Origin of the sequence: Rubinisphaera italica (assembly GCF_007859715.1) — a bacterium.
In the GTDB taxonomy this organism is placed as follows: domain Bacteria; phylum Planctomycetota; class Planctomycetia; order Planctomycetales; family Planctomycetaceae; genus Rubinisphaera; species Rubinisphaera italica.
In genome coordinates this window covers 5,187,487-5,621,675 of record NZ_SJPG01000001.1, presented here as the reverse complement: position 1 = coordinate 5,621,675, position 434,189 = coordinate 5,187,487, and the positions used below count along the sequence as shown (strand labels likewise).

The following is a 434,189-nucleotide window of genomic DNA, read 5'->3' as shown; positions in this document are numbered from 1 at the left end:
TTTTTTTTGGACTCTTCGAGATAGTGGGATGAGTCAGACATTCGGGTGCCGAGTGTCATCATTGCTCAACTATCGTCAGGAGGACGAAACGATGTCTCGCAACGGATCCAGGAATATTGCTTCAAAAACCGAAATCGAACGGGCGGTTCAAGCCTTTCGGAAATCTGATCCAACTGTCTCAAAGTTCGGTATGACAGTCGATCAATTTGCTCGTGAATTAAACGTTGCAAGGAAAACTCTCTACGAGTGGATTCAGAAAGGACGCTTTGATGGAACCTTCCGAAAACGCGGAAAACATATCTACTTCTGGCCTGAGAAAACCTTGGACCGATTCTACAACGGTCCTGACTGGAGATAATCATGATAAAAAATTATTTGATCGCAGATCGGGTGAAAATTATTCCCCGAGGTAAAAAGAAAATTTATACCGCTGAATTTTCCCATGAGGGAAAACATTGCCGGAAAAGTCTCAAAACAAGCAATCAGAAAGAAGCGATACGAAGAGCTACACAACTGGCTGCTAATCTTACCAGTGGTGAATTTCGAAAGGAGGTTGCACGAACCAGTCTTTGCGATGCTCAGGAACTCTACCTGAGCCAACTGGCATTTGAGGAAAGAGCAGAATCCACACAGGAGCGGTATCGTGGCGAACTCAACACCTTCATTCAGTTTTGTGCAGCCAGAGGGATTCGTAATTTAGCACAGATCAAACCGTTGCATTTTGATGAGTATCGAAAACATCGTGCTTCAACTCATGCTCCTGCTACGGTCTATCACGAATCAATGGTCATCAAGCAATTTTTGAATTGGTGCGTCAGTCGACATTTACTCAAAGAATCTCCGCTTAATCGAATTAAGATTCCGAGCGTGAAATCGAGTTGTCGGAGATTAGTCCCCACATTGGAGCAGGTCTACCAGATATTAGAAAGCTTATCTGCTTTACAACGTATTATGCTGGCGATCCTGGCCTTCACGGGGATTCGCAGCGGAGAATTAAAACGTCTCCGCAAAGAAGATGTGGATCTGAAAAATAACTGGATACATATTATTTCCAGAGAAGGAGCCGAGACGAAAACCAGGCAGTCTCGCAAGATTCCCATTCATCCGGTTCTGCGAAGTTATTTGCTGCATTACAAATCGCCTTCAGGACCTTGGTACCTGGCGGCCAGAGCAAGCCCGCGATATCCCGATGGAGATCACCATATTAATCCCAAAAGCCTCAAGGAACGTGTTCAAGCAACGGCACGTCAATGCGGAATCCCAGTCGGACAAAAGTCTGATGGTTTAGTATTGCACAGTTTTCGACACTTTTTTGAAACTCACTGTGTCAATTCTGGAATCCCACAGAAGGCGATTGACAGCTGGATGGGACATAGGTCAGATCGCTCCATGGGAGCGGTTTACTACCAGCTCTCAGACAATCAATCACAAAAATTCATGCTGGAGATTAGTTTTGATTCTCCTCATGGAGCTCAGTAATTCCATGAAAAAGACAAAATCAGAAGTGATACTCACAAGTCATTCAGAAGCCGGATAACAGACGCTACTGCATTTAATGATCAACAAACACTTCGATGGTATTGGAGTCCAACTCGAAGATTAAATTGTGAGTATCAGGTCATCAGAGATTATTCTGATGACCTGATACCATTTTCAACATTCAAAACGAAACGACTCTAATGAGTCATCATTCAACCATTTGGAGATAACGACAATGAACAGTTTTTTCACGATTCTGAGCACGATTATGCTGGTGGGAATCCTCGGAAACCCTGTACAATCCCTTTCCGCAGCAGAAAATCACAACAGGGACAAAAACGGGACAAGCGGGGTACACGAAATTGCACAAAGCTCTCAAACGCTACAATACAAGGGGTGTGAGAGCCTAGTTTTTATTACCGCCCTGAAAGAATCTTTCGGGGCTAACCTGAGTTGCTCTCTGCTTCCTTGTTGATTTGACTCACTCGCTTGCGCTTCGTGCTTGTAAATTAAGGGGATACATCAAATATCACTTAATTTCCCAAGGCGGGAATGGGGTCGCAGTAAGCTAACGCCAACAATGCGTAAGCGGTGACGAGTGCGGGATCTCCTTCGTACCAGCGGTCGGCTTCGTTGGTCCAGCTGCCGTCGGGTTTTTGACCTGAGGACAACTTGTTGAACAGGTCTTTCCGCCAGTCGTGCATTTCGCCATCTGTGGTTTCGAGTTTTTCGACGCCGAGTAATCCGAGTGTTTTGGCAAAGACCTGATAGTAATAGAACAACCCCTGCTCGCCCATGCCCGGATTTTCATCAACGGTATAATGATCTTTCACCCACTTCGTTGCAGCGACAACACGCGGATCATCTTTGGACATGCCGGCATAGATGAAACTTTTAAGGCCGGCGTAAGTCATGCTGGCATAGGATCGTAAGCCGCCGGCGTCGGTTGTGCCTGCCTGTGAAGAGCCGCCCGCAGCCGGAGTGTAGTAGAAGCCACCATCGTCAATACGGCTGGCAAAAGGCGTGTTGTTGTATTTGGAATCGAGATTCTGTGTTCGTGAAACGAAGGTGATCGCTTTCTGGAAGGCGGGGTCATCGACTGAGAGTCCCGATTTCTGGAGAGCTTCGAGCATGAATTGAGTGTTGGACAGGTCGGGGCGGGAGTGAGAACCATAACCGGCTCCGCCGTAAGCGGGGTCGTCTTCATTGAGACCTTCATCTTCATCCCACTGCAGGCCTTTGAGGAACTTCTGAGCTTTGGCAATTAATTCGTCGTACTTGCCATCACGATTACCTTCAACCAGGCACATGAGAATGATCGATGTTTCATAGTTGCGATGTTTGGTGTCGGGATGGTAGATGCCGCCGTTATCCTGCTTGAATTGTGTCAGATAGTTAAGGGCTTTGCTGACTGTGGGGTTCTCCGGGGACAAACCATTTTCCAGCAGTGATGTCGTGACCAGTGCGGAGATGCCGAGGATTTTCGGGTTGCTCCAGCTGCCATCTGCGTTCTGCGATTTGATCAGGAAATCGATTCCCGCCTGTCGGGTCGACTTGAGTTGATCGGCATCCGGTCCAACGCGGTACTTGTCGGCGGCAGAGAGTGAGTTGATGTTGAAGGAACTGACCAGTGCCAGTGACATCAGACAAAGAAACATGCTTTTCATTTTATTATTCTTTCCAGTCGGAATGATTTGGGAGCAATCCGATTATTTTACGGTACTGTGAGAAGGAATTCGAGAGGTCAATGCAGCGGGGTAGAGAGATTTACTTTAGTTTGCAGATTACTGTAGCGGGTTTTTATGGTCTGAGCCCTATATTTCCAGTCAATCACCCGCTACACATTCATGGAAACGGCTCTAGTGGTTTTGTGGGTTTGTGATGAACTCATCTGGGGGCTTCGCTGTGCTTCAACCCCAGCCACCCGTCAATTTTCAATTGGAACGTGGTCTAGATAGATTTAGTCTGATTTTGCGTTCTTCATCAAACTGAAGACTATTTGTGGACTTCGTCCACTCAGTTAGCGGAGCTATCTGAGCTACCCTTTTTCATGGAAGCCACCCTTCAGATTTAGAACTCTCCGAGTACTTCCCCTCCAGATCGGGTGCCTACCCCGCGCCAGATTGAGAGGTCGATATTCTCGCTGACACTTCTCACAGATCCATCCAGCAGCACAGCGTTGACTGTTCCCTGATGATAACTTCGTGCGGTGATGACGGCATAAGTTGGTGAACCAGCCGAGCCGTTTTTGCCTTCCTGCCAGGAATTGAAATCGACTTCTTCATACAGAGTTCCACCATTGGAATAGGTAACATTTGAATTCGGAGTGAGCGTTGTGGTGACACCCGTATGATGGACGCGGCCATCGGGCCATTCGGTGTGACCGGTGTTGGTTTTGAAATCAGCGCCGGAAGTAACAATTGTTTCTGCCTGAGGAACGGTATCCGGCCGGACTGTTGTGGAGGGACCACCGTTGCGAGTGTACGGCGTCCAGCCTTTCACTTCGGAAGCGAGCAGGGTATTGGAACTGCCATCGACGGCATCGCGAAATGAGAGTTTGCTGTTGGGATAGAAGAGTCCATCTCCACTCTGGTTATTAGTCGGATTGAATACAAACCAGGTGCCGTAGTTGAAACCGTAGGAGGTGGGATATAGGGTCACTTTTCCACTGCCGGGGTCGCGAGCCTGATCACTTTTAGGATCACTAGGGCAGGCGTAGATCGGAATTTTAAGCCCATCAATCGGTGTCTGAAAATCCCATGCGGTCGAGAGGTCGACTTGATCGTACAAGCTACCTTGCTCCAGATAGGGCAGAATGCGACCGTGAACTCCCCAGGATCCGTTATTGCCGGTTGCGGTAATGGATAGATCGACGGAAGCACCGGGTGGAAGGACAGTGTTCACATCGACATAATTATGCAGTGCCAGACCGAGCTGTTTCATATGATTCTTACACTGAGTCCGTCGAGCCGCTTCTCGAGCCTGCTGGACAGCAGGAAGCAAGAGTGCTACCAGTATGGCAATGATTGCGATGACGACGAGCAGCTCGATTAAGGTAAAGCCTTTTTGGGTCCGTAGAATCATAAATACCTTCGTTTTCTGATCTTAGAGTACATATTTTAAGCACTCATTCCAATAATTTAAGTCTAAGAATGACGTTTAGCAAAATCTGTACCTTTTATGTAATCGTTAGAATTCAATCAGAAGTCGGTGGTTTTCTCTGATCGAGTTCGATGGCGTGGCGAATTGATCGCCGGGAGTGGCGAAAAAATCACCTCAGCGGTGATGCTGATCAGAAATCACGAGGAAACAGGATCAATTTATGCGTTGGCCAATTCGAAACCAGATTCTACTCCCCTTTTTGATCATCCAGATCGGAACGGTGTTCGTTGTTGCGATTTCTTCTGCCTGGTTTGCAGTCCGACAGGTCGATCAGGAGATTACTGCCCGGATGGAAAACGTGCTCAGCACGTTAGAAACGGCGACTTATCCACTCACTCCTGCCATCCTCGGGCAGTTGAAACAGTTTTCCGAGGCTGACTTTGTGGTTTTCAATCAGAATGGGGATGTCACGGGTACGACTCTCGTGAAAGCCGATTCTTCAAGTCCTCTCTTAAATTCTCAAAACCTCAGCTCCTTCAATCGGAATTCTCTGGAAAAACGAACCCTCTTTGAGTTTGAAGGTCGCCGGTATTTTGCAGGTCTTGTCTCTAAGCGGAGTAGTTCACGGACGGAATCTGTTCTGGTTCTGTATCCTGAGAGTGAATGGGCGGTGGAACGCTGGCAGGCAATTTTTCCTCCTGTCCTCGTCGGTGGGCTGCTGTTAATTCTGACTATCTTCGCGTCCCTCTGGATTTCTCAGCGAATTGCCCGCAGGATCCAATCCGCCCAACATCAAGTCTCACGACTGGCTGGAGGGAATTACTCAGCCACTCCCAAACCGGTTATTAATGATGAGCTTCAGGATCTTGCCGAGGATTTGAATCAATTGTCTGTTGTGCTCGATCAATCGATGAAATCCATTCGCAGTAGTGAACGATCATCGATGCTGGCTCAACTGAGCGGGGGGCTGGCGCATCAATTGCGAAATTCTCTGACGGGTGCCCGGGTATCGATCCAACTTCATCAGCGACGCTGTGCCACGGGAAACGATGAAGCAATTGCGGTTGCGATCCGACAATTGACTCTCACCGAAGAGCAGATCAAAGCGTTGCTCCGGCTGACGAAAGGGGAGTCTGATAAGCCGGAAGCTGACCTGCTCGATCAGATTCTCGATGATGTGATTTCGCTCGTGCAGCCGATGTGCGAGCATCATAAAACCCGGTTCACGAGTGAGCGTTTGAAAATCGATCAAATCATTTCGGATGCCAATGCTTTGCGTGGAGCATTGCTGAATCTAATTCTGAATGCGATTGAAGCAGCCGGTCCCGGCGGGGAAGTGAGCGTCTCCACGGCAGTGGACTCGAATTCTGCACTGATCGAAATCTCAGACAACGGAGCAGGAATTCCCGAAGATCTCATTGAGGAGATCTTTCATCCCTTCATCACGACCAAGAATGAAGGGGTGGGATTGGGATTGGCGCTGGCTCGTCAGGCCGCTCAGGACTGCGGCGGCTCGCTGATCTTACTGCAGAATGGAAAAACCCGGTTTCAATTGAAAATTCCGTTATGATTTCAATGTCATTCGATTTCTGAAAATGATCTCAGGCGGCTGGCGGAACCAAGGGTGGTCCGTGAGCCGAGTCACCTTCTGTTTCACCAGACGATGAAATGACTGGCTTTTTCTGAGGGGATTTCAGTTGCGATTTCACTCCGCTTTCGATGGGCAACATTGGAGGAGCATCGCCTTTAGACTGGATGGGAGCGAGAAATTCCATTTCCTGTTCAGGTTCATCCACAAGCATTTTTGCGGGCATTGAGGCAACTGTTGCTTCTTCAGGAAATTTCCCTGTGACGGGGAGAGGAACATCAATATTTAGTTTTCTGGGCTCATTCATCATGCTCGCATCTTCATAATAGGCAGCCGTTTGCGGCATCCCCTGATATCCGACACGCGCCTGATAACCTGGCACGGCACAGCTTACTGGTACGCAGGTTGCCGGTGCACAGCAATCGGGTGGAGCCACGCAGGAAGGGACTTCGACGCAGCCGCCATTCCCCAGGCAATGATCTTCCACACAGTAGTCTTCGACACAACGATTTCGGCGATGCGATGGTCGGCACAAATCTGGTCGGAATGTTTCCCGTGTCATGATATTTGGCCGTTTCGGATAATACCGGCCCGGTGGCGATGCACATGTGTTGCAGCAGGAATTACACGAATTGTAATAGCCCGGCATCATCGGATGAAAAATCGAAGGGACAGCCATCTCCACACAATAGGGGTTTTGCGGAACCATTCCACACGGAGTGCAGGAATCGTAACATGGCGTGCAGGGATCATAGCAAGACATACTGCAACAACCTGTCAGGCTACTGACCAGGATTATGGACGCGAACAACGAAGTGTTTTGCAGAATTCGTGGGGGATCGGTCGATCTCATGATAGTCTCGTGAGTTCTGATGAAGTGCTGATCTGGCAAAGGGGATTTGCCTGATTTTAATGAACACTTCTGAGGTGGGGGGATTGGGGGAAGGGGATGCAAGGAATGCATCATCATCTTTATCGAACCTCAAACCACGTCGGCTTGAGAAAATTTAACGATTTTTTCGAATTTTCTGATTTCGTAATTTCTGCCAGTCATCTCGACAATGCGAATTCCTTCTTTGTTCTTTACTGGAAACGACCAGGCTTTGCAGTCGATAGAGAGTGTAGAGCCGCTGATTGCGTCCTTCGTATTGCCCATTAAATACCAGTCTTCCACGGCATAGAGAGTTCATCATGGATGATGACGGTCCACCAGGAGTCCCCGAATGGGTTGTGACCTACGGGGACATGATGTCGCTTCTACTGACATTCTTCATCATGCTGGTCTCCCTGAGTGAGGTGGCAGCCGATAAGAAATATCGCGCCATTATGGAGTCTGCCCGTCAATATATGGGATATTCTTCTGGGCCGCTGGCCCCGCCGGGGAAAAACTTTCCAATGAACTCGCTCGTCGAATCGCTCGAAGAGCAAAAGCTTGGTTCTCAAGCCGATACCGAAAAGGGTTCCGGAGGAGTCAAAAACAAAGGCCCCCAAGGTCGGGATATCCATGTCAAACGCCTTGAAGAAGGCGAGGGGCAACTGGCTGGTGTGCCGATCCAGTTTGAATCTGGCAGTTCAGAAATTTCAGCTGCGATGGCATTTGAAATTCGAAAAATCGCTCGTGAAGTCGCTGGCAAGCCTCAAAAACTGGAAATTCGGGCGTTCAATTCACCCATCGTTAACGGGATCCCTCAAACCTCTGAGCAGATGCTCGAACTCGGCTATCAGAGAGGCGAAGCGGTTCGTCAAATACTGTTAGACAATAAGATCCGACGGGACCACATGCGACTTGCCGTCTATTTTGCAGTCCCACAAGATCAGCAGGAACGCAAAATCTCCCGTAACCAGGATCGCGTCGAGATCACCATCTTCAACGAATTTGCCTCCGAATACATTGGCCGTGAAGATGATTACCGCTAAATATTTCTCCTTTCAGGATCGTGGGTTCACTCAGAGCAACATATCACTGTGCGTAATTATTAGACACAAGTACGTCAGGCAGTACCCGATCTTCATCGTAGAACTCAATTCTGGTAATAGACCATTTTCAAATGGTTTCTGCAGTCGCCTGGACTCAAAATGACCGTAAAACACTGAGTTTGCTCCTGCCGAACGCTGCTGGTGATTATAGAGAACACTTTGAGATTCTCTGGGCTACCCGAAAATTGAATTTACTCTTGCGACTTCAACTCGTCTATCTCCTTCAACAACGCATTCAAATCCAGCTTCACATACGGCCGTTCCGCGGCTGGGTGTTTGTGGTCGGCGTTGGCGACGTAGAGGAGGCCTTGTTTGGGGATGAAGAGGGTGTTGTGGAGGTTGGATTGCATGGCGACGGGTCTGCTCATGAGCCAGAGGGCGGTTTCGGTGTCGATCTGGCCGTGCTTTTCCTGAATGCGGCTGCGTAAAGTTTGCAGGCGTTGACCGGCAGAGAGGGCGAGGACATCGGGGATGCCTTCGCCGAGCAGTTCGTGGTACTCGCCCGGTTCGACAAATTGAATTTTCTCGGGAGTCGCCGCGACCCCGACCGCTGCATTCGTTTTGCCATCAGCGAACACATAATAATATTCGCAGGTTCGCGGACTGCTGGCCCATAAGGTTTTGACTTCTTCAAGCGTCTGACAGTTTTCGAGAGCGATCCGCATCAAAGTCGCCATCGGCACGCCATCCCACTGACCTTCGCCGCGTCCGCCCATTTCACCGAGCGAGATACCAGCCTGATTCATGCCCGTTACACAACCGGTGAATCCGCCGTAGCCGACGTTGGCGAAGGGGATTTTTCCTTCCGGAGCGACAATGAAAGTGACCGACGAATATTGCAGGCCGATGGTCGTCATGTAATCGAGTACGCGACCGTGATAGAGCGTGCCATCTTTGGTCGCACTATCGAAGACAGCGAAGCCGGAGCAGTGGAAGAGTTCTGGAAAAACATTGAGCACATTCACCAGATTCGGATCCCAGCCCATTTCCTCGGCCATTGCGGTCAACTCGCGTTTGTGGTCTTCGGGGATGTGCGGCGAGAGTCGGGCATAAGCGTCTTCAAGATCGTGTTGAAACCAGCGACCGGTGCGGATGGTCTGAACCGTGCCGAAGGTGTAGAGGACGGAATCCATACAGCGGGTCGCTTGTCGGGAAAGCAGTTGGGCATGAGCCTGCCCGATTTCTTCCGGTGTGCCCCACAGGAGGGCGACTCTCTGGCCATCAACCCACTGCAGTTGACCATGTTCCACACTACGGTCTTTTGGTGTGGGATCGGTCAATCGCCTGGAGGGGGAGAGAATCGCAATCGCCCGCTTCACACCTCGACACAATTGTCGTTCGAGAACATTCCTATCGAGTGTTTCCACCGCGAAATTACCTGAAGCCGGAGGGATGGCCAGACTTTTCGGTGCGGCTGTGATGCTAAGATCACAAGTCCAGTCGTCGGACTTGCATGAGGCTTGCCAGGGTTCTGCGGCGGTCTTTCCTTCCTGGATTTGAACGCGGGTTTTATTGTCAATGGTCCAGAGTTGCTGTTGTTCATCGAGCTGGAATTCGACAAATTGATTCAGGAGGAAGCCCAATGAAGAAGGAGGCGTTTGCAGCATCGGTAAATAGGTGGCGATGGAAGAATCTGCATCGATCAGTCGTGTGAGAATTCCTTGAGCGGCAAGATGATCTTTCGTTTCGAGTGCCCCAGTGGATTCAAAACGTTTCTGATGATGAGGCAGTTCGAAAATTGTTTTGCCGGATCGGCGGAAAATTTGAAAAGAGTAGTCGGAATGATGAGCCGTGAGGTCGAACGCTTCGTTATCGTAGCGGATCAGTTCCAATTTAATTTTTTGTGGTTTGCCGTCAATCTTAACCAGGATATCGGCTGTCAGCTGAAAAGAATCTCTCTGACCGGAGAGGCATTCCTGCAAGGGAGTAGCTTGCAGGCAGAATTGAACGGCCGGGCTGTCAGCGGCGTAGAGAGCGATCCCAGACAATGCAAAAAGGGTCAGGAACAGAATACTGAAGACTCTCGCAAATCGGGATTTGTGCATGGTTAATTACTTTTTTCGTGAAATACAATGGATTAAAATTCAGCGATTTTAGCGGGCAATATCAATCATTACCGAATGAACGGGTTTCAAGTTTCAGAATCTTTTCGAATTTCGAGAGGCGGTTACTACCGATAAAGCAGTAAAAGATAATAGGTCTCCTGTGCATCGAGATACTGTTGCCAGGAAGGCCAAATGTCGCCAAGTTCATAAACGGGTGTATAAAAAGTATAATGCAAATCGTAAAAAAATATTCTTCAATTCCGATGCGGTTCATCAGGCAATTGAGAGGAACAGCGGACCCAAAATAGAATGTCACAAAAAGCAGCAGGAGTGTGAATCCAAGAACATAATGACGAACGGAGTGCAAAAAACTCTCGACAAGCCTGAAGATGCAAATTGCATGATTTTCATTTGAAGAAAAGATTTTGAACATATCAGGAGGAATCCAATCCTGAAGAGATATTTCTGGTAAACCGTATGATACCAGAACATACTATCAAGCATCGAGCCTATCCTATAAAATTTGAGCAATCACGATCCACAATTTTATATGAACACTCCCGACATATTTACGAAACATCATCGCGGAAAGGCCTGTCATGCAATCGCATGAAATTGACTATGAAATCTTTGGCGACGACATGCAGATCGTCGAAATCGAACTCGATCCCAATGAGACCGTCATCGCTGAAGCAGGCATGATGAATTACATGGAAGAAGGGATTGAATTCGAAGCCAAGATGGGCGACGGTTCGCAGGCTTCACAAGGTTTTTTCGGCAAGATGATGAGTGCCGGGGCCAGAGCGCTGACAGGTGAGTCGATTTTTATCACACACTTTACGAATCATGGACAGGGGAAACGCCGGGTTGCCTTCGCGGCTCCCTACCCTGGGAAAATTGTCGCACTCGATCTGCAGAAAATTGGTGGTTCGGTCGTCTGTCAGAAAGATGCGTTCCTGTGTGCGGCTAAGGGGACGAAACTTTCCATCGCGTTTCAGAAAAAATTGGGAGCCGGTTTTTTTGGAGGAGAAGGATTCATCCTTGAAAAACTGACTGGCGATGGCAAAGCATTCGTTCATGCTGGGGGAACAGTCATCAAAAAGAAACTGCAGGGAGAAACGCTCCGGGTCGATACGGGCTGCCTGGTCGCATTCACGGAGGGGATTGAATATGACATTGCCCGAGCCGGGAATTTGAAGTCGATGTTTTTTGGTGGTGAAGGCCTCTTTTTGGCGACTCTCCGCGGACACGGTACGGTACTATTGCAAAGCCTGCCGTTTTCTCGGCTGGCAGATCGTGTCATTCAACATGCCCCTTCCATGGGCGGCAGTGATCGTGGAGAAGGATCGGTGCTCGGTGGCATGGGAAATATGTTTGGGGATTGAAGAGCAAGCTGATAATTCTCGATTGGGATCGAATCTTCTCTCTGGAAATTGCGTGAGAGGTCGCCAGGGCAATCGCATGAGAATGGCACTGGAAATGCATCTTACCAGTTTCAGTGTTTGAGGCCACGAGGGTCTCGTTATGCGCAGGGACTTTTGCAACTTCGACCGAGGTATTTGCAATGTTTTCCAATCCGTTGTCATTTTTACTTTTCTTTGAAGACCTGGCTGATCCACGAGAGGACTACAAAGTTACCCATTCGCTCAGCGATATGATTTTCCTGGCTCTCTGCGGGGCGGTTGCCAATTGCGATCATTGGACGGAGATTGAAATCTATGCACGCAATCATCTCAAATTCCTCAAGAAATATGTTTCGCTCAAAAACGGAGTTCCCTCACATGATACGTTCAGTCGAGTCTTTTCACGACTCGATCCGGTCGCATTCTCGGAATGCTTGATCAAGTGGGTGGATTCCCTGCAAAGTGATCTCGCCAGCCAGGGCGTGCATCTGGATGGTAAAGTTCTCAGGCGGAGTTTCGACAAAGCTGCTGGCAAGGGAGCTTTAAATGTTGTGACGGCCTGGGCGGGTGATTTGCATTTGTGCCTGGGACAGTTACCGGTCGAGGAAGGCACGAACGAGAAGACTGCGATGCCGAAGTTGATTGAACTACTGGAGCTATCGGGAGCCGTTGTGACTGTCGATGCGGCTCATACAAACAAGTCGGTAGCCCGGCAGTTGCGTGGCAAAAACGCGGACTACGTGATGACCGTCAAGGGGAATCAACCGAAGTTGTATGAGATCATCAATCAGAAGTTTGAGGAGCTTTCTGAGAACGACTTTCAGCATCCCAAAGTTCGGCGTCATACGACACGGGAATCAAACGGAGGTCGGGACGAATATCGACGCTATACTGTCTTTCCTGCCCCTGCCGAAGTGAAACAACTCGGGTGGGTCGATGTGAAATCAATTGGGATGGTGTACCGCGAACGAACGGTCAACGGGAAGACGTCGCAGGAGTTGATCTACTTCATCTCCAGCCTGCCGCCCAAAGTGCGAACCCTGGCTAAGCACGTTCGGGACCACTGGAAGATTGAGAACCAGATGCATTGGTCATTGGACGTCACTTTTGCAGAAGATACAAGCCGAATCCGTAAAGGCGAGGGTGCTGCGAACGCAGCGATCTTCCGCCGATTAGCACTGACAATTTTGAAGAGATACACCGACGAAAAAATGAGCATCCGCTCGAAACGACTCACCGCGAGCTGGAATTCAGAGAATTTATTGCGATATTTAACAGGAAATCAGGCATAATCTCATGCGATTGCCCTGGAGAGGTCGCTAAGGTAAATGTTGCGAAAACTATACGTAATAGACTATGGGTCTGTTACAATTAAATAATAGAGTGGCACTGACTTTGCCAGTGCCAGGTAACTTCAGCGTTAGTCTCAACTTGCACTGGCTAAGCCAGTAGCACACAACCCGAAGTTTTAAACGGAACAATCCACTACTGGCAGATGAAAGTAAATCGAGACTGGTTTTGTCTCACTCGGAGTTCCTGTGTCGATTGAAATACGAACATACGATGGATCGGCGGAAGAGCTGAGCGAGTTTATCGTCGGGAACTGGCTCAAGTCCTATTCCGAAAAAATGGCCGTTCCAGACTGGAGTCCGGCTTATTTCAACTGGCAGATGACAGGCCCGGAAATTCCTGATCGCGAGTATCTGATTTCCGCCTGGAAAGAGGGCAAACTTGTCGGAACTTTGCTGGCAATGCCTTTCCCAATGTGGTATCTGGGCAAAGAAGTTATTGGTGCACAGGGTAGTTGGCTGACGGTTGACCCCGAAGTTCGTCGGGCAGGAGCTGCCAAAATGATGGCACTCGAAGTCGCGAAGCGCCAACGCGAACGGAATTGTCTGGCACGCGTTGGCTATGCTTTTGGAACGGGGAAAACTTCGCTTGGACCGCGATTCTGGAAGACCGCCAAAGAGAATACGAGCTTCGTAAAGCCGGTTCGATTGTGGGTTCGATTGCTCGATTCGCAAACCTTTATCGACTGGACGAACAATACGTTCGAACGGACGATGATGAAGGTTCTCCCGAATGCCGTGTGTAATGTCGATCCTGTTTCTTCTGATGTAGCAATTCGCGATTACGTTCCTGAAGATCTGCAGAGTTGTCAGGAATTGATTAACCGTCAAGCAAAAACGGCAGACCTTGCCATCTTGTGGCCTGCCGATCGGTTACAGCGACAACTTCAGCACAGCGATTTCGTAAATACGATGCTCGTGACTCGCGATGAAAAAATCGTGGGCTTCTTGAACTATCACAAAATCGGCATTCATCTGCGGGGGCTCATCCCGGCTGCCATTGTCGATATTCTGGCGTGTCAGGAGATGACAAAAAAAGAAACGAACAGTTTGCTCAATGCGTTTTGTCAGCGGATGAAAGACGAAGGCGTCAAAATGATGCTGCTGCGGGAATTTGTGAATCAACCCAAACGTCTCCTGCTCAAATCCCGCTTCATTCCTCAACCTGTCGACTCGACACTGCTGCTTTCACGTTCAGACCCTCAGGCGGATATCACACCGTCGAAAGTGAAGTCGATTCAGGTTTTGTGGCGGTGAATAACTACAATATGAAACCCATTTTCACATGGAAATCGGTTTACCAGAGATGATACACTGACTAACTACAAGGTAGCATGGCATGTCAATCTTACTCATTACACTCTACTTGTAATTGTAATTTACAATATCTCAGATACGAATAAAGAACCACGGATGGACACGGATCAACACAGATAAAAATATCCGTGGAAATCTGTGTCCATCCGTGGTTCTTTTATTAATAATTCCGAATTTTAGTCAGATCATTCGTTGAAGTATGGTGAGTTCGTAGAGATGTCAACCATCTGGGGGCTCCGCTTCGCTCCGACCCCAGCCACCCAGTCGCTTTTGTAACGGATGGATGGCACGACCCTGAGCATCGCGAAGGGCGTGGTCGGGTGCGATCACCACGCCCATCACTTCGTTCTGGGTCGTGCCACCCAATCTGGATTCTTCCAAATCCCCGATGATTTGGTTCCTTTTCCAGACTGTCGAAATAGATTCGGTTTTCATTTGAAACGCGGTCAAATTCATAAAAAAACGACGCACATAAAATCTGTGCGTCGTTTTGAATTCAGGTGCAATGTTTGGCAGCGATTACTGCCTGACAATGACTACCAGGGCAGGTTGGTGTCGCGATTGTAACCAGCGAAGCCAGGGTGATACCAGGGGCGTCGGTAACTGTAGTAGGGGAAACGGAAGTGTCCGTATTCTCCACTGCGGTAATATCCTGGGCCGAAGTGATAGCTCATCGGATCTCCACCTGCTCCACCACCCCCGCCTGCTCCTGCACCGTTGTTGGATCCGTAGTTAGATCCATAATTCGAGCCATAGGCAGAACCAGCATAGTTATTGTTGTATTGGCTGTAGCCGTTGTAGCCATTATTACCGGCGTAACCGTTCATGCCGTTATAGCTGCCATTCATATTACCGCCACCGTAATAGCCCTGCATGGCATTGCCGTACATACCGGAATTGTTGCCGTAACCGGAGGGTCCATTCTCTGCCAGTGGTCCACGTGGTGGAGCATTGGGTACAGAATTGAAGAAGGGCGAACCGGCTCGCTGATCGTATCCGCCCGGTTGCCAGTAGCCTCTGTAATGTTGTAACTGATCGGCTCCTACATACAGAGGGCGCTCGAACATGTGTGGTTGTGGGAAGTAGTAAGGCTCTGCATCCTCATCTTCATCAATGTCAGATCCTGGTAAATCATCGAATTCTCCTTCCTGCAGATTTGTCGGAGAATCCGCATCTGGATCCACTTGAGGTGGCAATTGCAGCTCATTGTCATTATTGGCATCGGAATTAAAACCTTGAGCCTCTGCCAAACCTGCGGTCGCAATGACGACAAGTGTCAGCAGGGTAAGCATGCGGAAGATCATGAAATTGCTTTCTGAGTTTTGAGTGAATTCGGGTGAGACAAGAGCCACTGGCTCTCCCTGAATCAGCAGTGCAGAGTATCAACGATAAGCAATCTGCCAGAAATTCAATTTTCGGCTAACAGCAAAATTGCACAGCAAATCCATCGGTGCAGAGTGTCCACACGGGTCTCCTTATGTAAATCTACACTCTAATTTGAGTCAGGTCGTGATTTTTGCAGAAAATACAGGTCGTAAAGGAAATCGATTCCAGAAGATATCAGCTATGTTGAGAAATCCGTTCAGAATCGTCTTGAGGATGCGTTGCAAAATTCCGATTTGGTAAATGGGGATGTTGTCTTTTTGCAACAGAGCGATTGCGCCTGGTGTGATCAGCCATTGGGAATGGAGAGAACACCCCTGACGATCCGTCATGTGGACGCGGATCGCCTCGTTTGCTTTTTGCAGGGACGATCTCATGTTGCTTCGAACATTACCGAAAGCTGTTTTGGCACTGGCCGTCATGGTCACCGGACTTCAGGCCCAAGACCTCGAAATTTACGATTCAGAAGGGTTCTCCGGCGGGTATGCCGAAGGCTCTTACGGACCACTCGGCTCCGAACAATTGTATCCATTCGATTTACAAAACCCCTGGGCACATGGCTACATCCAGTACATGCCCTTCTATGGGGCGTATAAGCATTTCCGACCTTACAACTACAAACATGTCGGTGCTCAGACACAAACTGCTGCCGGTTGGGGAATGTCGCCCGTTATGCCTTATTCGCAGCAATTCTGGCATCGTTACCATGCACGCGGCACAATGAGCAACGGCGCCTCCAATGCCCAGGAAGCCCTCATGCAATATCCGCAACCGAAAGCGTTTGAACGACGAGTGGAAAAGAACAAGGCTCCTCAGGATCCGAATCCGCTGAATGTCTACCCGAACTATCCACCGCATCAGTATCAGCCTGAAGTCGCACCTGTGCCACAGGGGGGGCCTTCAACGCAATATCAAAACAGGTATCAGCCACAGTACAATCAACAACCACATAGCGGTCCTGGGATGATGGCTCCGTACTCAGGTGTTTCTTACCAGAACGGTCCTGTTAACGAGTACCCACAACAACAACAACAACAACAACCGATTCTGATGGCTCCGTAATCATTTCAGGAACTGAGTCCACACAAGTAGAAAGCCGGATAAAAAAGTCCGGCTTTTTTTGTGCGCGCAGTCGGATTCAAGTCGTATGTCGCCCAGAAAATGATTCTGATTTGAGAAGAAAATTTATGGCCAGACAGGAACAGGACCGGGAAGATCTCTTCGCAGAGGCGACCGCCTATTCAATTCGCGGCGAATTGATTTCCTCCGAGCGAAATGAATCTGTGTTTGTCGGATTGAAAGACAGCGGCTTGTTTTCGTTTTACTTCGGAGCCGACCCCGTCTATCACTTCACAGAAGCAGGACAGATTCGCAGGGCTTTTGTCGATGGCGAACTCTATCGAACTCAAGGACAGACCCTCGCGCGACTGCAACGAAAGCGAACAGAGGATTCCAGCCACCTGCTAAGAAAAGATCTGACAGAAGTTGAGCTGCAGACATTTCTATCAAACATGCTTCATTTCTTATCGAAGCTGAAAGCGGATATTCAACGCTCAATCGTCATCGTAACGCGAGCAACAGTCCCTGAAGTTGAATTTCAGAAATCTGTTCTGGAATTGTGTGACAAGGTGTTGAGTCAAGCGGAGCAACTGGCTCCGAGAATTCGAGGGAAACGTTAACTCGCCGACTTATGTCGCTTTCACACCCGCCAACCGATGCACCGCGTCCCACTCTTCTTGAGTGACCGGTTGAACCGACAGTCGGGAACCGCGGGCGAGGACCATCATGTTGGCGGTGATGGGATCCTCTTTGAGCATCGTTCGCGTGACGGGCTGGGGGAATTTCTTCACCAGTTTAATATCGACCATGTACCAGGTCGGTTCGTCGGGATTGCTTTTGGGATCGTAATGCTTTTCGATCGGATCGAAGGCGGTGTGGTCGGCATAACCCGCTTTGACAACACGAGCCGTCCCTGCAATCGCGAGGGGATCGGTATTGCTGTGGTAAAAGAAAACCAGATCCCCCTTCTGAACATCATCCCGCAGCATATTTCGAGCCTGATAGTTACGGATGCCATCCCAGAACGTCGTTTTATTTGGCTCGGCTGCCAGATGATCGATTGAATAACAACTCTCTTCTGATTTGAACAACCAGTAGCGTTTCTCTGATGATTTGGCTGATTGCGTTTTCACAGACTTGGAAGAGGTGGTTTTTTTTACAGGCATGGTCGTTGCTGTTCCTGACACCGAAATTTCAGAAGATGTTGATAATAAAGTCGTTATAGCAGGCTATCGCAGGGAATAAAATTGCGTCAGGACCCGTTTTTCTGAAATAAACACTCGCCGAAAGACCTGCGGATTGGTAGGATAAATCCGTGAAGATATGAAGTCCCACCGATTTGAAAATGAGCCATGGCAGACGCTGGCTCTCATTTTCCCACCATTGTCAGTCCATCTAGTAAACTCTCCGTGAGTCGCCGGATGGACATTCGACTGATATTGTTGCATGATATCAGTTCGCATCTCGGTTGAATTCAATAGCTCTGTGTAAGTGATGAGGAGAAATGATGAGAAGTTTAATTGCGTTTACTATGTTAATCACAGGTTGTCTGGTCAGTCAGACCTGTCTAGCTCAAGGTTGGGGAACCGTGACCGGGAAAGTGGTTGTTGATGGCACCGCTCCCACTTTGAAACCTAAGGTCGTCAAGGGCGATCAGAACGTCAAAGATCCCAGTGTCTGTTCCGTCAATGGGATTCCCGATAAATCGATCACGGTGAACGAAAAAGGCGAACTGGCCAACTGTTTTGTTTACCTCTACATGCGACGCGGTACTCCGGATATTCATCCTGATTTGAAAGTCCCCAAAGACGCCAGTGTTTTGTTTGATCAAAAGGGCTGTGAGTTTTTCCCACATTCATTGGTCGTCCGAACCGATCAAGCTGTGAAGTGCATATCTAATGATGCCTGTGGACACAATGTGCACACCTTCCCACTCAAGAACGAGCCCTATAATTTGCTGATCGGTGCGAACGATAAAACGGGTGCCATGCTGGAAAATCCCCAAGCGGAACCTCTGCCGATGCAGGTAACGTGCGACATTCATCCCTGGATGCGATCTTACTGGCTGGTGGTCGATCACCCTTACGCTGTTGTGACCGATGCCGAAGGCAATTTCAAGATTGAAAACGTACCGGAAGGCGAACACACATTTCGCATTTGGCAGGAACGAGTTGGCTATGTTGAACGTGGTCTGGATGTCGAAATCAAAGACGGTCAGGTGACAAACGTTGGCACGATCAAAGTGGAAGCTAAGGATCTTGAAGAATAGTCGTCCCTTACAGCGTCATGACTGAAGTTAACTTAAAGGCCACACGCTCAACTGGAGTGGGTGGCCTTTTTTACGATTCCCCTCACGTCACAATCACCTTGTTGGTTCAAGACTCTCCACATTGAAACCCGATCACGCTTTTTCTAAGCTCTCAGAGGCAAAGCGACTCCTTCTCTCACTCTCCCGGCGTTCAGGCGGCTATCTTGTATTCCGCTTGGTTCCCGCAAGGTTCATGGCATGTCTGTACAATATCCGCTATTCGTCAAACGGGACATAGACGGTTTTTTTGGATTATTTATCGATAACGTCGTCCAGCTCCTGCTCATTCTCGGACTATGTAGCGGGTTATGTGGCATGACGGGCGAAAATGCGTCACTGCTCTTTCGCTATATCTTCCCGGGAGCGGCTGTCAGCATTCTATTAGGTAATCTGTTTTATGCCTGGCAGGCTCATCGACTGGCCGCAAAAGAAAACCGTAGTGATGTCACCGCCTTACCCTACGGCATCAATACCCCTTCGCTGCTGGTGTTCGTCTTTTTCGTAATGATGCCCGTCTACCTCGAAACTAAAAGTGCAGTCGACGCCTGGAAAATGGGGCTGATCGCCTGCCTCGGCAGTGGAGTTATTGAACTGCTGGGAGCCTTGTTCGCCGGCGCCATCCGCAAACATACACCGCGAGCAGCCTTGTTATCGACTTTGGCCGGGATCGCCATTGGCTTCATCGCCATGACGTTCACATTGCAAATCTTCCATAAGCCACTCATCGCAATGGCTCCGCTTGGCTTGATTCTGATCGCCTTGTTTGCCCCCACTCGATTTCCCCTGGGATTACCTGGCGGATTGGTCGCCGTTCTCGTTGGAACTGTCACCGCCTGGGCTTTGACACTCTTCACGAGTTGGGTCCCAAGTGCTCCGACATGGATCACCGGAAATACGATGTCAACGGCTGCGATTTCCGAGCAGTTCGACCGCATCGGACTGTACCTGCCCGTTTTTGTTGGTGGTCAGATCTTTGAAGTCCTCAAAGACTGGTCCAACTGGTTCGGATTTCTCTCGGTGATTATTCCGATGGGTCTGTTCAATATCATCGGCAGCATGCAGAACATCGAATCGGCAGAAGCAGGTGGTGACTCGTTTGCGACGGGACCATCGATGGCCGTCAATGGAATCGGAACCATCATCGCGGCTCTGTTCGGCAGTTGTTTTCCGACGACGATTTACATTGGACACCCCGGCTGGAAAGAACTGGGCTCACGAGCGGGTTATTCGTCGCTGAATGGAGTCGTCGTCACACTCCTCTGTTTCAGCGGACTGATTGGACTTGCCTCGGCAATCGTTCCGATCGAAGCGGGTGTCGCGATCGTGCTCTGGATTGGAATCATCATCACGGCTCAGTCGTTCCAGGCAACTCCCGATAATCACGCTCCCGCAGTTGCTATTGGACTGTTCCCCGCGATTGCCGCTTGGGGAGCAACTGTCATGGCTGGAGCTTTTCTGGCTGCCAAAGGCACAACCATGCAGGAGTTACTGACTGCAAATTCAGGTACAGAAGTTAACGGTTTCCTGATTGAAGGCCTGCTCTCACTAGAACGAGGTTACATTTTTACCTGTATGATACTCTCAGCCCTGGCCGCGAATTTGATTGATCGCAAATTTCTCTCAGCAGCAGTCTGGTCCTTTATCGCAGCTATTTTAACTTTTGTGGGACTGATGCATGCCTTCCAACTGCAGGGCAATATCGTCGACTACTGGTTGATTGGTCAGGAGACGGAAAAAACCGCTCTCAATTTCTCCGCGACAGGCATCGCGATCGGTTATCTGGCAATCAGTGGCATCTGTCTCGGATTCCATCTCTGGGCAAAGCCATCCAAAATTGATGACGTTTCTGCGGAGATTGAGTAAATTGTTACAAGCACGAAGCGCAAGCGAGTGAGTCGGAAGGGTGGCTGGGGTCGTAGCGCAGCGGAGCCCCCAGAAGGTCGAATTTTCTGGGACTCACTTTGTTCGACCTCAGCCACCCTCGTCAATGATCTGTCTGTCAGAATTGATTTAATTAGCTCATTAACAATCGATCCTGACTCGCTTACGCTTCGTGCCTGTATTAAGTTTCCTTATGATGATTGATAGTTCGATGAAGAATACAGAACCATGGTATGGCGTACGCCTCATTTATCATCATAAGAATGACCTGTGTAATGCATACGAAGAACAAATTGTGATTGTTAAAGCAGAATCATTTGCAGAAGCGATCGAGCAGGCCGAAATTCTCGCTGAAGATTATCAATCAGAGACGACGGTCTACACTGGGCATGCCATGTGTTTCCATGTTTTCGATGAAAACGAATCGCGTTTGGGCCATGGGACGGAAGTTTTCTCACTAATTCGAAAATCCGATCTCGAACCTTCTGAATATATCAACAGGTTTTACGATACCGGAACTGAATGTGCTGGAGAGTTCGAGTAAACTCTGTTTTTCAACTTGTTCCCAAGGTCCTCCCTGGCAACGAGGTCATTGACTCACTCGCTTGCGCTTCGTGCTTGTAGTAAACTCTCATCGGCCATCCACTACAAAACTCTACCCGAGTAGACACTAGAAAACACCATGGAACAAGTCACCCTTACTGCGACCTGCGGGTTTGGTCTCGAAGCCGTTGTCGCGCGCGAGCTATTCAAGCTCGGCTATCCCGATGTCAAAAAGTCAGATGGTCGAATTACCTTCACTGCTCCCATCGATGCCATTCCGAAGTGCAATCTGCATTTACGATCCGCCAATCGTGTCCTTCTAAAGCTGGCTGAGTTTCCGGCTGAGGATTTCGATGCGTTTTTCGATCAGATCCACGACCTCGAATGGGAAGGCTGGATTCCTCGGGATGCTTACATCCCAGTCACGGGTTCTTCTCAGAAATCAAAATTGCATGGTGTCCCTGCGTTACAGGGAATGGCCAAGAAAGCGATTGCGACTCGTCTGCAGGATGTTTATAAAAGCGAGCTCCCGGAATCGGGCGCGAGTTTCCCCGTTCACTTCGATATGCGGCACGATCAATGCACTATCTTTCTGAACACAAGTGGAGATGGTTTGCATCGCCGAGGATATCGCGAAAAAGCAGGGCTGGCACCATTACGCGAAACACTTGCAGCCTCATTGATTCAACTGAGCGTCTGGAATCGAGAACGCACCTTGCTCGATCCCCTTTGTGGCAGCGGAACGATTCCCATTGAAGCGGCTCTGATCGCGCGAAACATTCCACCGGGACGGAACAGATCTTTCGCAGCCGAATTGTGGCCGCGAATTCCCGGCCAATTGTGGGATGACGTTCGTGAAGCGGCAGAAGCCGCTATTGATACGTCGGAAATGCTTCCGATAATTGCGACCGATCAGGATTACCATGTCTTGAAAGTTGCTCGCGAGAATGCCCGGCTGGCTGGAGTTGAAGAGGATATTCATTTTCAGCAGCAGGATTTGAGTGAGACAACGACCAAACGAAAGTATGGCTGCCTGATCACAAATCCTCCCTACGGACAACGACTGAACGAAGAAGAGGAAGCCCGGCAAGTCTGGCAGACGCTTTCTGATGTAACCGAGCACTGGTCGACATGGTCGCTGTTTATCTTTGTCGCATCGCGTGAATTCGAAAGTCTTTTCGGTAAACGTGCCACTCGACGTCGTAAACTTTTTAACAGCTCAATTGAATGCACCTACTATCAATACCTGGGTGATAAACCACCGAGCATGAGAAAACGAACAATATCAGATGATCCGAGTCAGAAAGAATGAATCCTAAAGCTGGGTGGCTGACCTACGACGCTGACCTACGACTTGGGGTGCCAACCAGAGTTTCTCGCTTACTGCACAGGTAAAGGCGACACCTCAAAGCTTTGCAGGCGGTCGGTCACTTTGGCCCGGTTTGGTCCCAGTGAGCCAACAACGACGGTCAGAGCCGTCTGAAGTGTTTGTTCCTGAGTATCTTCCCATTGTTGTTTGAGTTCTGCGACATCCTGATCGGAAATCAACACACCGTACCGTTGCATATGCCTGGCCAGTCCGAGAGCCGCTTCTGTTCGGATTTGTGGACTTCTCGTACGTCCCAGAACGACATTGACTAGAATATCCTGAGCTTCCCGAGTCGGAATGGCAGAGAGAGCGGTCATTGAATCGCTGGCAAGCACATCATCATTGACGGCACTTCCGAGAGCAGAGGTGGCTGGTTTCAGATTGAAGATGTGAGTCAGGTTTCGCGTGGCAATTTGAGCCAGCAACGAAGCGGCTGCACGAGCCCGTCGATCCCGCAAGCCGTTCGTCATTGGTGGTGTATTTTGTGAAACCAGGAACGAATCGAGTTGACGATCCAGCTCGGCTCGTTCGTCGGTATAGACGACATAATGGGTATTAGGAGTTCGCTGAATTGTGAGTGCCAACTCATTTTCCATGAACGTGGGGCCATAAATCACGATTGGCAGATAAGCAGTTCGGACATCTGCCCGAAAATTGGCCAGTGTCTGAGAAAGTTCCCAGTCGATGCAATTGATGTGTGTCATGACGAGGGCAATATCTCCCTGTAAAGCGGCTGCCAAGAAACCTTCCTTGCCGGTTCGTTCAATTTGCTGAGACATTCGAGTCGCGATTGCAATCGATCGACCACGTTCGAGATTTGGATCAATCAGTAAAACTTTTCCTGTGCCATCATCATTCAAAGCCTGAGCCAGAATTTCGACGACTCGCGAGGCTGAGCGGAATGTTGTCTCTGGATTCAATTCGACTGCCGCAGCAGCTGCAGCAAATTGAATGCGGGGATCGGGAGTATTCAGTCCTTTGAGGACTGGCGAAAGATTATCAAGAGTTGTGTAGAGCATGCGGTGGTCACCCACGAGAGATAAGGCCCTCAAGACCGATTCTCCCGCTTGAAAACGACCGGAATTTATACAGACATCTGCAGTCATTTCCAGAATGGGAGCACTCGAAGTTAAGGCCAGATTGAAAGCGGAGCCATTGCCAGTTGTCAGCTGCCCTTCAGGTCCCACTCGGTAGGCTTCCTCTGAGAGGAGACTCGCCAGATACAACGCCTGAGCTTCCGGGTTATCCGGAGCAAACGAAAGGGCCTGACGAGAAAAGGTGACTGCACTTCGCAAGCTGGCCGATTGAGGCGTGACTAAAACGGGAACGACCGTCGATGCCGAAGCATCCCAGACCCACAACTCCGTCCGGCCATCTTCGCCTGTTGGCCAGTTTTGTTGTCCAGAGAGATGTTCCTGAGCCAGTTTCATCAATTCCTGAGCCACGCCAATCGAGCTCACTTCGCTGGCTTTTTTATCGGTGCCGTAGAGAATTCGAGAGATTGCAATGCGAGCGGCTTGGTTGATGACCTTCGCCTCCTGCTCACTGTAAGCATAATACCAAAGCCGACGCACATCCTCAGGTTTTCCGATGACGCCGATACTATCGAGCAGTGATGTTTTCAGGAGAGTGTTATCGGTATCCAGCCCCCCCATCAATGCAGGCATAATCTCCTCTCCCATTCGAGAGAAAAGATAGACAATTTGATCTTTTGTCTGGTTTGAATTCGGACTCCCCAAATGCTGAACCAGTCGAGGCATTGCTGCCAGGCCAAGTTTTTCCAATTCGATGATCGCCTGTTCGCGAATTCGTGGGGAGCCATCCAGATCTTCAAGTACTTTATCGATGCGTTCTGGCTTCATCGCATTTCTACGCGAGGCGGCTGCAACTTGATCCAGCAACTGCTGAGCTTGAGGTAACAGTTCCGGAGTACGGGCCAGTCGAACGAGTTCCACGGTTCCAAATTGATCCCGCAAATTGAGCAGGGCATCGTCAGAAAGTTTGCCATCTACCAGTTTTTGCAAATACGATTTTGCAAGATCGTTTCGGCCCAGGTTCGACATGAGAATCGCAGTTTCAAACCGATCCTGGTCGGTTGTCGGTTCGACTGCGAGCGGAGTCTCCACCGGTTTCGCTTCATCTTCACCTGGCACAATCGCTTGCGCCTGCAACATACCAGTATTGGAGGTGGCAAAGAACAAAGGAATGATTATGAATAATGTCAACCCGAGTCGGAACATGCCGACGGCCTCCCAATTCTCGAAAAACAGAGTCACTCAGAATGAAGATTTCAATTTGATGAAACCAACTCACGAGTGGACAGATTGTTGTTGTGAACAGCAATTGAAAATCTTAAGTGATTTGAAACACTAAGTGATTGTTCTGAATCTTGATCTTACAGAAATCAATACAGAAGAACCCTTATCGTTGATATCGATTCGCGCTTTCACAAGACTTGAACGTGCCCGATCAGTTCCCGATCGCTTCAATCAGAAATTCTCCGAAAAAACGCAGGACCGTTAGGATCGGATTAACCCGAACTTTTTCTGCATTCTGGATGAGAATCACAGGTCTTTATTAAAGTTTATAAACGCCCCGCGACCCCATTCCTACAAATGTTTTCGGGAAATTCATTAAAATCTCGGCGAAATATCGATTCTGCTTCTTCACGCGGAAGCCGAATGTCGATATAGTTTCGGTGTAGCGACGAAAAGTCGATGCATCGCTTCAGTTCTCTCTGTCAGAAACGCTATTTCTGAGGCTTGACTGAACAAAACACCCTATAACGCGGGGTGGAGCAGCCTGGTAGCTCGCGAGGCTCATAACCTCGAGGTCGTCGGTTCAAATCCGGCCCCCGCCACTTAAACAAAGCCATCAATGAGATTCGTCTCACTGATGGCTTTGTTTTTTGAGATCCTCCAAAACACTTATGCGATGCCATAAATTCCACTCGCAGGATGCATTCTTCAACTGACCGTCATGACTTTTATTCGTGTCCACTTCGGAATTTTGCCGAGAACCCGTTCTCAGGACAATGAAAACGGAACGGAGAACTGGACTTCTGCAATTCGCTCGATATGCTGATGCTTTAAGAAGATTGCTCGATATCGCTCGTACAAAGTCGTACATTCAATTGAATTCGCCATGATTCGAGACCAGAGAACAGCTCCACAAATTGAGACTTCCCGAATCACTTCGGTCGATGTCGCGGTCCTTCAAGACCTGTTTGATCATGTCCCCGATGTGACTTTCTTCGTGAAGGATGCCGCTTGCCGTTATATCGCTGTGAACGAGTCTCTCACAGGGCGATTAGGACTCAAACATCGCTCCCAGCTGATTGGAAAAAGGCTTGATGAGGTCTGCGAGGGAGATCTCGGACGCATCCCTACCGAGCAGGATTCCGAAGTTCTAAAAACGGGACTGCCACTCATCAATCATCTGGAACTGCATCGTTCGCGCACTCAAGAACCGGGCTGGTGTCTGACCACTAAAATTCCACTCCGAAATGAGAATGCAAACGTCGTTGGCCTGGTCGGTATTTCTTCAGATGTCCGCATTCCGACGGAACCTCAGGAAATCCCGGTGAGCTTTGCGAACGCTCTTACAGAATTTGAAAGCAGCCTGGCTGCAGAAGTCACACCAGCCTGGCTGGCAAAGAAATCCAAACTCTCTTCTCAACGAGTTGCCCGACTGACAAAAAAACTTTTCGGCCTCACACCAAGTCAGCTCATCACCAAAACACGAATTGCAGCCGCTTCACGCATTCTGAAAGAAACAGACAAATCTATCAAAGAAGTCGCAACCGCCTGCGGCTTTACCGACCACAGTGCTTTCAGCAGAACCTTCCGAGCAGCCACTGGTGTTTCACCAAGTGTGTTTCGGCAAAGTTAACTCGGTTGATGACACTGCAAGTCTGGATCGGTTTCAAAACCACCCCCATTGAATTTGAGACATTTTTGCATTCACATATTATTTACTGTTGATCAATTGGCTGGTTGCAGGTAGCATAAATAATACTTATCTCTCGATGCATTTCTTTGCATTCTGGTTGTAAATTTGAGGCAACTTAATACTTGAGAAGCTAAATCAAAAATACATTTCTGTGTTCTGTTTCTAAAGGCAATTTCAATCTAAGTCTGTTGATCCTTTTCTAATCTCTTGACTGGAGTAAACTCATGAATGGTTTTCGTCGCGGTTTTACATTAATCGAGCTTTTGGTGGTAATTGCGATTATCGCAATATTAGTGGCACTGTTGCTTCCCGCTGTCCAGCAGGCACGCGAAGCAGCGCGGAGATCATCCTGTAAAAATAATCTCAAACAACTCGGATTGGCACTTCACAACTATCACGACACCTTTGGCATTTTTCCAAATGATATCTATTCTTCCTATTCACCAGATCGTTCATCGATGACGAACGCCTCGGCTAGAAATTACAGCTGGATGGTGATGATCCTCCCTCAAGTCGAACAAGGGGCTCTTTACGATCAGATTGACTTCAATAGTCAGCTTTATGGTCAGACCTTGCCTAACGGACAAGAAGTGGGAGCCCAGTCAATCCCCACTTATCACTGTCCCTCGAATCTCAAATTCGAACCGAGTGATCAATACAACACGTCTAGTACGAGCTATGCAGGCACCCAGGGATTTGACTGGTGGCGTCGTCGAGGTCAAGTCCACGAAGGACTTTTCGGACTTGAGTCCAAAGTTAAGATGACTCAAATTAAAGACGGGACTTCGAATACCATCGCAATTGGTGAGGTGATCGCTACCGGATACAAAGGAGGAGGACGACGGGGAGGTGCTGGAACCCCAAGGGATGCTGGTGGAGAGTCAGTGTTCCGCATGTGGGCACATGCTCATGTCCATAATGTCATCGGTGTGAATGGAGGTTACAATATTAAGAATCCGGATGACTCGACTCCTGGATCAAGCCCGGGTGGTGATGCCACTTTTTGGAAAACAGGGCCTTACACTTGGGGGCCACAATATATCGCAGCCCACGGCATCAATTCGGATTGGCCTGGACCAGCCAGTTATCATGCAGGTGGTGCCCAGTTCCTGATGTGTGACGGCAGTGTCCGTTTTATTAGTGAGAATGTGGATTATCATGGAGATCACAACACCAGTGCAGGAGCCCCATCTATCTGGATGTCCATTAATACAATCAATGGAGGAAGCAGGGATAATGCTGGTGGTGAATTCTAATTAAGTTTCAGAAAAATGGCTGATACAAAACGCGATTCTGTCAGCCATTTTTCCAATAATTCGAATTCAAAGCTCAACTTTCTAGTCGTTCAGTACATCATAGATTTTCACTTTTTAATGCGATGAGGACATTTTCGATGCATCGATTTGGTTTCGTTCTGGGGCTTCTGATCTTTTCTGTGGGGTGCGGAGGAGGATCAAGTTTTAAAGGAGAAAAATATCCAACAGCACCAGTTTCAGGGATACTAAAGATTGATGGTAAGCCATTTGGACCTGCAGTCATTGAATTCGTGCCTGTCGAGAAAAATGATAAATTGCGAATCGCCTCAGGGCAGGTCGCAGATGATGGATCCTTCAAAGTAGGAACCTATGATAAGACTGATGGAGTAATCCCCGGATCCTATAAAGTGGAAATCACAGTGGATATCACCTCAAGTGCAAAATTACCTGCTGTTGAAGAGGAAAAGATCAAGATTGAAGCCGCGGGTAACGAGTCTCTGGAAATCAATATGACTTCCAGCAAGGGTAACGCTCCTGCGGACTCCCTCCTCAGCCCAGATTTGTCAAACTGACCCATTGTCTGTTTACACTCCGCTTAATGAAAAAAAGACGCCACTCGATATGAGTGGCGTCTTTTTTAGTGAAGGCGCAGGGACTCGAACCCTGGACCTACGGATTAAAAGTCCGTTGCTCTACCAGCTGAGCTACGCCTTCATTAGCGTTTTTACTGGTGTGAATGTCAGGCAGGTCACAGAATTGACCTCTGACAGCCGATACAATAACAAAACACGACCAAAGAACAAGTTAAGAAATTATCGAGAAACCACTGGAAACGATATTTTTCAGACACTACATATCGGAACTGGTTCTCGAAATTGTAAAAATCAGTAATCCAGATGACCTTATGGTCGTTCTAAGCTATAATTCGGACATTGAAAATTGTTTCATTGGGGAAATTGCGGAAAATGGACACTCGTGGTGGAATTGCATCCGGATTCAGGGCCATTGTGCTGACAACGACGATCTGTTCAGGATGCACAAGCGAAAAATCTGAACCTGCTGAAATTCCCAGGCCAGGACCGGCAGTGACCAGTTCCACAGTTCCGGAATCTGTTCCTGCAGAGCAGCCGGAACCAATTCCCCAAGGGCAACTTTTGAACATGCCCACCGAAAACTCGACCACATTGCCGAAAGAAGACGGGCCCACATTCCCGTCTCCCCCCCAACCATGACATCTGTTATGCAGACAAATTCCACAGGTAACCGAAAGTCGGGTCAGTCATGTGAGCTCAAAAAGCACACATCCCCGAACATGAAATCCTGGTGGTGGTACGTTTCGCCACAACTTTGGTTGCGAAAAATTGTCAGTCTGGAAGACACCCCTCATTCGATTGCTCTCGGGACATCCATCGGCGTTTTTGTTGCGATGACGCCAACTGTCGGCATCCAGATGATTGTCGTGCTGTTAATCGCAGCTCTCTGTAAGCCATTTTTTCGCTTCAATCAAGTCGCAGGTTTGATTGCCGTGTATCTCTCTAATCCGGTGACTACACTTCCCATCTACTGGTTCAATTACTGGATTGGGACCTTCTTCATCGCTGGAAATGTCACCCGTGCAGACCTGGCTGAAGCACTACAGTATGATAGTTTCGCGGACTGGTGCCGAAGTGTCTTTAAACTGATCTTTGAGTTCGGCTGGCCACTTGTGATTGGCTCCGTCCTGGTAGGAATCGTTTGTGCCATTCCCAGCTACCCCATTACAAAATGGTTAGCCGGGGCAATGCAACGAAAAACACGCCTTTTACAGCTCCGTCACCAGAGAAAAGTAGCTTTAAAAGCTGCCAAAAAGCTCCAAAGAGACCAATAAGCCTCTTTCGAGTATTATTATTACTGACACGAGCAGAAGTACTGGTATCAAAGGCGTGTGAGCAGGTCACTGGGCTAATCTCAGCAAAGCCCTGGAAATAGTCTTTTCCAGAATCTCCCAATTAATTCCACTCAGCTTTTTCTGCGGGGATTGGCAGAATGCGATGTTGGCGATAGTACTCTTGGAGCAGATCGTCCCAAAGCTGATACGGACGATTTGAAAAGACCAGTTCGGTGTTTGCTTTGAGGGTAAACCAGTCGCCGCGTTCCACCTCGCCCTCAAGTTGCCCACTACCCCAGCCTGCATATCCCGAGTAGACTCGAAAGGAAGAGGTACACTCTGGAGGCTCTCCCATAATAATTTCTTCAAATGCTTCCGCACTGCTGCCGACAAAAACATTCGGAAGGACCGTAATATCGCTTTTGCCCCACTCGGCATTATCGTGCAGCATACTCAGGGCCTGAGGTTCGACGGGACCGCCAACATAAATGACGTTCTCAGAAGGCGGAACATTGAAGTGTCCAACCAGCGCATGAGCCAGATTCACTGAAGAAGGGCGATTGACAATCACACCCATCGCGCCTTCCTCATTGTGTTCCAGCATGAGAACGGCTGTCCGAAAAAAATTCGAATCATGCAGATTTTTGGTCGCTAACAGAAAGTAGCCTCTCAATGAATCTCTTATCATCCTTGTCCTTTTCTGTATTTTGACAATTTTCGTTGATCGTCTCGTGACTGGACCGATGACTGATGCGCTGCGTCTGAATTTCTCCTGAAGTATTCCATTATTTTACTCACAGAATCTGTTCCTGAAACCCGACTTCTGGAAAAGACTTCAGTTACACTATACGATAATGTCAGAGGAGGGTGTAGACTAGATATTTGTCGATGTCTTATTTTCCTTCGATTCCCGCAAGTACTTTTTTGTTTACGAGTGGAGTCGACACAAGAGACCCCGATTTCTTTTTCAATGATGCGAAACACTTTCATGTTCAAGACCACAAAATACGACCGCAAATTGCTTGTTTTGCGAACGGTATTCCATGCACGAATATCCTATGCATTATTGCTCATTCTGTGCCTGTGCAGTTCGACGGGAATGATCGGATGCAGTTCGAAAAGCTCCCCAACGCCTGCTGAGAACTCGACGGAGTCGGCTCCAAAGCAGACAACAGCGGAAAACCAGTCCACTCCATCAAAAACTGATCAGGCAAGCGATTCGAATAACGATCCTGATCGCAAATACGTCGACGGCATCCCATATGATGTCTTTTACGATCGTCCACTAACGGTTGCAGCAGAAAATACATCACCGCCACCTGCGACAAATAATATGGCTGCGACATCCACACCACAGAAGAATTCCAATGGAATGAATGCGTCGACGCCACCACCCACAACCGAGACGCCCCCACCAGCAACCGCAGCCAGCAGTGGATGGGACGAAGTGATAACGAAAGATCGATTAATCGAAGAAATTACACGCATCCGCAATACGTTGACTGCCAATTTGAATTCGGTGGGAAGTTTCAACCGAGAGTTGCTCCCCATCCAGATCGATTCAGCGACATTGGCGGCTCTGTCTGGAATTGCAACACAACATCCCGGTGATTTCACCTGGAAAGACAAAGCTCACTTTGTACGAGATATGTCCTCAGAAATTGCGATGGCCGCGGAAACTCGAGGTCGACCAGCATTTGAAGTGGCCGAAACTCAGTTTCTCAACATCATTGAGATACTCAACGGAGGCGCGCCTGCAGAATTACCGGAAAGTGATCCAGAAACGGTTTTCAGCGATGTCGCGGATCGCAATTTGCTAATGAAAAAAATCAAAGAATACAATGACTGGTTCCGCACGACGATCAGTGGGGATAGCGAATTAAAGAGCAAAAAGGAAGATGTTATTGCCAAGGCGGCTTTACTGCGTGCACTAGGACAGGTTGTGCACTTGGACGATTATGTTTTTGCCGATGAAGACGAGTATCAAGAATATTGCCAGGAATTAATCGACGGATCGGCCAAAATGCTCGAAGGAGCTGAAACAGATGACTACACACTTTACGACACTGGCTTTCAACTCCTCAATAAAAGCTGTAACGACTGTCATCCCGTCTATCTGAACAATTAGCGATCATGACTGGAGGATCAGACGGGAAAGATTTCCAGACTGACGACTTCTTGCAGAGATTGGAATTAGCGGTGTTGTGAATCAATCGCTACCAGGTCTCACCAGCCAAGAGACATATTGGTTTCAATGGCTCGCTGAGCGGCCTGCTGATCAACACCCGTTTCCTGCATGTACAATCGGATGGCGTCTTCTTTGTCCCCTTGTGCTTTTGACAGGCAATCTCGTGCGGTATTACAGAGCACTTCGTTTTGAGGAAATCCCAGTAAGCCCTTGGAAATGACCCACAAATCGCGTGGACGCCGATTGATCCGGACAATGTCATCATCCGGATAATGCTCATGAGCCGTGGAACGAGCCTGCTCTTCATTTTCCGCCCAGCCAATCATGATATGGGCATTGGTCTCGATTTCGTAAAGCGGCATGCAAGCATCCTCTTTGCACATTGAAGTGGATCGGGCAAATCGTCAGGGGAAATTGCGGTTTCAAAGACGAGATTATTCTCTCATTCTAAGATTTTCCGCCCCCGGAACGCAATTCCCATCAGAAAAGCTGAACTTCTCTCTTGAAAGAGTTGTCGATGGGGTATAAATTCCTTTTGTGGTTGAAGTCTTAAATGTTTAGCGGGTGGTCGTCTGGAAATACTGGACTTAAACCATCGAAAAGCCGCTAAATGAAACTTCAAACAGCAATATCACTGCCCGATGGTGTAACGGTAGCACAAAAGATTCTGATTCTTTCAGTTGGGGTTCGAATCCCTGTCGGGTAATCGATCAAACTGTCCTGATTTTTCAGGGCAGTTTTTTTATGCGCGGTGTTATCCCGCATTGTGGAAAAGTTTGCAATAAATGGTGAGAGGCTGAGAATACCTGGCTGGGAATTCCGGCCAGCGCGTTTGTGTCAATCGCTATGCTTCCGGGGATTTCAGCAAGGTTTCCCGAATATGCGGACGATAACTATTCTTGCCGACAATGGCCTCTGACAAGTCACTGGTTCTCCTTTCAGAGGAAAGGGAAACAGTTGGACAGATGCAAAAAATCTCGACCTCACCGATCGACAATCAGGAGCAAGCTTTTATGCCAATTCTTCCCAAGACCTGGACGGACTTGATAGAATTCATTCACAATTCTCTTTGCAATAAAGAAAATCTGATTCCAGAACAATTTCCTCTGGACACCTCGCCACTACTCCGGCGCGATCAATTCTGCGGGATGGAATTTACGTTATTCGGACCACGGCAGATTCGTCTGAATGCGATTTGGGCAGCGGACGTTAACATGATCTACTTTTATGATGCCCGTGGCGTACGATATGAAGCCGTGAAACTGACCGATTCTGTGACAGGCGTACCTGCCTGATTTTAGAATCAATGGGAATTGATATCCTACAAGCACGAAGCGCAAGTGAGTAAGTTTTTACAAATATGTACTTACTAACTTACGCTTCGTGCTTGTTGAGGAAAGAGGCACTAGAGCAGTTCTAAATGCAGTGCGCCTTCGCATGTTCGATTATTTGCATAAATCGCTGTGTTTGCTCAGGCGGAACGCGGAAAATTGATTTTGGAAATGCTCTGAAAATTACTTCCACGTGTCGATTGCGTGCTTCATAAAATCAAGTTTTTGCTTGAAGACTTTCTTGCCTTTCGCCGAGGCGCGAAACTTTTTACCAGCTTTTGTCGTTTTAATGGCACACAGTCCTTCTTTGCCCAGACGTTCAAAGTATGTGTAAAACGAACTCGTACTCGTATCCCAACCGTAGTCGTCGCGAAGAAGTTGACGCAATTCGGTACCGGTTTTTTCACCGTCGATGACTAACCCCAACAGAACAAATTGGACATCGCTCAAACCGCGTGGAATGTTGTGACTCATGAAGCATACCTGAATTCAATAAGAAAGACATCTGCGCAAAACGGTGCGCGTCCGGCATAACTAATTGATCACGGTCTTCAATTCAAGTGTTTTACGAGAAAAAAATGATAACTCTACGCAAGTGGACCATTTTTCAACAAATTCACTCCGGAAATCTGTTCGATATGTGTCAAAACAAAACAATCCCTCGCAGTTTTTTACGAGGGATTGTTTGAATCGATTTCCTACAGAAGAATGATCGCGATTGCGAAGGCTTAAGTTTCTGCCGGTTGCCTTTCATTGGAAAGTCTTTGAGACAGTGCCTTATTCAACGCCTGCAGATAAGCGGCAGAGGCTGCTTCGATAACATCGGTGCTGATGCCGTGCCCGTGATGCGTCTCTGAACCATCCGCGATAGTCACATTGACCTGGCCCAACGCATCCTTGCCACTCGAAACGCTACTGACATCAAAATCTTTCAGCTTGACTGTCACGCCGACAACGCGTTCCAACGCAACGAACACGGCATCAATCGGTCCATCGCCAGTGGCTGCATCGCGGCGGACGTCTCCATTCTCATGACGAAGTTCAATCGTTGCCGTCGGAATCGTACCGGTTCCCGCAGAAGTGTGCATCGAAACCATGGACCAGATTTCTGGAACTTTATGGGAGCGTTGTTCCATCAAGGCGACAATGTCGGCATCGTAAACTTCTTTTTTCTTGTCGGCCAGTGTGATGAAATCATCGAACACTTTCTGGAACGTTTCTTCATCGGGAGTGTAGCCGAGTGAAGTCAGTCGATCCTGAAAAGCGTGACGTCCACTGTGTTTTCCCAGAACCAGATTCGTCCCTAAAAAACCGACATCTTCCGGACGCATGATTTCGTAAGTTGTCCGTTCCTGCAACATCCCATGCTGATGAATCCCGGCTTCATGCGCGAAGGCGTTCTGCCCCACAATCGCTTTGTTGCGCTGCACTTTCATGCCCGTAACTGAAGAGACCAGACGACTGGTAGGAACCAGACGCTGCGTTTTAATATTCGTGGTGATGTTGTAATAGTCCGACCGTGTTTTAAGGGCCATTACAATTTCTTCAAGAGCCGCATTACCGGCTCGTTCTCCCAGGCCATTCATTGTGCACTCGACTTGTCGAGCTCCTGCTTCGACGGCAGCCAGGGAATTCGCGACTGCCAGGCCAAGGTCATTATGACAGTGCGTACTGATAATTGCCTGATCGATATTCGGGACCTGCGTCTTCAAGGTGCGAATCATATTGTAGTAATGACTCGGCGTGGCATATCCGACGGTATCGGGAATGTTAACCGTTGTTGCCCCCGCAGTAATTGCGGTCTCGACAACCTTGCACAGAAAATCGAGTTCGGTACGCGAGGCATCTTCAGGGGAGAATTCAATGTTGTCGCAGTAACCGCGTGCGCGTCCGACCATTTCAGCCGTACGTCGCACAATTTCTTCTTCCGCCATTTTGAGTTTGTACTGCATGTGAATGGCAGATGTGGCCAGAAAAACATGAATGCGAGAATTTTGAGCATGCTTCAACGCTTCCCAGGCGCGATCGATATCTTCTGCACGACAGCGGGCCAATCCGCAAATTGTGGTGCGATCTCCGAGTTGTTCGGCAATGGTTTTGACGGCTTTGAAATCATCGGGCGAGGCAATGGGGAACCCCGCTTCGATAATGTCGACACCCAACTCAACCAGTGCATTGGCCACTTCGAGCTTCTCGGCCATATTCATACTGCAGCCAGGCGATTGCTCGCCGTCACGAAGAGTTGTGTCGAAAATGCGAATGACGTTGTCACTCATGAGATTTTTCCTTATCGCGAAATCAATTACGTGTTCGATTAAATAGTAGGGTGCGTCTCGACGCACACTACAAATACTACGCCGTCCCCTCGCTGACGCTTCAGGTTAAAATGGTACGTGTACACAAAAAAAGCCCTGAGACAGGGGTTGTCTCAGGGCTTTTCAAGAAATGCATCTACGTAGCCTAAGACGTCCCACTGGTGAATGGGCTTAGTAGTCCGTTTAGGCTCAGGAGGTTATTGGCAGTTGTTATTTTCATGGCTTAAAATTACTCATTCTTGAGGGATTGGTCAAGCTAATTGCCGGATTTCCCAGTCAACACCTTTTCTGGACGGAATGAAAACCATTCAGGTTCGCGTGAAATTGCCCCTCACAACAAAGTTGTTTGATGTTACAATACATTAGAAAGATCATCGATGAAAATTAGCTGAGATCATTAGCAATAAGGAAAGATTCATGTCCACTCTTGATGACCCCACAACCAATTCGGATTTGGCTGAGAACTCCCTTAACAAACCTGCCCCGGAAAAAACGTTTGTAGAAACCGCGTTATTACTCAGCGGGAAGTCTCAGGATGAGGCGACCAAGACGGGCACAATTGATCGGGCCGATGATGAACTTGAACTCTTCTTTGCTCCTGAGTATCAAACTCAGCAAAGCCCAATCCATCGAGCGGTCTGGGATCAAACATTTCCCAAGGAAAACTTCCAATCACAAGAGGTAATCGCCGACCCGAAACTGGCCGTGCAATTGCAAAACTGTCTCAAAGTTGTTCAACGACATCAGAACAACGGCACTCATTACGACGAGAAGGGTAAAATTACCCCTGAACTCTTTAATGATTTAGGGGAAGCTGGTTACTGGGGATTGCTCGTTGATAAGAAGTATGGCGGAAGTGAACTCCCCTTCCAGTTGTTTTCCCGATTTCTGACAGAGATGGCCACAATCAATCCAACTGTTGCGGGTTTGGGATCGGTACATGGCTGCATTGGAGCCGTCGATCCGTTAATGACATTCGGCACGCCTGATCTCAAAGAAAATTTTCTGCCGTTACTCGCCTCTGGTGAAAAGCTTTCCGCTTTCGCACTCACGGAACCTGGTGCAGGTTCCGATTTGACGGCCCTGAAAACTGAGGCGGTCCTCGAAGGAGATCATTATTACGTCACTGGCGAAAAACTGTTTATCACGAATGCGATCCCGGGTCGTGTAATCGGATTAGTCTGCCGCATCGAAGGCAAGCCAGCAGTCCTGATTGCTGAACTCCCTTCCGAGGAAAACGATCAGTTCCAAATGGTCGACTATGGCCTATACGCACTGAAGCATTCCTATAATAACGGTTTGAAGTTCAATCGGTTCCAGGTTCCCAAAGAGAATCTCTTGCAGATCGAGGGAGGGGATGGGTTAACCATTGCCTATCATGGATTGAACCGCGGTCGTGTCGCTTTGTGTGCCACTGCAGCGGGGACAATTCGTTTGATGCTGGCAAATACACTTCCGTGGATTCGCTATCGTGAAACTTACGGCTTACCAATTGAAGCTCGCGAATTGGTTCGTCGTCGCGTCGGAATGATGTCGGCTTACATTGTCGCTTGCGATGCCCTTGTCGAATGGTGCGGAGGTTTGCTCGATCAGGGTTATCGCGGTGAGATGGAGTGCATTATTGCCAAGATCTTCGGGAGTGAGGTACAGAAGGAAACGGCGATTGAACTGTTTATGAAAACGCACGGTGGCCGTTCGTTTCTGCATGGTCACCTGTTTGGCGATAACGTCCACGAGTTTCTCGCCCCTTGTATCTACGAAGGGGAAGGGGAGATGCTGGGGATGGCGTTTATGAAATCGCTGATCAAGCAGCATGGTAAAGAGTATTACGAGCCAATTGGCAAGGCGTTGCAAGAAGCAGGAATCAAGCAGCCGAATCCTCTCAACCCGGCTCATCTGGTCGCGTTGAGACAGGCTGCAATCCCGTACGTCAAATGGAGAGTTGGAGAAGCTCTCAACTGGGCCACAACTCCCGACTTCAACGGCATGCCGGAAGTCCTGGGTGCTCACGCAAATAAAGCCGCCCATCAGTTGCAACACTCGCGGATTGATGTCGATAACCTGATGCGGAAATTCCAATTGGCATTGGCGGATCGTCAATGCGCGATGGCCGATCTCTCGCAGAGAATTCAGGATCAGGTCGTCATACTGGTGACATGCTTATATGCTGCCCGTACGGGAGATGAAATCCACATCGCAGCTGCTGATGTTCTCGCACAACATTTGCAAAACCGTATTAGTGGTCATAGACCGGATGGCACATTCTTTAAGACCGCCACCACCCTGGGGAAACATGTCATCGAGAATAGCGATGCTTTGATCGACAAAATCCAAGCCGAAGAAATTATGATGCAATATAAGTAAGAGAGATCAATCGCTGGTCACATATTCGCGAGTGAGAGTCGAAGTGCGATCGATGTAGCCTCCGGTGAGGACTTTGGTGGGGACCCAGCTGTTGGCTTCCAGTGAGAGTCGAACATTGACCGTCACTTTTTCGGTTGAGTTGTAGATCGTAGTGGGTGTCACGGTAATAATCGCACTTTTCAAACTCAGTTTATCGAGTTCATCCTGAGCAGCCTGCTTGGCTTCTGCAGCCGTTGCTCCCGGAATCGACCCACGCCTGGCGCCTTCAAAAGCAGCTTGCTCTGCGGCATGGGTAATCATGCTAAAACGGCAGATGTCGAACGAAGCGAAGAAGAGCACAAAAACAACAGGCACACAAATCGCAAATTCGACCAGCGCAGCACCTGATCGTTCGCTGATATTCTGATCGGAAATTCTGTGATTCTTTTTCAATGGTCTACTCAAGTCTCTATTAATAATGAGGACTTATCTGAACCGAATGCTTAACGCAATTAGTCGATCAAAACGATCGGTAAATCTTCGGCAAGTTCCTCAAAGGCCGTTTTTAGATCCTGGACATTGAGTGCGCTATAATTTTTGCCACCTGTTGTCGAGGCAATCGTACTCATGACGGATTGATTACTGACTGATAAAAAAGAAACCGTGTGAATCGTGATATTTTTGGCCGCTGCCGTTTGGGCAGATGACACAGGATTACGTCCCGTATTCCACACACCATCGGACATCAGGATGATCGTTTTTTGAGCAAGCGAATTGGCACTCGGTGAAGTCAGAATGCTAATCGCCTTATCAATACCAGCGGCCATATTTGTACCACCAACCATAATGTCGTTGTAACGATCGGCGATAGCGGCATTTACCTTGTCAATATTCTGACCAAGGTTAAGGTCGACTTCGACAGCTTTGAATCTACGACCATTATAGGGTCGCCAGTTATAACCAAGCCTGGTATCAGATCCCCAGGTTACGAGAGCAATATCCGGCTCAATTGTACGCAATTTGATTTTGCTTACGAAGGCCTGAATGGCCACATCAAGCTTAGCCCAACGACTTCCTGTGCTGTGGGGTGGCGTAATATAACCCTTTGGGTATTTGGGGATACCACTCGGATACGAATAGTCGACTCCCGTCAGATCGAAACACATGGAGCCAGAACGGTCGATACACAACACAATTTCATGCACCAGGTTCGCAGCGATCGATGTGTGCTGTGGCTTGTAATTCTGATCATCAAAAAATCGAGCAAAAAACAGAGGGACGGAAGCATTGGCATTATCGTCCAGTCGGACCGTTACCCGCATCGCATTGTAAGGGGTTTGGTTCGTTTTGAATTTCCATTTTTTACTGTTACCGTTTTGGACCACTTTGCCCAATTCAATATCACCATCATTGAACTTCATGGTCTGATTGGCCACGGTATTCAATTCGAGAAATCGCTTGGCAGCGGTTTCGGCTTTCGTCGAATTTTCGGTGCGCAGTAAAGCTTCCACACCTCCCTTAGCAGAGACGTCGGCTGCGATTCGGACATCGGTTTTCACCATCTGCATGTAGGCCACATCGACCGTGAAGATCACGGCAATCATGAAGAGTGACATCATGACCGCCAGAAACACGATCATTGCCCCACGGCGAGGAGATGCTTTTTGACCAGACCGTGTCTGTTGCAAAAATGAATTCGATGGACTCTTCATGTCATATCCTGTAACAAACTTGCAACAGCGGAAGTAAGCATTGAATATTCTCAACGGGATGGGGAACTCTGTGTGTGTAATGCACGATCAAAAATGATTTGTCGACTTTTGTCGGAGCAAGTTTCGAAATCGTTATTTTAATGCGATCATGTATGGGCAAGTCATCTCTATAATTGGCTAAATATTCTGCCGGGCAACGACTACTTTTTTCTCCATGGTCAGCCCCCCAAAAAAGGAAATTGGCAGTTTGTAATTGGATTCTGTTTTAATGGTTGCCGTTAAAGTGACTTCCGTTCCTGAAGGCGTCGCAGTCGAGAGAGTTGGGTAAATACTTACCGTGGCATCGTTCATACTTTTTGCAGAAGCCATTTCATCAAACCGAGACACGACGTCACTATTGACTTTGCTCGCTTTCGAGGCGATTTTGGCAGCCTCGTAGGTGCAAATCGCCAGATCCTGTTTTAAGTGAATGAACTCAGCCGCTTCGATAGCTCCAAACACCAGGATGACCAATACCGGCAGACAAACCGACATTTCCACCATCGCCGTACCAGATCGATTACGGCCAAAATCGACTTTTGAATTTTCAGCACACCATCTCATGACTGGAATTTTCACGCCAAGCTCAAGCTGAGATTCGACTCTGGGATGACAATACAAATCACAAGGGTCGTCGAATATTACAGTTCCCGTTTTAAGCATAGGTCAGCCTGAAAGCACAGGCGCAGACGACAGGAGCGTTTCTAAGAGAATTTCCCAATATTCTAAATAATCCAGAACCGATTATGAGGATCGCAGGGATTTGAGAGTCTCTCTAAGAATTCTGGCAGCCTCTTGAACCTCCTGTGGATCATCTTCCTCAATCAATTCCAATGCCCAGCGTGCTTTGTCGCAAGCTCGGCATTGCATAGAATTGTCGATTGCATCCTGAACATTATCGAGACAATCAGCCAGTTTTATCAATCGGGCTTGCCAGCCAGCTCGGGCAATCTGTTGATGATACTCTTCCTCACGCTTCTGCTCGGGAAGACGAGGATCCTTCGACATCGCGACAACAAGATCCGCAACCTCATTCCCAAAGTTTCGAGTGATACTCTCATAATCCCGAGTCGTATCCTCGATCAAATCGTGCAGTATCGCGGCTGTGAGAATTCGTTCATCATTCACACGAAATTGATGACACAAAATCGTCATCACACGAACCGGGTGGGCGATATAGGGAGTTTTTCCATCTTTCCGCAACTGCCCGGCATGGGCCCTGGCCGCAAAGCTGATCGCCTGATCCAACACGTGACTACTCCTCCTTTAGATGGTAAAGACTCTATTTTAACACCTGCGGGCATTTCATAAAACTCCGTTTTTGTGTGAGTGGTCTGTCGCTTCAAAAACACGTGAACATATTCATGCTTACAGAAATGAATTCACCGCCGATGTGCGCCGTTAAACAGATTCATCTTCACTTGAATGCTTGAGGCGGATAATATTCGGGACCGATCTCCTGAAAATTCTGCTGCGGATGGTCCGTACAGGAATATCGTAGCTCGTCAAAGTCTGTCTATTCTGGATATTGTATGACTACTAACCTGCCAAAGCTGAGTCGGCAGGAGGAGCCCAGGCCGGATTTCACGAAAAAGACTGCTACTCGGCTCGATTCAAAATCAAAGACAACGGTTTCATTTCGAACGGAACCTGCAAGCAGATCATTGCCCGAAGAGTCATCCCCATCACTTGGTTCGATGCGTTATTTTGTCGAAGCAATTGTTGTATTGGCGCTGGCGGTCTCTGTGTTTCGGACATTCATCGTCGAAGGCTTTATGATTTCTACCGGTTCGATGGCTCCTCGGATTCGCGGCTATCATTATCGAGTCACCTGCCCAGACTGTCAGTTCAATTTTGCTCATACCGCAACCGAAATTACTCCTGGGAACGATCCTCAAAGTAATCCTGAAGGACATCACCTCACCTGTCCCAACTGTCATTACGACCGTATTCTTCTGAGTGGACAGACAATCAACGAGGGGGATCAAATCCTCGTTGATAAGCAAGCCTACGAATGGCGATCGCCCGAACGCTGGGATGCCATCGTTTTTCGAAACCCTCAACGTCCCACCCAAGCCTACGCTAAACGGATCATCGGACTTCCCGGCGAGACATTGCAAATCCGCGATGGGGATATTTACATCGACGGCGAATTGCAACGAAAAGGCTTGATGGCTCAACGCCAGATGCGAATTCTAGTATCCGACTCCCGCTTCCAACCTCAATTGCAGGATGACAACTGGAGATCCCCCTGGATCATCGCACCCGATGCCTCAGATGCGAATTGGAAATTCCAGAAAGCCGGATTTGATTTTAATCCTGACGTCACTCCGCAAACCTCCGAAAACACTTCTCAACAGTGGTTGAGCTATCGCAACTGGGTTCGCAGTGGAGGCTTTCATCGCTATCGGGTTCCTTTGAAAGTCTGGCCGATTGATCTGCCACTTCCTTCTGAAAATACCGTCTTACGATACGATTCCAATGAAAAAGAATTATCGTGCCGGGGAGCATTGCCAGCGGATATTGTTGAAAAGCTCACCGTAATGACGGTTGATCTGGAATTTCATCAGGCATTAAAGACGCTATTCGAACAGTCTCATTTGCGACCGATTTCCGACTGGGAAGCCTATAACGAACAGACTGGACTTGTACCGGAGACCGTTTCCGATTTGATGGTTCGCATGGAAGTCTCAGCGGCTTCCCCTCAATCACAAATACGCTTGCGACTGAACGATGGGTGGTATGATTTTCAATGCCGTTTCGATTTTTCAAAACGTATCGCTGAGCTCTCTTTACACGGGCAAAAGAAGATCCTGCGCGTCGGCGATTTACCAGACCTGCCATTCGAGGAAATGATCGAAATCGAGATGTCGGTTATGGATCGCCAGGTGCTCGTTGCCCTGAACGGCGAAGTGCTCTTTGAGCCCTATGCCTATCGAGCTGAAAAAGAAGTCCGCGACACGGTTGTCGAACCGATCCACATCCATTGTCAGGATGGCCCAGTTTCCATTTCTCGGTTGCAGGTCTTCCGCGATATCGCCTACCGCAAAAGCTCTGATGATCTCGACATTAGCGAATCCTCACCCCAATATCCCATTCGTCCGGAAGAATACTTCGTTCTGGGAGACAACTCAATTGTTTCCATCGACAGCCGATACTGGCCAAAAGGATCTGTGAAACCGTCCCTGATTATTGGCAGGCCCATCGTATTACATTTGCCTTCGCGTAAGCAGACGATTGAAATCGGGTCTTTGAAATCTCAAATCCGGGTCCCCGATTTCGAACGCGTCCGCATGTTGCGATAACACCAGGCTCAACAAGAGTTGACTGCCGTTTCTGAAACTGTCACGAAGCAGATTCATCCGAGACGAAACAGCAACAAAGTGAGAATCCGAATTGATTATTGAGTCTTGTCAGGCGTTTTGTGTCGTTGGAGCTTCGTAGTGATAGAGCGATTGCGTTTTGACAATCGCACATTCTTCCGGGTAGAGATGGAAGGTGTGAATGCCGATCGCTTCAGGAAGTGGGTCGACATTAATGTAGCTCAACGGAGGCGAAAGATCGAATTCCGTTTCTGGTAATGCATGCGCCAATGTCGCACCAGAAGCCTGCTTCCAGGATTCCTGCTGGACCCGTCGAAAAGCATCGGGATCGAGGTATTCACAGTCGAAACAAATCTGCACGACGATGCCACTATCCAATTTATATCGCAAGCTTCGCGGCTGATCTGTGGAGTACAGACACAGACGTTTAATGCGTGGCAAATCTACACTGCGCCAGTCCAGAACTTCAGTGAACGTGTTCTCGCGAGTGTGGTACTCGATCACATGACCGCTGGTCGTTAAATTGACGGCCGACTGATAATGCTCGCACTGATGTTCATAACGTTCCAGGACATCGAATAACTCAGGATGTAATGGGCGGGCAAACAGGCTAACCGCCATCTCAGCTGTCTGAGGACGTGACGTCGAAAATTTCATAAGAGTCTCTATGATCGCCGAGCAAGCCCGGGGGAATTGTTTGAAGTCATCAACCCATTTCAGAAACGGGAAGACCAGAGTTTATTGTTTTCTCTCGATTGAGGAAAGGCGTCTCACAGAGAATTTTGCGACTCAAAATACTCGAAAAAATAAGCCCTGTTCGATCTTGACAACGCGAAGACAAGATGAACAGGAACAGCAGACGATCTGCTCCATATCAAGTTCCCGCGTTATACCTGGGTCAATACAATGCTTTAGGGAATTCACCACACATACGAAGTTATACTGCATTTAGAAATGCTCAAGAGCATATTCAAAAATTACCTGCAGCGTCCAGCAGGAGCAAACACAACGTTTTCAGGATATTTGGTGTCCATGCGACTGCAGATACCAATTGAGAATGGTCTCATTCATCCCTTTTCCACGGGATTGATCAGTTGGCCAATATTCGAGATTTCAATCGTGACAATATCGCCCGATTCCAGTGTGAATTCGTCGGGTGGGATGATTCCGGTTCCCGTCAGCAGGACGGCTCCGTTGGGAAAGTCCATCTCTTTGCCTAGCCAACTGGCGAGTTCATCGAGCGTGCGATTCAATTGATCAAGTTTGGTTTCGCCTGAAAAAACCTGAGCCTTATTTCTCTCGATGCCCAGTTTGATTTCTACAGAAGAGAGATCAAGATCTGTAGATCCCAGAGTCACACAGGGGCCGAGGGAACAACATTGATTGTAAACTTTGGCCTGAGGCAAATAGAGTGGGTTTTCCCCTTCAATGTCACGAGCAGACATATCATTTCCGATGGTGTAACCACACACATGCATTTCCGGGGTCAGGAAAATTGCAAACTCCGGCTCGGGAACCGACCAGGAACTGTCGTTCCGCACACGAACCGGATCCTGATGCCCTACGACCCGCTGAGCAGTCGCTTTGAAAAATAACTCCGGGCGATCCGCAGAATAGACCAGATCATAATGCGAGGCCGCATGGTCCGACTCTTCCATGCGCGCCTGCTGACTTCGTTTATAAGTCACACCAGCCGCCCAGACTTCCTGCTGATCGACCGGTGCCAGAAAATGAACTTCCTCAATCGCTACAGGAGCAACGTTCGTATCAATCAGAAAGTTCGCAAGACCAGCTGGATCCGGACTGTGCAGAATGTCGGTGAGCCGCTGGACATTCTGAACCTGTGAAAAATCGAGAACCCGCACGGCAGACTCTTCGACAACGACAACATGAATTTCCTGATTCGGCAGCAGCACACGGGCTAACTTCATCGAACGCTCTCCGTGGAGAAAAACTTAAAAGGGACAGAATTTGAGTGGCCCCTATTGTAGAAAGTCTTGCGACAAGGTTGAAGCAGGAGGGGAGAGAAGGCGGAAGGATGAAGGTGAAAGGTAAAATTTGTTTAGACATTTAAAGGCAATGACGAGTGATAAGTACTGGGTGGCTGGGTCGCAATGAATCGGAGCCCCAAATCGTGGAATCTCATCAGTAATCTGACCCGAAGCGTCAGCGAGGGGACGGCTTTCGAGTAACATTTCGTTGAGTTCAGATATTCGATTTGTTTTACTAGTGCCCTGTCAGGGCTTAGAATTGGACCTCCAATAACGGTAACGCACTCCGTTGTCGTGCTTTACAACATCACCAATCCCAATTTTAAGTGGAGATGACGCACTAGGTTCTGGAAAATCTTTAGATCCTGGAATCAGTTAATTCCACATCTGTATTTATTGCGACCCCGAGTCATGCTTGCCTTGCTGCGCGATTCAAGCATGGCACCTGATTTTTATCGAAACCTCAGTCCAGATATTCTGCTAGTTCCTGTTTCAGCTTGTTGTATTTCGGATTGCCTGCAAGGTTCGTGAATTCATTGGGATCTGTGCGGTGATCATAGAATTCCTCCGAGCCGTCGGCGTAGCGGATGTATCGAAAATCTCGGGACCGGACCGCATGGTCATTTGCTGAAAGCGAGGTCACAACCGGCTGCCTCTTGTGTTCAGTTTCTCCCTTTAAAAACGGCATCAGACTGTGACCTTCGAGTCCTGCAATTGGTACACTTCCGACAAGTTCGACAAGTTCGACAAGTGTGGGATACAAGTCGATTAACCCCACCGGTTCCTGAATTCTCTGTCCCGCTTCAATTCCGGGACCTGCAATAATGAGCGGAATGCGGGTCGTTTCTTCCCACAACGTCCGTTTGGCCCAATGCTGTTTTTCTCCCAGATGAAAACCGTGATCACTCCACAGAATGACAATCGTATTCTTTTGATTCGGTCCCGCTTCCAATCCCTGCAGCACTTCGCCGACACAATGATCGACAAAACTGATCGAAGCCAGATAAGCTTGCGTCAAACTTCTCTGGAGTTTTTTCTCGACCAGATCCGCATGTTCTGGAGCGCGATGCGAAGTCAAACCGACTTCCGGATGAGGCACATCGTCGAGGTCATCGGCAGGGATTTCTGGGAGAACAATCGACTCTTCCGGATACATCGCAAACCAGCGTTCCGGCACGTGTAACGGAACATGCGGACGACGGAAACCGGCCACCATTAAAAATGGGTCCTCATACTTTTTCTCCAAAAGTTTTCGAGTGTTTTGAGCGAGTTTGAAATCCCCCATTTCTGCTTCAGAATCGGGGAAAGCTCCCCAGTCCCAGACCCGAACCGGCCAGTGCTGTATTTCTTCGGGGCGAGGATTCGGCCCTGAAGGAATCACATTCTGAAAACTCTGAGCTGTCCAGCCTGTTCCCGTTCCTTCGTGAAAGATCTTGCCCCCGCCGTAAGTTTTGTAGCCTGATTTCCCCAACCACATCGGCCAGGGATCATGCCCCTTCAAGGAATCTGCCTGATCGTATCGAGGAGTAAATTCAAAGCATCCCGTCGTTTTCGGCATTTTTCCCGAAAGCAGACTCGTCCGGGACGGCGCACAGAAAGTGGCCTGCACATGGGCGTTCTCAAACAGAATCCCCTGACTGGCCAGTCGATCCAGATGCGGCGTCTTGACTTGAGGATGCTCGTGCAGACAGCCAATCCAGTCATTCAGGTCATCGATGGCAATGACAAGGATGTTTGGCTGACTCGGGATTGATACTTCAGCGATCACTCGGCATTGAAAACAGACCACTGTGAATACAAATATCACAGTCGTTAAAATAGTGAGTTTGAAGGAGTTGGCCATAAATTCTCACCTGTGAAACCCCGTATCTTAATCATTTGATAAGAAATTATAGGAACCACGAAGAGACTAAGTGCTTAATATCTGGAACTCATCAAATTCAAATTGGTAGATTTCCTTTTGACATCATGAATCAAAAAATCTCTTTGTGCCTTCGTGCCCTTGTGGTGAAAATGATAATCAATTTCTACTGAGAACTGTATTCTGAATCGATTTCTTCAAGCCTTGGCGTCTTGGCGGTTCATTCAAATTTCATCCCTGCGGCGTTTTTCGCATGAATGAAAATGGGGGAAGTAATTTACACCATAAAAACTCGGATTGACACAAATCGGCCATTGCGGATAGAAGCCTCATCAACAAACTGGCGACTTGGGACATCAATGAGTGGTGTCTGTCGCATTACACCGATAACGGCACTGGAAGTCGTGCCCCAATTTCGAGATGGTGAAACGCCCATGCGATATTTCATGTTCTTGCTCCTTTGTTCGATGCTGATCGTTACCGGATGTTCAAACAGCACTCCAACAAGCGAAACGAGTCAGACGGATTCAAAAACGACTGAAGATTCCGAGCCCAATGGGGCGGCTGAATCGTCTATGGTGATTGATGCGGCCGAGGCGATGGGAAAAATCAAATCTTACTATAAAGAAGGCAATTACAAAGCCGCCTTTCCACTGCTCGATCAGCTACACAATGCGAAAGTTTGCCCGCCGGAAGGCTATGCCATTCGTGCACAAATTCTCGATCATAGTGGATTAACAACGCAGGCCATCAGCTCGTTAACTCTTGCACTGACCAAACAACGCGACAATTCTGAGTGGCACAATATGCTGGGGCTTTTGTTTGTGAAAACTCAAAATATTCCGATGGCTCAGCAAGCTTTTACCAAGGCTGTTGAACTCGACCCTAATTACTCGAAAGCCTATAACAATCGTGGCTTGATGCTTGTCGCGATCAAAGAATACGACAAAGCAATTGCTGATTTTGATGCATCAATTCTGAAATCTCCCAAGTATGTCGATGCCTACAATAATCGAGGCTATGCCTATCTGGAACTCGGAAATTTTGAAAAGGCAGTCGAGAATTTCAGTCAGAGTATCAAAATCGATCCTGAGTATGTCAAAGGCTACAACAATCGTGGTTTTGCGTTGACAAAAATGGGTGCTCCAGAGCAGGCCATTGCCGACTTTACTGTTGCGATTGAAAAGTCGCCGTATGAAGTGAAACATTATCTGCATCGACGCGATGCCTATCAGGCGATTGGCAAACTGGAAGAAGCCAATCAGGATCAGGCTGCTGCCCAATGGGTTCAGCAGGTGCTCGTCCTGGTTCGTCAGATTCAACGCAATCCCAAAGACCCCGCTCTGTTTGTGCAACGAGCCGAGTTGTTTGCCAAGCGAGAAAAGTTTGAGGAAGCGAATAAAGATCTCGAACAGGCGTTGAAACTCGACGATACGATGTCTGCTATCTATGTCGCACAAGCCAGCATCAGCTTCAAGCAGAAGAATTATCAGGCAGCGGTTGAGAAATGCACGAAGGCCCTCGAATTCGGAGAGAACTTCGATGCGAATTCTCTGCGAGGCGATGCCTACATGGCTCTCGGAAAACTGGATCAGGCAATTACCGATTATCAGTCCGCAGAACGCTTTGATAATGCCGTTGCGATGGCCTACTGGAAACGAGCAGAGACCAAAGAAAACGGCGGCGATAAAGCCGGAGCCGAGAAAGACAAAGCGACGGCACTTCAACTCGATCCCGAAGTTGAGAAGCGGGTGATTAAATAAGGTACAGTTAAGAGTTGAATTCAATCCAATAATCGTCGAACAGGGATTTGCCTGCTCGGCGATTTTTGTTTGGATACCTCTGTAATCACAGACAGAAATACCCGTGCCACTGTTACATGCATGGCACTGGGCCTCTTTCCTTCTCCCTGGGGAGTGGTTTTCTTCCCTTCTCCCTGGGGAGAAGGTGGCCGCAGGCCGGAAGAGGGGATGTCTTCGAAGTCTATAGTAAAGTCACGTCCATTCCCCTCACCCTAGCCCTCTCTCCGAGGGAGAGGGGACTATTGCTACCTCAGATTTTGTTCGCATTTCTGGTTCACGGCGACCTCGAATCATGCTTGCCCTGCTGCGCGATGCGAGCATGGAACCGGGTACTTGACTCGATGGGGTTCTACTTTTTATGAGACTTTCGATCATCGATTGCTTTTGCCAGTAAAGGAAAAGACTCGAAATCTCCTCGAAGAACATCATCTGCAAGAATTTTTAATACTTCAGCATATTGATCAATTTGACGTTTCTGAATGTCACGGGTGTCAATATTCTGGGCAGTTACTTTTTTGAATTGAGGATCTCGTATTAAAAGCAGATCATCTAAACAGTACGAGGGATATTTCATCAGACTTAAATCAGTACTGGCCAGCCTCACATCAATGTCGAATCCGTGATGAATCCCTTCAATTCCAATCCACGTCACATCAGTACTGTAACAGACCATGAATTTATTGATAAACTTTCTTTTCGGTGCTGGTACTTCAATGAATCCATATTCCACTATTAAAAAATGGAACGAATGTCGAACATAAACTTTGAATTCTTCTAGATTCATATATCGAAACTTACAATATTTTTGCCAGCTAGATGACTAACATCTAGCTTGTAATAATCTATTTCGCCGTGCTGATCACCCGATGAAAATGCAGTTCGACTTCGCGGTCGACCACACGTCGCACGGCTTCCACAAGGCAGGTTGGTTCGTTGTCGGTTTCTCCCTGACGGATGACATCAGCGAGTGGAGTGCCTGGTAAAACCGTGAAGGCTGTCTGGTTGATGATCTGATTTCCTGCATCCAGCTCGGGGACGATGAAGTGAGCGGTCGCCCCGTAGGTGAGCATGTGATGGCTGTAGGCATCGTGATAAGGACGGAAGCCGGGGAATGATGGGAGCAGGCCGTGATGCAGGTTGATGATCCGGCCTCCTGCGAATTCCCAGCAGAGACGCGGCGGCAGAATTCGCATGTATCGAGCCAGGATAATATAGTCGACTTCGAATTCATCGAGCACATTCACGAACTTGTCGTTGTCCGGTTCACCTTTGTTGTCTCCAATGGAACGCCAGGGAACGTCAAACTGCTCGGCAACATTCCGGCAGGAATCGCGATTCCCAATCATGACCGCTGCTTCGGCTTTGAGTCGTCCATCGCGAATGTTTCGCAGGAGGGCCAAAGGAATTTCATTCCGGTAAGTCGTGCAGATCGCCAGCCGAGGAAGTCGATTGTGTTCGTCACGCGCCCAGACTCGAATCGTAAGCGATTTCAGTTTGCCGATTACATCGAGATGCTTCCGCAGGACAGCAATCGATTCCTGCTCAGTCGGCCAGTCCATGCGTAACATCATTGCAAACAAGTGTTCGCTGTCGCGATCGTACATCTGAATTTCAAAGATGTTCGCTCCAACCCCCGTCACATAATGCACAATGGGATCGGCTAATCCGCGATTATCGGGACCGACAGCCGTGATCGTGACTTGCATGAGTAGGAATGCCTTGTGCTGGTTGAAGGTTGAGTGTTGAATGTTGAGAGAGAATTAGTTTCCTGAAGACTGAACCCTCAACCTTCAACCCTGAACATTCAACCCAGAATATAGGAGAATTCTATGTCACTGGAAACGATTTGGGCGCCGTGGCGGCTGGATTACATTGCAAAAGATGAAAAAGAGGAGTCTCAGGTCGAGCAACCTGAAAAACGCGTCCAACCGAAATCGGACTGTTTTCTGTGCGATTATCGTCAGCAGCCCCAGAACGATAAGAAAAATCATGTGCTGCTGCGGGGTGAGAAGACGTTTATCGTGTTTAACCGTTTTCCCTATAATAATGGTCATCTGCTGATAGCGCCGCAGGAACATCTGGGCGATTTGACGGAAATCCCAGTCGATGTGCAGGCCGAATGCCAGGCAATGCTGGTTAAAATGGTGGAGGTATTGCGGAAAGTCGTCCATCCGGATGGCTTCAATATCGGGTTGAATCTCGGCCTGGTTGCCGGAGCCGGACTGCCGGGCCATCTTCACTGGCACATCGTGCCCCGCTGGAATGGAGACGCCAATTTCATGCCTGTGCTGGCCAATACCAAAGTGATTCCTCAGTCGCTGGAAGCCCTTTATGAACTCCTGGAGAAGGAATTGACAGGAAAACACGCGTGAATGCAAATGTCGAAAAAGTCCGTAAATCTATGAAAATGAGACACTTACGGAGTTTTCTTTGCATCAATCAACGGAATTGACTAAGTTGATATCTCGCAAAAGGGTCATAATTGCACATTAACGTTGGGTTGGCTGATGTTACAATATGAACTCAAGCGTTCATTCTGGAGTCATGAAAAGAGTATGCTTATTAACGTTCAGGTTGCTCGAGTGTTGAATCACATGGTCACCACCGCTCAACGGTTTTCCGTTGCGACGCTGCTGATTGCTGCTGCACTCTATTGTACTTCTTCTGTTCAGGCTCAATCCGAATGGATCGAGTTCCGCGGACCAAATGGAACTGGTCATGCCGATCGGGCTCATCCTCCAATTACCTGGAGCGAAACCGAGAACGTCGCCTGGAAAACAGAAATCCCTGGACGAGGCTGGTCATCTCCGGTCATTGCCGATGGACGAGTCTGGCTAACGACTGCGACCGAAGACGGCAAAGAGATGTCCGTTCTGTGTATCGAAGCCAAGACTGGCAAGATACTGCAGAATAAAGTGATCTTCACGAATGAAGAACTCCGTGAAATTCATGTGACAAACAGTTACGCGTCGCCGACACCCTATATCGATGGGGATCGGGTTTATGTGCACTTCGGCAGCTATGGAACCGCTTGTCTGAACGCAGAGACCTGCGAGAAAATCTGGGAACGTCGTGATCTGCCCTGTCATCACTGGAGGGGGCCCGGTTCGTCACCCATCGTTTACCAAGATTTGGTTTTCATTCACTACGATGGTTTCGATTTTCAGTACATTGTGGCTATGAATAAAAAGACGGGCGAAACGGTCTGGAAGAAAGATCGGATCGACTTATTCGATACCGACAACGGTGACCACAAAAAAGCTTACGGCACACCATCCATTTTTACGGTGGATGGCCGGGATTTGTTGATCAGCCCATATGCAAAAGCGACAATTGCCTATGATCCGTTAACTGGTGAAGAAGTCTGGTGGGTGCAATATGAGCAACATTCGACAGCAAACCGGCCTTTGTTTGATGGGAAGACCATTTACATTGGAACCGGTTTCGGCAAGGGGAGCATCATGGCGGTCAACCCGAGTGGGGCGAAGGGGAATGTGACAGAGTCGCATATCCTCTGGGAATTGAATCGGACGATGCCATCGAAGCCGTCTCAGTTGTTGATTGACGGGAAGATTTACGCGATCGCCGACAAGATCGGCGTCGCCTCGTGCGTTGATGCCGCGACGGGTGAACTGGCGTGGCAGGAACGGGTCGGCGGAACATTTTCCGCATCACCCATTTACGCAGGCGGTCATATTTATTTCTGTGATGAAGATGGAAAGACGACTGTTGTCACACCAGGTGACACTTTAAATATCGTGGCGGAAAATCGGCTCGATCAGGGATGTATGGCGACTCCCGCACCGGTAGATTCCGCATTGTATCTACGTACAAAATCGCATTTGTATCGTCTTGAGTCCGCTCTGAAAGCAGACCAGTAATCGTAACGACGAACAGATGGCGATGTATTCCACAAAGAGCAGGAGCGTGTTGGTGTACACTCAAATTCTCACTTTCGGAGCGGCTCTCGGCAGTCTGGCATTCATTGCCGGTTGCGGAAATGACGAGTCACCGATGCTGTCAAAAACTTCGGATGCTTCGGACACGGTCGTCCGCAGCACTTCGAAAACCGAGACCGACCCAGCTCCCAAGCCGGGGACGGCAACCTGGCCACATTGGCGTGGACCTCATGAAGATGGCATCTCCCGGGAACAAATCGATGGCGGTGCCCTGAACGGGATGCCTCCGATCACCTGGCGACACAACATCGGCATCGGCTACAGCACCGTCAGCATTGCCGATAACCGGCTGTATACAATGGGTCACCCCGAAGGGACCGATCATGAAACGGTCTGGTGTCTGGATGCAGAATCCGGCAAGGTTCATTGGTCGCTCACTTACCCTTGTCCCCTGTTGGATCACTTGCACAAAGGTGGGCCAGGAGCAACTCCAACGATTGATGGCAATGCCGTTTATGTGAACAGTCGCGAAGGCGAAGTTCGCCGTATTGATGCGAGCACCGGCAACGTCACCTGGGAGATCGATCTGAGTGAACTTCTCGAAATCCCTCTCCCGGAATGGGGGTTTACTTGTTCTGCTATCGTTCGCGGCGACGAGCTGATTCTCGAAGCTGGTCGCTTGATTGGTCTGAATAAAGAAACCGGCGAACTCAAATGGCAGACAGAGGCACACGTGCCCGGTTACGGCACGCCCGAAGTCTTCGAGTTTGAGGGGAGACCTTATCTGGCTGCGTTGAATAACGAAGGGGTCTCGCTGGTCGATCTGGAGAAGAAAGCGGAGATCGCATTCTACGAATGGGAATCTCCCTACGACACGAACTCGACGACGCCCCTCTGGCATCAAGGGCAACTATTTGTTTCGACTGGCTACAATATCGGTTGCGGCATGCTCGATTTCGATGGTCAGGAATTGACGCTCGACTGGCAAAATAAGAACATGCGGAACCATATGAATTCCTGTGTTCTCAAAGATGGCTGGCTGTATGGCTTCGATGGGAATTCTCACAACCGCCGAACGGTGACGCTCAAATGCGTGAACTGGAACACGGGCGAACTCAGCTGGACGGAACGCGATCTGGGTTGCGGTGCTTTGGTCGCGACTCAAGAGCATCTGATCATTTTGAGCGATGAAGGCGAACTGGTTCTGGCCGATTTGGATCCACAAAGCTTCAAGGAACGGGGACGCTTGAAAGTTCTCGACGAACAATGCTGGACTATGCCCGTGTTATGTAATGGCTACGTTTACTGCCGCGGAGCGGAGGGCTCACTGGCGTGTGTCGATTTGGATACCGTACGAGCAGCTGAGTAGTCCCCAAGACTTTGCGTTTTGAAATTCTTCAACAAACGACGGCCTCTCTGGCTCGATATTTCTCTTCTCGATTCGTATAGTTCCGCAGCGATGCTTCCAGGGATTTTCAGGTGATATGGAGAAATCCTGCCTGAAGAGGAAGCGTTGGGATCATTGGGGATGAAGATGAGAATCGCTCAGCTGGAGGATTTGTCTTATCTGGAGCATCTGGAAGCGCTCTGTTTTCCAGAAAGCCGCCGAAGCCCACGTCGTTCTTTGAGAATGAGTATTCAAAGTGCCTCGCAAATTGTGATGATCTGCGAAACGAAAGCGGAAGAGGGACCTCCTCAAAAAGTTGGAGCAGTCATTCTCCTCAACTATAAGAACTCTCTGCGGATTTACTCGCTGGCGATTGATCCTCAATTTCAGTCTCAGGGGTTTGGCAGTCTGATTCTCGAAGATGTGCTCGCACATGCCCGCCAACATGGCTATCGCCGGGTTTCACTGGAAGCGGATTCCGGGAATAAAAAGCTGATTCGTTTTTATGAACGATTCGGTTTTGAAGTGACCGACACACTGCCCGATTATTACGCCAAAGGAGAACCGGCTGTCCGAATGCGGAAGGAGTTGTTCGCGGACGACTTGCCTCAAGTCGATGAACGCCCCAACGTGATCGTCTTAGAAAATGCGAAACACTGGCCTTTCGAGATCCCCGGCACTCAGGTCGTTTTAGCGACAACTTATCTCTCTTCGCCTCGATATCAAAACTCCAGCCTGTTTCGAGTGTTCAACCTTTGTTGTTCGTTCAAGCCGCATAAGTTTGGATACTATGTCTCGCTGCTCGCCTCGGCTCGCGATCAACGCGTCATTCCCAATGTGACGGCTCTGCGAGATCTTTCCAGTGTCTCGCTCGTTCAGAGTGTTGCTGATGATGTGGAAGAAGCGATTCAGGAGCATCTCAAGAATGTATCCGGGCGAGAGTTCAGTCTGGAAGTCTATTTTGAAAACACTCCTGCTCCGGGTCTGTCTGCTTTGGCCAAACTGCTGGCTCATCAGTTTGAACTGCTGTTGTTTCGAGTCAAGTTTGTGAAAGAAGAAGACCGCTGGGAGATCCAGCAGGTTCAACTGCTCTCACTCCCAAATGTTATCAAAGAGCATGCCGAGGAGATCGAAACGCATGCGGCCAAGTACTTCCAGCGTAAACGTTTTCATCGAGCCCGTTTCAAGCACTTCCATTACGACCTCGGCATCCTGATTAATCCCCAGGAAAAAACACCTCCCTCGTGCCAGGAAGCCTTGCATCGGATGCGAACCGCAGCCGAAAAGGTCGGTTTTTATACGGAGTTTATTACGAAGCAGGATTACAACCGGATCTGCGAATTCGATGCTCTCTTTATTCGAGAAACCACTTCCGTCGACCATTACACTTACCGCTTTTCGAGGAGAGCGTATGCCGAAGGTTTAATTGTCATCGACGATCCCTGGTCGATTCTCCGTTGCTCGAACAAAATGTATCTTTACGAGCGGCTCTCCCGAGCCCGCGTTCGACAACCGCGATCCTGGCTGATTTGCAAGGAGACACCTGAAGCACTGAATCTGGATCACTTCGAATTTCCCATCGTTTTGAAACTACCCGACAGTTGCTTTTCGGCAGGGGTCTTCAAAGTGAAAGACAAGTCGGAGATGGGGGAGAAGCTTGATTTATTGTTCAAGACATCTGAAGTTGTGATCGCTCAGGAGTTTTTGCAAACTCCGTTCGACTGGCGCATCGGTGTGCTCGATGGAAGTCCTTTATATGCCTGCAAATATCACATGGCTCGCGGGCACTGGCAGATCTATAACTGGAGTCTGACAGATAAAAAAGATGTCGAAGGCGATTCTGAGACGTTGGCCCTGAACCAGGTCCCCGCTCACGTTCTACAGACCGCCGTCAAAGGGGCAGCTTTGATAGGCGATGGACTTTACGGGGTTGATTTGAAAGAGCATCAGGGAAAAGCTTACATCATTGAAATTAACGACAATCCCAATATCGACGCCGGAGTCGAAGATGCCATTCTGCAGGATGATCTTTACCTGCAACTGATGAATTCGTTTTACAATCGGATCGAGCGGGAACGGAAGTCTCCACACTTTGTCTCGTTCCGGGAAGATTGATTCTTTGATGGAATTCAGGCAAGGGTGTGAAGTCGCTTTCGATTCCAGGGATTGGTATTGTAAACTGATTCACATCAGCTTGAAAATGAATATCGCCAGAGGAAATCAATATGGTCAAACTCCTGTTACTTCGATGCACCTTATTAATCGCAATTTGCTTACTTCTCAATTCCATTGCGACATCATCGAGCGCTGCTGAGCCTGTTCGTCTCAATTCCAATACCGACTGGCCCTGCTGGCGCGGGGCTGAGCAGAATGGGATTGCTGCAGAAGGTCAGCAGCCACCACTCGAGTGGAGTGAGACTGAGAATGTGTTATGGAAAACACCAATCTCCGGACGTGGGCACGGCTCACCGATTGTTGTGGGCAATCAGGTGGTTCTGGCAACTGCTGATGAAGCCGCTGAGACCCGATCCCTCATCAGCTTCAATCGCGACACAGGACAACAGGAATGGGCAACAGTTTTGCATTCTGGCAAAGCAACACTTGCCCGCAACAAAAAGGGAACCCAGGCCTCTTCAACGCCCGCTTGTGACGGCGAGCGGCTGTTTATCAATTTTCTGCACGATGGGCAGATGGTGACTTCGGCTGTCGATTTGAACGGAGAAATCCTCTGGCAACAGCCGATTTGCGAATACATCGTCCATCAAGGTTATGGCTCTTCGCCGACTCTCTTCAATGATTTAGTGATTGTCTCGGCTGACAACAAAGCAGGAGGAGCAATTGCTGGGTTAGATCGTAAAACGGGCAAAATTATCTGGAAGCAGGATCGGCCGGAAATGCCGAATTATCCTTCCCCGATCATTCTGGACGTCGCGGGAAAAACTCAACTCATCATGACTGGCTGTGAACTGGTCACAGGCATGAATCCGCAGACAGGTGAAAAACTGTGGGAAATTGAAGGAGCGACCACAGAGTGTGTCACTTCGACACCCACGAATGGCGAGTTAATCTATTCAAGCGGTGGCTATCCCAAAAATCATGTGGCCGCGTATAAAGCCGATGGATCTGGAGAAGTTGCCTGGGAAATTGGGACTCGAATTTATGTTCCTTCGATGCTTGTGAAAGAAAATCGTCTGTACGCGATTGCCGATGCCGGGATTGCGTATTGTCTGGATGCCTCGACGGGAGAAGAAATTTGGAAAGGTCGTCTCAGTGGGACGTTTACGTCGTCACCGGTGATCGTCAATGATGTCCTGATGGCAACCAATGAAGCCGGGGAAACATTTGTAATTAATATCAATACAGACGAATTCGAACTGCTTGGACGAAATCAGCTGGGAGAAGAGTCTTTTGCCACGCCAGTTGTCTGTGACAGCAAAATCTTTATGCGGGTTGCCAGCAAAGTTGGAGAGGAGCGACAGGAATACCTGTACTGTCTGGGTAAAAAACAATAGACTGACATTTGTGTGACCATTTACCGATTCTAGATTTGATTAATTTCAACTGGATTACGGGCACATACTTCCCTTGCCAATTGTCCTTCCGAAATTTTTCAAAGCCTTTATTCAATGTCTCTCGTCAGTCTTACGGATCTCAGCTTCACTTTTGATCAACCTCCGCTACTCAATGAGATCAGTTTTGAAATTGGAGCTGGCGAACGAATTGGCCTTCTCGGGCGAAACGGAGCCGGGAAATCGACTTTGATGAAGCTGGTTGCCGGCGAATTGGAGCCGGATGATGGAATCCTGCGTGTTGAAGACGGCGTACGCGTCACTCGACTGCTGCAGGAAGTACCCGAAGGAATGGCTGGGACGATTTTCGAAATCGTTTCTCGGGCCTTTGTGCAAACCGACGAAGTCGAAGTGCATTCCTGGGAATCGGATCATCAGGTTGAAAAAATCCTGATGAAGATGAACTTGGATCCCGAGGCTGATTTTTCCACGCTCTCGTCGGGAATGAAACGGCGAGTCCTGCTGGCTCAGGCACTTGTGAATCAGCCGGATGTCCTGCTACTCGATGAACCGACGAACCATCTGGATATCGAATCGATCCGCTGGCTCGAAAATTTCCTCAAGGGTTTTCAAGGCACGTTATTGTTCGTGACGCACGATCGAATGTTTCTGCAGGCGTTGGCGACACGAATTATTGAAGTCGAACGCGGTCGGCTGTTCGACTGGACCTGCGATTATCAAACCTTTCTGACTCGAAAAGCTGCTTTTCTGGAAGCCGAAGAGCGTCAGCAGGAACTGTTCGACAAGAAGTTAGCAGAAGAAGAAAAATGGATTCGCCAAGGGATCAAAGCTCGTCGAACTCGCAATGAAGGCCGTGTGAGGGCGCTGAAAAAATTGCGGGAAGAACGCTCGCAACGACGCAAAAAACTGGGCAATGTCCGCATGCAAGCCTCGGAAGCCGAACGATCCGGGTTTCTTGTGATAGAAACCAAAGATGTTTCATTTGCTTATAATTCCCGACCCATCGTGCAGGATTTCTCCACGATGATCATGCGAGGCGACAAGCTGGGAATCGTCGGACCGAACGGAGCCGGCAAAACCACGCTCCTCAAACTACTGCTCGGCCAACTCGAACCCGATTCCGGTTCCATCCGTCACGGCACCAAACTCGAAGTCCTCTATTTCGATCAATTGCGTGAACAGATCGATGAAGAGAAAACGGTTATCGAAAATGTTGGAGATGGACAGGATCGACTAACGATCAATGGCGTCGAACGTCATATCTACGGCTATTTACAGGATTTCCTGTTCACTCCGGAACGGGCTCGCAGACCTGCGCGATATCTTTCCGGAGGAGAACGGAACCGAATGCTGCTGGCTCGAATGTTCACCAAACCTTCCAATGTGCTGATTCTCGACGAACCGACAAACGATCTGGATGCGGAAACGCTCGAACTGCTCGAAGAATTATTGATGGATTATGCGGGCAGTATGCTGATGGTCAGCCACGATCGTGCGTTTCTCAACAATGTGACAACGGGAATTCTGGCATTTGAGCCTGATGGGTACATCAAAGAATACGACGGTGGCTACGACGATTATGCGAGGAATGAAGCAGACCGGCAAGCCAAGCGAAATCCGTCAAAGTCCAAAGAGAAGGGAAAATCCAACCCTCATAACATCGCCACGAGCACAAAAAAGAAGCTCACTTTCAAGGAACAAAAGGAGTTGGAGAGCCTGCCAGCCAAGCTGGAAAAGCTGGAATCGGAACAGGCTGAAATCCATAAAACGATGGCACAGGCGGAGTTCTATCAAAAACCAGCCTCGGAAATCACAAATGTGACGGATCGCCTCCGAAAAATTGAAGAGGAACTCACGACCAGTTTTGCGATCTGGGAAGATTTGGAATCCCGAGCTTGAGTTAATATCTCGGGTTGGCTGCTTTGCCTTTTTAATGTCTTTTGTGAGTCGAACTTGAATCCTGAGGCTTGATTTGCAATACTTTGTGGCTTGCTCTCAAGTGACTGGTTTCTGCGTAATGTTTGCAGATGCTCTTCCCACGTCATTTCATCGGCCCAATCGGAGGTGAAATTTCCACTTGAGTCATTGTTCCGATTGATATTTGTTCAAGGAAGCTGAAACTCGATGGCAACGCTGACAAAGTCGGATATCCGCAAACTCCGTAAGAAAAAACTCCGCCAGAAGCGGAAATTGAATTGTCGATTCTGCCCGGGTGGCGTCATCCCACGTCCTGTCTATGTGGACTACAAAGACGTCAAAACACTCAAACAATTGATCGACAAAGAAGGCAAAATTCTTCCCCGTCGACGCACAGGTACCTCAGCGATTTACCAGCGAGCTGTCCGCAGTGCCGTGCTGCGAGCCCGTTTCATGGGACTATTGCCATACGTTGTTGACGAATAAAAACTAATTCCAGACCTCTGGTGCATGGCTTAGCTGAAACCAGCTATTGTTCACCGGAACAGTCTGTCGATTGATGTTTTCTGCCAGTCTACTGAAATGTGGACTGACGGAACTTCTTGACCTGTCAGGGAATTCAGGAGCACCCATTTTTATGATCGCCATTGAACAAATTGATGTTCGCCAGCCGATTCTGGAGTCGACCGACTTCGGTAACGATCAGATCAAAACGATTCTACGCGCACTGGCTGAAGGTCAGGCGGCCGAAGTTCGTCAATACTGGCAGGAAGTCTCTTCGCGAGCCACGTCTCAGCGAGATCTGCTTGCTGCCGGGATTATTGCATACTTACTTGCACATCAGAACAAAGCGATTGAAATTCTGAGCAAAGTGCAGGGGAGTGGCCTGGCCAGCTTTTATCAGGCTCAGGCACAGTTTTCACTGGAAAATTACGACGAAGCCCGAAGCCTGTACGAACAAGCGAAGAAATCGGGATACGATCCGATTCTCTGCGACCTTCTGATCGCCGGTTCCGTCCGTCTTTCTGGAGACATCGACGAAGCCGAAAAAATGCTGCGTGGCCTGGCTCGAGATGCCGCCACCCGAGCCGAGTATTCCTACCAGATGGGCTGCATCATGGCCGATCGGGGAGATACTTACGGAGCATTGGAATACTTTGAACGAGCTGTCGACATGGACAACTCGCACTCACGAGCTTTGTTCAGTCTGGCTCAATTGAATAATCAGCTGGGCAATGATGATGATGCGATTCGGCTGTACGAGCAAATGCTCGCCAAGCCACCGTTTTATCTTGGTTCGTTGATTAACCTCGGCCTCCTATACGAAGATCGCGAAATGTATGCCCCGGCTGCATTTTGTTTTCAGCGCGCCTTGGAAGCGAATCCTAATGACGAACGAGCCGCTCTCTACCTGAAGGATATTGAATCTTCAGCTGAGATGTTCTTCGATGAAGATGCCGTCCGTCGCGATAAGCAGGTCGAACAGATTCTGCAGATTCCAATCACCGATTTCGAACTCTCTGCCCGTTCTCGCAACTGTCTGGAACGCGCTGGGATCGATCGACTCGAAGATCTGACCAAAATGACCGAGGAGCAGTTGCTCGCGGGTAAGAACTTTGGAGAAACGTCTCTTAAGGAGATCCGAGAAATCCTGGAGATGCATGGCCTGAAACTTGGCCAGAATGTGCATCGCAAGCAGCCTGAGCCGCTTTATCGTCCGGAAGAACTTTCTCCGGAAGAACGTGCAATGCACGAAGCGGGAGTCGGCGAACTGGATCTTTCCGTACGTGCTCGCAAATGTCTGTCTCGACTTGGGATTGCGACGATTGGCGAACTCGTTTCCCGTTCGGCTGATGAACTGCTTTCTGTGCGAAACTTCGGGGTAACATCGCTCAACGAAATACGAGAAAAACTCGGCGATAAGAATATCCGCCTGCGTGGCGATTGATTTTCTGCTCGAAATTTTGACAATAGAGTCTCCGATCAACGTTCGTGGATCGGAGATTTTTTTACGCATTCACCTATGAATTGAGACATCCCGCGAAAGGACACATCATGGCACGCCCTGTGACATTGTTCACCGGACAATGGGCCGATCTACCCATCGAAGTATTGTGCAAAAAAGCCGTTGAATTCGGCTTTGATGGCTTGGAACTGGCCTGCTGGGGGGATCATTTTGAAGTCGACAAAGCTCTCTCCGATGATTCCTACTGTGCAAAAAAACGGGACCTACTCGAGCGACACGATTTGAAACTGTATGCGATTTCTGCCCATCTGGTCGGTCAGGCAGTTTGTGATCGTATTGATGCCCGACACAAAGCGATTCTGCCGGACTACATTTACGGCGATGGCGATTCTGATGCTGTAAATCAGCGTGCGATCGAGGAAATGAAGAACACCGCCCGAGCCGCACAGAAGATTGGTGTCGAAGTCGTCAACGGCTTCACTGGTTCCCGCATCTGGCCTGTCGTTTACGATTTCCCGCCGATCCCGCAGGAAATGTATGACGAAGGCTATAAGAACTTCGCCGACAGCTGGAATCCGATTCTGGATGTCTTCCAGGAATGCGGCATCAAGTTCGCCTTGGAAGTGCACCCCGGCGAAATCGCTTTCGACATTTACTCAGCCGAGAAAGCCTTACAGGTTCTCGACAATCGTGAAGAGTTCGGATTTAATTTCGACCCCAGCCACTTAATCTGGCAGGGAATTGATCCCGTCGAATTCATTCGATATTTCCCCGAACGGATTTATCACGCTCACATGAAAGATGCTTCCGTCACTTTAAATGGACGCACCGGCATTCTTTCCAGCCACCTCCGCTTCGGCGATCCTCGTCGCGGCTGGGATTTCCGCAGTGTCGGACGTGGCGGTGTGCGGTTTGAAGAAATCATCCGAGCATTGAATTCGATCAACTATCAGGGTCCTCTCTCTATTGAGTGGGAAGACTCCGGAATGGATCGCGATCACGGTGCCCGAGAAGCGTGTCAGTTCGTCAAGAACGTCGACTTTGCACCGTCAAGCGTTGCCTTTGATGCCGCTTTTGAAAAACCGTAACTCTAAGAGATTTCACTCGTTCCCGAGGATCCTCTGGGAACGAGTTGAATTTTCTTAACCTGAAGCGTCAGCGAGGGGACGGCGTGAAAATAATATTTCGGGCAAACTCTTAAATGATTTTCGTTTTGGCTTATTATAAAAGTCTTTAACGATCGGATTTTCCCCAACGGTTATTCGTATGCCGTCCCCTCGCTGACGCTTCGGGATAAGATGGATTCTGCATAATTCGTTACAATCGACTTGTTGGGTTACGCTTGGCTAACGAAATCCGCTTCAGCACTTTCAGTGAGATTCTCTATGTCCGTTATTCAAGTCGAAGCAATCGATCATCTCACGCTCGTGGTGAGCGATCTGGAAGTAAGCCGCAAGTTTTATGTGGACCTGCTGGGTATGGAAGTTGTGCCGCGGCCGAACTTCAGTTTTCAGGGGTCATGGTTCCGAGCGGGCAATACATTGATCCACTTAATTCTCGAACACGATCAATCAGGGAAAGCAGGCACGCTTTCACCTGGGCAAACTCGTTCGACTCGTACACACCATTTTGCATTTCGGGTTCCCGATGCGAACTCTGCCTGGGAAGCTCTCGAACAAAGTGGCATTGATTACGAAGTGGTATCGCCACCGAAATTCCGTCCCGATGGAGCCGTGCAGATTTTCCTGGCCGATCCCGATGGTCACGTCGTCGAATTGGCCTCTGATCCGCAATAACGTTAAGATTCTCACTCGTGTATTACTCCAATGACTTTTCGAGATGTGTGCACAAGCTTAGCCAGTGCCACCCTCTTGAATTGAAATACAGCAGCTGGAATTAAACAAAGCGAACCACTCATGCAACAGTTCCTTTACATCCTGGCCTGCCTGACGATTCCCATATTGTGGGGCGTGATCGTCAATTGGACTTTTGATCGATTCGACAAAGGGGAACGACGGGAAGCCCCACTGAATGATTTTCAAATCTAAGGCATTAATGAATGGCACGTTCCAGACCGAAGAGAGGGGCGTGATGAATACCGTACCCCACGCCCTTCGCGTTGCTCAGGGACGTGCCACCCAATGTCGAAGATCTTATTATTTTTAGTACGACAGCATCATAACATCTTAAAAGGACAGCGTTGTGGCAGAAAAAGCTTGGGGTGGACGGTTTTCACAGGCGACGGATCAGCGTGTGGAGCGGTTCACCGAGTCAATCAGTTTCGATGCCAGGCTGGCCCCTTTTGATATTCAGGGCTCAAAAGCTCATGCAACAATGCTTTCGGAAGTCGGCCTGATCACTGCAGACGAACGGGAGACGATCTGCACTACGCTTGATGAGATCGGTCAGGAAATCGCGGCTGGTCAGTTTGAATATCGCATTGAACTCGAAGATATTCACATGCATATCGAGCGGGAGTTGACGAACCGCACGGGAGACACTGGTCGCAAGCTGCACACGGGACGCAGTCGCAACGATCAGGTTTCGACGGATGTCAAACTCTTTCTTCGGCACTCGATTGACCAATTGATCGACCTGCTTGAAGATTTACAGGAAGCCTTTGTGGATCGCTGTGAACGGGATGCCGAAGTAGTGTTGCCTGCTTTTACGCATCTGCAACGTGCACAGCCCGTGATGGCCAATCATTACTGGCTGGCCTGGTGTGAAAAGTTTGAGCGTGACCGCCAGCGGCTTGTCGATTGCCGACGTCGCACGAACAGTTGTCCTCTTGGAGCAGCTGCCTTGGCCGGAACATCCTTGCCGATCAATCGTCAACGGACTGCGGAACTGCTTGGATTTGAAGCGGTTTCTGCCAATAGTCTCGACATTTCAAGTGACCGGGATTTTCTGATGGAGTTCGTCTCCGACCTGGCGATCATAGCCGTGCATTTAAGCAGTTGGGCAGAAGAGTGGATTTTGTGGTTCACAACCGAATTCAACTTCATCTCTATTCCCGATGCGTTCACAACCGGCTCGTCGATCATGCCGCAAAAACGGAATCCGGATGTGCTGGAACTTATTCGTGGGAAATCGGCTCGTGTGATTGCGGCAAATCAACACCTGTTGACTCTGACAAAAAGCCTGCCTCTGGCCTATAACCGCGATTTGCAGGAAGACAAAATTCCAGTCTTCGATGCTAATGATACCGTCACCGCCTGTCTGGAACTGGCCGCCGCAATTGTGGAATCGGCTGAATTGAATGTCGATCGCATCAATTCCCGTCTGGAAGAAGGTTTTCTGGATGCAACGACTTTGATGGAATACCTCATCAAAAAAGGAGTCCCAATGCGAACTGGCCACGAAACTGTCGGTTCACTGGTCTCCTTGTGCGAAAAGGAAAACGTACGGCTGGCCGAGTTGTCCCTGGAAAAGTTTCAGGCCGCCTGCTCCAGTATTGAAGAGGATGTTTACGAGATTCTTGGCGTTCGCAATGCCATCAAAGCCTTTGTGAGTGAAGGATCCGGTGGCCCCGGAAGAGTGGCTGAGCAGGTCGCCATTTGGAAAAAGCGGATTGATGAGCGTTCGTAATTTGAAGCTGCTGATCGCCTATGATGGTCAACCGTTTTATGGCTGGCAGGTTCAACCCGATCGCCCGACCGTTCAGCAGCATATCGAAGAAGCGATTCTGGCGATCACTCAGGAACATTCTCGGCTGGCAGGAGCAGGGCGAACGGATACGGGAGTGCATGCACTGGGTCAGGTGGCCAGTTTTCGGACGCCATCGAAAATCCCCTGTGAACGGATGCGACCAGCGATTCAGTCCAAGCTGCCGGAAGAAATTGCGATCCGGGATGTGACTGAAGTTCCTTACGACTTTCATGCAGGACATCACGCCAAGTGGAAGCATTATCGCTATCTGATTTTTAACAGTCGGATCGCACGTCCACACTTGCGACATTATGTGACACGCATTGCCGAAGATCTAAATGCAGACATTATGAACGAAGCCGCGCAGTATTTGGTCGGCAAACATGATTTTCGGTCTTTTGAATCAAATTATCCGAACAAAGCGACCAGTGTTCGCACCGTCAAATATTGTCGCGTTTCAAGATCTCATCACTGGGAAATGTGGAATTCTAAGGCGGAATTCCAATCCACCGATTCCCAGAACGCTCCCTTTGTTTACCTGGATATTGTTGCCGATGGTTTTCTTTACAATATGGTCCGCACGATTACAGGAACCCTTTTGAAAATTGGGATGGGCTCCTGGGTACCAGATGAAGCCCGCCGAGTACTGGAGGCGATGGATCGAAAACAAGCCGGGCCGACTGCGCCGGCTAACGGGTTATACTTGATGCATGTTGAGTATGAGCGGGAGTTCAACGCTGAATTGATACAATGTTGAATCGAACTTAATTTTCATAAAATACAAGCACGAAGCGCAAGCGAGTGTGTGAGTCGACACGTATCATTAACTCACTCGCTTGCGCTTCGTGCTTGTATTAATTCTACATCTCCTGACTTTATAGCAGGGAATAATACCGATGAGCCGGTCTTACTGATTCGGCTGCAGGATGACTTTCATCAGGCCAGATTTGCCACTGTAGAGTTTTTCGAACAGTTCCGGACCGTCCGCCAGAGGGGCTTTAAGAGAAATCAATGGTTCGACCTGAATGGCTCCACTATTCATGAGGTCGATACATTCCGGGTATTCGCCGCGGGACGCGCAGGAGCCGTAGAGAGTCAACTCGCGGGACACGACTTTCTGTAGTGGGATTTCGACATTGGGACTCAAATTTCCGACGAGCGTGACATGCCCACCTTTGCGAACCGAATCAATCGCGGTTTGAATGGTCGCTGAGGCACCGACGACTTCGAGGGCGACACTGGCACCCCGACCGTTGGTCAGTTTCTGAACTTCGGCAGGAACATCGACGGCATCGCCCTTAAGGCTGTGTGTCGCTCCCAGTTCTTTGGCCAGTTTGAGTTTTTCCTCATCAAGATCGACGGCAATAATCGTGCTGCAGCCCGCAACTTTGAGAGCTTGAACGACGAGTAAGCCAATCATGCCGGAACCGACGACAACAGCGGAATCTCCCAGTGACAAAGGCGTTCGGTTTGTCGCATGGACCGCGATCGAGACCGCTTCAATCATTGCGGCATGTTCGAAGGGAAATGATTCCGGGAGTCGATAGCAGATATTTTCCGGAACGAGAACGAACTGAGCAAACGCCCCATGCTGGCGATATTCGCCGCAGGAGACGCCGAGGACTTTGCGATTATCGCAAAGGTTGATTTCTCCCCGGCGGCAGTAAAAACAGTCGCCACAAGAGACTGTCGAGTCGAAAGTCAGTCGGTCTCCCACTGCATATTGCGTGACTTGAGATCCAATTTCCTCGACAATTCCAGAAGCTTCATGTCCCATCACCAATGGTGGAATACGGCGACCGGTTGAGCCGTCGTAGCCATGAATGTCACTGCCACAGATTCCACAGGCCTGAACGGCGATCAGGATATCCTTGGGGCCGACTTCAGGTCTGGGCATCTCGATGACATCCAACTTTTTATACTCGGATAACATCATCGCTTTCATGGCATTTCTCTCTGGTTGATAACTGTTGCATTAGTGAGTTCTTGAAAGCGATCTTAACGATAATCCGCCTTTCAGATCTATTATGCAGAGCAAGCTGCCGCAATGCAAAAGACCTCTCGAAATCCTTCGAGAGGTCTTTTGCATGAGTTTCTGTCTGTTAGATTTTGTTCTACGAAAAGAATCAGAATTCGAGTTCTTCGGAGGGCTGATCAGACTCCTGTTGTTCTAAATCAGCTTCCGAGTTCTTCTGTCGTTCGATTGGAGTTTTCATGCGTTTGAAGGTCACATAGTTTTGCAAAAGACTGTAACCAGAAATGATAGTCACTGCTCCCATTGCACCTGCATACATCAGGAATTGATCACCATGCCAGAGTGGCGCGGCAAGCAGGAAAATAGTTCCTAACGCTGCAATTCCTGTCAGTGTGGAATTCAAATAGACTTTAAGTTTCAGATGCTTCCATTTGTGGGTAATGAGTGCCGAACGAGCGGTCTGATTGGCGACATCTCGTAAGGAAGCAATCTCCCGCATGACTGCATCGCGATCGATTTTTGCGATCGGACCTTTCGACTTTTGAGGCGTTATACTTTTATCAGGATAGATGTTGATACTGGCTTCTTCGGTTGAGGAATCTATAACTTCACTGTCGATCGATTTCGGTGCCGAAGCAGTCTTCACGACAGGTTTCTCGATGGGTTTAGGATTCTCATACTGCTGCTTGCCACTCGTGCGAGCGAATAAGCGTTCCATGTAAGCGGCGACGGAATCGGCATCCTCAATATCATCAATTGCGTCTACTGTTTCCTGGGACTTCGTATTAGTCGAAATGCCTTCCGGCTCTTCCGTTGAAAGGGACTCCTCAACTTCGTCCTCATCTTCCAGATGAATTTCTTCGGCCGCCTCTTCTTCTGGCAGATCGTCTTCCTCAATGGATTCCGAGAACTTCGTTTGTGCATCTGAACTCACGGCGGCATCGTCAATCAAGCCAAACATTTCGGCGATTCGCTTACGAACATCACTGGAATTATCCTCAGAATCCCCATGTGGCATGGACGGAGTGGCCAGGGCGTTTTTAACACTCTCTGCAAAATCAATTTCTTGAACCGTAGACTCAGAATCATCCTCTTTGTCTGATTCGCCGATGAAGTTATCGATTTTGAGTTTATCGGCTTCGCTTTCAAGTTGTGGCTCCTCATTGGAAGCGTTGGCAACTTCATTCAGCTCACTTTGAATCTCTTCCACTTGCTCGGGAAGGATTTCTTCAGAAGTGACATCAGCAGACGGAGTAAAACTCTCAGGCTCAGGTACCTCTTCATTTTCATTACGATGCAACTCATCAATCACTGAATCCTGTGATTTCGAATTCAACGAATCAATTTGTTGCTCAGCGACTTCCTGGCGCAGTTGGTCCAAGTCGAAACGGGACTGCCTGAAGGCATCTCTCTCGTGTTCAAGATTTTGACGCACTTCGAGAAGTCGATCTCGTTCCTGCGATAGCTTGTCCCATTCCTGGTCAAGTTCGGCACGCATCTGGTCGTATTGCTCTTGCTTATTTCGCAAATGTTCGAGCTCTTCTGAAGTTGACTCCAGTAAGTCCTGCTGATCGCTGGATGTTCGCTCAAGCTCAGCAATATCTGATCGGAGCGCCTGCATTTCTGCCTCAAGTTCCTCATTGAGTTCTGAAGAACCCTCGGAACTTTTCAGTCGGGCTTGCAGATCCTGAACTTCCTCCTGCAATCCCAAGTGTTCAGCATGCAACGATGTGTACTGCTCGCGTAAGTTCTCACACTCGGCAAGCAATTCATCTGTTTCGGCCTGATAGTTTTCTCGGCTTTGCTCGAACTCGGAGATCATCGCTTTCAACGCTTCGGCTTCTTCGCGGACCGCTTCAGACGTTTCCTGTTTCTGTTCAAGTTGAGACGTCATCTCCTGCAATTGTTCTTCAAGCGCATTCGCTTTCTGACGAGCCAGATCGGATTCTGCCTGCAAGGTCTCACGTTGATGCTCCAGTTTTTGGATAGTCTGAGTCAATTCTTCATTGCGTTCAGATGAGGAATCGATTTCTGCCAGTTGCCGCTGGAGTTCTTCTGAGGTCTCAGTCCATTTTGCCTGGGACTCTTCATCAGAGGCTTGCAATTCGATATTGAGGCTCAGCAGTTCTTCCTGCTGCTTCAGACTCTCTGTCAATTCTTCAGTCATCTGCTGAGACAACGCTTCCGTTGACGCCAGATGATCGAGGCTGTCTTGTAACTGTTCCTGAGTTTTCTGATGTGACTGACTTTCCTCTGCGAGCTGCTGCTGGACCTGTTGCAATTCTTCCTTTACTTTTTGTCCTTCAAGTGCTGTTAGCTCAGCAATATCCTGCTGAGATTGTAACTCTTCAACCAGTGCATTCACTTCCTGCATCTGTTCAAGTTGTCGTGCAATCTGCTGCTCATATTTTTGGATGTCTTGATTCGCAGAAGATTCCAATTCCTGCAATCGACTGTTTTCCAATTGCAGCGATTCGATCTCTTCGGACTGATTCTCGATCAGCTCGGCCTGTGATTGATTTTTCGCTGATTCCAATTCGATTTGCTGAGTCTGGTTTCTGAGTTGTTCATCGGCTTCTTGAATACGTCTTTCATACTCGGCAAGTCGGGATTGTTCCGCTTCCCGTTTCGCGAGCTGAATGGCGTGAGCCTCCTGTTCTAATCGTCGAACTTTTCCTAACTGTTCGGCTTGATCCTGTAACTGATCAATTGTCGAATTCAGTTCGGTTATACGTTCTTTATCTTCTCGCTGTTCCAACCTCTTGTTGTTTTCAATTGCCTGTTCCCACTGATCCAGTTCGTGGGCACGGGTGTTCAATTCCAAATGTCGAGCTTCGAGCTCCTGTCGTGCTTTTTCCAGAGCAGCTTCGTCGGCAACTCTTCGCTGACTCATTTTTTTCGTCAGTCGCAGAATCTGTTCTTTGCGAATTTCAATCGTTTGCTCACGCTCGCTCAGATTATCCATGCGCGATTGAGTAATCGACGGTTGAGCGGCAACCTCCGTAGCTGCTGCAGAATGTTCTGAATGTTTTTGCATGGAAATAAATTCTGTTTTCGGGAGTTCCGGAAGCCGATTCGGTTGATAACTCAATGCTTCCCGCTGAGACTCAAATTTCCGCTGAGCGCTATGGAGTGACTGGTGCAATTCTTCCACTGCTCGCAAGGACGACTTTTCATCTGTCGAGTTCAGGACCGGGTTGACTAACCGTTCGGCTGAACGATCAATCCGACCGGCCTGAATTGCCTCAGGCAATTTTCGAGCAAGTCGAATTGATTGATTTTCTTCATCCTCAGAAAGCTTTTCTGTTGAAGGCTGGCCGACTCTGGTGCGAAACAAAAAGCTGATTGGTCCGATCGTCAGTCGGTCACCAACATTGATACGAGCTTTTTTAACGAGCCCATCATTCAGCCAGGTACGAACATCGTCAGACTGCAGAGAAATAAATCCATGATCGCAAACAATTCGGCAGTGTTCGGATGCAATGCCGACAGCCTCCAGGCAAATTTCACAACTCTTCGATGTTCCAATGCGGTATTCACCGACTGTCAATTCAATCGGATCGACAGCGTTATTGCGAACGGGTTCTAATAGGTATGTCAAAGAATTGACAACACTCTGTTTGTCTTGAGTTTTCATGTCGTCCTGCATTGGCATCTTGGTTCACTCCATTCCCTCAGAACTGGGAGGTCTCGAAGCGAGAATCCTCCTCAGTGTTGTACGCATCACAAACTCTAAGGTTCTGCCGAGCATCTCAATCGCTCTCAAATCGCCAGGCCCAAACCGCTTGCCTGCTCAGATAATCTAATTTCAGCGAAATCATGCGATACGTAATCTGCTACTACATGGATAGTTCGCAAAATCGCTGAGGTCAAAACGCAACATCGCAGATTGAGCTGAAATGGATGCGAAAAACAGTCATTTCCGCAACAAAGCTTAAAACTGGAAAAACCGATGTTGACCTCCTTTTCGGTTCACCGCTATAACCCCACTCACATGCAGCTGGGGGGCCGCTTGTGATACCACCCATTTACAGTAACAGGACTCGTTTTCTGTATTGGGCGATCTCAGGGCACCCCATTGATCGATTTTCCATTCTGGACGCATTGGGCGCTATCCGACCGGAAATCGACTGAAGTAATCGGCTTTTCCAATGAAGGAGACGACAGCCATGGGTGAAGGGAATCACTCCAAAATGAACACAAAGAAGAATGCCCCCTGGGCAACAATTATTGGTGGCACTGTTCTGGCGATTGCCGCGGGTGTCATTGGGTTTCAGGTCTTTCGAGCTGAACCAGCAGCTGCTCCGACCGATCAGGCCGGCAAAGTCAGCTTGAGTAATGCCTCGACCTCTCCGGCTCTGGCTCGTGTCAATGGTCAATTGATCCAATACGATGCCGTCGCTCGTGAATGCTTCGATCGTCTCGGCAAAAGTGTCCTTGAGAATTTGATCAATCGCACCATCATTCATCAGGAAATCGAACGGCGTGGCTTAGTGGTCACCGAAGCCGAAATCGATGATGAAGTTCGGAAAATCGCGAAGCGATTCAACCTGCCCGTCGATACCTGGTATCAGATGCTGCAAACCGAACGGGACTTGACTCCCGTTCAATATCGCCGGGATGTCATCTGGCCGATGATTGCTCTTCGTAAACTGGCAGGCGATGATGTTCAGGTTACGGATAGCGACTTGCATCGCGCTTTTCAGCGAGATTACGGCCCACGTGTTCGCTGCCGTATGATTATGATGGAAAACGTACGACGTGCCAATGAAGTCTGGGAAAAAGCGACCCGCACGCCGGAAGACTTCGACAAGCTCGCACGTGAATTCTCAGTCGAATCCAATTCCCGTGCATTGGGCGGAGCCATTCCACCAATTTCTCGATATTCAAGTGCAGACAATCAATCATTGGAAGACGCAGCCTTCCGACTGCAACCAGGAGAAATCTCCGGGTTGATTCAGGTCGGCAACCGCTACGTCATTCTCAAGTGTGAAGGTCGAACCGAGCAGGTCGTGACGGACATCAAAGATGTCGAAAACGACTTGCGAGTCCAGCTTCAGGAAGAGAAGACTCAGGAACGAGTTGCGGTGGTTTTTGATGATCTGAAGAAACAAACCCGAGTGGACAATTATCTGACAAACACGAGTACTGGTGGATCGAATACCGTTCAATCAACCAGTTACACAAATCAGATTCAACAAACCGGTTCCACACTTCCTGGGGCCAATACCCAGGCGGTTCAACCTGCTTCTGGTACCACACTCACGAAGTAAGAACACTTCATCAGAATGCGATTTTCCCGTCGCATTCTGCAGCTTCCATGTGAAACTCTCGTCTCCTTTCGGAAAGGATCTGTCCCTTGTAGGGGCAGATCCTTTTTTATTGGGTCTTGTTAGAGTTTGATGAACTCTCCAGAAGATCACCGCGGTTCAGAAGGAACCCAGTGTTTTGAGGGGCCATACGTGTATTGACAGCAATGCGATAGAAGTGATTGAACTGTTGGCTGGCGATGTTTCCCGGAAGTGTCTCTTTGCGTTTCTGAGCAAACTGTTTTGGGAACATGGGAATCACTTCGCCGGTTTGAGGATCACGACTCGGGACGACACAACGTTGGCAGGGGTTGATCCCGAGAAACTTAACTTCGCCGATCTGAAATGGACGGGGTTGTTCGGGAGGTCCGAAGAGCAGATCTTCCTGAAAAGGCATCTCCGTTTCGAGTTCCAGATTTGACCGTAGTCGCTGGCGGAGACTTTCGACGGTCAACCCGGGAAACCAGCTCGCGATTTCCTTCAATGTCTGCGAGCCTATGATCGTGGGGCCGTTCGCATTGGTGTCATCGGGAAAACCGGTTGCTGTATTTTCCAAAAGCTTCAGAGGTTGCTCAAAAATGTCACAGAACCAATTCTCAATTTCACGAAGCTGACTCAGCTGAGCATTCAGTCGCTGTCCGGTACGGCGATCAGTCAATTCAATCCCGCTGAAGTCTTCAGGAAAAGTACAGTCAATCTGATGAAACCTTGCTTCTTTCTTCGCATTGAATACGCGTCCCTGCTCATCGAACAGAGCCCAGCGACGATCGTTTTCCAAAGCTCCAGTATCGAGCAATCTGGCCGTTTCCAATGAAACACCCGGAAGTGACTTGATGGGATAGATGGTAATCCCCATCAGCCTGATTTCGTTTTGTTTTTCGTTCACAAATCGTCTCGATTCAATCAGAGTTCCTCAGCCAATTGGCAGAACATTTCCACACGATTGCGAATCGGTTGAATGGCTTCGCTCCAGAATGCTTCGGATTCGAGGTCGTAGCCAAAGGCTTCTTTTGCCGCAGTCAAAGCAGAAGGGCCGCCAGTGGAAATCAGGAACTGGTCGTAACGGGCGGGGAAGCCAGCAGGGTCGAGCCGAGCTTCTTCATAAAGGCGTTGAGACAACAGATAACCAACCGTGTACGGGAAGTTGTAAAATGGTTCGTAGCTGATGTAGAAGTGTAGCTTGGAAATCCAGAACGTCGGATTCCATTCGACCAGGGAATCCAGGTAAGCCGTTTTCTGAGATTTCACCATCAGGTCGTGAAGTTCGCCGGCGCTCAATTCCCCTTCGGCTCGTTTGCGATGCATTTCATTTTCAAAAATGTATCGAGCATGAATGTTCATCAGAAAGGCGACCGAATCATACAGCTGATATTCCAACGCTTTCACTTTTGCTGCTGTTGTTGTCAGGGCATCAAATCGCTGGGAGGCGACAACCGTTTCGGCAAATGTCGAAGCCGTCTCGGCTAAGGTCATCGGATAGACCTGCATGACGACCGGATGCTTCCGAAGCACCCAAGCATGATACGCATGGCCAAGTTCATGGGCGAGTGTCGAAAGGCTTTCTTCGGTATCCCGAAAGGTCATGAAGATGCGGGTTTCTTCGGAAGTCGGGAAGTCGATACAGAACCCACCCTGCCGTTTGCCAGATCGATCTTCTGCTTCAATCCAGCCATTATTGAACGCCAGTTCGGTGAAGTCCCGCAGTGGTGGATGAAATTTACTGAACGCATCCAGAATAATATCACAGGACTCCTGATAACCAACTTTTGTACTCCCCAGATTGAGTGGAGCTTCGAGATCGTACCAGTTGAGCTCGGGCAGGCCGAGGAGTTTTTGTTTGGTCCGCAGATATTTCTGCACGAGCGGCTTGGCCTCTGTGATGGCCGACCACATGGCATCGATCGTTTTTTGTGTCACCCGATTCTGCTGCATCGGAATGGTGAGATGACTTTCCCGTTCCGCATATTTATTCACCGTCAATCGGGACCCCACAATATGATTCAATGTCGCGGCTGCGGTTTCGTCGACATCTCGCCAGGCTTTCTGCGAACTGAAAAATTTGTTCTCGCGGTCTGTCCGATCAGGAGAATCGAAGGCAACCTGACCGGGCGATTTCATTTTGACTTCCCCATGTTCCATCACAGGGATTCGGACCGCAGCAGATATGGAATCGTACAATCGACTCCAGGCATTTAATCCATCCACAGAAAGTTCGCTGGCAAAATCGGCAAGATGATCGGGCAGGCGTGTGGAAGCTTCATTGCGTCGACGAATAATAAACCCTTTGACATCGGCCAGTTGCTTGTTGTCAACCAATGTGGACCAGGTCCCTTCCTCAATGTTTTTGATGATCCGATCGAGCAGATGATCGGCTTTTTCTACATGTGGAAACAGAGCCGCAACGGCCGCTTCGGCCTGGCGATATTCTTCGCGAGCCGTATCAGATGACGCATAACATTCGACCAGGGAATTGACTTGCCAGTATTCTCGTCGACACAGACTATACTCATTAACCAACTCGGCTAACGATTTTGCCGTCACGACTGTACTGAAATTCTCGGCATTTTTGGCAAAGGCTTGATATTCAACACGGATTTTCGTCAACCATCTGGTAAACCTCTCCGTACCTGGTTCGGGACCTAATGAGGAGAGTGACCACTTTATTGGATATGACATGGATTGGACTTTCAGATGTGACGATGAAAATTATCTTAAACTATGACCGCAAAGCACCCGCGGGGGTTTGACTGGCAATGTCTTCAATCATGTCGAGAGTGGCCTGCTCGATGGCCTGTTCCCACTGTGACTGAGGGAACTGTGTCTTGTAAGGTTCACGCAGGTAGGCGAAATTGATCCCGCGCGAACTATTGATTAAGGCCCCGAACCCTGAAGCAGTAAAAGCAGCAGCGACATCGCCTGCTCCTCCTCCCTGTGCTCCGTAGCCTGGAATCAGGAGTGGAACATGGGGCATTTTCTGACGAAGTTCCGTTAATTCCTGAGGGTAAGTCGCTCCCACAACGGCTCCAACGCATCCATATTCAGAAGAATTCGCAGCGGCATCCTCGGCTGCCTGTTCCTCAATCGTGGCTGCAACTTTTTCGTAGAGTCGTTGCTGATCCTGCTGATGATCTTGAAAGCTGCCCGCTTCGGGGTTGCTGGTTCTGACAAGCACATAAATTCCAGCCCCCCGTTCTTTCGATTTCTGAATAAATGGCATGAGGGTATCGCGACCGAGATACGGATTGACTGTTAAGGCATCAGCGGCGAAAGGGGCAGCGTTCGGGTCTTCTCCAGCCAGATACGCCTCGGCATACGCCTCGGCTGTTGAACCGATATCGCCTCGTTTGGCATCGCAAATCACAATTAACCCTGCCCGACGAGCATGTTGATTCACTCGCTGCAGTGCGAGTACACCAGCAGGGCCAATCTGCTCGAAAAAGGCCGATTGAGGTTTAACAGCCGGGACGAGCGGAGCGACGACATCGATGATCCGTTTGCAGAATTCTTCGAATGCAGCCGCCTGAATATCCAGAGGATCGGACGAATTAGCCTCGGCTCGTTTAACAATTTCGGCTGGCAGCTGATCAAAACGTGGATCCAAACCGACAAGAGCCGGGGTTCCTATTGAAGAAATAGCCTGATGTAAACGATCCGCAAAGCCAGCCATAATTACTCCCGAGTGTGAATATCGTGAAAATTTCGAGGATTGAAGCCTTATGATAATCACCAATGAAATCTTTAGGAAACGCAGGCGATTACGTTTTCTGAAAGATTCGATTCAAGAGTGGTCCAAGAGAAATCGTTGGGCAGCCTGTTACGGGCCGATTGATGAACTGAATTTCAGGTCGACATAACCGGCACAATACTATTGGATGATTCAAATCTCCTCAAATGCCTTAATTCCCATTGAAAGTCGGAGCTTGGTTCAGGACCACCCGCTAATATCGACGATAGCCAGTGAAGGGACTTCAATTCCGTCCATCCGCTGAAAATCTCAGTTTATAATACGAATTCAAGTTCTTGAAAATTGTTCTCAGGTCCAGGCTCCTACTTGAATGAGCCTGTTGAGTTCGTATGATTGTTGTAAAGACAAATCAATTTTTATGTGATGCCATTTGCGGTCTCAGCGTTCGTCTGCGGCCTTAAAATAACTGGCAAAGTTCATACATCAACGGCAAAGTGATCGACCGCAACTTCTAAGTTCGGAGAAGAATTTCGAAATGGCCAGCAAATACATCAATATTGAAGATGCAGCAAAACGGCTCTCAATTTCTGTCGAAGACTTGAATCGAAAGCGGGAGCGTGGAGAAATCCGTGCGTTCTCTGATCGGGGAACCTGGAAATTTCGCGGGGAAGATGTTGAAGAACTGGCCCGAAATATCGAGCCCGATTCCGGCTTCGATATCCCCAGTTCGGACATCATGAAAGATGATGACATTGCTCCTGGCGGCGGAAGTCAAATTGTCCTCGAAGAGGAAATGGGCGACATGCCGACGGTCATCAGCAAAAATCCTCCGAATGAACCTCCCAGTTCCGATAGCGATGTCCGTCTGGTGGTTGACCCGTCTCTGGAGTCAGATGACTGGTCTTCTTCAGATTCCTCTTTTACCGGGACTGATAGTAAGAACAAAGACAAGAAATCCTCTGACTCCAGTGATGAAGTCGATGACAGTGACGTCCGCTTTGTTGATGCCAGCATGAGCGACATCACACCAACACCGATCCGTATCACCAAAGAAAGTGATGAGATTAATGTTGACGAATCGGATGATCGCTGGTCGGGGATCAGCGATAGCGATGTCCGACTGGCGGCTGCAGATCTTGAAGAATCGGATTCCGATGTCGTTCTCGATGACAGCGGCCTGTCTGGTTCGGATGTCTCCCTGGAAGACGATGATCTGAAATTGGCAGGGGAAGATGATGATGTCGTCACAGATCCGGATATGAAATCGCTGGGTGAATCGGATTCCGATGTTACGCTGGTCGGCGTGGGCGAAGAAGAAGACGATGACGATTATCGCCTCTCTTCAATTGATGGCGACCTGAATATGGAACCTGGCAGCGACATCACTCTGATGCCACCAGGTGATAGTAACGTGCGACTCGATGAAGCCAATGATGACGAAGACTCAATCTTGAGCGATGTCATGTCTGACCCCGCCAGCGGACTATCATTCTCCTCCGGAGACAGCGGAATTTCTCTGGACTTGGCTCTTGATAGTGGGATTTCTCTCGAATCAGAATATGATGACGACGATGATTCTCTGACTCTCGGAGCAGACAGTGGAATTTCTCTCGTGCCCGATATGGGCTCTGGATTGACACTCGCTGATGATGACGATGATTCCCGTGGTGAATCGACAATCCCAATGATGGGGACAATTGGCGATGACGATGACGATACCTCATTCGACATGCCATTGCTCGATGACAGCGAACCGGAACTTTCGGTTGACGATGATGATGCCACCAATGTGGTCATGTTTGATGACGATGACACTGGCGACACAATGGAGTTTGACTCTTCCGAACTCTCTAATGACGATGAGTTTGTCGACTTCGACGATGACGACAGCTTCGATGAATTGAGTGATGGCGAGTTGGATGTTTCCGACGACCTGCTTGATGACGATGTCCTGGATGCTTCCGACGACGCCTTTGACGACGATTTCGAATCTGGCGAAAGTATTCCTGCACTGGCCGTCCCCGGCGCGATGCGGGGAGGAGCTGGGGTCGCTGCTCCTGCTGAATGGGATATGTTCTCCTTCGCCCTCGTCTTACTCTCGACAATCATGATGGGTATTTGCACGCTGCTCATGTTCGACCTGGTCCGCTCAATGTGGGGCTTTGCTGAACCAAACGGAGTCAACGGCATGATCCTCGAAACTCTGCAGGGGTTGATCAAATAACCTGAAGGTTTCATAAAATCATATAAAGCCGCAGAATAACCTCTGCGGCTTTTTTATTGGGAGGTTGGAGAATATTAGAACCGCAGATGAACACAGATATTTTGCATCCGCGTTTATCTGTGTTCATCTGCGGTTCATTATGGTTAAATAGAGGATTGGATATTCCACCTCTGTTCCACCAGCCTGCTTCTCGGACATTGTAAAGCTTCTATTCTGATGCAACTCAAAGAGACCCTCAAGAAAACGACCCCAAAAGACCTGCAGATATTTGCGGTACTGCAATTCATTTTTGTGAGTTTAATCTGCTTTGGTCTGTTTCGTGCTGATTTCTCCGCCTTAGTGATGATTGGACTGATCCTGGCGTCATTGATTCTCGGTCTCACCGGAGTCTTGAAACCCAAATCCATTTCGCTCATTTATCGTGGCTGGATGCTCGCTGTTTTTCCGGTCGGGTTTCTGATTTCACATCTGCTGATGGGCATTGTTTATTTTGGAGTAATCACGCCGATCGGACTTTATCGTCGTTTCCGATACCCTGATCCACTGCAGCGTAAGCTTGATCGGGAGACAACTTCGTACTGGCAACCGATTTCAAAACCAGAATCGACTGAAAGTTACTTTCGTCAGTTTTGAGGTTCATATGAGCGAGAATCAGCAGGAAACCATTAAACAGGAACCGAGCGATTTCGAGCGGGCAGCGGCTTCAAAACCGTTAAGCCTGACTGCCGAATTTCTGCTGTTCCTCAAAGAACACAAAGCCTGGTGGATGGTGCCGATCCTGCTGTCGTTGCTCTTGATTGGAGTAGCCGTCTGGATGAGCAGTTCGACACTCGCCCCGTTTATTTATCCGATATTTTAAGAGTGGCAACTCGTACAAGCACGAAACGCAAGCGACATTTAACGGTAGATAGAGTAGCAGGGTTCGTCGAGGCGCACTCTGCTTCCAGTACATATTAAAAAATCACCTGCAGCATTCGGCAGGAGCAGACAAGGCGTTTTCAGTTCATTTTGGGTCCAAACGACTGCAGATACCATTTGAAAATGGTCTAAATTATCGCTTCTCAACAAAACTTCCCTCAGTGCATTTTCAGTTCGCCGTCGAGGTTTCTGCAATGGCGAAGTTCGTAGCATTCGGCGTCAGTTCTGGAATCGTTTCCTTCGCTCTGGTTCTTCGCTGTTCCCGCGCTGCTAATACAACGCAGATGATGCCGAATCCATCCAGAAGTACACCCCAGCGGGACCATTGACTGAATGGTTCCTGTAGAATGAACCAGGCGGCGATGGCGGTGACTCCGGGGACGATAGAGAGGCTCATTGTGGTGATGGCAGGTCCGAGGTTGGTGACGGCGTGGGAATATAACGTGAGGGCGAACACAACGACAATAATGCCGTGAAACAGTCCTTGTGCCAGGAGGATTTTCCAGTCGGTTGTGAAGAGTTGTTGTGGAGTGCCGACGGCAAAATAAATCGGTAGATACATGAGGAAGCCGATGACCGAAACAATCGCGGTCGCATGAAACGCATCGATCTTCTCCTGCTTGATTTTCACGGTATACACCGCCCATAAAGCCGGTCCGCAAATCAGCAACAAATCCCCCAGCCAGATCAAATCGCCCGCTCCCTGCAGGCCATCGAGAAAAAACGCGAAGGCTGCACCGAGAATCAGGACAAGACCTGCGATCAGAAATCCGGTCAGTTTTGTCTGCTTCATCCAGACGGCCAAAGCGGTCGTAAAGAGCGGCAGCATCCCTGCGGTCAAAGCGGCCCCGTGCGAAGAGGGGGCAAACTCCAGGCCGGCATAAGCAAAGGTGGCGTAGCCCGGCCCGGCACAAAACGCGATCAATAGAATCGTCGACCACGACAATCCACGCCAGCCTTTGCGAATCAAAACCGGCGTCATGCACACAGCCGCAAAGAAAAATCGCAGAAAGCCGAGATCCCAGGCGTCCAATTCGGAATTGGCGAATCCCCAGCGAGCAACAATCGCCCAGGAAGACCAGACCAGTAGCGCTCCCAGCAATGCGAGAATTCCAGTCAACTTGCCAAGAGAAGACGACGAGTCTGCAGGTTCATTCATTCGTGGGATCGATCATATAACGATTTAGAAGATATTCCGGAATTGACACACCGTCTCTGCTCCGGTTCAAGGTGTACGAAAGTCTTCATTTTGAGTTGTCCTTCACAGCCGTTCGAAAGATGCATACTGGAACATACTATCGAGCCATTTTCTTGTGTTCCAATGAGAGAAGATTCAATCCAATAGAAGTGCACCAGAGTAAGCCCGTGCAAAAAAGTGAATAATGGATGCAAAAGAAGCTACTTGGTGTTAATGGTCTCCGTCCTTAGTTTTTGTTATAGCATATCTGTAGGAATACGCTCATTGAACTGTAATTGAACCGAACGAAGGGTGATTCATCGTGGTAAAGAATGCTGATTGGAATATTCCGCAGGAGAGCCGTTTTGTGCACCTGCTTCCAATAATGATACTGTTTGGCCTTGTCGGTTATCTGGTTTGCCCTCAACCAATCCAGGCTGAGGATATCGCCGATCCGTTTCGTCAACTGGATGAGCGTTGGCCAACTGCGAATCAATACCGGCTCACCACTGGCTCCCCGGGACCTGAGTACTGGCAGCAGCAGGCCGATTATCAGATTGAAGTGGCACTCGATGAAAGCCGCAAACGGATTATTGGCTCTGCGAAGATTCACTATCAGAACAATTCTCCACACGAGTTGACCTATCTGTGGTTGCAGCTCGATGCGAATCGGTTTACACCCGGTTCTGACAAACGCCTGACGACCCTGACAACTGTCGGTGATGATCTGACGGTCGAGTCTCTCCAAAGATTGCTGGCCACCACTTTCGATGGTGGTGTGAAGTTGAAAAAAGTAGCCGAGCAGTCCGGGAAGCCGCTGGAGCACACAGTCGTTAAAGGAATGCTCAGGGTTGATTTGCCAAAGCCGCTCGCCTCAGGTGCGTCTTTCGATTTTGCGATCGACTGGGAATATGCGATCAACAATTCCAAGCTGGTTGCTGGCCGGACTGGATACGAAATGTTCGATGATGGTAATGCGATTTTCTGCATCGCCCAATGGTTTCCGAGGATGTGTGCCTATACCGATTATGGCGGCTGGCGTCACAAGCAGTTTCTCGGTCGCGGCGAGTTCACGCTGGAATTCGGTAATTACGATGTCAAAATTTCTGTCCCGTCTGATCACGTTCTGATGGCGACCGGTAAACTCGTCAATATGAAAGAGATCCTTTCCGAGACGCAAAATGAGCGGCTGAAAGCAGCCATCAATTCCGATACTCCTGTGTTTATTGTTACCGCTGAAGAAGCCGATAAAGCTTCGGGAGTCACGACGTACGATGAATACAAAACCTGGCACTTCCAGGCTGAAAACGTTCGCGACTTCGCCTTTGCCACGTCTCGTAAGTTTATCTGGGACGCCTGCGGTCAGTCTGTTGGAGATCGCCGTGTTCTCTGCATGTCGCTGTACCCGAAAGAAGGGATGCCGCTGTGGGATCGTTACTCGACACACGCCGTTGCGCACACGCTGGAAGTCTACTCGCGTGTGACCGGGATTGATTATCCTTATCCGCATGCGACTGCAGTGATGGGCGTGGTCGGTGGCGGGATGGAATATCCGATGATCTGCTTTAATGGACCGCGTCCCGAAGAAGATGGCAGCTATTCAAAGTCGACCAAAGAACGGCTCATTGGAGTCGTGATTCATGAAGTCGGTCACAACTGGTTTCCGATGATCATCAATAATGACGAGCGACACTGGATGTGGCTCGATGAAGGCTTCAACTCATTCGTACAAACCATTGCGCAGCGGGAATGGGATCGCGATCCCGACTATACCCGAGGCGAACCCCGTCGATACACCAGCTATTTTGCCAACGACAAACAACGCTCAATCATGACCCATCCCGATGCCGTCTTTGATATTGGATCAAATGCATACAGCAAGCCCTCAACGGGGTTGACGCTACTTCGGGAGACAATTCTAGGGCGGGAACTGTTCGACTTCGCATTCAAAGAATATTGTCGTCGCTGGGCCTACAAACGTCCCGAACCCTCCGACTTTTTCCGCAGTATCGAAGATGCCTCCGGGATTGATTTGGACTGGTTCTGGAAAGGGTGGTACTACACGACTGACAACTGCGATTTTGAACTTGTCTCGATTACAAAAAAGAACCTGCATGACGGCAATCCCAAGGCTGATAAAGATCGCTCAGAGAAAAAGAAAGCGACCGAATACCCGAATCTGATTAAAGAACGCGAAGTCGATGTCCCGCGTCGTATCGACAAATACGAAACGCTGCTCGACTTCTACGACGATTACGACCCCGATGCCGTGACTGAGAAAAAAGCGAAGACCTATGCCGAATTCCTCGAACGATTGACCGAAGAAGAGAAGCAGGTGGTCTCAGAGGTGGAACGGTTGAATCTGTATCAGGTCAAAATTATAAATCATGGCCAGCTCGTCATGCCGCTCATTTTGAAGCTGATCTTCAGCGACGGCGAGAGTGAAATTCGGCGTTTTCCCGCTGAAATCTGGAGAAAATCACCAGACGAAGTGACTCCTCTCCTGTTGACCGAAAAGCCAATTCAAGCCATTCTCGTCGATCCGTACCACGAAACCGGCGATATCGACTTAACCAACAATCGCTTCCCTCGTGAAATTGATAATGCGGATGTGAAAATTACAAAACCTAAGAAGAAGATCGAGAATCCGCTTAAGGAAAGTCTGAAGAAAAAGGACTCCACAGAAGAGACAGAGGATGAGAAAGAATAAGAAGGATGTCGCCTCGACAGTTACCTACAACCTGTCGAGTCCATTTCTGACACTCATAGCTCCGCAACACATGCCAATCCTTGCAGTGTTAACTGAGGTCGTGCGATCGTTTTGAAGTTTAAATGAGCTTGTAGAAGATCCGCTGCTCCTCCTGTGAGGTAGATGGTTGGTCGTAACACTACTGTTTGTGCCAGTTCCTGCTGAATACGAGTGACGACTTCATTGACGGCTCCAACCTGACCCCAGATGAGGCCGCTGCGAAGGGCGGCATGTGTGTTTTTCCCAACAACCGCTGGAACCTCTCCCAGAATCTCCTGGAGAGGAATGAGCGGGAGTTTGTTTGTATAATCGTGCAGGGCATGGGCAGAAAGTTCGTAACCAGGCAAGATCGCTCCCCCCAGAAAGGCCCCGGCCGAGGAAACGACATCAACTGTCGTCGCAGTGCCAGTATCAATGATAATCGCCGGAACGCCTGGCTGTTCAAAGCAGGTCGCAATCGCATTGAGAACGCGATCAACGCCGACTTTGTCCGGGTAATCGACAAGCAACTCAATCGGCAATTCCGTTGAAGTACGAATCACTCGTGGCTCGGGAAGTTCCTTCGGCCAGAACTCCACGATTTCTTCAATATGTCCCAGATGAGAACCCGATAGAAAACATTCGAGTTCTGATGCAGCGTGCGAGCTGGCAAATGCCTGAAGATCGGCACGTGCAAACGGAACATCGTACTTCCAAAGGAATGTGCTGAGTGTTTCGGGAAGTTGCTGCCGTTGACTCGCTTTCAGAAGTGCGAATTTTGCGCGGGTGTTACCGACATCAGCAGCGAGAAGTATTCGTGACACAGGTTGCTCCGCAAAATCAGGAATATGGGGAGATCAGTTCGAATTTATTAAGCAGATAGACAAGTCGAGGATCGACAGATCGATCCTCAGGACCATACCCCGCCAGGATTTCGTGAGTTGTCAACCAGTGAATGTCTTTTCGTTCTTCCAATTTTTTAAATGACTGCTTGCCATAAGGATCGGCAACATAAAATTCAATGACATAGAGTGTCGGCTTTTCATCCCCCGGCAAAATCAGTTCCTGTTCGATGTGCAATCGAGCCATGCTCGATATGAGGTATTCTTTCCCCCGCTGCAAATCGAGTTTCCAGGCCAGTTCACGATCCAGGCATTCGCGATAAGTATCGTTTTCGAGCCGTAGAGCGGTCACCATTTCGAATTGTTTCCGTTTTGAATTCCACAACGTCATCCAGCGTTTTTCACCCTCTTCCGGATGCCGCATCATGGCTACGGAACCAATAAATTGAGGAGGTATTGCAGTATCCATGAGTCATCGATTCAAATGAAATTTTGGGTGGCACGTCCCAGAACGAAGTGATGGGCGTGGTGCTCTCACAATGCCACATTCTATGAGTTGTTCCATCTCGATCCAGTCCTTTTATTCTACCACTTGAGCCGCAAAACCCGATTGTTGTAACTGTCGCAAATATATAGCCAGCCTTTATGGACTGCGACACCATGCGGCCGTCGGAGTTTGACTTCCCGACCCAGAATTGTGGAGACAGTTTCCGACTTCGGATTGTATAGCCGAATCAAATGATTCTCTGCATCGGCAATAATCACGCGATCCTGACCATCAATACAAATATGCTTGGGACCATTCAGTCCGGATTCTAATGCGAGACCATCTATCGCGCTGGCTTTCCCAGTCCCGGCTACGGTACGAATCTGCCCCTGCGGATTAACGACTCGCAAAGCATGTCCGCCTCGTTCAAGGATATACAGATTCCCTTGAGAATCGAGGTCGGAAGCCCGAGGATCAACCAGCGGAGCCTTGGTAGCCGTAGAACCATCCTGAGGCACACCCTTCTTTCCATTGCCTGCGATCGTTTTAATGATTCCACTTTTCAAATCGAGCGAACGGATACGGCGATTATTCAGGTCAGAAATCAGCAATTGATGAGCTTTGTCGTTGAGCGCAATCGAAATCGGATCGTTCAATAACGCCTGTTCGGAAGGTCCACCATCCCCCGAGAAGCCCCCTTTGCCTTTGCCGGCAATGGTGGTGATAATGCCCGTTTTCAAATCGACTTTGCGAATGCGATTTCCGCGGGTATCCGAAATGTAAAGCTGATCCGCTTCCGAGCAGACAGCATTGTGCATCCCATTAAAAACGGCTTCTCGAACAGGACCCCCATCTCCTGCAAACCCATTCTCCGGTTTACCGGCAAACAACTCCGGCTTAGCTCCCGGCGACATCTTGAAAATTCGACCACCCTCGTACTCAATAATGTACAAGTTCTCGTCCGAGTCGAACGTCACACCAAACGGATTGTTCAACCCATCGGATTGATCAGCCACAACTTCAAAGTCTGGCTCCGCCAGTGTGGTCGAAGATAAGCAAAGTGTAATCAGACAAAGTATTAATAGGTTTCGTACTTTCATTGGATCGTGCTTCCCATTGCAGTGATGTAGTGATATCTGCAACATCGTACATCACAACCCCGCAGAATGGGAGAAAGTGAACGAATCCCATGTAATCTTAAGGAAATACAATGTACATAGCAGGTACATGTGGGGTTAACCAGACTCCATTATTGGAAAGAAAAAAAGACATTCCGTCTGATGACATCTTTTGGGTATCGATCACCAGTATAACCGGCTTACCGCGTCGCATTCCTACGCGTTGAGCCGTCTGAGTATCTGCTGAGAGATGAACATATTGACGTTCTGCCCTCAGCAGACCTTGTTCCTGAATGTTCGTCAGAAACTTTGCGACCGTCCCATGATATAGCTTTTCGGGAGGAACCTGAGGCGTTAATCCCAGATCAACTTTGACAGAGTGACCCTGATTGGCACGAATCGATTCCCCATCTGCACTGATGGCAAAACGCTGTTTATCGTTTTCGTGTACGACTCGCAGTAATAAGTCATGATCGAGCGTTTGACCGGAAGATCGACTTGCTTCTATCAATTCAGAAATCTTGACCCAGCCAGCATCATCCAGAACAATCCCGACAGTCTCTGGTTTATGGCGGAGAACGAGACTTAAAAATTTGCTCGTGCGAACAATGGAATCCATTCGCGATTAACTTATTTTAGATTGTTGTTTGATTACCACTTTAAGCGATAATCTCATGAATTGGTTCGACTGGTTCTACGCCGACCAGTTTTTGGTCGAGTCCACTGAAGAAGTAGGACAGTCGATTTGGATCCAGTCCCATCTGATGCAGAATCGTGGCGTGCAGGTTTCTCACATGCAGCGGATTCTCGACAGCTTGGGCTCCCAGTTCATCGGTTGTTCCAAATGAGGTTCCTCCTTTGATACCCCCGCCTGCCATCCACATCGTAAAGCCGTAGGCATTGTGGTCGCGTCCGGAACCCTTCGCATATTCTGCCGTTGGCTGGCGACCGAATTCCCCGCCCCAGACAACGAGCGTCGTATCGAGCAGACCACGCTGCTTGAGGTCTTCTAAAAGTGCGGCTATTGGTTGATCGGTTTCGCCAGCATGCAGGTTATGATTCTTTTCCAGGTCGCCGTGTGCATCCCAGTTGGCATCGTTGTGGTTTCCACCGGAGTAGACCTGAATGAAGCGGACGCCGCGTTCAACGAGTCGTCGAGCGAGCAGACATTTGCTGCCGAAGTCTTTCGTCTGATCTTTATCCATGCCGTACATTGACTGGGTCGCTTCGGACTCCTGAGCAAAGTTGACCGCTTCGGGAGCGTGAATCTGCATGTTATAGGCGAGTTCATAGGAGTTGATTCGAGCAGACAGTTCCGAGTAATCGGCTCGAGCAGCAAGATGCCGCTGATTGGTCTGATCGAGAGCATCCAGTAGTTCCCGCTGAACGGCCTGATTCATTCCCTGAGGCCGATTCAAATCGAGAATTGGCGGCCCCTGAGAGTTCAGGACTGTGCCTTGATAGGTCGCCGGCATGTATCCACTGGTCCAGTTTTTTGCACCGCTGATCGGCCCTCCTTTGGGATCGAGCATCACAACATAACCGGGCAGGTTCTTGTTTTCCGACCCCAGTCCATAGTTCAACCAGGACCCCATCGTCGGACTTCCGCTGAGAATCTTTCCGGAATTCATCATCAGCATCGCAGAGCCGTGAATGGGAGAGTCGGCTGTCATCGAATGCAGAAACGAGATGTCATCGACATGCTTCGCGACATTCGGAAAGAGATCACTGACCCACTTGCCGCATTCCCCATATTGATTGAACTTCCAGCGAGGCTCGACAATTCGCCCGCCACTTTTATGACCACCACGACCAAATGTTTTAACATCGACCGTTTTTCCGTCCATCCCGTTCATCTTCGGTTTATAGTCGAACGTATCGATATGACTCGGTCCGCCATACATGAACAGGAAGATGACATTCAGCGCCTTTGGCTGATGATGTGGTCCCTGATTCGGCACATTCTCAGCAGAAGCCGCCTGTGCGGCATTGTTGAAAAAGCCATCGTCACCGAGCATCGAAGCCAGTGCGACCGAACCAAAACCAGCCCCGGCTTCCCAGACAAATTCTCGACGGGTTCGTCCACAAAAATTGCGTGCGTTCGACATGTTTATCACCTGTTATCTTCGCCAGTAGTGCTCTTTCGAGCTTTAAATGTCGCCCTCAAATCGTTATTCCGCAGGCAGTTTGCCTGCTCCAGATCTCTGAACCTACATAACATTTAGCGATAGTTAAAATAGTAATGTCCGCTGTGCGAACCGAATATAAAATCTCTTTTTTAATTCAACCTACCGTCTACAGTTAATCTATGAACACAAATTCATTCAGATTCAGAGCATACAGGCAGAAATATTTCAGCGATTCCTCGGCTGAGAGCCCATGTTCTTTCTGCAGCGTATCAATCAATTGCAAGCCCTCGCTCACATCGGTTTCGGTCGGTTTACGAGTCGTCACCAGTTTCAGACCGAGGCGAACCTTGCTTTCTACTTCGTCCCCGGCTTCCTTATTCAATCTTTCGGCAAACTGTTTGGCTTGATCATTCAGAAACTCACCATTGATCATCGCCAGAGCCTGCGAAGGTTGAATGGTTGTAAAGCGAGCTTCGCAGGTCACGTCCGCATCGGGAAAATCAAAACTGGCTAATTCGGGGGGAATCAGCGAGCGTTTGATGAAGATATAAACGCTGCGACGATTCCGTTCCACAACACTCGATTTTCCCCAGCCTTCACCAGGCCGGGATTGTGTCGAGAGAACTTCTTGTGACAAGTCAGGATAAATACTCGGCCCATACAGTTTCTCATTCAAAACTCCACTGACCGCTAACACAGAATCCCGCACTTCTTCCGCGCTGAGTCGCCGTAAATCGAATCGCCAGAAGAGATCATTATTTGGATCTTTATCCAGTGAGTCATCTACACTCTGAGAAGATCTCTGATACGCGTTGGACATCAGGATGAGCCGGTGCATCGACTTCATGCTCCAGCCCTGATCCATAAACTCCTGGGCGAGCCAGTTGAGTAAATCCGGATGCGTTGGCGGAGCCCCCAGTAAACCGAAGTTGTTCGGTGTGCGGACAATACCCCGTCCAAAATGATGCTGCCAGATCCGATTGACCATCACACGGGCGGTTAGTCGATTCTTTTCGGAGGCGACCCACTCTGCAAATGCCTTGCGTTTGCCACTTCGATCCGGTTGAGGTCCTGCCTCAGAAAATTGGGGATCCGCATCGCCAAACAGCTCCGGAAAGCCGGGTTCAACAACATCACCCGGCACATGCGGATTTCCACGCAACATCACCGTTGTCGGAGCGCGATTCAATTCGACTTTCGCAACCGACATCACAGTTTCCCGCTCTGGAAGTTGACGCATCTGTTCTTCGAGTTGACGTTCTTCCTCTTTCATTCCTTCGTACTGGACCCAAGGCTCGGGATCGAGATATTTTTTTAGCTTTCGTTCCAGCAGCTTTTTGCGTCGTCCGGTTTCTGTCGCCCGCTGATCCTCGGCCGACATTTTCACAACGCCTGTCTGCTCCAGTTCATACATGCGTTGTCGCAAGTCGCGTAGCTGATTTTCAATCGACTGATATTTAGCATTCAACTCAGGATCAGAGACATCACTTTGGCTAAATGTTTTTTCATCGCCGCGCCGTCCATAAGGTGTCAACTCATCAAGAAAGGCCAACATTCGATAATAATCCGTCTGAGGCATCGGATCGATTTTGTGATCGTGACACCGGGCACAATTTACCGTCAGTCCGAGCATTCCCTGACTGATCGTTGTGATGATGCTGTCCAGTTCGTCATAGCGAGCGAGCAGGGGATCGGCTGGTTCATCATCCCAGATGCCGAGCCGATAAAATCCGCTGGCGATTAAAGTCTCTCGCGTCACTTCGTCCAGTTCATCACCAGCCAGTTGCTCGATCAAAAACTGATCGTAAGGCTTGTCCTCATTGAACGAGCGAATGACATAATCGCGATACTTCCACGCATTCGGCTTCGTGCCATCCCGCTCAAAACTGTTGGTCTCTGCATAACGCACCACATCGAGCCAGTGACGTGCCCAGCGTTCTCCATAATGCGGGGAAGCCAGAAGTTCATTGACGAGTTTTTCATATGCGTCAGGATCAGAATTATTGACAAACGCAGCCACTTCTTCTGGTGATGGTGGCAGGCCGATTAAGTCGTAATACAGCCGACGGATTAATGTGTCGCGATCAGCCTGAGGAGCCGCTTCGATGCCGGCTTTGATCAATCTTGAATCAATAAACCTATCGATCGGATTTGAAACATCCGCAATGGCAGGGGGGGCGATCTCGGGAATCGGCTGAAAGGCCCAGTGCTGATTATATTCGCCACCTTGAGCAATCCAGGTTTTAATCGTTTGAATTTCTTGAGCCGTCAAAGGTTCATGTTCAGCTGGTGGCATCCGCAAATCGGGATCGGTCTCTTCGATCCGAAAGACCAATTCGCTCTCATCCACATTCCCCGGCACAATCGCCACAATCCCCGATTCTGTCTCTTCAGTTGCGGACTCATAATTGTGCAGTGCCAAGCCTGCTTCTTGAATCGTCGTCCCATGACAGGCATAACAGCGACGAGCCAGAATCGGACGGACATCCGCAGAAAAATCGACTTTCTCTGTCTCAGCAGCAGGTAGAGAGGTATCAAGTAATGAAATCCACAGACAACAGATCATCATCGCAAAGGGGGTTAATCGGGAGGTTCGATGTAAGAACATCTAATCACGACTCCTGGATGAATTGAGAAAATATTTCGGTGGTAAAGCGGAGGAAGAATTCTGGAGCAATGGTGACAATGCGATTGAATCACCACGGGCTTATTGAAACATTATCCCAAACAAACCGCTTAAATCAATGAGAATTGATTCATTTCCATTGAGATCTGTTGTCACTGCCCAGAAGTTGCGACACGATTAGTAGAAATTACGAATAGAACCACGGATGGAGACGGATGCTCACGGATGTCATTTGACCTTCTTGGGCTCATCCAGGGAGTAAGATATATGACCTGTTCTAGGATAGCATCAGAAAGAAAATATCCATCTCCATTCGGAGGCAACTGCTAATCATCAGTGCCTATCCGTGTCCATCCGTGGTTCAAACTCATTCCCTTGTTGATATACAATTTTTGAACCGCAGATAAACGCAGATGTCATTTGAGTCCTGAAATTTCCACACAATGGTTTTGTGAATTCGGTGCTCATAAGATTCAAATCGGAAAGAAAACATTGTTCTCATTATCGATGGCAACTGTTTTTTATCTGCGTCCATCCGCGTGAATCTGCGGTTCAAACCCATTCCCAAGTCGAGCGATCAATACTCGTTTTCACTTTCCTCGGAAGTTTCTTCCAGAGCCTGGAAAGTCGATTTGAATTGCTGACGGATGGTTTTCTCGCGAACTTCCGTCTCGAGTTTTTCAATCGCTTCAGCCAGTGGAATCATGCCGAGATCTTTGGATTCGATACGATCTCGCACCGAGACTGCTCCTTGTTCGGCTTCCTTGGGACCGACGACCAGCATATAAGGAATCAACTCCAGTTGGGCATCGCGGATTTTTGCATTCACTTTGGCAGAACGCATATCAGCGGACGCGCGGAAGCCTTTCGCTTTCAATTGACGAAGCACATCCTGAGCGTAGTCTGCTACCTTATCAGTCACGGGTAACACGCGGATCTGTTCGGGTGCCAGCCAGAGCGGAAACGCTCCTGCGAAGTGTTCAATCAACATGCCGACGAAGCGTTCGAGTGAGCCAAATGGCGCGCGGTGAATCATCACAGGACGATGCTGTTTGTTGTCTGCACCCGTGTATTCGAGCTCAAATCGTTCCGGCAAAGTGTAGTCGAGCTGAACGGTTCCGAGTTGCCATTCGCGTCCGATCGCATCCCGAACCATAAAGTCTGCTTTCGGACCATAAAAAGCTGCTTCTCCTTCACAGATTTCAAATCGCAGTCCAGAATCTTCGAGAACTTTCTGCAGACTCGCTTCGGCCTGGTTCCATGTTTCTACCGAACCGACATATTTGTCGCTATTGGGATCGCGTCCCGAAAGCTGAATCCGATAGTCATCCAAGCCGACGCTCTTCAGCACGTATTGCACGAGTTGCAGTGTTTGACGGAATTCTTCCTCGACCTGCTCGGGAGTGCAGAACAGGTGGGCATCGTCCTGAGTCAAACCACGGACTCGCAGCATCCCGTTCAATTCGCCCGTTTGTTCGTGGCGATAAACCGTTCCAAATTCCGCTAGCCGAACCGGCAAATCACGATAACTTCGCGGCTCCGATTTATACATCATCGCATGATGCGGGCAGTTCATCGGCTTGAGAAGATATCGCTCCTGCTGTTTTTCCCACTTGCGTAACGCAGAGATCTTCTCCTCAGCGGTCGTCGCTTTCTCATAGTCTCCCCGCTCGTATCCCATGATCTCAGCGGCCTGTAAAAGAGCCGCTTCTTTCTCGGAGGCCAACTCCCCTTCTTCAAGCATACGGATGCAATAATCGATAATCCGACCAGCATCGTGTCCGAAGATCGGAGCAAATTGGGAGTCACGATAGTATGGAAAATGTCCGCTGGTTTCATAAAGTTCGACGCGCCCAATGTGCGGTGAATAAACGGGATCGTAACCGCGATCGAGAAGTTCCTTCTTGATGAAATCTTCCAGAATCACGCGAACAGTCGCCCCCTTCGGTAACCAGAGGCACAGGCCTTGTCCCACACTTGGGTCAATCTGGAATAGGCCCAGTTTTTTACCAAGCACGCGATGATCGCGGCGTTTGGCTTCTTCAATCTGCTCCAGATAACTGGCCAGATCCTGCTTGCTGAACCAGGCTGTTCCGTAGAGTCGCTGGAGTGGTTTGCTGTCTTTATCACCCTTCCAGTATGAGCCTGCAATCGAAAGCAACTTGAACGCTTTGATTTTTCCTGCTCGGGGAATATGCGGACCGCGACATAAATCGACGAATTCTCCCTGGCGATAAAAACTGAGCGTTTCGTGATCAGCCAGCCCAGTCTGCAAATGCTCGACCTTGAGTTCCTGATTCATCTCTTCGCACAGTTCAACCGCTTCTCCTCGCGGCAGGTTGAAGCGCTCAAACGGCTCGCCTTCTTTGATAATCTGACTCATCTCGGCTTCGATGCGTGGGAAATCATCCTCACTGATTTTCTGATCGACATCGAAGTCGTAATAGAATCCATGACCAGTTGTCGGGCCGAAGGCGAGTCCGGTTCCGGGGAAGAGCCGCATGACCGCTCGAGCCATGATATGAGCACAGGAATGACGGAGAACGCCGAGAGATTCTGCATCGCGAACGGTCAGTAATCGAAAATCTATTGCATTCGTATCCTCGACAAACTCCGTCAGCGGACGAGCGGCATCGACAATCGAACCATTCACTTCGGCTGCAATCACATCGTTCGCGAGCCGCTCGGAAATGCCCCGTGCAATATCGAGCGAGGTCACATGATCCTCATGCTCTTGAGAAGTTCCATCCGGCAAATTGATCTTGATCATCGGTCGTTATCGTTATTCTTTAAAGTAATCAATAGTAAGGTACGCTATGCCTACCATGAGAAATATGTGGAATCTAAAACAAGATCGCTCATCATACTTTGGTACGCACAGCGTACCCTACTCGGTAGGTTAGCAGAAGTTCGATATACCTGCATCACTCGACAAGCCTCTCCTTCCATCCTTGGCGTCCTGGCGGTTTCATTGATTTGACACAGGCATAAAAAAAGCCGAGACGAGGCTCGGCTTGGGGTCGCAGTTTCTATTGGAAACTATTCGTCACCGTCCTCTTCCGATTCGACCTCACTGGTCGTATCGTTGATGTTCGACGTGATCGACTTATTGACAGTTTCCACATTGTCATTGAGCAGATCATCCATCGGCACATCGTCAAATTTTACTTTCGACAAAATGTATTCGACGGCTTTGCGTTCGCGAATCTGAGCTTCCAGATTTTCGATCATTCCGCTTTTCACCAAGCGGGCACGAAGTTTTCGTGGACTTTCGCCTTGCTGCATCGCCATGTAGGAAACTTCGATATTTATATCTTCGCTGGTGCACTCGATGTCGTTGTCGGTTGCAATTCGATCGAGAACAAAGTGCTCTTTCAAAGCCTGCTGAGTTGTTGAGTGACTCTGCTGTCGCAACTGGCTTTCACGAGCACGAATTTGCTCGCGACTGAAACCACTTTGCTGCATTTCCAGGACTTCACGTCGCAAAGCATTATCGACGTGCTTGCGAACCAAGCCTTCCGGCAAATCCCAGGAAGCAGATTCCGTAATCTTCTCCAGAACCTGCTCGCGAGTTTTCTGACGTTGTTCGTAAGTCACCTGACGTTCGAGTGACTGCTTGAGCAATGCATCAAAGCCTTCAGCACTCTCTGCCCCAACGCGTTCAAGCATCTCGTCATCAATTTCAGGAACTTCGAGTCGTTTGACATCTAAAACAGTCAATTTTGCATGAACGGTCTCGTCACGCATTTCGACATCGTTCGCTTCGCGAGAGATCGTCAGATCGAATTCTTTGACATCGTCGGCTTTCGCACCGGCCATTTTTTCGTCGAAGCCTTCGACTTCAGCATCCCAGAAGCGAAGCGTTGGTCGCAACTTCAGTGTGATTTCCTCGAACTCACGAATAACTTCACCATTGTGAGTAAATTCGCAATCGCACACAACATAATCGCCGGACTCAGCAGCACCATCATAAGGTGCAACCTGAGTAAATGAGGACAGGTACCGTGCTCGCGCCTGAGCCACATCGTCTTCGCTGATTTCTCGCACAGGACGACGAATTGTCATGTTTTCGTAGTCGGGAACCTCGAAGACCGGACGAACTTCGACTTCGAATTCATAATCGAAATCGCCAGAATCAGGAACTTCAAGATTTTCGACATCCAGTTCCGGCTCGTTAATCGGATCCAGATCGTGATCTTCGGAGACCTGCTCCAAGCTCTGCAGAAGCAGTTTTTGCTTCAGCTGATCTGAGATTTCCTTTTTGAATCGCTTGGCAAGCAGATCCTTTGGCACCTTGCCCGCCCGGAAACCGGGAACAGCGGTGTCGCGACTCAGGTCTTCGACCGTTTCATCACGAAGCTGCTGAATGTCTGCTTCGGTAATTGTGACAGAAATGTGCTTTTTGCAGGGACCGATGTCCTTTATGTCTACTTTCAGGTCCAGAGAGCCTGATTTTTCTGCGACTGCAACATCTTCCGAACCATTGGCGTCTTGTACTTCTTCCGTCACTCCTGACGACTCCCCATCTTTGCCTAAGCCGCTGACCAGATGTCAGCTTTTTTGATTGAACCAATAAAAAAGAGCGGGTGAAGGGATTCGAACCCTCGACAGCCACGTTGGCAACGTGGCGCTCTACCACTGAGCTACACCCGCAGTTCCTCAGATTGACTGAGGTCGAGAATTATAACCGGGTCAGGAGCCTTTGCAAAGCAATCGGCACACTTCCCCGAAAAAATCCGGTTTTTGTAGTGACACTTTATCAACGTTTTTTGTTCACGCAATTCATGTTGACATATCTCAACATGATGCAACCTGGCATCCATGCACGTAAACACATAAATAGTAAATAGATACAGCAATCCACTCAATTCACATTCGGAACGTGTTGAATTCCCACAACATCTCACCGGGCGATCAACATTGACTCAAGAACAACTAAACCAAAATCAAATGAATGATATAACCACTTAAATAGCAAGCAGATAGAAACACTCTCCAGACTCAACCGCCTCGTTGCGGCCTACCCATCTCACCCATTGGCACAGCGGCTGCTTTACATCTTGTCAACGACCTGACACACACTTCAAAACAAACTTTCTTACTGGAGACCACCACCATGACTCAACTCATCAACGCTCTTTACAACGACGAAGCTGGTTTCATTGTTTCTGCTGAACTCGTTCTCGTTGCCACGATTGCCGTGCTCGGAATGGTTGTCGGACTTTCCGAAGTCGCTTTCAACGTAAATCAGGAACTCGAAGACGTCGGATCAGCTTTTGGCTCAATCAATCAGAACTTCCACTACAACGGAACAGCCGGTCACAAAGGCGGAATCGCTGGCAGCAAATACAACGACGAATGGGATCAGTGCGATGATTCCTGCGACGTGAGCTGCGATGTCGCCCCAACCGGCGAAAGCTACTAAGGAGCATTCTGCTCCACCGGGGGCAGTCGCACGAAGGACTAGAGACTGAGATCGCTGAGTCTGCTCCTGCAGAACGAGAAATGAATTTGTGAATCAAATTAGATTTGGGGTTAGTGGGGAGAGGTTAGAGTAAAAGCCGAGGGCGGAAAGCGGAAAGCCGTAAAGGTAACGGTTTCCCAGTGGCTCCAAACCCCTCGGCTTTCCACTCTCCGCTTTTGAACCCTCTGGGGGCTCCGCTTCGCTGCGACCCCAGCCACCCAGATAAATACTCTAACCTCTAAGCACTAATCTCTAACCTGTATCAACATTCAACCATTTATCTCTGGCCTCTGGCCTCTCGCCACTGGCCTCTCTCAAGGAGACCTGAACGATGAACATTGCACACGCGTTATACCACGATGAAGCCGGCTTCATCGTTTCTGCAGAACTGGTCCTGATCTCGACGATTTGCGTCGTCGGCCTGGTGGTCGGCTTGTCGGAAGTGGCCTGGGGCGTGAACGAAGAACTCGAGGATGTTGGCTCGGCCTTCGGCAGCGTTAACCAAAGCTTCGCCTACCGCGGAGCAGCCGGCTGCAAAGGAGCAGTGGCGGGAAGTTACTTCGGAGATGAATACGACTACTGCGACAGCCAATGGAATTTGGCCTGCGACTCTCAGCCGACTGCGGAAAGTTATTAATAAGGTTAGGGATGAGAGATTAGAGGTGAGAGTGGAAAGCTACCTTTGGAAGTACTCTAACCTCTCACCACTAATCTCTAACCTGATTCCATCTTCTGCGGCTGCTTGAAGTGTGTGGTCTCCAATAGCCGCGGAAAAAGCAAACAGGCCCGACGATCAATGATCGCCGGGCCTGTTGTGCGTTATAACGTTTCAAACCTTAAAATTAATAAGGTTTGTAAACACCTGGAACCGGGACAGCGTAGACGCCGTCTTTGTTTGGCAGTGTCGGAGGATCGGCATTCATGGCAAATTCTTTCGGCATGATGCTTTGGTTCGATGCCAGCAAGTCTGTCATAACAACCGATTTGCCAGAGTAAGTTGCGGCTCGCCCCAGCAGAGAAGTCGCCGTGCTCATGGCACCGTATTCGGCTTCGTTGTAGCTGATGTTGTTGCGAATCGCATTGAACAGATCGTCGTGCTCGGTCTGATAAGGATCGTTCTTATCACCGCGATAGCGGTACTTGTTGCCATCGCTCAACTCGTAAGAGCTGCCGGAAACATTGGCATGACCTTTGGTGCCGTGAGCCCATTCGGAAACAGAGTTCCAGCAGTTAGGAATGTGACGGCACTGGCTGAACATCTTCGTGCCATCTTCGTAAGTGAACTCGACGGCATGGTGATCGTAGATTTCACCATACTTTTTGTCGGTACGAACTTCACGTCCCCCCATGCCTTCGGCTCGAACCGGGTAAGCCCCCTTGATCCAGTTACCGACATCGAGGTTGTGAATGTGTTGTTCGGTGATGTGATCACCACACAACCAGTTGTAGTAGTACCAGTTACGGAGTTGGTATTCCATTTCTGTAGAAACCTGCTCGCGAGTTTTGCGAGGATCCCAGACACCACCGCCGTTCCAGTAGACTCGTTGTGCGATCACATCGCCGATTTCACCATCCTGAATTCGTTTGATGATATCGCGATAAGTCAACTGATGGTGACGTTGCAGACCAACGCCGACCTTCAGATTATCTTCTTTCGCCTTGCGGGCAACACTCAGAACTTTATTCACACCAGCAACATCGGTTGCGACTGGTTTTTCCATGAATACATTCTTGCCGGCATTGATGGCAGCTTCAAAATGAATCGGACGGAAACCGGGAGGCGTTGCCAGAATGACAAGATCGACACCCGATTCGAGGACCTGTTTGTAAGCGTCGAAACCAGTGAAGCGACGTTCCTCTGCGACATTGACAATAGCAGTGTCGTTGCCTTTAACGTCAGCAGTGATTCGGCCCAGGCTTTTTTCAAGTTGATCGCCGAACATGTCGCCCATGGCGTGCAGTTCGACTTTTCCGGCTGTTTTCAGAGCCTGGCTGGCGGCACCGCTGCCGCGTCCACCACAGCCAATCAGGCCGATTTTGATTGTGTCATCGCCAGCAGCAAACACTCGGCTCGGGGCCAGTGCACCGGAGAGCACAGCTGTCCCGGCAGCCATCGCTGCAGAGGATTTCATGAAGTCGCGTCGGGACGGAGTTTGTTCGGATGTCATAAATGGTGTCTCCCGTCATCAGGGCAAATAGAGGTAGAAAATTGGTGAGCGGCATTTTCGCACTGTGTCTGCACAAAACGGACAATCAGCACTCTTTTATGCATCCTATCAAATTCGGGCGGCAAAGGAAACGAGAGAATTAGGCTCAGACAGGCAGATTAGCCAGAAAATTGCTCCCCCCAGAGTGCCAGATTCAACAGAGGCCAAAGTAGCATTCCTGCCTGTTGTGGATTTTCGACAAGTTCCTGAAGCTGTTTCGGTTCGAATTGCTGCTTGAGAAAATCGCTATGTGTCAAAGTGGAATGAACCCACGTTCCCCATTCCTTTTGCATCCATTCGTGCACTGGCGTCGGAAAACTCGCTTTGCGGCGATTCGCCAGTTCTTCAGGCAGACGACGTCTGGCCAACAAGCGGAGCACCGATTTGGATTCCAGAATTTCATCCCGCTCCAACTGAATCGATAGCTGTTCGTACTCAAATTTCTCGTCATGGATTTTAAATCGATGCTCGAGCGGCGTCGACCAGATTGCTTCGACAAGTTGATGGTCGGTATAGGGAACCCGAGCTTCCAGCGCTGCAGCCATGGTTGCCTGATCAAGTCGGGAAAGCAGCGATTGCAGATTTTCCTGATGCAGAAATCGGATCATTGCCTGCAAGCCCGCATGAGGTTTGCCCTTTTTGACTTTCAATTGTTTCTGATAATACTTATGGATTTCCTGCAGGTCCGATGTAGAGTCAGGAATTAATACTTCAATGGCTTGAGGCGGAAAGATAGTCGCCAAAGCAAAATACATCTCCGCCAAAGTTGCTTTTTGAGAGGTGCCGTAAAGGGATTCGATTTGCTGCAGAAAATATTCCAGAGCTTCTGGGGCTTCATCCTCAGCCTGGATCAGCCGTTGCAGTTCATCGTAATCCCGACCAATTCCGTGAACCGGCGTGTAACCACACAATAACTCATCAGCTCCTTCGCCTCCGAGGACCACTCCCACTTTCTGCTGAAGCGACTGCGCGAGACGATAAATAATCACATCCGAAGGCGTCGCCAGCGGCTGACCGGTTTGAGCCAGCAATTCCCGCCAGCCAATTTGATACGATTGCTCGTCGACTGTAACGAGGTCAAACTTGCAACTCAGATATTCAGCCGCCTGTCGGGCAAACTGCGATTCCTCCTCGGCTTCCTCTGTCTGGCCGACTCCACATTCCGCAGTGAAGTCCTCTCCCAGTGTTTCTTTGACGTATGTCCCCAGAAGTGAAGAATCGACGCCACCTGAAAGCATCATGCCGACGGGGACATCGCTGACGATGCGTTTCTGAACGGCTAGTGAAAACTGTTGTTGCAGTCGCGACTCGGTCTCCGTTTCGGTGAGATCTTCATTAATCTTCGGATAATCCCAGTAGCGTTTGACACTGATTCCCAATTCATCAAACGTAAGCACACAACCGGGCGGCACCTGTTTAATTCCTTCAATCATTGCGTCTTCACCGAAGTGAGTCCGCAGAGTCATCAGATAATGAATGAGGGCACGACGATTGGGACGCGATTGAAAATCAGGATGTTTCTGAATTGCAGTGATGCTGCTCGCGAATACGAGCACATTATTGATGATGGCGTAATAGAGAGGTTTGATCCCGAAGCGATCCCGGGCGAGTATCAGCCGATGTTCCTGAACGTCGTAAAATCCGAATGCGAACATTCCCTGAAGATGAGGAATACCCTCCGCTCCTTGAGCGATGAGCGTTCGCATCAGCAGTTCGGTATCGCAGCGAGTGCTCAACGGCTGATCGAAGCTCTGTGCGGTTAATGCATTCAATTCGTCGGTATTGTACAACTCGCCATTGTAAGTCAGCGTGTAACGCTGATCGCCAGATGTCCACGGCTGTTGACCATGCAGCGGATCACGAATGGAGAGGCGCCTGTGAGCGAGAATTGCAGAGTCGCCGATTCGAAGCAGTCCGGCTTCATCGGGACCACGGAAGTGCATGGTCTCACGCATGGTGATGACGACGGCATCATCTATATTAAGCGATCGCCGATCGGCTGCGACGAGCCCGAGGATTCCACACAATGGATTTCATCCCTGAGAATTTTTTTAGCACACAATTAATAACGGGGCTTTGAAGAATCAATCGTTTCCGACCATTCATCGATCCCGCCAGCCATGCTTTTGACGTTTGTGAACCCCTGCTGAATCAGCCAGTTGGTCACACGCAGGCTGCGTCCGCCGTGATGGCAATGGATGATGATCGGTTTATTCTTGTGCTCTTCGATTTCACTCACCCGTTCGGTGATTTCACTCATCGGCAGCAGAACCGCACCTTCGATTTTAACATGATCGAATTCATCCTGCTCGCGGCAATCGAGAAACAGAAATTTCTGTTCCTCATCATCGAGCATCGTTTTCACATCCTGGCAGCTGATTTCCAGAGGGCTCATTTTTGATTTCTTCTGCTTGGCGGGTTTGGCTTGAGCATATGCAGTACAGTCACTAGCCAGCAACATAGTCGCCATTACGAGGAACAACAATGGTATGGTCTGAAATGTTGAAGATACTTTAAGCGATAATTTCATGAACAACCCTTCCGTGAACATCGGTCAAACGGAAATCTCGTCCAGCATAGCGATAGGTGAGTCGCTCATGATCGATGCCCATCAAATGTAAAATCGTGGCGTGTAAATCGTGCATATGCACACGGTCGCGGGCGGCGTAGTAGCCATAGTCGTCGGATTCTCCGAAAGCGATGCCACCCTTTACTCCGCCACCAGCCATCCACATGCAGAAGCCCTGAGGATTGTGATCGCGACCGTTCTTCCCTTGCACAATCGGTGTGCGACCGAACTCACCACCCCAGACGACCAGGGTTTCGTCGAGCAGGCCACGGAGTTTGAGATCCTGAATCAACCCTGCAATCGGTTTGTCGACATTGAGAGCATTCTTTTCATGGCCGGATTTCAGGTTACCATGCTGATCCCAGACATTGCCCGTCGAGATCTGAATGTAGCGGACACCCGATTCCGCCAGACGGCGAGCCATCAGGCATTGCTTGCCGAAGTTCGACGTCACTTTTTCATCGATGCCATACCGTTTGTAAGTGTCTGGCGTTTCGTGATCGATATCGAGAACTTCTGGGGCAATGGTTTGCATGCGATACGCCAGTTCGAACGCTTCAATCGCCCCTTCAATATCTGGACCTTGCCCGACCGATTTGAGGTGGTTCTGATTCAGCTGCTGGATCAAATTAAGATGTTGTCGCTGTTCCTGAGAGTCCATCAGTTTGTTGTGGGTATTGTTGATACGACCTGAACCCAGAGACCCGGCTCTTCCTAATGTCGTGGCCTGATGTTTTGCGGGAAGAAAAGCCGAGCCGTAATTTCGTGGTCCACCATGTGCGGTGGGAGGAGAAATCGCCATGAAGGCAGGCAGGTTTTCGTTCTCATTTCCCAGCCCATAAGAGACCCATGAGCCTACGCTGGGGCGGATCAGACTGTCTGAGCCAGTGTGCAGCATGGAAACGGCCTGGCCATGGGATTGTCCTTTGGAGTGCATCGATTTGATGATGCACAGGTCATCAATTTGCTTGGCAACTTCCGGGAATAACTCAGAGGCCCATAAACCGCTTTCGCCGTGCCGGGAAAACTTCCAGGGCGATTTCATTAACTTGGAGACGGCATCAATATTCTTGGCCGCTTCAAAGGGCAGAGATTTCCCATCATCTTTCTGCAATTGTGGTTTGTAGTCGAACGTATCGACCTGACTGGGGCCACCATGCATGAAGAGGAAGATGACCCGCTTGGCTTTAGGGGCATGGTGCATTTTTTCCAGAGCCGGGGCCGCCTTCCCCTCTCGGGCAAGCAGGTCCAGCATCGCCATTCCGCCGAATCCGCAAGTCGCCGATTGCAGTAACTGACGACGGGAAGGAAGTTCACATCCGCAGTTGGAAAGGGATTCTGTATTCATGATTTTATCCGTATGCAGATCTATTATTTCATGTCAGGTTAGGGGTGGCGGGGGCGCTCCGCTTTTGCGGAAGCCCCCGGACGTTAATCTTTCGGGGGCTTCTCTTCGAGAGCGCCCCCGCCACCCATGTTTATTAGAACTTCAATCGAGATATCGAAATTCCGTCGAGGCCAGCATCGCTTGAACATAATCGGTCCAGGCGGCTTTGATCTCTGCGGTGTCAGTCGTGTCTTCAAGTCGAGTTTGCAGATAATTCTTCGCGAGTTGATCGTCTGCCTTGTCGGGCAGTCGACCGAAAATTTTCAGATACAAATCGTTCAGAATCGTAAACGAACCTGTTCCATGCTCTTCGAACATTTGCGAGACAAGGGCACTGGCTGTCTGACGGGGGAGATCGTTGTTCATTAAAAACAGAGCCTGAGCCGGCACGTTCGTGGGAGGACGTTTCCCAACAACCATTTCTGGATTCGCAAAATCGAACAGGTAGGCCAGTTCCGAGAGTTGGCTTCTAAGAACGGGCTGATAAATGGTTCGCTTGAGTGCTGTCACTCCCTGTTCGGTTTTGCTTTGAGCGTTGCTGTTATTGTTCACAACCAGCGTTCCAAACTGAGAAACTGTCGATTCGGCCTGTGTTTGATCGAGGGAATCCCGATAGACGAGAAACGTATCTAGAATCTCTTCGGCTGTGAGTGGTCGTCGATGCGACCGCCACAACAGGCGGTTTTCTGGGTCGAGCTTGTAAGAATCCAGGTTGTTTTCCGTGGATCGTTGATAGGCTTCCGTCATTACGATGGCCCGGACCATTTCTTTGGTCGACCAGTTGGATTCTGTGAATCGTAATGCCAGAGCATCGAGAAGTTCAGGATGACTTGGCGGGATGCCGAGGGCTCCGAAGTTATCGACAGAGCGGACAATTCCTTCGCCGAACAGATACAGCCACAGTCGATTGACATACACCCGACTCGCCAGCGGAGCGGCATCGGAAGTAATCCAGTTGGCGAACTCCAGCCGACCGCTGCCGGTCGGATTCTTCAAGCTGGCCTGTTCACCGCTGATAATCTGCAGGGTACCGCGGGAAACGACTTCTCCTTTATTGAGATGGTCGCCACGGATCATAATTTCACAATCGTCGCAGTCTTCACGATCTTTCACCGCAAACGCGAGAGGCAACGGTTTGGGAGCGTTTTTCTTCAACTCAGCCAGTTTGTCCTGCGAAGATTTGAGAGCACTCTTTGCCGCGTTGACGGCTTTCTCTAACTTGGCAAGCCGATCTGCATCAAGCGATTCCTCAGAACTTTCCCGATGCAACAGGAACTGAACCGCATCGACAATCACGTAGCCGGTGGTTCCTTCGTTGCTGATTATCACCTCAACGACATCCCCTGCGACATACTCAAATTCTCCCAGCTCAATGAACTGGCCTCGAATTGGAGCCGGTTTTGTCTGGTCGATAAAGAACGTCTGCTCCTGCTCACCATGTTTAATCGTGACAGGAACTTTTTCATCCCGTCCCGAGTTTCCTTTGTAACCGAAACGAACGTGATACTTTCCGGCTTTGCCGATCGTCATGGAAAACAGAGCCGTCTTGACGGGCGATTTTTCTTTGTTGTCGTGAATATAATCGGAACCGATGAAATCCTTGCTGTAAGTGGAGGAAGTCCAGTTGCCTGTCAGTTTCGCCTTGAGATTATCAATCGTATAGGCATCCTGGCCTTCCTGAAATTCTTTCAGGGTTTGTTCAGTCTTCTTGAGAGTTTTTTCCTCGGCTTTAAGGGCAGTCGTCAGAGTTTTTGTCTGTTCGTTATATAAGGCGAGTTGTTCACGATGCTCTTTCGTAGTCGGTAATTCTCGACGCACCCAGTCGGAAACATACTTCTGGCTTTCCCCATCAAGCACCTGAGTGCTGCGGAAGATGCCGGCTAGGGCGTAGTAGTCGGCTGTTGGGATGGGATCGAATTTGTGATCGTGACAACGGGCACAGCCCAGCGAGAGCCCGAGGAAGGCTTTACCGATGGAATCGATCTGTTCATCGACGATATCGAACTCAAGTTTCTCTTTATCCCGTTCACTCAGCATTTTCGGGCCGACCATCAGAAAGCCGGTCGCGACTAGATGATTGTATTGCTCCTGCGGATCCTTCGCGGGCATCAGGTCGCCTGCAATCTGCTCGCGAAGAAACCGATCGAATGGTTTGTCGTTATTGAATGCCTCAATCACATAATTGCGATACCGCCACGCATTATGATAAGTGGCATTGAAGTCGTTACCGTTGGAGTCGGCGTAACGAACAACATCGAGCCAGTGACGGCCCCAGTGTTCTCCGAACTGTTTGGAAGCCAGCAACTCTTCGACGGTATTCTCCCAGCGGTCAGCAGAGGGGTCATTCACGAAGTCCATAATCTGCTGGGGTGATGGAGGCAAGCCTGTTAAATCATAATACAACCTGCGAATTCTCTGTTCAGGACTGGCGATGGAATTAGGCGTGGCTCCAACTTTATCGAGTGCCTGCTGCAGAGATTGATCAATCAACTTGGTTGTCGAGAGTCCTGCAGGAGTACTTTCCGGCAGAGGCTGATAAGCCCAGAATTGACGAGCCGCCTCCCAGTCGATGCCAGCCTGTGCTTTTTTTTGTGTCGGAGCCCGAGGATCGATCGCGCCGGTATCAACCCACTGTTCGAAATCGCGAATCACATGCTCTGGCAATTTGCCAGACGGGGGCATTTCGTAGCTTTCGTATTTGAGCGATTCAATCAGCGTACTTTCCGCCGATTTGCCCGGCACAAGCGAGGGGCCGGAATCTCCACCGGCCAGCAAGCCTTCCCGACTGTCCAGCAGCAAGCCCCCTTTAACGGCACTCGCTTCGACCGAATGGCATTCGTAACAATGCTTGACGAGTACAGGCCGGATTTTTTTCTCAAAGAACTCGACTTCACTTTGCTCAGCCTGTAACAGGCTAGAACTGAGAAGTTGAGAGCTGAGAATAAATCCGAAAATTAAGCGTAAGGACTGAGTCATAAACAGGACGTTCCGTACAGGTATGCGTAGCAGGTGGGACTTCCGACAGACACTCATTGTCGTCGAAGCAGGTTGTTCAGTACGTTTTCAATGACAAGACAACATATGAAATATAACCGATCCAAGACAGACTCAAAAGCCTTTTCTGGAAGGATTCGATATCTAATCCAAATTCCTTACTCAACAGCATTTCCAGTCGAACAGGCCAGAGCACTACCCAGATCAGAGTAATCGGCATATTATGAAACACAGAAACGGATGATCGATTTCGCCCTACCAACAAAAAGCGGGATATTAACAGAAGTCTGAGGATTCATTTTTGAAATTTAACAACCGAGAAGAATTTCTGACGAACGCTGGAATTTTCGAGTTTTCCCTACTCGTGGTCGCACTTATTCTGGGCTGGGTTTGTTCGGTTCAGCCGACAGAATATGTCATATTCTCATGGAAGCCATTGATTTACGGCTTGTTGGCTGCTCTGCCTCTGTTTGTCATTTTTATGGCCATTGAACAGTTGCCGATCAGTTCCGTTCAGAAGGTTCAACAGACGGTTCTCGATGCTATGGGCCGTTTTCTGGCAGGCTGCAACCATCTCGAACTGGCCTTGCTGGCGTTGCTGGCAGGAATTGGGGAAGAAATTCTGTTTCGCGGGTTTTTAATGACGTGGATCGAGTCTTTTGCGGGGTACTACTGGGGACTGGCGATCAGCAGCCTGGCCTTCGGACTGATGCATGCCGTCACCTGGGTGTACACAATTTTTGCGACGGCAGCCGGGTTTTATTTTGGATTCGTATTCGACATTACCGGGGAACGGAACCTGCTGGCTCCCATCGCCACACATGCCTTTTACGATTACCTCGCGTTCCTCGTGATTGTATACGAAGCCCGAAAAACACAACCTGATGAACCCGATCCCAAAGAATCGGAACAGGAATCGTTCGAGTGGTAAGAAAAGAAGACGACATGTGGCGGGGGCGCTCTCGAAGAGAAGCCCCCGAATCGTAGATATGAACTTCCCCGGGGGCATCCGCTAAAGCGGAGCGCCCCCGCCACCCTCATCGTGAATAATTCTATTCAGGTCTTTCAGGCTTATAATTTCACAGGAGATGAAAACTCAAATGCGGATCGTCTTAACTTTGTTAATCGTGACTCTACTGACATTTTCCTCCGATTGGGCTCAGGCGGAGCCAGAGACTTCTTCTATTGAAACCGCTACCGCAGTCAAACTTCCTGATATCAAGGGCAAAACTGTCGAAGTTCCAGTTGGAGCTTCCGAAAAAATCACTGTGCTCTGTTTTCTGGGCACGGAATGTCCACTGGCTCGGTTGTATGGTCCTCGGCTGGAAACACTCTCTCATAATTTTGCCAAGGATGTCCGCTTTTACGCCATCAACAGCAATATTCACGATTCTCTTGAAGAATTCGCTGCCTATGCAGAGGCTTACAAACTGACATTTCCGTGTGTTAAAGATTACGAAAACAAACTCGCTGATCGAATGGGAGCCGAGCGGACTCCGGAAGTGATCGTACTCGATCAAGCAGGCAAGGTTCGGTATCAGGGACGAATCGACGATCAATATCTACCTGGCATCGTCAAGCCGGAACCGACTCGTTCGGATCTGAAGATTGCCCTCGAAGAACTTGCTGCCGGAAAAGAGGTTTCCACACCCGAGACCAAAGCGGTCGGCTGTTTGATCGGTAAAGTCTTCCCTGAGGAAATCACGACCGACATCACTTACACTAAAGAAATCGCACCGATCCTGCAAACTCATTGTGTGGAATGTCATCGGCAGGGAGAAATTGGCCCGTTTGCACTCACACAGTACGACGAAGTTGTCGGCTGGGGTGAGATGCTGCTCGAAGTGATTGATGAAGGCCGTATGCCTCCCTGGCATGCGAATCCAAAAGTTGGGGCCTTCACCAATGCCCGCCGGATGAGTGCAGAAGAAATCAACGCTCTGAAAACCTGGGTTCACGGCGGAATGCCTTACGGGAACGCCGAGGATTTACCAAAACCGACATCTTATGTGCAGGGCTGGCAATTCAAGCGGGAGCCGGATCTCGTTTTCGATATGCATCGGAAACCATTCGCCGTGCCTGAAGAAGGGATTGTCGAATATCAGTATTTTGTGGTCGATCCCAAATTCACAGAGGATACCTGGGTCACCGGCACTCAAATCGTGCCGGGCAATCGTGCGGTTGTGCATCACTGCATTGTGTTCGTCCGTCCGCCCGATGGAAAAGATTTTCGAGGACTTGGCTGGATCGCAGGATATGTTCCCGGGCAACGCTCGGTGAACATGCCCGAAGGTTATGCCCGCAAAGTTCCAGCGGGTTCGCAGTTTGTCTTTCAGATGCACTACACACCCAACGGTATCGCTCAGGAAGATATGACGAAAATGGGCCTGCTAGTCACCGATGAGAAAGATGTCACGCACGAAGTTTCGACACTTGTTGCCATCAATCACGATTTTGAAATTCCCCCGCATGCAGCCGACTACGCGGTGAATGGGGACATCACAAATATTCCAGATCGTGGCGAACTGCTGGCGATTACGCCGCACATGCATTATCGAGGCAAGTCGTTTCAGGTGACTGCCAAAGTCAACGACAGTAAAGAACTCTTGCTCGATGTTCCTGCCTACGATTTCAACTGGCAGCACGTTTATGAACTGGCCACGCCGCATCCGCTTGCCAGCATCGAAAAACTCTCATTCGTTTCAACCTTTGACAATTCAGAAGCGAACCCTTTCAATCCCAATCCGGAAGATTATGTGACCTGGGGAGATCAAAGTTCCGAAGAAATGGCGATTGCCTTTTTTGAAGTCGCCTATCCTCTGAAAGAATCTGGTGAAACCCAAAAAGCGAAACCAAAGCAGGAGCAGGCAAAAGACCCCGAGCGACAAAAGCGTGTGGATGCTTTCGTCGTCGATTTCTTCAAACGCTTCGATCAAAACGAAGACGGAGAGATCAAACGGGAAGAACTTCCGCTCTCGATGCGACGCTTCGCCTTCAAAAAATTAGATCGCGATGACGATGGTCGGCTCGACAATGAGGAAGTGAAAAAGCTCGCCGATTCGTCGGGATCGATTTGAAATCCCAAGAAATAAGAACGCCTGACGAAACTGAAATTGTTTTTTTAACCACAGAGGCACAGAGGACACGGAGAAGTCTTGAAATCCAAGGTTTATGAAGAGTTCGATTGTTTGAGCATGACAGACATTTTCCTAAAATTTCTCTGTGTCCTCTGTGCCTCTGTGCCTCTGTGGTTTTAATCTTTCTCAAAATCTGTTGAGTCATTTTCGAAGTTTGGTTTCAAACTGAAGTATTGCAAAACTCCACATACAAGTTACCTCCACTTCGTCAGGCACAGCCTGACCTACATTTTTTCAGAAATCGTCCTGCTCCATGAATCGGCTTTTTGATCGTATTTTCGGAAGCACGGTCGATGCTCCGCTGCTTGTCACGCTGTTGATCCTGCTGCTCAGCGGAGCCGCTCTGCTTGGATATTACGATCCTGATCGGGTCACCTCCCTGCTCAAGCCACGAGCGGAGATGGAAGCGGTTCCCGAGCCTGCCCCTCCACAACCCAAAGCCGAAAAACCCAAGACTGACGTTGTTGACGAGGCTCCGAAACCCAAACCGAAACCTCAACCACAAATCCCGGATGTCGATACCGTCAGCCTGACCGATTCCGATGTCATTCTGGTTGTGAAATCGAAGCAGTTTTTCACACCCGAAGGAGCAGCTGCGATTCGGGATGTTGTTTCAGCACTCGATGCCTTGCCCTATGTTCGCGACATCTTGTGGATGGACCGGGCACCCGTGCTGAATCTGTTTGGTTTTCGAGAATCCCTCTTTCCGAAAGCCCGGGCTTCACAACGGCAATTTGATGAAGCTCGCGAAGCAGCCGTCAATCATCCCCTGATTGGTGGCCAACTCCTCTCGCGTGATGGCGAAACGATCTTACTGCTCATCAAGTTCGACTGGCTGTTCGTCACGGATGATGCCGACTGCACGGAAAATCTCAAACTGACCGCAGCTCAGGCAGCTTCAAAATATCAAGACATCGATTTTGAATATATGGTGACGGGGAAGGTTCCCAGTTATCTCACGTTTATGGAATCGCAGGAGAAGAATCGTTTCAAATATCAGATGATCGGCTATGGTACCATTCTGGCGATGGCGATGATTCTGTTTCGCGGTTTCCGAGCCGTGCTGATTGTTTCGCTCGCTCCGGCAATCGGTGTCTTCTGGACTCTCGGCATTCTGCACTACTTCGATTTTCAAGACAATCCGTTTAACGACATCATCCTGCCAGTGCTACTGAGTCTGGTCGGCTTGACCGATGGTGTTCACCTGATGGTCGAAATTCGCAAGCTCCGAAGTCAGGGATGTGATGTCCGCGATGCGGCTCGAACGGGTATCTGTCGCGTGGGGCTCGCCTGCGCGCTTACTTCGATTACGACCGCGATTGGTTTTGGTTCACTTTCGCTCGCTCATCATGAAATCGTCCGTGAGTTCGGCATCTGCTGTGTGATCGGCGTGCTGCTTACATTCTTGTCGGTCGTTCTGACAATTCCTCTGCTCTGCTCAACTCGATTAGGGCGGAACATTCATAAGGGACACGAGAAAGGTTTGATCGACCGAAATCTCAATCGCATCAGTGGTTTGATCACGTTTATCCTGCATCGCTCCAAAGGTTTTGCCTGGGCGGCGATTGCCTGCACAATTCTGTTCTCTGCGATTTCACTGACATTGCGGCCCGATGAACGTCGTGCCAATGCGTTGCCGCAACATTCCGAAGCAGTGCTGGCGATCAAGCATATGGACGAGGCGTTTGGTGGACTGGAAATGTCATCTGTACGAATTAATTGGGACGACCAAATTGAGTCCGATTCGGCGGAAGTGCTGACGGTCATCATGCAGGTAGATGATCTGCTCGCTGCCGAGTCTTTGATTGGCAGTCCGATCTCGATCCGCAATTTCATCGATGTCCTGCCCGGTTCCGGCGAACCTCAGGACCGCATGCCGCTCCTGCAATTATTGCCCGCGAGTCTGAAACGGGCCTTCTATGAACCTGAAAGACAACGTGCGGAAGTGAATTTTCGGGTACAGGATTTGGGAATCGCCAGATATGGACCTGTCTTTGAACGGATTGAAGCCGGACTCGAAACAATTCAAGCCGAGCATCCTCATTTCAATTTTGACCTGACCGGTTCAGCTGTCTGGCGATGGGAAAATCTGTATCAGATTGTGATCGACCTGGCCGCCAGTCTCGGCAGCGCGACATTCATAATCTTTCTGGTGCTGGCGGTTGCTTATCGTTCATTGAGAATTGGTTTGATTTCGATTGTTCCAAATCTGTTTCCACTGGCGGTCACTGGCACGTTTCTTGTGATTTATGGCCAGTCTCTCGAAATCGCCAGCGTGTGTGCGTTTACGGTTTGCCTGGGGATAGCGGTCGACGACACAATTCATTTTCTGACACGTTATCGAGAAGAAAGCCGTAGAAAGCCTCAAAATGCTGCGATTGCCCACGCGTTCACAGAAACCGGAACCGCTCTGATCATGACCACGATCGTTCTACTCGTCGGCTTCACGACAGTCCTGTTGAGCGACATGCGCGATCAACGCATCTTCGCCGCGATGGGAGCGTTAACGATTGGCTCTGCTCTCTTTGCCGACCTGATTTTCCTGCCAGCGTTGCTTTCATATTTCATGAAGGATTCACAAGTTGAGGAATCAGATCAAAAAGAATCGCAACTGACTCCATTGTGATAGTGTGGACAATGACCTGCAACGTGATTACTTGTTATCAATTAACTGAAGTTTTGCAAAACCTCACTTATAAGCACGAAGCGCAAGCGAGTGAGTCTATTTCAAGATCAAATTGAAAACCGGACAAATAAGAACTCCTAACAAAACTGAAATTAATTTTACACCACAGAGACACAGAGGACACGGAGAAGGCTTCAAATCCAAGGCTTATGAAGAGTTCGATTGTTTGAGCATGACAGAACTTTCCGAAAATGTCTCTGTGTTCTCTGTGCCTCTGTGGTTGTAATCTTTCTCAAAATCGGTCGAGTCATTTTCGAAGTTTGGATTCAAACTGAAGTTTTGCAAAACTCCAGAATTAAATAAAATTAATGAACCGCAGATGAACGCACATATTTGACATCTGCGTTCATCTGCGGTTCCAAATAAATCACATCGAGTTGAGAAGTGCACTAACGACTGGTTACTGAAATACATACAGCACGTTTCCAACTCCGTTGATTTTTCACGAAGCTTAAAGTCCTTATGCAAAACGTCACCACAATTTCTGAAGTTCGCCAAATTCTCCATGAAGTACGACGATCAGGAAAGTCGATTGGGTGCGTCCCGACTATGGGAGCTCTGCACGAAGGGCATTTGAGTTTGATCGAAGTGGCTGTCGAGCAATCTGATTTCGTGGTGGTGACGATTTTTGTGAATCCAACACAATTTGCTCCTCATGAAGATTTGAGCAAATACCCCCGCCCGTTGGAACGGGATCTGAAATTGTGCACAGAAGCCGGGGCTTCGCTGGTTTTTCATCCCTCTGCTGAAGAGATGTACGCAAAAGATTCACAGATTTCAGTGACCGTTGGCTCATTGGCAGACTGCTGGGAAGGGGCAAGCCGTCCAGATCATTTTGATGGCGTGGCGACTGTTGTGACGAAGCTGTTTAATGTTGTTCAGCCCGATCTGGCTTTTTTCGGAGCCAAGGATTATCAGCAGCAGAGCATTATTCGAGCGATGTGTAGAGATCTCGATATTCCTGTGAAAATTGTCACCTGTCCGACGATCCGCGAAGAATCCGGGCTCGCGTTATCGAGCAGAAATGTCTACCTTTCCGATCAGGAACGGGAAATTGCGGTTCATATCTCCCAGGCACTTCTGAGAGCAAGAGAGCGATATGCCGATGCGGAATGGTCTCTGGAGCAATTGCGTAAAACATTGAGACAGGAACTAAATGAAACCGGCGGACTGGAACTCGATTACGCGACCATTGTCGACCCAACCACTCTGGAGGAAGTTCTTGAGAAGCAAAACACGATGGTTGCATTAATCGCGGCTCGTGTGGGAACAACACGACTGATTGACAATATGGAATTGTCACTCAAATCATAAATAAAAATAATAAAACCGCCAAGACGCCAAGATGGACAAGAAGGTTTTCTATAAATAATTTTGAAACCACAAAGAAACGAAGAGATCTGTAACAAAATCAGCTCAAATCCATCAGGTTGTTTTGTGATTGATTTTCATCATTCACTAATCTCTTCGTGCCTTCGTGCCTTCGTGGTAATAAAACAGGAAATTTCTTATTTCTCCTTGGCGTCTTGGCGGTTCAATAATTATATCATTAACGGATACAGAATCCGTTTGCATAGAGAGATTATCTAATGCGGCAGATATTGTTTTATGTGACACTCAATCATCCGTTTTCCATTCTGCCGAATGGAACCCAAGCGCATCCTCTGCTGCAGATTGGTGCAGGCATTCTCCTGCTGTTTGTCTTTTGCTGCTATGCGTTATGGTTCTGGAAATTCGGAATCAAACAACCTGAGGGTGAGCAGGCAAAGCCCGTTACGCTCAAGTCCACATTAATGATGCTCGCCATTCAATTGGTCGTCGTTGGCACTTTGGCGATTCTATTTGTACCGTTCCGCATCTTTCCCGTGTTTGGTTACGGCATGATGCTGCTGATCGCATTTGTCGCAGGGGCCGCCTGGGCAGGAACGCGAGCCGTCAAGGTTGGTTATTCGCGCGAACTGATCTGGGATGTTGCGATGTGCATTCTCGTTTCTGGAGTCGCGGGCTCGCGTATCTTTTATCTCGTTCAAAAACGAGATCAGGTCTTTGAGAATGTGAGTGGAATTCCAGACTTTCTCTTTCGATGTGTCAACCTGACTGATGGTGGCCTCGTATTTTACGGCGGCATGATTCTGGCCACTCTCTCCTATTTTGCATTCTGCTCATTGAGAAAAATCCGTCCGATTAATCTGGCGGATGTGGTTATTCCATCCATCTTCTTAGGACTTGGCTTTGGCCGCATTGGCTGCCTGCTCAATGGGTGTTGTTATGGGGATCGCTGCGACTTGCCCTGGGCGATCACTTTTCCGCCCGGCTCTGTGCCACACATGGCATTGGTCAATCTCGGATTTCTCAGTCCTGAATCCCTCGGCAGTTTTCCGTTGCATCCGTCGCAAATCTATAGCTCGATTGGCGGATTTCTACTCGCGTTTGTAACAGCCGTTGTCTTTCGATATCGCCGCCGGATTGGTGAAGTGCTCGCAGTCGGAGCCATCTTTTATCCGATCAATCGCTTCCTCATCGAATTCGTTCGAGGTGATGAATTTACAGTGCTCGATACCGGACTGACTCCCTCTCAAAACGTGAGTATTTTGATCGTGATTGTCGCTTTGGCTTATTTAGTCTGGCTGGAATTCTATGGGGAGGAAATCGAGCCGGACAGCTCTCCTCAGGTGATCCCCAAACGATCGAAAGCCGGTTAGGCAATTCTGAGACAATACAAGCACGAAGCGCAAGCGAGTGTGTAATTGATGTCGACACACTCGCTTGCGCTTCGTGCTTGTATTATCAGAATCCGTCATCTCAATAATACGGATTGCTTCCCTTAGCACAGAAACATATAGTGAGTTTCTGATCTTAATTGTTAGTGAATATCAATCTGTGGGAGCAAATTCGATGGTTGGACCGATGACACGCCGGGCATTACTGGGAACTTCAGCTGCGACATTGGCACTGGCTCCCTGGAAGATGAATTCTGCCTGGGCAGCCGACCAGAACAAAGACACTGAACTTCGCGAAGCCGCCCGAGCGATTCCTCTGGTCAGTGACTGCGATGTGATTGTTTGCGGTGGAGGTCCAGCCGGGATAGCAGCCGCGATTTCAGCCGCTCGAAGTGGAGCCAAAGTTCGCCTCTTCGAATGCCATGGCTGCCTGGGAGGCGTCTGGACAAGCGGAATGCTCAGCTTTGTAATCGATGCGGCTAAGCCCGGTTTGAATGCGGAGATCACCGCAAAACTGGATGCTCTCGGCGCGAAAATGACCGACTACCGTAAATCCGACGATTCGCATTACGTGTACGATGTCGAAGGGATGAAGTATCTGCTCGAAACATTGTTCGATGAATTGAAGATCGATTACGTGTATCACTCACGGGTCGTCGCTGTCGAGAAAGACAGCAGTAATCGTGTCCGGGCGATTGTGACCGAATCCAAATCAGGCCGTGAAGCCTGGGCGGCTCCAGTGTTTATCGATACTACAGGCGATGGCGATGTCGGTGCTTTGGCTGGTTGCCAGTGGCAATTTGGTGAAGATAAAACCTGCCCCTGCCAGCCGATGTCACTTATGGGAATTATCGCTGCCGATACAGCCGCGCTGGCCGAATATGATACCGCTCAAACCAGTGCCAATAAGGATCGACTCCGCGAAGAAATGCTACGGGCGGGTGTCGAACCAAGTTATGCCAAGCCGACTCTCTGGAACTTCGGGCATGGCGTGGCAGCGGTTATGATCAATCACGAATATGGCGTCGAGCCATTCGATGCGGCTCAGGTCACCCGGGCTACTGTGAATGCACGGCGAGAACTGTACCACATCACCCAAGCCCTCAAAAAGACGGGCGGAATGTGGGAAAATATTCGGCTCGTTGCGACAGCCGAGCAGATTGGCGTGCGGGATGGCCGACGGATTCAAGGGCGATATGAAGTCTCAGTGAATGATGTCATTGCAGGTATCCGACATGACGATGCAATTTGCCGATCGCATTTCTCTGTCGATGTGCATGCGGCGACTCAGGAACAGAATCGCAAAGCCGCTTATGGCTCTAAGGGAGTCAAAGCCAAGCCATTCGACATTCCATTACGAGCGTTGATAGCCGCTGAGGTCGATGGCTTATTGATGGCCGGCCGCTGTATCAGTGGCGACTTCTTCGCTCATGCCAGTTATCGCGTGACTGGCAATGCGGTCGCCATGGGAGAAGCCGCAGGCGTGGCTGCTGCACTCTCTGCCCAGAAACAGATGCTGCCTCATCAACTCCCGTGGATTGCCGTGGCGACTCAGTTGGAAACGGTGAGAAATCAGGCGGATAACAATGCATTGCTGGCAGCAAGTCGATAATAAAGAAACAAGGGTGGCGGGGGCGCTCTCGAAGAGAAGCCCCCGATGTAATACGTCCGGGGGCTTCTCTTCGAGAGCGCCCCCGCCACCCTGTCAGTTCCTAAAACTCACCAACCACATTTCCATCGGCCATCTCAGCCAGATTTTCAAAAGTCTTCGGATCGACATTTGCGGAGACGGCTCGAACTGCTCCGTCAGCCATCAGGACAAAAACGACATCATTCTGAAATGGACCACCAATTCCATCTGGGCCATTGATATAAGGCTGTTTGGTCAGACTGCGGATTGTGCTTTTGCCGCCTTGAGCCCATGGGCCGATGTCGTCATTGACCTGGGTGACCATCATTGTATTGCTGGTGCCATCGGTAATATCGCGGAAACGGGTTTCACGATCATAGCCAAAGATTCCGCAGCCTGGTTGTCCAATTTTTAGTGTGGCGGCATTCTTACCTGTGCCGGCAATTCCTGCATAGTGGATCGGGGCAAACTCTTCGAAGTTCTGGTTCTGCGCAGGATCCATATAAGTACTGATCATGAATGTGGCTGTCACTTCATTCTCACCTGCATTCCAGGCCTGATCCTTCTGTAACTGCTCGTACACAAAACCTTCTTCAATAAATGGAAGAATCGAAGCGGCCCAGCTGAGACGTTCATCCGGCTTGAGCTCGGCATTTTCCATCGTTCCACTTGGGAAATGGCCATAGGTATCGGCATAGTTGTGCATCGCCAGGCCGATTTGCCTCATGTTGTTTTTGGATTGAGCTCCTCGAGCAGCAGCGCGAGCCTGTTGTACAGCAGGCAATAACAAGGCCACACCAACCCCAGCCACACCAACGGAGCTCATTCCGCTGTTTCCACCCATCATTGGAATCCCAACCGTCGAACTGCGGGAGTAAAATTTGATGCCGTTTTCATCAGCGACTGAAACAGCCAGATTCGGGAACATGGGAGCAGTGATGGCTTCTGCAGGAGGGAAATCCTCGACATAGAAAGGCATTTCTTCATCGATTTCGAGAACATTATCCATGACTGACTGTTGCAGAATTGGTAGAAACACCATTCCCCAGTTGAGCATCATCTGATAGGTGTCCCGGGTGTTGACAGCTGTCAGCGAAGTAAATTCTTTGGGCAATTCTGCCAAAGCTGCCTGATATTCGGCATCTGGTTCCCAGGCAGGAAGCTTGCCATCCACTCGTAATTGAAATGACTTAATCGATTGCGGCATCAATCCGACAACCAGCCAGTCATCCACAACTCTTAGGGCTCCATATTGAAAGGTTTGATCTCCGTCTCCGGTAATATCAAAGACAATCAAATCTTTTCCATCCTGCTCGATTCGATAAGGATAAACAGGAAGTTCGAGATACTCTCCATTCTCTTCGGCCTTTTCGAGTCGAGCCATTTGAGCATCGATAAAGGATTCGATTCCCTCAGGATTTTTGAGTTTGACACAAAACGTAATCCCTGTGCCGAAGACACCTCCATTGGCATCGTCATAGATACAGGCAACGTTTCCAAGATGATCGAGCAGGTCGGCTTTGGGATCGAAGCCCAGCATCTGTGGAAGAGATTCAATAATTTGATTGACCTGCTCTTCACCATCCGGTCCCATCAGGCCAGAATTGTTTTTCGCCAGACTAACCAGCTGATCGTGCAGGGCAGCAGGATCGCATTGAAAGACATTGAACCAGTTTGGCTTCGATGGTAACGGCGGCAAATCTTTCAGGGTGAGCATTGGCCCATCCTGCTGGCCTAGACCGACAATCGAGGTTTCTGTCCATTGAGATTCCCCACGATATCCCCCCCGGTTGATGACTGAATCGAGCTTATCCAATCCGGCAATTTCCAAGACTTCGGCAATCGTCAACTGTTGTGGAATCGGCAGCGTGATACCGCCATACTTGTTTTGCAGGGCCTGCCAATCGAGCCAGGATAATCCTGTCTGTTCGAAATCTGTTTCTGCTTTCAGAACAGCTTGCAGTCGTTCATTCTGGCTGATGTTGGGGGCGTCTCCAGAAATGCAGGCCATGGTCGAGTTCACCACATCGGGGCCGACCACCACAACCATGCTCTCGCCTTCTTTCCACATTCCAACTTCGATGCCGGGAGAGTCGGGGATGATGAAGCTGGCAATCTGACGACGGCCCACTGTCTGCATTTCGACATCGATATCTTTCTCGGCCAGCATTTCCTGTAGCAAATTCACAGCATCCGACGTCCAGGCACCACCCTCATTGAAGATAAATCGTACCGAGGGGATCAATTGATCCTGCTCTTCTGCCAGAGAAGCAGAGAGGATAAAGCCATGATTAATCAAATCATCTAGAGCCGCCTTGATGCCTTCTGCTTTGCCAGTGTTATCTCGAGCAATCGCGAAATCGACGACCTTCTGAAATAAGTCAGCCAGGCCGGAGTCGACAAAAGCTGCATACTCTGCGGTTTCTTTGTATGCCTCGGCATTCTCGGTAGTGCCCTCGAATTCTGCATACAGAAACGTACCTTGAGGCATCATCTGCTCGGCAGTTGCATCCTGCCAGACAAGCCCACTGGCCACATTCCAGCTCACCGCAAAGACGATGGCGATCAGCCCGATAGTAACAGTACGAAAGACCCAGCGATTTTGCTTCGTTTTCATTCGGAAGACTCCCGATTTATTAGCTGATTGACGAGCGGTAATTTTTATTTCGATTAACTCTGGCGAACGCAGATTGCCCGAAACTGGACGAATGTAGCTTAACATCCACGCATTCGCTTGGCGAGTTTCCAATCACAAAATGAATAAAATTTCCGAATCCGCTAATCATTTGAGCGATGCTCAGAGCGTGCCACCCACTTCGAAACTGTAGGTCAGGCACAGCCTGACCTGCGGCTTTCCGCTTTCTGCCCTCGGCTTTCCATCCCCCTGTCCCCTCCCGTGCCGACTTTCCGTTTTAAGAGTGAGAGGCAGCACAACGCGGCCTCAACAAAACAAAAACAACATCACTCTAAGGAACAAAACCATGTCACGCTTCACTCTCACACTGATCGCTCTGGCTGCTCTGACAACCTTCACCACTGCTGCTCAAGCGGGTGGTTGCTCAAAGGGAGGCTACAAAAAAGGTTACGGCGGCAACTACGGTGGAAATTATGGTGGTCACTACGGCGGCGGAAATTACGGCTATAAAAAGACTTACCACAACGATCACTATGTGAAACCCGTATACGCCAAGCCAATCGTTCACGAAGTTGTGATTGAAAAGCCAGTCATTCATGAAGTGATTGTTGAAAAACCTGTCTGCCCGGCTCCACTCCCTTCCCTCGGCTTCTTCGGTGTGATGTGTCCTGAAGGGATGCTGATCAAAGAAATTCAGCCGAACAGCGAAGCTTGCCGTTTGGGTCTGGCACCTGGCGATGTCATCAAAATGTTCGACGATATCCGCATCATCTGCGAAGACGACTGGACTCACGCACTCAAGTGCTCAGGCAAAGTCGCCTGCCTCAAAGTGATTCCCTGCGGACAACACACCATCCTGGAGTTCCACGCACAGTTGGCACCTGGCCTGGCTTACTAGGAGCATTCTGCTCCACCGGGGGCGGAATAGTAGGGTGTGTCCTGACGCACCGGAATCAGGGTAGAATTCAATTCGAAAGCGATAAGTGAATCGCGGAGGTTTCATTTTGGATTTGAGAGTCAATAGCGAAGTCATCTCGGCAGCATGGTGCGTCAGGACGCACCCTACAACTGCTCCACCGGGGGCAGTCGCTTGAACGATTTGGGTAAAAAAACGATTCCAGTTGCTCCTGCAGAGCGTCAAACGAAAACGAAAACGGGCGAGTCTGAAAAAGACTCGCCCGTTTTATTGTCATCTTAACCCGACGCGTAAGCGAGGGGCAGGCAAGACTTGCTGATTGATGCCAAATGCTTCTCACAATACGTTTTTCAAAATGCGATTGAAGACACTCTTGAACCATGAATACCTGAATTGCAATTAGAACTCCGTCCCCTCGCTGACGCTTCGGGTTAAGATTGGAGCGACGGCGTTCCGCTTTCCGACTTCGGCTTTCGCTCAACAGGCCACGCGAAGTTGAGCCTCTTCGGCGTTCAGGGAGACAATCGCGATTCCCAGTTTATCAGCCAGCTCGAGAACCTCAGGTTCATCGATAATAATCGTTTGTCCGGCTTCGACTGCGAGCACGCGGCCACCGGCTTCCTGCATGGAGCGGAGGGTTTGAACACCGATGGTGGGGACATCGAAGCGATAATCCTGTTGGGGTTTGGAGACTTTCACGACGGTGAATCCACCTCGTTTACAAAGCTCTCCTGCTCGCAGGATCGCTTTGTCAGTCCCTTCAATCGCCTCGACAGCGATGACGGCTGTGTCGTTCACGATGACGGTTTGGCCAATATCAAGCCGACCCATTTCTTTGGCCATTTCCCAGCCAAAGCAAATGTCTTTCCACTGAGACGTGGTCGGTTTACGGCGAGTCAGAAATCCATGTTGCACGAGTAACTCCGGACAAAAATCGAGAGCAGAGGCAAAATGAATACGATCCCGTTCAAACTCGCGAATCACCGCCAGCAGAATCGTATCATCCTTTTTATTATCGCTGGCATAACGCAGCCACATATGCATCGTTCGCAAATCCGGCATCAGTCGCCAAAGTCGATTCGACTGAAAGAGCACTGTCTTTTCAATTTTACCGGCCATCACCACATGATCGACCTGGTTCCGTTTGAACCAGCGAATCGCCTGACCAATGCGTGCCAGGGGAACCGTCGAATAATTATGGCAATAATCAACCAGTTCATCGGGCACCATGCCGGCAACACCGAGTCCATGCAGTTCATAACCCTGCTTTTGAGCGGCCTGCGCAAAGACGATTGGAAATCGCCCAGCACCAGACAGCAACCCGACTTTTGTGCCGGGTGGCGGGGTCTGCTGACCTGCTTCAAAATGTCTTAAGGGAATGATATCGGCCATGATTTTGACTGGCTGGAATTTGTGTTGTGTGTTGTATACAGAATGACGAATGATGCGACTTAAGCAGCCGGGCGTAGTTTGATCGACTCTGGTGAATCTGTCTGCTGATCGAGTTTTTTCTGGACGGCGTCCATTTCTTTCTGCAGTTTTCGCAACGTCTGACGCATCTCTGGAAGTTTCGTCTGGGCCATCATAATTTTGGCCTGTTGTTCTTTAGGCAGAGCAGGGGCTCCCAACATGGTTTGACCAAGTTCGACATCTCGAAAAACGCCCGCCTGAGCCATGATGCTGGCGCCTTCTCCGATCGTCACATGATCGGCGATTCCTACCTGACCACCAAAGCGGCAGTAGTTCCCAGTCGTCACGGAACCGGCCATACCAACTTGAGACACGATGACATTGTGCTGACCAATTCGGCAGTTATGGGCGATCATCACATGGTTATCGATTTTAGAACCACGCCCAACAACCGTCGGCTCAAACATCCCTCGGTCTACTGTTGTGCAGGATCCAATTTCGACATCCTGTTCCAGAATGACCGATCCGTAATGCTCAATTTTATGAAATGCACCTTCTCGGAATTGATAACCGAATCCATCGGCTCCAATAACCGCTCCTGCATGAATGATGACGCGATCCTGCAGTTCGCAATTTCCGTAGAGCACAGAATTGGGATAAAGCTTGACATCTTCTCCCAAGGTAGAATTCTCACCGATAACGACGTTGGCATGGATTTGACAACGGGCTCCAATTCGGCAGCCGGCAGCAATGGATACGTGAGGACCAATATAGGCATCATGACTGATGCTTGCAGTGGGATCGATAATCGCACTTGGATGAATTTGGGGAGCCGGTTGAGTTGTCGTGTTTCGGAAATGCGGAATCAGCGAAATAAACTGAGTGAACGGATCGGCAGTCACAATGAGAGCTTCACCGGAAAATTGCAGTTTACCGGGGTCGCATTCTTCAGGGATCAGCACAATGCTGGCTGATGTATTAGTGAGCTTATGAAGCTCCCGGGCATCGCCCAGAAACGACAAAGTGCCTGATTTTGAGCTGGAAATTGCAGAAACATCGTCTGCGGTCGCATCCGGATTTCCATGCAGGATTCCGGAGACGAATTCTGCGATTTTCGCGGCTGTTAAACTCATCAGGCTCATCCTTGAGCATTACGCGGATATTCAGAACCGCTTGTGAGAGACTCTCCAGACCTTGTCCAAGGCCCTATTGGATTTGTATAGCAGGAAATCAGTAAAAATTGCAAGACAAAATCCCAAATGGCCCAAATGATGCTTGGACAGTCAGGATTTTGTAAGAATGACAATCGCTCCCAAGGGGACGATGGGAACAAGCCAACACTACGGAGAAGTAATTTTATCTTGAGGTAGGATATTCATTTTTGCATATTTCATAACAAGCTCTTCAGGAACTCCCTTTTCAAAAAGGAACTTCAAACGTTTGTGGCAGTCCAAATATCCCCGAGTAAGTCCCTGAGCGTAGTCTCCGTCTAATGTTTGAATCATCATTTTTGAGATAATTGCATCTCGATCTTCTTTAAGGACTTGATAACCTTGATCGATAACGCTTTGACTGCAACGCTCCCATCCATAAATAAAGCCTTTTGAATAACTTGCTATTGGACAGAAAACCATTCTCTGCAGCTCCCCGCCTTTTTCTTTCCTTATTTCCACTTCGTGATAAAGAGTTACCTGGTCAGGGTAATTAATCCGTTTAGGAAATTTCAATAAATTTTGTTCCTGAAGATCGTCAGCCATCGATTGCGAAACCAGAACGAACAGAGCAGTAAAAATCATCAGGATATTAAGATTCGTCGAATAAATTAGTGTGGATTTGTGATTAATCATTTATCCTCCTGAAAATTCTGTGCCTGGGGAAAAAGTCAAACAGATGGTCGTCTAATCCTCACCCAAATCCGCATGCTTGAGCTTCTCCCTGAGGGTCTGTCGATGAATTCCCAGAATCTGAGCGGCTTCGGTGCGGTTGCCTTTCGAGAGTGCAAGAGCTTCCCTCAACAAAGTGGGCTCGACTTCTGATAAAAATTTTTCGTAAAGACCTTCCATGCTGGCCGATTTCGCCTCGGATTGAACTTGCTCATTCCACCAGTGTTTAATGGCGGTGTTCAATTGAGAAGTAGAGCCGAACCCATCGCTGGTTCTTGTCATGGGTGGCGGAAAAGATTCCGCCGAGATTTCGCCAGATCGCGTGACAATGACGGCATGCTCGATCACATTGCGAAGTTCGCGGACGTTGCCGTTCCAGGGACGTGAGTTTAATTCCTTGAGTGCCGCAGAAGAAAGTTTGACCTCTCCAGCAGGATCAAGGGTTCTCATGAAATGTTCGGCCAGCAACGGGATGTCTTCTGTTCGTTCCCGCAGAGGAGGGATTTCAATGCGGAAGACATTCAAACGATAAAACAGGTCTTCCCGAAACATTCCTTCAGCGACCATCGTTTCCAGATTGCGGTTCGTCGCGGCTACGAGGCGAAAGTCAGAAGACTGCTGATCGTTTCCGCCGACCAGAGAAATCAACTTTGTTTCCAGGACACGCAGCAGTTTGATTTGCGTCGTCATTTCGATATCGCCAATTTCATCAAAGAATGCCGTCCCCTGATTGGCGGCTTCGAGCAATCCGTGCCGTTCGGTAACCGCCCCGGTGAATGAACCTTTGGCATGACCAAACAGTTCGCTTTCAATGACCGATTCATTCATGGCCGGCACACAAACGGGAATAAATGGACCGGCTGAGCGTTTGCTGTATCGATGAATGGCGGCTGCCACCAGTTCTTTTCCAGTCCCGCTTTCCCCGGTGATCAGCACAGGGACGTCACGCTCAGCGACTACGGCAATTTTACGAAAGACGGCCTGCATTGCTGGAGATTTCCCCAACAACAATTGACCTTCATCACCGGAAGTTGAGTCAACCTCGGTAGAGATCGCTCCCCGCTGCTTTTCTTCAAGAGCTTTGCGGATGACCTGAATCGCATCTTCAAGATTGAATGGCTTGGTCAGGTATTCAAAGGCTCCTCGATTGATCGCCTTGACCGCCGTTTCGAGATTCCCGAAAGCAGTGATCATGATGATCGGTGTGGAGCCGATGCGGGTTTGCAGTTGTTCGAGAGCAGTCAGCCCATCGATGCCGGGAAGACGAATATCCATCACCACCACATCCGGAAATTGCCGACTTGTGATTTCAAGGGCGTCTTCCGCAGTTGCAGTTGTTGTGATGATATGGCCATCTTCACTCAGAGCTTGTTCAAGAGCCCAGCAAATGGAGGGTTCATCATCAACGATCAGAATATTGCTCATCGGAGGGCTCTCGTAACAATGTTACTTGTACTTTGCTCGTTCTCTGGAACGAGATCGTTGTGGTGCACGACAATCGAGCACTTTGAATTAATCACAAGTCCAATCCAAAAACTCTGACAGGCTTACGATTGAAAAAGTCGACATAAATCATTTGAAAAGTATCTCCTGATCAGCCATGATGGAGAGCAGGCTATTCCCTTCAATACTCAACCTCTCTAATTATAGCCAACATTCATCATGTGCATAAAGGGTCGAATCGATGAGAACCGTATCTGCTGGCGTCTTCTGTTTGATACTCTCCTGGTTCGTTCAACCTTGCCTGGCACAACCGGCAGAGGAAGCCGGGGAGTTAGAAGATCAAGTCCTGATTCTCGATACTTTTTCCAATGTTACCGACGATGATGGCGAAGAATTGTATCGCTACTATCGGGGCGATGTCCTCTATTATGATCGCAAGGAAAAAGATCGCTACCACACGACCGACCCCGCTGGCTGGATTCCTGCAGAGGAAGTGATTGAACTCGATAAAGCCCTCTCGATACTCGCCTCTAGAAGTCGTCGCCGTCGCAATGATCCCGAAATTCTGGCGGATCGTGTCCTTGTCCATTTGGCTCGTGCTGAATACGACGAAGCAGAAAAGGTGGCTGCACAGGTCCTGGACCGACAACCGAATCAAATCAAGATGCTGGTCACCCGGGGTCTTCTCAATTTGGAGTTGCTGCAAATCGAAGAAGCTTTGGGAGATTTGCAACGGGCTTATGAACTCGATCCGGAAAACATACAGACGGTCCTGCTATTGATTCGCTGCTATGAAGACGACAGTGACTTTGAACAGATTTTAGAAATTCTTGAAGATGCGCCATTCGTGGTCGAAGACGATGCCGACCTGCTTATTGAGCGATCGTATGCTCAATGGATGATTGGTGAAGATGAAGCTGCGATCAAAAGTGCCGACCTGGCGATCGAATTGGGGACGAAACGCTTTGCTCCCTGGCATTATCGAGGGAATGCCTACATGTCGCTCAGGGAGTATGAGAAAGCGATTGCCAGTTACGATGAGGCGATTGATCGGGATGAAGACTCACTCAACTCTTATTACTTCCGGGCAGACTGTTACGCCGAGTTGGGCCAGCTCGACAAATCCATCAACGATTACTCGACGGTCATCGAAGCCGATGCGGAAGATTTCGATGCACTCAAAGCCCGGGGTCGGCTCTATCGAACTCAGGGAAAATATGAAGAGGCTTATGCCGATTTCGATTCAGTCGTCGAAAATGCCGATGCCGATTCGACAATCGCTGTAGCCCTCTTCCTGCGTGGCCTGGTCGCCGAGGATCTGGGGAAAAAGGAGCAGGCTCTGGATGACTTGGATCGCAGTATCGAACTCGATCAATCGACTTCTGGCCCTTTCCGGGAACGTGCCCGGATGAATTACGGTCAAAAAGGAGCTGAAGCTGCTGAAGTGGATTTGCTCAAAGCGGTCGAGGTCGACCCCGATGACAGCCTTGCCTGGCGGTTTCTTGCGGATTTGTATCGACTGGAACAGGTTCCTGAGAAATCACTCAATGCGTACACCAAAGTAATCGAACTCAATCCGTCCGATTCGGTCGCCTGGAATAATCGGGGATTGATTCAGGAAACCTTAGGCCGACGCGACCTGGCTCTGGCCGACTATGAAAAAGCAGCCGAGTTGCGACCGGGAGATCCGACTTATCACACAAACTCGGCCTTGATGCATCGTGCCAACGGCGACTTCGAGAAGGCTGAAAATCATCTGTTGACTGCGATTGAACAATTTAATTCTCAGGATCAAACGCAATTGGCGGAATTGCACTATCAGCATGGAGAAGTGCTCCGGTTTGCCAGAGAGTTCGATCAGGCAATCGGTCAGTATGAAAAGGCCATCAAATTAGATGCCAATCATGCGAACGCCTACAACTCCCGAGGAATCTGTTACGAAAATCAGGGAGAATTTGACAAGGCTCTTGAAAGCTACGATACGGCGATCGAACTGAATCCCGAGTCACCCATTATTTTAACCAATCGGGGAGACTCCTACCGTAAAACAGGCCAGAACGAATCTGCTTATGAAGATTATACCAAAGCCATTTCCATGAATGATCAGCTCGCACTTCCATACAATCAGCGGGGGCTGTTATTTATTGATGTTGGAGATTATCAGGCCGCGATTTCCGATTTCCAGGAAGCCTTAAAGCGAGACCCCAACTATGGCTCTGCACAGGGAAATCTGGCTGACGCACTGCGCTTTGATGGCGAATATGAAGAGGCAGTCAACGCTTATTCAAAGGCATTAATCTCGGCTCCGTTGAATCCAGGCCTGCTCTATGGTCGGGCGGAGTGTTATCGCAATCTGGGACGCCGCGCCGAAGCGGAAGCCGGCTATCAAACCGTTCTCGCTCAGGATAATACTCACGACCTCTCCTGGGTCGGACTGGGAGAATTGTATGAAGCGGTGGATCAATTCGAACGAGCGGTGCAGCAGTTCACAAAAGCAATCGAAATCACTCCGGACTATGAATTTGCTCTCTACCGCAGAGGGTTCTGTTTATCGATGATGCGGGAAGATCGCAAATGTATTGCCGATTTCGATAAAGTTCTCGAGTTGAATCCCGATCACGTCAATGCCCGTTTATTTCGTGCGAATTCCTACCGTGATCTCGGCGAGTTCGACAACGCACTGGTCGACTACGAACGAACATTAGAAGTCGATCCCGATTACGAATACGTCTATCTGGGAAGAGGTCGCTGTTATGAAATGATGGAACATTACGTAGACGCCGTTGAAGATTTTGGGCATGCGGTCAAAATTGATGAGAGCATGGCCAGTGCCTTTAACGACCGCGCCCGGCTATTGGCGGGAGTCACTGCCCCCGAAGTTCACAATCCGAAGTTGGCAGTTGCGGATGCTCGTCAGGCCTGCAAGCTCACTGAAAATACAAATGTCGGTTATCTGGAAACCCTGGCAATGGCTCTGGCAGCGGCTGAGGATTTTGACGAAGCCATTAAAACGCAACAGCAGGCCATCGATCTGGCCGAATCTCAGGGAGGCTACTCCAAAGAGTTCCTGCAGTCTGCTGAGGATCGACTCAAGCAATTTGAAAACGAAGAACCAATTGTGATTGCCACAACAACCAAAGATGGAAAATCCAGCAAATCGACTCCTTCAAAATCATCTGTAAAAAGCGGGGGACTGTTTGGAGGAGCCGGCAAACTACTGGGCAGACCCTCTGAAGAAAAACCAAGTCCGAAACGAGGCCAGAAACGTCAACCTCCTGCCAGCGACACCCCCGCTCCACCGGCAATATAAAACATATACAATAATCACATGCCGGATTTAGCAAGATACAGCATATAAGCACGAAACACATCAGCTGTTTGCATCAATAATCGTAACCCGATGCGTCAGCGAAGGGCCAATGTGGCATTCATGATGAGTTGCATATGTCCCTGGTGGACTGTTCCGCTCAAAGCTTCGAGTTGTGTGCCACTGGCTTCGCCAGTGCAAGTCGAGATTGAAATGAAGGACACACTCGCTTGCACTTCGTGCTTATCGTTATGAGCGCATGGCAAAAGGCCGATCAAAGACCGGCCTTTTCAAAATCTGGCGATACCTCATGCGAGGATCGTTATTCGTCCTTGGTCTTCTTCTTCTTTTTGCCGATGACAGTCCTGATCACTCGGACTTTAGGCAAGCCCACTGGGCTTTGACCTTCAATCCAGCGATCTTCGGCTTTCAGGAATGCAATACGTTCCCCACGTTTGAGAACATTTCGCGTCCGACGCATTTTGCTGCTGGCTTTGAGGCTGGGATCGAGAGACATTTGTCTACACCTTCATCAATGAGCGATGCAATCATCGCATTCAATTCACAATTCGAAAAATCAGAGCCGAGTATCCTAATCGGACTTTTCTCTCAACGCAAGCCACCTTCGCTGAGGAATTCCGCAATTCTTATCCAAAAACAACCTCTTATCAGCCTTCTGTTCTGTTCTCGACGTCTCTATGAAAATTGAAACTCGAGAAACTCCCGTGAATGACATTCACCATCATCCACGTTATTCTGCAGGGTAAACACAATTCGACTTTCAAATCAGTCAGGTTTTATGAGTCAACCCCGGGCCATGCCTCCTCTTCGAGTCATATCCAGAGAATACAACATCTGCCTTAAACACAGAAATGAGAACGGTTTAAAAAGATGGACTTCTTAACCATTCTCGCCACCATTGTCTTCACGATCTTCGCATTCGGATACGGAGCCTGTTTTGGCAGTTTTCTAAATGTAGTCGTCTGGCGCCTGCCGCGTCACATGCCGATTCTGCTCGCTCGCAGTCATTGTCCTAAGTGCAAACAGGACATCAAAAGCACCGACAACATCCCCATCTTCGGCTGGTTGCGACTGCGGGGAAAATGCCGGAATTGTCATTTGCCCATTTCCCCACGCTATCCGCTCGTTGAAACCGGTGTCGCACTCCTCTTTGCTGTCCTTTTTCTGCTGATCGTCGTCGCTCATGGCTTAACATTGCCAGCCAGCAATCTCACCGATCATCGCGGCAACTGGCTTTCCGAATTTCCGGGATGCCCGCTGCTCTACGTCTATCTCCACCAAATCACCCTCGGCTACTTCCTGCTCTCGCTTGCTCTGATCGACGAAGACCATCAAAAATCTCCCTGGACCTGGACACTCTTCGGCCTCATGCTGCACGGCTTCTGGATGCTGATCGAACCCTCCGTCGGCCAACTCGATTTCCTCGCCGCCACTCAGGAACCGCTCCAGCAATCTCATGGCTCACTCTCTCAAGCCGGCCTCCTCAGCTTTCTCGGCCTGACCTTCGCCAGCCTCTTCTCTCTGATCTTCCGCTGGCTCAAAGTCCCTCACCAATTCACAAATTGCACCCAGTCAATGATCTTACTCGGAGTCTTCCTCGGCCCCGTCGTCCTCTGCTGGTCCACCATGATCATGAGCGTCTCGATGCTTGTCCAATGGAACACAAAACGATTGCTCCCCAACAATAACAAAACTACTTCCGGAGCCGCCCTGCAACTCTTCCTCGCCTGGCTCCTGATCCTCTGCACCTGGAGATGGTGGCCGATGATTGATTGGGGGGCAATGTAGAATGGAAATTCATGACTTTTGTGAAGCAAACTTGTCATAAGATTGTTATTAATGACCAACAATAGAATGACAAGTGTTGATTTAACTGCGTGGCTAAGTCATTCAGGAATTCGACTTATTTTGAAATTACAAAGCATCTCCTCTCAAGTGGGGGCAAGTCACCCAGGCATCTGAATAAAGGGGTCTCTAAAATATTTACGCGATTCAAGATAATCAAACAGCTTCTCACCCTGTAATTCTATAAACCAAGAATGTCGAGGAATACCATATGAACAACGATTGGGATGATTTGGAAGAACAGGCACGAGAACGAATTATCAACAATTCGCCTAAATGCCTAAACCCTTTCCGTATTACACGAGTTGATGATCCGACTGGAAGATCCGATATCGATCTTGTCACGACCTGGGGCATCGCCTGTAAATGTGACAATAATATTGGTCAGGTACTCGGCTATTCCCTCAAAGACTTCAATAAGTCTTATAATGGCCCACTGCAATTCGTACGACCACTGCATTTTGAATGTGGAAAATGCGGCTTGGTTTCCTTAATTATAGATGAGCATGGATTTAATAGTGAAGTTGCACAAATAGAGGGCGGCATTGGTTCTGCGACCTATCGAGGCACTGGTGAGACCTCCCCATTTCATTGTCACATGTGCGAAGCTACTTCTTTTGAAGTGATGACTTCCTTCATCTATTCTGATGGCGCTTTCGATCTTTTTGTTGAAGCACCAGAATTGCCTCCAGAAAATTTTTTTGATCTCTTTGAAGCCCGTGGAAAATGCATTCAGTGTGGTAAAGTAAATGTAATTGCAAGTTTCGAAGGCTAGAGTGTTCCTGTTAAGGCAGGAGAGTGTAGTAGGGTCTCGAAAGATTCTTGCGGGGCGGCGCGGCCGTAAGATCCTTCCTGGACAACTCACTGTTAACCTGAACGTCTCATTGACTTCATCCACCTGCGGAAGGGGAAGATACAGTTTTTATATTTTGAGAGCGAATGGTGGAGCATCTTGTGCCTTCAGCACTCAACCGACAATGTCGGTCGGGCCACCCTGCTTGGTTCTTTTTCTACCTGCCTCAACGCAATCAGGTATTGAAGGACAAAGCAAGTACCGGTGGTTCGCCTTGTTCGATTAGACGCCAATTAACAAAAGCAGCACCTTCGATCAATGCCTCGTACTGTACAGGGTGATTGGCTTTAAGTTCGGAGGCATGCTCAACCTGAATCGTAACCACTTGACCCTTTTCGCAATGAATCGTGCTCATCCCCTCTTCTGGATCAGAAAGCGACGACATGCAATCAATCCATGCATTCATGTTACAGCCATAGAAATCCGGGAAACCGAAAGCATTGGCAAACACCCCATGGAATGAGTCCCAATCTTCCAATCTTCTACCGTCTATGACTACCAAATTCCGTTTCATGATTTTCCAGATATTACGGATAAGTTATGAAGCTGGGCCACCTGCCAGGAAAGATAATTTCCAGACGGATCGCATAGCATACAGGTTTTACGATGAGGCTTCGTCTCCATATGATTGTGAGTAATCGACTTTTCCATGTCCAGAGTTGCGATAACTGCCCGGCTCAGTCATTGTCGATACCAACTGATTTGAAATTTAATTGCATGTCCATAATAGATTGGGCAAGGCACCCGGCTTCTGGAGAAACGTTTGAATGGCAGAAATCGTATTAACAACCCAGAATGCCCGTTATTGGCATAGTGCATTCGGGCTGCGGTATCTGCTGGCGAATTTGCAGGAGTTGCAGGCGCGGGCGACTCTGTTGGAATTCGGGATCAAAGATGCCACCAACGAAGTGCTCGAAGCGATTCTCAGTGAACAGCCTGTGATTGTGGGCATTGGTGTTTACATCTGGAATATCGAGCAGGCCACAAAACTGGTGGCCGATTTGAAACAGGTCGCTCCCGAATTGATCATCGTGCTCGGTGGCCCGGAAGTCAGTTATGAATGGGACGACCTGCCGATCGTTGCCCAGGCCGATTATTTAATCACCGGGGAAGGGGATATTGCGTTCCGGGAATTGTGTCGGGACTTGCTGGCTGGCCGAAAACCGCTGGAAAAAGTGATCCCGGCTGGCATTCCTCCGCTCGCCGAAGTGCAGCTGCCGTATGAACTTTATACGACCGAAGATATTGAACATCGCGTCCTCTATGTCGAAGCCTCCCGCGGTTGTCCGTTTACCTGCGAGTTCTGTTTGTCGTCCCTGGAAATCCCAGTGCGGCAATTCGATATCGATCAGTTTCTGGCACAGATGCAAAATCTGTTTGATCGCGGGGCTCGTCAGTTCAAGTTTGTCGATCGGACGTTCAATCTCAACATGCGGTTCGGACAATCGATCCTGCAGTTCTTTCTCGATCGCTATGAACCCGGCTTGTTTCTGCATTTTGAAATGATCCCGGATCGGCTGCCGGAAAGTTTACGCGAGATGATCATGCAGTTCCCGCCGGGCGTTTTGCAATTTGAAATTGGCGTCCAGACGTTTAATCCTGAAGTGGGCAAGTTGATCAGCCGCAAGCAGAATGTAGACAAGCTGGAAGACAACTTCCGCTTTCTCCGACAACAGACAGGAGTGCACATTCACGCCGATTTAATCGTCGGCCTGCCAGGCGAGACGCTCGATAGTTTTGGAGCAGGTTTCGATCGGCTCGTCGGCCTGAACCCGCAGGAAATTCAGGTCGGGATCTTAAAGCGACTCCGGGGAACACCGATCACCCGGCACGACACCGAATGGGAAATGCGATACAGCCCGCATCCGCCGTATGAAATCCTGAGCAATCGCCTGCTCGATTTTGCCACCATGCAACGCATGCGACGCTTCGCCCGCTACTGGGACCTGATCGCCAACAGCGGCAACTTCACAGAAACCTGCGCTGCTATCTGGGAACAGACCGATTCCCCCTTCACAGAATTCCTGCGGTTGACCGATTGGCTGTATCAACAAATCGAACGTACCCACGCAATTCCACTCCCGCGCCTGGCCGAATTGCTGTTCAACTTTTTAACCCAGGTCCAGCAGTTGGATCCCCAATCGATCGCCGAACGCATCTGGCAAGACTACACCCGCGGCGGCCGCGAAGACCGCCCACAGTTTCTGAGAAAATTTGACTTGCCGTTGCCTCCACAGAAGAAGAAAAAACAATCAAAAACCCCCACACGTCAGGCCCGGCATGTAGCCGTGCAGGAGTGAGTTGTCGCGTAAGTAACCCCCAAAGGCGACCCAAGCCATAACTGACTCGGCTCGCCTCAATTGGAAGAAACGATCTGAAACACGAGTGGAGATAATGAATTTTGCTGGTCAACAGAAATTGAGAGCGCATGGTATAGCATCTTGTGCTTTCAGCACCCAACCGACATAGACGGTCGTGCCACCCACGTTCTTATAGGAATATGATGCTATTGGGAAGGGTCGGAAGTACTCTCCGGGGCTTCGCTCGAAGTCGACTCAGGGAGGGCCGCATTCTTTTTATGCATCTCCAACCCCAGCTCCTTGAGATCCTTGACTTCTTGGTCTCGTCGATCCTTATCGGCTTTGTACTGACGTGCCGCCTGACGTGCCGCGAAGTCATCGCAGCCCAGACCAAGTAATAATAACGAAGTGAGAATTAGAGTTTTATGCATTGTTACCAGGCCTTGATCAAAATGGTTGCAATTGAGTGAAAGTTGTTGCAACAGGATCCCCAGCATAGACCAGAAATTTCCCTATGAACAGCGGGTGGGAAATTGGGATTTTGTCATTTGTGAAAAATGATCAGGGTAATCCGTCAGGGTGGCCCGACCGACCAAGTCGGTTGGGAGCTGAAAGCACAAGATGCTCCACCGTTCGCTCTCCATGACTAGAAAACGGCATCTTCTTCCGCGGGTGGACGAAGTCCAAAGAGACTTGCAGATTGAGCGTGAGTTGTCCAGGAAGGATCTGATGACCTCGCCGCCCTGGAAAGAATCTTTCAACGCCACACGGGGTTGGCTTTATGGGATTGATTGAGACCTAATAAAGCCAGAAACCGCAGGGTGGCTTCATCTTGCCGCTCCGCGACCCAACCGACAAATTCGGTTAGGCAACCCGCGTCAAAACGAATCCTACGAAACTACCGATCTAATTCTCTAAGGTTGAAATTAAGCTTTGAAGCATTTCAAACTTTACATTTGCACCTGCGATCCAAGCTATTAATGCGGAAGCTCGATCTTTTGCAGAGGCATTTAAAGGTGGTATTTCGTTCTCAGGAGGATTCAGTCCAAAAACAAGCATGTTCAGCTGACTTGTTGATAACTTCATAATTCTATCAGCAACAATCATTCGCTGTTGGGGACTCTCCACTGTTTCATTTTTCTCAATATGTTTGGGAACATGCTCCAAATATTCTTGATACAAATTATTGCCCGAATCACTCCCTGGAAATTTCTCATTTACAAGTAAAGATGTAGGTCTGTTCTCACCACCTAGTGCACCCAGTAACATAGCTGTTGCAGACTCTTCAGACAATCCGAATAGATCTGCGTAGACAATTGATCCAAGGAGACCTTTCACTTTCACTTTCTCAATTCTTAATGGGACCAATTTTCGACTTTCACTAAGAGGATCATCTATAAACGCGGCCTGCCATTCTGCTGCAGCGCATTCAGAATTCAAATACTCTCTTGAAAGAACAGCAATCGTACGATCAGTGTTTTTGATTGCAAAATCCATTTTATTCACGAAATTTGATCCTGGCAGAAAGTCCTTATACTGGACGGTCACTTGATAACCTGCCTGCACAAGAACTTCTCCGATCCATTTTGCCCAAATTTCATCTGCTTTTGTATAGCTAATAAACACAGATTCCACGTTAGTCTCCTCTGCAGGATTGCCTGTAATTGATACCACATTCCAATTGGTAATTTCTCGTTGTTTTAGAAAATAATCAGTTGTAGATTTTCTGGGGCGATCAGTAGTAATCACTATAGCTGCCTCTTTCTTGTTGTCAACTATAGTTGACTCCAGGTTCATGAGTGACCTGTGATCATAAACAAACTTGAATTGAGGAATCGATCTTTTTTTGTTCCCATCCCCCCACCAAGCAAGAGTACACACCAACTTAACATCTTCAGCATTTAAACCATCAATTAGATGTCCATCTTTAATAAATAACTCTCTTCCGCCCACTGATATTGCTTTTGAAAATACGTTCATTAATTTTTGTATGTTGGTGACTTCAGTTTCATAAAAACCAAGATCATGCAAATGTCTCGAAACAAATAGCAGAATTCTGTCTCGAAAAAGATCACCTGCTCTTGTTACTTTCATTTTACTAAGCTCTTTTGCTTCTTCTCCATTATCCTCTTTAATCATTATGTAGTAGTTAGCTAAATCTGGCCAATTTTCGATTGCTAGCTCATATGCATATTTTACATCTTTTTTAGTAGGAGTGAATTGCTTATTTACTGGATGGTTTGGAGGAGGAGATAATTTTTGCCTTAGAAATTCATTTACACTATTTCGTAAATGTTGATCCTCCATTGAAATGAGCATGTCGCCAAATCTTTCAAATAGTTCTGGACGGTTTATCCAAGGAACTGATTGGGTAAGAAGGTTTTTGGGAGTAAGCAGTATGTGTTGAAACTGATGTTTTGGTAAATAGAACTTATCATCTATCCAGCGACCCAAATTGTAGTCAAATCTTACTCTGCGAATATGAAATAACTGTGCCTGTTCAGAAGTGAGATATTTCTTTGTGAAATTTTGAGTGAATTTCAATAAGTATTCATGACAGAGATTTGTGACAAAATCGCTTAAAGCGTCTCTTCCGGATCCACTGGAAAATAAAAAAAGGCGTTCTACGTGACTGCTGACTGAGTATTTTTCTTTACCAAAATCTTTTAATGGACCTTTAAGCCCAATAATTGCACCTTTGGAAAACTTCTGTCCTAATCCGTGACCTGCGTTACTTCCAACAGAATAACCCAACCAGTTCTCGCGGATCTCTGAAAAATGTAGCAGTTCTTTTTCATCGACCTGTGAAAAATTGCCTGATATTAACCGATCCCTCACATATGCTAAGTAGTCGTCCCTGCATAACCCTGTAAAGTCTTTTATTTTAGGGTTGCAGAGTCAATTCGGTTTGGTATTTTTGACCAGCTTTCTTTCGTTCCCTCTCAAAAGCTGGTCAAAAATGTTGCCGAAAAGTTCCCGTTCTGAACCGGATTTGTTCACTGTTTCGCTTAAAAAAGTGATTGATCTGGAGCATCCGCTCGTCAAACTGGCCGCTTTAATCGACTGGGATGCGATTCGTCGGGAAATTGAACCCGTTTTCTGTGACGACAATGGTCGACCGGCCACGGATGTGCGGGTTGTGATGGGATTGTTTTATCTGAAGTCCGCTTTCGACCAGAGTGATGAGCAACTCATCGAACGCTGGGTTGAGAACCCTTATTGGCAGTGGTTCTGCGGCTTCACTGTCATGCAGCACAAGCCGCCAATCGATCCCACCACGCTCTCCCGCTGGCGTTCGCGGCTCGGAGCCGAGCGTCTCGAAATTCTTCTGCAGCAAACGATTCACGTCGCCCGTCGCACAGGACAACTTCGCAAACCCCAGCTCGAAAAAATCAATATCGACACGACCGTCCAGCCCAAAGCAATCGCCTTTCCCACCGACGCGCGTTTGTATTTTAAAGCCGCCCGATCGCTGGTTCGATTGGCTCAAAATGCGGGAGTGGTATTGCGGCGATCGTACAAATTCACCAACAAAACTCTACTGGTGATGCAGGGACGTTACTCCCGTGCGAAGCACTACCGGCGCGCCCGCAAATGCGAACGCAAACTCCGTACGCACCTCGGCTGCCTTCTGCGAGATATGTCGCGGAAGTTGACCAGCATCACGAATTCGACGCACCGGGAAGCCCTTGAACAACTGCTGACAATCGCCTGGCAAATCTTCAAACAACAGCGAACCGACAGTCCGAAAGTCTACAGCGTCCACGAGCCGCACGTCGAGTGCATCGCCAAAGGGAAGGCGCATAAGAAGTATGAATTCGGCTGCAAAGTGAGTTTGGCGACCACGAACGCCAACAGCTTCATCGTCGGGGTACTCGCCCTGCATGGGAATCCCTTCGATGGCCACACGCTACAGCAGGCGATTGATCAGGTGGTGAAGATCACCGAGGTTGAGCCCGCACACATCATGGTTGATCGTGGCTATCGTGGCCATGATTATGAGGGATCGGGGAAGGTGCACGTAGCTGGACGGATCCCAAAAACAGCGACGCGGGCGTATCGGAAAATGCTCAAACGTCGCAGCGCGATTGAGCCAACAATTGGCCATCTCAAGAGCGATCACCGGATGGAGCGAAACTATTTGAAGGGTCGCGAAGGAGATCGCATCAATGCTCTGGTGAGTGCAATTGGCTACAACCTGCGCAAGCTCATGGCCGGGTTGGCCTGCGCTCAATTTTTACCCATCCTGGCCATCGACAAGCTGATAAATCAGTTATGTCAACTCATTCTTCCGAGACAAATCCCCAACAATAGGCAGTTTTTGACAAGCTCATTACGACACACATGAACAAATCAGATATCGAAACGTAAAATCTGGGTTATTCAGGGACGACTAAGTATGCCACAATATGGCGGTGAAGCTGCTTGTGTACTGTTTTCTTACTGTTGAAGATTAAGAATGGGTCAATAAATAATGGAAGATCACTAACTAATGAAATGTCAAAGACATTCTCTTTTGAGAGAGTTTTTTCAGGAATTTCAAATACTTCTGAGAAATACATATATCTATTTTCATCAAAAATGTTGTTGAGAGGGTCCCAGTAAATTTGGATCCATCATATTAAATATAAAACACAATGAAAATAAATTTCAGCATTCCATTTGTCATGCCAAATGGAATGCTGTTAAATTCTGAGATTCCCATGTAATTTTATTACAATGGAGGGAATTAATAATAGCAGGTTAACCCGACCAGTTTTGACAAATGTTTAATAATAGAAAAAAACATCTCTCAATACGCACTTCATGTGTATTTAATTGTAAATTGTCACGAGAGGAATGTCACGTGGCCAAATGATGGAGTTTTCGAGCGTTAGTCTCTGAATAAACTATATTTTTAACGGATGCATGGGGCCTGTCGCAGTAAAACTCCAAGTACATTAATCGAAACTTGGGGCTCAATTCGTTCAACCCCTGCCTCCTAGACCAAGCTAACAAAATGATCGGGTTACCAACTGAATTCCTACTCACAATGCATGCTCACACAAGTGTGAGCATGGCACCCGCTTAGGGAATAGACAGCACCAAATAAAAAAGCCACCCCTTTCGGAGTGGCTTTTTTTGTCTTATCAACTTGTCATCCCATCAATCCACAAATCGTTCTGGGTCGGCTCTAAAGATTTCCAGTGTTGACTGGCTGGAGAAGAGGAAGAGTCTTTCCTGGTACCAGACGGCGAAGTCGAGGCGGCCGGGTTGTTCGAGGCCGTGTTCGATGAACTGGACGATGTCGACGCCTCCGTGAGCGGGGACATACTGCAGAGGATTCGCTTCGAATTTCTGCAATGCGTCTTCACTCGAGAAGTAGTAGAGTTGGTCTTCGTACTCGGTGCGGAAGACGGGGTTGGCGTCGACCAGTTCGAGGGTGTCGCGAAGGACAACCGGACAGAATCCTTTGAAGCCGGTTGCATCGCCACGGGAAGCGATCAGTTGATACTTCTCCTGTGGTGAGCGGGGTTCGGCTGCAGCCGTAGAAATTTGAGCAGGACGAGCAGAGTCGGGAATCGTCAGCTGGTTTGGTTCTACGGACACAGTGGTTTCTGCAGGGACTTCAGGCACTGCAGCAATCACAGGACGCTGCGGTTGTCCATCGCGACTTCGCCACCCTTCATCGGAAACAGTCACTCGACCGGGCAAGTCGACTTTCCGTTCCACGAGGGAGGCTGATGGTGCCAAAGGCAGATTCGACTTCATTTCTCCTTTTAAAGGAGGTTGTTCGGGCAATTCTGGAACCTGAGCGATTTCAGTCGATTCGAGAACCTGGGGCTCTTCACGAACCGGGGTTTCTACGGCTACTTCAACGGGCTTTTCCACCGGCAATGGCATCGGCTCAACGCGAGCCGTTTGTTGCGGAGTTGGCTCCATGACTTCCGTTTCAACGACTTGGGGATCGAGAGCTTTCGGAGCTGGAACTTGCAATTGCTGTGGAGCCGACTCGTCAACTTCGTTTAAAGACGGAGTCTGAACCAATATGGGCTTCTCTGTTTCTGGACTGGCTGTCATTGCCGGAATATTGACCGAGCCTGGAAGTGGTGGTAAGAGCAAATCCAGATCGGAAACCGTATTCTTTGAGGCCACGGCTTCAGCTGGGGTTGAAACTTTACCCGGCATTGGTGGTGGCAACGGAGGTAACAAATCGATTTGAGCTGTTGTAGTCGCCTGAGCCGGTGCCGGTGCAGGAGATTTCGCAGTTTTCACTGGAGCAGTTTTCGGAATGCTCACAACGGCTGGAGCCGGCGCGACATCAGAAACCGGTGGCGGTGGGAGCAGTAAGTCGTTAGATACGGTGACCTCTTCGATCGCGGTGGCATTTCTGGAATCAACATACTGCGGCTCTTCAAGTTTGATGCCCAGCTTAGCCGCGTTCTCGCGGGAAAATTCTGGATAACTCGCAGGATCATTCCTGTTCTGACTACTTGATTTCCCCGTCAATTTGGAGATAAATCGCGAGAACATCGAAGGTGGCTTTGTGGGGATCTTCTGCGACGAAATCGGTGCTTCGGTTCGAGCCGTTTCGGTTCGCTTGGTCTCAAATGCGTAAGGGCTTAAATCGGGAGCTTTCTTACCATCTTTTTCGTAAAGATGATTCAACTCCTGCATCACGCTGGAAGGCGGAGTCGCCGGACGCGTTTGTTCGGCTGGAGCCGAGTAAGGCTCGTTTGACGGAATCGGTTGAGAATCAGGATCGTTGAAATCCGGCAGCGGATACGATTTGACCTTCTCGTTCGAATCGTTGTACGGTTTATTTGAAAGCCACGGCTTACTGAATTTTGGCCTGACTCCAGCTTCTGCACAAGAGAGTGCATTGAAGGAATTCGGGACGGGTAATAAAAAGGAAAGAACCAGGCTCGCAGTGGCTCCGCTGGACATGATCTTCTTGATTGCAGACATAACCGGTTCTCCGAAAAGTCACACTTATCGTTTGTTCAATTTATTGCGAATGGAATTCCGATGAACGAGAGACATTAATTTCTCTGCAGTTCTCACATTCCTCTTGAGCCAGTCAAGCACAGCCGTCAGTAGATTTGTGACAATCAGCACGACCGTTACAATTTCGCTCCCTGCTACTATCGTCACTCACCGGAACCGAGATACACATCGAAGCGGAGCCGGATAAGCATTCCAACCGTTTGGATCGGCAAGTGCGGCACAACCGGAATATCAGGCAGCATTCGCCAGGTTTATCCAGTTTGACATCTGAAGGATTAATGAGCAGTCGATTGTAATATCGACAACGGCAATTTTGACGAGAATCGATTCCTGAAAAGTGCAGGGAATCAAGCAGAAAACAAGTGTGAGCTGCAAGAGGAACCGATTTGGGCAGAGAAGCCGGAGGGTCATGAGAATGCTATTCTCTCAGTCGTTTTCTCTCGGCTAAAATATAAAGATGGAAAATGGCTGAGCGGGAATGACTTTATTTCCTGCTAATTTCTTCACACTCTGTCAGAAACGATCATGTCCAATCCACCGCAAAAACAGGATACCGGTCCAGCGACACTCGGGATCCACATGAAATGTTGTAATGTCTATATTTATGCTCGCATTAATGCGGTGAAGGATGCCTATGTTGGCTGGTGTCCGAAGTGTGCGAAACAGGTTCGGATCAATATTTCAAAAGAAGGTGGCTCTTCCAGCCGCTTCTTTGAAGCCAATTAGCATTTTTGTGCTATGTGCAGTCGGATGGACGTTCACAATCGGAAAACGTCTAACCGGAATAGGAATTGAATTAATTTCGAAAGTCCTTTAACGAAGGTGGCGGGGGCGCTCTCGAAGAGAAGACCCCGAATCGTTGAAGATTATGGGGCTTCCACTAAAGCGGAGCGCCCTCGCCACCCCGACTGATTTGTTTTCAATACGTTTTATCAAGCGTTTAATTTACGAGGCTGTTCTCCTGCCGGACGCTGACTTTGCATCGAATTGAGTTTACAGGTAAGTAATGACTGAGGACGTCTCAACTCCATCAGCCGAACATCATGAAGTTCGCTACGATCCGATCCACGGGTGGCCCGTGATTTTCGCCCCGCCGCGAGCAAAGCGACCGAATTCGATCCTTTCGCCAACGGCTCAATCGATTCCAGATTCCAATCCGTTTGCAGAACACAATGAGTATTTGACGACTCGCGAGAGTTACGCCGATCGTCAGCCCGACACAAAACCCAATACACCCGGTTGGCATGTTCGCATCATTCCCAATAAATATCCTGTACTCTCTGCGCCAGCAGGGGAACTCATTGACGAAGAATTGAGGACTCGGAATGAAGCGACAGGCTGCCATGAAGTGATTGTCGAGTCGCCTCACCCCGTTGCAAATGTTTGTGATTTGAGTGACGATCAGTTCCTGCGGATATTTCTCAGCTATCGGGCACGGCTCAAAGTGATTGCAAACGAGCAACGGTATGCTCATGTTACAATTTTTAAAAACCAGGGACGTGCAGCGGGGGCTTCTCAGCCTCATGTCCACTCGCAATTGATGGCGACCTCGTTTGTGCCACCGATGGTTTCAACTGAAGTGGAGTATTCCCGTCGCTATCAATTGCACATGGGATGCTCTTATTTTCAGGAGTTGATCAAGCAGGAGATTCAGCTCGGAACCCGGATCGTGTTGCAGACAGATGCCTTCTCTGTGTTTTGTCCGTATGCAAGCCGATTTGCATTCGAGGTGCATTTGCTGCCACTTCAACCGCAACCCCATTTTCATTTAGCGACAGATCATGAGGTCCGCGAAGCGGCTCATCTGATGAAACAGACTCTCGTTCGTTTGCAGAAATCGATCGGAGCCACTGAATTCAATTACATCCTGCATACGGCTCCATTCGCCGACGATTCCTCCAGCGGTTTTTGCTGGCATTGGGAAATCTACCCTCGCCTTTCGGGAATTGCAGGCTGGGAATTAGGTCAAGGGAGTTATGTGAATCCGATTTATCCCGAATTCGCTGCGGAGACTTTAGTGTCGGTTTGATTTTTCAATCGCGTCAAGTCGCTTGAGGGACTCACTCACTCGCTTGCGCTTCGTGTTTGTTAATTCGCAGGTCAGACAAGCCTGCCTGATCTACAACTCTTGCAAATCGCTCTACAGCAAATCGCTGAGCACGTGTGAGGCTTTGTCGGAGAGTTGTTGAATTTGGCCTTCGAGTTCCTCGGCATGATCAACCTGACCAGCTTCCCGGCAGACATCTGCTGTGAGTTGCATCAGTTCCACTGCAACTGGGGATTCTTCGCCGAGTTCAGAGCAGCGAATTGGCAGCGCTTTAGACAGGCACCGAGCGGCCTCGGAGTAATTATTTTGCCGAGCGTAGATCCGTCCCAACTTTTCCATCGCTTCGGCAACGAATGGATGGTCTGCGTGATGCTGTTCGCCGATTAATACAATCCGTCGATTCAGTAACGCAATCGTACGGGGATCGTGACCGATGTCTTCGGCCAGTTGCAAGGCGCGATCGACATAGAAATCTTCCATCGCCGCCGGGAATTCCAGCGTTTGCTGAATTTGACGAGCAGCGGCTGCGGCAAAATAAGAAGCCAGTCGATCTTTACCCAGACCTTCGTAAGCTTGAGATAACAAATCGTAGCATTCGAGTAATGTTAAGGAAGGAACAGAAACGTATTCCCGAGTAATGTTCAGCGCATTGCGAATGAGCTTGCGCGTCATTTTAAAATGTTTCTGGGCACAAACGACTTTCGCCTGTCGGGTCATCGCATAGGCAACTGGTAATGATCCTTCAGAAAACGTCTGGATGTATAACTCCAACGCCCCATTAGCGGATTGAACGCCCCGTTGCCCACGGTGAGTTTGTTGAAAATGGTCCGCCAGAGTGAAAATGGTATTTGCAACCAGCGGATGGTTGCGGACGAGTCGCTTATGCAGAATCTGCATTGCAGCCTGCAAGTGGACTTCTCGATTATTATCCAGGGGAGATAAATCGATCGTTGTTGGCGTGCGACCGAGCAGATATCGAAACCGTCCATCGTAAATACTGCCTGTCAGCTCGAATTCTGCAAGCATCTCGGGGAGACGCTTCATTTCGCTGTTGATGACATTGTCTTTCCCCAGCAGAATCGCAATTTCAAGTCGATGTAAATGGAGCTCAACTTTTAAACGGCCGGGGATTGTTGTATTCCCATTCAGGTCACGAGCCAGATGATTAATTTGAGCATCTGCAGAGTGATATTGCCCTTGATCCATGAGGAGACGGCACTGAAAAACTTTTCCCCTCAGATACTCAACCGAGCCTTGCGAGTCTTCTGCAAAGGAATTCAGGTAATCATCAATCTGCTCGGCTGCATGGGTGTATTCAAGGCATTCAATCAAAATCTGAGACAGATTATATTGTGATTGCCGAATCAGTTGATCGGTATTTGCAAAGCACATCCGACGCAGTTCCAGAGCTCGACGGTGATGATATCGGGCTTCGAGCATTCGGCATTGCAAACGACGTAATTCCGCCAGATTGTTATGCAATGTCGAGATTGGCGCAGGATTGTTGTTTGGAGTCTTGGTGTCATAATCGTTGATTGCGCATTGCCAGACATGGGCAGCATCTTCAATTCGATTTTCCGCAAGCAGAGCAGAGCCCAGATTATTCAATGCACGAATTCGCAACCCTTGAGAAGACGGAGTGTCCTCAATCAGGTTTCGTGTAAGCAGTCGGCTGATCGACTTGACGGCCGGCCATAAACGTGAACGTCCCAGGTTTTCACTCAATAATATCAGTTGACGACAATATTCTTCACGAATCGGGGCTTTGCTGTGGTTTTGCAGCAGGGAATCGACTTCCGTTTTTAATGTTCCCATTGCCCAGTCGAGACTGACCTCCTGTTTGGTTTGGGTCGCGATCAGTATCAGATTGCTGATCGCTTCGAGCCGGGGCAGAACTTTCTCGACATCGGATTTTGAAGACTGGACGAGAAAACTCTGGCAAGTTTCGCGGGCCTGGTCGAACTTACGTTTTTCAAGTAGCAGTTGGACCTGTCGTGACAATGGCCCCTGCTGAAGTTTGTTCAAATTCGATTGGTTAGCATCCAATGGATTACGATCAGTTAGAAAAGTGAGAATGTCAGATTTTGATTTCGAGCCAATTGAATCAGGTAAGCCCAATCCAATTGAAACTGTGAACCTTGTTCGACAAGCGTGGCCCCACTTGTGAATCCCGTACTCGGGCGAGTCATAACATAACCTCTTATGGAGGTTCGTGTGCTCATATTGTGGACATTTTTGATACAGGACACAAGAAAATAATAGGAACCTGCTCATGCCTGAGCAAATTCGTCAGGACATATTTGTTATTTGCCTAAGATTACTTAACAGGATTATCAGACATCAATTGCCCAGTCGTCCGGTTCTTCTCCAGATTTTTTCTCCGGCTCTTTTGGAAGCTCAGGTTTGTACATATCCGCATCCTCGAACAGCAGTGCATTTTCCTGCTCTGATTCCTCGGAATCTGCAGCTGGCAAATTCTTTTGCAGCCGGGTCATTTTGTCTTTCATCTTTCGCAACTCGGTCTCCCGGCGGCTTTCCATTAACTGCCAGAGTTGATTCAGTTCATTTCTCAAATGATCGAGTTGATATTCTGAAGGGATCCGTTCCTCGACAGATTCGATTTGTTTAATTAAACGAGCCGATTCCATCACATTGATGACATCGAGTTGTCGAGATTCGAGGATTTTTCCTTTCACCTGACTGGCCAGTGCAATGAGCGATTCTGCATTGTCGTGCCGACGTTCTTCAAGTTGCGACGTCATCCATTGCCGCTGCCGGGCAGTCCAGGCATCGATTTTCAGTAGCGAGCGAGCTGCTCGATAGGAACCTATCTTTAACTGCTGCTCGAAAGCATCTTCCCAGGAAATGCGCCCCTGTTTGAGTGTGAGCAGTATCTGGTGTTCGAGCGTGGAGGATGAGACTTTGCATTGCCAGTCGTCTTCCAATGTTATGCCAGGAATTTTTAATAACACCGCATTCAACAGGCAAAGTGGGTCCTGTTCGGCAATCCGTGGCTCTTCCATCGGATGAAATAACTGGCTGATTCGATCCATACTGCGTCGGCAAGCCGTTAATGCTGAACGATGAGCATGCATGCCATAAGTTTTCTCAAGTTTTTTCATTTCCAGAAACACGGATTGCTGTCGACGATCGATTTCATCGCGTAATTCATTCACTTCCTGAGGAACGAGTACACTTTCCATCCCCGGGTAGGAACCAGCCAATACCAGCCAGTGTGATGCAAATTCGATCGCTTCCTGGACATGATTATAGAGCTCACGTCCTTCAATCACGATCGTTTCATGATCGGAAAGGATAGCGTGCGTCTGCCCGTCCACTAAGAGTACACTGTGTGAAAGTCGACGTATTTCCGACTCGACAGTTGAGCTCTGATTGAGCTTGTTATCGAGTATCGACTGCAGCATCCTTGAAATATGTGCCTGCAGGGCTTGTCGCGTTCGCCATTCTTCAATGACTTCCGGTTTACGGGAAGCGGTCGGAGATTGTACACACCAGTAAGCATGCGAAAACAAAGGCGTAGCGACTTGATAAGGGAGTATTTCGTTGAATGCTTTTGGTCTCCAGGCAACCACTCGCGCACGAACGGATCGGGCATCCGCTTCAATCGATGCCGCTCCGGGACGATAGAAATACTGATCGAGCTTCAACCCTGTCGACTGCGCCACAAACGAGGCGACCCGACTGCAGTAATTGTAGAGTTGAGATTGCGACGTTTCGATCGAATAACTTCTTAACAAATCGGAAGCAGCTGGAGCCGCAGTTGTGACGGCTCCGCGAATTAACGCTGCCCGCAATAAGAATGCGTCTGCCGACTCTGGATCCGAGGCAATTGCCTGAGCCTCTGTACGATACTGCTCGGCAATCATTTTGAATTCTCTGGCAACGCGACCCGAGGACAGTCGGACGGAATCACCCATTACCAATAAAGCAATCAACCAGGGGGGTGGCGCAGGGATTGTCAAATCCTTATCCACATTGGCGTACAGGCATTTAGAAACCTGATAAGCCCAGGCATATTCTCCGAGTGAGATCAATTCCCAGATGAGTCGTCCGAGATAGGAGGCTCGATCAAACCGGTTCTGCGCATTGGCTGCTCGGTCTGCGGATTCTGAAATCTGGGAATAATCGATTTCAATTTGTTCCTGGGAAAGAAAAACAGGAATTTCTTCCGTCTCCGCTTCCCCCGAATTCAACGATGCCTGAATTTCCTGTTGAATGTCTGTCGAACGCGATCCCCGAATCGTCTCGGAAGTCGTTTTCAAGGATTCCTCAGAGAAAATATCATCGGAATCATCAAAAACGGAATCTCTTGTGAGTTCATGTTCTTGGGCGGCTTGTGTACGTTCGATTTCTTCCTGTTGTTCGATACGGTCGTGCAGTTCGGTCGAGGTGAGAATCTGCTTTTCATCACGATTTTCTTCGATATCGTCGAAGATGAAATCATCTCCAAGGTCATCATCTGTGAGAGGAATCAACTCGGGAGGAGAAACCGTCTGCGATATCTCTTCGTCCTCTGGACTCTCAGTGGGAATTTGTTCTGTCTGTTCTTTGAAATCAGATAACGGGGCAGATTCTGATTTTTCAAAATCGAACAGGGACGTGTATTTGAGATCTCTGAGAGGCGTTGAAGGTTCCCGGGAGACTGGAGCTGCAGCCTGGATTTTCCTGGCAGACTCGACATATTCAGTCACTTCGGATTGCAGTGGGTGTCGCTTGCCAGCCAGTTCGATGATTTCGGAATTTAAAGGCAGAGATGCCTCGTTCACGAGAATTTCGAGCTGGTCAACTTGGGTTGATATCTGTTCAAAGTCCCCTTCGCGAGACGTTGCTGAATTCAAATGCTGTTTTAACTGAGCAACTTCCGTACGAGCAGACATCAATTGGGTCGGTATGACGAGGAAGTTTTTCAATTGCGACCAGGAAGTCGATTTCATCTCTTCGGGGGGAATCAGCCCCACTTCCTGAAATAAGTCTTCAAGGGAAGATCGGAGTTGTTGTTCAAGGTTCAGAAACTCTGCGAGACTGGTGGAGAGCGAATCTTCGATGTGAAGCTGATCCTGCTGAATGGAAGCAGAAGCCGTCAACAGCTGTTGAGACAACTGTTTTGCAGACGCATCGAGGCGTGCATACAGGATTTCCGGCCCGCTGATCATAACTATGCCTTCCGCCTGCCTGTTGGTGTAAATGGCTGAGCGGTTCGTTATATTCTGCTAAAATTTCAGTTACTATTGAGTTGTGTTGTTCGCAACTCTCGTACATACCTCGCTCACGGCTCTCATCTGTTTATTCCGTATGCATATTGTGGATACTATCGCCTTCCACCAGATCGTGCGCGATTTCCTCCCCGGGCTCCGGTGGCTTTTTCTTGGTGGGTGTCGCGGCTTCGTTAAATTCTGCACGTTCTTCCAAGGCAGAAATCAGACGATCGAAGACCGCAATCTGAACCTGCTCGGAGTTGAACGAATTCACAACCGTGGCCATGCCGGGCAAATAGGACAACAATGTTTTATAACGTGCACTACTCATTATGAAGCTTTCTCCTTAGGAGGATTGATGATTTCGGAATGAGTCGCAGGCGACGGGATGAGGATTTGAGTCGACCTGAGATCACAATCACGATTATCTGGCTCGTCCACGTAATACGGCCAATGTCACATTGCGACCAAACGTTTCCGAAATCAATCGTTGATTTTCCATCCAGCGATCGTCCGAAAGTTCTTCCGGACGATTGACCATTTCATAAACTGCCCGATAAGGGGAATCCGACATCGTCACCAAATCAACGGCTCGTTTGCGATCCTCGGCCTGACCGTTCGTCAGCGTTTCAATGACACTGGTCACCTTCTGAGCCATTTCCTCAAAGGCTCCCCGATCATTTTCATCGAACGATTTGACCAGTTGGAGCCGCTTTAGTTTATCGATCGCCTGCTGACGCATTTCGATTTGTCGACAGGCCTCTGCAAGTGAGGTTAGATCATTGGAGTTCTGCTCGCTGCTGGCCAGCAGAGGATGCTCGCGCAATTTGTCTGAAAGTGATTTCATCAATTGCTGAACGTTTCCAATTTCATCAGCAACATATTGCAGTTCAACCGACTCCCCCTTCTGAAGCGATTCGGCTGCTTTGGCCATTGTTCCCGCAAGATCCTGCATTCGCATTTTAAGCGTTTCCGCAGACTGAGGCGTCAATTCCTGGCTGGTATTCATGTGATGTCAATCCTGGGGCATGGCTAGAAAGTGAGTCGTTAGATTCCACATAACGGGCCACGCAGAGTCTATGAAATGCATGAGTTATTGATTAGCGAAAGTTCACGTGTTATTCCAATCGATTCTACACGAGGTTTCAACGCCTTTATGTCAAATCAATCAAGTTCGGACGATTTTTAGTTCGTCACTTTCCTGACTATCTTCCAAGACCTGAAAGTGCAATTTAGGATATCCAGGTGGTTCGACCGATTGGAAATCTTTTCACAACCACTCTAGCGAATGTGTGCAATGTTCAGTGATTGTGACGGTTATGTCAAATAAAAGTGTTTCGTCGGACACAGGGGCAACAGAAAGATATTTCTCATTCCCAAGGTCCTCTCTGGGAACGCAAGACCCGAAGCTCTGCTTTGTTCTCACGGGTTTTCAATACCACAATTACTTCAAGCAGATCTTCAATCCCGGGTATTCCCAGGGAGGACCTTGGGAACAAGTCAAACATGGAGAGCGGTGAAAGGTGCGTCTAGACGCACCCTACTATTCCAACTATCGCAAAATGTCGTGTATGTTCAACATTCAACATCGGGGAGCAGTCAAACTGACTGCGAAATAGCGATTTGAGAGCGACATTTAAAGCTCGACAGAGCACTACTTTCTCACGAACCGTTCTGTTTCGAACGCTTTGGCACGGAAACATGCACTCGGTAAAACGATTCTCCCAGAACCTGATTAAGTTCCTCACGCATTGAATTCGTCACGGTCACGGTCAGCGTCGGTGAAGACATGGTTGTGCGTGTCATATATTCATGATTTTGTTCGTCAGGAGTTTCCACCACAATGACCACACTTGTGTTGCCGGGTGAACGCTCCAGAATGCGTCGGACCTGCTGCATGTCGGCTGGGGTGTGAAAGCCGTGCTGGAATTTGAGGGCCAGATGCTGCGTGTTCTGCTTTTCGGCTGCCTCAATCGTCATCAGTTTATTGATAATGATATTCGGCTCGCGACCACGCCGATCGACCCGTCCGGCAATGATGCAGATTTCTTCGGCGACGACCATCTCCTGATACCGCGAATAATCATCCGGCCACATAATACAGCGGACCACGCCGTGAGCATCTTCGAGATCGAAGTTCACATATCGGCTATTTCCATTGCGTGACGGTTTCTTTGTCGTCGCTTTTTTGATCGCCGAGATCATTCCGCCGATCAGCACTTCGGTTCCATCATCAATTTCCGCCAGGTCAGACGTATTATGTGAGCAGAGTGGGGCCAGTTGATCGGCGTATTCAGTCAGCGGATGAGAGGTCAGATAAAACCCATAAACTTCTTTCTCGAAGTTCAGCTTCTGACTATGCGTCCAGTCGGGAGCGTCTGGAATGCTGGCTTCCAATGCTTCTTCCTCAGCAGCGGCAGAAGCTCCTCCGCCAAACAGACTCTTTTGGCCACGGGCTTTATCGCGATGTTTCCTTGCAGCCATTTGCATCGCCATTTCGATGCACATCGTATGCTGCTCACGGTTTGGTCCGAAGCTGTCGAGAGCCCCGCCGCGAATCAGAGTTTCGAGCACTCCCTTCGTAAGGGCCTTCGGATCGACACGTTCGCACAAATCGAAAATGTTTTTGAATGGTCCGTTCGCTTCCCGTTCTTTGACGATTTCACCAACTGCTCCCTCACCAACCCCTTTGATGGCTCCCATCCCGAAGGCGACAGTATCGCCAACGACTTTGAATTCGACATCCGACATATTCAAATCGGGCGGCATGATTTCGATTTTCATGCGACGACAATCGTCGGTATGCTCAGCCATTCGCTCGGAACTTTCCATTCCGCAGGAAAGCAAAGCAGCCATAAACTCTTTCGGATAGTGTGCTTTCAGGTAAGCCGTCTGATAGGCAATTGCTCCATAAGCAGTACTGTGCGATTTGTTAAAACCATACCCGGCGAACTTCTCAATCAGTTCCCACAGTTCCTGGGCCATTTCCTTGGTCATGTCCCGTTCCTGGGCACCCTCGATGAATTTTTCATGATTGACCGAAATGATTTCGAGCTTCTTCTTACTGATCGCCTTAATACAGCGATACGCAGCAGAAAGTTCGATGCCTCCGACGCGGTTCAAAATCCGCATCACCTGTTCCTGGTAAACCATCACGCCGTAAGTTTCGGCGAGCACTTCATCGACCAGCGGATGCACTTTTGGCACAGGCTGACGACCATGCTTCACTTCAACATACGTCATCACCATGCCCCCTTCGAGAGGACCAGGACGGTACAGGGCAGAGGTCGCGATGATATCGGCAAACTTATCCGGCTTCATCTTCGTGAGCAGATCCCGCATACCGCCCGACTCAAGCTGGAAGATTCCCTTTGTCTCACCTCGCTGTAATAAGGCAAACGTTTCCTTGTCATCAAGCGGAAAGTCGATTGGCCGCATGTCGAAGTCGGGATAATTCATCTGCACATTATGGACAGCCTTATCCAGAATCGACAGGTTTCGAAGACCGAGGAAGTCCATTTTGAGCAGGCCGGCAGTTTCGACATCGGTCCACTGAGTGATGATATCCGTCTTACCGGTGATGCGTTGCAGGGGAATATATTCATCGAGCGGCTTATCGCCAATCACAACACCAGCGGCATGGGTTCCGACGTTACGAGATAGTCCTTCGAGAGCGATCGCGAAGTCAATCATCTCGCGGATCATGCGATCCTGTTCATACTGTTCCCTCAGCTCCGCCGTTGAAGCGAGGGCATCTTTGAGCTTGATTCCCAGTTGTTCGGGAATCATTTTGGCGATTTCATTCACCCGATGCAGCGGCACATCCAAGGCCCGACCGACATCTCGCAGAGCCGCTTTTGCTTTCAGCGTTCCGAATGTGCCAATCTGAGCAACGCTGTCTTCACCGTATTTTTCTTTGACGAAATCGATCACCCACTGCCGACGGTCGCGGCAGAAGTCGATATCGATATCGGGCGCCTCCGAACGACTCGGATCGAGAAATCGCTCGAACAGCAGGTCGTATTCAATCGGGCAGACATCACTCAACCCGAGTAGATAGGCGACAATCGCCCCACAGGCAGAACCACGAGCGGTGCAGGGAATACCTTTTTCACGCGCGAAGCGGGCAAAGTCCCAGACGATCAGGAAGTAACTGCTGTAGCCCATCTTCTCGATGACGCCAAGTTCCGTTTCCAGTCGATCGAGAAAGACCTGATCCGGATTGTCGCCGTATCGCCACTGAATTCCCTTCATGCAGAGTTCACGCAGGTACGTGACATCCGTCTTCCCCGGCGGCGGCTCGAAGACCGGGAAGTGGCGGGCGGTTAGATCGAGCTGGATATCACAGCGGTCAGCGATTTCCTGACTGCGGGAGACGGCATCCGGGCAATGCGGAAACGCCTTGTACATTTCTTCGGGAGTTCGCAGATGAAATTCGCAACTGTCGAGTTTCATGCGGCGTTCATTCTGCATGGTCGTGCGGGTATTCACACAGAGCAGAATTTCGTGAGCAGGGGCATCGCCCTGATTGAGATAGTGGGCATCGTTCGTAGCGACGAGCGGAAAGCCAAACTGATTCGCCAGATCGATCGTGCGATCCATGCAATCCTTTTGAATCTGAACGCCGGAATCCTGAATTTCCAGATAAACGCGGTCGCCGAAGACTTTCTCATACCAGCGAATTAACGATTCCGCCTGCTCATTATTATCGGTCAATAGGTAGTGAGACAACTCGCTAGAAGCACAGCCCGACAGACAGATGATTCCTTCGTTATATTTTTCGAGCAGTTCCTTATCAATACGTGGCTTGTAGTAAAATCCTTCGAGGTAGGCAGCCGAGGCGAGTTTGATCAGGTTGTGGAAACCGACTTTATTCTGAGCGAGCAAAGTCAGATGAAAGCTCGCCTCTTTCATGCGGCTGGCACTGCGGTCGGTGCGTTTTCCGGGAGCGATGTAGGCTTCATAGCCGATGATCGGATTGACGTCTGCTCCGCGACATTTCTGATAAAACTCAAGGGCTCCAAACAGGTTGCCGTGATCGGTGATCGCCAGGGAATTCATCCCATTGGCTTTCACCTTTTCGAGCATCGCTGGAATACGGTTCGCACCATCGAGCAGACTGTAATGACTGTGGCAGTGCAGGTGAGCAAATGGGCGGGTTTCAGCAGAAAGATCGATCATTGTCATCCTCGACAAGCCATGTGGTCCATCATCAGTTCGAGTAGATACCGTTGAACTGAGAGAGTTTTGTGTAGAATCACATTCTACCGGATTTCAGACTGGGTTTCCATCAGTGAAAATGAAGAGGCCATATTCACAACGGTAACCTTTCGTTCACACCCTGCAGTTGGTCGTTTGATATGCATAATCGTTGCGAACGGAAAACCTGCTCCCTCTTTTCCAGGTTATTACAACTCAAATTTGACTTTCGTTGCGTGACGTGGGTAGGATGAACCGAGATTATCATTTATGCGTCTGGACTGATCGGTCCACCTCTATGTCTTCGGAATGATTTTTCGCAGAGTCTCGACAGAAAAGTACAACAATGATTTCAAATCTCGGTCGTATCATGGCTGTCCTGACCGCGATGTTTTCCGTGGCGTTCATGGCATTTGCCGTCTCCCGCTGGATGACTATTCCAGACTGGGCGAGCGAAGCTCGGGATCTGGAAGGATTTGTGCTGACCCGAACCGAAGGAGAAACCCCAAGTTGGTCGGCTTCAACCCGACGTACCCAGGAATCAGTCGCCACATCGACTAATATGGCTGAAGTACTCGAAAAAATGTATCAGCGAGCCAAAGCAGATGTGGATCAACAAATTCAGGAATATGAAATGGAGATTCCGGAATTGGAACAGGAATTGGCTGATTCCAGGGAAGCTAGTGAAGCGGATAGTCTGGCCGTGAAAGTGCGATCAGACGCATTAATTGCTCGTCTGACCGAAATGGATGATGAAGTCAATCGGCTGACCGCAGAAATGGAACGCGAAAAGGCAGAGGCTCAAAAGATTCAGGAAGAACGGGAACGCCGTCGGAGCGATGTCTTCCGAATTCGGGAGCAACTTGGAGAAATCGAAGCCGACTCATTTCGGGCGAAGCAATTGCAGGAGCAATTGACAGATATGATTCGGCGGACAAAAGGGAGTGTCGTGAAATTACAGTCTCGAAACCGTCAACTGCAGGAATCCGTAAATTAGGTATAATTTAACGGCAATGCTTACGAATCCGTTTTCAAGCATGCAGTAAACTAGAGTTCCGTGAGAGTTTATTACGATTGAATACAACAGAACAGCGCAAATTAAGAATTGAGTCAAAGCTGATTTACCAATTGGTGTTCCATTCAAGTAGAGTTTGAAGGAATCGGCTTGAATCCATTTGATCCGAATCCAATAAATCGTCAAGTTTCACGCTGGTTTCCAGCGAACGCGGAGTTATCGCGATGTCATTAATCGGCAAGTTTTTCGTTGTCATGCAGATTTTGCTGTCCGTAACCTTTATGGGTTTCGCGGCGACTGTGTTTACCTACCAGGCCGACTGGAAAGGGAAAGCAGAAGCTGAGCAAAAGGCAAAACAGCAGGTGCAAACGGAAAAAGACAATCTGCAGGCTGAATTTGACAAATATAAGGCTGACACGACAGCGACCGTCGCAGCGGCTGAAGATCGTGCTGAGCGAGCTGAATCGGCTAACTCGGCTCTTCAGTTGAATTTGACCGATGCCAAAATGGAGAAAGAGCGACTGGCCAATGCCCTGCAGTCGCAGACCGCTCTCGTCAAAATTGCTGAAGATGAAGCGGAATCTCGTCGAACAGAAGCAATGGCCCAGCGAGTTGTGAACAAAGAGTTGCACGAAAAATTGACTGGTCGAATCGAGAAAGCACTCGAATCAGAGGACAAACTGTATAACTTGCGTATCGAGAGAGATAATCTCGTCAGCAAGAACAAGAATCTGATCGAACAACAGGCCTTCCTGGAAAAAGTGGTTCGCAATAATAACCTCGAAACGGATCCGCGGATTTATAATGCACAAAATGAGCCCCCTCCAATTGTTGAAGGGCTGGTTGTCAACGCCGCTGTCGATGACCGGGGTGCTGTCGATCTGGTGGAAGTCTCTCTCGGCAGTGATGATGGACTTGTGAAAGGCCATCGTCTTGAAGTCTGGCGATCAGGCCTGCAAGATGGAGATGAAGCAAAATACCTCGGCCAGATCGAACTGGTCTATGTAGACAGTGACCATGCGGTCGGGAAAGTTGTTCAGAAAGCTAAAAACGGAATCATCAAGAGAGGCGACAATGTCACGAGCAAGCTCTAATCGCGGACCGAAACCGGCCCCCCAACTCGATGTCTATGTCGCATTGATGATGATGTCGACAGGCTGCCTGATTGCAGGTATCGTTTTTCTGGTACTGGCTTTAGGACAATACACATAATATCGGCACGGATTTGAGCCCGTCGGGGCTGCCGAATTGATTCATAAGAGATCATCTCTCGTCTCGGTCGTTCGTTATTTCATTTTGAAATGACGAGCGGCTTTTTTTAATGACATCCCTTTCGATCATAATTTTATGTCGCTATGCCGTGGTATTTATTGCCCAATGGAATCCCAGTAGTCCCATTTAATCCAGTCCTCCTATCCAACCAGCATCAACCGCAATCGGCACGGGTTTTCCCTTAGAATTGCCAGAGATGCACTTCTGGATTGGATCAGCGAGGGAAATTTGCCGAAATTTAATAATGGTAAAGTTTGCGATTTTGCAACTGATGAACTGTTTTTTGAGAAATTCGTCAACAGCCCCTATTATTTGATCAGCACAGGAACGGAGTCGCTCCTATGGATGAGCCCAACACGCAAATCCAGATACAGCTTGTTATCACTCACGAAGGTGATCTTCTTGGAGAAGACAATCCTCAAAACCACGAAATTGTCCGTCGTATCCATGCCTGCATGAATGCCTGCGAAGGGATTTCTACGGAAGAACTGGAACAAGGTATCATTCAGGACATGTGCAGAGTGATGGCACAGGTTGTTCCGTTACTCAATAATCAAAACGAAATTGCCAAAAAGGCAAGTTAATCGACTTCAACCCGTGACGTGTTAAACAACGATCATGGTTGTTCGTCTTTGATCAGGATGATGTCTTCAATCACCAGCACATCCATGTCAGTGCTCATGAAACATTGGAATGCCTCCTCAGGAGTGCAAACAATTGGCTCCCCGCGGACATTGAAGCTTGTGTTGATCAGCACGGGGCAACCGGTCAGCTGGTGAAAGGCCGAAAGCAGTTTCGCGAAGCGGGGATTGTGATCCGTATCGACCTTCTGCAATCTGGCAGAATGATCGACATGTGTGACCGCAGGCAACTGGAAGGAACTTTGATTTGTATGATCTGTCTTTGTGGGATCATCGAGTAACCAAGGTTGAACTTCAGCAACAAATTGCATGTAAGAACTGGATTGCCTTGACTTGAGCTTGAAATAGTCACCTGCAAATTCTTCCAAAACAGCTGGTGCAAATGGTCGGAAGGATTCCCGAAATTTGATGGATTGATTGATTCGACTTTGCATTTCTGCTCTTCTTGGATCACCGAGAATACTTCTACATCCGAGTGCACGCGGTCCGTATTCCATTCGCCCCTGCATCCAGCCGACAATTTTCCCGTCAGCGAGCAATGCGGCCGCTTTATTCAATAACTCAGATTCAGAGATCTCTTTGAAATTAGCTCCCAGCGATTGTAATTTCTCTGCAGCGTTCGCTGTTGAGTAAGCAGGTCCGAGCAGGCATCCTTTCATGGCATCTGGGAGAACAGGTTTTCTTGATTCATTCATCAGTTGATACCAGAGGAACAATGCTGTTCCCAAGGCTCCTCCAGCATCCCCGGCTGCGGGTTGAATCCAGATTTTTTCGAATGGTCCTTCTCTTAATATTCGACCGTTCGACACGCAGTTCAAAGCGACTCCGCCCGCCAGGCAAAGATTCTTCATGCCTGTCATCTTATGGAGATGTTGAACCATATTCAGCAGGATCTCTTCGGTCACCAGCTGAATGGAAGCAGCCATGTCCATGTAATGCTGCTTCCATTCAGATTCCGGCTGACGGCGAGTGTGACCGAAGAGACGATCAAAATGACGGGAAGTCATGGTTAATCCCTGACAATATTGAAAGTACTTCATATCGAGGCGAAAAGATCCATCCGGTTTAAGATCAATGAGGTGCTTTCGAATCAAATCGGCATAAACTGGCTCTCCATAAGGAGCCAGTCCCATCAATTTATACTCGTCGGAATCGACATTGAAGCCGCAATAATAGGTAAACGCGGAATACAGCAGGCCCAGAGAATGGGGAAAGTGAAGTTCGTGTGTCAGATCGATTCGATTTCCTCGACCGACTCCGTAAGTAGCCGTCGACCATTCCCCTACTCCATCTACCGTCAAGACTGCAGCTTCGTCAAATGGAGACGGGAAGAATGCGCTAGCGGCATGGGACTGATGATGCCCAGTGAAGATGATCTGTTTTCGATAGCTCCCCTTCAATTCCCTGCGAATGATTCGGGGCAAATGAAGTTTCTGCTTCAACCACTGAGGCATTGATTTTGCAAAAGAGCGAAAACCGGCTGGGGAATAGGAGACGTAAGTTTGCAGGAGCCGATCAAATTTCAAGAGAGGCTTTTCGTAGAAGCCGACATAATCGAGTTGAGTCGTTGTCAGTCCGGCTTCTTCCAGGCAGTAAGCTAATGCTTGTCTCGGGAAATGATGATCGTGCTTGATTCGGCTGAATCGCTCCTCCTGGGCAGCTGCCACGATTTCACCATCAACAACCACTACGGCTGCTGAATCGTGAAAGAAACCTGAAATCCCGAGGATTGCTGTCATTCCGACTTAATATTCATGAGTATCAATAGAGACTGAAGTCAGCTTATCTAATTCCCTGCCCGACTTCGACTGAGACTCATTGAATCGATGACACTCTCTACTTGAATGAAGTTCTCTTTAACGCATGAAAGGAATCGGGCAGTCGGAATGAATCGTTGCGAAATAAGGTGAGCATTCAACACAATACATCAACGAGTAATCTGGACACATCAGAACTGTACATAACAATCTGCGATTGTGAACCTGCAATATTCCTGAGCAGAGATGCAATCTTTTCAGCAGTCAAAATCAATCACGACCATTGTCGTCTCATCATCATATTCACGCGCATTATTCCATCAGTGATAACTTAATGAATTGTTCATTGGTGAACTATTCATTATCTTTCGCAATCGTGAATCTTATCGTCTAATCATTTCCTATTTTTATGAATTCTTCTCAAGTTAAGCAGATCGAGCAAGTTTTGGTATTCTGCTTGCTACTTGCCATTAGATATACCAACCGTTGGCAACTTCCTACCTGAAATCCAATTACCGGATCGTTTCCCCCTTATCTCTGACTGAATTTTCGTAATGAAACGGTTGTCGACGTTTCTGACATCATACTTATATCGAGGAAAAACAATGACATTAAAACGAAATGCGTTCACTTTGATTGAGCTACTTGTTGTTATCGCGATCATCGCGATATTGGTTGCCTTATTGCTACCAGCCGTACAACAGGCCCGTGAAGCCGCCCGGCGATCCAGCTGTAAAAATAATTTAAAACAGATTGGACTGGCGTTGCACAACTATCACGATGTGCACGGATGTTTTCCGATTGCCAGCTATCGACAGCCAGCCGGGCACAGTTCTGCATCCTGGCTCGTACGTATACTGCCGATGCTGGAACAGGGAGCCGCATACGATCAATTGACATTCAACGGTTCCGACTTTGGCGGTGAATTAGGAGTCGATGAAAACTGGGACACACTCAGCAAGTTGCGAGCGCCTACAATCATTTGCCCATCATCGCCGATGCCGGAAACAGTCTCCAAGGATATTTCAACCAAACCTACTAAAACGACCTATCCAGCAGCGCCAAACAACTATGTCGTTCAAACATCAAACTATGTTGGAATTTCAGGGGCATTTAGTGCAATCGACCCTACAACTGGAACGCTCAGTGGTACTCCACCATCTTTCTACTGGACTGGATATGGTGGGATGACCGCGACCGGGATTATCGTCCCTGCTGGACATGCAGACTCCAGAGTCCGTTTCCGAAATGTGACCGATGGAACAAGTAACACAATGGCTGTGGCAGAACAGTCTGGGTATTACATCAATGGTTCAGGAATTGAAGAAGATCGTCGATCTTCAAATACCTGGGGTGGAGCGTGGGGTGGCGATACAAGTGGCTGGACTGGAAGTCCAACCGCCTACTGGTCTAATGCGACGACCATTCGCTACGAAATTAATCAAGCTGATCTCCCATGGTGGGCTGTTGTTGAAGGGGCACCGAATGCACCGCTCACCTCTGCACACGATGGGGGAATGCAAATTGTCATGACAGATGGTTCTGTTCGTTTTGTCAGTGAAAACATTAACTTTACGACCCTGGTTGGGCTTTGCCATCGCAATGACAATCATGTCTTAGGTGAGTTATAAATTTCTCTTGAGCAATGAGGGGCGGTCGAATGATCGTCTCTCATTTTTGAATTGATTATTCTCTATTTGAACTGAACAAAACGATGAAACATACACGACTTCAATTCTTGTGTTTGATGTCTACACTCCTGATGATACTTGGCTGTGGCGAGGGAACAGATCAGTTACCACTGGCCAGTGTTTCTGGAGTGCTCATGAAGAATGGAACTCCGGTTCCCAATGCAGAAATTCGCTTCAAACCGAAAACGGTCAAAGCGAGAATGTCTCAGGCAACAACCGACGAGAATGGTGTCTTTGAACTGCAATATTCTCAAACCGACAAAGGGGCAGTGGTTGGTGAGCATGATGTGATGGTTACCATTTATGGAAAACGAGGCCCATCGGAAGTCGAAGGTCAACCGGGGCCCCCCTTGCAACCCCCTAAGGAATATGTCCTGGGAATAAAGACCATTCCGGAAGAAGGTGCTGAAAACCTCACTCTGGAAGTACCTTCCAGATCATAGGCTAAATACCCTGCAGGAGTGCGTTTGAAAATTCAAAACTCAACGATCTGCAAAGTTCGTTGAGTTTTTTATTGAACCTGAGGCTTTGAACTCAGCCTCTCTCTGGCTACTTGAAATTCAAATCCGGGGCTCGTGGCAAATCCTGGAGATTGCTCAACCCGAAAATATCGAGGAAGCGGTCGGTAGTGCGATATTCGATAGTGCCATCTTCTCGTTTTGCAGCAGAGACCAGTTCGCGACGAATTAATTGCCTCAGTGAAGACATCACGTTGGGCCGATCAATTGTTTCCAGATCTTCTTTGAGGAGAGGTTGTCGAAACGCAATGAATGAGAGGACTTCCAACGCATCGGGAGGCAATTTGACTTCGCGAGGTCCCAGGCCGAATGTGAAGTTTCGCTGGCGTTGGAACTCTGGACGTAATGCCATTTGGTACCCCTCTTTGCCAAGAATGATTTCGTAGGGGCGTTTCTGAATCTGATAGCGTTTGTTGATGGTTTCGATATGAGTACGCACAGTATCGTCATGGCACTGATGACTGATAAAACCCGCCAGTTTTTTGGCAGAGAGCTTTTCTCCGCCGACAAAGAGTAACGCTTCAATAATCTGCTCGGCTGTCAGTTTTGGTTTGCGGAAAGTCTCCGTTGCGGATTCTTCTACGGCAGCATTCTCGACAGGAGCATCGCTTTCACCAGCAAACGCTCCGGCTTCGCATTCAGTATTGAATTCAGGCAACAACTCCGGCGCAGGAGGCATCACTCCAGCTTCCTCGGAAGCTCGTAATGCCATCTGATAAGCTTCTTCGATCGCTGCTTCGCTGAAAACGCCTTCCTGCGATGCTGCTTCTGAAGATTCGGGTTCCGTTTCCATTTCCATACCTGATTCAGCAGTCAATTCGACATTCTGTCAGCAGGAATGGTGTCGGAATTACGATTTTGCGTCAAGAGGGATGGCCAGTGCCGAGTAGCCAGAGGATTTATAAAGGTTAGAGGTTAGAGTACTGTAAACAGGGTGGCTAGGGTCGGAGCGAAACGTAGTCCCCAGTGGCTTGAAATCCGAAAGCGGTGGCATTGACTCAGCGGTTCGCAACACCCCGGCTTTCCGCTTTCCGCTTTCCGACCTCCGCTTTCAAAACTCTGGCCACTAGCCACGCAACACTGGCCATTATCTCGGTTTCGAAGGTAATCCCTGGAGTTGCCGGCGGAGGTGGGAGAGTCTGGAATCGAGTTCGGGGCTGTCGATCGCTTTTTTGACGAGAGCCTGACAGGCATGCATCACGGTGCTGTGGCTGCGGTTGCCGTAGAATTTTCCGATGTCGGCATAATTTGCCTGGATGAGATCGCGAGATAAGAGCATGGCGGTTTGTCGGGGAATCAACAGGCTACGTTCCCGGGTATCTGAACGAATTGCCTTGACAGTCACGCCAAATTCCCGAGCGACCGATTTTGCGATTTCAGACAATGTTGGCGATTGGCCAGTGTGTTGCAGTTCGAGAAAATTGTGAATGACATCTGGAGTCAGCTCTTTCTGCTCGATCTGATAAATCGCTTCGAGCTGCATAATGACTCCATAGAGTTCGCGCGGAGAGACAGGGAGACGGCTTGCCAGTAGCTCTGCCGATTGTGTCGAAAGGAAAAACTCCCGTTCTTCGGCAAAGTGATGCAGTAGGCTGATGCGGCTATGTTGTTCGGGCAATTCAATCGTGGCTGTGATCCCGGCGTGACATCTGCTGATGAGTTTGGGCATCGATTGTTGAAATTCACCGACAGGTATCTGGCTGGTAAAAATCACACGTCCCCCGTGAGCCAGGACATCGTCAATCAGAACGATCAGCTTCTTCTGCAGCCAGGTTTGACGTTCGATAAAGTGGAGTTCTTCGCAAACCAGTAAATCGAGTTCTGCCAATTGTTCGAGCTGAGGAAGGGAAGATCCTGAAGTAGCAGATTCCAGATTCAAGGATGCAAACTCATAAACGGGTAGACTCCGATAGCGAACATCTTCAAAGCGTTCGAGGAACTGAGTCATCGTATGATAGATCGCATGAGACTTCCCGGCACCTGACGGCCCCTGCAACATGACGAGACGCGGCGTGAAGTCGGGATCGGGATTAAGAATGCGATCCAGAGCCGCCAGCGCGAACTGATTTTCCGGCAAACTCAACAGAGTATGCTCGAATTCGGCAGACATAATTTGTACGAACCAATTTTCCAGCCGTGGTGAAAAGGAATCTTCTGCGTGCATTAAACTGCATTTCCTCACTGTTCCGCAAGTTTTCCGAGGAAATCGCCAGTTTTGTTGTCCCCTGAAGTCTCATTTGTTCGCTTGACGAACAGAGAGACAAATTTTGATCGGAAGATTTTTAAACAGGATTCCTTTCCAATCAATACAGTCCAGTTTTGATTTTTATAAAAAAAAGGGTAAGGAATTGTGGATTCATTCGTTGAATGATCGTTTAAAGACTCATGGTTACTGCCTTTCTCTGAAGTCAACTTCCCATGACTTCACACTCAAATAGCGGGCTTACGGAGTCTCATTATGTCACCCTGGAATCAGTCTGCGCGCTGCCAACGTCGTCGAAAAACTTTTGCACGAAACAACACCATTGAATCGTGCGAACAGCGCGTGCTTTTAAGTGGTAGTCCAATGATTGAAATCGCAAATATCGATGGCACGGGAAATAATCTGATCAATCCCGAACTCGGCAGTGTTGGCGAACAGTTACTGCGGTTGACCACACCTGAATATAGTGATGGTATTTCCAGCCTAGCTGGAGATGAGCGAGCCAGTGCACGTGAAGTGAGTAATGCAGTAGTCAGTCAGACCGAATCTATCACGAATGATCGCCACCTGACCGATTACATCTGGATCTGGGGCCAGTTTATCGATCACGATATCGACCTGACAGACGGAGGGGAGCTGGGAGAACAGGCTAATATTGCTGTACCAACTGGAGATCCGTATTTTGACCCTGATGGTTCGGGAACTGAACTGATTGAATTAACTCGTTCCCAGTTTGATGAAACCACCGGAACCGACAGCGGTAACCCCCGTCAGCAAACCAACAGTATCACCGCGTTTCTGGATGGTTCGGTCATCTATGGTTCCGATGAAGAAAGAGCAGCGGCTCTGCGGACTTTCTCGGGCGGGAAACTGAAGACCAGCGATGGCGATTTGCTCCCCTTCAATGAAGAGGGCTTGCCTAATGCAGGCGGAACATCCTCCAGTTTATTCCTGGCCGGTGATGTTCGTGCCAATGAAAATATTGCTCTGACTTCCATGCAAACCCTCTGGGTACGAGAGCACAATCGCATTGCCGACGAACTCGCTCAGCAACACCCCGACTGGAACGATGAAGAAATTTATCAGCAGGCACGCAGTATCGTAAGAGCTGAATTGCAAGCCATTACTTACAACGAATTCCTTCCCGCGTTACTTGGTCAAGGAGCGATTGATGACTATTCGGGTTACGATGCCAGTGTGAATCCTGGAATTGCCAATGTCTTCTCAACAGCGGCCTATCGTCTGGGACATAGCTTGCTATCACCAGAACTGTTGCGACTGAACAGCGATGGCAGTGTCGCCGATGAAGGAAGCATCGCCTTACAGAATGCATTTTTCCGTCCCGATCAATTGGTGGCAACCGGAATTGATTCCCTGCTTCAGGGAGCCGGAGCACAGCTTGCTCAGGAGTTGGATAATTTTGTCATCGATGATGTCCGTAATTTTCTGTTCGGCCCTCCGGGCTCGGGTGGATTCGACCTGGCCTCTTTGAATATTCAGCGGGGCCGCGACCACGGACTGGCGGATTACAATCAGACACGCGTCGATTTTGGTCTGAGTGCCGTGACCAGCTTTGAAGAGATTTCCTCCAATCCCGACGTCGTTGCCGCTTTGATGTCGGTTTACGATTCAGTGGACGAAATCGATGTCTGGGTGGGGATGCTGGCCGAAGATCATGTTTCGGGTTCGAGTGTCGGCGAGTTAATGCAAGTCGTGCTCGTTGATCAGTTCACTCGACTTCGTGATGGGGATCGCTTCTGGTATCAAAATCTACTCGGTGGTCAGGCTCTCAAGCGAGTTGAACAGACCACTCTGGCAGATGTCATTGAACGTAACTCGAATGTTGAAAATTTGCAGTCCAATGTATTCTATGATCCTTCAGTCCTGTATTTCAAAGTTCCCGACAACGGCCAGCAGTATTCGCTGCACGTGCGGGTCGATCGAGGCGATGTGGAAATCATGGATCGTTTTTCCCGAAGAGTGCTCGCCAGTCAATCTGCTGAAACCGTCGAACAGATTATTATCGTTGGCCGGGATGGTCAGCAGGATCGGATCTTTATCGACAATAGCGTGAATCAGAAACAAGTTGCCGATGGAGTTGTTGCCTGGGGTGGCCATGGGGTCGGCGACTCGCTCTCCGTTTCTGGGACAAACCGGAATGATCGTATTGAAATTCAATCCGATCAAGTCGAGGTGAATGGACAGAGTTTGAAGTATGCAGGCTTTGAGAAATTGAATGTCCTGGGCGGTAGAGGGAATGATCGCATTTCAGCTGGTGGCAGGGAATTGAATGTGACATTGAATATTTATGGCGGTCATGGCAATGATCATATTGTCGGCAGTGCTGGAAACGATCAACTCTTTGGTCAGAAAGGAAACGATCGAATTTTCGGGCTCGCCGGGAACGATCGGATCGAGGGGGGAAGCGGAAATGACTTCCTGTCGGGGGGTGAAGGACATGATAGGATTAAAGGAGGTCCCGGAAACGATCGCATTCAACAGGATGATCGCAAACCAGCGAAAAAGAATCATCCCAAGCCAAATATTGATCGAGTTGGTTCAGTCGTGCCATCGAATGACAATGTGATGAATTATGACACGAAGAATAAAGAGAAGAAATGTCAAACGACCAGTTCCCAACAGCCTTCTTCACAAATGCTTGAGCGGTTTGAGAAACTGGGAGCGGCGATGTTGAAGAACCTGTTTCAACATACTTGAACAGAAAAATCTGAACCAGGAATGAATCTCGGTAGGACAGGCATCCTGCTTGTCTTGCAAATGTATCACTTACGACAAAGCGAGTGTTCTCCATAGTGAGAGCACTCGCTTTTTTGATTTGGAACTGGAAGCAACAACACAAAGAATTGTTACAACCGGTATCGCTTTGACTTTGGAGAGGCTGGAGTCGAATCGAATCCACTCGACAGATGATAGCGCGTGTGGTTTTTTGACCACAAATCCAAAAATTTCCGACCTGGCCGGAAAACTCGACCTATGTTTCCGATAGCGGTCTTCTCGTTTTGTTCATCATGCGAGACCTTCAGGAGAAGGAACGGATCGACGGGAGAAGCCGCATGGCATCAACCAATAAATACCCCCTCACGATATTGGCTGAAAGGTTCGAGACATGGATTGGCAATTTTTACTGGAAAACTGGCACGTCAAACTGGTTGCGGTCGTACTGATTGTCGCTGCCTGGATTGATGGCAAAGAATTACGCGTTCCCAACTGGATTACATTTCCGATGGTCCTGAGTGGTTTGATTTACTCCACTTATATGGCCGGCTGGATTGGCCTGGGGGATGGCCTGTGGGGGATGACTGTTGGTCTGCTCACACTGCTGCCATTGTATGCGGTTGGCGGAATGGGAGCTGGAGACGTCAAACTGATGGCTGGCATTGGTGCCTGGCTGGGTGCGACAGTGACCTGGTACGCATTCTGCGTTTCCGTCATCGTGGGTGCGATTATGGCTGTGATTATGGTCCTGTACCGTCGCAGCTGGGAAAAACATTACAACAACTTCCTGATGATTGTGTTCGAGTTTTTCGTTGTCCGTAAGCCCAGCGAACTGTACAAAATCGCCTCCGAGCGAAAACCACAGATGCTGCTGCTGCCTTACGGAATTCCGATCTGCATCGGCTCAATCGCCTACTTCTTCTACGCAGGCATGATTTAATCCATTGGACCATTGCAAATGGTTTGTGCAGTCGCATGGGCATCAAACGGGAGTAAGACACTATGTTTGCTCCTGCCGAACATGGCAAATCATTATGAGAGAGAAGACACATCGTAGGACAGGCATCTTGCCTGTCTTTCAAGCGAGTTGAAATTAACATGTTTGCGTCAAAAATTGGAGCTGACAGGCTGGAAGCCTGTCCTACGGGATGGATTCCGAGGAGAAGCCCCTGCACAAGTTAAAATGCGTGAATTGAGCAGCGAGGGATGTTCGGGTGATTCATGACGGCCCATCGGATATCCGTCACGACCAATCGAGTTAATACATCCGTCATAAAGTGAAGAGTTTTACAATCGACTGCCGATGAAGAGACACAGCGGACTCCGTTTCGCGCCTCTTCTCGGTCTATTTGATCATCACCTGAACAGGTCGATGATCCTTTGTTAAGGCTGATCGAGGGGATAACCATGAAGATGAAAACCGTTGTCGTCCTGGCATTTGCGGTCGCATGCGGCCTGATTGCCATGATGGGTGTCCAGCAAATGATCGCACAAAAATCCAACGAGAATGCCGACGTCCCAGTCAAAGTGCTGGTGGCTTCTATGGATATTTCGCCCGGCGTTTTGCTGAGCGAACACAATTGTGAGTTCAAGGAATACCCAACGAATGTTGTCCCGGCTGATGCCATTCTGACAAAGGAAGATTATCACGATCGTGGATTACTTGTGCCTGTGACAGCAGGTGACATCATTCGCGGATCGAAACTGGGGGGGCGTGGAGAGATTGCCGCATCAGCCAGTATTCCCATGGGAATGAGAACGATTTCAATTCAAGTGAACGACACAAAGACTCATAGTGGTTTAATCCAACCGGGAGATCGAGTCGATCTGCAGATTTCATACAGTGTGAGAAATGCCAGTGGATTATTAATCACGAAAACGGCAACTTTGCTGGAATACATTGAAGTTTTCGCTTCCGATTCGATTCGAAATCTGGAAGCCGGCGAATCCAAAGAGATTAAAGCAAAAAACATTTCGTTCCTGGTGACACCAGAACAATCCAAACTGGTTCAGCTTGCCAATACACGTGGCGAATTGATTCCAATTATGCGAAGCAAGGAAGACAGTGAAATCACCCAGAGCCCGGAAGAAATCCAGACCCTAATATCCGAGTTAAAGTCGGGCATGATGCAGGAACAGGATCTGGTCGTCGAGAAGAAAGAAGACAAGGAAAAGCAGGAACCTCAAAGTGCAGCTCAGGCCTTCAAGAATTTTCTGAGTGGACAAATGGCCGAAGCAAAACCAAAACCTGCTCCAAAACCGGTCGACAAACCAGTCGAAGAACCCAAGCCGAGCAATATGTGGAAGATTCAGATTTATGCAGGCGAAGAATTGATCGAGCAGGAAGTTGCTTTGCCGGTATCAATGACTTCAGGCCCGAATTTTGGTGGCCAGATCGATCAAACATTTGAGCAGGAACCTGCACCCGTTTCGCAGAAAATCATTGAGAAACCCATTCAGAAAGAAATGTCGGTTGAGGAGCCTGATCTGATCACAGAACAGCCATCTGTCCAACATCTGGAACCCAAACAGACAGGAGTACTGCCCAACGGTTTGCAGAATCTGCTGAACTCGTTCATGGGAAGTTCTTCTGAAAATAAAGATCAGGATCATCAGGAAGCTCTTGAATTTCACGATCAATTTGAACCCGCTGAAACCGAAGCCGAAGAGTTTCGATTTCCTACTGAATTTTAAGCCGACCATCATAGAGCACCGTTGCCACTCGATACGAAGTTGAGCGGCAGAATTTCATAAAGTACCGAGTTTTGATTCGCTTGAGATCTCTCAAACAATTCGAAACTTCACATAACGTTTAACGGAGTGCAAGGATGCAACCGTTCGCAGCAACTGCCAGAAATTTGACCTGCCGCCTCTGGAACAGAGGGCGTACTGCCCTGTGCCAGTCGGCTGGAAATCTGCTCCAGAAATCAATCGGTCGTTGCACGGGTCTGAAAAGTGGCCTGGTCGCGATGACCGTCTGTTTGGGAGTCTTTCAGACCGCTCAAGCACAATCCGACTATCCCGAAGATGGTCGTGGAAACACATTTCATATCGTTTCCAATCGCAACGAAATGATTCTGACCGAACGATTTGCTCGAGTCCTGGAACTGGATAGTCGGATCACACGTGTGGATGGATTTGATCCTGCGATCTTATCGGTCCAGGCCCTCACGCCACATCGCATCCGACTTCAAGCCGCCGCTTCAGGAGTTACGACACTGATTCTCGTTGATGAATTCGACAAGACTTACGAAATTGAAGTGTTTGTCGAAGGAGATGTGCGGCATCTGCAATCTTACATCAATCGCTTCTTCCCAGATTCCTCCGTCACCGCTGTCAAAGTGAAAGACAGTATCGTCTTACGAGGAGTCGTTTCAGATCCTTCGCACATCTCGCAAATTACCGAAGTGGCTGAGGAATTTTATCCTAAAGTGATTAACCATATGCAATTTGGAGCCGCCAACCAGGTGCGTTTGCAGGTTCGCATTATGGAAGCTCAACGCTCCCGAATTCGCAAACTTGGCTTCAACTGGTCGTTACTGACCGGCAGTGGATATGTCGCGAGTAGTCCGGGTAATCTGGGAAGCCCATCGAGCGTAACACTAAATCAAGGTGGTGGAAATTCATTGATTCATGGTGGTGCGAGTCTGTCCGATTCCACAATCAGCTTTGGACTTGTTGGTACTGGTGGAATTTTCCGAGGGTTCCTCGAAGCTCTCAAGCAGGAAGGTCTGTTAAGAATACTGGTAGAAACCTCCGTGGTTGCCGACAGCGGTCGACCAGCCTCACTGCTTTCTGGTGGTGAATTCCCGATTCTAGTACCGCAGGCTCTGGGAACAACTACAGTGGAATGGCGTGAATTTGGTGTCAAGCTCGAAGCCGTGCCGATTGTTCTAGGACAGGGGCAGGTCATTCTGGAAATTGCTCCTGAATTCAGTGAACGAGATTTCGCTAATGCGGCGACTTTGAACAGCACTGTCATTCCTGCGATTACAACACGACGGGCCAATACTCAAGTCCGCATGAAGTTTGGCCAAACGTTGATGATTGGCGGATTGATCGCGACAAGATACACCGCCGAAACGGATAAAGTGCCATTCCTGGGTGAACTTCCCGGAATTGGAGCCGCGTTCCGACGTGTCCGTTACGATGAAAACGAAACCGAATTGATCATTCTGGTGACTCCAGAATACGTTGCCCCACTGGATCCATGTCAGGTTCCCGAGGGTGGCCCCGGAGCGTTCTCCGACATTCCGACAGATCGTGAACTCTATCGACATGGCATCATCGAAGTCCCCAACTACGGTGGACCGACTCCTCCAGGCTTTGGACAGGAAGCAATGATGTACGATAATCATGGCGGCTACTGCCCTCCAAACGAGGGATATGAAATGATGGAGCCCCACTCGATGGGTCAGCCAACCTATCAAATGCTACCTCCGAATGGTGATGAGTTGATGCCACCTGCGGAATCGTACAAAGCGCCCCCTTATGTACCAGAATCAATGCCACATCCAACTCATGGTACATCTGCTGAGCCGATGCCATTATTGCCAATGCCGGGAGAACCTTCCCAGCCAATGAACCTGGACTCGAGCATCCCAGCGGTACCAAAATTACCACCAGCCATGCCGACCACTCAAGTGGACGCCGATGATGATATCTGGGCACCAGCTCGAGGCCGGAGTAATGTCCAACTGACCGAAGGCTATGAATCACCAATGATCGAAACGAACGCAACATACGCAGTTCACAAATCCAAGTCCGAAACCCAGGCTCCACCCGCGTTGATCGCTCCTCAAAAGCGAAGTAGCGGGCAAGAGTCACAGGTATCTGCCCCGAATCCTTAGTCTGAACTTGAGTTGAATTTCTATCGTGAATGGCGATCAGACTTTGGTCCTTGAAGAGACAGGTACGCATAAGTCCAACACGCTCAAATATCAATTAGTGAATTTCCCCAGGAAGTGAGTGAATTATGAAGAGGGTTATGCGACTCGCGGTCGTCGACCCGCACGATGTGACACGAGCCCAACTCAAGAATTTGATGTTGGGTGTGGACACAGTGTGGCTTGAAGCGGAATGTTCCCGCTACGAGTTCTTCATGGACGTCGCCATGCAGACGCTTCCCGACATTGCGTTGGTGGCCGTCGATGCCAATCGAGAAGCAGCTCTCGATTTGATCGCTAAAATTCATCAGCAATTACCTAACTGCTCTATTCTAGTCGCAAGTTCGTCACAGGATGGCCCGTTGATTCTGCAAGCCATGCGGAATGGAGCTCAGGAATTTCTGAATATCCCTCTGGAACTCGAAGACTTTATGTCTGCTTTGGACCGCGTCCGCCATGCCAGTGCTTCAGGCGATGGCGAAGGTGAGGTTCGCGATTCCCAGGTGGTGACCGTCGCCGGAGTCAACGGAGGCGTCGGTTCGACTTCAGTTGCTGTTAATCTTGCTTCGGTTCTGGCACAGGATAAACAGAATACGGTCGCGCTCATCGATCTCGATCTCGCTCTCGGAGATGCCGACGTCTGGCTCGACATCATTCCCGATTACACGATTCAGGATGTCGCCGAAAACATCACCCGAATCGACTATTCTCTCCTGAAGCGCTCTTTAACAAAACACGAAAGCGGTTTGTTCCTGCTGCCACGTCCGGTCAACCTGGATGGAGAGTTTCATTTGGGAGCAGAAGACTTTCGGAGAGTGATTGGTTTGCTGAAAGCGACATTTACCCATCTTGTGATTGATGTGAGTAAGTCGTACAGTCCACTCGAGATGGCGGCCATCACATCATCCGATTCCACGCTTCTGATCACTCAACTCGACTTACCCTGCCTGCGTAACGTTGTTCGGCTGATTCATTATTTCGAACAATTCGAAACGCTTTCTGAAAAACTCAAAGTCGTATTAAACCGTTCCGGCCTGAACGATATGCAGATCAGTCTCAAGAAAGCCCTGGAGATAATTGGGCGGGAAATCTACTGGAAAATCCCGAACGACTACGGCACGATGGTCGAATCCCGCAACAACGGAGTACCCTTGATTCTTCAGGCTCCAAAAACAAAATTGACCAAATCCTACATCGATCTGGCCAATGAATTGTCTGAATCAAAAATCGAATCTCAGGATCCGGCCCCGACTAAAAAGAAACTCTTCAGTTTTCTGAGTCGATAATTTTATACGCATTTACAAGCACGAAGCGCAAGCGAGTGTGTAAATAGACGTGTAACTCACACACTCGCTTGCGCTTCGTGCTTGTATTGGTAATTAACTCATCCCCAGCCCGTAAAAAAAGCCGTCCCACGTATGAGACGGCTCTTTTATTATTCAGCGTGATCGATTATCGGCTCAGGAAGGCGACGACCTGGTTCACATCGACTGGCAGACTGACGTCTGCGTAAGTCGGAAGTGACGTGACGACGGCTTTGAGTTCTTTATCGTCAAAAGAAATCCAGTCACAGGTTTCTGAAGAGTGATTGTCGACGATATCGCGATAAGCCTTATGCAGGTTCGGACGATTTCGCAAGGTGATCACATCTCCGGGACGAACCATGATGGATGGCTTGTTAACTTTACGTCCATTCAACTGGAAGTGACCATGAACGATCCCCTGACGCGCTTGGGGGCGAGTTCCCGTAAATCCGGCTCGGCGGACCACATTGTCCAGGCGACACTCGCAGATGACCAACAGGTTTTCCCCGGTGTTCCCTTTGCGGCGACGACCTTCAGCGAAGTACTTGCGTAACTGACGCTCCCGAAAACCGTAATAGTATTTGATCTTCTGCTTTTCTGTCAGAGCCAGTCCATAAATGGTTGGCTTTTTACGGCGAGTGTGCATTCCGGGTGGCACGTTCCGCTTTTCAAAGGCACGCAGTGCACCTGCGTTTTCAAAGACTGCAGTTCCTAATCGGCGATTAATTCGAGCTTTCGCTCCCGTATAATGCCCCATCTGATCTCCTCGGTAATTGTTGAACCTGATTGTCAACTGGACGATACGACTGAATACTCAGTCTTTAAACGTCAGTAGGACGGCACCAGCCATCCGTGATACAAATAACGCTCTCTCAATGATAAATTGAGGGACATTGCAGCCTGAGCAACAGGCGCAAAGGAAGCGTTTCCCCTGCGGGGAAGGGAGGGATCATCCACAAATCGGGCCAAAACGTCAACCTTCAGGTGCATCATCCCTTGAAAATCGTCAAAAATACAGGCACGAAGTGCATGCGAGTGTGTGAATTGAGTTATTCGTGAATTCCCTTTCAAAAATGGTTTTTTCGTCGCACTGCTACGGATAGAATCTTGTTAATCAATGATTGACAACCAGAATCCTTCCATCAGGCATAATTGCCCCCTGACTTCCGACGCAATCCAATACTGTAAGTTTGAACATAACGACCATGTCTACACACGAGCCCTCAAGTCCAAAACCTCCTGTTCCCGAGCGCTCCTATGCAATGCAGCGAACAATTGGCGGCATCCTCTGGCTCAATGTCCTGGCGGCTATTCTTGTCATGCTGGGAACCACTCCCAAGTCACAGGAACAGCAACCAGCAACCAATGTGACGATCGAACAGCCCGACATTGAATTGGTCGAACGCGAGGTTGCCAGCTTTTCACTGACAGAACGCAGCAACGAGACCATCAGTAAGCAGGACCTGCTTGGTCAACCGTGGGTCGTGAATTTCATCTTCACCAAATGCGTTATGTCATGCCCCACCAATACCAAAGCCATGATGGAATTGGCTGAAAAGTGCAAAGAAGCCGATGTTCGCTTTGTCACAATTACAGTGGACCCCGAACGGGATACCCCCGAGCAATTAAAAGGCTATGCCGAAATTTACGATGCAGACCCCGAGCAATGGCTGTTTTTGACAGGGGACAAAGCCGAGATCCACCGCCTGATTCGCGAGAGCTTTCTGCAGATTGTGGAAGAACGCGAGGGAGATGACCGCCTGCTGGGATACGAATTTGCCCATACGGATCGCGTCATGCATATTGACGAGACCGGGAAAATTGTCGGTCAGTATCTGGCAACTGATCCTGTCGAAATGGCGACTTTGGCTCGCGTGTTGAAGGGGGAACGGGAGACGCCTGAGGATCATAAATTCCTCGTCCCGAAATCGCTGCCAAATCCTCTAAACATTGAAGCTCCGGAAGCGAGCACCTCTGAAGTGGCCGCCGCTGAAGAGTCTACGGAAAACAATGACGACGAGCTTGAAGTGGTCGTCGAGGAATCTGAAGTTGAACTTGCCAAAGAGGTTCCGACTTGGTTAACCAGCCTGCCAGCGGTCAATGCCAGCCTGAATGGACTCGCGACCCTTCTGCTGATGCTTGGGTTTGTGTTCATTAAACAGGGAAAAATCAAAGCTCACAAAGCGACCATGCTGACGGCTTTTGGCGTTTCGGTCGTCTTTCTGGCCTGTTATCTCACCTATCATTTCGGCTTACAGTATTACACGGGTGAGCCACAAAAGTCGTTTCCGGATCTCGGCTTTATTCGCCAGGTCTATCTGACCATTCTGATCAGCCATATCATTCTGGCTGTATTCGTGCCGGTCCTGGCAGGGATGACAATCTTTTACGGTTTGACAAACCGTGTCGAAAAACATAAACGAATCGCTCGTGTCACATTTCCAATCTGGTTGTATGTCTCTGTGACTGGTGTCATAATCTACCTGATGCTGTACCAGTTAGCCGGGGTTTGAAATTGAACCGCCAGGACGCCAAGAGATTTTGAGGAGTCAACAATGAAATGGTTTCGCTTCAGTTCGATAGTGGGCCTGTTTCTGCTCATATTGATCAGCGGCAGTGAACTTTCCGTATGCGAAGCCTGTCCCATGTGCAAGATGGCGACCGAAGATGCCGGGAATAGTTCGCAGCCGGCCGCCTATATGGCCAGCATCCTGACCATGCTGAGCATGCCTTCAATTCTGTTTTCTATTGTGGGAGTCTCTTTGTACCGCATGTCGCGACGGGAAACAGAAATGATCGCTCAGGATGATAATCTCAGCGGAAGGCAGTCGGAAACTGTTGACCCCAATTCAACTCAGGACAATTAAATAGACAAGCACGAAGCGCAAGTGAGTGTGTCCCCCGTTGCGATTGAACACACTCGCTTGCGCTTCGTGCTTGTAACCATATCACTTACTCAGTTCTTTCCGCACACTTTATCAATTTGAAAATATCCGATGGCCGATTCCAATTCCAAGCTGCACTTTTCCACCCGCGCAATTCATGCTGGCGTCAATAAAGACACCCTGTTCAACAGCTGCACCACGCCGATCTACACATCGTCCACCTATTACTGGAACGACCTGACTTCCAACAGCGGTTACGAATACACTCGCGTTGCGAACCCGACACGCAAGGCTCTCGAAGAAAATATCTCGTCACTTGAAGGCGGCGTAGGAGCACAAGCCGTTGCGACGGGGATGGCAGCCATTACTGCAGTGATGCACCTGTTTTCCTCGAACGATCATATCATTACCGGCAACGACATCTATGGCGGCACCTATCGTCTGTTCGCCGATATCTTCACCAAGATGGGACTCAGATTCTCATTCGTCGACATGAGTGATCCCGAAAAAGTCAAAGCGGCAATCTGTGAAGAGACAAAATGTATCTGGATTGAAACCCCCAGCAACCCGCTGCTCAATCTCGTCGACATCAAAGTGATGACCGACATCGCCAAAGAACACAATCTCCTCACAATCGCCGATAACACATTCCTCTCTCCCTACCTGCAGCGGCCATTTGAACTGGGAGCCGACGTGATTGTGCATTCGACCACAAAATACCTGAATGGACATTCGGATGTTGTCGGCGGATGTGTTGTTTCGAAGACTCAGGAACTGGCCGATAAGATCGCTTACATCGTCAACGGTCTCGGCTTCGGCTGTTCTCCCTTCGATGCCTTCCTTGTTCTGCGAGGCATCAAAACCCTCGGCCCGCGAATGGAAGCTCATCAGAAAGGGGCGATGGCATTGGCACGCATGCTCGATGAACATCCCAATGTCGAGAAAACCTATTTCCCCGGCCTGGAATCGCATCCGCATCACGAACTGGCCAAACGTCAGCAGGACGGTTTCGGCGGCATGGTCAGCTTCGACATCAAAGGCGGCCGCCCCGCAGCCGAGCGTTTGTTCGCCAAAGTCAAACTCTTCCAGCTGGCTGAATCATTGGGAGGAATCGAATCCCTCATCGAATACCCAGAAACGATGAGCCACGCTTCCATGACCAAAGAAGCCCGTCGAGATGCCGGAATCTCAGAAAGTACAATCCGGATTTCGGTGGGAATTGAACACCCGGATGACCTCATCGCCGATATGAAGCAGGCGCTGGAAGGATAAAAATTGTGTGGCACGCTCTGAGCAAAGCGAAGGGCGTGGAATGTGCGATATTACTTCATTTTGCCCATCAACTGAATTGAAGACAACTTTGGGTGGCCCCGAAAGATTCTTTTGGGGCGGCGCAGCCGTAGCAGACTTCTTGGACAACGCACGATCAACCAGAAAGCCTCTTATGGACTTCGTCCCCCCCAGATAGCGAAGCTATCTGGGCCACCCGCGTTTTATCATTCGGGGGCTTCACTTCGAGAGCGCCCCCGCCACCCTGGTTTGATTGTTTTCTGTTATATCTCTGGCACGAACCAGTGTTCTTACAAATTGTTGAATTTCTCCGGTTTTCATTGGGAACGCGGTATAGAGGATTAGGGATGTGGCCTTTCAATCGAAGCCAATCGAATAAGCCTGTACCGAAAATTCAAATTAATGATGTTCAAGTTGTCTGGCAGGATGTTCTGAATGGTCATTGGGAGTTATCGTATGGCGAGATCTTATACACGCTTTACGACAATCCGATTTTTGATGTATCACTAATAAATGAACTTCCCATTGTAAGCCAATGGATTGCTGATCTTCGCCCACAAATTGAAGAGGAAATAAAAAAGCAGCTTGAAGGCTGGGCGGAGTGGACTGGAGACTATGATCTCGTTGTTGTTGATGTGTCCAACCTGATTGAAAAGCGTGAAGTGGAATTGTCCTATGCACATGAGAATTGGGCAGACCTTGGCATCAATCTCATTGTCGCAGAGGGAAAGATTCTCAGTTCAGAAACAGGTGACTAAAGTTGATTACTCAAGAGATGTAGTTTTATAGAGACCAGCAAGAATTTTGAAATTTATACGAAGTCGGCTTGTCCGAAAGCATCCGCTTTAAATTTCAATCGTCAAACCGAAAACCCATATGGCATTGCCACACAGGTCGCTGCTTTGCATCATCCTGTGCCATCCACAGATTCGTTTTGCCAGCAACAAGCGAATTCTTAAAGAAGCAAGTTGCGTCATGAGGCACACTGATACTCAGTAACTTCCCTGTCGAGATGCCCTTCCTAATACACCTGTAGCGATTACTCAGACTATTCCCCAAAGTTCGTTCGACCCCAATCACCAGACGCCCACGCTTGATAACCTTACCACCCACCCTCATATTTGTCATAATTCCCACTGTTCGTTTCGAGACTCCGGCAATGTGCATCACTTCGGCTACCGACTCGCCCAGATGTAATAACCAGAGCACCTCCAACCATTGCCGTGCCTGTGAAGCATCTACATGGTAGCGGAGCGACCGAACTTTATCCGCTTCCTCCTCAATCAACTCAATGAGGATTGCCATTCTTGACCCCCTGAAGACAGTCCCCTGAGATCCCATTTTGCAGAGAGAATGACCCTCCGTCAAACGCCACCAATCAAGAGTCCATGAACTCACGGCGCAGTATAATATCAGGCTAGAATTAGCTGAGACTAATCATCATATCTGCATATTATTGCAGAAATCAGCACAAAAATTGCAAAATATAGTTACTTATAAATGACGACTCATCCGTCCCGGGAATTATTTTAGAAATATTTCTGAATTCGGAGTTTTTTTCAGAAGATTTTTCATTTTCATTGCGTCTAATAATGGGCAATATCATTTTTCGATTTTGCTTGTCGGATTATGATATTGAACTCCAACCAACTGTCTCGCCATTACCTGACAAAACAGGCCCACCTGAAGTTGAAATTCACCCTCTTTCATAAGAGGCACACAAACCAACCTGTGGAAACTATTTGTCTACACACACTTTAGTATTGAGGAAAATGAATGTACGTCCCTTCGAAAGGTCGCCGCGGGTTTACTCTGATTGAGCTTCTCGTTGTCATCGCCATCATCGCCATTTTGGTTGCTTTGTTGCTGCCAGCCGTCCAGCAGGCTCGGGAAGCCGCCCGCAGAAGTTCCTGCAAAAACAACCTGAAACAGCTCGGCCTGGCCATCCACAATTATCACGACACCTTTAACACCTTCCCTCCTGGGTATGTGCGACAGTTTTCGACCGGAACAACCGAAGCGGCCAGTTTCTGGGGCTGGCAGACATATCTGTTCCCGCAAATGGAAGAATCGGCACTGTTCGATGCGATGAATGTCGGTAATACTCAGTTGCCAAACGCCTTGGCTAATGCGACATCATTGAACCAGATGGGGCAACCCATTGGGCCACTCAAATGCCCTTCCGACAGTGGGCCGGACATTAATACCAGAACTCAACTCAATGACACTGTTCCAGCTGCTCAGAGCGTTGCAACGACAAATTACGTCGCAAACAATTCGAGCTTCGGATTAGACACAATCACATCTCCAAACACCCAACAACCGGTCTTTTTTGAAACCGGTGCGAATGCAAATGGGTGTTTTTGGCAGAATTCTAAATTACAATTCCGGGACATGACCGACGGAACGAGTAACACAATCGTTCTTGGTGAACGCTCCTGGGAGATGAACAATCCTAGTGGAACGAAGCGACAATGCGATGCGGGCGTTGTTTTTGGAGCTAACTCAGGTGAAACCCGGAATCTACGAGCAGTATTTGCCAGTGGAAGAGTCGGAATCAACGATAGTGGTTCAGGAATCACAGGAGGCGGCTTGACTGCTCCCGATTCGGACAACTGTCAGTACGGTTACAGCTCTCTGCACAAAGGGGGAGCTCAATTCATGCTTGCCGATGGTTCCATCCGCTTCATCAGCGAAAATATTAATAACAATCCGAGCACGGCTCATGACAACGTCGTCTTTGAGAATCTGCTTAGCCGCAATGACGGCAACGTCATCGGTGAGTTTTAGGCTCGTTTGACAGGCATCTCTCCGGGGGTATTAATTTTACCTGAAGAGAATGCTCAATTGATCAATATTAAGGCCATGCAACTCTCTATATGAGATTGCGTGGCCTTTTTTTGTTCACCTGTATTCCTAATCCTTTTTTCTAGAACATATTCAATAATTACCTGCAGTGTTCAGCAGGAGCAAACACAGCGTTTTTAGGACATTTGGTGTCCATGCGACTGCAGATACCATTGGAAAATGGGCTAATGGATTGTTCCGCTAAAACCTTCGGTTAGTGCGCCACTGGCTTCGCCAGTGCAAATCGAGACTATCACTAAAGTTACGATACACTGGCAATGCCAGTGCCACCCTAATTACTAATTGGAAGATCCATTAGCATCAATATTTGCCACAGCTTTGTGTATCGTGACACGACTAAAGATTTCTTTTTCTGGTTTTCAGTATTGCTTTGTAGAAGATGCGTAACTTCAAAAAACAAAACCGATGCGTTGAATATTGTCACACTCGCTTGCGCTTCGTGCTTCTATCCTTTCACTACCCACTTTCAAATATGAATGATTCGGATTAAATCGTCACTTCTGTAACGGAATGATTCGGAGATGCAATTCACAAGTTACCATAAAAAAGTCACGCAACTCTTCAAAATGAGCTTGCGTGACTTTTTATTCATTTTCTGAGCACTCATCAACTACGGTCGTGCACTGCTGATTTCTGCGTTAAGCACTTTCGCGATCTGATCGCGGGTTTCACGCAGATGAGCTTTCGAATAAGGGCTAAGCTTGGCGTTTGCCTCTTCTAGACCATCGAGTCGATCGAACAGATCCTGTAAGTGCAATCGAGCCAGGCTCTTTGCGTCAGCCGGAGCTGCGGTAGTCCCTAAAACGATACCAGACAGCTGAGTCAGATATGCCCGTTGCAGATTTCGTCGAATGGTCGAAATCTCAATCGGCTCATTCGGATTGATCTCAGCCGGTACTTCCGACCAGATGGCTGTCGTCAGAGAATCGAAAATAACCGGCAGCGTTAAAACTTCTTGATCTTTAACTGCCTGCAATTCAATTTCCTGAACGCGTTTAAGCGTTTGTTCATGCAGCAGCGATGTCAGAGCCATTCGCTGAATGCTCAAAACCCGGTCATAAATGGGATAGAGATAGTTCGGAGTCGATTCATAGCCATCGGTCAAATGCTCCGGAGCCAGTTTTCGCAGTAGCTCAGGGGAGAAAGTAAACGCGGTATCAGAGAAAATTTCCCGGCTGAGCAAATCGAGAGCCTGCTCATGTTTTTCCAGCGGAATCGGCTGCATCGCAGGTCGTTCTTCAGGATCCCCCTTATGATCGCGAGCAGTGTAAGCTCCGCCAACATACTGAGCGGCTAGTTGGGTTGCCTGTGAAATCTCACCGAGCAATAACGTGAACGTCTCACGGGCCCGTTGATAACCATCGCCTTCTTCGACAACGCGATCGACAAGGCCATCAATCGATTTTTTCATGAACGCAATTCGCTGTTCCGAGTAATCAAGCGGATCTCCCAGGTCGAACAGATTGATGCGGGGATCGGGATTGCCAGCCATGTCTTCATCGGTCGCATAGATGAGATCATGCTCTGGAGCTTTTTTGGCTATCTTATTCAGTTCCTCCTCTTCATTGCCGGAAATTGGCTTATATGCATATTCAATGGCCCAATAATCGTAAGGGCCGATTGTCGTGGTGAAATAATCGCCCTGCTTGGCGGGATCGAGTGCGAAGTTCGCAGGGGCATAATCCATCACCGAGCCAATCATTCCCTTCTTACGGGTGATTTCCGGATTGTTGATTTCCTCCAGCGAAAGCATCGTGCTCGCTTTGAAGTTATGACGCAAACCGAGCGTGTGACCGATTTCGTGCATCACGACTTCTTTAATTGCCTGGCCGATGAACTCCTCAGGTACTTTTCCACCAGGAGCCAGTCCGTTGATCGACATCACACTCGACATCAATCCCAGTTGACGCTGAATTCCCGGTCCCATCATGCAGCAGTTGCATCCGCCCGTCGAATTAACCCAGGTCGGTTGTCTTGGGAATTGCTGATTCAAAGAATGCTCAGGATGCTCGGCGATTAACTCTTTATAGAGCTTGAGCATCTCATCATATTCAGCCTGTCTGCCTTCAATTTCAGGAACTTCGGCAGCAAACAGTTTCATGAAGGCCTGGCGTTCACCGCGAGCGAGCAGTTCAAGGCCCTGTGGAATGCCGACATTCTTCACGTAGTCCTGGCGATGGTAGCGAACCATACTTTCATCGAAGACGATATCGGCATCAATAATCTGTCCCGTTTTGGGATTCGTTCGGCTCGGTCCCATTGCAAAGCTGGAAGCGGTTGTGATCCATCGGAACGTATTATACCGAATATCTTCCGGCTCAAAATCATCGCTGGACTGCTGATCGCGGCATTGAATCGCATCGATAAATCCGACTTTCTCGAAGGCTTTATTCCATTCCAGAATCCCTTCACGAACATAAGGCCGATAAGTTCTTGGGACCGATTTTTCGATCCAGAAAATGATCGGTTGCTTCGGTGCAGACAGTTCCGAACTCGGATTTTCCTTCTCCAGATTCCAACGATTGATGTATCGTACCTTGGCCGACTCATCGACATCTTTGGAAAAGTCGTTCACGGTACTCAGGAAATAGCCGATGCGGTCATCGGCCAGTCGCGGTTTGTATCCATTGCTCGGAAGCTTCGACAAGCTGTAGTGCAGCACAATTTGCGTTCCACGAGGATCGGGGACGGCTGAATCGGATCCGAAAACGGTCGTATATTTCTGGCTGGAGGTAAAAACAGCCGCGACCTGAATTTCGATATTCTCCGGATAAGCCTTCACTTTGAACCACGTGCTTCGAGAGCGATCGGGATTCACACCGATGCCAGCCAAATCGACCATGAACAGATCGGCAGCATCGATCAAGACCGAAGAGCCACCACTCTTTTCACTTTTAATCGGGAGTGCCCGAATGATACTGTCGTTGTAAGAGGTCTTAACCGCATCGGCCTGCGGTGATCCGGCACTGGCTTTGAATTTGATATTCTTTCGCACCAGATGAATGCGATCAGCGCTGCGGCGGAAACAGACCAGCCACTGATCGCCGAAGTTCAGGGTATCGCCCCCCAGATACATCCGTCCGGCTCCACTGGCAATCGAAATCGGCAGAATGAATTCGGTGTCGTAATTCGCTTTCGAAATTTCAATGAACAACTGCTGGTCTTTTTGGTTGTAATACAGAGGAAACAATCCGGGCATTGTTGTTGCCCCTTTGGTCACCTCTTCCCAGGCAGGATACTCTTTTGCCTCGACAGTTGGCACAATTCCAGCCAGCATCGCTGTAAGCACTAATCCCAACCCAGCCAGCGAAGCCAGACCGTGTCGTTCTTTGCGAATCATTTGCATGATAGCTCCTGTAGAATTCCCTTGAATTTGAAAGGGAAACGTAATTCCAGTCACAAGTAAGCGAAGCCGATTCCACGACGACCTCTCGAATCCTTTCTGGCCAACGCATCTGCCTTTAAGCACTTAGGCAGACTAGCCGCTATAAAGATAGGAACGCGACTGGGCAAAATCAATAAGCTGTTTGCATTCTACGGAAACTCTTGCCACCACGAAGCGACCAAGGTGAACAGGAATGACCTGTTTTTTGAATGCCTGGCTATTCATTTCATACTTTCTCATTGAAGCGAGTGTGAATGGGGCGAGAAATGGATTCAACTCATGAATTTAGAATCATTCTGATTTTCCCCAGATCTCATAAAATCTCTGAAATCCCTCGGATTTCTTTGATCGAGTTGGTTAGAATGAACGTCTACTCTATTCAGAGAGACAGTCATTTCGCCGAATTGATCGAGGAGCAGGCTCATGCCGAATTCGCAGCAATGGATTCAACGTCACTGGCGTCGTTTACAGTGGGGACAGTTTCTGGGGATTTGTGCCGATCGGCTGGCGATGGCTTTTATTGTCATTGGCTGTCTGATTTTGTTGACCAAACTTTTCGTCCCTGCTCTCTGGCCTTACGCTCCGGCTCTATTCGCACTTCTATTGATTGTGCCGATCTGGTCGTGGATGACAATCCAGAAACGCAAATTTTCGATGAGTGAAGCGACAGCTCTGTTGGATAGCAAACTCCAGGCTGGCGGATTATTGATGACACTCTCGGAGGCACCCGATGATCAATGGTCGACCCGACTGCCTCAAATTGAAGACCTCTGGCGGAATTCCTTGCCGCGGATCCGTCCGAAACGTTTCTTCTCGCTGATTGCCGTCCCCTGTCTGTTTGCGATCATCACCTGCTTTGTTCCCATTCGTGAATTCTCAACCGTCATGGCGACGCCTCGCAAAGTCGCGCAACAAACGAATGAAGAATTAGAGGAGATGCTCAAGACTCTCGAAGAGGAAGAGGTTCTCGAAGAGGAAGAAAAAGAGGAACTCAAGCAGGAACTCGAAAAATTTATCGAAGAGACGAAGAATCAGCCTTTGACTCACGAACAATGGGAGACAGCCGATTCGCTCCGTCAGCAGATGCAGTTGAGCTGGGAAAAGAATGAACGTGGTCTCGAATCGGCTTCAGCTGCCGTCGAGGAATTGCTCTCCTCGCTCGCCAATCAGGGTGAGCTTTCCGCCGAGCAATTGGAACAACTTGAGTCGGCTCTGGGAAAGAATCTGCAATCGCTCGCTTCCAAAGCCTGCAATGGAGAATGTCCGGGCATGTCCGAGTCGTTGAAGAAGGCACTGGAGAATGCAGCTAAGTCTGGAAAACTGGGCTTGCCTAATGATGCGGAAGCTCGTGAAAAAATGCTGAGTGACCTCAAAGACATGCTGAAAAGCGAGTGCGAAAGTCTTGCAAAAAAACGAAGTGAATGCCAAGGGCTATGTCAGGGAAATGGATCCTGCAACAAACCGGGAGAGGGCAATTGTAATAAACCGGGACGCGGCGGAATTACCCGCGGTCGCGGCGATGCTGAGATGATGTGGGGCAAAGAATCTGATCTTGAGAACACAAAGTTCAAAGAAGTCGTCCTGCCCCCCGGCACGCTCGATCAACCGAACGATGAAGTTCTTGGCCTGACATTCAAAGAACCGGAAGTCGATCCCTCAAACACCGCTCCTCGACAGGCCGTCAGAGAAAACGATCCCTCAGCTGGACGAGCCACCTGGGATCGAAAATTGAATCCCAAACATCGCGATGTTGTTCAGAAGTTTTTCAAAACCGACAAACCGACTAAAGCGATTCCTGAAGACAGTGCCCTTTAATTTAAATGAGACAAGCAGCAGGTAAGCAACAAATAGCAAGGGTGGCCCCGAAAGATTCTTTCGGGGCGGCGCAGCCGTAAGAGATTTGCTGACAATCGTAATATATACTGAGAACTACTAACAATATTTGAAATTGAATTCGTTCTAGAGCATATTCAAAAATTACCTGCAGCGTTCAGTAGGAGCAAATACATCGTTTTTAGGACTTTTGATGTCCATACGACTGCAGATACCATTTGAAAATGGTCTAGTGGATTGTTCCGACTAAAATTCGGGTTGTGTGCCACTGGCTTCGCCAGTGCAAGTCGAGACTAAAACTGAAGTGACGATACACTGGCAAAGCCAGTGCCACCCTAAATATTAGTTGGAACAGAACACGAGTCATTATGAATACCCGGGTGGCGGGGGCACTCTCGAAGAGAAGCCCCCGAATCGTAAGACTTCCGGGGGCTTCCGCTAACGCGGAGCGCCCCCACCACCCCAGATCATTTTGACTAAAAATACAAAATTGACCTCCTGGAGATAAAGCGGATGACGGATACGCAAATGGGCGAACTTCTTTCGCCAGAGGAAGTAACACAGGCTCGCGAGGTAATTGATAAACTTCTCAGCCAGCTCGGCAGAGCGATTCTCGGTCAGGAAGATCTGCTTAAGCTGACGACGACATGTATTCTGGCTCGTGGGCATTTGCTGCTGGAAGGTTTGCCGGGACTGGGGAAAACCGAGTTGGTCAAATCATTGTCCGCACTTATGTCTCTCTCATTCCGCCGTGTGCAGTTCACTCCCGATTTGCTACCCGGCGATATTGTCGGCTCTCCGATTCTGGAAGAGCAGGAAGGGGGCGGCGGTCGCAAGCTCGTCTTTCATAAAGGACCGATTTTCGCCAACCTGCTGCTGGCCGACGAAATCAACCGTGCGACACCGAAAACGCAATCCGCGTTACTGGAAGCGATGCAGGAACGTCGCGTCACTGTGATGGGCGAAACGCATCAGCTGCCGTTGCCGTTCTTTGTACTGGCAACACAAAACCCAATTGAACTTGAAGGAACATATCCTCTCCCGGAAGCTCAGCTCGATCGTTTTGCGTTTAAGATTAATGTCGAAGGGATCGGCACCGAAACCCTCCAGCAGATCATCACTAAACGCAGACATGGCGAACCGCCTGTGCTGGAACCGGTTGTCGATCATGACCAACTTCAATCACTATTCGAGAAAGTGGATCGCGTTCATCTCCCCGAAGCCGTCGCCAATTACATCGCCCGGCTCGTCTCGGCAACGCATCAACGGTTTGAAGACTCACCCGAATTCGTCAAGCAATTTGTACGGTTTGGGGCTTCTCCTCGAGCCGCGATTGCACTGGCGAATACTTCTCGTGCTGCCGCATTAATCGCTGGCAAGCCGAATGTTGGGTTCGATGAAGTCAAGTTTGTCGCTCCGAGTGTGTTATCGCACCGTATTATTCTGGACTATTCTGCAAGAATGGATGGGTGGGATAATCAGTCGCTCATACGGGAACTCGTTGCGACACTTTCGGAAGTCGGACGAGAGATACCGGCTGATGTTCGCGTTTAATTTGTAGCCGCCGCTGATCACTTTTCAGACAATCTCTTCTTCTCAACTCAGTGGATTTCTTCCATGTGGAATCTGATACGTTTAACTCTGCTGCTGGCATTTGTTGTCGCGTTCACCTGTAGTACCAGTTTCGCAATTGGCACGGAATTTACGGTGACGGGATCGGATCTGGTGGTCGATGTGAACACCAAATGGATTGGTGGAAAGGATGGCGGTTACTATCCTGTCCGTGTTCGCGTTCGCAACATCGGCCCGCCTCGCAGATTGACACTCGCCTTTCGTGCCGATCCCAATTATCAACCCCTGCCCGACGTCTCCCGGCAGATTGACATCGAACAAAATCAGACACTCAACACAACATTGTTGATTCCTCTGGTTGACCATGGAAGTTCGGGGACATTCAGCGTTCAGGAGAATTCCCGAAATCTCAAAAACATGAGTCGGTCCATCAATGTGTCCGACATCTCTTACAATAACGATCATGGTCCTTCCATGCTGATCATCAACGACAGTATTGTTGATGGTCAGTTTTATAACCATGCCATCTCACATTTGGTGAATGCGGGCTACGGAGGACATTCCCATCGCCACGGTAGCAGCAGTGGTGATTACACAGAAACCGTCGATCCAGGCCAACTCCCGGAAACCTGGCTGGCTTACACTCCGGTCGATCTCGTCGCGGTTTCGCTTCCCACTTTTGCCAACAAGCTGAGTGCAGAATCTCGTCAGGCGATTTTGCAGTGGGTTCAGACGGGTGGAAAACTCATCATTTTTGAGGTCGAGGATTCCCCCGGGGAATCAGAATTATTGAATCGCACACTGGATTGGAATAATCGCAGTTTTGCAGGCAAGGACTGGTCGGCAACCTCAACAAGTCAATTCAGTCATCTGGTCATCGCAGATCCGAGCGATTCCAGCATAATCGGTCCCGAAGATCTCTCAGACGGTAAAGTCTGGGCTGTCTCTCCCGAGACGTTTTCGACACGCTCGTTAGGACTGGGAACCGTTGCGGCTTTCAAGGGAGACCCGTTTCCTGGAACGGCTTCTCACTGGACCTGGTTGATGAACAGCCTGGGAAAAGAATCGCTTTCATGGCAGGAACGTCACGGCTTCAGTTCTCGAACCGGGACACCCTCGTTTCTCAAGTTTTTGATTCCGAGCGTAGGACGCGTTCCCGTAGTTTCGTTTCTCCTACTGATCACAATTTTTACGGTGATTATCGGCCCGCTCAACTACGGATACTTTCTCCGCAAGAAGCGACTCTCCATGTTACTGGTCACAGTTCCTGTTCTGGCACTGGGAAGCAGTCTGCTCTTGATAGGTTACTCGACGGTCGCTCACGGATTTTCCATTAAATCCCGGATCCGCAGTTTGACCTTATTAGACCAGAAACATGGCAATTCGGTCAGTATTTCCCGCGTTGCTTATTATGCAGGAATGGCTCCTTCGGGAGGTTTGATGTTTGAACCCTCCACTGCAGTTTATCCGATCTGGGCTTCCAATGGAGCATTTGAATCGGGACGCCTCGACTGGAGCGACACACAGCATTTCACCTCGGGATGGTTGAAGTCGAGAACACGAACCCAGTTTTTAACGGTCTCGAATCGAGAACAACGCGGACGAATCGATTTCAAACCGGAATCCTCAGTCTCAGCAGAATTCTCGAATGGACTCGAATGGGGCATTGGCATGGTTCTTCTGCGCGATAGTCAAGGGGAAGTCTGGTTTGGTGAGAATATTCAGCCGGGAGCCGTCACGAAGCTACAACCAATCGATGCAGACAATAAAGGCAAAATCAGAGCTTTGCTTGACGAGCGGGGACTGGGGTTACCCGAGGGAATTTCCGAACGCCAGGCCGCACAAGTGGTCTACTCCGGTTCTCCATACGGCTATTATCAAAATGAAAACGTCGACATCTATGAGAAGAGCCAGCAGGAACAATTGCTGTCCAATTTCCGAATTCCCGATCGCTTCACCAGAACACTGCAACCGAATTCTTACTTTGCAATCCTGAATGATAACCCAGACCTGGATCTGGGATTAAAAAACGCCAAACCACAATTAACACTACATACACTGGTTGGGTTCTTTTAAATTCAGGCCGAATAAAGTTGATGAACCGTTAAGGCTCCAAGGGAATTTAGTGAGTATTTCGATAAAGAATTTTATAAATCACAAAGGCTTTTATTCAATTCAGTTTCTATGCCTGTCGAACACTTTGTTTCTCCTGGCGTTTTGGCGGTAAAAATTTGATTGTTTTAAACCGAACAGTAACCTGTAGTTGAAGTGAATGATCCTGCTTCAGATTTGTTTTCTCTGACGATGAGTAATTGATGACTGATTCTGCTTCCCAATCTGATATCGATAACGAGACCGCCCTTCCTTCTGATGATGATTCATCTTCTACTGGCGAGCCGAATATTGTTGCGGAAACACCACCGGAAGATATTCCGGATCCCACGATGGCTTCTGTCCCAGTCGACGAACGGCCTGAGCCGACACTGGAGATCCGTAATCTGCATCGATTCTTCGGTAAGCTCAAAGCGGTTAATAATGTCAGCTTTCGGACGTATCCCGGTCAGGTGATGGGCTTTATTGGTCCCAACGGTGCTGGCAAAACGACGACGATGCGAATCATTGCCACGCTCGATTTACCCACCGCAGGCGATGCGTTCGTGTGCGGGCATTCTGTCGTCGACGATCCCGAAAAAGTTCGCAAAAAACTAGGGTTCATGCCGGATGGTTTCGGCAAGTACACGAATATGGATGTGGTTGAATATCTCGACTTCTATGCCCGAGCTTATGGTTTCAAAGGAGAAGATCGTAAAGAGGCGGTTGAGCGGGTGCTAATCTTTACCGAACTTCGAAAAATGGCCGATAAGCCGATTAAGACTCTTTCGAAGGGAATGTCGCAACGGCTGGGATTGGGACGCACCCTCATTCACGATCCCGAAGTTCTCATTCTCGATGAACCGGCTGCCGGACTCGATCCCCGTGCTCGCGTAGAACTTCGCGAACTGATTCATCTGCTCGCAGCCGACATGAATAAAACCGTGCTCATCAGTTCGCACATTCTGACCGAACTGGGAGAGATCTGCGACTCAGCTGCGATCATTGAAGCGGGAACAATTCTCGTTCACGGCACGATTGAAGAACTCAAACGTCATCGCCCGAAACGAGCCGCCGATGATCTTTCCGGCATTCCACTGGCAGTCGCAGTAATGTCGCGCTCCAATGATTTACGTAAGTGGCTCCTGGAACAACCATTCGTGACGCATGTTGCCCCGGCTGCGAATCGACTTGTTTTTGAATTCGCAGGCGATGACGCTAAGCGAGCCGATTTACTTAAGCGGATGATCGGTCAGGGTTTTGCGGTGACCGAGTTTGCTGGCAAGTCGGAAACCCTGGAAGATGCCTTCATGTCGATTACCGAGGGCATTGTCCAATGAGTTCCGGCTCACTCCGGCGGTGGTTTCAACGGGGCTTCGGAGATGCAGAAAACCTTGCGGATTTCCCGGATCGCTGGAATCCAATGTTTGTGCGTGAACTCAGACGCATGCTCAAAAGCAGGTCATTCTCGATTACATTTCTGTTGCTGCTGATCAGCTGCTGGGGAGCTGCGGTTTATCTGGTGCTTGTATACCAGGATTCGATCAGTTATTCCGAATCGGGGCCGATGTTTTCGAGATGCTTTTTCACGATCCTCGCATTCCCTCTCTGTTTTGTTGTCCCGATGACGCTGTTTGCAGCCGCAGCCGAGGAACATTCCGACAACACTCTTGAAGTGCTGACGATTACGACACTCGATACCAGCAAGATTCTCAATGGCTATTTCTGGATGGGAATGGCTCATGCCGGGATTTATTATTGTGCAGTCGTCCCGTTCGCTTGTTTCAGTTATCTGCTGGGCGGCGTCGGCTTACTCGATCTCGTGGCCGGATTGGCATTCACTGTTTTCTTCACAGCGATTGTTGCGTGTTGGGGACTGATGCTCGGAGCCTGTGCGTCCGGTCCGATCAAGCGAGCGTTCTGTTTATTTCTAACAATGGTCGGCGAAGTCATCTGCTTTACGATTTTGACGAGCGTCCTTTATCTGTTGATCGGAACCGGCATCTTTTCATCCGATTCAATTTCGCTGTTGGGCGGATTGGTCTGCTTTCTCGTCTTCACCGCTCCCATTCTGGCGATCGTAACCGGAATCGCCCGACAGCATTTTCAATTAGTCGATCCGATCATCAAACCGTATCGGGTGCAACTCGATGACAAAGGCAACGTGACCAAGTTCATCGCCCGATACAACGCCCTTCAGGTTCGGCCTCCCTCGCCGCCTGGAGAATTTCCGATGGCTGCACCTCGAGAGAATGAGACCTGATGACCAAACGGTCCCCCTCTCGGGGAGAGACGGCTTTGATCTACTCTCCCACTGGAGAGAGTGTGAATAAGGGGAAATCGTGTGAATTCCATTTTGAACCTCGTTGGGCCCCCCTCATCCGGCCTTTGGCCACCTTCTCCACAAGGAGAAGGAAAGATTACCGCTCCACAAGGAGAAGGAAAGATGATTGCTCCCAACCTACAGGCTCACTCGCTTGCGTTTCGTGCTTGTATGATCAAACAGTATAGGTTTTACAGGGCGCCACTGCCGGTCAGCACAACACGAATTGTGCGGAAGAGAATTTTCAGATCGTTCCAGAAACAGCAGTTCTGGAGATACATCAAATCGTAAGCGACTTTGCGTTCAAAGCTTTCCAGATTGTTGTCGTATCCATTTTCTATCTGAGCCAATCCTGTCAGACCAGGTTTTAAGCCGAGCCGATAAATATAGTTGGGGATTTCCTGTGATAGATTTTTAATGAACTCCGGTCGCTCCGGTCGTGGTCCGACCATCGACATTTCCCCCTTGAGAACATTCCACAGTTGTGGCAATTCATCGAGCCGGGTTTTTCTCATGATACGCCCAATGGGGGTCACCCGAGGATCATTCTTCTGGGCAAACTGAGCCCCATTCTTTTCCGCATCGGTTCGCATGGTTCGGAATTTATAGAGCGTAAATTCACGACCGTATTTGAATTCCTGACGACGATCTCGATTTTTGCGACGGCAACTATCAATGGGTTCAGGAAGTTCCGACTCGTCCTGCCGTCGATCCGAATGCTTCTTTCGCAAATTCAAGCCAACACGCCTCTGACTGAAAATCGCCGGTCCAGGTGAAGTCAATTTCACAGCGATTGCCGTCAGTAGCATGACGGGGGATAGTAAAACCAAAAGCGTCGATGCAAAGATGATATCGAGAGTTCGTTTCGCGATTCTCGTCTTCAGCGAAATGCAATGAATGTTCTCTCGCGGCAAGTCCAGTTGCAACTGGCTGATCCATTCCGCTTCGATAGAAGCAATACTTTCCAGCGCTTCAGACTGATGAGTGTAAGCCACAAGATCCGCCAATGGATCATCACTTCGATAGACCGGGACAATTGTTTGTCCCTTAGGAGTAGACTTCAAAACGGGTATGCTGCTCATGGCCCTGATTTCACCTGAATTTTGGATAGAAACTATTCGTGTTTGATATTAATCGATGTTCAACTCTATCCCTGAAATAACGTTACAGAGTGCTTCGGTGCACAGACCAGACGTAATTTTAAGGGGGTGCGTCAGTTACGAATTTATTGTGGACTCTATGGAATATAGGGATTAGTCCGGTACCGATGGACATTGTTCAGATCACTGATCAGTTTACATTTGCTGCCAGTGGTGAAAATTCCGGGTTCAAAGGGGCTGCAGTTCCGATCACCTTATGAATGACATACTGACCGCTCCGAAAAACGACAGGATGTTGATAGGGAAATTCATCCAGATGCTCCTGCGGAAAATCGGGAGGTAACTGATGTGGGTATTTCTTCACGGGGGTCTGACACTGTTCGAGCGTCAGTCCGTTTTCGAGGAGACTACTTAAAATATATTTGTGGCCAGAACGATCGAGCCGTTCGACAATTTCGGTTTGATGATCTCGAAAGACTCGTGTCAGCACATCCAGATAGACAAATCGAGTGGAAGGTTTCAATTCCAGTTCACGGTAGGCGTGCACCAAATACACATTGTGAACGGTTAACTCACCATCCCTCAACTTCTGTTGACGCAGAAATTCCAGTGCGGGCTCCAATTCATTCCAGTTCGGTAATGGGAAATGCTGCAATCCGGTTTTAACAGCCGGAGAACTGCCTTCGCGAAAACATTGCGACCAATGCTGCACACGCTGCCAACGGGTTGCGGGACTAAATGCCAACGCCACCAAAACGCAACATGTCGCGATGACAGGTCGGAAGAACACCGTCTGGTTTTGCAATTCCGCTTTAAGTTCCAACTGATGAATTCCCAGACTGACAGCTCTCGTCGATAATAATATCGCAAGCATCAATTCCGGGACGTGGATGTAATCGAACAGATGCTGAAAGAAAAACGTCTGAAATAGCCAGCCCAGATAAACCGCTGAAAGCAACGTCTGCGAGAGACTCTGATTTCGAGCGGAAGTGCGAATTAGACTAAGGACCGCAGCCGGAATGGCAATCAGATGAGCCAGACTGAATGGATAAAATCGCAACTGCTGTCGCCAAAGTCGATCCCAGGTCCAGCGTTCGCGGCCGACTTCAAAATAGGTCGGATTCCATTCAATCGCCATTTCCCAGAAATGTGGCCATGTGCCACTCATGACCAGCCAGCTTGTCCCTATTCCACCGATGAACAATCCGCCGAACAGCACACCTGCAAAATCGACGCCACATTTCCTGCCGTCTGGTTTGCGTAACCACCCGACAACCATTGCTGCTAATGCCGGAATCGCAATAAACGGTTTGATCCAGAAACCAATCGCCCAGACGATCCCTTCGAGCACTCCCCAGAAATGGATTTGTAAATTGGTTGCCTGTTTCGATTCAATGCGTTCAATCTGACGTCTTCTTAGATACAGACCGAGCAGCGCAGGTAGAAACATCCACGTATCACGTTGACAGTGACACCACTCTGACGTCCCAAAGTAAAACCAGATCAGCAGCACACTCAGAAAAAGACGATCGGAGATCGAAGTTCTCAATGAACTCTCTCGGTTTCGAAACCACATCGTCAGCAGAAAGACGATGCTCCCTACAATCACAAGATCAACAGCCTTCAGCGCATATTCAGACCAGCCAAACAGACTGCGGATTGCAATATGAGCCCAGACAATGCCCGGCAAATTCGGCTCAACAATATCGCGATACAGCACACCCCCTTCGAGAACGGTTTGAGCCTGCAGATCGTAGAGCGAGGGATCTGCTGTCAGAGGCATACACAGCATCATTGGCACACCAAGAATCAAGAGTCCCAACAGCAGGAATCCCGAAACCCAGTGTGTCGAATAACATTTTGCGATAGTCTTCACAGCAAATCCTTGAACATTGGATGATGTTGCATTAAGTCAACATTCAAGGTTAGCTCAAAAAATGAGGCGTGCTTCCGAGCAAAAAAAATCTGCCTGGAAGAGATCTGCACCAATGATTGATCAGTTCAGGCACATCAAACCCTGTAAAAACCGCCGTCAAAATCGGTATTTCTGACATCTTGCTTAGAATTGTTCGGAATGTCCTGTGCGTATTGTGTACTCGTGAAAATATTCTCGCCCCCTACCCGTCAATGAGCTATCCGTTTGATGGACGTTGCGTTTTTGCAACAGAAATCGATAGCCGAATCATTGAGGATTGGCGGACTCATGGAAGTTGCTCACCTGCACGAACTCTCCGAACTCGAACAAACCTACTGGTGGCACGTCGCTAAACGCGATTTGGTGACAAACTGGTTGCAGCAGTACTCTTCCCCTCCCGGTTTTATTATCGAAGGCGGAATTGGCTCGGCTGGAAACCTGCTGGCATTTCAGGAACTCGGCTATGAAGTGGCAGGCCTGGATATTATGCCGGAGGCGGTTGAGTATGGACGCCAACGCGGGTTGAGTCAGGTGCAGGTTCACGATCTTGAACAGCCCTGGCCGTTTGCAGAGGAATCTGCAGATGCGATCGTCTTACTGGATGTTATCGAGCATGTTCCCAATCCCGTTCAGGTATTGCAAAATGCAGTGCGAACGTTGAAACCAGACGGGAAAATCTTTCTAACGGTCCCCGCTTATCAATGGTTGTATGGCGATTGGGATGAAGCCCTTGGTCATTATCGTCGATACACAACTCGCAGACTTCAGCAGCAAACGGTGGCAGCCGGTTTAAAAACAATAAAGCTGACTCACTGGAACTCCTTCACCCTGCCTGCTGCTCTGGGCATGCGAAGCTGGCAGAAAATGTGTCCGCTCAAACGCTCCGCCGAGTTTCCTCGTGTCTCAGCCATTACGAATCGAATGCTGATTGGCTGTGCACAAATCGAACGTGCAGTCAACCAGTTTCTAAATGTTCCCTGCGGACTTTCTGTGGCTGGTGTCTTTGAGAAAAGCCATGACTCAAACAGTGGAGTCAACGCTCCGCTTCCACAGTTGCCTCGGGAAGTAGAGGCAGAACAATGAATCTGAATCGCACACCTTCTGCGGCTTTTATCTCTGTCGTGCTTCCCGTTTACAACGAGCTTCAAGCATTGCCGACACTTGTCGAGAGAATCAGTTCAACACTGGATGCCGGACATTGGCGATATGAAATCGTGTTCGTAAACGATGGCTCGACTGATGGCAGCACACAGGAACTATCACGTCTGAGCTTGGTTCACGACTTTGTACGGATTGTTTCATTCTCCCGCAACTTCGGACATCAGGCAGCTGTGCAGGCCGGAATGATGGCTGCACAGGGAGATGCGATCATTCTGATGGACTCCGATTTGCAGGATGATCCTAATGCGTTGACCGATTTTCTGGCGGCCTGGCAGCAGGACTTTGATATTGTTTACGCCGTGCGGACAAAGCGAAAAGAACATGCCTGCAAGCGATTTCTGTTCGATTCGTTCTATCGTATTCTCAATGCCATTTCCTCAGTTCCGATTCCGGTCGATGCCGGCAATTTCAGTTTGCTGGATCGCCGAGTTGTCGAAACCATCAATGCATTGCCAGAACGGGATCGATACTTCCCCGGCTTACGCAGTTGGGCCGGGTTTCGGCAAACGGGTATTGAAGTCGAACGCTGTGCCCGTTATGACGATGTTCCACGAGTTTCCATGCTCGGATTATTTCGACTGGCAAAAACCGCGATGTTCTCGTTTTCGAATGTCCCGCTGACCATGTTTTACGCGATTGGCGGCCTCTCGTTTTGTGTCTGTCTGATACTTGCTACTTATGCTTTGTATCACAAATTGGTTACCGGCGACGCAATCCCAGGCTGGACCTCAACCACAATTGTTGTTTCGCTATTTGGGGCCATCAATTCGCTGGGCATCGCAATACTCGGTGAATATGCCGCACGGATATACGACCAGGTTCGGGCGCGTCCCAATTATATTGTTGATGAAATCGCTCAACAAAACAGGATAGCATCGACTGCCGTCGCGAATCCTGTTCAGAATTCAATACCAGTAACACAACTCTTGGAATGGTTACAAAAGAATCAGGAACACGCACCTGAAGGCGAGCCGAGCCAGTCATGACTCGCCCGGTCTCATGTTCCTATTGCTAATCTCGTTGAACAATCAACACACTGGTATCATCGTGCCGGCCCATTCCCTCGGTAAAGGCATGGCTCGATCGAAACAAGGCTTCGACGGTTTCCTTAAGAGTCGACTGAGCCGATTCCTGTAGGACGCGTTTAATTCCAGGGACTCCAAACTCAACGTGAGAGCCTTCTTCGTCGTGAAAGGCTTCAGCTAAGCCATCGGAATAAAGGGCGAGTCTGCAGTGCTCCGGCACATCAATTTTCTGACTCACATATTCTGACCCATCCCAAATTCCGAGAGGCATGCCGACATCATCACTCGAACCACGTTCTTCAAGAGTGTTGGTCGTGAGGTCATGAATCATCGGCAGCGGATGACCGGCTGCCGCCCACTCAAATTCGTGCTTGACGGGATCTAAAATTCCATACAACAGCGTGATGAACCCTCCATCATCATTCACGACCGCATGGCTGCAAAGACTTTCATTAATGTCTCGAACAAAGACCGCCGGATCGGTATATCGCTTTGAAGGAAACATCTGGATCAAGGTATGCAATGTCATAATCGACATGCAGGCTTTCATTCCATGCCCGGAAGCATCACCGACTAACAGGGCGATATTGCCATCCGGCATAGTCAGCGCATTGTAATAATCGCCCCCGGCCATCGTGACTGGAAGTCCGCCGTACACGCTGATTTCTGACGATTCATATCGGCCTTCAATCTGATATCCCTCGGGCACGTTGAGCAGACGCGGAATGATTGACTCCTGCAGTTTGCGAACCGAATCAATCTCCTGTCTCAGTTTTGCGGAGATCACCCGTTCGCGTTCGGCTCGAACCGATTCCATCGCACTATGCAGAGCTGCATGTAGCAGAAACATGTAGTCTTTATTGTGATCGCGGATCACGTAGCTGCGTAATCCGGTCGTCATAAATTTAGCAATTCGATAGACATCTTCCTGGGAAGAGGCACCCACAATTGCATGATCGGCAGAGACCTCACGCAATTTCATAAAGGCTTCGTATGCTGTGTCGACATCTGGCGTACTTGTCGAAATCAGAAAAACATCCCAACTCGAATCGTTCAGTGCGGCTGCCAGAAAATCATCCCACGTCGTGTGCACCTCAACCTCAGTGTCGTCGACATCCAGATATAATTTTAGAAGCTCCGCCTCATCCGCATCATCCCAGCCCACAAGTACCCGCATGAATTAACCGTTCATTAAGATTTGATCAGAAAAATAAGAAGAGATTGTAATTCTGATCGCGTTCCCGGGATAACGCAAGCATCAAGTGTTGTTTATGAAAGTCAGTTTCAAAAACGGACGAAATTACACTGAAATTAGTCGTTTTCTGGTCGAGGATTATTCGCCCAATGTCCCGATTTATCTTCTCCGCGAACAAGCACCCCTTTCCCGTTCCACCCCAGATGAGCTTTCACATCAGCTGCCGCAAAGCGAAGTGTCAACGCACAGCGACGTCGGTCGGAATCGTTGGCGTCTGAACCGTGCAGAAGCAGATCGGAATGCATCGAGATCTGGCCAGCCTGTAAGTGATTTTCGATCACTTCTCCATATTGCTCGGGATTATCGATCGTCTGATTCAGGACATTGTGCTCATGCGACGAACTTGGTCGATAGGTCAAATGTCCAACATGATGAGACCCACTGATAAACTTCATCGGCCCGTTCTCAGCATCGACATCATCAATCGCCAGCCAGACGGTCAATGCTTTTGTTGGCGTGAGAGGCCAGTAACTCGAATCCTGATGCCAGGCCACCGTTTTCCCATCATGGGGCATCTTACAGAAGAAGTGCGAACCCCAGCCGATGACGTTATCACCGAGAATATCGGAAACACAATCAACAATCCGCTGATCGTGCAGCATATCCCAGACTTTCCCATGCTTCAAATGGGCGGAACTGATCGAATAACTGTCACCACCTTCCGCAATGACTCGTTCGAGCAGTTCATCAAAATACGTGCGGATTTCTCCAATCTCTTCCGGAGAATAAATCGAGATCGGATGGATATAACCTTCTTGATTATAATGCTCGATCTGTTCAGTCGTTAAGACCTTCGGATTCGTCACCGTGCCCGGATAGAATTTCAAATCTCGTTCAATGGCGTCAAGTTCAGCTTGATCGGGAACAATTTTATAAGAAGGGGTAGCCATCAGATTCTGCACCGTTTAGAGGAATTTTCACTCACAGACACATCACGAATCGCTATTGTATCAGCAAAACGCAATTCATTACAGGGATTCAAGCACTCAGCAAACGACCGCGAACTTGAATTTCCCTGTCGTGTCAATAAACTCATACCATCGCCGCCGTAGCTCAGTTGGTAGAGCAATGCTTTCGTAAAGCATGGGTCGTGTGTTCAAGTCACATCGGCGGCTCTCAAAAAGCCCTGTTATTCAGGGCTTTTTTTGTTTTTCGAGTCGCTATTTTTCGATTCATCCGCTGCACTGTCACGTGAAATGTCACGTTGGCTCGCCTCGTAGAGTTTTGCGGTCACAGATTGGGCATTTCGGCCAACATAAAACCGCATCGTTGTCTCGATCGACTCGTGTCTCATTAACTGCTGCAGATCTGCTGGCATCTGTATTCAGAAAGCGTCTTTTTCACTTCCGCTGACCAAATAGGATTTTGCTTGACATCTGGCTTTTATCTTAAAAAAGTGTCGCCAATTTTCGTAATGATCACTTCGATATTTTTCCACCCTTCGGACCTGAACTTCCGAGGCTTTAAAAATAAGGGAGAGTCTTCTTCTGATTGACTGATGTCGATTCATCAGTCAATAATGTGGGTTGTGTTATACAGAATATCAAATCTTATTAGACAGAAGTCATTCCTGTCTATCAATTAGTTGGCCGCATCAGGCCACAGGAGCATCCATGACCAAGAAGATGTTCGTTCGCGAGATGAGTCGGAGCGAATTTCTGATTGCAGAAGCAGACAAGCCTGGATTCAAGTCGCTCAAAACCGGCAAGAGTCACAAGAGGGCATTGGTGGTCTACACTGGCGTTGATCTGACTCCCAACCATCTGATCGAAAGGGGCACAGAGAATGGGCAGTCCTTCAGCGTTGAAGATGCTGAGTACACGCTGAACAATGTCGTGAACTTCAAGATCAGCAAATCAGTCACACATGAGGCAAGCGATGACAAGCCACCATCATTCGAACTCTGCGGCTAACTATTCCCTTGAGCGGACGCGGCTTTGACGTTGTATTGCAAGGCAGTCCATGATTGTCGAAACAATGCTCAACCTGCTCATCGATCCTTCCGGGGGCTTCCGCTGAAGAGGAGCGCCCCCGCCACCCGTGGTAGTCTCATTCGATCTTACTCATGCGGCAAAAAATACAGCAGACCATCCTCGGCTCCTAAAACCAAATCTGGCTTCCCATCTTTATTCCAGTCGACGGTCGTCGGGCTGGTGGTGTGGCCGGCTAAACGGCGATCTCCCAGCGTTCCCTTGTCGACAAAACGAATCTTCCCGTTTTCGGTGCCTGCATTTTCCATCAGGTTGGCATTGATCGAGTTGATCAGCAGGTCCCGTTTGCCGTCGCCGTTCCAGTCGACAAAGCAAAGTTTTCTACGGCCACTCGCTCCTGCGGTGCCCGTGTTTAATTGTAGAGGACTCTCAGGGTCTGCTTTCTGTGGTTGCTGGCGATTGTTAAACGCTCCTCCGCGAAATGCTCGCTGGCCCGGTTTGAGTTGGAGCTTACCATCGACCATTTCCCGCTCGAAGTATGCCAAATAGCCTTCGTGATCGAGCATCACCAGATCATTCAGACCGTCTTCATTCCAGTCGATGACCACGGGAGTCGTTCGCCACTGTGTTGCGAATTCATTATCGGCTGGTGACCACCAGTTCCAGGCTGGCTTGGGAGGTTCTGAAGTCCATTTGACTGTCACAGGTTGAGCAGCAGACAACTGAGGTTTTTCGCGAGTTCCCACATTCCGATACCAGACGACTTTGCCCCAGATCGAATTGGCGAGAATATCTGGCAATCCATCATTGTCCCAGTCAGCGACATCAATCGTAGTATAACCCCACTTCTGCTCAGCTGGCCCCTGAATCGATCCGTTCATACCAGCCTGAATGACAATTGGTTTGCCATCCACTTCGAGTAACTTCGGCGGACTCCACTTCGGTTGAGTGGCTCCATCAAGATTCTCGAACCAGCCAATTTCCCCAGCCGTGTTACCACAGACGAGGTCTTCATCGCCGTCGTTATCCCAGTCGAAGCCGACTGGAGTCACCAAGGCTCCGAATTTCAAATACTTCGCTTCCTGCTGAAAGAAAACCGGTTCCGCGAACTGGGGCATCCCCTCTTTAACTTTCCCTGTGTTCTCAATAAAAGCCACCCGGCCATCTTCCTGGCCAACAATCAAATCGACATCGCCATCACGATCCCAATCGAGACTGGAAACGACAATCATGCACAGATGCATGTTGATGACTTCGCCATCACGAGCCAGCTCTCGTCCACTGTCGTAGACTGGCTTTTCACGTGTTCCTGTATTCTGAAAGTAAGTGAAGCCGTCGATGAAGTCGCCGCAGAGCAAATCGAGATCGCCATCCTGATCGAAGTCGGCAAAGTTCGGACTGGGCATGCCGTACACATCGACGTTCTTGCCCCCCGCCTGCACATACTCTGGTTTTTTGTAATCGGGTTTCTCTGTGGTGCCTTTATTTTCTATCAAATAAACAAATCCATGCAGCGGGCCCCGAGTCCAGTTTCCCTGATCGTCGAAGGCATCGTCCCAGCCGTAGTCATCCCAGTGGCCTTGGCCGATAATTAAATCGAGATCGCCATCTCCTTCGAAATCGACATAACTCCATTGACGAGCTCTCAGTTTCCCGCCATTTCGCAGCACTTCACTGGTAGGATAAATCTTCTGTTTTTCATTGACATTTCCACTCGGAATTTCTGTCAACTCATAACCGGGCACCAGCACGCGAGGCCGATCATCGACGTAAGACAGGGTGATATTTGACATCCCCTTGCCCAGATGAACTCCCGGTTTGAAAACAGGCAGCTTGGGATCATTCCCTGTGTTTTCGAAGAAGTAGACTCCATTCGAAGGGACATCGGGACACGAGACGAGCAAATCGTAATCGCCATCCTGATCGTAATCCATCGGCAGTGGCCATCCCCAAAGTCCAACACCCAGATCGACTTTCAATCCGGGATTGTTGTAGAGAATCGGCTCGAAGTCCGCTGCGTTTGTTGGAAGGGTTTCGTACATCCAAGCGGCTGCACACAATAGAGCGAGCGTCTTAATTGTTCGCATGATATTCCTTTTGAGTTTGGAGATTTGATGGTGCCCAAATTATGGAGTTGAAATCGTTTTGAGTATCTCGGCGACTTTCAATCGCTCCGGTTCCAGAAAATGATTGAACGGTTCAGCCATGTGATCGCTGCAGATCTCAAGAATTCCGAGACCGCTTTTGACTGCTTTGATAAATCGGGAGCCGTATTTTCCAATGTCGTAAATCGCCTGCAGAGCCGTGATTTGCTTTTCGTACTCACGAGCTTTTGTTTCATCCCCCTGCTGCCAGGCGTTGTAGCATTTGACGAACAGGCTGGGGAAAATATTCGCTCCGCCATGCACGCCACCATCGCCACCGAGTTGCATAGACTCGATCAGATTGGCTTCCGGGCCCATCAGAATCGACCAGTCGGGTCGCAGTTTCTTGAGCTCTGTCAGTCGGCCGTAGTATTCGAGATCGCCACTGCTGTCTTTCACTCCAACAATGCGGCTATCCTCTGCCAGTTGCTTGAGCGTTTCAATTTCAAACCAGACTTTCGTCAGGCTGGGCATATTATAGAGCATCAAAGGCAGCGAAAGTTTCTCAACCAGTCGCCGGGTGTAGCCGAGGAGTTCTGTTTGTCCGACAGGGAAATAGTAGGGCGTCGTCAGCACGAGAGCATCGGCTCCGCATGATGCCGCATGATTAGCCAATGAGACTGATTCTGCAAACGCGGTATCGGTAATACCGACGAGTACCGAGACTCGACCGGCGACAACATTTGTCACCAGTTCAATCAGTTCCCGACGCAGACGATAACTCAGACATTGAGCCTCGCCGGTCGTTCCCAGAATGAAGACTCCGGAAACTCCTCCCTCAATGAGATGTTCGAGCAGACGCTCAGTCCCTGATCGATCCAACTCATCGTAAGTGAGCAGTGGTGTAACCATGGGGGGCACAATGCCTTGAAAACGAGGTTGTGTCATTTTTATTTGTTCTTTTCTTCTTGTTCGATGGGAACGTCAGCAGTGGGCTTAATAGGTGGGGCGACAATGATGCCAACCAGGAAAATTGTGAGAGTGCCAACAACTATAATCATATTCGCATGCAATGGATTTCGCAGGACTTCGGGAAGTTGCTTCATATTCGGCGAGAAAGTCATCCAAGCAATGACAAGTAAGCCAATCACCACAGCAGTGATGGCACGATGCCCGCGCGGATAACGGGATATCACACCGAGCAGAAACAAGCCGAGCAGTCCTCCTGCAAAAATTCCCTGCAGAATCCACCAGGCATCCAGAATGCTTTTCACTCCAATCAAAGCAACCGCGACTCCCGTTCCAACAACCCCCGTTGCGACGGTCGCAATTCTCAAAACAAGCATGGAAGTTCGTTCGGAGGGAGCTCGGTCCCAATACCGTTGGTAAATGTCTTTCAGGATGATCGTAGCCGAAGAATTCAGTGAGGTATCGACACTGCTCATCGCCGCCGCAAAAATCGCTGCGATTAACAATCCTGCCAGACCGACGGGCAATTGATTGGCGATAAAATGCGGCAACACTTTATCGCCAATTTCTTCATCGGTCAGTGAAGCGGCTTTCGTTTCCAGTTCCGTTTGTGAGAGTGGTTCAACTTCTGTTTCCGCGGCTACCTGCATGCGAACTTCCTGCAACATCTCGGGATGAGCATCGTAATAGGAAAACAGAACCGCACCGATCATGAAAAACAAAAGCGAAATTGGTACGTACAACAACGCTCCCAGCCACAAGGCCCGTTTAGCGGAACGCTCGTCTTTAGCGGTGTGGTATCGCTGCACGAAACTCTGATCGATGCCAAAGTTATTCAGATTAATAAACGTCCCATAAAGCAGTAATACCCAAACCGTCGGCTCTGTGAAATTCAATGCCCAGCTTCCCAGGCTGAATTTGTTCGCAGTCGCAGCAATCGTAAACGCCTGAGACGGCCCTTCCGGCATGCCGAAAACCAGCATCGCGAATATGAGGATCGCTCCGCCCATCAGCACGATGGATTGAACAACATCGGTCCAGATAACCGCCTCGATTCCACCGAGTAACGTGTAAAAGGTGACAAGTATCCCCGTCGCAATGATGATCGTTGTCACATCCCATCCAGTGAGTGCATACAAGCCAAGTGCAACGCCAAAGAGTATCGCGCCCATCCGTGCAATTTGCGTGAGCAGATAACAGACAACCGCATAAGTTCTGGCCCACAATCCAAATTTCATTTCCAGGTGATGATAAGCCGAGATCTCACCGGAGTTACGATAGAACGGAATAAAGAATCGCGTTGCAAACCATGCCGCGATGGGGAGGGTCAGGCTGAATACGAAGGCGTTGAAATTGGTGCCATACGTTTTCCCGGGCACTCCCAGAAATGTATTGCTGCTCAGAAATGTTCCGAATATGGACAGACCTACCGCCCACCCAGGCAACGCTCCCCCAGCAGCCATGAACTCACTTGTGTTATCGCTTTTGCGTACAAACCAGCAACCCATCGCCACGACTGCTGTGACGTAAATCGCAAATACAAAAATGTCGAGCGAGGCAAGATTCATAGTGAGCTTGGCATTTCTTTATAATCGCCAGCGGCGGTCTGCAGGGTTTGCCGTGAAATGCAAAGTGACTTCGAGCCCTTTGCGAATATGCTGACGCATCGCAACTTGAGCCGCGATGGCATCCCCCTGCAATAACGCTTTGAGGATTCGCTCGTGATCTTCACAGGTAGCGTGCATCAATTCGGCATCGTAGCGATGACGATTAGTCGAAAAGATTCTGGTCAACACATGAGAATTTTCGACAGTTCGGATCATGATTTCGTTACCGCAGGAGTCGAGTATCGTTTTGTGAAAGGCGAGATCATGCTCTTCGAATGATTTGATCGTCTTCATATCCTCGGCATCGACTTCACCAGTCAACACTTGTTGAGTGATCTCCTGCATCGCCAGATAGTGTTGTTGCAGAAATTGCAGATGATTTTCCGACATCCTCTCTGCCGCTTTTTCTGCGACATAAGGTTCGAGCGCTTCCCGCATCTCATAGAGTTCGATCAACTCTTCCCGTTCGATTTTGCGAACGACTGCTCCTAACTGTGGGACAAGATCGACAAAACCTTCATTGACCAGCATGCCAATCGCTTCGCGGACGGGGGTCGCACTGATACCGAGTTCCTTACCAACAGGCCCGTAAAGAATCCGACTTCCCGGCGCAAGCTCACCCGAAATCAGTTTCGATTTCAGGTGATCGTAAGCACGACGGGAGTGAGTGGTCGACATTGATAACAGCCGTAATCGTAGATGTCACAAAAAGTCCATACAGGTCTATAGACTATAAATAATCATTTACTGATGGGAATTCAAGCGAAAGAAGAAATTACACTCACGAGCACAAAGGGCGATTGCGTTTGTCGGGCAGGATTGTGACACACTCGCTTGCACTTCGCGATTGTAACTTCAGCATTGAAGTCAGCTCAGCAGACTATTCCGCTGCAGCAATGCGGTCAAAGACGATTTCCACCATCAGCGGGTGCAGTCCAAGATGGGGACAGACCTTGAATTCCACCTCGGGCCATTTCTCTGCGAAGCCTTGGCGAAACTCTTCCAGGTCGTCGACCACATGCGTACCGGCCGAGAGAAAATACGGGAACATGAGAACGCGTTTTGCTCCGGAAGCAACACACTTCTCGGCTCCCTGAGGAATCGTCGGCTCTGTGAGTTCGAGAAATGAGCTCTCGACGACGGAATCGGGACGAGCCTTGCGGACCATATCCGCCAGTTTGAAAAGATCGTCATTCGCCTGCTGACGTCGACTGCCATGTGCGATTAACAGAATTGTGGTATCGTTTTGCTGAGTATTCATAATCGCATTTTATGCCACAATGAGCGGGGGAACACCCGAATCATGACTGACTAAGCTCGCCTATTGGTGATTTAATCGAGACAAATAAAAAACGCGTCCTCCAGGAGAACGCGTTTTTCAATATTTTGTTCTTCGCAACTGGCTTACCAGGCGAAGTGGGCGAAGGCTTTGTTCGCATCGGCCATGCGGTGTACGTTTTCACGTGTGGTCATCGCGGTACCTTCACGGCGAGAGGCTGACATGAACTCTTCAGCCAGACTCTGCGAAATTGGACGACCTTTGCGACCTCGGGCAGCAGCCAAAACCCAGCGAATCGCTAGTGTCTGCTGACGTTTTGGCTTCACAGGTGTTGGAACCTGATAAGTTGCACCACCGACACGCTTTGATTTCACTTCGATGTACGGCTTGCAGTTTTCAAGAGCTCGCTCGAAGACTTCGATTTCGCTGTCTTCCGGCATACGCTGCTTGATAATTTCCAACGCATCGTAAAATGCACGCTGTGCGGTGCTCTTTTTACCATCGAGCATCAAACAGTTGACAAATTTCGAGGCCAGGATCGAATTGAACCGAGGATCGGGTTTCAGTTGACTAACTGAGGCAGTAAATCGCTTCGCCATGAATCATCTATACTTTACAGGGCCAGAAAAGTGGAACTTTTATAAGACAGTCAGTTGCTTATTTAGGGCGTTTCGCACCGTAGCGACTGCGTGCCTGACGACGATCGCCGACACCCAGGGTATCGAGCACGCCGCGAATAACTTTATAACGCACACCGGGAAGGTCGCGAACTCGACCACCACGGACAAGCACAATGGAGTGCTCTTGAAGGTTATGGCCTTCACCGGGAATATAAGCCGTGACTTCTTTTCCATTCGACAAACGGACACGAGCCACTTTACGCAAAGCCGAGTTCGGCTTTTTCGGTGTCATCGTCTTCACCTGAAGACAAACGCCTCGCTTCTGAGGACATCCTTCAAGAAGTGGAGTCTTACTTTTGGCAATTTGTTTTTTGCGTGGTTTACGCACTAACTGATTGATTGTCGGCATACTTGCTGACCCTAAGTCACTAATATCACAAAAGTTAGGAGATTACATCCAGGCTGGCTTCAGCCGCGTACTCTTCCCGTCAATCCACCTGATTTCAGGCGAAGCGAAAAGGATACCGATTAAATAGGAAATCGTCAAATCACTTTAACGGGGTAGCTGAGAAAATCATCACGAAGTTTTTCATAAATTACAGGTATGGTTAACCTGTATGACTGTACTGACAAATTAATTCCCCCCACTATTTACATAATACCCAATTGAATCGCTGATATCACATTCGTATAATTAAGCATGGATCAGTCACACAATTTGACTGATTTTGCCTTCCCAGTTCATCTGACATCCACCGTCAGCACACAAAAGTTCCCTCCTGCGTCTGTAGAGATCGAGTCGGCTCATGCGATCGTTAAATGTGAAATCAGATTTTTTCGTCACTCTGACCTTCCCCCTGCTTTGCCTGACATTTATTTATTCAGCCAGAGCAGAAGAACAGCTGGAAAAAGGGCGAAAGATTTACTTATCGCAGTGTGTCGACTGCCATGGCGATAAAGGTCAGGGGGTGGAATCGGTTTATCCGTCACCCTTGATTGGCGATCTGGCTGTTCGAGAATTGTCTGCCTACATCTCCGAGGCGATGCCGGAAGGCGAGCCTGAAGTTTGCGTCGCCGAGGATGCCGATGCCGTTGCGGCTTATATCCATCAGGAATTCTATTCCATCGTTGCCCGAGTGCGAAATCAGCCACCCTCTGTCGATTTTTCCCGACTGACCGTTCGTCAATATCGCAACAGTGTCGCCGATCTCGTGAACAGCTTTCGCTGGTCCAACAACTTTGGCGACGAACAAGGACTCAAAGCCCGTTACTACAAATCGAATAAGCAGAATAAAGAGAATCTTGCCATTGAGAGAATTGATTCTCTCATCAATTTTGATTTCGGTGAGGCTGGTCCCGATCCCGAGAATATTACGGAACCGGAATATACCATGATCTGGGAAGGTTCTGTGCTGGCTGCCGAGACGGGCTGGTATGAATTTATTGTTGACTCGGAAAATCAATGCTATCTCCGAGTAAATGGTAGTGATCCGCCTCTGATCAATATCCGTGTCAAATCCGGAGATCAAACGGAATATCGTGAGGAGATGTTTCTGCTGGAAGGTCGCGCTTACGGGATTCGTCTTGAAGTTCGGAAGTCCAAGACCGACAAACTGGTCTCTGCACACCTCAAGTGGAAACCACCACATGGCACCGAGCAATACATTCCGCCGCATTATCTCTCGGCCAGCCCGATGCCGAAATGGTTGATTGTCGAAACCGATTTTCCACCCGACGATAAAAGTGTTGGCTATGAACGTGGCGTGCAGGTTTCTCAGGACTGGTTCGATGCCGTCACCACGGCTGCAGTCGAAGTCACCGACAAATTGATGCCGGAGATTCCGGGGATGATTAAAATCCCCGAAATCAATGAGGAACATAAAGAGAAACTAAAACAATTCTGCCTCGACTTCGCGACACGCGCCTTTCGTCGTCCGCTTTCGGAGGAGTTAAAGCAACTTTACATCGAAAGGCAGTTTGCAGAATCACCCAGCACAGCTATCGCCGTCAAACGGTCGCTACTGTTGATTCTCAAGTCTCCTCGATTTCTGTTTCCTTATCTCGGGAACGAACAGTTTGACGATTACGATCTGGCTGCCTGGCTGTCACTGACCATGTGGGATTCGATTCCCGATCCGAAATTACTCGAAGCGGCAGAGAAACATCAGCTGATTGAGAATGATCGATTCACATGGCAGGTTGACCGGATGGTGAAAGATCCGCGAGCCAAAGCAAAAGTGCGCCAGTTCTTTCGCGGCTGGCTATATTTCGATCACTTCAGCGAATTATCGAAAGCCGATGACGAACATCCCGAGTTCAATGCCAGGCTGATTAGTGAATTGAAAGATTCGCTCGAGTTATTCATTGAGGATATTTTCTGGTCGGATGAATCCGATTATCGCAAACTGCTCCAGGCGGAATCGATTTATGCCAGTCCCGAGATTGCCGAATTTTATGGACTGCCTGCAGTCAACGGTCCGGTCTTTGAAAAGATTCCTTTTGAGCCAGAACATCGGTCAGGGATTCTAACGCATCCTTATTTACTGGCTGGACTGGCTTATGAGGACTCGACATCACCCATTCATCGAGGCGTATTTCTTTCGCGGAGTTTATTGGGGCGTTTTTTGAAGCCGCCACCGATTGCAGTGACTCCCACCCCGCCGGATCTCGATCCGACCATGACAACCCGGGAACGAATTGCCATGCAGACAAAACCAGTTGCTTGCAGTTCCTGCCATGGATTAATCAATCATTTGGGGTTCACATTGGAGAACTTTGATGAAGTTGGCCGATACCGAAAACAGGAACGCAACCGGGATATCGATGCTTCGGGCTATTACATCTCCCGTGAAGGTGAACAAAACCGCTTCCAGGGAGCCGAGGAACTTTCCCGGTTTTTGACGAATAGCGACGAGGCCCATCAGGCGTTTATCGAGCAGTTTTTCCAGTATCTGATCAAGCAGCCGATTCAGGCATTTGGCCCGGAAATGATCAGTGAGCTCGATCAGGATTTTGGGAATAATCAGTACAATATGCAGAAACTGATGCTGAACATCGCGAAAAAATCGGCTCTGCGACAAAGGGCAATTAAGCAGGAACTTGTGCTTGATACGCACAAGTAACTCTTTATTTCCTGAAACTGTGTGATATAATAGTCTTAGCTCCCCCACCACTTACCTTCTGAAGGTCCTTCCATGAAATACTCCATGCAACGTCGCGAATTTCTGAAGAACGCTGGTCTTGGAGCATTGTCGATTCCCTTCCTCGCCAGTTTGCCCAGCTTAGGGTACGCCAACACAACGGTCAGAAAACAACGCATGGTTGTGATTTTCAGCCCGAATGGAGTGGTTCCGCAGAATTTCTGGCCGGACGAAGAAGGGGAACAATTTGCTCTCAAATCGATCATGGAGCCGTTTGCGCCTTATAAGGACAAACTGCTCACTCTGCATGGCATCAGCGACAAAATCAAAGGGGATGGCGACTCTCACATGCGGGGCATGGGCTGCCTGTTGACGGGATCGGAATTGTTCCCCGGCAATATCCAGGGAGGTTCTCACACCCCGGCTGGCTGGTCGAGTGGCTTGTCGATCGATCAGGAAATCAAAAATGTCTTGCAGCAGAATCCTGCTACACAAACCCGCTTCGGCTCCCTCGAATTCGGCGTAATGGTTCCCGAACGAGCCGATACCTGGACGCGCATGGTTTACGCCGGTGCGAACAAACCAATTGCTCCAGTTGACGATCCATACCAGATGCTCAGCAAACTCTACGGCAAGATGAAAGACCGCGAGAGCCTGAAGAGTATTATGGATCCTCTCCAACAAGACCTCGCGAAACTTCGTCTGATGGTCAGTGCAGAAGATCGTCATCTGCTCGATGAACAGGCTTCGTTTGTCCGCGATATGGAACGCGAACTTAAGCAGGAAAACCCAGCTGATGTTGGACATGCCGTTCCGAAGCTGGAACTGGGCGTGAAAGAAGTCAACGACAACATGCCGAAGATCAGTAAGATGCAAATTGATCTGCTGGTCAACAGTTTCCGGGCCGACTTCGCCCGCATTGCGACCTTGCAGTTCACGAACTCGGTCGGACAAGCCAAGATGAACTGGCTCGGCATCGACGAAGGCCATCATGGCCTCTCCCACGAGCCAGACAGCAACACCGATGCCGTCGAGAAGCTGACGAAAATCAACACCTGGTATGCCGAGCAAGTTGCCTACCTCGTCAAGCAATTAGCCGAGACACCCGAACCGGGTGCCAGCGGCAGCATGCTCGATAACACAATGGTCATCTGGACGAACGAACTAGGCAAAGGCAATTCCCATACCCTCAACGACATTCCGTTCGTCATGATCGGTGGAGGCATGGGCTACAAGATGGGCCGTTCTCTCAAACTGAAAAACGTCGCCCATAACCGCCTGCACCTTTCACTCGCCCAAAGCTTCGGCCACGACCTCAAAACCTTCGGCAACCCCGACTACTGCGGCGATGGTCCACTCGCGTTGAGTTAGGCATTTGTTATGCTCTGTGCAGTCGCATGGGCGTCAAATGTTCGTAAAACGCTAAGCTTGCTCCTGCCGAACGCGGTCGTTAAATTATTTTTTGCAACGCAGATATTAACTTGTAGGGCGGCAAGCAGTTGACTGATTGCGGCAGCGCCACCCCGCAAGAATCTTTAGAGGCTACCCGCTTTTCTGCCGGTCACACTATTTAAGATAAGTAACATACGGCGCAAATTTAAGGGACGTCGAACTATCATCAGGGTCGATCAACTCCTCAATCACTTCAGCAGGGGCTTGATCGGACAAAGTCCCTACCTGTCCACTGAAAAAGACAACGAAATACTTTCCTCTGATGGGCTGCCCCAAACTTCCGGTGACATCATTCGAATTGAACGCGATTCCTCCGGGTTTGGTCCATTCAGTAGCTTTATCTGAATCTGTAAAAATCAGACTGAGAACTCTTGAGGTTCCATCAGTGCAACTCGCATATCTAGGCTTCTCTTGCGATAACAGGCTGTTCTCACCGCAAAATGCATGGATTCGAGTTTTCCCCGATCCCGGTGCAGTACCGATGGCTAGATAATCCGGTATCTTGTCCAGCAATTTGATGTTGTGAGGACTATCCCAAGGCTCATCCAAGTGAAACTGCGCGTGCAATTCTTCATAGCCATAATAGGGCAGAACATGAACTCGCCAACTTAATCCTGATACACTTTGCCCCATAGGCAAAACAGTTGGAAATCGAGATTCATTGTTATGATTTTTTTGTAAAGAGAGCCCAGCCTGCTTCAAGCTGGATAAAATATCTGTACTACCTGGGGTCGTTTGTTTTACTTGAGTAGAATTGGTGACTTGACTGCCACCAAAATTCGAACTGGAAAATTGAATTGCCGCTGCGTGAAACGTCTCAATTTCTTCCAAGGTTCCTGCATCACTCACAGCTAACTGAGTTGTCTTGCTGACGAGCGAATTGACAAGCTTCATTACAGCGTTGATCGAATCACTGTACTTTTTCTTCGCTTGTCCATTATCGGAAGCAAGTGTTTCAATTTTATTGGCAATCTCGTTCAGTTTCTGTGATTGATTCGAAAGCGAACGAACGGCCCCATTTGCCGAACTTTGGTCTGTCACAAATCCCAGTATCTGGCAGCCCTCTTGAGCAAGTCGGATTCCATCAAATAACGCTTGATCCTGTGGCGAGGACGGAGCAGACTCTGGTATGATCATGGCCGGTAGGATTTCGTCAAATCGGCGAATGCTCATTTGAAGTTCCAATGGTATGAAATTGAGGAGATTGAAATCCAGTCGCTGTTGATTACTGGAAGCAATGCTCTTCATATAAGACTCAACCTGTTGTTTCATCTCTTTGTCTTGTTGTTCCCGAAAATCAATTCTCTCTTCATTCCAGGTTTTCACTTTGGCGGATTCGACAGGCCCAAGTTTCAAAAAGCGAGTTGAAAATTCATCAAGTTTTTTACTCAATTTTAAATACTTAAAAGAAATTTCCGATTTCTTTCTTTGTAGCTCAGCGGAATCTTGACTTTTTGCTGCTTCAAATTTGTCTTGCCAGAACTCAGTCATCTCTTTTTTAATCAGAGAGATCGCTTCGTTCATCACATCATCATGACTGTCATTCAACTGAGCAGTCATCACATTCAGATTCGGCACCGATGTCCACAACGAATTGACCAGCAGGCCAATTCCTATTAAGACAATCACACCAACCACTGCACCAATGATTGGTGTCAAATTCTGAGCCGGTTTTTTCTTGTTATTTCTGGACGGCGTCGATGACTTCTTGCGAACGACTTTGGCAGGCAATTCCCGTTGCAATTCAGGAGTTCGACGTTTGCGGCGTTTGGGAGATTTAGAAGACCGCCGTGAAGATTCATCCGACATATCACACCTTCAATAAACTCAGTCTTATCGAGAAATCACATTCAGCGGTAAGGCTACTGGAAACTCATGAGATTCAGCAAAAGTAAATTACACCCTGACCGAGAGAGTATTAATCCGGAAATTTCGCATTGTGATACACGTTTTGCACGTCGTCGCACTCATTGAGTAGATCCAGAAACTTTTCAAAAGCTTCGACATCGTCTCCACTAAGTTCGACATCGGATTGTCCGACAAAGGCAATTTCCTGGACGTCGAATTCCATGTCGGGTTGCATTTCCAGAAGCGCCTGCTTGGCTTTGAAAAAGTCTGTCGCCGCTGCAAATACGGTGAGTTGACCATCATTACTTTCAACATCATCGACATCGACATCCGCTTCGAGCAAGGCTTCGAGAATCTGGTCGGCATCGTCTCCCTTGAAGGAGAGGACTGAAAGGTGATCGAACGAATGAGCGACCGTCCCAGTATTTCCCAACTTCGCGCCGCCCTTGTTGAAGCAGTTGCGGACGTCGGTAAATGTGCGCGTCGGATTATCTGTCAGGCAATCGACGATAACTGAACATCCGCCCGGCCCGAAGCCTTCATACTTGGCTTCCGAGTAGTCTTCGCCCCCAGCTCCCCGGGCTTTTTCCATCGCTTTTTCGATAACGTGGGAGGGAACCTGTTCCTTTTTTGCCTTTTCGATCATGTTCTTCAAAGCCGGGTTCGATTCCGGTTCAGGCACACCATTCTTGGCCACCACGTACAACATTTTGCCGTAGCGTGAATAGAGTTTGGACTTCTGCGCAGCAGTCTTAGCAATCGAATGCTTCCGGTTTTCGAAACTTCTTCCCATGGAACGAATCTACTTATTTTCAGGTGTCAAAAAAAATTGAACTTCTCTAAGAATAGACAAATCCATTGCTAAGAGCAATTACGAAAGGAACGGGAGTGAGTACCGGAACGGAGGTCTGTGACTTGGGACCCCGTCATTCCAAACCTTCGATGAGATCGACTTTGGTGACATTTCGGGATATGTTTTCGTAACTCTACATAAGATCAGACTCGACATTGAACCGATTCGAAGACGACGGATCGCGGAGGCGGTCTCGAAAAGAAGCCCCGAATCGTTGGACTTCCGGGGGCTTCCGCTATCGCGGAGCGCCCCCGCCACCCCAGATTTAATTGATTAAGTCAGGCTTATAAGCGGTTATAAGAACAGACTCGGCTCGATCTCGGCAAGAAAACGGAATCAAACATGAAACTCACATTTCACGGAGCTGCTGGAGAAGTCACGGGGAGTCAGCATCTGCTGGAATCTGATGGTCGTAAAATCCTCTTTGATTGCGGGCTGTTTCAGGGACGCCGTGCGGAATCGCGACGCAAGAATGAGGAGTTCGCCTACGATCCTCGCGACATCGATGTCGTCATCCTGTCGCACGCGCATATCGATCACAGCGGAAACCTGCCCCGCTTGTTCCGGATGGGATTTCGTGGTCGCGTCTTCTGTACAGCTGCCACGGCTGACTTTGTTGAGATTATGCTCAAAGATGCCGCCAAAATTCAGCAGGAAGATTCCCGTTACCTGTCTCGACATTTGAAACCGGGGCATCCTTCAGTTGAGCCGTTGTATGACCAGGATGATGTTGACGGTTTGATGGAGTTGTTTGAGCCGCTCGACTTTGAGAAGCGTCACGAAATCGCCAGCGGGTTTCGCATTCGCTTCCTCAACTCAGGACACATTCTCGGCTCTGCGATTACCGAAGTCGATCTCGAGGAGGATGGAATCTGGAAACGAATCGTCTTCACAGGGGATCTGGGCCGACGCGATTTGCCATTGTTACCTGATCCGAGCACGATTGAACGCTGTGATGTGCTGATTTGCGAATCGACTTACGGCAATCGCGTGCATGCCCCATCAGGGGATATCAAAATGGAACTGCTGCGAATTCTGAAGGAAGCGGTCGCGGTCGGAGGCCGTGTGATTGTGCCTGCTTTTGCACTGGGCCGAACTCAACAGCTGGTTTATTTTCTAAATGAACTCTTCAACGAAAATCTGCTGCCTCCAATTCCGGTATTTGTCGACAGTCCACTGGCGACGCGACTCACGAAAGTTTATCGCGATCACCTGGAGATCATGGATACTGAAATCCAGCTTTTGCTGCGAGATGACGACGATCCGTTTGGATTTCCCTGGCTGAGTTATGTGCTGTCTTCGCATGAAAGCAAAGAGTTAAATGATCGTGAAGGAACGATGCTCATTATCTCTGCCTCGGGAATGTGCGAAAGTGGGCGCGTTGTGCATCATTTGGCTCATGCGATTTCCGATCCTCACAACACGGTCGCCTTAATTGGTTTTCAGGCAGAACACACAACGGGCCGCCGCATTGCCGAGCGGCAAAAGTACGTCAAGTTTTTCGATCGAGATTTTCGACTCAAGGCTCATGTCGAAAAGCTGGATGGACTATCGGCTCATGCTGATGTAACGGACTTCCGCTGGTGGTTCGAGCAAGCTGCTCAAGCGGGGGGAATCGGTCAGGCGTTTCTCGTCCACGGCGAACCTGACTCCGCAACAGCGCTTGCCGAAGTGCTGAGAGATTTCACGGATGAAGACCCGATCATTCCAACTCGCGGGCAATCTTTTGAGGTGTGAAAAATACACTCTTAACACAAGTGGAACCCATCCACAACAATTTGAAATTTCAAAAGGTGACCGGGATTCGCAAGCCATCATAAGCCAGGTCAATTCCCTTTGGTAATTTCCCCGAAACGTACTCATGCTCAATATCATGTGCGATGTGAGTAAAGTAAGTCTGCCGGGGACGCAATCGTTCGCTGACCAGAGTTGCCTGAGTCAGGTTGAAGTGGGTGGGATGCTGACGGAATCGTAACGCATCGATGATCAGCACATCCAGATTTTCCAGCAACGGCCACGTCTCTGGTGGAATCTCACTGACATCTGTGCAATAGGCGACATTCCCGAAGCGATATCCGAGGATCGGCAATCGGCCGTGCATCAACCGGAGAGGTTGCACCCGAATACCGAGTAAATCAAAAGGTTCAGTCGTTGCCCGTCGTATTTCAAATCGCGGCACCGCTCCGCGACGTCCATGTGGTGGCAGCGGAGTGAATGCATACGAATACGCCTGCTTGAGTTGCTGCTCGACCATTGGCTCGCAGTACAACGGGATATCTTGATCGAGTAAATGTCCGAACTGACGCAAATCGTCCAGACCGAAAATGTGATCGGCATGACAATGAGTGAACACGGCTGCGTGCACGAGTCGGACTTTTTCGCGGATCAACTGGATTCGCATTTCAGGAGTCGTATCGACCAAAAAATTCCCTTCGGGAGCCTGGACGAGAATACTGCTGCGTGTGCGGTTATTACGAGGATTTTCGGACTGACAGACCGGACAACGGCAACCCACCAGCGGCACACCATGGCTTGTCCCCGATCCGAGAATGATAATCTCGCCCTTGGAGTTTCCTCCAGGCTGTATTAACTCGACATTCATTAATCTTCATTCCATTCGATAAGCCGGATTCTTCACCGCCCGGCTTACGCATGTTTATTTCGCTTATCGTCTGACAACTCTTATTCAAAACAGTAAATTACAACGCAACCAGCAATACTGGAAGCAAGTTTCATTTTAAAAATTCAGGCGAGCCGGGCCAGTTATGGCTCGGGTTTCCTCACGATTATTGTGTGAGAATAGAAAACTTTGTTGATGATGAACCAAACCCACCCGAGTCATGACTGACTCGGCTCGCCTTTTGCAGTAGTTATCGTATTTGCCTTCAGTATCAAATCTCCATCAGATTGCTTGAAATGTTACATTCTCGAAGGAATAGCTTTGGATATCACACCTGAAAAATTTGGAGACTTGCTAGACCTGCATCAGCTCGATCGGCAGCGATATGAGGAAGTCGAACAGAATCATCAAGCCGTTCTGAAGTTGTTACAGGAAACTCGATACGACGGATTACTGCTCACTCTTCCAGAAAACATCGCCTGGTTCACGGCTGGTGGACAGGTTCATTTTCAGCATGGAAGTGGCCGTCCAGAAACAGCTCTCTTCATCAACAAAACGGGGCGGATTGTTTTAACAGTTGACTCGGTCGCTCCCCAATTCTTTGATCGTGAAATCAAAGCACTTGGCTTTCAACTGAAGGAACGTCTCTGGACGGACGGTCTGGAAGATTTGTCGGATGAAATCTGCCGGGGTCGAGCCGTCATTAGCGATTCTGGTTTCGGTCGCACACGTGCACTGGCGAATCGAATCGATCCCTTACGACAACAATTCTCAGAGAGCACTGCCAATAAATACAGTACAACTCAACAGAAGCTGACTCAGCTTGTCAATGAGGTCGCCTCTAAAATACAACCCGGTCAAACCGAAATTGAAGTCGCCAGTTTGATCGCTGCAGAATTGATTGCTCATCAATTTCAACCGCAACGCCTGCAGGTTTATGCCGATGAGCATCATTTCCAATATCCACACTGGGACTGCGATCACACACCGATTCAATCTCGTTGTGCAGTGCACGGGATCGTGTCCCAGGCAGGTCTATATTATGCCACGACCGAAACCGTTGATTTTAATGCACCTGATCAATCAATATTACAAAAGCGCGAACAAGCCCAAGTCATTCTGACACGAGCCTCCGAACTTTCTAAAGTAGGTTTTTCACTGACCAAACTCTGGCAGGAAATCCTAAAGACTTACACAGAACTGGGTATCCCGGATGAATGGCGAACAGCCGAATTCGCAATGCAACTCGGCTATCGCAACCCCGAGCAGATTCTCGTCCAAAATCAGGCAGGAGAATTACTGCCAAACACTTTCTGGTTCTGGCAGATCCGTATCGGTTCGACTCTTACAGGAAAGATCATTCACGCATCAGAGTGATTCCATCGTGCAATTGTAAATTGCGCCTAAGCTTCTTCTTGCTGACTCAACTCGAACTTCCGGGCGGCTCGTGGTAATTTTTCTCCACAGTGCTTGCAGAAAATGGCATCAGTTTCGTGCTGATGAAGATCGCAATTGGTACAGGGCATATCGAGATGTTTATCGGCCCTGCTGGCTGCTACTATTTCGACGGAAAAGACACCGGTCGGCACAATGATGATGCCGTAGCCGAGAATCATCGCTACCGCTGCGAGCGATTGTCCGAGAATCGTTTGTGGGGCAATGTCTCCATAGCCAACTGTCGTCATGGTCACGATTGCCCAGTAAACACTCTTCGGAATACTCGTGAATCCATGAGCCGGCCCTTCAATCAAGTACATGGCTGAGCCCATGAGCAGAATGATTGTCATCACGACAAATAGAAAAACCATGATTTTGCTTTGGGTTGCTCGAAAGGCAATCCAGAGATGGTTGGCTTCCTTCATGCAATGGGCGACTTTAAGCACGCGGAAGACCCGCAACAATCGCAAGGCTCGAATGACAAGTAACGATTTTGATCCGGAGAGGAATAACGCGACAAATGTCGGCAGGATCGAGAGTAAATCGACAATCCCATAAAAGCTGAAGGCATATTTCGACGGTTTCGAAACACAGCCGAGCCTCACCAGATATTCGATGGTGAACAGGATTGTGAGCACCCACTCGATCAATAAGAAGATCTGACCGTAGCGCACTTGCAGGTCTTGCACGCTTTCCAGCATGACGGTCATCACGGAAATCATGATGGCGACCAGAAGTACGATATCGAAGAGGCGACCGGCAAAGGTATCGACACCGAAAATAATCTCATTCAATTTCAACTGGAGTGGAGAAAGATTTTCCCCACCCAGAAATGGATCTTTCGGGAAGTCGAGTTGATACTGCTCTTTACGTTTCATGGTGCCGGTCTGTTCTTCAACATTCTGGAGCAATCATATTCTCAGATGTACTTTTCCATTAGGTCTTTGCAGTCGCATATCGATGCGTCGGCTCCGGTCGCCCTGGTCGAAAACTTTGTAACTGACGATATTCCAGATCCGCATTGATTTGGCTGGCTTGATGGTCGAGTACTTTTTTCACGATCTGTTCGAGCAGTTCCGGGTCGCAGGCGACACGCGCATTGACGACAATATCGGCCACTTTCGCCTTTTGATGGGAAGGGAGTGAAAGCCGAACGTCGGTATCGCTGCTGATCAGATTCGCGACGCCAAAGAATCCTTCCCACAAGCCAATTGTTTTCAGATGGGCAGGCTCGGCTCCGTTGGACAGCAATTCTTGACGGATCCCCTCAACGATGTCGACCAGAAATCTGTCGAGATCGAACTCATTTTCTGCATTCAATCTCACGCTGCAATTGAGCCAGCCTAGTTCCGCTTCGCCTTCTGCGTAGACATCGTAATCGATATCCAGAATTTTTCGACCAAACTCACCCTGCTGATCGAGAAACTCGGAAATTGCTTCAAAGCCAGTTCCTTCAGTTGCCGAGCCGCGAAGAACAGGTGTGCCCGGAAAGTTCTTAGCGAGCAGCTGTTCAAGTTCATCGGCTTCGGCTGTGCTCAATTCATCACATCGATTGATAAGAATCAGATCAGCTTCCTCCAGCTGCTTTTTCAGGATGTACTCGGCTTTCGGCGAAAAGCCGGTTGTAGAGGTCGCGGAAAGAATCTTCTTGCCGTGGCTCGGTTTCAGAATGACGGCATAAGGAGCGATCTCAAATTCCCGCTCGAACAGATGCTTAAGAGGTTGAATGACGGTTGCAACCAGATCCGTACAGCTGCCGACGGGTTCGGCCAGGATGACATCCGGTCGTTTGTCGGCACTCAGATTCTGCATCTGATCCATCAGTTCGTTGAAACTGCAGCAAAAGCAGGCTCCCGCGACTTCTTCGACGTTAAATCCAAGACTGCGGAGCAAACCGGTATCGACCAGATCGTCGGCTTGATCGTTTGTCACAATGCCCACATTCAAGCCTTGTTCGCGATACATGCCCGCCAGCCGAGCCAGGGTTGTCGTTTTACCGGCTCCCAGAAAACCTCCCACCATGATGTACCGGATTGACTTTGCCATTGATTTCGCTTTCAAAGTAAGTTGAACAAACACCCTTAAGAAGATAAGAATATGAAATTATGCAAATCTATGAACTTTTTAACAACCACTATTGACGAATTGAATTCTGTCAATGATAATTAAACCTGATTCATACCCGTGTGTTTTTCGGATATTTTAGCGGGCCTGAGATTTTAGACCCCATCAACACACATCCGCCCGGTCAACTTTGGTTGTCCGGGTTTTTTATGCGCAGTCAGATTTTTGTGATTAGGGCAGAAAGCCTTTTTCTCGTAACTCCGTCAAGTTTTCAGGGGCACTGGAGATAATTCGCTCTGCGGCATAGCGAATCAAGGCAACTCCTGCCAACGCTTCCGGAGCAACCAGGATCGCAATACGATCCTCGTCTTCCCGATCCAGCTTTTGATTCAGGCGATCCACCACTTCCTCAACCTGATCACTAACAATCTCTTCTTTCCCGGCATGATTGGTCAACTTCAAATTGGAAAAGGCGGCTGTTCGAGACATCAGAAATTGAACCAGCGAATCGTTCTCTTCGGACTCGTAAAAATCCTGAAATTCGAGAGAGGCATCTCCCGGTCTCACGATCAATGGTTTTGTGATTTTAATTTCACCTTTACGAATTTTCACCTGGGAATTCTCAGCCTGAGGTTTCAAAACCAGATAATACTCCAGATCGGAAACCCCGAAGGTAAATAACGAATAGGGAACAGAACGCGCAATGCGAACCGAATTCCAGACTCGTTTCATAGACATCTCATCGTCAAAATTTTGAAAATCCATAGTTATGTTAGCCGATGCCCCTTGAGGGCTTTGAACAGTTCAAAAAAAAACGACAATAATATTGGTCGTCATATTTCGTCAGGCACAGTCTGGCCTACGCTCTCTTATGAAATTGTTTTACAATAGACTGCTCTATTGTGCAGAATCCGACCCGCGCTCACAAGGTTGACAAATTGCCCACACGTTGAAATAGTTCTTCTCACAGCAAGAAACGACTCGAATTGCCAAATCACGGCTAAAATTGAATAACTGAAAACGAACAGGATTGATTGTATGAGCGGCCCAATTGTCAGAACAGGTGCAACCCCGGAATTTTCAGACGGCTGGGATCGGATCTTTTCCGATAAGAAGTCAAAACCAAAATCAAAGAAATCTGCAACTTCAAAGCCGAAAGCCGTCAAGAAGGCGACCAAGAAAAAAGCGGCTGCAAAAAAGAAGACTTCTAAGAAATAGTCTCGTTCTTTCGATCTTTGCTGCGGAATATTTTGTGATCATGTCAAATTTGATAGCCTGTTCAAATTGCTGTTAAAACCTCAACAGCTAAGCAGGTCTATGACAATGACTCAAATTCATTCCATTCCCTCTGAAACAGACTCTATTCCTGATGCGAATGCTCATTCCTCTCGGATACCGGGATGGATTGTCAGCATTCTTGTATTATGGATAATGTTGCTCGTCTGGTCGTTTGTGCGGACTCCCATTCCTGCTGTGAATGAGCCGCATTATATGACGAAAGCCAGACACTTCTGGAATCCTCAGTGGTGTGATCGAGACTTCTTTCTGAGTTCTTCCAATCCGCATTTGTTCTTTTATGTGACGATGGGGTGGCTGACGAACATCTGCTCGCTACACGTAGCGACATTAATCAGTCGCTGCTTTGGATTGCTGATATTTGCAATTGGCTGGAACAAAATGGCTCGGTCGCTACTCCCAGGCGTTGCCGCTGCTCACCTGCCATTGGCTGTGTTTCTGCTGATGCAGGCCAGCGTCAACTTTTCCGGCGAGTGGGTCATCGGTGGCATCGAGTCGAAGGTGTTCTCGTATGGCTTTGGCTTCTGGGGAATAGGAGCTCTGCTAAACGGTCAAGCCAATCGAGCCGGAATCTTTTTCGGACTATCGATTGCCTATCACCCTCTGGTCGGATTATGGCTGGTGCTTGGATTGCTCTTTTACGGCCTTTTCTCCAGTCGATTTCAGCTCGCAAAGTTATTGCCACTGGCTCGTCGAGCACTGATCCCCGCGATTTGTTTATTGATCACAAGCCTGCCTGGATTGTGGCCTGCTTTGATGGTCATTCTGGATGATGCCCCTGCTTCAATAAAGTTTGGAGGGGATTATCTTCAAGTTTACCGTCGACTCAAGCATCATCTCGATCCTATGGAATTCGAGTGGTGGAGGTATGCCGCTTATCTGGTCATGACAGCGATCTTGTGGTTCAGTTATCGATTTCTGAGCAAGAATAATCAGACTGAAACCTCAGGAACAAGAGCCCTGCGTTTGCTCGTTGGGGTTGCGCTGGCCGCAATGCTATTTGCCTTTGTTGGTGTTTTGGTCGGATTGCGATTCGTTGAACCACCCGATATGCCTGGGCTGACCTGGCGAGTGAAACTGTTAAAGTTTTATCCGTTTCGCCTGTATGATTTACTTCTCCCAGCGATACTCGCCATTGTTCTGACGAAGGTTTTGATTGTCTTCAATGCAAAATCAGTACAGGATATCGGAAGTATAAAACGACAAGCATATTTGAATTTCTCGCTAACGATCAGCCTGTTTATCGTGGCGGTAACTCTTCCTTTTGGAGATCGCAATTCTTCGAGAATGCCCAGTCAAATGCGACAGGATTGGCTTGAGTTATGCAGCTGGATTCAACAGAACACGCCGGAAGACGCATTGATCGTCACCACTCGACATTCCTGGGCCTTCAAATGGTTTGCCCAACGAGCCGAGTATGTCTGCTATAAAGATTGCCCGCAGGAAGCTGCTGGAATTCTCGAATGGAATCGCAGGCTCAATTACAAATACAATTGGAGCGTGGAAAGTTATACCGACAAAATGATTGATGAACAGGATTTAACAAGATTGGCTCATGAGACACAGGCCGAATATTTTATTGCGAGAGACAGAGGGGCTGTTACTATTGAGCCTGTGTTTGCCAATAGTTCGTTTCGAATATTTCCATTGAAATGACAACTTATTCCGTAAGTTGGGTTGCACATATATTGTCTCACGCAGCAGATGCAAAAAAATAGAATAATATTTCCGGTATGACGGCAGAATCTTCAACACCTCATTCTCGCTGGGGCCACCTGTTTGGTTCGAACTGGTCGGGAGGCGTCGTTATCGGATTACTGGCCGGATTGATTGTCATCCTGACCATCGATCCCGGGGGAAGTTATCCTCGATTAGCCGAGGGCCCGGGGATTACGATTGATGAATCGTTCAATGTCCAGCAAGGGATTCTGCTAGTTGAAGTCTTTCGTCAGTACGGGCTGTTCATGTTCGATCCGACGAATGCTCAGGACATCTACGGCGATCCCGCAAAAATTCCGTATCTGCCCGATCATCCGCCTCTCGGTCGCTGGATTCTCGGAATCACACATCACCTATGGTGGAATATGTTTCCTCCCACAGATCCCGGCTCCATTGATGTCACTGCTGCTGCCAGGGTCGGTTCTGCGTGTCTGTTTGCGCTCACCGTCTTTCTCGTCGGAGCAACTGCGGGAACATGGTTTGGGCCATCTGCAGGATGGATTGCTGCGCTCGCATTGCTACTGATGCCTCGGGTCTTCGCACATGCGCATTTGGCTTCGCTGGAATCGAGTGTGAATCTGTTTGTGACACTCGCCGTCTTATGCACCGCGAATAGCTGGTCGAAATATTTTCATGCGAACCCGAAAGGCATTACCGAGGAGAATCTACGCAAGTGGACCTGGAAAATCGGTTTAATTCCGGGGCTCTATCTCGGGCTAGCGATGCTGACCAAGATTCAGGGCTTTCTCATCATTCCCTGCATCATAGGCTGGGCACTCTGGTATGGACGTAGACGGTCAATTCCATCACTGTTGAGTTGGGGAATCATGGCAAATCTCGTCTTCTTTCTCGGCTGGCCCTGGCTATGGCTCGATCCTCTGGGCAACCTCAGCAAATTTCTCGGCAGCGCCACCGAACGAGTGCATCTGAATGTCTGGTATCTGGGGCAGGTTTTTCAGGATACCGAAGTCCCCTGGCATTATCCCTGGGTCATCTTTCTGGTGACTGTGCCAGTCGGATTTCATCTGCTGGGAGGTGCGGGGCTCATTCAATTTCTCCGCGAACGAGGTGCCGATGCACGATTGGCACTGGTTCTGATCTGCCTGACCTTTCCATTACTGCTTTTTTCAACCTCAACAGCCGTGTATGATGGCAGTCGCTTATTTCTGATGGCTTATCCTCTGTGGGCCGTTTTCATTGGACGTGGCGGCCAACTCGTCTGGCAGTGGATGCGAGATCGATTTTCATTTCAACGAGCAGCCATCATTGCCGCACTACTTTTGATATTACAGACTATCGGGATCATCAGCACACACCCCAATCAATTGAGTTACTACAACCTGCTGGCTGGTGGCACTGCCAATGCCAGATATCTTGGCTTTGAAGCGACCTATTGGCAGGACAGTCTCACACGCTCGTTTTGGGAAGACTGTGCAGAAAAAATCCCTGACGGAGCAACCATTCATGTGATGCCCGTCCTGCATCAGTTCCAATTGGATGATCTCAGAAAACAGACACCAATCATCCGCAAAAAACAATGGACTTTAAAACCGTGGTCAGCAGACGAAACCGAAACCAATCCCGAATACCTCATCGTCTTTTCCCGCTATTCAGATATTCCCGCAGAATTTCGAGATCACTCTCGGGAAGCCATTATTTCAATTGACGTCGGAGGATTGGGATTCTCCAAAGGCTCCCGTATCGCGGCTCTGTATTTAGTTAATAGTCGTTAGTGAATAGTTAATCGCATCTCGAAATCCACTATTCACTAACGACTATTAACCATTAACTAAAAAGAAACCACCATGAACGACTTCACACATTTCGACGAGACCGGAGCCAGTCGCATGGTCGATGTGAGTGCAAAAGCAGTGACGCAGCGTTTGGCGCGGGCGGAGGGTTATGTGCAAATGCAGCCGGCGACATTACAGCGAATCCTTGAGCAGGGATTCGGTAAGGGCGAAGTTTTTGAAGTGGCTAGACTGGCGGGGATCATGGCGACCAAAAGAACGGCTGAACTTATCCCGCTCTGTCACACATTACCACTCGAGTCCACATCAGTAGACATACAGGCAATCGAGCCGGATCGTGTTCGGATTGAAGCCTGCGTTTCAGTGACTTCCAAAACGGGCGTGGAAATGGAGGCGCTCACTGCGGTGACAGTGGCTGCGTTAACCATCTACGATATGTGCAAATCCGTCGATCGGGAAATGACGATCAGTCAGGTCCAACTGATCGAAAAACAGGGAGGTCGCAGTGGGCACTTTTTGAAAGAAAAGACTCCGGGGTGAAGTCTCACAAGCATTCTGCTTGACCATGGGCAGTCGCATGGACGACTGTTGTTCAAGTTTGCCTCGTTTGCTCCTGCAGGACGCTTTTCTATGATTTCAAATCGTCAAGCGAGCTTTCTGCTTAACGTTTGTCGTCTTGAGGACTTCATTCATTGAAGTCTACCATCGTTGATCCTGCAGATCTCTTTCAATTCGCAATACTTATACGTCTGTCGTCGATTCCTCTTCGGTCTCACACTCTTTACGTTTGATCGCTTCGTAAACTTCCTGGCGATGAATGCTCACATTTTTAGGAGCTTCGATGCCAAGTCGGACTTTGTCGCCCTGAATGGAGATCACCATCAGAGAGATATTGTCACCGATGATAATTTTCTCGTCCTGTTTTCTACTGAGTACCAGCATTTCACATCCCCGAAATGCACCGACGATTACGTCGGCCATCCTTTTAAATAACGGTCCATTGTTTCCTGACAGATCCACTCTCCAGAGATGAGACCTGCAGCCAATTCGGGCAGCGGGTTCATTCACCCGTCCGTCCGCTGACTCTTATGCTTAAACATAAACTGCATGACGACCAAATTGTTGAGGAATCTTTTACAGAAATGCTCAGAGGCTCGATTCCTGTCCACCTGTAGCGAATCTACCCGTTAATCCATCAACGCCAGTGCCCACCGGAAAGGTCACTGCAAACCCCCAAATTCAACATTCCCATTCACATAGACTCCACGACATCTCCTCAACACCTTGCCAGCTAAGGAGATACGTTACTAAAAGGCGGGAGCGGCAACTCAAAATGGAATTCGTAGTTCTACTTACGTGTAAATTTCATTCTTGATAGAATTCCATTAACTTCATACGAAATTTCATAAGACAGAGTTTGAAAATTCGCGTTCAGGGTTGAATGATTCGCATCTCACGAATTAAAGATCTTGCTCGCCAGCCCCAGCAAGGATGTGATGATGGGTGTTCCAGTTTCCCAGATGTGGACGGTTTCCCGCTATGTGATCACGCAACGATTGCTTGGTCGCAAGCGGTATCCACTGGTGTTGATGCTCGAACCTTTGTTTCGCTGCAATCTCGCCTGTGCCGGTTGTGGCAAAATTCAGCAGCCGGTCGATGTCCTGCGTAAAGAACTGACGCCCGAACAATGTTTTGCAGCCGTAGACGAATGCGGGGCTCCCATCGTTTCCATCCCCGGCGGCGAACCGCTGCTGCATTCTCGTATCGATGAAATTGTTAAGGGACTGATCGAGCGAAAAAAGTACATCTACCTCTGCACGAACGGATTGCTGCTCGATAAGCATCTGCACAAATTCAAGCCGAGTCCTTTTCTCTCATTTTCTGTGCATATCGATGGGGTTGGCGATGTTCACGATCAGGCGGTCTGCCGAAAAGGAGTTTATGAGACGGCTATTCAGGGAATTAAAGCCGCTCTCAAAGCTGGCTTTCGCGTCACGACAAACAGCACCTTCTTTCGCAATGCCGATCCTGCTCATGTTCAGGAGATGTTCGACGAACTGACTGAACTCGGCGTCGAAGGAATGATGGTTTCCCCCGGCTACGAATACGAGAAAGCTCCTGACCAGAACAACTTCCTGCCCCGCGAACAAACGATCTCTCTCTTTCAGCAGGTCTTTTCCAAAGCAGGCAAAGCATGGCGGTTCAATCAAAGCCCGCTCTTTCTCGAATTCCTGAAAGGCCGCTGGGAGCTCGAATGCACGCCTTGGGGAAATCCTACTTACAACCTGTTCGGCTGGCAGAAACCCTGCTACCTGGTCGACGAAGGTCACGTCAGCAGTTTCCAGGAATTGATGGACCTGACCGAGTGGTCAAAGTACGGACGTGCCAGCGGCAACCCCAAATGCACCAACTGCATGGTCCACTCGGGATACGAAGCGACAGCCGTTCAGCAGACATTTACCACGTGGAAAGGATTCTGGAAAACCGCAAAATTGACACTTATGGGTACAAAATCCACGTCTGCTCCATTCCCTAAGCCAGTAGCATCCACCAAAATCTCAGGCCAACCTGCCTCTTTTCCACACGCACAATCGGATCTCGTCCCGCTGCAAGTCCCCGAAAACATAACGGAATCATCATAAATCTGGATGAATCGATGCAGATTGCAGGTACTTACTTCCGATAATTCCTGATGTAGTAGATGTAGGATCCCATAACGGATCGCCCGCTGCACACTTTTCTTAAGCAGGAATTCGTGATATGTTTCGCCACTACCTATTGATTGTGACCGGATTGTTCGTCGTGGCGGGAGCTTCCTTTGCGGCTGAAAAACTCCGCATGACGGCTGCTGAACTCGAAGATCATCAATCGTCCATGATGCTGGCAAAACTGGCCAGTTCTCAGAAAATTACGAATGGCCTCGTCACAAAAGACTTCGAGGAAATTTCACAGGGAGCGAAGGAACTCGTAAGCATTTGCATGGCAACGGAATGGGCCGCTCATAAAGATCAAATTTATGCCCACCATCGGATTGAGATGCAGAAACAGGCCGAAAAACTCGAACAGATGGCCCGTCAAAAAAATCTCGAAGGGGCGGCTTTTGTCTACATGAACTCCCTGACAACCTGCATCAATTGTCATGAATACTGCCGGGATGTCCTGCGGATTGCAGACGACCCGGAAAAGTCCCGAGTCGTTCCTATTCCAACTCATGATGTGGAAGTTCGCTTACCTATGGATGTTCCTGTGCGTCAATAACAGAGTTAAAGATCAACGAGTTCTCCATCTGCTGTTTGAACCAGTCGACAAAAAGCTTCCGGATCTATTGCAGCTGCGAGCGTTACCTGACAATTCACCCATTTCTCATTAGCCCTTCACGACAAAGTTCACCATTCGGCCGGGCACACAAATCGTTTTGACGATCTGCTTCCCTTCTAACATTTGAACGATCGTCTCATCCGCTTTAGCCGCAGATTCCATTGTGTCTTTATCCGCCTCGGCTGGCACTTTGACTTTCGCACGCAGCTTGCCATTAATCTGCACAGGAATTTCGATTTCACTTTCGACAAGTTTGCTCTCATCGAACTTCGGCCAGGTCGAATAAGTCAGTGAATCTGTTTGCCCCAACACATGCCACAGTTCTTCAGCAATATGCGGTGCAAACGGATTGAGCAACTGCACGAACGGAATCATTGCCGACTTCGGTCGCGGCTGTTGACTGCTGAATTCATTTGTGAATTCCATCATCCGACTGATGGCGGTATTAAAGGACAATTTTTCGATATCTTCCGTTACCGCTTTGATCGTCTTGTGCAGCATCCGCGTTTGCTCGTCATTCAGTTCAACATCCTGAACGTCCGCATGCAGAACCGTTTCGTCATCATTGCGTTCATCGACAATCATGCGCCAGACACGACCAAGGAAACGATACACCCCTTCCACACCCGACATATTCCAGGGCTTGGTTTGTTCGAGCGGCCCCATGAACATCTCATAGAGACGCAACGAATCAGCTCCGTAGTCGTTCACGATATCATCGGGATTGATGACATTGCCACGAGACTTGGACATCTTGTGAGTCCGGGAATCGATAACAATCGATGCATCTGATTTGAGGATGAAATCGTTTCCTTTTTTGGTGGTCTCTTTTTCATCGATTAACACCGCTTCGAGGATCGCTCCCGTCTCTTTCTCAACGAACTCATCATCCTTCTCTTCAACATTTCGACTCGAAACCCATTTCTGTTGCAGATCGTCCGCAAATGGTTCATCCCGTTGATCACTGACTGCACTCTTAGTCGCGACGCGATAAGCGGTGAACTCAGCTTCACCGAGAATCATTCCCTGATTCACTAACTTGTGAAACGGCTCAGCAGAATGCAGATGCCCCAGATCGAACAACACCTTATGCCAGAAGCGGGAGTACAACAGATGCAGCACCGCATGTTCGGCTCCACCGATGTAGACATCGACCGGCAGCCAGTACTTTTCCTTCTCCGCATCGATGAAGGCTTCATTGTTTTTCGGATCGCAGAACCGCAGATAATACCAGCAACTCCCCGCCCATTGCGGCATGCTGTTCGTTTCGCGTCGCAGTTTCGTGCCATCGTCCAATGTTCGATATAACCACTCTTCTGGAGCTGCGGAAAGGGGTGGCTCGGGTGTACCCTTCGGCGCAAAGTCGTCCATATCCGGCAGACGGACCGGCAACTCGGATTCCTCAACTGCTCGCACATTACCGGTTGGTTTGCCATCTGCATTCAACTCATGCCAAATCGGAAACGGCTCGCCCCAATAACGCTGACGTGAAAATAACCAGTCACGCAACCGGAAGTTGACTGCTTCTTTGCCTAACCCGTCTGCATTCAAAGCGGCAGTAATTTTCTTCTTGAACTCCGCAGTCGGTGTCCCATCAAACTCACCGGAATTGATTGCGGTTCCCAAGCCGGTAAATCCGATTGGGTCAACATCTTCATCGGGAGGCTGAACAACGGGAATCACTGGCAAGTCAAAGGCTCGTGCAAATTCAAGATCCCGCTCATCGTGCCCCGGCACCGCCATGATCGCACCGGTCCCGTAACTGATGAGCACGTAATCGGCAATCCAGATCGGAATTTCTTTTCCGTTGACCGGATTGATGGCATAACTGCCGCTGAAGACGCCGGTCTTGCCTTTAGCCAGGTCGGTTCGATCCAACTCACTTTTCAGAGACGACTTGCGTACGTAATCCGCGACTGCTTCTTTCTGGTCGGCAGTCGAAAGAGCCTCCACCAGCGGATGCTCCGGCGCAATGACCATATATGTCGCTCCGAATAATGTATCCGGACGAGTCGTATAAACTCGCAGAACATTCTCTTCGGGCGTTCTTATAAAGCCCGATTCTTTTCGAGATGATTTCCAAGCCTCGAAACTGTCGCTGCTCTCTAGCCCTTTGACCAGAAAATCGACCTCTGCCCCGACACTCTTACCAATCCAGTTTCGCTGTAATAACTTAACCGATTCCGGCCAGTCGAGATCATCCAGTTCTTTCAACAGACGATCCGCAAACGAAGTGATTCGCAACATCCACTGTCGCAACTTGCGACGTTCAACCGGATGGCCTTCTCTCTCACTTCTGCCATCTGCAGTGATCTCCTCATTGGAAAGCACTGTACCTAAACCAGGGCACCAGTTGACGGGGGCATCGGACTGGTACGCCAGACGATGTTCATCCTGATATTTGCGAACTGCATCTTCGCCAGCCGAATTCACTTCTGTAGGAATCGGAAGTTCAGAAATCGGCCGGGCTTTGCCGGTGCGGGTTTTCCCATCGGGGCCGGTCCATTCGAGTTCAGGATCGTACCAGGATTTGAACAGCTGCAGGAAAATCCATTGCGTCCAGCGGACATAGCCTTCATCCGTCGTCGAAATTTCTCGGCTCCAGTCGTAACTGAATCCGAGCATCTGTAACTGGCGACGAAAATTGTCAATGTTCTTATAGGTCGTATCGCGGGGGTGCGTACCCGTTTTGATCGCATGCTGCTCGGCTGGCAATCCAAACGCATCCCAACCCATCGGGTGCAGCACATGCTTCCCCTGCATCCGTGAAAACCGGCAGAGGATATCGGTCGCCGTGTAACCTTCCGGGTGCCCGACATGTAAACCATCACCCGAAGGATACGGAAACATATCGAGGACGTACATTTTGTCCTGAGAGCCTTCACGAGGTTCTTCTGGAGTGACAAACGTATTATTTTTTGCCCAGAATTGCTGCCATTTCGGCTCGATCGACTGCGGTTCGTAACGTGGCATGGGAATCGTTCAGATTGGGAGTTAAATGCGTGAAAGAAATTCCAGCCACCCTCTCATTTCCTGAGGATGGCAATTCAATCGATAGTTTAACGGACATCAGCCGGTTGTATATGGTTCAGAGAAATGGAAATCCGCTACAAGCACGAAGCGCAAGCGAGTGTGTCCATCCGGTTAAACTCACTCGCTTGCGCTTCGTGCTTGTATCATTTGAATTCTACTGGAAGTGCCATCTGCCAGGTGGTTGCCAGGGGTTTCAACTTTTCGAAGAGAGTAGTAGTAAGGGCTTCGAGATCGATCTGCCGGTTCGTCAGATTCTGCAACCCCGGAATTTCAGGAGCGAATTCAGAAGTGCCAAGAATGAGGGAGCCATGCTGAAGAATGGCACCCTTGCGGCGGCGTTGAGCACTGCCGAGGATTTTGTGTTCTCCCGAAAGGACATCGTGACGATCACCTCTTAAAAAGCAGAGGAATTGATCGTTACGATCGGCTTGATCTTCTCCCCGCATTGCGACCTCAATCTGCTGTTCAGCCAGAGCCTTGATGACGGCTGAGTGAGCTACGGAATAGAGCTCGGTCGGGTTCTGTGAAATAAGATGCGAAGCGGGCAATGCGATGCTGTAGGTTAGTTCGAGATCATGCAGAATCGCTCCACCGCCGGAAAGCCGTTCGACTTGTGGAAGATTTTTGAGTCGAACAGGCGGATGAAATTCGCGGCGGCTTTGAAAATAGCCCAGGCTGAGCGTCGGCTCTTCCCAGCGATAAAATCGAAGTGAGATTTGCTGTTGTTCAATCGCCTGAGTCAGCAGCCATTCATCGGTGTGCATATTGTAACGACCGGACTTTGGTGTCAGATCGTTGTAGAGATGTGCCGTGGTCATAATTTGTAGGGTGCGTCCTGACGCACCGTGCTGCAGATGGTGTTTTGTAATAAGTTCATGATGAATTAATCAGGCGAAGGCGTAATGAAATCACAACGGAAAAAGTGAGAATCAACCTCCTCAGCATAGTGCGTCAGGACGCACCCTACTGCACTTAAATAAACGAAGGAACGGCTTCTGTTGTCGCCGGTTTATTTTCGAGATCCAGCTGCACATCGCAGGGACAGTAAGTCAAAATCGGTTGTCGGGCAGCCTTCACTTCATCGGGGCGACAGACAGGAGTCGAGTGAGGTGCGTTCTGAACCTTCTCGGGATCTTCGGCGATAATCTTCTTGAAGGTGGCCGCAAATTGATCGAGTGTCTGTTTCGATTCCGTTTCGGTGGGCTCCATCATCATCGCTTCGGCAATTACAAGCGGAAAGTAAACGGTTGGAGCGTGGAAACCGTAATCGAGAAGTCGCTTGGCGATATCCATGGCCGTAATTCCCTGCTTTTTCAGAGCACTGGCAGAGGCCACGAATTCATGCATACAGCGATCACCATTGGGCACATCGAGAACATCTTTGAGCAGTGCGAGCAGATAGTTCGCATTCAGAACCGCATACTCGGAAACTTCCCGTAAGCCGGGACCGCCGAGCGTGCGGATGTAGAAGTAGCCGCGTAAGAGGATGCCAATGTTACCGAGGAATGAGCGGAGTTGTCCGACGGATTTTGGAGGATTCGTTAATCGATAAACAGTATCTCCCTCGGCATTGTTTTCTTTTACGATGACGGGACCGGGGAGATAGTCGGCGAGAAAATCGCGGACGGCAATTGGGCCTGCGCCCGGCCCGCCTGCTCCGTGAGGACCAGTGAATGTTTTATGGACGTTGTAGTGCATCATGTCGCCGCCAAAATCGCCCGGGCGGGTTTTGCCGAGGATGGCGTTCATGTTGGCGCCATCAATGTAAACGAGTCCGCCTGCTTCATGAACGAGTCGACTGGCTTCCACAATATCAAATTCGAACAGGCCGATCGTGTTCGGATTCGTCACCATGAACACGGCGACTTCATTCGAAAGATGCTGCTTGAGATCTTCCAGGTTCACCAGTCCGGTTTTGGAAGGCTTGAGTTGAATACACTTGTAGCCAGCCATCGAAGCCGAGGCCGGGTTGGTGCCATGAGCACTGGCGGGGAAGATGACCGTTTTTCGATCTTCACCACGATCGGCAAAGTAAGCCGAAGCGGTCAACAGAGCCGCGAACTCTCCCTGAGCACCAGCTGCCGGATGCAACGAGACGGAAGGTAATCCAGAAATCTCAGCCAGCATTTCCTGCATCTCGTACAGAATCCCGAGCAGCCCCTGAATGTCGGCTCCATCGGCATACGGATGCACGTTGATCAGCCCATTCAGCCCGGCCCAGCGTTCGTGCCGTTTTGGGTTGTACTTCATCGTACAACTGCCCAGCGGATAGAAGTGGGTATCGACCGACATGTTTCGCTGAGAGAGCGAAACGTAATGCCGCACAATGTCCCCTTCTGCCAGTTCCGGCAGTTTCAGTTTTCGAGACGAACGATGTTCTTCAGGCAGCAGAGACGAAAGATCATCGGTCGGAATGTCTTCTGTGGGAAAGCAGGTGGCACGTCGTCCGGTGACGGAAAGTTCCTGAAGTAACTGCAAGGCGATTCGATTTTCCATGGGATCGCGTTTCCATTCTGAAAGAATGATGTTGTGTTTTATTGAGGCGAGCCGTCGCAGTCATGCGACGGGTGAGTTCGATAAATAAATGACATTGGAATTTGATAATTTCGCACAATAATCGTGACAAAACCCGAGTCATAACTGACTCGGCTCGCCTTTACGATTTTAAAGCGGCGACCAGCCGATCGATTTCTTCACGTGTTCGCTTCTCGGTCACTGCGATCAGCAATGAATTTTCTGGTGCCCCGGTGCCAAACTCGAATCGATTGAGTTCCGGTCCCAAATTGAAGCCAGCCGCTTTGGCTTTTTCGAGGATTTCTGTAACGGGCTGTTTGAACTGAAACACAAATTCTTTGAAGAAGGGATGAGGATACGCGAGCGTACCCAGTCCTGCTTCGGTCAGCTTCTCAACCGTATAATTGGCTTTATGGCAACATTGTTTTCCGAGCTCGGCGAATCCCTCTGGCCCCAGCTGAGCGATATAAACCGAGGCCCGCAAGGCCATCAATCCCTGATTCGTACAGATATTACTGGTCGCCTTGTCGCGGCGGATATGTTGTTCACGTGTCTGAAAATTGAGGACGAAGGCACGACGACCTGCTTTATCGGTTGTCTGACCGATAAGGCGCCCCGGCATTTTGCGAACGAATTTTTCGCGACAGGCCATCAATCCCAGATAGGGGCCGCCGAACTGCAGAGGAATTCCGAGTGACTGACCTTCTGCGACCGCAATGTCGATGCCGTAATCGCCTGGGCGATTGATCACACCCAGGCTGACAGGATCGAAGACTTCAATCGCCAATGCTCCAGCCGCATGAGCCTGATCGACTACCGACTGAACATCTTCCAGGCAACCGAAGAAGTTTGGATGCTGTACGACAACGGCAGCTGTATTGTCGTCAATCTGCTGAGCCGCCTGCTGCCAGTCGGTAATGCCGTCGATCGTATCGACCACTACAATTTCACAGGGATGACGATGCAGATATGTCCGCACTGTCTGAATATATTCGGGATGTACACTGCCCGAGATGATCACTTTGCCGGCTCGGTTGGTGCAGCGAATCGCCATGATGATCGCTTCGGCGAGGGCACTGGCTCCTTCGTACAGACTCGCGTTGGCGACATCGAGTCCTGTGAGTTCTGCAATCAGCGACTGAAATTCAAAGAACGCCTGCAAAGTTCCCTGACTTGCCTCGGCCTGATAAGGAGTGTAAGCCGTGTAAAACTCGCCGCGGGAGCAGATTTCATCGACGGTCGCCGGAATGAAATGGTCGTAAGCCCCGCCGCCCTGAAAACAGGTACGATCTCCATGACGGGCAAACTCGGCACTTACCTGATTGAGCACGCGATCGAGTTCAATTTCACTCAGAGCTGGCAGAATGTCGAGTTCTTCCGTTCGGCGGACCGATTCGGGAATTTGCTCGAAAAGATCGTCGATTTTATCGACGCCAATCTCCTGAAGCATTTGCTGAGTTTCATCGGGGGTAGCAAACAGATAGGACACGCTGGAAATCCTTGTGGCGTGAGTTTCGAAATTCAGAGAATCAGGCTGCTGACTGGCCGAGCAAACTCTACAGCAGATCAGTTGATACTGGCACAATCACCAGAAATTTAACTCTGATTGCATTGTAGACAATCAAAGCCTCAGTTCCGAACGATCCGGGAAAGCGAAATGCAAAATGTGACAATTTGACCGTGCCTGGGCATAGAGTTTGACACGATCAATCGTCTAATGAGAAAAATAAGCAAAACAGCAGAACGTGATCGATAAGAACTGAGGCGACTACGTCTTGTATCGAGCAACCTACGGCGGGTGGCGGGGGCGCTCCGCATTAGCGGAAACCCCCGGAAGTTCAACGATACGGGGGCTTCTCTGCGAGAGCGCCCCCGCCACCTGGGTTTGATTATTTTTCGGTTTTCATCTGGAACGTATATAGAATAATAATCAGTGAGCTTCGTCTTCGCACAATTTTTCGTAGGCGGCTCGATCGAGCAATTCCTCGATCTGGGCGGGATCGCTTGGGGTCAGTTTGAACATCCAACCTTCCTCGAAAGGACTGTCAGAAAGTTTTTCCAGTTCATCTGCCAGGTTCTCATTCGATTCGGTGACAGTTCCATCGAGCGGAGAATTCAAATCGCTGACTGCTTTCACACTTTCGACTTCACCACAGGATTGCCCCGCTTGCACATCGGTGCCGGGTGCGGGGAGCTCGACAAACACGAGGTCCGTCAATTGTGAGACGGCGAAATCGGTGATGCCAACGGTAGCCGTCGTGCCATCCCAGAGAACCCATTCGTGTGATTTGCTGTAACGCAGGGAAGATAAATCCATCCCATTCTCCCGAGTCTGAAAGTCAACAGTAAGTGTAATGAGCAACGAGGTATTCTATCGAGCCTAAGCGTTTTTGCTACTGAAGAGATATGAAGCAGATTCGATTGGCCAGATTCGCAAACATGAATTACTCATGCGACTCGAAATCGGAGATTTTATCGAGCCTTCGAGCATGACGGCCCCCTTCGAATTCAGTCGTGACCCAGATTTCAATCATTCGGTCGACGAGTTGTTCGCCAAGAAGTTCTGCTGAGAGACAGAGTACGTTGGCGTCGTTGTGGCGTCTGCTCATTTCTGCGGTCACTTCATCGTGACAGGCGGTTGCGCGAATCCCTTTGATTTTATTGGCGGCGATGCACATCCCCATACCGGTACCGCAAATTAAAATGCCGCGATCAGCTTCTTTATTGGCGACCGCTTTCGAGACGCCGACTGCGAAGTCGGGATAATCGACGCTTTCGCCTGATCCAGGGCCCATATCAATGGCTTCGTGGCCGAGATTAGTCAGGCGGTCAACAATTCTCGCCTTCAAATCAAATCCACGGTGATCGCTTGCGACGGCTACTTTCATTCGGTTTGGTCTCGTCATCCCTGCAAAATCTCAATCGGCCAATCAGACAGCCTGTAAAAAGCAGGGCATTCCATTATGAAGTTACATTTCGGTGAATTACCAGAAGACCTATTGTTCACGGAAAGTCTTATTGGTCAAGCTCACGGACGATTTCTTCGGCAATCAGTCGTAAATTCTGTTCAATGACCTCTTTACACTGTCGGTAAACTGCGACATCTCCACCAATCGGATCGGGAATATCTCGTCCATCCTGCCCCAAAACCTGTACTCGATCCCGCAGTTCGGGTCGATGGGTGATGATGATTTCACGATGGTGATTAGTGAGAGTATACACGCGCTCGGACCTCTCCAGCAATGACTCCGTTAATGGCTGACTTTGATGGGACGATAAATCGATGCCCTCATCGGCAAGCAGTTGAACGGCTTCCGGACTGGCAGAATGTCCGTAATCAGCCGCGATGCCTGCTGAGGCAATTTCGATTCCCTGACCGGCCAGCTCTGCAGTATCACAATTCAATCGCTCGGCGAGCATACTGCGAAAAATTGCTTCGGCCATCGGACTGCGACACGTATTACCTGTGCAGACAAACAGAATTCCTGCCCGGGTATTTTCGAGGATGGTCGCGTTATTCAATTCATTGGAAGGAATAATACTGACTCCCTGATCGAGGAATTCTACGACAGCTGGTGCAGAGTCGGTTTCAACAGGACCGGTCTCCATTACATAATTCAAACAGTTTGGCAGATATTCTACAAGGCTCTGAGCGGTTCTGCAGTAATGATACTGACTTGCAGAGTCCGTTTGCGTCGGCCAGAGAAGAAATAACGGCCATGCAGTGTATGGATGAGCATATTTTGCGAGCGGTCCCGAACTCAAAATGTAATTGACTGGGAATGTATTGAGGCAGTGTGCAACATGCTGTACTTCATCGCTGAGCAAAGGGAGATCGTCCGGCCGGTCAAATAGTGACGAATCCTTCCCGGAGGAAAACTGCAAAATGACTGACCCGTTCGGCAATCTGGAAAACAGTCTGCCTGCCGCTTTTCGGGATGTCTGCAAATAGTCCGCAAGTTCATCGTGATGCCTCAGGACGAGGATCGGCGTAATGTTCGTAAGGTTCTTATCAGCCAGATTTTGAAGATTTCGTGTTGCAGCAGTGTATCCGAAATTTGTAGCAATACCGACAATCTCACCCGCTGCCAGATGTGCGACCGCTTCCTGACCAGCATCAACACAGGACTCAGAATTGTGGCAGGTTCGTACGATCACGCTGAAGGATTCCAAATTTGAACAAGGATAAGATTTTTCCCAACCGCACCATATATAGTATGTAGTAATTTCTACTTGTGCCCTGGTTGCCCAGTTTTTTATATGGCGAATCATAACCCGAACCGTCAGCGAGGGGACGGCCTCCGACTAACAATCCCGTTAACCTATTATAATCAAACCGTTTACGTCAATTCATGCAAAACATTGAGAACTTCAGGAACGAGTGAATTCGGTATGAACAGAGTCTTTGCGATATTTAATCTTCGTAGCGGACCGGACTCCACTTACAAGCCAGCTCCGATAGGATTTTGAGCGTTTCCGGGTTCGCTGAGGTTGCGACAATTCCCGGCAGTCGCAGCATGTCGGCTCGATCATCCATCCAGGTTTCTGTGAAATTGACTCGCTGACCATTGTGTACCCAGACAGAATCGCCGCCGAGTTCGCGGGCAATCTGGAACGAAACCGGATAGTCGTACACGTTTGGCGTATGAATTAACGAGCCTCCAAATTCTCCAGTTGCCAATAAGGGATAAATGCTGCCCGGCATCAAATCGGGAGCAATGCCGTCCAGCCCCGCTTCAGTCACATCGGCTGCACGAGCCGCATCGTGTTGCTGGAAACCGATCAGATAGATTTTTTTGGAATCGGGGCGTGTCTTCACATCAATCGGCGTCATGCTGTCCAGAACCTGACGAGCCGGCTTGCCGGGATCATCGGGACCGGTGAGCATCTTGCCAGGCCGAACTTCCACCCAACCCCCATTCGGGCCTTGAGCAGGCAGGTAAACGAGGGAATAAATCACATCGTCCATCGTCCGCAAATGTAGCATGACGGCATAGCCATCCCCCGTCTTGTCGCGGAACTGTTTCGTCCCATCAATCGGATCGAGAGAAATCACATATTCACTCTCTTCTGCAAACCGATACAAATCGCCAGTCGACTCCTCTGCTTCAATGCGACATTGCATGAAGATCGGATCCAGATCGCGTAACGCATTCACGAGCAGATCCTGAATAGACAAGTCAGCCAGAGTCAGTGCATCCGTCAATGCACTGCCGGACGTTTTGCCTGTGATGGCAATATTGTGCTTTCGCAACTCCCGAGCCAGGCTTCCCGCCCAGCGCATGACTGTCGGAAGATGTTCAGCCAATGCGGAAATAATCGCGTCACGCATAAAAATTCCTGATCCAAATCGTAAATATCTGTTTTGTTCAGACGGCAGTTTAAATCAGGAAGGGCATAGGAACAAGGAGCGAATGAAAGTCTCATCTTCGCATCGGCAAAAACTGATCTTGATTGCGGTATGCAAGTTCGTAGTTCGCAGGTTGGATTACGCTTCGCAAGCTCAACCTACGTTGTCAAATACTTGCGGGTTGACGTTCTTATTCCGGTTCTCATTTGAAACTTTGAAACAAGGTTTTACTGAAGTTTTGCAAACGACAGAATTCATAAAAATTGCGAAGACCATGTGCGAAATACCCAAAGAATCTTAACCCGAAGCGTGAGCGAGGGGACGACGTCCGATTCGTAATTTGGTTAAACTCTAATATCAAATCGTGCCAGTTATTTCATGTGAAAAACTGATCTGCGGAGCATAAAATCGCTTGTCTTGCTATCCGCTTAGCAGGGCCGACATCAACAAGATCTCGCTGACTATGAATTCCACACGGGCCCCTCGCTGACGCGTCGGGTTATGATTTTATTGGAATTTGCAAGCCCCCAGTTATAACTACCCAGCAATCAATTTCACCGAACCATCAGGAGAAACTTGTCGAAGTTGCCAGCGGCCATGGCGTTGGGTGGTGTGGAAAGTGAGTTGCGAACGCTCCCAGAGCAAATCTTCAAAATGTTCGAGTCGGGCATCGGCTGCGGAAAAACTGGTGCAACCAAATGTGACTGTCACAAATACTTGCTCGTTCGTTTCCTGGAGGGAGAAAACTTTATTGCTGACAGACGTACGGATCTGATCGGCAAGCCCGGTCATCTGAGTGGAAGTCAAATCTGGAAGCAGTCCGATCAGCACATCGTCCGTCGCCTGGCACAGCACATCCTCATTGCGAAGTTGACGAACAACCAGCGATGCGGTCTGTTTAACAAATTCATTTGCAGCATTGATACCGTATTGTTTGACATGACGATCATAGTGATCGATCTTGATGAAAATCGCCCCGGCTTCCGCTGACGTTTTCTCAAGAGCTTTCGCCAGTGCAATCAGATTTTGCTGATAAGCCGAGAAGTCAGGTAATCCGGTTCGATCATCCTTTGGAGACTGACTCCACTTCGGTTGACGAAAGGGCCTGGTCTTCTTTTCAACGATTTTGGCAACATTCAATTGCTGCACATGTTTACTTAACTTGCCACACGTATTCTGGAGCTGCGACTGCTGCTTCACATTGAGTGGCTGAGTCACGGCCCGCTTCTGTAACATCTGGCAAGCACGTTCGGCTTGATCCAGACAACCAGACACATGGGCAAAAAGTTTTTCAAATCGTTTACTGGTTCGTTGCAGAGCAGAGGCGTGGTACCACCGTTCGTATATCAGCCCGAGTGCAAAACCAACGACGAGCGTCATCGGCACAAGCACAATAATTCCCAGCATTTCGCGGGAAATAACAGCTAACGGAACAGGAAGCATGAGATCCATAGATAAATTCAATCGATGTCGGAATCAAGAGGTCATTAATCAAGTCTAGGTTCGATCATCGAATGGGGTGCAGGATTCCCAAAGAATCTCCCCTGCAGCAGGAGCGATTGCAAGGGTCGTCATGATTGTGACCCCTAATGGGATTCCCCCAAACTCTCGGACACCCGCATTTGTCATTTACGATCTCTGGCGTTTTACTCTGCTGCGAAAAATGAAACGCCATTTGTTAAACTCAAGTGATGACTCAACCAAACAGCATCTTGTTCGTAACAGGCCGCCTGGCAGCGCCGGCTTTGGAGCCCATTGTCCGGGAAATTGGTGAGCGGAATCAGATTGCTACCGAAGTCGCAGTGCTGGGAATTAATGTTGCCGCCCTGATGCACGTCGACTGGGTCGCTCGCAAACTTGAAGTCCCCGATCATGTTCAGCAGGTCATTCTGCCGGGCTGGTGTCAGGGGGATCTGGAAAAACTGAGCAAAAAATGGGACGTGCCCGTCCTGCGTGGCCCCAAAGATCTTCGCGATCTGCCCCGCTGGTTTGACAAGCGAGATCAGGAACCGCCCGACCTATCAAAATATGACATCGAAATTCTGGCAGAAATCAACGGCGCTCCCTTACTCAAAACAGAAGAGTTACTGCGGCTCGCCACCAGTTACGCTGAACGCGGTGCCAACTTCATCGATTATGGCTGCCTGCCTGGACCAGTTGCTTCTCAAGTGGGGGAACATATCCGCGAGCTTCGTCAGGCTGGTTTTCGAGTTTCGATCGACAGTTTTGACCAGCAGGAAGTTGAAGCGGCTGTGGAGGCTGGAGCGGAGTTGATTCTCAGTGCCAACTCGAGCAATCTCGACTGGATCACCAAACTCGAAACAGAAGTCGTTGCTATTCCCGATGACTTCCAGAATCTCGATACCTTCGACCCAATTCTGGAGCGACTGGAAAAGTCGGGGGTTCCCTATCGGCTCGATCCGATTCTCGAACCGGTCGGCTTCGGATTTGCGGCTTCTCTGGCTCGCTATTACGAAACCCGTCGACGGTGGCCGAATGCGGAAATGATGATGGGCGTCGGTAACATCACCGAACTGGCTGAGGTCGACTCGGCCGGGGTGAACTTTATTCTGGCTGCATTGTGCCAGGAGTTGGGCATTCGTTCGGTCTTAACGACAGAGGTCATCAACTGGGCGCGAGAATCGGTGAAGGAATTCGATCTCGCCCGACGGATGACACATTACGCAATCACTGAAAAGCAGTTACCCAAGCACATCAATGCGGGACTGCTTTCATTACGGGATCCGCGAGTTCACCAGTTGACGGAAGAAGAACTGTACGAATTAACGCATCAAATTCGCGATCCCAATTATCGGATCTTCGCGAATGACGACGCTTTACATCTGATCAATCGCGATGGCCATTTTCAGGGGAATGATCCTTTTCAACTCTTTCTGGAGGCAGCCGAGTTGGGCGAGATCACACCCTCGCACGCTTTTTATCTCGGCTACGAACTGGCCCAGGCCGAGACCGCAAAACGGCTTGGGAAACAGTACAGTCAGGACGAACCTTTAAACTGGGGGCATTTGACACGCTCGGAAAAGCATCTCAGTTTGAAGCCGACGTTTCGCAAATCTCCTGACAGTAATACCTCCAATAATTCATCCGACATAGAGTGAGCATACAATTGCTGATCGAAGCAGGATGATCTGAAGTGACTGGGATTGTATGAAGCATGCCCACGACAGGAGTGGAAATGGCACTCAGTTTTTTTGAGCAGCTTCAACCGTCAGAAAGTTCCTGAATTCGTCCACGATGAGATCACCACGCCCACCTCTTCGTTCCGGGCGTGCCACCCAGTTATTTCCGGGTCACCACGCACGCTTCATCTACACCAGCTATCTGAATTGTTTTTCGGGCAATTTCTTCAGTGTTGGACTTCAATACGAATTGATACTCACCGGGAGCCAGACAGGTTGGAATGTAATACGTGAATGTGTAGCGGAATTCTTCACGCGTGAGAACTCCTTCGGTCTGATCGAGAACCGCATTTTCGGCATCATGCAGGTTGCATTCGAGATAAACGTCTCCATGTGGAGGAATCATGGTGGCCTGCACGAGAATGCGATCGCCCTGTTTGAATGATTTACTGAACTCTGTGACCAGTCCGCTGGTCATCCAGCAACCGACATCGAACGACAAAAGTTTGTCGACCTCGCGAATACTGTCATTTGTGCTCAGCATCCGCATCGCATCGGGATAAGGCAATGTCGCCAGTTGATACTTGCCTTCGGCTCGTCGCGATCCATAGACATCCATTTGATGTTCGACAAATACTGCCAGCAGCACCGCAGTGGCGGTTCCAAAAATCAAACCCCGGTTTCCAACCTGGAGACATCCGCGGCACAAAGCGGTCGTCATTCGATGAGGAATCCGCGTCAGCTTTCTGAAAGTCGGGCTGTTTCCGGAAAGTCTGCGGCCCACACTCTGCCACCATTGGAGATCACTCTCATTAAAGAAGCAGAGGTACAAGCTGAAACAGACGAACGGGAAGACAATCAGCCCGAGCGTCACGTAGGTCATTGCATGAAATGTCGCTCCTACGACCAGAATGGGGATGCGGAATTTTTTGTTCCAGACCATGAAAATGAACAGAATTTCCCAGAGGATCGCGATGTAGCCAAAGCTGACCAGCATGGCGGGAAACATAGCCATGATTTCCCCAAGAGGGTTGTAATGATTCACATTCGAAAGCATCCAGAAACGAAGTTGATCGCCGCTGAAATACGCTTCTGTGTGCATTTTTGTAATGGCGGCTCCCAGATAGACGAAGCCCAGAAAAAGTTGCAGCAAACGTTGTGGCCAGATCTCAACCGCTTCGCCCGTTCCGAGCAATCGCACCGGACGAGCGATGCCCTGACGTTTCAACACCTGCCAGCGATCCACCGACCAGACTGCTCCACAGTTTGAAAGCGCCAGCAGGAAAAAGGCGTGTGAGGAAATAACCGAATATTTTGTGATCGTGCTCAGAGAATCCTGCAGCGTGAAATAGGTGAACAGGACAAAGACACCCCAGGCAGAGATGCGTGTTTTCCAGCCAAGCATTAACGTGGCCAGTAAAATCAGTAACACACTGTATAAGGCGACCGCTACAGTTCCCGGCAACAACGGTATAAAATCGATAAAGCCATAGTTGGCAGCCAGGGGAGATGGGGCTCCATCAGCCGAGAAAAATTCCCGAGCGTGTGGCCAGCGACGCGAAAGATAAACGAGTGTCACAAGCGACAAAGCGATTCTCGTCAACGCCATGCCATAAGGGATCTGGCGATCAAAGAAAAACTCGCGCAGAGTCGCTGTCCACGAAGAAGATGAGCTATCGAGTTTTGCGTCCATGGGAGCTCCTGAAAATTCCGATTGTCCGTGGAGTTTTCAACGATAATTATGGTTTGTGGCGCAAGTCAGACATGGCCTGACTTGCAGACGGTCTTACTTATTGAGTTTGCTGATAAGAGGCGGGCAAAATTCCATCGGTGGCATATGCCGGAATCGAGCTGGCATTTTGCGCTGGTGCTTGAGAGTAAGGAGTGACCGCATAAAAAGGCTTGGCCTTGTTCCTCATCTTCGCGAGCCGCGGATCCGTTTCCAGATTTTTACTATTGATGGCAGCAATCCATCCCATTCGGGATTCAACCGGCTCACACTCAGAGTTGTAGATCATTCGTGTGTGGAAGTAGGAATAGGATTCTTTTTCCTCTTCAAACTTCATGGACCAGAGATAGTCGGGGATGTTGTAGCGTTTCGACCAGTTTTCTTCGACGAGAAAAATCCGTTGAATCGGTTCGTGTTCAGTGTTTCGCAGGATGTTCCGGGCAATGTTTTGAGAATGAGCGGCGAAGCTGTCGTAATCAATGCGATCCGCTGGTCCGAAGGCTTTGAATTCTCCCCACGGAGCAGGGTTCAGCTTGTAATACTGCCCACTTTCGCCCTGGGCGATCAGATGTTGTCGGCATTCGTAGCCCGACCAGCCACAGAACATATCCCAGACGACATAATACATCGCCGGATGGGAGACATGTCCGACAGCAAAAGTATGCGAGAAAATGCCCCAACTGAGGGTACCCAGATAAATCGTAATCGTGGCGACTGCCAAATACCGTTTCATTCCAGCCCTCCCTGGCCGTATGTTGTGTGCAAAAGTTGAGGCGGAGTCTGTAATTTTTCTCGTTTCAGGTCAAGATCAGATGGAATACAAGAACATTATGAATTTCAAGGGTGACTGGGGGCGTAGTTGAGCGGAGCCCCCAGAGCGTCGATTCTCCATGGGACTCACTTCGTTCGACCCCAGCCACCCAACATTTTATTGTATTGAATCATTGAATTCCTCATTAATCCCCGCAATCTCCCGATTTCCCGAATCCTTTCACTGGGGTTACTTGACGTCGCGGGGAAAGCATGGGACACTAGAGTTTGCTTCGCATGACTGCCGGTGAATGGTGGGGGGTGAGAAGCTACCTCTGAGTGCGGTGGGACCGTGCTAACCGGGTCAGATCTTAACCGAAGCAGCCCTACGCTTCGTGTTTCCAGGTGCACGAGGAGGTAGCTTCCCGCCCCTTATCTATTGACCAGGCAAGGCTTTGCAGCGATTAAGGAGCCAAATCCTCAATAGATGTCGTTGTCCATGACGCGTGAAACAACTTCGACGGCCGCTAAAAAAACTGCTCGTTTTTCACGTTTGCGACCTCTGCTTCTGCAAGCTTATCGGATCACCATTCTCATTCTGATTGTGCTGATGATGCGTCAGCATGCGATCCGCCTGAAAATTCAGGGGGAAAGTCCTATCGAACTGGAAGAGGTTCGAGAAATTCTCCCGGAGGCTGCCTCCCTGAAATATGACGATGGTAATCGAGCCGGTCTGTTTGTGTTGGGGAAATTGGATGAGGAGATCGGCTATGCCCTGCGAACCAGTCCGCAGTCTCAGGAAATCATCGGCTATGCCGGGCCAACCGACGTTCTCATTGTGCTGGGAAAGCCCACGACAGAGCCGAATCCCAATTCGATGACGTTGCCGTACGATGCCCCCCCTGCCCCTCAGCTGGACATCCCCACACGGAAAATCCTCGGCATTAAAATCCGCAAAAGTTGGGACACGACCCGACACATTGGCTGGGTTCGGGACGACTCCTACTTCATGGAATTCTGGCAAGGTAGGGACTGGGATAATCTGGCTGGACTCGATTTCTATGATGAATACATGGAAGGAGTTTCGGGGGCGACGTTGAGTAGTATGGGGATTGCGAAATCGATTCAGCATCGTTTTCGCTGGTCGATTGATCAACAGGACGTGAAACCCGAACTAAGAATTTCGGCAACCGATTACGGGTTATGGATCGCGATTGTGATCGGATTATTTGTGACTTATCGCTCCGGTTGGAAGGGAAAGCAGAGTGTTTGGATCGGCTTGAAAATTGCAGCTATTGTGTATGTAGGTTTTCTGAATGGATCGCTTTTGGCAATCAGTCTGTTTGCTGGCTATGCCGCTCATGGAGTGGCCTGGCAGATGGCACCGGGACTGGTGACATTACTGGCGATTTCTTTTCTGGCTCCTGCGACAACCCGCAAACAGCCGTATTGCTCGCAGATTTGTCCACACGGTGCTGCTCAACAGTTGTTGAGTCGATATGTGCCATGGAAAGTTCGAGTCTCGCCTCATGTTGCATCAGGTCTGAAATGGATTCCCTGGTTTCTGATTGGAATCGCCATTTCGTTTTCAGTTCTCGAACTGCCACTCGACCTTTCTTATCTCGAACCATTCGATGCGTATCTGTTTCGACAGTCAGCCTGGATACCGATTGTGCTGGCAGTTGTCAGTCTGATTGTTTCTGCATTCATTCCGATGGCTTACTGTAAGTATGGATGCCCGACTGGTCGGCTGCTGGAATTTGTGAAACATCATGGACGAGCAGACCACTTTGGCCGGAATGATGTAGCAGCTGGACTCTTACTCATCATGACCTGGCTGGTGGTGAACTATTATGATCTGTTCCATGCCTGGCTGGAAGCGCCATTGATGAAGTAAACCGTCAGATCTTATCTCGCTATTCACAGAGCAATAATTTGCTTCTCCCTGGGGAGCGGTTTTGTTTCCTTCTCCCTGGGGAGAAGGGCCTGAAGGCCGGATGAGGGGATCCCTTCGACTTACTTTTCATTCGTGGCTGCTGTGTGTTGATTATCACTGTGCATGTATGGTTCAATAATGGTTCAACAGAGACAGGCTGGACCCCTTTCCTACCGAGTCAATCTCAATCGACACGAATGTATCAGTTTAAACAGGACAGACACCATGTTATTGCGGAATCGTTTTTCATTTCTTTCTTTATTTCTATGCCTGACAATTGGCTCGACAATTACATTTGCCGCCGATGATGCTCCGAAAGATCCCGCGTCTAAATGGGATGGGGAAATGAAGCGATTTGCGGCATTGGATGAAAAGAAGATGCCCGAGAAAAACGGGATCCTGTTTGTCGGCTCGTCTTCCATCCGCATGTGGGATACGGACGCGAGTTTTCCGGACCTGGATGTGACAAATCGAGGTTTTGGGGGTTCGCAGACTTCGGATGTGCTCTATCACTTTGATAAGGTCGTCAACAAGTATGAGCCTAGTAAAATCGTGTTCTATTGCGGCGACAACGATATCGCTAAAGGCAAATCGCCTGAAAAAGTGATCTGCGATTTCAAAGCATTCATGAAGCAGGTTTATGAAGAACTGCCTGAGGGAACTACGGTTTATTATCTGCCCATCAAGCCCAGCCAAAGTCGATGGAAAATGTGGGAAGAGATGAATCAGGTGAACATGGCGATTAAAAAGTTTTCCGAGCAAGTTGGTCAACTGGAATACGTAGATACTGCAACCGTTTTACTGAACGAAGAAGGAAAACCTCGGGACGATATTTTCATGAAGGATGGATTACATCTGAATAAAATCGGTTACGGTTTGTGGAATCCTGTCGTCAGAAAAGCACTGACTGAATAAGCGATGCGTGTGAAACGATTACTTTTCGGTAGTACCTCTAATTGTGGAACGCATTCGTCCTCTTTTGATGACTCTCTGCCATTCTTACCTGCTCAACTCTGAAAGTCTCTGTATGCGCATTCGATTATCCTTCCTGCTGCTTAGCATTTTCTGTGTTCATACCTCTGCCAATGCTGACGAATGGAAGCTTGTCTGGCAGGATGAATTTGATGGGAAGTCCCTGAATTATCAGCAGTGGGAAACGGAGGTGAATGCATTTGGGGGTGGAAATCAGGAGTTACAAATTTTTACCGATCGACCCAAAAATGTACGGGTGCAAGATGGCAATCTCGTTCTGGAAGCACATCAGGACAACGCGGGAATTGCAGGTACGGTTCGAGAATATTCTTCCGGACGGGTTCGCAGTAAACATCGTGGGGACTGGAAATACGGCCGCTTTGAAATCCGTGCGAAGCTCCCAGCTGGCCAGGGAATGTGGCCCGCAATCTGGATGTTGCCGACCGATGAAAAATATGGAACATGGGCGTCGAGTGGCGAAATTGACATCATGGAGTTCAAAGGACAGGAACCGAAGACCGTCCTGGGAACTCTCCACTATGGTGGACAGTGGCCTCAGAATGCCTATTCGGGCGATCAATTCGAGCTCAAACAAGGTTCGTTCACCGAAGAATTCCACACCTTCGCCATCGAATGGCAAGAGGGTGAAATCCGCTGGTATGTCGATGGCGAACTCTATCAGACGCAATCAAAGTGGCATTCGGCTGCTGCAGAATACCCGGCTCCATTCGATCAGCGGTTTCATCTGGTGATGAATCTTTCCGTTGGTGGGCAATTTGTTGGTAACCCGAATGACTCAACCCAATTCCCGGCTCAGTTCCTGGTCGATTACGTGCGAGTTTATCAGAAACGATAATGCTCTGTTAAATATTGGGAACTGTTTTTGCCAGTATTTTCAGCGGATCGTAAAAATTCAGAGGTCTATTTGCGGCTCAATTCATCGGGTTTTGCTACAGTCTTGTGAATTGACGTTATCGAACCGCCCTAGAAGATTTTGTGAAATTGAGAGTCCGTTGTCTGAACTGCCTGCTGATGCTGAAAACTGGTTGGAATTGAAGAACCCTCATGCGGTCCTGGCTGCGCTGGAGCAGAGGCCGGACGATGTGAAGGAACTTCGTTTTTACGTGGAGCCGAAAGGCTTGTGGCGTAAAATTTCTGATGTCGCGGCAGAGAAGAAAATTCCCGTTCGTGATCTCGCATTTACTCAGGAAAAAAAACAACGAGATCGCCCATCACATAAGGTCGAACGGACCGGCCATGCGACTGGTATCGTAAAACCCAAAAAACCGATTTCACTGACAGACTTCTTTCACGGAATTGGCGATACCAGTCTGAAGACGCCACCAATCTGGCTTGCCCTCGATTCGCTGCAGGATCCCCATAACGTCGGTGCCATCTTCCGCTCGGCTGCTTTTTTTGGGGTGCGTGGGATTATGATGACGAAAAATCAGTCCGCTCCGATCAATGCAACCGTTCACGACATTGCAGCTGGTGGCATGGAATCGGTTCCGTATGTTATCGAGACAAATCTGAATCGAGCCATCAAAACTGCTCAAAAAGCGGGACTTTGGGTGTTGGGAACTTCGGAACACGCCCAGGATTCCGTCTGGAAGATCGATCAGAAGCGACCCTGGTTATTGATTGTCGGTAACGAACAAAAGGGACTGCGACGACTGACTCTCGAAAAGTGTGATATGCATTGCACGATACCGAATCTCGGTGACGTGAAGTCGTTGAATGTCTCTGTCGCAACTGGAATCCTGCTCAATACGCTGACCCGACCAGCGAAATAACAAGCCCATTCAAAATGATTTCAGTGCTCAATGATGGTCCGCAATCATCCATCATTGAGCATGTCAGACAATCGAAGTAACAGTAGTCCTTATACAAGCAACGGTGCGATTACCAGCGCGACAACACTCATCAGTTTGATCAGAATGTTCAGACTGGGACCAGCCGTGTCTTTAAACGGATCTCCAACCGTATCGCCGATAACGGCGGCCTTGTGAGCTTCCGAGCCTTTGCCACCAAAGTTGCCTTCTTCGATATGCTTCTTCGCGTTGTCCCAAGCTCCTCCTGCATTCGCCATAAAGAGTGCAAGCATCACTCCAGAGACGGTCACTCCAACCAGTAAGCCGCCGAGCATTTCTGGTCCGCCAATAAAACCGACTGCAATCGGGGTGAAAATTCCGAGGAGAGCCGGGATGGCCATTTCTCGAATCGCGGCTCCAGTGGCGATGTCGACACAGCGGGCATAGTCCGGTCGGGCAAGCCCTTCCATAATTCCGTCAATTTCATGAAACTGACGGCGGACTTCTTCGATCATTTTAAAAGCGGCCCGCCCGACGGCTCCCATGGCGAAAGCCGAAAAGAGATAGGGCAACATGCCGCCGAGGAACAAGCCGGCTGTCACTTTGGGATCAGTCACATCGATCGAAGTAATCCCCGTTTGAGCACGATAAGCCGCAAACAAAGCCAGTGCGGTTAAGGCTGCAGAGCCAATGGCAAAGCCTTTGCCAATGGCAGCCGTTGTGTTCCCGACGGTATCCAGTTTATCGGTCCGCTGACGAACTTCAGGGGGAAGCTCAGCCATTTCCGAGATGCCCCCCGCATTATCGGCAATGGGGCCGTAAGCGTCGACCGCCAGTTGTATCCCCGTTGTGACGAGCATCCCCAGAGCCGCGATGGCAATGCCATACAGACCTGCCAGAGAATGAGAGATCATCACTGCGGTAATTAACGAAACGACAGGCCAGGCAGTGGACATCATGCCGACGTCCAAACCTGCGATAATATTTGTTGCGGCTCCTGTCTGACTTTGAGCAGCGATACGTCGTGCGGGGCCTCGACTTTCAGCGGTGAAGTGTTCGGTAATCATTCCAATCGAGATACCGGAAAGTAAGCCAACAACAATGGACCAGAAAATCCCTGTTGCCTGATAGGTCACTTCGTACAGAGTAAAGGTTTCTGGAGCACAAAACAGAACAAGAGGATATGCAAACAGAACCATGCCCCCTGCCGCTCCGAATGTTCCGGCATTGAGAGCCGCTTGCGGATTTCCGCCTTCCCGCGTTCTCACTAGAAATGTCCCGAGAACCGAAAACAGAATTCCCGATGCTGCCAGAACCAGCGGCAGTACGACTAATTCCACCGACAGGGCGGCTGCTCCCAGGACCATTGTTCCAATGATCGAGCCAACGTAGGATTCAAACAGATCTGCCCCCATACCAGCGACATCGCCAACATTGTCGCCCACGTTATCGGCAATCGTGGCAGGATTTCGAGGATCATCTTCCGGAATACCAGCTTCGACTTTTCCAACCAGATCGGCTCCCACATCAGCCGCCTTCGTAAATATACCACCGCCGACACGGGCAAAAAGTGCAATAGAACTTGCCCCCATCGCAAATCCACTCAGAATGGGAAGAACCGTTGCATTCAGGATCGGTAATTCCATGCCAAATTGGGACACGTAAACCATGAACAGACCACTCAATCCGAGCAGTCCAAGCCCCACGACAGACATCCCCATGACAGTCCCGCCTGAGAAGGCGACGTGCAGTGCATCATTCAAACTGATGCGAGCCGCCTGAGTCGTTCGTATGTTCGACGCCGTGGCGATACGCATGCCAATATATCCTGCCAGGCCAGAACAGAGCGCACCAACAACAAAAGAGAGACTGACGAGCCGCTGATCTCCCTTGTAAACCAACCCCAACACAAAGGCGACCACCACCACAAAAACGGAGAGCACAACGTATTCCCGTTTCAGAAACGCCATTGCCCCCTCTCGGATAGCCGCTCCAATCTCCCGCATCCGCTCGTTCCCGGAATCCTGTTTATCGACCCATATGGATTTCCAGAATGCGAATCCCAAAGCCAGTATACCTGCTGCAATACTGATCCAAATTAAAAGATGTTCGTCCATGGTGCGATTTCCCAGATGTACTTTTTATGCGAGACGCGTCAGTGATGATTGATGCGTCCAAAAGTGTAGCTATTCTGAAGCAATCGAAAAGGGTAGAGGCCCTGAATCCTGAAAAACCTGAGGCAATCAGTGAAAAGTGGTTTGACCAGTGAACAAAAACTGTATGCCCTTCGACACTCTACCCATCAAGCAAATTGCACTTGATAATGCCGAAATGGTTCGTCTTGTCGGTCGGTTTCGTGATTGATAGAGTTTGGCTGTAAGCAGTTGCACTTGTTCTAGAACTTACAGATGTTACGGTAGAAATATCGATTCTTCTGAATATCGAACGATGGTAACTTTGCCTGATCGATCACAAAAATATGCCTGCATACCAGGCTCGATGTGTGAAGGTCATGGCAACAGACGCAAAATCTGATTATTATGAACATTGGATCAACAGTTATTCAGAATGAACGTACCCCACATACTATGACTCAATCTGTCACACGAAATTCGAATGGACACCTTGTTCTGTCCCCGGCTGATCTCGTTGCGTTATCCAGAGGAATGCACTGTAATATGTATGATTATTTAGGAGCTCACACAGGCGAACATGATGGTATCCAGGGCACTCGATTTGCCGTCTGGGCTCCCAATGCCAAACGTGTTTCCGTGATTTGCGACAAGAATAATTGGACGCCTGCACAAAACGATCTTCACGGCAGCAACGAAGGCATCTGGTCGGGATTTGTTCCCGGTGTGAATGCCGGCGATACCTACAAGTATGCCATTGAAGCTCAAGATGGCCACGTCCATCATAAAGCGGATCCTTATGCCTTCTATGCCGAAGAAGCTCCAAAAACCGCTTCCATCGTTTACGAGCTCGATCATTATCAATGGAACGATGGCGGCTGGATGGACTACCGTCGCAATTGCGATTGGATGTCTCAGCCGATTTCCATCTATGAAATTCATCTCGCCTCCTGGAAGCGTCCTAAAGATGGCCGGAAGTATTTCAACTATCGGGAACTGGCAGCCGATCTGCTCGAATATGTGCGCGAGATGGGTTACACGCACATCGAATTGATGCCGATCACCGAGCATCCCTTTGATGGATCCTGGGGCTATCAGACAACGGGATACTTTGCTCCCACCTGCCGCTTCGGAACACCCGATGATTTCCGTTTCTTTGTCGATACCTTCCATCAGGCGGGAATTGGCGTGATTGTCGACTGGGTGCCCGCTCACTTCCCGACCGACGCCCACTCCCTCGGCCAATTCGATGGCACCAGCCTCTACGAACATTCCGATCCTCGCCAGGGATTTCATCCCGACTGGAACACCTACATCTTCAACTATGGACGCAACGAAGTCCGCGACTTCCTGCTCTCCAGTGCGAGGTTCTGGCTCGATAAGTATCACATTGATGGAATCCGAGTCGATGCCGTCGCCTCGATGCTTTATCTCGATTACTCGCGTGAAGCAGGCGAATGGATTCCGAATGCCCACGGCGGACGGGAAAATCTGGAGGCAATTCAGTTCCTCAAAGATCTGAACGTCATGATTCACGGCGAATTCCCCGGTGCTCTTTCTTTCGCGGAAGAATCGACCGCCTGGGGTGGCGTTTCGCGGCCTGTCTACGAGGGTGGACTCGGTTTCACGATGAAATGGGACATGGGCTGGATGAACGATACCGTTCATTATATTCAGCGGGATCCCGTGCATCGCAAACATCATCAGAACGAACTTTCGTTCCGCATGATTTACGCCTTCACCGAAAACTTTGTCCTGCCCCTTTCGCACGATGAAGTGGTCCATGGCAAACGCTCCCTCCTTTCCCAGATGCCGGGGGACTTCTGGCAGCAGTTCGCCAACCTACGCCTGCTCTACGGCTATCAATACTGTATGCCCGGCAAAAAGCTGCTCTTCATGGGCTGCGAGCTGGGACAATGGCACGAGTGGAATCACGATGCCGAACTCGACTGGGCGTTAATCGGCAACACCCATCACGATGGCATCCGTAATTTCATCGGCGATTTGAACCGCGTCCTCCGCGATCATCCCGCTCTGCATGAATGCGACTTCAACGACGCCGGCTTCTCCTGGATTCACGCCGACGATGCTGCGAATAGTTCCTATGCGTTCTGCCGCATCTCGAAGAACGAAACCGAAACGCTCGTCTGCGCCTTCAATTTCACACCAGTCCCTCGCGACAAATATCTGATCGGCGTGCCAAAAGCGGGCACCTACACAGAAATCCTCAACAGCGACGCCCACACCTACGGCGGCACCAACGTCGGCAACGCCGGCAAAGTCAAAACCGTCAAAGAACCGATGCACGGCCGGAAGCAAAGCGTGGAAGTGGTATTGCCGCCATTGGGGATGATTGTTTTGCGGCACGATAGCTAATAGGCGAAGCGTGAAATACAAGCACGAAGCGCAAGCGAGTGTGTGAGGTTGCGATTCAATCCATCTTGTTATGAAGTAGGGTGCGTTTAAACGCACTTTTCCAGGTTTGTTAGATCAACCAGGGATCAATTCACGGTGATCTCTCAGTGGTTCCTGCCCATAATTGTCTCAGGCGGAATGAAAATGATGCTTGTTCAAATAATTTGTGAGGAAGGTGCGTCAAGACGCACCCTACGAAACTACGAAACTTTGAGAACCGACAATTAGAGAAGTGGAAACATGCATCGTCTGAATTCTTAGCGTCTTTGAAAATCTAAGCATAAAGCGGGGGTTATGAAAGATTTTCTTTCAGATCGTCATTGCAGGGGCGGGGCACACCTCACATGTTAACCATACTTCGCGATACAAGACTACTAATAAAAAAACCATGCCGTCGTAAACAACGAGGGCATGGTTGAATCGTATTTGAGATCTTAACAACGCTTAGAATTCGCCAACAACCTGCCCGTCAGAGATACCGACGAGGCGTTCCAGTGTGCTGTCGATTGGGTCGGAAATATTGTGATCGATGTTTTCACTGATGAATCGGACTGAGCCATCGGCCAGAACGAATTGTGCACCGCCATCGTGCTGGCTGGCAAACATCTGGCGGTTGGTCTGGGTTGCTGGATTACCATTGATTGAAGTAATCGTTGACCCCATAGCACCGAGCATACCCTGATCACCGTGTGCCTCTGCAGGTCCACCTGCATTCATATCGCGAAGAACAAATAGCGATCCTGCAAAAATAGGCGTGGTTCTAACTTTCCAGGCACGTTCGCCAATCAGAAGGGTATTGCTGGTCCCATCAGTGATGTCGCGGAAGCTGGTTCTGCTGTCTCGAAAGAACAAGCCAACAGCATTGCTGGCAGGATTCGAACCAGAGGTCCTGCGGATACTACGAGAATTGTTTACACCGACGTAATTCATAACGGCTGTTCCAACGTCAGTTCCATTGGAATCAATCACGCGTTGACCGAGATTGGACTGAACAATAGGGGCTCCCGCATCGGACGGGCACCGGAATGAGGCAATTGGGTTTCCCATAGCCTGCAAATTTGAAGCATTCGCCATTACAACTCTCGGGCTGGACCCGACATTGATCTGGTCGAACAGCGGTCCCTGTTCAACAAATGGGAGAATCATGGCCGTCCAGGACCAGTGAGGTTCGTTATCAGCAATTGTACCGCCACTGCCACGTTCATCGACGTATCCCGGAGGAAATACACGGTGAGTATCATGGTAGTTGTGCATCGCCAATCCAAGTTGCTTAAGATTGTTCTTACAACTGGATCGCCGAGCCGCTTCACGAGCCTGCTGAACGGCTGGCAGTAGCAATGCGACCAGTATTGCGATGATCGCGATGACAACAAGTAGTTCAATAAGGGTAAATCCATCACGCTTGCTGTGATATTTAGTCAAACTTTGCAACGAAACCTCCAATAGATCCTAAAAAACAGTAAACAAAATAGTGATCACGCTGAGGGCCAGCGATCACCCATAATAATAACATTATATTACCATATCTCTGGCCTCAGGGAAAGTATTTCTTGTGGAGTTCGTTCGGATTTACACATGTATACCGGTATTTTTAGCCTGATTTATTAACTCCATTTAATAGAGTCGTGGAATAAACGAAATAAAGTGTATCCATAAAACCACTATTCCTGGTCTCAGCAGTAGAACCATGTTCACATATTAAGCAGTTCAGCTTTCCTTGCTGCCGAAACAACAGGATTGGCATACAATTTGAAGCCTGATTTGCACAAAGTGAACAGGTCAGGATTCTAAATCCAATCTCCCCGTAGTAAGGCTTGCAAGTGTACCGAATTCATTTGATTGCGTATTTCTTTATGATTGCTTCTCTCTGTCTGCTGTTGCCAATTGAAGAGACTTTAGCTGCAGACTTGGTAATCCAGCCTCTCGCAAAAGCTGGTCCGCTCGATAATCCGCTGAAAGGCTGGTGTCCATATACAGATGCAGGAGAGATTCATCAGCCCTATTCGATGGTGTTTCAATACATCTCCTGGCGTGAGCTTGAGCCGGTTAAGGGGGATTATCGATTTGAGGAATGGGAAAAGGCGTGGGACGTGAAGGCGGCTCAAGGGAAGCATATCATTTTTCGAGTTTATGTCGATTACCCTTCTCTTCCTTCCGGACTTCCAGACTGGTTACGTAAAACGGGCGTGAAAGAAACGGCTTACACAGAACATGGCGGCGGGCAATCTCCGGATTATGATGACCCTCGAATGATTGCCGCGATGGAAAAACTGATCGGCGCTCTCGGCAAGCGTTACAACAAACATCCCCGCATCGCTTTCATCCAATTGGGCCTGCTCGGATTCTGGGGCGAGTGGCATACCTGGCCTCGGGAAAAACTCTATGCTTCGCCTGAAACGGAACAGCGAATCATACAGGCTTATCGAAAAGCATTTCCTGACAAATCGCTGATGGTCCGCTACGCCAGCAACTTCGCTGGTCAACAGGAGTGGATCGGCTTTCATGATGATATGTTTCCTCAGGATACCGACAACGGAGAAGACTGGAGTTTTCTGGCTGGAGTCCGCAAATCGAATCGAACAGAAAACTGGAAAGTGGCTGTCGTGGGTGGCGAGATGGTCCCCAACAAAGCCCGTCAATGGATCGGGAAAGATTTCGACACAACGTTGACGATGTTGAGTCGGTCTCACTTTACCTGGATTGGGCCATATTGCCCGGCTCTGGAAAAATCGAAAAGCGAACAGTACTCAAAAAATTGTGAAGAGCTGATTCAAAAAATGGGCTATGAGTTCCAAATCACAAGGCTCATCCATCCGGCTCAACTCAAGGCAAATCAAGCGGCACAGTTTACACTTGAAGTCAAAAACCAGGGAGTGGCACCGTTTTACTATCCTTGGTCAATCGAATGGGCCTTGCTGGATAATCAAGGCAAAGTGGTCGAAATTCAAGAGACAGACTGGGATCTTCGCAGCTGGCAGCCTGGTTCTTTTTCAGAGAAATCCGATTTCACGTTTTCATCCCCGCCCGGCTCATACGAACTTGCTATTGGAATACGGGATCCCTGGCAAGATCGGCCTGCCATTCGTTTCGCAAACGATCTTCCCGTGAATGATGGTTGGACGATCATTTCAAAAGTCACCCTCGCAGATTAGCCAGGGGTATTGCTCACGCTTGTGCGAGCATGCAATGCGTAATTGTTTTCAATCTGATGTCTTATCAGGATGATATGCTTCTGAAAAGTTTGGATTGAGAATCTTAAATGGCGTGGCATTTTTCATGTCGGGGTTTTATTAAACACGATTTAGCTGGCTGAACTTTTGACTCTGTCAAATCTTGATTGCTTCACCACAGACCATCCTGGTTGTTTCGCACTCAATGATTTCCGAGATCGGATTAAACGCACGAACTTTTGGGAATAATTGTCACTATCTGCCGAGTCGGAATATGAATTGCACTCATCCTTGGTAAATGAAGTTTTCTTCAAAGCTGAAGGAGAGAGCAATGAACAAGCATCATTCGATGCATTGATGCTTGCTGGAAATGTGCAATGGCGTGTCGCAATTGTGCAAAGAAATATCAGAGTATGAGTTCATTGTTCTTTACGTGAAATAACACTCGTATAACAAAATTAGAATTGAATATCAGGAGTTAATCCAATGGCCACAGAGACACTCAAAGGAAAAACAATCGCATTTCTCGCAACCGACGGTTTCGAACAGGTCGAGTTGACCAAGCCTTGGGAAGCGATCAAGGAATCGGGAGCGGAAGTCCATCTGATCTCGCTGAAATCTGGCAAAATCCAAGGCGTGCATCATGACGAAAAAGGCGATCAGTTTTCTGTCGACAAAACTGTCGATGAAGTCAGTGCAGAAAATTATGAGGGATTGGTTCTACCCGGCGGAGTCTTCAATCCTGATGCTTTACGAATGAATGAAACTGCCGTTGATTTTGTGCGAGACTTTTTCAAACAGGGAAAACCGGTCGCTGCAGTATGCCATGGTCCCTGGACGTTGATCGAAGCGGATGTTGTTCAAGGACGTCGTATGACTTCCTGGCCAAGTCTCAAAACAGATCTGAAAAATGCTGGCGCAGAGTGGGTCGATGAAGAATGCGTTTGTGATCAGGGATTGGTCACCAGTCGGAATCCCGATGACCTGCCCGCATTTTGTAAGAAAGCAATTGAAGAATTCGCCGAAGGTAAACATGCGGGTCAGACTGTCTAAAGAATTCCCAGAATTATTGTCGAACGTTCTTAATCTTTGACTTCGCCAAACCCTCGAAAGATTGAACGTCTTAGCGGATTTTGTCGTGAAGTAAACTCGGCATCATCCGCTGTTTTTTCGCCGAGGGCGAAGGCAATCATTTGGAATTTGGCGTCGATGTCATCGGCATAATGAACGAGTAACGCTTCCGGCGTATGAGGTGCGATTGGCGAACCCCATTCTGGCAGGTTCTGGTGGGCGACGATGATGTGTTCGAGCCTGAGAAGTGTTTCGGGATTGAGATTGTCGATCTGTTTTCCATAATCGCGAACGAGATCGCGGCCGAGCAGGATATGACCAATCAATCGCCCTGCGGCAGTGTAGTCGGCTCCGTGCGGCTGGGCAGAGAGTTCTTCGAGCTTGCCAATATCGTGCAGAATCGCTCCGGCGACAACGAGACTGATCGAAAGTGGCGGTGACATTTCCTGATAATACTCGCGGTATTTATGCGCGAGATAGACGGCTGTTTTCGTCACCGAGAGCACATGTTCGAGGAAGCCGCTGCGGTAGGCGTGATGGTTGCGGGAGGCAGCCGGGTATTCGCAAATTGCCTCTTCATGATCCTGCAGGATTTTCAGTACGAGTTCCTGCAACGGTTCTTCTGTGATTTCCTTCGTGACAATCTCGCAGAGTTCGCCATACATTGCGGCTGTATCAAAGCGAGATGCGGGGAGATAATCGGCGGGATTAAAACCAGCAGCTCGGTCGGCATCATTCACTTCGCGGATGCGTTCAATATCGATCTGCGGGCCGTACTGATTTTCGCTATACCGACATCGTAGTTGAAAGAACTGGCCTGGCTCCCATGTTTCATCACAGGCTTCAAACCAGCTGGAGTCGTTCCAGATCATTGAGGTGGCCGTCCGTTTCAAATCACGAAACTGACACCGATAATACGGCTTCCCATCACGAGTTTCGGCTCGTTGTTTGTCACTCAATAAAACGAAACAATCGCCAGATTTGCCAGCCGGGATCTCGCAGAATTTGACGAGGGTCTCTTCGGATCCCTCGTTCTGTGCAAATAAGTTTCGGGCCACAATTGGAACTCACATTGAGAGATGATTGAATTCTTCAGTAATGCTGAGATTCAACATATCAGACATGAACGCAGATGTGAATTCAGAACTGCGGATGAATGATTGAGTTGCGTTTGTGAAAGATCACCAGTCGATTTTGCGGATGTCGATGAAATCTCCAGAATCTGCATGAGCAGGTGCATTCTCAATGACAGCGACAATTTTCGGTGCGAGTTGCTCGGCTGTTGGCATTTGGTCGGTTCCCCGCCGGCTTCTGAGAGAATCGAGTGTCGGGAAGCGATCGTCTTCATCCAGGCCACAAAGAACATCTTGCATGTGCGTTGCAATCAGCCCCGGTGCAATGGCCAGAAAGTGAGTTTGGGGAGCTTCCTGAGCGTAAAGTTTGGTCAGCATATTGAGTGCTGATTTGGAAATCGAGTAGGCATTCCAACCCCGATTTCCATTCACGGCTGCTCCTGATGAGATCGTGACGACTTGTTTAATTGCGGGATATCGCGGCAGCAGCCAGTCCAGAATGATCTTGTTCGACCACAGGTTCACATCCATCACATTCTGGCAATCCTCGATGGACGTCTCCTGAAGATCGCCAAATGGGCTGAGGATGCCCGCGTTCAGGATGGCAAGTTCACACGTCTCCACTCCTGAGAACAACTGATCGAGCTTTTCAGGAAGTGTGTCGAATTTCGAAACATCACAGGAAGTGAACTGAAAGTTTTCGTACTGTGTCAGTTCCTCAGGTGTCCGCCGACTGCAGCCGAGGACTTTGTCTCCCTGTTGAAGATAATATTCCGCCAGACCATAACCCAGCCCGGAACTGACACCAGTAATAAATATTGAATGTGACAAGTTGCTGATTCCTGATAAACTCTGCGATCAATTTGTAACATTATTGTATCATCTTACTTTTTACTTCCTACAGCACGAGCCCATATGTCCCTTTCGACAGACATTTCTGAACCGGTCTTCGCTGATGGCCGGTATCATTATCCTCAACCGACAGCAATGCCACCAATCTCGTTTGGAAGTCTCAAACTTCCGACCCGATTCTGTCTTTCTCCGCTGGCAAAGTACACGAATTTATCGTTTCGAAGAGTCGTGCGAGAATGTGGCGGGCTGGGAATGGGAACGTGCGACCTGGTCAATGCTCGGGCGTTACTGGCGGGAAGTCATAAGTCGATGGCGCTGATCCGCACCTGTCCCGAGGATACTCCATTTGCCGTGCAGATTTTTGGCAGTGAGCCGAAGTATATGCGGGATGCCGTGCAGTATCTGGAAAGTTTGCCCGGAATCGATGCCATTGATATCAATATGGGATGCCCGGTCGATCATGTGACTAACAATGGAGCCGGGGCTCGGATGATGTGTTCTCTGCAGCAAACGGTCTCTCTGGTGCAGACCATTGTGGAAGCGGTCTCTTTACCAGTCACCGTCAAAATGCGACTTGGTTGGGATGAAACCCAACTGACGGCTCCCAAATTCGCTCGGGAATTTGAACAGGTCGGTATCAAAGCGGTTGCGATTCACGGTCGGACCCGAGCACAGGGATTTAAGGGCTCTGTCGATTTGAGTGGGATTCGCCGGGTGGTCGAAGCCGTTGAATCGATTCCCGTCATTGGCAATGGCGATATTCGTTCCATCCCCGATGCCGCGCGCATGTTTGAACGAACTGGCTGCACGGCGATCAGCGTTGGTCGCGGAGCGTTGGCTAATCCCTGGATCTTTCATCAGTTGCAGCAATGGGAGGAGTGCGGCAGTTATGACCCGCCGGGAAATTTCAATCAACGACTTGATCTTGTCTTGCAGCAGTTCGGCTATCTCGAAGAATTAGATGGCCCCGAGAGTGCTTTAATCGCTTACCGTCGAACAGTTCACTGGTATCTGAAAGCGATGCGCGTCCCTGCGAAATTACGGGAAGGGGTTCAGAAATCAAAAACCCGCAGCGAATTTCTTGCAGCGATGGACGCAGTTCGAGAACAGGGGCCGATTGAAGGATCCCGAACGGGAATTCTCCCAGAACTGCAAGTCCCTGTCCCTGCAGGGCCGGTTGAACGCTGGTAACATCCGCAGACATTCTTGTTCCCAAGGAGGACCTTGGGGACGAGGCTAATTCAGTGTTACCCTTCAGTGGTTTCTTCGGGGAACATCTTGGAAAGTGTCATGCGGGGATTTTCAAGATGCTGTTCGTTTTGCAGGATTGTTTCCCGCACGAGCGGTTTCATAGGACCATTCAGTTTTTGGGATAAGCGTTGAGCATTGTCAGCCAGGATTTGATCGGAAGCCTGATAATTTTTTTCGAGAGCGGCGATGACGGCTCGGCCTGCAAAGCCAACGGGCACAAGATTAAATTTATCGTCTGAGGCCTGTTCGATGAAGGTCTCAAAAATTCGACGAGCCTCTTCGAGGCGTCCCTGATTCATATACTGAATCGCCAGTCGTTCTTCTGCACGCCAGCGTTCCTGTGAGGTTGGAAATTTGACCCGGAGATATTTCCAGGCATCTTCACTGTTTCCAATCAACATGGCATCGGCAAATTGCTCGCGGGGAGAGTTGCGCTCAATCGCGTTCAATTGAGGATTCGTGTTGAGCCTCGGTCGGGACAACCAGCCGAGGGTCCCCCCAGCTGCTAGAAAGAGAATCCCAAAAACAAGATACCGTGACCAGGAAATCGGTTTCATCTTTGGGGAAGGTTGTATTGCACGGGATGAGGTTTGAGCTCCTGTATTCGAATCGAACGCTGACAGACTGACTTCGTCTTTATCTCCCTGCAGACTGCGAGAAATTTTTCGTAGATCGATCAGAATTTCTCCGGCATCCTGGTAACGATCAGTTACTTTTTTTGCCATCATTTTATGAATCATATCGCAGACAGGGACCGGAAGATCCGGACGGCGTTTCGATAAGGGAGCCGGTTGCGAATTGACATGCTTCATGGCGATCGCAATTGCCGTTTGTCCACGAAATGGTGGTCGACCGGCGAGCATGTGGTAGCAGGTCACTCCCAGAGAATAGATATCGCTGCGATGATCGACCTTGTTTCCCTTCACTTGTTCAGGACTCATGTATAATGGTGTCCCCATGGTGACACCTTCCTGTGTGAGGTTCATCCGTTCGCCGCTCAGGGTCAGTTGAGCCAATCCAAAATCAGCAATTTTCACAATTCCCTTGCGGCTAATCATGATATTTTCAGGTTTGATATCTCGATGAACGATTCCAACTTCCCCCGCTTTCTGCAGGGCAGAGGCAATTTGTTTCATCAGATGCAACGAAACGGATAGCTCCGGCGGGCCATTCTTAGCAATGAATTCGCGGAGGTTCACTCCCTGAACATATTCCTGAGCGATGTAATTGTACCCGTCAGCTTCCCCAATGGTGTAGACCTGCACGATATTAATATGATTCAGATTGGCAGCGGCCATCGCTTCGGTTTTGAATCGATCGAGATAAGTGGCATCGGAAACGAGATCGTTTTTCATCACTTTTATGGCGACGTGCCTATTGAGTGCGGTCTGTTCGGCCAGATAGACATTTGCCATGCCCCCTTTGCCCAGCCGCCGAATCAGGCGAAATTCCCCCAGCGTCTTATTCGAGAGATCGACTTGCGCCTCTTCGTGGGACGACTCAGATGCCCCCAGCATTTCGGTTTGCTTGTTGACCTCTTCTTTTTTCAGGCGTTTCTCTTGATTTTCTGACGTCATATTGTGCTGTGCTTTATTCTCAAATGTCCGAAGACTGCGTTCAGGGGGTAATTCGTGTGCAATTTCGAGATTCCTATCTTATCAGTCTAGTCAGAGAGATGCAGGTGGCTCAATTACAAATTGGTGGAATTCTCGCGGTTATGAAATGATTGAAGATTGAAAACCGAATAAAGAAACCGGACGAAGGACATCTGGTATTCGAGAGATTTGGGGTTAGGTCAGCGACTCTTGTTCCTTCAATCGTACCTGGAACTGAGAATTATTCTTTCAAAACGTTCCTGAAATAGAAGCCTGTCAATATTTTGATGCTTTCCTCTTGTTACTCATGAACTCTCGCGAATTGGATGGAATCGAGATAGCATAGTGTAGACTTTCTACAGCCATGACTGACTGCGAAAGATCCGTCTGAAAGACATTCCCCTCGGAAAACCATTGACCAAAGGTCGTGCTGTTATGGATATGATTGACCCGCACAAGCATCAGGCGCGTACCAAGATTATCGCGACTCTCGGGCCGGCGATCTCCTCCAGGGAAAGGCTGCTGGCCCTGGTTGAAGCGGGAGTCGATGTATTTCGGCTTAACTTTGCACATGGAGATTACGACTGGCTGGACAACATTGTGACAATGGTCCGGGAGGTCTCTGTTGAGGTTGGTCAACCGATCGGTATTCTGGGAGATTTGTCAGGGCCAAAAATCCGCCTGGGGGAGTTACCCCCTGAGGGGGTTGATTGCCAGGTCGGTCAAAAATATCTGTTCGTCAAATCGCCAGTTCCTTTTGATGGAACTCGACTCACTTGCTCCTATGAATTTCTGGTGGATGATTTAAAATCAGGCGATACCGTTCTGCTGGCTGACGGTACCGTCGGAATGAAAGTCGTTGATCGAGCCGAGGATGTCTCCATAACCTGTGAAGTGGATCGTCCTGGCTTAATTCGCTCGCGTCAGGGGATCAATTTGCCGGGGGCGACTCTGCGAACCCCCTGCCTGACCGAAAAAGACATCGAGGATTTAAAATGGGGCCTTTCAAGACGATTGACATTTTTTGGGCTGAGCTTTGTTCGCAGTGCTGATGATATCGTCAAACTACGAAATCTTGTCAAAGAGTTGGCTCCCGATTATGAACCTCAATTGATTGCTAAAATTGAAAAGGTGGAAGCGGTTCGGGAGCTCGAAGCGATTACAAAAGTTTGTGATGGCGTGATGGTGGCTCGCGGGGACCTGGGGGTCGAATCGGATATTGCTCGCTTACCGATTTTACAAAAGCAGATTATCCGTCACTGCAACGAACGTCGTATTCCGGTCATCACGGCAACTCAAATGCTCGACAGCATGGAAGAGCAGCCGTTCCCAACACGAGCAGAGGCTGCCGATGTCGCCAATGCCGTTTTTGATGGAACCGATGCTGTCATGCTTTCCGGCGAAACAGCGATTGGAAAATATCCGGTTCGAGCAGTGAACATGATGGATAATATTGTTCGCTGTACCGAAGACGAAGTTCCCCATCGTGGGGATGTCGACTGGAAAACGGAATCAAAAAATCGAGCATTGGTTGTGACTGAAGCCGTGACCTTGGGAGCCTGCACCGTTGCCGAACGCTTGAAGGCAAATATGATGGTGCTGTGTACGAAAACTGGTCGGACTGCTCTGGCGATTTCGCGTCAACGGAGTGCGATCCCCTTGCTGGCGATCACCGATAATCGTCTGGTCGCCAATAAAATGTGTCTCTACTGGGGTGTAATTCCAGTGGAAAGTGATGTCGTCAGTGAAGATCCGAATTCGATCTTGAAATTTGCAGTCGAATGGGGAAAAAAGAAGGGAATCCTGGAATCAGGAAGTCGGATTGTTCTGATCTCCGATACCGACTGGGGAGCAGAAGGTCACGATTTAATGGTCGTTCATCTGGTTCGATAACCGGAGATCTTCAAGTTGATTTCATGGAGGACTTTACATGCAGGAGAAGAAAGCCCCTCTTGAAAGTTATGAAGCGTTTGCAGATCGTTTGATTCGCGAAGCCGAAGCCCGGGGTGAATTTGCCAATCTGCCTGGACTGGGAAAACCGATTCCTGGGATTGATCAACCACGTGATGATAACTGGTGGATTAAAGAGAAACTGCGTCGCGAAAATCATAATTTGATTCCTTCCCGACTGGGCGTGAAGCTGGAAGCAGAAAAGCTGCTCGATACTCTGGAATCAATTCCTGCAGAATCTCAGGTACGGGATCGTGTTCGCAAAATGAATCAGAAAATTCGCGAAGTCCACTATTCCTCTGCAGAAAGCCCTGCTGTGATTGTTCTTCCACTCGATGAAGAAGTGATCGTCGAGCAATGGCGAAGCAGATCCATTGAATTGCAGGGTGCCAATAAAAAAAGAAGGTGAAGAAAGAGGGGACTTTCTTCACCTTCAGAATTCAAGCAACATTAAGTTGCGTTGTTATCAGCAGTCTTGAGACTGCGTTCAAACTAGTTGCAGCAGTGTGGTGCACAGCAGCTTGGAGCACAGCATGATGGGCAGCAACCGTCGTCGCAGCAATCGTCTGGGCAGCAGCATGAAGGAACGCAGCACTTAGGTGCACAGCATGATGGGCAGCAATCATCGCAGCAATCGTCTGGGCAGCAGCAAGTTGGAGCACAGCAGGTTACTTCGCAGCAATCATCGCAGCAATCGTCTGGGCAGCAGCAGCTTGGAGCACAGCAAGTTGGGCAGCAATCATCGCAGCACTCGTCTGGGCAGCAGCAAGTAGGAACGCAGCAATCATCGACACAGCAGTCAGTTGGGCAGCAGCAAGAAGGTGCACAGCAGCTGACGTAGCTCTGGCATTTCTTCAAGAGGCGACCTTTGAACAGACCAGCTTCAGCGTCGGCGAAGCTCATACAACACAACATCATAGCAGCAGCGAAACAGATAGTCTTTTTCATAGCAAAACTCCTCGAACTCTTTTCTGAGGACAGCGTCGCGAATCGTAATATGACTTCGGGGACATTCCCGAAAGGATCAGTCAGAGAACGCTTCACTCGACACGGAAATTACAGGCAAACCTGCTACTTTATTTCGGCAGTGACTCACGCAGACACTTACCGAAATTGTTCAGTTACCAAGTCAAACTCAATCTCAGGCTTGTTGTAACGATTGTTCCGATTATGACGATTCACGTTTTTTCCGGCAGTCCGACACACTTGTCCAACCGCATGTGCACACACTCGTGGAAAGCTGGAAATTTCAGAAATCGTCAATACAAAACTCACGTCGTTTCAAACCTTTCAAAATCTCAGTCGTCAATCTTCTAGGTGGAACAAGCAGCAATAAAACTCACTGCATTCGAAGTACGTCATTGGAAGTCTGGTGATGGTCCGGAAAGAAGGTCCAGTTTCTGACCCGACAGGTTTTCGACTTTACCGTCTTGTTAACTTGGTAAGACTGGTGAAAGTTTTCCTGTCAGAGAAACTTTTCCCCACAGATTGCAGGATCTCGGTTCAGCTTCGTGAAACAAACAACTCCGTCCACTTGGCAACAGTCATCAAAAAACAGGTTGATGCCAGCGACATATTTAGTTTCGGACGTCCGGTGGGGTCAGTCCGTAAAGAATTTTGCTACATCGATTTCATTCCCCAAGCGGTAAGCTCTTCCCGATTTGCCTCAATTGCCAACAGCAAGAAAACCCAAGAAAACATGAGTAATATCACGTATTTGAAGATATTTGAGTCCAAGACAAACGCAACTTGCCATAGTTTGGTAGCCCTCCGGCATCCCGATTTTCAAAAAAAAACCGCACAACTTTTTTGTTGTGCGGTTCAAAAACATCATCGCTCGGCTCAGAGACGCTTAAACTTGATCGAGAGCCTGTTTTAAATCACGAATAATATCATCAATATCTTCAGTCCCCACAGAGATTCGAACAAAGTCAGGCGTGACACCGGTCGACTGCTGTTCTTCAAGTGACAACTGCTGATGCGTCGTACTACTCGGATGAATGATCAGCGATTTGCTGTCTCCGATGTTTGCCAAATGTGAGAACAACTTCACGCTGTTAATTAACTTAATGCCATTTGCCTTTTGTTGCTCAGGTGTATCCCCGGCAATTCCGAATCCAAAGACGGCACTGCTCCCCTTCGGCAAATACTTGCGTCCCAATTCATAACTTGGATGCGTTGGCAAGCCCGTGTGATTGACCCACGAAACTTTCGGATGATCGGCCAGGAACTCCGCCACTTTCTGAGCATTCTCGCTGTGGCGTGGCATGCGCAGATGCAATGTTTCCAAGCCCTGCAGAAACTGAAACGCATTGAAGGGACTCATCGCTGCGCCGGTATCTCGCAATATTTGAGTACGGGCTTTAAGAATATAAGCCAGGTTCATTGGTCCAAAGGTTTCAAAAAACTTCATGCCATGATAGCTCGGCTCGGGTTCAGTGAGCTCTGGAAATTTTCCGTTATCCCAGGGAAATCCCCCTTTTTCGATCAAGATTCCGCCAATTGAAGTGCCATGCCCGCCAATGAACTTGGTACAGGAATGAACCACGATATCGGCTCCCCACTTAAATGGCTGACACAAATAGGGTGAAGCCGTGGTGTTGTCCACAATCAACGGAATCCCAGCTTCATGGGCGATTGCAGCAATCGCTTCAAAGTCAGGAACATCGGCTCGCGGGTTACCAATTGTTTCCAGAAAAATCGCCCGGGTATTTTCGTCGATAGCAGATCGAAATGACTCCGGATCGTTCTGATCGACAAACTTGCAATCAATTCCCATTTTAGGAAGTGTGTAATGGAACAGATTGTATGTTCCACCATATAAACTCGATGAAGAAACGACATTCTTGCCCTGCCCCATGATATTCAAAATTGAATATGTAACAGCAGACGACCCCGAAGCCAGGGCCAGGGCTCCAGATCCCCCTTCCAGTGCCGCCAGGCGTTTTTCGAGAACATCGCAGGTCGGGTTCATCAATCGGGTGTAGATATTACCGAATTCCTGCAGGCCGAATAATCGAGCAGCGTGATCGGTATCGTCAAAGACGTAAGAACTCGTCATGTAAATCGGCACTGCTCGCGAATTGGTCGCGGGATCGGGCACCTGTCCAGCGTGTAAGCAGAGCGTGTCTGGATTGTAAGTTACTTCTTCACTCATGGTGTCAGCTTTCGATGTGTTTCAAGTTAAAAATAATTTGTCATATTATTGGATAGCCCAGATCGCTCCGCTATCTGGGTGGACGAAGTCCACAAGAGGTCTTCAGTTTGATGATCAAAATTCCTTATCTGCTTCTTAAGGCTGCCCCGCCCCGGAAGAATTTTTCGGGGCGATCCTGTTGAATGCAGTCTAGAAACGACAGGACGATTAACAGCCGAAAAAGACTGTATAGAATGAACTCATGAGGGCTTCTTTAGACTTGCGAATGCCAGCATATTCGTCCAGTTCGCTGCCTTCATACTCGATGCCGTAGTAGCCTTTGTAGCCAGAAGCCATCACGATCGCCAGCATTTTGACCAGATCCGTTTCTTTGTTGAATCGTCGATCATACGTAATATGGGGATTGTCTTTGTCGAACTCATGAGTCTTCACGCTGACTGCTTTCGCATAAGGCATCAACTCAGCAACACCCTGATAGCGGTCGTACCAGATATCCTGATTGCGATCGATGGCGAAGTTGCCGAAGTCGGGCAGGGTACCACAGCGAGGGTTATCGACCGTCTTCATCACGGTAGACAACCAGGCCCCACTCGAAGAAAGGCCGCCGTGATTTTCAACAATCACATTGATGTCGTGCTGATCGCCAAACTCGCTCAGGCGGCGCAAACCATCGGCTGCTCGCTCGACCTGTTCTTCATAGGTTCCGCTGCTGGCGGCATTGACGCGAATCGAATGACAGCCCAGAAACTTAGCCGCTTCGACCCATTTGTAGTGATTTTCAACAGCCTGAGTCCTCTTGGCTTCATCGGCATCACCCAGGTTACCTTCGCGATCGATCATGATCAGCAGGCTTTTGACACCCTCGCCCTCTGCTCGGGTTTTCATCTCTTTAAGATAGCTCTGATCTTGCGCTTTATCTTTGAAGAACTGATTGACGTATTCGACGCCACTAATTCCGAACTCCTGTTTGGTCGTTTTCGCAAAATCGAGATGGTCGAGTTTCCCATCGAACAAGGCTTTATGAAGCGACCACTCAGCCAGAGAAATTTTGCAAAGTGGCTCTTTCTCCAGCAGACTTGCCTGAGAAAAGCCTGGCAGCAGGAAACCGGCTCCAATGGCCGAACAGGTTTGCAGAAAATGACGACGGGATGTATTCATGGTGTCTCGTTTGAATAGGAGTGAGTAGAAATTGTGAACTATGCGATGCCATTGAGCATACGAAACCCAATGAGGGCTCACAATTCTCTGCCTGTGAAAATTCAAGCGAAACTGGAAATCAGGTGAATACAAAGAGAAAACGGAATCGTGATTACGACATAATTTCCTGAACCACATTTCCCTTAACATCGGTCAAACGCATATCGCGGCCTGCATAGCGATAGGTGAGTTGTTCGTGATTCAATCCGAGTAAATGCAGGATGGTTGCATGCCAGTCGTGAATGTGCACTCGGCCTTCGACCGCTTCAGCACCATAATCGTCGGTGGAACCATAAGAGAGCCCTCCCTTTGTCCCTCCGCCTGCCATCCAGGAAGTAAAGCCTCGATGATTATGGTCTCGTCCATCGTCTCCCTGCGCATACGGCGTGCGGCCGAATTCCCCGCTCCAGATCACAAGTGTGTCTTTCAGAAGATCTCGTTGTTTCAAGTCAGCAAGCAGGCCCGCAATCGGTTTGTCGATACTTTCCGTTTTGTTCGTCAGGTCCTGCTGCAGGTTGCGATGATGATCCCACTGACTCGAAGTCACTTCGACAAATCTCACACCTGCTTCCACAAACCGACGAGCCAGCAAACACTGACGACCAAAATTATTCGTCGCATCTTCACCAATCCCATACATCGATTGTGTCGCCTGGGTTTCACTGGACAGCTCCATCAGTTCGGGCAATTCCGATTGCATCCGGAAGGCCAGTTCCAGGGATTCAATTGCGCCTTCGACCTCGCTGTTTTGCTCTTCCAGCTGGAGAGTTTTTTTGTTGATGGATTGAATGTAATCGAGTTGCAATCGCTGATAATCGGGGGATTGTTGCGGGTTTTTGATATTACCGACAATCCCACTGGGAGACGCCTGACCGCGACGCCTAGCTCCTGCAAATCGGGGATTTCCCAAATTGATCGGCGTTCCCTGACAGATCGCTGGCAGAAATGCACTGCCATAGTTGGAAGGGCCACCATTATTTCGCGGCGGACTGATTGTCACGAAGCCGGGCAGATTTTCATTCTCCGTTCCCAACCCATAAAACGCCCAGGAACCCAAAGAAGGGCGTTTGAATTGAGAGACGCCTGTGTGCAATCGCAAAAATGCCTGAGGATGAGCAGGCACATCCGTATGCATTCCATGCAGCATGCAAAGATCGTCCGTATGACGAGACAGTTCGGGAAACAATTCCGACATCCACATTCCGCTCTGACCATGCTGTTTGAAATCCCAGGGAGACCCGAGCAGTTTCGCAGATCGCGACCGGGCATCTGACATTGTTTTCCCATGATCCTGTTTCAGCTTCGGCTTGTAATCGAATGTATCGACATGCGAGGGAGCCCCTTCCATGCAGAGAAATATCACATGCTTTGCACGAGCAGGAAAATGTGTTGGTTTAGGAGCCAGCAGATTTTCTTTTTCTGCGGCCATTGTTGAAAGTCCCGCAAAGGCAAGATATCCAAATCCAACACTCGCCGATTTTATGGCCATTCGACGTGAATAAAGTGCAGGTTCATTAAACATGGATCGATCTCCGAATGGATATTACTACGAGGGAAGTATTTGATGATTTTTACCACAGAGACACAGAGATCACAGAGACTTCAACTGCTAAGCCACTCAATTTAACTTTGCATTTAGTCAATCAATCCCAGAGGTATCCCTAATGAATTCCCCTCTGTGATCCCTGTGTTTCTGTGGTTTCAAATACTGATACTAAACACTTTCAGGATATAGACTTTTCACTTACCGCAACGAAAACTCGGCACTGGCAAACAGGGCCTGACAAAACGCAGCCCAGGTTGCAGCCTCATCATTGGCCTGACCATAGACATACAAGAAAAGCGTCGCGTTCCTCATTTCAGAAGGTTCAGGCAGACGTGAGTAACACATGCGATAGGCCTGATTCACTCGATCGCTTTCCGTCGAATATTCTGAGATCAGATGCGAAGCCATTCCTGCAGCCTGGCGTATGACGAATTCGTTGTTCATCAAAAACAGAGACTGTTCGGGTATCGTTGTCGAAGACCGTTCGCCAATAATCAGGCTCGGATCAGGGAAATCGAAGATCGAAAGAATTTCCGGGATTTCATCGCGAACGATCGGCAGGAACACCGAACGATGCACATCGCCAGCAGCGAAGTCTCCTCGAATTCGGAAACTGACATTCCCCTCACCCTGCTGAGCCACCAGACTACCTTCCGGGAAATCGACATCCAGGTTCTGGCCTAATGCGAGTAATGTATCCCGCATTGCTTCAGCCTCAAGTCGTCTTTTCGGCATCCGCCACACATAGACATTATCGGGATCCTGGCGGTAATTCTCAGGATCCATTCGTGAGGAAAGCTGATAAGCCCGGCTCAGCACAATCGATCGAATCAGTTGTTTGACCGACCAATCGTTTTCGACAAAAGAGATTGCCAGATAATCCAGCAACTCCGGATGACTGGGGCGTTGACCGGAAGCTCCAAAGTTATCGACGGTCGAAACCAGGCCTCGTCCCATTAAATGCAGCCAGACTCGATTGGCCATCACCCGAGCCGTCAGTGGATTCTCTTCGGAAGCGATCCATTCCGCCAGTTCCAGCCGACCACTGTCGTAGCCGTCAATGTGGGGCTGACTCGTTGTCAACACCTGAGGAAAACCCCGTTTAACAATTTGTCCCGGCTGATCAATTTCTCCTCGAATATACAAAGGGCAGTCGTCCGTTCTAAGACCTTCTCGAACTCCCATGGCTCGCAATTTGGGATTCCCCTGCTCGTCAAAAGAATTCAGTTCTCCACGCAGCTGACTCAGTCGCGCCTGCAGTGCAATTCTTCGGGGATTTCCGTCCGGTCCTCCGCTCAATTCAGCCATCTGCTCGGTTAACAGCTCAATCTGTCTTTCCAGTACGCCTCTTTGAGCCGCATCCAGTGGCAGGACTCCAGCTGGAATATTCGCCTGGACCGGAAGCACAAGCAGCGGACTGGGATGATTACTCTGTACAGATCTGATTGTTCCGTAACAGGTTTCGGTACTGCGAAAGATCCCAGCCAGTGCGTAATAATCTGTTTGCGGAATCGGATCAAAACGATGATCGTGACAACGAGCGCAAGCAACAGTTAATGCCTGAAACGCCTGAAAGGTTGTATCGATCTGTTCGTCGACGACATCCATCTGGAACTGCTGACGGTTCCGTTCACTGAGCGACTTGGGTCCGAGCGCCAGAAATCCAGTCGCAATCAGATTTTCAGCCTGTTCCGTTTCGTTTTTCGCAGGTAGCAAATCGCCAGCCAGTTGAGCCCGCACAAACTGGTCATATGGCATATCATTCATGAACGCTTCAATCACCCAGTCGCGATATCGCCAGGCATGCGGGAAGGCAAAGTTGGAAGCATTTCCGGATGACTCCGCATATCGAGCAACATCGAGCCAGTGTCTCCCCCAGCGCTCGCCGAATCCCTGCGATTGGAGAAGTTCATCTACCAGAGATTCCACGGCTGCCTGAGAATCTTTTGCATATTCCTTCTCAAATTGAGCCAGTTTTTCAGGAGCAGGCGGCAGGCCGATCAGATCGAAATAAAGTCGACGGGCGAGCATATTCGGTTCACTGTCGGCGACAGGATCGAGTCCTTTGGATTCCATTTTGGACAGAAGAAAATAGTCAATCTCCGTCCGAGGCCAGTCCTGTATTCGCACCTGAGGAAGCTCAACGGCAGCGGGCAGCTGAAATGCCCAGAACTTCCGACCTTCTTCGAGATCGATTTCGTATTTAACTCTCACTCCACCATCTCCGTCTCGCGGATCTGGAGCTCCCATCGCAATCCATTTTTCGATATCAGCAATCTGCTCTCCAGAAAGTTTTCCGTCTGGAGGCATCCTCAATTTGGAATCGGTGTAACGAATCGCTTTAAGAAGCAAACTTTGGGAATGATTTCCAGGCACAACAGCAGGCCCCTGCTCGCCACCACTGCGAATCCCTTCACGCGTATCGAGCGTCAAGCCACCTTCCTGTTCGTCTTGCTGAACGGAATGGCAGGAATAGCACTCTTTCACGAGTATTGGCCGGATTTTATTCTCAAAAAACTGAGACTGTTCCGAACTAATCGCTTCTTCCGCCTTCAACTCCTGCTGAATTCCAGCACAAGCCGTCAGCAATGCGAAAAAGTAAATGAACTTGGAGAGTGGATCACGCATGGAAACATTCCTGCTAGAAAAAAGAGAAGTGCTATATGATTAAACCATCAATGAAAGCATTTGTTTCGCTATCCTTCAATAATTGTCTTTTTACTTAAACGACCCCAGCCACCAAACCTTCAGCATTTTCTTGGGAACTGTTTACTTTCAGACACTCGGGGGGAGAGGGGACTGTTGCAATTCCTGGTGGGCCACCACCTGACCTACACATGATTGAACAACTGAAAGAGCAGACATCATCAAACATTGTTGATATCATGAAAAAATCACTGTTTCCAAGGACGATTGCTGCGTCTAATCCCCTGAAGGATACCCAATGTTAAACACTTCCAAACAAATTGACTCATACATTTTCAATCAGTTCATGAGGTTTCGCTTTTCATCCATAATGATGATTTTCACAGTTCTCTTTCTCTCTCATTCAGCCTTTCAAAACTCTGTCGCGGCAGAGAAATCCGAGCAACCCAACATCGTGCTCGTCATGGCCGACGACATGGGCTGGGGACAAACCGGCTATTACAACCATCCCGTTCTGAAGACACCCAATCTCGATGCGATGGCTACCAATGGATTGCGATTTGATCGCTTCTATGCCGGAGCTCCCGTTTGTTCGCCGACTAGAGCAAGTGTGCTAACTGGTCGTTCAAACATGCGAACTGGTGTGGAAAGCCATGGCTATGCGTTGCGACTGCAGGAAAAAACGGTCGCCCAGGCGTTGAAAGCTGCTGGTTATACGACGGGACATTTCGGGAAATGGCACTTGGATGGGTATCGCGGACCGGGAGTCCCAATTCTGGCTGATGATCCCTACTCCCCCGGCGTGTTTGGTTTTGATGAATGGCTCTCGGTAACAAACTTCTTTGATTACGATCCGATTCTGAGCCGAAAGGGGGAGTTCAAAGACTACCGGGGGGACTCCTCCGAAATCGTCGTGGCCGAAGCTCTCAAATTTATTAACAAGCAGGCCAAGGCTGAGCAGCCCTCCTTCACGGTCATCTGGTATGGCACGCCGCACAGTCCGTTCAAAGCGGCAGCCGAAGATCTGGCACCCTTTCAGAAACTCGATAAAGAATCGCGAAATCATTACGGCGAACTGGTCGCAATGGATCGCAGTCTGGGAACGCTGCGAGCTGGCTTGAAGAAAGCGGGCATAGCCGAAAACACCCTGCTCTGGTTCTGCAGCGATAACGGCGGCTTACCGAAGATTACTCCGGATACCGTCGGCGGCTTGCGTGGCAATAAAGGAACAGTCTACGAGGGTGGACTTCGTGTTCCCTGTGTGATGGAATGGCCTGCTCGAATTCCAAAATCACGAGTGACCGAATTCCCAGCCTGCACGATGGACATTTTTCCGACGATTGCCGAACTACTCGATCTTCCTAAATCCGTCCTCATTCAACCTGTTGACGGCATGAGCCTGGTCAAACTTTTCGAACAGGAATTCTCTCAGAGAGATAAACCGATCGGCTTCCAATGCCTCGGCAACTCCGCACTGCTCGATAACAATCACAAAATCATCTACCTCGGTAAGAACAAAAAACAACCACAACCGGCTATCGAATACTACAACCTCGCGGATGATCCGCATGAGGAACACAATCTGTATTCTGAAGACTCGAAAGAGGCACAGGCGATGAAGCAGAAAATGGATCGCTGGATTGCATCGGTTGAAAAGAGCATTGCCGGGAAAGATTATCCCGCAGGCAAAGTCGATCCCCCAACTCCGAAACCCCGCAGCTGGTATGAAGCCGAAGAGTATCGACCTTACTTCAAGGACTGGAAAGATCGCTGGGAGTATCAGTCTCGATTCAAGAATTAATTTCCCTGCGTCCGATTTTGAATCGATTGGGTGGCACGTCCCGGAACGAAGTGATGGGCGTGGTGATTGCAGACGACCACGCCATTCACGTTGCTCAAGGGCGGGCCACCCTCCGGCTGGGAAGATCAGCCTCGATTAAGAATACAGGAATAGTTTACAAGGCAAATATCACATGAACGAGGAAACCGAAGGTCTAACACCAGAGCATACCAGCAATATCGATTCTCGAGCAAAGACAATACTCAAAGAGGAATTCCCACAAGAAAGGCCGGATGCATTAAAGTTTCCTGAACATATTACAGGCGCGACTAAACTCATCGTGTCTGTATTAATGATACTTGGATTAGTGTCTGTTTTTTTCGCATTTGTCGCCTTAGACGCTAGACCCGCTCATTGTGGATCCGGACTCTGCCTGATCGCCAGCGCGATCAGTTTTGGGCTGGTCCTCAATGCTTTTTTGCGAAAGTAGAAATGATTTCCCTACTCAGAAAATTCAGAATATTGATGTTTTCTGTTGAACCTTTGAGGCTTCTCAAACGGCTTATCATTGTTGGCTGGTGAATAGCACATTGAAAGTGAGCCTTTGAGATGAGTTTACAGAATCTTCAGCACATTCAGGAACAACTGCTGGTTCTGCAGGCTCAGTCTCGAAACTCAATCGCCTTCCAACAACTGGTTCAAACCTACGAACGTCGTCTCTTTTATTATCTGCAGCGATTCACCGGAGCCTCAGCCGATACTGCTGATTTGATGCAGGAGATCTGGCTGAACGTTTATCAAAAACTTCCCGGATTAAATGCACCGCAAGCATTTCGGGTCTGGTTATATAAGATCGCGCACAATCGAGCTGTCAGCTATTTGAGGAAACGGGATCGTCAGTCCGCAGTTGCGTTCGAGCAGGTTCAGAACGGATCAATCACGGAATCTGAAATAGAACAGGGATACGAACAGCTGGAAAATGCGGAACTTGTTCATCGAGCTCTTGAACAACTTTCGCTGCCGCATCGGGAAGTTTTAACGCTCCGTTTCCTGGAAGACCTGGACCTTCAGGAGATTTCGGAAATTATCTCGACATCAATTGGCACCGTCAAATCACGATTACATTACGCCCGTCTGGAAATTAAAAAAGTGATTGAGGAGGAATGCAATGGCTGATGATCGTCCTCAAAAAATCAATCGGGATAATTTACTGGCACAGGATGCCGAGAATCAATCCTTTAACTACGAGGAGTTTCGCATGAACCTGCAACAAAATATCCAGCAACTCGAACAGCGGGGACGCTCTTATCAACATGCCATGTACTGGTGCATGGGGATTTTTGCGAGTTGTTTTCCTGCTGTCCTGGTCATTGAAGCCTTCCAGCTGACTCGCATCTTCTGGGTGCCTCCCTTGTGGAGTGGCATTGGCATAGTTTCTCTTCTGGCGGCTATCTGGTTCAGCGGCATCTATTCCTATAAGTATCGTCCTGCTCTCAAAAAGGCGAGACACGATATGCTCTGGACAATGATTGCTCAACTGCAATCACAGGTCGCAGAGATTCAATCGCGACTGGAGAAGAAAGAAGACCGGTAATCATTCGCGATGTCATTGGAATTGAAAATCTTCCTCGATAACAGGATTGAATTCTGACATAATCAAGGTTTTTGAATTATTACTTACTAGAAGCTATCTCAAAACCGTTTTAATAGTGTAAACGCACAGCCGAGTGCGACGAAGCCTTCGTACAAAAAATCATGGCGTTCCCAGCGTGTGACAATGCGGCGATAGTTGTGCAGCCAGGCGATCGTACGTTCCACGATCCACCGTCGTTTGTACCGACGAATTTTACGACCATCCTGTTTGACAGCTCGAGTGCGACCCTGGCGATGTGGGCAAATGTAATCAATTCCGGCTTCCTGAAATTTGTCTCGAATGCGATCAACATCTCCGGCTTTGTCGTAAACGATCCGTTCGGGCTTGTGGTTTTTACAGGTCATTTTTACAAACAGCGGCTCAATCAAGATCGATTCGTTTCGCGATGCCGATTCGGTGTCGATCGCCAGCGGAGTACCGTGGCGATCCACCAGAATCATAATCTTTGTGCCTTTCCCACGACGGGTGGGACCAATCTTTTTACCCCTTTTTTTGCCGAGGCAAACGTGCCATCGCCGAAGGTTTCACTCAAATCAATTTGGCCATTTTCTTCCATGGTGACCAATAACCGTTCCCAAACCTTCATCAACGTTCCATCACCGGACCACGCGGCGTGCCTGCGGTGGCAAGTCGCTTTCGAGGGGTACGCCTTTGGTAAATCTTTCCAACGGGCTCCGGTGACGAGAATCCACAACACACCCTCCAAACAGTCGCGAGGGTGGACCTTGGGACGGCCGCCCTGTTTGGCAGGGGGGATCCAAGGAAACAAATCCGCAATCAAATTCCATTGCCTGTCGGTTAACACAACCGTTCGATCCGTCTTGGACACTGAGCTTGTGGACGACCGATGTCGTTTCGGCCACCAAACCAGTGTCATGAGCATGAGAATGCCTCCTTTCGGGAGAGATTCTCATGCAACTTTCAGGCCAATCGACTGTACGATTTGACGTTTTGAGATACCTTCTAGTCACTCCATCAACCAATAAAGTTCAATCATGCAACGTCGAACATTTCTGGCCACCAGCGTGGGTGCAGCCCTGTGTGCAAATATCCGCTTAGCTGCTGGCGAAAAGCAGCCGAATATTTTGTTGAGGTCGTCCTGGCAGACGGTCAATATTGGCGACATCGCTCACACGCCCGGCGTGCTGGCATTGCTGGAGAAATATCTTCCTGAAGCCAATGTCACTCTCTGGGCGAGCGATGTTCGTAATGGTGTGCGTGAACTGCTGGAGAAGCGGTTCCCCAAACTCAAGATCGTGCAACGGGGCAAAGAACTCGATCAAACACTTTCCAGTTACGATTTTCTCCTCCACGGTTCCGGACCTTCACTGGTTGCTCAGAAAGATGTTCAACGCTGGAAGGATGAAACCGGCAAACCCTACGGCGTCTTCGGTATCACAGTTAGTAGCGTCTCCGAGGACCTGAAAAAATTGCTGAGCTCAGCCGAGTTTGTTTTCTTTCGCGATTCCGTTTCCCTCAAGTATTGTCGGGAACAGAGTGTGAATTGTCCGGTGATGGAATTCGGTCCGGATGGTGCGTTTGCCGTCGATATCGAAAACGAAAAAGCGGCTCGCGAGTTCCTGCAGGCTCATCAACTGGAACCGGGGCAGTTCCTGTGCTGTATCCCTCGACTGCGATACACCCCTTATTGGAAGATTAAAAATCGCCCGTTCGATGCCGAGCGGCATCAGCGGAATGAGGAGATGAAAGCTCAGGATCATGCCCCGCTCATCGAAGCGATTCAGGCGGTGGTCACCCAAACCGATAAGAAGGTTCTGCTCTGCCCGGAAGATATGTCGCAGATGGAAGTCGGCAAAGACAATATCTACGACAAACTGACTCCGGAAATTCGTAAGCGGGTCGTCTGGCGGGAAAACTACTGGCTGACAGACGAAGCGATCAGCACCTATCGGCTTTCCGCTGGTTTATTCGGAATGGAAATGCACTCGCCCATCATGTGCATTGGAAACGGAATCCCGGCCATCGTCTGCCGTTTTGCCGAACAAACGAGCAAAGGCTTCATGTGGAACGACATCGGGCTAAACGACTGGCTGTTTAATATGGATGTCGAAGCGGATCGAAATCGTGTGGCAGAGACCGTTCTGGCCGTGGCGAAGAAACCAGCCCTGGCAAAAGAAAAAGCCGAGGCTGCCCGTGAGCGTGTTTCAAAGCTGCAACAGGGTATGGTGAACCAACTCAAGAGTTCCCTCGTAAATTGACAAGTAAATTTGATCTATTGACTTTGGTTCTTTTCCAGACAAACTGAATAAGAGAGCTTACCCTTTATCAGTTCATTCGTGGATAAGTAATTGTGGCGCAAGTCTTTGACATCCGTATGAACTGACCTTCCTCGATGTGTAGAGAGTGAATGGAATCCCTACGCTTATATGCTTTCCACAGAGCATTTTATTAATCAGGATCTGAATCATGTTTCGCAAGTTATGGAAAAACATTCGAGACGATTTAAGAGTTCTGCATGATGGTTGCTGTGGGAATCGATTTCAGAACTATGCAGAATTCCGACGTGAAAAACGGGGCGAACAGCAGATGATCTGGCGAGTGCTCATGTTCTCGACAGGTCTGTTTCTGATTCTTTTCGGTCTGGCAATTGGCTGGTTACCCGGACCTGGGGGCTTCGTCGCCTTTATCGGGATCGGCATCATCATTCAGGAAATCCCAATTATCGCGAAATGGCTTGATCAACTCGAAGCCGGTATCCGGAACTGCTTTCCGCTTTTCAAAAAGCAGAAGTCAGAATCCTCACACTAGACTCGTTTAACTTATCGCCCATCGCCCTCATAAATGATGGTCGCCCCCTGCGGAGCCTGTGGCCAAGGCGTTTCTCCTTCGGCCCATCCTTTTGGCTGGGTCGCACGGACTTTTTCGACCGCTGCCTTCAACCACGCTGGAGCATTTGCGTTCTCCTGCTGTCCGTACACATAGGGGAGGGGAGGATCCATCAGTGTATTCACTTCGCCCAGCGGTGGACGCTCTTTGCCAGCTTTCGCAAGCTTTGCCTGCAACTGTTTAACATGTTCAGGATGTTTTGCGGCGATGTCTGTCGATTCTGTCGGGTCTTCTTTGATGTTGTAAAGCATCTCGCCCATCAGTTTGAAATCACCCTGGCGGATGGTTGGAAGGCGAACGCTGCCGCTGACTTCAAAAATGATTTCATTTCGCGGACTTTTCTCCTGATCGAAAATCATGCGGACCATATCCAGGCCATCAAGCGGAGCCGGCAACGGATGCTGTCCGCCGGAAAGTGTCAGGAAGGTTGGCAGCAGGTCAACGACATGCATCATGCCATCGTTTTCAGAGCCGGGTTCAATCTTGCCGGGCCAGCGCATCACACACGGAACTCGTACACCTCCTTCAAAAGTGGTGTTTTTCGTGCCCCGCCAGGGCTTGTTCATTTCTTCGGTTAAGCCGCCATTGTCGTTGGCAAAGATGACAAGTGTGTTCTGTGCAAAATCATGCTGGTCCACAGCTGCGACAACTCGGCCGATCGCATCGTCCAGACATTTTAAAGCGGCTTGCCGGGCAGGGTATTGATCGGTGTAGCGGGGGACTTCCTCAATCGGCCCATGTACCGCATTGAACGGCACATAAATGAAGAATGGGCGATCCTGCTTTTGCTCGGCGATCAAGCGTGTTGCCTCGTTGGCGATGAGATCGGTTGTATAACCCTGTTCCTGAATCGGTTGCTGATTGCGATGCCAGTCGTAAACAGCAAAACGGGCCGGTGCATTGTGCGGAATCGTGTAATTGTTGTAGTCGATGCCCCAGGCGTAGTGCCCATATTGATGTAAAAACCCCTGTCCCATCGGCAAGTGCTCAGGCAGCCATTCGCCACAATGCCATTTACCAGTGATGGCCGTGAAATATCCGACATCCCGCAGATACTCGGCTACGGTTAGCTCATTTGTATCGAGAGCATGGATGCGTCGAGTCTCTTCACCTCGCTCATTGATGGCGAGTGTGAGGTTTAACTTTGCCAGATAACTCGGCTTGCCAAAATCTTCCGAGCGCCAGTCCGACCACGTTCGGAATGCGTATTTCCCCGTCATAATGGCCGCCCGAGTCGGAGCACAAACCGAATGAGCATAAAACTGTGTCAGGCTGACTCCCTCACTTCGCAGACGATCGATATTCGGCGTCAATTCGGGATCGCCCCCGTTATAACCGGGCTCGGCCCAGCCCATGTCATCGGAAAGCATAAACACGATATTCGGACGACTGCCGGCTATTTGTTTTGAGTCTGCTGGAGGATCCGCAGCCGACACACTTGAAACGGCCGTCAAAATAAGAAAAGTACTGCAGAGACAAATCCTGGTAAACATTGAAGCATAGCTATCCATAGACATGAGAACGACTTTCTGCCTGTTACACATTGATTTGAAGTACCTGCAAACGAAAAAATGAACGACACCGAAAGAGTGATGAACACAATCATATCAACCCATATTAATCTATGGCCCTAACTCTAAAACAATAGTCAGGATTTACCAGTCCAATCCTGTCTGCTAATTGAATTCACGAATCCATCAATTTTCACAAATTTGAATTTCAAAGCACATTCTGCTGCGGAATTGATGGGGAAATGGTTATTCTTTGTTTTCCCAGGGCAATCGGCCAAATTCCGGGAACTCTTCTATTCTCGCTCGCGTCTTTAATGCAAGTACCGTGAAAAAAACAGACCTTGAACTCATTGCTGAGTCGGTTGACGGACAGACTCATGCGTTTGATCTCCTCGTAACGCGATATCAGGACAGGCTTTACAACGCTCTGTTTCAGATCCTTCGCAATCGGGAAGACGCGCGCGATGTGGTTCAAGATGCCTTCGTGCTCTCCTGGAGCAAATTAGACACATTTCGAGGCGATGCGAACTTTTATTCCTGGCTGTTCCGAGTGGCGTATAATGTGGCCATGAGCCGCCAGCGGAAAAAGCGAGTCAAAACAGTGGGGCTCAGGCCAGCTGAGCGAGAACGAATCGACCTTCCAGCCGATAATAACAGTGCCGATCCGAGTCAGAACCTGCAGGTGCAGGAACGTCAAAGTCAAGTCCAGGCGGCTTTGGCAGACCTGCCGGAAGAATTTCGGACCGTTCTCATTCTGAAAGAAATTGAAGACTTTAAATATGAACAGATCGCAGAGATCCTGAATGTCCCCCTCGGCACCATTCGCAGTCGCATTTATCGTGCCCGTATATTGCTGCGAGAACGATTAACGCGATTACTAGCTGACGAGGGATTTGCTGGACAACTCAATACGACAACCAATACTTAATTCGAAAATTGACGGATCATACCACTTAAACAATCAGGAGTTTAATTTTTGACATTTCGACATGTTTTTGGAAATGAGATGAGGGCGTACGTCCTCTCTTTCCGGCAGTCGAACTTCACACTGTTTGTATCATGAACGAAGAACTGAACGAAGAACTGATCTCTGCTTATCTCGACGATGAACTCGAGGGAGCAGAACGCGATGCGGTGAAGAGCCGTCTCGATATAAATATGCATGACGAGTGCCTGTTCAATGAGTTCCGTCAACTGGGAGACCTGCTACGGGATTTACCACGTGAACCTGCCCCTGTTGGCATGGTCGAAGTTGTTCGCAGACAACTGGAGCGTCAGACTTTGTTCCTGACGACGCAAACCGTCAAAGCCTTTTCGACTGTGGCTCGCTGGTCAAATCGCTGGCTGGCCGGAGGGCTGGCATCGGTTCTGATGCTTTGCTTTGGTTCTTATTATCTGTTTCAGCAGCAGGAATTCCACACAGAAGTCGCGATGACATCGCACGCACCCGTTGAAAACACTTACGATGTTCGTCTGGCAGACACTTCCGGTGATTATTTAGCCCATTCTCATTCGCGTGGCACCTCTTATTTCGATGTTTACGATGGTTCGGTCGCACAATTCAAGAAAGAGGCCGCTAAGGCTCCTCGGGAACATTTCCATCTCAAATTGCAATCGACTCCACTTGCTGAAATGGAATCTCACGACTTAGCTTCAACGGATCTGGAATCTCTCCCTGAAAATGCAATTGCGTTGGAAGAACAGTCTCCACCTTTGGCCACTGGGAGTCTGATCGAACAACCGGAATCGATGGCTGGGATATCCTTTTCCGCTTCCGATCTCCCTCCACCACCAGTACCCGCTCAACTGGAACGTTCGATCCTGGAGCGTTTGAACGAATCCCCCAAACTGGATCGCAAACTGCAGGCTGGCGAACTGGTCCGTCTCCTTCAGGAAAGTGATGGCGAAGTGGCTCTGGTGGAATTGAGTGTGGTCGATGTTCGGTTTGCGTGCGGCCAGGTGCAATTATTGCTTGTGCAGAATGACATTGCTGAAAGCCAGCAACAGGGTTCACTCAATGGCTTGGCTGAGAACCAACCTGTTCAGCGCGCTAACACTCAAGTTCAGGAAGAAACGGAAATCCGTCAAAGCGATGGCTTCAAGAATGAAGGCAATATTGCGGAAAACCTGTATGCCACACCACAGCCTCAGGTCGCAAAGCCCATAGCCGAGAAGAAAAAAGCTGCGGTCAAGCAGGAGTTGGTTGCCTTTTATATCGATGCCCCGACCGAAAGCATACTTAACTCTCTGAATCAACTCGAATCACTCGATCAGGTTCAAAAGATTCACGTCGGAGAGGCCCCGCACCTTTCGTATGATTATTATTCTGTTGTGCCGATGGATGCGGAGAATCCTCTGGACGAGTCGCTGCCATTGATAGTGAATGTTTTCAATCGTGCCTACTACGCCAACGGGATGTCCGGTGGGACCGGGGGATCCAAAGACGAAGCGTTATCTCCAGAAGATGCCGAATTGCAAAAGAATTTTCGCATCGATCAATTGGAAATGTCGGGAGATGAGTTGTTCGCCAAAAATTACGGACGGCAATTACGGTTTCTCTACTCACCCGTCGACAATCTTGAAGCTCTGGAGAGTGAGCAGCAGCAGAGAATACGGGACGATATCAGTCTTGAGACGTCTTTGCCTCAGCCAGGTCAGGATCACAGACCGATCGCAAATTCTCCGGTCACAAAGTCTCCAGAGAATGCTCCCACAACGGCTGGCAAACCAGAGTCGGAAGCGGTCGCTTTTTCGCTTCAGGACAAACATGCCGATGATGGTGTTGATCCACAGACGCAGGCTTATCAGGTTACCGTGAACCTGATTCCTTTACAGAAACCGGTCGAAGAATCTGTGTCGGCATTAAATAAATCTGCGAAGCCATTTTCAGAACCGACGGCCTTGGGAGTCAATCACCCCGAAAAAGATTCAGGGGATGAAAATGGAAGGGTGATGGAACGGAAATCGGGCGAATTGGAGACACCAGTCGCTTCCACTCCAGAACCGACTGCGAAGCAATCCCTCCGTAGAACTCGCATGGTGATTGTTCTCACGCCGGTCAATGCGGAATAACAACAAGGAAGTTGTGTTACGAAATCGCCAGGCCCATCACTGCGTTCTGGGGTGTGCCGACCAAGCTTACTGCACCTGCCCTTTAATCACCCGTTGGGTCTCTTTCCAGACCTCTTCAAGATGCCCCACATACTGCTCGGCTGTGAGCATCTCTTCTGAACTTTTGAATGAGAACAACCAGCCGGTTTCGTAGCCACTGGTATTGATCAATGAAGGATCATTCAGCAGAGCTTCGTTGAACTGGATGTCATCTCCGGCGATAGGAGCGGTCAGATGGGAAACCGCTTTCGAGCTTTCAATTTCCCCGATGGTTTGCTTTTGCTTGACGGAAACGCCGGCATCGACTTCCCAGTCGAGGAAGTAAACATCCTGTAACAGTCGTACCGAATACGCAGTGAAGCCGACGCGTATCCGATCCTCAAACGATTTGAGCCACATGTGATTGAGCGCATAAAATCGATCGGTAGGGAATCGGGCTTCGTACGAGCCCATCATGAAAATCAATTCCACTTCACTCACGTGCTGTTCCCCAAGTCTTTCCAACCAATTTAAAGGTTCGCATAGCGGACCTTGTTAATAGACATATCAAGAATGCTTATCAAAACTTTATCAAGACAAATCAGATTTGGAGTGGCGGGGGCGCTCCGCTTTTGCGGAAGCCCCCGAAAATTCTACGCTACGGGAGATTTTCTACGAGTGCGCCCCCGCCACACTGGTTTAATGATTTTCGTGATAGATTTGAATTTCAAGTAATAATAGTCGTTCTAGAGCATATTCAAAAATTGCCTGCCGCGTTCAGCAGGAGCAAATTCAGTGTTTTTCGGTTATTTGGTGTTCATGCGACTGCAGAAACCATTGGGAAATGGTCTAAAGACAATAACGAATGAAAAGCGAAGGACACAAAGAATTTTTCCTTGCGAGCTTCGCGTTCTTTGGATTTCATCGAATCTCACTCAGCCGACATTAGTTTTCCGGCACAAAGATTTCGTGGGAAGCGGGCTGAATGTTGGAGTCGGAATGCTGATGGGAATGTTCCATGGAGCCTTTTTCAGCAGTCAGTCGAGAAAGTTGTCCCTGCGTTTGTTCGGGGAACATGCGAATGGACGTGACCACTCGTTTCTGCTGTTCGAACATCATGCCGTTGGCCTGGACCGTCATATTGAGTAGATGATCGATACGGGATTCGAGTGGCAAACCCGTTTTGCGATCAATCGTGCACATCCCGGCGGAATGGCCATCACGCACCTGGAGAGAGACGGAATCGCTACCTGGATTTGAAGAGGCTGAAGAGGGAGAAACACTGCCCATAATTTCGACTTTGGCGTATTCTTCATTCAATTCGCGGAGAGTGTAAGTGTTGTTGATCGACATCGGTACCGGATCGCTAAACTGGCGAGACTTGGTCCAGTTCCCTCCCAATCTCACTATCATCGAACCATCCGAAGATTCCGGATCGTATGGCAGCAGGCCAATCGTATCATCCACAAAGTTGGCAATGCCTTGTTGACCGGAATACTGAGCGAGCATCTGCGAGACCGCTTCGGCTTTCTGCTGCGGAACATTCAGGAGACAGCGTTTCATGAACTCGTTGAAATTAATGACTTCAGTGATCTTATTATCCGGTCCGACCCAGAATGAAAAACCATTGTTGACCATACCGTGATAAACCAATGCTCCATCGGGAACAGGGTAAGGTGGTTGCTGGGAATCGTAGAACACCTGTTGACCATTCAGATTGGTCTGATATTTCACGCGGTTGTAGCGAACAGAGAACAGCTTGTATTTGTCTCGAATTTCTTCAACCGTCACCGCCATATCGAGTTCAATACGTTCCTGGTTTTCAATTGTTCCCTGTGTGGTTTTTTGAGTCAGTGTTTTCTCGACCACTTTCTGGAGCGGAAAGCGGGCTCCCTGCTCTAATTTGACTCCCAGTGAAGCTGTCGCAGCCGTTGGTTCGGCTGGAGCGTCATTGGCGACTTTTTCTTCGTTTTCGAGTTCAAACCAGGAGTCATCGAGCACTTCGCTCGAATCTGGCGTATCGGAGCCGCAACCACCTACAAACGTACACAGGACCAGAGACATCATCAATGCCTGAAAGCAGTTTCGAATTCGTGTTAAAAATAGATAAGGTATCTTCAAAAGCATTGCGCCCTCCCTGGCCAATGGAATTCCGTTCAAAGCTCATCCTGCAGAATCTCTCAGGATAGCTGCGGACTATAACGTAGAGCATCCATTCGGGAAAAGACCGATTTCCCGCTGGTTTTGGCCTATAAAGTCATCAATACAAGCACGAAGCGCAAGCGAGTGTGTCTAATCGCGAAGAAACACACTCGCTTGCGCTTCGTGCTTGTAATTAATTCAGCGAGATTTGATTTCATCCGGGTGACAATCACTGCCAGACATCATATCATCGAGCACTGATGTCAATCTCGGCCATGAATGAAAGACTCACAATGAATCCCCGCACAATAATCACCACCCTGTTCACTCTGACTGTGATTTTGAGTGACCTCATCTCAATCCAGGCCGCTGAGCAACCGAACTTCGTTGTCATCTTTACTGATGATCAAGGCTACGGAGATGTTGGCTGTTTTGGGGCAGAAGGTTACGAGACTCCCAATCTCGATCAAATGGCAGCCGAGGGAAGGAAATTTACCAATTTCTATGTCTCTCAAGCCGTCTGCAGCGCGTCCCGAACTTCAATGCTGACAGGCTGTTACAACATCCGCCTGGGAATCGGGGGAGCATTAAGCCATCGCTCGACCATCGGCATCAATTCTGACGAAATGACGCTCGCAGAACTGGTCAAGCAGAAAGATTACGCGACCGCTGCCTATGGGAAATGGCATTTAGGCTATCAGCAAAAATTTCTCCCGCTCCAGCATGGCTTCGACGATTACTTCGGGCTCCCCTATTCCAACGATATGTGGCCCTATCACCCGGCTTACATCAATCTGCCAGAGGACCAGAAAGGGAAACGCGGCTTTCCCGATTTGCCGCTCATCTCCAAAAATGAAATCGTCAATCCGGCAGTCACCCCGGAAGATCAGACGCATCTGACAACATGGTACACCGAACATGCCGTCAAATTTATTGAAGACAATCAAGACAAACCGTTTCTGCTTTATCTGGCTCACTCGATGCCCCATGTGCCGTTATACGTCTCTGAGAAATATAAGGGCGACTCCGAACAGGGAACATTTGGAGATGTCATTGAAGAAATCGACTGGTCGGTCGGTCAGGTGCTGGAGACTTTGAAGAAGCACGGATTGGACGAAAACACACTCGTCATTTTCACTTCTGATAATGGTCCCTGGCTATCGTATGGAAATCATGCGGGTTCCGCAGGTCCATTTCGGGAGGGGAAAGGGACAACCTGGGAAGGGGGCGTGAGAGAACCGTGCATTATGCGCTGGCCGGGTAAAATTCCGGCTGGGACGGTATGCGATGAGTTAGCGGCCACGATCGACATTTTTCCCACAATTGCCGCTCTGGCTCAGGTCCCGCTACCCGATCACAAAATTGATGGGCAGGACATTCGGCCGCTTATGTTTGGAGAAAAGGGAGCCAAGACTCCTCATGATGTCTACTATTACTACTGGGGAACTCATCTTCAGGCCATCCGTAGCGGAGAATGGAAACTGCATTTTCCCCACTCGTATCGTAGCCTGACCGGAGAGCCGGGCAAAGATGGTCTGCCGGGTGGTTATACCCAGCAGAAAACGGGACTCGCACTTTATAATCTGAAAACGGACGAAGGCGAAACCTCGGATGTGAAAGGCGAGCATCCCGAGATTGTCATCAAACTGCAGAAACTTGCAGAGGAAGCACGGGCGGACCTCGGGGATTCTGCAACGAAAACTCAAGGAACAGGAAAACGTGAGCCGGGGCGGATTTAATGATTACCACCCAATGAATCAACCGCCGTGGATGCGTGAGGCGATATTAGGTTGAATGCTCTCATTCTCTACTCTCACGCTTGAATTCCCGAGCAATAATCATCAATCTGTGAACGATTGAATTGGTAAATAACGGACAAATCGAACTCACAGGAATTGTAAAATGCCTATCGCAACACCCGAACAATACGGAAAAATGATTGATGCCGCCCAGAAAGGCGACTACGCTTACCCGGCTATCAACATTTCGTCTCTGGTCACTTTGAATGCTGCTCTCAAGGGTTTTGCAGACAAAAAGTCCGACGGCATCATTCAGGTTTCCATCGGCGGTGGAAAATTCGCGTCCGGTTTGAACGTCGGCTGTGCGGTTGAAGGAGCGGTCGTTCTGGCAGAAGCCGCTCACAGATTGGCTGCCAAATACGATGTGATGATCGCTCTGCACACCGACCACTGTCAGCCAGACAAAGTCGACAGCTTCCTCAAACCACTGATCGCCGAAACAGCCAAGTTCCGTGCCGCCGGTAAAGGCAACCTGTTCCAGTCTCACATGCTCGATGCCTCCGAGTTGCCACTCGATGAAAACATGAAACTCTCTCAAGAGTTGCTCAAGCTCTGTGCAGAAAACGAAATCATTCTGGAAGTTGAAGCCGGTGTTGTCGGTGGTGAAGAAGACGGCATCGATAACTCCGATCAGCCAGCCGAGAAACTCTACACAACTCCCGATGACATGGTCGCTGTCTACGAAGCTCTCAACGGTCTCGGTCGCTACATGTTCGCCGCCACGTTCGGAAACGTTCACGGCTCCTACAAACCAGGTCACGTGAAATTGCGTCCGGAAATTCTGAAGACTGGTCAGGATGCCGTCATTGCCAAGTACGGTAAAGACGCAGCCTTCGACCTCGTCTTCCACGGCGGCTCCGGCACACCGAACGAGCAGATCCGCGAAACCCTCGCTTACGGCGTCATCAAAATGAATATCGACACCGATACTCAATACGCCTTCACCCGACCCATCGCCGCTCACATGTTCAAGAACTACGATGGCGTTCTCAAAGTCGACGGTGAAATCGGCAACAAAAAAGCCTACGACCCTCGCGCCTACCTCAAAGCCGGCGAACAAGGCGTAGCCGATCGCCTCGGCGAAGCCTGTGACGACCTCCTCAGCTCAGGCAAAACCGTCTTCGGTAAAATCTAACCGAGCGTTCCGCTCGACCGGGGGCAGTCGCATGGGCGCACAATGACTAAGGTCGCTTCGTGTGCTCCTGCAGTTCGCGGTGGAGACTAATTGATAATATGAGAGCCGGGTGAGAAATCATCCGGCTTTTTTGTTTGATTGATGTGTTGCCTGAAATTAATGCGAACTGTTAGGATTTTTAGCTTACGTAATTCATACAAATCTTATCAGTAGATTCTCATGGCAAACATCCCAGATATAATCCCCATATCGCACGACGAATACTATGCGAATCATATCGGTCAAACCGAAGATAACCGACAATTTATATTGACGACTCCATTTGTTCCCGCTTACGGAGATGAAAGGGGTTACGAGTTTATCGCTTTATACACTTTCAGTATTGATGGGAAGTTGCTTGAAGCTCAGATTGACAATCTTGGAAGCCGCTCTGAACTAAATAAAGAGGAAGCAAGAGAATTGCTGGATAAACGATTAAAGTCACTCGGACGAGTGACTTTCTGCGATATCAATGTTTCACCTTTTCAAGTTGAACAATATGGAATTGTTTTTGGCTTGATCCCCCGTGAGCTTGAAGACGAAGAAGACGAACCAGCAATCGAAATGCAACCTGGAAATTACATGGCATTCTTTGAGCCTTGGGATGGAGAATACGATACTTAAAATCGACGAATTTCTATCATGAACGGAAAGTCAATTGCCAATTGGAATAATGTAAAGAGAGCTAATGTGATTTTGATTTCATCATGACCAATTCAAAGAATCTCAAATTGACTAATGATCAGGCTATTTTGCAGAAAGCTTTGTTATTGAATGCAGAAGAACGTCTTCTTTTGATTGATGAATTGGCTGCGAATCTTCCAGATAATCAACCGCCACAACTCTCTCACGAATGGACAAAAGTAATAAATCGACGCAGTCAGGAAATCGATTTAGGATCGGTCAAAACTGAGGATTGGGAATCAATACGCTCTCGATTGATTTATAAAATAAACTTTGCCAAAGAAAAGTGAATTTCACTCCAGAAAACGGTAGAGCTACAAGCATCTGGTGGATTCAATTTTGAAATGCACGGGTTGATGGAAAAAGAGTGACATTCGTGAGATGGTTTGTTTTGACCAAACGACCATCAATCCTACTAAGAAGAAATCACGAATGTCACACACGCATCTTACTGCTGAGGAACGTGATTCCATAGCGCACATGCACGCCCTGGGACACTCTCGAATAGAAATTGCGCGCGAGTTATCCCGAGACCCCAGCACGATCTCCCGAGAACTGCGGCGGAATTCGGATGCGACCGGGAAGTATTTCGCCGGGAAAGCCGACCGCAAAGCGCGACGGCGTCGACAACTCTGCAAACTCCCCTGGAAACTCAACCACGCTCCGCTCAAAGAATTCCTGCTCGATAAGTTGTCTCTCAAGTGGTCGCCGGAACAGATTGCAGGTCAACTCTTGCGACTGCATCCTCGGGAGGCCAGAATGCGAATATCCATTGAGACGATTTACGCCTGGATCAAAGCAAACAAAAAGCAGGGCGGCAACATCTACAGGCAGCTGCGTCAATCGAGAAAGAAACGCCGCAAACGCTACGGCACAGGGATCTCCAGACGATGCGACCCGACCAAAAAGCCAATGGATCAGCGACCGGTTTCTGCACGCAATCGTTCGCGGATCGGGCACTGGGAATCGGATACCATCGAGGGTCAAAAGGGGACCGGCTACATTGTCACGCATGTCGAACGCAAGACCGGCTATCTTGTGGCGAGCTATCTGCCGGACAAGAAAGCATCGACGTTGAACGCGGCTTCGGTGTTTGCGTTTGAGGGGTTGCCATCGTCATTGATTCGAACTTTGACGACGGACAACGGGAGTGAGTTTTCGGGTCATCGAGAGTTGGAGCAAGCCCTGCATTGTGCGATCTATTTTGCTCCGGCTCGCCAGCCGTGGCAACGCGGCCAGAATGAGAACACCAACGGGCTTCTGCGGCAATACTTCCTGAAGGGGAGCGATTTCCGTAAACTGAAAGCCGAGGATATTCAAGCGGCTGTGATGGAGTTGAACAACCGGCCTCGCAAAAAGTACCAATTCAAATCACCACACGAACTGTTCGAACCCAAAACCCGTGCATTTCAAAATTGAATCCACCTCTTTCCTTAAGGAACGCTTAGAATTTTCATTATTCAATATTCAAATCCTTAGACCACTCCATGGCAAGATTAAATGGTGTGGCGTATCCTGAAAGGACTCCGTTTATTAGTCCATTGCGAATCTCACCATTTGAATTGAAGGTCTCTCATGGCACAAAACATCTTCCGCTCATCCTCCTCTCTCTTCTTCGTTATTGCTCTGTCAGCATTCACAGTTTCGCCGAGCTTTGCTGAGACGAAAGAAGATCAGACCAACTCGGCGGTCGTCATTCAGGCCAAAGACTTCGATTCGATTCAGGCGGCCATTGATGCCGTTCCCCAGCAAGGGGGCATGGTTGTGTTACCGGCTGGGACATTTGAGTTAACAGAGCCTGTCGTCATTCGCACTGAACGAACGCGATTGACCGGAGCAGGATCGGCGACGCATTTGGTTAATAAAAATGAAGAAGGCCAGCCAGCGATTCAGATTCGTGCGGAAGGATATGACGAGAACAAAAAGCTGAGGCTCTGGCAGGTGCAGCTGGATCATTTTCAGATTTCCGGCAATCCTAAAAGTGGTGACGGAATTCATGCAGCCGGGATTGAAGAAATTTTCATTCAGGGTGTCTCCATTCATCACAATGGAAGGCACGGCATCTTTCTGGATTTCTGTTATGAAGACCCTCGCATTTCTGATTGTCTGATCACATACAATAAAGAGGCCGGAGTAAAGCTACTGGGATGTCATGACATTGTTGTGAACGCGAATCACTTTGAAGAGAATCTGGATGGAGTTCGTTGTCTGGATGGTTACAACCTTACGATGAATGGCAACAATCTGGATGACCATCTCGGGAATGGGGTTTTGATTGAGAACACTTATGGTTCTGTCGTTTCCGGGAATATGATTGAAGAGTGTGAAGGATGGGGGATTGTTCTGGATCGGGATTGTTATGGAATCACATTGAGTTCGAATGTGATTGCTCATGAACTCAAAGGGGGAATCGATTTGCGGGATGCCTGGGGGTGTGCGATCTCAGCCAATACGTTCACCATCGTGCATCAGGCAGCGGTGCGAGTGGGAGAGAATTCGGGACGATTGAATATCTCCGCCAATACATTCAGCAATAGCGACATAGGAGGCGAAATTCGCAGGAAGCTGGAACATAAAGTTCCGATGCAACTCGATGCAGGAGCCGGAATCGTGCTGGAGAAAACAGAAGATATTCTGATTACAGGCAATCTGTTTTCAGGAATGGATGGAGCAGCGGTGAATTGTGAGAGTGAGGATTGCGAGCGGATCAATATTGTTGGCAATCTCGTGGCCGATTACGGCAGAAAAGCAGAAAAGCCAGTCGCATTTGAAGTGCCAGAGAAAGAGAGTGTGCAAATGCAAAACAATATGATCGGCCCGGCGAAAATGCCGCGTCAGGAAGCTGGGCGATAAGTAAAATGTTCCGAGAAGTTTCTCAAGAATTCATCCATCGTGTTAACGATGACAAATCAGCCTTATGGTTTGCAAGCCGCGTCCCAGACGAACTATAAATCAGTCAATTCATCTTTGGGATGAATGCTTCATAAGTTCTCTGAGAGATCTGGTTTCATCATGCCTTTATTCGGATCACATCTTTCCATAGCCGGTGGATATTACAAAGCCGTACGAAAAGCCGCTGAGTTGGGAATGGAGACCGTCCAGATCTTCACAAAAAATAACAATCAGTGGAAAGGCAAGCCGCTTACCGATGACGATTGCCGGATGTTCAAAGAGGCGGTTGAAGAAACTGGAATTCAGTCGCCTTGTGCACACGATAGTTATTTAATCAATCTGGCCAGTCCGGATTCCGAGTTGTTCGAGAAGTCTCGTGATGCGTTGATCATCGAGCTGGAACGGGCGGAAGCATTGGGGCTCGAAGGCGTTGTGATGCACCCGGGCAGCTTTGTAAAAGATACCGAACAGGGGGGCTTGAAGCGCATCGCCCAGGGGATCGATCAGGTTCATAAAGCGACCAAAGGTTACCACTGTCAATTGTGGTTGGAAACGACGGCTGGACAGGGAACGAATCTGGGGCATCGCTTTGAGCATCTGCAGCAAATTCTGGAGACGGTGAAAGTAGCCGAGCGGTTGTCGGTGTGTGTCGATACCTGTCATATTTTCGCTGCTGGTTATCCATTGATTAAAAAGTCGGAATACAAAGCCACCTTTGAGGAGTTTGATGAAAAAGTCGGTGTGAACCGGATCCGAGCGTTTCATATCAACGATAGTAAGAAGCCTCTGGGCAGTCGAGTTGATCGACATGAACATATCGGTGAAGGGGAACTGGGACTCGAACCATTTCGACATCTGGTGAATGACAAACGATTTTCGAAGTTGCCGATGTATCTGGAAACGAAGAAGGAAGAGCGGGATGGCAAAGAGATGGATGCGGTCAATTTGAAAACACTCAAGAGTTTAATGAAGAAGAAATCATGATTTGACTACATAAGACTCATAATATTTGATTACAGGGTGGCAGACCCTGAGCATCGCGAAGGGCGTGGTTTGCGCGATCACTGCGTTCTGAGACGTGCCACCTAAAAGATATCGTGATAAGTTTTATGATGTCGTGAATCAGGAAAGAAACAGACTTTATGTCTCAAGCACATCGCGTTGTTATTGTTGGTGGAGGCTTTGGTGGACTGGCCTGTGCTCGTGGTCTAAAGCGAGCGAATGTCGAAGTCACTGTAATTGATCGACGAAACTTCCATCTGTTCCAGCCACTGTTGTATCAGGTAGCGACCGGGGAGTTATCACCTGCGAATATTGCTTCGCCAATTCGATCGATCTTGCAGAAGCAGAAAAACTGTCAGGTTCTGCTGGGAGCGGTTTCGGGGATAGATCTGGAAACGCAATCCGTTCATATTGACGACAGGCAGATTCCGTTCGATTCTCTGGTCATCGCTACTGGTTCGACGCACAGTTATTTCGGTCATGAGGAATGGTCTGAGCAGGCACCGGGGTTGAAAACGATCGAAGATGCGACTGAAATTCGGAAGCGAATTTTATATGCCTTCGAGCGGGCGAATCTGGCGACGAGTGAAGAGGAACGTCGAGCGGCTTTGACGTTTGTGATTGTGGGAGCCGGGCCAACAGGAGTGGAGTTGTCCGGTGCACTGTCTGATGTCGGCCACAATATGCTATCCAAAGAGTTCCGAGGGGGGCATCCCGAAGAGTTGCGAATCATACTGTGCGAAGGCCAGCCCGATCCGCTGGGCATGTATCCGCCGCCGTTAGTCAAAAAATCCCGCGAAGAATTGGATCGGCTCGGCGTCGAACTAATGACCAGTTCTATGGTGACTGATATCCAGGACGACCATGTCGTGGTGAAACACGGCGATGAAGAAAATCGAATTTATACACGAACCGTGATCTGGGCAGCCGGGGTAAGAGCCTCTTCGCTTGGCAAAATCGTGGCGGATGAGACGGGAGCAGAAACGAACCGCGTGGGAAAAATTCTGGTCAACAACAATCTTTCGATTGGAGAACATGAGAACCTGTTTGTGATTGGCGATCTGGCTTTTCTGAAGAATGAAGCTGGTGACCCATTGCCGGCGTTAGCTCCGGTCGCCATGCAGCAGGGAAGTTATGTTGCGAACCTCATCAAAGATCGCGTTAGTGGAAATTCAGGTTCGTCCAAGCCGTTTCATTATCGTGATCGGGGCAGCATGGCTGTGATTGGCCGCTATGCGGCGATCGCACTGGTTGGAAAAAAGAAACGGCAGGTCAGCGGAATTATGGCCTGGTTCATCTGGCTGTTCGTGCACCTGATGGAAATTACACAGTTTCGCAATCGATTGATGGTACTCTTCCTCTGGGGTTGGACATATCTCACCCGCGACCGTTCTGCCCGCTTAATCACGGGGAAACTTCCTAGGGAATGAAATGAACGTTTCGACATGGACCATTTTCAAATGCTTACTGCAGTTAATTATTGATTATTCTCCAGAAGCCTGATCACAGATGAATTTCCTAGCATTAAAAAGCCGTTCAATCGATTCAATTCCCACATTATGCGACATCTGTGCATTCGGCAGAATTGGAAATTATTAAAAACTGAATAGAAGTGACATCGTAAATCTAATACTGCAGTGAAATTGCAACGTAGGCTTGGAGAATAAATCATCGATCACCAAAACTCTGTAAGCTGAGCCGGTACGAATGAACTGGGCCGATTTCCGAAAAGAACTTCTAACGAGTGAGCCTCAGATCGCTCCTCCCGATCTACAAGTGATCGTATTGCCTGACGTCATTTTCCGAGTTGTCAGGGCTGCTCAGCGAGAAGATGCCTCTGCGAATGAGGTGGGCAAAATCATTGATACTGACAGTTCATTGACATGCGATTTGCTTAAGTATGTCAATTCTTCAGCCATGATGTTACGCCACAAGGCGGCGACGGCATCGCGAGCCACGATGCTGCTTGGAGTAAAACGGACAAAGTTGTTTGTGCTTTCTCTGGCCTCCAACCGCATGATGCGCAATGTGAAGTCGCCACTAATTCTCATGAAACGCTTTGCGGTTTCTTCATTGGAACGCGCGTTATTTTCCAAGATGGTCGCCGGGCATCTTGGAATGGATGAAGATCTCGCATTCTCTGCTGGCTTAATGCAGGATCTTGTCCTGCCCGCACTGACTGCCGATTTCGCCTCGAAATACAGTGAGCTGTTGGAGCTCAGTGAAGAGAGTCAAACTGATTTAGCAAAGCTGGAGCAGCAAGAACTAGGCTGGGATCATGCATCTGTGGCAGCCAGAATGATGGATTCCTGGGGGTTTCCGGAAGACCTGGTCTGCTGCGTTTTTCTGCACCATCAGTTGGATCGCATCCTCCAGGACAAACTGCTTTACAATACCGAATTATTACCGGTAGCAATGTCGGGCCTTTTGAATGATCTTTTTAAGCAAACTCCCAATGGAATGCAAAAGTTGGAACAGGTCTGGAACGATGTTCTGCCTGCGGTCTCTTTACCTGAGCAGGCACTTGTCATTTACGATCAACTTCAGGAAATGAATCCCGAATTTCATGGACATCAATCACTGGCCGAACATCTGGCAGTCATGATTTCCTGATCATTTCATAATTCGTAGTCCTTATACTGTCGGAGAAATCCCAATATTACAGCAACGAAAAACTTATGCGACGGCACATTGCAACCCGAAATGTTCTCACGGCAGAACTCTTATGCCTGAAACGAGTGGTTACGTTCTATCGCAAGGATCTTCAAAACAGATCATTACAATAAATCACAGAGAACTTCCTTCGTACTGAAAAGGCATGGGCCATGTCTGAGACGACTATTATATCGCTGGATCAATTGCGGGCAGGTATCATTTTGCCCTCGCCCATCTTTGATGGTCAGCATGAGAATCTTTTGTTGATCGGCAAAGGGATTCAGGTGACTCAGCAGTACCTGAATCGTCTGGCTGCTCGTGGAATCTGCAGCGTTGCGATTGAGAGTTCGTTTGCCGATCAGATTCGCAAACCTCAAGGGGCATCCCTCAAAAGCATCGAGAGAATCCTCAAACCCAAACCTGCGAGTCATTCGAATAAAACGCTGCGTGCTGAAAATACACAGACTTCTCCACTCTCACAACAAATCCACAGGCCACACACTCTTGAGTATGATGAATCCTGTGTCACCGAATTCAAAGCCAGGCGAGCGGCTGCCGGGGCGACTCTTGCCCAGTTCCTGCAGACTGTTGACTCTTCCGGCATCCGAGAAGGAAGACAGATTCGCGGGATGGCAGTCGACTCCATTGAAAGCTTGATGGTTGATATGGATTTATTCGTCAAACTGGCGATCGATCCCGCTGAACTGGCCGATGAATATAGTCATTGTGTTCGTGTGTCTGAACTGGCGATGGCGATTGCTGCGGTGCTCGAATACCCTCGGAACAAAATTGAAGAACTGGGGATTGGTTGCCTGATCTATAAAGCTGCAGAAAATCGCAAGCTGGATCGCCACTCTGAGCAGAAGCATAATTCCAATGAAAAAGGGCAGAGTCGCTTGCAACAAAATCCGTATCATTTGTACGAATCCCTCGAAGCGATAACAGATTTGCCGATTGGTGCCCGTCAAGTAGCCTATCAGATCCATGAGCGCTGGGATGGCAGTGGAGCTCCACGCCAGCGATATGGAAATCAAATTCATCCTCTGGCAAGAATTGCCGGCGTGGCTGATGAATATGTGGCATTAACCACCCATCAGGATCACCGACGAGCAATTGAGCCCTATCAGGTCATCGAGATCATGCTGGATCTGGCCAAAAATCGGAAATTTGAACCGAAAGTGATTAAGGCACTCTTGCAGACAGTTTGCCTCTATCCACTCGGTTCCTACGTTCAACTGAACGATGGCACCATAGCCGTTGTCGTTCGTTCCAACCTCAAAGCTTTTGACAAGCCTATCGTTAAAATGCTATACGACTCGAAAGGTCAAAAGGTTCCAACCACTAGCATCGATCTTTCCATTGTGACTCGACTGCATGTCACACAAGCCATGGACAGTGAGCGTGTCAAAAAAATGTCGAACGGATCGTCTGGATTCCGGGAGAATCTGCTGGAACTCGAGTTTGCGAAGTGCTGAACCCTTCTCAATATGTAATATATCATTTGAAAATGGTCTATTACTCTGAAGTCACTGAAATTACCAATTTAATTCTTCAGGTAACTCGCTTTGTTCGTTAGGTAATTTGGGACGAAAAGTTGAATCCTCAAGCATTTTAGATGGTATTGAAATAGCGGCGAGAAACCATAGCATTTTCCAGATCAGAACCAACGTCTGAATAGATGTGATAAATTCTGGAATAAATAATATCACTACAAACCAAGGCGAGATACCAATGTCTCTAAGTCTAGGTATCCAAAGGAAAAATATTCCGTAGATCACAATGAGGGCTAATGTTGGAAACCACATGTATGCAAACTCAGTGGAAAGCTCCTTACCTAATGGCAAACAATCTGTTGCCCACAACTCAGTAAACATCAAACATATGGTCACTGCGATTAGTGCCATAAACCTTCTGAAAAATTCGAATCGACCAACCCGTCTTGGGAATAAACCATCAGTCATAAAATACTATTTCTAATTATATTTCATTATTTACTACAAATCAGGCTATTTAAGGTTTCACCCATTCCAATTTCCACGGCGGTTCGCAAATCAAATAGACAATCAACGCCAGCCCCGTGATGGTCAACGAGAGTGGAACCGGCCAGATCGCCAGCGGTTCAAGTGGAGTGAGAAACGTCTCCCAGCCCATCACGAAGTGTAATCCCCACAGAAAGATTCCCGTCAGCATACTTGCAACAGCTGCATAGCGATGTCTTGGTTTCGTATATAAACCGAACATCATGGGAACAAACAGGCCGACCATCGTCAGCAGATACGCTTCTTCCAGTAACGCATAGGCATCCTCTCCTGCAAATGCCATCGCCAGACTGCAAACCGCAACCAGCAGTACCGCATAGCGATTCATTTTCAGCAGATCCATCTTGAGAAATCGTGCGCCGATATTCTGCGACAGCACACTGGCTGGTGAAAGAATCGCACTGTCGATTGTCGAAAGCACAGCTGAGAGCACAGCTACTACAAACACAATCGCCACAGCCGGATGCAGAAACGCATGAGCGAGAGCAGGCAGGACAGCCGTGTTGACTTCGTTGGGAACCAGCAGATTGGCAGCCAGTCCAAGTAACATCGGCATCAAGCCAAACAGAAGATACATCCCCCCGGCGGTATAACAGGCATATTTCGCGACCCGATCCGACTTGCACGCAAAGATGCGTTGCATCAAATCCTGACCAGGCAGATTCCCCAGCGCTCCCGTCAAGAACAAACCGAGCCAGCCCCAGAAAGCCGCGACATCCTGATACGGAATGATAACCGACATTTCCGGGGGAGTTTCCTTCCACAGTTTTGTCCTCCCGGAACTGGCTGCCCCGTTGCCGAGTTCAGTAAGAATGACGATGGTCAGAATGATCAGTCCCACTAAGACCAGCGTAATCTGCACGGCATCAGTCAATGTGACCGACCACATGCCTCCCATCAATGTATAACCGGTCCCCACCACAGCCACGATCACGAGTCCCGCACTCAAGGGGATTCCGAAAAAGAGTTCCAGCATATTTGCCAGAGCGGTGAACTGAGCCGCGATCCAGCCGAAGTAGCTGGGAACGAGAATCAGGGAGGCGATCAACTCGGCTGCAGGTCCGAACTTCTGTCGAAACAAATCGGGAACGGTCAGAATCTGCATCCGCCAGATTGGCCCCGCGACAAACAATCCCGCCAGCAGTAAACAGCAACCGGCTCCAAAGGGATCCAATGCTCCGGCTTGTAACCCTACCTGTCGAACTTCATCAGTTGCTGCCAGTAACGTGCCCGCGCCGAACCAGGTAGCGAGCAAGGTCATCCACGCCAGCGAAAGCGGCAATTGGCGGCCAGCGACCAGAAAATCCTCAGCCGTCTCGACTTTACTTTGAGCGACAAAGCCAATCGCATACATCACAACCAGATACACGAAAATGACAGCAGCCAGCATCCACTGCACAGAAGAAGAAATTTCCAAGGGCGTCTCTTTTGTAATGTCGAATCGTTAAACAAAATTGAACATGAAAACAACAAAGTCGAATTCCAAATGGAAACCGGATTTCTGTACACGTCATTCGTGTGAACTCTCGATTTCATTCGTAGCTTGAGTTAGACCATTTTCCAATGGTCTCTGCAGTCGCTTGGACCTCAAATGCCCTGAAAACGCTGTGTTTGCTCCTGCCGGACGCTGCAGGTAATTTTTGAATATGCTCTAGCGGAACGCGTAACCCAACCTACAAAAAGAAAATCTCGTCGTAACGATCAGGAAATTTGCAGGGTTTCTCCCGTGATTGTTTTGAACTGAGCTTGCATTTGATCCCGCCAGATTTCCCGACCATCGACCAGCAGGCAGCCCCGTTCTTTTGCTTCCCGGCTCAGTGGGTGTTCGCTGGACAGGCTGGCGAAATCGAGTACCAATAAATCAGGCCGCAAGTAGGACGGATTGAGTTGCAATCGACCTGAGCCTTTTTGCAGATCGGGAGAAGCCAGAACAACGATGTCATGATGCGTATCGTACAATGCCTGGAAGGGAACGTGCCTCACTTCCAGATCGTTCGCTTCCTGTTTGGCGACTTTCTCATCGGGACCTGTCAAACTGACGATTGCCTGTTTATTCTGAAAAATACTGACTGCTGTTTTTGCCAGCCCGCCATTACCAATCACAAGCACAGTACGCCGATTGAGCATCGACTCATTCGGAAACGCTTCCTTCAATTTCGGCTCCAGATTTTTCAGCGTGCTGCGTCGCAGCGAATTGTATCCATGCCAGCCATCGGCTCGCTTGAGGAGCAAATCGAGAAAACCGGTCGCGGCATCGGCTTCGTCAGTCACTTCCGCAAACGATTGAATCCGCATCCCCAGTTTCGAATTGGCAATCAAAACCTTGATCTTCAAAATGTCGAACATCTTCCCGAGGCGATCGAGCTTTTCAATCTCAACCGGCAGACATCGTGTATTGAGCGAGAGCGATTTAAATCCCACATTGAGTAATCGGACGGTTTCCTGTTCAGTCTCTCCAAAACCAGCGACAGCGATGAATTTAGTCTGTCGATCAATTTCGTCAATCGCATATACATCACGAAGTTCTTCGATGGTCGCCTGACCCGGATGATCTTCCATTCCTTTTTCAAGAGCGGCATAAATCCACGGCGAGTCGTATTTCTGACCTAGCAGGGAGAAAGTCAATTCTGGTCGCCCCGTGCCCTGACCGACAATCGGCAAAGCGCGTCGCTGGCTCACCGCGGCCAACAATGGCCAGGCCTCATCCATGGAGGGTGTTGGCCAGCGGAACTTGAGAACATCGGCTCGATGCGTGACCGCTTCATCGAAAATCGAATCAATATCATACTCGGGCCGATCCATTCTCGTGACGGCAATCACTCGCTGCGTACTACCAAAGCGTGGTACTTTTGGAGCAAAATCCAGATCGAGTTCGATGTAATCGGGACCAGCCACAATGGCTTGCCTCAATAATGTCAGACGTTCCTCTTCCGTTCCATGCCACTTTCCGCCATCCTGCTGACGTCGGCAGGAAACAATCACCGGCTTGCTGATCCCATCGAGCATATCCTTGAAATCCGGCTCCTTGGCCAGATGATCGATACAAAGTTCGATGATGTCTCCCTGCCGGGATGCATTCAACAGGTCAACCTTCGCTAGTGTCCGTGAAGTCGGTGTAACAGAAATACAGAGCATGGGCGAATTCCACAGTTAACAGAGAAGAACATCAAGTAATCGAGCGAAAATGATTGACACAATTTACTCTTCTAGCCACGTTCTCACCAGACAACCGACTGAATCCGACCTCGAAAGCAATGTTCAATAGACATCCCGGATTAAGCCGTCATACTTTGAAGATACATCGATCGAGACTCAAGAGTGAGTTTTTACAAGCACGAAGCGTAAGCGAGTGTGTATTAATATCGCGAAAATTCCACACACTCGCTTACGCTTCGTGCATGTATCGTCAATATCCAGAAGTCACTGTTCCGGAGGCTTACGCTAAAGCGGAGCGCCCCCGCCACCCTGCTGTAATTACCCCGCACACAAAGCCCTCCTCATGTCCATTCCCGAGACTGCCACTTCCGACAAAGCATTGGACTCACCTGCTGAGGGACATCCGCATCTCTGGTTTGGAGTGATCTGTGCACTGGTCGCCGCAGTGGGATACACCTGCGCCAACATCGCACTCCGGCAAAGTGCCAGGCCCGGAAATCTTGAATGGTCGATGTGGATCACTGCTCATAAAGCCATCCCCGCCACCATCCTCACCTGGACGCTGGTACTCAATAATTACCGCAAAGGTCGCCCAGCATTTCCACCCAAGGGCTTATTTCTGCCATTGATCGCAACGGGCTTACTGATGCAGTTCGGCGGAAACATGATGTTCCAGTTCGCGCTCGGTTTGATCGGCCTGGCGATGACAGTCCCGATGACTTTCGCCATGATATTAATAGCCGGCGCGGTTTCCAGTCGCTTGTTTCTGGGAGAACCGATCACATTGCGTACGCTGCTGGCAATGTCGATTCTGATGTTCGCCGTGACAATTCTCAGCATGGGAGCGGGGGAAGCCTCGGAGTCGATTCTGAAAACAGCAACGCGAGCAGAAATCCTGCTGGGCATTTTTTCAGCCATGATCGCCGGCACCTGCTATGGACTAGCCGGGACGGTTATTCGCCGGAATGTCAAAAACCTGCCGGTCTCGGCCACTCTGTTTTTGATCAGCACAACAGGCACCGTTGCCATGACAACAGCCGCGTTCCTCAGTAATCCACTGGAAGACCTGCTCGCAACAACTCCTAAAGAAGTCGTCATTATGCAATTGGCGGGCGTCTTCAATGCAATGGCATTTTACGCCATTGGAACCGCTTATCGTCATTTGGCCGTCACGCAGACAAATATGCTCAACACCACTCAAATCGCCATGGCTTCGGTAGCCGGGGTGGTTGTCTTCGCAGAACCGATGACCATCTGGCTGATTCTGGGTGTTGTGTTCACGATGATCGGCTTGTATCTGATGGAACGCCGCTAAATTATTTCAACTTGTTCCCAAGGTCCTCCTTGGGAACGAATAATTTTACTTCTGCGTCCGTTCTTTCAGCATCGAGCCGAGTTCTGCGACGAAGTCGTTGACGTCTTTAAATTCCCGATAAACCGAAGCAAAGCGAACAAACGCCACCTGATCCAGTTTGCGAAGATGCTCGATCACCTGCTCGCCAATCATCCGTGAGGGGATTTCGCGTTCGAAGTTTTCGTAAACTTCCGCTTCGACCTGACTGATCAGCGTTTCGATGTCGTTCTCACTGACCGGACGTTTATAGCAGGCTTTTTCGAGACCTTCGCGGATTTTCTCCCGGTTGAAAGGAACCCGTGAGCCATCTTTTTTGATGACTTTAATCGGCAACTCTTCGATTTTCTCGAAGGTCGTAAAACGACGATTGCACGCCAGACATTCCCGACGACGACGAATCGCAAATTCCGCATTCGTGCGCGAGTCGATCACTTTCGTTTCATCGTGACGGCAATAAGGGCAAATCATAGGAACTGTCGATTTCTGATGGAGCAGGGACGGACCACACTCTAAGTATGATCTTGATTAATTGAAACGCCAAGACGCCAAGGAAAAGAGGGTTCAAATTGAATACATTGATAAATCTTGAACCACGGATGGACACGGATATTCACGGATTTCATTATTGACAGTTATTTTTAATTATAAACCACGAAGACTCAAAGGCACGAAGAGTTCAGCAACAAAATCCCCCTCAAATACATACGGCTGATTTGTCTCAGATTCTCTCGAATCAAGGATCTCTTAGTGTCTTCGTGCCTTAAACCCTGTTCCAATTGGAAACCGGATTTCCTTAGACATCCTGAAAAGGTCTTCTGGGGTGGCGGGGGCGCTCCGCTTCAGCGGAAGCCCCCGGACGTTTAATCATTCGGGGGCTTCTCTTCGAGAGCGCCCCCGCCACCCCGGGTTTGATTGTTTTCCGTTATCTCTCTGGCACGAACCAGTGTTCTTACAAATTGTTGAATTTCTCCGGTTTTAGTTTGGAACGCGGTATAGTAGTCTAAAATTTTATTCAGAACTGCGGATATAAATATCGTGGTTCATTAAAAGTCATCTTTTCTATTGAGGACTCTCTTCCCCCTGGCGTCTTGGCGGTTCAAATTCTTCAAAGATAACACATCAACTCGCCCCGATCTGGCTTTGAATTGATCCGAAGTTCATTGCTCGGTAGCATATCGGATTCGATTTGCTGCGTCCAAGTAGATGGTAACTGGTTTTCAGTGTGGACCGCTTTGGCAAATCGCCACTTAGTACCACTAACCTTGAATGCTGTGTTATGACTGCTTCGGAGACACACACCAACGAGTCTGTCAAACTCGATACCGTTCCCAATAACGAAGAAGTTGTGCTCGTGTTCGACTTCGGCTCGCAAACGGCTCAGCTGATTGCACGCCGTGTCCGTGAGCAGAATGTGTTCTGTCAGATTGTCCGCCACGATTTATCTGCAGATCGGGTCAAGGAAATCAATCCGAAAGGAATCATTCTTTCCGGTGGACCAGCCAGTGTTTACGGCGAGGGAGCCCCACAACCCGATCCGGCGATTTTCGATCTCGACATCCCCATGCTCGGCATTTGCTACGGGATGCAGGTTCTCTGCAAATATCTCGGCAGCGACGTCACACCCGGAACATCTCGTGAGTTTGGTCGTACAACCTGCCGCGTACATGAGCCGAATCAATTCTTTGCGAAAATTCCCGAAGAACTGACCGTCTGGATGAGTCACGGCGATCAGGTGAATCAACTGAACGAGCAATTTATCTCATTGGCAGCGACTTCCTCTTGTCCTTATGCAGCGGTCAAACATCGGCAGCGTCCGACTTTCGGACTGCAGTTTCATCCGGAAGTCACCCACACCGAACATGGCGGCCAATTACTGGCCAACTTTGTGAGACGAGTATGCGGCTGTCAAGGAACCTGGAAAATTTCCTCGCTGATCGACCGGGAAATTACTTCGATTCGCGAACGCGTCGGCAAGTCGCGTGTCATCTGTGGGTTGTCGGGCGGTGTCGATTCCTCAGTCGTCGCGGCTCTGTTATACCGGGCACTCGGCTCTCAGCTCTCCTGTATTTTCGTCGATAATGGTTTGTTGAGAAAAGGAGAATCGGATTCGGTCCGCAATCAGTTTCAGGATCACTTCAAAACGGATCTGCATGTCGTCGATGCCAGCAAGCTGTTTCTGGATCAACTGGCAGGCGAAAGCGATCCCCAGAAGAAACGCAAAATCATCGGCAAAGTCTTTATCGATGTTTTCCGCAAAGAAGCCGAGTCGATTGATGATGCCCGGTTTCTGGCACAGGGAACTTTGTATCCGGATGTGATCGAATCAGGAGCGAATGCGGATGGCCCAGCCGAGACCATTAAATCTCATCACAATGTCGGCGGGTTGCCCGAAGAACTCGGTTTCGAATTGATTGAGCCGTTGCGGGATCTGTTCAAGGATGAAGTCCGCAAAATGGGGCTCGAACTCGGCCTGCCCGAACAACTGGTCTGGCGACACCCGTTCCCCGGCCCGGGACTGGCTGTGAGATGTCTGGGAGAAATCTTGCCGGATCGACTTGAGATTCTTCGGGAAGCCGACGCGATTCTGCTGGAAGAGCTCAGGAATGCCGGTCTATATCGCAAAGTTCAGCAGGCGTTTGCGGTCATACTTCCGATTCAGACCGTCGGAGTGATGGGCGATGGCCGAACTTACGAATATGTGCTGGCCATCCGAGCCGTCACCACAGACGACTTCATGACAGCCGACTGGGCACAACTGCCTCACGAATTATTGCAGACAATTTCTACACGAATCACAAATTCCGTCCGCGGCGTCAATCGCGTTGTTTATGATATTAGTTCGAAACCGCCGAGTACGATTGAGTGGGAATAGAGGGAGTGGCCAGAGGCTAGAGCCCAGTGGCCAGCAGGTGCAGGTAACGATTCCATGAAAAAGCTTGACTGGTATTTGTATTCCATCGCCGCAGTCGGTGTGATTATTGTGATTGCCATCAATGTTTATTTCTATCAAATTCAGCAACACCGGAAGTATCTTCGTTCCCTGGGACTCCATGGAGCAGCGGTTCATTTTCCCCATTTAATTCCTGAAATTGCGGAGATGGGAGTCGATATCAATGAATTGGATGCTGACGGTCACACACCGCTCCACATGGCTGTCACGTTTAAAAAAGTGGAATCTGTGAAGCTCTTACTTGACCGGAATGCGGATCCCAATATCAAAAACTCGTCAGACAAAATTAATCCAACTGCTCTCCATGATGCAACATTTATTCTGTCCTCTCCAGACGAAGCTGAGATCGTAAAACTTCTGTTAAAGGCCGGGGCTGACCCGAATGTCACAGGTAACCAGAAGGAAACACCACTTCACAGAATTGCTCGTACAGGAAATCAATCCCTGGCTTTAGATGTTGCAAAAGACTTGATTGATGCCGGTGCAGATGTCAATTCCGAAGCATTTAGAGGAATGACTCCGCTTCAGTCTGCAGTAGCTCTAGGAAACACGGCACTGATCGATCTGCTCCTGACAGCAGGTGCCGATGCGGAACAACGGAATGATCATGGTTTTCGGGCAATCGATCAGATCAACGCATCTGCCAACCGTGAAGAGATTCAAAAGATCTTCGAAAAACATGGAGCCGATTCTGTCCGACGGCCGGAGTTGTTTGCGAAATATCGTAAAGATGAGAATTCGGAATGACCTGCTAAACTGGTGGCAAATCATTAACATCAAATAATCAACTGATAATTGTTCTACGAAAGAAACATGATGAGTAAAGAAAAAGTCGTTCTGGCCTACAGTGGTGGACTCGATACCTCCGTTCTGATCGGCTGGTTGCAGGATAAGGGTTACGAAGTTCACTGTCTGTATGTCGACCTCGGACAGCCTTGTGAAGATCGCAAGGCGATTATGCAGAAGGCTGTGGATATCGGAGCCGCCTCTGCTGAAATTGCCGATGTTCGGGAAGAACTTTGCAGCGATTTTGCGTTTCCGGTTCTGCAGTGGCAGGCCAAATACGAAAGCATCTATTTGCTCGGAACCTCGATTGCCCGTCCGCTGATTTCCAAAGCTTGTCTGCAACGGGCTCGCGAAGTGGGAGCGGTTGCGTTTGTGCATGGGGCGACTGGCAAAGGGAACGATCAATGTCGTTTCCAGCTGGCAGCCGAGGCTCTTGACCCGACTGTCAAAATTATTGCCCCCTGGCGCATGAAAGAATTCCGCGATGCCTTCCCCGGTCGTACGGAAATGCTCGCCTACTGCGAAGAGAAAAACATCCCCGTCAAAGCGACCTCTTCCAAGCCTTACAGTTCCGATGAAAACTGTCTGCACATCAGCTACGAAGCCGGCAAGCTGGAAGATCCGGAAGTCGATGGTGTGACGGTTATCGATTTCGGCATGACGGTTTCTCCTCAGGATGCTCCTGATAAAGAAGAGTTTGTGACGGTCGGCTTTGAATCCGGTATTCCTGTCACACTCAATGGAGCCAGCAAATCGCCACTCGAAATGGTGACGGAACTTAATGAAATTGCCGGCCGTAATGGGGTTGGTCGGATCGATTTGATCGAGAACCGCTACGTCGGTATGAAGAGCCGCGGCGTCTACGAAGCTCCCGGAATGACCGCTCTCTACACGGCTCATCTGGCTATGGAACAGATGACCCTCGACCGCGACCTGACTCATCTGCGGGATCGGATGTCGGCTGAAGTGGCCGAGATGGTCTATTATGGAATGTGGTATTGTGCGAAGATGGATGCCCTGATGGCGTTTATCAAAGAAGCACAGAAACCCGTGAGCGGCGAAGTAAAACTCTCCTTCTACAAAGGGAATTGCCGAGTAGCGAGCTGGAAGAGTTCGAACAGTCTGTACATCGATGAAATCGCCAGCATGGAAGGGGGCGGCACCTACAATCAGGACGATGCCGAAGGCTTCCTGAGAATCATGGGACTGCCGCTGCGAGTCCAGGGAAGCGTACGACCTCGCGAGTGGTAAGAAAAAAGAGGCGACCCGAGCCAGTCATGGCTCGGGTGGGTTTGGTTTACCATAGGTACTATTTTCAATGAGGCGCACAAGGATCGTGAGAAAACCCGAGTCATAACTGACTCGGCTCGCCTGAATGGATTGTTGGCATATTGAGAACTCAGGGATGCGAAATCAACCTCACTCGCAATGGCAGGTCATCGACGCAGCTGCGGAGCAGCGCGAGTCGGCCTGGAGTCTGGACCGGCAGGTTGAATTACGCACGTGGTTATTGATTGGGATCGCTATTGTTGGGTTGTGCGTCATCGGTATTCGCATCTCCCAGCTCAAAGCCTACCGGCAGCAGAGTTTTCTCGAAAACGCGAATCCGATTACCATTCGCGAAGAATCGATCCCGGCAGTCGATGGCCGGATTTTTTCCAGTGATGGCCAACTGCTCGCCTACGATGACGAACGCTTCAACGTCTCGGTCCATTACCGCTGGCTCGAAGATCCTCCCGATCCCCGCTGGCTGCGAAGTCAGGTCAAAACCCTGAAAAAACGCTCGCTCGAACTGAAAGAACTCTCCGACGACGCAGCCGAAGAACAAGTTCTGGAGTTACGTAAGAATCTCTGGCAGAAGCTGATCTTGGCTGGAAACATTACTCCCGAAGAGTTTGAAAAAACACGGAAGAAAATCCAGAAGCAGGTTGAAGGCATTGCCGAAGTCGTCGACCGTAACCAGCTGGAAAAGAAGCAGAAGAAAGATGCAGAACAGGAGGAACGCTCCGGCTCGTTTTCTTCATGGGACGATGTCTGGAAACTCGTCAAAAGCGAATTGACCGAACCGCCGTCGCGCGGTCGTCCGGATCCCATTGTGATCCGAGAAGAACTCGATTATCACCCGATCATACAGAACGTTTCGACGTCTGTGGTCGCAGAAATTGAATCGCATCCGTCAGAATATCCCGGGGTACGCATTGCCCCAAGCACGACGCGCATTTATCCCCGAGGAAATCTGGCCAGTCACATTATCGGTTTACGTAGCAGTCTGCGAGAAGATCAGATTCGCGAACGACGTGCAGAACTCGAAGGTCCTGACCCTCTTGCTTATCAGGCAGGGGATCGGCAGGGACGCTTTGGTGTCGAACGGAGTTATAATTCAATCCTCCGCGGACTTCCCGGCTCTCAGAAAGTGAGTCTGGCCCGGGCAGGCGATCTTATCAAAACGGAAAAAATCAGATCGAGTCAGTCAGGTAAACATCTCGTACTCTCCCTGCATAGTCAACTGCAGTTGGCTTCCGAAGAGATGCTTGATGAATTGATTTCTCCCGAACCGAGCCTCATACCTCCCTTACCCGATGGCCTGGTTGATCCCTCAGCCAAACAAACACAGGGTGGCTGTGTGCTGGTGATGAATATCTATTCGGGAGAACTGCTGGCAGCCGCTTCGAGTCCGCGTCCCGACCTGCAGAAACTGGCGATTGGTAGTTCTGATTATTGGCAGGAACTCAACTCCGATAAACGGGCGCCTTTGCTCTCGCGGGTGACACAGGTTCTACTGGCTCCCGGTTCGACCTTCAAACCGGTCACGGCGGTTGCCCTCTGTGAAACAGACGGAGTGCCCCAGGAGACGTTTCAGTGCCGAGGTTTTCTGGATGACCCGTTCAGTCATCGCTGTGCGATATTTCAGTCGTATGGCATCGGACATGAAGACATCACTCTGACAGACGCGATCGCCCAGTCCTGCAATGTTTACTTCTTTGCGGCTGCCCGTCGCATGGGATCTGCACCGCTGGTCACCTGGTGCGATCGTTTCGGATTCGGAAACACAACCGGAGTCGACCTTCCCTTCGAGCAATCGGGACACGTTCCTGCTCCTCGGGATAATCAGCCGGAGGGGAAGTATCAGTGGTATCCGGGAGACAATCTGGGGCTGGCGATCGGGCAGAGTTATTTGACCGTAACTCCCTTGCAGATGCTGACGATGACCGCCCTAATCGCAAATGGTGGTGAACTGGTCACGCCTCGTGTAGTCAGTCGGATCGCCTCAGGAGGCGAAAACTCTGAGAAACCCGACATCATCCCCCCTGTAAAGTCCAAACCAATTCCAATCTCTCCCGAGACTATCACAGCCATCCAATTGGGAATGAAAGAAGCGGTCGCGAGTCCAAAAGGGACGGCTCACAAAACGGCTTATCTGAAAGAGATTGCCATCGCAGGCAAAACCGGCACAGCTCAAACGGGAGGCAATCGCGACAGTCACGCCTGGTTTATCGGCTACGTCCCAGCAGACCGGCCTCAATATGCCTTTGTCATCATGCTGGAACACGGCGGCTCAGGCGGAGCCGATGCCGGACCGCTGGCAAAAAAACTGGTCCAAAGCCTGCTGGAACTTGGATTTGTTGAGCCGAAATGACAAACCCCTAAACGTCAATAAGCCGCATACTTTCGCATGCGGCTTATTAATTTGGTTTCGCGTGGAACAGGTTCCACGGTTCAACTAAGGAGCTTCTGAGCCGCCTTCAGCAGGAGCATCTCCGCCACCATCAGTTGTTGGTGGTGTTGCTGCTGGTTCTGAACCACCATCGCATCCGATGCTGGTTAAAGTCAGTGTGCAGCCGAACAGGACAGCCAAGCCCATTTTGCAAAGTTGTTTCATTTCAAACCCTCTCTGATGTATTAATCTTGACCCACGTGTCCGCTCATATCTTAGAAATGGACACTCCATCTCCTGAGCGAATGCATTTTTAACACTCCTGATAACGGAGTAATGCTGGTGAAGGTTCATTAGGACGTATCAAAATTAACATTTCAACTCTGAGAGGCCTTTAAATACTAATTTCAATGAACTTTTATGCATGGAAGCCGGACAAATCCCCTGAGAAAAAAAGAAATGACCCCGAAACCTGTAGCAGGCTGGGATCATTTCCTCGAGATCAGATTTCCAGAGTGTCCACTATTTGATGATCGTAGCATCTTCCGGAGCGATCAAAATTTCAACGGGTTTGGTTGCGACCGGTTTGCGGGAAAGATCCGACTCATCAATGCTGATTGAGATTTTGCCGTCCATCGCCTGCTCGGTCACGTCGATTGGTTTCTTGGCCGTTTGTTCGGGCAGTGGCTTGGCTTCGAGTGACTGTTCTGGAGACATTGTTGCAGGTTCACTGGCAGCTGGGCTCTCCTGAATTTTAGTCAATGTAGAAGCAGCAGGCAGCGGATTGATACTGGAAGGCTCCTGTTCTGGTCGAGGCCAGGCAACTCCATTCATACGTTCGCGGTACAAAACCAGTGCACTGACCGCATGATACAGCGGGCCACATTCAGCGGATTCATCGCGATATTTGATCAACTTCTCGCTGATATGCTGAATGCCCTGCTCAATCCATTTGTCATCCAGTTGAGTCTGGTCGGCTCCGACCACAATCCATTCCATCATATGACCGCTCGATGCAACCTGTTCGCTGAAGGATTTCGGATAGCCATAGCCTCGGAAGTAATTAGTGGGGAAGGAACCGTCTGGTCGTTGCAGCGATTTTGCAGCGACGAGGTAGCGTTTGATCTTCTGATCGGCTTGCAGCCAGACTCCACGAATTTCACCACCATTGCGGACGTGATTGTTTCGGGCAGCAGAAAGTGCATACAGATTGTGAGTTCCGCCGCAAGCTGCTTCGGTAACCTGGGTATTGATTTGATTCTGAACCAGTTTCTCCAGATTCCATGTTTCTCCGCGACGGGTCATCCAAGTGTCGTCTTCATCGAGATAGTGAGTCAGGAACCAGAGTGTCCATGTCAATTCTTCGCGAGGATTCAAATCCGCTTTTGCATTATCGATGATGTTCTGAATCGTGATCGGACCATCGTCTGTCATAAATGTGTGTTCGTAGGGGAAGTTGCACATCACCATCAATGCGAGGGATTGATTCGGGTGTCCTTCGAAGTGATAAGGCTTTGTGAACCGATGAGCCCGTCCGCCATGCACTGTTTTTTCAAACCAGGGCAGCCCGCGAAACTGAGGATTGGTTTGCGACAACCAGTCAGATGCAGGAACAAGGGTGCCGTTGTAGTCGACCAGAAAATCGTGACGATACGCATTCATTCCGTGATAAATTTGCCAGGGAGAATGCTCGTTGGCAATCAGGTAGCGTCTGCTCGAAACTTCAATCGCTTCGTCAACGAGTTTCAACAATTCCTGATTGCTGGAATGTGTTGTTTTCGGAATAATACGCGGAGACTGAATCACACCCTGCTGAGCAGGTGCGTAGTTAGGCTCTTTGAATTGCCCAAAAGTCAAATTTGCCGAAACAAAAACGGCCAAATACGTGCAACAGGCGAGATGCTTACTGATCATCGTCGAATGATTTCTCTCAACTGTGGATAATGAATGAGTGGCGAGCAGACAGCGGAACAGGAGACATTCCGTCTCGGCAAGATGTACTGCTTACATCGGTCGATGAAAGCCCTGAAGATGCCCAAAAAGTTTGACTGATTACAGTAATCGTTCAGGTCGACACCGCAGGCAAGGTTTCTCCGCATAAACGGAAAAGTCGACCTAATTTGCCGAGACGGTTGTACTATATTCCAGACCAGACCTTCTCCGGTAGATGAGTCTGATTAATCAGATTCCTTGCAACTTTTACGCATCATCGAGTGCAAGTTGACGCAACATTTTGCAGGATCTTTCATCGGGCACTGCCCGTTTGAATGGATTTATCTATCTTTTCTTAAACCGAAGCGTCAGCGAGGGGCACGCGTTGATGGTTGATGACGCTCTCTCTGCGTTGACGATATCTTGCATGAGAAGACATAAACTCTATGTGGATTTAAGTTCAAACGAATTATAGCTTGAACGCCGTCCCCTCGCTGACGCGTCGGGTCAAGATGATTAATGACAAAAAGCCCTGGCCATAATTATGGCCAGAGCTTTTCGTTCAGAGTCGGGAATCGCCGTAATACGGCTCTTCACGAGAAACTACATCAATGGGATACAAATTATTTGGTATCACCCTGATAGAAGAAATCGCTGGGACCTTTGTGCGTGTAGTACGGATACGTCACCACTCCACCCGGCTGATTTTGTTCCGGGTAGCACAAGCCACGTGGTTCCTGATAAGTGTACGTGTGATAGTTATACACGCCGCGATGCTGACGTCCGCCGTGATCCCAGCCCTGCTCCTGGTGAGAAGGGGGAGCATTGTGGAAGCCTGCATAAGGACCAGCCGGGCAGGGTTGTGTGTCAAAGCCGCCATAACCGGCATACGGGCTGCGGCCACGAGGTCCAGGCGCCATTCCAGGGCCCGGGAAGCCTGGATTCACAACTTGACCTTCGACACCCGAACGATAACGGTGCTGGGTGGTCATTTCGCCGTAAAGCTCGTTCTGAATCGCTCCTTTAACCTCTCCCTGAAGAGGGGGATCGACCCTGCCGACCTGCTGAATCTCGCCCTGAGTCGCTTTCCAGCCTTCCTCATGAACGAGCAGTTGAGCTTCCGGGCTTTGTCCCCGGACCGTTTGATTGTGCATTGAGCTGCAACCTGAACCCAGGCCAATCAGCAAACCAGCAGCGATTGTAGACTTCCATGTGTTTAGTCGCATTCGAGATTCCCCCACGCTCATCCCGCGTGTCTTCCCTCAAATCGAAGAAACCTCGACTTGTCGGGATTATAAGTAATAATCGGAACGGACAAATTGTCCGTATGTCATTCCGCAGAACGCAATTGTTTTGAGTAACGTCCCCATGAATTCTGGAAGTGATGAAAACAAATTGTGCACGCCTGCGAGTGTGCGGATTATTCGCCACCCCTCATACACAAAGTGGTTACACCACTAGACCTGATTCGTATATCGGCTAAAATGCCCGTCAGATTACGGAGAATCCGTGTAATTCCTGCGAACAACACGATTTGACTAACAGGACGCCGTTGCAGAAATTCTCCAGTCCCTGTAAATTCACACAGAAGTCAAATTTTTCGACTCATCACTATGATATTCTGCGTCTGACTTCAAAACATTGATCCTTCCAGATTGCATTGACATTTGAATACATGAGTGTCAAAAATCGATTTGCACACCGAGCAAATTGAATTAGCTCTCGATCTATTTTCGCCTGCCCGAGCACAAGGAGTGTGTCGTCGTGTTTATTTCTGCCTCGACCGGTTGTTATTCCCACCTGAAATTTGAAGATGCGTGTCAACAACTGGCCGATCTGGAATACGATCGCATCGAACTGACCCTGAGTGATCAGGGAGATGATTTTACGATTGCGAGTATCATCGAAGATCCCGATGCCGCAGTTTCCCGCTGTCGAAATGCCACTCGCCTTTCCATTTGCGCGATCAATATCACCAGCGAAATGAAACCGGACGAATTCCCCAGCCTGTTCAAATTCGCCAAGCTTCTGAAAATCACTCAGGTGACCATTCCCTCACTGGAGCTGGGAACACCTTTCAATGACGAAACCGATCGTCTCAAAAAACTTGTCACCCTGGCGACTCAGGATGGCATCCGACTCTCTTTAAAAACGCAAATCGGTCGCCTGACGGAAGACCCACACACAGCCACCGAACTTTGCGGAGCTGTCAAGGGACTGGGACTGACACTCGACCCGACCCATTATACGTGTGGCCCGCATCGTGAGCAGGATTACGACATCGTCTTCCCGTTCACAACTCATGTTCACTTCCGCGATTCCACTCCCGACCAGATGCAGGTCTCGGTTGGGTTGGGAGAAATCGATTACAGCCGCATTATCACCGGCCTCAAACGCTACGATTACCGCCGCGCCTTCAGCGTCGACATGATCCCCAGCCTGAGCGACCCCAATTCCCTCGGCCTGGAAATGCGTAAACTCCGCATGCTTCTCGAGTCGTTGCTGTAAGTAGTCAGGTTCGCATGGCGGACCCCACCTGGCAATTTATCTCATTTTCTTAACCCGAAGCGTCAGCGAGGGGCATGCGTTGCTGGTTTTTCGATGCCGTCCCCTCGCTGACGCTTCGGGTTAAGATGAGCATAACAAAAGCCGTCACAGTTTTGTGACGGCTTTTTTTATATGAACTTCACACCCAACTCAGATTATGCCTGAACGGGCATCGTCTCTTTAGGTGTAGGTTTTTTCGGATTGGCAAGTCTGAGTAAGACTGGGCTGGCGACGTAGATCGAACTGTAAGTACCGATTGCAACACCGGTGACCAGACAGAACGCGAAGCCGTGCAGGCCTTCACCTCCGAGAACATACAGAATCGCCACCACGATCAATGTCGTGAACGAGGTCAATAATGTTCGGGAGAGAGTTTGATTCAAACTGCGGTTAATAATGTCTTCGGTCAGTTCCGGATTCTTGCCTTTGACTTCGCGAATTCGGTCGAACACGACAATCGTATCGTTCAACGAGTAACCGATAATCGTCAGGAAGGCGGCGATCATCGGCAGATTAATCTTGAAGTCGACCAGTCCCAGAATTGGTCCCAGCGGAGTCGTACTCAACAGGGAAGCAATCGCAACCAGACCCAGCACGCAGAGAACGTCATGAATCAATGCAATAACAGCGGCCAGTCCATAAGCAATTTTCTGGAAGCGGAACCAGACATAACCGATGATGGCAGCCAGAGACAACAGGATCGCCATCAGAGCGGACATCTTGGCTTCGCCAGCGACCGCAGAACTGAACGTGTTAACTTCATCGAGCACCGGACGCTCGGCCATCATCTGCTGCATGTCAACCAGTGTTTGCCGAACCTGATCGGTTGGCAGTTCTTTGCGGACTTTCAACTCGGCCACCGAGAACCGCTTGACGGCACTGTCCTTGGCATCAAGCCCGGAACCTTCAGTTCCAGTTACTGTGAACAGACTTGCAAGGTTGTCTCCATCGACATTGTCGTTCCCAACAACTCCGGCGTAGGCCTCTTTGAATTCATCTTCGATAATCGTGGTTGTCACTTCATCACTGAAGGTCAGCTTGACCTGTGATCCACCTGCAAACAGATCTGCGTTGGCCCTGGCTGCAGTACCTTCCGCAGCCTCTTCCTCTGGTGCTGCGGGAATTGTGGCGATGTCGCCGAATTCCATGGAAACCTTGGTCAACTCATGACCGGAAGTCTCAAAGGCTTTGTTGACGAGTTTGCGAACTTCTGCGGTGTCTTCATTTTTGGTACGCAGGCGGAAGAATTTCTGCTCGGGTTCCCCTTCGACAATGCCAGGCACAATCAGCTGTTCAACGGTCATATCATTACCGAATTCGGCCTGCAGAGATTGGCGGGTCTCATCAATTCCTGGATCGTCCTGGAACTGGAAGGTCACCATTGAGCCCCCGGTGAAGTCGATATCGAGATTGTCACTCCCCCGTGAGAACAGAGCAGCCATGCCGCCAATGATCAAGGCAAGTGAAGCAATCGTCGCCAGTGCCTGTTTACCAACAAAGTTCCAGTTGGTGGTGGCGACCATGCTCTTACCGAGCATCGACTTAGCCGACAACCATTTCATTCGCTCAAACAGATCGAACATCAATCGCCCGAAATACAGGGCACTGAACATACTCATGATGATCCCGATGATCAGCAGAGCCGCGAAACCTTTGACCTGCTCGGTTCCCCGGGCATACAGGATGACCGCAGTGATCAGCGTTGTCAGGTTGGCATCGATAATTGTCGAGAAGGCTTTCGAGAAACCGTTATGTATCGACAGACGCAGGCTCGAACCTTTTTCCAGTTCTTCCCGCATACGTTCGAAGATCAGCACATTCGCATCGACCGCCATACCGATGGTCAGCACCAAACCAGCCAGACCAGGCAAGGTGAAAGTGGCATCGAACAACGCCATCGCCCCGAGAATCAACCCCACGTTGACGATCAATGACATATTGGCAATTAAGCCTGCCACCCAGTAATAAACGAACATGAAGGCCAGCACAGTGACGGCAGCCACGGTGATCGCCATCTTGCCTTTTTCCTGAACATCAACCCCTAAAAGCGGGCTGATTGTGTATTCGCTGATCGGCTCTTTAATCAGTGGCAGTTCCAAAGCTCCCGAGTTCAACACGCTGACCATCTCCGTGACTTCATCGTTGGTGAAGTCGCCGGTGATAATACCATCCTGAGCAATGACGGCATTAATGTTTGGGGCACTGTGGATTTTGCCATCCAGAATCGCAGCCAGTCGGTAGGTGTTACCATCTTTCTTGGGCTGATAGCGGTTTGTCAGATTCTGAAAGCGGAAACCACCTTGAGCATTGAAAGTAAAGCCAATCGAAATTCCCGAGTTGGGATCCATCGTCGGACGCGAGTTGACCAGAAAACTACCGTCGACGCGTTGTTCTGGTGGATCGAGAACAATCAGGAATTCGCGAATGGTTTGGCCATCGACTTCCCGTTCCCGCATCACATCGTTCGGTCCACCAGTGATATCTTTGAGTTCGCTTTGACCATCAGCCGTTTGAGTCCGAGCAACAGGCACCCATTGAGCTCGTTTTTCTGTGCCATCGTAAACGTCTTCACCAGATGCTTCTGCGCGAGCGATCAGAGATTGATGCTGATTATCGTGCCGTGAGGCCAGGATGCCGAATTCGAGGCTTCCCAGATTCGTGATCTGTTTTTTCATCGCCTGAACATAATCGGGATCTGCTCCCGGAATGATGATTTCAACGCGATCGTCGCCAACCTGTCGAACAGTTACTTCTTCGGTACCGGAAGGATTCACGCGGCGGGTAATTGCCCGCACCAGTTCATCCATCGACTGGCCGTTGACTTCTTTCCCGCTCTCTTCAGCCTGCTCGGTATCAGCCTGATAAACCAGATTCGTACCCCCAGCCAGGTCAATTCCCAGTCGGAAAGCATCGGAAAGTTTCTCGCCGTGTATCAACTGACTGGCAAACGGAGCCAGAAAGATGGCCAGCAAAACGAGCACGGTACTGAACCGGCCGGAGTCATCTTTCATTTTCGTTGCACGTGCAATGAATTGCCCCAAAATGATCGGGGCTACGAAAATTGCCAAAATCCACAGTATTACAATCCAAGCGGACATTCCGTCGTGTCTTTCGTTCTCGATCGATTACCAGACCCGACAGCCATCCGTCGGATTTTTTATTAAATGCACTTTTACTTCGACTTTGATCTCAGTCGCAATGTCAATTCTGCATTGCACGCAACTTATTGCCAGATGCAGACTTTATTAAGCTGGCTTTTCTTCGCCTTCAGTTTTCACAATCGACTCAATACTGCTTTTGCGAACGCGAATCCGGGTATTCTCATCGACCCGCAGAGTGACCTGCGTTCCATCAGCTGAGAAACCTGTCACCGTTCCAAAAACACCGCCAATCGTGACGACCTGATCGTTTTTCTTTAAATTCGACAGGAAATCCTGACGGCCTTTTCGCTCTTTATTCTGCGGCAGCATCACTAATACGACATAAATCGCAATCATGACCATCACAGGCACGCCGAACACATCGAATAGACCCGGCTGCTCAGCAGCTCCCCCGCCTTCGGCTGCTTCTTGAGCCAGCAGGCAGATTTGATGCAAAATTTGCGTGGAAAAAGCCATAAAAATCTTCCCGGAAATCGCGATTCGATTCCCTCAGTACGTCATACATTGAGTTCAAATGGGCTGAAAATGCCGTAAATCAGGCGAAAATACCGCAATTTCACAGCAAAGAATTGCGTATATTAGGGATCGCTGCCCCAACGGGCAAGTTGATCCGCCCGAAACTCCGCACTCCGATTCTCAAAAATTGCCTGACGCATCTCCCGAACCAGATTTTCATAGAAGGCAATATTGTGCCAGGAGAGCAAAATCGCCCCCAGCATTTCCTTGGCCACAAACAGATGCCGGAGGTATCCCCTGGAATAAATCCGCCCCACTTCGGAAGGCCCATCCGGATCGAGCGGCGTCACATCCCGCTGATATTTGGCATTCCTAATTTTCACCGGACCATTCGAAGTGAACGCCATCGCGTTGCGTCCGTTGCGGGTTGGCATCACACAGTCAAACAAGTCTACTCCCCGAATAATTGACTCCAGCAAATCGACCGGCTTGCCTACACCCATTAAATAGCGAGGTTTTTCGACCGGCAGAAAGGGTGTTGTGAAGTCCAGGGTTTTGTACATATCGTTGGGATCTTCCCCCACGCTCAACCCGCCGATGGCATAGCCTGGGAAATCGAGTGGCAGTAATCCCTCAGCCGACTCCTCCCTTAAATGAGGATCGATTCCCCCTTGGACAATTCCGAACAATGCCTGGTCATCCCGCTTTTGAGCATCCCGACACCGAGCCGCCCAGGCCGTTGTTCGCTGAACCGCTGCACGGAGCCGATCCTGACCGACGTCGTGTGGCGGACATTCATCCAGACACATAATACAGTCTGCTCCCAGCTGTTCCTGAATCCGAATCGCCTTTTCGGGCGAGAGTTCCAGCAGACTTCCATCAATATGTGAGCGAAACACGACCTGATCGTCCGTCAGTTTCGAGAGTTTTGCCAGACTGAAGACCTGAAAACCGCCTGAATCGGTCAAAATCGGTCCCGACCAGTTCATGAACTGATGCAGTCCACCCAGTTCTTCGACCACATCTGCCCCCGGTCGCAATGCCAGATGATAGGTATTCGACAGCACCATCTGAGCCCCGGCTGCCTTCAATTGCTCAGGCAGCAATCCTTTGACAGTGCCGAGAGTCCCGACGGGCATGAAAGCCGGCGTATCGACAATTCCATGCGGCGTATGCCACTGACCAGCCCGTGCTCCGGTGTTGGGATCGGTATGTTGCAGTTCAAATCGAAATGAGGCCACGTGGTTTGCTTTCTTGTACGTCATATTGTGCCCAGGGATGGATTTGAGGCTGAGTCTAAAATAATTTCGCCATAGAGAACACAGAGTTCAGCGAGAAGTAGTGAAATACATTCTTATCTTAAAAACTCTGAGTCCTCTGCGATTTTAGCTTCACACCATGCAAACCCTATCATTACAGGCACTTGACGGAGACCAGAATTGATCAAGTCGTGAACTGTGTCAAAACTGAATAGCGAGTTGAGTTCCGTAGATTGGGTTAGCCGAACGCGAAACCCAAAGTCTGCAAAGTCAAACCGGCTTCAATGCGAATGCGATAATTGTTGGATTACGCTTCGTGCTTGTAAGCAGGAATCAATCCGTTTTTGGTTTGAGGTAATTTGGTGTGTAAAGCCCTAGTTTTGAGGTCCAGAAGTGGGCGACGGCTCCGAGGGTTTTAAGGCCGTAGGTAGTGCTGCGGCGGAAGTTGATACTGGAGGCTTCGTCGAAGTAGCGGACCGGGACAGGGATGTCGCCGAGTTTGAAGCCGAATTTGACGGCTTGCACGAGGAACTGGGAATCGAAGACGAAATCTTCGGAGTTGCGATCCCAGGGGATGGTTTCGAGCAGTTCGCGTGAATAGGCACGAAAGCCGGAATGGAAGTCCCCGAGGTTCTGGCCGAGGCCGACGTTCTCAATCGTGGTGAGAATCCGATTGGCAATATATTTGTAGCGGGGCATACCGCCAGCAAGGGCTTCGCCTCGGCTGCGGATGCGGGAGCCGAGGATGCAGTCGCAGATGCCCAGATGAATGATTTGGGCAGCCTGCGGGATGACGCGACTGTCGTATTGATAGTCCGGATGAATCATGACGATGATGTCTGCATCGGTCTGAAGAGCGGCTTCATAACAGGACTTCTGATTCCCGCCGTAGCCACGATTATTTGTATGTTCGATAACGGTCAAGCCGAGGTGTTTTGCGATTTCGACGGTGTTATCGGAACTGCAATCGTCGACAAGGATCACTTCCTGGACGGAGCCTGTGGGAATGTCCTGCAGAGTGCGTTCTAGGGTGGCTGCCGCGTTGTATGCGGGCATCACAGCGACGATTCTGGGTTTTGCTTCCGGTTGGTTTTGAGTCGTTTCCATGCCGAACATGGTAGCCAAATTCCGCTGCAGTGTAGAGGGATCGGTGAGGGAATCTGGATTGATTTGTTCGGTGATCATGGGAATGGCTTTAGATTTGAGTTGTCGTGATGTTTGCAGGGATCGGTGCATCATTCCTCTAAACAAAGGCGAGCCGTCGCGGTAATGCGACGGGTGGAGTCGAGTGATTTGCGACGTACAGAATTACTGATAAAACATGATTAACTATTACGTATTCGAGCCATGACTGGCCCGTCTCGGCTGATCGTTAATGACCGATGCGTGCAGGTTCCTGCTTGTTGGCACCGGCGTGCCGGACTGCATTTCGTCCGTCGCGTTTGGCCTGATAGAGGGCTTCATCGGCGGCTTCGATAAGTCCTTCGACAGTGGTGGCGTGCTGCGGATAGCAGGAGACGCCAGAGCTGACACTGATATCGATGCGCTGTCCGCCGTGCAGGATGACCATTTCGCAGGCTGCGGCTCGAATCGATTCGGCTATACGGACGGCTCCATCGACGCCAATACCAGGAAGTACGAGGGCCATCTCTTCGCCACCGTAGCGAGCGACGAGGGGATTATCGGAGGGGCGAACTTTTTTCACTTCTTCCTCGAGCAGGCGGGCGAACTGGCGGAGAACTTCATCGCCTGCCTGATGACCGTAGTGGTCGTTGACGTGCTTGAAGTGGTCGAGGTCGAGCAGGCAGAGTGAACATGGTTTGCCGGTTCGTTGGGACTGTCCAAGTTCGCCGACAATCCGTTCATCGAAGGTGCGTCGGTTGGCCAGTTCGGTGAGTCCATCGAGGCTGGCTTTTCGTTCCACGGCTGCCCGGTCGAGAACACGAGTTAAGGTTTCGGCGAGGAAATCGCCTGACCATTCGGCCAGAGAAATATGAGCACGCGAATAGACGCCGTCGTCTTTGCGGGTCATGCAGAGGATGCCCATCATCGATTCTCCCTGGTACAGGGGCACAGTCAGGGCTCGGCTCATGAGGCTGTTGACTTCGGCTTCGCGGAGATCAGCGACGTTCATACTGCCGGTGATGCCTGTTGATTTAGCCCATTTTGCGATCCGGATTTCGTGATCCTGCCAGATCGATTCGACTCCGGCCTGCATTTTAATGCCATGGCGATTGACAACACGCACGGGAGTTTCTGGATTATTCGAGAAGAGCAGCAGAGCTCCGCGGTCCGCTTCGACGAGCACACTCAACTGGCGAAGGAATTCTTCGAGCATCTTTGTGGGGAGGTCGTGGAATTCATCGGCGATGGCACGCAGTGCCAGCTTTTCCTGAGTCAGCTTGAGGAGCTGCTGCTGATCGAGCGTATTCATTCGGTGTCGCAGCGATGGCGTAATTCTTTTGAGGAGTCGACCGACCATTTCCTGCTGAAGTTCGAGATCGGTTCCGACAGGAAACAGATGTGTGGAAACGACGACGCCGTACATTTCCTTGTCATCAGCAACGGGCAGGAGGTGCAGTTCGCTAATTTTGTTTCGTTCTGTACCGTTTAATAAGGTGACAAATCGCGAGTTGAACAATTCGGAATCTGAAATTCGGCAAACACCTTCCTGCATCACCTGATTGAGCCATTTTTCTTCGAGCGTGAGAATGGTGATTGTATGTTTGGAGATCCCTCGTTGAGTATAAATATTGAGCTGTTTGTTTTCGTAGGAGAAGAAGATTGCGAAGCCGGCATCGGAGTGCGGCACGAGTTTTTTGAGAAGAACATCGATAGTGCGGTTCGAATCATTTTCCGCAAAGATATCGGCCATGGCGCTGTTCTCGACAAATGCCAGTGATTTTTCCTGGCGTAACCGTCGGAGTTTAACTCGCATACGGTCGAGTTCTTCGAGAATCTTGTCTTCTTTGAGTTTGAAATGTGCCCGATGATAATGATACAGAGCGTACTGCAGTGCGCCAGCCAAAATCAGGACGATGAGGAGTCCAAATTTTTCAGCGTGTGCAGCGATTTGCCACAACCAGTCTGATAAAGCACTGATTCCCAAGGGTTCGCTCTTTCCTCTGTGTTTCCGTCCGGCACTAAGTCGTTCGACGCATGACTTAATGTTCGTCTCTCCTGGCCACTATTTGCCACCAAGCAGCTTTTGAGTGTCCCAAGCCATCTCGTACTCGAAACTGGCTGTCTATCAAAACTAGCATGAGTTTTCCGGTCTTGTTGGAATTTGATCCAGAAAAACAAAAAGTTATCGATGTTCGTTCAGTGCTAACAATTGGCATCATCGTTACAGAACCTATAATGCGAACTTATTGAGAGTTGAATGGCGAGTGTTGAGGGGCTCGTCTGAAGAAAGATTCGAGGCGAGAGTCTTTTGTCGCGACAGCTGAAATCCTCTTAACCTTTATGTCATCAAACTTAACCACCATTCGCCTCTGGCCACTCAACACAGCCATTAACCCGGAACAACACGATGATCGACCAGGATCCAACAGCTAACTTACCACTCGATGAAGCATTCGAAAAAAATGGACTCCAGCTTCGTTACCCCGGTTTCTGGCAACTCGAATATACCGAAGAAGGGGAAACGTCCTCCGTTACCATACTGACAGAAACGACAGCCTTTTGGATGGTTTCGATTGTCCCCGGGACCGCGACAGCCGACGAAGTACTCGATGCGGCTCTGGAATCCTATCAGGAGGAATATGACGAATTTGATGTCTACGAGCGTAAAATGGACAAGTCCAACTCCTGGATGACTCAGGAACTCGAAGTCGTCTGCCACGACTTAATCACCAACGTGGCCCTCAATGCCATCGAACTGGAAGAATGCAGCCTGTTTGTACTGTATCAGGGAGAAGACGCTGACCTGGATGAAAAGCGGTCGACATTTGATGTAATCACCGGGAGCCTGCGCGTCATTCCCGAGGAGATTGGGGGGTAGTCTTTCGTTTTGCAGGGCCCCCAACGCTTCGATCGCGAATGTAAAGCGGACGATATCGAGAATTAACTGACGGGCAGGTACCAGGGCGATCACATGATGGGAACCGGTTGCGAGTTTCTCCGTTTGTAAGGACGGGCGACCTCCCAAAGCCGAAATCATGACACTCGTCAAAACGAGCATTCCCAGTCCTCCGAGCTGGATGAGCATAAGAATGACGGCTTGTCCGAGTGGCGTAAAATATGTCGCCGTATCGACAACGATTAAGCCGGTCACGCAGACGGCACTGGTCGAGGTGAAAACCGCATCGGTCCAGCCGAGTCCCTCACCACGATACAATCCGGGGAAGAATTTCAGCATCAGGGTTCCGAATGCGATCAGAACCAGAAATGAAATTACGAACAGCTCAGCCGGTGCAATTGCACGAACCCAAAGCGGAGGCCTGGGGAATTCACGAGATGAAGAACCCCCTCTGGCTGCCCCCTGTCTTTGCAATGAATTCACGCATTACTCCCCAAAACCTCTTCATGCTCAGAGCCATAATCGAACCCGATCATGTCCTCTTCACGGGTGAAATGCGGTGAGCGAAGTCGTGTCAAGCAAGGCACCACTCTCATGGGGTTGATCATTCGGCTGATCTGAGTTTAAAACGCCTGACAATATTCAAGAACGAAATTCTATCAATAGCGACTCGCAAAGGGGGGAGGGGGCGCTCTCGAAGAGAAGCCCCCGAATCGTAATTTCTCCGGGGGCTTCCGCTAAAGCGGAGCGCCCCCGCCACCCCTTTATGAGTTGTTTTGATTTTGTTTTCAGGCGTTCTTAAGAGAACTTACTCCACTATCCATTCTTCAATAATCTCGAAATGGTCCTCTTGGTTCAGCCGCTTCCATCTCTTCGAGCCAGCGTTGATATCGCTGCTGGATCTGTTTCAGAAGTTCGGGGTGAGTTTCGGAAAGATCGTTTTTCTCACTGAGGTCATTAGCCAGGTTATAGAGTCCGCCTTGATTGTCGCTCTGGACAACCCATTTGTAATCTCCCACACGAGCCGCGATCTGATTGCGGCGTTTCCAGAACATTTCCTGTCGTGGAGATGAAGTTGCGTTCCGCAGCGTTGGCCACCAGTTGAAACCATCCAGCGTCAAATCCGCGGGGATACTAGTTCCGGTCGCAATGGCCAGGCTTGGCAATAATTCCAGCGAAGTCAGAAACTCATCATTCACTTCGGCCATGGGAATATCCCCATCAGGCCAGCTGATGATGCAGGGGACCCGGACTCCGCCTTCCCACATTTGGGATTTGTGACCACGAAGTGGAGAGTTATCGGCTCCCCCGCTGCCGCCATTGTCTGAGAAGAAAATGACGATGGTGTTATCGAGTTTCCCTTGCTGTTCGAGTTTGTCGAGAACTTTACCAATGCTCGCATCCATGCAGGTCACTGCGGCTCGATAATCCCGCTGTCGGGCTTTTTGCGTGGTGACCAGAGCCGGGTTTCCATATCGATACGAATTGGTCGGTTTTACTTCCTCTTCGACTGGCGGATACATCTGCTTGAATTCTTCGGGAGCCTGAACACTCGAACGAATCTCCGGTTCCAATGCAGAGGACGAGTGGGGTGCATTGAACGGCAGATACAGAAAAAACGGTTGCTCTTCGGAAACACGATCCAGAAACTTCAATGCCTCGCGTTCAAACAGGTAAGTGCAATAGGTCCCCTTGTCATCTTCGGTCGGCTCAAGATTATGAAACATACTCGGTACGCCGTAACGCTCGTGCGTGTAATAGTCGATGCCGGTGTTAACGAAACCGTAAAAGTCGTCGAAGCCGCGGGAAGTTGGCAGATAGCGTTTGAGCGAACCGAGATCCCACTTCCCATAGATCGCCGAGGCATATCCACTTTTTTGTAAGAGAGCGGGAATGATGATTTCCTGTTGATCCATCCCGCCAATCCGCTCGAAGGTCGCATCGTATTCGCCCGGCTTGTATTTGTAGCCGTAGTCGGGAGCTTCGTTGCGAATCATATCGTAGACGCCATTCCGCTGAGGATAGCGGCCTGTCAGTAAGCCCGAGCGTGAAGGAGTACAAGCAGGCCAGGTGACGTAGAAATTAGTCAGCCGTGTTCCTGACCGAGCGATTCGATCCAAAGCCGGCGTGATCAAATCGTTATTCAAAACGCCGAGATCATTATAACCCTGATCGTCGGAAACGATCAGCAGGATGTTCGGCTTGCTGGAGTTCTCATTGTTTCCCTGTGAGTATGCCTGTGCAGACATCCCAATCACAAACAGTATGGCTGCACACGAACTGCGATACATCCTGCTCTCCCCCTGAAGTCACATCGGAATTGATGGTTCAATGGTAATGGGTCGGGCCGCAACATTTAAACTCATCAGTGAACATAAACCCTATTGCAATTGGAAACTGGATTTCCTGTATCATATTGAAGAGGACCTCCTGGGTGGATTATTTTCTGGTTTCCATTGAGAACGCGGTACAGTATCAAACAAAAAGAGGGATGCTCATGATGAGCATCCCTCTTTTGAATTTGTCAGCAATGGCAAGCTGGATTACTTTTCAGCAACCTGGATCGGCATTGGAGGAACAAGATCGTTCAATTGAGCTGGGGTGTAACGTGCAACAGTTGGAATACTGTAGCGTGCGTTTCGGACAACTCGAGTTGGAGCTTTCGTCACAGACCAGCTGATCTGAGAGTCATCCACTGCGACGGGAGCAGGAATAAGATCCAGGCGTGGAGCTCGGAATTCTTCCAGCTGAGTCGGTTCAGGATTCGCCTGTTCCACAGGAACCATGGGAGCTGAGGGCAGTTTAAGAGATTCCCGACTGCTGTTGTTGAATCCTTCGAACTTGGGAGCGTTTGTATCTTCCGATTTCTTTTCCTGCTCCGGCATTTCAAACCCATTCTCATTGTTTGAGGGTTCATAATTCGGTTTGCTGTCTGAGCTTTCACCAGCGTTAGGATTCACTGTTGGCTCGGTCGACTTGAAAGTTGTTGTTGGTGTCGGCGAGTTATTCGACTGCGGTGTTGAAGTTGTCCCTGCCGCAGGTGTCAAACCGGAGTTGCAATCGCCACTGGCACAGTTGCTGCAGCCATTGGATGCACAGCCGTAACCGCAAGAGTTGCAACCACTATTACATGTATTACAGGTGCCGCAGTTATTGCAGGAAGAGCCATAATAAGATGAGTATCCAGCGTAATATGGCGTATAGCCCGCATAGTATGGTGAATAACTGGTGGTGTATCCATAGCTAGACGTTGTACCGCAACAGGAATTGCCACCGTAGTTTGCAGTCGTCCCACAGCAGGCGTTGCCGCCGTATCTGGCACCGTAATTAGCGCCGTACCCGTAGGTTGGGCGAGCGGCGAATGTCGAACCGACAGGTCCGAAAATCGCGTTGTAGGTCCAGGGAATGATCCCCGCTTCAGCCGTTGCGGTGGTCGTTACAGCCAGAAGTCCGCAAACTCCCAGCATCATCAATCGGTTCATGCTCTTAGTCATGGGTTCCTCTCAGTCGTGAAGAATTCTCAGGTGTGGATCACTTTCCTCATGAAAGAGCCTGATGAAACCCGGTTTCATCATTTACTCATTTTCAGAATTTCCCGGGACTTGATACAAATCGGGAAATCTGAGCTGTTTCAGCCTCTTGCCGGAACAATTAAAGTTGAAGTCGTTTTAAACGGTATTTTCTCTATTCGTTGTACACCTTCTAAATTGGAAAAGTCAATCATTAACTATGGACTTGCCCAAAACTGACCCTGAAATCGAAAAAAGGTTCCGATTATACAATCCGGAGAACCGGCCCATCGCTGGTAAACTGCAACGATTGACCGGAGGTTTCAGTGGAGCAGATGTCTACTGTTTTGAGGCATTGTCCGGTAATTATGTGCTTCGTCTCTGGCCTGCAAACTTCAATAGTCCAAATCGAATTCAGGAACTGGGACTGTTTGCAGAGTTTTTGAATCACAACATTTCGACTCCAATCGCTGGTTCCCTGCGAAATTTGCAGGATCAGTTTTATTTCCGTTGGGATGATCGACTTGCTCAAATCGAGCCCTTTCTGGCTGGTCAGCCAATCGATTCACAATCTCCTTCTCAAGATCAAATCGATTCCGCCATGAAATCCCTGGCGGAATGTCATTTGGTTTGTGCAAACTATATGCCGTTAGCGATTTCACAGCCTAGAATCCTGCAGGCAGGCTGGGGGAGTTCAGAATCACTCCAGCTTCGCTTAAGACTGTTGAATAAGAGAAATAATGAGTTTGAGGACTTATTTCTCTCTCACAACAACGGATTAAAATTCGACGAGAAATTTCCACAACTGGTCGATCAGCTGTCACTGCAATTGCAACTTTGGAAGCCAATTGTCTTGCAAAATTTACAAACGCAGGCTCGGCAGCTACGTCCGGTTCTACCGGTTTTTCGGGATGTATGGCGCGAGCATCTGCTGTTCGTTGATGGGCAAGTCAGCGGCATCATCGACATCAATGCGTCTGCCACCGACAGTGTCGCCTGCGACCTGACGCGATATCTCGGAAGCGTGTTGGGCAATGATAGCGAAGGCTGGCGAGCGGCATTGCAGGCGTACCAAACCGTGCGACCGTTACAACCTGTCGAAAGGGAGAGTTTACTCACCTTTGATTTGAGCAACCTGCTCCTGAGCAGTGTGGGTTGTCTGGAACGTTGCTTGATCGCAACAGAAGAATCGACCAGGGCATCATTGCTGAAACGTCTGAAAAGTTATGTGGATCGCTTGCAAAGTTACCATCAATTGCAGCTGTGAAGGTTTGCAGATTTGATCTGGCACCGCCTTGACGAAAATATCTTTACAAGCACGAAGCGCAAGCGAGTGAGTGAGTGAGTGAGTCACATAGCAATTGAATTCACTCACTCACTCGCTTGCGCTTCGTGCTTGTATGGTGATATCTGACCTCACCAATAAAACAAGACGCACAAACTCGAAAGTTCGTGCGTCTTATTGATTTGAGCCAATTGATATTACGGGAACAGGAAGAACAAGCCCGTATAGACTTCAGCTGTAACGAAAGCCGCTCCCAGGCTGAGGGGAATCTGGTGATACAATTGTGGGGCACAAACATCGCCCGGACGATAGTAGCCAAGCGGATAAACACATTTGGCAACCGGATTAATTGCCATCTGATAAGGTAAGCCGAGCAACTGGGCATTAAATCTTGCAACAGAGACGACGGGTTGAATCAGAGGGTGATGCAACTGTCCATATCGTTCGGCGCGTGGATCCTCGAAATAGAGCGGATAGTAGTGCGTATTGGTGGCACACCAGTGATATTGCAGATGTGCAAAATTCCGGCTCGTGCTGCGATCGTGATTTGGTAAATCGGACATCTCGGGACATTTCGACTGCGTCGAATTTCCTGTGGCAACAAAACCTTCCGGCAATGGACACAAGTGTCGACCGGGATCTTCCTTGCGGAGTTGCCGATCGGGTTCATAACTCACGAACGGAGAAATCTCTCGCATCGATTTGATTTCTCCATGGAATTCATTGATCGGCTCTTTCAAGTTGTATTCCTGCTCGAAATTCTGATCACTTTGCAATGTACTGGAAATCGATCTCGCGGGGATTTCTTTCTTTCTGGAAGGACTCTTAATATACTCGTCAACCAGATTCGATTCCGCCGGAAACAGAGGCCTAACTTCGGCTGTTTTGCGAGTAGCCGAGCGTGAGGTCCCTGCAGGTTGAGAAGGAATGACCGGCGCGGTCGTTTCAGGATCGACCTTGACGCTCGGTCCCTGCTGATCGAACTGGAATGCTTCCTGAAATACTACGGGAGGAGCAGGTGCAGGTTTATCGTCGGCTGGCAATGGTAAAGCCGGTAGTGGTAATAATGGTGGAGCCATGACCGGTGGGTTCACATTCCTTGGTGGAGCCTGAGGTGGTCTCTCTACAGGTTGAGATGGCAACGACTTTGGAGCCCCATACCAACGACCCGATTCGATTTCGAGTTTCATTGGCGGACGGTCAGAAGACGAATGCGGTAATGTTCGCGGTGGCAACTCTGCGACATCGGTCGATGGAAGTGGATACGACTTGACAGTCTCATTAGGAAGTGAGTCTTCAGTCGCTTCTTCAGTCTCATCGACTTCTTCATCACCCCGACGACGGTCACGACGTTCGGCTCGATCTTCCCGTCGTTCCGACATTTTTTCACGTAGCGAAGACCAGCGGCTTTCTGCCGAACGCTCTCGCAATCGCTGCAGTGGACCTTCTCCAGCGGTCAGCCCTTTAGACAACCAGAGCGTAAGGACGAGCAGGAGACATCCCAGCGCAATCCAGCGTGGATTAATGGCTTTCGCCGGGCGAATGCTCGGCTGTGTAGTTTGGTGCTTCTTGCGTGATTGCGATGTCATGCGGATGGTTCTCCCTTACCGTCGCCGCCGAAATTTTGATGAACTTCGCTTCAGTGCGAAGCCCTTCAATCGATTGCACACCGAGATATCCCATCCCGGCTCGCAATCCCCCAACAAGTTGATACAGGAAGTGACTCAAATGCCCTTTATAGGCGACACGTCCCTCAACTCCTTCGGGCACCAGTTTTTTGGTGGACTTCTTCTTCCCGTCTTCATCGACCAGCGACTGGCGATACCGATCGCTGCTTCCCTTAACCATCGCGCCCATCGAGCCCATACCGCGATATTTTTTGAAGGATCGGCCTTGATATAAAATCAATTCGCCCGGACTTTCATCCAGACCAGCCAGTAATCCCCCCAGCATTACGCAGTGGGCTCCCGAGGCAATCGCCTTGGAAATGTCTCCGCTGTATCGAATTCCCCCGTCACCAATAATAGGAACTTCCGTCCCTGCTACAGCCTTGGCGGCTTCACTGATCGCTGTCAGTTGTGGCATGCCAACGCCGGAAATGATGCGTGTTGTACAAATACTGCCCGGCCCGATTCCGACTTTCACGGCATCGACCCCGGCATCCATCAAGGCTTTCGCCCCGTCAGCGGTGGCAATGTTTCCCGCAATGACATCAATTTGCCATTGCCGTTTGATCTCGCGGACTGTTTCCATCACATTGGCAGAATGGCCATGTGCAGAATCGACAACGAGAACATCCACCCCTTTTTCGATGAGCGATTCAACGCGCTCATAATCGTAAACCCCAACCGCAGCACCGACTCGCAACCTTCCACGAGAGTCTTTCGAAGCTCGCGGGTATTGCAGATTTTTGTCGATATCCTTGATCGTGATTAATCCCCTTAACTGGTATCGGTCATTCACGAGTAAAAGTTTCTCAACTTTATTTTCCCGTAATATCCGTTCTGCTTCCTTCAAATCTGTGGTTTCTGGTGCTGTAATCAGCTTTTCTTTGGTCATGACCTCGGAGATTCGGGTCTCATCGGACTCTAAAAATCGTAGGTCCCGGCGTGTCAAAATCCCCTTCAATTGCCCATTTTCCGTGATCGGGACGCCACCGACGTTCCGTTCGTCCATCAATTTGCGGGCCTGAGCGACCGATGCATCCGGCGGAAGGGTGACTGGATCGACAATGACACCATGTTCGGAACGCTTCACGCTTTCGACTTCCAGGGCCTGTTGCTCGGGATTCATATTCTTATGGATGATCCCCATGCCCCCTTCCTGAGCCATCGCAATCGCCATTTCGCTCTCGGTGACGGTATCCATCGGGCTGGAAATAATGGGGACGTTCAGGGTGATATTTCGCGTCAATTTCGTGCTGATATCGACCTGATCGGGCATCACTTCACTGTAAGCCGGAACCAGCAAAACGTCGTCGAATGTCAAACCTTCTGTGAGAATACGATCCTGCATCTGTCTATCTTCCCGTGATCAATAAGCCTGTGTGTGTCTTGTTTTGATTATATTGGACTTACATTCCTCTCCTTCTCCCTGGGGAGAAGGTGGCCAAAGGCCGGATAAGGGGAGGCTTCGACGCTCTCATGATGAATCACACCGTTTCCCCTTACCCTGGTCCTCTCCCTGAAGAGGAGAGAACTTTGAGGTTACAATTCTTTGTTATGATTTCTCTTGCACTTTGTGATATATCGCATTCGCCAGCTCCACCAGCGTTTTCGGTGGCAATTCTTCGGCTCGGGCCATTTCGCCCAGTTTCATTTCCTGCAGAATGTCATCGATCACCGGTTTCTCGATTTGCTTGCTGTACATGCCCACAAGCACACTGCGGAGCATTTTTCGGCGTTGATGAAATAACCGTCGCAGAAAATCCTGAAAGAAGGGACGATCGGCAATCGTATCTCGTCCCCGAGGATTCGGCACCAGTTGCATGATGGCCGAGTTCACTTTGGGCCGGGGCCAGAAAACCGAAGGAGGCAATCGCTTGAGCAGTTTCACATAACATTGAGACTGCAACCAAACCGACAACGCTCCGTATGTACTCTTTTTCGGTCGAGCCTGCATTCGCAAGCCGAGTTCGAGCTGAATCGTGACCACCATCCGCTCCCACGGCAGGTCCGTCACCACCAGATTCGAAACAATCGGTGTCGCAATATTGTACGGAAGATTCGCCACCAGCTTGAGCCGACGCCGGGGATCGACACTGAGCTGCTTCTCGATTTCCGCGAGAACTTCATCCGCAAAGCGGTTTTTATTATGAAGAGCATCCTGCCGCATCAAAGTGAGATTTTCGCGATCTCCCAGTTGAGCAGAAGCCAGAGCGTGCATGTTCCGGTCGAGTTCGACGGAAATCACATGGGCCGCATCGTAGGTCATGAAAGCGGTCATGCCTCCCGTGCCGGTGCCAACTTCGAGGATGACATCATCCGAGCCGATATGGGCCTGCTCGACGACATATTCCACGATATTCAAATCGATGAGATAATTCTGGCCGAGATTCGTCCGCGGGTTGATTCCGTGCTGGAATAACAACTCCTGCAGATGTGTTTTAGTCTGGCGTAAGGCCTCGTTCATAGGGATAGCTGCATGTGTAAATCAGTAAGCGGGAGAACCTGTCGTTCTGTGATTTACTCAAGGATAATACGAAGCTGAGAGCAAAATGGGTAGTGCTGAGGGGTTTGGAAATCGGGATTTGCAGGGAATTGGAATTTCCTCAGAAAACTACTCCTGAAAATTTTCCTGAACGTAAGCATTTCATTCATCTCACGATAGGAAGTTTACGTTCATCACTTCACACGATCTCATAAATAACGACTTACTATTCCGTGGAGAGAGAAATGTTCGGATTGATTATTGGAGCAGGCATCTTAGGCATTGTCATTGCGGCCATGGAAGATTGGGACTTTCCTGGCTGGTTCACCTCTGGAATTTGCGTTTTGTCTGCCCTCGTACCTGCCGCAATTGTCAATGCGATCATCGGACCCGAATTCTTTTTTGTTGGCCTGGCTGTCGGAGCCGCAGTTGCTGGTCTGGTTATATCTGCCATGTGTGGAATGAGTTTCCAGAGAGCTTACACCGCTGCTGCAATCTATTTGGGGATTCATATCGCTCTCGTTTTCATGATTCAACTCATGATGTCATAATTTCTTTCACTCTACGAATCCCTCTTTACTGGCAAGTCAACATCTATGGTCAACAAAATCATCTGGGTTACCTCCGCTGCAATATTCTCACTGATCGGAATGTGGTCGACATATCTATGTGATTCCGAATACACGATTCTCGGGACAGTGGTCGGGCTTCTGGCAGGTCTGTGTGTCGCCACAATTGCTCTGGCAGGTGAGAAAACGTAGTGATGCTGTCGCTTCCCGTGGGATTCCCTCCGCTCTTCGAATTCTGAAAATTGGGCGACTTCTCAAATTTTCTTACGTGAATACGTCAAGATGTGTTGACGGATCCTTAGTCAATCGCGTTAGAATGCGTCAATCACAGCACGGTGATCGCATAAGCTCGGCTTGCTTCGGCAAGCGCTGTGGGGTTACCCCATGGTCGAATGATTGTTGACATTTCGATAGGAATGAAGCCGTGGCTTGGACGACAAGCCACAGCTTCATTCGCGACAGGATCGGTTATCCGCCGCCGTGCTGTGATTGTTTTACTTTTCCCGGGACGCCAGTCGATATCAGTGCGTTTATCTCAGTAAGCTCTACGGAATCTTCGGTCTTGCAACTTCATTCACATCTACTGCTTGTCAGCAATACCGTTAGTCAACGACCTGCTTATGCGCTTTCTTGAATTCCTGAAGCGATTGTTTTTCGGAGGTTCGGCTCAATCCACAGCCGACAAATACTCCCGCACGCCCGATGATACACGCTTTCAAAGCACACTTGCGCCCACTGAACCGGAAACTCACCCTGAGTCACAAATCAGTGATCACGTAAAACGTGAGCAGCACTGGCCAGTCCTCGTACCGCTTCGTCGAAAACGTATCCGGCAAACAACTCACAATGGCGAAGAAACCGCTGGACCCAAGAAGTATGCCTTGGCGTTGCCGTATATCATGTCTCCAGATTCCTATCTGGATCTGACTCAGGATGTACAACCCGAACTGCTCAACAACTGGGACTTGCCTCACATTGTCACGCCGGCTGATCTGGCAGACTGGTTACAGATATCACTCGGACAACTTGGTTGGTTGACCGATCGATTTTCCGAAGGCAAACGGCCCATCGATGCCCGCAAGGCTCATTATCGATACAGCTGGAAAGAAAAACGGAGCGGTGGTTATCGACTGATTGAATCTCCCCTCCCGATGTTGCGACAGGCTCAGGAACAGATTCTCGATGAAATCCTCGAACAGATTCCGCCTCACGCAGCCGCTCACGGCTTTCGCACGGGGCGTTCGATTGTCACCAATGCCGAGCCGCACGTCGGTCAGGCTGTGCTCGTGAAACTCGACCTGGATAATTTTTACACCCGCGTCCGCTTCTCCCGCGTTGTCGCCATCTTCCGCAGCCTGGGCTATTCCCGGGAAATCAGCCTCTGGCTGGCTCGATTAACGACCTCCGCCATCCCCGGAAATCTGCAATTCCCTGGCGGACAACCAAAGCTGTTTTCTCTCTTTCTTCCCCGGCACCTCCCTCAAGGAGCATCAACTTCGCCTGCACTGGCGAATCTGGTCGCCTTTTCGCTCGATGTCCGATTGTCGGGACTGGCAAAATCATTCAATGCCAACTACACCCGCTATGGCGACGACCTGACGATTTCCGGAGATGAACGCTTCCGCCATTCCCTGCGGCTGTTCATTCCGTTGGCAAGACAAATCATCCGCCAGGAACGCTTCGTTCTGAATGCCAAAAAGAAGAAAATCATCCGTCCGATGTCTCAACAACGGGTCACGGGCGTCGTCGTTAACGAAAAAACAAACATCCCCCGCAAAGAATACGACCGCCTCAAAGCCACCCTCCACAATTGCGTCCGCTTCGGTCCAGAATCCCAAAACCACGACCAGCACGAACATTATCAGGCCCATTTGCGAGGCCGCATCGCCTTTGTGCAACAGCTAAACCCCCATCGAGGCGAGAAACTGCTGGCGATTTACCGAAAGATCAACTGGTAATTCAGGTTAGAGATGAGTGGTTAGAGTCTCCGTAGTTGGGTGGCAGGGGTCGGAGCGAAGTGCAGCCCCCAGATTCTCAGCTCATTCTTTGCATCTAATACAGGATAGTTTTACAAGCACGAAGCGCCAGCGAGTGTATCGACTCATCAGAACACACTCGCTGGCGCTTCGTGCTTGTTTTATCCCACTAACTGATTTGATTTCTGTATTCTCTTGGCCTACATGGCCCATAGACTTGCATCTCATTGAAAAAATCGGTTTGCTGGAGGGATTCACACCGTTCCGGATCACTCACTCTATGCACTCCTGAAATAAAATCGATATGACCCAACCTTCCGTCGATCCCCTGACCGCTCCGCTTTACAGTGTCATCCTGACTCAGGTCGATGCCGTTTTGCGTCGAGCCGAGGAAGCTTCGCTGCCGCTGGAAGTCGACCCTGCCCGCAGCGATCTGTTCGAACTGTTCGTCACCGCTCACGGAGCCGGCTATCTCGAAGAAGATGCCGAGCACGATTTAACAGCCGACGAACTTTGCAAACAACTCGCCAGCCGCTGGGGACTCGATCAGGCGGCTCAAAGCTCGGTCGCCAATCAGGAAAAACTCGACGCCCAGAACCTCGCCAAAATGCGACTCCTCTGGTCCCTCCTCCGCATGTGGATGGAATGGACCTACGCCTGGAGCAGATGGACGGAGTTCCAGCCGGAAGCATCAAAAGAGTAATGCGGCAGGGTGGCGGGGGCGCTCTCGAAGAGAAGCCCCCGAATCAACGAAAATCCGGGGGCTTCCGCTAATGCGGAGCGCCCCCGCCACCCGAGTTTATCAGTTCAAAAATCCTCTGCATGAACCTCGACAGGCCGAGCCGTCATTGCACGATAGAAGCAACCCAGGATGGCGACGATAAGGCCGGGAACGGCACACAGCAGTCCTGCCATCATGCCCATCAGACTGGTCGAGATGCCATCGGCCAGATCAGCAGGCTTGGGAGAGACTGTACTTTGGGCAATCACCTGGAACGCCTCAATGGCTCCCTGAAAGCAGGCGATCATCCCAAGCAGAAGCGGCACAGGCACCACCAAAATAATCGCAGCCGCCGACATCGATCCCCGACTTCGTATCAGGAGCGTCAGAATCATCGCCAGGCTGATCAAAGCCGAGAGCGGAATCAGCAGACTGAAAATCCCCAGAGAAGATAACATCCAGCCGACAAATGATTGCTGCACCATTGCTTCACGCTTTCTGGGCTAGAAAATAGCTCTGTCTCTCCTCTACCGTAAACGCAAATCAACAAGGAATCAATGATTCTTGCTGCCGAAGGCATGGAATGGTAATCAATTCACAGGCGAGCCGAGTCAGTAATGACTTGGGTTTTCTCACGATCCTTGTGAGTATCAGTGAATAGAAATTGCACATGATGACCCGGACCCACCCGTGCCATGACTGGCACGGCTCGCCTTGTTAAGCGGCTTTACGCAGGATTTGGGGAGCTTCATCCGGAATTGCCAACACGAAAGGTCGTGTCCGTTGATACTGCACGGCTAAAATCAAAGTCGCCATCGCCCAGCAAGTGACGTAGAGAATGCCCAGCGACCAGATTGTGTCACTCAGATAGTGGCCGCCCTGAACGATGCGAGAAAGGCTCATCAGACTGCCGTAACACAGGCCGGCTGAGAGCAAGCCGATTCGCCAGGCTCGTTTCCGGCAGGTAAACGCAGGAGCGATCAGAAAGAAGCCGATTGAGGCATGACCAGATGGAAACGACGAGTTGTGATGGACTTGATCGCCGAAGCCGAAGGCTGGCTGATATGTTTTCGGCCCGCCCAGTTCGGTCACTTCCCGAGGTCGCGGTCGGCTGAAAAATGGTTTCAGGCTCGCATTGACGAGCAGACCGGGACCTATAATGAGGACCCAAGTCAGTAAAACAGCCGCTCGTGCCCGGTCATTCCACTGCCAGCGAATACAGGCGATCGCTCCAGCGATGGTGGCGATGATCCCCAGAATTACTCCGGGGAAGATGAAATATTCATCAATGGTCTGCCACGGCTCCGCATCCGAGAGTGGCCAGGATTCTGTTTGGACATCATAAAACAGTGACGAGATCGCCAGATCGAGCCCAGTCAATTCCAGGAGCCCGGTGACAATCAATAGTGCAATCATCGGAAAGATGATTGGAAAACGAGCGTGGATAACTCGCGAGGCCCGGCCGTATGTCCGCAGGAATTCTGTGTTCATTGTCGATGATTATTGATGAGATTGGTCATACGGATGAAGGGTATTATTGAACAACTTTCGATTGTGGCTTGATAGCCACGTTTTCAACCCGAGTAGATTCTGGAAGAGGAGCATGCGAAGTGCGATACACTTCATACTCTCGTTTTCGGCCTCCCCCCAGCTCAACTTCAATGGTTCCCAGGGATGTCCAGGTAGAAAACGAATTATTAAGAGAATTCGGGAGATTCGGGTCCACTTGAGTGATGACAATCGCATCTGAGCGAGCCTTCAGGTTCGGTTTTTCCCACAAATCATACTGACAGAGGACCCCGGCGCCATCTTGCGACCAGTGGGGAATGAGCGGGTTTTTGGGCAGATAAAAGGCGAGCGCACTGGTAATGTCTCGTCCTGCAGTCGAAATAATGAGCGGATTTTTGCTCCGTTTGAGAGCCGGCTCGTTTTTCGTCAGCTCGTCAAACTCGTGTGCCAGTTGTTTCCAGCCTCGCAGTCGACAGGTGATATCGACCGGACTACCGGCGAGCGGAGAGTTCGGCACAATCGTGATGGCAGCATAGGTCAATAGCGTGCAGACAAGCCCTGTCTTCCAGGAGCGGGCGAAAATTAAATCGCGATTCCGGAACACATTGGTCAGCGTCGAGCGTCCGAAAAAGACAGCCGTGGTGAGAATTACGCCTGCAGGATAACAAGCCGCTGGCCAGTTCGGTTCGAGTCTTCGGGTCGCACTCAAAGCGAAAATTGCAACCAGTGGAACGCCAGAAAAACAGAGCAGATATCGCTCAGCTGCCGTCAATTTCGGGAACTGCCGGACAGCTGCGATCAAAGTGAACGCAATCGCAAACCAGAGCACAGGATTGACAACGCCGATCTGCCCTAGAAAGAACTCGCCGAAGCGCGCGAATTGTGTCATCCACGTCGTTGAATTTTCAGAAAAGTGAGAGGCGGTATGTTCGAGCGTGATCCAATCGTGTTGCATATTCCAGACGATCACGGGCGTCAAAAATGCAAGCGATGCCAGAGCCGTCAACCAGACACGGGCCGATCCCCACATCGCTCGACGTTCGGGGGTGATCAGTAGAAACAGCCCTGCCAGCGGGAAGAAACCGAGCATTGTCTGCTTGGATAGAATTCCCAGCCCAATCATAACAGCAGTAAAAACAGGCCATTTCCAGCCGGTTTGTTCGGCGGAGGTGAGCATCCAGAAGCCATACAAAGAGCCTGCCCAGAAGAACAGGAACGGAGCATCGATCGTCATCAGAAAGCTGAGAGCGGTTTGACCGGGAGTCAACGCCAGTAGAATCGCCGAGACGAGACCCACACGATGCGAAAACATCCGGGCTCCCAGTTGATACACAAACACCAGCCCAAATGTTCCCAGCAAGGCAGCCGGTAAACGAACGGCAAATTCATTGTTGCCGAGCAAAGATGTTGAAAGCCAGTTCACCCAGGCGATCATCGGCGGCTTGCTGTAGTAGCCGTAATCGAGACGCCGCGACCAATCCCAGTAATAGGATTCATCGGCAATCAGATCGACCGGCGAAAACAGAATGAACAGCAGCCGGACAGCCAGCAGTCCACCAATCAACCACACGACAGGACTTTGAGCAATGGAGAACTTCCATTTCTCGATCTGTTGTCGGAGTGCATTGTTAGACGGAGTTTTATTCGATGAGGAGGTCATCATGTTATTCGGTTGGGTTAAAAATAGGTTTGGGTGGTAATGTCGATCAGGCATGGCCTGATGTGGTCAACTAGTAATTCAGTCATGTCTCGACGCGTTCAAGCATCCAGACCGTTAATGGTGTTGCAAAAAATATTGGTATCCATGCCGCCTGAACCGGTTCGGCGACTTGTAGAGCAGTTAGAAAACGGACGGCATAGGTACTGCCAATGATGGTGAATAACCAGAAACCGCACTCACCCGCATTGACGATCATGCCCCGGCTCTCTTTCTGCAAAATGACCGGAATTGCAATGCAAATCATCAAGCCAGTCAGTAACGGTTCGAGTAACCGAACATGAAAATTGAATTCGAGATCGCGAGCCGTATTGTTGTCGATGGCTGGCGAATTGATGCGGTCGATTAGTTGGGGCGTGCTGAGGAACCCGCTCGATTCCTTGGCTTTGTAGATGAGGTCGGGAGTAACATCACTGACAACAAAAATGTTCTCCTCCTGCTTCGAACGGAGGACAAATGTTTTGCCGAGATCCGTTAACGGAATTTCGGAGAGTGGCGGATCGGCACTTCGTAATAGCCAACCAGAAGGTCGTTTCCCCTGCTTCGGATAGAACTCTGCTTGAGCCGCTTTCAGACAGACCATGTCCTGCCCGGCAATTTCCGGCGGAAGCACGAACGCAGCTTGTTCAACCCGGTTCGATTCTGGAAACACGGCCCAACCATCGATCAGAATTTGCGAAGCGTGATCGTATCGTGGAGCAATAATCTGCAGCGTATCGGCCGAAGATCCCCTTTGTGCATGTAAATGATGAACCGCACTGCCAAGAAACACCTCGCGATTGACCATTTTCAAGCCGACCATCACCCCTGCTCCGAGCAATAATGCGGGAGCCAGAACGCGATAAGTGGGAATTCCAGCAGAAAGAAACGGCTTGAGCTGACCGCGGCGTTTGAGCAGTAACAGGACCGTCAGCCCCGACATGGAAATCATCGGGATGGCTGCAGAATCGAAAATGAAGAGTCCGACATGCCCGTAATAGGTGACAACCGCCAGCGCAATCTGCAGCATTCCCCCTTCGGTATGATTCACAAAATCGTCCACGTTATCGAACAGGTCGATGACCGTAAACAATCCCAGAATCACGCAAAGGTAGATCGCATTGACCATCAGAAACTGACGGAACAGTTGGCGTTCAAACGTGGTCAACATAGGGAGAGAACAACATCCTTGCCACACATCAAAATTAATTGAGGTCAGAAAATCCATTTTCTGAATGTGAGATCACTCCCGACGGAGCCCTCACCTGAACAGGATGTTAACAAAAGCCGTGAGGGTCTGGCGAGATCAGTTTTTTGGAGAACAAACTGATCTCGCCAAAATGTCTCATTCTCCGTAAATCGATTGTCAGTTAATATTTGCAACAAATTCTCAGGCGGGAAATCTCCGAAATCGACAGTGGACACAAACCCACAAATGTTTTCCATCGAACTGTCTCCCCTCGCCGGCTTTCCGCTTTCCTCATTCCGCTTTCAAAAACCATGTCCCCTGCCCGCCTCGGTTTTCGCTGTAAAAGTATCACCCAAACGGGAATCAAACAAAAAACAAAACTCAGCCTTACAAGACGAAAGCGAGAGAGCGATGACAACTTTCACAAAGACAAGCGGAATCAAACTGGTCAAAGAAGTCGGCAAATTGCGATCAGACAAGCAAGCCCCGCAAGGACGCTGCTGCAGTTCTTGCCGCAGTTGCCGAAGCTGTCGCTCATGCCGCAGCTGTAATAGCTGCCGAAGCTGCCGCGGAGGCGGATGCCATTAGAGCCGGACCTCGAAAAAGTAGTGGGTAGTTGACTTTAAACCCACAGAAATCCACTACCGTATTATGCTTACCGCAGTAACAAGCATTCTGCTTGAACTGGGGCTGTCGCTTGGTATCTGGAGACTCAGCTCGCTTGGTTTGCTCCTGAAGGACGCCAATAGTCATAGTCATAGCAGAAAAGTGCATCAGACTAATTTCAGCGGAAACTCCTACGTTGCACAGCCGGTTCGACTGTTAAGTCGACCGGCTGTTTTTCGTTAGTCCTTTATACAAGCACGAAGCGCAAATGAGTGAGTGAGGAGTCAACGCATCAAAACACACTCGCTTACACTTCGTGCTTGTAGTAATTCATAGCGTTTTCAATGAGAATACCAATTCACAGTCAATGTGAATTATCGGGATTAAGGCTTCTTCAATTTACTGAAGTCATACGGTTCCAACCCTAGCTTTTTGGCGGCAGAAGCGGTCATGATCGTGATTCGCTTATCTTTTTCAGATACGATGGCAACCAGTGGATCCGATTCAGCTTCATATTTCTGAATGATTGTGTAGAGGGCTTCAATCGTATTCAGGTTTTCTTCCTTATACGTTTGCGGCATATTCTTGGTGAAACCTGCCAGTTTCAAGGCATCGCCATCTATTTCCGTGTAGATTTTCGATTCCTCAGCAATATAAGCAATTGCTTCCTGAAGAGGGGTGCGGCGGAAGTCGACATCCATTTTGGTGGCCAGTTTCTCGGCAAAGGTCTTCGGTTTTTCTTCGACGACAGGGACTCTGACTGCTACCGCGTTGAAGTCAGTTCGAGTCGATTCATCCCAGGCTAGCAAAGTTCCCAATGCCAGATTCGGCCCAGCTTTGGGAGGGAGCAGCGTACCGAGTTTGACAAATTGCCGATCGACAGCGAACCCTGTCGTCATCGAAAGCACCTTGAGCATGGCCGGGAAGCGACCGATGATTTTTCGATAGCCGGAGCGTTGAGGTTCCATCTTCTGAATTGAAGTGAGCAGCAATTCCGGAACCGCGTTCAATCGATCCTGATATTTTGTTTTCAGCATTGTCGGCTTGGAGGTTGTTTGTCCGAGAATTGCCAGATCGGTCTGAAAATCTTCGCCAACATTCAGACTCCAAGTCGCAGCCGCGGCATCATCGCCTAACCAGCGGATTGCTTTTTCAATCGCCATTTGAGCGGTTTGCGGGAACAGCGTATCAAGATGCTGATCAAGATCCATCGGGTCAAAGGCGACGGTAAATAATTTGTCGCGGTCAGTCGCTGTCAGGATTTCTTCGATTTGATTCGCGGTAATCGCCGGCGACTTTGCGAATGTCAGCATGTCGTCAACATACTGTTCCGGGCAGAACGAAATCGTTTTGTCATCAATAATCTGATAGGCACGGCCATCAATGACTTGAATATTCGTATTGAATTCTTCGTAGGGTGTGCCGGAATAGGTCGTGAGCAAATCGGCTTTCGGTTTCGCTTCTTTCAGGTGGATGACAGCCGAGTATTCCGGCGGAGTGCCGCGTGGCCCGAGAATGATTCCCACGAGAACTTCTTCGATCTCTTCAGGTCGCTGCTTCGTGAATTCATTCAGTTGTGTTTCCAGCCAGGTCCCCAGTGGTCCGAGTGAAGCACGAAACTCTGCCATTCGCTGCTCTTGACTCCATAACTCAGCTGGGCGGAGATTGATCGCAATTCTCACTCCGGCAGGGAGGTGCAACAGCTGAATCGGTCGGCCACTCGATTTTTTCTCCTGTGCAATCGGAGGCGGAACATTCGCCCGTGTTGGAGGCACATTGGCTGTCGGAGTTGTTGGTGTCACAGGAGTCTCTGGAGTCGTGACGACTTGAACCAGTCCACTTTGGCCCGGCTGCATCTGCTGATAGATAAAGTAACCTCCTCCGCCGACAACTAGCAGCATCACCACCATCGTGATCCAGCCCCCGGAACTGCGGCGACGGCGTTTTTTTCTTCTGCTCGATGTTGTGACTGGTTCTGAATCAGGAGCGGAGGTTGCTGCAATAACGGGAGAAGAATCGGCTGGGGCATCGTTCCCAAACTCCTGGACGGGATTTGGCACAGCCGGTGGCGATTCTTCCTGCAGGAATCCCAGCGGATTGTCGCTCGCAGTCGCAGCAGGTGGCTGTTCGGAAAATAAACTGCCGAGCGGATTTACCTCTTGTTGAGTTGGCTGAGGAGTAGGCGAAGCATCTGGAAGCCAGGTTGGATTCTTGCCTGCTGCTGGCTGTTGCGGCGTAGGCTCAGAGGCCGGTTGATCCTCGACCAGTTCAATTTGAATCGGTTTGGGTTGTTCCGGCTTGGGTTGAGGTTCTGTCAGGACGAATCGATGTCCACATTTGGGACATTTCCCTGTTTTCCCGAGCAGACTGCGGTCTTTCAGTTTCAGAACAGATTGACACTTGGGACACGGAACTTTCAAGCCAGCCATCGGCTTTCCCCTCTTATTTATTTGCGAACAAAATCGGCCTTGCCCACATTCAGATTTCTATTTGCGGAACGACTGCAAAGTCATCTTAAGAGATTTTAGCAACAGTATCTATGAAAAAAGCCTGAGATCTTCCACATGGTGATTTACTGCTTGATGACAGCTTATTACCTCAGCAAACTATAAAATCCTCGATAGATTCATGGGAATATGCAAGGATTATCAAAACCAGCTCGAATCAGCGTAGAAATGCGAATAAAACTTTAGCCGATATCGTCCCCTCTTCTTGGGGAGAGGCTTAGGGTGAGGGGAATTTGAGGTGAATTAAACATTGAACGTCCAAGGCATCCCCTCATCCGGCCTTTGGCCCCTTCTCCCCAAGGAGAAGGAAAGAAAACCGCTCCCCAAGGAGAGAAGGTGAGCAAACAATTCTCCGAAGCTTGAGTTAAGATTTTGTCAGGCGTTCTTCGATTTGCGTTTGTCGAGCTCTTTCATAATCAGCTTGAGGTTCTTCCGATTCGCACGGAAAGCGACATCGAACAGATCGCCAACAAGCGGAACGGCTCCAAGAACCGTATCGAAAAGAATATTGCTGATCATACGGAACTGAGTCCAGCGACCGATATTTAATTGACGGGCGTTCCAGACAAGGTACATCGCAAGCGCGGCTGTCACAGCGTCTCCAACTCCAGGAACCAGACCGATAATCGTATCCCAACCGAAGCGAATCGAGGTGCCGGGAAGACGAAATTTATCGTCCAGCCAGTACTCCATCTGACCAATCGTCTGCAGAACCTTTTCCTGGTCCTGCGATAGCAGACTGGAGACTTTCGAATTGCCGGACGACAGATCCGCAAAGCGATCCTTCACATCCTGCCAGCCTTTTTTAGTCAAAGTCGGTGTCGAATTCATCTTGGCTTCAATCCCAGTCAAGGCACCAGCTACAATAGTACAGACTTTCTTGTGAAGAGCAGGGTGCGGTGATTTATATTACGCTAAAGAATTCGCGACTCAATAGCCAATTCTTGAACTGGCGAGCCAAGTCCGTCATGACTCGAATTTTTACACGATGATTATGGGGTATTTGCAAGAATTCGTCATAGACTAAGCGAACCCACCCGTGCCTTGACTGACACGGCTCACCTTTCTTTTCTCACGCTTCCCCCAGATGAAACACGCCGTTCATCGTCACCACTTTGAGTTTGCCTTCCGAATACTTCAGCACATTCACGCAGGCATTATTCTGCTTCAGATCTTTGGCATATTTCAGATCCAGGTCGAGCAGGTGTGCAAGTAGCGTGCGGTTGACGACATTGTGAGCGACAACGGTAATCATCCGTCCTAGATTTTCCTCGGCCAGCTTTTTGAAAGCCGGGACGATCCGCTGCTGAACATCGTGATACGACTCCCCATTCTTATACGGAATGGTCGCCGGGTTTTTCATGAACTGCTGATAAAGTTCGGGATCTTCCTGCATAATGATATCCCACGATTTCGATTCCCAGTCGCCGACGTGCACTTCGATAATCTCTTCCAGCGACTGCACCTCATGCCCGTGCGGCTCCGCAATAATTTCCGCAGACTGCCGTGCCCGCACCATCGGACTGGCATAGCAGGCATCAATCGGAAAATCTTTCAGGAAATCGCGAGCTTTCGTCACCTGCTCAATCCCGGTCTCACTCAACGGCCCATTGAGCGTCCGCCCCTGCAAAATATAAGGCCGTCTCAAATTCGCCTCGGTCGCACCGTGACGGATCAGTAGCAAAATAGCCGAGTCGGCTTCAGGGCGAGGCAACATCGAAGAATCCTTAATCGATTGAAAAGTCTATATAATTGTGAGACTCAAACCGTAAGGAGTGCAGCGAGGAATGGCAAGCCGGGATTGGGTTGAGAGTTGAAGGTTGAGTGTGGCACGTCCGAGAACAAAGTGATGGGCGTGGAGAGTTCACAAGACCACGCACATGCAATGATTGACAGGCGGTGATCAATCAATGCAAAATGATGTAGGGTGTTCAATAGGACTTCAAACCGTATTTGACAATATTCAACTACTGTCTATCAATTAGTTCAACTACATGAGGTACTACGATAAAAAAGCATCTCGATATTCGCCTCGGTGAAGGAATTGGCCCAATTCGACTTGGCATGCGGCCGGGCGAGGTTTTGGCTGCATTCAGCGAGCCGCAAGTCTACGAAGACTGGATGGGCGGAAATCTAAACGATGCCCTGCTGTTCCATGGACTACGCTTCCACTTCAGCGATTGCGATACGAGAGCTCCCTTGCCAACCAGCACGTTGGACTGGGTGGTAATCCATCAACGGGAGGACGCTTGTCTGTTCGATCGTCCGATCACGGAGTGGAACAAGGAAGCTGTAGTGCAGGAACTATTGACGCGTGGTTATCATGTCTTAACTGAACCAAATGGTGACGTTGAGGTGCCACAAAATATTGGCTTGTCCTTCGATGAGAACGGGCGATTAAATTGGGTGGAGTTGTAGCCAAATACTATGCTTGCCCGGTGCCATGCTTGCATCGCGAAGCAGGGCAAGCATGAATCGATGTGGCTTCAACTGAATACTCCCTCGACGGGTGGGTGGGGTCGTAGCGCTGCGAAGCCTCCAGAAGGTCGATTAAGCCTGGAGGATCACTTCGTTCGACCCCATCAACTACGATGGCTCTTAGAGTTCTTTTGAGATTCGGTCTTAAATGGTAAATGGAGAAACAATTCTATGTCAGTAAATGATTCTCAAATTGACAGTTCTACTGATGTGGAATCAGATGACATTAATAAGGAACCCGCTCGAACTAAGTTTTTCGAACGCAAAACGTTTAAGATTGCATTCGTTTTGTTGATCTACGTGGGGGTGTATTCGATTCTCTCTGCAAACGGTCAGTATTATGGACGTCCATCCGGTGAACTTCGTTTGGACTCTGGTTGGGCCATTACGGATCTCTATGTTTGGTTTCCTGCCGGCATCATTTGGGAACGTCGCAAGTCAATTTCTGGTGATTATATTATTGAAGCGGACCCGTTTGGCTGGTTCTTCCTTCCACTAATTGTGGCTGATCGAAAATGGGTTCATCCCACTGGATATTACTTCGATCCTGAAAAAGAATGATTCCAGATGGGGTAGCAGGGTGCCATGCTTGAAGCATGAATGGTTGTGGCTTCACCTGAAAACTCCCTTTGGGTCACCCGCGATCATTAGAAAATGTGTTCCACAGAATTTCACACATCATGAGCGCATGGAAACGCATCGCACTGGAAAAGCTGCCCGAGTATCGTGGTCTTATTGAGACTGCGGACACTCCTATGGCATTGTGGATCGATTTGCATTCGGAGTTCGAGCGCGTCAGCGACGAGGATTTGATTCGTCGCATCTTTGAGTATGCGCGCTGGTGTATGCAGTCACCTGGCCAGGGACGATACCTTTCCGATGCAGGGACGGCAGCAGTCTGTGCGTTTTACGAACATTTACCACGGCACACCAAGATTCGCCGCGAGCTTCCACGATGGCTTACCCGAGAGGAGTTCGCCAGTTTGCGCGAGGCATTTCGCTATCACCTTTCGGAGCAGGAGTTCTCAGAGTTCGAGGCAGAGTTTCTGGGCCAGACGAAATAACATGTGAAGCATTGACGTAGACTCACCATCCACTGCAGCCGGTTGCTGTGCTGAAAAGAATTGCTCACGACGCCGCACCCGCGAAAATATTCTTTGGCGCCACCCGCGACCATCAACGAGTCCATCAGAATCTCCGACAAGTTCAATTTGAAAATCGGAGAAATAAGAACGTCTGACAAAACTGAATTTTAAACCACAGAGGCACAGAGAACTTCGTTAGTTGAGTTCTGTGTTACGCTCACTTAGCCGTCCTACTTCAATTTATTGTCTCGATAAACTCCGGTTACCACAGGGAACAGGGGTTAGAATTCAATTTCTTTCTGAAATCTGGTGTCGCACTTCTGGGTGATGCAAATAAAATAGCTCATTATCCGCAATTTTTGTGGTTTTCCCCATTCATTCGTATTGAGAAGTGGTATCCAAAATTATGCAGGGCGAGGCACCAGAAGTATCGACCAGTTCAGCTGCAGGCGGTGAAGAACTGATTTCCGAGGAATTGCAGAAGAAAATTCAGGAAGATCCTGGCAGCGTAATCGTAGAGAGTGTGCTGAAGATCTGGGATGATTTTCTCGTGCATTTGCCATTGCTGGTCGTAGGATTTGTGGTTTTGTTGTTAACGTGGTTAATCGCAAATATCGTCGGTCGGATTGTAAGATGGTCGATGAGTAAGTCGAATTTGCGATCCGGACTCAAGTCGTTATTCGGGCAGCTGATTCAAATTGTGATCTGGGTTGTCGGCTTGATGATCGTCGCCATCATCATCTTCCCCGGCATGACTCCTTCGAAAGCAATTACAGTCCTCGGATTAGGTTCGGTCGCGATTGGCTTTGCATTCAAGGATATCTTCGAGAACTTTTTTGCCGGGATTTTTATTCTCTGGAAATTTCCTTTTGATCCCGGTGATTACATCGCCTGCGGAGATAACGAGGGAGAAGTTCAGGATATTGACATTCGCATGACAACCATTCGCCAGGTTGATGGCCAGTTGATAACGCTGCCGAATGCTCAGTTATTTAAAGAACCAGTCCGGGTGATGACGCACGAAAAGCATCGACGGATGTCGGTGGTTTGTGGCGTCTCTTATGATACCCCATTAGACAAAGCCATAGATGTGTTGCAGAAAGCGGTCGATGGCTGCAAGCTGATCGATCAATCGCGGGGGACAGAAGTGTTCGCTCAGCAGTTTGGCTCGTCGAGTATCGATTTTCTCATTCGCTGGTGGGCGAACCCTCGTCCCGTTGATGAAGTGAAGACCCGAAGCGAAGTGATTTTTGCCATCAAATCGGCTCTGGATGCTGCAGAAATCGAAATTCCATTCCCATATCGCACAATGACATTCAAAGAGCCACTGTCAATTCAGCGGACTGCAGAGGATGCTGAGGGTATTGAATCGTAGTCTGAGAGTCCCTAATCCGTGTTATTTCAGCAATTGAAGCTGTGCATAACTTAATATTAAACTGTAGAAGCGAAATCTATCTTTTCGCCAATATGACTTAGCGAATCATCTTTTCGAAGAGTGCGCGTTGTTCCGTCAGAGCAGCGACTTTGTCATCGGGGTTGCCGCCGGCTTCGAGGAGGATCCAGCCTTGATAGTCGACGCCTTTGAGCAGATTGATTAACTCCTGATACGGATAACTGCCGGCTCTCAGTTCATGCACATGGACTGTAGCACCCAGGCGATTCTTGACCAGATTGAATTTGTGCTCCAAACCTTGTCCGTTGGTATCAACCGTGTTGCAGTTCCAGCACACCGTTGCATTTTTGTGATCTGCGACCTTAAAAATTGCCTGCATGACATCGAGTTCCTGGGTGCCCCGACCGTGGGCTTCGACTCGTATCTGCTGACCAAAATCGGCAGCGTAGCGGGCAACGATATTCAGAGACTGACCAATCTGTTCGATCGTTTTCTCATGAGAGACATCCGGTGAAAACCCATTGGGTTTCACTTTGACTCCACTGCCTCCGCAATCGTGCATCAGTTGGACATATTGTTTGGTCAGTTCGATATTGGCTTTGACTTTAGCCGGATCGGCTTCGTGAAACTGAGCATTGGAGCCGTAGCCGACTAATGTCACGGGGCTATCGGCAAAGCGTTTTTTCACCTCGCTCCGTTCATGAGAAGAGAGGCTCGGTTCGACACCATGTTTATGTTCGGTGCGAAGTTCAACACCACCAATGCCGGATTTCTCACAAGTCCTCAGCAATGTTGGTAAATCCAGATCCTGTCCCCAGAGATAGGTGACAAGCCCAAATCGCATTTTCTCAACATTGGGCGCAGCTGAGACAGCAGACGGGATGAGCCCCGAACCAAGGGCAGCAATTGCAGAATGCTGAATAAACGAGCGACGGCTGATATTTGAGATCATGGTCTCTCCTGGCTGGGAGTTGGAATTACGGATGGTCTTGCATAAGCATATTCAAAGAATCGTAGCAACGTCCAGCAGGGGCGCTCTCGAAGAGAAGCCCCTATTTACTGACGATGAATCAAAAAAGGGGGATCCCTCTTCACGCGGAAAGGAATCCCCCTGTTAATTTCACATCTAAGGCTTAGCTCAACAACTCATCCACCGGGGCTCCATCGTGGGCGACGCGGAAGGGGCGTCCGTTAGGAGCGATGATTTCTTTGCTCAAGTCCATGCCCATTGCCGAGGCGATGGTGGCGTTGAAGTCTTCGACAGCGACCGGATTGTCGACCGCATATTTGCCGTCTTCATCGGAGGCTCCGTAAACCTGTCCACCTTTGACACCGGCGCCAGCCATCACACTGGAGAAGGCTGCGGGGTGATGGTCGCGGCCGGCGTTCTGATTGATTTTCGGTGATCGACCGAACTCGGTGGTCAGCACGACCATCGTATCTTTGAGCAGACCGCGGGAATCGAGGTCTTTCAATAGTGCGGTCATCGCTTTATCGACATTGCCCAGTCGGCCTGGAAGTCGTTCATAAATGTCGGTATGCATGTCCCAGCCACCGGTGGTGACTTCGACGAAGCGGACATTCTTTTCGACCAGACGACGTGCGAGCAGACAGCCCTGACCGAATCGATCCATGCCGTATTCGTCCCGGAGTTCCTGCTTCTCTTCGGACAGGTCAAAGACTTTCAGATCTTCACTGGAGACGAGGGTCTCTGCCTGAGAGTAAAAATCGTTGTAGGCGTCGACTTTGGTTTGCTTGTAGTTCGCTTGAAAATTCTTATCGAACTTGGAAATCAAATTCATGCGGCGTTTGAAGGAATCTTCCTTGAGGTATTCAGGAGCCTTGGTGTTTTCCAGACCTCGCAGTGGATCGCCGACGGGGAGTGGACTGGTCGCAGGATCAAGGTATCCGTTGGCCGGATGACGGGCTTCGCCATTGATAATGACATTATCGGGCAGCATTTTGTTGCGACGTCCAAGCTGTTCGGTTGCCATTGCACCCATGTGAGGGTGGCGAATGGTGCTGATTTGCTTGTAGCTGGTTCGCATCAGATAGCGGGCTCCTTCGTGGTCGCCCGTTTCTGTGTACAGCGAATTGATGACAGCCAGTTTATCAGCTTGAGTCGCCAGTCCTGGTAGGTTGTTACCGAATTTCATACCGGGAACTTTGGTGCTGATTCCGGTCGTTTCGCCCTGAACTTCACGGCCAGGTTTCAGATCGAAGGAGTCGATATGAGTCATCGCTCCCGACATGAACAGGTAAATGACATTCTTGGCTTTGGCGGTATCGGGAGCCGCGTAAACGACGGACTGAGAGAGCAGTGGAAACGCAGTCACGCCGAGGCAGGCTTTGGCGGCGTATTCCATAAACTGACGGCGATTCGGTTCGCTCGTCGATGAAATGAGATCTTTGAGCATCTTAATAATCCTTAAACTCAATGAGAGTGTATATGGGAAGAGAGAAATCAGCCTGCCCTCAAACCAAGGCAGGCTGTTTCGCTGTTTTATTGAACGAACAAAAATTCGCGTGTATTCACCAATGCCCAGATGACGTTGCCGTAACCGGCGGGGCCATTGGTTTTGATTTCGTCTTCAGCAACGAGCCGTTCTTCATCTGTGGGGAACCGGTTCAAAATGCTGAGGAAGACCGTATCAATACGATCGCTTGGAGTCCGGGCATTCACGACGTTATAGTGAAGATACGAAGCCGGCGCCAGCAGCATGTGAGTGAGCGGTCCATTGAACATCTGCAGAACCTGAGGGACTGAACCGGCATCAAAGTTCCCCTGAATCACTTCCCGGTCCGATTGACCGAACTGTCGCAGGAAATGCCCTGGCGGAACCGGCTGAGGCAATTCGCTGGCTCGCACCAACAATAAACCCTCATACTTGTAAACTTTGTCCCGCGCGTTACGGAACTTGTAGCCGGACACCCGGCGTAGTTCGACATCGCGATCGTAAATCTCCTGAGCAGTCACTTTGGAGAGATCGACATTAATTAAATTCGCTTCAATCGCAGCTGGTTCGCGCTGATATTCTTCGGGATCTTTGGCAGCCAGGGTGATGAAGGAATCCCAGACCTGTTCGGGAGTCATCCGTCGCAACACGGGTCCAGGGAAGTGATACGCAACACTTGGATCGTACTCGGTATGAGTCGATTCGCGTTGATAAACTTTCGTGTTGTAAATGATCCGCATGAATTCCTTGAGATCATAATCCAGACGCTTCATTTCACTGATGAGGAAGTCCATCAGTTCCGGGTTGGAAGCGACGGTATCATCGTGCATGTCATCTTCGGGTTCGATGAGCCCAATCCCGAACGCTCGCTTCCACATCCGATTGGCAATTGTTTTGGTAAATCGGGGATTCTCTGGAGAGATCATCCACTTGGCGAGTGTGATACGCGGTGTATCACCCGGTTTGGCAATCGGTTGAGGATCGAAAATCGTACGTAGTACGACTTTTTCTTTGGGCTTGGCATCGTCGTACTGATAATCGTGAGGTAACACGAGTGTACGGTTTCGGTCGCCCACAGAAATCAGATTCGCAATCAGAAAGCGATTGTATTTCCCACCACCATCGTACTTTTCATCAATCGTTTTAAGTTCTTCACGCATCCGATTGACGACATTCCCGCCGCCAAACATTTTATCGTTCGTACTGATTCGCGTATTCACACCGTAGGTGAAAGCCGCCATCTCGTAGAACTCTTTTTGCTTCCACTTGTCGAAGGGATGATCGTGACACTGGGCACAACCAACCTGGGTTCCCAGGAATATGCGAACCGTGTTATTCATCGCATCGAGCGGCATACCGGAGTCACGCAGAATATAACCAGCAGCCGGGTTCTCGTAGATTTTCCCTTCTGCGGTCAGCATCTCATACACAAAATCGTCGTAGTGCTTGTTCTCTTCACAGCAACGTCTGACCCACTCGGCATAAGGCTCGCCGGGCACATTGTTGGAAACGCGATCATTCACGCGTAATAAATCGGCAAAGTAGTTGTAGAGATGGCTGGCGTAGCCTTCGTCTTCCAGCAGATCATCAATCATTCGCGTCCGTTTGCCAGCCGAGCGAGAACGAATGAAAGCACGCGACTTTTTATAGTCGGGAATCGTACCAGTGATGTCCAGATACACTCTTCGCAGAAAGACTTCATCAGAGGCCATCGGATTAGGACGGACATTCTGCTTTTTGTAATTCGTTTCGACAAGCATGTCGATGATGGCTGCTGATCGCTTGATCTGCATTTCCAGAGAATCATCGACCGGTGCGATTTTAATCGGTCGTTTCGGGACAGGAATCTCTTCTTTTGGTTTTTTCTGAGCTTGAGCCGATATCGGCATCATTCCAAGTACGAGCCCTGCCACTATGCATGCCATTAAGACATTCGTCCTGCGCATCATTTCCATAAATTCCTGCTGTAATAGTGAGCCTACCAGTTGCGAAAAGAGAATCTTCTCGCTGAACAAGGTTGAGATCAAGCGAGCCGCTTTTTTAAGATCAGCTCTTCTTGATGGATACTATACACAGAAAATCAGAATTTCTAACAGTAAATAAACGCTGTTTTCTTGAAGATTCTGGAAGATTTTTCACGTGCAGTGACTAACCGAACACTAGTGAAAATGGTCGCAATTCAAGCCGCATATTGCCCGAAAAGTCCATTGGCGATATGACAATTTGCAGCGAGATGATCGGTATTGATGCCACCAATCACCATACTGTCGACAAAGCGATTTCCGAGCACAAACCGGATCGCTTCCTGGGCAGCCAGATGTCCGGAAGCGAGTCCTTTTTTCACGAGCACACCGATCCCCCGGGATTGAGCCTCCTCAATAATTTGCGAGTGACTCGAATCGCCGATGTGATATTCAATCATCAGTACATCCGCCCAATGGAGTGCCAACTGAGCTCCTGCGACCTGCTTTCCGGAAAAACCGATGGCACGGATTTTACCCTGCTCTTTAAGTCGTTGCAAAGTCGGCACGACATCGGTTTGCTCCTGAATGCAGATATCGCGCCCATTCGAGTGAACCAACACCAGGTCCAGGACCTCTGTCCGCAACCTTCTTAAACTTCGTTCAACACTCAGGCGTGTCCCTTCTGCAGAATAATCATAGTGCGATTCGCCATTCAGAAAAGTCTCACCCGTCTTCGTCGACAGGCAAAATTCATCCCGACGGTGGCTGACAAACTGCCCAATCCGTTCCTCACTGAGTCCATAAGCAGGAGCCGTGTCAATCAGTCCGACTCCCAGGTCAAGAACGCGATTGAGAATTCGCTCGGTCTCGGCATCACTCGGCAAATCGTAGCTTTGAGGATATTTGATGCCCTGATTGCGTCCGAGCTTGAAGGCTCCAAAGCTGACCGGAGTGATCTCCAGACCTGTTTTGCCCAAAGTTATGCTTTGCATGATTCCATTCCTTATGATTTCCAATCCCTGGCAGACCGACAGAAATTACAGAGCGCAATTTGACAGAACCGACTAACTGGCTTGCTTGAATGGTGTTTGAGTCCCTGATGCGGAAAGACTTTGCCCCTGAGCGTCGTACCAAACTTCTGCTCTTGACCATGGGGGAGCGGCCACGTCCGGCGTTTTCCACTCGGAAAGCGGGGCGATATCCCATTCTTCTGAGTGCTTCTCGATCCCAAACTCTTTCTGTATCAACTTTTGAATTCGTTCAGCCACACGCGGGGCAAATGCCAGTTTGGTCGGCCAGCAGGTCAAAATATTTTTGTGCTTCAATATTTGAGGCGTATCCGGTCGCATCCCCAGCTTAACTTTCCGCTCTGCCCGATCAATAAGATACGTGGCAAATTCCAGGTTCGAGAGATCCAATGCTGGCAAAATCTGGTTCAATTCCCGAGCCGCGAACCGGATCAAATCTTCTGAGGTCTGCCCAATTCCCTGTTCGGCAATGTTGCCTCCCAGTTGCCAAACCGTTTCCCCGTCTTCCAGATATTCCGATGTGATCGTCATCCGGGTTTTTGCACCATCGATACAATGCCCCTGGAACATCGGCAGCGGACCTTTCACCATCGCCATATGCAACGGACGTAACTGCATTGACTGCTTTCGACCAGATTGTTCGCTCAGCAGTGCATTGCTGACTCCAGCTGACATCATGACTGCCCGGCAGGTAATCGTCTCTTCGCGATTGTCATGCCGAATCGTTATCGCAGAGATCGCTCCCGTTTTTTCAACCTGAAGTTGCACGCCATCGGTTTCATCGACCTGCAAAAGATAAGGCGAGAGACGACTGCGAAACGAATTCAGCAACGATCTTGGCGAAAGAACCTGTTCGTCCAGCTGGTAAACATGCCCGGGAGTGTCGCGAAGGATTTCCGGTCGATGATGATCGGGAATATTCTTTGGTTTGATCCGCAGGTTCAACTGAGCTCCCAGCATGCCGGCTTGAGAGGAGAGTGCCCGCGTTTGCCACAAATAGCAGCAATGACTCCGCACATCCGTTTTCGAAAGATTTGGTTCTCGCTGACCAGAGAGACATTCTCGCCAGACGAGCGGCATCTCACGAATTTCATCCGCAGAAGCCGTTAAAACACCTTTGAGTGAATATTTGAGGCCACCATGAATAATGCCCTGAGAGCTAATTGTCTGCCCAAAACCCAGTGCACGATTTTCCAGCAGAAGGGCACGCACTCCATGGCGAAGCAATTCATCCAGTGTCCAAAGACCAGCAATTCCACCGCCAATAATGACGACATCGGCTTCCATTTCGGCACCGCACTTCCCTGTTTGGCCTGAAAATTAACGTCACATCTTATCCAGAGACTTGACAGACGTTCATTTAAAATCAGCGATAAGACTATAATAATAGAGAGCTGCGAGATATCCTTATTCGCAATCTACTGAGTGAAAACCTGATCCTATCAAGAATTGCCGCAAAGAATCCAGATCGTTTTCCTAAAAATTCATCAAATCTCCATTGACTCGTCCTGAGGATTTTTCTCTATGCTCCCCCGAACGCTTGAACCGGAAGTCATGAGTACTGCCGAGGAAGTGCAAGCTTATGACACAATGGATCACAGTCAGGTGAACCAGAAATTCATCGAAGACCTGCTCGCTGCCATCGAAATTCAGGCTAATTCTCGAATTCTCGATCTCGGTACTGGTACAGGCCTGATTCCCCTCGAATTTGTCCGGCAATGTGCTGAAGGAACAATCCTGGGAGTGGATCTCTCAGAGCAGATGATTGAAACAGCCCGTGGGCATGTCCTCAAAAATGGCCTGGAAGATCGTATTCAGTTTCAAGCGGCAGACGCAACGGCGACCTTTTTTTCACCAGACTCCTGTGACGTTTTGATGTCGAACAGCATTGTCCATCATATTCCTCAACCTCAACAATTTTTCGTCGAGGCGACTCGCCTGCTACGACCCTGTGGCCAGATGTTTGTTCGCGATTTACTTCGGCCCGATTCTGTCTCAGAAGCCGAAAAGCTTGTCCAACTCCACGCCGCTTACGATACCGAATTCCAGCAGCAACTCCTCCGCCAGTCACTCCATGCCGCTTTGACGATTTCAGAAGTGGAATCGATGCTCGAGCAGATTTCCGACCTGCAGGCAAATGTCACTCAAACGAGTGATCGACACTGGACACTCATTGGTGAAAAACGATCAGGTTGAGCATCAACCGCCAGTTAATTCTGCAAGATTCGGGCAATGACATTTGCATTGTCCAAATTTCTTTTCGTTCGCTGTGGTGTTCTGCCATATCTGTCATAAACTCAATATGAATAACGACTTTTAGCAGATTTCAACAAGGAACGACGGCAGAATGTGGACTTGGATTACGTATCTATGGGATTCGATGAAATCGAATTTTGGCGTCATACCCGCATTCATGCTTCTGGTAGGGATTGTCGCCGGATTCCTATTTCCCGGACTCGAGATGAGTTCCAGCAGTGTTCTTAAAGAATGGCTGCCTTACACGCTGTCTCCGGAATCCGATGCTCGTTTGATGCAATCTATGATCGGGATTCTATCTGCAGTTTCCGGTGTTGTGTTCTCGGTGAGTATGCTCGTGATCGCTCAAGCCAGTTCTCAGTTTGGCCCCCGGATTGTTCGAATTTTTGCCAATCGACAAATTACGCAATGGACCCTAGGCGCGTTTTTGGGTTCGACATTGTATTGCCTGCTTGTCTTGTGGCAAATCCCTTTAACAGACAGTAACCGCAGTCTGATGCCGGGTACCGTATTCCTGGGATTGGTTAGCGGACTTGTCAGTCTACTCCTGTTGATTCGATATATTTATGCCGTTGCTGAACTGATGCAGGTGCAGACGATCATTCGCGACGTCTCTTCGGATCTTGATAGCAGCATCGAACGTCTTTTTCCTGAAAGCGATCCCGAATCCAAACTCAAATCCAGGGAATGGGATGCCGAGCGGTTCGAAGGTGGCGAACCGGTTTATGTGGGATCACAAGGTTATGTTCAGGCCATTGCCTATCACGATCTGGCAAATTTAGCCGCTCGAAAAAACTATTTTCTCAGGCTCTCGGCTAAGCCTGGAGAGTTTGTCACCACACACGAACCGGTCATCTGGGTGATGCACGAAAGCGAACTGACGGATGAAACACGAAATGAAATGTCAGGGATGGTTTTAACAGGCAAGCAGCGAACACCCCGTCAGGATGTCGAATGTGCTCTTCGGGAACTGGTGGAAATCGCCCTGCGCGCACTCTCGCCAGGCATCAATGATCCCTACACCGCGATGTCCTGCATCGATTATCTCGGCGCGACACTTGCGCGAATGTGTCAACGGGAATCGCAGCAGTCTCTGTTTTTCGATGATGACGATCAAGTTCGGCTTTATGCCCCACGAGATGACTTCGAGGATGCTTTTCGTACCGCATTTCATCAAATCCGAATCTTCGCGGCCAATAACCCCGCCGTCATTATCACGATTCTGAAAGCAATGAAACGAGTTGCGACTTCCATCACAAATGAATCTCAAAGAATGGCCATCCGCAGCGAAGCCGAGATTCTTAACTCAATTATCACAGAAACCTGGGGTTATGCCAAAGATCGCGAACCAGCACTCAAGTGGTACGAACTGCTGATGGAAACCCTCAAATCCCCCAAAGAAGGCAACGACCCCGAAGCCGCCGAGTTGCCTTCGGAATAGGTTATTCGAAACGGAAATTACAAACACGAAGCTCAAGCGATTGTGTCTATCGACTTCAATTTCACACACACTCGCTTGCGCTTCGTGCTTGTCGTTGTTTATCGCTTGGGATTAAAAGAAGCTCATGCTTCTTCTCCTGTTGATGCCGATTTTTCTTTCGGCTTCGATTCGGGCAAATCCAGAAATATCGAATAGAAAGCCAGCATGATGGCCCCTGTCACAAGAAAGACGTCGGCAAAATTAAAAATCGGATAATGGTAATTTCCGAAGGTGAATGCCAGAAAATCTCTGACTGCAAACATTTTTCGACCCGCGACTTCATAGCCATGCCAGCCAAGCCGGTCGTAAAGATTTCCCATCGTACCTGCCATGACCAGTCCCAATGTGATTGTCAGCCACAGACTTTTGGCCGCTCGAAACCAGAATAGCCAGCACAGAATTCCGATTCCCGCTCCAATCGAAAGAATGGCGAACATCGCCGTGTAGCCCTGACCCATCCCCCAGAGAGCACCTTCGTTGAAGCTCGTATAATAGCGGAATTGAACCCACGAATTCAGGAAGGTCTGCTTCCAGGTAGAGATTCCACCGGGATAGCCGAGGGATTCAAAGACGGTCGCTTTCGTGTACAAATCCCAGAACGTGCCGAGTACGAACAGGCTTAGAAATACGACATATCGCGACCGGGGAATTTGTACATTGAGGTCGGCTGATTTTGCGACTTTCGTCTCAGTGGATACCGATTGGGGTATGGTCGCATTCATAAGGCACGGAATTCAGTCGCATGAACGTTACAGATTTACTCCCAACTCCCTGTCTGGAAACAGGATGGGGCGGGTGGATTATGTCGCACACAACAATTTCGAGCAACCGGAAAGTGATCGGATCATTTTCTGACTTCAATTGCGGGATTTCTCAAAGTTCTATACTGTTCTGCATCAGCTATAAATGGAGTTTATCAGGAAAGTCGAACAGTCATGGAAATGATCAATCACTGGCGGAACATATTTGAAAGCTGGCCCGACACAATTCCCCGCAAAGGGTTTGTCGTCAATAAGTTAGGCGAATCGATGCAATTCAGCAATTTCATGATCTCCGCTGGCATCCTGCTACTCGACCGCGATACCCCCGATGGCCAGGGTGCTCGAAAAATCATGATCGGTTACGATCAGATTCTCACTGTCAAAATTACAGCACCACTCGACCTGCCCCGCTTCCAGGTGATGGGATTTCAGGCTCCGGGTTAAGAAATGACTGGCAAGTTCAACAGGCTTTGGAATGAACTTCCCGCCAGTCATCACACAGATCAATAATCATTAATAACCACGAAGGCCCCCCTATCGTTCTTAAAACTCATGGCGTCTTGGCGGTTATCATTAGATGTTCAATAATCCTGCACGATGTTTCAGCGAGTCTGGATCAATAGCAGACCACCAAAAAGCATGAGCACACCGAGTAGGCGTGGAAGTGAAACCGGGATGATGGGCACGCCCAAAATTCCGAAATGATCGATGATGATCGCCATCGTCAACTGGCCGACCACAGTCGCAGCCAGAACATTGGCAGGACCGATTTGAGGCGTGACAATCAAAATCGTTGTCACGAAAACAACTCCGAGGAGTCCCCCGATAAAGTAGAACCAGGGGGTCGGGTTTTCTTTTGGCCAGGACGGAATACCGGGCGTTGTTGCCAGTACAAGAATTGTTAATGCAATTGTGCCGCCCAGGAAAGAGAAAAACGCGGCATAAAGCGGATGTTCTAATGCACGTCCCAATCGACCATTCACAACAGCTTGAAACGGAATCACCGCAGCGGCCAGTCCTGCAATCAACATCAGCATCCAGTCACGCACGGTCGTTTCCTTCATTAATTGATCGTGCGTAAGTTACTACACGTTTTGGCAGCGAATTATTGCCATACAAATCTCTACTTGATCGGCAGCGGGACTTCACGATCATCAAACTGTAAAGCCAGACGTTCCTGCTCGGCTCCGTAGACTTTGAGTGTGATGCGATTCAACTCGGCCACCCGATCCGGCATCACGCCATTCAATTTGCCGGCGACATCCTGAACCCAGCGCGGTTGTCGTGTCATCGAGAGGTGCATCGAGTGCATGAACAGACTGATTTCCTGAAAGTTTCGGTCAGCAATATAATTGCTCACAGGTGAAATCAATCGGGCGGCTGCTTCGATCGCGACGTTCGGGAATGAGACGAACACATCCGCAGAGTGTCGCACAAAAGTCGTCCCGTCAGGCTGCTTTTCAAACTGGGCATTAATGCAGACTAACCCATTGGCGGTGATTGGAGTTTTCAGAAACGGACTCTGAAATTCGCCCTGACAGAACACGATATTTGTGTTCTGGCTCCGTTTGATGTAATAGATTTTGCACTCAGTTCCATCGACATTTTTCATGTCGTACTGGTATTTGGCACTCTCTTTCAGATTGATGGCCGAGATCCCCATCGACTGCCATATGCCGACGACAAGATCCGGGTTTGCGATAAAATAGTCGTAGGTTTCTGGATCAATTTCAAAGCGAATCTCTGGAAGCCGACGATACAAGCTCATTTCCTCGATCATCTTATTCGCCGATTCACGCCCGGAAGCAGTGAGTCGGACATTACTCAAGCGATTGATGGCTTGTCCTTTGAGGTTGCGGTCAGAGTCTCCGCTGCGAATCGTGCGAAAGTTGGGCAGCATCTTTTCGATCTGCTTGTCCCGTTCGGAATCACCCGCTTTCATCTCCTGTCCGGTCGCTTCAAATGTCTGAAGTCTGCCGACGCTTTCTCGTGCCTGCTCTGTCGCACCGTAAGAGGGGGAAGATGATTTCAGCTCAGCCGCATCGAGCAAACCCATTCCGGTAGCCATGAAAATCGTACCGACGATCGCAGGAGTGATATTCAATGGTCCAATCCGATACGAAATAGAATAGATGCCGCAGAGCGTTTGATAAAACGTCCTCCGCGTTTTTTCGATTCGCAGATGTTGCCGAAGCGCCACGATTCGTATCCCCACTAAGTCCTTTTCAGGATTTTATTTTGGACGTAAAAACAACTGTAACGCACTCCACTGTCGTGCTTTACAACTTTCACTACCCGAAATTTAAACAGTGACGAACCACTAAGCCCAGCCAGTTATGATCGGAAAAATGCGTTCCCGATAAGAAACTGCTCGATAGCAACCCGAACCCCCGTCAAGATAATCGGCACAATCGATCCGATCAGACCAGCCGAATTCGGGGACCATCAAAGCTCTTACAAAGTTTTCATTTCGAGGCGAAAAGCAAAATTTCGCTCAAGTTGGCGATCTTCAATAGCAATTGACAAGCAAGCCGTGCCAGCTTTGGCGCAGGGGAGTTTGACTGAGGAGATTTTGGGAGCATGCCATTGCAGAAGTGGATCCCCAGGCACATCCGGCGACACCCATTAGAATCCGCTGAACCATCGATATGTGTACTGTCCCAATGATTGAGTTCCATCCTCTTTTCACCGCTCGGTTGCAAAAGGCATCTACGAAATGACAGAGGATGTGACGGACAGCAACCTGGCACAATCCCTCAGGATCAAAAAGAACACCGGAGAGCAACCGCGATACTCACAGCGTACCCTGCTCTGTCGAGCTTTAAATGTCGCCCTCAAATCGCTATTCCGCAGGCAGTTTGCCTGCTCCTCGATGTTGAACTCACACGACTTTTTGGAATAGACAGAGTACTGCTTTGCTGTATTTTCTGAAGGCTTGACAACCATTCTACTTACGTTGTAGACCAATTATTGCTACACTTAAGCAATCAGATGATTAGCAGCCGGTAATGTTCCGGTCAGCAGCATCTTTCCCAACACTCCATTTGAGAACACGGACACATGGCAGAAGGCACAATCAAACGACTAACTGACAAGGGTTTTGGATTCATCGACACGGGCGGTTCAAAAGACTTGTTCTTTCATTCTTCAAGTGTGCAAGGCGCGAGTTTCGACGATTTGCATGAAGGACAGAGAGTAGAGTTCACGGCAGGTCAAGGACCGAAAGGTCCATGTGCCGAAAACGTGAGACCAGCGTAGGGAGCTTGTTTTCCCAAAGGTGAAATTTGCGGGCCGAACTCAACGTTGTTGTTTCGGCCCGTTTCGCATTACTCGATCCCATTCTTGTACTGGCCCCAATTTATTCTTCTCGACGCTCAGCAAAGATACGTGATTAAAAGTCAGAGAGTTCACTGGGAAGATTCTTCCAGAATTTCCGGCACAGCCCGAGTTTCATCGACAGGCGAGGATCGGGCTGAAGAACAACATCAACAAGCTCAGTGGCATCAATCCACCATTGAGCACGTTGTCATGAAACAAGTGAAATTGAAATAAACTGTTGATCTGTTTCGATTTGTTCATATACCATCACACCTTCGAACATCTCATTCTTCCAAAGTTTGATGAACCCAGAGTTCAGGTAAAATTAAATCAGTCATTGCCAGCCAAGACTCCTACTCAGATAAACATCCAGCAACACTTTCAGCCACCTGCTTCGCTAATGCTTCATTTCCCTTTGCGTTGAAGTGAACTCCGTCCGTGGATTGCCAGTCGCCATGGTCCTTGACCAGTTCAAAAAGGTCATCCGTTGAAAGGTGTTGTTCCGTGACGATCTCAGCAGCGAGCTTGTTCCGAACTATAACTCGATCTGTTTGTTCGGCGAAGGTTTGCAAGTCGGTCTTTTCACGCACAGGCGTCGTGGTCGCCCAGACCAACCTGGCGTCACCAGCATGTTCCTTCAGAGCGTCAACCGTTTTTGAAAGACCATCTCGATATTGATCTTCGGTGTAACCCCAGCCGTGAAGACCATTATTGAAGTGAATCACTGAGAACTTGTACTGCTTTAACAACTGCAGGAGATCGTCATTGAATGTCGGGTCCGACACACATTTCGATGTGGTCAGTCGGGCACAATAAGCCTTACCGGCAAGATGCTTTTCGACGGCTCCGAAATATCCCCTCGTGATCGAATCTCCCACGAACAGAACTCTGGGAAGATCAACTTTATCCGCATCTGTGACCCAAATGTCGATCCACTCAATGCGTTCTCGCACTGGCTCATCAGCGGTTACGAACGAAACCATTGTAAGTAGGTAAAGTAGAACGCAGAAATGCTTCACGGGTAACTTCCTTCACATGATTGATGTTGATTATTGAGGGTGAGAATAGTTTCTGACTCTCATCCGTAAAAGCATCTTGCCTGAGTTGCTCCTTGGCGAGAGCGACAAAATGACGATCAAGTGTATTACAGCTTGCATGATTTTACTGCAAAATCTTCAGCCGCATAGGATTCGAGGTAAACACAGGACTTACCGCGAAATATGCCAATGGAATTAATACTTCAGTGTTCGGGAAATTCGGCCTGTATTCTCTCCCGGCAGGCGATCCTGATTGTGCCTAGCGACAGTCCACTTCAGTGGATCATCAGTTTCAGAAAGGACTGATAACTGCCCGCCACACGGGCTGATATGGCTTCGATCCGCAGTCCGATTTGCGAGAGTTCTCGAAACGTTCGGAGAGAGTGGATTCGTCCGACCAAACCCAAAGCATAGCCACACTGGCCAGCAGTCGGGGTGTCCAAGTACACTGTTTCTTCCTGCAGTCCGCCGAGAAGTCGCAACTGGATAACAACCAGAACAGGGCCTCTTGGAGGAGAGAAACATGGAGGGTGCTGTCGTGAGGTATGTTTGGATGTGGCACTGCCGACTCCGTTCGGCAAGAGAATGGGGGTTAGAGACCAAACTCTGTGTCACATGAGATTTGCGACAGGACTAAAACAGAGTTCACGGCGTGGGGTGGCACTCGGTTTTTTTGAATCGTTTCGTTCTAGGATTTGAGGCCTGATGAAAGTGACTTTGGTTGAAGGAGACTTGCTGGATCAGGAAGTGGATGCGATTGTGAATGCCTGGAATCGAAACATCATTCCCTGGTGGCTACTGATCCCGCAGGGAGTTTCTGGAGCCATCAAAAAGCGAGCTGGGTTGCAACCATTTCGAGAACTGGGGCGCATGGGAGCCATACCACTAGGGGAAGCGGTGGAAACTTCAGCAGGCAAACTCCCCTTCAAAACCATCATTCATGTCGCTGGCATAAATTTGCTATGGCGATCTTCAGAAATATCCATCCGTAATTCTGTTCGCAATGCCGTTGCGATTGCATCGAAACGAGAATTCCGATCGATTGCGATGCCTTTAATCGGAGCCGGTTCAGGTGGCGGGAAAGCAGATAAGGTTCTCAAAATCATTCAGGATGAACTCACAAAACTGACCTATGACGGTGAAGTGATCATCGTTCGATACCGTAAGCAAAGTCCTTAGTGTTTATACATTGGTAATATTTCTTATTATTTTCTTTGCATCGGAGTCCCCATGACGGCGAATTCAAATGCTTCCGAGCCAATAGTACGACTGGCAACATCGGCGGATGCGGCGGCGATTGTTGAGATCTATAACTATTACATCACCAACACGATCATCACTTTTGAAGAAGAGGTGATTTCAGAGGCGGAGATGTCTCGGCGGATGTTTGACATCGCGGCTTTGAATCTGCCCTGGCTGGTGGCGGAGGTTGAAGGGCAGGTCGCCGGATATGCTTATGCGGGTCAGTTTCGAACGCGGATCGCCTTTCGATATACGGTCGAAGTGACTGTCTATCTTGATATGAAATACGCCGGCCGGGGCCTTGGCTCGAAGCTGTATGAGGAGTTGTTCGCAAAGCTGAAAGAATTGGGGATTCATGTGGCCATTGGCGGGATTTCCTTGCCGAATGAATCGAGCGTGGCTCTGCATGAAAAGTTTGGCATGGAGAAAGTCGCTCACTTCAAAGAGGTCGGCTACAAATTCGATCAATGGATTGACGTCGGCTTCTGGCAGCGGATGTTGTGAAGTATCTGGTCCAGCAGATTCAATTTTTGAGACTGACCAGAGTTTCCGGAGCATCTTTTTTCGTATTCATCGAATACTCCCGTTCGGCGAAGTTCGTTCCCAGGAATTGTTTGAGGGTCAGGTTTCCCTTGTGGTGGCGAGTTTTGAAGAGGAACTCGAAGACTTCATGGAACCAGACACGGCGGCCGATGCGGGTGTACCAGCGCATAGCGTGACGGTAATCGGGATCCCGATGAAAGAACATCCGTTTAAGGACTTTCGGGCGGAGTTGGATCATCACTTCGATCAGTTTGAACCAGCAGAAGACTCGCCAGGCAGGGATGCCGGGGGTGGCGATGACCTGATGTTTATAGTCCCAGCGTCGGGTATCGGTTTCGATGACTCGACGATTTTCGACTGTCTCATAAAACGGCGTCCAGCGATGAGGCGTGGCATACAGGAGCTGGACCTGGTCAGGATCGTAATGAACGAGGTGCCGAAAAGATTTCAGGAAGTCGCGATCTCGCTCTTCCTCAAAGCCGATGACATACGTCGCCATCGAAAGGATGCCGTGCTGTCGCAGGAGTTGAATGGCCCGCTGGTCGGTACTGGTCGAGCCTCCCTTTTGAATATTTGCGAGCGTGGTTTCATCGTAACTTTCAATGCCGAGTAGAAACCGAATGACGCCCGCCTTTTTGTAGAGATGCAGAATGTCCTCATCGCGAACGATATCGCTGGTGCGGGTAGAGCCGACGAGGAGTAGAGAAACATCTTCCGCGATGAGAGCTTCGAGAAATGTTTTCCAGGCTTTGCGAGAGCCGGTCGGAAGTTCATCGGCAAAGTTGATCAGCTCGACTCCTTCCTCGCGAGCCAGGCGGGCGAGTTCTTTGGCGAATTTGACGGGATCGCGATGACGCCGCACGGTCCAGAATCCACGCTGGCCGCAGTAGTTGCACAGGTGCGGACAGCCTCGCGAAAACTGAGCCACGACAGCTCGCTTGCCGCCCCAGTAGGAATAGTTTTTATGGTCGATCAATTCCCAGCCGACGCGGTAGTCATCGAGATTACGAATGAGATCGGCATCGGGTGTCGCACAGATTTCCCCCTCTTCGCGATAGGCGATCCCTTTGATTTGATCCAGCGGCGAATGATCTCGAATCGCCTGCATCAGAGAGAGGCAGGTCTGTTCGCCTTCGCCGCGAATGATGAAATCGACTTCACTGCACTCTGCGAGAATTTCATCCCAGTAGTAGGTCGGATGAACGCCGCCGTAAATGATGGTCAGCTCGGGAGATCTGGCTTTGAGCTGATGACACAGTTCAAGCACGGTGGCATGGACGGAACTGGAACCGGAGTGACCAATCATGATGGTGTCAGCCTGCAGACGCTCGGCTTCGTCGACAATTTCAGACAGAGACATCGGCTTGAGTTCAGCATCGATGAGTTGAACGGAAAACCCGTCATCGAGAAGCGGTCCGCCGAGGGAAAGCAGGCCGAGAGGCGGCAAATGCTCGCGGGGGATTCGGCTGCCAATAGCCGTGTGCGGCGGATTGATAATGACAATATTCATGGGGAAGCAGACGTTTTAATAGAGGCCCGATTATGAAATGACTCCGGGACGTCTTGCCACGATTGGATCTTCTGTAAACTGAGAAATCAGCACAGAGATAAATACAGTACGAAAAGAGAGAACAGCTGTTTGAATAATTTTGTTTTTTTGTAGAGGAATATTGAAATCAGGAAGTCGTGCAGCAAGATGCTATTTTTCTTTCAGGCTGACCGACCAGCCCCACATGCCCATCGCACAAATCATTAAACCGACCATCTGCAGGAAAAGTCGGGTGTTGCCGTGCGGAATGTAAGAGCCGCCGAGAATGAGGATGGAGGCCGCAAGTACGATGATTGAACCGCTGAGAGCTTTCATATCGTTGTTTACTCCATAAGACGCGATTGATATTTGTATCGAAGTTTCCTGAGATGAACCATCAATCAACAATGATACCTGGCAAATCGATTTCCTGATACTCGACCAGACATAACAGTCCACTCAAGTTGTGCAGTCTAACCTGATTTCAGCATCAATACAGTAGTTCTTAAATATGCGTTTGCGCATTCTGCTGCAATTCCTGCGCAGCTTCTCATCATGGTCAATAATCAATTCATTCCTCTGGACTGAATATCCGTGAGTCCACTCCAGCGCTTTTTATTGCGACTTTCACTCTATATGTATAATAAGTCAGAGAGACGGACTGGGTTTGTGAAGATTTCAGCAATTTGGCGACTTCGGCACGCGTTCTGCTAGGTAATCTTCATTAGCAGATTTCAGAAAAACTGCGCAATGGATTGGCGCTCACTCCCTCCGTTTGACACATAAGCATCTGTTTCCTTCCTTCGCTCAGATGATCAGATCCTGTTGAACGTTTCCCTCCCCCCGCGGTTTAGCGTACTTTCAATAATTATCTGCAGCACATGGCAGGAGCAAATACAGTGATTTGCAGTATTTGACCACCATGCGACTGCAGAAACCATTTGAAAATGGTTCAGCCGCATTCTTAATGATGTTTAGGAACAGAAAATGGTGAAAGCGATGCCCTACCAGTCGCACGGATTGTTACTCGACATGGACGGAGTAATTTATCGAGGCAATCAGTTGATTCCCGGAGCCGATGAGTTTGTGGCGGAACTGATCAGCAAGCAGATTCCGTTTTTGTTTCTCACGAACAATTCTCAACGAACGCAGCGGGATGTCGCCACGAAAGTTCGCCGGATGGGAATTCCGGTCGAGGATCATCATGTTTATACCTGTGCGATGGCGACTGCCAGTTTTCTTGCCGATCGCAAACCACACGGCACCGCTTATGTCATCGGCGAAGGAGGGCTGCATAATGCGTTGCACGATGTCGGCTATTCGATTGTCGAGTCGCATCCCGACTATGTCGTTGTCGGTGAAGGCCGCACCTTCACGATGGAAATGCTGGAACGCGCGTGCAATCTGGTCATCGGCGGAGCCAAACTGATCGCCACCAATATGGATCCGAACTGCCCGACGCAATTCGGTTTACGGCCTGGCTGCGGAGCGATTGTCGCGATGATCGAATCTGCGACCGGCATCAAAGCGTTCAGCGTCGGCAAGCCGAGCCCGATCATGATGCGAGCCGCCCGAAAGGAACTGCATCTGACAGCCGACGAAACCACCATCATCGGCGACACCATGGAAACCGACATCCTGGGCGGAGTCCAACTCGGCTACCACACCGTCCTCGTCCTCTCCGGCGGCACCCAGAAAAGCGACCTCAAACAATTCGCTTTTCAACCGGATTTGATTGTTGATTCGATTGCCGAGATTGATCTGGAGATGTTGTTGAATGAGCCGAAAGCGCTGGCGACGGTTTATGCATGAGAGTTGAGTCGGTAAGCAGAACGTAACTTCACAATTCCTATTTATTGGCTTTCCATTATCCGCTCAAAGGACTTGAGTAAGGATACGATATTTTCTTTGCCGATTGGGTTTGCACTCTGAATGTTCCACAACGGTAATTTCAGTCCGTTTGTAAGACAGTGTTGGGTTAGCCATTTAGCGGCGTCGTAACCACTGGGGCCATCGCCAAGATCATGGTCGAAACATATAGCATCTGGAAACTCTTTACTGGAAATCCAAACTACAAATTCTTCATAGGATTTAACCCATATCACATCTGGATCATTGATTGGAAAATATGATTCCCAGCGAGAGTCTTTTGGATCTCTTTCGTCATCAAGCCAGATTAATAGTTTGGAAGTACTCATCTCAATTATTCAATTGAATGTCAATGTTTTAATTCACGTTATTTGGGCTAGCAATTCGTAATATCATAATTCCTCAGGACATTCTAAAGTAGAAGTAAATTTTACACTTCCTGATATGTTGTTGCGTGTCCCCATACTCATGCCACTGACCATAATCACGCAATCAACTCCTCAATACTTTTCCCGCCGAACTGGCTGAGTTGTTTGAAGCGGCCGGCGTGGTAGTAGGTGAGTTTGTTGTCGTCGAGGCCGAGGAGTTTGAGGAGGGTGACGTGCAGGTCGCGGACGTGGTGCACGTATTCGACGGCTGTCGCGCCGATTTCATCTGTCGCTCCGATGGTGTGGCCTGCTTTGCAGCCGCCGCCGGCGAGCCAGACCGACATGGCATCGGGATTGTGATCGCGGCCGTAGGCGAGTCCACCGCCGCGGACTCCGTTATCGGGCGTGCGGCCGAATTCCCCCATCCAGACAATGAGCGTTTCGTCGAGCAGGCCCCGTTCACGAAGGTCTTCAATGAGTGCGGCGATTGGCTGGTCGACCGTTGGGATGAGGGCTCCGTGAGCTTTGGCGATATAGTCGTGCGAGTCCCAGGTGCTCGCATAAACCTGCACAAAGCGAACGCCCTTCTCGACCAGTTTGCGGGCGAGCAGGCAGCGGCGGCCAAAGTTGTCGGTCGGCTGCTGGCCGATGCCGTAGTTTTCGAGCGTCTGTTTGGTTTCGCCATCGATATTGAGAGCCTCGGGAACCTGCATCTGCATGCGAAAGGCGAGTTCGTAATTGTTCATGCGAGCGGATAGATCGGCATGTTCCGGATGTCGATGTGCATGGAGATCATTCAGTTGATGCAGGAAATCGAGATTCTTGCGTTGATGCTCGCGAGAGACTCCAGCAGGGGGAGAGATATCGAGAATCGGCGAACCTTTGGGACGCAGCGGCGTGCCCTGCAAAGCGGTTGGTAAATATCCGTTCGACCAATTGGCGGCTCCGCCCTGAGGGAAAGCGAGTTCGGGCAACACGATGAAGCCGGGGAGATCTTTGTTCTCGCTGCCGAGACCGTAGGTGACCCAGGCGCCGAGAGATGGATCGCCACCGAAGCGGTTGCCGGTATTGACGTGATAGTTGGCGGTCGGATGATTGACCGATTCCACCTGACAGCCGCGATAGAAGCAGAGCTCATCAGCGACACGAGGCAGATGCTGCCAGCGATCGCACATATCAGCTCCGCTTTCGCCCGCTTTCTGAAACTTGAACGGACTTTCGACGTAGTATCGCTTCCCACTGCTCATGGCCGATTGCTGCTCTCCACTACGGTTGAATTCCTGCAGGTGCAGTTCGCTCAGCTTGGGCTTGGGATCGAATGTGTCAATGTGAGAAGGGCCACCCTCCATGTAAAGGAAGATGCAGTGCTTGGCTTTGGCTTCCGGGAAGTGCGGTCCTTTGGCGCTCACCTTGTCGTTGGCTTCAGCGAGCATCGAGGAGAAAGCGACGGAGCCGAGGCTGGCCGAAAGGGAGTAGAGAAAGTCGCGGCGAGAAGGCGGAAGGTTGAAGGCGGAAGGAGGAAATTTATGATTCATGATGACGTTTCTTAAAAAACTGTGCCTTATGGCTTATTTCGAATTCATTTTCTTTCGAGTGTTTTTGATGCATGTCGTGAAGATAGCGCTCAGTTCAAATTCTTTTGTTCTTTGAGATAAATCTTTAAAAGGCTTTTCAACCATTTCCACCTTCCGCCTTCAACCTTCCGCCTTCCTTAATATACGTAAATAAATTCATTCGCATTCAAAACCGCCAGACAAATATCGGCCAGGGCTCGGGTGCTGATGTCGATTGTTTGAGGGTGTGGATCGGGGATGTAATCTTCGTAGGCGAAGAGTTTTTCTGTAAAGGAGAACGGTTCGCCGGAGTTTTCATCGACGGCTTCGCGGACCACTTCCGTTGGGAAGTCCACGGGAGTGATCTCGGTTTTCTGATGAACGGTTTTCATTTGCTCCCAGTGATTCAGAGCCGCCTGGATTTCATCGGCTGCTGGCTCTCGGCCAAAAGTGAATTGGTAGAGTTGTTTGATGATTTCTGTGTCCGAAGAGTTTTCTTGCTTCAGTCGAATTGCCAAGGCCAGAGATCGGTCGTGAGATTCCTGGCCGTTCATCAGTGCAAAGACCTGCGGGGTGATGTTGGACTGATCGCGGAGTTCGCAGGAGACTTCGGAGCCGGGCTGGTTGAAGGTTTCCATGAATGGGAGCCGATGTCCGCGGAGGTTGTGAATATAGATCGAACGCCGATTGCGTTGTTCCGGTTTGGGATTCGGCACATAACTGGGAGCGAAGGTGCCCATAATCATGCGGGGTTGCAGAGCCGCTTCGAGATTCATATCGGGCCGGATCGGAATACCACCCATTTCGAGATTTAACTCACCGGAAGCGGCGAGCATGGCATCGCGGATTTCCTCGGCTTCGAGTCGGCGTGGCAGGAAGACGGCATACGATTGATTTTCGGGATCGTACTCAGCAACCTGCTGGGGATTGGGATGAGAACTGGCTCGGCGATACGCTTCCGAATTCATGATCCTGCGATGCAATTGTTTGATCGACCAGTTGTTACTCACGAACTCGGTGGCGAGCCAGTCGAGTAGTTCGGGATGAGTCGGTTTTTTACCGGTGGCTCCGAAGTTGTTCGGGTTGCCGGCGATGCCACGTCCGAAGTGGAACGTCCAGATCCGATTGACGATGACTCGTGAAGTCAGGCTGTTGCCCGGCGAGACTAGCCAGTTAGCCAGAGCGGTACGGCGTCCGGAAATTTCATCGGGAACTTCGAATTTCAATCCATTGGGAACGGCACTGAGGACATCTGGTTTGACTGGCACAGTCGGCGAGAAGGGGTCGCCGCCGCCGAGGATGGCGGTCTGTTCGAGCGTGCCGTCTTTGAGAGGATTGTTTGGTTTTGTGATACGATTGTAGTTGGATTTCGGGACTCGGGTCTTGCCGTTGTAGACGGTGTAGGCGATTGGCTGATAGCGGTCCATCTCCCAGGAAAATCGATTTTCCCATTTGCGGCCGATCCGTTCGAGGCCATATTGTTCGGGAGTGATGATTGTTGGAGGAGGGAGTTCGTCGTCTTTCGCTCCTGCTTTTTTTGCTTCAAAACGTGTTTTGTATGGCAATCCCTGTTCTTTGAACCAGGCAGCCTCGGCTGCTGCCTTCTGGCGATTGACTTCCTTGAGCATTTCTGCGTTAGCGATCGTCTTCTTCTTGTGGTAGGCCTTGTCTTCGTTCATGCCGGCCAGATTTTCTTCAGGCAGCCAGACGGTCTCAACTTCGGCGAACTGGGTGGTCGCGAAGATCGATTGCATCGAATAAAAATCGCGGGTAGGGATCGGATCAAATTTGTGATCGTGACAGCGGCAACATTGGAGCGGCTGAGCGAGAAAAACCTGGCCGACAGTATCGGTGATGTCGTCGAGAAAGAGCTGGCGGGTCACTTTGGCGACACTCATGCCGGTATGTTCCCAGGGGCCCATGCGAAGAAAACCGGCAGCAATCAGGGACTCTGTTTCTTGTTCTTTGCTGAGCGGTTTTCCGTTTGCCTCGGCTTGGACGATCAGTTCATCGCCGGCGAGTTGTTCTTTGAGGAATTGATCGTAGGGTTTGTCGTTGTTGAAGGCGCGGATGACATAATCGCGATAGCGCCAGGTGTTCGGTCGTTCGTAGTCGTTGGCGAAGCCGGAGCTGTCCGCATAGCGGACAACATCGAGCCAGTGACGTCCCCACTGCTCGCCGTAATGGGGGCTTTCAAGTAAGCGATCGACCAGAGCCGCGAAAGCGGCTGCATCATCGCGATTATCATTGAGGAATTGTTCGATCTCAGCAGGAGTGGGAGGCAAGCCGGTCAAGTCGAAGGTGGCTCGACGGATTAAGGTGAGTCGATCGGCAATCGGAGCCGATTCGAGACCTTTTTCTGCAAGACCTGCAGCAATGAACTGATCAATTGGATTTTCGGCAGCTGATTTTAATGTCGGGAACGCTGTTCGAATCGGCTGAAAGGCCCAGAGGTCTTCCGGTTTGTATTTCCGATTGGTCCAGGATTCACTCAAGCCGCCACTCGTCGGCATGGTGATTCCCTCGGCATGGGCAGCATAGATCTCGGCAACGCGATCCTCATTCGGCCAGGGAGCCCCTTCGTTGATCCAGTCTCGAATCGCCCAGACCTGTTCTTCGGTCAATTTGTCGGCTTGCTTGGGAGGCATTTCCATCCCCTCAAGTTCACGACGGATGAGGGGCATCAGTTCGCTGGCGGTGGCATCGCCCGGCTGGACGACTTCCTCGCCAAACACTTCGCCACCATGCAGCATTGCTTCCCGGGTGCGGAGATCGAAGCCCCCCTGCAAATCGTCCGGGTCTTCCGCATGACAGCCTGCACATTTGGCTTCGAGTATCGGTTTGACCTGCAGGGCGAACAGTTTTTCCCCAGCCGTTGGTTCCTCAGCCGAGGTGAATGCTGGGATGAATAACGTCAGGCTGAGGAGAACGAAAATGTTTTGCTTTTGGAATCTCATTGTGATTCAAATCTGCTGGATTAATTCATCTGAGAAAAAGTGGCTATTAATTTAGAGCACTTAACGTAACCTGATTCCTATCAAAACCAACTTGGGGTGGCGGGGGCGCTCCGCTTAGCGGAAGCCCCTGAAGTTCTACGTTTCGGGGGCTTCTCATCGAGAGCGCCCCCGCCACCCTTGATTTATGGCTTTCACGAATGATTATATCCTAAATAAGATCGAACTTCCGATAAAGACTTGATGATCTGTCGATGTTTTTCGCGTAAAATGGTCAAATTGGCTCTCAATTTCACCATCCAAACATGGAATTGGGAAAATTCCGGGTGAAAATTCGTCTTAGCGGAAGTGGTGGTCTTGGATAGAATGGGGAAATCCTGTCTTTCCAGGGTCATCCACGGGAGGCATCTCGTGTTGGATTTCTAATCATTGAGCAATTTTACATGAGCGTAACATCGTCTCATGTTTTTCATTTCAGGTGTAAGAATGGGCATAAATAATCGGGATTATATTCGCGAAGACCAGCCGGGTTATGGCGGCGGAGGAAGTTACGGTTCGACTGCCCCTTGGCCGGTGTGGCAAAAGTTGATCTTGATTACCGGATTGGTGTTTGTCGGCCAGATTCTGATTCCGCAGTTCACTCAATGGTTTGATTTAAGCTCCTCTGCTGTTTTGCATGGTCAAGTCTGGAGATTACTGACGTATGCGTTTCTGCATGACCCTCTTTCGCTGTTTCACATTCTGTTCAATATGCTCATCCTCTACTTCTTTGGACGGCGAATTGAATCGATGTATGGCGGCAAAGAGTTTACGCTCTTTTACTGCACGTCAGCGATTTTTGCGGGACTCTGCTTTGTCCTGTGGTCTCTGTTTCTGCGGGATACCTCCCCAGCATTAGGAGCCTCGGGAGCCGTGGTGGCGATCGTGATTTTGTACGCGCTGCACTTCCCAACAGAAAAGGTGTATTTGTGGGGTCTGATCGCGATCGAAATGCGCTGGCTGGCCGGCTTTATTGTGATTGTCGATCTGTATCCGGTGCTGGTGCAACTGGGTGGCAATAACCCCGGCGGGAATGTCGCTCACATGGCTCACCTTGGCGGAGGCTTATTTGCCTACATTTATTACACCAACCGGATCCGACTCTCGAACCTGACAGGCTCGTTCAGTGGACTAAAAACAAATCCGCTGCGGGGGAAATCGAACCTGAAAATCTATCGGGAAGACGACAACACGAATCTGGATGTCGAGGTCGATCGCATTCTGCAGAAGATCAACGAGCAGGGAGAATCGAGCCTGACGAAAAAAGAACGCAAGATTCTGACCCAGGCGAGCGAGAAGTATAAGAATCGTCAGTTGTAAAGGACGATCCGCATTATGGGTCATCCGCTACCCGCGAGAAATTAAATAGATATTGCCTAAGTTATTATTCATGCAAATATTCAATTAGTCCCATTTTCTATGTTGTGGGTAGATGAGCAGGCGTCACATGCAAGTTTCCGGTTTTAATATTTTGGGCATATGTCGTACTGTGGTCACCGTCTTCTTACTGATGAATTCATTGGATTTCAGAACGGCTTCAGCTCAGAACGTGAAGGTAGAATAGGGACCTTTTGAGATCGATGAGTCTGCACAGTTATTGTTTTCATCGATCTGGGTCGAGCGGGATAAAATTCGGCAAGCTCGCTGCACGGTTTCAGAGTTTGACGTGTTGCCTGATGGTCAGCAACAACTCCTGCAAACGATTGAACTGGTTATTGATGCGGACCATGGCTCACTAAAAGCGAAAGCGAATAATTCAACAGACCCCACCCTTTCCAACATTTGGATCGAAACCCCAGATCTGGTTGTTCAATATGTTCCCCATCATAAGTCCATGGGACTTAGACCTCCAACCGACGCCCGTGGAAACATTCGCCCGCATGAATTTATCGATCCTCGTGCATTGGGGATTGCCTCACGAGTGGAACTGTCGAAAAGAACTTATCCTGAGCTTAAAAAGGGTTTTTACAGATTACTCGATGGAAGTTTTCAATTTAAAACTGACCAAACCGATGAAGGACGAGAGAGACTCCGTATAATTTCTGAGAAATTTCATTATGAACGAGAAATTATTATGGATTATAAAAAAGGCTATGTATCAGAAAAAACATTTCTCTATTATCAGCCCGAAGTAAACCCACAGCCCGCCTGGTCGATGTTAACGGATTGGGAAAACGTGAATGAGGTTATGGTTCAGGTGCGGAGCGAACTGATTAAACACAAGAATGATGATCGAACAATTATCGAAGTCGAATGGCATTCCATCAACGAAACGGTCCCAGCAGAAGAATTTCAATGGAAAGAAATTGAACTCAAGGAGAGAACCCGAATCGTGGATGCCAGTAAGGGGCACGATAAAGAAATCACAGTCCGCTATTCAGATCAGGAATAAGAAGTTCATGGGAAGCCGAAACACTATTACTTTGTCTAAATGGTTATATTATTTCAGTAGTGCTTATCTGTCCGGCTGTGAATTACTTTAGGAAAGTGAACAAAATATCTTCAGACTGAGTCCCAAGTGACTTTGATTTCAATGAGTTAGATGGACGAAGTCCACTAGAATTTTTCTTTGGAGATTGGATTCACCTAAGAAAATGTTACGGCAACTTAGCCCCGAAAGAATCTGGGCACCTTGAATACGGGATAACAGGGATTAAGTCGCCTGGACGATTAAGTCCGGATCGGACTGGAAGCGAGTTGGGATTTCAGCACAGACGCGAATCAACACTGGTTCGCCCAATGCAATTCCCTCGAACAGCAAATGGGGTCCGGCTTCGTTCTCTTCGGAACGGGGAGCAGTGACCCAGTCGAGATGATGCAACTCTTCGAACAGGGCAAGCGATTGCTGAACATCGAAGGAGAATGCGGAAGTTGCAAGTGACTCTTCCTCAAAACCTCGACCGGAAACGCGTCTCATGGACGGGAACACGGCCACCTCCCAGCAATCTCCTTCCTGATGGTAATGACATCCGAGTGGAGTTGGGAAATCTTGAGGAAAAATGCTGTACGCCAGTTGACGAACAAAGTCTTCAATCCAAGTTGGTGGATAAGCCATGGGGCAAAACCTGTATGAAATGTTTTCGAACGTAGCACGGAGGACGAGTGTCGCGGCAGTTCTGTTATGCTTTGATTGTCATCTTAAAAGCACGACAGGTCAGGATAGACAAACATTTGTGATGTCCACCGCAGCGATCCATGTTGCGTTTTGGCAACACATCCGAGCATGGCTGATCGACCCGTTTGACTCAAGCAGGAATGTTGTTTTCGCCTGATTTCCTCAAATCAATTCCGAGCCATAGCCGGTTATGTCGGTTATACAAACTGCGAATTTTCGATGAAGAACTCGTAATACGTCAACAATTCAGTCCAATCTGTGGCTAGTTCAGACCTTCCTCAAGCAATGAGGAGGCCACTCAGTCAGCCTGAGATTCTGAATTCTGCCCTAATTTTCGAAGCCGAAACGACATCACAATTGCGATCACACCAAACAGAATGGCAAAGGCTCCGAAAACACGTATCAGAATCAGGCCCCAGAAAAACGGAGTTAGAAACAATAAGAAACCGAGCAGAATTAATATTACACCGTCAAAAATCATCCAGCCTTCGCCTTGAATTGCTTTACGCTTTTGAATGGCGACAATAATTTCCAGAACGCCACTGGTCACAGTCTGAACCGAAATCAGAATGATCAGCACTGATGCTGCGATAGCTCCAACCACTGCCGGGTGGGCGAACACAAATATGCCGACCAGCACTCCGAGAACACCGCGAGCCAAAGTCCATCCACGAGATTCTGTCCATCCCGAAATTCCAGCAACGATTGCAAAGACACCATCGACCAGAATGAAGGCTCCCAGGATTTGCGTGAAGACAACCAGGGTAAGCCCCGGATTTAACAAGGCATAAATCCCAAGCAGCGTAACCAGAACACCTCTTAGTAAGACAATCCACCAGACCTTGGAAATGAAGAGACGAATTTCTGAGGACGAAACAGTAGTGATGTTGTCGTTCATGGCTGCTCCCTGAGGCAAATGTTGAAATCTCTACTGAGTATTCCCGGAAGCCACGAAAACTTCAATTCATAATCTATAAGGAATTTGTGAATAATGACAATGAACCAAAAGGAGAATCGATGAGTCTTGCCGGATCACAAATCTCCTACCGCAATGCCTCGGCAGCAGCAACTGCGAGTTCATCGCAGCGTTCGTTTTCGGGGTGACCATCATGTCCGCGGACCCAGGTCAGTTTGACTCGATGCTTATTGAGCAGAGCATCGAGTGCTTTCCATTGCTCTTCATTTTTAACGGGTTTGAGCTGACCTTTAACTTTTCGCTTCCAACCGTTTCGCTTCCAGCCGATCATCCATTCGGTGCAACCTTTAGCCACGTATTGACTGTCGGTAATCACTTCGACAGCGACAGGACGTGATAAAGCCTGCAGACCCTCAATGACGGCCTGCAATTCCATCTGGTTATTTGTCGTCACTGCCAAACCACCGGAATCTTCCCGTTCCTGACCCGTTGCGACGTGCCGGAGTATGTAAGCCCAGCCGCCGACTCCGGGATTGCCTTTGCAGGCTCCGTCGGTGAAGAGCAGAACCTGAGGGGTATCGTCGGGTGGTGTGGTGGGAGACGTCATGGGCAGGCTGAGTCTAATTGACTGACAGTAGAACGTCAGTCAAAAGCATTTTCATATTAATTGTTCGCAGCAGGCAGTAAACCTGTTCTACATTTTAACGCTCACGGAACGTGATACGGCCTCGATTCAAATCGTACGGGGAGACTTCGACAACAACTTTGTCGCCGGGGACGATTCGAATAAAGTGCTTCCGCATCTTGCCGGCGACGTGTGCCATGACAAGATGTCCATTTTCCAGTTCAACGCGAAACTGCGTATTCGCCAATGCTTCGACAACTGTTCCTTCGACCTCAATGGCCTCTTCTTTGGCCATAAAATGCCAATCCTTTCCGGTAACTGATAGAATCTCTTCCGAGTTGAGAGAATTTTCTCTCTGATACAAATCGTGTGGGAAATCACCCGTGGGGTTCGTCAACGAATAAAGCCATTCGGACGAAGCGGTGACTGATCAGACAAGTTTAAGAAGTCGGCCTGAAATTTTCTTCAGAACCTGAAAATTGCTCGAACCTGACGCTGTCATGTCACTCTACTTATGAATACTGTAACAAAAAACGGCAATCAGCCAAGTGGAATTCAGTTCCCCTTTTGATGAAATCAGTAATAATACCTGTTCACGCGGGGATTTCGCTGGCTGGATGTGTTTACATTCGATCAGATCCTGTATTGGATTTCCACTATATTTGATAAGAAGAAGGATCTTTTGATTTGAGCACTTCAACTCAGACGACAACAGAATCACTCGCCACTCGGTTTGAGCGAGAAGGGTTTCTGGTTCTGAATAATTTTGTGCCCGCCTCTTTTGTCGACCGCATGCGTGAAGTGACTCGCAGGGACGTCGAGACATTGCGGGAACCGATCGAGTTTGAAGCGGATGTGAACTATCCCGGCTCTCCCGATTCTCTCGAAGCCCCCGGCGGTCAAACCGTCCGCAGGCTTCGTCAGGCTCTCTCGCGGGATCCCGTGTTTCAGGATTGGGTTTGTTATCCTCCCTTTGTAGAGCTGCTCATTCAGTTGGTCGGCTCGCCAGTCACCTGTCCGCTGGCTCATCACAACTGTGTGATGACAAAACAACCTCAGTTCAGCAGCGATACCGGCTGGCATCGAGACACCCGGTTCTGGAATTTTCAGAATGGAGAACTCGTGAATGCCTGGCTCGCACTGGGGCAGGAACGCCTGGAAAACGGCTGTCTGAAAGTGATTCCGGGTTCGCATCGGATGACAATCGGAGCGGATCGCCTGAACGATAAACGCTTCCTGGCAGCCGATCATCCTGAAAATCAGCCGCTGTTTGAAACCGTTCAGACCGTCGAACTCGAAAGGGGAGACCTGCTGCTGTTTCATGCACTCATGTTCCATGCCGCGACGCGAAATTACTCGGCAGAAACGAAGTGTTCCGTGGTTTTCACCTTCCATGGCCCTGAAAACAGTCCAGTCCCCGGCTCGAAATCGGCCAGCTTTCCAGAGTTGATATTGCCGACACCCTGAGCTCATCAAATAATTTTCATAATTTGACCGAACTGACCTTGAAATTGTGCCTTTTCGCGTGTACTTTCGAGGAAAATCTGCAAATACAACTGGTCTTACCAGTTGCCGCTTGAGTTGACTTGCTTGCGTCTTCTGTATTTTCGTTATCTGAACCTCTATCCCATCCTTGAGAGACAAATCTCCCATGGCAAAAAACATGATTGTCGCCCAGTCGGGCGGACCCTCTCCGGTTATCAACAATACTTTGCGCGGAATTGTTGAGACGGCTCGCGAACTTTCGGAAATCGGCACTGTTTACGGTGGCTGGCACGGCATTGAAGGCGTGCTCAAAGAAGAACTGATTAACCTGACCGATCAGTGTCCCGAAGAAATCGCTCTGCTCCGCACAACTCCCGCTGCCGGCTCGATCGGAACTTGTCGTTATAAGCTCAAAGATCATCAGAACGAAGATTTCGACCGGATCATGGAAATCTTCAAAGCTCACGACATCGGCTATTTCGTCTACATTGGCGGAAACGATTCGATGGATACCGCCAACAAAGTCGCCAATGTCGCTCGCGAACGTGGGCTCGATGTGGTCGGCATCGGCGGACCGAAAACGATTGATAACGATGTCGGGGACAGCGAATTCAAATTGATCGACCACACACCAGGCTACGGCAGTACTGCCCGTTACTGGAGTAACTACATCCAGATGTCGAATGAAGAAAACAACGGCAGCTGCCCGGCTGATCCTGTTCTCGTGATGCAGGCGATGGGCCGAAAAATCGGCTACATCCCGGCTGCCGCTCGATTAGCCGATCCAAATCGGGAAATGCCGCTGCAGATTTATCTGGCTGAGCGAAAAGTCAACATCGAAGAAGTTCGCGAGAACATTAATAAGACACTCAAAGAACACGGCCGGGCGATGGTCGTGGTCAGTGAAGGTCTGGAAATTGATGGGCTGGAAATTCCCGAGGAATTCGTCGTTCGCGATTCCTTCGGCCACGCGATGCTTTCATCGAGTAAGATCACTGTCGGTCAAATGCTGGTTAATGCCCTGAACGAAAAGCCGCTGGCCGTTAAAGGCAAAGCCCGTTGCAATGTTTCCGGTACTCATCAGCGAAACGATATCGTGCACGCTTCCAATGTCGATCTGGCTGAGTCGTATTACGTCGGTCAGAAAGCGGCTTTGCTAGCTGCCAATGGCGAGCATGGTTACATGGCTTCCATCCTGCGTGCGGATCGTGAAAATTACACAATTGAATACGGCAAAGCTCCGCTACCGGAAGTGGCTAACAGCGAACGTCACTTCCCTCAGGAATGGATCACGCCTTGTGGAACCGATGTGACGGACGATTTTATTAAATACGCCCGACCACTCATCGGCGATAACTGGGTGAGCGTTCCGGTGATTGATGGTCGCATTCGACTGGCCCGCATGAAGCCGATTTTTGCGGATCAGAAACTGGATAAATACGTCCCTCAGGCGGATCGTTAATCAACAATTACAGGATCGCAAAAACGGTCCTGCCTTTTTTATTCAAACACTTGTGGAACTCTAATCAATGACCGTTACGTTTTCTAAAACTAAAGACTACCTCGTCGGTGTCGACTCTGATGGCTGTGCGTTCGATTCCATGGAGATTAAGCACAAGGAGTGCTTTATCCCAAACTTCATCAAATATTTCGGCCTGCAACCTGTGTCCCGCTTTGCCCGAGAGACAGCTGAGTTCACGAACCTGTATTCAACTTCTCGTGGTGCGAATCGCTTCGTCTCTTATCTGATGGCGATCGATATGCTCAAGGATCGTCCTGAAGTTGAGGCTCGAAATGTCGAACTGCCTCAACTGCATGGACTTCGCGACTGGATGAGTCGGGAGTCGAAACTGGGCACAAAGACGATCAAGCCGGAATCGGAAAAGACAGGTGATGCTGATCTCAAACTCTGCTACGAATGGTCGGCTAAAGTCGATGAAACCGTAGCCGATATGGTCACGGGCGTTCCACCATTTCCTGGTGTGAAGTCAGCTCTGGAAAAGATGAAAGAAAAAGCCGACGTCATCGTATGCTCAGCTACTCCAACGGGAGCGTTGGAAACCGAGTGGGCTGAGCACGATATTTCACAATATGTCGCGGAAATTTGTGGTCAGGAAGCCGGGAATAAAACCGAAATCCTCACCGCCTCCAAAGCCCTCGGCTACGAACCTGATAAGATGTTGATGATTGGCGATGCCCCCGGCGACATGAAAGCGGCTCTGGCCGTCGGTGCCTGCTTCTATCCGATTAACCCCGGACACGAAGAAGCCAGCTGGGAACGCTTCAACAACGAAGCCCTCGACAAATTCTTCGCCGGAGAATTCCGCGGAGCTTACATGGACAAAGTAATTGCGGAATTTGAAACCTATCTCCCCGAGCAACCGCCCTGGAAGAAGTAATCAATTGCTCTTAAGCATTTATATCGTTTGACCAGAGCAAGTCGTGATCGACAAAACTACAGAAGACAATCAAGGCAATCTCCCTAAACCAGTCAAAAGTTCTTTTCGAAAACGACTTCTGATTTTACTGGTTTTTGGAGGAATCCTCGTCGGTTGCGTTGGGTTCTATGTCTTTTTCTGGCTCACACATCCCATTGGTTCCGGCCCGGCTGGTCCTGATGTGAATCGGGAAGCGTTTGAGGAAGTCTGGTCCGAACAGGACGTCGTTCTATTGGGATTTGGGGATAGTATCACAGCTGGTTATGGAGCCTCGCCAGGGAAGTCGTTTTTTAAGTTACTGGTCAACAACCCAGAACATGATTTCGAGGATGTTCAAGGTCTTACATTGAGTGAGGTTTTGCCAAATCTCGAAGTAAACAATTTGGCTTTGTCAGGCTCAACATCTATTGAGCAGGTCGATGTCTTGTTGCCTAAAATTGAAGAATATCCAGAGGATGTTTTTGGAGTTATTGTCGCCACGATTGGCGGAAATGATGTGATCCACATGTATGGCAGGACGCCACCCCGTGAAGGGCGATGTACGGCGCGACTCTCGCAGAGGCGCAGCCGTGGATTGGTAATTATGAAGAACGTCTGGATTTAATCCTCGATGAAATCGGCAACCGGTTTCCTGGAGGTTATCATATTTTTCTGTTGAACATATACGATCCCACGGATGGAATTGGCGATGTCCGAAACGCAGGGCTCCCGGCCTGGTCGGATGGCCTTCAGGTTTTAGGAGCCTACAACACAATTATTGAAGAAGCCTGTGAACAGCGTGACGATACGACCCTGGTTGATATTCACAGCGAATTCATGGGTCACGGAATTCATTCCACTCAGTTCTGGAGATCGTTCTACCACGCAGACGATCCCGGCTACTGGTATTACGATAATCTCGAAGACCCGAACGATCGGGGCTACGATGCGATCCGAAGACTGACGCTCAACAAAATGGCCGAAATTCTTCCTCAAAAACTCAAAATTAATGCTGGACAAGCACCCGCAGTTCTGGCTCCATAACAACATTCAACCCTCAACAATAAACATTCAACCAAACTACAGGACCACCCATGAAACACGACATTGGATTAATCGGTCTGGCTGTGATGGGCCAGAATCTCGTTTTGAATATGGCGAATAACGGATTTTCCGTCGCTGTTTACAACCGAACCACCAGCGTGACGGATGAATTCGTCAACGATCTGCCCGATCGTCCAGAAGATGTTGTGCATTCCGGTACAGCCGACCGAATTGATGGATATCACACTGTTGAAGAGTTCGTTCAGAATTTGAAAACACCGCGTCGTGTGATGATCATGGTCAAAGCGGGTGGCCCGGTTGATGCTGTGATTGAGCAGTTGAAGCCTCTGCTTGATAAGGGGGACATCATCATTGATGGTGGGAACTCGGAATATGCCGATACGAATCGTCGGACCGAAGACTTGAGGGAATCCGGTTTCCGCTTCATCGGCACAGGCGTTTCCGGTGGAGAAGAAGGGGCTCTCAAAGGGCCGAGTATTATGCCCGGCGGCGATAAAGAAGGCTGGCCGTTTGTTAAAGATATCTTCCAGAAGATCTCTGCCAAAGTCGGACCAAACAACGACATTCCCTGTTGTGAATGGGTCGGCGAAGCGGGAGCCGGTCACTATGTGAAAATGGTGCATAACGGAATTGAATACGGCGACATGCAGCTGATCTGCGAAGCCTATTACATCCTCAAGCACACTCTCGGGTTGAGCAATGAAGAGCTGTATCAGGTCTTCAAAGAATGGAACGAAGGTAAGCTCGAAAGTTATCTGATCGAAATCACTCGCGATATTTTCACCGTGAAAGATCCCGAGACCGGCAACTATCTCGTCGACGATATTCTCGATACCGCCAAGCAGAAGGGAACTGGCAAATGGATGAGTCAGCACGCTCTCGATCTCGGTGTGCCAACGACGCTTATCACCGAAGCCGTTTACGCTCGCTGCCTCTCCGGTCAGAAAGATGCCCGTGTCCGCGCTTCCAAAGTTCTGGAAGGCCCGGAAGTCAAATTTGATGGCGACAAAAAACAGTTCATCGACGATGTTCGCGAAGCGTTGTACGCCTCGAAGCTCGTCAGCTATGCACAGGGTTATGTGCAGCTGGACGCAGCTGCCAAAGAGTTCGGCTGGAAGCTCAACAATGGCGACATCGCTTTGCTCTGGCGTGGTGGTTGTATCATTCGCTCCCGCTTCCTGCAGGATATCAAAGCTGCTTTCGATAAGAATCCCGATCTCGAAAACCTGCTACTGGACGACTTCTTCAAGAAGGCGATTGACGAAGCTCAACCGTCCTGGCGTCGCGTGGTTGCCTCAGCAGTCAACAACGGCTTGCCCGTACCGGGCTTCGGTGCCGCTTTGACTTACTACGATGGCTACCGCCAGGACCGCCTGCCGGCTAACCTGCTGCAAGCCCAACGCGATTACTTTGGTGCTCATACTTATGAACGTGTCGACAAGGAACGCGGCGAAACATTCCATACCGATTGGATCCGCGAACGCAATTTGACTTAATCGACAAAACGGAAGAGGACATTACGAAGCCGGGCGATTGAAATCGTTCGGCTTCTTTTTATCAATGGCAATCATTGAGATGAAAAAAGTATGGGCCCCGATTAACGAGGGCACACGATTTGCAATATGTTCACTGTCCCTTTCATTTTGGAGCAGGTATGAAAATCAGTGAATGTCAATGTGGTAATCGGATCTTCTTTAATAACATCCAGTGTCTGGCATGTGAGAGGACGATTGGTCTTTGCGATTGTTGCCATTCTTTGACGAGCTTTACGAAGTCATCAGACAATACCTATCAGTGCGATCAAAAAAACTGCGGTAAAGAAGTTGTTTTTTGCTCAAATCGGACTGCAGCAATCTGCAATTCGATGATCTTGCCAGAATCCACCCAACTCTGTCACTGGTGCGAGTTTACGAGCGTTCATCCCGATACGAGCCAGCTTGAAAATATTCAGCGATGGGCAGAATTGGAGCGAGCCAAACGGCAACTACTTTTCCAGTTGGAATGGCTGGATTTCCCGCCTTATCTGGGAGAAACAGGCGCAGAGTTTCCGCTCGAATTTCAGTTTCTGGCTCCTCAAACTGATGATACCGGCAAGCAAATTCCAGTGTACACAGGGCATGCCAATGGTGTGATCACAATCAATCTGATGGAAGCAGATCGTGTATTTCGGGAACGGACCCGGCTAGAACTCAATGAACCACAGCGAACGCTCATCGGCCACATGCGGCACGAAATCGGTCATTACATTGATATTTTTTATATTCAGAAAGTGGCCGCTGAAAAATATGCGGAAGTTTTTGGAGACCCCAATGCCGTCTCCTATGGAGATGCCAAAGACCTCTACTATAAACAGGGCGCTCCTGATAACTGGGCGGAGAATTATGTCTCTGCCTATGCCACAATGCATCCGATGGAAGATATGGCTGAGACGATGAATGTTTATCTGGATTTGATATCGATTGCCCGGACAGCCAATGTGTTTCATTATTCCAAGATCGATATCTCTCCACGAGCGAATATCGACAAGTTTGTGCAGGACACCCTCAAGGTCGCAGTCGTCGTGAGTGAGTTCAATTCCGACCTGGGTCTGATGCCTCTGCTGCCCGAGCAACTTCCTCAGTCAGTCGTTGATAAAATTGGCTTTATCCACAGCCTGAGAGGAAGCAACTCCAACGGAGATTCGCCACCGACGCGTCCTAGGTTTTTCTTTCATCGCAAAAAGGCCGAGCCTCAGGTGCAGTAGAGGAATCAGAAATTGAACCGCAGATGGACACGGATAAACGCAGGTATTTTGCATCTGCGTTTATCTGCGGTTCTACATTTTTTGGTGAAGAGAGATGAGTGACGTTTGGGGTAAACCCAAACGGGGATCGGAAGCCGTCCCCTCCTTACGCTTCGGGTTAAGATTGTTGATGCAATTCATTAACCGCGAAGTAAAGCCAGAATGACAGCTGCGGTCAGTAATACGGCACCCGATAATCTGAGAAGCATCATTCGGACGGGAACCTTTGCTTCCGCTCCCCCCCATTTCAATGCAGTCGCCCAGGCAAACAGAACGCCCCATAATCCGCGAGTGGCATACACAATGTTGACCCGGGTCGCATCTCCAAATAGAGAGAGCGTGCTGACGATAAAAATCGCCTGAAAAGCAATCAAAACAGATCCAGCAATTAAGGGGAATCTCAGGGAGCGATCTTTCACCTTGTGAAGTTGAAATCCTTTCAGAAGCACGACTGAAAAGACAGCCACCATCCAGTAGACAATGGGCAGAAAACGACCAGCTCCCCAGGCGGGAGCCCATTTCTGCACGAGCACATCAAACGTCGCAAACGACATGGCCGCTGAAAGTGCAAAGCCGATTGCCAGAAACAACTTCTTCCGATTGCCACTCGGTCCGGTCCATTGAATCAGTACGATTCCAGCGACAGCCAGAATCGCAGCTAACCACATAATCGCAGTGAGTTGTTTGGCCGTCGTCAATGTGACGAGTATCGCCACGAACAAAACTTTGACACCAAACACCGGCGTCGCCACAGAGACATCCCCCCGTTCGATCGCCAGGAACGTAAAGCTCAAGCCCATCACATACAGAGCCGCGATGATTGCGGGTTGCCACAACATGAACCATGGCTGCCCCGGTCCGCCAACAAACCAGTAAGCGGTAAAGAAGACCGCCGCACATTGATTTGACAAAAACGCCACCGTCCAGGGTGTCACTCCTGCAATGGTGAGCCGTTTGACAAAAATCAAACCTCCAACAAACAGAAGACTCGCAATCAGGGGCAGCAGAAGATGGAAAGGATAATCAGTCACAAATATATATCTGGTCGGCAGGTGCACAGGACAGGAGGGATATTATCGTTCGAGTTTAACAACTTAAGGGAGAGCACGTCTTGTTCTGATGACAACAATCTGAAGTGATCGAGACATCTTTATGATTCCAGTTATGGTTATTCATTTGGCCAGAGACCAATCTGGAAAATCATTTTTCCCTCCTCTTTCATTTGATCACTTGCTGTTGATTGATACCGCAACGGAGAGATCACCGTGCCATAATTACTTGCAGAAACGAGAACTGAATATCGAGAAGTGGAAGCGGAAGACTTGGGATTCTTATGAGAGGCACTTGTATTGAATTTCATATTAATAACAGCAATTCCCTCGACATTTGTGGTTTGAGGAAATTCATTTTGTTCAATGACACGAATCATTCCCGAGAAGTTCTCTCTATAGTCGAGGGGTCGAATCTCATTGAACCTCAGAGGTGTTCGAAGAATATCTACACCAGCCGCCTGGATGGGAGTACCATCTTTCGCACTGAACACGAGAACATGTACTGAACAATTAATCGTTCCGCTGGAGCCCCATTTTGGAGAAGGTATTAGCAGGATCACGCAAATTAAGAGGAGTACGCCAATGATACTCCATTCCACAAATGACAACTTCCGAATCATTGATTTCATTCTATTGATCCATTTTTTGTCCTGTGTGAAGTTGCGGTCTGGGGAGGCTCTTTTTGGGGACAATCTGAATTCATTTCAGAAATGACTCAGATATATCAAAAAACTTGAACGGAATCGTCGATGGACTGCCACTAATACAGTAGCAGGGCTTTCTTTTGCTGTGAAATCATACACCACTGGTCTCCTCCGGGAATCATACGATGAAACTGACTTTACGATATTTACTCGCTTATCTGGACGACATTCTCAAACCTCAGGATGCGGCTGCGGTTGGGCGGCTTGTGAAGTCGAGTCCGAACGCGACAACTCTAGTTGAGCGAATCCGGGCGTTAATCCGTATGCGCCGATTAACGGTTCCTGCACCTGCGGAGAAGAAAAAGGGACTCAATGCGAACGATGTCGCCGAGTATCTCGATAATCTGACCCCGGCCGATGAAGTCGCCGCCTACGAGGAAAGTCTACTGAAATCCGATGAAAAACTGGCCGAAGTGGCTGGCACCCATCAGATTCTCTCGCTCGTTTTAGGGGGCCGGCCAAAAATTCCGGCGTCTACGAAATCACAATTGCAGCAAATCGCCATGTCCTTTCTACCTGAGGATGCGGAATTTCCTGACGACGCGAGCCAGTCGACGGGATCATCGGTCGAAATTCCTGCCATGGTCGCTCCTTCAATCGAGCCTGCCAGCCAGGAGATCGCCATCCCGTTTGAAATTCCTAAACGAAACGATGGGTTCAAGCAGTTTATTGTCATCCTTGGAGTTGTTTTACTACTGGGAGCCTGGGCTTACAGCATTCTGACAGATCCCTCATTCCGGGATGTGGGCAAGGGGTATGTCGAGCGGAGCAGCGATAGTGAAGCGACTGTAAACGCTGATCTGGCAAACGGTGATCCGGTTGCCAATGTTGAAGAAGTTGGAACCTCTGAATTAGTGACCAGTAATTCAGGCGAAAACTCTGTGAAAGTCCCCTCACCACAGAAAATGAATCAACAACCCCATATCGCTGTGACGACTCCGACAAGTCCAGCCGCACCTGCGAGCACAGGCTCGCCAAATATGCCGCCTCCGGAGAGTACTGGCAGCGAACTGGTCGCCAATAGCATTCCTGGCCAACCAATGGTCCCCGCAGAAAATGCAGCGGGTAACGAAACCGGCAATGAAGCGATCGCTCCTGTTGTCGTACAGCCGAATCCAATCGAGTTTGCTCCCACGATGCTGTATGTCACGGAGAATCAACCGCTCATTTATGTTCCAGGCGACTCTCAGACCGGAAGTTCCGTCGTTGCCAAAACCGGCACCGAAATCAAACTCAACAGCTCGCTGTTTTCCCCGCAATATACTTTGGCATCCTTCACGATTAATAATGATCGCGTCCGTTTGCAGATGAGAGAAAACAGTGCCGCTCAATTGACAGGTTCTGATAACGAACAGACTCTTTCTCTCAGGTTGTTTCAAGGACACTATCTTCTGGAGGTTCTCCCGGAGGTTGGCGATGATAATTTGAAGTCGCTGCAACTGGAAATCGGTAAAAACACTTGGACGATTGTCTTACCAGAGGACCCCACCACACTGGTTCTCGAAGTCATTCCACAACCGACCAACCAGTATGAACAGATTCCAACCAATGGTTTGTACGTGGCGAACCTTTGGTCAACTGGCGTTCCTGTCCGGCTGCAAATGGGAGCGAGCGAGCCTTCACCCCCAAAGAATTATTTTGCCTTGCTGCCTCTCAATCTGGCAACCACTCAGCTCCCCCCTGGTATCGAGCCCGATGCGGTTCCGGGTAATAACAATAAGCTTCTTCCGGCTGAAAACGATCAACCGGCAGCAATCGATGCTCCTCCACTTCCTGCCTGGAGTGATGGGGGACCGTTGACGATGACGCTTTCGCAAAAGCGGGATCAGCAGGAATTCCTAAAGTATTTGGGCGCTTCCAAAAATCTCTGGCTCGATATGCAGGGAGTTGCTGACGACCCGAACCCACGTATCGCGGAACTGGCAACTCGGGTTCTTGCACTGGGAAGTCAATACGATTCCCTGGTCACAATCCTGGCCCGATCACCCCATGAAGAGACACGCACAGAAGCGATTCGAGGCCTGCGTATCTGGCTGCCCCAGGATCCAAGCCACCCTGAACTTCTGAAGGAATCGCTTGCAAAAACCTTCAATCCTGAAACGGCTCAGACAGTCTATACTTTGCTGTGGGGCTACACTCTGGAAGATGGCCGCCGGCCCGATATTTCGCGTCGGCTGGTGGACGGATTGCGTCACGAGCATGTTGCGGTCCGGGAATTGTCGATTTACTGGATTGCTGAATTGACTGGACAAAAACTCGGTTATCGACCTCTGGCCGTGGCAACAACCCGCGAACAGGCCGTCACATCCTGGGAACGGCACCTGACACGAGTCGGAGCATTGGTAGCTCCGGAATAGTATTTTTGAGAGTCTGCAATTTTTTTCACGAAAATGCTTCCCGAGTTTGTTGTGGGGAAGGTACAATGCTCGAAATTTGTCGACCAATCCGAGCAGAGTGATACGACTCTCTCGATCCATTTCCACAAACCAATAATAAGGTTCTATTTATGAGTTACTCGAACGAATACGAATCGTTTGGTGGCAGTCCCTTTGCGATTGATGCCGCACGTGATGAACGAGCTGCGTTTATTCGTAAAACATATGCCCATCTTGCAGGAGCAATCGTCGTATTTGCAGGTCTGCTTTACATCTTCTGCAATACACCCGCCATCCGGGATCCACTCCTAAATTTGATGATGGGCGGACAATGGTTCATTGTACTGGCGGCCTTTATCGGCGTCAGCTGGCTGGCGGACTGGTGGGCTCACCGCAGCACTTCTTTGACTACGCAGTATGCGGGCCTGATGCTTTACACAGTTGCCGAGGCAGTCATCTTCGTCCCTCTGGTTTATTATGCATGGTTTATGCTTGGTAAGCCGGAAATGATAGCCCAGGCAGGCTTCCTGACATTGGTAACATTCGGTGGTTTGACCGCCTTTGTATTCATCAGTGGAGCCGATTTCTCATTCCTGCGTGGTTTCCTGATGCTGGCCGGTGTGCTCGCCATGGGCGCGATTGTGGTTTCCATCTTTTTCCCAATGGGAGATGGTTTTGGTCTGATCTTCACCATCGCCATGCTGGGATTGAGTGCCGGTTACATTCTGTATGATACTTCCAATGTGCTGCACCATTACCGCACGGATCAACATGTTGCCGCTTCGCTGGCTTTGTTTGCCTCCGTTGCCTTGATGTTCTGGTACATGATTCGTCTGCTCATGTATCTGCAGAGTAACGACTAATCAAGAATTTCTTTGATTCACCAAACGCTCCTGAATGAACAGATTCAGGAGCGTTTTTTATTTGTCCAACAGGATCTAACTCTGCATAGGTCGAATTCATCATGAATAATGACCGACATAACTCTAAGATTTTCATTGATCTGATTTTTATGAGTTCACCTGATCCGATCTAATTCAGTCGAAGTCCATCGGCTGGTTTGTTAAAATCAACAACTGAAAACATGACAGGTTCGCACTGTCGAAACATGCGGCTGCAGTAAACAAGTTAAGTAAAAAAGACAGACAGATGAATCCTCCAAGCGTCTCAAAGTGTAAAACAATCGTGAAGAATGCTGTGACGGCTAAGCTGTTGACTAGTGGTGCAGCGAAAAATATTAAACGCTGGTTGTCGGAGCCGCAATATGCCGAATATGTCGATCCAATCATAGAATTGATTGAGGCCGAACAGTTCGGCAAACTGGATGCACTGTTCTGGGAAGTGATCTCATTCGGCACGGGAGGGCGTCGCGGACCCATGGCCGATTTCGGATCCGCCACAATCAATCCCCGCACAATTGCTGAGTCTGCTCACGGTCTGGCGACGTATCTGAAACAGTCAGGAATCAATGGCAGTAATCATGCGGTTGTGACATGCGATTCCCGCAATCGTTCCATGGAATTTGCCCGCCTGACAGCCTGTGTGTTTGCCGCTCATGGTTTGAAAGTCTCCTTCTTTCCTGTTCCCCGCTCCACTCCCGAACTCTCCTTCGCCGTCAGATATCTCAAATGTGATATCGGGGTCATGATTTCCGCTTCACACAATCCACCTGCCGATAACGGTTTCAAAGCCTACTGGAACACCGGCGGTCAGGTTCTGCCTCCGCACGACAAAGGGATTGTCGATTGCGTTTACGATGCCGGTGAGATTCCCGTCGTTGACTTTGATGCGGGGATTCAGTCGGGAAGTATTGAAATCCTCGATGAAAAAATAGACGAGGCCTACCATGCCGCGGTCCTTGGAATGTCCCTGTCAGATTCACGAGACCTGAATGCAATCTACACTCCTTTGCATGGAGTTGGTGAAACGGCCTGCTTTCAAATCCTGAAAAAAGCCGGGTTTGAAGGTGTTCAGATTCTCGAATGTCAGCGTGAGCCGAACGGCAACTTTCCGAATGTCGATCAACACATGCCCAATCCGGAGCGGACTGAAGTCTTCAAGGAAGGTATTGAGAAAGCCAACGAAGTTAACGCTTCTGTGATTCTCGCTTCCGATCCCGATGCCGATCGGTTGGGAGTTTGTGTGCGCAATTCGGCTGGTCAGTTTGTGCATTTGACAGGCAATCAAATCGGCTCGCTGATTGTCGATTACATTTTGAGAAAACGCTCAGAAAACGGGACGTTATCTCCCGAACATTTCGTCGTTGAAACTCTGGTTACAACTCCGCTGATCGGAGCAATTTCTCATGCCCACAATGTCAAATGTATCGATGACCTGCTCGTCGGATTCAAATACATTGGCGAAGCGATGGATGCGGGAGGACCGGAGAAGTTTGTGTTTGGAGCTGAAGAGTCTCTCGGATTTCTCGCCGGAACTTACGCCCGCGATAAAGATGCCGGAATCGCATCACTTTACATTTGCGAAACTGCAGCAGAACTGCAACAGCAGGGAAAGAGCCTGCTCGATCGTCTCGATGAACTCTACAAAAAGCATGGTTATTTTCTTGAGGGACAGAAGTCTCAAGTCTGTACAGGCTCAAGTGGAAAAGCTCAGATCAACGCCCTGATGCACGCGTTCCGTGTTTCACCACCCACGGAACTGGGGGGCATTGCACTGAATTCCGTTCGCGATTTCGAGCGGCATCAAATCCGCAGCCTGCCCGAAAACCTGGAGATTTCCGATTTGCCAGCACCGAGTGGCAATCTGCTCTTCTTCGAAGCGGCTACGGAAACAAAGTCCGTTCGCATTGCCGTACGACCTTCAGGAACAGAACCGAAAATTAAATTCTATCTCTTCGTCAGTTCAAAGGTTGGCCAAAATATTCTGGACGACGTGAAAGTCGAGACCAAAGAAGTTTATCAATCCGTCCAGGCAGATTTGATGAAATGGATCGAAATTCAGCTCGCAACGAATTCATGATGAACACATCTGGAATCGAGGCCTTCTTATTCTCTCTCCCTCAAATAGAACGCGAGGGGCACAAACGGATTTGATGATCCTACTTCAAGTCACGATGGAGTTCGAACGTTATTAACGGCAAATGCCGCATATGCGAGGGCGCTTTGCAATTAGTAATGGACCCGATAAACAATCACTTCATATCTTGATCCTCTGACTGTTTCAGCTTTCGATAGATCGTCTTCCGGTCGAGACCCAATATGCGGGCGGCTTGGGTTTGGTTGCCGTCGACAGCTTCCAGAACGTGTGTAATGTAGCGGCGTTCGATTTCTTCCATTGAGACAAGTTCTTCGGGATCGAGGCCTCCAATGAAGACGGTGCCTCCTTTAAAGTTGCGGATCTTTTCTGGCAAATCTTCAACGGTAATTTTATCGTAACGCGTCAGGGCAACTGCTCTCTCCATGACATTGCGTAATTCCCGAACATTGCCCGGCCAGGAATAACTGAAGAGTTTCTCTGCAACTCCATCCGCCAATCCGGAAATTGGTTTTTTCTCGCTGGATGCAAATTGTTTCAGGAAGTACTCGGCTAAACGCAGAATATCTGCTCCGCGGGAACGAAGTGGGGGAAGTTCAATTTTAATGACGTTGACCCGATAATACAGATCTTCTCGGAAACGTCCTTCCGAAACCGCAGTCTCCAAATCGCGATTCGTGGCAGTGAGCACTCTGACATTGAAGGGGAATTCTTTATCACTTCCGACGGGTCGAATTTTGCGTTCTTCCAAGGCACGCAAAAGTTTTGCCTGCATCGAGAGAGGCAACTCGCCCATTTCATCCAGCAGCAATGTCCCGCCTTCGGCTTCAATAAACAGCCCTTTTCGTTCTCCCCGGGCGTCGGTAAAAGCGCCTTTGACGTGGCCGAACAATTCACTTTCCAGCAAATTCTCATTAATCGCGGCACAGTTAATCGCCACAAAGGGTTTGTCGGAGCGACGGCTTCCGGCATGGATGGAACGGGCCACCAGTTCTTTACCAGTCCCGCTTTCACCAGTGATCAGCACAGCCGCATCGGAAGAGGCGACCTGCGAAAGATGATCGTATAACTTCCGCATCACCGGGCTTTGCCCCAGAATATCACCAAACATAGCCGCACTGTTATGGTTGGATTCGAGGAGCCGAACCTGTTCTGTCAGTCGACGATGTTGGATGGCACGTTGCAAAGTGATCGCAAGCAGGTCCATCTCGATGGGCTTCGTAATGAAATCATACGCACCGGATCGCATTGCATTGACCGCAGTCTCCATCGATCCGAATGCCGTCATGACAACGACCGGAATATCCGGTCGGTTTTGTGTGAGTTGTTCACACAACTGCAGGCCCGTTGTGACCGGCATCCGAACATCGGTCAGGATGACTTCAAATTCGTATTCGTGAATCGCTTCCATCGCATCCTGAGCCGAAGTGTACCAACGGCTGGAAATGCCGCGAAGACGTAAGTCGGTCTCGATCAATTCACACATATTCCGTTCGTCGTCGACGATCATCACCTGGTAGGATTTCGTCTTCTGAGTCATGATTTGCTGACCTCTTGAATCACAGAATTCGAATCGGACGCTGGGAATGTGATCGTGAATGTTGTGCCGGTCTCGGGATTGGAAGAAACCTGGATCTCGCCAGAATGTTCTCGAACGATACCATAGGCAATCGACAATCCCAGTCCAGTCCCCTGCCCCACATCTTTGGTCGTGTAGAATGGTTCGAACACCTGATTGACATCGGCCAGTTCAATACCGACGCCCGAGTCAATCACTTGAATCTGGATTTCGTCCTGGGAGTTTTTCTGTAAATTGATTGTGATCATCCCACCGTTGGGCATCGCGGCGATAGCGTTGGTGATCAGATTGGACAGGACTTGCTGAATTTGAGCAACATCACCGTCGATGTATAGCGTTTCAGCAGGCAGATTAGTGGCAAGTTGGATGTTGGCTTTTTCAGTCAGGGTTTGCATCAAATCACAAGTTCGACGAATGACACCATTCAAGTCAATCGAGGAATAGGGGGCTGATTTCTGCCTGGAAAAATCGAGCAGTTGTCGAATGATCGTCGTCATCCGATTCGCTTCCGACTGAATCGTTTCCGCACTATGGACGATTTCCTCTGTAGTCAACTTTCCACTTTTGATCAGTCCTGCACGACCAGAGATAACGTTCAATGGCGTGCCGAGTTCGTGAGCAATTCCGGCAGACAGGGTGCCAATCGTACCGAGTCGGTTTGTATGCCGAATCGTGTTCAACTGCTGGTGGATGCGGCGACTCATCTCGCTGATCGCGATGGCCAGTCTTCCAAGTTCATCGTGACTCGTAACGACTGGAGTTTGATCGAGTTGGCCTTCACCGATTTGCTTAACCTGCACCACCAATCGATTCAGTGGCTTTCCAATCAGTTGGATGCCACCAAAGTAAATCACAACTCCCGAAAAGGCGGCTACCCCCAATAGCGACATGAGGGATCTGATGACCGACCCTCGGGTAAACGCATCCTGCTCTTCGAGTGGTTCTGAAACCTCAACTGTTCCCGAGTCGCTTTCCCCCAGGGGAATTGGAATGTACGAATAAGCCTTACGATTTCCATTGGCATCGGTAATGGAAATACTGGACGTTTCCCGGGATGTCGTCTGAGTCAGTTGAGAACTCGTATCCTTGCCATCAACCCAGCGGACCTCCGGACCATCCAGTTGACGAGTCGATACCTCCAGAGCACGTTTGACTGTAATCGTCCCTCCCTCTTCGTAAGCCTGCTTGATCGTAGGAGTAAGTGCATCAGCGATATCGGAAGCATGAGCAGTACGTCGCTCGACCTCCCAGTCATTTTGTCGCCTGAGCGTTTGCCAGGTAAAGACAGAGACAATCGCGAAAACGCCGAAGAGAAAGACCAGGATCAATTTGGCGGCAAGTTTCATTGTTCATACGATCAATTTAATGCATATCTGGAAAGTGTCTGTCATTTCCATCATATTGTTTTGATGATTTCCACATCACGTGCATGGATCCAACCTGTGTGACCGTCTGTGGTTTTGATCATGCACCAGTCGCCGCGTTGTGCGAGAGTTTCCACACGCTGCCCCTGTGCAGATTCAACCGTAAAAACTTGATCGAATTGATCTCCATCACCTGCATGCAAACTGACATGATCCGAAATGATGACTGCATTCCAGGCCTGCTGTGGATTGGTCTGAGTCATTGCAACAGATGCACCAGACACAATCAGTAACGATAACGGCAGCAACGCAAACTGCCAGACAGGGGCAGTCCGCAGGTAAAGTCTCAAGATTAGTAATCCCCAAAACAGGACCGAAGAAATTGCCAGAGTCCAGGTGATAGTACGTTCGCCAGCCAGTCCAACGAGCGCATTATTCCAGCCTCGCAGAGACCACGATTCCTCTTTGATCACTGAAGAAGCGTTTTCGATCTTCGTGTTGGCATAGTTCAGATTTTTGATCGCCTGGCGGTTATTCGGTTCGAGCTGTAACGCTTTTTCATAATTGGCAATCGCACTACCCAGCTGACCCGTTTGCAGGCAGGTGTTACCCAGATTGATGAACAAATCGGCATTCTGAATGTTGCTGTCAATGAGCAACTGATATTTGCGGCCTGCGTTGGAAAACAGTTCCTTTGCATCGGCTGCGTCCGTCTGCGATTTTTCGATGCCGGTTGCATAAGCCTCGTTCGCTTCCGTCAGAAGTGCTTGTTGTTGAGTCGTTGACAACGCCACCGCATCGGCTGCGGAAACAGTCTGTGCGGAAGCAACCAGAGCGAATGCGAACAGCAACCCAAGTGGACGCTGCACTGCGACTTTTCCGATCCGTGATTTTGGGGCCTTCACCCGGGATTTCTGGTTCGATTGCATGGCCGTATCAATCTCCTCGACGAGTTGTGCCGCTTTCATTTTCGATTCTTCGAGTGATGCCTGTGCGTTGTCGGAGTTCCTTGTCAGGAATGTTTCGACTTCACCTGCGACCTGATACAAGCCAGTCAATCGCAAGGTGCCGACAGCTTCACTTTGATGACTTTTCAGAGTCTGAGTATCACTGCTGAAAACTTCGAGTTTTCTGTTTCCCCTGCTCATACGCAAAAGATAGCGGATGATCGCGGCATCAATTTCAGGTTGGTCAGAAGCCTTATCGATTCCAATCAGACATTGAGTTTTCTGAGATCTGAAACTAGGCAATTGACGATAGACTGTTCCTTGATATCGAGTGAGCATTGCAAACATCCAGATCATGGGAGGCACAACAACAAACATTATCCACCAGTCATTGAATGACCTCTTAACTGTCTGTGAAACCAGTACGGAGGAGGCGGTGTGATTATTCAAGTCAGGCAGATTGTCATTCACCGCTGTGTTGCTGTCATCGGCATGAGCACGATGAGCGTTCCCCACAATGTCATCCAGAGAAAGTGTTTCTGCTTTGGTAACCGAAATCGAAATTGGGGCGCTGGTTACGGTCTCGTACTTCTCTGTCTCTGGATCAAAAAAGCTGAATCCAATCGCAGGGATTTCCGTGATCCCTTCACGACGAGGACGGATTGTTGTTGAAAATAGCTTCGTATCTTTTTGAACATAGCCCGCCAGAGGCTCATCAGTCACCTTAAAATCTTTTGTCAATTCCGGATCTTCAGACAACGGAGGAGCCTGGATTAAATCCATCGGACCATTCCCCGCAATGCCGATATTCAGAGTGATCGGATCACCAGCTGCGACTTCATCAGGAGTCGCATGAGTGATGATGCGGTATCGCCCCACTGCTCCCCGGTAATTTTCTGGACGACCTTCGAGTGGAACGGGCAGAACTTCCGTGGCATCCACGCTCACATTTCCCACAATAGGTCGAGCCCCCGCAACAGTCAGGCGATTCCCAAATGCGGAATTGAAGAAATCATCCTGCAACATTCGCGACATGGAAGAATTGCGGTCGAGCAAATCGTCATCGAATAGATCTCCAAACGGTGAACGGGACTTACCCAGCGCGGTCGGGTAGTTGACAACAATCTGCACATCATCCGCCTCGATCTTCCCGGCTCGTTTCGGATATATCGTGGCGTTAACTTCATAGAGGTAATAACTTCGCTGATTGCCGTCTGCATCATCACGCAGCACTTCATGCCCAGCGGGGCGTTGATTGTTCTCAGCCAGTTCCTGCATCCGCTCCGCAAAGCCCCCCCACGAGGTGGACTTGGAAATCATATTCCACATATCCCCTTCACTCAGTGTGATGTCAGCCCGGGCATCCCGAAACGGTTTGATCCAGATCTTCAATGTCAAGTCGAGCGGTTGACCAACAAAGACTTTGTCCTGGCGACCTTCAATTTCAACAAACAGCAAATCTCCAGTTTCGCTTTTGGTAGCCACAAACGAAATCGGATCGGTCGTTTTATTAGTACCATCGACTTTTAAAGACAATGCTGGAATGGTGAAACTTCCCTCCCGACGGGGCGTGATCAAATACTGCATGGTCACACTCCGTTTTTCGCTGCGCCGACCATTCACGATCGTGATTTGAGAGCTTTGTGAAGGTGTTCCAGCCGATCGAATATCACATCCGTCAATGCTCGGCAAAGTTGGCTGTTCATAATCTTTCGAGTTCATTATGGCCAGTTGCAGAACAATCGGCTGACCGACATAAGCTTCACGCGTGGAAAGCCGGACATCGACCTCGCCAGCGGTGACAACTGTCGACATAGCTGCCGTAATTGCGATTGCGCACAGAAGAGTTTTCATAGTATGAACCTATTTGGTATCTAAACTCTGTTACATATGGGGACCGGAGAAATTCATTTAACTGTAAACATACCAGTACACACGAAATTAATTACGATAAAAAATGAAACCGGGTGGCGGGGGCGCTCTCGAAGAGAAGCCCCCGAATCGTTGGGCTATCGGGGGCTTCCGCAAACGCGGAGCGCCCCCGCCACCCCGAATTGATTTTACCAGTCCCGATCCGTTGGGATATGTCGCCTGCGTTCTTTTTGTTCCTGGCGTAGTCTTCGAAGAAAATCCCGATCGCGAACAGCCTGCAACATTTTGAGAGCTTCCTCTTTCGACATCGGAGTCTCCTTGGCATTCGGATCGTTGACGCCCACCTGGCCACTCGGCTGTTGACTTTGATCCTCTTCGTTGGCCGCTTTCAACTCGCCAGAAGGAACAGGCTGATCCTCTTTAGAAGAAGGCTCTTCTTCAGATTTTTCACCCGGAGATTGTTCCTCAGGTTTGGCTTGATCTTTGGGAGATTTCGATTGCGGATTCATGGACTGTGAAGGATCCTGCTCAGGCTGGGGTTGTTCATTCTGTTCGCCCGGGTTTTTCTGAGACTCTTCAAACGGCTTCTCTTCTTTCTGTTCAGATCCCTCTTGGGACTGAGGATCGGACTTCGACTCATTCGGCTTCTCTTTGGATTCTTGATCCTGCTGAGAATCATTTTTCATCGATTCCGAATCTTGAGACTCAGAGTCCTGTTTCTGTTGATCCTTATTTTCCTGATTTTGTTCCTGATTCTCTTTCTGCTGCTGCTCCTGCTCTTGCTTCTGTTCTTGTTTCAATTTCTTCAGGAATTCCATCGCCAGTTCGATATTGGCACGCGCATCGACCTGGTTCGCATCCACAGCCAGTGAGCCACGATAATGTTGAATCGCCTGTTGCAATGCCTCGATCGCTGCTGGCCGATCTTGCTCAGCCTGTGCTACGGCGTCGGCATAAAAACAATTTCCCAGGTTATATCGAGCAGCGGCTGCCAAGGCTGATTGAGGAGAAGCGGAGACCTCCGTAAACAAGGTCTTTGCCGCTTCGGTTTCTCCCTTCCGGTATTCAGCGACCGCAATGTTGTAGTTCAATTCCTCTTTGGTTTTGGAAGTGGGTTGAATTTGACGATAACTTTCCAGAGCCTCGTCAAATTTTCCTTCCTCGACCAACTCGTTGGCGACATTAATCTCTGAAGCACTGGCTGCCTCCAATGGCGTGCTCGCCATCACTGGTGAGGCGATCGCACACAGGAGCAGAGTCAGCGGCAATTGTCTGATCGAAATAATTTTCATGGAATGACTTTCAAAACACATACGCTTTAACAGTGGACTTATAAGCGTGGACTTCAAGCGGCCTGCTTTTTCTCAACAACAGCCGCTTCCCGACTGGACTGCTTTTCGATATTCACTTTTGCCTTACGGGTAGACAACAGAACTTCCAGTAATAACAGAACCAATGCAGGCACTGCGAACCATTGGAATCTGGCAATGTAGGAATTGATTTTAGCCGTCTCAAATTCAACCTGTTCCACATTCGCCACATAGCTGTGATAAACATCGGCCATGTTGACCCGGCGGGTTCCGGCTGGGATATAGGCTCCGTCCGTCTTCTCAGCGATTTCCTGTAAGATCTGGCCGTTCATTTTCGACCAGACCTGCTGTCCCTTGTATTGAACATAGCCGCTTCGACCCTGATCCGTTTCCGGGACACGTGCTCCCTGAACCATGTCGCCCAGTCCGACTGTGAAAATGCGAATGCCTTTCTCGGCATACAGTTTTTCAGCGACTTGAACAGGATTGCTCTCCTGATCTTCTCCATCCGTGAAAATGACGATCGCTTTATGATCATTCGTCTTATTCATAAATCCATTCGCGGCAGCCGTGATGGCATCGCCCAGTCGCGAGCCTCCGCTTAAAACCGTATGAGGTCCGACAGAATCGAGCGTCTGCTTGAAGTCTTCGTAGTGACTTGTGAGCGGCACCGACTGGCGAGTATCTCCGGCAAAGGTAATGAGCCCGATGCGATCGCCAGCCATTTCGTCGACCATATCCTTAATTTGTTGCTTGGCACGTTCGAGTCGATTCGGTGAAGCATCTTCAGCGAGCATACTTCTGGAGACATCGAGGACGAACATCACTTCGATCCCTTTTTGAGGAACTTCGTGCCAGGCTTTGCCCCAACGAATATCGGTCAATGCAACGGCCATGAGTGCCAGGCTGGCAGAGACCAGCAGAGCAGACAGCCATTGCTGAGTGGAATTCCCCGGTGGCAGAATCCGCCTCCGCTGGGAAGGTGTCGCGAACTTCGTTGCGGCCCGCATCCGGGCAATCCCCGCCCAGGCCGTCAAGCCGAGTCCGAGAACCACAATCACCAGCAAATAAAGATTGCCAGGGTTTCCAAATTGAATGTCCATTTGATTGATCCTCTGAAAATAACAGACAAAACCTGTTATATCGATTTATAAATTCAGCTTTAGGATGTCAGCTCTCTGAGCCAGGTTTGCTGAAGCACGAGTCGTGCTGCCAGTAACACGAAAGCGATCAATAACAAAGGCGGAACAGAGATCGGCCCGGCATACGATTGCACCGCCAATTCGCGGTAATCGACAAAATGTTTCGCCTCCACTTTTGTCTTTTCTAGTTGGTCGATCTCTGTATAAATATTGGCCAGAGAATCCGTATCTGTCGCTCGAAAGTATTTGCCGCCAGTCACTTCGGCTACTTTGGTCAAGGTCTCCTCATCGATGTTGACCGGCATCCACTGAATCCGCTGACGACCGAAGGCATCGGTCACAGGCACGGGGGCCTGTCCTTTGGTTCCGACGCCGATGGTGTAAACTTTGATGCCCATCGTCGCAGCCAGTTCTGCGGCCTGCACCGGTTCCAGTTGACCTGCGTTATTCTCGCCGTCCGTCAGCAGGATGATGACTTTGCTTTGCACCTTTTGTTTTTGTCGTGCATCGAGTGCGTTCAGTTTTTCCACGGCTAGCGAAATCGCATCTCCAATTGCAGTGCCGTCTTCATTTCGAGTGGTCACGATACTGGCATTGTTGAGCTGAGAGACGAGAAACGAATGATCGAGTGTCGGAGGCGTTTCGCCATCGGCATAGCCTGCGAATGTGATCAGTCCGACCAGATCGCTGAAGCGCCCTTCGAGTTCATGACCGTCTGATCCCATGACAAATTCACCAGCCACTTTCTTGATCGCAGTCAGACGATCCACATGTTCGCCATCAATCTGAAAGTCCATCGCCTGCATACTGCCACTGCGATCCACAACCATCTCGATGGCAATCCCTTCGCTCTCGGCAACCGTTTGTTCGCGTCCTTCACGAGGTCGAGCGATTCCCACAATGAGGAAAATGATCGCTGCCATCGTTAAGGCATTCGGTAGCCAGATCAAGCGCTGACGCAAAGTCGGCGTCATTTGTTGAGCGATTTTCAGACTGCTGAACCGAACCGCTCGCCGACGACGCGGAGCAAACAATCGCCACGCCATCCACGGGACAATCAATAACAGCAGGAAGTACCAGGGTGAGTAAAACATCTGCTTCTCCAGTGATTTATGCTAATGACCGCTATCAAAACCTGATTTCATCAAACTGATCTGGGGTGGTGGGGGCGCTCCGCGTTAGCGAAAGCCCCCCGACGTTTTATGATTCGGGGGCTTCTCTTCGAGAGCGCCCCCGCCACCCTTGTTTTCATAACGTTCGGAAAGAGTTCAATTATTAAGTATTGTTAGTGTTTATCTTCATCAGTCTACACCTGTTGAGACTGCGATTAATTCTTTAGTGACTCTTTGAACCAGCAACCGGGTTTCCTGCAATGTTGACAGAAGCGTCTCTGAATCCATCTTCAGACCCGCGTATTTCGATTGATCCAATGAACTGAACAGCTTCGTCAGTTGTTCTGTGGAATCCGAACTGAACTGTTCGTCCTTGTGAACCTGACGTAACAATTCATCGGAGGTGCATCCAGACTCCGAGATTCCCAACTGCAGTTGCAGGAAGTCGTGAACAATTTCTGAGATTTTATCTGTTACCTTTTCACTGTCTGTAGACCCAGCCTCAATTTCTAATTCCAGGTTATCCAGTTGCAGCAGTGCCCATTTCTCGGGACTGAGCTTTGATTTTCTGCGCGTCACAAACAGAACTGTCATCGACAACAACACCAAGCCTGAGAAACCTCCGGCAGTCCACCAGACCCATTCATAAGTCGGCAGCACGGGAACTTCGACATTGACCACGGATTGAATATCCCGAAACTGAGTCGGATCGGAACGATCTTCGAGCACGCTGGCGACATGAATCGTCACCGGATCGGATCGCACCCTCTGAGAACCGCTTGCGTCACTCACCTGAATTTCCAGAGAGGGAATCGTCAACTCGCCCGTCTGAATACTTTCCAGTGTCATTCGTCGAGTCCAGGTTCTGGCTGCCGAATTTTCGACAGGAATATCGAACAGGTCGTTCGTATCCATAATGTCAAAATCGCCCAGTTGCTTGCCGCTTTCCGGAAAAGTGACTTTCGCATTCGCCGAAGCCGTGACCGTCCATGCGACGGTGAAAGGCTCTGCCACCTGCACCGATTTTTTTGACACTTCCTCTTGAACCGCTGGAGTTGCGGCTGAAGACGAATTGAGGCCAATCAAAACCAGTGCGCCAACCAATGCCAGCAACTTGAATTCAGAGATGATATGTTGCCGATTCATGATCGGTTCTCCCGTTGATGAAAGTATTTGTGGAGCGGTTCCACAATGTCGGAACCGGTTTCCAGATGAATCGGCAGCAGACGAAGTTTGCGAAACAGATTGTCCCGTGTCTCAGTTTGAAGTCGATACAACTCTGCAAAGCGGTCGCGATTTCTGCGACTCGATGTATCCAGCGTAATGATCTCGCCTGTCTCTTCATCCTGCAGTCGAACCAACCCAACATTGGGCATTTCATGTTCTCGCGGATCGGCAATCACGACCGGAATGATGTCGTGTTTACGTCCAGCCACTTTCAACGCTCGTTCGTACTGGCTGTCCTGAAAATCGCTGATCAGGAACACAACCGTACGCCGTTTCGATACGCGACTGAGATGTTCCAAAGCCTGCTTGATATTCGTTCCTGTTCCGATCGGCTCACAATACAGCAGTTCCCGAATCAATCGCAGAACATGCCGGGAACCCTTGCGGGCAGGAATGCTTTTTTCGATGCCATCGGTAAACAGTGTCAGGCCAACCTTGTCGTTGTTTTTAATGGCTGACATCGCCAGCAACGCCCCGAGCTCAACAATGAGTTCCCGCTTCGTCTGCGTTGAAGTTCCCAGGTTTTGCGAACCACTCAAATCAACAAGCAGATGGACGGCCAGCTCTCGTTCTTCACGAAACAACTTAACGAACGGCTGATCGCTGCGAGCAGTCACGTTCCAGTCGATTGCGCGAACATCGTCGCCAATCTGATAAGGACGAACTTCCTCGAATTCAATCCCACGTCCCTTGAAGGCCGAATGCCAGTTACCTGCCAGCATCTCGTCGACTTTATGAGACGTCCGAATCTGAATATGCCGGATTTTTTTGAAAATCTCGCGTGGAATCATAATGAGGACTCAATCTAAATCCCGTCCCAAATGGAGAACGGATTTTCAAGAACATATTGAATAAGGAACTCCGGGGTGGCGGAGGCGCTCCGCTTCAGCGGAAGCCCCCGAAAGTCCAACGCTGCGGCTACAATTGTTTTTCGTTGTTACTCTGTTGCGTACCGGCCTATTGGTCGTTTGATGAAATTCACCGATTTTCAAATGAAACTTGGTTAAGTAGAAAGAGCAATCAGCAAGATGGCGACGTATAAGTCTGCAGGAAATCACCTTGCTGATTGCGGCAGGGAGATTCGTTATGGAGCGACCACATGATTGAGAATTTCAGTCACGATCGATTCACTGGTTCGTTCCTCCGCTTCAGCTTCGTAAGTCACCATGATACGGTGCCGGAGAACATCCAGAGCAATCTCTTTCACGTCGGCGGGAGTCACATAGCCCCGACCTGCAAGAAACGCATTCGCCTTGGCTGCCAGTGTGAGATTAATTGTTGCCCGGGGTGAGCCGCCGAACTGAATCAGTTCGCTCAACGGCAATCCATAAGCTTCCGGATTTCGCGTCGCCATCACTAAATCGACAACATAATTCTGAACTTTCGCATCAACATAAATCTCATCAATCAGCTCCCGAGCAGCCAGAATTTCTGCTGGAGTCGTCACGGGTTGAATATCAAACTTTGCAGACGTCCGACTCATCCTCTGCAAAATTCGTATTTCTTCGTCACGGTTGGGGTAATCGACGATCACCTTCAACATGAAACGATCAGTCTGAGCTTCCGGTAACTGATAAGTCCCCTCCTGCTCGACTGGGTTTTGAGTCGCCATCACCAGGAACGGATTATCCAACGGGAAGGTCTCGCCCCCAATGGTCACCTGTCGCTCCTGCATCGCTTCGAGCAATGCGCTTTGCACTTTGGCAGGAGCACGGTTGATTTCATCGGCCAGAATCAGATTCGAAAAAATCGGCCCCTTTTGCACGACAAAGGTTTGATCCTGAGGACGATAGACCTGCGTCCCAATCAAATCGGCAGGCAGCAAGTCGGGCGTGAATTGCAATCGCTGAAAACCAGTATTGATCGCTTTGGCAAGACTGGCCACTGCGGTCGTCTTCGCCAAACCCGGCACCCCCTCAATTAAAAGGTGTCCGTTGGCGAGGAGTCCAATCAGCATCCGATGGACAAGCTTTTCCTGCCCGACAAGCACATGATTGACCTGCTCGACAATCGCCTGAAAAGGAGCGTTCTGTTTCTGAATCTCGTGAGTCAATTCATTAATCCGCTCACGAGTATTATTTTCTTGAAGCATGGGATCGCCTTTGTAAGATTGATTCGATTCTTTAAAACTTCAGCCAGGACGAGTGATTGAATTAGAACTAAGGCAAGTCCTGTGCCAAATCGATAATAACGCGAACTAAGCGATATTTCAGGCTAAAAGCAGCCTATTCCCACTCGGAGCCTTGGGGCAATCTGCCGTGGTGGGGAAAAATGCCCCGGTCATCACTGCTGTCAATTCACAACCAGGCAGGCTCCACCTTTGACGGGAAGCCTCTTATGGACTTCATCCACCCAGATAGCTGAGCTAGCTGGTCCTCTGCCTTTGGCTATTGAGATTGAGGGATGCCTAACTAAATCAGAACCCACATGATCGTTTCATTTTGTCGCTCCGCGAGCCTACTGACAAAGTCGGTCGGGTTACCCTGCGGAGTTCTGCACGATGGTATGTTCAGCAGAAGACGGTCGGAGTTCCCATTCGCTGGCCGTCTGGCTTGGAAGCTGAGGATGAACTTGCTGTCCAATAGAGAAGGGCGCGAATGGTGAGGCATCTTGTGCATTCAGCACCCAACCGACAAAGTCGGCCGGGCCACCCTGCGTTATGTGCCACCTGCGGAGATCGTCTTCTTGGAAAGCCAACCTGGACTAGTGTGAGTTCGGTATGGACTACCCTTCCAGAAGACCTTAACGGACCACCAACAAATTACATAAAGTACATATATAAAACCAATAATGTTTATCCATGTTTGTACGGGTGCATTAAGGAAGAATATATGCTTTTCTCCATCTACTATATCTAAATAGGCATTAAACCCTCTTAAATTATCATGACCCCACATCAGGTACCCGATATTGATTTCTTCGGAATTTTCGTGACGAAGACCAAAATAATAGCAAAACGAGATCACGTAAGCTGCTGAAATAAGCAGTAGCGGGAAATACGCCATCAGATCGCTTAACCAGCAGTAGCTTTTTGTTACTGAAGAATACTTATAATTAGTATCAGGTAGACGAAACGGCAGTCTTAACATATATTCTACCGACGCCACAGCATTACTCAAATGTACAGAATTGTCACTGCATCCCAAGTCTTCGAGAATACTTTCGCGAAAATCGAGAAGTTCACGTAAACGCATGTGTACTCCAAATATAATCATTCCGATTGCAATACAACCATATGCAACTACATAACCGCGATGTATATCTCCATCGATTAATCCAAATAATTCTTTCAATTTAAATTGTTTGCTTCTAGATATTCCTAAAAGTATTACAGCAGTGAATAACCAGAACGATGTAAAGCGTTCAACGCCTTTTCTCATCTCAACATAGCTTCTAATTGAATCTGATAGATACCCGCTCATGTTTTCTTTATTTCTTATTCTGAAAAGAGATGGTTCGAAATCAGTATCAGCGCGGCTTAGAAGCATACTGTACTTTAGAAAAACCGCTGAATGCAATCGCAATTGTAGTCAGTAAAATAGAAATAATCATCAAGTCGAGTAGTTGCGAAACGCTCGAGAATACGCCGATTGTTCTCCTTAATCCAGCTTGCTGCTGCTTAATGTCATTCTTTACAGCAGGTATACTATTGTTCTGTAAGGCACTTAGCGAGTTACCAGCCATGTCGAGATGTTGATCCGTTAACTTAAGCGATGAAATGGCGTCAACAGAAATTGAATTATGTATTTCAGACAGAGATTCACCTGTTGCATCGATAGCTGAGCCAATTGACCGTATTTCTATAGAAAATTTTTCGAATCGTTTCTTTTCTTGAGCCATTAGTTCTTGGTGGATTCAATTTTGAAATGCACGGGTTGATGGAAAAAGAGTGACATTCGTGAGATGGTTTGTTTTGACCAAACGACCATCAATCCTACTAAGAAGAAATCACGAATGTCACACACGCATCTTACTGCTGAGGAACGTGATTCCATAGCGCACATGCACGCCCTGGGACACTCTCGAATAGAAATTGCGCGCGAGTTATCCCGAGACCCCAGCACGATCTCCCGAGAACTGCGGCGGAATTCGGATGCGACCGGGAAGTATTTCGCCGGGAAAGCCGACCGCAAAGCGCGACGGCGTCGACAACTCTGCAAACTCCCCTGGAAACTCAACCACGCTCCGCTCAAAGAATTCCTGCTCGATAAGTTGTCTCTCAAGTGGTCGCCGGAACAGATTGCAGGTCAACTCTTGCGACTGCATCCTCGGGAGGCCAGAATGCGAATATCCATTGAGACGATTTACGCCTGGATCAAAGCAAACAAAAAGCAGGGCGGCAACATCTACAGGCAGCTGCGTCAATCGAGAAAGAAACGCCGCAAACGCTACGGCACAGGGATCTCCAGACGATGCGACCCGACCAAAAAGCCAATGGATCAGCGACCGGTTTCTGCACGCAATCGTTCGCGGATCGGGCACTGGGAATCGGATACCATCGAGGGTCAAAAGGGGACCGGCTACATTGTCACGCATGTCGAACGCAAGACCGGCTATCTTGTGGCGAGCTATCTGCCGGACAAGAAAGCATCGACGTTGAACGCGGCTTCGGTGTTTGCGTTTGAGGGGTTGCCATCGTCATTGATTCGAACTTTGACGACGGACAACGGGAGTGAGTTTTCGGGTCATCGAGAGTTGGAGCAAGCCCTGCATTGTGCGATCTATTTTGCTCCGGCTCGCCAGCCGTGGCAACGCGGCCAGAATGAGAACACCAACGGGCTTCTGCGGCAATACTTCCTGAAGGGGAGCGATTTCCGTAAACTGAAAGCCGAGGATATTCAAGCGGCTGTGATGGAGTTGAACAACCGGCCTCGCAAAAAGTACCAATTCAAATCACCACACGAACTGTTCGAACCCAAAACCCGTGCATTTCAAAATTGAATCCACCTGTTACTTAAATCAAACTCAGGTAGTTTGTAATTTATTGTTTTGTTTTTAATTTCAAGAGTAGGGACAGGAATTGGAAACTGCTTAGCAATATCATCAAAAACATCAGCAGTATCTATGCTGATCTGCTTGAATTTTGGAATCTCTTTTTTCCACTTGTCGACTGTTGAGGCTATTAATTCTAGAGAATCAATAGCCGTTGAAATTGACTTCCGATGTTCTGGAATAGCATGCTTCAGCTTTGTAGTAAATTCATCAGTGTCATTCATTAATAAATTGACAGTATCTAACTCTGAAGCAATATTTTCAGTAATTTTGTCCAATTCCGAAAGCACCTGTATGAGACGACCACGCTGTGTGACATATCCGCAAGCAATAATTAAAGCGGCTAGTATTGAAAGAATAATTTGTGCGATTGCGAACGCTTTTGTTGGCATTAATAAAAAACTCCTGCTAATGAGATTAATAATACGACGCTACAAACAATTGTTTCGTTTACATCCAAGGAGGGCACACCAAGACGCACTTGCTCAAAATTAGTATACACATTTCAATATTATTTCGCATGCCTATCAATCTTCTCAACACTCCCCCTCAAGCCTGCTTCCTCGAAACCGCGATTCGTTTTCTCTGCACATCCACCTCCAGCACCTTCACCCGGACAATATCTCCCAGCGAAACCACCTCACTCGGTGAACTCACATACCTATCCGCCAGTTCAGAAATGTGAATCAAAGCGGGTAGCACCGGTTGATGCGCAGCAGCTACCGGTGTGGCATCGCCACAAGAGGTTAATCACATTCGACCCACTCAATGGGAATACCAACTGTTCGCCGTTGTTCATACCAGCGTGCAGAACTCCATTTCCAATCGACGGCTTTCTTAACAAACTCATTCCTGACTGGGTTAAGATGCATGTAAGTTAATTTCTCTTCCAGTTTTTTTCGGCTATAAATCTCAAATGAGTAATACTTCGGCTGCCAAAACCGACCCGGATCTTGATATAGGGACTGATATTCCGACGCGTTTTCACGATACCACTTGCGGATTCTCAGACTGGTTTGCCGCTTCCATTCGTGCATAAAAGAACTCAGTTGTCCCGCAGCAGGAAACCAGAGTCAGGCATGCACATGATCTGGCATGCTGACAAAACCAGGACATTTTGCAGACTTCTTTTCCATCTGGTCATTCAAAACGCCGAGCAGAATTCGTTTGGGATGATCATGATCCAATCGTTTTTGCCGTTTATCAACTGAGAATGTCACAAAATGAACATATAGTTGATCATCCACAATCCGGCGAATTGTGACCATTGGATTTGTTCTCGACCTTATTAACGAAGATGCCTCTTGTGACTTCGTCACACCGGTAGCTGCTTCGCATCAATCGTTGCTACCCTTTGACCTGGAACATGTAGTCCCGGTTGGGCGAACCTACTCATCCCCTAAAATAAAATATTCTTAAAATTAATGCTTAATTAGATATTGACAAAACCACGATTCGGACATAACGTGGCGTTATGTCCGAATTTCAGAAAGGAAAGGTAAACACAATGTCACTTCCCGACGTGACGCATTTGCAGTTTTTTATACTATACCTAATTCGTAATGATGCGCATTCCGGTAGATATTTGCGTGAACGCTTAGCCGAAGAAGGAGCAAGAAAGAGTGCTCCTGCTTTTTATCAATTGATGTCGCGTATGGAAGATGCAATGCTAATTTCAGGTTGGTATGAATCGTTTGTAGTTAGTGGCCAAACCATAAAGGAGCGTAAGTACAAAATCACTCCTGAAGGTCAGCGTACAATTAAGTTCGTTCAGCAATTCTATTGTGACAAAACACAATTTTCGAATGAACAGGATTTCAGGCAAATAGATAAAGGAGTATGAGGTTAGAAATGCACGAATTTGATTGCTTAGAAGGGGACAGCATCGTCTGCGATACTGAAAATGGTTCCGTTTCAATAACAATATTAGAAACGGATGCTTCGAAAGAAGAAATTTGGTTGGCGATCGATGTACCACCTGGTTTTACTATCAGCATAGATGGTGAAGAGATAGAAACGTGGGGTAATCCTACTTGTTCAGGACTTCCCAAGTTGTGGCTAATGTTTTCACTTATCTTGTCTGGGCGAACTAAACGCGAGATTTTCATGCCCTCGTTTAACGAGTTTGTCGAAGACTATTTGTATGCTCAGAATAAATTTCGCGGTAAATGGGAGCAACGTTGGACACGTGTTGCATTCACTTGCCGGTCACTTTCAATAGTATTTGTATGCCTTCGAATTCAACTATGGGGATCAGTCTTGTTAGTAAGTCGTATTCTATGGAGAAAGCTATTTGGTGAATGAATTAATGTAGCGGGTAGCACCAATTGTTGCGAAGCAGCGATCGAAGTGACGAAGTCACAAGAGGTTTTATAATTCGATCGACGAAATAACGAACAGAGTCAACTCCAAATTCTGGATAGTCACCTTCCCTCAAGCCTGCTTCCTCGAAACCGCGATTCGTTTTCTCTGCACATCCACCTCCAACACCTTCACTCGCACAATATCCCCCAGCGAAACCACCTCGCTCGGGGAACTCACATAGCGGTCTGCCAGTTCGGAAATGTGAATGAGGCCGTCCTGGTGGACGCCGAGGTCGATGAAGGCTCCGAATTTGGTGACGTTGGTGATGACTCCTTCGAGGATCATGCCTGGTTTGAGGTCTGTGATTTCGTTGACGTTTTCGGAGAACTGGGCGACTTTGAATTCGCTGCGGGGATCGCGACCCGGTTTGGCGAGTTCGGCCAGAATGTCCACTACGGTGGGCAAGCCGCACTCGGGGGTCACAAACTCCTCGGCTTTCAATTTGGAAACCAGACTTTCATTGCCGACCAGCTGACGGGTTTCCACGCCGAGTTGAGCCGCCATCGTTTCAACGATGTGATAACTTTCCGGATGGACGGCTGAGTTATCGAGCGGATGTTTTCCGTCGCGAATTCGCAGGAAGCCAGCCGCCTGCTCGAAGACTTTCTTCCCCAGTTTAGGCACCTTCATCAAAGCCGCCCGGCTTGCGTATCGGCCCTGGTCATCCCGATGTTCGACAATCTTTTCGGCCAGCTTCGGCCCGATGCCCGCCACATGAGCCAGCAACGAACTGCTCGCCATGTTCACATCGACGCCGACCATGTTCACACACGACTGCACTTCCCGATCCAGCCCGTGCCGGAGTTGGGACTGATTCACATCATGCTGATACTGCCCCACACCAATCGATTTCGGATCGATCTTCACCAACTCCGCCAGCGGATCCTGCAATCGATGAGCAATACAAATCGCCCCCCGCACCGTCACATCCAGATCAGGATATTCCCGAGCCGCCAGTTCACTGGCCGAGTAAATCGAAGCTCCCGATTCACTGACGACGACTTTGAGAACGGGAGGCTGATCCTGATGCTGCGAATTCCAGTCATTGAGTAGAGCAGTCACAAACGCATCCGTTTCGCGAGACGCAGTCCCGTTGCCGATGGCGATTAACTCGACCTGATGCCGTTCCATCAACTGTTTCAGTGTCTTGGTGGCTCCGTCGATGTCGTTGCGAGGAGGCGTCGGATAAATAGCCGTGCTTTCCAGATACTTCCCCGTTCCATCGACAATGGCGACTTTGCAACCTGTACGAAATCCGGGATCGATGCCCATCGTCACTTTCGGACCAGCTGGAGCAGCCAGCAACAGTTCCCGCAGGTTTTGAGAGAAGACTTGAATCGCCTCTTCGTCCGCTTTCTCTTTGCGTTCCTGAAGGAGTGTCGACTCAGCCGCGGGCAGTAATAATCGCTGATAACAATCCTCAGCGGTCTGCTCCATCAAGGAATGCAACTCGAATTGATGATTCAGCGAGAGTCGCGATTTGAGTTTACGCAGCACAATTTCCTCATCCAGCTTCAGGCTGACCTTCAGCAAACCTTCCGCCTCTCCCCGTTTCATCGCCAGCAAACGATGCGAAGGAATGCGGCTGGCCGCCTCTTCATGATCGAAGTACATCTCATACTTCTCGCCCTCATCCTGCTTGCCCCGCTTCACCTGCGAATGAATCCGCCCGAATCGCTGCGACTGCTCGTTGAGCCAGCTGCGAGTCTGAACATTTTCGGCCCATTGCTCAGCCAAAATATCACACGCCCCCGCCAGCGCAGCCTCTTCATCGGGAACCTCATTCTCGGGATTGATAAAAGGACGAATCACCTCTGTTCGAGAGGGCCGCAACGGCTGTTGTTTTTGCAGCAGATCGGCCAACGGTTGCAGCCCCCGCTCCCGCGCCATCGCCGCTCGTGTTCGACGCTTCGGCTTATAAGGCAGATAAAGATCTTCCAGCACAATCTTGTCATCACACTGTTCAATCTGCTGACGCAGTGCGGGCGTCAACAGCCCGAGCTGATCAATCGTTTTGAGAATCGTCGTTTTGCGTTTCGCCAACTCGTGAGCTTTCGCCAGAGCATCTTCAATCAAACGCAACTGCGTCTCATCAAGCCCTTTCGTCGCCTCTTTCCGATACCGGGCAATGAACGGCAGCGTATTCCCATCCTCAAGCAATTCAATCGCCGCCCGCGCCTGCTGCTCACCCACTCCCACTGCAGTGGCAATCGAACGAACCGTCTGAGCAAGATCAAAGCATTCAAAGGACGGACTGTTCATTGGGGAATCCTGCAGGGATTTTTTAAGAGCAGAGGGAAGAGATTGGCCAACTCGAACGGGGAATAATAACCAATACAAGCACGAAGCGCAAGCGAGTGTGTCCCTCATCAAAAACCCAATGTCGAGTGTTTTCCTTCTCTCGATGACGTGGGTGGCTGGGGTCGTAGCGCAGCGAAGACTCCAGATCTCAGCCTCGGGTGGCCCCGAAAGATTCTTTCGGGGCGGCGCAGCCGTAAGATCCTTCTTGGAAAACTCAAGATCAATCTAAAAGTCTCAAATGGACTTACGATGTTTATCGAACTACTAATAGGTATAACACAACAATTCTAATTGCATCATTCCTTTTAAATAATTTTATTAGCAGGAAATCCAAACGGCAACGCAAATTGTGCCGACTGAGCCGTAAAGGTTAAGGTGGTAAGGCATGTTATGATAACGAAATAGACCGTACAAAGGCAGCATCGTGTCGATTTCATCGACCCAGCCGAAATGAATCGGCTGGGCCACCCGTGGCTTTTTGTGGGTTTGAAGCCTATTTTTCAGGCGATTACACGCCGCTTGGAGGTCTAGCTGCGAATGCAGCTGTAACCAGGTCCATCCGCTGGTGCTCCTGACCCTGCCGCTAGAGCTTGGAGAGACAAGTTAAGATGTGGGTGTGTTTGAAAGCAGCTTTCCATAGCTGATATAATTGTCGGATGGGCTATGACCTTGAATTTTGCGGGGGACCCCGATGGTATCTTTCGTGGTGGAGAAGCTGTCATTCGTTGCATGCAGAATCGACATTAAACGGAAAGCCTTTTGTGGACTTGACCCACCCAGTTAGTGAAACTGTCTGGGGCACACGCGTTATTAGTTTAAAACTTATTTTATAGTATAGAGAGCACTATTATGAGATCTCTACCTTACTCAATAGAGTTAAGAGAAATGGCCGGAGATGATCTTCACACAAGTCTGGGAGTAAAAAATAGCATTAATGATAAGGTGCTAAGAATGTTAAAAAGCCGAGCCAATTTTCGCAGCAAGACAGGTGAGGATCATGAGTACGATTTAGTCGCTTGGTATAAGTGCATTCTTACTTGCCAGAAATTAGCATTTGATGGAAGAATTAGGCAAGACAGTGAGAACATCACTGTGAGTGAGTTGTACAAAAAAGACCGAACACCTGAAGCTTTGGAAGTGGAGTTACATGAAATTGAAGCAAAAGCCATTTTGCCTGAACGTATATCTTTAGTCGAACTTGCTCGGATTCATGAGAAAAATTTATGAACAAAGAGGCGGGTGGCACATCCGATTTTGTCGAATGGGTGCTGAAAGCACAAGATGCTCCACCATTCGCGAGACATGTCAATGGAACTGCGATGAATGTCAAGAATCGTAACCCGGTGCCATGCTTCCATCGCCCAACAGGGCAAGCATGATTCGAGGATACTATTCATTTCACCAAATCCGATCCCAGCCAACTCTGCATCACATCAATCCCACCTGATGATTGAATCTTTGAGCCAGGTCTGCGAAAGTATCACAGTAATACTTCCCGAAATAAAAATCTCAATCGCACAACAACTGCAGGCTCGCAAATGATGACCACTCGAATAACAGTTTTCGCTACACTTTTGATTGTTCTCTTCATCAACTCCCTGGCAGAAGCCCAACGTCTCGAAATTCCCCGTCGACACGAAAAACCACCAGGACCTGCTCTCTCTGCCGAAGAAGCCATCAAAAAGATGGTCGTCCCGGAAGGCTTCTCCGTAGAAATCGTGGCGAAGGAGCCGGATGTTGTGAATCCCGTCGGCATGGCCATCGACGAAAAAGGCCGCTTCTGGATCACTGAAAGTTTCGAGTACCCCCGCAAATCCCCTGGCCCCGGCAAGGATCGCATCAAGGTTCTTGAAGATACCGATGGTGACGGCAAAGTCGACAAAACAACCATCTTCGCCGAAGGTCTGAATATCCCCTCCGGCATCGCAGTCGGGCACGGCGGCGTGTGGGTGGCCAATGCTCCCGATCTGCTCTTCATGCAGGATACCGACGGCGATTTGAAAGCCGATAAGATTGAAAAAGTCGTCACCGGTTTCGGTCGGACCGATACTCACGAACTTCCGAACTCACTCACATGGGGAACCGACGGCTGGCTGTACGGCCTCAATGGCGTGTTCAATTATTGTAATGTCAATTATGCACCGGAGAATCCAAACTATAAAGAGGGTCAACCCGGGTGGAAGTTCACCTGCGCCTTATTTCGGGTGCACCCCCGCACCCGCGAGTTTCAGATTTTCGCAGAAGGGACAAGTAACCCCTGGGGCATCGCCATTAATGAAGATGGCGAATTCTTCCTCTCAGCCTGCGTCATCGATCACCTCTGGCACATCGCCGAAACCGCTTACTACATTCGTCAGGGTGGCCCATACCCACCACACACTTGGCCGATGCGATCCATTGTCAATCACAAGCATCAGAAAGCCGCCTTCTGCGGCATCACCTGGTTCGATTCCGAAGCCTATCCCGAGATGTATCGGAAAGTCCTCTACATGGGCAATATCCACGGCGGCTGCATCAATAACGATATTGTCGAGCAGGACGGAGCCACTTACAAAGGCCGTCCCCATCCCGGCTTCCCCGCTCCTGCAGGGGCCTTCGAACATGAAACTGTCCGCAAAATTGGCGAAGGGAAAGACGCCAAACTAGCCGACTTCCTCACCGCCAACGATGCCTGGTTCATGCCCGTGGTTCAGAAAACCGGTCCCGATGGCTGCCTCTATATTCTCGACTGGTACGACCGCTATCACTGTTATCAGGATGCCAACGCCGACCCCGCTGGCATCGAACGCTCCAAAGGACGCCTCTACCGCGTCGTCTACAAAGACCACGAACATAAAAAGTTTCCCGACCTCGGAGCAAAGTCCGATCAGGATCTGATCAACTTGCTCGATGACCCCAATATCTTCATCCGCGAAACCACTCAGCGACTCCTTCAGGAACGCAATAATGTCGAAACATCAAAACAATTAATAGAGATCGTCCTCAATTCTGCAGGCACATTAAACCGCAAACAAAGAACAGCTCTCTTTGCCCTGTCAGGATTTGATCTTCACAATAATCATGACGACAGCCGAGCAGAAACAGTCATTCGCAAACTCGGACAACATCAAGATCCTTTCGCACGCATGCAAGGCTTGCGGATCTGCCAGCAATTGATCGACCGAAGTAAAACCAGTCATCCCCACGACCTGCTCATCAATGAAGAAGCGCTGGCCGGCCTCGAAGATGAAAACGCTCAAGTCAGACGTCAGGCCATCATCCTCACAACTCGCATCCATGAACAGCACATGCCCTATGTCAATTTCGTGGAACCATATGTCAAAGCCATGACACTATCCGGCCACGACCAGATGGCCATGCACCTCCTCTGGAATGCCTGCCGCGCATTCGAAAACCGCATCCCCGCCCAACAGGGAGCCATCCTCACAGCCATCGCCAACTCCCCCGAGGCCCTCAAAACCCCCGGCATCATGCCGCTCGTCGATGGTCTGGCGAATTTGACGGTCGGAAACCACAACTACAAACAAATCGCTGCCACACTGCAGCAACTCGAGTTGACTCATTCCCCCAGTGCCGAACTGGCCCGCAAACTGATCAGCTCTCTCAGTGAAAAAGTTCAAACCGGAGAAATCTCAGGCGACCGATACAACCAACTCAAAACCGAACTCTCTCCAGTCCTCGCCCGGCTGAATAACGAAGCCTCTATAAAAAATGAGACAACCGTCCTGTCCGCATTACTCGGCAACGAACAGGCAATGCAGCAAGTCCAGAAAACCTACTCCGACTCCAATACTAATAAGAACGTCCGCTTGGCTGCCTTCAAAACCCTAATCGCCGCCAAAGCTCCGCATCTCATTTCTAGCTTGAGCGACACCATCTCAGGAACATCCGCCCCCAAAGATTTCCGCATCGCCATCATCGAAACCCTCGGCAGCATTTCCGATCCCGAACTGTCAGACTACCTCCTCGACAACTACCCCAACTGGGAACCCGACGTCAAACCACGCGTCATCGAAGTCCTGACCCAACGGGCGAATTGGAGCCTCGATTTACTCAAGCGAATCCAGGCAGAGAAAATCTCCAAGGGCGATGTCAACCTCAACCAACTCAAGCGAGTCGCCTCATTCAAGAACGAGGAACTGCAGACTCTCGTCACAAAAGTCTATGGACAGATTCGAGCCGAGCAGAGAACCGACCGCCAACAGGTCATCAACCAGCAACGCGACTTCCTCAACGGCACCCCCGGCGATCCGCACCAGGGAATCGCCGTCTTCAAGAAAGTCTGTGCCCAGTGTCACAAAATGTACGGCGAAGGAGCAGAGGTCGGTCCCGACATCACCCGCAACGGTCGCAACAACTGGGCACAATTATTGCAAAATGTGTTCGACCCCAGCGCCGTCATCGGACCCGCTTATCAAGCACGAACTCTCGTCACGATTGAAGGCCGTGTGCTGACCGGACTACCCATCGAAGAAAGTGAAGAACGCATCGTCCTGAAAATCCAGGGCGGAAAACAGGAAACCATTCCCCGCGACCAGATCGAATTTTATAAAGTCAGCAAAACATCCATGATGCCCGAAGATCTCGAAAAACAACTGACTCCACAGCAGTTGGCCGACCTGTTCGCCTACCTGGCTCTGGATCGTCCACCCACAGAAGCAGATGCCCAAGTGCTCTCAGGGGCGCCTAAGCAGAAAGTGAGAAAGTCGAACTAAGAACGCTGGCTTTTTTGATAATAACAAAATCAATTTTGTACGTTCTGCCCGAACAAATGCAACATTTCAAGGAAGTAATCGCACATCCGAAGGCATATTGCATTTAGAAATGCTCTATCCACCGATCGAATACATAGGCCGCTTCGGTTGCAGGAAGCGAGCAGTGTTGATTTCATGTCCTTCTTTCTTATCTGCGATGCTTCCGGAAACGGCTGCAATCACTTCCTCTTCAGAAACTCCTGATCGTAGCAATCCCCGGATATCTGTCTCTTCCAGGCTGAACAGGCAATTGCGAATCTTTCCGTCAGCTGTCAGCCGGAAACGATTGCAGCGGCTGCAGAAAGGATGCGTCACTGAGGAAATAAATCCAATCCTGCCCCGGCCATCAGCAAATTCGTAACTGACCGCTGGCTTCGAAGACTGATCGATATCGACCGGTAGCAAAGGAGCAATTTCGCGGGAAAGGATTTCAATCATCTTATCCATATACAGAACTTTTTCACGCTCCCACAAACGTTCCGCATCAAGTGGCATATACTCAATAAAGCGAACCTCGATCCCCGTTTCGCGGGAGAGTTCTGCCAGCGGAACTAGATCGGCTTCTGAAATTCCACGCATGGCAACCGCATTCAGTTTGAGCGGTCCAAACCCCATTTCCCGAGCCACCTGAATTCCAGCGAGTACCTTATCGAGAGAATCGCGGCGGGTCATCTCTTGGAACCGCTCACGATCGAGGGTATCGAGACTGATATTGAGTCGTCGCAGACCTGCATTGTAAAGATTGATGGCCTGATCCGGCAGCAGAATTCCATTCGTAGTCAGTGCCAGATCATTCAAGCCGGGAATGTTGACTAGCTGTTGAACCAGCTCGTGAATCGATTGTCGAACCAGGGGCTCACCGCCGGTCAGCCGAACTTTATTGATGCCACACCGTCGAACCATCAATTCGACAAAGCGACTGATTTCCTCGAATGTCAGTAATTCGGGTCGGGGGAGAAATTGAACATTCTCCGCAGGCATACAATAGAAACAACGCAAATTACAACGATCTGTCACGCTGACGCGCAGATTCGTGTGCGTTCGTCCGAAAGCATCCTGTAGTGTAGAAAGGTTCATACCGTATGCGTCATTCCTGCTTCATCGACTGTCGCGGCATACCCGCAGATCATTCCAACGAGAAAATATCACAATCATCACGCGCAGGGATCAGTTAATCAAGACACTGAAAAATGGAATCTCAAAGCAATTCCAACTATAAATGACCAATGGAGATGGCAGAAAAGATGACCTCCATTAAATTAGCGCATAGAAAAACCCTCGACGAGCAACTCCATTTTCGTGCTGTAACAGAATAAAACTGATTGCAGAGTGGGTCAGGCTGCGATTCAGGGGACCAATTGCTACAGAACACGGCTCGTTCAAGGGTTTTGGCTGGATTCTTAAGACCATTAGATTTGGTCATGCAAACAATGTATGCACTTCGTATGCCAACCGGCTAAGGAATGATTCGAAAACGAGCTTTTCTTGCAACTAATTATAGTATTGGGGGAAATTCAACTCGTATCTGCCGTAAACAGTGTAAACGCGTCTGAAATTTGCTGGATTATTCGGACCATAAAACAAACATCGCCTTGCTTTTCGGCGCCGAAACTCGGCAAGCGCCGATTTATTTGGGCAATGTCTTATCGGATTCTTGCTTCGGCGCCGAATTCTTGGCATGATGAATAAGAGCCCATTGCCTCTTTATCATTGTTTATGCTCATTCCCTTGATGTGAAATTGAGATGTCGAAACCTGAGCCCATTTACTATCGCTGGATTGCCGGAGTAGCGACACTGTTTCTGGCTTTATATTGTGCTGCTGTACTGTTTTTTGTTGCTACGAGTGGGGATTTGGGAATTCGTTGTCTGGTGAACAGTGAAACCGAATCAGGCAAGGGAATTGAAATTCGGCAGTTTCTGCCCGCTTCGGATGGTGTCCGAAATGGTCTCCCAGCCTATTTTGGCAATGCTCCTTCTGATGGTGATCGCATTCTTGAGATCAATGGGTTTCCAATACACTCCTTTGCGTCCTTCTCGCGAGCGACGGCCAGCTTAAGTCGTTCACTCAGCCAAGAGGGAGAGTACGGTAGTCGACTTGAAGATGTTAATCCGAAGGATATTCGCTATCGATTGTTGCCTCCTGTTATCGTTTATGCTTCAAGGCAAGCTTCTTCACTGTCTCCAGAAAATACGTCCGGTTCCTCGAATAGTTACGTCAGCCAAATTCAGGAAGCAAAGTATGTGCGAGTCCAGTTTCTGGACAGTAAGACACAACAGGTGTTCGAAAGCTATCTCATGCTGCGAGCCTTGCCGACACTCGAAGTCGTTCTTTCGATTATCTGGTGTCTGCTCGAGTTCAGCGTTTTCGCTTTAGCGGCTCTCTCCTTTTATACCCGCCCGAGCGATCATGCAGGCCGCATGTTTTTTCTGCTCTGCTTTTTGACACTGCCCGCTTTCGTCGGAGGATATCACTGGTGGCTCATTGCTTCGAGTCCGCTGCTGACATTCCCGTTTGTTGTCAGTGCCATTCTCATTCCCGTGGTCACCCTGCATTTCTTTCTGAATTATCCGTTCCGGAATCGATATCTCGAAAAATACACCATTTCTATACTCACTGCTCTTTATGCCGCTCCAGCACTTATGTTGATCACCACAGTTTCATTACTGGGAGTTGCTTACTTTGCCTTTGACCCGAGTTCAGCGACACCGGGCACTCAGACAATTATTACCTGGCTGCGGTTTGCGATCGATACCTACATTCCAATCGCTGCCGTCTATTATGGCTTAAGCATGTGCGTAATGTTCACAAATTATCGCGCCTGTCAGCAGCCAGCCGAGCAAAAACAGATGCAATGGATTCTTGGAGCTGCCTGCCTGGCTCTGCCTCTGGTCATTTATACGGTGTATCTGGCCTATGCCGACCGCGTCGGTATGTCACTCGGTCGCGGTCGAATTCCGATGGTCATCGTCAGCCTGCTGTTTCTGACCGCTTATGCGATTGGAATCTTGCGATATCGGCTGATGCTCATTGATCAAATTCTCAGTCGGCGTGTGCTTTATTTGATCCTGAGTCAACTGCTCACGGTCTGTTACAGCCTGTTGATCGCCATGGGAAGCGTATTGACCGTCTACCGGGGGATCTCCGTTCCCGAGCAGGTCTTTCCGTTGACCATCATTTTGACTCTGGGCATCCTCGCATTAGGCTGGTTGAGAGATCGTGTTCAGGAAGCTCTGGATCGTCGATTCTTCCGCGAAAAATATCGTCTCGACCGGGCAATGCAGCAGATGAATACCGTTGTCACCAAAGTTGCAGATGTACGATCACTAGCCGAGCACATGCTGCGATCGAGCCGGGAAGTGCTGCAGGTCCGCTTCAATGCGTTATATCTACGGGAAGGTAAGACGCACGAATTCAATTTGATCTCGGCGGTGAATGGGCCGCAGTTACCTTCACGCATTTCTCTCGACGAAGATGCCGATCTCATACTGGAAAAGGAAGGTTCTTGCCAGCGAGTTGGCGGTAGCTCCCGTTCGGAAATGCCAAAGCTTCAGCAACTCCATCGGGAATTGAATTCTCAACTGATTCATGGTTTCGAAGTCGATGGTCGTTTAACGGGTCTGGTTGTACTGGGCCCGAAAGCGTCCTCTTCACCCTATACGGCTGAAGATACAACATTCGTTTCCGCGATTGGTCAGATGACTGGCGTTGCCCTGCAATGTGTACGAGTTCAACAAAACGTCTCCCGGCTCGATAACATGCTGCAGGAGAAAGTTCGCAAGGTCGAATCTCAGGAACGTCAGATTGCGATCCTGAAGCAACAACTGGCCAGCAATGTTCAGGAAGAGCCTGTGGAATCGACACCGAAGCAGGAAGAGAAATCCTTCCAACGAGGGAAAATGCGCGGTTCTAGTCCCGAAATGATTCGCGTGCTCGACTCGGCTCGTAAGGTGGCCGAAAGTGATTCGTCCGTCATGATTCGCGGGGAAAGCGGAACCGGAAAAGAACTGCTCGCCCAGGCCATTCACGCCAACAGCAGCCGCAAGGCTCAGGAAATGGTCAGCGTCAACTGTGCCGCTCTCTCTCCTTCTCTGCTGGAAAGTGAATTGTTTGGTCATGTGAAGGGAGCCTTCACGGGTGCTTACAAAGATACCGTCGGCCGTTTCCAGCTGGCCGACAAGGGCACACTTTTTCTCGATGAAATCGGGGATCTTCCTGCTGATGTGCAGGTCAAACTGCTGCGAGTACTGCAGGAACGAAAATTCGAGCCGGTCGGAAGCCGGGAATCAATCTCCGTCGATGTCCGCCTGATCGCAGCCACCCATCAGAATCTCGAAGAACGAATCAAAAACGGATTGTTCCGACAGGACCTCTACTATCGATTGAACGTCATCACGCTCATCCTGCCCCCACTTCGGGAACGGAAAGAAGATCTGTTCGAACTGAGCCTGGAGTTCCTGAAGGAAGCGGCAGACAAAGCGAATAAAAAGATGCGGGATATCGATGATCTCGCATTCCGCGCCTTACTCAATTACGACTGGCCGGGCAACATCCGCGAACTGCACAATGCAATCCAACGCGCTGTCGTGCTGGCTGAAACCGATTGCCTGCTCCTGGAAAATTTGCCCCTGGAAGTACGTGAAGCCGTCTCCGACAAGCCGCTTTCCATTTACGAAGCCGCGAGTCGTTCGACACCAAAACTCATCACACCTACGACTACCAAGCCGGCAACCGTCAGCCCAACGTCGAAACGGAAACTCTCCCGTCAACAGGAATACGAACAACTGGCCAATGCCCTCAAAACCAGCGACGGCAACAAAGCCGAAGCCGCCCGGCTACTGGGCATGCCGCGAAGTACGTTTTACAGTAAGCTCAAGAAGCATAAGTTGAGTAATTGAGATGTCGGATGGGTCATTCCGTTGTGTTGAATTCATCCGCACATTCCATGCTCACCCAAGCTTGAGCATGGCACCCGGCCAAACTCCTCTTCGCTGATACCGGATTATTGATTCGGAAACCGGTTGTTCCAAGCCACCATTCTTTAAATATTGTTTGGTGAATTCTTTTTTCAACCAAGCCCAGCGAATTGAAAAGTCAGCGTCTTCGTCAGGCAAGGTCAAAAATTGTGTGGAGGTGATCGGGCAATATCACAATGGCATTGATTTCAGTGGGCCATAACCGTTTTGCTTCACGGAATACTTTGCTGAGAAATTTGACAGCTGAATCGTTATCAAAAATGGTAGCGTTTTGTTCCGTTTTTGCGGTGAAGAAAAAAGTCCCGCCAGAAGTATACGCACGTTTATAATACGACGAATAAAGACCATCATTATCCTTGGAAGATACGCAGAGCGTACCCTATTTTTCTGTTCAACATCAATTCTGGGCAATCACCTTCAAAGACTCTGTGCGTTCTTTGAGCACTTCGCTTTGATTGAGCAGAGACTTTCGCATGGTGCCGATTTTTTTCAGGATTTTGTCGCTGTTGTTGGAGATGGTGCGGACCCAGGTTTCCATGTCGTCCATGGTGGCGACCTGTTTTTCGATTTCGAGGATCGCTCGGTCGATTTCATGGAAGTCAGCCGTGTGGGATTCCTGATGTTGTTTGGCTCGCACGGAGAGTGCCCGGGCTAGAGTAATGGCGGTTCTCAGGAAGAGATCGGTATCGGAATCTTCCGGATCCCAGACAGTGAAAACATCGTTGCCAATTCGGGTGAGCGATTCAAGTTGAGCCGGGGCGTTGTTGCGGGCAAACACGAACAGCCCGACCTGAGCGCCGCGGTTATCGCGTGCGGTCGCAATTTCTTCGCGGGCCTGAGCGATCTGATATTTCAGTTTGTCTTTGGCTTCGATCACAATCATTGCTCCGGGAGCGGCTGACTCCGGCCCCATTTCGATGGTCACATCGCCCACTTTGCAATTCTTAATGCGGCCCGTTGTACTTCCGGTTGCTGTGATGATGTCGTCCGTTTTCTTGGTTTCGTATTCGAGAAACGAGAGCAGGGACTCTTCAAACTCAATTCCATGCTGCGTCCCTCGGGCGGCTTCCTCTTTGCGAACCTGCATCGCATTGAGTGTCGAAGTGACTTCCAGCTGAAACTCCCGACTTGTTTTGTGCTGCTCCTGCAGAATGTCTGTCAGTTCTTTCCGCAACCGGGCCAGAGACGAGTTTTCATCATCGAGCGTCAGCTGAGAGTTAATCGAATTCTGCGTCGATTCCAAAATTCGCTTCAGTCGAGAAAGAGCCGACTTATCTTCATCCAACGAAAATTCTGCACTGATTGTCTTTTGTGCCTGCTTCATATTCTGAACGAGTCGACTCAAAGCCGAGTCGTCATTATCGAGTGAGAACTGCTCGACTGCCAGATCGATTTTCTTCGTCAGATCGCCCGAAAGTTCTCCCTGACGTTCCGTCAGTTCCCGAATGAATCGCGTTAACGCCCCGTCTTTATGATCGAGCGAAAACTCAAGCAGAATCCGCTCACGTTGCTGATTGAGTTCTTCATCGACCGTTTGCCGCAGCAGGCTGAGTAGCCCTTTGGAATCATCGGGATCGAGATGTCGCAGCAGTGGACTCTCCTTACCGAGATGAGCAGAAAGCGTCCGCACGAGTTCCGAATCCTGCTCGCCGATATGTTTCTGCAGCACCTGTTCGAGCTCGCCATCCTGTCTGAGCAAGCGTTGCAGCCGCTCGTGCAGGCGACCCGATTCCGGATCGAAATACTGTTTCAGCTGAGCATCGACCGTGTTCTGCAGGAGTTGAGCATGCGTTTCGAGCCGTCCCTGAAGGGTGGTCATCAATTGCTTGCCTTCATGCCGAATTGTCTCGGCATCCAATTCTCCTCGTGCTTGTTTTAAGGCCAGCACGCCGACTTTCAAGGCTCGTAGCACGAATTGATCGCGCGGCTCCCCTTCTTCGAATTGCTTCAATTCAGAAATGACCTCAGCATCATTTACCATTAATTCCAGCAGCATTCCCATCGGCATTCCGACCGGTTCATGACTGGCTGAAGAATCAGGCTGAGTAGTTCGGGAAACTGACATCGTTCGTTCCTTCTGGATGATCTATTCGTAACGGTGCTCATTTTTTAGCACAGTCATTATTAATAAATGAACCCTCTGGCTAAACAAGAAATTTACACACGCATTTGCTGAAAGAAATTCGTACCTTCACTCAGAGTACAAACGATCATACGCAGGAATTGATGCTTTCGCAAACCGCAGCCTGCGGCTCGAATTTGACACCTTCGTGAACTACGTATATTGTCGAAATTTATGAAACGTAATCTCCTCTCTTCCGAATCCCTTGATGTAAACCCATTGATGTGCCGATACGTGACAATTGCACTTCTACTGCTGTTTTGTGGATGTAAGGAATCCATTTCTTCTAAACCAGCAAAGCCAGAGATCGCCGATGTCTCTTCTCTGGATGACGAGTTTCAAAATTTGATTCTGACGAGCGAGTTTCTACCAACCGAACCGACCGATTCCGATTGGTTTGAAGACATCACGGCTCAATCCGGCGTCGATTTCACCTACCATTCCGGACGCTCTGCTGGCCATTTCACAATGATTGAAGGTCTTGGTGGAGGCGTGGCATTATTCGATGTGGATCTTGACGGCGACCTCGATCTGTTTTGTGTTGGGGGAGGGACAATCATGGAAGATCTTCAAATTAAAGGGCTACCCGGTCGGCTGTATCGCAATGAGGGAAATCTTCAATTCGTCGATGTGACAACGGAATACGGACTTGATCTCCCAATGGATTATTCCCACGGCATCACGGTTGGCGATCTCAATAGCGATCATTATCCCGATCTTCTCATCACCTGTTTCGGTTCAGCTCGACTTTTTGAAAACGAGCAGGGGAAAGCGTTTCACGATGTTTCATCACGACTTGGCACGAGCCTGACCGGTTGGAACACGGCGGCCTGCATAGCCGATTTCAATCGCGATGGTCGAGCCGATCTGTTTGTCACCGGCTACCTCAACTGGAAACCAGATCCCAAGGAATTCTGTATTGATCCCGACACCGGACTGAGGGATGTTTGTGTTCCCAGTAGCTTCGAAGGTGCTCGCGATACCCTGCTCATTCAGCAATCCGATGAGACATTTCAAGATGCTTCCACAGAATACGGCCTGATTCAGGACGGCAAAGGTCTCGGAGTTCTGGCAGCCGATTTCGACAATAATGGTCATCTGGATTTGTATGTCGCCAATGATGTTCAGCGAAATTTTATGTACTACGGTCAAGCCGATGGGACCTGGATCGAACGAGCGGTCTCATCAGGAGTTTCCGGCAACGAATACGGGGCACCCGAAGGAAGTATGGGTGTCGATGCTGCCGATGTGAATCGCGATGGTCTGATTGATCTGACGGTCGCCAACTTTGAACTCGAAGATAACGATCTCTACATCAACGAAGGTGAAGGCTTGTTTGCTCACTCATCAGCCGCTTATGGTCTGGCGGGTTTGTGCCGTCCGTATGTCGGTTTTGGAATTGCGTTTGATGACTTTAATAGCGATGGCTGGCCCGATCTGGTGATCACGAACGGTCATCTCGTTTATCGCCATCGCCAATACGATTATCAGCAACCGACGTTTCTGTTCCAGAATCGGGAAGGTCGATTTCAGAACATGACTTCCCAGGCGGGACCCTGGTTCAGTGTGCCGCACTCCGGTCGCGGGCTTGCAACGGGAGATCTTAATAATGATGGAGCAGCCGATCTGGTGATCTCCGAACAGGATGGCCCGATTTCAATTCTCATTAATCGTCAACCGCCAGAAAACTGGATCGGTCTCACTCTTGAAGGAACCACCAGCGGAACGGATGCCATCGGGTCCAAAGTGAAAGTCCTCGATCACAGTCTGACTCATGGTCAACAGAAAATTGACGGTCGCAGTTATCTGAGTGATAGCGATCCCCGTTTCCGCTTTGTATTGGAAAAGACCATTCCGCAAGTTGATATCGAAGTGTTTTGGCCAACTGGAAAAAGAGAACTCTTTCAGGACAGGAATGTCAGAAAATATCACACGCTCCGCGAAGGATCTGGACTGAAAACTGAGGAGGTTTCCAATCCATGAAAAAAGAAAGCTCTGCTCCAGTACGAGACATGAAATCGATCGGGCGAAAACTTCGTCTGGCATTACTGATATTGCTACTCATCGGCCTGGCTGGCGGCTATTACTGGTTTCGAACTCAGCGTCCACAGCAGTTGATTGAGCAGGCCAGTCAACTGGCTGCGAGCGATCCGGAGCAAGCCGAGCAATTGCTGGCTTATGCGATTCAGCTCTCGGGTAATTCTCATTCCGAAGCCCAATTATTCCGCATCGCATTGCTCATCCGTCTGGGAAATGCCGACGAAGCTCTCGGGCAGCTCACAATGATCGAGCAACCCGAAGCACTATCCCAGGAGAGCATCTTACAACTGGTCCAGGCCGCAAACCAACGAGGGATGTACTATCTTTCGGAAAATCTCCTGCTTGCTGCTGTGTCTCAGGAAACAGAACGATTGAGAGTATTGAGAAGTCTGCTTGAAGTTCAATTGATTCAGGGGAAAGCCGAAGCTGCGATCCAGACGAGCAAGCAGATTCTCGAAGAAGATTCTGAAGATGCCACCGCCTGGAGAATTCTTGGAACATACTATCTCCCTCAAAAGAAGCATGTCGAAGCCGAGCAGGCGTTTCGAAATGCTCTGAAATACTCCAAGATTCCTCAACAACGACAGAGCATTTTCAAGCAGTTAATTGCCGTGTTGATTGATCAGGGATTGGCCGGGCAGGCTCGAACCGAACTGGAACAATATCGAGAGCAATTCCCCTCAGCCAACGATGTTACCCTGCAGGAAGCGAGTATTTGTCGTCTCGAAGGGCAAGCGGAGAAAGGCCTTGAATTGATGAACGTTTACATCGCCCGCAGGAAATCGGCTGAGGAAGCCGCTCATCATGTCCGAGGCTTATTACTGATCGACCTCAACCAGAACGAACAAGCGGCTCAGGATCTGGAATTGGTTATTAACGCTCAACCCTGGAACTACGAAGCTCATTACAAACTTGCTCTGGCTTACCGACGACTCGATCAGGAAGAGAAATCGAGTCGTCACCAGCAACTGGCCGGCCAATACCGACTCCTTCGCATTGAACTCCTGGAGTCGACGAACAAACTTCGGGAACATCCCGACGATGTTTCATTACGAAATCGAGTTGCGGAGTTGTATGAAATGTTCGGCAATGAAGAAATGGCAAAGATGCTCAGAGACGGAAATTAATCAAACTTATCGTCTTACTCCTTCAGAATTACCGAACTCTATTGACAATCCTTCGCTCTATCTTTACTTTCAGTATAAGATGTACGATTTATACATGTTTTATCCGAACGGCTTCCATGCAACTCACAACACAAACCGATTATGCCTTGCGTACACTGATGTATCTCGCATCTCGTTCCGGGCGAGCGAAGGTGGCTGAGGTCGCAGATTTGTTTGGCATTTCCTCACATCATGTTGCCAAAGTTGTCAATCTGCTTTCTCGATATGGATACATCCGCAGTGTCCGTGGATTGGGTGGGGGAATCGAATTAGCCAAAAAGGCAAATGAAATTCCTCTTGGCGAAGTCGTCGAGCGGTTTGAAGGTAATATGCATTTGCTCGACTGCATCAATACGGAAAACGTCTGTGCCATACAATCCTTTTGCAAATTGAAAGGTGTACTGGCCGAAGCCGAACGAGTTCAACTGGACTATCTCAACAGTGTCACTCTCGCCGATGTAGCCCCTACTCCACGCCAGTTGAATCGTATTGGTCAATAATTTACCCCGAGTCGACTGGATCAGAAAATTCCTTTCTGATCGGTCACTCACTTCCCCTTTGAAACTCTGGAGGATCTCACTGATGAAAGCGCTCATCACTGGTTGTTTCGCTGCGTTCCTGATGGTTTGTATTGCAGTTGGGCTTGCAGAAGCCGAAAAACCAAAAAACTCCGTTGCAAAAAACAATAAACAGGGAAAACAACCTTCCCCGGCTGCCGTTGAACGAACTCGCGACACGGTGAAAATGCTGGATGACATCTATAAGCAAACCATTGTGCTGGTCACCGATAAATATGTGCATGACGAAGACGATTTCGCTGCCGGAAGTGCCGCAGTCGAATTGTTTCGCAGGGTCAGTAAAACCGGCTTTCACAACGTCCGTTTAATTGATGTCACGGGTGAGCCTTACGAGCCTGAGAATGTCGCCAAGTCGGACTTTGAAAAGCAGGCTGTCAAAAAAATCAAATCGGGCGAAGGTTATGTTGAGGATGTGGTTAACAAAGATGGCAAATCATTCCTCCTGGCCATGACAGCTGTTCCCGTAGTCATGGATAAGTGCATTATGTGTCACCCTCATTACAAAGATGTAAAAAAGGGAGCCGCGATTGGTGCTGTCTGCTACGAAATGCCGATTCGCTAATTGTCTCGCTGCTAAATCTCTAAACGCATCCTGTAGAAACATCAAATCCTGCCAGCGAATTGCTCACAGGATTTGATTTCAACAGGTCCTCGCCAACGCAATCAAGCCTCACTTTTTCCTGCCTGTTAACAAATCCTTCCGGAGAGCTTGTCATGAAGCTGAAATTGCGTCATTCCCAAACCTCCACTGTCATCCTTTTTGGACTATTGATCGGAACGTATTCGTTTTCAGGTTTTTCAGTCCAGACGCCAATCCAGGCCGAGGACAAAACCGAGACCACCGTAAAACCTGAAATCGACAACGAAAACTTGCCCGCCACAATAGCCGAGGCACGAGGACGTGCAAAGTTACTGCACGAGACGATACACGGCACCTTACATATCATTCATCGTGACTTTTTCGATGATGAATCCGGACAAAAGATTCCCTCCCATTCTCTTGAAGAGGTCTTTGAGGAACTGGCCGCTTCATATGATGTCCAGGTCAACTGGCTGGCCGTCAATGCACGGGCGATGAATCTCGATAACGAGGCGAAAACAGAATTTGAGCACAAAGCCGTCAAAGTTCTTTCCGCAGGCAAAGATCGTTTCGAAGAATATTCCGACGAGACTTACAAGTATGCCGGTGCAATTCGCTTACCCTCGCAATGCCTCAAATGCCATGTCCCCGCCAGAAACAATAACAAAGAACGTGCTGCTGGTCTGGTGATTATTATGCCGTTGAAGAAGTGAGATTATTCTTCAATACAATTTCTAATTAATACATCTCAGTAAATAAAATAGCGTAGCTTAAATTATTCAGCCTTCAAGGAACGAAGCACGTTAGTTGGCTTAGCGATTCTAAACCCATGTTAAAAAACCATTATCATGGATTAATTTTGACTCATGGTAAATTGACAAACTATATTTGCCTCTATTAAATTGGCATTGTAAATTTGTTCAATTAGTTTAACTCCGCATTGGAATAACCAAAAATCATGAGTAATAATTCTTGGCAAAATACGATTGTCGCAATATTCAGCGTATTTGCTGTCATTGTTTCCCTCCTATCCTATTTTAATACGATGGAGAATCACCAAGTTTCATATGAATATGAAGATCGAGATCGTTTTCGAGATTTAATATTCAAAATGTCTGATGAGGTCGAAAAAACACGCAGAAAAAATGACAACATGGAAGTTGGCTATCGATTAAATACAAATAACATTACAGATGAAATATTTGCATATTTTGAAAAAATTTACTCTGACGGAATGATAGATCAGTCAATAATGAATTCTTCTGGACAAATTTCTACACAGAAAGGATTGATTTATTATGAAGCGGCTCGGGATTTAGAACCATCAGTCCGCGAAAGCGTAACAGCCTCTGAATATCTCATGTTAGCTGATATGGCATACGCTTATTCTGGAATTGAAGCTGCAGAACGGTACGTCAATCAGGCACGTGAAAGGGCGATGAAACAAAACGACCACACTGGAAAAATCATAGTTCTACAGGCATTAGCTTCTATTCATTATAAACATTATCCCAGAACTTCTTTAGAAATGGGTAGAAATTACTATGATCAGGCACGGGGAATTATTACTGACCTTCCAGAAAAGAAAAAGAGCCCTGAAGCAGAAGCCGGACTCTGGTCTGCTTGCAGGGCAATCGCATGAGATTATGCCTGATTTCCTGTTAAATATCGCAATAAATTCTCTGAATTCCAGCTCGCGGTGAGTCGTTTCGAGCGGATGCTCATTTTTTCGTCGGTGTATCTCTTCAAAATTGTCAGTGCTAATCGGCGGAAGATCGCTGCGTTCGCAGCACCCTCGCCTTTACGGATTCGGCTTGTATCTTCTGCAAAAGTGACGTCCAATGACCAATGCATCTGGTTCTCAATCTTCCAGTGGTCCCGAACGTGCTTAGCCAGGGTTCGCACTTTGGGCGGCAGGCTGGAGATGAAGTAGATCAACTCCTGCGACGTCTTCCCGTTGACCGTTCGTTCGCGGTACACCATCCCAATTGATTTCACATCGACCCACCCGAGTTGTTTCACTTCGGCAGGGGCAGGAAAGACAGTATAGCGTCGATATTCGTCCCGACCTCCGTTTGATTCCCGTGTCGTATGACGCCGAACTTTGGGATGCTGAAAGTCGTTCTCAGAAAGCTCCTCAAACTTCTGATTGATGATCTCATACAACTTCGGTTGATTCCCCTTGACGGTCATCACGTAGTCCGCGTTTTTGCCACGCAACTGCCGGGCTACCGACTTGTTTGTATGAGCCGCATCGACAGTCACAACGGCTCCCGATAGCTCCAGTAGTTCAATCAACTTCGGCATCGCAGTCTTCTCGTTCGTGCCTTCCTCGACCGGTAACTGTCCCAGGCACAAATGCAAATCACCCGCCCAGGCCGTCACAACATTTAAAGCTCCCTTGCCAGCAGCTTTGTCGAAACTCCGCCTGAGAACTTTACCATCCAGATGCACGCCCTGGCTGGCGAGATCACTTTGCAGGGAATCCACCCACTTGATCAAGCATTCCGAGAATGCGACCGGATCGAGTCGTGAAAAGACTCGACTGAACGTATCATGTGAGGGAACTCCGTTTTTGAGCGAAACATATTTCTTGAGGAATTTGAGATGATTGCGTGCATAGATTTCAATCTCCGTCCAATGATCGCAATTGGCAACCGCCCCGCAGAGAGCCAGGAAAATCATATCGCTGAGCGAATGGGTAACTTTGTAGTCCTCTCGTGGATCAGCCAGGTCTTCAAAGAAAAGTAAAAATGACAACGGATTGGAAAACATTGCAAATACCTCGGTCGAAGTTGCAAAAGTCCCTGCGCATAACGAGACCCTCGTGGCCTCAAACACTGAAACTGGTAAGATGCATTTCCAGTGCCATTCTCATGCGATTGCCCTGGGTCTGCTTGGGCTCAGGATGAATATCGCGTCGGAGAATTAACTAGAGGAAATGATCTAAATGCAGAAGCGGAAAAAGTTATTCAAAATAGCAGTTTGTCATCTTACGAAAAACAATTATGGGTGGCAAAATCAAAAGTTGAATTAGGAATAGTTTTATTTGAGGAAAACAGACTCGACAAAATGAAACCCTTTAAGATTGGTAAAATGGACAACTTCAAACTTATAACAGAACAACTAAATTTTACCGAGTATACATCACCTATAGATTTTTAAACTTTTTTTATCAACCCTTCAATCGCCCCTGAATCTCTTCAGTCACCTTATTCAGAGGCACACGAACCTGTTCCAGAGAATCGCGGTCGCGGATAGTCACCGTTTGATCCTCGGCGGTCTGGCCATCGACTGTAATACAATACGGTGTGCCGATTTCATCCTGTCGTCGATAGCGGCGGCCAATGGCTCCCTGCTGGTCGAAGGTCGAATTGATGCCCGCTTCTCGCAGTTCGCGATAGATGCCCGCAGCCGCTTCCGGCATCCCTTCTTTTTTGATAAGAGGGAAGACAGCCGCTTTGATTGGGGCGAGACGCGGGTGGAACTTGAGCAGCGTTCGGCTCTGCATTTTCCCTTTATCATCGGGTGCTTCGTCGACGGTGTAGGCTTCGCACAGGAATGCGAGGGTCGCCCGGTCGGCTCCGGCTGAGGGTTCAATCACATGCGGAATGAATCGTTCGCGGGATTGATCATCGAAGTACGACAGATCTTTGCCGCTGCCCCGATACTTCGGCTGGTCATGCTCATTCAGTTGAACATTCAAATCTTTATCGAGTTTGCCTTCCATGTGCGAACGCAAATCGAAGTCGCCACGATGAGCGACCCCTTCGAGTTCGCCGTACTCTCCCTGAGGCAGGAACGGGAAGGCATATTCGATGTCGGCTGTTCCGACCGAATAGTGGGCCAGCTCTTCTTTGTGATGCTCACGCAGAATGAGATTGTCGGGACTGATGCCGAGTGAGGTGTACCAGTTGTAACGTCGGTTTCGCCAGTAGGTGTACCACTCGGACGATTCTCCCGGATAGCAGAAGAACTCGATTTCCATCTGCTCAAATTCGCGGGAACGGAACGTGAAGTTTCGCGGCGTGATTTCATTGCGGAAACTTTTGCCGATCTGGCAAATTCCGAACGGAATTTTCACCCGGCTGCTATCGACCACATTCTTGAAGTTGACGAACATCCCTTGAGCCGTCTCCGGTCGCAGAAAAGCGGCATCGTCTTCACCACCCAACGCTCCGAGCGTCGTTTTGAACATCAGATTGAACTCACGTGGCTCGGTAAATGTTCCCGCTTTAGAGGCATCGGGAGCGACGGCTTCGGAAAGCTGATCAATCTTTTCGAGGCTGAGCAACTCACTCGTCCAGTTGATCTTATCTTTGTACTTCCCTTTGAGTCCAAAGAATTTCAACGCCTGAGCGACCAACGCATCCTGAGTCTCATCCGCCTGAGCGATTGTTGTGATGAACGCCTTGACCGTCGAAGATGTTTCGGTTCCATCATCAGACTTGGTCTTCTTCTCCGCTTCAGCCCAACGACCCTGAACATGATCGAACCGATATCGCTTATTCGTTTCGGTGCAATCGACCATGTGATCGTGGAACAGATCGTAATGTCCGGAAACCTTCCAGACCTGCGGATGCATAATAATCGACGATTCCAGCCCGACCATCGAAAACGGTTTCGTTGCATTCGGCAGGGTGGAAAATTCGTCGTGAGCACCGACCATATCTTTCCACCAGGCATCGCGAACATTGCGCTTCAACTCGGTGCCGAGTGGACCATAATCCCAGAATCCGTTTACCCCTCCGTAAATCTCGGAAGACTGAAACAAAAATCCTCGTCGCTTACACAAGCCAACGATCTGGTCCATCGTGTTTTCTTCGGTCTGACTCATCGTCACTTCTTTTTTATTTTCAGGTAAGAAATCTCGGTCGTAGGTCAGGCACCGCCTGACGAAATCGACTTACTTATTTACACAGGCGAGCCGAGTGTCTGTATTTCGTAACAATAGCACAAGCAATGCGGTCGTGACTATTCAACTTGCTCCCCCGTTCGGCTCGTTTCAAATCAACTGCTCGGAAGACTATACTGACATCAAAACCGATATTTTGATGCACTGTTTTGAGTGAATTTTATGGAAATTGTTCTTTACCCCCACCCGGCTCTCCATTTCAAGTCGACTCCCGTCCGCTCAATTGATGCGAAATTGCGGAAAACCGTCGAAGAAATGTTCGAGCTGATGTACGCAGCCAACGGCATCGGCCTGGCCGCCAATCAGGTTGCATTGCCTTACCAGCTGTTCATCATCAATCTCACAGCCGATGCCGACCAGAAAGACGAAGAAATCGTCTTCATTAATCCGAACATCAAAAAACGACGTGGCCAGGTGACTGGCGAAGAAGGCTGCCTCAGTTTTCCGGAATTATATGGTCCTGTCGAGCGCTCCAAGGAAATTACGGTCGAAGCCTACAATTTAAAGGGGCAACTGCTCAGTTACGATCTCGATGACCTCGCCTCCCGAGCGGTCCAGCACGAGAATGATCATATCGATGGCGTTCTGTTTATAGACCGGATGACCAAAGATGAACGGGAAAAAGTCGCAGCAGTCGTCGACGATTTCGAAGCCCAGTTTCGAGATGCCCAGGCCCGCGAGAAAACTCCTTCTGATGCCGAACTCCTTAAGGAATTGAAGAAGTTAGCCGCGGGAACGTGATTTTGTAATCAATTAATACAAGCACGAAGCGCAAGCGAGTGTGTTTAATTACGGCTGATTTGACACACTCGCTTGCGCTTCGTGCTTGTAAATAGCCAACATTGGTACGCACAGCGTACCCTACTTAAAGGATTGAGCCGTGTCGTTGAATGTAGTCATGATGGCGACCGGAGAATTTGCTTTGCCCGGGTTTCGAGCAGTCGTCGAGTCCGAACATCGGGTCTCGGCACTGATCACACAGCCAGATCGTGTGAACCCGCGTGGAAAGCCGCATCCCCATCCTCTCAAAGAGTTTGCGCTCGAACAGAACATTCCGGTTCTGCAGCCAGATTCCATCAATACCCCCGATTCCATCCGCAAATTGCAATCCCTTCGGCCCGATGTCGTGCTCGTCGCCGCTTACGGACAGATCCTCAAAGCGGACGTCATCAATGTCCCTCGGCTCGGCATGTATAACCTGCATGCGTCGCTTCTGCCGAGACATCGCGGAGCCGCCCCGATTCAGTATGCCATCTGGAAAGGAGATGATGTCTCCGGCGTGACGGTCTTCCAGATCGTTCCCAAACTCGATGCCGGTCCCATGATTGTGAAAATTGAATCCCCCATCGGGCCCCGGGAGACCTCTGGTAAACTTCACGATCGACTGGCGATCGTTGGAGCAGACGCCTTTCTCCAAACACTCCAATTACTGGAATCTGGGACCGCTCAGCCACTTGTGCAGGATGATTCTCTGGCGACAAAATCGCCGAAAATCAGCAAAGCAGAAGGCGAAATCGACTGGTCAAAAACCAGCCGGGAAATCGATTGCCACATTCGCGCGATGCAACCCTGGCCGAATTCCTATACGTTTTTACATCGCGAAGGGAAATCCCCCGAACGTGTTGTTATCAATGAAGTTATGGCTGATCATTCGCTGAAACCAAGTTCTCCCGGGAAAATCATCATCAATTCTGACAATCGTTTTCTCGTTTCGACTGGAGATGGTGTAATTGAAGTCAAAACCATGCAGCCTGCCGGGAAAAAAATGATGTCTTCCGAAGAATTTCTGTGCGGAAGACCCCTCTCATCTGGAGACTGGTTCGGTTCCCAGAGTTGATTCGTATCGGAAATTCGATGTCGAAAACTTGTTATCCTATCGTTATTGAAATGAGCTTAACTCGACTCTTGAATTGTTGCGAAATTCCCTCTGTGGATAACTATCCGATTACTCCACGTTTCCGCTGACTCAGTCCACATTGAAATTACAGGTTTTCTACAAGGACTTTGAGCCCTTATATTTTCTTAAGTCTATTAAATTTAACAACTTACATATTTTCTTTTTCTACTTATCCACTTTTTTCACCCTCTCTTTTAATACTGTTACTGAAATTTTAATTTCTTTAAAGAGAAGAGGAATGACCCTCATGGAAAATGTGGGAAACTTGGAATTGCTCAACACTCATTTTCTTCTTTGAGAGAACCTCAGAACTTTGTTGATCGGAGCCTGTCTCAGAAGGCTTTGATGGTTCCGTTTTCGCTGAAAATTGAGTACAATGGATCATCAAATTGGATTCATTAAACGCTTGATTTTTAGCTAAGAAAACACCACACGATGCAACTGAAATTCAAACGGGATGTGCTGGCTTCAGCTTTGCAAACGGTCGCGGGAGTTGTCCCGTCTCGAACGCCGAAAGATATCCTCAAAAATACCAAACTTGTGGTGGAAACCGGTTCAGCAGTGTTGATGGGAACCGATACCGAAATCGGTATGCGATACCAAATTCCCGAAGTCGAAACAGAATCGACCGGAGAAGTTCTGCTGCCAACCGCGAGGCTCACGCAAATTCTGCGGGAAGTGATGTCCGAAGAAGTGATTCTGGACGTCTCTGAAGAGATGCTCGAAATTCACGCGGGGCAGAGTGAGTTCCGATTGCCTGTCGAAGATCCTCGCGAATTCCCCGATGTTGCTCCCTTCAATGCCGAAAACTGCTATGCGATTTCCGGCCTGGCCTTGCGACAAGCGATCAAACGGGTTGCCTTCGCGGCCGACGATGAAAGTACACGCTACGCTCTCGGTGGAATATTCATGGAGTTGTCGCCAACTCAAATCGTTCTGGCTGCGACCGATAGCCGTCGTCTGGCAGTGATGCATTCGATGAGCGGAGTTCAGGGCGATGTCTCGGAAACCAAATCGGTTGTCTTGCCACGCAAAGCAATGACCCTGCTCGAACGCAGTATCGAAGGGGATGATTCTGAAATTCTGATCGCACCCGGTGATAACGATGTCGTCATCCGTAGCGGTGGCTGCATGATTTACACCCGTCTTGTCGAAGGCCGCTTTCCGAACTTCCGCGATGTGTTACCCAGCGAAACCCCCGTCAATATCGATCTTGTGAGTGGTCCGTTTCACAACCTGGTTCGTCAGTCTCAGATTGTGACCAGCGACGAAAGCCGCGGCGTCGATTTCGTTTTCTCTTCGGGACTGGTCACCTTGAAATCCCAGGCAGCCGATATTGGACAATCCAAAGTCGAGTTACCAATCGATTACGACGGCGAAGAACTGGCTATCATGTTCGATCCCCGATTTGTCGCCGAGTTCCTTCGAGTTCTGGAACCGGAAACAACCGTCAACCTCGGCTTGATCGGCGGCGAAGACCCAGCCGTCTTCCGCTGTGGCGAAGAATACAAATACGTCATCATGCCTTTGGCAAGAGACGCGTAATCGAATTGAAAGTACAAGCACGATGCGCAAGCGAGTGAGTCCAATCGAGCCTGAATGAAACACACTCGCTTGCGCTTCGTGCTTGTAAAATGTTAATCCATCAATCAAATAATCAGGGTACGAGTTAGTGAAGGAACGCTCTCGAAAACTTGATCCCGAAGCAGCCGAGCAGATCAAAGAAGTGATGCTGCGACGTCGCCAGGAACTGCATGTTCGTGGTGGAGGTCCACGAGTTCTGGCTACCTCGATTCAGGAAGTGATCGCCAGTCGGAAAATTGGTCGGGTCCTCGAGTCACGCGAGTTGACTCAACTCTGGTTCAGTTGTGTCGAAGAAGATATCGCCCAACGAACAAAAATCATTTCCCTCAGAAACCGAATTCTGCTGGTCGAAGTAGCCGACTCGGTCCTGATGAGCGAACTGGCCAGTTTTCACAGACGAAACATTCTGAATACCATCAAAAAACAACGACCGGATATGGATGTCAAAAACGTCAAATTCCGTTTGAATGCCCGATTGGGCAGCAAGCCATGATGAAAAAGTTGCGACAATCTTAACCCGAAGCGTCAGCGAGGGGCACGCAAGCCATTCACACCTGACGTATCGGGCTATGAAATCAGAGTTTGAGTTTCAATCGAATTGAAGACACTCATGAAATACACAACCGATAATGTTCGAGTATCAGAGACAATAGAATGTATTCGAAGACGCCCAGCGATGTATGTCGGGGGGACTGATACTGTTGGTTTTCACTATCTGTTTTTCGAAGTGATAAATAACGTTCTCAATGAATTCGATGAGAAATTTGTCTCCAGACTGATCGTCAAAATTAATAGCGATGATACGATTAAGGTCGCTGATAATGGTCGAGGTATTTCGGTAGGGAAATCTCCAGATCAAGAGGATCTCTCCCTATTGGAATTATATTTAACCCTTAATAATATTCAGAAAAGAAAACAGCCTGAAAGCCGATCGTTGCATCATGAATTTATAGGTCTGAATATTCTGAACGCACTCAGCGAATCTCTCAAGGTTAGTGTTTATCAGAATGGATACCG

The 434,189-nt window shown here is 49.2% G+C and carries 346 protein-coding genes, 5 tRNA genes and 2 pseudogenes (1 of these 353 running past the window's edge); 178 read left to right on the top strand and 175 right to left on the bottom strand.

The features are described from left to right. Window positions 1–358, top strand: a 358-nt coding sequence (locus Pan54_RS21455; RefSeq protein WP_207310198.1) for a helix-turn-helix domain-containing protein, incomplete at its 5' end; no start/stop codon positions are given. 2 nt (window positions 359–360) lie between these two features. Beyond that, on the top strand, window positions 361–1,479 hold the full coding sequence (locus tag Pan54_RS21450; RefSeq protein WP_146505500.1) for a tyrosine-type recombinase/integrase: 1,119 nt from the start codon (window positions 361–363) through the stop codon (window positions 1,477–1,479). A gap of 533 nt (window positions 1,480–2,012) precedes the next feature. Here Pan54_RS21450 and Pan54_RS21445 read toward each other — a convergent pair. Together Pan54_RS21445 and Pan54_RS21440 are read right to left on the bottom strand one after the other, a co-directional pair. Next, entirely contained in the window at window positions 2,013–3,146 is a 1,134-nt protein-coding gene (locus Pan54_RS21445; RefSeq protein WP_146505498.1) for a prenyltransferase/squalene oxidase repeat-containing protein, read from the bottom strand. A gap of 403 nt (window positions 3,147–3,549) precedes the next feature. After that, window positions 3,550–4,563: a DUF1559 domain-containing protein gene (locus Pan54_RS21440; protein ID WP_146505497.1), complete on the bottom strand. Its 1,014-nt coding sequence runs from the start codon at window positions 4,561–4,563 to the stop codon at window positions 3,550–3,552. Between the two features lie 238 nt (window positions 4,564–4,801). Here Pan54_RS21440 and Pan54_RS21435 point away from each other — a divergent pair, with 238 nt between their 5' ends. Further along, on the top strand, window positions 4,802–6,151 hold the full coding sequence (locus Pan54_RS21435) for a sensor histidine kinase (RefSeq protein ID WP_146505495.1): 1,350 nt from the start codon (window positions 4,802–4,804) through the stop codon (window positions 6,149–6,151). A gap of 31 nt (window positions 6,152–6,182) precedes the next feature. Here Pan54_RS21435 and Pan54_RS21430 read toward each other — a convergent pair whose 3' ends face one another. After that, a complete protein-coding gene (locus Pan54_RS21430) occupies window positions 6,183–7,022 on the bottom strand; it encodes a hypothetical protein (protein WP_146505493.1) in 840 nt (279 codons plus the stop codon). 154 nt (window positions 7,023–7,176) lie between these two features. Continuing rightward, window positions 7,177–7,362, bottom strand: coding sequence for a hypothetical protein (locus Pan54_RS21425; RefSeq protein ID WP_146505491.1), 186 nt, complete (start codon window positions 7,360–7,362; stop codon window positions 7,177–7,179). Here Pan54_RS21425 and Pan54_RS21420 point away from each other — a divergent pair. Next, window positions 7,361–8,086 (top strand): flagellar motor protein MotB, encoded by a 726-nt coding sequence (locus Pan54_RS21420; protein WP_146505489.1) that lies wholly within the window; start codon window positions 7,361–7,363, stop codon window positions 8,084–8,086. The two genes, Pan54_RS21425 and Pan54_RS21420, sit on opposite strands and share 2 nt — an antisense overlap. 251 nt (window positions 8,087–8,337) lie before the next feature. Here Pan54_RS21420 and Pan54_RS21415 read toward each other — a convergent pair whose 3' ends face one another. Further along, window positions 8,338–10,191 carry a C45 family autoproteolytic acyltransferase/hydolase gene (locus tag Pan54_RS21415; protein ID WP_146505487.1) on the bottom strand — a complete coding sequence of 618 codons (1,854 nt, stop codon included), beginning with the start codon at window positions 10,189–10,191 and terminating at the stop codon, window positions 8,338–8,340. 599 nt (window positions 10,192–10,790) lie between these two features. Here Pan54_RS21415 and Pan54_RS21410 point away from each other — a divergent pair. From Pan54_RS21410 to Pan54_RS21400, 3 genes are all read left to right on the top strand, one after another. Continuing rightward, window positions 10,791–11,576: a TIGR00266 family protein gene (locus tag Pan54_RS21410; protein ID WP_146505485.1), complete on the top strand. Its 786-nt coding sequence runs from the start codon at window positions 10,791–10,793 to the stop codon at window positions 11,574–11,576. Window positions 11,577–11,755: 179 nt separating this feature from the next. After that, a complete protein-coding gene (locus tag Pan54_RS21405; protein WP_146501987.1) occupies window positions 11,756–12,886 on the top strand; it encodes an ISAs1 family transposase in 1,131 nt (376 codons plus the stop codon). A gap of 246 nt (window positions 12,887–13,132) precedes the next feature. After that, a complete protein-coding gene (locus tag Pan54_RS21400) occupies window positions 13,133–14,200 on the top strand; it encodes a GNAT family N-acetyltransferase (RefSeq protein ID WP_146505483.1) in 1,068 nt (355 codons plus the stop codon). Window positions 14,201–14,479: 279 nt separating this feature from the next. On the opposite strand, the gene Pan54_RS21395 is transcribed toward Pan54_RS21400, so the two are convergent. From Pan54_RS21395 to Pan54_RS21385, 3 genes are all read right to left on the bottom strand, one after another. Next, complete coding sequence (locus tag Pan54_RS21395) at window positions 14,480–14,695, bottom strand: hypothetical protein (protein WP_146505482.1); 216 nt, start codon at window positions 14,693–14,695, stop codon at window positions 14,480–14,482. Between the two features lie 101 nt (window positions 14,696–14,796). Next, window positions 14,797–15,564 carry a hypothetical protein gene (locus Pan54_RS21390; RefSeq protein ID WP_146505480.1) on the bottom strand — a complete coding sequence of 256 codons (768 nt, stop codon included), beginning with the start codon at window positions 15,562–15,564 and terminating at the stop codon, window positions 14,797–14,799. 198 nt (window positions 15,565–15,762) lie between these two features. Then, window positions 15,763–16,020, bottom strand: coding sequence for a hypothetical protein (locus tag Pan54_RS21385; protein WP_146505478.1), 258 nt, complete (start codon window positions 16,018–16,020; stop codon window positions 15,763–15,765). Here Pan54_RS21385 and Pan54_RS21380 point away from each other — a divergent pair. Both Pan54_RS21380 and Pan54_RS21375 read left to right on the top strand, forming a co-directional pair. Continuing rightward, window positions 16,019–16,705, top strand: a complete 687-nt coding sequence (locus tag Pan54_RS21380) for a hypothetical protein (RefSeq protein WP_146505476.1) — start codon at window positions 16,019–16,021, stop codon at window positions 16,703–16,705. The genes Pan54_RS21385 and Pan54_RS21380 overlap by 2 nt on opposite strands. A 125-nt stretch (window positions 16,706–16,830) precedes the next feature. After that, window positions 16,831–17,322 (top strand): hypothetical protein, encoded by a 492-nt coding sequence (locus tag Pan54_RS21375; protein ID WP_146505473.1) that lies wholly within the window; start codon window positions 16,831–16,833, stop codon window positions 17,320–17,322. A 9-nt stretch (window positions 17,323–17,331) separates the two neighbouring features. Here Pan54_RS21375 and Pan54_RS21370 read toward each other — a convergent pair whose 3' ends face one another. Beyond that, a complete protein-coding gene (locus tag Pan54_RS21370) occupies window positions 17,332–17,868 on the bottom strand; it encodes an EVE domain-containing protein (protein WP_146505471.1) in 537 nt (178 codons plus the stop codon). Window positions 17,869–18,206: 338 nt separating this feature from the next. On the opposite strand from Pan54_RS21370, the gene Pan54_RS21365 reads away from it, so the two are divergent. From Pan54_RS21365 to Pan54_RS21350, 4 genes are all read left to right on the top strand, one after another. Beyond that, window positions 18,207–18,971 (top strand): hypothetical protein, encoded by a 765-nt coding sequence (locus Pan54_RS21365; protein ID WP_146505469.1) that lies wholly within the window; start codon window positions 18,207–18,209, stop codon window positions 18,969–18,971. Window positions 18,972–19,208: 237 nt separating this feature from the next. Continuing rightward, the gene (locus Pan54_RS21360; RefSeq protein WP_146505467.1) at window positions 19,209–20,873 is read left to right on the top strand and encodes an NCS2 family permease; all 1,665 of its coding nucleotides are present in this window, start codon (window positions 19,209–19,211) and stop codon (window positions 20,871–20,873) included. Between the two features lie 229 nt (window positions 20,874–21,102). Beyond that, window positions 21,103–21,435, top strand: coding sequence for a DUF4288 domain-containing protein (locus tag Pan54_RS21355; RefSeq protein WP_165441907.1), 333 nt, complete (start codon window positions 21,103–21,105; stop codon window positions 21,433–21,435). 138 nt (window positions 21,436–21,573) lie between these two features. Further along, window positions 21,574–22,746 (top strand): THUMP domain-containing class I SAM-dependent RNA methyltransferase, encoded by a 1,173-nt coding sequence (locus Pan54_RS21350; RefSeq protein WP_146505464.1) that lies wholly within the window; start codon window positions 21,574–21,576, stop codon window positions 22,744–22,746. A 68-nt stretch (window positions 22,747–22,814) separates the two neighbouring features. On the opposite strand, the gene Pan54_RS21345 is transcribed toward Pan54_RS21350, so the two are convergent. Next, complete coding sequence (locus Pan54_RS21345) at window positions 22,815–25,043, bottom strand: hypothetical protein (RefSeq protein WP_146505463.1); 2,229 nt, start codon at window positions 25,041–25,043, stop codon at window positions 22,815–22,817. 546 nt (window positions 25,044–25,589) lie between these two features. Here Pan54_RS21345 and Pan54_RS21340 point away from each other — a divergent pair. The 4 genes from Pan54_RS21340 to Pan54_RS21325 all read left to right on the top strand — a co-directional run bounded on the left by Pan54_RS21340 (window position 25,590) and on the right by Pan54_RS21325 (window position 28,582). Beyond that, a tRNA-Met gene (locus Pan54_RS21340) sits at window positions 25,590–25,663 on the top strand. A 284-nt stretch (window positions 25,664–25,947) separates the two neighbouring features. Continuing rightward, the gene (locus Pan54_RS21335) at window positions 25,948–26,694 is read left to right on the top strand and encodes an AraC family transcriptional regulator (protein WP_165441906.1); all 747 of its coding nucleotides are present in this window, start codon (window positions 25,948–25,950) and stop codon (window positions 26,692–26,694) included. 284 nt (window positions 26,695–26,978) lie between these two features. Then, window positions 26,979–28,010 carry a DUF1559 domain-containing protein gene (locus Pan54_RS21330; RefSeq protein ID WP_146505461.1) on the top strand — a complete coding sequence of 344 codons (1,032 nt, stop codon included), beginning with the start codon at window positions 26,979–26,981 and terminating at the stop codon, window positions 28,008–28,010. 137 nt (window positions 28,011–28,147) lie between these two features. Beyond that, entirely contained in the window at window positions 28,148–28,582 is a 435-nt protein-coding gene (locus tag Pan54_RS21325) for a hypothetical protein (protein WP_146505459.1), read from the top strand. Between the two features lie 69 nt (window positions 28,583–28,651). Here the strand turns inward: Pan54_RS21325 and Pan54_RS21320 are convergent. Both Pan54_RS21320 and Pan54_RS21315 read right to left on the bottom strand, forming a co-directional pair. After that, window positions 28,652–28,724 (bottom strand) — tRNA-Lys (locus Pan54_RS21320). Window positions 28,725–28,923: 199 nt separating this feature from the next. Beyond that, on the bottom strand, window positions 28,924–29,217 hold the full coding sequence (locus Pan54_RS21315) for a hypothetical protein (RefSeq protein WP_146505458.1): 294 nt from the start codon (window positions 29,215–29,217) through the stop codon (window positions 28,924–28,926). A 33-nt stretch (window positions 29,218–29,250) separates the two neighbouring features. On the opposite strand from Pan54_RS21315, the gene Pan54_RS21310 reads away from it, so the two are divergent. Beyond that, a complete protein-coding gene (locus Pan54_RS21310; protein WP_165441905.1) occupies window positions 29,251–29,877 on the top strand; it encodes a DUF2062 domain-containing protein in 627 nt (208 codons plus the stop codon). Window positions 29,878–29,998: 121 nt separating this feature from the next. On the opposite strand, the gene Pan54_RS21305 is transcribed toward Pan54_RS21310, so the two are convergent. After that, a complete protein-coding gene (locus Pan54_RS21305) occupies window positions 29,999–30,565 on the bottom strand; it encodes a YqgE/AlgH family protein (RefSeq protein ID WP_242631393.1) in 567 nt (188 codons plus the stop codon). Window positions 30,566–30,865: 300 nt separating this feature from the next. Between Pan54_RS21305 and Pan54_RS21300 the strand changes: the two genes are divergently transcribed. Next, on the top strand, window positions 30,866–32,005 hold the full coding sequence (locus tag Pan54_RS21300; RefSeq protein ID WP_146505454.1) for a hypothetical protein: 1,140 nt from the start codon (window positions 30,866–30,868) through the stop codon (window positions 32,003–32,005). Window positions 32,006–32,103: 98 nt separating this feature from the next. Here the strand turns inward: Pan54_RS21300 and Pan54_RS21295 are convergent, their stop codons facing one another. Beyond that, window positions 32,104–32,427, bottom strand: a complete 324-nt coding sequence (locus Pan54_RS21295; RefSeq protein ID WP_146505452.1) for a DUF6793 family protein — start codon at window positions 32,425–32,427, stop codon at window positions 32,104–32,106. Between the two features lie 273 nt (window positions 32,428–32,700). Here Pan54_RS21295 and Pan54_RS21290 point away from each other — a divergent pair. Continuing rightward, window positions 32,701–32,771: transfer RNA gene (locus Pan54_RS21290), tRNA-Gln, on the top strand. A 307-nt stretch (window positions 32,772–33,078) separates the two neighbouring features. After that, window positions 33,079–33,360, top strand: coding sequence for a hypothetical protein (locus tag Pan54_RS21285; RefSeq protein ID WP_146505450.1), 282 nt, complete (start codon window positions 33,079–33,081; stop codon window positions 33,358–33,360). A 219-nt stretch (window positions 33,361–33,579) separates the two neighbouring features. Here Pan54_RS21285 and Pan54_RS21280 read toward each other — a convergent pair whose 3' ends face one another. Then, window positions 33,580–33,870: a PadR family transcriptional regulator gene (locus tag Pan54_RS21280; protein ID WP_146505449.1), complete on the bottom strand. Its 291-nt coding sequence runs from the start codon at window positions 33,868–33,870 to the stop codon at window positions 33,580–33,582. 254 nt (window positions 33,871–34,124) lie between these two features. Next, the gene (locus tag Pan54_RS21275; protein WP_146505447.1) at window positions 34,125–35,672 is read right to left on the bottom strand and encodes a 2-isopropylmalate synthase; all 1,548 of its coding nucleotides are present in this window, start codon (window positions 35,670–35,672) and stop codon (window positions 34,125–34,127) included. Between the two features lie 456 nt (window positions 35,673–36,128). Between Pan54_RS21275 and Pan54_RS21270 the strand changes: the two genes are divergently transcribed. Then, the gene (locus Pan54_RS21270) at window positions 36,129–38,075 is read left to right on the top strand and encodes an acyl-CoA dehydrogenase family protein (RefSeq protein ID WP_146505445.1); all 1,947 of its coding nucleotides are present in this window, start codon (window positions 36,129–36,131) and stop codon (window positions 38,073–38,075) included. Between the two features lie 6 nt (window positions 38,076–38,081). On the opposite strand, the gene Pan54_RS21265 is transcribed toward Pan54_RS21270, so the two are convergent. The 4 genes from Pan54_RS21265 to Pan54_RS21250 all read right to left on the bottom strand — a co-directional run bounded on the left by Pan54_RS21265 (window position 38,082) and on the right by Pan54_RS21250 (window position 41,056). Then, complete coding sequence (locus Pan54_RS21265) at window positions 38,082–38,507, bottom strand: TadE family protein (RefSeq protein WP_165441904.1); 426 nt, start codon at window positions 38,505–38,507, stop codon at window positions 38,082–38,084. Between the two features lie 59 nt (window positions 38,508–38,566). Continuing rightward, window positions 38,567–39,766 carry a VWA domain-containing protein gene (locus Pan54_RS21260; protein ID WP_146505442.1) on the bottom strand — a complete coding sequence of 400 codons (1,200 nt, stop codon included), beginning with the start codon at window positions 39,764–39,766 and terminating at the stop codon, window positions 38,567–38,569. 177 nt (window positions 39,767–39,943) lie between these two features. Beyond that, window positions 39,944–40,369 (bottom strand): TadE/TadG family type IV pilus assembly protein, encoded by a 426-nt coding sequence (locus tag Pan54_RS21255; protein WP_165441903.1) that lies wholly within the window; start codon window positions 40,367–40,369, stop codon window positions 39,944–39,946. A gap of 180 nt (window positions 40,370–40,549) precedes the next feature. Beyond that, on the bottom strand, window positions 40,550–41,056 hold the full coding sequence (locus Pan54_RS21250; RefSeq protein ID WP_146505438.1) for an HD domain-containing protein: 507 nt from the start codon (window positions 41,054–41,056) through the stop codon (window positions 40,550–40,552). A 281-nt stretch (window positions 41,057–41,337) separates the two neighbouring features. Here Pan54_RS21250 and lepB point away from each other — a divergent pair, with 281 nt between their 5' ends. Continuing rightward, window positions 41,338–43,110, top strand: coding sequence for a signal peptidase I (gene lepB / locus Pan54_RS21245; protein WP_146505436.1), 1,773 nt, complete (start codon window positions 41,338–41,340; stop codon window positions 43,108–43,110). 108 nt (window positions 43,111–43,218) lie between these two features. Here lepB and Pan54_RS21240 read toward each other — a convergent pair whose 3' ends face one another. From Pan54_RS21240 to Pan54_RS25960, 4 genes are all read right to left on the bottom strand, one after another. Further along, complete coding sequence (locus tag Pan54_RS21240; RefSeq protein ID WP_146505435.1) at window positions 43,219–43,785, bottom strand: DUF2617 family protein; 567 nt, start codon at window positions 43,783–43,785, stop codon at window positions 43,219–43,221. A 410-nt stretch (window positions 43,786–44,195) separates the two neighbouring features. Next, entirely contained in the window at window positions 44,196–45,059 is an 864-nt protein-coding gene (locus tag Pan54_RS21235) for a fumarylacetoacetate hydrolase family protein (RefSeq protein WP_146505433.1), read from the bottom strand. Between the two features lie 523 nt (window positions 45,060–45,582). Next, window positions 45,583–46,962: a sulfatase gene (locus Pan54_RS21230; protein ID WP_146505432.1), complete on the bottom strand. Its 1,380-nt coding sequence runs from the start codon at window positions 46,960–46,962 to the stop codon at window positions 45,583–45,585. A gap of 295 nt (window positions 46,963–47,257) precedes the next feature. After that, window positions 47,258–47,428 (bottom strand): hypothetical protein, encoded by a 171-nt coding sequence (locus Pan54_RS25960; RefSeq protein ID WP_165441902.1) that lies wholly within the window; start codon window positions 47,426–47,428, stop codon window positions 47,258–47,260. Here Pan54_RS25960 and Pan54_RS21225 point away from each other — a divergent pair. Further along, window positions 47,427–48,743, top strand: coding sequence for a tetratricopeptide repeat protein (locus Pan54_RS21225; protein WP_165441901.1), 1,317 nt, complete (start codon window positions 47,427–47,429; stop codon window positions 48,741–48,743). The two genes, Pan54_RS25960 and Pan54_RS21225, sit on opposite strands and share 2 nt — an antisense overlap. 388 nt (window positions 48,744–49,131) lie before the next feature. On the opposite strand, the gene Pan54_RS21220 is transcribed toward Pan54_RS21225, so the two are convergent. Together Pan54_RS21220 and Pan54_RS21215 are read right to left on the bottom strand one after the other, a co-directional pair. Beyond that, on the bottom strand, window positions 49,132–49,566 hold the full coding sequence (locus tag Pan54_RS21220) for a hypothetical protein (protein ID WP_146505428.1): 435 nt from the start codon (window positions 49,564–49,566) through the stop codon (window positions 49,132–49,134). Window positions 49,567–49,624: 58 nt separating this feature from the next. After that, complete coding sequence (locus Pan54_RS21215) at window positions 49,625–50,488, bottom strand: formyltetrahydrofolate deformylase (RefSeq protein ID WP_146505426.1); 864 nt, start codon at window positions 50,486–50,488, stop codon at window positions 49,625–49,627. Window positions 50,489–50,611: 123 nt separating this feature from the next. Here Pan54_RS21215 and Pan54_RS21210 point away from each other — a divergent pair, with 123 nt between their 5' ends. From Pan54_RS21210 to truA, 13 genes are all read left to right on the top strand, one after another. Further along, the gene (locus Pan54_RS21210; protein WP_242631392.1) at window positions 50,612–51,154 is read left to right on the top strand and encodes an HIT family protein; all 543 of its coding nucleotides are present in this window, start codon (window positions 50,612–50,614) and stop codon (window positions 51,152–51,154) included. A gap of 183 nt (window positions 51,155–51,337) precedes the next feature. Next, window positions 51,338–52,663: an outer membrane protein assembly factor BamB family protein gene (locus tag Pan54_RS21205; protein WP_146505424.1), complete on the top strand. Its 1,326-nt coding sequence runs from the start codon at window positions 51,338–51,340 to the stop codon at window positions 52,661–52,663. Between the two features lie 52 nt (window positions 52,664–52,715). After that, the gene (locus tag Pan54_RS21200) at window positions 52,716–54,050 is read left to right on the top strand and encodes an outer membrane protein assembly factor BamB family protein (protein ID WP_165441900.1); all 1,335 of its coding nucleotides are present in this window, start codon (window positions 52,716–52,718) and stop codon (window positions 54,048–54,050) included. 159 nt (window positions 54,051–54,209) lie between these two features. Next, a complete protein-coding gene (locus tag Pan54_RS21195; RefSeq protein WP_146505421.1) occupies window positions 54,210–56,183 on the top strand; it encodes a GNAT family N-acetyltransferase in 1,974 nt (657 codons plus the stop codon). Window positions 56,184–56,293: 110 nt separating this feature from the next. After that, window positions 56,294–57,580 carry an outer membrane protein assembly factor BamB family protein gene (locus Pan54_RS21190; RefSeq protein ID WP_146505419.1) on the top strand — a complete coding sequence of 429 codons (1,287 nt, stop codon included), beginning with the start codon at window positions 56,294–56,296 and terminating at the stop codon, window positions 57,578–57,580. A gap of 114 nt (window positions 57,581–57,694) precedes the next feature. Beyond that, window positions 57,695–59,497, top strand: a complete 1,803-nt coding sequence (locus Pan54_RS21185; RefSeq protein WP_146505418.1) for an ATP-binding cassette domain-containing protein — start codon at window positions 57,695–57,697, stop codon at window positions 59,495–59,497. A gap of 225 nt (window positions 59,498–59,722) precedes the next feature. Further along, on the top strand, window positions 59,723–60,001 hold the full coding sequence (rpsR, locus tag Pan54_RS21180; RefSeq protein ID WP_146505416.1) for a 30S ribosomal protein S18: 279 nt from the start codon (window positions 59,723–59,725) through the stop codon (window positions 59,999–60,001). Between the two features lie 151 nt (window positions 60,002–60,152). After that, the gene (locus Pan54_RS21175) at window positions 60,153–61,463 is read left to right on the top strand and encodes a DNA-directed RNA polymerase subunit alpha C-terminal domain-containing protein (protein WP_146505414.1); all 1,311 of its coding nucleotides are present in this window, start codon (window positions 60,153–60,155) and stop codon (window positions 61,461–61,463) included. 107 nt (window positions 61,464–61,570) lie between these two features. After that, window positions 61,571–62,569, top strand: coding sequence for a sugar phosphate isomerase/epimerase family protein (locus tag Pan54_RS21170; protein ID WP_146505412.1), 999 nt, complete (start codon window positions 61,571–61,573; stop codon window positions 62,567–62,569). 297 nt (window positions 62,570–62,866) lie between these two features. Further along, window positions 62,867–63,277: a VOC family protein gene (locus Pan54_RS21165; RefSeq protein ID WP_146505410.1), complete on the top strand. Its 411-nt coding sequence runs from the start codon at window positions 62,867–62,869 to the stop codon at window positions 63,275–63,277. A gap of 120 nt (window positions 63,278–63,397) precedes the next feature. Then, window positions 63,398–63,529, top strand: a complete 132-nt coding sequence (locus Pan54_RS26615) for a hypothetical protein (protein WP_261343187.1) — start codon at window positions 63,398–63,400, stop codon at window positions 63,527–63,529. A gap of 154 nt (window positions 63,530–63,683) precedes the next feature. Further along, window positions 63,684–65,069, top strand: coding sequence for an argininosuccinate lyase (gene argH, locus Pan54_RS21160; RefSeq protein WP_146505409.1), 1,386 nt, complete (start codon window positions 63,684–63,686; stop codon window positions 65,067–65,069). Further along, on the top strand, window positions 65,056–65,886 hold the full coding sequence (gene truA / locus Pan54_RS21155) for a tRNA pseudouridine(38-40) synthase TruA (protein WP_146505407.1): 831 nt from the start codon (window positions 65,056–65,058) through the stop codon (window positions 65,884–65,886). Before argH ends, truA begins: the two co-directional genes overlap by 14 nt. A 150-nt stretch (window positions 65,887–66,036) precedes the next feature. Here truA and Pan54_RS21150 read toward each other — a convergent pair whose 3' ends face one another. Both Pan54_RS21150 and Pan54_RS21145 read right to left on the bottom strand, forming a co-directional pair. Next, on the bottom strand, window positions 66,037–67,074 hold the full coding sequence (locus Pan54_RS21150) for a galactitol-1-phosphate 5-dehydrogenase (protein WP_146505406.1): 1,038 nt from the start codon (window positions 67,072–67,074) through the stop codon (window positions 66,037–66,039). Window positions 67,075–67,255: 181 nt separating this feature from the next. Further along, window positions 67,256–70,759 (bottom strand): FHA domain-containing protein, encoded by a 3,504-nt coding sequence (locus Pan54_RS21145; RefSeq protein WP_146505404.1) that lies wholly within the window; start codon window positions 70,757–70,759, stop codon window positions 67,256–67,258. 538 nt (window positions 70,760–71,297) lie between these two features. Between Pan54_RS21145 and Pan54_RS21140 the strand changes: the two genes are divergently transcribed. Further along, entirely contained in the window at window positions 71,298–72,377 is a 1,080-nt protein-coding gene (locus Pan54_RS21140; RefSeq protein WP_165441899.1) for a peptidylprolyl isomerase, read from the top strand. Window positions 72,378–72,483: 106 nt separating this feature from the next. On the opposite strand, the gene Pan54_RS21135 is transcribed toward Pan54_RS21140, so the two are convergent. Genes Pan54_RS21135 through pyrF form a run of 3 tightly spaced genes read right to left on the bottom strand, consistent with a single transcriptional unit; the run spans window position 72,484 to window position 76,080 of the window. Next, window positions 72,484–73,299, bottom strand: coding sequence for an MOSC domain-containing protein (locus Pan54_RS21135; protein WP_146505401.1), 816 nt, complete (start codon window positions 73,297–73,299; stop codon window positions 72,484–72,486). Window positions 73,300–73,316: 17 nt separating this feature from the next. Beyond that, window positions 73,317–75,089 carry a M3 family oligoendopeptidase gene (locus tag Pan54_RS21130; RefSeq protein WP_146505399.1) on the bottom strand — a complete coding sequence of 591 codons (1,773 nt, stop codon included), beginning with the start codon at window positions 75,087–75,089 and terminating at the stop codon, window positions 73,317–73,319. Window positions 75,090–75,129: 40 nt separating this feature from the next. After that, window positions 75,130–76,080, bottom strand: a complete 951-nt coding sequence (gene pyrF, locus Pan54_RS21125; protein WP_146505398.1) for an orotidine-5'-phosphate decarboxylase — start codon at window positions 76,078–76,080, stop codon at window positions 75,130–75,132. A gap of 553 nt (window positions 76,081–76,633) precedes the next feature. On the opposite strand from pyrF, the gene Pan54_RS21120 reads away from it, so the two are divergent. The 3 genes from Pan54_RS21120 to Pan54_RS21110 all read left to right on the top strand — a co-directional run bounded on the left by Pan54_RS21120 (window position 76,634) and on the right by Pan54_RS21110 (window position 79,181). Further along, complete coding sequence (locus tag Pan54_RS21120) at window positions 76,634–78,322, top strand: helix-turn-helix domain-containing protein (RefSeq protein ID WP_146505396.1); 1,689 nt, start codon at window positions 76,634–76,636, stop codon at window positions 78,320–78,322. Window positions 78,323–78,538: 216 nt separating this feature from the next. Then, entirely contained in the window at window positions 78,539–78,955 is a 417-nt protein-coding gene (locus tag Pan54_RS21115) for an SxtJ family membrane protein (protein WP_146505394.1), read from the top strand. A 7-nt stretch (window positions 78,956–78,962) separates the two neighbouring features. Then, the gene (locus Pan54_RS21110) at window positions 78,963–79,181 is read left to right on the top strand and encodes a DUF5989 family protein (protein ID WP_146505392.1); all 219 of its coding nucleotides are present in this window, start codon (window positions 78,963–78,965) and stop codon (window positions 79,179–79,181) included. A gap of 228 nt (window positions 79,182–79,409) precedes the next feature. Here the strand turns inward: Pan54_RS21110 and Pan54_RS21105 are convergent, their stop codons facing one another. Then, window positions 79,410–80,399 carry a DMT family transporter gene (locus tag Pan54_RS21105; RefSeq protein ID WP_146505390.1) on the bottom strand — a complete coding sequence of 330 codons (990 nt, stop codon included), beginning with the start codon at window positions 80,397–80,399 and terminating at the stop codon, window positions 79,410–79,412. Window positions 80,400–80,739: 340 nt separating this feature from the next. On the opposite strand from Pan54_RS21105, the gene Pan54_RS21100 reads away from it, so the two are divergent. Beyond that, a complete protein-coding gene (locus tag Pan54_RS21100; RefSeq protein WP_242631391.1) occupies window positions 80,740–83,127 on the top strand; it encodes a M1 family metallopeptidase in 2,388 nt (795 codons plus the stop codon). 53 nt (window positions 83,128–83,180) lie between these two features. On the opposite strand, the gene Pan54_RS21095 is transcribed toward Pan54_RS21100, so the two are convergent. From Pan54_RS21095 to Pan54_RS21055, 9 genes are all read right to left on the bottom strand, one after another. Next, entirely contained in the window at window positions 83,181–83,969 is a 789-nt protein-coding gene (locus Pan54_RS21095; protein ID WP_165441898.1) for a type III pantothenate kinase, read from the bottom strand. A gap of 16 nt (window positions 83,970–83,985) precedes the next feature. Continuing rightward, complete coding sequence (locus tag Pan54_RS21090; RefSeq protein WP_146505387.1) at window positions 83,986–84,456, bottom strand: hypothetical protein; 471 nt, start codon at window positions 84,454–84,456, stop codon at window positions 83,986–83,988. A 116-nt stretch (window positions 84,457–84,572) separates the two neighbouring features. Then, a complete protein-coding gene (locus Pan54_RS21085; RefSeq protein WP_165441897.1) occupies window positions 84,573–85,574 on the bottom strand; it encodes a hypothetical protein in 1,002 nt (333 codons plus the stop codon). A 97-nt stretch (window positions 85,575–85,671) separates the two neighbouring features. Then, window positions 85,672–86,211: an RNA 2'-phosphotransferase gene (locus tag Pan54_RS21080; RefSeq protein ID WP_146505383.1), complete on the bottom strand. Its 540-nt coding sequence runs from the start codon at window positions 86,209–86,211 to the stop codon at window positions 85,672–85,674. A gap of 40 nt (window positions 86,212–86,251) precedes the next feature. Continuing rightward, window positions 86,252–87,700: a DUF1501 domain-containing protein gene (locus Pan54_RS21075; RefSeq protein ID WP_146505381.1), complete on the bottom strand. Its 1,449-nt coding sequence runs from the start codon at window positions 87,698–87,700 to the stop codon at window positions 86,252–86,254. Window positions 87,701–87,893: 193 nt separating this feature from the next. Beyond that, the gene (locus Pan54_RS21070; RefSeq protein ID WP_146505379.1) at window positions 87,894–90,329 is read right to left on the bottom strand and encodes a PSD1 and planctomycete cytochrome C domain-containing protein; all 2,436 of its coding nucleotides are present in this window, start codon (window positions 90,327–90,329) and stop codon (window positions 87,894–87,896) included. 595 nt (window positions 90,330–90,924) lie between these two features. Next, on the bottom strand, window positions 90,925–93,117 hold the full coding sequence (gene thrS, locus Pan54_RS21065) for a threonine--tRNA ligase (protein ID WP_146505378.1): 2,193 nt from the start codon (window positions 93,115–93,117) through the stop codon (window positions 90,925–90,927). 269 nt (window positions 93,118–93,386) lie between these two features. Beyond that, entirely contained in the window at window positions 93,387–94,856 is a 1,470-nt protein-coding gene (tig, locus tag Pan54_RS21060) for a trigger factor (RefSeq protein ID WP_146505376.1), read from the bottom strand. A 72-nt stretch (window positions 94,857–94,928) separates the two neighbouring features. After that, a tRNA-Gly gene (locus tag Pan54_RS21055) sits at window positions 94,929–95,000 on the bottom strand. 463 nt (window positions 95,001–95,463) lie between these two features. On the opposite strand from Pan54_RS21055, the gene Pan54_RS21050 reads away from it, so the two are divergent. Together Pan54_RS21050 and Pan54_RS21045 are read left to right on the top strand one after the other, a co-directional pair. Beyond that, window positions 95,464–95,772 carry a branched-chain amino acid aminotransferase gene (locus Pan54_RS21050; protein WP_146505374.1) on the top strand — a complete coding sequence of 103 codons (309 nt, stop codon included), beginning with the start codon at window positions 95,464–95,466 and terminating at the stop codon, window positions 95,770–95,772. A 370-nt stretch (window positions 95,773–96,142) separates the two neighbouring features. Further along, window positions 96,143–96,448, top strand: coding sequence for a branched-chain amino acid aminotransferase (locus tag Pan54_RS21045; RefSeq protein WP_146505373.1), 306 nt, complete (start codon window positions 96,143–96,145; stop codon window positions 96,446–96,448). Between the two features lie 205 nt (window positions 96,449–96,653). Here Pan54_RS21045 and Pan54_RS21040 read toward each other — a convergent pair whose 3' ends face one another. The 5 genes from Pan54_RS21040 to Pan54_RS21020 form a co-directional block, all read right to left on the bottom strand. Next, a complete protein-coding gene (locus Pan54_RS21040; protein WP_146505372.1) occupies window positions 96,654–97,979 on the bottom strand; it encodes a Gfo/Idh/MocA family oxidoreductase in 1,326 nt (441 codons plus the stop codon). 158 nt (window positions 97,980–98,137) lie between these two features. Then, window positions 98,138–100,045 carry an asparagine synthase (glutamine-hydrolyzing) gene (asnB, locus tag Pan54_RS21035; RefSeq protein ID WP_146505370.1) on the bottom strand — a complete coding sequence of 636 codons (1,908 nt, stop codon included), beginning with the start codon at window positions 100,043–100,045 and terminating at the stop codon, window positions 98,138–98,140. A 35-nt stretch (window positions 100,046–100,080) separates the two neighbouring features. Then, a complete protein-coding gene (locus Pan54_RS21030; RefSeq protein ID WP_242631390.1) occupies window positions 100,081–100,548 on the bottom strand; it encodes a rhodanese-like domain-containing protein in 468 nt (155 codons plus the stop codon). Continuing rightward, window positions 100,532–101,935 (bottom strand): DUF1501 domain-containing protein, encoded by a 1,404-nt coding sequence (locus Pan54_RS21025; RefSeq protein WP_146505369.1) that lies wholly within the window; start codon window positions 101,933–101,935, stop codon window positions 100,532–100,534. Before Pan54_RS21025 ends, Pan54_RS21030 begins: the two co-directional genes overlap by 17 nt. Window positions 101,936–102,076: 141 nt before the next feature. Beyond that, window positions 102,077–104,950, bottom strand: coding sequence for a DUF1549 domain-containing protein (locus Pan54_RS21020; protein WP_165441896.1), 2,874 nt, complete (start codon window positions 104,948–104,950; stop codon window positions 102,077–102,079). Window positions 104,951–105,269: 319 nt separating this feature from the next. Here Pan54_RS21020 and Pan54_RS21015 point away from each other — a divergent pair, with 319 nt between their 5' ends. The 6 genes from Pan54_RS21015 to Pan54_RS20990 all read left to right on the top strand — a co-directional run bounded on the left by Pan54_RS21015 (window position 105,270) and on the right by Pan54_RS20990 (window position 115,123). Continuing rightward, window positions 105,270–105,899, top strand: coding sequence for a CPBP family intramembrane glutamic endopeptidase (locus Pan54_RS21015; RefSeq protein WP_146505365.1), 630 nt, complete (start codon window positions 105,270–105,272; stop codon window positions 105,897–105,899). Window positions 105,900–106,056: 157 nt separating this feature from the next. Next, window positions 106,057–108,045: a redoxin domain-containing protein gene (locus Pan54_RS21010; protein ID WP_146505364.1), complete on the top strand. Its 1,989-nt coding sequence runs from the start codon at window positions 106,057–106,059 to the stop codon at window positions 108,043–108,045. A 313-nt stretch (window positions 108,046–108,358) separates the two neighbouring features. Beyond that, window positions 108,359–110,731: an efflux RND transporter permease subunit gene (locus Pan54_RS21005; protein WP_146505362.1), complete on the top strand. Its 2,373-nt coding sequence runs from the start codon at window positions 108,359–108,361 to the stop codon at window positions 110,729–110,731. 522 nt (window positions 110,732–111,253) lie between these two features. Next, window positions 111,254–112,105 carry a pantoate--beta-alanine ligase gene (panC, locus tag Pan54_RS21000; RefSeq protein ID WP_146505361.1) on the top strand — a complete coding sequence of 284 codons (852 nt, stop codon included), beginning with the start codon at window positions 111,254–111,256 and terminating at the stop codon, window positions 112,103–112,105. Window positions 112,106–112,380: 275 nt separating this feature from the next. Continuing rightward, window positions 112,381–113,493 (top strand): prolipoprotein diacylglyceryl transferase, encoded by a 1,113-nt coding sequence (locus Pan54_RS20995; RefSeq protein WP_146505359.1) that lies wholly within the window; start codon window positions 112,381–112,383, stop codon window positions 113,491–113,493. Window positions 113,494–113,686: 193 nt separating this feature from the next. Beyond that, window positions 113,687–115,123 carry an FAD-dependent oxidoreductase gene (locus Pan54_RS20990; RefSeq protein WP_146505357.1) on the top strand — a complete coding sequence of 479 codons (1,437 nt, stop codon included), beginning with the start codon at window positions 113,687–113,689 and terminating at the stop codon, window positions 115,121–115,123. A gap of 100 nt (window positions 115,124–115,223) precedes the next feature. Here the strand turns inward: Pan54_RS20990 and Pan54_RS20985 are convergent, their stop codons facing one another. Further along, window positions 115,224–117,758, bottom strand: a complete 2,535-nt coding sequence (locus tag Pan54_RS20985) for a DUF1559 domain-containing protein (RefSeq protein WP_165441895.1) — start codon at window positions 117,756–117,758, stop codon at window positions 115,224–115,226. A gap of 364 nt (window positions 117,759–118,122) precedes the next feature. Between Pan54_RS20985 and Pan54_RS20980 the strand changes: the two genes are divergently transcribed. Then, the gene (locus Pan54_RS20980) at window positions 118,123–118,674 is read left to right on the top strand and encodes a PDZ domain-containing protein (RefSeq protein WP_146505354.1); all 552 of its coding nucleotides are present in this window, start codon (window positions 118,123–118,125) and stop codon (window positions 118,672–118,674) included. A 495-nt stretch (window positions 118,675–119,169) separates the two neighbouring features. On the opposite strand, the gene Pan54_RS20975 is transcribed toward Pan54_RS20980, so the two are convergent. The 4 genes from Pan54_RS20975 to Pan54_RS20960 all read right to left on the bottom strand — a co-directional run bounded on the left by Pan54_RS20975 (window position 119,170) and on the right by Pan54_RS20960 (window position 123,410). Continuing rightward, window positions 119,170–120,084, bottom strand: coding sequence for an LpxI family protein (locus Pan54_RS20975; RefSeq protein WP_146505353.1), 915 nt, complete (start codon window positions 120,082–120,084; stop codon window positions 119,170–119,172). A 59-nt stretch (window positions 120,085–120,143) separates the two neighbouring features. Then, complete coding sequence (gene lpxD, locus Pan54_RS20970; RefSeq protein ID WP_165441894.1) at window positions 120,144–121,235, bottom strand: UDP-3-O-(3-hydroxymyristoyl)glucosamine N-acyltransferase; 1,092 nt, start codon at window positions 121,233–121,235, stop codon at window positions 120,144–120,146. 207 nt (window positions 121,236–121,442) lie between these two features. Further along, window positions 121,443–121,949 carry a hypothetical protein gene (locus Pan54_RS20965; RefSeq protein WP_146505349.1) on the bottom strand — a complete coding sequence of 169 codons (507 nt, stop codon included), beginning with the start codon at window positions 121,947–121,949 and terminating at the stop codon, window positions 121,443–121,445. A gap of 51 nt (window positions 121,950–122,000) precedes the next feature. Next, window positions 122,001–123,410 (bottom strand): sigma-54-dependent transcriptional regulator, encoded by a 1,410-nt coding sequence (locus Pan54_RS20960; protein WP_146505348.1) that lies wholly within the window; start codon window positions 123,408–123,410, stop codon window positions 122,001–122,003. Between the two features lie 259 nt (window positions 123,411–123,669). Here Pan54_RS20960 and Pan54_RS20955 point away from each other — a divergent pair, with 259 nt between their 5' ends. Then, window positions 123,670–126,738 carry a tetratricopeptide repeat protein gene (locus Pan54_RS20955; protein ID WP_146505346.1) on the top strand — a complete coding sequence of 1,023 codons (3,069 nt, stop codon included), beginning with the start codon at window positions 123,670–123,672 and terminating at the stop codon, window positions 126,736–126,738. Between the two features lie 319 nt (window positions 126,739–127,057). Here Pan54_RS20955 and Pan54_RS20950 read toward each other — a convergent pair whose 3' ends face one another. Continuing rightward, on the bottom strand, window positions 127,058–127,252 hold the full coding sequence (locus tag Pan54_RS20950; RefSeq protein ID WP_146505344.1) for a small basic protein: 195 nt from the start codon (window positions 127,250–127,252) through the stop codon (window positions 127,058–127,060). Between the two features lie 374 nt (window positions 127,253–127,626). Between Pan54_RS20950 and Pan54_RS20945 the strand changes: the two genes are divergently transcribed. Both Pan54_RS20945 and Pan54_RS20940 read left to right on the top strand, forming a co-directional pair. Then, window positions 127,627–128,544 carry an A24 family peptidase gene (locus Pan54_RS20945; protein WP_146505343.1) on the top strand — a complete coding sequence of 306 codons (918 nt, stop codon included), beginning with the start codon at window positions 127,627–127,629 and terminating at the stop codon, window positions 128,542–128,544. Between the two features lie 268 nt (window positions 128,545–128,812). After that, entirely contained in the window at window positions 128,813–129,376 is a 564-nt protein-coding gene (locus Pan54_RS20940) for a hypothetical protein (RefSeq protein ID WP_146505342.1), read from the top strand. A 253-nt stretch (window positions 129,377–129,629) separates the two neighbouring features. Here Pan54_RS20940 and Pan54_RS20935 read toward each other — a convergent pair whose 3' ends face one another. Beyond that, window positions 129,630–129,968 carry a barstar family protein gene (locus tag Pan54_RS20935; RefSeq protein WP_146505340.1) on the bottom strand — a complete coding sequence of 113 codons (339 nt, stop codon included), beginning with the start codon at window positions 129,966–129,968 and terminating at the stop codon, window positions 129,630–129,632. 253 nt (window positions 129,969–130,221) lie between these two features. On the opposite strand from Pan54_RS20935, the gene Pan54_RS20930 reads away from it, so the two are divergent. Further along, window positions 130,222–131,754: a B12-binding domain-containing radical SAM protein gene (locus tag Pan54_RS20930; protein ID WP_146505338.1), complete on the top strand. Its 1,533-nt coding sequence runs from the start codon at window positions 130,222–130,224 to the stop codon at window positions 131,752–131,754. A 206-nt stretch (window positions 131,755–131,960) separates the two neighbouring features. Here Pan54_RS20930 and Pan54_RS20925 read toward each other — a convergent pair whose 3' ends face one another. Together Pan54_RS20925 and Pan54_RS20920 are read right to left on the bottom strand one after the other, a co-directional pair. After that, complete coding sequence (locus tag Pan54_RS20925) at window positions 131,961–132,185, bottom strand: hypothetical protein (RefSeq protein WP_146505336.1); 225 nt, start codon at window positions 132,183–132,185, stop codon at window positions 131,961–131,963. Window positions 132,186–132,660: 475 nt separating this feature from the next. Then, window positions 132,661–134,508: a toll/interleukin-1 receptor domain-containing protein gene (locus tag Pan54_RS20920; RefSeq protein WP_146505334.1), complete on the bottom strand. Its 1,848-nt coding sequence runs from the start codon at window positions 134,506–134,508 to the stop codon at window positions 132,661–132,663. 205 nt (window positions 134,509–134,713) lie between these two features. Here Pan54_RS20920 and Pan54_RS20915 point away from each other — a divergent pair. After that, window positions 134,714–136,015, top strand: a pseudogene (locus Pan54_RS20915) (IS5 family transposase); the annotation flags it as partial. Window positions 136,016–136,899: 884 nt separating this feature from the next. On the opposite strand, the gene Pan54_RS20910 reads toward Pan54_RS20915, so the two are convergent. Next, window positions 136,900–138,702: a YHS domain-containing protein gene (locus tag Pan54_RS20910; RefSeq protein ID WP_146505333.1), complete on the bottom strand. Its 1,803-nt coding sequence runs from the start codon at window positions 138,700–138,702 to the stop codon at window positions 136,900–136,902. A gap of 564 nt (window positions 138,703–139,266) precedes the next feature. Between Pan54_RS20910 and Pan54_RS20905 the strand changes: the two genes are divergently transcribed. Together Pan54_RS20905 and galT are read left to right on the top strand one after the other, a co-directional pair. After that, window positions 139,267–139,467, top strand: a complete 201-nt coding sequence (locus tag Pan54_RS20905) for a hypothetical protein (RefSeq protein ID WP_146505332.1) — start codon at window positions 139,267–139,269, stop codon at window positions 139,465–139,467. Window positions 139,468–139,747: 280 nt separating this feature from the next. After that, window positions 139,748–140,770, top strand: a complete 1,023-nt coding sequence (gene galT / locus Pan54_RS20900; protein ID WP_146505331.1) for a galactose-1-phosphate uridylyltransferase — start codon at window positions 139,748–139,750, stop codon at window positions 140,768–140,770. A 111-nt stretch (window positions 140,771–140,881) separates the two neighbouring features. Here galT and Pan54_RS20895 read toward each other — a convergent pair whose 3' ends face one another. The 5 genes from Pan54_RS20895 to dnaE form a co-directional block, all read right to left on the bottom strand. After that, complete coding sequence (locus Pan54_RS20895; protein WP_165441893.1) at window positions 140,882–142,789, bottom strand: tetratricopeptide repeat protein; 1,908 nt, start codon at window positions 142,787–142,789, stop codon at window positions 140,882–140,884. Window positions 142,790–143,121: 332 nt separating this feature from the next. Then, window positions 143,122–145,962 carry a hypothetical protein gene (locus Pan54_RS20890; protein WP_146505327.1) on the bottom strand — a complete coding sequence of 947 codons (2,841 nt, stop codon included), beginning with the start codon at window positions 145,960–145,962 and terminating at the stop codon, window positions 143,122–143,124. Between the two features lie 130 nt (window positions 145,963–146,092). Then, window positions 146,093–146,335: a hypothetical protein gene (locus Pan54_RS20885; protein WP_146505326.1), complete on the bottom strand. Its 243-nt coding sequence runs from the start codon at window positions 146,333–146,335 to the stop codon at window positions 146,093–146,095. A gap of 93 nt (window positions 146,336–146,428) precedes the next feature. After that, window positions 146,429–147,013 carry a hypothetical protein gene (locus tag Pan54_RS20880; RefSeq protein ID WP_146505325.1) on the bottom strand — a complete coding sequence of 195 codons (585 nt, stop codon included), beginning with the start codon at window positions 147,011–147,013 and terminating at the stop codon, window positions 146,429–146,431. A gap of 653 nt (window positions 147,014–147,666) precedes the next feature. After that, the gene (gene dnaE, locus Pan54_RS20875) at window positions 147,667–151,185 is read right to left on the bottom strand and encodes a DNA polymerase III subunit alpha (RefSeq protein WP_207310197.1); all 3,519 of its coding nucleotides are present in this window, start codon (window positions 151,183–151,185) and stop codon (window positions 147,667–147,669) included. A gap of 364 nt (window positions 151,186–151,549) precedes the next feature. Between dnaE and Pan54_RS20870 the strand changes: the two genes are divergently transcribed. The 4 genes from Pan54_RS20870 to Pan54_RS20860 all read left to right on the top strand — a co-directional run bounded on the left by Pan54_RS20870 (window position 151,550) and on the right by Pan54_RS20860 (window position 154,074). Then, window positions 151,550–152,200, top strand: a complete 651-nt coding sequence (locus tag Pan54_RS20870; RefSeq protein ID WP_146505323.1) for a hypothetical protein — start codon at window positions 151,550–151,552, stop codon at window positions 152,198–152,200. A 242-nt stretch (window positions 152,201–152,442) separates the two neighbouring features. After that, window positions 152,443–153,312: a hypothetical protein gene (locus Pan54_RS20865; RefSeq protein WP_146505322.1), complete on the top strand. Its 870-nt coding sequence runs from the start codon at window positions 152,443–152,445 to the stop codon at window positions 153,310–153,312. Continuing rightward, a complete protein-coding gene (locus Pan54_RS25955) occupies window positions 153,293–153,430 on the top strand; it encodes a hypothetical protein (RefSeq protein WP_165441892.1) in 138 nt (45 codons plus the stop codon). The genes Pan54_RS20865 and Pan54_RS25955 overlap by 20 nt, the downstream gene beginning before the upstream one ends. A gap of 401 nt (window positions 153,431–153,831) precedes the next feature. Further along, a complete protein-coding gene (locus tag Pan54_RS20860; RefSeq protein WP_146505321.1) occupies window positions 153,832–154,074 on the top strand; it encodes a hypothetical protein in 243 nt (80 codons plus the stop codon). 32 nt (window positions 154,075–154,106) lie between these two features. Here Pan54_RS20860 and Pan54_RS20855 read toward each other — a convergent pair whose 3' ends face one another. Then, complete coding sequence (locus Pan54_RS20855) at window positions 154,107–155,870, bottom strand: carbamoyltransferase family protein (RefSeq protein ID WP_146505320.1); 1,764 nt, start codon at window positions 155,868–155,870, stop codon at window positions 154,107–154,109. A 623-nt stretch (window positions 155,871–156,493) separates the two neighbouring features. Here Pan54_RS20855 and Pan54_RS20850 point away from each other — a divergent pair. Both Pan54_RS20850 and Pan54_RS20845 read left to right on the top strand, forming a co-directional pair. After that, window positions 156,494–157,519 (top strand): DUF1559 domain-containing protein, encoded by a 1,026-nt coding sequence (locus tag Pan54_RS20850; RefSeq protein ID WP_165441998.1) that lies wholly within the window; start codon window positions 156,494–156,496, stop codon window positions 157,517–157,519. An 83-nt stretch (window positions 157,520–157,602) separates the two neighbouring features. Then, complete coding sequence (locus tag Pan54_RS20845) at window positions 157,603–158,022, top strand: DUF6795 domain-containing protein (RefSeq protein WP_146505318.1); 420 nt, start codon at window positions 157,603–157,605, stop codon at window positions 158,020–158,022. 106 nt (window positions 158,023–158,128) lie between these two features. Here Pan54_RS20845 and scpB read toward each other — a convergent pair whose 3' ends face one another. Beyond that, complete coding sequence (gene scpB, locus Pan54_RS20840) at window positions 158,129–158,890, bottom strand: SMC-Scp complex subunit ScpB (protein WP_165441891.1); 762 nt, start codon at window positions 158,888–158,890, stop codon at window positions 158,129–158,131. Window positions 158,891–159,184: 294 nt separating this feature from the next. Then, window positions 159,185–160,261 carry a DnaA/Hda family protein gene (locus tag Pan54_RS20835; protein WP_146505316.1) on the bottom strand — a complete coding sequence of 359 codons (1,077 nt, stop codon included), beginning with the start codon at window positions 160,259–160,261 and terminating at the stop codon, window positions 159,185–159,187. A gap of 294 nt (window positions 160,262–160,555) precedes the next feature. On the opposite strand from Pan54_RS20835, the gene Pan54_RS20830 reads away from it, so the two are divergent. The 5 genes from Pan54_RS20830 to Pan54_RS20810 all read left to right on the top strand — a co-directional run bounded on the left by Pan54_RS20830 (window position 160,556) and on the right by Pan54_RS20810 (window position 169,208). Beyond that, complete coding sequence (locus Pan54_RS20830) at window positions 160,556–163,018, top strand: peroxidase family protein (protein ID WP_146505315.1); 2,463 nt, start codon at window positions 160,556–160,558, stop codon at window positions 163,016–163,018. Between the two features lie 409 nt (window positions 163,019–163,427). Then, window positions 163,428–163,976 (top strand): A24 family peptidase, encoded by a 549-nt coding sequence (locus tag Pan54_RS20825; protein ID WP_146505314.1) that lies wholly within the window; start codon window positions 163,428–163,430, stop codon window positions 163,974–163,976. 467 nt (window positions 163,977–164,443) lie between these two features. Continuing rightward, window positions 164,444–165,730: a Flp pilus assembly protein CpaB gene (gene cpaB, locus Pan54_RS20820; protein WP_146505313.1), complete on the top strand. Its 1,287-nt coding sequence runs from the start codon at window positions 164,444–164,446 to the stop codon at window positions 165,728–165,730. A gap of 134 nt (window positions 165,731–165,864) precedes the next feature. Next, a complete protein-coding gene (locus Pan54_RS20815) occupies window positions 165,865–167,886 on the top strand; it encodes a type II and III secretion system protein family protein (protein ID WP_146505312.1) in 2,022 nt (673 codons plus the stop codon). A gap of 125 nt (window positions 167,887–168,011) precedes the next feature. Beyond that, window positions 168,012–169,208, top strand: coding sequence for an AAA family ATPase (locus Pan54_RS20810; protein ID WP_146505311.1), 1,197 nt, complete (start codon window positions 168,012–168,014; stop codon window positions 169,206–169,208). Between the two features lie 166 nt (window positions 169,209–169,374). Here the strand turns inward: Pan54_RS20810 and rpsD are convergent, their stop codons facing one another. Beyond that, window positions 169,375–169,983, bottom strand: coding sequence for a 30S ribosomal protein S4 (gene rpsD / locus Pan54_RS20805; RefSeq protein WP_146505310.1), 609 nt, complete (start codon window positions 169,981–169,983; stop codon window positions 169,375–169,377). A gap of 448 nt (window positions 169,984–170,431) precedes the next feature. Between rpsD and Pan54_RS20800 the strand changes: the two genes are divergently transcribed. From Pan54_RS20800 to Pan54_RS20785, 4 genes are all read left to right on the top strand, one after another. Further along, on the top strand, window positions 170,432–171,739 hold the full coding sequence (locus tag Pan54_RS20800) for a DUF420 domain-containing protein (RefSeq protein ID WP_146505309.1): 1,308 nt from the start codon (window positions 170,432–170,434) through the stop codon (window positions 171,737–171,739). Window positions 171,740–171,781: 42 nt separating this feature from the next. Then, the gene (locus Pan54_RS20795) at window positions 171,782–172,093 is read left to right on the top strand and encodes a hypothetical protein (RefSeq protein WP_146505308.1); all 312 of its coding nucleotides are present in this window, start codon (window positions 171,782–171,784) and stop codon (window positions 172,091–172,093) included. Window positions 172,094–172,222: 129 nt separating this feature from the next. Beyond that, entirely contained in the window at window positions 172,223–173,383 is a 1,161-nt protein-coding gene (locus Pan54_RS20790; RefSeq protein ID WP_146505307.1) for a trans-sulfuration enzyme family protein, read from the top strand. Between the two features lie 365 nt (window positions 173,384–173,748). Then, on the top strand, window positions 173,749–174,159 hold the full coding sequence (locus Pan54_RS20785) for a hypothetical protein (protein WP_146505306.1): 411 nt from the start codon (window positions 173,749–173,751) through the stop codon (window positions 174,157–174,159). Between the two features lie 94 nt (window positions 174,160–174,253). Here the strand turns inward: Pan54_RS20785 and Pan54_RS20780 are convergent, their stop codons facing one another. Next, window positions 174,254–174,706: a hypothetical protein gene (locus Pan54_RS20780; RefSeq protein ID WP_146505305.1), complete on the bottom strand. Its 453-nt coding sequence runs from the start codon at window positions 174,704–174,706 to the stop codon at window positions 174,254–174,256. A gap of 471 nt (window positions 174,707–175,177) precedes the next feature. Between Pan54_RS20780 and Pan54_RS20775 the strand changes: the two genes are divergently transcribed. After that, on the top strand, window positions 175,178–176,191 hold the full coding sequence (locus tag Pan54_RS20775; protein ID WP_146505304.1) for a DUF1559 domain-containing protein: 1,014 nt from the start codon (window positions 175,178–175,180) through the stop codon (window positions 176,189–176,191). A gap of 688 nt (window positions 176,192–176,879) precedes the next feature. Here Pan54_RS20775 and Pan54_RS20770 read toward each other — a convergent pair. Continuing rightward, the gene (locus tag Pan54_RS20770) at window positions 176,880–179,615 is read right to left on the bottom strand and encodes a zinc-dependent metalloprotease (RefSeq protein ID WP_146505303.1); all 2,736 of its coding nucleotides are present in this window, start codon (window positions 179,613–179,615) and stop codon (window positions 176,880–176,882) included. Between the two features lie 462 nt (window positions 179,616–180,077). Between Pan54_RS20770 and Pan54_RS20765 the strand changes: the two genes are divergently transcribed. The 5 genes from Pan54_RS20765 (at window position 180,078) to Pan54_RS20745 (ending at window position 187,413) form a co-directional block, all read left to right on the top strand. After that, the gene (locus Pan54_RS20765; protein ID WP_146505302.1) at window positions 180,078–181,469 is read left to right on the top strand and encodes a hypothetical protein; all 1,392 of its coding nucleotides are present in this window, start codon (window positions 180,078–180,080) and stop codon (window positions 181,467–181,469) included. 531 nt (window positions 181,470–182,000) lie between these two features. After that, window positions 182,001–183,041 (top strand): AAA family ATPase, encoded by a 1,041-nt coding sequence (locus Pan54_RS20760; protein ID WP_242631389.1) that lies wholly within the window; start codon window positions 182,001–182,003, stop codon window positions 183,039–183,041. 63 nt (window positions 183,042–183,104) lie between these two features. After that, window positions 183,105–185,135 carry a hypothetical protein gene (locus Pan54_RS20755; RefSeq protein ID WP_146505301.1) on the top strand — a complete coding sequence of 677 codons (2,031 nt, stop codon included), beginning with the start codon at window positions 183,105–183,107 and terminating at the stop codon, window positions 185,133–185,135. A 239-nt stretch (window positions 185,136–185,374) separates the two neighbouring features. After that, complete coding sequence (locus Pan54_RS20750) at window positions 185,375–186,490, top strand: ABC transporter ATP-binding protein (protein ID WP_146505300.1); 1,116 nt, start codon at window positions 185,375–185,377, stop codon at window positions 186,488–186,490. Then, complete coding sequence (locus tag Pan54_RS20745) at window positions 186,487–187,413, top strand: hypothetical protein (protein WP_146505299.1); 927 nt, start codon at window positions 186,487–186,489, stop codon at window positions 187,411–187,413. The genes Pan54_RS20750 and Pan54_RS20745 overlap by 4 nt, the downstream gene beginning before the upstream one ends. 251 nt (window positions 187,414–187,664) lie before the next feature. On the opposite strand, the gene Pan54_RS20740 is transcribed toward Pan54_RS20745, so the two are convergent. Continuing rightward, window positions 187,665–188,555: a sugar transferase gene (locus Pan54_RS20740; RefSeq protein WP_146505298.1), complete on the bottom strand. Its 891-nt coding sequence runs from the start codon at window positions 188,553–188,555 to the stop codon at window positions 187,665–187,667. Between the two features lie 208 nt (window positions 188,556–188,763). After that, window positions 188,764–190,449 carry a hypothetical protein gene (locus tag Pan54_RS20735; protein WP_146505297.1) on the bottom strand — a complete coding sequence of 562 codons (1,686 nt, stop codon included), beginning with the start codon at window positions 190,447–190,449 and terminating at the stop codon, window positions 188,764–188,766. A gap of 267 nt (window positions 190,450–190,716) precedes the next feature. On the opposite strand from Pan54_RS20735, the gene Pan54_RS20730 reads away from it, so the two are divergent. Both Pan54_RS20730 and Pan54_RS20725 read left to right on the top strand, forming a co-directional pair. Further along, window positions 190,717–191,571 carry a class I SAM-dependent methyltransferase gene (locus tag Pan54_RS20730; RefSeq protein WP_146505296.1) on the top strand — a complete coding sequence of 285 codons (855 nt, stop codon included), beginning with the start codon at window positions 190,717–190,719 and terminating at the stop codon, window positions 191,569–191,571. Further along, entirely contained in the window at window positions 191,568–192,635 is a 1,068-nt protein-coding gene (locus Pan54_RS20725; RefSeq protein ID WP_146505295.1) for a glycosyltransferase family 2 protein, read from the top strand. Before Pan54_RS20730 ends, Pan54_RS20725 begins: the two co-directional genes overlap by 4 nt. Window positions 192,636–192,660: 25 nt before the next feature. On the opposite strand, the gene Pan54_RS20720 is transcribed toward Pan54_RS20725, so the two are convergent. Next, the gene (locus Pan54_RS20720) at window positions 192,661–193,851 is read right to left on the bottom strand and encodes a PP2C family protein-serine/threonine phosphatase (protein WP_146505294.1); all 1,191 of its coding nucleotides are present in this window, start codon (window positions 193,849–193,851) and stop codon (window positions 192,661–192,663) included. A gap of 134 nt (window positions 193,852–193,985) precedes the next feature. Further along, complete coding sequence (locus tag Pan54_RS20715) at window positions 193,986–194,819, bottom strand: phytanoyl-CoA dioxygenase family protein (RefSeq protein ID WP_146505293.1); 834 nt, start codon at window positions 194,817–194,819, stop codon at window positions 193,986–193,988. Window positions 194,820–194,971: 152 nt separating this feature from the next. On the opposite strand from Pan54_RS20715, the gene Pan54_RS20710 reads away from it, so the two are divergent. Together Pan54_RS20710 and Pan54_RS20705 are read left to right on the top strand one after the other, a co-directional pair. Continuing rightward, window positions 194,972–195,044 (top strand) — tRNA-Thr (locus Pan54_RS20710). 498 nt (window positions 195,045–195,542) lie between these two features. Next, complete coding sequence (locus Pan54_RS20705; protein WP_146505292.1) at window positions 195,543–195,842, top strand: hypothetical protein; 300 nt, start codon at window positions 195,543–195,545, stop codon at window positions 195,840–195,842. A gap of 146 nt (window positions 195,843–195,988) precedes the next feature. Here Pan54_RS20705 and Pan54_RS20700 read toward each other — a convergent pair whose 3' ends face one another. The 7 genes from Pan54_RS20700 to rpsL all read right to left on the bottom strand — a co-directional run bounded on the left by Pan54_RS20700 (window position 195,989) and on the right by rpsL (window position 202,828). After that, window positions 195,989–197,947: an FG-GAP repeat domain-containing protein gene (locus Pan54_RS20700; protein WP_146505291.1), complete on the bottom strand. Its 1,959-nt coding sequence runs from the start codon at window positions 197,945–197,947 to the stop codon at window positions 195,989–195,991. Between the two features lie 39 nt (window positions 197,948–197,986). Further along, complete coding sequence (locus Pan54_RS20695; RefSeq protein WP_146505290.1) at window positions 197,987–198,892, bottom strand: dihydrodipicolinate synthase family protein; 906 nt, start codon at window positions 198,890–198,892, stop codon at window positions 197,987–197,989. Window positions 198,893–198,894: 2 nt separating this feature from the next. Further along, on the bottom strand, window positions 198,895–200,481 hold the full coding sequence (locus Pan54_RS20690; RefSeq protein WP_146505289.1) for a sodium:solute symporter: 1,587 nt from the start codon (window positions 200,479–200,481) through the stop codon (window positions 198,895–198,897). An 18-nt stretch (window positions 200,482–200,499) separates the two neighbouring features. Beyond that, entirely contained in the window at window positions 200,500–201,198 is a 699-nt protein-coding gene (locus Pan54_RS20685; RefSeq protein WP_146505288.1) for a GntR family transcriptional regulator, read from the bottom strand. Window positions 201,199–201,400: 202 nt separating this feature from the next. Further along, the gene (locus tag Pan54_RS20680; protein WP_146505287.1) at window positions 201,401–201,781 is read right to left on the bottom strand and encodes a sirohydrochlorin chelatase; all 381 of its coding nucleotides are present in this window, start codon (window positions 201,779–201,781) and stop codon (window positions 201,401–201,403) included. A 143-nt stretch (window positions 201,782–201,924) separates the two neighbouring features. After that, window positions 201,925–202,398 carry a 30S ribosomal protein S7 gene (gene rpsG, locus Pan54_RS20675; protein ID WP_146505286.1) on the bottom strand — a complete coding sequence of 158 codons (474 nt, stop codon included), beginning with the start codon at window positions 202,396–202,398 and terminating at the stop codon, window positions 201,925–201,927. A 58-nt stretch (window positions 202,399–202,456) separates the two neighbouring features. Beyond that, window positions 202,457–202,828: a 30S ribosomal protein S12 gene (rpsL, locus tag Pan54_RS20670; RefSeq protein ID WP_146505285.1), complete on the bottom strand. Its 372-nt coding sequence runs from the start codon at window positions 202,826–202,828 to the stop codon at window positions 202,457–202,459. A 397-nt stretch (window positions 202,829–203,225) separates the two neighbouring features. Between rpsL and Pan54_RS20665 the strand changes: the two genes are divergently transcribed. Both Pan54_RS20665 and Pan54_RS20660 read left to right on the top strand, forming a co-directional pair. Next, window positions 203,226–205,541 carry a DUF1592 domain-containing protein gene (locus Pan54_RS20665; protein ID WP_146505284.1) on the top strand — a complete coding sequence of 772 codons (2,316 nt, stop codon included), beginning with the start codon at window positions 203,226–203,228 and terminating at the stop codon, window positions 205,539–205,541. 72 nt (window positions 205,542–205,613) lie between these two features. Then, entirely contained in the window at window positions 205,614–206,930 is a 1,317-nt protein-coding gene (locus tag Pan54_RS20660) for a DUF1552 domain-containing protein (protein ID WP_146505283.1), read from the top strand. Window positions 206,931–207,125: 195 nt separating this feature from the next. Here the strand turns inward: Pan54_RS20660 and Pan54_RS20655 are convergent, their stop codons facing one another. Then, a complete protein-coding gene (locus Pan54_RS20655) occupies window positions 207,126–208,535 on the bottom strand; it encodes a DUF1559 family PulG-like putative transporter (protein WP_146505282.1) in 1,410 nt (469 codons plus the stop codon). A gap of 394 nt (window positions 208,536–208,929) precedes the next feature. Then, window positions 208,930–209,652 (bottom strand): YebC/PmpR family DNA-binding transcriptional regulator, encoded by a 723-nt coding sequence (locus Pan54_RS20650; protein ID WP_146505281.1) that lies wholly within the window; start codon window positions 209,650–209,652, stop codon window positions 208,930–208,932. Window positions 209,653–210,054: 402 nt separating this feature from the next. On the opposite strand from Pan54_RS20650, the gene Pan54_RS20645 reads away from it, so the two are divergent. Continuing rightward, the gene (locus tag Pan54_RS20645) at window positions 210,055–211,449 is read left to right on the top strand and encodes an MBL fold metallo-hydrolase (RefSeq protein ID WP_146505280.1); all 1,395 of its coding nucleotides are present in this window, start codon (window positions 210,055–210,057) and stop codon (window positions 211,447–211,449) included. Between the two features lie 49 nt (window positions 211,450–211,498). On the opposite strand, the gene Pan54_RS20640 is transcribed toward Pan54_RS20645, so the two are convergent. Then, the gene (locus tag Pan54_RS20640) at window positions 211,499–212,314 is read right to left on the bottom strand and encodes an MBL fold metallo-hydrolase (protein ID WP_146505279.1); all 816 of its coding nucleotides are present in this window, start codon (window positions 212,312–212,314) and stop codon (window positions 211,499–211,501) included. A 339-nt stretch (window positions 212,315–212,653) separates the two neighbouring features. Here Pan54_RS20640 and Pan54_RS20635 point away from each other — a divergent pair, with 339 nt between their 5' ends. Further along, window positions 212,654–213,709, top strand: a complete 1,056-nt coding sequence (locus tag Pan54_RS20635) for a hypothetical protein (RefSeq protein WP_146505278.1) — start codon at window positions 212,654–212,656, stop codon at window positions 213,707–213,709. Between the two features lie 26 nt (window positions 213,710–213,735). Here the strand turns inward: Pan54_RS20635 and Pan54_RS20630 are convergent, their stop codons facing one another. The 3 genes from Pan54_RS20630 to Pan54_RS20620 form a co-directional block, all read right to left on the bottom strand. Next, on the bottom strand, window positions 213,736–214,647 hold the full coding sequence (locus tag Pan54_RS20630) for an ion transporter (protein ID WP_146505277.1): 912 nt from the start codon (window positions 214,645–214,647) through the stop codon (window positions 213,736–213,738). 58 nt (window positions 214,648–214,705) lie between these two features. Continuing rightward, entirely contained in the window at window positions 214,706–215,815 is a 1,110-nt protein-coding gene (locus Pan54_RS20625) for a GTP-binding protein (RefSeq protein ID WP_146505276.1), read from the bottom strand. A 249-nt stretch (window positions 215,816–216,064) separates the two neighbouring features. After that, a complete protein-coding gene (locus tag Pan54_RS20620) occupies window positions 216,065–216,565 on the bottom strand; it encodes a hypothetical protein (protein WP_242631388.1) in 501 nt (166 codons plus the stop codon). Between the two features lie 306 nt (window positions 216,566–216,871). On the opposite strand from Pan54_RS20620, the gene Pan54_RS20615 reads away from it, so the two are divergent. The 4 genes from Pan54_RS20615 (at window position 216,872) to moaC (ending at window position 221,139) form a co-directional block, all read left to right on the top strand. Continuing rightward, a complete protein-coding gene (locus Pan54_RS20615) occupies window positions 216,872–217,051 on the top strand; it encodes a hypothetical protein (RefSeq protein ID WP_146505274.1) in 180 nt (59 codons plus the stop codon). A 105-nt stretch (window positions 217,052–217,156) separates the two neighbouring features. Beyond that, window positions 217,157–218,785, top strand: a complete 1,629-nt coding sequence (locus tag Pan54_RS20610) for a DUF6798 domain-containing protein (RefSeq protein ID WP_146505273.1) — start codon at window positions 217,157–217,159, stop codon at window positions 218,783–218,785. A gap of 77 nt (window positions 218,786–218,862) precedes the next feature. Then, on the top strand, window positions 218,863–220,581 hold the full coding sequence (locus tag Pan54_RS20605) for an ArnT family glycosyltransferase (protein ID WP_146505272.1): 1,719 nt from the start codon (window positions 218,863–218,865) through the stop codon (window positions 220,579–220,581). Window positions 220,582–220,653: 72 nt separating this feature from the next. Continuing rightward, window positions 220,654–221,139 carry a cyclic pyranopterin monophosphate synthase MoaC gene (moaC, locus tag Pan54_RS20600; protein WP_146505271.1) on the top strand — a complete coding sequence of 162 codons (486 nt, stop codon included), beginning with the start codon at window positions 220,654–220,656 and terminating at the stop codon, window positions 221,137–221,139. A 201-nt stretch (window positions 221,140–221,340) separates the two neighbouring features. Here the strand turns inward: moaC and csrA are convergent, their stop codons facing one another. Then, entirely contained in the window at window positions 221,341–221,541 is a 201-nt protein-coding gene (gene csrA, locus Pan54_RS20595; protein WP_146506517.1) for a carbon storage regulator CsrA, read from the bottom strand. Between the two features lie 557 nt (window positions 221,542–222,098). Between csrA and hpnH the strand changes: the two genes are divergently transcribed. Continuing rightward, on the top strand, window positions 222,099–223,241 hold the full coding sequence (hpnH, locus tag Pan54_RS20590; RefSeq protein ID WP_146506516.1) for an adenosyl-hopene transferase HpnH: 1,143 nt from the start codon (window positions 222,099–222,101) through the stop codon (window positions 223,239–223,241). 118 nt (window positions 223,242–223,359) lie between these two features. Next, the gene (locus Pan54_RS20585; RefSeq protein ID WP_146505270.1) at window positions 223,360–223,857 is read left to right on the top strand and encodes a hypothetical protein; all 498 of its coding nucleotides are present in this window, start codon (window positions 223,360–223,362) and stop codon (window positions 223,855–223,857) included. A gap of 108 nt (window positions 223,858–223,965) precedes the next feature. Here the strand turns inward: Pan54_RS20585 and leuS are convergent, their stop codons facing one another. The 9 genes from leuS to Pan54_RS20540 all read right to left on the bottom strand — a co-directional run bounded on the left by leuS (window position 223,966) and on the right by Pan54_RS20540 (window position 236,266). Continuing rightward, window positions 223,966–226,890, bottom strand: a complete 2,925-nt coding sequence (gene leuS, locus Pan54_RS20580; RefSeq protein WP_146505269.1) for a leucine--tRNA ligase — start codon at window positions 226,888–226,890, stop codon at window positions 223,966–223,968. Window positions 226,891–227,093: 203 nt separating this feature from the next. Continuing rightward, entirely contained in the window at window positions 227,094–227,768 is a 675-nt protein-coding gene (locus Pan54_RS20575) for a lipoate--protein ligase family protein (protein ID WP_146505268.1), read from the bottom strand. A 154-nt stretch (window positions 227,769–227,922) separates the two neighbouring features. Then, window positions 227,923–229,446 (bottom strand): aminomethyl-transferring glycine dehydrogenase subunit GcvPB, encoded by a 1,524-nt coding sequence (gcvPB, locus tag Pan54_RS20570; RefSeq protein WP_146505267.1) that lies wholly within the window; start codon window positions 229,444–229,446, stop codon window positions 227,923–227,925. A 160-nt stretch (window positions 229,447–229,606) separates the two neighbouring features. Then, a complete protein-coding gene (gene gcvPA, locus Pan54_RS20565) occupies window positions 229,607–230,953 on the bottom strand; it encodes an aminomethyl-transferring glycine dehydrogenase subunit GcvPA (protein ID WP_146505266.1) in 1,347 nt (448 codons plus the stop codon). A 441-nt stretch (window positions 230,954–231,394) separates the two neighbouring features. Further along, window positions 231,395–231,781, bottom strand: a complete 387-nt coding sequence (gene gcvH / locus Pan54_RS20560) for a glycine cleavage system protein GcvH (protein ID WP_146505265.1) — start codon at window positions 231,779–231,781, stop codon at window positions 231,395–231,397. Between the two features lie 127 nt (window positions 231,782–231,908). Further along, window positions 231,909–232,352 carry a ribose 5-phosphate isomerase B gene (gene rpiB, locus Pan54_RS20555; protein ID WP_146506515.1) on the bottom strand — a complete coding sequence of 148 codons (444 nt, stop codon included), beginning with the start codon at window positions 232,350–232,352 and terminating at the stop codon, window positions 231,909–231,911. A 127-nt stretch (window positions 232,353–232,479) separates the two neighbouring features. Further along, the gene (locus Pan54_RS20550; RefSeq protein WP_165441890.1) at window positions 232,480–233,622 is read right to left on the bottom strand and encodes a low molecular weight protein arginine phosphatase; all 1,143 of its coding nucleotides are present in this window, start codon (window positions 233,620–233,622) and stop codon (window positions 232,480–232,482) included. A gap of 256 nt (window positions 233,623–233,878) precedes the next feature. Next, window positions 233,879–234,796 carry an inositol monophosphatase family protein gene (locus tag Pan54_RS20545; RefSeq protein ID WP_146505263.1) on the bottom strand — a complete coding sequence of 306 codons (918 nt, stop codon included), beginning with the start codon at window positions 234,794–234,796 and terminating at the stop codon, window positions 233,879–233,881. A 555-nt stretch (window positions 234,797–235,351) separates the two neighbouring features. Continuing rightward, window positions 235,352–236,266, bottom strand: coding sequence for a diguanylate cyclase domain-containing protein (locus Pan54_RS20540; RefSeq protein ID WP_146505262.1), 915 nt, complete (start codon window positions 236,264–236,266; stop codon window positions 235,352–235,354). Between the two features lie 239 nt (window positions 236,267–236,505). On the opposite strand from Pan54_RS20540, the gene Pan54_RS20535 reads away from it, so the two are divergent. Then, a complete protein-coding gene (locus tag Pan54_RS20535; protein WP_207310196.1) occupies window positions 236,506–237,933 on the top strand; it encodes a DUF6513 domain-containing protein in 1,428 nt (475 codons plus the stop codon). 181 nt (window positions 237,934–238,114) lie between these two features. On the opposite strand, the gene Pan54_RS20530 is transcribed toward Pan54_RS20535, so the two are convergent. After that, complete coding sequence (locus tag Pan54_RS20530; protein WP_146505261.1) at window positions 238,115–239,647, bottom strand: HTTM domain-containing protein; 1,533 nt, start codon at window positions 239,645–239,647, stop codon at window positions 238,115–238,117. A 97-nt stretch (window positions 239,648–239,744) separates the two neighbouring features. After that, window positions 239,745–240,416 carry a hypothetical protein gene (locus tag Pan54_RS20525; protein ID WP_146505260.1) on the bottom strand — a complete coding sequence of 224 codons (672 nt, stop codon included), beginning with the start codon at window positions 240,414–240,416 and terminating at the stop codon, window positions 239,745–239,747. 516 nt (window positions 240,417–240,932) lie between these two features. Here Pan54_RS20525 and Pan54_RS20520 point away from each other — a divergent pair. The 4 genes from Pan54_RS20520 to rlmB all read left to right on the top strand — a co-directional run bounded on the left by Pan54_RS20520 (window position 240,933) and on the right by rlmB (window position 245,134). Beyond that, entirely contained in the window at window positions 240,933–242,330 is a 1,398-nt protein-coding gene (locus tag Pan54_RS20520; protein WP_165441889.1) for an FMN-binding protein, read from the top strand. A 264-nt stretch (window positions 242,331–242,594) separates the two neighbouring features. After that, window positions 242,595–243,284: a GDSL-type esterase/lipase family protein gene (locus Pan54_RS20515; RefSeq protein ID WP_165441888.1), complete on the top strand. Its 690-nt coding sequence runs from the start codon at window positions 242,595–242,597 to the stop codon at window positions 243,282–243,284. Between the two features lie 112 nt (window positions 243,285–243,396). Next, window positions 243,397–244,197 carry a glycoside hydrolase family 16 protein gene (locus tag Pan54_RS20510; RefSeq protein WP_165441887.1) on the top strand — a complete coding sequence of 267 codons (801 nt, stop codon included), beginning with the start codon at window positions 243,397–243,399 and terminating at the stop codon, window positions 244,195–244,197. Window positions 244,198–244,354: 157 nt separating this feature from the next. Then, the gene (gene rlmB / locus Pan54_RS20505) at window positions 244,355–245,134 is read left to right on the top strand and encodes a 23S rRNA (guanosine(2251)-2'-O)-methyltransferase RlmB (RefSeq protein ID WP_242631386.1); all 780 of its coding nucleotides are present in this window, start codon (window positions 244,355–244,357) and stop codon (window positions 245,132–245,134) included. An 89-nt stretch (window positions 245,135–245,223) separates the two neighbouring features. Here the strand turns inward: rlmB and Pan54_RS20500 are convergent, their stop codons facing one another. Beyond that, a complete protein-coding gene (locus Pan54_RS20500; protein ID WP_146505255.1) occupies window positions 245,224–247,269 on the bottom strand; it encodes a sodium-translocating pyrophosphatase in 2,046 nt (681 codons plus the stop codon). A gap of 471 nt (window positions 247,270–247,740) precedes the next feature. On the opposite strand from Pan54_RS20500, the gene glgB reads away from it, so the two are divergent. Further along, window positions 247,741–249,660 (top strand): 1,4-alpha-glucan branching protein GlgB, encoded by a 1,920-nt coding sequence (glgB, locus tag Pan54_RS20495; protein WP_146505254.1) that lies wholly within the window; start codon window positions 247,741–247,743, stop codon window positions 249,658–249,660. A 483-nt stretch (window positions 249,661–250,143) separates the two neighbouring features. Here glgB and Pan54_RS20490 read toward each other — a convergent pair whose 3' ends face one another. Continuing rightward, window positions 250,144–251,130 (bottom strand): DUF1559 domain-containing protein, encoded by a 987-nt coding sequence (locus Pan54_RS20490; protein ID WP_242631384.1) that lies wholly within the window; start codon window positions 251,128–251,130, stop codon window positions 250,144–250,146. A 389-nt stretch (window positions 251,131–251,519) separates the two neighbouring features. On the opposite strand from Pan54_RS20490, the gene Pan54_RS20485 reads away from it, so the two are divergent. Together Pan54_RS20485 and Pan54_RS20480 are read left to right on the top strand one after the other, a co-directional pair. Next, entirely contained in the window at window positions 251,520–252,851 is a 1,332-nt protein-coding gene (locus Pan54_RS20485; RefSeq protein WP_146505253.1) for a DUF4832 domain-containing protein, read from the top strand. A gap of 504 nt (window positions 252,852–253,355) precedes the next feature. Then, on the top strand, window positions 253,356–253,922 hold the full coding sequence (locus tag Pan54_RS20480) for a type 1 glutamine amidotransferase domain-containing protein (RefSeq protein WP_146505252.1): 567 nt from the start codon (window positions 253,356–253,358) through the stop codon (window positions 253,920–253,922). Between the two features lie 29 nt (window positions 253,923–253,951). On the opposite strand, the gene Pan54_RS20475 is transcribed toward Pan54_RS20480, so the two are convergent. Next, window positions 253,952–254,998, bottom strand: coding sequence for a 3'-5' exoribonuclease YhaM family protein (locus Pan54_RS20475; protein ID WP_242631383.1), 1,047 nt, complete (start codon window positions 254,996–254,998; stop codon window positions 253,952–253,954). A 123-nt stretch (window positions 254,999–255,121) separates the two neighbouring features. Then, the gene (locus Pan54_RS20470; protein ID WP_165441886.1) at window positions 255,122–255,844 is read right to left on the bottom strand and encodes an SDR family NAD(P)-dependent oxidoreductase; all 723 of its coding nucleotides are present in this window, start codon (window positions 255,842–255,844) and stop codon (window positions 255,122–255,124) included. A gap of 84 nt (window positions 255,845–255,928) precedes the next feature. Between Pan54_RS20470 and dusB the strand changes: the two genes are divergently transcribed. Further along, window positions 255,929–257,056, top strand: coding sequence for a tRNA dihydrouridine synthase DusB (dusB, locus tag Pan54_RS20465; RefSeq protein WP_146505249.1), 1,128 nt, complete (start codon window positions 255,929–255,931; stop codon window positions 257,054–257,056). A gap of 56 nt (window positions 257,057–257,112) precedes the next feature. Here dusB and Pan54_RS20460 read toward each other — a convergent pair whose 3' ends face one another. Further along, window positions 257,113–258,693 carry a serine/threonine protein kinase gene (locus tag Pan54_RS20460; RefSeq protein WP_146505248.1) on the bottom strand — a complete coding sequence of 527 codons (1,581 nt, stop codon included), beginning with the start codon at window positions 258,691–258,693 and terminating at the stop codon, window positions 257,113–257,115. Window positions 258,694–259,146: 453 nt separating this feature from the next. Between Pan54_RS20460 and pyk the strand changes: the two genes are divergently transcribed. The 3 genes from pyk (at window position 259,147) to Pan54_RS20445 (ending at window position 262,540) form a co-directional block, all read left to right on the top strand. After that, complete coding sequence (gene pyk, locus Pan54_RS20455; protein WP_146505247.1) at window positions 259,147–260,604, top strand: pyruvate kinase; 1,458 nt, start codon at window positions 259,147–259,149, stop codon at window positions 260,602–260,604. A 37-nt stretch (window positions 260,605–260,641) separates the two neighbouring features. Further along, window positions 260,642–261,070 carry a DnaJ family domain-containing protein gene (locus Pan54_RS20450; RefSeq protein WP_146505246.1) on the top strand — a complete coding sequence of 143 codons (429 nt, stop codon included), beginning with the start codon at window positions 260,642–260,644 and terminating at the stop codon, window positions 261,068–261,070. A 966-nt stretch (window positions 261,071–262,036) separates the two neighbouring features. Further along, entirely contained in the window at window positions 262,037–262,540 is a 504-nt protein-coding gene (locus tag Pan54_RS20445) for a hypothetical protein (RefSeq protein ID WP_146505245.1), read from the top strand. Here Pan54_RS20445 and Pan54_RS20440 read toward each other — a convergent pair. The 4 genes from Pan54_RS20440 to Pan54_RS20425 all read right to left on the bottom strand — a co-directional run bounded on the left by Pan54_RS20440 (window position 262,514) and on the right by Pan54_RS20425 (window position 269,189). Further along, a complete protein-coding gene (locus tag Pan54_RS20440; protein WP_146505244.1) occupies window positions 262,514–263,818 on the bottom strand; it encodes an O-acetylhomoserine aminocarboxypropyltransferase/cysteine synthase family protein in 1,305 nt (434 codons plus the stop codon). The two genes, Pan54_RS20445 and Pan54_RS20440, sit on opposite strands and share 27 nt — an antisense overlap. Window positions 263,819–264,025: 207 nt before the next feature. Beyond that, on the bottom strand, window positions 264,026–264,976 hold the full coding sequence (locus tag Pan54_RS20435) for a sugar phosphate isomerase/epimerase family protein (protein WP_146505243.1): 951 nt from the start codon (window positions 264,974–264,976) through the stop codon (window positions 264,026–264,028). Between the two features lie 151 nt (window positions 264,977–265,127). Then, window positions 265,128–266,537, bottom strand: a complete 1,410-nt coding sequence (locus Pan54_RS20430; RefSeq protein ID WP_146505242.1) for a DUF1501 domain-containing protein — start codon at window positions 266,535–266,537, stop codon at window positions 265,128–265,130. A 222-nt stretch (window positions 266,538–266,759) separates the two neighbouring features. Next, window positions 266,760–269,189: a PSD1 and planctomycete cytochrome C domain-containing protein gene (locus Pan54_RS20425; protein WP_146505241.1), complete on the bottom strand. Its 2,430-nt coding sequence runs from the start codon at window positions 269,187–269,189 to the stop codon at window positions 266,760–266,762. A 388-nt stretch (window positions 269,190–269,577) separates the two neighbouring features. On the opposite strand from Pan54_RS20425, the gene Pan54_RS20420 reads away from it, so the two are divergent. From Pan54_RS20420 to Pan54_RS20405, 4 genes are all read left to right on the top strand, one after another. Beyond that, on the top strand, window positions 269,578–271,008 hold the full coding sequence (locus Pan54_RS20420) for a sulfatase family protein (RefSeq protein WP_207310195.1): 1,431 nt from the start codon (window positions 269,578–269,580) through the stop codon (window positions 271,006–271,008). A gap of 172 nt (window positions 271,009–271,180) precedes the next feature. Next, entirely contained in the window at window positions 271,181–271,477 is a 297-nt protein-coding gene (locus tag Pan54_RS20415; protein ID WP_146505240.1) for a hypothetical protein, read from the top strand. A 119-nt stretch (window positions 271,478–271,596) separates the two neighbouring features. Further along, a complete protein-coding gene (locus Pan54_RS20410; protein WP_146505239.1) occupies window positions 271,597–272,163 on the top strand; it encodes an RNA polymerase sigma factor in 567 nt (188 codons plus the stop codon). Continuing rightward, complete coding sequence (locus tag Pan54_RS20405) at window positions 272,156–272,581, top strand: hypothetical protein (protein ID WP_146505238.1); 426 nt, start codon at window positions 272,156–272,158, stop codon at window positions 272,579–272,581. The genes Pan54_RS20410 and Pan54_RS20405 overlap by 8 nt, the downstream gene beginning before the upstream one ends. Before the next feature lie 98 nt (window positions 272,582–272,679). On the opposite strand, the gene Pan54_RS20400 is transcribed toward Pan54_RS20405, so the two are convergent. Then, a complete protein-coding gene (locus Pan54_RS20400) occupies window positions 272,680–273,081 on the bottom strand; it encodes a transposase (RefSeq protein WP_242631382.1) in 402 nt (133 codons plus the stop codon). Beyond that, window positions 273,078–273,524 carry a transposase gene (locus Pan54_RS20395; protein WP_146501976.1) on the bottom strand — a complete coding sequence of 149 codons (447 nt, stop codon included), beginning with the start codon at window positions 273,522–273,524 and terminating at the stop codon, window positions 273,078–273,080. Before Pan54_RS20395 ends, Pan54_RS20400 begins: the two co-directional genes overlap by 4 nt. Window positions 273,525–273,636: 112 nt before the next feature. On the opposite strand from Pan54_RS20395, the gene Pan54_RS20390 reads away from it, so the two are divergent. Beyond that, window positions 273,637–274,860 (top strand): polysaccharide pyruvyl transferase family protein, encoded by a 1,224-nt coding sequence (locus tag Pan54_RS20390; protein WP_146505236.1) that lies wholly within the window; start codon window positions 273,637–273,639, stop codon window positions 274,858–274,860. Window positions 274,861–275,068: 208 nt separating this feature from the next. Beyond that, complete coding sequence (locus Pan54_RS20385; protein ID WP_146505235.1) at window positions 275,069–275,410, top strand: hypothetical protein; 342 nt, start codon at window positions 275,069–275,071, stop codon at window positions 275,408–275,410. An 11-nt stretch (window positions 275,411–275,421) separates the two neighbouring features. Here the strand turns inward: Pan54_RS20385 and Pan54_RS20380 are convergent, their stop codons facing one another. Beyond that, the gene (locus tag Pan54_RS20380) at window positions 275,422–277,005 is read right to left on the bottom strand and encodes an arylsulfatase B (RefSeq protein WP_207310194.1); all 1,584 of its coding nucleotides are present in this window, start codon (window positions 277,003–277,005) and stop codon (window positions 275,422–275,424) included. 319 nt (window positions 277,006–277,324) lie between these two features. Here Pan54_RS20380 and Pan54_RS20375 point away from each other — a divergent pair, with 319 nt between their 5' ends. Both Pan54_RS20375 and Pan54_RS20370 read left to right on the top strand, forming a co-directional pair. After that, complete coding sequence (locus tag Pan54_RS20375; protein WP_146505233.1) at window positions 277,325–277,927, top strand: RNA polymerase sigma factor; 603 nt, start codon at window positions 277,325–277,327, stop codon at window positions 277,925–277,927. Between the two features lie 131 nt (window positions 277,928–278,058). Continuing rightward, complete coding sequence (locus tag Pan54_RS20370) at window positions 278,059–280,071, top strand: anti-sigma factor family protein (protein WP_146505232.1); 2,013 nt, start codon at window positions 278,059–278,061, stop codon at window positions 280,069–280,071. 66 nt (window positions 280,072–280,137) lie between these two features. Here the strand turns inward: Pan54_RS20370 and Pan54_RS20365 are convergent, their stop codons facing one another. Together Pan54_RS20365 and Pan54_RS20360 are read right to left on the bottom strand one after the other, a co-directional pair. Then, the gene (locus tag Pan54_RS20365) at window positions 280,138–280,590 is read right to left on the bottom strand and encodes a glycine cleavage system protein H (RefSeq protein WP_242631381.1); all 453 of its coding nucleotides are present in this window, start codon (window positions 280,588–280,590) and stop codon (window positions 280,138–280,140) included. Between the two features lie 444 nt (window positions 280,591–281,034). Then, complete coding sequence (locus Pan54_RS20360; protein WP_146505231.1) at window positions 281,035–282,216, bottom strand: DUF6263 family protein; 1,182 nt, start codon at window positions 282,214–282,216, stop codon at window positions 281,035–281,037. Window positions 282,217–282,524: 308 nt separating this feature from the next. Between Pan54_RS20360 and Pan54_RS20355 the strand changes: the two genes are divergently transcribed. The 10 genes from Pan54_RS20355 to Pan54_RS20310 all read left to right on the top strand — a co-directional run bounded on the left by Pan54_RS20355 (window position 282,525) and on the right by Pan54_RS20310 (window position 293,912). Further along, window positions 282,525–283,970, top strand: coding sequence for a sulfatase family protein (locus tag Pan54_RS20355; RefSeq protein ID WP_146505230.1), 1,446 nt, complete (start codon window positions 282,525–282,527; stop codon window positions 283,968–283,970). Window positions 283,971–284,133: 163 nt separating this feature from the next. Beyond that, on the top strand, window positions 284,134–285,165 hold the full coding sequence (fbaA, locus tag Pan54_RS20350) for a class II fructose-bisphosphate aldolase (protein WP_146505229.1): 1,032 nt from the start codon (window positions 284,134–284,136) through the stop codon (window positions 285,163–285,165). 219 nt (window positions 285,166–285,384) lie between these two features. Then, window positions 285,385–285,828, top strand: coding sequence for a hypothetical protein (locus tag Pan54_RS20345; RefSeq protein ID WP_146505228.1), 444 nt, complete (start codon window positions 285,385–285,387; stop codon window positions 285,826–285,828). An 83-nt stretch (window positions 285,829–285,911) separates the two neighbouring features. Further along, window positions 285,912–286,178: an addiction module protein gene (locus Pan54_RS20340; RefSeq protein ID WP_146505227.1), complete on the top strand. Its 267-nt coding sequence runs from the start codon at window positions 285,912–285,914 to the stop codon at window positions 286,176–286,178. Between the two features lie 142 nt (window positions 286,179–286,320). Further along, a complete protein-coding gene (locus Pan54_RS20335) occupies window positions 286,321–287,307 on the top strand; it encodes an IS30 family transposase (protein ID WP_165441826.1) in 987 nt (328 codons plus the stop codon). A 156-nt stretch (window positions 287,308–287,463) separates the two neighbouring features. After that, window positions 287,464–288,741: a right-handed parallel beta-helix repeat-containing protein gene (locus tag Pan54_RS20330; RefSeq protein ID WP_146505226.1), complete on the top strand. Its 1,278-nt coding sequence runs from the start codon at window positions 287,464–287,466 to the stop codon at window positions 288,739–288,741. 159 nt (window positions 288,742–288,900) lie between these two features. Next, window positions 288,901–289,764, top strand: a complete 864-nt coding sequence (locus Pan54_RS20325) for a deoxyribonuclease IV (protein ID WP_146505225.1) — start codon at window positions 288,901–288,903, stop codon at window positions 289,762–289,764. A 158-nt stretch (window positions 289,765–289,922) separates the two neighbouring features. Further along, a complete protein-coding gene (locus Pan54_RS20320) occupies window positions 289,923–291,212 on the top strand; it encodes an NAD(P)/FAD-dependent oxidoreductase (protein ID WP_146505224.1) in 1,290 nt (429 codons plus the stop codon). Window positions 291,213–291,489: 277 nt separating this feature from the next. Then, complete coding sequence (locus tag Pan54_RS20315; protein WP_146505223.1) at window positions 291,490–292,395, top strand: HDOD domain-containing protein; 906 nt, start codon at window positions 291,490–291,492, stop codon at window positions 292,393–292,395. Window positions 292,396–292,607: 212 nt separating this feature from the next. After that, entirely contained in the window at window positions 292,608–293,912 is a 1,305-nt protein-coding gene (locus Pan54_RS20310; protein WP_146505222.1) for an HD-GYP domain-containing protein, read from the top strand. A gap of 60 nt (window positions 293,913–293,972) precedes the next feature. Here the strand turns inward: Pan54_RS20310 and Pan54_RS20305 are convergent, their stop codons facing one another. The 3 genes from Pan54_RS20305 to Pan54_RS20295 form a co-directional block, all read right to left on the bottom strand. Then, window positions 293,973–294,398, bottom strand: coding sequence for a DUF805 domain-containing protein (locus Pan54_RS20305; RefSeq protein ID WP_146505221.1), 426 nt, complete (start codon window positions 294,396–294,398; stop codon window positions 293,973–293,975). A gap of 49 nt (window positions 294,399–294,447) precedes the next feature. Next, the gene (locus Pan54_RS20300) at window positions 294,448–295,893 is read right to left on the bottom strand and encodes a sodium:solute symporter family protein (RefSeq protein WP_146505220.1); all 1,446 of its coding nucleotides are present in this window, start codon (window positions 295,891–295,893) and stop codon (window positions 294,448–294,450) included. A gap of 284 nt (window positions 295,894–296,177) precedes the next feature. Next, window positions 296,178–297,611: a type I 3-dehydroquinate dehydratase gene (locus tag Pan54_RS20295; protein WP_146505219.1), complete on the bottom strand. Its 1,434-nt coding sequence runs from the start codon at window positions 297,609–297,611 to the stop codon at window positions 296,178–296,180. Window positions 297,612–297,975: 364 nt separating this feature from the next. Here Pan54_RS20295 and Pan54_RS20290 point away from each other — a divergent pair, with 364 nt between their 5' ends. Further along, the gene (locus Pan54_RS20290; RefSeq protein ID WP_146505218.1) at window positions 297,976–298,947 is read left to right on the top strand and encodes a DMT family transporter; all 972 of its coding nucleotides are present in this window, start codon (window positions 297,976–297,978) and stop codon (window positions 298,945–298,947) included. A gap of 45 nt (window positions 298,948–298,992) precedes the next feature. Here Pan54_RS20290 and nrdR read toward each other — a convergent pair whose 3' ends face one another. Further along, the gene (gene nrdR / locus Pan54_RS20285; RefSeq protein WP_146505217.1) at window positions 298,993–299,454 is read right to left on the bottom strand and encodes a transcriptional regulator NrdR; all 462 of its coding nucleotides are present in this window, start codon (window positions 299,452–299,454) and stop codon (window positions 298,993–298,995) included. Window positions 299,455–300,262: 808 nt separating this feature from the next. On the opposite strand from nrdR, the gene guaA reads away from it, so the two are divergent. The 4 genes from guaA to Pan54_RS20265 all read left to right on the top strand — a co-directional run bounded on the left by guaA (window position 300,263) and on the right by Pan54_RS20265 (window position 306,359). Continuing rightward, entirely contained in the window at window positions 300,263–301,858 is a 1,596-nt protein-coding gene (gene guaA, locus Pan54_RS20280) for a glutamine-hydrolyzing GMP synthase (protein WP_146505216.1), read from the top strand. A gap of 54 nt (window positions 301,859–301,912) precedes the next feature. Further along, the gene (locus Pan54_RS20275) at window positions 301,913–302,683 is read left to right on the top strand and encodes an ankyrin repeat domain-containing protein (RefSeq protein ID WP_146505215.1); all 771 of its coding nucleotides are present in this window, start codon (window positions 301,913–301,915) and stop codon (window positions 302,681–302,683) included. Between the two features lie 69 nt (window positions 302,684–302,752). Next, window positions 302,753–303,973 carry an argininosuccinate synthase gene (locus Pan54_RS20270; RefSeq protein ID WP_146506511.1) on the top strand — a complete coding sequence of 407 codons (1,221 nt, stop codon included), beginning with the start codon at window positions 302,753–302,755 and terminating at the stop codon, window positions 303,971–303,973. A 154-nt stretch (window positions 303,974–304,127) separates the two neighbouring features. Further along, entirely contained in the window at window positions 304,128–306,359 is a 2,232-nt protein-coding gene (locus tag Pan54_RS20265) for a penicillin-binding transpeptidase domain-containing protein (protein WP_165441884.1), read from the top strand. Between the two features lie 84 nt (window positions 306,360–306,443). Here Pan54_RS20265 and Pan54_RS25950 read toward each other — a convergent pair whose 3' ends face one another. From Pan54_RS25950 to Pan54_RS20255, 3 genes are all read right to left on the bottom strand, one after another. Beyond that, window positions 306,444–306,602 (bottom strand): hypothetical protein, encoded by a 159-nt coding sequence (locus tag Pan54_RS25950; RefSeq protein WP_165441883.1) that lies wholly within the window; start codon window positions 306,600–306,602, stop codon window positions 306,444–306,446. 297 nt (window positions 306,603–306,899) lie between these two features. After that, window positions 306,900–308,291 (bottom strand): hypothetical protein, encoded by a 1,392-nt coding sequence (locus Pan54_RS20260; RefSeq protein WP_146505213.1) that lies wholly within the window; start codon window positions 308,289–308,291, stop codon window positions 306,900–306,902. Window positions 308,292–308,932: 641 nt separating this feature from the next. Continuing rightward, window positions 308,933–309,535 (bottom strand): hypothetical protein, encoded by a 603-nt coding sequence (locus Pan54_RS20255; RefSeq protein ID WP_146505212.1) that lies wholly within the window; start codon window positions 309,533–309,535, stop codon window positions 308,933–308,935. Between the two features lie 538 nt (window positions 309,536–310,073). Here Pan54_RS20255 and Pan54_RS20250 point away from each other — a divergent pair. Next, complete coding sequence (locus Pan54_RS20250; RefSeq protein WP_146505211.1) at window positions 310,074–310,817, top strand: sugar phosphate isomerase/epimerase family protein; 744 nt, start codon at window positions 310,074–310,076, stop codon at window positions 310,815–310,817. Between the two features lie 194 nt (window positions 310,818–311,011). Here Pan54_RS20250 and secD read toward each other — a convergent pair whose 3' ends face one another. The 5 genes from secD to Pan54_RS20225 all read right to left on the bottom strand — a co-directional run bounded on the left by secD (window position 311,012) and on the right by Pan54_RS20225 (window position 318,841). Next, window positions 311,012–313,867 carry a protein translocase subunit SecD gene (gene secD, locus Pan54_RS20245; protein WP_242631379.1) on the bottom strand — a complete coding sequence of 952 codons (2,856 nt, stop codon included), beginning with the start codon at window positions 313,865–313,867 and terminating at the stop codon, window positions 311,012–311,014. 234 nt (window positions 313,868–314,101) lie between these two features. Continuing rightward, a complete protein-coding gene (yajC, locus tag Pan54_RS20240) occupies window positions 314,102–314,473 on the bottom strand; it encodes a preprotein translocase subunit YajC (protein ID WP_146505209.1) in 372 nt (123 codons plus the stop codon). A gap of 122 nt (window positions 314,474–314,595) precedes the next feature. Next, entirely contained in the window at window positions 314,596–315,714 is a 1,119-nt protein-coding gene (tgt, locus tag Pan54_RS20235; RefSeq protein WP_146505208.1) for a tRNA guanosine(34) transglycosylase Tgt, read from the bottom strand. Between the two features lie 351 nt (window positions 315,715–316,065). Further along, entirely contained in the window at window positions 316,066–316,839 is a 774-nt protein-coding gene (locus tag Pan54_RS20230) for a glycosyltransferase family 2 protein (RefSeq protein WP_390621955.1), read from the bottom strand. 265 nt (window positions 316,840–317,104) lie between these two features. Beyond that, window positions 317,105–318,841: a GGDEF domain-containing protein gene (locus tag Pan54_RS20225; RefSeq protein WP_146505207.1), complete on the bottom strand. Its 1,737-nt coding sequence runs from the start codon at window positions 318,839–318,841 to the stop codon at window positions 317,105–317,107. Window positions 318,842–319,264: 423 nt separating this feature from the next. Between Pan54_RS20225 and Pan54_RS26480 the strand changes: the two genes are divergently transcribed. Together Pan54_RS26480 and Pan54_RS20215 are read left to right on the top strand one after the other, a co-directional pair. Further along, window positions 319,265–319,735: a hypothetical protein gene (locus Pan54_RS26480; protein ID WP_242631485.1), complete on the top strand. Its 471-nt coding sequence runs from the start codon at window positions 319,265–319,267 to the stop codon at window positions 319,733–319,735. A gap of 386 nt (window positions 319,736–320,121) precedes the next feature. Continuing rightward, on the top strand, window positions 320,122–320,316 hold the full coding sequence (locus Pan54_RS20215; RefSeq protein WP_146505205.1) for a hypothetical protein: 195 nt from the start codon (window positions 320,122–320,124) through the stop codon (window positions 320,314–320,316). A gap of 264 nt (window positions 320,317–320,580) precedes the next feature. Here Pan54_RS20215 and Pan54_RS20210 read toward each other — a convergent pair whose 3' ends face one another. Continuing rightward, window positions 320,581–322,002, bottom strand: a complete 1,422-nt coding sequence (locus Pan54_RS20210) for a sulfatase-like hydrolase/transferase (protein WP_146506509.1) — start codon at window positions 322,000–322,002, stop codon at window positions 320,581–320,583. Window positions 322,003–322,296: 294 nt separating this feature from the next. After that, the gene (locus Pan54_RS20205; protein ID WP_146505204.1) at window positions 322,297–323,247 is read right to left on the bottom strand and encodes a hypothetical protein; all 951 of its coding nucleotides are present in this window, start codon (window positions 323,245–323,247) and stop codon (window positions 322,297–322,299) included. Between the two features lie 48 nt (window positions 323,248–323,295). Here Pan54_RS20205 and Pan54_RS26150 point away from each other — a divergent pair, with 48 nt between their 5' ends. Then, window positions 323,296–323,502, top strand: coding sequence for a hypothetical protein (locus tag Pan54_RS26150; RefSeq protein WP_207310193.1), 207 nt, complete (start codon window positions 323,296–323,298; stop codon window positions 323,500–323,502). Next, complete coding sequence (locus Pan54_RS20200; protein WP_207310192.1) at window positions 323,489–324,529, top strand: phosphotransferase; 1,041 nt, start codon at window positions 323,489–323,491, stop codon at window positions 324,527–324,529. Before Pan54_RS26150 ends, Pan54_RS20200 begins: the two co-directional genes overlap by 14 nt. A 215-nt stretch (window positions 324,530–324,744) precedes the next feature. Here the strand turns inward: Pan54_RS20200 and Pan54_RS20195 are convergent, their stop codons facing one another. The 3 genes from Pan54_RS20195 to rsmA form a co-directional block, all read right to left on the bottom strand. Further along, a complete protein-coding gene (locus Pan54_RS20195; protein ID WP_146505202.1) occupies window positions 324,745–326,136 on the bottom strand; it encodes a hypothetical protein in 1,392 nt (463 codons plus the stop codon). Continuing rightward, window positions 326,069–327,562, bottom strand: coding sequence for an IMP dehydrogenase (gene guaB / locus Pan54_RS20190; RefSeq protein ID WP_146505201.1), 1,494 nt, complete (start codon window positions 327,560–327,562; stop codon window positions 326,069–326,071). The genes Pan54_RS20195 and guaB overlap by 68 nt, the downstream gene beginning before the upstream one ends. Window positions 327,563–327,766: 204 nt before the next feature. Beyond that, entirely contained in the window at window positions 327,767–328,678 is a 912-nt protein-coding gene (gene rsmA, locus Pan54_RS20185) for a 16S rRNA (adenine(1518)-N(6)/adenine(1519)-N(6))-dimethyltransferase RsmA (protein WP_146505200.1), read from the bottom strand. Between the two features lie 263 nt (window positions 328,679–328,941). On the opposite strand from rsmA, the gene Pan54_RS20180 reads away from it, so the two are divergent. The 4 genes from Pan54_RS20180 (at window position 328,942) to Pan54_RS20170 (ending at window position 331,944) form a co-directional block, all read left to right on the top strand. Next, window positions 328,942–329,247 carry a hypothetical protein gene (locus Pan54_RS20180; RefSeq protein ID WP_146505199.1) on the top strand — a complete coding sequence of 102 codons (306 nt, stop codon included), beginning with the start codon at window positions 328,942–328,944 and terminating at the stop codon, window positions 329,245–329,247. Window positions 329,248–329,292: 45 nt separating this feature from the next. Then, entirely contained in the window at window positions 329,293–329,457 is a 165-nt protein-coding gene (locus tag Pan54_RS25945) for a hypothetical protein (RefSeq protein WP_165441882.1), read from the top strand. Between the two features lie 428 nt (window positions 329,458–329,885). Beyond that, window positions 329,886–331,223 (top strand): reverse transcriptase family protein, encoded by a 1,338-nt coding sequence (locus tag Pan54_RS20175; RefSeq protein ID WP_146505198.1) that lies wholly within the window; start codon window positions 329,886–329,888, stop codon window positions 331,221–331,223. Between the two features lie 322 nt (window positions 331,224–331,545). Continuing rightward, on the top strand, window positions 331,546–331,944 hold the full coding sequence (locus Pan54_RS20170) for a hypothetical protein (protein ID WP_146505197.1): 399 nt from the start codon (window positions 331,546–331,548) through the stop codon (window positions 331,942–331,944). A 104-nt stretch (window positions 331,945–332,048) separates the two neighbouring features. Here Pan54_RS20170 and Pan54_RS20165 read toward each other — a convergent pair whose 3' ends face one another. The 7 genes from Pan54_RS20165 to Pan54_RS20135 all read right to left on the bottom strand — a co-directional run bounded on the left by Pan54_RS20165 (window position 332,049) and on the right by Pan54_RS20135 (window position 341,186). Continuing rightward, complete coding sequence (locus Pan54_RS20165; RefSeq protein WP_146505196.1) at window positions 332,049–332,447, bottom strand: hypothetical protein; 399 nt, start codon at window positions 332,445–332,447, stop codon at window positions 332,049–332,051. 232 nt (window positions 332,448–332,679) lie between these two features. After that, window positions 332,680–333,453, bottom strand: coding sequence for a phosphatase PAP2 family protein (locus Pan54_RS20160; protein WP_146505195.1), 774 nt, complete (start codon window positions 333,451–333,453; stop codon window positions 332,680–332,682). Between the two features lie 43 nt (window positions 333,454–333,496). Further along, window positions 333,497–335,134 carry an ArnT family glycosyltransferase gene (locus Pan54_RS20155; RefSeq protein WP_165441881.1) on the bottom strand — a complete coding sequence of 546 codons (1,638 nt, stop codon included), beginning with the start codon at window positions 335,132–335,134 and terminating at the stop codon, window positions 333,497–333,499. A gap of 79 nt (window positions 335,135–335,213) precedes the next feature. Next, window positions 335,214–336,338, bottom strand: coding sequence for an LptF/LptG family permease (locus tag Pan54_RS20150; RefSeq protein WP_165441880.1), 1,125 nt, complete (start codon window positions 336,336–336,338; stop codon window positions 335,214–335,216). Between the two features lie 1,007 nt (window positions 336,339–337,345). After that, complete coding sequence (locus Pan54_RS20145) at window positions 337,346–339,391, bottom strand: hypothetical protein (protein WP_146505192.1); 2,046 nt, start codon at window positions 339,389–339,391, stop codon at window positions 337,346–337,348. A gap of 453 nt (window positions 339,392–339,844) precedes the next feature. Continuing rightward, window positions 339,845–340,300 carry a DUF4112 domain-containing protein gene (locus Pan54_RS20140; RefSeq protein WP_146505191.1) on the bottom strand — a complete coding sequence of 152 codons (456 nt, stop codon included), beginning with the start codon at window positions 340,298–340,300 and terminating at the stop codon, window positions 339,845–339,847. 241 nt (window positions 340,301–340,541) lie between these two features. Beyond that, entirely contained in the window at window positions 340,542–341,186 is a 645-nt protein-coding gene (locus tag Pan54_RS20135; RefSeq protein WP_146505190.1) for a histidine phosphatase family protein, read from the bottom strand. A 365-nt stretch (window positions 341,187–341,551) separates the two neighbouring features. Between Pan54_RS20135 and Pan54_RS20130 the strand changes: the two genes are divergently transcribed. The 4 genes from Pan54_RS20130 (at window position 341,552) to Pan54_RS20115 (ending at window position 344,407) form a co-directional block, all read left to right on the top strand. After that, window positions 341,552–341,887 (top strand): hypothetical protein, encoded by a 336-nt coding sequence (locus Pan54_RS20130; RefSeq protein WP_146505189.1) that lies wholly within the window; start codon window positions 341,552–341,554, stop codon window positions 341,885–341,887. A 231-nt stretch (window positions 341,888–342,118) separates the two neighbouring features. After that, window positions 342,119–342,508, top strand: a complete 390-nt coding sequence (locus Pan54_RS20125; protein ID WP_146505188.1) for a hypothetical protein — start codon at window positions 342,119–342,121, stop codon at window positions 342,506–342,508. A 119-nt stretch (window positions 342,509–342,627) separates the two neighbouring features. Continuing rightward, window positions 342,628–343,011 carry a hypothetical protein gene (locus Pan54_RS20120; protein ID WP_146505187.1) on the top strand — a complete coding sequence of 128 codons (384 nt, stop codon included), beginning with the start codon at window positions 342,628–342,630 and terminating at the stop codon, window positions 343,009–343,011. 427 nt (window positions 343,012–343,438) lie between these two features. Beyond that, window positions 343,439–344,407, top strand: a complete 969-nt coding sequence (locus tag Pan54_RS20115) for a mechanosensitive ion channel family protein (RefSeq protein WP_146505186.1) — start codon at window positions 343,439–343,441, stop codon at window positions 344,405–344,407. A gap of 97 nt (window positions 344,408–344,504) precedes the next feature. Here Pan54_RS20115 and Pan54_RS20110 read toward each other — a convergent pair whose 3' ends face one another. From Pan54_RS20110 to Pan54_RS20090, 5 genes are all read right to left on the bottom strand, one after another. Next, window positions 344,505–345,377, bottom strand: a complete 873-nt coding sequence (locus tag Pan54_RS20110) for a sugar phosphate isomerase/epimerase family protein (protein ID WP_146505185.1) — start codon at window positions 345,375–345,377, stop codon at window positions 344,505–344,507. Between the two features lie 181 nt (window positions 345,378–345,558). Further along, complete coding sequence (locus Pan54_RS20105) at window positions 345,559–346,842, bottom strand: DUF1501 domain-containing protein (RefSeq protein ID WP_146505184.1); 1,284 nt, start codon at window positions 346,840–346,842, stop codon at window positions 345,559–345,561. Between the two features lie 86 nt (window positions 346,843–346,928). Continuing rightward, on the bottom strand, window positions 346,929–348,830 hold the full coding sequence (locus tag Pan54_RS20100) for a DUF1549 and DUF1553 domain-containing protein (RefSeq protein ID WP_146505183.1): 1,902 nt from the start codon (window positions 348,828–348,830) through the stop codon (window positions 346,929–346,931). A 230-nt stretch (window positions 348,831–349,060) separates the two neighbouring features. Then, window positions 349,061–349,837: an aldo/keto reductase gene (locus tag Pan54_RS20095; RefSeq protein ID WP_146505182.1), complete on the bottom strand. Its 777-nt coding sequence runs from the start codon at window positions 349,835–349,837 to the stop codon at window positions 349,061–349,063. Between the two features lie 72 nt (window positions 349,838–349,909). Then, complete coding sequence (locus Pan54_RS20090) at window positions 349,910–351,160, bottom strand: FAD-dependent oxidoreductase (RefSeq protein ID WP_146505181.1); 1,251 nt, start codon at window positions 351,158–351,160, stop codon at window positions 349,910–349,912. 237 nt (window positions 351,161–351,397) lie between these two features. Here Pan54_RS20090 and Pan54_RS20085 point away from each other — a divergent pair, with 237 nt between their 5' ends. Further along, window positions 351,398–352,069, top strand: a complete 672-nt coding sequence (locus Pan54_RS20085) for a class I SAM-dependent methyltransferase (protein ID WP_146505180.1) — start codon at window positions 351,398–351,400, stop codon at window positions 352,067–352,069. A 151-nt stretch (window positions 352,070–352,220) separates the two neighbouring features. Continuing rightward, entirely contained in the window at window positions 352,221–353,570 is a 1,350-nt protein-coding gene (locus Pan54_RS20080) for a DUF2254 domain-containing protein (protein ID WP_146505179.1), read from the top strand. A 122-nt stretch (window positions 353,571–353,692) separates the two neighbouring features. Here Pan54_RS20080 and Pan54_RS20075 read toward each other — a convergent pair whose 3' ends face one another. Then, window positions 353,693–354,331: a signal peptidase II gene (locus Pan54_RS20075; RefSeq protein WP_146505178.1), complete on the bottom strand. Its 639-nt coding sequence runs from the start codon at window positions 354,329–354,331 to the stop codon at window positions 353,693–353,695. A gap of 213 nt (window positions 354,332–354,544) precedes the next feature. Between Pan54_RS20075 and Pan54_RS20070 the strand changes: the two genes are divergently transcribed. After that, window positions 354,545–354,814 carry a hypothetical protein gene (locus tag Pan54_RS20070; RefSeq protein ID WP_146505177.1) on the top strand — a complete coding sequence of 90 codons (270 nt, stop codon included), beginning with the start codon at window positions 354,545–354,547 and terminating at the stop codon, window positions 354,812–354,814. Between the two features lie 158 nt (window positions 354,815–354,972). On the opposite strand, the gene Pan54_RS20065 is transcribed toward Pan54_RS20070, so the two are convergent. Then, the gene (locus tag Pan54_RS20065) at window positions 354,973–355,434 is read right to left on the bottom strand and encodes a DMT family transporter (protein WP_146505176.1); all 462 of its coding nucleotides are present in this window, start codon (window positions 355,432–355,434) and stop codon (window positions 354,973–354,975) included. A 59-nt stretch (window positions 355,435–355,493) separates the two neighbouring features. Next, a complete protein-coding gene (locus tag Pan54_RS20060; protein ID WP_146505175.1) occupies window positions 355,494–356,570 on the bottom strand; it encodes a hypothetical protein in 1,077 nt (358 codons plus the stop codon). Between the two features lie 860 nt (window positions 356,571–357,430). Between Pan54_RS20060 and Pan54_RS20055 the strand changes: the two genes are divergently transcribed. After that, window positions 357,431–357,628, top strand: a complete 198-nt coding sequence (locus Pan54_RS20055) for a cold-shock protein (protein WP_146505174.1) — start codon at window positions 357,431–357,433, stop codon at window positions 357,626–357,628. A gap of 413 nt (window positions 357,629–358,041) precedes the next feature. Here Pan54_RS20055 and Pan54_RS20050 read toward each other — a convergent pair whose 3' ends face one another. After that, window positions 358,042–358,707: an SGNH/GDSL hydrolase family protein gene (locus tag Pan54_RS20050; protein ID WP_146505173.1), complete on the bottom strand. Its 666-nt coding sequence runs from the start codon at window positions 358,705–358,707 to the stop codon at window positions 358,042–358,044. Window positions 358,708–359,000: 293 nt separating this feature from the next. Further along, window positions 359,001–359,174, bottom strand: a complete 174-nt coding sequence (locus Pan54_RS25940) for a hypothetical protein (RefSeq protein WP_165441879.1) — start codon at window positions 359,172–359,174, stop codon at window positions 359,001–359,003. A gap of 256 nt (window positions 359,175–359,430) precedes the next feature. Between Pan54_RS25940 and Pan54_RS20045 the strand changes: the two genes are divergently transcribed. Continuing rightward, window positions 359,431–359,904 (top strand): macro domain-containing protein, encoded by a 474-nt coding sequence (locus Pan54_RS20045; RefSeq protein ID WP_146505172.1) that lies wholly within the window; start codon window positions 359,431–359,433, stop codon window positions 359,902–359,904. Window positions 359,905–359,955: 51 nt separating this feature from the next. After that, window positions 359,956–360,471 (top strand): arsinothricin resistance N-acetyltransferase ArsN1 family B, encoded by a 516-nt coding sequence (locus Pan54_RS20040; RefSeq protein WP_207310191.1) that lies wholly within the window; start codon window positions 359,956–359,958, stop codon window positions 360,469–360,471. A gap of 19 nt (window positions 360,472–360,490) precedes the next feature. Here the strand turns inward: Pan54_RS20040 and bchE are convergent, their stop codons facing one another. Next, complete coding sequence (gene bchE / locus Pan54_RS20035) at window positions 360,491–362,020, bottom strand: magnesium-protoporphyrin IX monomethyl ester anaerobic oxidative cyclase (RefSeq protein WP_146505171.1); 1,530 nt, start codon at window positions 362,018–362,020, stop codon at window positions 360,491–360,493. A gap of 189 nt (window positions 362,021–362,209) precedes the next feature. Next, window positions 362,210–362,374: a hypothetical protein gene (locus Pan54_RS25935; protein WP_165441878.1), complete on the bottom strand. Its 165-nt coding sequence runs from the start codon at window positions 362,372–362,374 to the stop codon at window positions 362,210–362,212. A gap of 651 nt (window positions 362,375–363,025) precedes the next feature. Here Pan54_RS25935 and Pan54_RS20030 point away from each other — a divergent pair. Beyond that, a complete protein-coding gene (locus Pan54_RS20030; RefSeq protein ID WP_242631376.1) occupies window positions 363,026–363,850 on the top strand; it encodes an HAD-IIA family hydrolase in 825 nt (274 codons plus the stop codon). 41 nt (window positions 363,851–363,891) lie between these two features. On the opposite strand, the gene Pan54_RS20025 is transcribed toward Pan54_RS20030, so the two are convergent. From Pan54_RS20025 to Pan54_RS20015, 3 genes are all read right to left on the bottom strand, one after another. Further along, the gene (locus Pan54_RS20025) at window positions 363,892–364,236 is read right to left on the bottom strand and encodes a cyclic-phosphate processing receiver domain-containing protein (RefSeq protein ID WP_207310190.1); all 345 of its coding nucleotides are present in this window, start codon (window positions 364,234–364,236) and stop codon (window positions 363,892–363,894) included. 155 nt (window positions 364,237–364,391) lie between these two features. Further along, window positions 364,392–365,708, bottom strand: a complete 1,317-nt coding sequence (locus Pan54_RS20020) for a DUF1501 domain-containing protein (protein WP_390621954.1) — start codon at window positions 365,706–365,708, stop codon at window positions 364,392–364,394. 278 nt (window positions 365,709–365,986) lie between these two features. Further along, window positions 365,987–368,785 carry a DUF1549 domain-containing protein gene (locus Pan54_RS20015; protein WP_146505169.1) on the bottom strand — a complete coding sequence of 933 codons (2,799 nt, stop codon included), beginning with the start codon at window positions 368,783–368,785 and terminating at the stop codon, window positions 365,987–365,989. Window positions 368,786–369,268: 483 nt separating this feature from the next. Between Pan54_RS20015 and Pan54_RS20010 the strand changes: the two genes are divergently transcribed. Together Pan54_RS20010 and Pan54_RS20005 are read left to right on the top strand one after the other, a co-directional pair. Next, window positions 369,269–370,141, top strand: coding sequence for a rhomboid family protein (locus tag Pan54_RS20010; RefSeq protein WP_165441877.1), 873 nt, complete (start codon window positions 369,269–369,271; stop codon window positions 370,139–370,141). Between the two features lie 277 nt (window positions 370,142–370,418). Further along, on the top strand, window positions 370,419–371,213 hold the full coding sequence (locus tag Pan54_RS20005; protein ID WP_146505167.1) for a hypothetical protein: 795 nt from the start codon (window positions 370,419–370,421) through the stop codon (window positions 371,211–371,213). Window positions 371,214–371,474: 261 nt separating this feature from the next. On the opposite strand, the gene Pan54_RS20000 is transcribed toward Pan54_RS20005, so the two are convergent. The 4 genes from Pan54_RS20000 to infA form a co-directional block, all read right to left on the bottom strand. After that, on the bottom strand, window positions 371,475–371,876 hold the full coding sequence (locus tag Pan54_RS20000) for a hypothetical protein (RefSeq protein WP_146505166.1): 402 nt from the start codon (window positions 371,874–371,876) through the stop codon (window positions 371,475–371,477). A gap of 358 nt (window positions 371,877–372,234) precedes the next feature. After that, complete coding sequence (locus Pan54_RS19995; RefSeq protein ID WP_146505165.1) at window positions 372,235–372,834, bottom strand: HdeD family acid-resistance protein; 600 nt, start codon at window positions 372,832–372,834, stop codon at window positions 372,235–372,237. 145 nt (window positions 372,835–372,979) lie between these two features. Next, complete coding sequence (gene rnhA / locus Pan54_RS19990) at window positions 372,980–373,459, bottom strand: ribonuclease HI (RefSeq protein ID WP_146505164.1); 480 nt, start codon at window positions 373,457–373,459, stop codon at window positions 372,980–372,982. Between the two features lie 94 nt (window positions 373,460–373,553). Continuing rightward, a complete protein-coding gene (gene infA, locus Pan54_RS19985; RefSeq protein WP_146505163.1) occupies window positions 373,554–373,772 on the bottom strand; it encodes a translation initiation factor IF-1 in 219 nt (72 codons plus the stop codon). Window positions 373,773–374,164: 392 nt separating this feature from the next. On the opposite strand from infA, the gene Pan54_RS19980 reads away from it, so the two are divergent. The 7 genes from Pan54_RS19980 (at window position 374,165) to Pan54_RS19955 (ending at window position 381,187) form a co-directional block, all read left to right on the top strand. Then, a complete protein-coding gene (locus Pan54_RS19980) occupies window positions 374,165–374,944 on the top strand; it encodes a phytanoyl-CoA dioxygenase family protein (RefSeq protein ID WP_146505162.1) in 780 nt (259 codons plus the stop codon). Between the two features lie 184 nt (window positions 374,945–375,128). Beyond that, the gene (locus tag Pan54_RS19975; protein WP_146505161.1) at window positions 375,129–376,424 is read left to right on the top strand and encodes a diphosphate--fructose-6-phosphate 1-phosphotransferase; all 1,296 of its coding nucleotides are present in this window, start codon (window positions 375,129–375,131) and stop codon (window positions 376,422–376,424) included. 67 nt (window positions 376,425–376,491) lie between these two features. Then, complete coding sequence (locus Pan54_RS19970) at window positions 376,492–377,361, top strand: HAD family hydrolase (protein WP_146505160.1); 870 nt, start codon at window positions 376,492–376,494, stop codon at window positions 377,359–377,361. Window positions 377,362–377,404: 43 nt separating this feature from the next. Continuing rightward, complete coding sequence (locus Pan54_RS26145; RefSeq protein ID WP_207310189.1) at window positions 377,405–378,004, top strand: SGNH/GDSL hydrolase family protein; 600 nt, start codon at window positions 377,405–377,407, stop codon at window positions 378,002–378,004. After that, window positions 377,938–378,423: a hypothetical protein gene (locus Pan54_RS26140; protein ID WP_207310188.1), complete on the top strand. Its 486-nt coding sequence runs from the start codon at window positions 377,938–377,940 to the stop codon at window positions 378,421–378,423. Before Pan54_RS26145 ends, Pan54_RS26140 begins: the two co-directional genes overlap by 67 nt. Before the next feature lie 50 nt (window positions 378,424–378,473). Then, on the top strand, window positions 378,474–379,940 hold the full coding sequence (gene gnd / locus Pan54_RS19960) for a decarboxylating NADP(+)-dependent phosphogluconate dehydrogenase (protein ID WP_146505159.1): 1,467 nt from the start codon (window positions 378,474–378,476) through the stop codon (window positions 379,938–379,940). Between the two features lie 158 nt (window positions 379,941–380,098). Next, on the top strand, window positions 380,099–381,187 hold the full coding sequence (locus Pan54_RS19955; protein ID WP_207310187.1) for a putative zinc-binding metallopeptidase: 1,089 nt from the start codon (window positions 380,099–380,101) through the stop codon (window positions 381,185–381,187). A 179-nt stretch (window positions 381,188–381,366) separates the two neighbouring features. Here the strand turns inward: Pan54_RS19955 and Pan54_RS19950 are convergent, their stop codons facing one another. Together Pan54_RS19950 and Pan54_RS19945 are read right to left on the bottom strand one after the other, a co-directional pair. After that, window positions 381,367–382,257 (bottom strand): DMT family transporter, encoded by an 891-nt coding sequence (locus Pan54_RS19950; RefSeq protein WP_207310186.1) that lies wholly within the window; start codon window positions 382,255–382,257, stop codon window positions 381,367–381,369. Between the two features lie 137 nt (window positions 382,258–382,394). Beyond that, on the bottom strand, window positions 382,395–382,655 hold the full coding sequence (locus tag Pan54_RS19945) for a hypothetical protein (protein ID WP_146505158.1): 261 nt from the start codon (window positions 382,653–382,655) through the stop codon (window positions 382,395–382,397). A gap of 452 nt (window positions 382,656–383,107) precedes the next feature. On the opposite strand from Pan54_RS19945, the gene Pan54_RS19940 reads away from it, so the two are divergent. The 3 genes from Pan54_RS19940 to Pan54_RS19930 all read left to right on the top strand — a co-directional run bounded on the left by Pan54_RS19940 (window position 383,108) and on the right by Pan54_RS19930 (window position 388,336). Then, a complete protein-coding gene (locus Pan54_RS19940) occupies window positions 383,108–385,339 on the top strand; it encodes a hypothetical protein (RefSeq protein ID WP_146505157.1) in 2,232 nt (743 codons plus the stop codon). Window positions 385,340–385,488: 149 nt separating this feature from the next. Continuing rightward, the gene (locus Pan54_RS19935) at window positions 385,489–386,220 is read left to right on the top strand and encodes a Bax inhibitor-1/YccA family protein (RefSeq protein ID WP_146505156.1); all 732 of its coding nucleotides are present in this window, start codon (window positions 385,489–385,491) and stop codon (window positions 386,218–386,220) included. A 286-nt stretch (window positions 386,221–386,506) separates the two neighbouring features. Then, entirely contained in the window at window positions 386,507–388,336 is a 1,830-nt protein-coding gene (locus Pan54_RS19930; RefSeq protein WP_146505155.1) for a phospho-sugar mutase, read from the top strand. Between the two features lie 172 nt (window positions 388,337–388,508). Here Pan54_RS19930 and Pan54_RS19925 read toward each other — a convergent pair whose 3' ends face one another. From Pan54_RS19925 to Pan54_RS19875, 11 genes are all read right to left on the bottom strand, one after another. After that, window positions 388,509–389,891 (bottom strand): sigma-54-dependent transcriptional regulator, encoded by a 1,383-nt coding sequence (locus tag Pan54_RS19925; RefSeq protein ID WP_146505154.1) that lies wholly within the window; start codon window positions 389,889–389,891, stop codon window positions 388,509–388,511. Beyond that, window positions 389,888–391,276: a sensor histidine kinase gene (locus tag Pan54_RS19920; protein ID WP_146505153.1), complete on the bottom strand. Its 1,389-nt coding sequence runs from the start codon at window positions 391,274–391,276 to the stop codon at window positions 389,888–389,890. The genes Pan54_RS19925 and Pan54_RS19920 overlap by 4 nt, the downstream gene beginning before the upstream one ends. A gap of 50 nt (window positions 391,277–391,326) precedes the next feature. After that, complete coding sequence (locus tag Pan54_RS19915; RefSeq protein WP_146505152.1) at window positions 391,327–394,095, bottom strand: BatD family protein; 2,769 nt, start codon at window positions 394,093–394,095, stop codon at window positions 391,327–391,329. A 206-nt stretch (window positions 394,096–394,301) separates the two neighbouring features. Beyond that, window positions 394,302–395,405, bottom strand: a complete 1,104-nt coding sequence (locus Pan54_RS19910; RefSeq protein WP_165441876.1) for a tetratricopeptide repeat protein — start codon at window positions 395,403–395,405, stop codon at window positions 394,302–394,304. Between the two features lie 53 nt (window positions 395,406–395,458). After that, the gene (locus tag Pan54_RS19905) at window positions 395,459–396,526 is read right to left on the bottom strand and encodes a VWA domain-containing protein (protein ID WP_207310185.1); all 1,068 of its coding nucleotides are present in this window, start codon (window positions 396,524–396,526) and stop codon (window positions 395,459–395,461) included. Between the two features lie 59 nt (window positions 396,527–396,585). Then, entirely contained in the window at window positions 396,586–397,659 is a 1,074-nt protein-coding gene (locus Pan54_RS19900) for a vWA domain-containing protein (protein ID WP_146505150.1), read from the bottom strand. Between the two features lie 207 nt (window positions 397,660–397,866). Continuing rightward, window positions 397,867–398,823, bottom strand: coding sequence for a BatD family protein (locus tag Pan54_RS19895; RefSeq protein ID WP_146505149.1), 957 nt, complete (start codon window positions 398,821–398,823; stop codon window positions 397,867–397,869). Further along, on the bottom strand, window positions 398,820–399,695 hold the full coding sequence (locus Pan54_RS19890; RefSeq protein ID WP_146505148.1) for a DUF58 domain-containing protein: 876 nt from the start codon (window positions 399,693–399,695) through the stop codon (window positions 398,820–398,822). Before Pan54_RS19890 ends, Pan54_RS19895 begins: the two co-directional genes overlap by 4 nt. 293 nt (window positions 399,696–399,988) lie before the next feature. Then, the gene (locus tag Pan54_RS19885; RefSeq protein ID WP_146505147.1) at window positions 399,989–400,996 is read right to left on the bottom strand and encodes an AAA family ATPase; all 1,008 of its coding nucleotides are present in this window, start codon (window positions 400,994–400,996) and stop codon (window positions 399,989–399,991) included. 565 nt (window positions 400,997–401,561) lie between these two features. Then, window positions 401,562–402,326, bottom strand: coding sequence for a hypothetical protein (locus Pan54_RS19880; protein WP_146505146.1), 765 nt, complete (start codon window positions 402,324–402,326; stop codon window positions 401,562–401,564). 46 nt (window positions 402,327–402,372) lie between these two features. Then, the gene (locus tag Pan54_RS19875; RefSeq protein WP_146505145.1) at window positions 402,373–402,744 is read right to left on the bottom strand and encodes a hypothetical protein; all 372 of its coding nucleotides are present in this window, start codon (window positions 402,742–402,744) and stop codon (window positions 402,373–402,375) included. 114 nt (window positions 402,745–402,858) lie between these two features. On the opposite strand from Pan54_RS19875, the gene Pan54_RS19870 reads away from it, so the two are divergent. Next, window positions 402,859–403,845, top strand: coding sequence for an IS30 family transposase (locus Pan54_RS19870; RefSeq protein ID WP_165441826.1), 987 nt, complete (start codon window positions 402,859–402,861; stop codon window positions 403,843–403,845). Here the strand turns inward: Pan54_RS19870 and Pan54_RS19865 are convergent. The 4 genes and pseudogenes from Pan54_RS19865 to Pan54_RS26465 form a co-directional block, all read right to left on the bottom strand. Next, window positions 403,836–404,288: a hypothetical protein gene (locus tag Pan54_RS19865; protein ID WP_146505144.1), complete on the bottom strand. Its 453-nt coding sequence runs from the start codon at window positions 404,286–404,288 to the stop codon at window positions 403,836–403,838. The genes Pan54_RS19870 and Pan54_RS19865 overlap by 10 nt on opposite strands. Before the next feature lie 157 nt (window positions 404,289–404,445). Further along, a pseudogene (locus Pan54_RS26855) lies at window positions 404,446–404,586 on the bottom strand (S1 RNA-binding domain-containing protein); the annotation flags it as partial. Window positions 404,587–404,642: 56 nt separating this feature from the next. Continuing rightward, window positions 404,643–404,933 carry a hypothetical protein gene (locus Pan54_RS26470; protein ID WP_242631375.1) on the bottom strand — a complete coding sequence of 97 codons (291 nt, stop codon included), beginning with the start codon at window positions 404,931–404,933 and terminating at the stop codon, window positions 404,643–404,645. Window positions 404,934–404,969: 36 nt separating this feature from the next. Beyond that, window positions 404,970–405,164, bottom strand: coding sequence for a transposase (locus Pan54_RS26465; protein WP_242631374.1), 195 nt, complete (start codon window positions 405,162–405,164; stop codon window positions 404,970–404,972). A gap of 239 nt (window positions 405,165–405,403) precedes the next feature. Between Pan54_RS26465 and Pan54_RS19850 the strand changes: the two genes are divergently transcribed. After that, complete coding sequence (locus Pan54_RS19850; protein WP_165441875.1) at window positions 405,404–405,739, top strand: helix-turn-helix transcriptional regulator; 336 nt, start codon at window positions 405,404–405,406, stop codon at window positions 405,737–405,739. Window positions 405,740–405,747: 8 nt separating this feature from the next. Next, on the top strand, window positions 405,748–406,200 hold the full coding sequence (locus tag Pan54_RS19845) for a hypothetical protein (protein ID WP_146505141.1): 453 nt from the start codon (window positions 405,748–405,750) through the stop codon (window positions 406,198–406,200). Between the two features lie 129 nt (window positions 406,201–406,329). On the opposite strand, the gene Pan54_RS19840 is transcribed toward Pan54_RS19845, so the two are convergent. Further along, complete coding sequence (locus tag Pan54_RS19840) at window positions 406,330–408,522, bottom strand: Tex family protein (RefSeq protein WP_146505140.1); 2,193 nt, start codon at window positions 408,520–408,522, stop codon at window positions 406,330–406,332. Window positions 408,523–409,410: 888 nt separating this feature from the next. On the opposite strand from Pan54_RS19840, the gene Pan54_RS19835 reads away from it, so the two are divergent. Together Pan54_RS19835 and Pan54_RS19830 are read left to right on the top strand one after the other, a co-directional pair. After that, window positions 409,411–409,788, top strand: coding sequence for a hypothetical protein (locus tag Pan54_RS19835; RefSeq protein ID WP_146505139.1), 378 nt, complete (start codon window positions 409,411–409,413; stop codon window positions 409,786–409,788). Between the two features lie 311 nt (window positions 409,789–410,099). Next, a complete protein-coding gene (locus Pan54_RS19830; protein WP_146505138.1) occupies window positions 410,100–413,276 on the top strand; it encodes a PVC-type heme-binding CxxCH protein in 3,177 nt (1,058 codons plus the stop codon). Window positions 413,277–413,390: 114 nt separating this feature from the next. Here Pan54_RS19830 and moaA read toward each other — a convergent pair whose 3' ends face one another. Beyond that, on the bottom strand, window positions 413,391–414,392 hold the full coding sequence (gene moaA / locus Pan54_RS19825; RefSeq protein WP_146505137.1) for a GTP 3',8-cyclase MoaA: 1,002 nt from the start codon (window positions 414,390–414,392) through the stop codon (window positions 413,391–413,393). A gap of 667 nt (window positions 414,393–415,059) precedes the next feature. On the opposite strand from moaA, the gene Pan54_RS19820 reads away from it, so the two are divergent. Next, window positions 415,060–418,212, top strand: coding sequence for a sigma 54-interacting transcriptional regulator (locus Pan54_RS19820; protein WP_146505136.1), 3,153 nt, complete (start codon window positions 415,060–415,062; stop codon window positions 418,210–418,212). A gap of 475 nt (window positions 418,213–418,687) precedes the next feature. Here the strand turns inward: Pan54_RS19820 and Pan54_RS19815 are convergent, their stop codons facing one another. Then, a complete protein-coding gene (locus Pan54_RS19815; RefSeq protein ID WP_146505135.1) occupies window positions 418,688–420,355 on the bottom strand; it encodes a hypothetical protein in 1,668 nt (555 codons plus the stop codon). 291 nt (window positions 420,356–420,646) lie between these two features. Between Pan54_RS19815 and Pan54_RS19810 the strand changes: the two genes are divergently transcribed. The 6 genes from Pan54_RS19810 (at window position 420,647) to Pan54_RS19785 (ending at window position 426,418) form a co-directional block, all read left to right on the top strand. After that, window positions 420,647–422,395: a CRTAC1 family protein gene (locus Pan54_RS19810; RefSeq protein WP_165441874.1), complete on the top strand. Its 1,749-nt coding sequence runs from the start codon at window positions 420,647–420,649 to the stop codon at window positions 422,393–422,395. Further along, entirely contained in the window at window positions 422,392–423,579 is a 1,188-nt protein-coding gene (locus Pan54_RS19805; protein ID WP_146505133.1) for a tetratricopeptide repeat protein, read from the top strand. The genes Pan54_RS19810 and Pan54_RS19805 overlap by 4 nt, the downstream gene beginning before the upstream one ends. Window positions 423,580–423,695: 116 nt before the next feature. Then, window positions 423,696–424,118 (top strand): RrF2 family transcriptional regulator, encoded by a 423-nt coding sequence (locus Pan54_RS19800; RefSeq protein ID WP_146505132.1) that lies wholly within the window; start codon window positions 423,696–423,698, stop codon window positions 424,116–424,118. A gap of 82 nt (window positions 424,119–424,200) precedes the next feature. Beyond that, the gene (locus Pan54_RS19795) at window positions 424,201–424,758 is read left to right on the top strand and encodes a c-type heme family protein (protein ID WP_146505131.1); all 558 of its coding nucleotides are present in this window, start codon (window positions 424,201–424,203) and stop codon (window positions 424,756–424,758) included. Window positions 424,759–424,910: 152 nt separating this feature from the next. Further along, complete coding sequence (locus Pan54_RS19790; RefSeq protein WP_146505130.1) at window positions 424,911–425,489, top strand: c-type heme family protein; 579 nt, start codon at window positions 424,911–424,913, stop codon at window positions 425,487–425,489. A 245-nt stretch (window positions 425,490–425,734) separates the two neighbouring features. Further along, window positions 425,735–426,418 (top strand): hypothetical protein, encoded by a 684-nt coding sequence (locus Pan54_RS19785; RefSeq protein ID WP_146505129.1) that lies wholly within the window; start codon window positions 425,735–425,737, stop codon window positions 426,416–426,418. 2 nt (window positions 426,419–426,420) lie between these two features. Here Pan54_RS19785 and Pan54_RS19780 read toward each other — a convergent pair whose 3' ends face one another. Continuing rightward, on the bottom strand, window positions 426,421–427,551 hold the full coding sequence (locus tag Pan54_RS19780; protein ID WP_146501987.1) for an ISAs1 family transposase: 1,131 nt from the start codon (window positions 427,549–427,551) through the stop codon (window positions 426,421–426,423). Between the two features lie 90 nt (window positions 427,552–427,641). Between Pan54_RS19780 and Pan54_RS19775 the strand changes: the two genes are divergently transcribed. Beyond that, window positions 427,642–427,941 (top strand): hypothetical protein, encoded by a 300-nt coding sequence (locus tag Pan54_RS19775; RefSeq protein ID WP_146505128.1) that lies wholly within the window; start codon window positions 427,642–427,644, stop codon window positions 427,939–427,941. 10 nt (window positions 427,942–427,951) lie between these two features. On the opposite strand, the gene Pan54_RS19770 is transcribed toward Pan54_RS19775, so the two are convergent. Beyond that, window positions 427,952–429,613, bottom strand: coding sequence for a glycine--tRNA ligase (locus Pan54_RS19770; protein WP_207310183.1), 1,662 nt, complete (start codon window positions 429,611–429,613; stop codon window positions 427,952–427,954). A gap of 240 nt (window positions 429,614–429,853) precedes the next feature. Between Pan54_RS19770 and def the strand changes: the two genes are divergently transcribed. The 5 genes from def to Pan54_RS19745 all read left to right on the top strand — a co-directional run. Then, entirely contained in the window at window positions 429,854–430,432 is a 579-nt protein-coding gene (gene def / locus Pan54_RS19765) for a peptide deformylase (protein ID WP_146505127.1), read from the top strand. 139 nt (window positions 430,433–430,571) lie between these two features. Then, window positions 430,572–431,528, top strand: coding sequence for a methionyl-tRNA formyltransferase (gene fmt / locus Pan54_RS19760; RefSeq protein ID WP_146505126.1), 957 nt, complete (start codon window positions 430,572–430,574; stop codon window positions 431,526–431,528). A 495-nt stretch (window positions 431,529–432,023) separates the two neighbouring features. Beyond that, window positions 432,024–433,133, top strand: a complete 1,110-nt coding sequence (dnaN, locus tag Pan54_RS19755) for a DNA polymerase III subunit beta (protein ID WP_146505125.1) — start codon at window positions 432,024–432,026, stop codon at window positions 433,131–433,133. A gap of 127 nt (window positions 433,134–433,260) precedes the next feature. Then, on the top strand, window positions 433,261–433,665 hold the full coding sequence (locus Pan54_RS19750) for a DciA family protein (RefSeq protein WP_146505124.1): 405 nt from the start codon (window positions 433,261–433,263) through the stop codon (window positions 433,663–433,665). A gap of 117 nt (window positions 433,666–433,782) precedes the next feature. Beyond that, on the top strand, window positions 433,783–434,189 hold the 5' portion of the coding sequence (locus Pan54_RS19745; protein WP_146505123.1) for an ATP-binding protein. 748 nt of this gene lie beyond the right edge of the window; 407 of the gene's 1,155 nt are visible here — the first part of the coding sequence; it begins with the start codon at window positions 433,783–433,785; its stop codon lies beyond the right edge, outside the window.

Bases quoted from the DNA above. Each gene is read 5' to 3' on its own strand.
- Pan54_RS21450 (WP_146505500.1), top strand. From the start codon at position 361: ATGATAAAAAATTATTTGATCGCAGATCGGGTGAAAATTATTCCCCGA.
- Pan54_RS21445 (WP_146505498.1), bottom strand. From the start codon at position 3,146: ATGAAAAGCATGTTTCTTTGTCTGATGTCACTGGCACTGGTCAGTTCC.
- Pan54_RS21440 (WP_146505497.1), bottom strand. From the start codon at position 4,563: ATGATTCTACGGACCCAAAAAGGCTTTACCTTAATCGAGCTGCTCGTC.
- Pan54_RS21435 (WP_146505495.1), top strand. From the start codon at position 4,802: ATGCGTTGGCCAATTCGAAACCAGATTCTACTCCCCTTTTTGATCATC.
- Pan54_RS21430 (WP_146505493.1), bottom strand. From the start codon at position 7,022: ATGAGATCGACCGATCCCCCACGAATTCTGCAAAACACTTCGTTGTTC.
- Pan54_RS21420 (WP_146505489.1), top strand. From the start codon at position 7,361: ATGGATGATGACGGTCCACCAGGAGTCCCCGAATGGGTTGTGACCTAC.
- Pan54_RS21425 (WP_146505491.1), bottom strand. From the start codon at position 7,362: ATGATGAACTCTCTATGCCGTGGAAGACTGGTATTTAATGGGCAATAC.
- Pan54_RS21415 (WP_146505487.1), bottom strand. From the start codon at position 10,191: ATGCACAAATCCCGATTTGCGAGAGTCTTCAGTATTCTGTTCCTGACC.
- Pan54_RS21410 (WP_146505485.1), top strand. From the start codon at position 10,791: ATGCAATCGCATGAAATTGACTATGAAATCTTTGGCGACGACATGCAG.
- Pan54_RS21405 (WP_146501987.1), top strand. From the start codon at position 11,756: ATGTTTTCCAATCCGTTGTCATTTTTACTTTTCTTTGAAGACCTGGCT.
- Pan54_RS21395 (WP_146505482.1), bottom strand. From the start codon at position 14,695: ATGAAAACCGAATCTATTTCGACAGTCTGGAAAAGGAACCAAATCATC.
- Pan54_RS21390 (WP_146505480.1), bottom strand. From the start codon at position 15,564: ATGATCTTCCGCATGCTTACCCTGCTGACACTTGTCGTCATTGCGACC.
- Pan54_RS21380 (WP_146505476.1), top strand. From the start codon at position 16,019: ATGTTGCTTCGAACATTACCGAAAGCTGTTTTGGCACTGGCCGTCATG.
- Pan54_RS21385 (WP_146505478.1), bottom strand. From the start codon at position 16,020: ATGAGATCGTCCCTGCAAAAAGCAAACGAGGCGATCCGCGTCCACATG.
- Pan54_RS21375 (WP_146505473.1), top strand. From the start codon at position 16,831: ATGGCCAGACAGGAACAGGACCGGGAAGATCTCTTCGCAGAGGCGACC.
- Pan54_RS21370 (WP_146505471.1), bottom strand. From the start codon at position 17,868: ATGCCTGTAAAAAAAACCACCTCTTCCAAGTCTGTGAAAACGCAATCA.
- Pan54_RS21365 (WP_146505469.1), top strand. From the start codon at position 18,207: ATGATGAGAAGTTTAATTGCGTTTACTATGTTAATCACAGGTTGTCTG.
- Pan54_RS21360 (WP_146505467.1), top strand. From the start codon at position 19,209: ATGTCTGTACAATATCCGCTATTCGTCAAACGGGACATAGACGGTTTT.
- Pan54_RS21355 (WP_165441907.1), top strand. From the start codon at position 21,103: ATGAAGAATACAGAACCATGGTATGGCGTACGCCTCATTTATCATCAT.
- Pan54_RS21350 (WP_146505464.1), top strand. From the start codon at position 21,574: ATGGAACAAGTCACCCTTACTGCGACCTGCGGGTTTGGTCTCGAAGCC.
- Pan54_RS21345 (WP_146505463.1), bottom strand. From the start codon at position 25,043: ATGTTCCGACTCGGGTTGACATTATTCATAATCATTCCTTTGTTCTTT.
- Pan54_RS21335 (WP_165441906.1), top strand. From the start codon at position 25,948: ATGATTCGAGACCAGAGAACAGCTCCACAAATTGAGACTTCCCGAATC.
- Pan54_RS21330 (WP_146505461.1), top strand. From the start codon at position 26,979: ATGAATGGTTTTCGTCGCGGTTTTACATTAATCGAGCTTTTGGTGGTA.
- Pan54_RS21325 (WP_146505459.1), top strand. From the start codon at position 28,148: ATGCATCGATTTGGTTTCGTTCTGGGGCTTCTGATCTTTTCTGTGGGG.
- Pan54_RS21310 (WP_165441905.1), top strand. From the start codon at position 29,251: ATGCAGACAAATTCCACAGGTAACCGAAAGTCGGGTCAGTCATGTGAG.
- Pan54_RS21305 (WP_242631393.1), bottom strand. From the start codon at position 30,565: ATGATAAGAGATTCATTGAGAGGCTACTTTCTGTTAGCGACCAAAAAT.
- Pan54_RS21300 (WP_146505454.1), top strand. From the start codon at position 30,866: ATGTTCAAGACCACAAAATACGACCGCAAATTGCTTGTTTTGCGAACG.
- Pan54_RS21295 (WP_146505452.1), bottom strand. From the start codon at position 32,427: ATGCCGCTTTACGAAATCGAGACCAATGCCCATATCATGATTGGCTGG.
- Pan54_RS21285 (WP_146505450.1), top strand. From the start codon at position 33,079: ATGCCAATTCTTCCCAAGACCTGGACGGACTTGATAGAATTCATTCAC.
- Pan54_RS21280 (WP_146505449.1), bottom strand. From the start codon at position 33,870: ATGAGTCACAACATTCCACGCGGTTTGAGCGATGTCCAATTTGTTCTG.
- Pan54_RS21275 (WP_146505447.1), bottom strand. From the start codon at position 35,672: ATGAGTGACAACGTCATTCGCATTTTCGACACAACTCTTCGTGACGGC.
- Pan54_RS21270 (WP_146505445.1), top strand. From the start codon at position 36,129: ATGTCCACTCTTGATGACCCCACAACCAATTCGGATTTGGCTGAGAAC.
- Pan54_RS21260 (WP_146505442.1), bottom strand. From the start codon at position 39,766: ATGAAGAGTCCATCGAATTCATTTTTGCAACAGACACGGTCTGGTCAA.
- Pan54_RS21255 (WP_165441903.1), bottom strand. From the start codon at position 40,369: ATGAGATGGTGTGCTGAAAATTCAAAAGTCGATTTTGGCCGTAATCGA.
- lepB (WP_146505436.1), top strand. From the start codon at position 41,338: ATGACTACTAACCTGCCAAAGCTGAGTCGGCAGGAGGAGCCCAGGCCG.
- Pan54_RS21240 (WP_146505435.1), bottom strand. From the start codon at position 43,785: ATGAAATTTTCGACGTCACGTCCTCAGACAGCTGAGATGGCGGTTAGC.
- Pan54_RS21235 (WP_146505433.1), bottom strand. From the start codon at position 45,059: ATGAAGTTAGCCCGTGTGCTGCTGCCGAATCAGGAAATTCATGTTGTC.
- Pan54_RS21230 (WP_146505432.1), bottom strand. From the start codon at position 46,962: ATGGCCAACTCCTTCAAACTCACTATTTTAACGACTGTGATATTTGTA.
- Pan54_RS21225 (WP_165441901.1), top strand. From the start codon at position 47,427: ATGTTCTTGCTCCTTTGTTCGATGCTGATCGTTACCGGATGTTCAAAC.
- Pan54_RS25960 (WP_165441902.1), bottom strand. From the start codon at position 47,428: ATGAAATATCGCATGGGCGTTTCACCATCTCGAAATTGGGGCACGACT.
- Pan54_RS21220 (WP_146505428.1), bottom strand. From the start codon at position 49,566: ATGAATCTAGAAGAATTCAAAGTTTATGTTCGACATTCGTTCCATTTT.
- Pan54_RS21215 (WP_146505426.1), bottom strand. From the start codon at position 50,488: ATGCAAGTCACGATCACGGCTGTCGGTCCCGATAATCGCGGATTAGCC.
- Pan54_RS21210 (WP_242631392.1), top strand. From the start codon at position 50,612: ATGTCACTGGAAACGATTTGGGCGCCGTGGCGGCTGGATTACATTGCA.
- Pan54_RS21205 (WP_146505424.1), top strand. From the start codon at position 51,338: ATGCTTATTAACGTTCAGGTTGCTCGAGTGTTGAATCACATGGTCACC.
- Pan54_RS21195 (WP_146505421.1), top strand. From the start codon at position 54,210: ATGAAGATGAGAATCGCTCAGCTGGAGGATTTGTCTTATCTGGAGCAT.
- Pan54_RS21190 (WP_146505419.1), top strand. From the start codon at position 56,294: ATGGTCAAACTCCTGTTACTTCGATGCACCTTATTAATCGCAATTTGC.
- Pan54_RS21185 (WP_146505418.1), top strand. From the start codon at position 57,695: ATGTCTCTCGTCAGTCTTACGGATCTCAGCTTCACTTTTGATCAACCT.
- rpsR (WP_146505416.1), top strand. From the start codon at position 59,723: ATGGCAACGCTGACAAAGTCGGATATCCGCAAACTCCGTAAGAAAAAA.
- Pan54_RS21175 (WP_146505414.1), top strand. From the start codon at position 60,153: ATGATCGCCATTGAACAAATTGATGTTCGCCAGCCGATTCTGGAGTCG.
- Pan54_RS21170 (WP_146505412.1), top strand. From the start codon at position 61,571: ATGGCACGCCCTGTGACATTGTTCACCGGACAATGGGCCGATCTACCC.
- Pan54_RS21165 (WP_146505410.1), top strand. From the start codon at position 62,867: ATGTCCGTTATTCAAGTCGAAGCAATCGATCATCTCACGCTCGTGGTG.
- Pan54_RS26615 (WP_261343187.1), top strand. From the start codon at position 63,398: ATGCAACAGTTCCTTTACATCCTGGCCTGCCTGACGATTCCCATATTG.
- truA (WP_146505407.1), top strand. From the start codon at position 65,056: ATGAGCGTTCGTAATTTGAAGCTGCTGATCGCCTATGATGGTCAACCG.
- Pan54_RS21150 (WP_146505406.1), bottom strand. From the start codon at position 67,074: ATGAAAGCGATGATGTTATCCGAGTATAAAAAGTTGGATGTCATCGAG.
- Pan54_RS21145 (WP_146505404.1), bottom strand. From the start codon at position 70,759: ATGCCAATGCAGGACGACATGAAAACTCAAGACAAACAGAGTGTTGTC.
- Pan54_RS21140 (WP_165441899.1), top strand. From the start codon at position 71,298: ATGAACACAAAGAAGAATGCCCCCTGGGCAACAATTATTGGTGGCACT.
- Pan54_RS21130 (WP_146505399.1), bottom strand. From the start codon at position 75,089: ATGTCATATCCAATAAAGTGGTCACTCTCCTCATTAGGTCCCGAACCA.
- pyrF (WP_146505398.1), bottom strand. From the start codon at position 76,080: ATGGCTGGCTTTGCGGATCGTTTACATCAGGCTATTTCTTCAATAGGA.
- Pan54_RS21120 (WP_146505396.1), top strand. From the start codon at position 76,634: ATGGCCAGCAAATACATCAATATTGAAGATGCAGCAAAACGGCTCTCA.
- Pan54_RS21115 (WP_146505394.1), top strand. From the start codon at position 78,539: ATGCAACTCAAAGAGACCCTCAAGAAAACGACCCCAAAAGACCTGCAG.
- Pan54_RS21110 (WP_146505392.1), top strand. From the start codon at position 78,963: ATGAGCGAGAATCAGCAGGAAACCATTAAACAGGAACCGAGCGATTTC.
- Pan54_RS21105 (WP_146505390.1), bottom strand. From the start codon at position 80,399: ATGAATGAACCTGCAGACTCGTCGTCTTCTCTTGGCAAGTTGACTGGA.
- Pan54_RS21090 (WP_146505387.1), bottom strand. From the start codon at position 84,456: ATGGATACTGCAATACCTCCTCAATTTATTGGTTCCGTAGCCATGATG.
- Pan54_RS21085 (WP_165441897.1), bottom strand. From the start codon at position 85,574: ATGAAAGTACGAAACCTATTAATACTTTGTCTGATTACACTTTGCTTA.
- Pan54_RS21080 (WP_146505383.1), bottom strand. From the start codon at position 86,211: ATGGATTCCATTGTTCGCACGAGCAAATTTTTAAGTCTCGTTCTCCGC.
- Pan54_RS21075 (WP_146505381.1), bottom strand. From the start codon at position 87,700: ATGTCGAACGCACGCAATTTTTGTGGACGAACCCGTCGAGAATTTGTC.
- Pan54_RS21070 (WP_146505379.1), bottom strand. From the start codon at position 90,329: ATGTTCTTACATCGAACCTCCCGATTAACCCCCTTTGCGATGATGATC.
- thrS (WP_146505378.1), bottom strand. From the start codon at position 93,117: ATGATCAAGATCAATTTGCCGGATGGAACTTCTCAAGAGCATGAGGAT.
- Pan54_RS21050 (WP_146505374.1), top strand. From the start codon at position 95,464: ATGACTCAACTCATCAACGCTCTTTACAACGACGAAGCTGGTTTCATT.
- Pan54_RS21045 (WP_146505373.1), top strand. From the start codon at position 96,143: ATGAACATTGCACACGCGTTATACCACGATGAAGCCGGCTTCATCGTT.
- Pan54_RS21040 (WP_146505372.1), bottom strand. From the start codon at position 97,979: ATGACATCCGAACAAACTCCGTCCCGACGCGACTTCATGAAATCCTCT.
- Pan54_RS21030 (WP_242631390.1), bottom strand. From the start codon at position 100,548: ATGAAATTATCGCTTAAAGTATCTTCAACATTTCAGACCATACCATTG.
- Pan54_RS21025 (WP_146505369.1), bottom strand. From the start codon at position 101,935: ATGAATACAGAATCCCTTTCCAACTGCGGATGTGAACTTCCTTCCCGT.
- Pan54_RS21020 (WP_165441896.1), bottom strand. From the start codon at position 104,950: ATGACTCAGTCCTTACGCTTAATTTTCGGATTTATTCTCAGCTCTCAA.
- Pan54_RS21010 (WP_146505364.1), top strand. From the start codon at position 106,057: ATGAAAACTCAAATGCGGATCGTCTTAACTTTGTTAATCGTGACTCTA.
- Pan54_RS21005 (WP_146505362.1), top strand. From the start codon at position 108,359: ATGAATCGGCTTTTTGATCGTATTTTCGGAAGCACGGTCGATGCTCCG.
- panC (WP_146505361.1), top strand. From the start codon at position 111,254: ATGCAAAACGTCACCACAATTTCTGAAGTTCGCCAAATTCTCCATGAA.
- Pan54_RS20995 (WP_146505359.1), top strand. From the start codon at position 112,381: ATGCGGCAGATATTGTTTTATGTGACACTCAATCATCCGTTTTCCATT.
- Pan54_RS20990 (WP_146505357.1), top strand. From the start codon at position 113,687: ATGGTTGGACCGATGACACGCCGGGCATTACTGGGAACTTCAGCTGCG.
- Pan54_RS20985 (WP_165441895.1), bottom strand. From the start codon at position 117,758: ATGAAAACGAAGCAAAATCGCTGGGTCTTTCGTACTGTTACTATCGGG.
- Pan54_RS20980 (WP_146505354.1), top strand. From the start codon at position 118,123: ATGTCACGCTTCACTCTCACACTGATCGCTCTGGCTGCTCTGACAACC.
- Pan54_RS20975 (WP_146505353.1), bottom strand. From the start codon at position 120,084: ATGGCCGATATCATTCCCTTAAGACATTTTGAAGCAGGTCAGCAGACC.
- lpxD (WP_165441894.1), bottom strand. From the start codon at position 121,235: ATGAGTTTAACAGCCGCGAAAATCGCAGAATTCGTCTCCGGAATCCTG.
- Pan54_RS20965 (WP_146505349.1), bottom strand. From the start codon at position 121,949: ATGATTAATCACAAATCCACACTAATTTATTCGACGAATCTTAATATC.
- Pan54_RS20960 (WP_146505348.1), bottom strand. From the start codon at position 123,410: ATGAGCAATATTCTGATCGTTGATGATGAACCCTCCATTTGCTGGGCT.
- Pan54_RS20955 (WP_146505346.1), top strand. From the start codon at position 123,670: ATGAGAACCGTATCTGCTGGCGTCTTCTGTTTGATACTCTCCTGGTTC.
- Pan54_RS20950 (WP_146505344.1), bottom strand. From the start codon at position 127,252: ATGTCTCTCGATCCCAGCCTCAAAGCCAGCAGCAAAATGCGTCGGACG.
- Pan54_RS20945 (WP_146505343.1), top strand. From the start codon at position 127,627: ATGGACTTCTTAACCATTCTCGCCACCATTGTCTTCACGATCTTCGCA.
- Pan54_RS20940 (WP_146505342.1), top strand. From the start codon at position 128,813: ATGAACAACGATTGGGATGATTTGGAAGAACAGGCACGAGAACGAATT.
- Pan54_RS20935 (WP_146505340.1), bottom strand. From the start codon at position 129,968: ATGAAACGGAATTTGGTAGTCATAGACGGTAGAAGATTGGAAGATTGG.
- Pan54_RS20930 (WP_146505338.1), top strand. From the start codon at position 130,222: ATGGCAGAAATCGTATTAACAACCCAGAATGCCCGTTATTGGCATAGT.
- Pan54_RS20925 (WP_146505336.1), bottom strand. From the start codon at position 132,185: ATGCATAAAACTCTAATTCTCACTTCGTTATTATTACTTGGTCTGGGC.
- Pan54_RS20910 (WP_146505333.1), bottom strand. From the start codon at position 138,702: ATGTCTGCAATCAAGAAGATCATGTCCAGCGGAGCCACTGCGAGCCTG.
- Pan54_RS20905 (WP_146505332.1), top strand. From the start codon at position 139,267: ATGTCCAATCCACCGCAAAAACAGGATACCGGTCCAGCGACACTCGGG.
- galT (WP_146505331.1), top strand. From the start codon at position 139,748: ATGACTGAGGACGTCTCAACTCCATCAGCCGAACATCATGAAGTTCGC.
- Pan54_RS20890 (WP_146505327.1), bottom strand. From the start codon at position 145,962: ATGATCAGCGGGCCGGAAATCCTGTATGCACGCCTCGATGCGTCTGCA.
- Pan54_RS20885 (WP_146505326.1), bottom strand. From the start codon at position 146,335: ATGAGTAGTGCACGTTATAAAACATTGTTGTCCTATTTGCCCGGCATG.
- Pan54_RS20880 (WP_146505325.1), bottom strand. From the start codon at position 147,013: ATGAATACCAGCCAGGAATTGACGCCTCAGTCTGCGGAAACGCTTAAA.
- dnaE (WP_207310197.1), bottom strand. From the start codon at position 151,185: ATGATCGATCTTTCTGCTGAAACCCGCCCATTTGCTCACCTGCACTGC.
- Pan54_RS20870 (WP_146505323.1), top strand. From the start codon at position 151,550: ATGATTTCAAATCTCGGTCGTATCATGGCTGTCCTGACCGCGATGTTT.
- Pan54_RS20865 (WP_146505322.1), top strand. From the start codon at position 152,443: ATGTCATTAATCGGCAAGTTTTTCGTTGTCATGCAGATTTTGCTGTCC.
- Pan54_RS25955 (WP_165441892.1), top strand. From the start codon at position 153,293: ATGTCACGAGCAAGCTCTAATCGCGGACCGAAACCGGCCCCCCAACTC.
- Pan54_RS20860 (WP_146505321.1), top strand. From the start codon at position 153,832: ATGGATGAGCCCAACACGCAAATCCAGATACAGCTTGTTATCACTCAC.
- Pan54_RS20855 (WP_146505320.1), bottom strand. From the start codon at position 155,870: ATGACAGCAATCCTCGGGATTTCAGGTTTCTTTCACGATTCAGCAGCC.
- Pan54_RS20850 (WP_165441998.1), top strand. From the start codon at position 156,494: ATGACATTAAAACGAAATGCGTTCACTTTGATTGAGCTACTTGTTGTT.
- Pan54_RS20845 (WP_146505318.1), top strand. From the start codon at position 157,603: ATGAAACATACACGACTTCAATTCTTGTGTTTGATGTCTACACTCCTG.
- scpB (WP_165441891.1), bottom strand. From the start codon at position 158,890: ATGGAAACGGAACCCGAATCTTCAGAAGCAGCATCGCAGGAAGGCGTT.
- Pan54_RS20835 (WP_146505316.1), bottom strand. From the start codon at position 160,261: ATGCACGCAGAAGATTCCTTTTCACCACGGCTGGAAAATTGGTTCGTA.
- Pan54_RS20830 (WP_146505315.1), top strand. From the start codon at position 160,556: ATGTCACCCTGGAATCAGTCTGCGCGCTGCCAACGTCGTCGAAAAACT.
- Pan54_RS20825 (WP_146505314.1), top strand. From the start codon at position 163,428: ATGGATTGGCAATTTTTACTGGAAAACTGGCACGTCAAACTGGTTGCG.
- cpaB (WP_146505313.1), top strand. From the start codon at position 164,444: ATGAAGATGAAAACCGTTGTCGTCCTGGCATTTGCGGTCGCATGCGGC.
- Pan54_RS20815 (WP_146505312.1), top strand. From the start codon at position 165,865: ATGCAACCGTTCGCAGCAACTGCCAGAAATTTGACCTGCCGCCTCTGG.
- Pan54_RS20810 (WP_146505311.1), top strand. From the start codon at position 168,012: ATGAAGAGGGTTATGCGACTCGCGGTCGTCGACCCGCACGATGTGACA.
- rpsD (WP_146505310.1), bottom strand. From the start codon at position 169,983: ATGGGGCATTATACGGGAGCGAAAGCTCGAATTAATCGCCGATTAGGA.
- Pan54_RS20800 (WP_146505309.1), top strand. From the start codon at position 170,432: ATGTCTACACACGAGCCCTCAAGTCCAAAACCTCCTGTTCCCGAGCGC.
- Pan54_RS20795 (WP_146505308.1), top strand. From the start codon at position 171,782: ATGAAATGGTTTCGCTTCAGTTCGATAGTGGGCCTGTTTCTGCTCATA.
- Pan54_RS20790 (WP_146505307.1), top strand. From the start codon at position 172,223: ATGGCCGATTCCAATTCCAAGCTGCACTTTTCCACCCGCGCAATTCAT.
- Pan54_RS20785 (WP_146505306.1), top strand. From the start codon at position 173,749: ATGTGGCCTTTCAATCGAAGCCAATCGAATAAGCCTGTACCGAAAATT.
- Pan54_RS20780 (WP_146505305.1), bottom strand. From the start codon at position 174,706: ATGGCAATCCTCATTGAGTTGATTGAGGAGGAAGCGGATAAAGTTCGG.
- Pan54_RS20775 (WP_146505304.1), top strand. From the start codon at position 175,178: ATGTACGTCCCTTCGAAAGGTCGCCGCGGGTTTACTCTGATTGAGCTT.
- Pan54_RS20770 (WP_146505303.1), bottom strand. From the start codon at position 179,615: ATGCAAATGATTCGCAAAGAACGACACGGTCTGGCTTCGCTGGCTGGG.
- Pan54_RS20765 (WP_146505302.1), top strand. From the start codon at position 180,078: ATGCCGAATTCGCAGCAATGGATTCAACGTCACTGGCGTCGTTTACAG.
- Pan54_RS20760 (WP_242631389.1), top strand. From the start codon at position 182,001: ATGACGGATACGCAAATGGGCGAACTTCTTTCGCCAGAGGAAGTAACA.
- Pan54_RS20755 (WP_146505301.1), top strand. From the start codon at position 183,105: ATGTGGAATCTGATACGTTTAACTCTGCTGCTGGCATTTGTTGTCGCG.
- Pan54_RS20750 (WP_146505300.1), top strand. From the start codon at position 185,375: ATGACTGATTCTGCTTCCCAATCTGATATCGATAACGAGACCGCCCTT.
- Pan54_RS20745 (WP_146505299.1), top strand. From the start codon at position 186,487: ATGAGTTCCGGCTCACTCCGGCGGTGGTTTCAACGGGGCTTCGGAGAT.
- Pan54_RS20740 (WP_146505298.1), bottom strand. From the start codon at position 188,555: ATGAGCAGCATACCCGTTTTGAAGTCTACTCCTAAGGGACAAACAATT.
- Pan54_RS20730 (WP_146505296.1), top strand. From the start codon at position 190,717: ATGGACGTTGCGTTTTTGCAACAGAAATCGATAGCCGAATCATTGAGG.
- Pan54_RS20725 (WP_146505295.1), top strand. From the start codon at position 191,568: ATGAATCTGAATCGCACACCTTCTGCGGCTTTTATCTCTGTCGTGCTT.
- Pan54_RS20720 (WP_146505294.1), bottom strand. From the start codon at position 193,851: ATGCGGGTACTTGTGGGCTGGGATGATGCGGATGAGGCGGAGCTTCTA.
- Pan54_RS20715 (WP_146505293.1), bottom strand. From the start codon at position 194,819: ATGGCTACCCCTTCTTATAAAATTGTTCCCGATCAAGCTGAACTTGAC.
- Pan54_RS20705 (WP_146505292.1), top strand. From the start codon at position 195,543: ATGACCAAGAAGATGTTCGTTCGCGAGATGAGTCGGAGCGAATTTCTG.
- Pan54_RS20700 (WP_146505291.1), bottom strand. From the start codon at position 197,947: ATGCGAACAATTAAGACGCTCGCTCTATTGTGTGCAGCCGCTTGGATG.
- Pan54_RS20695 (WP_146505290.1), bottom strand. From the start codon at position 198,892: ATGACACAACCTCGTTTTCAAGGCATTGTGCCCCCCATGGTTACACCA.
- Pan54_RS20690 (WP_146505289.1), bottom strand. From the start codon at position 200,481: ATGAATCTTGCCTCGCTCGACATTTTTGTATTTGCGATTTACGTCACA.
- Pan54_RS20685 (WP_146505288.1), bottom strand. From the start codon at position 201,198: ATGTCGACCACTCACTCCCGTCGTGCTTACGATCACCTGAAATCGAAA.
- Pan54_RS20680 (WP_146505287.1), bottom strand. From the start codon at position 201,781: ATGAATACTCAGCAAAACGATACCACAATTCTGTTAATCGCACATGGC.
- rpsG (WP_146505286.1), bottom strand. From the start codon at position 202,398: ATGGCGAAGCGATTTACTGCCTCAGTTAGTCAACTGAAACCCGATCCT.
- rpsL (WP_146505285.1), bottom strand. From the start codon at position 202,828: ATGCCGACAATCAATCAGTTAGTGCGTAAACCACGCAAAAAACAAATT.
- Pan54_RS20665 (WP_146505284.1), top strand. From the start codon at position 203,226: ATGCGATCGTTAAATGTGAAATCAGATTTTTTCGTCACTCTGACCTTC.
- Pan54_RS20660 (WP_146505283.1), top strand. From the start codon at position 205,614: ATGAAATACTCCATGCAACGTCGCGAATTTCTGAAGAACGCTGGTCTT.
- Pan54_RS20655 (WP_146505282.1), bottom strand. From the start codon at position 208,535: ATGAACGAAGCGATCTCTCTGATTAAAAAAGAGATGACTGAGTTCTGG.
- Pan54_RS20650 (WP_146505281.1), bottom strand. From the start codon at position 209,652: ATGGGAAGAAGTTTCGAAAACCGGAAGCATTCGATTGCTAAGACTGCT.
- Pan54_RS20645 (WP_146505280.1), top strand. From the start codon at position 210,055: ATGAAACTCACATTTCACGGAGCTGCTGGAGAAGTCACGGGGAGTCAG.
- Pan54_RS20640 (WP_146505279.1), bottom strand. From the start codon at position 212,314: ATGAATGTCGAGTTAATACAGCCTGGAGGAAACTCCAAGGGCGAGATT.
- Pan54_RS20630 (WP_146505277.1), bottom strand. From the start codon at position 214,647: ATGAAACGTAAAGAGCAGTATCAACTCGACTTCCCGAAAGATCCATTT.
- Pan54_RS20625 (WP_146505276.1), bottom strand. From the start codon at position 215,815: ATGGCAAAGTCAATCCGGTACATCATGGTGGGAGGTTTTCTGGGAGCC.
- Pan54_RS20620 (WP_242631388.1), bottom strand. From the start codon at position 216,565: ATGAAACGAGTCTGGAATTCGGTTCGCATTGCGCGTTCTGTTCCCTAT.
- Pan54_RS20615 (WP_146505274.1), top strand. From the start codon at position 216,872: ATGAGCGGCCCAATTGTCAGAACAGGTGCAACCCCGGAATTTTCAGAC.
- Pan54_RS20610 (WP_146505273.1), top strand. From the start codon at position 217,157: ATGACTCAAATTCATTCCATTCCCTCTGAAACAGACTCTATTCCTGAT.
- Pan54_RS20605 (WP_146505272.1), top strand. From the start codon at position 218,863: ATGACGGCAGAATCTTCAACACCTCATTCTCGCTGGGGCCACCTGTTT.
- moaC (WP_146505271.1), top strand. From the start codon at position 220,654: ATGAACGACTTCACACATTTCGACGAGACCGGAGCCAGTCGCATGGTC.
- csrA (WP_146506517.1), bottom strand. From the start codon at position 221,541: ATGCTGGTACTCAGTAGAAAACAGGACGAGAAAATTATCATCGGTGAC.
- hpnH (WP_146506516.1), top strand. From the start codon at position 222,099: ATGGGTGTTCCAGTTTCCCAGATGTGGACGGTTTCCCGCTATGTGATC.
- Pan54_RS20585 (WP_146505270.1), top strand. From the start codon at position 223,360: ATGTTTCGCCACTACCTATTGATTGTGACCGGATTGTTCGTCGTGGCG.
- leuS (WP_146505269.1), bottom strand. From the start codon at position 226,890: ATGCCACGTTACGAACCGCAGTCGATCGAGCCGAAATGGCAGCAATTC.
- Pan54_RS20575 (WP_146505268.1), bottom strand. From the start codon at position 227,768: ATGACCACGGCACATCTCTACAACGATCTGACACCAAAGTCCGGTCGT.
- gcvPB (WP_146505267.1), bottom strand. From the start codon at position 229,446: ATGGAAAATCGAATCGCCTTGCAGTTACTTCAGGAACTTTCCGTCACC.
- gcvH (WP_146505265.1), bottom strand. From the start codon at position 231,781: ATGGATTTATCTTCCCTGCGTTACAGCAAATCACACGAATGGGTTCTC.
- rpiB (WP_146506515.1), bottom strand. From the start codon at position 232,352: ATGAAAGTAGCCGTCGCAAGCGATCACCGTGGATTTGATTTGAAGGCG.
- Pan54_RS20545 (WP_146505263.1), bottom strand. From the start codon at position 234,796: ATGCGTGACGCGATTATTTCCGCATTGGCTGAACATCTTCCGACAGTC.
- Pan54_RS20540 (WP_146505262.1), bottom strand. From the start codon at position 236,266: ATGGATCTCATGCTTCCTGTTCCGTTAGCTGTTATTTCCCGCGAAATG.
- Pan54_RS20535 (WP_207310196.1), top strand. From the start codon at position 236,506: ATGACTCAACCAAACAGCATCTTGTTCGTAACAGGCCGCCTGGCAGCG.
- Pan54_RS20530 (WP_146505261.1), bottom strand. From the start codon at position 239,647: ATGGACGCAAAACTCGATAGCTCATCTTCTTCGTGGACAGCGACTCTG.
- Pan54_RS20525 (WP_146505260.1), bottom strand. From the start codon at position 240,416: ATGAAACGGTATTTGGCAGTCGCCACGATTACGATTTATCTGGGTACC.
- Pan54_RS20520 (WP_165441889.1), top strand. From the start codon at position 240,933: ATGACGCGTGAAACAACTTCGACGGCCGCTAAAAAAACTGCTCGTTTT.
- Pan54_RS20515 (WP_165441888.1), top strand. From the start codon at position 242,595: ATGTTATTGCGGAATCGTTTTTCATTTCTTTCTTTATTTCTATGCCTG.
- Pan54_RS20510 (WP_165441887.1), top strand. From the start codon at position 243,397: ATGCGCATTCGATTATCCTTCCTGCTGCTTAGCATTTTCTGTGTTCAT.
- Pan54_RS20500 (WP_146505255.1), bottom strand. From the start codon at position 247,269: ATGGACGAACATCTTTTAATTTGGATCAGTATTGCAGCAGGTATACTG.
- glgB (WP_146505254.1), top strand. From the start codon at position 247,741: ATGACTCAATCTGTCACACGAAATTCGAATGGACACCTTGTTCTGTCC.
- Pan54_RS20480 (WP_146505252.1), top strand. From the start codon at position 253,356: ATGGCCACAGAGACACTCAAAGGAAAAACAATCGCATTTCTCGCAACC.
- dusB (WP_146505249.1), top strand. From the start codon at position 255,929: ATGTCCCTTTCGACAGACATTTCTGAACCGGTCTTCGCTGATGGCCGG.
- Pan54_RS20460 (WP_146505248.1), bottom strand. From the start codon at position 258,693: ATGACGTCAGAAAATCAAGAGAAACGCCTGAAAAAAGAAGAGGTCAAC.
- pyk (WP_146505247.1), top strand. From the start codon at position 259,147: ATGGATATGATTGACCCGCACAAGCATCAGGCGCGTACCAAGATTATC.
- Pan54_RS20450 (WP_146505246.1), top strand. From the start codon at position 260,642: ATGCAGGAGAAGAAAGCCCCTCTTGAAAGTTATGAAGCGTTTGCAGAT.
- Pan54_RS20445 (WP_146505245.1), top strand. From the start codon at position 262,037: ATGGTCCGGAAAGAAGGTCCAGTTTCTGACCCGACAGGTTTTCGACTT.
- Pan54_RS20440 (WP_146505244.1), bottom strand. From the start codon at position 263,818: ATGAGTGAAGAAGTAACTTACAATCCAGACACGCTCTGCTTACACGCT.
- Pan54_RS20435 (WP_146505243.1), bottom strand. From the start codon at position 264,976: ATGAATACATCCCGTCGTCATTTTCTGCAAACCTGTTCGGCCATTGGA.
- Pan54_RS20430 (WP_146505242.1), bottom strand. From the start codon at position 266,537: ATGTTTAATGAACCTGCACTTTATTCACGTCGAATGGCCATAAAATCG.
- Pan54_RS20425 (WP_146505241.1), bottom strand. From the start codon at position 269,189: ATGCGTGATCCACTCTCCAAGTTCATTTACTTTTTCGCATTGCTGACG.
- Pan54_RS20420 (WP_207310195.1), top strand. From the start codon at position 269,578: ATGATGATTTTCACAGTTCTCTTTCTCTCTCATTCAGCCTTTCAAAAC.
- Pan54_RS20415 (WP_146505240.1), top strand. From the start codon at position 271,181: ATGAACGAGGAAACCGAAGGTCTAACACCAGAGCATACCAGCAATATC.
- Pan54_RS20410 (WP_146505239.1), top strand. From the start codon at position 271,597: ATGAGTTTACAGAATCTTCAGCACATTCAGGAACAACTGCTGGTTCTG.
- Pan54_RS20405 (WP_146505238.1), top strand. From the start codon at position 272,156: ATGGCTGATGATCGTCCTCAAAAAATCAATCGGGATAATTTACTGGCA.
- Pan54_RS20400 (WP_242631382.1), bottom strand. From the start codon at position 273,081: ATGATTCTGGTGGATCGCCACGGTACTCCGCTGGCGATCGACACCGAA.
- Pan54_RS20395 (WP_146501976.1), bottom strand. From the start codon at position 273,524: ATGCTCATGACACTGGTTTGGTGGCCGAAACGACATCGGTCGTCCACA.
- Pan54_RS20390 (WP_146505236.1), top strand. From the start codon at position 273,637: ATGCAACGTCGAACATTTCTGGCCACCAGCGTGGGTGCAGCCCTGTGT.
- Pan54_RS20385 (WP_146505235.1), top strand. From the start codon at position 275,069: ATGTTTCGCAAGTTATGGAAAAACATTCGAGACGATTTAAGAGTTCTG.
- Pan54_RS20380 (WP_207310194.1), bottom strand. From the start codon at position 277,005: ATGTCTATGGATAGCTATGCTTCAATGTTTACCAGGATTTGTCTCTGC.
- Pan54_RS20370 (WP_146505232.1), top strand. From the start codon at position 278,059: ATGAACGAAGAACTGAACGAAGAACTGATCTCTGCTTATCTCGACGAT.
- Pan54_RS20360 (WP_146505231.1), bottom strand. From the start codon at position 282,216: ATGCTTTTGAAGATACCTTATCTATTTTTAACACGAATTCGAAACTGC.
- Pan54_RS20355 (WP_146505230.1), top strand. From the start codon at position 282,525: ATGAATCCCCGCACAATAATCACCACCCTGTTCACTCTGACTGTGATT.
- fbaA (WP_146505229.1), top strand. From the start codon at position 284,134: ATGCCTATCGCAACACCCGAACAATACGGAAAAATGATTGATGCCGCC.
- Pan54_RS20345 (WP_146505228.1), top strand. From the start codon at position 285,385: ATGGCAAACATCCCAGATATAATCCCCATATCGCACGACGAATACTAT.
- Pan54_RS20340 (WP_146505227.1), top strand. From the start codon at position 285,912: ATGACCAATTCAAAGAATCTCAAATTGACTAATGATCAGGCTATTTTG.
- Pan54_RS20335 (WP_165441826.1), top strand. From the start codon at position 286,321: ATGTCACACACGCATCTTACTGCTGAGGAACGTGATTCCATAGCGCAC.
- Pan54_RS20330 (WP_146505226.1), top strand. From the start codon at position 287,464: ATGGCACAAAACATCTTCCGCTCATCCTCCTCTCTCTTCTTCGTTATT.
- Pan54_RS20325 (WP_146505225.1), top strand. From the start codon at position 288,901: ATGCCTTTATTCGGATCACATCTTTCCATAGCCGGTGGATATTACAAA.
- Pan54_RS20320 (WP_146505224.1), top strand. From the start codon at position 289,923: ATGTCTCAAGCACATCGCGTTGTTATTGTTGGTGGAGGCTTTGGTGGA.
- Pan54_RS20315 (WP_146505223.1), top strand. From the start codon at position 291,490: ATGAACTGGGCCGATTTCCGAAAAGAACTTCTAACGAGTGAGCCTCAG.
- Pan54_RS20310 (WP_146505222.1), top strand. From the start codon at position 292,608: ATGTCTGAGACGACTATTATATCGCTGGATCAATTGCGGGCAGGTATC.
- Pan54_RS20305 (WP_146505221.1), bottom strand. From the start codon at position 294,398: ATGACTGATGGTTTATTCCCAAGACGGGTTGGTCGATTCGAATTTTTC.
- Pan54_RS20295 (WP_146505219.1), bottom strand. From the start codon at position 297,611: ATGCTCTGTATTTCTGTTACACCGACTTCACGGACACTAGCGAAGGTT.
- Pan54_RS20290 (WP_146505218.1), top strand. From the start codon at position 297,976: ATGTCCATTCCCGAGACTGCCACTTCCGACAAAGCATTGGACTCACCT.
- nrdR (WP_146505217.1), bottom strand. From the start codon at position 299,454: ATGATTTGCCCTTATTGCCGTCACGATGAAACGAAAGTGATCGACTCG.
- guaA (WP_146505216.1), top strand. From the start codon at position 300,263: ATGACTGCTTCGGAGACACACACCAACGAGTCTGTCAAACTCGATACC.
- Pan54_RS20275 (WP_146505215.1), top strand. From the start codon at position 301,913: ATGAAAAAGCTTGACTGGTATTTGTATTCCATCGCCGCAGTCGGTGTG.
- Pan54_RS20270 (WP_146506511.1), top strand. From the start codon at position 302,753: ATGAGTAAAGAAAAAGTCGTTCTGGCCTACAGTGGTGGACTCGATACC.
- Pan54_RS20265 (WP_165441884.1), top strand. From the start codon at position 304,128: ATGCGAAATCAACCTCACTCGCAATGGCAGGTCATCGACGCAGCTGCG.
- Pan54_RS25950 (WP_165441883.1), bottom strand. From the start codon at position 306,602: ATGAAACAACTTTGCAAAATGGGCTTGGCTGTCCTGTTCGGCTGCACA.
- Pan54_RS20260 (WP_146505213.1), bottom strand. From the start codon at position 308,291: ATGATCAGTAAGCATCTCGCCTGTTGCACGTATTTGGCCGTTTTTGTT.
- Pan54_RS20255 (WP_146505212.1), bottom strand. From the start codon at position 309,535: ATGCGACTAAACACATGGAAGTCTACAATCGCTGCTGGTTTGCTGATT.
- secD (WP_242631379.1), bottom strand. From the start codon at position 313,867: ATGAAAGATGACTCCGGCCGGTTCAGTACCGTGCTCGTTTTGCTGGCC.
- yajC (WP_146505209.1), bottom strand. From the start codon at position 314,473: ATGGCTTTTTCCACGCAAATTTTGCATCAAATCTGCCTGCTGGCTCAA.
- Pan54_RS20230 (WP_390621955.1), bottom strand. From the start codon at position 316,839: ATGGAAACGACTCAAAACCAACCGGAAGCAAAACCCAGAATCGTCGCT.
- Pan54_RS26480 (WP_242631485.1), top strand. From the start codon at position 319,265: ATGATCGACCAGGATCCAACAGCTAACTTACCACTCGATGAAGCATTC.
- Pan54_RS20215 (WP_146505205.1), top strand. From the start codon at position 320,122: ATGAAATTACGAACAGCTCAGCCGGTGCAATTGCACGAACCCAAAGCG.
- Pan54_RS20210 (WP_146506509.1), bottom strand. From the start codon at position 322,002: ATGTCTGCACAGGCATACTCACAGGGAAACAATGAGAACTCCAGCAAG.
- Pan54_RS20205 (WP_146505204.1), bottom strand. From the start codon at position 323,247: ATGACTAAGAGCATGAACCGATTGATGATGCTGGGAGTTTGCGGACTT.
- Pan54_RS26150 (WP_207310193.1), top strand. From the start codon at position 323,296: ATGAAAGAGCCTGATGAAACCCGGTTTCATCATTTACTCATTTTCAGA.
- Pan54_RS20195 (WP_146505202.1), bottom strand. From the start codon at position 326,136: ATGACATCGCAATCACGCAAGAAGCACCAAACTACACAGCCGAGCATT.
- guaB (WP_146505201.1), bottom strand. From the start codon at position 327,562: ATGCAGGATCGTATTCTCACAGAAGGTTTGACATTCGACGACGTTTTG.
- rsmA (WP_146505200.1), bottom strand. From the start codon at position 328,678: ATGAACGAGGCCTTACGCCAGACTAAAACACATCTGCAGGAGTTGTTA.
- Pan54_RS20180 (WP_146505199.1), top strand. From the start codon at position 328,942: ATGTTCGGATTGATTATTGGAGCAGGCATCTTAGGCATTGTCATTGCG.
- Pan54_RS25945 (WP_165441882.1), top strand. From the start codon at position 329,293: ATGGTCAACAAAATCATCTGGGTTACCTCCGCTGCAATATTCTCACTG.
- Pan54_RS20175 (WP_146505198.1), top strand. From the start codon at position 329,886: ATGCGCTTTCTTGAATTCCTGAAGCGATTGTTTTTCGGAGGTTCGGCT.
- Pan54_RS20170 (WP_146505197.1), top strand. From the start codon at position 331,546: ATGACCCAACCTTCCGTCGATCCCCTGACCGCTCCGCTTTACAGTGTC.
- Pan54_RS20165 (WP_146505196.1), bottom strand. From the start codon at position 332,447: ATGGTGCAGCAATCATTTGTCGGCTGGATGTTATCTTCTCTGGGGATT.
- Pan54_RS20160 (WP_146505195.1), bottom strand. From the start codon at position 333,453: ATGAACACAGAATTCCTGCGGACATACGGCCGGGCCTCGCGAGTTATC.
- Pan54_RS20155 (WP_165441881.1), bottom strand. From the start codon at position 335,134: ATGATGACCTCCTCATCGAATAAAACTCCGTCTAACAATGCACTCCGA.
- Pan54_RS20150 (WP_165441880.1), bottom strand. From the start codon at position 336,338: ATGTTGACCACGTTTGAACGCCAACTGTTCCGTCAGTTTCTGATGGTC.
- Pan54_RS20145 (WP_146505192.1), bottom strand. From the start codon at position 339,391: ATGGCTGGCTTGAAAGTTCCGTGTCCCAAGTGTCAATCTGTTCTGAAA.
- Pan54_RS20140 (WP_146505191.1), bottom strand. From the start codon at position 340,300: ATGAATTCGACACCGACTTTGACTAAAAAAGGCTGGCAGGATGTGAAG.
- Pan54_RS20135 (WP_146505190.1), bottom strand. From the start codon at position 341,186: ATGTTGCCTCGCCCTGAAGCCGACTCGGCTATTTTGCTACTGATCCGT.
- Pan54_RS20125 (WP_146505188.1), top strand. From the start codon at position 342,119: ATGTCAGTAAATGATTCTCAAATTGACAGTTCTACTGATGTGGAATCA.
- Pan54_RS20120 (WP_146505187.1), top strand. From the start codon at position 342,628: ATGAGCGCATGGAAACGCATCGCACTGGAAAAGCTGCCCGAGTATCGT.
- Pan54_RS20115 (WP_146505186.1), top strand. From the start codon at position 343,439: ATGCAGGGCGAGGCACCAGAAGTATCGACCAGTTCAGCTGCAGGCGGT.
- Pan54_RS20110 (WP_146505185.1), bottom strand. From the start codon at position 345,377: ATGATCTCAAATATCAGCCGTCGCTCGTTTATTCAGCATTCTGCAATT.
- Pan54_RS20105 (WP_146505184.1), bottom strand. From the start codon at position 346,842: ATGCTCAAAGATCTCATTTCATCGACGAGCGAACCGAATCGCCGTCAG.
- Pan54_RS20100 (WP_146505183.1), bottom strand. From the start codon at position 348,830: ATGATGCGCAGGACGAATGTCTTAATGGCATGCATAGTGGCAGGGCTC.
- Pan54_RS20095 (WP_146505182.1), bottom strand. From the start codon at position 349,837: ATGCAAAGCATAACTTTGGGCAAAACAGGTCTGGAGATCACTCCGGTC.
- Pan54_RS20090 (WP_146505181.1), bottom strand. From the start codon at position 351,160: ATGGAAGCCGATGTCGTCATTATTGGCGGTGGAATTGCTGGTCTTTGG.
- Pan54_RS20085 (WP_146505180.1), top strand. From the start codon at position 351,398: ATGCTCCCCCGAACGCTTGAACCGGAAGTCATGAGTACTGCCGAGGAA.
- Pan54_RS20080 (WP_146505179.1), top strand. From the start codon at position 352,221: ATGTGGACTTGGATTACGTATCTATGGGATTCGATGAAATCGAATTTT.
- Pan54_RS20075 (WP_146505178.1), bottom strand. From the start codon at position 354,331: ATGAATGCGACCATACCCCAATCGGTATCCACTGAGACGAAAGTCGCA.
- Pan54_RS20070 (WP_146505177.1), top strand. From the start codon at position 354,545: ATGGAAATGATCAATCACTGGCGGAACATATTTGAAAGCTGGCCCGAC.
- Pan54_RS20065 (WP_146505176.1), bottom strand. From the start codon at position 355,434: ATGAAGGAAACGACCGTGCGTGACTGGATGCTGATGTTGATTGCAGGA.
- Pan54_RS20055 (WP_146505174.1), top strand. From the start codon at position 357,431: ATGGCAGAAGGCACAATCAAACGACTAACTGACAAGGGTTTTGGATTC.
- Pan54_RS20045 (WP_146505172.1), top strand. From the start codon at position 359,431: ATGAAAGTGACTTTGGTTGAAGGAGACTTGCTGGATCAGGAAGTGGAT.
- Pan54_RS20040 (WP_207310191.1), top strand. From the start codon at position 359,956: ATGACGGCGAATTCAAATGCTTCCGAGCCAATAGTACGACTGGCAACA.
- bchE (WP_146505171.1), bottom strand. From the start codon at position 362,020: ATGAATATTGTCATTATCAATCCGCCGCACACGGCTATTGGCAGCCGA.
- Pan54_RS25935 (WP_165441878.1), bottom strand. From the start codon at position 362,374: ATGAAAGCTCTCAGCGGTTCAATCATCGTACTTGCGGCCTCCATCCTC.
- Pan54_RS20030 (WP_242631376.1), top strand. From the start codon at position 363,026: ATGGTGAAAGCGATGCCCTACCAGTCGCACGGATTGTTACTCGACATG.
- Pan54_RS20025 (WP_207310190.1), bottom strand. From the start codon at position 364,236: ATGAGTACTTCCAAACTATTAATCTGGCTTGATGACGAAAGAGATCCA.
- Pan54_RS20020 (WP_390621954.1), bottom strand. From the start codon at position 365,708: ATGCTCGCTGAAGCCAACGACAAGGTGAGCGCCAAAGGACCGCACTTC.
- Pan54_RS20015 (WP_146505169.1), bottom strand. From the start codon at position 368,785: ATGAGATTCCAAAAGCAAAACATTTTCGTTCTCCTCAGCCTGACGTTA.
- Pan54_RS20010 (WP_165441877.1), top strand. From the start codon at position 369,269: ATGGGCATAAATAATCGGGATTATATTCGCGAAGACCAGCCGGGTTAT.
- Pan54_RS20000 (WP_146505166.1), bottom strand. From the start codon at position 371,876: ATGGCTTATCCACCAACTTGGATTGAAGACTTTGTTCGTCAACTGGCG.
- Pan54_RS19995 (WP_146505165.1), bottom strand. From the start codon at position 372,834: ATGAACGACAACATCACTACTGTTTCGTCCTCAGAAATTCGTCTCTTC.
- rnhA (WP_146505164.1), bottom strand. From the start codon at position 373,459: ATGACGTCTCCCACCACACCACCCGACGATACCCCTCAGGTTCTGCTC.
- infA (WP_146505163.1), bottom strand. From the start codon at position 373,772: ATGGCCAAAGAAGAGGCCATTGAGGTCGAAGGAACAGTTGTCGAAGCA.
- Pan54_RS19975 (WP_146505161.1), top strand. From the start codon at position 375,129: ATGGCAAAAAACATGATTGTCGCCCAGTCGGGCGGACCCTCTCCGGTT.
- Pan54_RS19970 (WP_146505160.1), top strand. From the start codon at position 376,492: ATGACCGTTACGTTTTCTAAAACTAAAGACTACCTCGTCGGTGTCGAC.
- Pan54_RS26140 (WP_207310188.1), top strand. From the start codon at position 377,938: ATGTACGGCGCGACTCTCGCAGAGGCGCAGCCGTGGATTGGTAATTAT.
- gnd (WP_146505159.1), top strand. From the start codon at position 378,474: ATGAAACACGACATTGGATTAATCGGTCTGGCTGTGATGGGCCAGAAT.
- Pan54_RS19955 (WP_207310187.1), top strand. From the start codon at position 380,099: ATGAAAATCAGTGAATGTCAATGTGGTAATCGGATCTTCTTTAATAAC.
- Pan54_RS19945 (WP_146505158.1), bottom strand. From the start codon at position 382,655: ATGATTCGTGTCATTGAACAAAATGAATTTCCTCAAACCACAAATGTC.
- Pan54_RS19940 (WP_146505157.1), top strand. From the start codon at position 383,108: ATGAAACTGACTTTACGATATTTACTCGCTTATCTGGACGACATTCTC.
- Pan54_RS19935 (WP_146505156.1), top strand. From the start codon at position 385,489: ATGAGTTACTCGAACGAATACGAATCGTTTGGTGGCAGTCCCTTTGCG.
- Pan54_RS19930 (WP_146505155.1), top strand. From the start codon at position 386,507: ATGAATCCTCCAAGCGTCTCAAAGTGTAAAACAATCGTGAAGAATGCT.
- Pan54_RS19925 (WP_146505154.1), bottom strand. From the start codon at position 389,891: ATGACTCAGAAGACGAAATCCTACCAGGTGATGATCGTCGACGACGAA.
- Pan54_RS19920 (WP_146505153.1), bottom strand. From the start codon at position 391,276: ATGAAACTTGCCGCCAAATTGATCCTGGTCTTTCTCTTCGGCGTTTTC.
- Pan54_RS19915 (WP_146505152.1), bottom strand. From the start codon at position 394,095: ATGAAAACTCTTCTGTGCGCAATCGCAATTACGGCAGCTATGTCGACA.
- Pan54_RS19910 (WP_165441876.1), bottom strand. From the start codon at position 395,405: ATGAAAATTATTTCGATCAGACAATTGCCGCTGACTCTGCTCCTGTGT.
- Pan54_RS19905 (WP_207310185.1), bottom strand. From the start codon at position 396,526: ATGGACATTCAATTTGGAAACCCTGGCAATCTTTATTTGCTGGTGATT.
- Pan54_RS19900 (WP_146505150.1), bottom strand. From the start codon at position 397,659: ATGTTTTACTCACCCTGGTACTTCCTGCTGTTATTGATTGTCCCGTGG.
- Pan54_RS19895 (WP_146505149.1), bottom strand. From the start codon at position 398,823: ATGAATCGGCAACATATCATCTCTGAATTCAAGTTGCTGGCATTGGTT.
- Pan54_RS19890 (WP_146505148.1), bottom strand. From the start codon at position 399,695: ATGATTCCACGCGAGATTTTCAAAAAAATCCGGCATATTCAGATTCGG.
- Pan54_RS19885 (WP_146505147.1), bottom strand. From the start codon at position 400,996: ATGCTTCAAGAAAATAATACTCGTGAGCGGATTAATGAATTGACTCAC.
- Pan54_RS19880 (WP_146505146.1), bottom strand. From the start codon at position 402,326: ATGAGCGGGTATCTATCAGATTCAATTAGAAGCTATGTTGAGATGAGA.
- Pan54_RS19875 (WP_146505145.1), bottom strand. From the start codon at position 402,744: ATGGCTCAAGAAAAGAAACGATTCGAAAAATTTTCTATAGAAATACGG.
- Pan54_RS19870 (WP_165441826.1), top strand. From the start codon at position 402,859: ATGTCACACACGCATCTTACTGCTGAGGAACGTGATTCCATAGCGCAC.
- Pan54_RS19865 (WP_146505144.1), bottom strand. From the start codon at position 404,288: ATGCCAACAAAAGCGTTCGCAATCGCACAAATTATTCTTTCAATACTA.
- Pan54_RS26470 (WP_242631375.1), bottom strand. From the start codon at position 404,933: ATGCACGAATGGAAGCGGCAAACCAGTCTGAGAATCCGCAAGTGGTAT.
- Pan54_RS26465 (WP_242631374.1), bottom strand. From the start codon at position 405,164: ATGGTCACAATTCGCCGGATTGTGGATGATCAACTATATGTTCATTTT.
- Pan54_RS19850 (WP_165441875.1), top strand. From the start codon at position 405,404: ATGTCACTTCCCGACGTGACGCATTTGCAGTTTTTTATACTATACCTA.
- Pan54_RS19845 (WP_146505141.1), top strand. From the start codon at position 405,748: ATGCACGAATTTGATTGCTTAGAAGGGGACAGCATCGTCTGCGATACT.
- Pan54_RS19840 (WP_146505140.1), bottom strand. From the start codon at position 408,522: ATGAACAGTCCGTCCTTTGAATGCTTTGATCTTGCTCAGACGGTTCGT.
- Pan54_RS19835 (WP_146505139.1), top strand. From the start codon at position 409,411: ATGAGATCTCTACCTTACTCAATAGAGTTAAGAGAAATGGCCGGAGAT.
- Pan54_RS19830 (WP_146505138.1), top strand. From the start codon at position 410,100: ATGATGACCACTCGAATAACAGTTTTCGCTACACTTTTGATTGTTCTC.
- moaA (WP_146505137.1), bottom strand. From the start codon at position 414,392: ATGAACCTTTCTACACTACAGGATGCTTTCGGACGAACGCACACGAAT.
- Pan54_RS19820 (WP_146505136.1), top strand. From the start codon at position 415,060: ATGTCGAAACCTGAGCCCATTTACTATCGCTGGATTGCCGGAGTAGCG.
- Pan54_RS19815 (WP_146505135.1), bottom strand. From the start codon at position 420,355: ATGTCAGTTTCCCGAACTACTCAGCCTGATTCTTCAGCCAGTCATGAA.
- Pan54_RS19805 (WP_146505133.1), top strand. From the start codon at position 422,392: ATGAAAAAAGAAAGCTCTGCTCCAGTACGAGACATGAAATCGATCGGG.
- Pan54_RS19800 (WP_146505132.1), top strand. From the start codon at position 423,696: ATGCAACTCACAACACAAACCGATTATGCCTTGCGTACACTGATGTAT.
- Pan54_RS19795 (WP_146505131.1), top strand. From the start codon at position 424,201: ATGAAAGCGCTCATCACTGGTTGTTTCGCTGCGTTCCTGATGGTTTGT.
- Pan54_RS19790 (WP_146505130.1), top strand. From the start codon at position 424,911: ATGAAGCTGAAATTGCGTCATTCCCAAACCTCCACTGTCATCCTTTTT.
- Pan54_RS19785 (WP_146505129.1), top strand. From the start codon at position 425,735: ATGAGTAATAATTCTTGGCAAAATACGATTGTCGCAATATTCAGCGTA.
- Pan54_RS19780 (WP_146501987.1), bottom strand. From the start codon at position 427,551: ATGTTTTCCAATCCGTTGTCATTTTTACTTTTCTTTGAAGACCTGGCT.
- Pan54_RS19770 (WP_207310183.1), bottom strand. From the start codon at position 429,613: ATGAGTCAGACCGAAGAAAACACGATGGACCAGATCGTTGGCTTGTGT.
- def (WP_146505127.1), top strand. From the start codon at position 429,854: ATGGAAATTGTTCTTTACCCCCACCCGGCTCTCCATTTCAAGTCGACT.
- dnaN (WP_146505125.1), top strand. From the start codon at position 432,024: ATGCAACTGAAATTCAAACGGGATGTGCTGGCTTCAGCTTTGCAAACG.